Source organism: Fulvivirga sediminis (genome assembly GCF_016757215.1).
In the GTDB taxonomy this organism is placed as follows: domain Bacteria; phylum Bacteroidota; class Bacteroidia; order Cytophagales; family Cyclobacteriaceae; genus Fulvivirga; species Fulvivirga sediminis.
The window spans coordinates 230686-620144 of sequence record NZ_JAESIY010000002.1 but is presented as its reverse complement, the minus strand read 5'-3'; the positions used below and the strand labels follow the sequence as shown (position 1 = coordinate 620144).

The window sequence follows — 389459 nt, the reverse complement described above, 5'->3', positions numbered from 1 at the left end:
TAGTAGAAGGTCAAAACAATGTAGAATTTGATCTCAGTGCTATAAAATCAGGAACTTATCTTATTCAGCTAAAAACTGAAAACAAAACAGAAAATACCAAAGTTATTATTCCGTAGATTTTATTAGACGCTTTGAAATTGGGTTTAAGCCCTTTTTTAAAGCGTTTTCTTTCAATTATTAATCAAATTAAATTTTAAACTATAAAACACCTTTAAATTTTAAAAAAAAAGTTGGCTATGAAAAAAAGTAAAACAAAACTATTACTATGCTTATTGGTTTGTTTGTCCTCTTATTGTCAGGCGCAAATTAGTCTAGTGAAGGACCTGCTGCCTGGTAATCAGAGTTATACAATACCTGTAATTACCAAAACAGATGAAGCTATTTATATCAGTGCTTCTTCATCTGATGATAAATTAATAAAAACTGATGGTACCTCAGAAGGTACGATGGTTATTGAGAACCTAGCGCCATTACAAATAGGCCGTATTGGTAACAATATTTATTTTGAAAACTATGATGTTGAAGGTCCGAGCTTATTTATGAGTGATGGCACACCTTATGGTTCAGCTGTAGCATCTGGTTCTAATTCTATTACTGAAATAAGTCAGATATATCAGGCAGAGAATAAGATTTATGTTGCCGCTTATAATGAAGGTGCAATTAGCCCTGTAAGCTATAATGGGAGCAAGGCTACACTGTTAGATTTAGATATTTCTTATGGAGATATATTGGTTATTGGAGATGATCTGTATGTGAGAGATCAAGATGGCTCTAAGAATAGTTTAGTAGCTGTGAAAAATAATGTGCCTAATGAAATTGCTCCGGTTAATAATTTCACGTTGCAGTATGCAAAGGAATGGGGTAAGATAGGTAATCAGCCTTATTATTTTGCACCTATTAATGATGGTGACGGAAAATTCCATACGGAATTATGGAAAGTGAATACTAATAGTGTAGATGTTATCTTTTCTTTTCCTGCTATGGCTTCAGTTAATAGTAGCGGTAATATTGGCTCAGCCTTATTCTTTCAAATGAGTAGCTTGAGTGGGGATTTGAAATCTACTTTGTGGGTTTCTAAAGGCACGGCAGAGACTACCATGCAGGTGGATGATGATGTGCTTGAAAATTCTCTTTATAATTCAAAGGATGAGCGAGATCTCCTGTTTTATGTAAAGACGAATAAGTCTTTATGGAGCTATGATGCTTCAACAAATACCAAATTAAAACTGGCAGATAATTTAATCACTGCTGATGATCTTGACAGGGTTCAAGACTTTTATTTTAAGGAAGGAATAGCCTACTTTTTTAAGCAGTCTGAAAATGGTCCTCAATTGTGGGAGTCAGATGGTACCAGCGCAGGAACTTCATATTTGGCTGACTCAGAATTATTAGATCTTAACCCAAGTGGTATTTCAATAGTAGGAGAAATCAATAAAGCTCTTATTTTTAAGGCTAGTTCAAAAAAATATGGCACAGAGCTCTTCAAATATAATTTTCAGCCTAGCAGTGGGGCCGTTCGTGTGGTTTCCTTTGATCAAGGCAAGAAAAAGAATGGAACTCGTGTAGCCCCTAATAGAAGCAACCCGGAAAATGCGCTGGGTAACCCTCAGGAAAATAACACTCTAAACTTTGTGGCTCTTGGTTTTGGAGGCAGTATAACCCTGGAGCTTGGAGATATGGTGTACGACGATGGCTCAGCAGAACCTGATATGATTTTGGTGGAAACTAGTTACGGAAGAGCTGATCAGATGTGTTTTAGTGAAGGAAAAACTTACTACCCTGAACAAGCTTTTGTAGAAGTTTCTGCTGATGGCAAGGAATGGTACAGCCTGCCTAATTCAAACTGTAGAACCTCATTCTTAGATATTAAGCCTGCAGTAGATGCGGGTATGGCGTATGCTAAATTTATTCGAATTACTGATGCATCTAATGGCTATTCATTTGATGGTGCCGCAGACGGTTTTGATGTAGATGGTATTATCATTTCAAGAAAAGAGGTAGAAGGTACAAAAGGCAGCCTTACTAATGCCCGAATTAGCGGAAGTGTAGCCTCAGATCTTTTTGATCCTAATTTTATGAACCTTACTCCTAATGAAGAGGTGGAAGGTATTTCTACTTACCCTAATCCAATAACAGAAGGTCTTCTTACGATAAAGCTTTCTATGGATGCAGCCCAAAAAGGAAGTATCAGCATTATGGATGTATTAGGGCGAGTAAAATTGAGTAAAGAGGTGTCGCTAAATGCAGGACAGAACGATTTACAAATTGATATGAGTACGCTTGAAAAAGGTACTTATTTAATACAGTTTGAATCAGGAAACAGAACAGAAAACGCCAAAGTTATTACGCGTTAATTTTATAAATAAATACCTAAAAACTAGCAATAAATATAGTTTTTAGGTATTTTGCTTTTAAATAATAAGTATATCATAAATTATGTAACAGATTTATTTAAAAAGTTGGCTATGAAAAAAATTAACCTAATCTATGTTTTGAGTAACTTATTGGCCCATGCCAAGCATAACTTTGCTCAGTCTTTCAAGTATATTCATTTTACTCACTATTCTTCTTGCTTGCCATTCTCACATTTTCCTTTGGTTTGTGACAAGCTATTTAGTGCACAGCGTCCTACTCTTACCGGTTGATATACCTGTAGTATAAATTTGCTATTTCTGGTGTGGCTAGTAAGTCTATTGTGCAGCAATATAATTTCATATAATGGATAACTGGTAAGCGTAGTTAACAACTATATTGTTTATGGTAATACCATACTGCCAGGTTTTACTTTCTTCTACATTATTAAATCTAATCATATATCCATTTCTGGAAGTAGCGATTTAAAGCGTCAATTCACTTTTTTAAAGAAGCCTGCTCTGCCTTAAAATATACCTGAAGAATCTCTTCATGTATTAGTATTATATTTTCGGTAATGAAAGCCCAGGTAGCGGTCTTTCATCAATGTTCTAACCATATAGTGTTGGATAGGAGTACCTTTCTTGAGGTATATGGAACCATAGGGTAAGTTGCAGCAAAGGTCCATTTATTCTGCTGCTAGATACTGTATAGTTTAACTACACTTCTTTTTGATTGATAGAATAAGGCTTTTATGCTTTATAAATATGAGTCCTTCTTCTAAATAACTATAACCATTAAATCTAATTACAATGAAAATTAATCTTTTACATTATGTGATGGCTGTTATGGTCATGTTTCTTGCCGGAGGTGATCCTCTATACGGCCAAAGATTCGAGAGAATATCGAACCAGAGTTTGTATGGTATTAGAGATGTCGCTATTTCAGACGAATGGATTGCCTTTAGGGCATATCAAGATACGATTCAATATGATAAATTTATAATTACTGATGGTACCGCATCGGGCACCCGTTTGTTAGGCACATTATTGAATGAGGATGGCTACGGTGAATATGGTGTACTGGTCGCGAAAGGAGATTATTTATACTATCAGGAAGATGGTTGGGGGATTGATGTATATTACATAAATACATCTTACCCTTCTGAGTTTAAGAAATTTGATCCTCCAGGAGAATATATTGAATTTTTAAGAAAATGGGATGATAAAATTTACGGTTTAGGTGGTTATGGTTATTATGCTATAGAAGAGGATAAGATAGAATACAGGCCTTATTCAGGTTGGAAAGAATATTTTGCTCATCCATTTGTTCATAAGTCGGGCATTTATTTTATGGGCGAGAATTATGAGAAGCGGGGAGGGACATACATATTTAAAGTCACTGACTATGGTAATGAAGTTATGGTTGACTTAGGATCTACTTATAGTGGATATGAGATTCCAGAGCAGTTTGGGGCTATTGGCGATAGGGTTTTTTCATTTGTAACTAGAGAACATGAAGGTTATAATGGATTTTATACTGAGTTGGTTCATGTGAATGAGTCTGGGGGAGATAGTTTATATGCGTTCCCTTATCGAATGTCTGTTCAGGCTGTTGCAAGCTCTGATAAGTACATGTATATGATCTTACAGCAGTGGGGTACGGGAGATGATGACTGGAATTATTACAATTATCTTTGGAGAACTGATGGTACTACTGCAGGGACTAAATATTTAGGATATTATGGAAACAATAGTAGGGTATATCTGAGCAGTTCTGACATATGTCAATATGAGTCTGATTATCTGGGGTGTAACCCTTTACTCAGCTCTAATATCTTTGAAAATGAGGAAGGTAGATATTATTTTCTAAGGGAGAATGGAGGTGTAAGTTTATATACTCCAGAAGGTTTTTATACTTCTATTTCGGGTTCATACGGTTATGTGAAAATATTAGGTATTTTGGGAGATAATTTGATTGTTGAGATTTATCATGGATTATATAAATTGAATATTGGGACTAACTGTGCCGCTAGTAGTGTAATAGCTTTTAGTCAAGGTAAAAGAAAAAATGGCATACGGGTACGAGAGGACAGAAGTGACCCTCAAATGGCTCTAGGTAATCCTCAGGAAAATGATCAAATCAATTTTGTGTCTCTCGGCTTTGGAGGTAGCATTACCCTGACCCTAGCCAATAAGGTTTATGATGATGGCACGGCAGAGCCAGACTTAATTGTGGTAGAAACGAGTAATGGCAGGTCGGATCAATTTTGTTATGTAGATGGAGGAAACAACTACCCTGAGCAGGCCTTTGTAGAGGTTTCAGAAGATGGGGTCAGTTGGTATAGTTTGCCTAATGTATATTGCAGAACTTCCTTTATAGATATTAAACCAGCGGTAGATCAAGGGATGGCTTATGCCAAATTCATAAGGATTACAGATGCCTCTAATCCTTCTAATTTTGATGATAATGCTGATGGCTTTGATCTAGATGGTATCATTACCTGCAGAGAAGAAGTAGAGGCAGCCAAAGCGGAGCTTACTAATGCCCGTACTATCACTTCTTCATTATTTAACCCTGAGTTTATAAACAAAGCACCTAATGATGTGGACGTGGAGAAGGGCTTTAGCATATACCCTAATCCAGTCACTCATGGAGAATTAACGGTACAGTTTATAGTAGATCAACCTCAGGAAGGGTATATAAGAGTACTAGATATTACTGGCAAAGAGAAATTTCACAAGTCGGTTTCATTATCAATAGGCAATAATGATGTGGAGTTGGAGCTCAATTCGTTGTCTAGCGGTACTTATATTGTGGAAATGTCTTCCCTAGACCGTGTGGAGAGTGTGAAGTTTATTGTTCAATAAAAAGATTTTTAATCAAATTATAGGGAGTGATGGATCTGGTTCAGCACTCCTTTTTTTATGCCAACTGAGCCTGGTAAAGGTTTACAAACATGCTAAGGCTATTCTCTTTTGAGGATAATTTTCAATATTAAGGTGTTGCCGCTCAATTGGTTAATAATTTGCAGTGGAGACTCATGTTCATAAATAATTGTCACATTATACTTTATTCGTAGTATTAAAAATATTAAATTAAAAGTATGAATAAATCAAAAATATAAATATGACTTTTATGTCTCTATAAAGAACTATTTAATGTTGTGATTTTAAAATAAAACTAAAGTTGGCTATGAAAAAAAATTTACCTACCCTGTTGTGCCAGGTTGTACTGGCATCTATTTCTTATTTGTGCGAAGCACAAATCACCCTTGTTAAAGATCTTTATCCTGATGGAAGTTTGTCTGAGATAGAACAAGTGATGGTTAAAGATGAAACCATGTATTTTTCTGCTTTAGGAAGTAGTTTAGGCTCAGAAAATGCCTTAATTCGTACTGATGGATCAGAAACTGGTACTCAGATTATCGAGAATTATTATATCACTAGCATGACTCAATTTGCCGACGTATTATATTATAATGATTCATATATTAATATTTTACATTCTGACGGTACACCTTTTAACTCAAAACTGTCAATGGCGTTTGATACTTTGTCACTTACCAGTGACTTGATGGTAGCAGGAAATAAGCTTTATTTCAGTTTAAATGATGGAGAGAATAGTTTTATAGCATCCATGGATGAATCTGAAAACTTAGAAACTTATAGCGCCACTAATAATTACAGTAATATCTTTACCGTGGGAGATGCTATATACTTTCGCACAGAAAATGATCTTAAATTTTATACGTGTAAGTTGGAGAATGGCTCCGTAGTTACTTCAGAAATTAAAAACTATGAATTTATCTATGAGTTTGATTTTTTTGGTAAGATCGGCTCAGAGGTTTTCTTTTTTCCTACTATAACCAATGATACTACTAACTATGCCGATTATGACTTCCATACAGAGATATGGCAGTTAATTGATGGTGTACCTACTACTGTTACTTCGCTTCCTGATAACTTGGCTACTACTAACTTTACTAATGTAGGATCCGAGTTATATTTTATAGCCTATGATTATAATGAATACGAACAGCCTGCAAAACTTTGGAAAACTGACGGTACTGCTGCAGGAACTATGGAGGTAGATTCTGATGTGGAAAACTATATGAGCTTATATGCTGGTGATGCTCACCTGTATTATAAAAAAACGAATGGGGAGCTGTGGAGCGTGGATATTGCTTCACAGAATAAAACAATGGTCGGGGCTCAGGTTATAGGTGGTAGGCTGGTAGTCTATAACGATGAATTGTATTATTTTAAAAATGGGCAGACAGGGCCAGAATTATGGAAGAGTGATGGTACAGCTTCAGGAACATGGCTGCTGGCAGAAGGAGATATGCTTGTTAATGAACCGGATAAAATCACCTTGATGGGGGTAGTTAAGGATAGATTGATATTTGGGGCTCAATCTCCTAATTACGGGCATGAATTGTTTAAGTATGAATTGTCATATAATTGCGGAGCTGAGCATGTTGTGAGTTATACGCCAGGAAGAAAGCAAAATGGCACCCCGATTAACAGTGCTCGAAGAGAGGCTAATAAGTCACTTAGTATATCTCAAGAGAATCAACGGGAGAATTTTGTGTCTTTGGGCTTTGGAGGAAGCATTACTTTGGAGCTAGGCAATAGAGTATATGATGATGGTACTGCTGAACCTGAAATTATACTTAAGGAAACCAGCTATGGCAGAGCCAATGAAATGTGTTATAGTAGTACAGGCTACTCCTATCCGGAGCAGGCACATGTAGAGCTTTCGGCAGATGGTAATCAATGGTATAGCTTGCCTAATGTCTATTGTCGCACATCATTTTTAGATATTCAACCAGCAGTGAAGCAGGGTATGGCATATGCTAAGTACATTAAAATAACCGATGTTTCTGATCCTAATCACTTTCCTGGTAATGCAGATGGTTATGATTTAGATGCGGTAATTACATGTAGAGAAGAAGTAGCTATAGCCAAAAGAATTATGACCAATGCCAGGCAAGCAGATAAAGAAGATATAGCTGAGCCCGATTTTATCAACCATGAAGCTGGTGAGCTGGCAACAAAAAGCATGAAAATATTCCCTAACCCGCTAGAAGGAGAAATAATGAGCGTAGAGATGAATGGCGTACAGACCGGAAATATGGAAGTGCAGGTAATAGATATGCTTGGTCAGGTGAAAACGGTCTATAACGTGGAAGCTACAGGCGAAGATCAACTGATTCAATTAAATTTACGTAATTTGGAAAGTGGAACTTATCTTGTACGTATCTCAACGATGGATAATATCAGTACGCAGAAGTTGATCATTCGATAGATGCTTAAAGTTCTACATACTCTAATTAGTAATGTAGATTAAAATAATTGAATAATGAAGATGATGTTGGTGGCCGCAAGCCTGCTCTTATCAAGTGTTTCTTTCGGGCAAAGTGCCGATGAACTCTTGGATGCAGGCTACGAGCAATATACCGAAGGAAATTATAAAAAAGCCGTAGAGCTGTTTAAAGAGTCAGTAAAAAAAGATGATCAAAATGCTGAAGGATATTATTTGCTAGGTGTTTGCCTCTCGCAGGTAGGCGAAAATAGTGAAGCCATAACTAATTATGATGCGGCTATTGCTCTGTCTCCTACATATGCCGAGGCTTACTATGAAAAAGGATATTCTTATTTTACTATGAAGCAATATGAAAAGGCTATTGATGCCTTTAGTAAAGCCATCCAGTATAAGTATGATTATGTAGAGGCCTATGTGAATAGAGGCAGTGTATACTGCCTTACGGGCCACGGAGATCAGGCAAAGCAAGATTGGACTACGGCACGTGGTTATGGTGCAGAATTTCCAGAGCTAGAATGTGATTAGAAATTGTCAATAAAAAATGGCTGCTTTTATCTAAAAGCAGCCATTTTTTATGATCATTAACAGTGTTTCTTATATTTCATCCTCATTCACACCTGAGAATCTGATATTGTCAAAATATAATATGTCAAATCTGGTGTCTACATCAAACTCTACATAAAGAGTAAGAGACTTAGCCTCTTTAGGTACAGAAGCCTTTAAAGTAGTCCACTTGTCAAAATTTCCTACAAATAGGTCATTTAAATTGCTTCCTTTGGAGTTAATAATGTCTATTTCTTCACCGTCATCTAGTTTTACATAAATTCGAAGAACATCTTCATCATCGTATTGTAGTCCTTTTCCATTTTCATCATGTAAATAAACATCAATGGAAATATTAGTGCTAAGATAACCTTCAATGCCAAGCTCGTCGAAAGTTAGTCTCATTTTCCCATCGGTATCACTCATTTCATAGCCTTGAGTTCCATCAGGATAGCCTCCATTTACTACAGTAGCTTTTACTATTCCTACATAATCTCCATCAGTAAGACCTTCCAAACCTCTGGTATTAAAATATGAAGCTTGATATCCCAATTCATTCAATCCTTCTGAATTTACAGGAGGCTGATTGGGGTTGTTCACTAAGGCATGATTTTCAGAGGCAAGACCATAGTCATAGTAGTGCACAGAAAGCATGGTTTCAATATCTTCAAAGCTTACTTTACTAAAAAGAACAGCTTTGTCATCATTTTCTAAGGTAAGTATAAAGTCAGAAGCAGTACCTACGGATAGGCCTCCTGTAGCAGAGTGCAGGTTGAAAGTTATTCTGCGATCACCCTCGTCTACCTTGTTGTCGATAGGTAAATATTTAATAGATGCATCTTTTTGACCAGCTACCACTTCCACATTGATTACTCCATCATTCGCTTCAGGCTCAGTGGTGAAATCTTTTCCGTATACCAGTTCCTCTTCGCTTTCCCAGGTAATTTGATAAGTACCCGGTCTTGTAGGAGCATCAGTAAAAATTAATGGGATACTAACTCCTTCAGCATCCGCTTCGCTAACAGTAGAGGAAGTTCCGTAGAAATCCACCTGCACAGTGTTAGAATTGTCATCTCCATCATCTGAGTCAGAACAAGATATGATAGGAGTTGTCAACATGCCAACGCAAATCCACATCAATAGCCTACGAGTAGGTGTTGATGGGTTAAGAAAAGTAAATTTGTTTTTCATATTCAGATTATTAGATTCTGATTTAGCATTTACAATTCACTTACCTCAATTGAAAAGAGTACCATTTTTTGTGTTAAACTCTTGATTATCAAGTTTATTTTTTTTATTCCAGATTTTGGAGAGGTGGAATAGCGTGGAATTATTTGATAATAACGGGGTCTTTTTTTCCCATCATTTTGGTTTTAAATAAGATGGGGGCAATTGGTTACTAGCTTTTTCATCACTTTCACTTCATGGATGGCCAGCAAAAAGAGGGCATGTCAAATTTCACCTGTTTTTCTTTAAATATTGGTGATTTGAGTAATTTTGGTTCTGAAATAAGGCTATTTATTTTATTTTATAGCTTTGTGATAGGTCAATAGGGTATTTTGAAGAGTGTGGGATTAAATGTTATAGGTAAGTTAAAGTTGTTATATGCTAATTTAGTAGTGGTATTTCCCTTTATATTACATGTGTTAGTTTTATAGTTATAAAATTGGCCTTTATGTAGGTTAAAGTTAAACTATAGATGCCAATTTTAATGAAGTGTATTTGTGTGATACAAACTACTTAGTTACACTTTTGAAATTAGAAGTTAGATTGGCTTAAACTGCTCGAAGGTTTCCTGGCAATTATTGCAATGGTGTATAGATCTACATGCCGTGGGACCAAAAGGGGTTTTTAAGTCAGTATTTTNGGCTTAAACTGCTCGAAGGTTTCCTGGCAATTATTGCAATGGTGTATAGATCTACATGCCGTGGGACCAAAAGGGGTTTTTAAGTCAGTATTTTTACTTCCGCAGTTAGGGCATTCAATATTATCCAATATATCTATGTCAAAAATAAGATTGTGCGGTGGTGGGGGAGCTAGTCCGAAATCTTTGAGGGCTTTTTTTCCTCTCTCGGAGATCATGTTAGAGTTCCAGCTTTTTTCGAAAGATACATTAACATCTACGTAATCTATTCCATAGCTGTTAAGGACTTCTATAATGTCTTGCTTCATATATTCAATGGCGGGGCACCCCGTAAATGTAGGTGTGATGGTGATCACTACCCTATAGCCATTCACTTCTACCTTGGTAATAACTCCAAGGTCTACCAGAGATAACACAGGTATTTCGGGATCTTTTACCTGCTCCAGCCATTCCATTATATTTTCTTCAGTAGGTATCATTACAAAAGCAAACGATGCAAATATAAAGGAAGTTCAGTTACCATTCTGCAGTAGGGTCGATTCTAAATACTTCAGACATTTCTTCCAACAACAAGGTGAGGTGTTCTGTATGGTGACCAAATCTTCCGCCATAAATGGCAGGCTCTGAAAATGAAGGAATTAGCAGTTCTGTGGCATTAAGTATTTTGGCGATTTGCTCTTGCCACTTTTGCATAATAACTTTTTCACCTACAAAAATTTTCTCTTCTATAAGTACATTTTCAAAGGGCGAAGGCTCAAAAATGCCCAAAGCAAAAGGAAACAGTTGGTCTAAAGAAGCTTGAAGCCTTAAAATACTTTCTTGATTGGCATTGCCAAGCTGTTTTATCCAAGTATTCGCATGCATGGTATGATATCGTAATTCTCCTTGAATCTTTTTTGCTAATAGCGCCAATGGTGAATAAGCGGATTGAGCAAGAAATTCAAAACGAATACTTTCTGCCGTATCAAAAAGAAAGTGACGTAGTAGGCTATAATCATATTCTCCATTTGGTAGTTCTGTAAGCTGGCTGTTTTTAAATTGGTTAGCCTTGCGCATGAAAGCTACTTGATCGGGTTCGTCTTCGCCAAGGTCATGAAGCAGTTGGTATAAGGCATAGCTTTGGCCGATCTTATCCTGAGCCATGGAAGAGAAAGCGATATCTTCTTCCAAAATGGGCCCCATACCTGTCCATTCGCTATTTCTATGACCAATAATAAGTTGGTCGTCAGCTATTTTATAGAGTAGTTCTTTAATGGCATCAGTATTCATAAAGTAGATTTTTGAGATTCTTTAAAGGCCTTTATTTTGTCTGAGGCTTTGTAAGCAGAGGCATTTCTAAATTTTTTATCGGGTAGCGTATTCCAGATTATGGTATCTTCTTCGGAGGAAAAGAGAATATCCTTAGTTTTTATTATCCATGCATTGAGCACTGGATCTTCTTCTGAAAATGCTGGTTTGGCCAGTGCCAGTGCTTCTTGAGCGTTGCGAGCTTCTATAGAGCCTACATGCAGGTGCTGCTTTCCCCTTTTTAATAGGTGAAAAAACTCATACTGTTCCAAATGACCTGTGGTATCGAATTTTTCGGATACGGTATGATATACATTAATGTTATTCTCAGTAGTGGCTGTAACAAATATATTTTTGGTTTCTACAACGAATAGGCCGGAGCAAGTCATACGACGACTAAATTGCTCCTTAGCAAATATAAATGCCATTTCTTTGCTTGGAGCATGCACTATCCCTTCGTGCTGGTAAGGTTGTTCTGTCTTGCTTTGGGTGAAGACCTCGTATGTGCCAAATTGGTCCAAAGGCACTTTTCTTGTGAGATCAGCCGGGTATTTATCTATATTTAATCTGTTTATTCTAGGATCTAGTGATTTATTCATAATCAGTGAATCAGAAATCGTTTGCAGGTATTCATAAAAAAAGTTAGGCTAAAGGAGTTACGTATTCAGTCTTTGGTTTTAACAGGGCCTGGCGTACCCATTTGCCTCGAGCTTCAGCGACTCTTCTTACCGCTAACCTCTCCTCGTTACAAGGGCCATCACCATTAATTACTTTTTTAAATACTTCCCAATCAGGCTCAGTGTATTCCCATTGTTCGGTTTCTGGATTTTTCCTGAGTAAAGGGTCTGGTATGGTTAAGCCTAGTTCTAATATTTTAGGTACATACATATCTAAAAACTGATTGCGGCATTGATCATTAGAAGACATTTTTACCTTCCATTTCATAAGCACTTCGGTATGCACAGAAACCTTATCTGGCGGGCCGAAAAAGTGCATCATAGGTTCCCACCAGCGGTTAAGTGCTTCCTGCATCATTTTTCTCTGAATATCAGTGCCCGTGGCCAGGTGTATAACACAATGATGACCATATTTGAGATGAAAGGACTCTTCTACACAAATTCTCTCCAGAGCCCTGCAGTATGGACCATAGCTGCCTTTGGAGTTGGCCAGTTGATTAACAATAGCCCCTGCGTCTACCAGCCATGATATAAAACAGGCATCGGCCCAGGTAAAAGCCGGATAGTTAAATATGTTAGAATATTTGGATTTCCCTTCCAGCAGATCATCTATCATTTGCTCTCGGGATTTGCCTAGCGTTTCCGCTGCGGCATATAGTAGCTGAGCATGGCCTACTTCATCTTGTACTTTGGCCATCAAAGCCAACTTCCTTTTGAAACCCGGTGCTCTGGTGATCCAGGTACCTTCAGGCAGTGCTCCTATAATTTCGCTGTGAGCATGTTGCTCAATCATTCTGATTAGCTGCTTACGGTATAAGTCAGGCATCCAATCAGAAGGCTCTATTTTTTCACCTCTTTCTATTCTAGCCTCAAATTCCTGGAGCTTTTGAGGATCTTCAGTTGCTTGTTTAGTATCCGTTATTGGATCAAAAGTATTACCTCCGCCATACATATATTTGATTATTTGGTTGTCTATTAAGATACAACAAAATAATCATTTATTTCGTTTGGAGGCCATCTATTAACATGTCAGCCAGCTGATGTCCCAATTCTATGGGTTCTATAATACCGCTGGGATCATACCAATGTGGCATCCAATTGAGAGAAGAAAAGAGCGTCATTACGGCTAGCTTGGTATCTACGTTTTTAAACTCACCAGACTTAATACCTCCTTCTATTATTTTTTTAAATCGATTAATATAATTGATTCTCAGCAGTAGAAAACTTCTTAAATAGGGTTGGCTCAAATGTCTGTGTTCATTCATGAAAACGGCGGAGGCGGTAAGCTCTCTGGCCATCACCTGAATGTGCCCGAGAATGCCTAGTCTTAGTTTTTTTGTGTAAGAAAAATTAGTGTTTTCAACTTCTTCTAATGATTCTCTAAACTTATCAGCCATTTCAAAGCACAGGCTTTGGAGTATTTCTTCTTTAGATTTTATGTGAGAATATAGGCTTGCGGCTTCTATTCCCAGAGTATTAGCCAGATCTCTCATAGAAGTGGCCGCATAACCTTTTTCTTTGAAAAGCTGGGCTGCAGTTTTAATCAATTGTTCTTTTCTACTGAGATTTTCTAGTCCAATCATGTTACAAAAATAACGATTATTGCTTTCGATGGAAGTAATTTGCTAGTTTTAGGGCAAAATTTTGATCTATGACTTTTAAAAGCCCAGAGCATTTTCATAATAAAACCGGTTTTATTTTTCATGTAGTGTTAGCACTACCGCTTACCGCTTTTGCTTTCCTTTTTCTTGAAATAAAGAACAATGGAAGAGGCGCAGTGCTACAAGGAGATACTGTAAACGATGTTATACAGATTCTTTTTCCATTAGTAACGGCAGTGATATTTATTTTCGGGTATAGAAAATTCAAAAAATCATCAAGAAATATTAAAGGCGATACACTTCCAGAGAAGCTGTCTTCATATTTTGATGTAACTATGAAGTTCTACATCATTTTAGGTATTACGTCTGTGATTTTGGTATTAGGACTTTACCTTACTGCTCTGCCTATTTTTATCTTGAGTTATGTGTTTCTTCTGTTTTTTATGTCACTGCAGCGGCCTACACCTCAAAAATATGTAAAGGATTTACCCTTAAGGAAGGATGAAAGAGAGGTGATTTTACATAAAGGCAGTTTTGCTCAGTTACAAGATTCGGATCAGCAATTAGGCAAATAAGTATCCGGCAGAGGCTCCGTAAATTATAATAAAAGCTACTAGTAGGCCTATAATAACAGTGATGACTTTTTTCTTCATTACGGAGGGTAGATTAAGGTTATATGTTTAAGACAATTTATTTATTTCAAAGGTTGCTTTCGCAAGAAGAAAAAAATGCTGGCATATATATGCTGCATTTGACCCTATTTAATGAAGGTTATGTACTAATAGTGTGTAGTTACAATACTATATTTGTCGCATGTCTAAAGTATTAATTATAACATACTACTGGCCACCCAGTGGCGGAGGAGGTGTGCAAAGATGGTTGAAGTTCACCAAATATTTACCTGAGTTTGGTTGGGAGCCATTTGTGTACACCCCTGAAAATCCTCATTTTGAGGTGAAAGACTCTAGCCTTGAAAATGATGTGTCTGATCATGTGGAGGTAATGAAGTTTCCTATTTGGGAACCTTATTATTTAATCGATAAGTTTAAGAAAAAAGGACATAATCAGCAGAGTGATGTGGTGAGAAAAGGGAAAGCAAGCCCTTTAACTAAATTAATGCTTTGGGTGCGTGGCAACTTCTTTATTCCTGACCCTAGAAAATTTTGGCTGAAACCTTCTGAGAAAGTGATTGCTGAAATTTTACAATCGAATGGAATAGACAAGGTCATAACCACAGGGCCGCCTCACAGTATGCACTTGATAGGCCTTAAGCTCAAACAAAAGTATAATATTCAATGGATAGCAGATTTTCGTGACCCATGGTCCAAATGGGAGCTTTTAGATACATTTCATCTTTCATGGTGGGCCAGAAAGAGGCATGAGAAACTGGAAAGGAAAGTGCTGGATACAGCTGATAAGGTGATGTCTGTAAGTAAGAACTTTGCCGGTGAGTTGGCTGATATTGCAGGAAGACATGTAGAAGTAATTACCAATGGCTTTGATCATGAGGAGTTTGAGCAGCATTCCCATTTGCAACCAGATGAGTTTATTATTCGTCATGTGGGAGTAGTAGATGAGCTAAGGGATCCTCGCCCTGTGCTAAAGGCAATTAAAGAATTGCATAATGAAGGTAAATCGTATAAGCTCGAATTTATAGGTAATGTTAATAAAACCTTGCAGTCCGAAATAGAGGAAGATGATGTTCTAAGGCATTTGATTACATTAAGGCCTTATATGCCTCACGCAGAGGTTATTAAAATATATAGGAGGTCTGCTGTCTTGTTGCTGCTTTCATCATATAGTAAAAATGCTCCAGGACATATACCAGGTAAGCTGTTTGAATACCTGGCTTCGGAGCGTCCTATTTTAGCATTAGGTTCTACAGAAGGTGATTCGGCAGAAATTATTAAAGAAATAGGTGCAGGAGTAGTCTGCGGACCTGATGAGGTGCAGAAATTAAAAGATGCCTTGGTACAGATGCATGAGGACTATACCAGTACCATTAGCAAGTCTACACCTGATGTTTCACGCTTTTCGCGAAGAAATCTTACCCAGAAATTGGCTGATTTACTTAATGAGTTATGAGTGTTCCTTTCATAGACTTACAGCGACAATACCTGGAGGTTAAGACAGAGGTTGATAATGCTATAAAGGAGGTATTAGCAGGGGGGTGGTACATAGGAGGAGCGGTGGTGGCTGAGTTTGAGCAGAAATTTGCTGAGTATATTGGCGTAAAACAATGCATTTCCTGTGGTAATTGTACTGATGGTTTAGAGCTACTGCTTCGAGCTTACGGTATAGGCCCTGGAGATGAGGTGATTGTTCCGGCTTTTACATGGATAACAGATGCCGAAGTGGTATCGCTAGTAGGAGCTAAAGTGGTTTTTGCAGATATTCTGTCTGATGAATATACGATTGATCCTGTTAGTATTGAAAGTCAGATTACAGAAAAGACCAAGGCTATAATAGTGGTACATCTCTACGGAAGACCATGTAGAATGGAAGCTATTATGGCCTTAGCAGATAGGTATAATTTAAAAGTGATAGAAGATTGTGCCCAGGCTGCAGGAGCTAAATATAACCATAAAAGGGTAGGTGCTATAGGCCATGCTGCTGCTTTTAGTTTTTATCCTACCAAAAACTTAGGAGCTTATGGAGACGGAGGTGCTGTTACCACTAATGATGAAGCATTGGCGACAAAGTTAAGACTAATGGCTAACCATGGGCAGAAAGAAAGAGACAATCATATAATAGAAGGAAAGAATAGCCGACTTGATCCGATACAGGCCGCTGCACTATTGATTAAATTGAAATATCTGGATCAGTGGAATAATAGGAGAAAAGTGATAGCAGCTCAGTACACCTCCCAATTCTCAGAAATGGACGGCATCATATGCCCACAACCATCAGATGATCACATATATCATATTTATGGCATAAGAGTAGAAAATAGAGAGGCCCTAAAAGCTCACTTAAGCCATTATAAAATTCAAACGGCAATACATTACCCCAAAGCCTTACCAGAACTAGCTGCGTACTCCCATTTAAAATTGTCTATAGACCAATATCCGGTATCTGGTAATCTAGCTTCACAAGAACTCAGCTTGCCTGTATTTCCAGAATTAACCAATGATGAAGTAGCCGAGGTAATTAGAGGGGTGGGGTTATTTTTTGATAAGTAAAATCTTTAATTTATTGAAAAGGGTTAAAAGGGTTTGATTAAAAGAAGGGGACAATTTTAACCCCCAAATAAGAGGAATGCATATAATAGAAAAGCTTCCTGATTTTATAATAATATCTACCCAAAATAAAGAGCTATTGGGTATTTGAAGGGTGATGAAGGTGGATATTGAAACCAGAAGCAGAATGCCGAAATAATTTATACTAAAAGGGTGCATTTTGAATTTGATTAATATGAAGAAATATCTCAAAAGATGAAAAACTACAATTGAGCTCATTGTGGCAAAGGCGGCACCCTCTATGCCGTACTTCGGGATGAAATACATGTTAGATAAGAACGTTACTATTAAAAGGATTATTGATAAAAGAGTGTCTACCTTATAATATTTGCTATTCAATATAATAGCTCCATTTATACCAAAGCTGACCTCAATCATTTTTGAAGATCCTAAAAGGATAAATACCATAAAGCTATCATGATAGACTTCTGGCAGAAATATTATAATGCTGTCATAATTAACTATGATCAAACAGAATATTAACGAGCACAGGAGTAATTGATAGAGCGCAGTTTTTTTATATAGATCATCTAAGACCTTGAAATCATTATCTTTTGCAGCTTTTGCAGCCAATACATTAGATGTTCGGGAAATAGATTGAGCGGGTACTGTAATTACTGTACTGATATAAAAAGCAATGGAATATATAGCTACTTCTTCTAGGCCTATATACTTTCCTACCATTAATATATCAATTCTATTAATAAGATACACAGACAACCCGCTTATAATGGTGAATACGCCGAACCCATACATTTCTTTTAGCATTTTTATATTAGAGCTGCCAAAACGAAATGATATTCGTAGTTCTTTAAGATAAATTAGGTACACTAAAGCCAGTAAAGCCATCAGTGTTTGTCCTCCTACATAAAAGTAAAGAAAGGTGCTCAGGTCGAATATATTGAAATAATAGAGTAGCACGAGAATTAGCCATACAAGCCTTAATAAAATAAAATTGAGAAAAGCTGGTATTTCATTTTTGAAAATTACTCTTAAATAAGCATCAAACAGATTAAAGAAAATGAGAGAAGAGAAAAAGGGTATTACCAAATAAAAATATTGGGTAAAGAGCTTTGATTTTTCTGAGTAAGAGGCGATTAAATAATCTTTAAAAATAAAAAGGCATACCGTGGCGATTATTAAACCAACTATACTTATTAATAGTCCAATAGATAGGCTAATGTTATCCTTTTCATTTTTTATATGAGGGTGGAATCTTACCAGAATATTGCCTGTTCCTAGTTGTGCAAATTGTGCGACAACGGATGATGCTGACATTAAAATTCTAGTAAGGCCTAACTCTTCTTCCGTTAAAATATTTGGAAATATAAGTATAGTATTGATGTAACCTAAACCAATACCTATGAATAAAATGATTGAAAAATTAAGACTACTTTTGCTAACTATGCCCAAGGGAGAATGAATTCTGTAAAATGCAAAATTATAATAAGTTTGTAGTATGCCAGTAATCTCAGGTTAAATTTATCTTTACTAGTAAATAATGAATAGTCTTTTATCTTTATATGCTATTGTAGTTTGCTATAATGGCAAGCGATGGCTTGAAAAATGTCTTACTAGCTTACAAGTTAGTGAGTATCCGGTTTCAATTATAGTTGTGGATAATGATTCTACTGATGGAAGCGTTGAGCTAATAAAGCAATATTTTCCAGATGTTAAACTAATACAAAGCAAAGTTAATTTAGGCTTTGGGAAAGCTAATAATTTAGGAATAAAGTATGCGTTATCTGAAAAAGCTGATTTCATATTCTTATTAAACCAAGATGCTTGGGTAAGAAAAGACTGCATAGGCAAGTTGTTGGATTGCTTTCGAAGAAATCAAAAGGCAGGCATTGTTAGTCCAGTTCAGATGGATGGATCAGGTACGGCAATTGACTATAAGTTCAAGCAGCATGTGTCTAAATATTTGTTAGAAGGTGATATTTCTTCGCTTGAAAAGGAGTCTACCAATACAACTGCTGAGGTGGCATTCGTAAACGCTGCAGCTTGGTTAATTAAATCTGAGTGCATTCGACAGGTAGGTGGTTTTAATCCATTATTCCCACATTATGGAGAGGATAATGAGTATGCAGGTAGAATTCATTATCATGGTTACAAATTGTATGTGCAAGCAGGAGCGTTGATTAATCATGATAGGGATCAAAAGGAGGATCATTTTGGGTATTTAGTTTGGAAGAACAGAGAATATGTATCCTTTATGAAGCACCTTTTAAATATTAATAAATCTTATTTGTCATGTTTGTGGGTGTGTATTGATAAGTTTTCTAGAGAGGTGGTTTACTTCACCATAAAAGGTAGATTGGCTCATGTCTTTGGTGAAATAGTAGCTTCTTTTAAGGTATTGTTTAGTTTGAGTACTTTGAAAAGGAATAGGGAGAACGCTAAAAAGCAAGGAGCATTTTTATGACGATTGGGATGTTTTTAGATACTGCTTTTCCCCCAGATTCAAGGGTGGAGAATGAGGCAGTTAGTTTGATAGATCAAGGACACGATGTGTATTTATTTTCTTTCAACTATGATAAAAGAAAAAAAGAAGATATAATAAATGGAATCCAAGTTAGAAGGTACGATGCAGGTAAGCTTATATACAAGCTGTCTGCTTTAGCTTATACTTTTCCTTTTTTTCGTATGCTTGTACAAAGGAAGATATCACATTTTATTGAAACTGTAAAACCAGAAGTAATTCACATTCATGATATGGTACTGGCAGAAGCTGTTTTTAAAGTGAATGAAAAATTCAATTTACCGGTAGTACTTGATCTTCATGAAAATAGACCTGTGATAATGCAAGAATATTCTCACCTAAAAACCTTTCCTGGTAAATATTTAATTGATGTTCGGAAATGGCAGCATAAGCAGGAAGAGTTTATTGAGAGAGCTAATAGGGTAGTCTTAGTAACTAAAGAAGCAAAAGAAGAAGCCCTAACCTATAAGGTTACGGATAAGCAAAAGTTTGTAGTATTGCCCAATACTATTCATCTGGATATTTTTAAGAAATATCCGATTGATTCAGGTATTACTAAAAGATTTAAAGGGCGTTTTAATATTGTCTACACAGGGGATACTGGTTTAAGAAGAGGAACAGACACGGCTATAGAGGCAATTAATATTTTAAAGGATAATATACCTGAGATTCATTTGATTCTGGTTGGCAGGAATACGGAAGATCAAGTGCTAAAAGAAATGGTTAATAGCATGTCTTTACATGGTTATGTTAGTTTTGAAGGATGGCAAGATGTGTCTCTATTTCCTTCATACATAGATGTGGCAGATGTTTGTATTTCACCGCTAAAGAGAAACCTTCATCATGATACTACTTTTGCCAATAAAATATTTCAGTATATGGCTATGGAAAAAGCATTATTGGTATCAGATTGTCCTGCGCAGGAGAATGTTATCTTATCAGAAAATTGTGGTTTGATACATGAAGCCAATAATGCCGATGATATGGCAGATAAGATTAAAAGATTATACAATGATCCTGAATTAAGATTTTCATTAGGCAAGAATGCGATAGAAGCTGTTTTTGCCAGATGGAATTGGGATATAACTAAGAAGGAGCTTATAGCTATGTATGATAGTCTTTGATTATAGTTAGAATATTTCATTACTTCACCCTACCCGGATTGTCATTAATGAAGGCTTTCCAGCTTTTGGCCTTTTGGGTTTGATTGCCATTTTGAAAGTGATGGCAAACAGCTACGGCTAGTGCATCGGTAGCATCTAAGAGCTTAGGCATTTCTTTAAAGTTAAGTAAAGTCATGAGCATATTGGCCACTTGTTCTTTTGAGGCATTGCCATTACTGGTTACAGATTGTTTTACTTTTTTAGGAGCATACTCGGTAATAGGAATTTCTCTGGCAAGGGCAGCAGCCATGGCCACGCCTTGAGCTCGTCCTAGTTTAAGCATCGATTGTACGTTTTTGCCATAAAAAGGGGCTTCCAGAGCAACTTCATCGGGAGTATAGTCTTCTATTAAACTGCTTACTCTTTCATATATTTTTTTTAATTTAAGCTCATGGCCAGCATACTTACTCAGGTGTATCACACCAAACTGTAAAAGTTCTATGGCTTGCCCTTTTACGGTGATTAAACCGTAGCCCATCACATTAGTGCCAGGATCTAGACCTAAAATTATTCTTTCGCTTTCTTTTTTTTTCTCTAATTTGCTCACTGGTGCAATTTAGGTATATGGCGTGGGTTAAAAAAGCTTCGGCTAAGGATATAGCTTGGTTTGGAGCTAAGCTAGTAGTAATAATAGGTATAGTCACATTTATTTTTTTTAAGCTAAAGGATAATCAGCTTGAGTTGAAGAGAGCACTGAGTTATTTGGCTTTGAGTTTTAAGAATGCTCCTTTTACTATGATATTACTCATATTGCTTATGCCACTAAACTGGGCATTAGAGGCTGTAAAGTGGAAGTTGCTGGTAGGAGCGTATCAAAATGTAAAATTTGTAAATGCCTTTAAAGGAGTGCTCTTGGGGCTCAGTCTAAGCTTTATTACACCACATGGTATTGGAGATTATTTCGGAAGAATAATCACTCTGAATACTGAAAATAGGATGCAGTATATCGGAAGTATCCTCATTGGGAGGGTTTGCCAAATGGTACCTACGCTACTTTTTGGAATCATCGGAGTACATTATATTTGGTTTCAAGGACAACTTTATTTGGCTGTTTTATTGGTTATAATAATTGGTTTTATTCTACTTTTCAGAACCCATATATTTAAATATGTGTCTAAATACAGTTTGTTTAATCAGTTTTTTGGAGCAATAAAATATTATTCAAGAGGCCTCCTGTTATTAGTGATGGGTGTTTCTATACTACGTTATGCCGTGTTTTGTTCACAGTTTTTGATTTTGATAAACCTATTTATACCTCAACTTAGCACCAAAATACAGTTTGCCGGTGTTACCTGGATTTTTCTGGCAAAGTCTGTAATCCCTACATTTAATTTTTTGAGTGACTTGGGTGTTCGAGAGTTTTCTGCTATGTATTTTTTTGAAAAATATCAGGTGGATTTAACCATGGTTTTTAGTGCCAGTATCGGAATCTGGATGCTTAATATTTTACTGCCCACTCTGCTTGCCACTCCACTTATTTTTAAAGCCAAGCGTCCATAATATGTTAGCAATAGCCGGGGTTATAATATTGTATAATTGTTTATTGCTGATTATTCTTTTGGCTTGGAATAGTATAAAAATCAAGCAAGACTATAAAAAGCAGTCGGTAGTTAAGTTTAGCGTTATCATTCCTTTCAGAAATGAAGCGAAACGCTTACAAGGACTTTTACATTCATTTAAGAATCTTAATTATAATAAGGATCATTTTGAAATCATTTTTATCAATGATCATTCTACAGATAGTTCAGTTTCTGTCGTTGCTGATTTCGCAAAGAGTAGCGCTTTGAATGTAAGTCAATATAATTTACAGGAAGAACATGGTAAAAAGGCTGCTATTAGGTTGGGAATTAGTAACTCTTCATATGATTACATTATCACTACCGATGCCGATTGCAGTTTCGAGCCGGGTTGGTTGCAGAGTTATGCTCAGCAATATGTTATTACTGGAGATGTACTTGTGTTTGGTCCCGTTACGTTTTATAATGAAAGTACTTTTTTTGAAAAATTGCAGACCATAGAATTTGCCAGCCTTATAGGCACCGGTGCAGCAAGCTTACAATTGAAAAAACCTAATATGTGCAACGGCGCTAATTTTAGTTTCAAAAAAGAAGCCTTTTATCAAGTAGGAGGATATGAAGGAAATGAGCAGTTGGCCAGTGGAGACGACGAGTTTTTAATGCATAAAATATATAATTTCTATGAAGGTGGCGTTTCTTTTAATAAAGACCAAGATGCCATAGTAAAGACGTTGCCATTAAGAGGTTGGAGAGAGTTTTATCATCAAAGAAAAAGATGGGCAAGTAAATGGAAAAAATATACTCGGTTTTCTACCATTCTCACAGCCCTATTTGTGGCTGCAGCTAACCTGGCAGTATTGATAGGTGTAGCATTGGTGATAATCAATTTTGAAGGGTACAGTTGGCTGCTATTTCCTTTGTTGTTGAAGGTTTTTCTGGAAGGATTATTTATTGGGAGGGTAATGTTTTTTTTTAAAAAGTCTTTCAATGTATTCCATTTCATTGTTTTGGAATTATCTTATCCTGTGTATGCACTATTTTTCGGAATAGCTGCTAACTTTGGCACTTACATCTGGAAGGATAGAAGGCACTGACCTCAATTCTCTTTTAATCCCGAATTTACTATCTTGTGAATGGTGGGCGAAGGCATATAACTATATGGAGACATTATCTTTACAAAATAAATATAACCTAAAAGAGCTGGAGCTTAATGCCCTGTTGGAAATCACCCAGGCCATTAATAATAACCTTCCGGAGAGGTCATTATATAAAATCTATGATTTCACATTAAGAGCTAATCTCAATATTAGAAGATTAGCGCTCTACGTGTTGGATGAGGAATGGGGGTGCAAAGTAAGCTATGGCACCTCTAAGGAATGCTTTGATACGCCATTGCCTGAAGAGTTTTTAGAGCTAAATGCGGTGAGTGCCATCGTTAGAGGAAGAGATGATATATTTAGCGAGTTCGAATACATAGTGCCCGTGTCTCATAAATCATCTATTCTGGCACTGGTTTTTGTGGGTGATATAGAAGAGGATGATGAGGAGATGAATAGAAGCAGCATGCGTTTTATCCAGGCTCTCAGTAACATCATTATAGTGGCCATTGAAAATAAAAAACTGGCCCGTCATCAATTAGAGCAAGAGGCCTTGAGAAAAGAGCTTGAAATCGCAAGTGATGTACAGCAGTTTCTTTTTCCTGAAAAACTGCCCTATGGCATCCGACTTAAGGTAGAAGCAAGTTACTTGCCTCATGATAGAGTGGGGGGAGATTATTACGATTATATTCCTATTAACAAGAATCAATTTCTTATATGCATTGCTGATGTATCAGGAAAGGGCATACCAGCAGCATTAATGATGTCTAACTTTCAGGCATCTTTACATACTCTCATTAGGCAGACAGGCAATTTGAGAGAAATTGTTAATGAACTAAACTATCATGTACTGGAGAATGCAAAAGGGGAGAAGTTTATCACTTTTTTTGCTGCTATTTATGATCATACCTTAAAGACTCTTATCTATGTTAATTCTGGGCACAACCCGCCTATGTTGGTGGATAAGAAGGGAAATATCCAGCTGTTAGAAGATGGATCTACCGTGCTCGGAGCTATTCATCCATTACCTTTTCTTAATGAAGGTTTTATAACTGATTTGGATGAGTTTCTTTTGTTTTGCTATACCGATGGTGTAACAGAAACGGAGAGCGAAGCAGGAGAGGAGTTTGGTATGCAGCGATTGATGGAGTACTTTCAGAAGCATGGTGATAGAGATTTGAAGAGAATTCATCAGGATATTATTATAGACTTAGATAACTTCAAAGGAAAGAATGGTTATCGTGATGATATTACTATGCTATCTTGTAGAATAGAACCCTGAAAAATATGTTTTTGCATAAAACACCTTTGGCTCTTAAGTGGATCTACCCGCAACTAACTTGGTCCGTCCCTTCAAAAGAAAAGGTACTTTATTTAACATTTGATGATGGTCCCATTCCTATCTTAACGGAGTTCGTCATTGATACCTTAGATCAGTTTAACGCTAAAGCCACTTTTTTTTGTGTAGGAGATAATATCAGAAAGCATCCTGAAATAGCCCAGAAGACTTTAGAGGCTGGCCATACGCTAGGGAACCACACCTATAACCATCTTAATGGCTGGGAAAATGATTCTGAGGTGTACATAGAGAACGTACAAAAGTGCCAGGAGCAACTAAAAACTATGAATGTTGATTCTCACCTCTTAAGGCCACCCTATGGAAGAATAGCCCGAAAACAGATTTCTAAGTTAAAGAGTGTATATAATATAATCATGTGGGATGTGCTCACAGGTGATTTTAGTAAAAATATAGCGCCTGAAGATTGTCTCAAAAACAGTATTCGATCTACTAGAAAGGGGTCCATTGTCCTTTTTCATGATAACATTAAGGCAGAAAACAACATGAAATATGCTCTTCCAAGGTACTTGGAGCACTTTTCAAAAGAAGGGTATCTTTTTAAGGCTTTATGATTCTTACCATTATCTCCCTGCTTTTTGTCACAGGAGCCGTTTTATGTGTTGATTTACTTTTGATTATTTTATGGAAGCCGGAAGGGAACAGTCTTGCAAAATATGTATCTAAAGAATGCCCTAAAGTTTCAGTATTGGTGGCCGCCAGAAATGAGCAAGCTACATTAGAACGATGTATCAATGCATTATTAGAATTGGAATACCCAACTACTCAACTCGAAATTTTCATAGGAAACGATCATTCTACAGATAGTACTTTAGAAATAGCGCAATCTTATGCTAATAAATATGAGCATATTTCAGTAGTAGATATTCAGGGAAACCTGGGGCATGCTAGAGGAAAGGCTAATGTGTTAGCTCACTTGGCTAACCTGGCTAGTGGTGACTTTCTATTTATTACGGATGCAGACGTGGCCGTTCCCCACGGTTGGATAAAAGGAATGCTGCAGGGATTTAAAAATAACAAAGTAGCTATAGTTACGGGAGTAACAGGCATTGAAAATTCTTTTTATCAGGATACAGACTGGCTTTTTGCTCTTGGTATGGTCAAAGTGATCACAGATTTAGGTCAGCCGGTAACTTGTATGGGAAATAATATGGCTATTTCTAAAGAAGCATATATGTCAGTAGGGGGCTATGAAAACATACCTTTTAGTATTACCGAAGATTTTGAGTTATTCAAACAGGTGAGAAAGAAAAAATATGATGTAGTTCAATTATATAGAAACGATGTCTTTGGGCTTTCTTTACCTGCTGCAAATATTCATCAGATTTTAAACCAGCGAAAGCGTTGGATGAAAGGAGCGGTGCAATTGCCATTTCCAATAGTAAGCTTATTGGCATTACAGGCTATTTATTACCCGGCTATTGTATTATTGCTATGCTTGGTACCGCTATACGGAATAATTTTGGCTCTCTTAAAAATATTCCTTCAGTCTTATTTTATCAGGAAAGCACAAATTACTCTTCATAAAAAGCCGATTAATTTAAAATTCATAAAATATGAAGCCTATTCTTTACTGCTTTCTATGGCTTCGTCAATTTTCTATTTGTTGCCTATAAAAACAGTGTGGAAAGGCCGGAAATATTAACTTTGGAAAATGTGACTTTTTAAAACCTTTAAAATTATAGAAATAGAATATGTCTGAATTTGTTGACAGTCATGCGCATATCTACTCAGATAAGTTTAAAAATGACTTTGCTGATGTAATGGAAAGAGCATTTGAAGAGAAAGTAAATAAGATATACATGCCTAATATAGATCATACTTCTATAGATGCTATGCTGGAAATGGAAAATAAGTACCCTGAAAATTGCTTTGCAATGATGGGACTTCACCCTTGTTCAGTAGATCATAAGTTTGAAAAGGAACTTTATATTATAGAGGAGTGGCTGGGGAAAAGGAAGTTTTGTGCAGTGGGAGAGATAGGCACAGATTTGTACTGGGATAAAGCCTATTGGGAACAGCAACAAGAAGCCTTTAAGATACAAGTAGAGTGGGCTAAGAAATATGAGACTCCTATAGTTATACATTGCCGAGAGTCTATTGACGAGACAATAAAGCTGGTGGAGGAGTTGAAAGATGAAAGGTTGACAGGCGTGTTTCATTGTTTTGCAGGTTCTTTGGAACAGGCAAAAAGAATAACTGATTTGGGTTTTTACCTCGGGATAGGTGGTGTAGCCACTTTTAAAAATGGAGGGATGGACAAAACCCTGCCAGATATGAGTCTGGATAATTTATTATTAGAAACCGACTGTCCTTATCTGGCACCTGTGCCACACAGAGGTGAAAGGAATGAGCCCTCTTTTATCCCTCTAATAGCGCAAAGAGTGGCTGACCTAATGGTTTGCGATATAGAAAAAGTAGCTGAGGTAACTACAGCAAATGCTAAAAAATTATTTGGTATATGAAAGCATACTCAAAAGTAGAGATCATCACTTCGGCTATTAAGCAGCCAGAATCTTCTATATTAATAATATATACAGGTGGTACTTTAGGAATGGTTCATGATAAAAACGGAGCCTTAGTGCCTTTTGATTTTAGCTCTATTTTAGATCATGTCCCATCGTTGAGGCATTTGGAGCTAAATCTTACTGTTATATCATTCGAGAATCCCATTGATTCATCTAACATAAACCCTTCTGACTGGCAGCTTATAGGTCAGATTATTTACGACTTTTATAATGAATTCGATGGTTTCGTGGTACTTCATGGTACTGATACCATGTCCTTTACGGCATCGGCCTTGAGTTTTATGTTGGAAAATCTGAACAAGCCTGTGGTGTTTACCGGCGCACAGCTTCCTATATCTTCATTAAGGTCAGATGCGAGAGAAAATCTCATTACTGCATTAGAAATAGCCTCATCTAAAAAAGATGGGAAGCCGATCATTTCGGAAGTAGCCATTTATTTTGACTATGTATTATTACGTGCTAATAGGTCAAAAAAGGTTGAAAGCCTTCATTTTGATGCGTTTGAATCAGAAAATTATCCTTTATTGGCAGAGGCGGGCGTAGAAATTAACTACAATGAAGCTGTAATCATGCCTTTTCATAGTGAAAAAGAAGTAATATTACACAATAAGTTTGATCATAGAGTAGTTATACTGAAGTTATACCCAGGTATAAACGCAGAAGCTGTAAAGGCTATTATTGAAATACCTGGATTGAGAGGGATTGTTATGGAGACGTTTGGCTCAGGTAATGCCCCTACTTCAAGTTGGTTTATTGAATTATTAGAGGAAGCTATTAGCAGGGATATAGTCATTTTGAATGTATCTCAGTGCCCAGGAGGCAGAGTAGTGCAAGGAAGATATGATACTAGCCAACAATTACAGAAGATTGGTGTTATTGAAGGGGCTGATTTAACAATGGAGGCAGCTATTACAAAGATGATGTTAATATTGGGAGAGGAGCAAGACATGGAGAATATAAGAAAAAGATTAATGGACCCAATAAGTGGGGAATTAACCCAGTATTAAAGATTATTAAATTTATTGTATTCTTGCATAAAGTGATTTTTATTGATTTATTTGTGCTTCTGTGGAGCAAAAGGCTCTGCAAACTAGAGAGGTGACCGAGTGGTTGAAGGTGCTCGCCTGGAAAGTGAGTGTGCCCCAAAAGGGTACCGGGGGTTCGAATCCCTTCCTCTCTGCTATATTCTTTGAAACTTTTATCTAACTTTAAACTATAAATTGTAATCGTTAAACAATCTCTGCAAACTGAGAAATATTTAAAACTTGAATTATGAAAAAACTATTTACATTACTGGCGCTAGTGGGGGTTCTTACTCTTGGTAATCATGCTATGGCTCAAGAAGAGTCTACAGACATGGACACATCGTCAACTACAGTTGACTCTGCTGCTGCTGAAACTACGGTTGAAGAAGAAACTGTAGAAGAAGTAGAGCCTGTGGCAGAAGAAGTAGAGGAAGCTACCGAAGACCAGTCTTTCCACCAAGTAATAAAAGATCAATTCATACAAGGTGGTGTTGAGTGGATGACGCCAGTATTAATTTGTTTGATTTTAGGTTTAGCGATCGCTATCGAGCGAATCATTACGCTAAACATGGCTACTACTAACACTGACAAGCTTTTAGCTAACGTAGAAGATGCTTTAGCTTCAGGTGGTGTTGAGGCTGCTAAAGAAGTAACCAGAAATACAAGAGGTCCTGTGGCATCTATCTTTACTCAAGGGTTAATGAGAATGTCAGAAGGTATCGAAATGGTTGAAAAATCAATTATCGCTTATGGTTCTGTAGAAATGGGACGATTAGAAAAAGGTCTAGTTTGGATCTCTCTTTTCATCGCCTTGGCTCCGATGCTTGGATTTACAGGTACTGTAATTGGTATGATTGGTGCATTCGACTCTATCCAGGCTGCTGGTGATATCTCTCCTCAAATTGTTGCTCAAGGTATTAAAGTAGCGTTATTAACTACAGTAGCTGGTCTATTTGTTGGTATTATCCTTCAAGTATTCTATAACTACTTAGTTTCTAAAATTGATTCTTTGGTGAACCAAATGGAAGATGCTTCTATCACTTTGGTTGACTTACTAGTAAAGCATAAGCTTACAGGTAGAGCTTAATTTAAAGAATTAATTTTAGGTACTTAACTAAAGAAATTTTATGGAAACTTTTGTAGATATTGCACTTTGGGTGGCAATGGCAATGGTTGCAATAGCAGGTATCGCTGCTATAGTACTGCCTTTGATCAACTCATTCAGCAATCCTAAATCACTATTAAAAAGTGCGATAGGCGTAGTAGGAATAGCAGTGTTATTCCTTATTACATGGTCTGTTGCAGGAAGCGAAGTAACTAACCGATATATAGAATTTGGTGTAAACGAATCAATTTCTAAATTGGTAGGCGGAGTATTGCTACTCATGTATGCGCTATTTGGTATTGCGTGTGTAGGTATTGTAGTTACAGAAATTAATAAAGCACTTAAGTAATGGCTAAGAGACAAAGAGAAGAGCCGCAAATCAATTCAAGTTCGATGGCTGATATCGCCTTCTTACTATTGATCTTCTTCCTGGTCACCACTACTATAGCCAATGACAGAGGTCTTAGTCTCCAACTTCCACCAAATCCAGATGATATTGTGGATGTGGATATTAAGATTCCGGAAAGAAATCTTTTTAAGATTTTGGTGAACTCCTCTGATAAATTATTGGTGGAAGGTGAGCCTTTGGAAGATGTAACTAAAATTAGAGAAATGATTAAGGAATTCGTTCTTAACAACGGACGAGATCCTAAAAGCTCTGATAGCCCGAAAGATGCCATCGTATCCTTTAAAACGGATAGAGGAACTAGTCAGCAGATGTTTATTAGTGTGTTAGACCAAGTTCAGGCTGCGTATTACGATATGTATGCTGAAAGAGTTGGTGTAACTAATGAGCAGTGGAGAGAGATATCTAATGATCTTTCCGATCCTGAGAATAAGAGATTATATGATAAAGGTAGAGGTTTGAAAAATGGTCAATTGGAATTTCCAATGAACATTTCGATAGCTGAGCCTTCAAAAACGTCAAACTAAGGAGGTAATTAATGTCAAAATTTAAGAAAAAAGCGAAAACCAAACAGGAAATTCCTACTTCTGCTTTGCCTGATATTATCTTCATGCTCTTATTCTTCTTTATGGTTACTACCGTAATGAGGGAGGTTACTGTAAATGTGAAGCAGAGAATTCCTGAAGCGACTCAGTTGAGAAAGCTTCAGAGAAAATCTTTGGTAAGCTATATTTACATCGGAGAGCCGAAAAAAGCTGGCGAATTTGGTACTGAACCAAAAATTCAAATTAATGATGCTTTTGCTGATCCAAAGGATATTATCCAATGGGTGAATGAGCAAAAGGATGAGTTAGATGAGAACGAAAGGGATCAGTTAACTATCGCTATGAAAGTAGATGAAGAGGCTAAAAGAGGTTTAGTTTCTGATGTTGAGTTGGAATTACGTAGAGCAAATGCACGTAAACTTCTTTACACTACTATTCAAAAGACAGAAGATTAGATAATTAATCTATATAAATAAGGAAGGGCTAATTGCTATATGCAGCTAGCCCTTTTTTTATTAATCTACCTAAATATGGAACTTAACAATCGTAAGATTATCAATGGTTGGTGCATGTATGACTGGGCTAACTCAGTTTACTCTTTGGTTATTACATCGGCTATTTTCCCTATCTACTATAATGCTGTTACCAGCTCAGCGGCACAAGGTGATACTGTGAATTTCTTGGGATTTGAAGTGGTTAATACAGTCCTTTATGCCTATTCACTTTCATTTTCATTCCTGTTTGTAGCTATAATCTTGCCTTTATTGTCGGGGATAGCTGATTATAGTGGGAAGAAGATGTTATTCATGAAGATATTTATGTATACCGGTGCTACAGCTTGTTTAGGATTATTCTTTTTTACAGGTAAGATGAATGTCGAGGTGGCTATCTTCTGCTCCATGCTAGCTAGTGTAGGCTATTCTGGTAGTTTAGTCTTTTATGATGCCTTTCTTCCCGAAATAACTACCGATGATCGTTTTGATAAAGTAAGTGCTAAGGGCTTTGCTTTGGGGTATGTTGGTAGTGTTATTTTGCTGATTCTAAATTTAGTAATGATTCAGAAATATGACTGGTTTGGCTTTTCTGATGAGGCAATGGCTACTAGAGTAAGCTTCTTAACAGTGGGAGCCTGGTGGATTTTATTTTCTCAAATTACTTTCAGTAGATTGCCAGATAATGTGTATCGTCGAGAGGCGAAAGGCAATATACTTACGGAAGGATATAGAGAATTGAGTATGGTATGGAAGAGCCTTGGACGCCAGTATTCTTTAAAAAGGTTTTTATGGGCTTTTCTTTTTTATAACATGGGGGTTCAGACGGTCATGTATATGGCGGCCACTTTTGGGTCAAAAGAATTACAGCTTCCATCTGATCAATTAATCATCACTGTACTGATTATACAACTAGTGGCTATTGGAGGGGCGTATTTGTTTGCATATATAAGCAAGATCAAAGGAAATAGGTTTTCCTTACTCATTATGGTAGGTATATGGGTTTTAATATGTGTGGGAGCATATTTTGTATATACGGCTACAGAATTTTTCATTTTAGCTTTCGTAGTGGGGTTAGTAATGGGAGGTATTCAATCCTTGTCTAGATCTACTTACGCTAAGCTTATTCCCGCTAATAGCATTGATCACGCCTCTTATTTTAGCTTTTATGATGTTACTTTCAATATCTCTATTGTGGTAGGAACAATGGCCTATGGTTTAATAGAGCAAATTACAGGCAATATGCGTAATAGTACCTTAGCACTAATGATCTTCTTTGTAATAGGTATTATTTTACTGTTTATGGTTCGTATACCAGCAAAGAGACATGAAAGCGAGGCACAAGAAGAGGTTTGATTATCTAATTAAGATATCCTTATAAAGCAGTATGATTACTGATAGTGCTATGCCTAAATAGATTAAAGTGATGGGTAATCCTATTTTTAAAAAATCCTTAAAATTATAACCACCAGGGCCATATATGATAAGGTTGGTCTGATAGCCGACAGGTGTAAGAAAGGCCGCAGAGGCGGAAAAAGCTAAGGCCAGGTAAAAAGGGTCTCCACTGATGCCAAGATCTGAACAAATGGCTAGTGTAAGTGGAAATGCGATAGATACGGCTCCTACATTAGTGATGAATGATGTGAGTAAAGTTGTAATAAGCATAATGCCTGCCATCAATGCAATTGGCCCATAAGGTTCTAGTAAGTTAATGGCATATTTGGCTGCAAATTCACCGGTTCCTGTATTAATAATGGCTTCTCCTAAGGCTAGGGAGAGGACTAATATAGAAACTAAGTTTACATCTAGATCTCTCTTGATGTTTTTCATTGAAATGAGTCGCATGCCTATCATTACTGTGAAAATAATTAGCAATGAAACGAACAAGGAGAATGCTCTGCTTATAGCGAGTGCTGCCACAATGGTAAGGAGTATAATGATCTTGTAATTTTGCTTTTGATCAGTTCCTATTTCCTTAGTTTCACCGGTAATCACATAGAGATCTTTGTATAAATCTACTCGGTCATTAAAGTCGGCTCCTACATACATAAGTAGCACATCTCCGGCTTTAATAGACATCCGGCCTATTTTTCCGCTTAGTTTTTCACCATTTCTATGCACTGCTATTACTGCAGCATCATAGCGCTCTCTAAAATTTGAGGACTTTATCGTTTTACCTATCAGGCTGCTATTGGCACTTACTACGCCTTCTACCACTTTTACCTTTCCGTTGCTTTGTGGCGAAAGTTTTTCAGGAAGGTGAACACCTATATCTGTAAGGGTCAGGTCTACAATGTTATCTGTATTCCCTGCAAAAATTAATACATCATTGGGCTGAATAATTTCTTTTGGTGTTACAGGTGATATAAGTTTTTCTCCTCTTACTATTTCTACAAGATAAACACCGTTTAGGTTTCTTAATCCTCCCTCAGAAATGCTTTTACCTATCAACGGGCTGTTTTCTGATAGTCGTTTCTCAATCAAATATTGCCTTTTGTTGGACTCAAATTTTTCAATAAAGTCCGTATGATTAGGTAGTAGTTTTTTGCTGAATAAAGCTAGGAAACCTATGCAGCATACCGCTACAGTGGATCCTACAATAAACAATGAGTTTGTATCTAAGCCGCCTATGCCGTGTTCAAGTAAAAAACCATTTAATACTAGCGTGGTAGATGTTCCTATTACGGTGATCATACCACCAATGATGGTGGAATAAGATAGTGGGATAAGAAGCTTAGAGGGAGATATTCCTCGTTGTTTACCCCAGTTGAATACATAAGGTGTAAGTAATACTACAACAGGAGTGTTATTTACAAAAGATGAAAGCAAAGCCACTTTACTCATCATAGAAAATAGAAACCCTCTATAGGTCTTGGCCCTACCGAAAATTTTATTTAAGAATATTTCTACATTAAAGTTACTGCGAACTCCAGCCGTAATTAATATGAGTAATACTACGCTGGCAATAGATTGATTAGAAAAACCATCTAGTACTTGTGAAGGTGTAATGATGCCAAAGATGATAAAAATAATGATGGCAAAAAGAAAACTCACTGAAGGCTTTACCAATTCCAGGTAAATGCTCACAAAAAGTAATAATATAACAGCTATTACAAAGTAGGGTTGAAAGGCTTCAGCAATGAGGTTCATAGTTCTCTCTAAGTTAAATCAGATTTTCCACTCTATTCATAGTTTTTTATGCAATGTGAAAATTGATTTAACTAATTTTGGTCGATGGTTGATTTAAATCTCCCCAAAATTGATTCTAATATTAGAAAAAGCGATGGGAAAGTTGAAATTTTTGATATAGTAAGAAAGAAATATGTTGCTCTAACCCCTGAAGAATGGGTTCGTCAACATTTTGTTCATTTTCTGGTGAATCAAAGAGGTTATTCTAAGGCGCTAATTAGAGTAGAATCTGGGTTAAAATATAATCAGAGGCAGAAACGCTCGGATATCTTAGTGCATGATAATAACGCTAAGCCACATTTGATAGTAGAATGTAAATCCTTTGATGTAAAAATAACTCAGGCAGGATTTGATCAGGTGGCTGTTTATAGTAAAAAGTTAAATGTAGAGTATTTGGTAGTTACTAATGGTATCAATCACTTTTGTTGTAAGCTGAATCCAGATACTAACAAAATGGATTTTGTTGATGATGTGCCTTATTGCAATTAGAAACTTAGGATATTAAAAAGGCTGTTTCATTAATAGAAACAGCCTTTTAAAAAGGGTATTGTTGTTTAGTTAAGGAAATTATCTACGCTTGTGTATGGTAGGTTGAAAGCTTCTCCTACTGCTTGATACACTATCTCTCCTTTTATTATGTTCAAGCCTAGTTTAAGCTCTAGATTTTCTTTACATGCTTTTTGCCATCCTTTATTGGCTAGTTGAAGAGCATAAGGTAAAGTCGCATTCGTTAGTGCCAGGGTAGAAGTGTAAGGTACAGCACCAGGCATGTTGGCTACACAGTAATGTAATACATCATCTATAACGTAAGTAGGATCTTGGTGTGTAGTAGGTTTACAAGTTTCTATACATCCACCTTGATCTACCGCTACGTCTACCAATACAGTTCCAGGTCTCATATCCTTAAGCATGTCCTTGGTGATAAGGTGTGGTGCTTTCGCGCCAGGTATAAGTACTGCACCTACAATCAGATCATGAGTACCGATTAATTCTCTTATATTATATTCATTAGACATGAATGTGTTCACGTTAGCAGGCATCACATCATCCAGGTATCTTAGTCTTGGTAGGTTGATGTCCATAATAGTAACATCCGCACCCATACCGGCGGCTATTTTTGCGGCATTGGTACCCACTACACCACCACCTAGTATCAATACTTTGGCAGGTCTTACTCCAGGCACACCTCCTAACAATATTCCACGACCCTTAAGCGGCTTTTCAAGATATTTAGCACCTTCTTGAATGGCCATTCTACCAGCTACTTCAGACATAGGAACTAATAGAGGTAAGCTTCTGTCTGCTTTTTCCACTGTTTCGTAAGCTAAGCATACAGACTTGCTCTCAACCATTGCCTTTGTCAAAGGTTCGTATGATGCAAAATGGAAATAGGTGAAAACCAATTGATTTTCTTTAATTAACGGATACTCAGCTTCAATAGGTTCTTTTACCTTCATGATCATCTCTGCGATATCATACACCTCTTCAATTGTAGGTAAAATGGAAGCACCTGCTGATACATATTCAGCATCTTCAAAACCACTTCCTAAACCAGCTGTAGATTGTACATATACAGTATGCCCTGCTTTTAATAATTCTTGGGCACCTGCCGGTGTAAGCGCTACGCGGTTTTCGTTGTTTTTAATCTCTTTAGGAACACCTATTATCATTTCAATAAACAGTTTAATAAGGGTTGCAAATATATTAATTAAGGTTACATAATCGGGCTGTTTGAATTATTATTTATACTTCAAATATTTGATAAATTTCAAGAGTGAAATTTTATTTCAATTAAACAGATGAAATAGAAACATTATTTTGAATAATTAATCATTTCGTAACATATCACTGTTTTATTCGGGATAATTGACTGTTTAAGGAATTTTCTTTCAAAATTGCTAATTTGAAAGCTTCTGTTTTTTCATTATTTTTGTTATCCTCTCGAATAAATGTGTAGATACGCAAAACCTTAAAATTAAGTGATTTGAGCACAACTAATATCATAAAAGAAAGTACTAAAAAGAAAACTGAAATTCTTGCAGATTATCGTTTGGCCTGCGAAAGCAGAGAGGCCAGTCTGTTGGGAAGAAAAGAGGTTTTTATGGGGAAAGCTAAGTTTGGTATTTTTGGTGATGGGAAGGAAGTCGCTCAGATAGCCATGGCAAAGGCTTTTGAAAAAGGAGACTTTCGTTCCGGATATTACCGTGACCAGACTTTTATGTTGGCTATAGGAGAGCTTACTCTAGAGCAGTATTTTGCTCAACTATATGCACATACAGATGTGGAGGCTGATCCAGCCTCTGCTGGGAGACTTATGAACGGGCATTTTGCCACCCGTATGCTAGATGAAAATGGCGAACTTAAAGCACTGAGTAAGCATAAAAACAGTAGCGCAGACATTTCGCCTACGGCTGCCCAAATGCCTAGGCTTGTGGGGCTGGCCTTTGCTTCTAAGCTATTTAGAGAAAATGATCAGCTGCATCAGTTTGAAGATTTATCAGTAAAAGGTAACGAAGTGGCTTTCGGAACCATTGGAAATGCTTCTACTTCTGAAGGAATATTTTATGAGTCTATAAATGCCGCCGGTGTTTTACAGATACCAATGTTAGTGGCGGTTTGGGATGATGAATATGGTATTTCGGTGCCGCAAGAATATCATACTACAAAAGGTAGCATATCAGAGGCTCTCAAGGGCTTTCAAAGAGATGCCGAATCTAATGGGTATGAGATCTTTGTGACCAGAGGATGGGATTATGAAGATTTAATGGAGACCTTTAAAAAGGCCGCTGAAATATCCAGAGAAGATCATGTGCCTACTCTTGTGCACGTGAAAGAAGTGACACAGCCTCAGGGACATTCTACCTCAGGCTCTCATGAAAGGTACAAGTCGAAAGAGAGGTTGGAATGGGAGCGTGAGCATGACTGTTTAGTTAAAATGAGAGAGTGGGTCATAGCCACTGGCCTTGCTACAGCAGAGGAGTTAGATGAAATAGAGAAAGAAGCCAAGCAGTTTGCTAAAAATGCAAAAAATGCTGCGTGGAAAGCTTTTAATGCATCTATAAAGCAAGATGAAAAAGAAGCGCTTGAGCTACTTTCGCAAGCTGTACATGAAAGTGCTTACAAAGAAGGTTTGCAAAATATCAGGAATAACCTGAAGAATGCATTAAACCCTGTAAGATTAGATAGCGTAAAAGCGGTAAAAAAAGCCCTTCGGGTAATAAGAAAGGAAAATATTCCTGCCAGAAAGAACCTTCAGGAATGGGTTAAGCGAGTGACTAAACATAATTTTGATAATTATAGTTCTCATTTACATAGTCAATCAGCACAGGCAGCATTAAGGGTAAAGGAAATAAAACCTGAGTATACTGATGATAGTGCTTTGGTTGATGGTAGAGAAGTGTTGCAGTCATGTTTTGATCATGCGTTGGCTAGAGACCCTAAAGTACTTGCTTTTGGTGAGGACGTAGGAAAGATAGGAGACGTAAACCAGGCCTTTGCAGGTTTGCAAGAGAAATACGGTGAACTCAGAGTAGGAGATACAGGCATTAGAGAAACAACAATCATTGGCCAGGGAATAGGTGCGGCACTTCGCGGATTGAGGCCTATTGCTGAAATTCAGTACTTGGATTATCTTCTATATGCTATTCAGACACTGTCAGATGATTTGGCGACGTTGCAGTATAGAACTAGAGGAGGTCAGAAAGCGCCTTTAATTGTCCGTACCAGAGGGCATAGGTTAGAAGGTGTATGGCATGCCGGCTCACCCATGGGGATGATTCTTCATAGTTTAAGAGGTATGTACGTGCTTGTGCCTAGGAATATGACTCAGGCAGCAGGTTTTTACAATACTTTGCTGCAGTCAGATGATACGGCCATTATTATTGAATGTCTCAACGGATATAGACTAAAAGAACGAATTCCTGAAAATATAGGTGAATTTACAGTTCCTTTAGGCCAGCCGGAAGTCTTAAGAGAAGGAGAAGACATAACCATAGTTACTTATGGTTCTATGTGTAGAATAGTGATGGAGGCGGCAGAGCAATTGAAGGAGTATGATATATCTTGCGAGGTGGTTGATGTACAAACGCTTTTACCTTTTGATATTAATCACTCAATTGTAGAATCGTTAAAGAAAACAAATCGTGTGATTTTTGCAGATGAAGACGTGCCAGGCGGTGCCAGTGCATTTATGATGCAGAAAGTTCTTGAGGAGCAAAATGGATATGCATATCTGGATTCAAAACCAGTAACTATCACTTCCAAAGAACACAGACCTGCCTATGCTTCAGATGGCGATTATTTCTCTAAGCCTAATACAGAAGAAGTGTTCGATAGGGCTTATGAGATAATGGCTGAGGTAAACCCACAGAAATATCCAGATCTTTACTGACAGTGAGTTTGTGAAGTAATTAAATTATTCAAAAGGCTCTTCAGTTTCATCTGGAGAGCTTTTTTTGTTACTTGATAATAGATTCTAGTGTAAACTCAGGGGTTTCAATGGTGTTGCTTTGATTTCCTGCCCTATCTAAAATATATACTCTTAATTTGAGGGGCTTTTTCTCAAAGGTTTTTTCAAATCCTATTGAAGTCATGCTATATCTTATAGAGCCTTCCAGAGGGTTTTTTCTATTTACATCATCCGTGAGAACCGGGAATCTGCCATCAAATGTAGAGCTGCAATCAATTTCCTTTTGCCAGTCAAATACTTTAAACTCTCCATCTTCATTTACCAAAAACTCTATAAAAATATTATAATACCTTCGGTTGAACTGAAAATAAACGGTGTCTTCTAGTTGAGAGCCATCTTGGTAGTAGATATCTGGTGATATATCCCAATGGAAGCATATAGCATCACCAGAATAAGCAGGCAAACTGTCTATAGTAGCTCTGTCAGCATAAGTAAGTAAGTCTTCGGCATTTTCCAGACCAAAGTTGAAAAATTGTCCGGTCTTGTTGCTGAAATAGTTTTTGTTATTAAATGGAGCATTAGATTCAGAGCCGTCTAGTCCCAAGTCTCCATTTCCATCTTCAAAACGTAAACTAATAACTAAGGAATCTGGATCTGTAAATCCTCCAACTCTTTTAAATTCAACATCTTGAAATTCAATGCTTGGCGTATCCGGGAAATCAGGAGAATTAAAGCAACTTATGCTAATAGCGCCAATAAAAAGAAAAAGAAGTAAACTGTTTATCCTCATGTTGTAGCTTTGTAACACAATGGTACTAAAAATAACTAACGATTGAATCCATTTAAAAGTTTTTCAGAGGAAATATTTCAAGTAACGGAAGAAAATTTTGAATCAGTGGCACTCAAAATGTTTCGTTATCAGGCAGAATATAATGAAGTCTATAAAAATTATGTGCAAACATTAGGCGTAAAAGTTGGGAATGTGTCCTCCTTAAAAGAGGTGCCTTTTTTGCCAATATCTATGTTTAAAACGCAAAAGGTGGTAACGGGAGATTGGGATCAAGAAGTGGTTTTTCAAAGTAGTGGTACTACTGGGCAAGTCAATAGTAAGCATTATGTTTACGATGTTGATTTGTATCTAAAAAACACTGAGAAGATTTTCGAATATTTCTACGGTCCACTTTCTGATTTCCATTTTCTAGCCTTACTTCCCTCTTACTTGGAAAGGGAAGGGTCCTCACTAGTACTTATGGCTGAGTACTTTATAAAAAGGTCTGGATCTAAAAAAAGTGGTTTTTTTCTTAATGATTTTGAATCATTGCTCGCACAGTTAAAAAACATCAATGACGGCCGAAAAATAGTGTTATTAGGAGTTTCTTTTGCCTTGCTGGATCTTGCTGAGGAGCTAAGTCCTAACTTATCAGGGGTTACTGTTATGGAGACTGGTGGAATGAAAGGTAGAAAGAAAGAATTGGTGAGGGAGGAATTACATTCTATATATAAGGATAAGTTCAATATTAGAGAGGTACATTCAGAATATGGCATGACTGAACTAATGTCTCAGGCTTATTCTAAAGGAGAAGGAATGTTTAATACACCACCTTGGATGAAAGTTTTGCTAAGGGATTTTAATGATCCTTTTGATTATCATACTGTGAAAAATACGGGAGGTATCAATATTATAGACCTTGCTAATATTCATAGTTGTGCTTTTATAGAAACTCAGGATATAGGAAGGAGGATAGAAGGGAAGGGATTTGAAGTAATTGGCAGATTTGATAATTCTGATATTCGTGGCTGTAATCTTATGGTAATATGAATATTGTCTGATTTTTTCTAGGTTAATTCATCAATATTTTGAATATTACGTTTTAGTTTAATAGTTTTGACTCGCATACTCCGTTCATTAAAAGAAGTTTATTATGAAATTTAGATTGGTTTTATTCCTATTGGTAGTATTTGGATTGTCATCTTGTAGTCAATACACTTGCCCTACCTATTCGAAAAAGGATGTGGAAAAGAAAGAAGTTAATTCTGTTCAGAAAGAAAGAATTTAGTGCGGGCTGCCTTTTTTTAGGAGGTATATAGCTTGATTGAAGTTTAAATCCAAATCACACTACTACAGGTGTGATTTTTTATTTTGTTCCCTTAGTGACTTAGCTTTTAGGTCTATATTTTAGCAGAAATTAAAATATAGAAACCATGAGAAATATCGAGGGAAAGATAGTAGATGTAGTAAATAGAAGAATTTTTGATGGCGTCATCACAATAGAGAATGGAGTAATTACGGAGGTTAAAGAAACTAATGTATCTTCTTCTCAATATATCTTACCAGGCCTTGTAGATGCTCATATTCATATAGAGAGCTCTATGCTGGTTCCTTCCGAGTTTGCTAAACTAGCCACTGTACATGGTACCATTGCTACGGTATCAGATCCTCATGAGATAGCCAATGTTTTAGGTATTGATGGGGTAGAATTTATGATTGATAATAGCCGAAAAGTGCCTTTGAAATTTAATTTCGGAGCTCCTTCTTGTGTGCCTGCCACACCATTTGAAACGGCGGGGGCGGAAATAGATGCTGCTGGTATTGAGTATCTTTTGAAGAAGAATGAAGTTAAATATTTGGCCGAAATGATGAATTGGCCAGGTGTGTTAAATCATGATCCGCTGGTGATGGATAAAATAGCCATTGCTAAAAAGTTGGGTAAACCTGTAGATGGCCATGCACCCGGGCTTAAAGGGGAACTAGCAGAGAAATATATTAGCGCAGGCATATATACTGATCATGAGTGCTTTACCATGGAAGAAGCCTTGGATAAGTTAAAGCATGGAATGAAGATACTCATTAGAGAAGGTAGTGCTGCCAAGAACTTTGAAGCTCTTATTCCTTTGATGAAGGATTATTATAAGGAATTAATGTTCTGTTCGGATGATAAGCATCCTGATAATTTAATTCAGGGACATATCAATCAGCTGGTTAATCGTGCTTTGGCCTATGGGTACGAATTCCTCGATGTACTGACCGTGGCATCTGTTAACCCAGTAAAACACTACGGCTTGGATATGGGGCTACTGCAAGTAGGAGATAAGGCTGATTTTTTAATTGCAGATAGTGTGGAGCCATTAGTGATTAAAGAAACCTGGATCGATGGAGAAAAAGTGGCTGAGGCAGGAAAAGCTCTCTTCGATGCGGAAAAGGCGGATACCCCTAACCTTTTTAACCTGAAGGAAAAAGATGCGAGAGACTTTCATTTAGATATTCAAGGATCTGAAATAAGAGTGATTGAGGCTTTGGATGGTCAGTTGGTTACTACAGAGAAGTGGGTGAGTAGTGATGTTCTGGATGAAAATCAGACCAGTGTGGAGCAAGATGTACTAAAGTTTGCGGTAGTGAACAGGTATGCGGATTCTACTCCAGCAGTGGCTTATATAACTAATTTTGGCTTGAAAGAGGGGGCTATTGCCTCTTCCGTAGGACATGACAGTCATAATGTGTTGGCGGTAGGTGTTGATGATGAAAGTATAGCCGAAGCTGTAAATTTATTAGTAAAAAATAAAGGAGGAGTGGCTGCCGTAGGTAAAGGTGAAAAGAAAGTGTTACCTCTTCCTGTAGCTGGCCTCATGTCTGTAGAGGATGGATATACAGTAGGTAAGAGGTACGAAGAAATTGATGTCTTTGCTAAAGTGCTGGGCTCGCCCCTGAGATCTCCATTTATGACTTTGTCTTTTATGGCTTTATTAGTAATTCCTGCTTTAAAACTTAGCGATAAGGGATTGTTTGATGGAGAAGGTTTTCAGTTTGTTCCTTTATGTAGATAACCTATATGTTGGGAACTTCACTGTGATTGAACTGTTCATAATATCTGCTGAAAAATTCGCTTAAAACCAGGTTGGAGAATTTGGTGGGAGCATTGGTTAAAACACAAACACCGATGTTTTTGTCTCTGTCAAAGGCAATTCCACTTTTAAAGCCATTAGCATAGCCGTTATGGTATATGAGGGTGTCTTTAGGGTATTCCATGATTCTCCAGCCCATTCCATAATACCCCTCCCTGGGGGTGTATAGATGGCTGAAATAAGGATTTTTTACTCTTATTTGAATTACTGGCTCAAATACTGCATTTAATACTTCTGTAGGAATAACGTCTTCTCTATTACCTGTGACTGCCGCAAGCCACTGCGTCATATCATTAATACTCGCATTGATGCCTCCAGCGGCAGCCGTGTTGTAGTAACTTTTGTGTAACGAAGTGGGGACATAATTTTTGTTTCTATATCCATGAGGTTCAGCTTTGTCGGGGTGATTGAGCATGGAGTCATAACTGATGCTTGCCGTGTTCATGTGCAGCGGCAAGAATATTCTTTTATAAACAAGATCTTCAAATGAATTTCCTGTTACTTTTTCTAAAATAGGCTCAATAATTGAGTAAGCGATATTTTGATAGCTATGTATGGCTCCTGGCTTTCTACTTAGCTTTAGAGTAAGTAGCTTTTTTATTAAGATATCTCTTGGTAGCTCTTCTTCAATCAGAGTGGAAAAGGCTTGATATTGAAATCCTGAGGTGTGAGATAAGAGGTTCTTAATGGTGATACTATCACAATAAGAAGGTAAATGTCCTGATAAATATTTTGAGATATGATCATCCCAGTGTATTAGGCTATCCTTAACTTCAAGGCCTGCCAGTATAGAGCTAAAACCTTTAGAAACAGAAGCCAATCTGAAAAGGGTATTGTTCCCAATGGAATCAGTGCTATTCGTTGATTTGACTCCGAATGCAGATTTGTATACCGGAAAGCCATCTTTAACAATAACTACGGCAGCGCCAGGGGTGTTGGTGCTGACGAATTTCTCTTCAATATATTTGGCGAAATCTTTATAGAAATTTTGTTCTTTAGTTGATAGTTCAGGAGGAGATTCTTTCACCTTTTTTGGTGCGCCCATTGGCTTAGGCGAAAGATCTCTTCGATTCATGCCTAGAAAGGTTAATGATAAAGCAATGATGGTGATCACTACTAAGAGGTATACGGGTTTACGTTTTTTCAAGTTGATGCTTTTTTAGTCAAATAGATCAGAACTCAGGTACCTATCCCCTCTATCACAAATGATAAAAACAATTACTCCTTCTTTTATTTCTTCAGCGATTTGTATTGCAGCAGATAAGGCCCCTCCAGAACTCATTCCTGACAATACGCCTTCTTCTTTTGCTAGCCTTTTTGCCATATCACGGGCATTGGCTTCACTTACATCTATAGTTCTATCCACGCGTGAAGAATCAAAGATTTTCGGTAAAAACTCAGGAGACCATCTTCTTATCCCCGGTATGCTCGACCCTTCAGTGGGCTGAGTGCCTACTATTTGAATTTCATTATTTTGTTCCTTTAAATACTTGGAAACCCCCATAATAGTTCCGGTGGTCCCCATAGCAGAAACGAAGTGAGTGACCTTTTTATTGGTTGCGTTCCAAATTTCTGGTCCCGTAGTTTTATAATGCATGCCATAGTTGTCAGGATTGGCAAACTGATTAAGCATGTAATAACCCTCTTCATTGGCCATTTTTTCCGCTAGCTCTCGAGAGTATTCAATCGTTTTATCCGCAGGGGTAAGTATTACTTCTGCTCCATATGCTTTCATGGCTAGTACTCTTTCTCTGGTAGAGTTTTCGGGCATTATCAAAGTCATCTGCAGACCAAAAGTTTGTGCTATCATGGCTAGGGCTATCCCTGTGTTTCCGCTGGTAGCTTCTACTAATTTGTCTCCTTTTTTAATGTCTCCTCTATCTAGTGCGCCTTTTATCATACCATAGGCAGCTCTATCCTTTACACTTCCTCCAGGGTTATTTCCTTCTAACTTGCCTAGTATGGTTACGCCTTCTTTTTTGTATATATTTTGAATTTCTATAAGCGGTGTATTACCGATAAGATCGAATAAATTCATTATGGTTTATATATTATCGTATCTGTTGTTTTGTCTAATTCATTATGCATGTGCGCCTTGTAATATATTTTACTATTAGGTGCTACGCTACTGGTAAGCCATACATTACCACCAATTACAGAATGATGTCCTACCACCGTATTCCCGCCCAGAATGGTAGCTCCGGCATATACTATGACATGATCTTCAATGGTGGGGTGCCTTTGTATTAATGCATCTGCTTTTCTTACGCTTAATGCTCCCAGCGTTACTCCTTGATAAAGTTTTACATTTTCACCTATTACGGCCGTTTCTCCTATCACTATACCAGTACCATGGTCTATACAGAAATGTTTTCCGATTTTGGCACCTGGGTGAATGTCTATTCCCGTTTTGCTGTGTGCGTATTCAGTAATTAGTCTGGGGATATTTTCAATGTTTTGTTTATAAAGTTGGTGAGCAATGCGGTAAGCGGCTATAGCATAGAAGCCAGGGTAAGCTCGTACAATTTCTTCTCTACTTTTTGCGGCGGGATCACCCAAATAGGTGGCTTCAATATCGGTTTGAAGCTCATTGAAAATGCTTTCTACAGAATTGAAAAAAGAGGATACTATCTCTTCGTTTTTTTGACCGTTCTGATTTTTTACTAAAATCCTGTGGAGCAGAGCGGTAACCTGTTCTATTTTCTTGTTTAACTCATCCTCTGAGCGAACGGGTTCATTGGCAAAGTTTGGAAATAAAACTCCTAATAATTGTTCGAAAAATGAATGTATTAAAGAACCAGGAGGGCATTCTTTGCAATGCGTATGGTTTTTATATAATTGATTGATGAAATTTTGATCCATGAGTTAATGCAAGATTAACGCTTTAATTACAATATGAACGGTGTATGAAGTTGAATGTTTCACTTTGTAAGTCAGATGTTCGATATCAGACACTTTGTTTCATTAGCGGACGAGGGTGAGTGCGGTAAATAGTGTGTAAAGTGTCTTTTTTTGCTCTTTAAGGTCATTATGACTATTGGCATATTTATTGGCAAAAGGAAATTGAATTATTTAATCAGACTAAACTGGCATGATAAAACTGAAAGATATTGATAAGTATGTAGACTCCCGGTTTCAACGCACCTTTATATTGAAAGGTATAGATCTGGAAGTTGAACAAGGTGAATTTCTAACCATTATGGGGCCCAGCGGTGCCGGTAAATCCAGCCTGATGAATATTATAGGTATGCTGGATGAGCCCTCTCAGGGAGAGTATTACTTCTTTGATGAACCTGTGCATAAAATGAAGGAGAGAAAGAAGTCTGAAATGCACAAGCACTACATTGGCTTTATCTTTCAGGCCTATCATTTAATAGACGAGCTTACAGTTTATGAAAACATAGAGACACCTCTATTATATAAAGGTGTTAAAAGTGCTCAGAGAAAGAGTATGGTAGCCGAAATGCTAGACAGGTTTCAAATGGTAGCAAAGAAAGACCTTTTTCCAGAGCAGCTGTCAGGTGGGCAGCAGCAACTGGTGGGGGTGGCAAGAGCTATCATTGGTCAGCCCAAGCTTTTATTGGCTGATGAGCCTACAGGGAACCTACACAGTGAGCAGGGAGATGAAATCATGAGTATTTTTCAAAAGCTTAATGAAGAGGGGATGACCATTATTCAGGTAACTCACTCTGAAAGGGCAGCTTCTTACGGTAAAAGAGTGATAAAGTTAGTAGATGGTGCGGTGGAGTCGGATACTAAAGAAAAAATAAATTCCTGATATGAAAAGATTTTTAATAATATTGCTATCTGCCATTGGTGGTATTCCCGCATTTTGCCAACAGGCTGATACTACTGTGCTTTCTTTCAAAGAAGCCGTAAATGTAGCTCTTAAGAATAATAACAATCTGGCTAAGGAGAATAATGAGATGATTTATAATCAGGTGCAAAAGGCATCCAGAATAGCCTCTTTAGCCCCTACAGTAGAAGGAAATGCTTCAGTAAGAAGAACTGATGGTAATTCTTTTAACCAACAGGAGGGTAGAGTAATAAATGGTAAAGTTGACTATGTGTATGGCTCTATTGATGCTGAAGTTGTCATTTTCAATGGTTTTAATAGAATCAATGCTATGCGTCAGGCCAATGAGTTGGTAGATTATCAGGCGCAGAGAGTGAAAAGAAGTCGTGAAGATGTAATACAGCAAGTGGCTTCTCAGTATCTTCAATGTTTATTAGATAGAGAGCTAAGAGATATTGATAAAGCAAATTTAAAAACCCAACAAGAAAAATTACATCAGATAGAAGAGCAGGTAAAAGCAGGTAGTGTAGCCGAGGTCGATCAATACAATCAGGCCTATCAGGTGAAGAGTGCTGAACTGGCCGTGCTAAGGTCTAACAATAAGCTTAATAACGATAAGGTTCAGTTAGCATTGCTTTTGCAAAGAGAACCAGAGTTACCTTTTGTTTTACAGGAGCCAGATTGGAAACTTGATCAGGCTAATAGTCTTAAAGTTGAAGAATTGTATCAGGTGGCTTTAGATAATAGGGCAGATTTAAGAAGTGCAGAGTCTATGGAAAAGGCTTCTTTCTTAGGATATAAAGCAAGGCAAGGAAATTATTATCCGTCTATTGCTGCTTTTTATTCTTATGGGTCTGCCTATAACTATGTTTATCCTTCTGAAGGTATACCGGATCCTTCAAACAGAACTTTTGAGCAGCAATTTACCAAAGATAATACCCAGTCAGTTTACGGCCTGAGTATGAATATACCTATTTTTAGAGGGCTTCAGACTAGAAGCAACGTTGTGAGAGCGAGAATAGACTATGAAAATGCTGAATTAGATGCTAAAAACACTAAATTGCAAGTGAAGTCGGATGTGCTTCTTGCTTACCAAAATTTGAATGATGCCTTAAATACCTACTTAGTATCACAATCGCAGCTAGAGGCTGCAGAGATGTCTTTTGAGCTGGAAAGTGAACGAAACAGGCTTGGAATTTCTGATTTAGTTCAATATACGCAGGCTAATCAAGATTATACCAGGGCTCAGAACGATGCGGCCCAATCCAGGTATACATTAATGTTTCAAAATTTATTGCTAGATTATGCTTTGGGCACCCTTACTTTTGAAAGCATTCCTTAAAATGGCATCTTTAAATATTCGTATGCTATCATAATTAAAAATAATTATTTAACTTTGCGCTCCGTTCGTGTGAACACCCTCTTTTGATTGAAAATTGAAAGAGAAAATGTACCATTAAATTTGCTGCCTGATTGCTCTGGGGTAGCATGTAACGTAGAGCAACTTATTTAATATGGCAAACGAAGAAAAAAACACTGCAGCTGAAGAAAACGCTCAAGCAGCTAACACTGAAGCTAAAGCAGAACAGCCCAAAAAATCAGCTCCAAAACAAGAACAAACTTCTCCTGAAGATTTTGATTGGGAAGCTTTCGAAACCAAAGGATTTGGTGAAGGTTACTCTAAGAAGAAAAAAGAGGAGATGGCAGCAATGTACGAAGATACATTGACTACTATCGAGGAGAAAGAACTTGTAGAAGGAACTGTAGTAGGAGTGAATGACCGTGATGTTATCCTTAACATCGGATTTAAATCAGACGGTTTAGTATCTGCTGCTGAATTTAGAGATATTCCTGATCTTAAAGTAGGTGACAAAGTAGAAGTGTTCATCGAAGAGCAGGAAAATGCTAACGGTCAGTTAGTTCTTTCAAGAAGAAAAGCTAAGATCGTTCAAGCATGGGATCATATTACAAAAGCATATGAAAATGATCTGGTTATCGAAGGTTTTGTGAAACGCAGAACTAAAGGTGGTTTGATCGTTGATATATATGGAGTAGAAGCTTTCTTGCCAGGTTCTCAAATTGATGTGAAGCCTATCAGAGATTTCGATGTATTTGTAGATAAAGCTATGGAAGTGAAAGTTGTAAAAATCAACTACACTAACGATAACGTAGTAGTATCACACAAAGTACTTATCGAGAAAGATCTTGAAGAGCAAAAAGCTGAAATTCTAAACAACCTTGAGAAAGGACAAGTACTTGAAGGTACTATTAAGAACATGACTAACTTCGGTGTATTCATCGATCTTGGTGGTGTTGATGGTCTTCTTCATATTACTGATATCTCTTGGGGTAGAATTAATCACCCTGAAGAAGTACTTAACCTTGATGAAACAGTTAAGGTAGTAGTTCTTGACTTTGACGAAGATAAGAAGAGAATTTCTCTTGGTATGAAGCAACTTACTGCTCATCCTTGGGATTCACTTCCTGAAACGCTTGATGTAGGTTCTAAAGTAACTGGTAAGATTGTAAACGTGGCTGATTATGGTGCATTCCTAGAAATCCAGCCTGGTGTTGAAGGTCTTATCCACGTATCTGAGATGTCTTGGTCTCAGCACTTAAGAAATCCTCAAGACTTCATTAACATTGGAGATGAACTAGAAGCTGTAGTTCTTACGCTAGACAGAGAAGACAGAAAAATGTCTCTTGGTATCAAGCAATTAACTGAAGATCCTTGGACTAAGCAAGATGTATTGACTAAATACGCTGTAGGTACTAAGCACAAAGGTGTGGTTAGAAACCTTACAAACTTTGGTCTATTCATTGAGCTTGAAGAAGGTATCGACGGCCTTGTTCACGTATCTGACTTATCATGGACTAAGAAAATCAAGCACCCTTCTGAATTCGTAAAAGTAGGAGAAGAGCTTGAAGTAATGGTTCTTGAATTAGATGTTGATAACAGAAGATTAGCACTTAGCCACAAACACCTTGAAGAAAATCCTTGGGATACTTTTGAAACAGTATTTACTCCAGGATCTGTTCACAAGTGTACTGTACTTGGACAGAATGAAAAAGGTGCTACTTTAGAGCTTCCTTACGGTATTGAAGGATTCTGCGCTAGCAAAAACCTTCAAAAAGAAGATGGTTCTAAAGCTGAAAACGGCGAAACTTTAGACTTTAAAGTATTAGAATTCTCTAAAGATGATAAGAGAATTGTATTATCTCACAGAGCTGTTTATTCTCAAACAGAAGAGAAGCCTAAAGCAACTACAACTGCTGCTCCTAAGAAGAAAGCTAAACCTAGCGGAGTATCTAAAGTAAATAGCGATACTGAAAAGTCTACTTTAGGTGACTTAGAAGCGCTTAGTGCTTTGAAAGATAAAATGGAAGGAAAAACAACTGACGAAGAAGCTTCATCTGATGATGCCGAAGGCACTGAAGAGAAGAACTAATTCTTAAGTAGTTTATCTTTTAAAATAAAAAAGCCCCTGAGGAATTTTCCTCAGGGGCTTTTTTTATGCCTGATAGTTTTAAATGAATTTATTATACGTAAAGCGTTGACATGAATTATGGGTGGTTCATAAGGTCTTGATTGTTATATAGTGATGAGAATAAACCCATCGGAGGTACGAATAAAAGCTTACTTAATCTAAACTTCTTAATGAGTCTGATGAATTCTGGGCACCCGATAGAGGTTTAGGTTAACTCTTTAAGTAGGGTTAATGAATAGGATATAATAAGCTTTAACTCCAATTGAATAGAGAGTCTGAGGAAATAAAAAAGCCGTCTTAAAATGCTTAAGACGGCCTTCTTAATAAATTTCTATATCTAACCTTTAGAATTGAGACTGCTGAGCATCTCCTCCCTGTTTTTGGTCATTATTCTGTATCTTGCTTCTTCTTTGTCTTTGTTTGAAGTCAAGCTTACCAAACTTATAGCTGAAGTTAATCCCGAATGATCTGAATGGTATCTGGTTTTCACTTGTCTGATAGTAGGTGTCTCCTTTTAATTCAGTACCGAAAGTCTGATATTTACTGAATGGCTGAGTCACATTCACTCCTATGCTTCCTCTATCTCCCCATATTTTCTTTTTGATTCCCATACTAAAAATGGAAAAGGAAGGCATATAACCTTGTAAGGTCTGTCTTTTAGGTCTATAAAAGCCGAACATATCAATGATCCAGTCATCTCCTAGAGTAATATTAGAGTTAAGGTTTCCATCCCATAGTACTGCATCGTTGCTTACAGTTTCGCCATCAATTACACCCTCAGCATCATATGTGTATAGGTTGAATCCTCCTCTTACTGTCCAGATTTTAAAGAACTTCACAGAGGTAAATAAGTTGATACCGTAAGATTGGTTCTTTCCAATATTAAGGTAAGTGGTTTCATAAATATCATCTTCGTTTACCGTTAGATAGCTTTCTATGACATCGGTAGTTCTTTTATAGAACACACTGGCATTGAGCGAGGCGCCTTTTATGAATGCACTGTAGCCTACTTCATATTGATCGGTAAGCTCAGGGTTCAGTTCAGGATTACCATAGCTAACGTTATTATTGTTTGAGATTTGCTCATATGGGTTGATATACCTCAAGCTTGGCCTTTGGATCCTGCGACTAAAGCTTGCTTTTAGGCTATTCATTTTGCCTATTTTTCTGCTTACAGTAATGTTGGGTAAGAAGTTGTCATAGTCATTGCCAAAATTATCATCATTGGCATCTCTGAAGTTACCAGATATTTCTGTGTATTCATATCTAACCCCAGCTAGTATGCCATACTTGCTTCCTAGTTTTAGATTACCAGAGAGGTATCCTGCATAAACATCTTGATTATAATCTAAGTAATCGCTACGGTTATCTTGAATTACAAACTGCTGAGATTGATTGTTGTATATTTGGTAATTATAATCACTAGTTAAGTTTCTTAATATACCTTTAGCTCCAGCTTCAAGCGTAAACTTCTTGCTTATCGGGTTGGTGTAATCCAGTTGGAAAGCGTGCTCATTATTATCCCCATCATTGATGTTTTTTTCATTAATATCATAGGTTTCTGGAGCCGCTAATAAATCTGTTTGAGTAATTCTATAGTCTTGATCTTGTGTGTTATTATCAAGCTTATAAGAGGCTGCAAGTTCATGACCTTCTTTGCCGGGGAACTTGAAGATATAATCAAGCGACCATTCAAAACCACCGAAAGCATTTTCGCTATCAGTAGTTCTTAAATACTGTTCATTTATACTCGGTGCGGTGATGGTACCCAATACATCATTGTCTGAATCAAAAGCAAATTTTCTAACTCTAAATGACGTAGAAAGGCTGTGAAAAGCATTGAAGTCATAAAATGCTCCGATGTTACCAAAATATCCACCTCGATTTGATTCATCAGTTCCATCTTCTTTTTGTATTCTCTGACGGGTGTAATCTTCCGAATAATAATTAGAGTTACCTTCTTGAGGCCATTGCATAAAGCTGCTAATATTGGCGTTAAAGCCGAATCGGCCTTTGCCTGCAGTAATGCTTCCTGATCCTCTATTAAAACGAGATCCTACTGTGAGATCAACATTACCGGTGAAGCCTTCCGCCTCTCCTTTTTTGGTAATGATGTTAATAATACCTGCAGTGCCTTCACCTTCGTATTTAGCAGAGGGGGTGGTTATGACCTCTACACTTTTGATATTATCTGATGGGATGGCTTTTAAAGCTTCGCCAGGATTGCTGGCAAACATGCTGGAAGGTTTACCATTTATGAGGATTTTAACATTCTGATTTCCGCGCATGGATACATTGCCTTCCAGGTCTACATTAAGTAAAGGAGCCCTTCTTAATACCTGAGAGGCATCTCCTCCCGCATTGGCTACATCTTGATCTGCATTGTAAACAATTTTATCAATTTTGTTTTCAATCAGGTCCTTTTGCCCTTTTACTACTACTTCTTCTAATTCTGTAGACGAGCCAGTTAGTTTTACGTTGCCCAAGTTGGCATCAGGAGTTTTAGGGGTAAGACTTACGTCTCTAGTGATGGTTTCGTAGCCCACAAAAGAAATTAACAGCTTATAATCCCCTGATGGGATATTATTCAGTTTGAAACTGCCATCCTCTTCGGAAATGGTACCGTTTACATCTTTATTGGTTTCGGGGTTTCTTAAAACCACGGAGGCAAAAGATAACGGAGATCCTGTGGTGGCGTCTAATAAAGTACCGGATACTTTACCTTTTATCTGCTGATTGCTAGACGGAGGAGGTCCTTGCTGAGCAAATGCAGTGAGGCAAAAAAATACGGCAATACATGTAAATATATTTCTCATAAAATTAAATAGGTTCTACTTGTAAAACTAAGGAGAATTTGATTGGTTGACTAAAAATGATAAATGGTCAGATAGGAATTAATCTGGAGACTTCGGCAGGGCGAATGGCGGGGGAATGATTCAGAAAGAAGGTTAATGAAAAAGTGGGGTTCTTTATGAATCCCACTTTTTAATAATGTCATCAATAGTAGACAATAAATCGTCTCTGCTTTTCTCTGAAAGCAAATATTTTCGTTCAAATAAACGTATGGCCATTTCATTCATGATAAAATGATTTCTTAAGAAATCAAGTCTATCATTCATATTATCAAGGCCTTTGTATTTATTTCTTTCGGTAGGAGATTCCATAATTAATTCCACCTTGTTCATAAATACATCAGAATCATGAAGCATAACTAAAGCAACTTTTATTGTTAACGCGGCAAATCAATTTTTTGATTTTGGTCATTCAAATGTGCATTTAAATTTCAGAAATTAATAGTTGTATTTGTGGAATTTTTTATTATCACTGAAATGATATATTTAAAAAGAATCGACGTAAAATTATATTTAATTTTTTACAATTGACGGAGCTTTTCTTTCACTTGCCTTCAAAAATCACCAGAGTTTTTTTTAGAAAATCATCTTCAATTTAGCCTACAGTAACTCTTCTTGAGTATAACTGAGACGGATGTAACATAATGCAAGGGCATTTATTTCAAAGTATGGTAATGTTTATTTATATGCTATAAATTAAGTATATGAAAATCACTGAATATTCTCATTAATCTACTTCTTTATGCAAACGTTTGGTTTTTTTGCTATCATTTTCAAACAGATTGTAATAAGTGGGTGGTGAGTGGTTTGAGTGAATTTAAACCTACCTAACTATGAAAAAACTGTTACTACTACTACTATGCTTTGGTGTCATAGGAGCATCCTGGGCTCAGGATAAAACTATTCATGGTAAAGTTACTTCGCAGTCAGACGGCGAGTCTTTACCAGGTGTAAATGTAATCATTAGAGGAACTACAAAAGGAACTACTACTGACTTTCAGGGGAATTATAGTCTGGCGGTGCCAGAAAATGCAGTGTTGGTCTTTTCTTTTATTGGATATGCTACGATTGAAGTTCCTATAGGCAATCGGACTGTGGTTAATGCGGCTCTTTCAGATGATATTACTGAATTGGAAGAGGTGGTAATTACCGGGTATGGATCCATCAGAAAAAAAGATCTTACCAGTGCGCACACTACTGTAGGTGCAGAGCAAATGGAAAAAACGGTAAATACAACCATAGAGCAGGCCATACAAGGGCGGGCGGCTGGGGTGTACGTTACTCAAAACTCTGGCCAGCCAGGGGGAGGCATGTCTATTAATATTAGAGGTGTAAGTTCTATTAATGGAAATACACAACCTTTATATGTTATAGATGGTGTACAGATAGAAGCTGAGCAGGCCTCAGGCCCTCAAAGTTCATCTAACCCTTTATCAGGTCTTAATCCTGCAGATATTGCCTCTATGGAAATTCTTCAAGGGCCTTCGGCCACGGCACTTTATGGCTCTAGAGCTACAAATGGTGTAGTGGTAATTACTACCAAAAGAGGTAAAGCCGGAGATATTAGAATTACTTATGGCTACCAGTTTAGTGTTCAAAGCGAACCTCAAACTCTAGATGTGATGAATTTGAGGCAATATGCTCAGATGGTGAACGAATATCATGAAATAGAAGGCGGAGAAGTGCCAGTGGAGTATTTGGATCCATCTATTTTAGGAGAGGGAACTGATTGGCAAGGTGCTTTATTTGATAAGGCAACTATGAATAAGCACCAGCTTAGCCTGAGCGGAGGTAGTGATAAGACCAAATATTATTTCTCTGGTGAATATATGAATCAGGAGGGTATTGCAATAGGTTCTGGCTTTGAGAGGTATTCATCTCGGTTAAACCTGGATAATCAGGCTAATGACTGGCTATCAATAGGTGTTAATCTGAGTTATAATCAGACCAATGAAAAACTTACCACCAGCCAGGAAAATATAATATCTACGGCCTTACAACTCTCTCCGAATATACCAGTAAGAAACTTTGATGGTACGTATGGAGGTGGAGATGTAGATAATAACCCTGCAGAACAATTTGTGCTACCAAATCCTATTGGTTTGGCTAATATTACAACTAATGATAAACTAAAAAGGCAACTTTTAGGAGGCATTAATGTAACCCTCACATTAATGAAAGGCCTTACATTCAAAAGTAGCCTAAATAGTAACTGGGAAAATAGTGAAGTAACTTATTTTCAGCCTTCCTATCAATTTGGCTCACAAAGGAGGGATTATGCTAATTTGAGTGAGTATACTAATAGCAATACCTATTGGAACTGGAACCAGATGTTGCAATATGTGAAGGTTATTGGTAAACACAATATTAATGTCATGGCCAGTCATGAAGCTCAAAAATCGCACTGGAAAAATGTATCAGCAGGTATATCCGATTTTATAGTAGAAAATATTATAGATCTTAATCTTGGTAATGATGCCACGGCCTCTAATGGCGGAGGGAAAGGTAGTTGGGCTATGGAATCTTATCTGGCAAGGGCTAATTATAATTATGATGATAGGTATTTGTTAATGGCCGCCTTTAGGGCTGATGGCTCTTCTAATTTTGGAGAGAACAATAAGTGGGGCTACTTCCCTTCGTTCTCAGTGGCATGGAGAGTGTCTGAAGAGCGATTTTTTGAATTGCCCATGATCAATGACCTGAGGTTAAGGTATGAAAACGGCCTTACCGGTAATCAGGGCGGAGGAGGATACATATATGGATCTTTGAATGCCATAAATACGCCTTGGGGTACAGGTTTTGCCTTAGCAAGATACCCTAATTCTGATCTTCGTTGGGAAGAGACTAAAACCAATAATTTTGGCTTAGATGTGTCTTTTTTTGATAATCGATTACAAGTAGAATTAGATTATTACATTAAAAAGACCGATAACCTTTTAACGCCGGCAGCCAATCCATCTTATCTAGGGGTGAATGGAACAGGGAGTATTGCTAACCCTTATGTAAACTTAGGTTCGCTGGAAAATAAAGGGTGGACAATTGCTTTAAATACGGTGAACATAGATAACAATGGCTTTACCTGGCAAACTAACCTTAATGTTTCTCATATAAATACTGAGATTACTGCCCTAAGCACTCCTACAGGTTTCTATTCCAGAACATCTTGGTGGATGGATGACTGGACCCAACGAGCTACTGTAGGAGAAGCTCCCTGGTTATTTTATGGATATGTGGTAGATGGCATATTTCAGTCTGTAGATGAAATAGAAGCTAGCGCCATACCAGTGGATAATAATGGTGATAAAATCAAAATCGATCCATCAGGAATATGGGTGGGTGATTATAAATACAGAGATATCAGTGGACCAGACGGTACACCAGACGGAATAATTGACACTTATGATCAAACTTATATTGGTAATCCATGGCCTAAGTTTTTTGCAGGTATTACTAATACCTTTTCATACAAGGGCTTGGAGCTGAGTGTTCTAGTTACTGGTGTTCAAGGGAATGATATTTATAATTATGTAAATAGGGAGAACACCGATCCTAATAATATTAACCTCAGTAGAAACCTGCTGCTAGATGCTATGGATTATGCTAAGATTGGTACAGATGCTGATGGCAATCCTGTATTAGAAAATGTAGGCACCGATATAGCCAGAATCAATCCGAATAGCCTTAATAATAACTTCAACAGGCACACTTCCAGAAACGTAGAAGACGGGTCTTACATAAGAATTAAAAATATCAGCCTAAGTTATAACCTACCTAGTTCCATTATAGGAAAGCAGAAAATAGTACGTGGCGCTCGCGTAACCTTGAGTGCTCAGAATGTGGCAACATTTACCAAATACTCTGGCTATGATCCTGAAGTGGGCTCTTATGTAGGGGCTAATGTAGATGCTGGTAATCAGGCAATTGGTCTTGATAATGGGCGCTACCCGCTTACCCGGATCTATTCTTTGAGTGTAGGAATTGATTTTTAATTGTAAAAGATCAAAAAAATGAAAACTAAGAAAACCTTATATATTCTTTGGGCAGCTATACTATCAATTGGAGTTATGAGCTGTTCTGATGACTTTCTGGAATTACCACCAGAAGCCTCTGTAGTGGACGAAAACTTTTATCAGAATGATAATCAACTGCTGGCTGCTACAGCACCATTGTACAACTTAGGTTGGTTCGATTATAATGATAAAGCTTCTTATAACTTAGGAGATTTTAGGGGTGGCTCTGCTTATAGTGCATATAACGACAGGGAAAATGTGGAGTTCAATACCACAGCTAATACTCCTGAAAATGTGGCCGCCTGGCGAGCTTTTTATAATGTAGTAGCCCAGGCCAACGTAACGATATATAACATCAATCAATTTGCTACAGAGGATGTTTCTGAAGAAATGAAGACCCACTGTATAGCAGAAGCTCGTTTTATGAGAGCACTTGCTTACCGTTACCTTGTGATGAACTGGGAGGAGGTACCGGTTATTGTTGATAATATTAAGATCCTTGATAATCCGTATAATGTGAAGCGTAATACAGTGAGCAGTGTTTGGAAATTTATCACTCATGAATTTAGAGCTGCCGCTAGAGATTTGCCCGAAACACCAAGATTAGAAGGAAGAGTAACTAAATGGGCAGCTGAGGGAATGCTGGCAAGAACTTACTTAACACGAGCCGGAGTTCCTGAAAACTACGGCTTGCAAGAAGAAAGGACCGTAACTCGTGATCAAGCGTTTCTTGATAGCGCTAAGTATTTCGCTGATAGGGTCATCAATCTGAGTGGTGCTAGTCTTTTAACTAATTATGCAGATCTTTTTCGCACACCTTATGATAATAATCCGGAGTCATTATTTTCATTACAGTGGGTTTTTGTAGATGCTAACTCATGGGGAACACAAAATAGTACACCAGCCTATTTAACTCATTATGCTGAGCTTGGTAATAACGGAGACGGCTGGGGAGGTGATAAAGGAGCTACCTTCTGGATGCTCAGCCTTTATGACGGTTTCAATCCTATATCACCATCAGGAGATACGTTGAAAGGACATACGGCAGATGCACGACTAAAGGCCACATTTATGTTGCCAGGGATGGTTTATGATGAATTGGCCTACCAAGATGGGGCTAATGTGAAAGAAGGTTATAAGGTGCCTTTTAATGGAGGAGATGGAGCTAATGCGCTTAATTATGCTGCAGTGAAGAAATACGTGGTGGGTCGGTTAGACCCTGAAGAGGGAACCAAGCAGTTTTATTCACATGACACCTACATGCTACGTTTGGCAGAGATATACTTGATATATGCAGAAGCGGTTCTGGGAAATAATGAATCCACAACAGATGGTACTGCGCTGGAGTATTTTAATCGTATTCATGAAAGAGCCACCAGAGAGCGTGTTACTTCAATAACCTATAAGGATATTTTCGAGGAAAGAGTGAAGGAGTTTGCGATGGAAGGGATGATTTGGTATGACCTGGTTCGTTTACATTATTATAATCCTACGGAGGCATATAAAATTATAGAGTTACAAGATAGAGGCATTTACTTTATTGAACCCAATGAGGTGGATAATCCTACAGAATGGACCATCTATAAGACCCTATGGGATGACAATCGCAGTTTTAATGCTAGTTCTGGAAACTTTAAAATACCACTACCAGCTGTAGAGGTAAGTATAGCACCAAATTTACTGCAAGACCCTGTTCCTTATGATTTTAATGAATAATATGAGATGAAGATTATGAAAACAGTATATATCAATTGGCTCTACATCTGTATGATTCTGTGTGTAAGCACTTTGTACATCGGCTGTTCTGATGATGATGAAGTAAATGGTGGGCAGCCAAGAATAAGATTTGTAAGAATGACTGACCCTGCTTCTTCAGACTCACTTTTAGTGGCCAGCTACCAAAGTAATATGGTGGCTATTATGGGTGAAAATCTGGATAAGACAGTAGAAGTTTGGTTTAATGATAAAAAGGCAGGATTGCTGCCCACCTTCGTTACCAATACCTCCATACTCACTACTATACCTGCAGAGTTACCCGAAGTAATTACTGATCAGCTTAAGCTGATTTTTGATAACGGAGATTCTTTAATGTATGATTTCTCCATAGAGATCAGTGAGCCGGTTTTGAGAAATATGATGAGTGAATATGTAAGTGCAGGAGATACTGCCAGAATAAGAGGACAGTATTTTTATGGGCCGCTTAAGGTTGACTTTTCTGGAGGTGCTACTGGAGAAGTAATTAATATTAATGAAGAAAATACGGTTATAGATGTGATAGTCCCTGAAGGAGCAGAAAAAGGGCCTATTACCATAGAGTCTAGTTTTGGAGTGGGAGAGTCAGGTTTTTGGTTTAGAGATGATAGAAATATTATTATGGGTTCTGAAGAGACCGATTTTAATGGCTGGTGGGGAGGACAGAGCTTTATAGAGGAGAAAGATCCCGTTATTGAGAATATTAATGGAAATTTTGTGCGATTAGACCAAGCAATAGGAGCCTGGGGGTGGATAGAGTTATATACAGGTGAGGGAGGTACCATAGAGCAGGCTACTTCTAATATACCTAAAGATGCTTTTAATTCCCCAAGTAGTTATAGTTTGAAATTTGAGGTATATCCGATTTCAGATATGTCTGGGGCTCAGTTAAGAATGTACATAGGTAATGCTGAAGGTTTAGATGCAGCCAGGCAAAAGAATTACTATATATGGGCTCCAAATTTTAATGTTACTGACAAGTGGCAAACGGTGAGTATACCTTTTAATGAATTTATGCTCAATAATGGTAATCCTGTCTATAATGAAATGGGGTATCAGGTTTCATTTTATTTCACAGGCCCTGTGCCATCTTATCTCAATTTTGGAATGGATAACGTAAGAGTGGTTCCAAACAAGGAATAAATCATTATTAATAGAAATTGACATGAAAAAAGTATTTAGCAATAAAATAGGTCTCATATTGTCATATTTATTTTTGATGGTTTTATTACCCTCATGTGAAGATGATGATGTAGATAATGGTGTAGAGCTTCTTAGCTTTGGACCATCGGGAGTTCGGCATGGAGAACAGGTTCAGTTTATAGGTAATAACTTAGATAGGGTAGATACCGTGGAACTGGCTGGTGACATTATGATACCAAAAGCTGAATTTGTAAGCCAATCTAATGAAGTTATTGAGGTGATTATTCCTAAAGAAACGGAGGAAGGTTATGTCATACTACATACTTCTGAGGGTATGATTACCACTAAAACTAAGCTTAGTTTTAATGTGCCTGTAGAAGTAAGTTCCTTTTCTACTTCTGTTGTAAAGCCAGGGTCTAACATTACATTTAGAGGTAATTACATGAACTGGGTAGAAAGTGTAGTGTTTGCCAGCAATGTCACAGTTACTGATTTTGAAAGTAAAAGCATGACAGAGCTTGTGGTGAAAGTGCCACCTGAGGCTCAGACGGGACTCATCACTTTATATTCTGGGGGTACAGAGCCTGTAACCATCGAGATGGATGAAGAACTAGAAGTAGTATTACCTACTATTAGTTCTATTTCGCCTCTTTCTCTGAAACATGCTGATCACCTCACTGTTACGGGCACGGATTTGGATTTGGTGAGCGGCATTCGTTTTCCTGATGACTCTGTAGTAAGTAATTTTATAAGTCAGTCAGAATCTTCTATAGTTGTAGAGGTGCCAATTACATCTACTAGTGGTAGTATAGAATTGATAATGCCGTCTACAGTAGAGGTAGAAAGCACCGATGAAATAAGTATTATATTGCCAGTAACTACCAGTATAGCTCCCGAATTGGCTGAGTTGGAAGATGATGTTACCATAACCGGTACAGATCTTGACCTCATAAAAAGTATCACCTTCAAAGCTTCAGCGGTAACTATTACAGAGTTTATAAGTAAATCTCCAACACAAATAGTAGTAACTATACCTAAAGATGCGAAGAGTGGGGCGCTTACTTATAAAACGATCAATGATTTTGAAGTGATATCTGAAGTGAATGCTTCGTTAAATGTGTCAGAAGTATATTATGTGTATGACGATGCCCTCAATGCTAATTGGCAGCTTTGGGATGGTTGGGGTACCGAATTGAAAGATGCAGCTAATACAGAACAGCCGAAAACTGGAAGTAGAGCCATTAAAGTTATATATAATAATGATTATGGAGCGATACAATTACACCCAGTTACTGATGTTGATGTTTTTAATAAATTCAACACTATAGTTTTATCTGTATATGGAATGGCAGGAACAGAAGGTAATAGCATGGCTATTGAATTGTTAGACGCTAATGGGGGAAGAGCTGAATCCACTTTTACAGTGAAAGAAGGAGAATATAAAGAGGTAGAAATACCAATTAGTAATTATGCAAGTATAGATCTTACCCAAATTAATGAAGTTTATATTAAAAACTATGGAGTGACTGATAATGCAGTTTACATAGATGATTTTCAATTGAAATAGTTTTTTATTCATAGGAAGTGGTTTGAGGGCGTCTCATTATTTGAGGCGTCCTCTTTTTATTATTAGTTAGTTAATATTAACTGTAGCTTCATAATTCACAATTTATTAATCACTAAAACTGGGGTAATAGTAGGGGTGTAACTTCAGGTAGTAAATCTAAAACCAATTACCAATGAAAAATTTTACACTTTTACTTATTCTTTGTTTTACCCTTTTTAGGTTCTCACTTTCACTTGCTCAGTCTGTGGGAGATTATAATGTCTATTATGGTCATCTGCATAATCATACGAGCTACTCTGATGGTACCGGTACTCCTGTCGATGCTTACACACATGGAAGAGATATAGCGGGGCTTGATTTTATGGGGCTGTCAGAACATGGCATTCAGATGTCTAATTCTGAATGGAACCGATTAAAAAATACGGCTAATGAATACACCGAAACAGGCCGGTTTGTGGCTTTTTGGGGCTTCGAGTGGTCTAGTAACCTTCTTTACGGGCATGTAAGCGTTTTTAATACCAATAATTTAGTGAATGTACTTAATACTTTTTCTTTTTCTGACCTTAAAAAGTGGCTGGACGGACAAGACGGTGTAGCTTTTTTTAACCATCCTGGCAGGGAGGATAATGGAGTGGAATTTGAACATTTTAACACTGCACCTCATGATAAGTTTGTAGGAATGGAGCTATGGAACAAAGGCCGAGGTTTTGAAGAATATTACTATAATGATGGCTATGAGTTGGATGATGAGGGTTTAAGCTACTTTGATGAGGCCTTAACCCGAAATTGGAAGATAGGCGCTTCGGGTTCTCATGATCACCATGGTACCTCTTGGGGTGAGACGGACATGGCCATGGCTATTTTGGCTCCAGAGTTGAGCCGAGAAGCATTATATAGTGCCCTTCAGGCAAAAAGGTTTTATTCTACTGAAGATCGATCATTGGTGCTTTCTTTTCAGCTCGGTGGAGAAGAAATGGGCAGTACTCTTGTTGAAGAGGCTAATCAATTGATTCGAGTGAGAGCTTTTGATGAAGAAGACGAAAAAATAAGTGCAGTGCAGCTGTATAGAAATGGCCTTCTTTTTTATGAATGGGCCCCTAATACCACTTCAGTGGATTTAACTAAAGAAATAACCACATCTGAAAATGAATATTATTACGTAAAAATAACGCAGGAAGATGGAGATGAAGCCATTTCTTCACCGGTTTTTATTGAAGGTAACAATAGCAATAATGCGCCTCAGGTAAAGCTAATATCACCAGAAAAGGATGCGATATATAGCAAAAATGCTTCTATCCACTTATTGGCTGAAGCCAGTGATAACGATGGATTAATCGCTAAGGTTGAATTTTATGATGGAGATAAAAAAATAGGAGAGGATAATAACAGGCCTTATGAATTTGAATGGAACAACGTCTCCATAGGCAATCATTTTGTTACAGCCAGAGCTTTTGATGACCGGGGACTTTCAAAGGCTTCTTTATTATCAAAAATAAAGGTAAAACAGGAAGCGCAAATTCAGCTGACAGCTCAAATATCATCAGGAAAGGATGATGCTGAAGAAGGTTGGAGTACAGTGGTTTATAATAACAGTAGCGATTTGGAGCTTGTATATGATGATTGGTTAACAGGAAATCAAACTATAGGTCTTCGTTTTAATCAGATAGGTATTCCTAATGGAGCAGAAATATTGAATGCCTATGTACAGTTTACTACAGATGAGACATCATCAGAATCTACTCAGGTAACAGTAAAAGGAGAGAAAAGCGGATCACCCCAGCCATTTGAAGGTGAAAATCGAATATCTACAAGGGCAGTTACTTCAGCGCAAGTAACATGGGCTATACCTGCCTGGAACGTGGTGGGAGAGTCAGGTGACAAGCAAAGAACTCCTGATTTGAGTGCTGTTTTGCAAGAAATAATTTCATTGGAAGATTGGAGGTTTAATAATTCAATGGCCTTAATATTAAATGGAAAGGGTAAGAGAATAGCGGAGTCTTATGAGGGAGATGCTTCCGGAGCAGCTAAGTTATTTGTTACTTATACTAATTCACCTCAAAATACTATGGAATTTGTTCAAAGAGAGTCATCTCAGGTCGAGCTATTTCCTAACCCTGTTATCAATACCTTTACTATACAATCAGAGGCGGATGAATTGCAAATTTCAGCTTTTGATTATACACAACACCAGGTAGATTTTGATTTGGAAAAGACAGAGTCAGGCTACATAATTGATGCTACCCATTGGGAAAGAGGTATGTATGTGGTGAAAGTACAAGGCGCTGATGGAATTACTATTTTTAGAGTTTTGAAAAAATAAAACCAATAATATTTCTAGTATAAAATTTTCATACACAGACTGTTATCATAATAGTCTGTGTATTGATTTTAATAAAGGACTTAATAATTTATATTTACCACCCAAAATATAATACTAGAGCCAATTTAGCATGGCTTAATGGATAGGAAGAAGAGAAGTGGTGCTTTCAATTCTTTTATCCTTCAATTTTAGCGTAAACTATTTTTAATAATTTCGCATATCATTTTTTAAGGTGGTGAATGAAAAGTATATCAGCTTTACTCATATATAATGTATTATTTATAGTTACGGTATTTAGTGTTCACGCTCAGGCACCGTTGCCTTATCAGTTTGAATCATTAAATGCTAATGATGGCCTTACCCATGGAGAGGTTAATTGTGTGTTTAAAGACAGGAATGGATTTATCTGGATTGGCACTGGCAATGGCCTTAATCTTTATAATGGATATGCTTTAAAAGTATTTAGAAACAACCCACGAGATTCAACCTCTTTACGAGGAAATCACATAGAAGCTATTTTTGAAGATCCTGAAGGTAAAATTTGGATAAGAACACAACAGGGAATAAGTATCTATGATCCGGTATTGGAGACATTTCATGACTTGGGAGAGGCGGAGCTAAAGAAGTATCGGCTGCCCAATTTAGAAGTGCTGGATATTTCTACTTATAATAGTGATACATACTGGTTTGTAAATAAAAAAGGAGGTATTACCAGTTATAATACTTCTGATAAGCAAACTACCCACCTTACTCCCCCTAAGTTAGCTACTAATGATGTGACTTGTCTGCGCTATAACACTCAAGGAGATGTATGGATTATGCATACCAATGGTGTTTTACAAAAACTAGATAAAAGCAGCCATCAGGTAATAGAGACTTATAAGGATCTTTTTGCTCAGTATGCTAATATGAATATCAATTATGAGTTCATGGTAGACAGTATGGACGATTTATGGATTTACCTCTTAAGTTATGGAAAAGGGGTATATCAATATAACCCCACCAATAAAAGCTTGATTTCTTATAACAAATCGTCTGAAAAGCTGCGATTGAATAACGATTTTGTTATAGATGCAGTGGAGGAGTCGCCAGGCGTAATTTGGCTGGGAACTGACCATGGAGGCATTAATATTATTGATAAACAAAAGAATAAGGTTACATACATTGAGCACCATCCGGAGGTGAACAATAGCCTGTCTCATAACAGTATTTACTGCTTATATAAAGATAGAGATAATATCATCTGGGTAGGAACTTATAAAAATGGCGTTAATTTTTACCATAAGGGTATCAAGCGTTTTCGTCATTATAAAAACCTGGTATCAGAGCCAGGAAGCTTACCTTTTGATGATGTGAATAGGTTTGTTGAAGATCAAAAAGGTAATATTTGGATTGGCACCAATGGAGGAGGCTTACTCTATTTCGATAGAGAAAAAAACACCTTTAAACAATATAAGGCAGATCCAAATGACCCTAAAAGTATTAGCAGCAATGTAATAGTAAGCATGCTGCTGGATAGACAACATACGCTATGGGTAGGTACTTATATGGGAGGTTTAAATACCTATAATGGAGATGATTTCGAGCGTTTTGAGCCTGACGATGATGACGCAGCCAGTATTTCTGATGACAATATTTGGGAGCTTATGGAAGACTCAAAAGGTAATGTGTGGGTCGGCACCTTATCTCATGGCTTAGATAAATATAATCGAGAGAAAAAGGCCTTTGAGCATTTTCAGGTAGACACCTTAAAGACACAAAATTCTTTACACAGTAATTATATTTTAGCACTGGAAGAGGATGATAATGGCAATATTTGGGTTGGAGGTGGAAATGGGATTGATATTTTCAACCCTAAAAGCAAAAAGGTAAGGCACATAGAAAGTGAACCTAAAGACTCTGTAGGCCTGGCTAGTAATACTATTTATTGTTTTCATAAAGATTCTAAAGGGCAAATCTGGGTAGGAACTCAGCAAGGCTTGCATGTATATGGTAAAAAAGGAGCCTTATCTAAGCTGTTTACCACCGTAGATGGTTTACCGCATAATACTATTTTTACTATTCTTGAAGATAATGACCATAACATTTGGGTAAGCACGCCTAACGGTCTCTCACATATTATTGTTAATGAAAATGGCGCGCCGCTTAACGCTCCTAAATTTATCAATTATGATGAAAGTGATGGTTTACAGAGCAAAGTATTTAATGAAAATGCCGCTTTAAAAACAACTGATGGCATGTTGTTTTTTGGAGGGCCTAATGGTTTTAATGTATTTGACCCTGCCGAGATAGAAGTAAATAAAGACATACCAGAAGTAGTTTTTACGGGTTTTCACCTCTTTAACGAAAAGGTAGAAGTAGGTGAAAAGCAGAATGGAAGAATCTTACTCAACAAAGCACTGTCTTATACTGATCAGGTTACCCTAAAGCACTATGAAAATGTGTTTTCTATCGAATTTGCTGCCTTAAATTTTTTGCACCCCGGTAAAAATAAATATCGCTATAAGCTAGAAGGCTTTGATAAGCAATGGCGCGTAACTTCATCTCACCGGGTAACATACACTAACCTTGACCCAGGTAATTATACTTTTAGGGTTCTTGCTTCTAATAATGATGGCTTTTGGAACGAAAAGGGAACTAGTCTGAATATAAAAGTAAGGCCTCCTTTCTGGAAAACAGCTTGGGCATATACTGTTTACACCTTATTAGTTTTGGCTGCGTTATACCTTGGCCGGAAAATGATGCTGAGGAGGGAAAGACTCAAGTTTCAGATAGAACAGGAGCGCCGAGAGGCCAGGCAAATGCATGAGCTTGATTTACTAAAAATCCGCTTTTTCACTAATGTAAGTCATGAGTTTAGAACACCGCTTTCACTTATACTGGCTCCGCTGGAGAAGCTCTTAGGAAGCGGTAAGGACGATATGCAAAGCCGCCAGTTACAGATGATCCATAGAAATGCCAAGAGGTTATTGAACTTGGTGAATCAGTTACTCGATTTCCGGAAGCTAGAGGTAGATACTATAGGCTTACATCCTTCCGAAGGCAATATAGTAAGGTTTGTAGAGGAGTCCGTTAAGTCTTTTTCAGACCTTTCTGAAAATAAGAATATTGAGCTCACTTTTGACAGCACTACCAGTGATTTCTTTGCTTCTTTTGATATGGACAAGCTGGAAAAAGTGTTGTTTAATCTACTTTCTAATGCATTTAAGTTTACCCCCGAAAAAGGAAAAGTACATGTGGAAGTAAGCTCATGGGATAGTGATAAAGACATAGAAGAGCTTAAAGTATTACAAATTCGTATTTCAGACACAGGTATTGGAATTAGTAAGGAGCAACAAAATAAAATTTTCACACGCTTTTTCAGGAGCGATACTCCTGGCAGTGTGCTTAACCAGGGCAGTGGTATAGGTTTAGCTATTACCAAGGAATTTGTAAAAATACATGGCGGTACTATACATGTAGATAGTGAGCTGGGCAAAGGCACTGTGTTTACCGTTCGTATTCCTGTAAAAGTGGTTAGGCAGACTCATCAAGAAGAAAAACCATTAGAAAAGGCTAACCTTAGCGATGTTATCCATGGTATAGCTTCGCATACCCAAGATACTCCTTTGGTGCTATTAGTGGAGGATAATGAAGATTTTCGGTTTTATTTAAAAGATAACCTGGGCGTTCACTTTAAAATATTAGAAGCCCAAAATGGTAAAGAAGGGTGGCAAAAGGCATTGTCTGCACTGCCAGATTTGATAGTGAGTGATCTCTCTATGCCCGAGATGAACGGCATGGAGCTGTGTGAAAAGGTAAAAGCGGATAACCGTACCTCACACATTCCTTTTGTATTGCTTACGGCTCATAGTAATAATGATAAAAAACTGAAAGGGCTCAATGTAGGGGCAGATGATTATATCACTAAGCCATTTAACTTTGAGATATTGCTTTCACGAATAAAAAACCTGATACAACAGCGCCAAGCCATGCAAGAGGCCTTCACTAAGAAAATTACTGTGGAGACCAGCGAAGTAGACATCATATCCTTAGACGACAAGCTGATACAGCAAGCTATTAAAGTAGTAGAGGAAAACATTTCTAATCCCGATCTCTCAGTAGAGATGCTGAGCAGAGAGCTGGGTATGAGCAGAACACACCTCTATAAAAAGATGGTCTCTCTTACCGGCAAAACCCCGGTGGAATTCATCAGAAAAATAAGGCTACAACGTGCCGCCCAATTCTTAAGAAAGAGTCAGCTTACAGTAGCCGAAGTGGCTTACCAGGTAGGCTTCAACAATAGAAAGTACTTTAGTAAATACTTCAAAATGGAGTACGATGTGCTACCATCTACTTACGCAGAACAGCATAATAAATAACAAGGGTAGATTTTTCTATCAGGCAGGGGAAAATGCATCTTAAAACCCTTTAAAGGCTCTGTTAACCATTTGAGCCTACATTTGAAACATTTGATACCCCCTTAAATACACTATTCTTTATACATTGGCTCCTGCAATCGATTGATGATTGCAGGTAATAGCGATACCCACATTATGAGTAAACGATCAATGAAATTAATTAAGTCTAGTGTATTAGTCTTTCTGCTATGTTTCCACCTAGTGTCTTGCACCTCGGTAGACTCTGAAGAAAGTAATTACGAAAAACTATCTGATGGTATTGTATTGAAACTCTCGCCTACTAAAGAGGGAGATGCACAATGCCTAAAAGTGAAAGTGATATCTGATGAAATTATTCAGGTAGCCTCTACTCCTGAGAAGGAAATGCCCGAAGACAAAAGTCTTATTATAGTAAATAAAGAGACTTCTAAAGATTGGGAACTTGTAGAGGAAGAGAACAACCTAATCATCTCCACCAGCAAGCTAAGAGTTAAAATCGATCCTAAAACAGGAGCGGTAGCTTTCTTTGATAAAGAGGGAAATGAAATAGTTAGTGAAGTAAGCGGGGTGACCTCAGAAGAGGATGATTACAAGTTTGTGAAATATTTCAGCACGGATGATAGCGAAGCTTTTTATGGCTTAGGTCAGCATCAGGAAGGAGTAATGAATTATAAAGGATATCAGGTAGATCTCACTCAGTATAACTCTACTGCTGTGGTGCCCTTTGTGGTTTCTAGCAAAGAGTATGGTTTACTATGGGATAATTACTCTATTACTAAATTTGGAGATGTAAGGCCATATAAAGAATTATCAGATTTAACCTTGTATAATAAAGATGGTGAAAAAGATAATCTTACAGCTACATATGGTTTCCTGGATGATAGTAAAAAACCTTTTTTAGTTAGAAATGAAAACAAGATAGCTTATGAGTTTCTGGAAAGTATGGAGCCACTTCCTGAAAATTATGATATGTCTAAAGCCAAAATTGTTTGGGAAGGTGCTATTGAAAGTGACAAAACCGGTAAGCATACTTTTCTTATGCCTGGTGCAGGATATGTGAAAGTATGGATTAACGGAGAATTACTGCTTGATAAATGGCGTGAAGCCTGGAACCCCGGCCCTGCTTTATTTACCTACTCACTGCAGTCGGGGCAAAAACAATCGATTAAAATAGAATGGATTCCTGATGGAGGTGTTTCCTATCTTGCATTAAGGTATTTGCCTCCTGTAGAGGAGCAAATGAAGGATAAATTTGCTTTTGCTTCGGAAGGGGGAGACCTCACCAGCTACTACTTTGTTCATGGAAATAATCTTGATGAGGTAATAAGCGGTTACAGAAAATTAACTGGTTCTGCTCAGGTTATGCCTAAATGGGCCCTTGGATTCTGGCAAAGTAGAGAACGCTACAAAACTCAGGAAGAGGTACTTAATGCGGTAAAAGAATTCAGAAAAAGAAACATTCCTCTTGATAACATTGTGCTAGACTGGTCATACTGGGAAGAAGATCAGTGGGGTAGTCAAAAGTTTGACGCCACGCGTTTCCCTGATCCTAATGGTATGATTAAAGAAATCCATGAGAAATATAATGCTCACTTCATGATTTCTGTTTGGCCTAAATTCTATGAAGGCATTGATAACTATAAATTTTTAGATGAAAAAGGCCTTCTCTATAAAAAGAGTATAGAAGACAGTGTAAAAGACTGGATTGGTCAGGGCTACGTGTCTACTTTCTACGATGCCTATAACCCAGAAGGAAGAAAAGCATTTTGGGAGCTGCTGAGCAAAAATCTATTTTCTAAAGGAGTAGATGCCTGGTGGCTAGATGCTACCGAGCCAGATATTCTTTCTAATGCTACTATTGAGTATAGAAAAGAGTTAATGAACCCCAACCACTTGGGCTCAGCTACTGATTATTTCAATGCTTATTCACTAATGAATGCAAAAGGAATTTATGAAGGGCAAAGGGAGGAGAATCCTAATCAAAGGGTATTTATTTTGACACGTTCGGCTTTTGCAGGGCTGCAGCATTATGGTGCAGCTACCTGGAGTGGTGATATTGCGTCTACCTTTGGTGAAATGGAAAGACAAATACCTGGAGGGCTTAACTTCGGTCTTTCCGGTTTACCTTACTGGACTACAGACATAGGAGGCTTCTTTGTAGAAAACAAATATGACAGACCGGCACCACAAGGCGAAGCCTTAAATGAATGGAGAGAACTCAATGCCAGATGGTATCAGTTCGGAACCTTTACGCCTCTTTATAGAGCACATGGTCAGTTTCCTTACAGAGAAGTATACAACATTGCTCCTGAAAGTCACCCTGCTTATAAGTCAATTGTTTATTATAATAAGCTGAGATACAGGCTTATGCCTTACATCTACTCATTAGCCGGTAAAGTTCACTTTGATGACTACACCATTATGAGAGCTTTAGTGATGGACTTTAATGACGATAAAGAAGTATATGACATCGCTAACCAGTTTATGTTTGGCCCAAGCTTGCTAATCAACCCTGTTACAGAATACAAGGCTACATCCAGAGAGTTATACCTACCTAAGTCAAACGGATGGTATGATCTGTACAGTGGTAAATTCTATGAAGGAGGCCAAACTATGGAAGCTGATGCTCCTTATGAGAGAATGCCGATTTTCGTAAAAGCAGGAGCCATTCTTCCCTTCGGACCGGAGATAGAATATACTACCGAAAAACCTGCTGATCCTATTACACTTTATGTGTACAAAGGAGCCAATGGCAGCTTTGAACTCTATGAAGACGAAAACATTAACTATAACTACGAACAAGGGAGGTTTAGTAAAATCTCATTCAGTTATGAGAATGCTACAAACACCCTTACGATAGGCACGCGCAACGGATCATTTGACGGTATGCTACAGGAGAGAACTTTCCATATCATCGCTATTGATAAGTCAAATGCTAAAGAACTCAATTTTGATCAACAGCCTCAGCAAACTATCCAGTATACTGGAGCAGAGGTGAAGGTTAAAATTTGATACAGGTAATTGAATGCGCCTGAGAAGGCGGTTTTAAATTATAACCCTAATAACTAAACTACAAATTTTTAAAAATTGAAGTGTTCGGATGTACCCAAGCATCCGGGCACGTTGATGAGTCTTTTTAAGCTAACAGCTGCAAACGTTTGTGAACTCACAGTGCTTTGCAGCCAAGTAACAACTTAACTTAAAACACAATGAAAAAAATACTACTTATGTTATTGCTATTTTGCTTTTGTGAAATGGCATATGCCCAGCACACCGTGCGGGGGAAAGTTACAGCAGGAGGCGAGAGCGTACCTGGTGTAAGTGTGGTGGTACAAGGTACTACTAAAGGTACCACCACTGATATCGAAGGTAATTATTCACTTGAGGTAGCCACTGGTAATGAAACACTTGTGTTTTCATTTATTGGCTATGCCACTCAGGAAGTCTCTCTTAATGGAAGAACTCAGATAAATATTAACTTGGAAGAAGACGTTACCGAGCTTCAAGAAGTAGTGGTGATAGGTTACGGTACTCAGAAGAAATCTTTGAATACAGGAGCAAACCTTCAAGTAAAAGGAGAGGACATACAAAGGCTAAGTACTACCAATGCCTTACAAGGAATGCAAGGGCAGTCGGCCGGTGTGCAGATATCCTCCACTTCAGGGCAGCCTGGCGCAGGGTTAAATGTAACTATCAGAGGGCTTGGTACAGTAGGTAACTCATCACCTTTATATGTAGTAGATGGAGTGCTTACTTCTGATATCTCTTATTTAAATCCAGCTGATATTGAGTCAATTGATATATTAAAGGATGCCGCTTCAGCTGCAATCTATGGTTCTCAGGCAGCTAATGGAGTGGTATTAGTTACCACCAAGCAAGGAAGGGCTGGAAGTTCCAGGATTACTTTTGATGCTTACTATGGCGTACAACAAGTGCCAAATAAAATTGACATGCTTAATGCAAAAGAGTATGCCACTATTATGAATGAGCAAGCTATTAACTCTGGTAATTCACCCTATTTTACGCCAGGGGAAATAAATAGTATGGGCTCAGGCACAGACTGGATGGATGAAATGTTTGTGGATGATGCCATTACTGAAAATTACGCGCTAGGGCTCACAGGAGGAAGCGAAAAATCAGTATATTCTTCTTCTTTGTCATACACCTCTCAAGATGGTGTTGTAGGTGGTAAAGATCTTTCATCATATGAGAGATATAGCTTTAGGTTTAATTCAGAGCATGAATTGTTTGATGGTTTACTCACTTTTGGTGAAAATCTAACCTTTTCTTATACCAATGATCATGGTATAGGAGTAGGTGACCAATATAATAACGCATTGCGTTCCGCATTCAATACTAGCCCTTTCGTGCCTATGTATGATAATGATGGTAACTTCTGGGATAACTCAGGTTCTGAGTGGTACTCAGGGGAAGCTAATCCTTATGCACAAATGGTTTATGAAAATCAAAATGATAACAATGATCAGAAGTTATTAGGGAATGTTTATCTTGAAGTAGAGCCTATCAAAAACTTGAAATTCAGAACTAGTTTAGGTGTGGATTATTATGCTTATGAAGATCGGTCGTTTTCACCTGAGTTTCAGTTGTCTTCCTTTACATTTAGCAGAACTGCATCAGTAACTCAATCAATGGGTAAAGGAAAAAGCCTTTTATGGGATAATCTATTGTCATATGATCTTAACCTAAATGATATGCATGATTTCAAGTTTATGCTTGGAACTTCTGCCTATAAATTTTCAGGATCGAATATATATGGAACTAATAAGGACTTAATTCTTAAAGATTTAAAATATGCATGGCTTACAAATGCCACCAATAAAGGAGGAGATGCCATCACTTTAAGTGGAAGTCCGGAAGTTGAAAATAGAAGATTATCCTATTTTGGACGTGTAAGCTATAACTACAAAGAAACCTATATATTCAATGCTACTTTTAGAGCAGATGGCTCTTCTAACTTTGCCAGTGGTCATAGATGGGGATATTTTCCAAGTCTATCAGCAGGGTGGATGGTTACCAACGAAGATTTTTTAGCTGATGCAGATTGGTTAAACTCATTAAAGTTAAGAGCTAGTTGGGGAAGAGTAGGGAATCAAAGCATACCTCCTTTTCAATACCTTGTTCCTATAGTTATAGAAAAGACTAATTATACGTTCGGTGAAGAAGAAGGAGTGCTTACTCCTGGTGCTTATCCAAAGAGGCTTGCTTCCCAAGATATTAAATGGGAAACCTCTGAGCAGACAGATATAGGTTTTGATGCTAGATTAATGTCTGGTAAGCTTAGCGTTAATTTTGATTGGTATCGTAAGGTTACAAAAGACTGGCTAATACCAGCCCCGGTATTAGCAACAGCGGGAGCCCAGGCACCATTTATTAACGGTGGAGATGTGGTTAACAAGGGTATTGAATTAGCCTTATCTTATGGAGATAATGTCGGTGATTTTAACTATAACGTTAGTGTAAACGGAGCTTATAATAAAAATGAAGTTGGAAATATACCTACTTCTGATGGGATAATTCATGGCGAAAAAAATCAACTTTTTGATAACTCCCTAGAGTTTTACAGAGCACAAAGTGGTTATCCGATCGGATATTTTTGGGGTTATGAAACCAATGGTATTTTCCAAAATGAAAGCGAGGTAAGCTCTTATATTTCTAATGAGGGAACACTTATTCAACCTACAGCGCAGCCAGGAGACCTAAGGATTGTAGATCAGAATGGAGATGGAGTTATTAATGAATTAGATAAAACTAAGATAGGAGACCCTAATCCTAATTACACCTTTGGTATCAATTTATCTGCAGATTATAAAGGTTTTGATCTTTCTGTACTTGCTTCAGGAGTAGCAGGCAATCAGATAGTACAATCTTATAGAAACCAGGCCAATCAGTTTTCTAATTATACTACCGCTATATTAGACAGGTGGCATGGAGAAGGTACTTCTAATGATATGCCTCGTGTTACTCAAACTTCTGAGAACTTTACTCGTTTCACAGATCTTTACATCCATGATGGCGACTTTCTTAGAATCAGCAACATAACCCTGGGCTATAATTTTACTGATCTTATCAAAACAGATAAAGTGAAAAAGGCCAGACTTTATTTCTCAGTTTTAAACCTACATACCTTTACAAGATACAGTGGCATGGATCCAGAAGTAGGCTACGGAATAGATGGTAGTGGTGATCAAATAGGAGCCTTTTCTTCGGGTATTGATTTAGGCTACTATCCTAGGCCAAGAACTTATATGGTAGGAGTAAATCTTGAATTTTAAAACATGATCAAAATGAAAAAATTAAATATATACATATTAGCTTTTGCCATGTTTTTGGTAAGCTCTTGCGGAGACTATCTTGATGTGGAGCCAATCACTGATCTCACTGAACAGAATTTTTATCAAACGCCTAATGATGCATACACTGCGCTAGTAGGCTGCTATGATGGATTGCAAGTAGTCTATAATAGAGGAGTAGCTTTACCAGTGGCGGTAACTATATTTTCTGATAACTGTTTTGGTGGTACAGGAAACTCAGATAATTATGATTATCAGCTGTTAGATGAGTTTGATAATAGCAGGTCTCCTAATCAAAATATATTCGATGATACCTGGATTGCTTACTATGCTGCGGTTTATCGTTGTAATACACTACTTCAATACATGGAGCAAATTGATTGGAAAAATAATGAAGATCTCCGTGTTCAATATGAGGCAGAAGCCAGGTTTATCAGAGCGTACTTATATTTTGATATGGTAAGGTTATGGGGTCATATACCTCTTTTATTAGCTCCTTCAACAGAAAATATACCTCAGTCTTCTCCTGATGAAGTTTATAAAGCTATAGCAGATGATTTGAAGTTTGCAGCAGATAACTTAGATGCTATTTCTTATCCAGCTCAAGCTGATGAGGAATTTGGTAGAGTAACTAAGTATGCCGCTGAAGCTTTGATAGGTAGAGTGTATCTTTTTTATACAGGTTACTATAAAAAAACAGATCTGGCAGGAGTAATTACCAAAGCTGAGGCCTTAGCTTATTTGGAAGATGTCATTCAGAATGGAGGCTATTCACTACTGGAAAATTTCTCGGAATTATGGCCAGCAGCTTCTTTAGATCAATATGCAGGTGAACATAATCAAGAAACTATTTTCTCCATAAGGTATACTTACACTAGTGATTATAATGGCAATACAGATGGTAATCACTGGAAGGTTATGTTGGGTATTAGGGAGCAATCCGTTTACCCTTATGGTCAAGGTTGGGGAGCAGCCACTGTTACTCCAGAGTTTTGGAATACTTATGATGAAAATGATACCAGAAGAGAGGCCTCTATAATCTCTATTAAGGATGAAGGAATCAATTTTGAGAAACTAAAAAATCAAAGAGAATATACCGGGTATTATGTGAAAAAGTATAGTCCTATGAGTAATAAAGATGGCTCTAGTGTAGTAGAAGGTTTAGGACAAGGACTATTTCAAATAAGTCAATTTCAGGATTTTGTTGCAATAAGATATGCTGATGTTTTACTAATGGCAGCAGAACTAGGTAGCCCAAATGCTCAGAGCTATTTTGACGAAGTGAGGAGACGAGCCTATCAGGATGACTTCACTACACTCACAGTTACTAAAGATAATATCATTGAAGAAAGAAGGCTTGAGTTAGCTTTTGAAGGTATTCGTTACTGGGATTTATTGCGCCAAGGGGTAAATTATGCTGCACAAAAGCTAGCTACATCTACTACGGTACTAAATGGAGGAAAAGAAACTAAGAAGGTGATTAACCAAAGTGAAATTTTGGAAACGCAAGGCCTGCAGCAAATTCCGAATACTCAAATTACTTTATCAGGAGGGGTTCTAAAGCAAAATACAGGTTGGTAATTCTACACAAAACATTTGATGACATGAAAAATTTCAAAATATTTATCTTTTGCCTGGTACTATTTCCGGCATTGATAATAGCTTGCCAGGACGATTCGAATGACTTGGGCAATACTATAGATAAGAGCACTCTTAAATATGAAATAACTCCGCAACCAGGCAACAATAACATGGTGATACTAAAAAGTTTCACTCCAGATGTTATTCCTTTCTGGAGTACGCCTAATGGAGTCTCACGTGCACTTGTTGACACTGTTTTACTGCCCTTTTCAGGAACTTATAAATTTTGTTATGCAGCTCAGGGGCAAGGAGGTTTAACAGTAGGAGATACTGTTGTCGTAAATGTAGCAACCGACAACCTTGCTTATGTCAGTGGGCCTTTATGGGAGGCCTTAACTGGAGGTGCAGGTAACTCTAAAACATGGATTTTAGATAATGGTAAGTATGGTTTGGGAGTTGGGCCTATATCTTATGCGGATCCTGGAAGAGAACAAGTGTGGGGGAATTATAAGACTAATTGGGATCGTGAGTCTGTTGAAGGACAAACTGAAGAAGATTTGCAGGCTGAAATGACATTCGCTTTAATAGGAGGTGCACAGTTTACTACAGTAAAACCTAATGAACCTGGTGGCAATGAATCAGGAGTGTTTACCTTCAATCCTGATAATCACACTTTGTCAACTAGTGGAGCAACTATTGTGCGGGTAGCCTCTTTTATAGATAATGCATCTAACTGGACGAATGATCTTAATATTTTAGAGCTTACGGAGAATCAGTTGCGTATTGCTGTTTTAAGAACTAACTCTGAAGGTCCTTGGTGGTATATAATGAACTATGTATCTAAAGAGTACGCAGAAAATTATGTGCCAGAGCCTACAGGGCCAGATAAAGGCTTTGATCCGAAATTAAAATCTGGTGAATTATTATCAATGCTTACAGGTGGAGAGGCATCAGGCCGAGTATGGAGACTGGATGGAAAAGGTAATCCTGTAGATTGGATCGTTGGAGGAAACGGATGGACATCAAAGGCATCAGATTCCTATGATTGGGGGTGGAATGATAATTGGGCCGCTGCTGCTGCTAATTCATGGATAAGGTTTGAGCAATATGACGGAAATCAGACCTATACCTTAAGCCAGAAAGGTGTTATTACCACAAGCAGCTTCACTATTGATGAAACTAACAATGAAATTACCCTTGGAGGAGCTAACACTCTTATTCAGGATGGAGGTAATGGTAGTAGTATAAATCCAACCACTAATGTGATTAAAGTAGTGAAAGCATTCCCCGACTCTTATACAGAGGATGGAATATGGTTTGGTACAAAATATAAGAGTGAGAAAGACGAATGGGTAGCTTTCCACTATGTGTTAGAGTAATGATTTCTTATGCGTAAATATCATTTGCCTACCGTGAATCGCTTTAAGGAGTGATTATTTAAAATGATGGAATCAGAAAAACTACAATGTACCAAGCGAAATAATGGGTATGTGGTAGTTGTTGAAGCCGTCATTTCAGCAGCAAACTGATTAAAGATTATAGTTTAATCATATAAGGGTTGAATGTCCGGGTTAATGTTATCCGGGCATTCATATTTTTTTAATCTGATCACTAAAAAGTAATAAAGTGGCTCATTCGTATCACAAACTAATTTTTGTAAGCTTACTTCTGATAGCATTTAGTTGCAAGCGAGAAAGTAATTCTAATCGGTCAGTCATTGACTTTGATCAAAACTGGCGATTTTCTTTGGCAGACAGCACGCTAGATGCCAGCAAACCGAACTTTACAGATTCTACCTGGCGCCAGTTAGACCTTCCTCACGATTGGAGCATAGAAGGAAAGTTTGATAAGGAAAATCCTGCCGGAGTAGGTGGAGGAGCACTTCCAGGAGGCATCGGCTGGTATAGAAAGACTTTTCAGTTAGATAAGACCGATTCTGCTAAGCTTGTGTTTATTGATTTCGATGGAATATACTCTAATGGTGAGGTATGGATCAATGGTGAATATTTAGGAAAAAGGCCGAATGGCTATATCTCATACAGGTATGAGCTTACACCACATCTGCATTATGGAGATCAGGAAAACGTAGTTGCTGTAAAGGTAAATAATGATCAGCAACCGAATAGTAGATGGTACTCAGGGTCTGGTATTTATAGAAATGTATGGTTAGTTAAAACAAACAAAACCTTTGTAGATCAATGGGGTACGCAGGTGACCACTCCTCAGGTGTCTTCAGACTCAGCATTAGTAGTCCTTAATATCAGTATTCAAAATAGATCTGCTTCACAAAAAGTAACTATTGCTAATAAGGTAGTTTCTGAAGATGGTCAAACCATAGCTTCGGGATCATTAGAAAAAGAATTAAAAGCTGGTGACAATCAGCTTAGTACTGAAATTTCAGTAAAACAACCTCATTTATGGTCTGTAGATGATCCATTTATGTATAAAGTAGTCACTACTATAGAGCATGAAGGTAAAGTCATAGACGAATATTCAACTCCACTAGGTATCAGATATTTTAATTTTGATGCGAAAAAAGGATTTACGCTCAATGGTGAGCCTCTTAAAATAAGAGGGGTTTGTAACCATCATGATCTGGGCGCTCTCGGAGCTGCTGTGAATGTAAGAGCGATGGAGAGACAGCTGGAAATCATGAAGGGAATGGGAGTTAATGGAATTCGTACTGCGCATAACCCGCCAGCACCAGAGTTACTGCAGCTATGTGATAGCATGGGCTTTATAGTAATGGATGAAGCCTTTGATATGTGGGCTAAGAAAAAATCAGAATATGACTATGCTTCTGTTTGGGATGAGTGGCATAAGCAAGACCTTGAAGATTTAATAAAACGGGATAGAAACCATCCCAGTATATTTATTTGGAGTATTGGTAATGAAATATTAGAGCAGTTTGACAGCACAGGAACAACCATAGCCAAAGAGCTGGCCGATATAGTTAAATCTTTAGACGAAACGCGCCCTATTACCTCAGCGCTTAATGATCCACAGCCTAAAAATAATATTTACCTTTCAGGAGCATTAGATCTTGTGGGCTTCAATTATCATCATCAGGATTATGAGCCTTTCCCAGAGAACTTCCCGGGAGAGAAGTTTATAGCTACTGAAACTACTTCAGCTCTAGCTACCAGAGGTCATTATGATATGCCTTCAGATAGTATTAGAAGATGGCCGATTCGTTGGGATTTGGAGTTTACGGAAGGTAATGCTGATAATACCGTTTCTGCTTATGATAATGTAAGTGCACCTTGGGGTTCTACTCATGAAGAAACACTAAAAATCATTGAAAAGCATGATTACCTGTCCGGTATGTACATATGGACTGGCTTTGATTACATAGGAGAGCCTACTCCGTATACCTGGCCCTCTCGTAGCTCTTATTTTGGAGTGGTAGATCTGGCCGGTTTCCCTAAGGACACATATTATCTGTACAAAAGTGAGTGGACTGAAGATTCTGTTTTGCATGTATTTCCTCACTGGAATTGGGAAGAAGGTAAAACCATAGATGTATGGTCTTATTATAATCATGCTGATGAAGCCGAGTTATTTTTAAACGGTGAGAGTAAAGGAGTAAGGAAAAAACAAGGAGATGATATGCACGTGATGTGGAGGCTAAACTATGAGCCTGGTGTAGTAAAAGTAGTGACCAGAAAAGACGGTGAGGTGGTAATGACCAAGGAAGTAAATACTGCCGGTAAACCAGCAAGAGTAAAGTTAGAAGTAGATAGAGCAGATATTAAGGCTGATGGTAAGGATCTAGCTTTTGTAACCGTAAGTATTTTAGACAAAGAAGGAAATGTAGTGCCCGATGCTGATAATCAGGTGAAGTTTTCATTGGAGGGAAAAGGAAAGATAGTAGGTGTTGATAATGGAGATCCTACCAGTATGGAGTCATTTAAGTCAGAGCAAAGAAAGGCTTTTCATGGATTGGCCTTGGCCATAATACAATCTACTTCGGAGGCCGGAAGTGTTAATATAACAGCCTCGGTGGAGGGCTTGGAAAGTGCTAGCCTTAACATAACTACTAAATAAAACAGGAAAGCTCTCTCAGCAATGGGAGAGCTTATTTTTAATGTAACAGGTGTCATTAGCTTGATGAACACCTTTGGAGTTACAACTCATGGGGATAGGACTGAAGCAAAACCTCTCAGCTCAGAAATTAATTAATCTTCCAAGGATTAATACCCACCAAAAAATCAGTAAGACGGATCGGTTAAGATGAAAAGAGAAATCAGTTTTATCTCCTCAATGTAAATTGAATTTTGACAATAATGAGACGAATATTAGTTGGGATTGTAATAGCAGTGAGCGTTGCAATAGTTTCAGCAGCGAGGGCACAACAAGATGTTTTTCAACCTCCAGAGCGAGGTTTTACTAGTTGGCTGCCAGCTCCTAGTTGGGAGCATGGCTTGCTAACAGGTAATGGAACTATGGGAGCTTTGGTATTTGGCAATCCTCATGAAGAAACCATTATTTTAAGTCATGGACAGCTTTTTTTGCCAAAAGAAAAATCTAAAGAGCTCTTTGATCAATCTTCCCGAATGGAAGAAATAAAGCAGCTGATCAAAGCAGGTAATTATGAAGAAGCGGCCCAAATTCCTGTTGATATCAGAAAAGCAGAGGGGTATGCTGATGAAAGAGATCCCTTTATTCCTGCTTTTGATCTTAAAATCACTCAAGAAGCGGCTAATATTAGTAAATATCAGAGGTCTACTGATTTTGTGACAGGTGAGGCTAAAACCACATGGATTGATGATTTAGGTACATTTGATCGCAGAGTTTTTGTCTCCAGAGCGGATAGTGTCATCGTACTTTCCATTACTTCTGATCATCCGATAAACTGTACAATAGGCTTTAAAAACAGGCCAGTAAATTGGGATCAATGGGCCTTTGTAGGGGAACATATTGATGCCATGAGCGCCCGTGCTAGCGAAAAATGGCTTACATATAAAAGTAATTTTAAAAAGGAATATAAAGGCAGTATTAAGTCATATGAAGGGGTAGGTAAGCTTATCTTGAAAGGAGGATCAAGTGAAGTGCGCGGTAATGATTTAGTAATAAAAGAGGCAGAAGAAGTGCTTTTACTCATAAAGATTGACCTTAATTATAGTAAACAGCAAGGCATTACAGCGGCACTAAAAAATGCGATCAATAACTTAAAACCAGAATATCAATATTTGCTGGATAGACATACCTCTATCCAGGGAAATATATTTTCTAGAACGAAACTAGATCTACACAGCAGTAAAGAGACCAAAAGTCTGCACACAGAGGAGTTGCTTTTAAATGCAGCACAAAGTGGAGTTTCACCGGCCTTGATAGAAAAGGTTTTTGATGCTGGGAGATACAATATTATTAGTAGTACGGGGGCTAATCCTCCTAATCTACAAGGCCTATGGTCGGGCACCTGGACGGCGCCTTGGGCAGCAGACTATACTCATGATGGCAACTTACCTTCTGCCATGGCTTCTTTGATGTCCGGAAATATGCCAGAGCTGATGTCTGTCTATGTTAATTATATGGAAAGGTATACACCAGACTTTGAGCATAATGCCGAGAGACTTTTTGATGCCAGGGGAGTTGTGCTTCCTGCTCATACCTCCACTTCGGGGTGGCCTACTGACTTTAGTGAAACTTGGTGCCTCACGCTGTGGACAGGTGGTGCTGGCTGGGCTGCTGATATAATGTATAATTATTATTTATATACTGGAGATGAAACCTACTTAAAAGAACACGCTTACCCATGGATGAAGAAAGTGGCTTGGTTTTACGAAGATTTTTTAACTGAGAAGAAGGATGGGAAGTATTTATTTAATCCATCATATTCACCCGAAAATAATCCTGCAAACCACAGTTCGCAAGCAGCCATTAATGCCACCATGGATGTGATGATTGCAAAGCAACTATTACGAAATGCAATAACAGCAGGGCGAGTATTAGGAGAGGATAAAAAGCAGCTTAAAAAGTGGGAAACTATGCTAAAAAGTATGCCTAACTACACAGTCAATGAAGAGGGCGTACTGGCAGAGTGGCTATCACCTGAACTAGAAGATAACTACAGGCACAGGCATGTTTCTCAGCTCTATTCTTTGTATAACTACATGGATCCTGATATTTTGAATAAACCTATTCTAAAAGAAGGAGCAGAGAAATTAATAGAGAAAAAACTTGAGTTTAGAGAAGAGGAAGGAGGAGGAGAAATGGCCTTTGGATTGGTGCAGCTAGGCCTTAGTGCAGCTCACTTAAAAGATGCAGAAAAGGCCTATGATGCTGTAAAATGGCTTTCTTCTAAATATTGGTCATCAGGAATGGGCTCCTTCCATAATGTAGGAAACCTCTTAAATACAGATATAAGTGGGGGCCTGCCAGCGGTGATCATTGAAATGCTCGTGTATGCTGAGCAAGGAAATATTTCCCTGCTTCCTGCTTTGCCAGCAGAGTGGACCGATGGGGAGCTGTCTGGAGTACTGTTAAGAGGGCAGGTGGAGTTGAGAGAAATGAGCTGGAATAAGAAAAAAATTATTGTTGAACTTTTCTCTGAAGTGGAGCAGAAGGTGACTTTAGATTTTCCTGGTGAAATAGCGTCTGTGCAGGAGGCCGGAAACAAGGGAAAAAGGATTAAGCCAGAGCAAATACAATTAAACTTACCTAAAAAGAAAGTAGTGAAGATTGAAGTGTCACTTAATTGAAATAGGATTATTTTAAAGCTCTTGAGTATTAATATTTTTTTATAATATATAATCTGAACATTTTTTTATAATATAATATTTCTTATTGAAGGTTACTTTGGACTTGATTGTTGGGATAAAGCAAAAAATAATTTCAATAATAATGACAAAGCTGAAAATTTTAGCCCTGTTTGTAAGTATAAGTGTTATCATGGGGGCATGTGGTTCTTCTGTAGAGAAAGAAACTAGTGAATGGAATAAGAATAAGGCAAGAGTAGAGTCCTTGTCAAAAGAGTATCCGATACTTAAAGATGCGTTAGCTCAAGATCTAGCTAGAGCACAGGAGGCATTTGATAAAGCCTCAGAAATAGCTGATGAGAAAGAAAAAATAAAGGCAATGCAAGAGGCTAACTCTTTGATAGAGGAGAAGGATAGGTCTCAAGGAACTTTTGAGGTAAAGTTTAGACTTATTTATCCTATTCATAAAGTATTAAACTTTAAAAAAGCAGTAAAACAAACCGAGAGCTCTTTTACTGATTTAGAAACAATAGAGGATTCATATTTCACAGAGAAAACGGTTTATTTCTTAAAAGGAGCAGAAGAGAAAATACAAAAGGCAAAAGCTTTTTCATCAGAAGGTTATACTTCTGATACAGAATTCTTAAAAGCTATGGAAGCTTTAACGGATGAGTTAAAGGAAACTAATAACAAACTTATTAGCTATCATGAAGAGTATGAAGGAAAGAAAAAGGCAGACCGAATGGCAGCAAAAGAGAAAATGGACTCTGTGAAAGCTCAAAGTGAGCCTGCTCATGTTCATGCTTCTGATGATCATAGCTCATCTAAAGAAATAGCAAAAATCAAATGTTCTAAATGTGGTACCATGCATGATGCTTCAGCTACTAAGTGTTCTAGCTGTGGTGCTATTTTAAAGAGTAAGTGATATGGGATGGTTTGATAGTTTGAAAAATGAGTTAATAGATATTATTGAATGGCTGGATGACTCTAATGATACCCTGGTACATAGGTTTGAGAGACATGACAATGAGATCAAAAATGGAGCTCAATTAATTGTTAGAGAAAGTCAAGCGGCTGTATTTGTCGATCAAGGTGAATATGCGGATGTATTTACTCCTGGCCGTCACGAACTAAGTACAAGTAACCTCCCAATTCTAAGTACTTTAAAAGGATGGAAGTATGGTTTCGATAGTCCTTTTAAATCAGAAGTATACTTTGTTAGTACTAAACGCATGATCGACTTGGGTTGGGGTACACCTAACCCAGTCATGATGAGGGATCAAGACTTTGGAGTAGTAAGAGCGCGTGCATTTGGTAACTTTTCCATTAGAATAGTTGAACCTAAGAAATTCTTAAGTGAAGTCGCAGGAACTAATTCAGGGTATAAGACTGAGGATATTCAGGATTTTTTAAGAAGCATAATTGTGTCAGGATTTTCAGATGCATTGGCTGAAGCTAAAATTCCCGTGTTAGACGTTGCTGCTAAGTATGACGAGTTGTCTGCAGTCTGTAATGAGAAATTGAAAGCAAAATTTAATGAGTTCGGTTTAGACTTACTTGATTTTGTAATAGAGAATATCTCATTGCCAGAAGAAGTAGAGAGAATGATTGATAAGAGAACCAGTATGGGAGCTGTAGGGGAAAATAATTTTAACAGTTTTCAAATGGGAAAATCATTAGAGGATGCGGCTAATAACCCGGGTGCGGGAGTTTCTGATGCTGTAGGCATGGGTTTAGGTTTTGGTATGGCCAATAATTTAATGAATAATCAGCAATATCAAAATTCATCAAATGGAGGGTCTACACCACCGCCATTCAATGAAAAGAAGTATTTTGTGATATTAAACGGAAGTCAAAACGGACCTTATCCTGTATCTCAGATAAAGGAATATATCAAGCAAGGAAATGTGAATAGAGATACGATGGTATGGGCTGAGGGTATGGCTAATTGGGATCAGGCTGGAAAGATAGGAGAGTTCTCTTCTGACTTTGGAGCGATGCCACCACCACCTCCGCCAATGTCTTAATAGATCATTTAAATTAATTACTTGAAGAAGAGGTTGCATCGAAATTAGTTTGATCAGCCTCTTTTTTTATGTCTTTAGCAGTCTCGAAACAAATGACTCCCTCGTTTGTGCATTTTACCTCGCATCGATCCTTTCTATAAAGGATAATTTAGTAAGTAATACTAAAAATATGAACCCTGAGTAAAATGAATAAAATATTTCTTATGGTTGCTGTTATGTTTTTTGCAGTCGTTTCTATAGCTCAAGCTCAGAAGTTTGAAGGGCTAGCAGAAACCCCTCCTATGGGGTGGAATAGCTGGAATAAATTTGCATGTGATGTCAATGAAAACTTAATAAAAGAAACAGCCGATGCCATGGTATCTACCGGAATGAAAGATGATGGCTATACCTATATTGTTATCGATGATTGCTGGCATGGTGAGCGTGATAGTCTCGGTTTTATACATGCCAATAAAGAACGATTTCCTTCTGGTATGAAAGCCTTGGTGGATTATGTCCATTCTAAAGGCTTAAAATTTGGTATTTATTCGGATGCAGGCTGGCAAACCTGTGGAGGTAAGCCTGGCAGTAGAGGAAGAGAATATCAGGATGCTCAAACTTATGCCAGCTGGGGAGTAGATTACCTTAAATATGACTGGTGTAATACAGAAGATCTTTCTGCTAAAGGAGCCTACTTAACCATGAGGGATGCTTTGTTCGAGGCAGGCAGACCTATTGTATTCAGTATGTGTGAATGGGGTACTTATAATCCTTGGGAGTGGGGTGAACCTATCGCACATTTATGGAGAACCACAGGAGATATTTATAGCTGCTTTGATTGTGAGTATGATCATGGAGATTGGTCTTCGTGGGGAGTTTTGCAAATACTGGATATGCAGGAAGGGCTAAGGAAATATGCAGGCCCCGGTCATTGGAATGATCCCGATATGATGGAAGTAGGTAATGGTATGTCAACAAATGAAGATCAGGCTCACTTTTCTATGTGGGCGATGCTAGCGGCTCCACTAATAGCAGGCAATGACTTAAGAAATATGAGTGACGAAACGAAAAGTATTCTCACCAATAGAGATGTTATCGCCGTTAATCAAGACCCTTTAGGAATTCAAGGATTTAAATATCAGATGAAAGATAGTGTTTCAGTTTGGTTCAAGCCATTGAAGGATAATCAATGGGCAGTTTGCTTTTTAAATAGAAGCAGAGAGGAAAAAAAGGCGGAATTTGATTGGGAACATGAAAAGGTAATAGATGAAATTAATCATTTATCGCCAGGATTTTCTAAAAATGAATATAGCTTGATAAACCTTTGGAATAAAAAAGACAAAACTTCTACAAAGAACAAATTAAAAGCTAACCTAAAGGGGCATAGCGTATTAATGTATAGATTAGAAAAGAAGAGGTAATCTAACCAAGGTGATTTTTCCATTCAAAAGAATTTCATTTTGATTCATAAGTTCATGATTATTATCTTGTGCGATTATTAAAATTTAAAATGAAAGGAAAAGCATTATTTACACTTGTATTCCTAGTTCTGGGATGTAAACCTGCAACGAGAATTACTGTAGAGACTTTAAAGGAAAATCAACCTCTGATAGAAACTGAAGCATTAATAAAAGAGTTGGCTTCCGATGCGTTTAATGGTAGGAAATCAGGTCATCCTGATTTTGAATTAGCCATGAACTATACAGAGGCTTACTTTAAGAAAGAAGGAGTTAAGCCATATTTTGCCGATAGCTATAGAGATACTTTTCTCATAAAAGGTAAGTCTACAGCTAATATTGTAGCTTTTATTGGAGATAAGACTAAGGATAAAAAGTATGTGCTTATTGGCGCTCATTTGGATCACTTAGGTCCTTCCCCTAGTCGCACAGATACGGTCTATAATGGAGCTAATGATAATGCTAGTGGAGTTACCGCAGTGTTGCAAATGTCTAAAGAGTTAAATAAATATAAGTTCGATTATAATATTATTATTGCTTTATTTGGTGCTGAAGAGGCAGGGTTGGCAGGCTCTAAACATTTAGCCAAAAGGCTGAAACAAGAGAGGATTGATTTGGCTTATATGCTCAATTTTGAAATGCTGGGTAAAACCCTGACTTCAGGAACAGATGAGGTTTACATGACTGGTTTTAATAAATCCGACTGTGCTGCTAAAATGAATGAAATCGCTGGTAAAGAATTTGTGAAATTTCTGCCGGTGGCTTCTACCTATGGCTTATTCAGAAGATCAGATAATTATGCCTTTTACAAAGAATTCAATATTCCTAGTCATACCTTTTCAACGTTTGACTTTGAAAATTACAAGTATTACCATGAAGAAGGAGATGAGGTAAGCGAATTGGATTTAGAAAATATGAATACTATAATTCACAGCGCTACTTACGTTATCATTAAAATGCTTCAAAGTAAAATAGAACCTACTTTAGCTGTTTCTCAGAAATAAAATAACCCCAGGCAATGAAAATGCCTGGGTATTTTTACATGAATATCTCTTTTAAAAGAGGCTTTAAATCTGCTAATTGAGTAATTACCTTACCTCCACGAAACTCTATGAAGTACTGTACCTGTAAGTTAACGGTAGAGCCTTCATTGTCAGCGGATAACCTGAAATCCCCTCTGTATCCGATAATTGGCTTCTCTAATGCAGCCGCAAAGCCAATCTCTGCCGCGGTGCCACTATCTACATCTACTCCATCAAGAATAGCCACTACACCGCTGCATTCACGTATAGCCTCAGCATTATTGGCGCCTATTACTTTATTAAGTTCAGCCCATTTTTGCTTTTTCTCAGGTCCATAAGGCATATCCATAACGGGTTGCATCAGCTCACGAGAGGTCAGTTTCCATGGATCAAGAATTTCATATCCCTGCTCTTCTATGGTTGGGATAATATTGCCATACATAAAAGCTCTTCCCGCTTCAGAAAAGCCTAAAGGGGAGGCAACGTATATTTTTTTTGACATAGTCTATATCAATATTACTTAATTTTAGTTCAAAGGTATATAAAATCACAGATACCTTAATTCTTCAGAAGTACGTATAAAGGAGTGATTATTGTCAGTTTTTACCACAAAGAAGTAAAGTGCATCTTAGAAAAGACATATGATATCTGGAGAATACTGAATGTCTATTGATTTTAATTGAGGTGTTTTTGGCAATAACTAACCATAACTTTGTGTATATATGTAGCGCTTGTATAGTTAATGGTTAAACCAGCTTTCAATGCATAGGAAAGAATTTTTAAGGAATATTATAACAGGAATAGCGGGAATGACAACTTTATCAGCTTTCAATAAGTTTACCTCAGGCTTAGCAGAACAAGATTTTATAATGCCTGTATTGTTCATAGGTCATGGTTCACCTATGAATGGAATAGAAGATAATGAATTTTCTAGGAGATGGACAGCTATGGCTAATGAAGTTCCGGAGCCGAAAGCGGTGTTAGTGGTATCTGCCCATTGGTATACAAAAGGAACCAAAATTACCGCAATGGATTTCCCTCCAACCATACACGATTTTGGAGGATTTCCTAAAGAACTTTTTCAGGTGCAGTATCCTGCTCCTGGTCATCCCCAACTCGCGAATGAAACAGTTGATTTGTTAAAATCTACTCAGGTAGAGCTCGATCATGACTGGGGCTTAGACCATGGAACCTGGACAGTGGTAAGACACATGTATCCAGATGCTAAAATACCAGTATTGCAGCTCAGTATTGATTATAGTAAAGGAGCTCAGTATCATTATGAATTGGCTAAGGAGCTTTATGCTTTAAGAAAAAAGGGAGTACTCATTATCGGTAGTGGCAATATGGTTCATAACCTGAGAATGGTGGCCTGGGATAAAATTAATGATACTTACGGATATGACTGGGCACTGGAGTTAAATGACACCTTTAAATCACTCATTACTTCAGGAGACCATAAGCCTTTGATAAAATATCAATCCTTAGGTAGAGCTGCAAGTTTGGCCATTCCTACCCCAGATCACTATTTACCACTGATCTACACCCTAGGTCTCAAAACAGATAAGGATAAGATCGCATTTTTTAATGACAGAGCAGTTGCTGGCTCCCTCACAATGACTTCCGTTAAGGTTGGCTAATTCCGATGTAATGTTTCTATATTGATGTTTTAGGTGAAATTATTATAACACAAAAATACATCAAATGGCTTATTTAACATTTCATCTCCCTTTTTGCAACATATAAACTCCTTCTCTAGTTATATTTTCTGCATTTTTGAGAACTATATTAACTGTTAACAAATTTATAACTCATGAATATTTTTACACGATTTTCAAGGGCGGTTTTGCTATTATGCATGGCGGCCTGTACTACTATTGAAACTACGGAAGTAGCCGAAAGTGAGGATATCAAAAATCCTTTGATGCGGCATGAAAAAGAGATAGACGATCTTATTAGCAAAATGACGTTAAAGGAGAAAGTGGGTATGATTCATGCCAGTTCTTCATTTACTTCCGGAGGAGTAGAGCGGTTAGGGATCCCCGAACTTACTATGTCTGACGGCCCTCATGGAGTAAGGCCAGAGCATGGTCGAGACTGGGCTTTGGATAATGAAGGGACTGATTCTGCCACCTATCTTCCTGCAAGTATTACCTTAGCATCTACCTGGAACCCTGAATTAGGCTATGCTTATGGTGAAGTGCTGGGGGCCGAGGCTAACAAAAGGGGTAAAGATGTTATTCTAGGACCAGGTATAAATATTATGAGAACGCCACTGAATGGCCGTAATTTTGAATATCAAAGTGAAGATCCTTATCTGGTTTCTAAAATGGCGGTAGGCTATATCAGAGGGGTGCAAGATCAAGGAGTGGCAGCTTCTTTGAAACATTATGTTGCGAATAATCAGGAAATAAAAAGATCATCTATAAATGTGGAGATGAGCGAGAGGGCTCTTAGAGAGATCTATTTACCAGGGTTTGAAGCAGCTGTGAAACAGGGCAATGTTTACACTGTGATGGGGTCTTATAATAAGTTTAGAGGTCAGTTTGTAACCCATAATGAATATCTTATAAATGATGTGTTAAAAGATGAGTGGGGCTTTAAAGGTTTGGTAATGAGTGACTGGGGGGCTGTTCATGATACAAAGCAAGCATTGGAAAATGGTACTGATCTGGAAATGGGTACTGATCTTAGTCAAATGCCTAATATTGATTACTCTAAATTCTTCATGGCAGATACTGTTATTGCTTTAGTAGAAAATAAAAGTATAGATGAAGCATTAATTGATGATAAAGTGCGTCGTATCCTTCGGGTTATGTATGCTACTCACATGTTTAATAAAAGACCGGAGGGCAGCTTCAATACCTCTGCTCATCAGGAAACAGCTGAAAAAGTGGCTGAAGAAGGAATTGTATTATTAAAAAATGATGGATTCTTGCCTTTAAGTAAAGAGGTGAAGAAGATTGCTGTAATAGGTGCTAATGCTGATTATGATATGGCTATGGGAGGAGGTAGCAGCCAAGTAAGAGCCAAACATGAAGTTACAGCATTAAAGGGTATTAAGGCGCTTGTAGGAGCTGATATAGAGATTACTTATGCTCCAGGCTTCGAGATTTCTAAAGAAGAAAAAGTAAATGAGGCATTAGTGGCTGAGGCCGTAAAAGCAGCAGAAGAGGCCGATTATGTGATATATGTAGGTGGCTGGAATCATGGATTTGGAGTAGAGTGGAACGATGGTAAGTATGACATGGAAAGTGTAGATAAACCAAGTTTGAAAATGCCTGTTCAGCAAGATGAGTTGATAATGAAAATAACTAAAGCCAACCCTAAAACTGTGGTAGTTTTAATGGGGGGAGGAGCTATGGAGGTAAGTCAATGGTTAGCCAATGTACCTGCAGTATTGTTTGCTGGGTATCCCGGGATGGAAGGAGGAACGGCTCTAGCTAAAATATTATTTGGAGATGCTAACCCTTCTGGAAAACTCACTTTTACGTTTCCTAAATCTTTAGAAGATTCACCAGCTCATGCTTTGGGTGAATATCCAGGTGACGCTGATACCTTAAATGTTCATTATAACGAAGGAGTTTTTGTGGGGTACAGATATAATGATACTTATAAAGTAGTACCACAATTTGCCTTTGGTCATGGCTTGTCTTACACTACTTTTGAGGTTAGCGACTTGAAACTATCTAAGACGGGTAACACGGTTATGGCAAATGTTAAAGTGACTAATACTGGGGATAAAGAGGGAGCCGAAGTAGTACAGGTGTATGTACATGATGTAGAGTCATCTGTAAAAAGACCAGTTAAAGAGTTAAAGGCTTTTGAGAAAGTATTCTTAAAATCAGGAGAGAGTAAGAATATTACTTTTGAGTTGAATGAAGATGCCTTTAAATATTATGATGAAGCCAAACATGGATGGATTTTAGAAGCAGGAAATTTTGAAATATGGGTAGGTAGAGCTTCTGATGATATTCTGCTTAAGGATACTATTACTCTGTGAAAAACTAGTATTCCTTAAAATTAGGATTAAACAAAAGAGAGGTCACTACTAATGATAGAGTGACCTCTTTATTTTTACAAGATATTATAAATTAGTAATTGTATAAGTATCGCCTTCTTTTTTAATCTTAAGGTAATCTACTATAGTACCTTTATCAGAAGATAAAAAGTAACTGCTATAACTAATGCTTTCGTTGGCATCAATTCCATTCGCGAAAATCGTATAATCAACCCTGTCCACTGAGTTTTGTAGTTTTACTTTTATGGTATAGTCACCATCTTTGAAGTGACTCTGAATAGATACAGTTTCGAAGCTAGAATAATAGACAGAAGGATCTATTTGATTTTCACCTTGATAGAGATATAGATCTAAATTAGCATCCTCTATTGCTTTTTGAGATGATCCGCCAGTTTCCCATTCGAGATCAATATCCAAACCTTGAGAATTTTTGATAACATTATCAGGTAATTTTTCTTCTGATTCTCCGCACGAAAAAAATAAAAAGGTGGTTGCAATTGCTAGTAATGAAAAATACTTCATGATTTTAATTTGTAATGAGTTTTAAAAATAAAAGCAGATCTAGGTGATTTAAGTTATTCAGATTAAATTGATGCAGGAATTCTTCCTTCATTAGCTTCAAATCTTTGCTTTCTGCCAATTAAGAAGTTCTCTGCATAGTTGTCGATAGCTCTTTTGTTGATTCTTTCTTCTGCTATTTGTTTTATTTCTTCAGCTTTCTCAAACTCTGACATCATGGTATAGGCCAGAAACATATTGTTGTAGATAGCCTCAGTTACTTTTTTGTTGATTCTTGACTTCTTATCTTCTAAGTCACTTTCATTAAGTGCTGTTTGCCACATGGAGATAGCCTCTAACATAGCTGAATTAAAATCTGCACTGAATACAATGTCATTTTCTGAAATTTTGTCTAGAGCCACTTTAGCTTTTTCCCATGCCTCATCAAGGTCAGCGTATTCGAATTTTTTAAACTTTTTTACCGTCAAAAACTCAGTGTACAACGGTTCTTTATGATAGCTGAAGTTTGTGGAAATTGTACTCTGCAACTCTGAGATATATTGTCCAAGCATTTTTTTTCTAAGTTCAGCCTGTACACTGTTATAACTTTCACTCCACCATGAGTTTAATGCTGAAGAAGATTGAAATTCTCTACTTCTATATTGTGACGGGCTGTTTGAATTGGCTACAAATTGCGCAAAATATGGATCTACTTCATCAGGTAAAGTTATTTCTACATATACAGGGAATTTATATTCAAAGGTAAGGTAGTAATAGGTCACAGAGATTTCTTTGTCATCTCTCTTTTCTTTTCGAGTAACTGACTCATACTTAGTATCACCTTTGTAGTATGATTCTAATTTGGCTAACACCTTTAACCCTTCATCATTAGTCTTTTCTAAATGGCTTATTTCTGAAGCACTTTTGAGTCGATTAGTGATTTCAGTTCTACTTTCACTAGATGGAATAGCGCCAAGACTTGTTCTTACATGATATTTGGTAATTCCTTCAGGTAATGGTTTTGAAGGTAGCTGTGTGTATAAGATTTTAGTCTTTTGCTTGTCAATATTTTGTGCTTGTGCATGGTAACTAAAAATAAAAAGACACGTAATAGTAAAAAATACCGATCTCATAGATTAATACCGTTTAATGTAATAAATGTTTAAGAGTTCAAAAGCTTAATCAACACCCGTTAATAATGTGACTAAACTTTTGTTTAATTGGATGAATTGAGACTATGTAACAGGGTGATAAATTTTCTTGCCGAGGTATGGTGTAATATAAAAGGTGATTAATTAATGAATTCGATGTTAAAATTCTAATCATTAATTATCTTATTTAGGTGAAATCACCTAATAAACTTAAAAAAAAAGCCCTATTTTTAAGTTGAAGTTCCTAAAAAGGTTGAAAAATATAATCTTTGAATGGATGTAAGTATTTGGTTGTTTTGTTAAAAAAATACTTTTAAAAGTTAATTCAATTTTGAGGTGTCTGATTCGGCATTAGAGGAGGTTAGTGGAACCGTCCTCTAAGTTTATTTGGGAAATATTGCCTAGTTATGAGTTAAGTAAAATAGCCTTGAGTCCTCCTTTAATGCTACTTACTTTTGTATAGCCTTGTTGAGTGAGGTATTTAGCAGCTTGTCTGCTTCTACGGCCTGATTCGCAGTGAATAATAATTTCGTGATCCTTGTTACTGGGGAGTTTATTTAAGTATTGAGGCAGTTCGCCTAGCGGATAATTCGTTACTCCAATATTGTTCTCATCGTATTCCCAGCATTCTCTTACATCAATTATCAGAATACTGCTGTCATTTTTTACTCTCTCTTTATATTCCGTTACCTCTATTTCTTTCATTGAGCTTGTTTGAAAATTTTTATGGATCGTGTGTTGTTTTGCGAATGGATCTGTAATATATAAATGCCTGCAGGCAATTGGTTTATGTTTAGAAGATGCTTTTCATTTGAAATATCTTCGATTAAAAAATCTTTCCTTACTCCTCTGATGTCTGTTAGGTTGATATCCTGATAATTTCCTTCAAGAATATATTCCCCATTAGATGGGTTAGGGTAAACTTTAATGTTTTTAATATCTGGCTTTTCTATACCTGTTGTAGTGCCTTTAAACTCACCGAAAACAGGTCTAATCATTAAGCTGCCGGATACCAGACTGTTTTGTAGCCAAGTGCCATCCAGATTATAATATATTTTATCTCCGGTGTCAGTATTTCTATCCAGCCCTACACCTAGTTTTCCATTAGAGTTTTGTAAATAGCCTACATAGAAGGTGCCGCTGATATTTATTTTTGTCCCAAGGCTGTATCTGGTAAATTTATTTCTTCCCGTATTACTAATTGATTGCGAGGTTTTTACCCTCAGGGTTCCCGGCTTGCCATTATTGTCATCCCATACGCATAAAAATATGTTTCTGCCAATAGGTGAAGTACCCAAATAGGGAAAGTACATATCTATGTGAGTGATACTGTCACTGACCGATTCTGGCATTGTGAATTTATATGCAAGAAAGTCTCCTGAAAAGTTGAGGCCAGCTCCCGCTTCAGCTTGTCCATCATCGTACGCATAGTAATCTTTTAGAGCCAGCCTAACATGAGTAGTATCATTATGTCTGAAATCTATCGGGGAAAAAACTTCAGGAACATAGTCACCCACCACATCCTCACCAGATGTTAAATTATCGGATGCATTAATTACTAGCTCTAGATCCATGAAAACGGAGTCTGAAGCGGTATCTATATCGCCTTCGTTTAATTGAAGCTCACTTACTGGAGCTGTAATAGATACAGTTTCTTGTGGGTATAATATACTGTTGGTTATGTCGCTGCTATTGTCAAACTTAGTAATACTGCTCAATGAGTCTTTGTAACTAACTACATCTAGGTAAAGCTCGTAAACGTATGGCTGCCTTCTCGGCAGGTTATCTACATCTATGTCTTCAGGGTTATCCAGGTTATAGAGCGAAAAACTAATATCTGAGAAATATTCGTTAGAAAAATGGTTTATGGGCACTGCCTGATAATCTCCCATGAGTGAGTATGGTTGTGAACTAATGGATCGATCTGGGTAGCTGGTGTCTTCGGCATTTAGGCTTCGGCCCTTATTCATATATACATAATCAATGTTCCATATATCGAAGATGCCTGATTGACGACCATTAGCAATGAATTGAAACTGAAACTGATCATAAAAATAATCTTCGTCATCTACTTTTAATACTACCTGATGGAATGATAAACTGTCTCTAGTCAATTCTTCTCCTGCTGGCCATATTGTATTCCATATACCATTAACATCTTTAAACAATAGACTAATGTCATCATTTTCTTCAGGAGCTTCTCCATAGCCGGCATATTGATAGTAGAAACTAAGGTAAACATTATCTGATACAGTGAGCCCACTTAAATCTATTGGTTTGCTTGCTAGGGTATCAGTAATGCCAAAGCTATTAGTGTTAGTTGAATACGGAGCTCCAGAACCACTTAGTCCATCAAAAGTGGCCACACCAATGCTCGGAGGGTTAACGCCCATGCCATTATTTACAAATACGCCGTTAGTGTACCATAAGCTATCAGAGGGGGTATTGTCAGAAAAAGAAAAATCATCCCAGAAGGGAAGGTTAAGAGGGGTATCTTCCTGCTGCCTTGCTGTTGAATGGCTTTTTTTATTAACGGCGGGTTTAGAAACTTCAGGTAAAGGAAAATAAGATATTTGTGCGTGTACTGCCTGATAACATAAGGTTACTAATGATATTAGACATATGACTTTACCTGAAATCTTAAACATAGTTTATGGGTTAGTTTCTGTCATTTATTATTCAACAGTTGTTTCTGCAGGTGATATCCAAATGTCTATTTCGTCTCCTACATTTACTTGTGAGCCGGCAAAAGGCTCTTGTTTTGTGACTATGGCCTTCATTCCTGTAGTGTCTCCTTCAAGAGCTATTAAGCCAATTTTCAAGTTAGATCCCAAAATAACAAATGTTGCATCTTCTAGTTCACTTCCTACTATATTAGGGGCTTTAAACATAGAAGTTCCTGAGCCGTTGCCTACAATCAGGTCTATAACTGATCCTTTGGGTATTCTATCTTCTTTTTCAATTTTCTCACCATTCATCTGCATGTCCAGAACTAGGTTGTGAAACTGGCTCGGCTGGTATATTATTTCGCCTCTTTTTAATTCATTACTTTTCAGTACGGCCTCTGCATTGAGCAGTGATCTGTCTACCAAATCAGGTACAGGCACAGTAGGAGGGCTCACTCTATTTATAGAGATGAATATTTTCCTGTTTTCTTTTACCTTACTGCCTGGCTTAGGATATTGCTTTACAATGGTCAGGGGCGGATAATCTTCTGAAAAGGTTGAGTCGTTTACCTCATACCTCAAATTTCTTTTAGTCAAAAAATCATCTATTTCATCCATACTTATACCATCCAGATTAGGTACAGTTATCGATTCTCCCTGATTAGTATAACTAGGCAGATACATATAAAAGAAGGCCAGAGTACCGCCAAGAAGCAGGATGGCTACAATTACAAGATGAATTAAAAAATCCTTTAATGATTTTTGTTGTACTTTCATTCTACATTTATGAATAAACTAAACGTTCAAACTTAATCAATTCTTATAAAGAGATAAAATTAAATTTTATTGATAGTTATGGGTTATAATTATTACTTAGTCTTTGTGATGATTCATATTTTTCTAACGCAAGCTCTATAAGCTTAGTAAGCAGCGGTGTAAACTCTAAGCCACGTTCTTTCCACATCATCGGAAACATGCTGGAGTTAGTGAAGCCTGGTATGGTATTAATCTCATTGATTATGATTTCTCCATTTTTCTTTAGAAAAAGATCTACTCTTGCAAAGTCTTCGCAGGCTAAGGCTTTATAGCTTTGGATTGATAGCTTTTGAATATTCGCAGCAATTTCTTCACTTACTTGCGCTGGGATCTGAAGCTTGGCTGCTTCTGGATCGAGATATTTAGCATCATAAGTGTAAAATTCATAGTCACTGCTTACCACTATTTCTCCAGGAAAAGTAGCTTGGGGATCATCATTACCCATTACGGCACACTCCAATTCTCTGCCTTCTACAAATTCTTCAAAAATCACGGTTTTGTCAAATTTGAAAATATCTTCTAAAGCATGCTTAAATTTCTCTTCGCTAGTTACTTTATGAACTCCTACTGAAGATCCCAAGTTGGCTGCTTTCGCCATGAAAGGAGATTGTAGTCTATCTGTTATTTCTCTATATGAGATCAGATGTTTTTCGTTATAACTATAAGATATGTAATTACTTACGGGGATATTGGCAGCCTCTAAAAGTCTTTTTGAATATAATTTATTCATTGAGACGGATGATCCTAATACGCCAGTACCTACAAAGGGTAGGTTTACGGCTTCAAGCATACCTTGAATACTTCCATCTTCTCCGTCAGTACCATGCAATACAGGAAAAACAATATCTGGTAAGATACTTTTACCACCATTAATATGATAGAATCCTTTTCTTGTGGGGTCTAGTATGAGAAGGAGCTGGTCAGATTCATGATAGTCTCCGTTGATCTGATCGGTTAAATACCATTTACCATCTGTAGAAATGTAAATGAATATGGTCTCAAAAGCCGATTTATCAAGAAATTCGGCTACATTTTTAGCAGAGTTGATAGATATTTTATGTTCAACGGATTTACCTCCAAATATGACGGCAACAGACTTTTTAGTATTCATAAATTTAGAATTGGCATCAAAGGCCAAAGATAAAGATATCTAAGAGATAGTTGTTTATCGCTGAATCATAATTCTGTTTATATCGGTAAATGATTCGCTTTTGACTTTAATTAAATAAATTCCGCTGGAAAAAGAAGATAGATCAATGGTGTATGTCTGATTGAGCGTGTTATCAAAGCTCTTCTCTGCCATTATTTTTCCATTTGTACTGTAAATGATAATATCTACTTTTTGCTTATAATCAAGGTCGAATGGTTGATAAAAAGTTCCTCTTGAAGGATTTGGATAAGGTTTGTGTACTCCCTTTATATGCTGGTCAGTAACAAAAATATTGATATCATCTAGGTAAACATTACTGCCTTGTTTCCCAGAGCTAACAAAGGCAAGTCTAACCCCTTGTTGCCCCAGATATTGGTTAAGGTTGATGTTGAATGTTTGCCAATTATCCTTATCTGGAGCTCCTGAAAAACCTCCATTAATTAAATCATTATAAGATACTGAAAGAAGTATATCTTCATAGGTGGTGCCACAGTCTGTACTACCTAGCACGGTAACTAAGCTGCCATCATTTTCACTGTATGAGGCGGCTAGGTCAAATGAAAGATGAGCCGTGTTGAAGCCTTCAAAAATAAGCGCAGGGCTTGTTAGCCAGCCTTCGGTTTTATTAGGTTCATTGTTCGTGGCTTTCAGACGTAAAGCAATATTATTGTCTAAGCTATCAATAGTCCAAGTGTTGGTGTTTTTAGACTCACTAGTAATGAGCCAGAGACTTTCTTCGAAAGTTTCAAAATTTTCTTTTATGGGTATGTAGTCATAACTTCCATCTATGTAAAAAGTAAGGTTTTTGCTGCTGTTAAGAGGATTGTTGTCTAATTCTTCATTGGGGTTCTTTACGAGTATTTCTAAAGAATGCTCTCCTTTTGACAAACCAGGAAGGTCTTGGTACATAACTTTGGTGGCATTAGGAAGTAAAGAGTCGTTGTTAGTCATTACCCAATGGAAATTTTGAACTTCATCATTATCTAAGATATATTGCCAATCAAAGGAAGCAATAGCCTCCGTGCCCTGATTTCTAACAATAAATTCCAGATCAGAGGTACTGCATGCTACAGGCGCTGGTGATACTATGTATTCAAGAGCGATGTCAGTTTTTTTAGTATCATCAAATTCAATATCATCTATGTACAGCCTGGAGCCGTTGGCATTAATAGCAATAAAGGAGATGCTGATTTTTTGACCTCTGTATGCCTCTAGGTCTACAGCCTCGTATTTCCAATCTGATGCATTAGTCGGGTCAAACTTATCATATGATTTTAAATCATTTCCTACTTTATAATAAACAGTGTCAGCGTTATCTATTGCATCTCCACAATAAGGGTTGACGGTAACTAAGAGCCCTTCCTTTCCTGACTTAGATAAGCCGCCATAAGCCACTGCAAATTTCAATACGGCTACCGGTGACTCAGAAATATCTATGGAAGGGGATTTTAAAATATCAACAGCTCCGTTTTCATAATTAAAGAAATCAATACCTAGAGCTCGGTTGGACGATGTTTCTTTTGGTGCGTTGACCAGTTGCCAGGTTATATGCTCGTCAGGATTTTCTATAGTCCAGTTTGCTGGGAAAGTATTAAAGTCTATGTTAAAAGGAAGTTCTGCTTCTTCAGGCTTAGTGACCAGTATTTCTGCTATATTATTACTATTATCATTATCTGATAAGCCGTTTACTTGTGTGATTTCAAACTCGAAATTGTAGGTGCCTGGAAAACCGTAAGTGTATGTGCTGAAACTTACAGTGGTCATGGCTAATGGAGCAAGATTGATTCCATATGTTCTAGTTTCAACTACGCTACCGTTTACTTTTAATGATATTTTGGCGGAAGTGATGGTATTATTTCCATAGTTCCTTATTTCAAGTGTAGGAACTGATGTGTCTGCACAATCTGCTGTTTCGGGTGTTATAATTTTCCTAATACCAAGGTTGTTACTTACAATAACGGGCTCGACTAGACCTAGTGAGTTTTTTAAACTAGCCCGGCGAGGGCTGTTTTCCATCACTATTCTAATACGCTCCTTTTGTCCTTTGGTGAACAAGTTCATACAGGCATCGCTGGTATAGTCCATGTAGTTTTCATACATATCTCTGGAACCACATGATTCTAATACTCCACTTGGGCAGGAGTTAGTAGAGTTTTGCTGTGTGGGTGTATCACTCACATAGTCTGTGCCTGAACAGCTTGTATTATCACCCCAAATATGTCTAAGGCCTAGGTAGTGGCCTATTTCGTGCGTGGCAGTTCTTCCTAGGTCGTAATTACCCGCTAAGCTGGAAGTTGGGTGTTTATCCTTCGATCCGAAGGCAAGATAGTCAATAACTACTCCATCAGTGGCTCTGTCAGTGCTTTCATTTTCTATGCCACTAAGGCCTGAATCAGGAAACTGGGCGTAGCCTAGAAAGTTGCCTTCAATGTCAGTCACCCATATGTTCAGGTAATCTTCAGCCGGCCAGTAGCTTAATCTTTTGAGGGCCACATTTTCTCCTGTAAACCATTCTTTTTGATGGCCATTAACCCTAACTATTCCGTTAGTGGGTAATCCTTCAGGGTCTCTTTTTGCTAAAGCAAATTGAATTTCCGTATCAGCCGCTACTGATTGGAATACTGACGGGGTATTAGCGGCATCGGCATTGCGCCTTCTGTAGTCTTCATTGAGAACATCTATCTGGGAGATAATTTGTTCATCGGTTATGTTACCTTTTTCTCCTAAAGCGCTGCCATTATGAATGACATGAACCACTACAGGAATAGTGATTATCTCCGCCATTTGTCTTCCTTGAGAGGAATTTTTAGCCTCTCTCAAAGAAATAACCTTCTTACTCATCCATTCTTCAAATTCTACCTTTTCCTTGGTAGGGTTTGGGCTGGTCATTTTCTCATAAACTGGAGTAGCACATCGCTGTGCTACGGCATGAGTATTAACTAGAAGAGAAATGAATAGAAGGCATGCCCACCGAGTGCAGCCCAAGGACAATATTAGGTTTAGGGTTTTCAGTTTTATGTCCGTTTAGTTAAGCTAGGTTATCAGGCAATTTGGCGTTAGGGTCATCCGGTCTGGTGATATTTACAGCTTCCACTGACTTCACCTGAGGCACTACCTTTCTTATAGCTTCTTCTACTCCCGCTTTCAATGTCATAGTAGACATAGGGCATGAACCACAAGCGCCGAGTAACTCTAGCGTTACTACCAAATCATCACTAACATCAAGCAACTTCACATTACCTCCATCGGTTTTTAAGTAGGGCCTAATATTATCAAGAGCAGTATCTATCTGCTCTTTTATCTCATCCATTGTAAGTGAGTTAGCGGTTTCCATTGAGGGTTATTATACTTTAAATTCTACCGTTTTTGTTTCTTTTACTGTAGCATTTCTAATAGCTACTTGTCTGGCTACAGACTCAGCTAGCGCAGTAAATGCTTCTTTTGTTTTACCTTCTTTAAGCACAGCAGGATATCCATTATCACCGCTTTCTCTTATGCTTTGTACAATAGGTATCTGGCCGATTAAAGGAACATCAAATTTGTCTGATAAGTTCTGTCCTCCTCCTTCTCCAAAGATATAATACTTATTATCAGGCAACTCCTCAGGTGTAAAATAAGCCATATTTTCAACTATACCTAATATGGGTACGTTAATTTGAGGCTGCCTAAACATAGTAAGTCCTTTTTTTGCATCTGCCAATGCTACTTTTTGTGGGGTAGTCACTATCACAGCACCCGTTACTGGTACGGTCTGTACCAAAGTGAGGTGTATGTCACTAGTTCCTGGAGGTAAGTCTATAAGTAAATAATCAAGTTCACCCCAATCAGTATCCCCTATAAATTGCTTTAGGGCAGAGCTGGCCATGGGGCCTCTCCATACTACTGCATTGTCGGCAGGGGCTAAAAAGCCAATAGAGATGAGTTTTACGCCATATTGCTCCAAAGGAACAATTATATTTTTACCATTTACCTGTTTTACAGAAGGCTGTTCATGTTCACAGTTGAACATGGTAGGTACTGATGGGCCATAAATATCAGCATCAATAATACCTACTTTGGCTCCTTCCTGAGCCAATGCTACGGCCAGGTTAGAGGTTACCGTTGATTTTCCTACTCCTCCTTTACCTGAAGCTACCGCTATAATGTTTTTTACGTTGGGTAGTAGTGGCGCACTGTTACGAGTAGTTGTTACATTAGAAGACATCTGAATGTCTACCTTTATATCAGGATTAACAAGTTCGTGTATGGCATCTACACAGTTTTTCCTGATCAGCTCCTTAAGTGGACATGCTGGAGTGGTAAGTACTACTGTAAACTTTACAGCATCACTAAACACTTCAATATCCTGTATCATATTTAAGGAAACGAGATCCTTTTTAATGTCAGGATCATCTACCGTAGAAAGTGCTTTGATTATGTCTGATTTATCAAATTTCATGTGTTTCCGTCCCTTCTGAAAATCAATATTAAATTTTAGTCTGCAATTTAGGTCATATCTTTTGCTTTTTCAGTTTTTGGACTAACAATTTCCGTTATCAACCTATTGAAATAAAATTATGTATAACTGCCTGTAGGTTGCAGACTCTCTTCACAAAAAATTATCTTTGTAAAAAAATAAAAGCCATTGATTTCAGAAGCGACAATACAAGCAGTTAAGGACAGAGTAGAGATTGAAGATGTGATTTCGGATTATGTTTCGCTGAAACGCAAGGGGCAGAATCTCTGGGCATGTTGTCCTTTTCATGGAGAAAAAACGCCTTCTTTTACGGTTTCTCCTTCTAAGGGAATTTATAAATGTTTTGGTTGTGGAAAAGCAGGCGATGCCATCTCATTTGTAGAGGAGCATGATGGATTGAATTACCTGGAAGTAATTAGATACCTGGCTAATAAATATGGTATAGAGGTAGTAGAAGAAGCGCAAACAGATGAGCAAATACAATCTCAAAATGAGAGAGATAGCCTGTTTATAGTACTTAATTATGCTAAAGATTACTTTCAGGAGACTCTGAAGAAAACAGATGAGGGGCGCTCCATAGGTTTAAGCTATTTTAAAGAAAGGGGCTTCAATGAAAAGACCATAGATAAGTTTGATCTTGGTTATAGTGTAGACAAATGGGATGCCTTTAGCAAAGCAGCCAAATCAAAAGCATACAGCGAAGATGTGCTGGAAAAGGCAGGGCTGATTATAAAGAAAGAAGATAAAAAATATGACCGTTTTAGAGGTCGTGTTATTTTTCCCATCCATAGTATATCAGGAAAAGTTATAGCTTTTGGAGCACGTACTTTAAAGAAGGACGCTAAGCCTAAGTACCTTAACTCTCCAGAAACAGAAGTTTACCATAAAAGTGAGATTTTATATGGTATTCATCAGGCCAAGCAAAGCATTAAGCAGCTGGATAATTGTTATCTGGTAGAAGGTTATACTGACGTGATTTCTTTGCATCAGTCTGACATCTCCAATGTGGTGGCTTCGTCAGGAACTTCACTTACTGATGATCAAATAAAGCTTGTTCATCGATTTACAAAAAATATAACAGTTCTTTTTGATGGTGACCCTGCAGGTCTCAAGGCATCTTTACGAGGTATTGATATGATCTTACAGGCGGGCATGAATGTAAGGGTCGTCATATTTCCTGAAGGAGAAGATCCGGATAGCTATTCGCGTAAGCTGGGGACGTCGGATTTTAAGAAATTCTTGGAGGAAAATACTAAAGATGTAATTTCCTTTAAAGCAGCATTATTGGCTAAAGAGGCAGCAAGAGATCCTTTAAAGAAAGCTGAGTCGATAAAAGAGATCGTAGGCAGTATTGCCAAAATGCCTGACCCAATTGTTAGATCAGTTTACGTGAAGGAGACCTCAAACAAAATGGGTATTGAGGAATCTGTTCTTTTTTCCGAGCTCAATAAAATATTAATAGGAGATAGGCGTAAAAAGGATAAGAAGGATTTTCAGAAGGGAGATCAGCATGATGTACTTCATACGGTAATAGAAGAAAAGACTCCTACCGGGGTAGACCCAAAAGAAAGCCTGGCTGCTCAGGAAAGGGAGAGTATTCGTATTCTTTTAAACTATGGTTTCAATGAAATAGAAGAAGAGTATCATTTATATAATTATTTATTAGAACAGCTGGAAGAGGTTGAGTTTATTACTCCTATTTATAAAGAGATTCTGGAAGAATTTAAAAAAGAGCTCGCTAATGGTAAAGTGGTAGACGGACAGTATTTTATTCAGAACGGATCTCCGGAAGTAAAAAAGTTAGTAGTAGACCTTATTAGTGAAAGGCATGAAATAAGTAATAACTGGAATGATAAGTACGAGATTTTTGTGCCGAGAGAAAATGATATACTAGAAAATGTAGTGTTTACTAATGTTTTGAGGTTAAAGTTTAGAGTGATTCAGCAACTAGTTATAGATAACTTGGCCAAAATGAAGGAGGCAAAAGATGCAGAAACCGAAGAGTATCATTTTAAAATTCATGCAGAACTAAAAAAGTCAGAAATGGAGATAGCTAAGTCTCTGGGCATCGTTATAACGAGATAATTAGTCACTTAAAAAAATATTCATATGAAAAGCGTTGCAGTATTTTGTGCTTCCAGTTTAGGTAAAAATAAAATATATGAAGAGACGGCTATAGCCTTAGGAAATAAAATAGCAACCAAAGGCATGCGGTTAGTATATGGTGGGGCCAAAGTAGGTCTTATGGGAGCCGTGGCTAATGGAGCCTTACAAAATGGAGGGAAAGTTATAGGTGTAATCCCTGGCTTTTTGAGAACCAAAGAAGTAGCTCATGAAGGACTTACTGAGCTGATTTTGACGGAGACTATGCAAGAGCGAAAAACAAAGATGCATGAGCTCAGTGATTCTGTGATTACCTTGCCGGGAGGCTTTGGTACTATGGAAGAAATGTTTGAGATGCTTACTTGGGGGCAATTAGGGATGCATAAGAAGCCCATGGGCTTGCTAAATATTGATGGCTATTATAATTCACTAGTTACTTTGATTAACGATATGGTTACGAAGGGATTACTTAAAGAAGTGAACAGAGAAATGCTTTTAGTGAGTGAAGATATTGATGATTTATTAGCTCAGATGCAGGCATATAAAGCCCCTGAAGTAGAAAAGTGGATCACTAAAGATAAGGCCTGATAGGTAGAATAATTTGGGCTATGTAAAATTAGTTTATATAAAATCAACCATTTCCTAATATTAAGTTAATTACGAACGGCATTAAATTTAATTTTGTTGAAGAGTTGTTAACTTTTTTAACAGGGTGAAAAAACATACTTTTGCCTTGAAACATAGCAGTAGGATGAGTCAAGATAGTATAAAGCTTAATAGTATAGAAGAGGCCATTGAAGATGTTAAAAATGGCAAAGTAATTATAGTGGTAGATGATGAGGATCGGGAAAATGAAGGAGATTTTGTGTGTGCAGCAGAGTGCATTACTCCCGAGATCGTTAACTTCATGGCTACCCATGGCAGAGGTTTAATCTGCGTGCCACTAGATGAAGCAAGGTGTGAGCATTTGGGATTAGAGTTGATGGTGGGAAGAAACACTGCGGCTTTTGAAACACCATTTACTGTTTCAGTAGACCTGATCGGTCATGGCTGCACCACAGGAATATCTGCTCATGACAGGTTTAAAACCATAAAAGCATTAATAGATCCTGAAACTAATCCTAAAGAATTAGGTAAACCAGGACATATATTTCCCTTAATGGCTAAGCAGGGTGGAGTGCTTAGGAGAGCAGGACACACAGAAGCCGCTATAGATTTTGCGCGCCTGGCAGGTTTTAGACCAGGAGGTGTTTTAGTAGAAATTATGAACGAAGATGGTTCTATGGCCAGGCTCCCTGATTTAGTTAAGGTGGCTGAAAAATTCGATCTAAAATTAGTTTCTATAAAAGATCTGATAGAATATCGAGTTAAAAAAGAAAGCCTTATAAAAAAGGAAGTTGATAACGTAAACATGCCTACTGATTATGGAGATTTCAAGTTGGTGGCCTATCAGCAAACCAATACCGGAGATAATCACCTGGCGCTTATAAAAGGCAGCTGGGAACCTGATGAGCCCGTCTTGGTAAGAGTTCATTCTTCTTGTGTTACAGGCGATATTTTCGGTTCTTGCCGATGTGATTGTGGTGGTCAGCTACATGCAGCCATGCAATTGGTAGAGAAGGAAGGTAAAGGCGTGGTGCTCTATATGAATCAGGAAGGACGTGGAATAGGTTTGGTAAATAAACTCAAAGCCTATAAATTACAAGAAGAGGGTCTGGATACGGTAGAAGCTAACCTCAAGCTGGGATTTGAAATGGATCAGAGAGATTATGGTGTAGGAGCCCAGATATTGAGAGACTTAAATATTCAAAAAATTCGTTTGATCTCTAATAACCCAAAGAAAAGAGTAGGACTGATTGGTTATGGCTTAGAGATAGTGGAGAACGTAGCGGTGGAGATTCCTCCCAACATCCATAATCAGGCTTATTTACAGACGAAACGAGATAAAATGGGACATCAAATTTTAAAGAATACCAATAAATAGTGAAAGCCACGAGATCATTTCTCATAGTATGTTTTATATGTAGCTTTTTTGCCCTGCAGGCACAGGATTTCCCTTCAGAAATTTGGCATGAAGGTAAAATAGTGCTTCTCGAAGGCGATACGCTGAGAGGATTGGTAAAATATAATTTGGAGAGTGATCTCATTCAATTTACTGGCAACAACAAAACTATAAAAGCCTATACTGGGCGTAAGTTGTTGTTCTTTGAGATTTATGATGAAACGGTAGAAAGATATCGCCAGTTTTTTTCTATCCCATATAGCTTAAATGGAGACTACAAAGTCCCCATCATGTTTGAGGTACTAGTGAGGGGTGAGGAGCTATCGCTATTATGTCGAGAAGCTGTAGAATATCAGATGAGATCTTACCCTTATTCTATGGGAGGCACCTATTCTTCCTATGTACTAGTTTATACTTATTACTTTCTTCGCCCTGATGGCACCATTATTAAGTATAGTGGTAAAAAGAAAGACCTACTCTATATTATGAAAGAGAAGCAATCTGTAATGAAGGAATACATCAAAGAAAGTAAAATAGATGTAGATAATCGTTCGGATTTAGCTAAAACATTAATTTATTACAATTCACTTTTCGATAAAACCTAAAAAGGCTGTTTAAATGAACAAACCACTTATTCTGGTGTCTAATGACGATGGCATCACCTCTAAGGGTATAAGAACCTTAGTAGAAGTCATGAAAGAATTAGGAGAAGTTATAGTAGTAGCACCAGACAGCCCACAATCAGGAATGGGACATGCTATAACTATAGGTAATACCTTGCGTCTAGAAGAAAATAATATTTTTGATGATGTGGTGGCCTATCAATGTTCTGGTACTCCTGCTGATTGCGTAAAACTGGCTAAGCATTTTGTGTTAAAAGATAGAAAGCCTGATCTGGTAGTGAGTGGCATTAACCATGGCAGTAATACGTCTATAAGCGTTTTATATAGTGGCACCATGTCAGCGGCTATAGAGGGAGCTATAGAAGGAATGCCCTCCATCGGTTTCTCTCTTTGCGACTTTTCAGCAGATGCGGACTTTAGCCATGTAAAGGCGTATGTAAAAAGCATAGCTAAGAACGTGCTTGAAAAAGGCGTGCCCAAAGGGATAGCGCTAAATGTTAATTTTCCACCGAAACGAAATGAGAATATAAAAGGTGTAAAAGTATGTAGGCAGGCCAGGGCGAAATGGCAAGAGCAGTTCGATCAAAGATATGACCCGAATGGCAGAAGGTATTTTTGGATGGCAGGCAATTTTGTTAATCATGATAAAGGCGAGGATAATGATGAGTGGGCTATTGCCAATAACTATGTATCTATAGTGCCATGTTTGTTTGACCTTACCGCTCACCATGCTATAAGCACTCTTAATGATGATTGGAACCTTACTGTTTAAGATAAAGAATCACTTTAACAGGAGAGGGTAACTAGCTAGTAATAAAAAAAATATATTTTTTTTGATTACCAGGTTACCTATTAAGGGCTGGCGATATATAGCTATACAAGAGATTAATTTATTAGGGGATCTCAACAGCTATTTTTTAAGCTTACTTACATTTTTTTAACGATATCTTTTAGATATAACCCAGCTGTTGAGATCCCTAATTTTTTTTGCTATTGCATGTCGAAGTAATTTCTCTTGTGGTTAAAGATTTTTTTATTAAATAAGTTCGATGTGAAGATTAACGCTGTTTTGAAAAATATGTTTAAAACAGTGTTAAAAAAATAAACTCAAGTTTTAAAAAAGTAAGGCTGTTCATTTGCTTGAACAGCCTTTTCTTTTTTATGAACCTATGTAGATTTTATAAACTTAGTTTGAGGTATAGGTTTACAGCAGGTACGGTGTTGTCAAATCCTCTACCATAACCCGGGATAGAATAAGTATCTACAGGTTCAAAAGTTTCCTTTTCTATCATGAACCTAAGGGCAAAGGTAGCACCTACTATAACATAATCAGTTAGTTTCCTTTCAGTACCTACCAGTACTTCTCCCCATGTGGCAGAGAGAGCAGATCTATCAAAAGATTCAGTGACGCTAGGCCATAGTGTGCTGCTTACCTCATAGCTGCCACTTTCATCATACGTGGCCATGCCGTAGCGCCCACCAACATAGAAATAGTTGAAATTATCAAGTGGAAGTAAATAATTAATCCCTGCTTTAAAATATTGTCCTTTAGCTGTGTAATCTCCATTTTTAATGGCATTGGCAGGATTAAGTTCTGCCTGACCTATATGGCCAACCAATACAAATTTATTAGTCATTTGAAAAGCAATCCCTCCCTCATACTTGGTTTCATAATCCGTGGCGAGAGTGATTATTTTTCCATAATCTATGAATACCTGAAAAGCATTCTTCACTTTTACTTTTACCTTTTCAGGTTTTTTGTTCGTGGTTTGCTGAGTAGAGTCGGTTATTATTGAAGCATTAATAGTACTATCTGTTCTAATAGTATCAATTTCTGTAACCATCGTGTCTGGCTGAGGAGATACTAGTAAGCTGTCAGTCTGTGCCGTGGCTCTAAAGGCAAATAAGCTGCAAATACTAAAAATTAATAATAGCCGTATAATCATTGCTTGAAAAATTTGTGGAGTCTTCTTGTTCTTGAGATAAGCTGTCGTAGGAGTCATCCTTTTTTATTACTTGAAAATTATAAGCAAATACCTTTACTTTTCTTTGTTCAATTTTCTTTTCACGAGTATAGCGGGTGAATATATTGAAGGTTAGATCTGAGCTATCAACAGAGAGAGTCACTTTAAACATACTGGTGTCTGAATTCGGATTTAAAGGAATTCTGTAAGTAGCTGCAGAATCTTGATAAAATAGTGGTTCCGAATTGCTTCCTACACCTCGAATTTCTGATACCAGAACATCCTTGTTGGCTATTTGGGTTCTTATTTCTCCGTAATGGCTGCTCAGGGTATTGAGGCTGTCTCGCTCGTCATTTAGACTTTGCTTTATGATGCTGTAGTCCGTTTCATCTCCAGATTCTATCAAAGAATCAATATATTGTATGGAGTCCGAGATTGTGGCTACAGTGGCGGTAAGTGTAGCTATACTGTCACCTAGTATGGTATCTCTAGAAGCATGTCTAAATTGAAGGTTGAAATAGGGTGAGGTGTCTTTTAAATCAATTTCCTCTTCTTCACAGCTAAGAAAACCGAGGAAAGCAATAATACAAATGACGAAAATTCGGTCTAAATTTTTCATAAATCTGGGCAAAAATAGCAAATTCAAAGTTTATAATGCTGTAAAATTCTTTTCTTAGTATGGGTCTACATCAAAAATGATGCGCGAAGTTTTAAGCCCTTTTTCCTGTAATACTTCTAGTGCCATTTCTTGAATAATATTTTTGACCTTGGTGAGGTTGATTTTTGATCGCTCTAATTTTATAACCACTTCCATGAGGTACTCATTTCTTATTCTTGATATGAGCGGTTCTTCTGGTCCTAAGACGCGTTGGGCACCCAGCTGTTCTTTAAGCAAATTAGCTAGCTTGATAGCCGCCGTTTTGGCCAGTTGAGCTTCTTTATTTTTAATCACCACATTGATCAATCTTGTGAACGGGGGGTAGCCATATAGTGATCTTTCGGCTAATTCATTTTTGTAAAAAGCATTATAATTATGGGTAATTATCTGGCTTAAAATGGGTTGTTCGGTATCTCTTGATTGTATAATTACCTTTCCTTTTTTTTCTCTTCTTCCTGCCCTGCCACTTACTTGAGTAGAGAGCTGAAAAGTTCTTTCATATGATCTGAAATCAGGAAAATGCAACATGCGATCTATATCGAAGATGCCAACCAGGTTCACATTATCAAAATCCAAGCCTTTGCTTACCATTTGTGTACCCACTAATATATCAATGTTGCCATTCTCAAAATCTTTTATTATGGTGTCATAGCTGTTCTTTTTGCGGGTAGTGTCTAAATCCATGCGCTGAACCTTTATGTCTGGAAAGAGCAGAGAGAGTTCTTCTTCAAGTTTTTCTGTACCGAAGCCAATAGTTTTCATATTAGTAGAGCCACAGGCTTCGCAGGCACTAGGAACTTGCTCTTTATATCCACAGTAGTGACAACGCAACTCAGACTTATACTGATGATAGGTTAGGCTCACGGCACAGTTCTCGCACTTAGGCACCCAACCGCATTCCTGACACATGAGGTAGGGAGAGTAACCTCTTCGGTTTTGAAAAACTATTACTTGCTCTTTTAAAGACAAGGCTTGATTAATTGCCTCTATGAGTTCTGTTGAAAACTCACCCTTCAGAAGCTTTTTGTTTTTTTGCCTTACCATATCTGCCACCTTAAAGTCAGGTAGCTCACCACTACCATACCTTTTGTTAAGTTGGATTAAGCCATATTTGCCGTTTTGAGCATGATATTGAGATTCTATGGAAGGGGTAGCAGAACCTAATAGGACTTTAGCATGGTGTTCTCTAGCTATTACGAAAGAAACATCCCGGGCATTGTATCTTGGGGCAGGATCATATTGTTTGTAAGAAGATTCATGCTCTTCATCCACAATAATAAGCCCTAAATTATCAAAAGGAAGAAACACCGCTGAGCGCACCCCGATTACAAACTGATATTTCCCTGAAAGCACGCCCTTCCATACTTCAACTCTTTCATTATCAGAGAATTTGGAGTGGTATACTCCCATTTTATCTCCGAATATTTTTCTTAGTCGGGATACAATCTGAGTGGTAAGTGCTATCTCGGGCAGAAGATAAAGTACCTGACTTTCGCCTTGTAGTGCCTCTTGAATAAGGCTGATGTAAATTTCTGTTTTACCACTTCCCGTGATTCCGTGCAGCAAAGAAATGTCTTTCTCTTGAAAAGAAGACATAATCTCGTCCTTGGCTTGCTGCTGAATATCTGTAAGTGTTACCTCTTTAAGGGCAGCATCATAACTGTCAAATCTGGAGATGATTACCTGAAATTCTTCAAGAATGCCGTTTTTAACTAGTGTTTTTAATGATGAAGTAGATAGATCTGCTTGTGTAAATGAAGATTTTTCTATTCCTTCTTTGTTTTTTTCTGGATGGTTGAAAACGGGAACCTCTTGCAGGTAATGCAGTAATATGGCTTCTTGCTTTGGCTTTTTTTCTATAGATTCAAAAAGTGATTCCAATTCTTTTTTATCATCGGCCAGCGCTTGAGAAAGCCTAATTCTGGTTTCTTTTTTAGGCTTGTATTTTTCTTTTACTTCTTCAAAGAGCAATACAGCACCCTTGTATACCAATGATTTGATGAGACTGTAAATAGTCTTTTGATTAATAAGCTTACTGATGTCTCCGTAAGAGAGTACTTCATCTTTAAGCAATGCCTCTATGATGGCTGTTTCTTTTTCGTTAAAATCTAATTCCGACTCATAATAATCGAAATGAGGATGAAGCTGCACTTTAGATTCGCTACTTAGCTTGAGACCTGAGGGTAGTGCCATATTGAGCACCTCGCCTAGTGTACACATGTAATAGTCAGCTATCCATTGCAGCAGGTTGATTTGAAGAGGCTGAATTACAGGTTCTTCATCTAGCAGTTCTAAAAGATACTTAGCTTCATACTTGGCTGGAGGAGTTTCATGAAGCCTGCCTATTACTCCGGTTAAAATCTTACGATGCCCAAACTGCACAATTACCCGGGCTCCAATGCAGGCAATATCATTGAACTCCATAGGCACCCGGTAAGTGAACATTTTAGGGATGGGCACAGGTAAGATAACATCCGCAAACCATGTCTTACGTTCTGTAGAAGTATTGTTTTGTAGTTCCAGCTGACTCATCAATAGTCAATGTTAACAACTAATTGAGAACCATACAATAGTTATGGCTTTTGTAGCTGATCAAAGGCTTTTTTTACCTCATGAACAGGAAGTTTACAGGTTTTATTATAACATACATAAATAGTGGTTTTTCCTGCAGCGGTGGTTTTTCCTTCCATTAAGGGAAGGTTACTGTCTGAGGAAGCCCCCATCATTACTTTGTTGGGGATATATCTTTGCACAAATTCACTACGCTTAGCCAATGCATTTTCGCCTACAATGGCTATTTCGGCGGTAGGAGTAGCCATGTAAGTATATAAGCAGCCCCAGTTAGAAAGGTAGCCTATGTCTGTAGAAAGCAATGATTTTACTTTAGAAAGCATGGCAGTGCTAATGTTTTTGTATTCATTCTTATCATATATGGTTCCCAGTACATATAGGTTAATGGCCATTTGTGAATTTGACGAAGGGATAACATTATCAAAAATTTCCTTTTTCCTAGCAATGAGCTTTTGAGAGCTATTATCTGTATAGAAGAAGAGGTTTTCTTCCTTATCAAAAAAGTGCTCTAAGGTATAATCAGTGAGCTCCTTAGCCTTTTTTAGCCATCTTTCATCAAAAGTAGCCTGATATAGAGCAGCGAAGGCATCAATAGCAAAGGCATAATCTTCTAAGTAACCATCTATAGAAGCTTTACCATTTTTATAATTGCGATAGAGCTTGTCTCCATCCATCATTTTTTCAGTGATGAAGTCAGCATTTTTTATAGCTATATTAAGGAAACGTTCTTCTCCGAAAGCGTTATAGGCATCTACCAATCCTTTTACGGTCAAGGCGTTCCATCCGGACAGAATTTTATCATCAAGACCTGGGCGTTCTCTTTTTTCTCTTTCTTTTAGAAGTACTTCATTCGCTTCATTAACTATTCTTTGAAGTTCCTCTGTTGTGATTTTATGATTTTCCGCAAAGATGCTGTCATCAAGTTTTTTATGTAAAATGTTCTTGCCTTCTTCCCAGTTGCCTTGTTCAGAGGCATTATAATAGGCTTTTATTAAAGGGGCATTATCATTCAAAAGTACTTCCAGCTCTTCATTTGTCCACACATAGAACTTACCTTCTTCTCCTTCGCTATCTGCATCCAAGGCTGAATAGAAACCTCCTTCTTCATTGGTCATTTCTCTTTCTAACCATGCTATGGTATGGTAAACCACATTTTTATAAAGGCGCTTTTGAGTAAGAGTATATGCTTCAGAATAAAGGCTGAGAAGCTGTCCGTTGTCATATAACATTTTTTCAAAATGTGGTATCAGCCAGTTGGCATCTACCGAGTAGCGAGCAAAGCCACCACCCACCTGATCATATATTCCACCATTGGCAATTTCATTTAGGGTGAGCTCTATTTGTGATAGCGCCAATGGATCTTTTGTTAGGTGGTAATAACGCAAGAGAAAGAGCCAGTTAGAAGGCATTGGGAATTTAGGGGGTTGATTAAAGCCTCCTTTTTCTCTGTCGAAACGTGTTGATAGTTTTCTAAACATAGAATCTAATGACGCCACAGTAATGTCTGAGTGATCGGACGCCAGCTGGTATTTAATGGTTTCGCTGGTGGCTATGGCTTCTGTAAGCTCATTGGCAGACGCTTCCACTTCATTTCTTTTGGTTTCGTATACCTTAGCTATTTGAGATAAGGCTTGTGCCCAGCCTTGAGGAGGGAAATATGTTCCTCCGTAAAAAGGCTTTTGATCTGCTGTAAGAAATACATTTAAAGGCCATCCTCCATTTTGCCCCATGGCTTGGAGTGCATCCATATAAATCTGATCAATATCTGGCCGTTCTTCACGATCTACCTTAATGCAGACAAAGTGCTTATTCATGAGGTCAGCAATACTATCATTTTCAAAAGATTCCTTTTCCATAACATGGCACCAGTGGCATGCCGAATAGCCGATGCTCACAAGAATAGGCTTATCTTCTTTTTTAGCTTTGGCTAACGCTTCTTCTCCCCAAGGATACCATTGTACAGGGTTGTAGGCATGTTGTAGTAGGTAGGGGCTGGTTGAATGTATAAGGTGGTTGGCTCCTTCGGGCATAGTTGTGTTTTCTTTTTTACTTGAATTAGAACTGCAGGCTAACAGGCTGCACACTAGCAATAATTGGATGTATTTAATCATGGTGCTTGGCAATCTGTTTTTTTAACCCTTCTATTTCTGTAGTCAGATCTATTTGCTGGCTTAACTGATTTAACTTGTTAATTGTTTCATGTATGAATTTTTGGTGTTCCTCTGATTCTAGATTAAAAGGCCTGTGGTGGATGGCTCTTCTTAGTTTAGACCATTTTTTTAGAAATTGTTGTGTGTCAGAGGTAAAGTATGTGTCTGCGAATTTGCCCCATATATAATCCTCAGCAACTTCAGTAGGGTGAATCATATCACCTTTGTAAAAGCGATAATCTCGAAGGTCATCCATCATAATCTCATAGCTCGGAAAATAATGAATGTTTTGATTACTTGTTGATAGTTCGTGGCATAGCGTTCTGAGTATTGATTTGCTTACACTATTTTGTTCTAAAGTATCTTTTATATGACGAACAGGAGATACTGTAAGGATGATGTTTAGGGCAGGGTTTATTTTCTGCAGTTTTTTTAATAAAACACTAAACTCTTGTATCATTTCGGCTTGGCTTAGAAGCTCTTTTGTGAAATGTTTTGAGGGTACTTTATGGCAATTGGCTACAATCTCATGATTGTCTTTTCTTCTGTAAATGAAAGAAGTGCCAAAAGTAATGATGAGCCATTTACACTTTAATAGCTGAGAATGAGTTTTGTCTATGCTGCTTTTTACACCTTCAGCTACTGCATCTTTATCCACAGAAGAAAAAGATGAGTGAAAGTCATAGTTGGCTTGAAGATTTCCAGTGCTTATGTAAGTGTCTTCTGCAGGATATTCTTTATTCAGGCTATAGGCTAATAGTTTAAAGATGGAAATGGGGTTATAGACTGTGCCAAAAGGATTGGCCAAAGCTTGAAATTTATTATCCTTAAATCTGTTCCCTATACAATCAGAAAAGCATGAGCCTATAGATAGAATGGGGGTAGAAAGATCAATTTTTTTAGGAGAACTAGGGATATTGATTTCGGTTCTGAACATATTGTAAAGGTATGTAATTAATCCTTACCCAATATCCGACGAAATTCTTCATTTCCTTCTGGCAGTTGCTTTAGATTTTCAATGAGCATAATGGATCGGTCTATTCTGGTTTGGCTTCTTTTGGCTTGTGCTACATGGTATATGATATATCTCTGCTTGCTTATGGGTAGCAGATCAAATCGCCTCTTGCCTTCATTATCTTGTTTGAGCAGTTCTTCGAGTTCTTCAGGGAAAGGCATTCCGTATTTGCTGGTGTCGGGCTCAAGGGTTACATTAACCGTGCTGCCTACATCAGCGGTTATTTTCTTTAGCCTTTCGTTGTTGATAGAAATGTAGGCTTTTCCTTCTCCCAGAGCCATAAAGCCACTTTGGTATGATAAGGTGTTGTTTACCTTTACCACTAGCCTTTGATTAAGGCCTCCCATTTCGTCCACTATATTTTTAGGGACTTCCAGATATTTGAGCTTAAGCTGATCTAGCTTACCAACAGTAGATTTAAATGAGGGCATATTAGCAAGTTATAACACTAGAGCTAAAATACCCTTTTTCTAAAAAACTTTAAAATCTACTCTGCGGTCTTTTTGCCTGCTATCATCAGAGAGATCTTCATGAGCCTTTTCTTCTCCATAGCCCACTACAGATATACGATCATCAGGCACGCCCATGTCTAGCATCAGTTGTCGGATCCTTTCTACCCTTTGTATGGAAAGTTGTACATTATAATCGTCTTTTCCTTTACGATCCGTATGTCCTTCTATAAGTAATATACGGCCTTGTAATGCATATTCTACAGCTATTAAGAAAGGCTCCATATCTACTACAGAAAACTCAGATTCATCAAAAGTAAAGTATAGGGGGTCTAGCTCTATCGGGTAGACATCATCTTCTCGCCCTTCAAGATCTTTCTTAACCCGCTCCCTTATGGCTTCATGCTTAGGGCTCTTGGTTGGTGGAAGTTTTGGCTTTTCAGGCTCCCTTTTAGGCTCTTCCTTAGGGGTTTCTTTTTTCACCACTACCGTCTCTTTCTTTTTGGGAGGAGGAGGTGTATCGTTTGGATCATATTCAGCACGAGGCTGAGTAGTTGATTTAGAACTGAAAAATCGCCATTTTTTTCGTTTTTTTCTTGCTCTTTTTTTGTTTAGTCTATGGCACTGCCTTCCAGGACTTAGCTTTTTGTTATAATGTTCTTTGTGATAATTTTTGGTATGACGCGTTCTTGACTGACCCGTAGCCACCAGTGCCAACAACCATAGTATGCAGATGAAAAAATATTTGAAGCCACTTAGTCTCATAAACTCCCATAAAAAAACAGAGCGAACTCTGTTTTTTCTTACGTCATATTATAGGTATATAAACGATTTGGAAGGAAAAAGTAACCTTTTAATTTTCTTCAATTAGTTTAATGAAACTGTCTATCAATTCATTAGGTACGGTTACAGAGAGGTGGTACTGTTCTATTTTCCATTCATTATTTTTGGTTTTAGATAGCACACCTGATCCTCTGCAGATTCCCATCCAGGTATCTAAAAGTTCAGAAAACCAAATAATATTACCTGAACTACTGATGTGAATATCACGATCATAGGGTTTGAAATCCCAAGCTTTTCCCTGATCAAAATAGGGTTTTGCGAAACTGAAAAACTCTTCTTTGTTCCACCTTTCAGAAGAATCGGTTCCTATGTATATGGCATGATCTGCCATGCTTTCAAAAAACACCTTAGCATTAGCATCTGAGGCAGCCTGATGCCATTTGTTTATAAACTGATTCACATCTTCGTGGGTTTGTCCTAAAGAAGAAAGGCTGTAGCATAAAAATGCAGCCATGAGTAGTTTTTTCATGCCGGCGTTAGATTTGTATTGAGAATGTTAGTGTAAAGTTACAGGTAAATACTATGGCGATAGATTTTAGAAGTAGAAGAATGAAATAAGTTAATACTGAGATGTCTATTTTAACATAAATCGTTTACCGGAAGGTTACGATCAACAGAACCTTCTTTTACATATTATTTAATTCCAGAAACTCTTTTATTTCGCTGTGAACTTCACTGGTGCTTTTTCCATCATAGGGAGCTGTAGCTATAGCCTTAAATAGTTCACCTACTACAGAAGCATTAAAACCTAACTTTACGGCATAGATGGTGGCTACTTCAAGTTCAATATCTTCCACTACATTATCCAAATAGATCATATGTACTAAGTGGTAGATAGAGTCTATCTTGTCCAGTCTGTCTTTAGGCTCTTTATATTCTAGGTGATCGAAGTTATTCTCTATATAGAGTAAGTCGTCGTCAGAGAGGCTAAGCTGAGCACTCCATTTTAGCAGGCAGGCAACAAATTTCCTGTCTATTTTTTCATTTTGCATAAAGAGAGCTAAAATGTTAAAAAAGCTTCTTTTTACAGATTTTAATTCTTCCTTTTCGAGTTTCATAACGCGTATCTTCAGGGGTTATAATTTACAATACTTGCTTAATGCTGACGGGTCTACTTCGTAACCTAGTTGCAGGGCCTTTTTCCAATCTACGCAAACCTTTTTTTGTAGATTAGACTTGGCTTCTGCCATGCCTCTATAATAATAACCATCAGCACGATGAGGCCTTAAATAAGTAGCCCAGTTAAAATCGGTGATGGCTTCTTTATAATTCTGGATTTCTATGTTAACAATGCCTCTTTTTATAAATAACTCATAATAAACCTCAGGAGTTTTCTCTACGGGTAAAACAAATTCGAAGGCATCTCCATACACAGCGCTATAAGTGTCTTTAAATACTTTTTTAGCCTCTGTATAGGCCTTTTGAGCCAGCAGAGGATTGTTTAAATTATTTTTATAAATATCACCTATTCTTATAGGGAGGTTGACGTTACTCTTGTCATGATCAAAGGCATAGGTGAAGGCATGAATAGCTGACCGGTAATTTTGAGTTTGAAAGTAGCATTCGCCTATCATTTTCCAGGTACTGAGCCTCATGGGTTGTTCATATTCTCTAAGTACTTCAAGCGATTTAATCGCCTTTTTATATTGTTGTTGGCCGAAGAAGCCTGCTGCCTGGTGGTTTAATGAGCTTATCATTTTTTCTTTCTCTTTTGAGTAAGCAGGCTCTATCGGGAAAGCATTGATCAGATCAGTGAGCAGTGTAATAGCTTCTTTGTATTTTCCTTTATTAAATTTTTGTGAGGCTTCATCTATTATCTGTTGGTTAGCTATTCTTATTTTTTCCTGCTTCCTGGCATCGAGATAATTGTTGATGGAAAGACCACCCATAATCACAATGCTAATAACTAGTACTGTTAGTAAAGTGTATAGCTGATTTTTAAAATACTCCTTATCTACCTTGTAGGTAGGGGCATTTTTATATTTAGGCGCCTTTCGCCAGTCATATTTTCCATATCTATCATATACAGATCGCTCGGTATGTTTGGAGGGGCGAGCGGTAGTGGTGTAGCCTCTTGGTGTACTGTTTTTTGGCTTATCATATATCGCACTTAGAAAGCGGTCGTGTTGCGCTTTTCTTATGGGGTCTGATAAAATTTGATGGGCTTCATTGATTAGTTTAAAATATTCTTCGGCTGCTTTATTGCCTGGGTTTTTATCAGGGTGGTACATAAAAGCCAGCTTTTTATATGCCGACTTTATAGTCTGAAGGTCTGAATGCCGACTTACATCTAATACCTGATAATAGTTGTACATATATTAAATTTAAGCATAAAAGCGATTTTTCGTAAACGAAGATTATGCTTTTTGAGAAATTTCCGAAATGTTAGTTCAATAAAAGTTGTGTGCTGAGCTGAAAGGATTGATAATGAGTTGAATAGTCAACCGGTTATTTTGATGCAATCGGATCTTAGAATTAAGATTGTTGATGAGAAATGTCATTTTTCATCTTTTGCTGACGAGTTTCTGAGTATCGGTAAAAGAATTTTCCTTTTTAAAGCTTTTCATGGTTCTTTGCAGTATGTTATCGAAAGGAGTTATTTACATGTTGGTGGCGGGATTTTTCTTTGCTGCAATGAATGTTTTTGTGAAGTTGGTGCCAGATATTCCTGCCGTGGAAGTGGTACTTTTTAGGTCTCTGGTCTCTTTTATTTTGAGTTTTGTTATCTTAAAATCGGCCGGGGTAAACCTGTGGGGAAAAAATAAACCTGTCTTGTTGGCCAGAGGAGCGGCAGGAGCAGTGGCTTTGGTGCTTTACTTTGAAGTAATTCAGGCCATACCTTTAGCTACAGCGGTTACTATTCAGTTTTTATCACCTATTTTCACTTCTATATTAGGGATATTTATAGTAAAAGAAAAGGTGAAGCCTTTGCAGTGGCTTTTCTTTTTAATTGCTTTTGCAGGAATTTTAATGATAGAAGGCTTTGATGATCGGTTCACTCCTTGGTATTTGCTGCTGGGCTTAGTGGCTGCTTTCTTTGCAGGATTAGCCTATAATTTCATTAGAAAGTTAAACACTTCGGAGCACCCTCTGGTTATTGTGTTCTACTTCCCTCTTGTAACTATGCCTGTTACGGGAGCTTATTCTGCTTTTGAATGGGTGCAGCCTCAAGGTTGGGAGTGGGGGATTCTGATCACGATAGGTGTGCTTACTCAGATAGCTCAGTATTTCATGACTAAGTCATATCAGCTAGAGGAATTGTCTAAGGTTTCTAGCTTACAATATCTCAATGTTATATATGCAGTGGCTTTTGGCTGGTTTATTTTTCATGAAACATTTAATTTTATGACCTATTTAGGCATGGCTGTAGTGATTACTGGTGTAGTGCTTAATGTTTGGTATAAACATCAGACTACAGTAAAAAAACAGATAAGTTAATTAAAAAAAGATTTCTATATGTCAGGACATAGTAAGTGGTCGACCATAAAAAGAAAAAAAGGAGCGCTAGACGCTAAGCGTGGTAAGATATTTACAAAACTGCTAAAAGAGATTTCTGTAGCTGTTAAAGAGGGCGGAAGTGAACCCGATGGTAATCCTAGATTGCGGCTGGCTATTCAGAATGCTAAAGGGCAGAATGTGCCTAAGGATAACATTGAGCGAGCTATAAGCAAAGGAGCAGGTACTGATGCAGCTGATTATACAGAGCTTACTTATGAGGGATACGCCCCTCATGGTGTGGCGGTATTTGTAGAGTGTACTACCGATAATCTCAACCGAACGGTGGCCAGCGTAAGGTCTATTTTTTCTAAGTACGGAGGAAGCCTTGGTGTAAATGGTTCTGTTGATTATATGTTTGACAGGAAGGGTGTTTTTGATGTGAAAAGAATAGAGTCAATGAATCAGGATGAGCTTACTCTGGAGTTGATAGATGGTGGTGCAGAGGAGTTAGAGTTTGGAGATGAATATGTGCATATGACTACTGCTATGGAAGATTTTGGTAACATGCAGAGCAAGTTGGATGAGCTGGGGCTGGAAGCTGAGTCTGCAGAACTGCAAAGAATACCTACTACTACAGTAGATCTTGAAGATGAAGAATTTGCCTCTGTAATGAAGTTAATAGATGCGCTGGAGGATGATGATGACGTGCAAAAGGTGTATCATAACCTGGAGGCTACAGAAGAGCAAATGGCTTCGTTATAGGTCACAATGAAGTAATAATAGTAAAGGAGCTGAAAGGCTTCTTTTTTGTTTTAGAATGTGATAGCGTAAGTTAAGTGAATAAAAAAAGAGGCCATTAAGGCCTCTTTTTTTACGGGTTGTATATAAAATTATTTAGACAACTTTACGATAAGATCAGCTACACGGTTAGAGTAACCAGCTTCGTTATCATACCAAGAAACAACTTTTACTAAGTTGCCATTAACAGATGTCATTTGAGAATCAAAGATAGAAGAATGAGGGTTTCCTACTATATCAGAAGAAACGATAGGATCTTCAGTATATTCAAGGATTCCTTTCATAGGGCCTTCAGCAGCTTCTTTCATAGCTGCATTAATTTCTTCTTTTGTAACTTCTTTGCTTACTACGCAAACAAGGTCAGTTAATGAACCAGTAGGAGTAGGTACTCTTACTGCGTTACCATCTAATTTACCTTTCAAGTCAGGAAGAACTAAACCTACAGCTTTAGCAGCACCAGTGGTGGTAGGTACTATGTTTATAGCAGCAGCTCTTGCTCTTCTTAAATCTTTGTGAGGTGCATCCTGTAAATTTTGATCTGCAGTATATGCGTGGATAGTAGTGATAAATCCTTTTTCTAAACCAAATTTATCATTAATTACTTTAGCTACAGGAGCTAAACAGTTAGTAGTACAAGAAGCATTAGAAAGAACTTCTTCGCTTCCAGTAATGATGTCATCATTAACACCTAAAACTACTGTAGGTATATTTCCTTTAGCAGGGGCAGAGATTACTACTTTCTTAGCACCAGCCTGAATGTGTTTTTTAGAACCTTCTTCGTCTACAAATCTACCAGTAGATTCAAGAACGATGTCAACACCTAAGTCTCCCCAAGGTAATTGTGCAGGATCTCTTTCAGCTAAAACCTTAATAGTTTTACCATCTATTATAAAGCCTTCGTCGTTAGTCTCAACTGTTCCGTTAAACTTGCCATGAATTGAATCATATTTCAATAAGTGAGCAAGCGTAGCGATGTCAGTAAGATCATTGATGGCTACAACTTCTATGTTGTCTTTTTGTAGTAATGATTTAAATGCCAGTCGGCCTATTCTACCAAAACCGTTGATTGCTACTTTAGTCATTATTTCGGGATTAAATTTATTGTTAATTAATGTGAGCAAAAATACACCACAGTGCAGCTAAAATCAACTAATCGAATGTTTAAAAAAAAATGAAAAAGAAGTGAAAAAAAATAATGAAATGTTTTGCGCTTTTGAAAATGATTTATAGATTTGCGCTCTCATTTATAAGATGGTCCGTTCGTCTAGGGGTTAGGACGCCAGGTTTTCATCCTGGTAACAGGGGTTCGATTCCCCTACGGACTACTAAACTTTGTAAATATCCGTAGTACAAGGTTTAAACGATGAAAGTTAGTTTGATATAATACGGATGCATGGTCCGTTCGTCTAGGGGTTAGGACGCCAGGTTTTCATCCTGGTAACAGGGGTTCGATTCCCCTACGGACTACTAAACTTTGTAAATATCCGTAGTACAAGGTTTAAACGATGAAAGTTAGTTTGATATAATACGGATGCATGGTCCGTTCGTCTAGGGGTTAGGACGCCAGGTTTTCATCCTGGTAACAGGGGTTCGATTCCCCTACGGACTACTAAACTTTGTAAATATCCGTAGTGCAAAGTTTAAAGATAAAAGTTAGTTAGAGATAATACGGATACATGGTCCGTTCGTCTAGGGGTTAGGACGCCAGGTTTTCATCCTGGTAACAGGGGTTCGATTCCCCTACGGACTACTAAAAGGAGTTAGCATTTGTTGACTCCTTTTTTTGTTTCACACCAGCCGAGATCCTATGAACTTTTTGAGGTGAAGCAATTTCTCTTATATCGCCAAGTGAAAGCTTAATGAACTATGAAGAGATCACAACTAATTACTCCTGAAGGACTAGAAAAGTTAAAAGCCGAATTAGACCACCTTTGGCGTGTAGAACGCCCCGAAACTACCAAGAAAGTCTCATGGGCGGCCAGCCTGGGAGATAGGTCTGAAAATGCAGATTACCATTACAATAAAAAAAGACTCAGAGAAATAGATAGGCGAGTCTTATATCTCCGTAAATGTATTGATGATTTTAAAGTGATCCATTATGATCCCCATCAAGAAGGTAAGGTGATGTTTGGTGCATGGGTGGAAATTGAGAATGATAAAGGCTTGAAAAAGCGACTTCGTATAGTGGGGTATGAAGAACTCATCGGCGCTAAAGATTACATATCAATGGATTCTCCCATGGCTCAGGCGTTACTCAATAAGCAGGTAGGTGACGAGGTAGTAGTAAATGCTGCTGCAGCTCAGTTTGTTTGGCGAATCAATAAGATTGAATATCAGAAGTAGGCTTAATTTCTCCATGCATTTAGTAATAGCTGTGGTAGGGTTTATCAGTATTTTGTAGCGTCTTTACTTTAAACTCTGCGTGAGTCAACTGTGAAAAACTGAAAATCTATTAGTTTTTGTAAAGTGTTGATGGAAATGGTTGGAGAGAAAGATAACACAACGTATTTTGCTCAAAACATCATCTACTGGACGCATGCGATCAATTAAGTTATTTTGTTTCCCTTATGCCGGAGGCTCGGCAGCTGTATATAAAAATTGGCAAAAACACTTATCTCCCAACATTGAAATAGTGCCAGTGGAGCTAAAGGGTAGGGGGAGGCGCATCAGTGAGCCGCTGTATAAGAATGTTGATGATTTAGTTGATGACTTATTTCCTTTGATTCAGAAGGAGTGTCAAAGGAATTACTATGCTTTTTTTGGGCACAGCATGGGAGCTATGATTGCTTATGAATTGTCTTTAAGGATAAATCAGAGTCCTGTGGCACTACCTATACGTTTATTTCTATCAGGAAGAGGAGCTCCTCATATCGCAAGCTCCAAGAATTATCACTTATTAGATGATGAGGCTTTCAAAGCTGAAATATTAAATTTGGGAGGTACTCCACCTGAGTTTTTTGAACACCAGGAATTGATTGACATTTTTTTGCCTGTTCTTAAAAATGACTTTAAGCTGGTAGAAACGTCTGGTAGAGAGGAGATTATGCCATTGAATGCTCCTATTACCAGTTTTTTTGGAGAAGATGAGGATTTAACTACAGAGCAAAAGGAGGGCTGGGAATATTATACGGAGAAGAAGTTTAAAAAATATGTTTACCAAGGGGGGCATTTTTTTATTAAAGAACATTATAAAACCATAATTGATATACTTAATAAGCAACTACAAGAAGATCTTGAATCCTTAAATAATTCAATGTGGTTATGAATCTTATGTATGGTCTGTGTATTACCTAGGTGAAACGGAGGCTCTTATTGGCTTGAGAGTACAGATTGAAAAGCCAGGGAAATAGGTCATTCATTTTACTTATTATCAATGTTCATCTGACACTAATAGAAAGTGGGTGAGGAATAAAAAATCATGCATTGCAGCACAAACCATAACTCCTTTTAATGTGGGTGTAAAAGAGGAAATAATTGTACAATAGCTTAAGTTATAGAGGTATAATCTGGCGTATTTATGTTGAGTTTTTCTAAAAGAAATGAGGAATGAAATGTATTCCTATTTACAAATTTTTGGCCTGTCTAATTATTGTTCTTCTTCATCAGCAAAATATCCTGATGGCTCAGAAGGCATCTTATGCTATTAAAGAGGAGAATATTCAACTTGCCAATAAAACGGTGGTAATTCCACAGATTTATAAGATTAATGAAGTTGATACCATAAAAATGAAGGCCTTAAATGATAAGGTTATTAGCAGATTTAACATCATTCATAATACTCCCAATAATGAAGCTGATTATGAGGAATTTGTAAACAATCTTGATTTTTTTGAAGATTCAGCTGGTTTTTTGGATGCTAATTTCGCATATAAAATTGAGGGTGATTTAGTTGAAATAAATATTGAAGGTAATTATGCTGATTTTCAAGGTAAGCCACTTTTTGAAATAGATTTAACCTACAATCAGGAGACATTTTATGTTGATTTAAAGAACAGCGAAATCTTGAATGCTTCAGGGTATAATGTTGAAATAAAGCTAAAGTATTTTTTCAATCCCAAAGCCTACCTCGAGCTGTTATCAAAGACTTGAATGCCGAAACTTAGGCAGGTGAAGCAAAAGTACCCGGATAATATTGAATATGAATATGCTTGTGAAGATTGCTCTTCATCAAATGCTTATTTATCTCTTTTCGATTACCAGTATAAATTTGAGAATGATAGCTTATTCTTTTACCTAAAGAGTGGCGAGTATTTTAGGGATTTGTGTTATCAAAATTTTTGTGCGCCACAGTTGAAAGTGGCTTACCCCTTGACGTCTGTGATTCCTTTATTTAAGAAAGATTTTGATTGGGAGAAATATAAAGATCTTGATAGAATATCTCAAATAGCATGGTATATGAGGTCTTTGGAAAATCCTGTAAAGAGATCAATACTAATTTCAGGAAGAATTGATGGTCAATACTCTTTTTTGATGACACTTGATCTGGAAGATGAAGATGAGATAAAGGGAGTCTATATGTATACATCCAATGGAAAATTTTTGGAATTAAAAGGGCATGGTATTGAGCCTAGAAATGTGGAGGTGTTTGAATATCTAAATGGTAAATCAACCGGGAAATTTAAGCTTAAATATGAAGGCACTTTAGAAAGTGCGTACGACATTAAAAGGTTTGAGTGGTATTCTGCGGATGGAAAAAAATCCTATAAAGTGGAGGTGGATGCTTTTGATATCTATTAAACCCTTTTTCTAAATACTTAGAATACTCAAAGGATCAGCTCAATATAGTGGTGAGCTGATCCTGAGTGCTTTTTGAGGTGTGTTTTATACATCATATCACCACTTTGCTTTTTCCGTTGCTCTCTTTTATTACACGTATTTCTACGGGAATGCGTTCTTTCATTTCTTCTACATGAGAAATTACCCCCACTTTCCGGCCTTGGTTATGTAGTCTTTCTAGGGCATCCATGGCTATATTAAGAGTGGTGGGATCAAGGGTGCCAAAACCTTCATCAATGAAGAGTGACTCTACTTTCATTTTGCTGGAAGAAATAGATGCTAAACCAAGAGCCAGAGCCAGCGACACCAGGAAAGACTCGCCGCCTGAAAGGCTATAAACAGTGCGATATTCGTCACCCATATCATGATCCAGCACTTGCAAGCCTAGCGTATCTGGTATTCGCTCTATACGGTAGCGAGGGGTAAGTTTTTTTAGGTGGACATTGGCGTGTTGCAATAGTACATCTAATGTGTATTCCTGGGCAATTTGACGGAATTTTTTGCCATCTGCAGAGCCGATCAAAGCGTTGAGTTTATCCCACTCGTCATATACCAAGCGTTTCTTTTCTATCTGCGCCAAAAGCCCGCCAATCCGCTGCTTGTTTTCCTGATCTTTTTGAAGTTCAAAAGCTATTTCGCTTATCCTGCTTTTTGACATTTCAAGCTCACCTTTCACTTCTTCTAATTCTATCAGCAGGTCTTCAAAATCAATAGAAGTATCTTGTGTAGCTTCATGGTCTGTGAGTTGCCGTTGTCGTTCATCTCTGGTGGCTTTGGCTTTATTTACAGCATCTGCCAGTTGCTGTAGAGTGGCCCGCTCATTACTGATCCAGTCAGTAGAAATTTTTAGCAGCTCATAAAGTGAATCCGAGGATAGAGTCGTTTCGTGCTGCTCATTGTATGTATGGCGCCATTGCTCCACCTGCTCAGATAGGTTGGATATCTCTTCAGTGAGTTTATCAATGGCTTCTTGGTTCTGCTCTGCCTTCGTTTGGTTGGCTACTAATCGAGATTGAATAGTTTCGTTTCTTTCTGTTAGTTCTTTTTTCTTATTCTCAGCATTAAGGCGATTCTCCTGCAAAGATTTGCGGATTTCAGCCACAGATTTTCCGTCAAAAAGAAGTTGCCGCTCTTGCGTTAATTGACTCAGTGTTTGCTTGGCTTCAATAAGTATATGATTGGCCTTTTTTTGTTCGGCACTCGCATGCTCTTCTTGAGTTTTGGCTTTTTCGTAAGCAGCCTGAAGGTTACTGAGGCTTTCTTTGGCCTCTGAGAGCTCTTCTTCTTTGTTTTCCCATTCCCGGGCAAACCCTTTCAGCTTATCAATGAAAGTCTCAGGATTAGCTTTCCAGTTTTCCATCCATTCGCTGTGTTCAAAAAATGGATTAAGGGATTTCTCCACATTGCTCAAATTACTTTCTAAACGGTCATGATCTTGGAGGTCTCGTTCAGAGTTTGATTTCAAAGTTTTTAGATCAAAGGCTGCCTCTTGCAAATTCTTTTCGGCCTCATTGAGTAACTCTCTTTGTTGCTCCAAGGCTTCTTTTTGCTTTTCTGCATCTAGGGCCAGCTTTCGTTGAGATTCCAGCCTTTGCTGTATCGACAGAAGGTTCTCATTTGAATTTTTTAATTCTTGTTGTAGCCAAGAGGTTCTTTCAGCGGCTGAAATATCTTCCGCTTCTGCAAATATGGCTTGTGCATTCCACTCTTTCTGGGCTTCTAGCTTTCTGGTAGAGATAATCTTCAGCTGCTCTTCAGTTTCTCTGAGGTTGCCTTCTAGTGTCTGAAGCTCTTTTACTAAGCTAGTTTTTTGCTGGAGTATATCCAGATACCGTTGCTCATTTTCTTGGTGACCTGTTTCTAGTGATTTTAGTATATTCTCTGCCGGCGAATATCCTTCGGCATAGGGGTGATGCCTGCTTCCGCAAACCGGACAAGGCTCATCTTCTTCCAGGTTTTCTCTCAGAGCTTCTACATTATTGGTGGACTCCAGTCTGGCACGATCCAGCATTTTTAAACTCGCTTTCTTGGTTGTCTCCGCTGCTTCAAGTTCTTGCTCAGATTGCTTTAATTGATTTTGAGATGTAGTACTTTTTTTCTTTAGTTCATTTGTTTGCCTGAGCAAGTGATCTTCTGACTCTTGAGATTCCTGAATTTTCCGCCAGCTATTCAGTCCTTCATTTAAAGCCTCCTTTCGTTGCTGTATCTTACTAGCCTGTTGCTCAATATCAGCCAAAGGATTTTCCTTTACTTGTGCATTGAGCTTTTTCCAATTTTCTTGTTGTCCTGATATCCCTTCTTGAAGCTCTTTACATTGAGCTTCTAGCTGCTGAACAACTCGTTCTCTTTGTTTAATATCCGCAGATACAGATTCTAGCTTTTCTTTAGTGATTTGGAGGTCATTCCAATGCTTCTCAGCATCATTTAATTTGGAAATGATCAAAGACTGATTGTCTGCAATGGGTTGGCGTGTAGCGTTGTTTTGCTGCCATTGCTCTGTTTTTTCAATTTGCTTCTTTGCTTTCTCCTGAGCTTCGCCAGACTGTTGTAAGGTATCATTGATTGTCTGAAATGTCTCTCTGGCTTGTTTTGCTTCTGCTTCAGTCTTTTGTTGGCGCTTACGAGCTTCCTCAAGTTGCGCATCCAATTTAGAAGCTTGGTCCAGCAAAGGCTCAGCTTCCTTAATATTCTTATCGGCCGTGCTGAGGGCCTGAGAGGCAGTTTCCTGTAATGACTTAATCGTATCGCTTTCTTCCTTCAGGGTCACCATCTCTTGTTTGAGCTTAGCAACGGTTGCTTGCTTTTCGCTGCTTTCTTTCTGCTTTTGCAGTAATGAGGAGGCTTCCGTTCTGATGGACTGTACGCTATCTAGTACAGTTAATTTTGTCTTTCTAGGCTCTGCCTCAGCCTCGCTTTGGCCGGCGAGTTCAAGCACTTTTTTTGATTCTTCCAGCTGATGTTTTAACTTCTTTAGCTGATCATGCCAATCTATAGCCTTCTGGTATTGGTTGGCTTGGTTCTCAAGTAGTTGAGCTTTTTGCTTTAGCTCTTTTCGTTCTTCTTCTCGTTCAGTAATTTCCAAATCGGTAAGGCTCTCTACGCCATCCGCTTTGAGCTGTAAGGTGTCTAGTTCAGACTTTACCGCTTTATGTTGTTCATAAATACCTACACTAATCTCTGAGTAAATCTGAGTACCTGTTAGCTTTTCAAGAAGAGAGGATTTGTCATCTTTATTGGCTTTTAGAAAAGCTGAGAAATCGCCTTGAGCCAGTAAAACAGATCGGGTAAACTGATCAAAATTTAATCCTATGGCTTGTTCAATTCTCTTCTGGGCTTCGGTCTTTTTGGAAGCAATGACTTTGCCTGTTTCTAAATTTTCCAATTGTAGGCTATCAGCTTGAATGGCACCCTCTGCCCGCTGACGAGCCCGTCGCACACTCCATGTAGCTCTGTATTTTCCTCCGTCTACTCCTTCAAAAGTGACCTTAGCAAATCCTTCCGCGGTACCATCGCGCAAAATGCCGCGCACATCACCCTGGTTGATTTTGGAGCCTCGAACGTCCTCTACTTCTATTCCAATCTCCTTGCCCTGTAGGTATCTGGGAGTTTTGCCATAGAGTGCCAGGCAGAGCGCGTCTAGTAGTGTAGACTTACCTGCTCCGGTAGGTCCGGTGATGGCGAAAATGCCTGCTGAGGCTAATGGCTCTTCGGTGAAATCTATATTAGTATAGCCATCAAGTGAGGCGAGGTTATTTATCTCGATGGAAAGGATTCTCATAATTCTTTTTGATCAATAAGATTAGCTACTGTTCTGAAATGTTTCTCCAAAGTTTCCGGTAATTCTGTTTGATAGCGTTTTTCATAATGCCTGGTGAAAATCTCTAATGGGCTTAGCGAATGCAGCACATCGGGAGACACGAGTTCTTCTCCTGCATCGGATTTTTGTTTCGGATATCGCACGTCTATCCTGGCTAAGCGTACGTATTTTCCATCCAGAACCTGCTCTATTTTGTGCCGAAGTGATGGCTCCGGGCCATCTAGCAATACACGAACTTGCAGATAAGGAGCCAGGTTCAGCTCGCGGCCATCGGTGTTTTCCAGCTTCATCAAAGCTTTTACTACGGCATCTAAAGGCTCATGCTTATCTGGTACACTTATTAAAGGAATGGTAACTGGCACCTCGATACGTGTTACCTCACTACTCAACCCATTTTGATCCATTTCAAAAACCAATACTTGGTGCTGATAACCGCGCTCACCAAATGACATAGGGATAGGACTGCCTGAATAACGAATTTCTGTGTGTCCTCCAATCTTTTGAGACTTATGAATATGTCCTAGAGCTACATAACTAATGTCTGCCGGAAATGCCGTTCCTGGTATGTACTCTACACCTCCCATGATCAAACGTTCACTCTTGTCAAGGTCTGTAATCTCTGCATTGAGTGCATGTAAATGGCCTAAGGCAATTATTGGTTCATTTTTATTCTTCTGATTGTTTACATGTTCAAAAGCTTCTTCGTACAGCGCACATACTCCATCTACATAGCTATTCTTACTGCCCTTTACTTCAGGGTAGTCGCCCATTCGCAAAAAAGGTATGGCTAGGCACCAGCCAAAAACACCTGTATTAGATTTTATAGGAATGGTAAGCGTGCCATAATCGATAGAGCCATCATCTTTACGAGGCATTACACCAATAATATGAATATTAGATGAGCTCAGTAATGGTTTGGGGGCTTCTAGTCGTGAAGCTGAGTCATGATTGCCAGCTGTCACTATCACCTGTAAATCCGGACAAGCTGCCGTGGCCTCATTCAGAAAAGTATAGAAAAGTCGGATCGCGGCCGCGGAAGGGTTGGCCTGATCAAAAATGTCTCCGCTGATCAGTAACACATCGATCTGCTCCGACTTAAGTGTTTGCACCAACCAGTTAAGGAACTGCATGTGCTCAAAATGTCGATCAAACTCATGAAAAAGTTGTCCTATATGCCAATCTGCGGTATGAAGAAATTTCATTAGAAAAACGTGCTTAATACAGAAGAAAAAGATTGTTTCAAAAGCTGTTACGAGCACCGCAAAATGATATCTACTTTGGTATCTCTATTTTGATACAACCTCCTTTTTATAAAAGAGTAAAGCTAAGAGAAATGTTGAAGAAATGAACCTGTTATAACTTGATTAGTGCACTCCTCTATTTGAAAGTGTGGATGAATGCGAATGGGTTGAAAAAGGAGATGTAGGTGCGTATTCACATTAGGCTGCCTGATAGTAGGCATAGGTTATTCTTTTACGCTGTGATTAGCCACTAGTTTATAAGGTTCGTATCAGTGAGATGGAAAATATGTTTTGGCTTATTTAGCGTATTCAAATCGGTAGTAATTATAGTTGAAGTGGTTCCCTTTATTGGTAACTTATTAATTATGGGATTGTCTCTATTTTCTAGAATAATCGCATTTGCTCTTTCTTTTGGCTCCATTGCAATAGCATAGATTTTCTACCGGCCAATTTTAGGCGTAATTCTTTTGCTCATTGGAGTGGGAGCGATAGTTTTACTACAAAAGCTTCTCAAAGAAAAATATCGCTAAATAATAGTTGATGAAATTATTATAATTCAATACATTAGAGATCATAAAAAAATAATTTCAATTATGGCTTACATGACAATAGAAGGTGTGAAATATGAAAAAGAGCTGATTGAATTAGCTCAAGCGCACACCACAGGAAAAGGAGAAGGTAAGATTTCAAAAGATGAAGTAAAGGACCTTTTTAAATCTGCAGAAGACGGTACTTCAGTTACAGACACAGAAAAGCGTACTTTAGAATACATTCGAAAGAATTTTGAGTTTACGGACGCTTCCGCTAAGTTGTTTGACGAAATGTATGAGAAAATTTAACGTCCTTAATTTTCCTAGATGTTAAAAAAGAGGCTAGCTTATCTCTTTGGTCAGCTGGTCTCTTATTAATTTAAAATAATCAATTTCAGAAGGTTATCATCCCTTTCTTTATTATTTGGTCCATTCTGATGATTCGATTTTTTGCCAGTCTATATTATAAAAAGCTAACCGCAGAGTCACCTTTAATAAAACCTGTGCAAGAAACTACAATCTCTATTCTATAAAATTATTAATAATTAGATTGGAACATTTTTTTGTCTAGACTACATCTTCCTAGCTAACCATCTTGTACTCTTACTGATATCAATGAGCTATGATATCCTCGCTTTACTTACCAAAGAAAAAACTGTACTAAATCCAGCTTCGAACTTATCTTAAGAAATTTGCCCAAATTTCTGATTTTGTTTTTTCTCAGAAAATTTCTGTAACTTATTGGTTAATTAGTATGAAAATCTATATAAATATTGAACCGCTTATTGAGAAATTTGAGTGCAAATATTTATTTAATAGGTTTTACTTAAGATATATGCTTGTAAATGAATGCAAATAAGACATTATTAAATGCAGGCATAAAAAGCGGGTATATAAATGTTATTGCTAATCAATAAATTTTAAGAAAATACTTTTTATTAATTCAACCTAAACCTAATCTTATGAAGCTTAAACTGTTCAATTTTATTGTACTGGTCGGGTTATTTCTGGCCAATGCAAACAACATCCATGCACAGCGGTACATGGAAAATTTAAATCGTGGTACGGTAGCCGTGCGGACCTCTTCCAACCAGGTATTGGTTAGTTGGCGTATTCTGGGTACTGAATATTCTCAAGGAGCCACCTATAATCTCTATCGGGGGTCAAGTCTGATTGCTTCTGGCCTTAATGTTTCTAATTACGTAGATGTCACCAGTGCTAACGCTACCTACCGTGTGGCAGCCGTAATTAATGGCTCTGAACAAGGGCTTTCTACACCCGTAAGTACTTTAACCAATCAGTATTTCAACATTCCGGTGCGGCCTATCAATGGTGGGTACTCTGCCTATAATATTAATGATGCTTCGGTAGGAGATCTGGATGGTGATGGTGACTACGAAATTGTTATTAAACGCCTTGCTAATGATGCCACGCCTTCCTCCACCAACTATCATTATCTGGAGGCTTACGAAATGGATGGCACCTTGCTATGGGCCATTAATTTAGGTCCTAATATCTGTAATCCGGTGGAGGTGAACTTCCTGGTTTATGATTTTGATAATGATGGTAGGGCAGAAGTGGCTACTCGTACTTCCGACGGAATGATTGACGGTACTGGCCGTAACATTGGCGATCGTGATGGAGATGGGCGCGTAAGCTACCGCTCTACTATGGTGCTCAATTCCAGCTATTATCGTGTAGATGGGCCTGATTACATTTCTATTTTTGATGGTCAAAGCGGTAGGGAGATAGATTGGGACTGGTATATTAACCGTGAGCCCATGGAGCAATGGGGCTTGCCAGGGATGAACGATTCTCAGTTAGGACACCGTGCCACCAAGTGCATGTGGGCCGTAGCGTACTTAGATGGTGTTAAACCCAGCTTTGTGATAAGTAGAGGTATTTACCATCGCATTAAAATGGAGGCTTGGGATTTTAGTAGTGGATCTCTAAGTAAGAAATGGGCTTGGGATAGTAACCCTAATGGTGGAGCCACAGCCTATACCGGACAAGGGTTTCATAACCTGGCGGCTGGTGATATTGACGGAGATGGTAGAGATGAGATTATTTATGGATCAATGGCGGTAAGTGAATACGGGCAGGGGATTTATTCAACAAGACATGGCCATGGTGATGCTGGCCATTTAGCCGATATCAATCCGAATTTTCCGGGTTTAGAATTTTTCAGTTGTCTGGAAGGAGCAAATGGTTCTAGTGTTCCGGGCTTGTCTCTAAGGAGTGCATCGAATGGATATATCCAATGGTCATTACCAGCTACCGGCGATATTGGGCGCTGTATGGCTGCGGATATTGATAAAAATCATTTTGGTATGGAAATTTGGGGTTCCGAAGGTTCAGGCGTATATAGCTGTACTGGTGCTCGTATTTCAAGCAATCAACCTACTTCAGCCGGAGGTGGACGTACATACAATTTTGGTGTTTGGTGGGATGGCGATGTTCAGCGAGAACTGTTAGACCGAATGGTGATAACCAAGTGGAATTCTTCTAGTCAGGGTACCGATAGGGTAGCTACCTTGTATAATGTTACTCCCATTACTGATAATAACGGAACCAAGTCTAATCCCTCTCTGATGGCCGATATTTTGGGTGACTGGCGGGAAGAGGTGATTTATCCCAGTTCAGACCAGACACACATGGTTGTTTTTGTTACGCCCCACAGTACTTCTCAAAGAATGTATACCCTGATGCACGACCCTAATTATAGGTCGGCCATTGCCTGGCAAAACAACTCGTATAATCAGCCTCCCAACCTTGGTTTTTATTTTGGAGGAGGCATGTCAACACCTCCCAATCCGAACATTGTGCTGGTGGGTAGAACCGAGCGAACCATGTCACTCAATGCCAGTGCAGGAAATGGTGCTGTCAACTTAAACTGGACTACCAATTTTACTCCTTCAAGTAGCATTCAGGTAATGCGTGATACAGACCCTGATCCTGCAGGAAGAGTTAGAGTTGGCATTGTATGGGGAGATAATTCTTATACAGATACAGATGTTAGCAATGGTACTACCTATTATTACTGGCTGAAAACATATGATGAGTCTGGTAATGAGATTTCAGTAGGGCCTAAATCAGCTACACCGTTTGCAGGAGGTGTTGCCAATGGTACTTATGCTATTATTTCTAAAAGCAGTGGCAAGGCCATGGATGTATATGATTGGTCTACTTCGGCAGGAGGCAATATCTCTCAGTGGGAATACTGGGAAGGTGCTTGTCAGTTTTTTAACCTGGCAAAACAGACCGATGGCTATTACACTATAGTTTCAGATTATAGTGGCCTTAGTCTGGAAATAGCTGATGCATCTACCGAAAACGGAGGTAACTTACAGCAGTGGTATAATAACGGACATCCCTGTCAGTCATTTCAATTCCAGCTAATGAGTGATGGCTACTACAAAATCATCAATAAAAATAGCGGAATGTGTCTTGATTTGGCCGGATCCGATACTCAAAATGGAGCGAACATAGCGCAATGGACCTGTCATGATAATGATAATCAGCGTTGGGAATTGATTCCTGTGAGTTCCAACCAAAGTGCCAGAACAGCGGCCTTCAGTAAAAATAATGAGAAGGCAGCAGGCTTTATGCTTTATCCTAATCCGTCCAATAACGGTCATTTTATTATCCAGGCAGGTGATTCGAACCATAAAATTCAATCAGTTGAGGTATACAATATGCTTGGCGAGTTGGTGTACCACATCCAAGCAGATGATGAGCCTATTTCAGTTAATACCCAACTGCCAAAAGGAAGCTACATTATAACCATTAACGATGGCAATGCAATAGTTAACGAAAAGCTGATTGTGGAATAAGACTTGTTTTAAATATAAGCAGATAAATTGTATTTGAGAATGAAAGAAAACGCCGGAGGTGCTACCTCCGGCGTTTTGTATATCTGGCTTTATGTGAATTTAGAGTCATACTCTCTATCTGATCTACAAAATTTTATTGTAAGCAAATTAGCTAAATGAAGTAAATCAACCTGTAAAGTGATTGCTATAAATAAAAAGTACGTTTTGTGGCAAGGGCCTAATGCAGGGGGCTGTAGTGAAGTTTGTTTTGAATTCACTGGAAAATTTGATTCGCTTAATTTTGAAGAAAGTGAAGATATGGTTCAACATAATTTACATGAATTGATAAATGACTCAAATCGCAGCCTTATCGATTTAATGACTAATGTGAATAGCATAGAATCAAACACCATTCCACAGCCGTTAATACGGTATCTCTAATGTTTAGGAGAAACTGAAATCATGGAGGGTGTATTTGGTGTCGAATAGCGATAATGATGATAATCACCATGAATAAGGCGTTCATTTCTGTGAATACACGTTTGACTTAAAAAACACTCTGGTTTAGCAGAAAACTTGATGTTATACCTATCATTTCTTAGCTCAGCTTTAAAACGCTAAAACGGTCATTTTACAAAACCTTTAGTTGCAGGTGGTGGAGAGTCTTTACTAATGTATATTAGTAGCTAAAACTATATTAAATCAAACTATTACTAAATGAATAGAGGATGAAAATGAGAGGTTTTATAGTCTTTGTATGTATTGTTTTAACGATTTCATGTAAAGATAATCCAAAAGAAAAAATGCAGACAGGAGGCTTTGAGCCTAACTGGAATTCTTTAAAGCAGTATGAGATACCAGAATGGTTTCGCGACGCCAAATTTGGTATCTGGGCACATTGGGGCCCTCAGTGTCAACCAGAGGCGGGTGATTGGTATGCCAGGCACATGTATTCTGAAGGACATTGGCAAAATAAATTCCATTTGGAACACTACGGACATCCGTCCGAATTTGGTTTTAAAGATGTTATCAATGAATGGAAAGCAGAGAAATGGGATCCTGAAGAATTAGTTGCTTTATATAAAAGGGCCGGAGCAAAGTATTTCTTTGCTATGGGGAATCATCATGATAATCTGGATATGTGGGATAGTAAGCATCAAGAATGGAATTCTGTGGCGGTGGGTCCTAAAAAAGATATATTGGCAGGATGGGCTCAAGCTGCCCGAAATAATGATCTACCCTTTGGTGTAAGCATACACTCTGCACATGCTTGGAGATGGTACGAATCATCAAAATTGACTGACAAAGAAGGTGAGTATGCGGGCGTTCCGTATGATGGTAATTTAACAAAAGCCGATGGTAAGGGTAAATGGTGGGAAGGACTAGATCCTCAAAATCTTTATGCTCAAAATCATCCTTTAAGTAAGAATAGCGAAGATTTAAGCAGCATTCATAATCAATGGGATTGGGAAAACGGAGCTACTGTTCCGTCAGAGGAGTATGCCTTAAACTTTTATAACCGTACGGTGGATATGATTAACCAGTTTAAGCCCGATTTGATTTATTTCGATGACACGGGACTGCCTTTATGGCCTGTAAGTAACGTAGGATTAGAAGTAGCGGCGCACTTTTATAATACCAATATGCAGCAGAATAATGGTAAACTGGAAGCTGTTCTTTTTGGTAAAATACTTACAGATGATCAAAAAGAGTGCATGGTTTGGGATGTTGAGCGTGGTGCCCCTGATACTATTCAGGAAAAACCATGGCAATCTTGTACTTGTATTGGAGGCTGGCATTATGATCGTGGGCTGTATGATAGAGATGAATACAAGTCGGCCAAAACCGTAATGCAGATTTTGGTAGATATTGTGAGTAAAAATGGTAATCTTTTGTTGAATGTTCCGGTTCGTGGTGACGGTTCTATTGATGAAAAAGAATTGAAAATAGTGGAAAATATCACCAAATGGATGGATATTAATAGTGAGAGTATTTTTGAAACTCGCCCTTGGCAGGTGTATGGTGAGGGACCAAAAGCAGAAAATGCCAACCCAATTAATGCTCAAGGCTTCAATGAAAATAAAGGAGCGCCATACACTTCTGCAGATATCAGGTTTACCACAAAAGGAGATGTTCTTTATGCTGTGGTTATGGAATTACCTGAGCAAGGGCAGCGTGTAGTTGTTAAATCCTTGTCGAAAACAAGCCAATATTATAAAGAAAGTTATGATGAAGTTGAGATGCTGGGAGGTGAGGTTGCTTCATATGAGTTTGGTAATGAAGGATTAACCATTACACTTCCTGATAATAAAGATTTAGTGGCTCCTGTTGTATTTAAAATTCAATAAGATCAATATCTTGGGGAATGGATAAGTGTGAAAGGCCTCATAATTTTCTAAACATTTTACTGCATTAAATAGCAGAATAAATATGAATGTGCATAATTGAGGCGCATCGTGACTCTAATGGAGCCAGGGTGTGCCTTTAATAATGTAGCTTTTGCTTGTTAAGACCTATCTCAATTTAATGATATAAATCAGTCTACCTGATCAAGCAATATTATCAAATGATATATCTCAATCTACCAAAGTGTTCTGATATTTAGGCATATAATTGTAGTTCCGAGCTAAGAAAGCGTACGGCTGCCATGGCCTGAAATGGAAGCTGTAGCCATACTGAATTTATATGATAGGATATAAATTGATTATTTGTTTATTTATTATACAAAATGCTGTTTTATTACGTTAAACCCAAATTGAAAAGCAATTAAAGGCAATACTATGAAAACTATACACGTTTCTGCAAAAATTAAGATACAACCAGGTAAGTCTGAAGAATTTAAAGAGATTTCTAGAAAATGCGTTGACCTTGTAAAGGAAAAAGATCAAGGCACTTTGGCGTACGACTGGTTTTTTAGCGATGATGAAACTGAATGCGAAGTGCGTGAATCTTACACAGATTCAAATGCGATGATGGAGCATATGAGGAACTTACAAGATGAGCTAGGAGGTCTTTTCGCTTTAGGTCATGATCTGGAGTTGGTATTTTACGGAGACCTCTCAGAGCAAGTGAGGGAAGCGATTGCCCCATTTAACCCAAAAATTTATGGCTATGGATTTAGCCTTAATTCATAGTTAAAGGAATTAACAAAAGTGAAATAGTATTCCGTTGGTTTGAAGGAAATCACACACCATTTAATAGGCCGCTCTGACTTAAATTGAGTCAGAGTGGGCTATCAAGCCACCCGTCTTATGATTCTCGCATATTTCTCTGAAGCTCGGTTTGTTCAGTCCCTGAGTTAAGCTGTGGGGGAGGGGGTTTTGGAGAAGGCTGTGGGCTTACCCATCAGGGTTTTCTACCCTAACTTGTTCTGCGCCATCATGTAGGTTTTTTTAGCCTCTCGAACACATGAGGCATGAGTTGGACTTGCATTACAAAATCGAGAATCAGAGTATCATCATTTTTGAGATTCGTGCAAATTCGATGAATAAAGAAGATAAAATTGAAAGTGATGTTGCTAAAGCCTCTTGGGTGAAAGAACAAAATATCTGGAAAATTTATTGATGCGATCAGATCTTAAATGGCATGGTTATGATCCCAAGTCTGCTGTTAAGACCATCCAGGAATTTTTGAAAAAGTAGATGAAGGTGCCTTTGGATGCTTTTGGGGCTAAAGAGTCATGTATAAATTCCGCTCATCCAGGTCTACTTCACTCAATCAACATATAAACTGAATGGAAAATGTAGCCTCAGGCTACGAACGCGCACTGCATTTATAAGCATCTAGTATGCAAAATGAAACCCTCCTTCTTCATGGTTTAAGCCCTTCAGTCACCTCTAATTCTCCGTGTCACTATTCTCTTTATTTTGTGATATTCCTATAAAAAATGATTAACTATTCATGTATATTTGATAAGTAAGTTATTATGGAAATAATAAAGATAATTTCATTATAACGCTGCATTCTAAACCACAATATCAACTTATCAAATCCCTTGATTATGTACTACTATTTAAAAAATCTGGTAAAAATCTCAGTTTTGAGTTTTTTGCTATTTGGAGTTCAAGCTACAATGGCGCAAGATGGAACCATCTATGCATTGAAAAATCCTGAAGAGCCCAATGCTATTCCGCTAAAAACCGGAGGAGTGGACAAGCAGCCGGCATCAGAAACCTGGTTTCGTCAATGGGGCGATCCCATGGCCAGAAATATCACAGCTGCTACGCTTACGCCCTTCTTGGCTGACCCTGAAAAGGCAACAGGAGCTACTGTTATAGTGGCACCAGGGGGTGGTTTCAGGTGGTTATCTATGGGTAACGAAGGATGGGAGGTAGCAGAGGCCCTTGCCGAACAGGGAATTAATGCTTTTGTGCTTAAATACCGCTTACATCCTACACCAAAATCTCTTGATGACTTTACGGCATGGATGAACCATGCTTTTGATCCACCGGCTGATGATGCGAAAGAGAGTGATTCGGCACGTCCTGGTTTACCGTTAGACTTATCTAACCAACTAGAAGATGCTGAGGCAGCCTATGCTATGATAGTGAAAAGGGCTAAAGAGTGGGGAGTTGATACTAAAAGGATAGGCATGATGGGCTTTTCTGCCGGTGCAGGCCTCACTATGCATTCCACACTCAACTCCAAGACCATGGATTTAGCCTTTATCGCGCCTATATATGGTGGTATGGCGGCTGTTGAAGTGCCTAAAGATGCTCCGGCTATGTTCAATGTTATAGCTACTGATGATTTTCTGTTTATGGGGCAGTTTGGAGTAATAGACTCCTGGTACAAAGCCGGCATACCGGTTGAGTTTCATCTTTATCAAAATGGAGGACATGGTTTTGGCCTGGGAAACCCAGATAAAACCAGTAACCGTTGGTTTGATGCATTTATGTATTGGTTAGAGGTGAATGATTTTCATAAGTCTAAGTCTGGAATGTAAGTCTGGATGTTACAAACTATTTAATAAACCAAAGGCAGGCATTAAGTTGATCTCGTCAATAATGCGCCTCAGAAAGAATAAAAAATACATGAATAAAGCAATAGTAATTGCAGCTAGCTTACTGATAGCTATAAGCACGTATGCACAAGAATTACCCTTTCAAAATCCTAAACTAAGCTCTAAAGAAAGAGCGAAAGACCTGATATCAAGATTAACACTGGAAGAAAAAGCAGCACTGATGTGTGATCAATCAGACGCCATTCCACGGTTGGGTATCAAAAAGTTCAACTGGTGGAGTGAGGCTTTACATGGCTACGCGAATAATGACAATGTTACCGTATTTCCTGAACCTATCGGTATGGCTGCTTCTTTTAACGATGATTTGGTGTATGAAATTTTCGATGCCGTTTCTGATGAAGCTCGGGCCAAATATAATCAGTGGATTGATCAGGGAAATGAAAATAAACGTTTTCTCAGCCTTTCGGTATGGACACCCAATGTTAATATTTTTCGTGACCCCAGGTGGGGGAGAGGACAAGAAACCTATGGTGAAGATCCTTACCTCATGTCTCGCATGGGTGTTTCTGTAGTGAAGGGGCTCCAGGGCCCTGCTGATGCCCGTTATAAGAAGCTGCTGGCTTGTGCCAAACACTATGCGGTGCATTCCGGACCAGAGTGGAGCCGGCATGAACTTAATCTCAATAATGTTGACCCAAGAGAACTATACGAAACCTATCTTCCGGCTTTTAAAGCATTGGTACAGGAGGCAGATGTGAGGCAGGTGATGTGTGCCTACCAGCGCCTTAATGATGAGCCTTGCTGTGGTAACACCAGGTTACTGCAGCGCATTTTAAGAGATGAGTGGGGCTTTGAGCATTTGGTGGTGTCTGACTGCGGAGCCATCACTGATTTTTATACCAGTCACAAAGTGTCTTCCACGCCAGTACATGCTGCGGCAAAAGGCGTTTTATCCGGTACAGATGTTGAATGCGTATGGGAGAATTATCCTTACAAAACATTGCCTGAAGCTGTGGAGCGTCAGTTAATAACCGAAGAAGAAGTGGATGAGAGTTTGATGCGTGTTTTAATGGGACGCTTTGACCTGGGAGAAATGGATAATGATGATATTGTTCCCTGGGCACAGATTCCGCCTTCCATTCTTAATAACGATAAGCACCGCCAGCTGGCTCTTGATATGGCAAGGCAGAGTATGACACTTTTGCAAAATGATAATAACGTTTTGCCGTTGTCAAAATCGGCGAAAAAGATTGCTGTTATAGGCCCCAATGCAGCGGATAAACCCATGCTTTGGGGTAACTACAATGGCACCCCGGTACGTACCATTTCTATTTTGGATGGTATAAAGACCAAGCTATCAAACAAGCAAATACTTTATGATAAAGGATGTGATTTGGTAGAAGACAAGGTAACGCAAAGCTATTTCGACCAGTCTTCTTTTGAAGGTAAAAAAGGGTTTAAGGCCACATATTGGAACACTCCTGACTACACGGGAGAGGTGGTGACTACAGTGCAAATTACCAATCCTTTGAAGTTGACTACCGCCGGCCAGCATGAGTTTGCCTCAGGGGTAAAGCTGGAAGGTTTCTCCGCTCTCTATGAAGCGGAGTTCGTACCCGAGAAGACAGAAGAATTAGTTTTTAAAACGGGGGCTACAGGCCATTTCGAGCTTTTGGTAAATGGAGATACGGTACAAATGTATAGTAACTGGCGTACGCTTCCTTCAAGGAAAGCTTATACCTTCGAATCGGGTAAAAAATATAATATTGAAATCAGGTATACCCAGTTAAATAACTGGCAGGCCAATCTGGAGTTTGATTTTGGTAAAGAGGTAGATGTGGATTATTCAGGGCTGATTAAAAAACTAAAAGGAATTGATCTGGTGGTTTTTGTGGGAGGCCTTTCAGGTAATTTAGAAGGCGAAGAAATGCCTGTTTCATATCCAGGCTTCAAAGGTGGTGATCGTACTAATATTGATTTGCCGGCCGTGCAAAGAAACTGTTTGAAAGCTTTGAAAGAGGCAGGTAAGAAAATTGTATTTGTAAACTGCTCGGGGTCGGCCATAGCGCTAACTCCGGAGACGAAGAGCTGCGATGCTATTTTGCAGGCCTGGTATGCTGGTGAGTCTGGCGGGCAGGCCATTGCTGATGTGCTTTTTGGTGATTATAACCCTTCTGGTAAGCTTCCCATTACTTTCTACAAAAGCTCTGATCAGCTAAAGGATTTTGAAGATTACTCTATGAAAGGCAGAACCTACCGCTACATGCAAGATGCTCTTTTCCCATTTGGGTATGGCTTGAGCTACACTTCATTTGAAATAGGTTCTGCTACTTTAAGCAAAACTTCAGCGAAGGTAGATGAAACCCTTGAGTTGACTGTGCCAGTAAAAAATGCAGGGAAAATGAATGGAACTGAGATAGTTCAGGTGTATGTGAGAAAAGTAAATGATGTAGACGGTCCTATCAAAACCCTGAAGGCATTTAAAAGAGCCGAAATTATGGCAGGCAAGACCCAAAAAGTGAGCGTTCAGCTGCCACCTTCATCTTTCGAATTTTATGATTGGAAACAACGTAAAATGGCCATTGTGCCGGGAGAATATGAATTGCTGTATGGTAATAGTTCGGATGATAAGGATTTGAAATCGGTGCATGTTACCTTGAAAAACTAAGGACGCCAATTATCACTTATTAATAGAATCGAAGTTCTATAATTAAAAAGCCACAGGTCTTTTCAGCCTGTGGCTTTTTAATTATTGTATGGGGCATACAGAATACTTGTCGCTAGTCAGTTTTTCTAAGCCAGCCTATAACCTTCTTATCCTGCACCTCCCAATTTTCTTTATCTATAACTTTAAGTTCAATAATTTCTCTTGAAGGCTGAAAAGGACCGGGGTTTTGTTGTATGATTTCTATGTGGTCTTCAGCTACTTTGCTAATAATAGCCACATGGCCATACCTATTAAGCCAATGGCCTTTAAAGATAATCAGATCATTCATCTGAGGGCGGCTGGAAGACGGATTAGTGAATTGGGTTAAATATCGAGCGGGATTAAGTGCTCCATCTTTTATTTTTTCATTAAAAAAATCCTTGGCATGACCGTAGCTATCTGGCATTTTATGGTTCAGGTGCTCATAATAATATCGCTTTACAAACTCTACGCACTGGTATTTCAAGCCTAAATTATAGCCGTCCTCAGTAAGGTTCCTTTCCAGTACATGATTCACCCCTCCATTATAAAATACGGTTACCTGATTCAGGCTGTCAATAGGTTCGCCTACCTCATGATAAGGGTTAATGTTTAGGTTTTTTACTATCCAAAAGCATGATATGGCGACTATGCCAATAGCACTAATGGTTATCATAAAATTTTTATTCATAGCAGGTTTGTGAAAGTCGAATTTAACCTAATGGCAAAAGTAGCAGTAATTATTCGAAACTGATTGAATTAATTTTTTAAGTATTTCATCTATTCATTGCATAGCTAATGAGTTCATTGAAGTTATTAGTTACTCATGTATTTTAATTGTACTTGGTTGTACTATATGTACCTGATTTCCATGGGGTGGAATTTTAATTACTCTATTTATTTTTTAAATAACTGATAATTAGATTTTTATGTGTTAGGTCTGATTTTGGCACCCTGTCTTTCCGAATGTATGATAATAATTAAATTGTAAGGAAATGAGGATTCAGATATTAATGTGGTTGGCTATCTTCCTATTTTCGGGTAAATCTTTAGCACAAAATTGTATAACACCTTACGTGGTGGATTGGGATGATTATCCGTTAGGTACTGATCCGAGAAATCAGACGTATTCGGTGAGTGATGTGGAATTTAGTATCAGTTCCATAGATATTTATGGTCATGTAAGTGGTTTTGAGGTTTCTAACTCTCTTCAGGGTATAAAAAGCATAGTGTGGGAGCAAACCATAGATAATAGAAATGAGTATGCTATTGCCACATTTAAGTTTAGTAAGCCTACGTATTCTTTTAATTTCACCATTTTTGATGTTGATCAAGGTGTTTTTCAGGATTCTTTAACTATAAATGGTTATTCAGATGGTAAGCTGGTAACACTGGTGGCGGGAGATGTGATCACTTCAGCGGCTAATACTTTTATTGGTAATAACACGGTATTGGGAACAGGCTTTGCTGACAATGCTACTTCTGACGGTAACGTAACTATTACCGTACCTGAAACCATCGATTCATTGGTGTTTTTATACAATAATTATACACCAGCTACTTTTCAGACCATCGGTATACATGATTTTTATTGGTGTGGAGCGGATAACGATTATGACCATGTGCTTAATGTAGATGACGCCGATGATGATAATGACGGTATTCCTGATATCAATGAAGCCGGAGGTGTAGATCCTGGAGCAGATGAAGACGGCGATGATATTCCTGATTACATGGATACAGATTTTTCCGCCTTTGCTGATGCTAACGGAGATGGTATTCATGATGGTTATGATGCTGATTTAGACGGAATACCTAATCATTTGGATAGAGATTCTGATAATGATGGTATACCTGATGCTGTGGAGGCTAATGGAGGTGTGCTGCCTAGTAATATGTCGGCTGATGGCCGCTATGATGTGGCTTATGCTATGGCTAATGATACCGATGCTGATGGAGTAGTCAATGACTTGGATGCTGATAATGGAGGTGCACCATTAGCTAATTATGATACCGATGGTGATGGTATACCTGATATGTTAGACGCTGATAGTGATGGAGATGGCATACCTGATACTATAGAAGCCGGAGCCATAGATGCTGATGGAGATGGTAGGGCAGATGACTTTTTTGATGCAGATAATGATGGTATTAATGATAATTATGACCTTACTGATAATGGAGATGTACTCGTAATTACTGATACTGATGCCGATGGTTTATCAGATTATAGAGACATAGATTCCGATAGAGATGGTATTCCGGATAATGTGGAAGCGCAGAGCTCAGTAAGCTATAGGGCTGAGACTGGGGGTGATAGTGATGGTGATGGTATTGATGATGCTTATGACGTAGGTGGCAGTGGTGCCATAGTCTTACAAGACACTGATGGTGATGGAAAATATGACTTTGTTGATGGCGATTCTGATGGAGATGGACTAAGAGATATTTTTGAGGCCAATGACGCTAATAGTGATGGGCAGTTTAGTCTATTTAATCATAATACAGATACGGATGGTGATGGTTTGGCCAATATGTTTGATGCGGATAATGGGGGCAGTCCTGCACCCCTACAAAATACGGATGGCGATACCCTGCCAGATTGGAGGGATAATGACGATGATAATGATGGTATTTTAACGGCTAACGAAGATTTTAATAATGATTTCGATTATGCTAATGACTTTACCCAAGGTGGTACCCCTACACCTGACTATCTGTTTTATACTGATGATATGGATGGTGACGGTGTTAGTGCTGATGCTGATATTGATGATAATAATGATGGAATAGCAGATGTTGATCAGGGCTTTGGCGTAGACCCTGGAGCGGATGCAGATGGTGACGGAACACCAAACTATCTGGACAGTGATTTTATACACCCCACCAAAGGAGCTTTTGTAGATGCTAATACTGATGGAATAAACGATATTTTTGATATTGATCAAGACGGAATACCTAATCATCTGGATTTAGATGCTGATAATGATGGCATACCTAATGCCGTAGAGGCCAACGGAGGTGCATTGCCTGCTAATATGACTGAAGATGGACAGTTTACTGCTGCTTATGCCAGTGCTAATGATGCGGATGGAGATGGTTTGATAGACGATGTAGATCCTTCTACCGGAGGTACTGCTTTGACCGCAGATACAGACGGCGATGGTGTGGAAGATCACTTGGATGCTGACTCAGATGGAGATGGTATTTTAGATAGCTACGAGGCTGGAGCCTATGATAGTAATGCTAATGGCATAAACGATAGCTATAGCAATGTCGATGGAGATGCTTTGCCAGATTACTTGGATGCTGATAGTGATGGAGATGGAATTACGGATAACGTGGAAGGTCAGTCATCTATAGCTTATGTTGTACCCACTGGCACTGATACTGACGGCGATGGGCTAGACGATGTTTATGATACTGATAACGGAGGCACAGCCTTCACTCCTTATGATGCTGATGCAGACGGCACTGCCGACTACCGAGATGCCGATAGTGATAATGATGGTGTGGCCGACAGCGTAGAAGCGCATGATGCCAACTCTAATGGAACTGCAGATCGTACTGCTAGCGGTTTAGATACAGATGGAGATGGGCTGGATAATGCTTATGATCCTGACAACGGAGGTATAGCAGCTGCGGTCCAAAATACTGATGGCAGCGGAGATCCTGACTTTAGGGATAATGATGATGATGATGATAATATACTTACTGAAAATGAAACAGTAGATGCTGATCCTGCTAACGGTGTTTCAGATTACCTAGAGGCCACTACTAATCCTTGTGGAGGGGGCTATGTGCAAAGAAATATTGTAGGCAACGCTTCTTCAGTGCTATTTAATAATGGTGTAACTAACCCTAATAACTCTCTAGGCGCAGCTGATTTTGATGGTTCTACTGGTACGGTAAGTACCTTTCAGGTTGGAGACTACATGTACCTGGATTTACAAGAGTTTGTACCGGCTGGAGAAACGATAGAAATTTATATGGTTACCAGTAGTGGAGATCGAATGACGGTGGCTTCTAGCAAAGAGGTGAACAATGGGTATATTAATCTTACAGGTAATACAACCTTTACGGATAATGCAGGAGGAAATCAATGGACAATATATAACTACACTGTGCCAGTAGAGGGAGCAAGGTATATGTATTTTAGAAGAGATGCAGGCACTATATACTTAGATGCAGTAGGCTATAATTTCAATAAGTGTATTGAGGATAAAGATGCTGATGGTGTGGCGGATGACGTTGATAATGATGATGATAACGATGGAATAGCTGATGCTGATGAGTTGCCTGCTTCTTATGGAGCCGACCCTGATGCAGATGCTGATAACGATGGCATTCCAAACTATAGAGATTCTGACTATGCCGGGTTCACAGATAGTAATTATGATGGTGTAGATGATCAGACGGACTATGATCTGGATGGTGTGCCTAATCACTTGGATTTGGATAGCGATAACGACGGCCTGGTAGACGCATTGGAGGCTAATGGAGGCACTTTACCTCCTAACATGACAGGACAGGGTAATTATACTGCCACCTACGTCAAAAATAATGATACGGATAATGATGGCTTTGCTAATGCTACAGATAATACACCTTTATCAAATCCTGATTCTGATTCTGACGGACTAAAAGACATCTATGATAGAGATTCAGATAATGATGGTATCACTGATCTGGTAGAAGCAGGAGGAACAGACGTAGATGGTAATGGCATTCTTGATAATTTCTCTGATTCTGATGGTGATGGCCTAGGCAATAGCGTGGATCAAAATAATTCTGACCTGGCCCTGGCTGTACCGGATACGGACAATGATGGTACGCCGGATTATCTGGATGCTGATTCTGATAACGATGGTATAAGAGATATCATAGAGGCGCATGATAGTAATGGTGATGGTGTGGCAGACTGGGATGATAACGCTAATACCTTCTTAGAGGCAGCTGAAGGTTTTGCAGATAGTGATGCCGATGGTATACTAGATGCCTTTGATAGAGATGCCGGCGGAAGAATAGCAGCCTTGACAGATATAGATAATGATGGAATGTATAATTATCGTGATAATGATGACGATGACGATGGTACACTTACCGCAGACGAAGATTCTAATGGTAATAATATCTGGTCTGATGATTTCTCTGGAGGCCAAACAGGTACACCTGATTATCTTTACAATGCCTTAACAGCACTACCTGTTGAATTGATTTCTTTCGAAGGAGTATTTAAAGAAGAGCATATCCTGCTAAGCTGGGTTACTGCTTCTGAAGTAAATAACGATGGTTTTGAAGTACAACGATCAACAGATGGCAAAAACTTCGAGGTGCTAGGCTTTGTAGCGGGAAATGGAACTACATCAGAAGAGCAGCAGTATCATTACAACGATAACAGTTTTGAAGATGCACCTATCTATTATTACCGCTTACGCCAGCTAGATTATGATGGTAAGTATGAATACAGCAGAGTAATAGCTGTATACCCAGAAAGAGAGCAGATACGCAAGGTTGTGACAGTAACAACATTCCCTAACCCATGCACTGAGTATATTAACGTTCATTTAAATAACTACAACGAAGCTTTTGAATATGAAATCATCAATTATGCTGGAAATGTGATGATGAAAGGTAGCGTTAATGACAGTGTGGAAGGCAGAATTAATGTGAGCCAGCTGAAAGACGGAATCTATATTCTCAGAATCAATGGGTATAACGTAGAAAAGGCTGTGAGAATAGTAAAAAAATAAGAAGATCCTTACAATGAGTTAATAGACTCATACATTCAAAGAGAGCCGTCTTAAAAGTAAATTTTGAGGCGGCTTAATTTTTTTACGCCTTTTAGTGCCTTCATTTTTAAAGGAGTAATTATAACAGCGTTTCAAATTTTAGGCTTTAACGCTGGTTATTCTATATCCAAAGATTTTCAAAATTTAATACCAAAGCATCTACTTTTAAAAGCTTTGATCTTAATCTGGCTAGTTCATCTACTGGTATTAAGGCCGATAATGAATCTCGCCAAAGAAGTGAAATCAGAGTAGGTTTAAATATGATTATTTTTACTCTTTTTATTTATTTTATTTTTTGCGTAAATGTGCTTATTTCCTCTAATTCCGAATAGGCTCATTATAAATTTATTCTACTAGCTAGTAATTCGTCTTGTATTCAAAATAGGTGATCTAATCAAAATCGATCGTTTTTATTGCTTTATAGTAGTCTATGCGTGATTTTATTTTCCTTATGTCGGGTTTTTACAGCTCCTTTTTTCTGGTGGTCGCAAATGTGATAGTTATTGTCGGAATTGTGATAGTTGAATTGTCTTTGTAGCGGTAAATTTGCTATTGTAATAATTCAAAGATTATAATTAACAATATCGCTGTTTATTATCTGGTTGTGTGATAGTAATAGTGAGGAGATAGAAATAATTAAGTGATGATCCAAACCGTTTTAGATACCTTAAAATTGAAGCTCAATGAGTACTTCAAGGTGAAGACAGCAGAGGATGCTGATCTCGTAAGATTCATTGATAGTGGCATGTCAGACCCAATATCGTTTTCTAATAATTGCGTGACCCCTTTTCTTATTAATGTGTCAGAAGACAGAGTTTTTAGAAATCCTGATCAGTATGCTGGCGTTACAAAAAATGGAATCAAAACTCAATTTAACCCTGAAATAAGAATAGAGCTTCTTGTGCTGTTTATTTCCAAGTTTAGCGACTATACGCAAGCACTCACGTTCCTTTCCTATGTTATTAAGTGTTTTCAATCTAACAGGGTTTATAATCAATTAAACACGCCTGCACTGGCTGATGAAAACATTGAAAAGTTGATCATGGAAATGGTCTCTTTACCCTTAGAGGAGCAAAATCAGGTTTGGCACTCTTTGAGTACATCATACTTACCATCAGTACTTTACAGAGTTCGTCTACTTCAATATTTAGATGAAGAAAGTATAGAATACGTGGGAGAAGACTTGTCCGACATTCAAGTCAATATTGGAGGTAAACAATTTTAAGTAATGTATAAGGAGTTATTTGAAATCATTATTGATCACCAATATTTTACATCGGGCTCTGTAGACTTAACTATAAAGCCTACAGCTGATACACTAAAATTATTAGACAAATCTCACTTCAGAGTAAGGCCTATTAGAAATGGGCTCAGGGTTTATATTCATGCTAATGAAGAGGGTAAGGTTCATAAAGTGGTGGATGCCATAGAGAAATTTCAATTTGATCTTTTTCCTAAATCTTCCGCATATCAATTATATACTGATCTTGGAGATTTAAAGGCGGGTGAAATTATTCTTTTTACTAACCCTACAGTTAAAACCCAAGAGGTGGTGCTGGAGGTGTCATCCGTGGTGGCGGCGGGTCAATACCAAGGTTATCCGCTGGTAGGTCGTGTAGCACTTAATGTAGTCGATTTATCAATAGGAGGAGGAATGCAAACCTTTAGGGCTGTATTAAAATCTCCGGCCATAAAGTGGCGCTATTATTTACTCTCAGATAATTCAAATACGGAATTGGTCATACAGGATAGAAATAATCATTTCACATTTCATCAGCAAGAGATTCCAGGAGCAGAGGAAGACTTAATAGCCCATGCCTTACAGCTCAATTACCCTGATTTGAATTTATCTCTTTTTGAGTCTAAGCAAGCCATTCTGTCTAGCAATAAGCCAGTGAAAAATCTGCAGCTTATACGTGATGGAGAGGTGCTTATCAGGCACTTGCCTAATCCTTCAGCCAGTCATAGCGGAATAAAAATTATAAAGGCTATAAGAGCCAATGCTTAAATAAAAATTGTAAACAAATAATTATATGCCAAGTTATAAAACCCCAGATGTGTATACCGAGGAAGTATCCACCCTGCCACCATCAGTAGCAGAGGTATCTACCGCCATTCCGGCATTTATCGGTTATACTGAAAGAGCCATCAAGAATGGTAAAAATGTAGACAACACAGCCATTCGAATATCCACCATGTTGGAGTATAAGCAAATTTTTGGTGGTGCAGATACCGCTTCTTTTGAAGTGGAGATTAATAATGATGAATCTATTAAAGATTTAAAGGTTATTAAGCCTACGAGTAAGTTGTATTATGAGCTTGATTTTTACTTTAAAAATGGAGGTGGAGCTTGTTACATTATATCAGTAGGTAATCATGGAGATGATTTAGATAAAAGTGATTTTCTTAATGGCCTTGAAGTACTAAGTAAGGAAGATGAGCCCACTTTAATTATGCTAGGAGAGGCTTTGGATTTACCAAAGGCTGATTACTATGAAATATGTAAGCAGGCGCTATCGCAGTGTGCAACACTCAAAGATCGCTTTTGTATTTTCGATGTATTAGATACAGATACTAATGGCGGCGATTTTAGAAATAACATAGGTATTAATAACCTGAAATATGGCGCTGCTTACACGCCTCATTTGCAAACGTCATTAACATACCTATATAACGATACAGATGTTGATATTACCGGATTACCATCTTTAGACAGTTATGTTTATGATTATGAAGGCATTAAAATTACTTATGCAGGCTCTTCTCAAGAAGCTCCTAAGTTCAGAGTGAATCAGAGCCAAGGTACAGGTAATACTGAAACCGGAATTACTTTTGAAGTAGATGGCAGCCAGCTTACTATCAGAAATGTTGGTGATGGTGTGAAACCGGAAGATTTAGTTACTGCCTGGAAAGCTTTTAATGACAAAGGCCTTTTCAATATAGCTGATATTAGCATTGAGGGAGATATGGTGGTAGGCACCAAAGTATTTATAGAGCTTGAATCTACGCTCATTGGCAATGCCAATTTGGCAAGTATTAAAGGGGTGAAATCGGCACTTTATAGCAAAATAGTGAACGAGCTGGCTAAGCAGCGAATTGTTCTGCCACCTAGTGCTGCTGTTGCAGGGGCTTATGCCACTACAGATAGAGAGCGTGGAGTATGGAAGGCTCCTGCTAATATAAGCTTAAATGCAGTTATCGCACCAGCCTATAAAATAAGCAACGCAGATCAGGAAAATCTAAATCTGGATAGTGATTCAGGAAAATCTATCAACGCCATCAGAAGTTTCGCTGGTAAAGGAACCCTCATTTGGGGAGCTCGCACCTTGGCAGGAAATGATAATGAGTGGAGGTATGTACCTGTGCGCAGGCTATTCAATATGATAGAAGAATCTACCAAGAAAGCATCATCTTTTGCTGTATTTGAGCCTAACAGTGCCGCTACCTGGCTTAAGGTAAAAGCTATGATAGACAGCTACCTGTATGGAATTTGGCAGCAGGGAGCTTTAGCAGGAGCTACTGCAGAGCAAGCCTATTTTGTAAATATCGGTTTGGGAAAAACGATGACTCAACAAGATGTTTTAGAAGGCCGAATGGTAGTAGAAATAGGAATAGCTGCGGTAAGACCTGCCGAGTTTATTGTCTTGAAATTTTCTCACAAACTACAGGAGTCATAATAACATGACTCCTTATTCAAATCATTTATTCTTAAAATATTAATCATAAAGAAATGGCTTTAGACAAAGACCAAATCAGATTAGACTATCCCTTGCCGATCTATAATTATCGGGTAGATATTGGAGATAAGTCTTTTAGTTTTTCAGAAGTATCAGGGTTAGAGCTTGCTTATGAAACCATCACTTACAAAGAGAGCTTCAATGTAGCAGGAAAAAGCGGTCCCAACATCATGTATATGCCTGGAATGATCCAGCCTGTAAATATATCTTTGAAAAAGGGATATGTTAAAAAGAAGAGCATGGAAGTTTTCTACGAATGGATAAAGAGCGTAGCCCTTAACCGTGTAGACAAAAAGGATATCACCGTGCACTTACTCGATGAAAACGGTGATACAGTGGTGAGCTGGAAATGTGTTGATGCCTTCCCTACCAAACTAACGGCACCGACTTTTGATGCTAATTCAAACGAAGTGGCCATAGAATCAATGGAGCTGATGGCCAGCAGAGTATTGATGGAAGAGGTATAAGCCTTAACAAAAAATCAATTTTAGTTATAACGCAATAAAAGTATTCACATGGCTCTAGGTAAAGTGACTATTTCAGACGATTACCCGATACCTGTTTACAGCTATCGGGTAACCATTGACGGTAGCCAAACGATGTCTTTTTCAGAAGTATCAGGCTTGGAAATAGATTATGATTATGTTGACTATCGTCATGGATTAGGCTTTTTAATGGGCATAAACCTCATCAGAGGTCAAGCTAAGCCTGTGAAAGTTAATCTAAAAAGAGGTGTTACCAAGCATAGAGAATATCTCACCACCTGGCTGGATAAGGGTGATAAGCGAGATGTTCTTATAGAGCTGTGTGACGAAGATGGTACAGGCATGGTAAGCTGGCAAGTTTCCAGAGCCTTACCATTTAAGTTAGATGCACCAGCTTTTAATGCGGATAGTAATTCGGTAGCTATTGAAAGCATGGAGCTGGTGGCACATGGATTAACTATTAAACACCAAAAATAAACACTATGGAATTAATAGATGCCTTAAATCCAAACCCACCACTTTCACACAGGTTTGGAGTCTTCTTTTTTGCTGGTGGTAGTATACCTAATCCCATTGACTTTCGGTTTCAAAAAGTTTCTGGTATAAACACAGAAATACAAACCTCAACAATTAGAGAAGGAGGGCAAAATTTATATACACACCGCCTTCCAGAGCACGTGAACTATAGCAATCTGGTGTTAGATCGTGGCTACGCTACAGTCTCTCCGCTCGTAGCAGAGTTTAATCAGACATTTTCGCAGTTTAAGTTTTATCCTTCAAATGTGCTGGTTACCCTGTTCAATGAAAGCGGAGTTCCTCTGGGTGCTTGGTTGTATTTTAAGGCTTACCCGGTAAAGTGGGCTATTTCTGAGCTAGATGCCCAATCTAATACTGTATTGATAGAAAAGATGGAACTCGCTTACACCAGATTTCAAACCGTAAGAATTTAAAAGATGCCAGTTGAAATTAGAGAAATAGTGATCAGGGCGGTAATCACCGAAGATCAAAAACCTCAGGCTCAGGCAATTGAATCGGATATGGATAGAACCCAGCTTATACAGGACTGTGTGGATGAGGTGTTTAAAGCTTTGAAAAGAAAAAAATTAAGATAGTATGATAGAATCGCTGAACTTATTTAATCTGGAAAAGCTGAAGATTAACTCATATCAATCTACAGCAAGAAGAGGACGCCACGATACGTTTTATGTTATGTTCAATCCTGAGAGTTATTCTCTTCGGTATGAGAATTTGTATTCTAAAGATCAGGCAATTAATGCCAGTGGCAGACAGGCGAATTATGCATTAAGTAAACCTGAAGAGCTGAAGCTGAAGATTATCCTGGATAATACCGGCGTTAGTAATTATGGTTTGGATGTGCTAGGGAGTACCTCAAAGGATGTTTATAAGGAGGTAAAGCGATTTTTAGAACTCACTACGCTGATGGATGGACAAATTCATGAGCCTAAATGCTTAACTATTCTCTGGGGAGATTTGAACTTCAAATGCCGACTAAAATCTCTGGACATCAATTACTCACTGTTTGACAGCAGTGGGGTGCCTCTAAGGGCTGAATTAGATACCTCATTCTTCGGAGACCTGGACGAATCTGAAAGGTTGAAAAAAGAGAATAAGAGTTCTCCTGATTTAACGCATACCCGTGTAGTTAAGGCAGGTGATCAACTTCCTAGAATGTGTCAGGAAATATATGGCTCTGCAGGATATTATCTATATGTAGCCAAGGCGAATGGTCTTAAAGACTTTAGAAATATCCCTGTGGGTAAAGAGATATTTTTCCCACCTATAGAGAAATAAGGTATGTCGGTAGTTTCTGTAATATTAAAAAGCGATGGTAAAGTGGTGAAAGCTGATCATCAGCTAATTTATCTGGATATTGTTAAAGAATTTAATAAAATACCTTTAGCAGAACTCAGGTTTAAGGGGGGTGATATATCTAGAAAAGAGTTCGAGATTTTAGATGAAGGGTGGTTTGATATTGGTAAAAAAGTAGATGTAGCCGTTAGCTACGCTGATGGCACTGAGAAAGAAGAGTTTTCGGGAATAGTGGTCAATCACAGCCTCGAGCTTAGCCATAATGCTGCTACCCTCATGGTAGAGCTCAGTGGAAAGGCCATTGCCATGACCAAAGAAAGGCATCATACTGTCTTTAATCAGGAAAAAGATGAGGATATCATTAATAAAATCATAGGTAAGTACAAGCCAGAACTGGTTTCTAAGGTGGCAACTACTACCCAGAAGCATCCGGAGATGGTACAATATTACGTTTCTGATTGGGATTTTATGCTGTGCAGAGCAGCAGCAAATGGGCAGTTGGTTTATGCAGAAAATGATAGGGTATCTACCATAATCCCAAAGATAGATGGGCAAGATAACTCACTTGAGCTAGGGATGGATCAAATTTATGATTTCGATCTGCAGGTAGATGGCCGTTCTGAATACAATAAGGGTGAATCCGTTGGTTGGGAAGCCCATAAGCAAGAATTAGCCAAAGCTAAAACAGCCAAAGTTCAGAGTAAGCCAACAGCGATTGATAATACATGGAGCAAGGCCCGTGAAATGAAATCTACTCTGGCTTTAATGAGAGGTTCCATAAAATTACAGGGATCAGGAAAGTGGAAGGTAGGTCAGGTGCTGAAAATAGCAGGTTTTAGCAAAAAGTACAGTGGCGCAAATATAATTACAGGCATCAGGCATCAGCTGTCAGTGCAAAACTGGACAACCCATCTGCAGTTAGGGATGGATGCAGAATGGCTAAACTCACAAATAGATTTTACTGATAGCCATATTGGGGGGGTGGTTCCTGCCATAAACGGACTTCAAACCGGAGTTATTAGAGCTTTTGAGAAAGATCCTAATAATGAGTGGCGTGTAAAAGTATACATCCCTGCCTTTGGAGCAGGTTCAAGCCCTGTTTGGGCACGTTATGCTTCTCCTGATGCTGGTGATGAGCGGGGCTTTTTCTTCCGGCCAGAATTAGATGATGAGGTGGTGATTGGATTTTTAAATGATGATCCACTGCAGCCCATCATCTTAGGGGCCATGCATAGTGCGGCTAACAAGCCTCCCGTAAAGGTTTCGAAAGAAAATGCTCAAAAGGGAATCATTACCAAATCTGGCTATAAGCTGCTATTTGACGATGTAGAGAAAACCATATTGCTTTCTGGTAAAAACAATCGCATTTACATTAACGATGAGGAGGGCACCATTAGCATGGACGACGCCCATGGAAATCAGTTGCTTATGGGCAGTGATGGAATAACGATCAACAGCTCAAAAGACTTAAAAATGACAGCAAAGGGCAATCTTTCAATAGAGGCCAAGAAAAATATCAGTATTAAAGGTAAAAAGGTGGATTTGATATAAAATGACTGTAATCATGGAAAAATCACAGAAAATACAAATAGAGATCAGTGTAGATGAGGCCAACGTCATTCTTTCAGCGCTAGGCCAGCAGCCTTACCATAAGGTGGTAGACCTGATAAGAACTATTCAGGCGCAGGGGGCTGCACAGTTAAAAGATCAAAATATAGAGAGAGATAGTAGTAGTGATCACGTAGAAGCATCAACATCGACATTGACAGAAAATGGAAAATGATTTTTTAGGTAGAGGATGGTCCTTTCCCCCAGCTTTTCATGCAGGAGGAGGCGAGTTAGAACTTGTAAGTGGTGAGCAGGATATACAACAGAGCCTAAAAATATTGCTGTCTACATCACTCAATGAGCGGGTAATGGCTCCTGACTTTGGTTGTGAACTTACCAACTATCTGTTTGAAGAAATTGATCAAAGCCTGATCAATGAAATACGTAATGCTGTATCAGACGCTATTTTAACCCACGAACCCAGGGTGCAGGTAGAGGAGGTGAACATTACTGAAGTAAAGAGAGAAAACGGCCTTTTACACATATCTATTACCTACCTGGTGCCTGCCACCAATAATCGGCATAACCTGGTATACCCCTTTTATTTGAACGAAGCTTCTATCAATATATAATAACTGTAGTGCCAGATCAAATAATAATAGATAAGGATATTGTGGTGTTTACACCCGTATTTGGTAATGCCGTAGTGGCTGTAAAACCAGGTGTGATAAGAGGTACAGGAAAAACCACCATTAAAGGGAAACCAGTTTGTGTAAAAGATGATATCAAGCAAGTGTCCGTTACCAATTGTGCTTATGTAGCAGGAGTTTTTGTGGGCGGTTTCGGCACCTTAAAAATTAAAAAATTACAAGGGAAGCAGCTTACTAAAAAAGTGAGTAGTGGCGGTAAGGAGATTATTCTTAAGGGGAGCATATTCGAAGCCGAGTTTCAAGTAACTATTAAAGCAAAAGATCCTGCCACTACCAATCCGGATCCTATGTCTACCTACAAAGGATTTGGCAAATTTCTGCCAGTGAATAAAACAATTAAAGCCACCTAGATAAGTATTCAATGATCAGTAATAAAAATTCAAATCAACTCATTTTTCGCGACGGCACAAGTCAGAAAGATCGCTTAAGTGACGCTCTGAGGCCTGATTATGTACAGGTGGAAGAGCGAGGCTTTGAAGATCTTATTAAAGAAGCCCAGCGCCTGGCTACCGAAATACGGTTTTTTAATCAGGATAATCAGCCTTCAACCAATTGGGAAGGTCTGCTGGTAGATGATTTTGAAACCTACTATAAAGAGACACGTGCTAATCAGGATATAATTAGGAATAAGTGGGCCAAGCAGCTTACGGAATATGTAGAGTACCCTAAAAGGTTTAAGGATAATGCCAGTTTACATAATAAGCTAAGCAGGCCGCAAGTGGTTCTTTTTATGACTTTTCTCAAGCTTCTGGACCATGTAAAGACTCAAATAAACGGACTAACTAAAAAGCATCTCGACTTTTATTTTAGGGAGAAACTTGGCCTTACGCCAAAAGGAGCTGTGCCTGATTTGGTGCATGTGCTTTTAGAGCTTACTGAAGATATTGATCAGCTAGAGGTGGAGGCCGGCACTCTTTTATATGCTGGCAAAGATGAAAGTGGAAATGAGCTTCATTATAAAACAGACCATGATACCGTAATAAGCCAGGCAAAAATAGAGCAGATTAAAACTGTTTTTGTGGCGAAGAGTACCTCTTCCATTCAAGATTCTCATTTAAATAATGTAGACAGGCCAGATAAAGGCTTTGCCAAAATGATGGAAATGGCATTGGGTGTTCCTGCCCCGTCAGATCCTTTACCTGCTTTGCCGGAAGGAGTCACTGATCTGGTAGCGCTGCTCAATGAGCTAAATACAGATACAAAAAAACAAAATTATATAAAGCAGCAGCTCTTCTTGTCATTAGATGACTTCCGTTTTATTATTCAAACTCACTTAAACGATCTTGATTCTAAGAAATATGTTGCAGAAGCCGATTGGAATAAAGTTTACCAGATATTAGATCGAGCTTACAAAAATAAGATCATCGCTAAGCGTAAGGCTGAACTTAAAGAACTGCATGATGCGGAAGGTTTTGATGCGCTGATCAAATATGTATATGGTACACCTTCTCCTGGAGATCAACTGCCTCCTTACAGAGGGACGGAAGTTTCATTAAGACAGATATATGATGACTTGAATTCTAATGATGAAGGGTTAGATTCATTGAAGCAAGAAGCTCGTAACTACATACAAAGGGAGTTGTTTCTGACTACTAGTGACTTTCAAAGCCTTATAGTAACAAATGAGAAAACTAATGCTACAGCAGCAGAGTGGCAACAGGTATATGACCTTTTAGAGCTGGCAGATAGGAAGGTGAGAAGCTTTGTTTTACCTACTCCGGAGAAAGAGGAATTGCAAAATATATATGCTGAACCTGATGCTCAAAGCGCTACTTTCACCCTTTCCGGAGGAAAAGAGGAAAGCCTTAGATTTAAAACCTTTGGTGGCTATCAGACTAACGATCAGGCACAGTTGAAGCCAGCATCAATGGGTTTTGCCATAAGCTCTCCTATTCTTAGTTTGAAAGAAGGACGCAGAGAAATAACTGCTACCATAGCTCTTAATCCTGTAAATCTCGATCATGAGATGATCTCAAAGCTTATAAACAATACTGATGAGAGTTTAAACCCATTTCAGGTATTACTATCTACAAAAAATGAATGGATTAAGCCTGATGTCAATTTTTCTTTCGGAGATAATTTCGTAGCAGATCCTATAGAAATCTACTCTGCCACCATAAAGGGTAACAATGTAAGTGCCACATCTGGAGCTAATTTCGATGAAACAGATTTGGGAAGGTACCTGGTTTGGAGTGATGGAAGTATTTATAAAATCAACTTAATAGAAGGTGTAAACACCGTGCAGGTTCAAAAAGTAGGTAAAACAGAGGCGAGAGCAAGCATTCAGAAATATGATAAGGATGCCGTTTATCTTTCGGCTCTAAAAATTTTCATTAGGCTCTCTGAAGATGATAGTCCTGTTGAACCGCTAGTTTCCGATGAAGATGAACTACAAATTAATGCGGAATTTCCTGTTTTAGCTTTTAAGTTGAATAACATACTGACCAATAAAAAATATATAAGTCATTATGAAAAATTGATGAACTTAAAAGTTCAAAAGACTCATCTTCATGTAGATGTGCAGGGCATCAGAAATGTTATTTTACAAAACGATGAATCTGCCTTAGATCCTAAAAAGCCTTTTGAACCGTTTGGCTTTGAACCGGAACCGGGCTGCAGTTTCTACCTGGCTAATGAAGAGATGGCAAGTAAAAGGTTGAATGACTTGAGCCTTGAGCTAGAGTGGATGAAATCTACCAACGATTATCTTATCAATCATTTTCCCAAAGGTGACGATAATGCATCCGGTGAATTTACCGCTAAGGCTTACCTTCATGATAAAAGGGTAGAACTAGCACTGGAATCCATCAAATTGATTCCTGATGAGAGCGCTTATGTGATCGCGAAAATTCCGGAAAAAATCAGTGAGACCTCACCGTTCAAATATAAAGCCTGGCCCGAAGTGGAAAGCGAGGAGGAAGAAGTGCTTGAGTGGGATCGCTATTTTAGGCTTGAACTTACTCATCCTGATTTTCAAGGTACATTATTTTCACAACCTGAAGGTCCTGAGGCTAACATATATCCGGCTTTTACTCCAAAAATAAAAACATTGAGAGTGGGGTATTCCTCTCATACAGAGTTGCTTGAAAATGACAACCTGAATACTTTTTATCATATTCATCCATTTGGATGCGAGGCTGTAAATACAGCGGGTGGCTCGAATTTGATTCCGGCTTATAATGATGAAGGGTATTTATATCTGGGTATCGGCAGGCTAATAAAACCACAGATACTATCTGTTTTATTTCAAATGGCAGAAGGTAGTGCCAACCCTGATTTTGGTGGAGCCCAAATACAATGGAGTTATTTAAAAGCTAATCAATGGCAATTTATAAGTGATGGAGATATCCTCTTAGACACCACCAACGGCTTGTTAAATACGGGAGTTGTTCAGGTAAAAGTGCCTGCAGATGCCACTGACCACAATACCATTATGCCCGAGGGGTTGCATTGGATAAGGCTCAGCTGTAATAAAAATACCGTTGGTATATCAGATGCCATAGCCATATTGGCGCAAGCTGTGAACGCCACCTTTATTACGGAGCAGGTGGAGGCTAATCATTTTGTAGAGCTTTTGGCAGCAGGCTCTATTACACAAACCCTACTGCCAAATCCGAATATAAGGCAGATACAGCAGCCTTTCACTTCCAGTAAAGGTAAGCCGGCCGAAAAAGATAGCATGTTTTATACACGAATAAGTGAGCGGCTAAGGCATAAAAATAGGGCCATTAACATGTGGGATTATGAGCGTATTGTTCTGGATAAATTCCCTGAAGTGTATAAGGTCAAATGCCTGCCTGAAGCATATGAAGCATATGAGGTTACGGTGATGGTGGTGCCTGATATACGTGGAAAGTTGCCTTTTGATCCTTTTCAGCCAAAAGTACCTGCAGATACCTTGCAAAGAATACAAACTCATCTTGATCATGTGGCTCCGGCTTTTGCCAATATTTCAGTGAAGAACCCCAGCTATTTACAAATAAAAACACGCTGCGTGGTGAAGTTTAAAGCCGGATATAATGAAGGTTTTTACAAAGGCCTTCTCATAGAAGAAATAAAGCAGTTTCTGTCGCCATGGGCATACAGAAAGGGAAATGATATAACCATAGGTGGGGCCATCTACTCCAGTGTTATTGTCAATCATATAGCAGAGCAGCCTTATATAGAATATGTGGCCAATATGAAACTCTTTCAAAGTGAAGATGGAAAGAGGTTTACAGATGTGAGAACCATAAACAATGGAGAAAACAAGGCAGTAGCTAGCAAACCGGACATGGTGCTTGTGTCGGCTACTTCACATGAGATAGATGTGGTGGATGAAAATGGATACGACCAGGAAATTTTCGAGGGTATTAATTACATGAAAGTAGAGCTGGACTTCCAGGTAGGTAAAGACCTGCTTTAACAGATGATCAAAAAAATAGATAAAAAGACCTTATAAATAATGGAAATAAATAAGAAAAACAGGACTGAGCTGAAAAACTATTTCCTGGCCACTAAAATACCAACAGAAAAGCAGTTTGCAGAGCTCATTGAAGCCACCTTTAATCAGGTAGAAGACGGTATCACCAAACCGCAAGGAGGTCCCATTGCTTTGGAAGCTGATGGAGATGCTTCTGGAACTCAGAGGGTGCTAGATCTATTTTCTAGTTTTGAAGATGATAACCCCACCTGGAGTTTAGGTTTAAACCCGAGGGTAGACTCCAACCTGCCGGAGAGTAATAAACCCGGATTGAATATTAGCGATAGTAGTGGGCAGAGCAAGTTATATATTCAATCAGGTGGTGGAAATGTAGGAATAGGTACTATAGAGCCAGAGGCCAGACTTACGGTTAAAGGTAAGTCTAAACAGCCCATTATAGCTGCCAAGTCTCATAGTTCAGGAAAGAACATTTTCGAAGTTTCCCAAGAAAATCAGGCAGGATCATTATCATTGAATAAGGAGGATGGAAATTCTCATTTTATAGTGAAAAATGGTAAAGTGAGAATAGGAGAGGGTGAGCCAGAGGCACCACTTTCCGTTGTAGGTGCGCAAGAAGACCAGATACCTACTTCCGCTATGAACATAAGCAGTGAAAGTATTCTGTTTGGAGGAGCCAACGCTGGCAGAGGCCTGCGTTCAGCACAAGTTTCTATAGATAAAGAAAATGTTTTAAACATATTTGGAATGGCTAGTGGTGATAATGAAACCACCAGAAAGCTAAATATATATGCCGAGGGTGGAATGAACGTGAAAGGACTACTGTCGGCTTCTAACTTTTCAAAGAGGGAAGATCTTGATGCTAATGACGCTTCTGACCAACGTATTTCCACGCAAAAAGCGGTAAAAGCCTATGTAGACAATCGCCTTCCTCAAGGGGTGATTTGTATGTGGTCAGGAGCACAAGCTCCCGCCGGGTGGGCGCTTTGCAATGGGGAGAATGGAACTCCTAACCTTACAGGGAAATTTGTAGTAGGCTTTGGTGGTAATGGCGATTATAATGCTATAGGTAATAAAGGAGGTGCGGAGCAAGTTACTTTGACTAAAGGAAACTTACCAGCACACAGTCACACAGGTGTAACAAATAACACAGGTGCTCATAAGCATGATTTTACAGGTGCCAAAGCCAGTGGTGACGGATCGGCAACAGGAAGTTCAAGAGATTTTTATGGCTCTACCACCAGAACTACTGCTTCTTCAGGTGATCACAAACACTACTTCACCACTAACGAAACTGGTAATAATCAGCCCCATGAAAATAGGCCGCCTTACTATGTACTTGCTTATATCATTAAACTTTAATCAATCTAGAAGACTATTAGCCTCATGATAAAGCCACTCACTATACCTAAAGAACTTCCAGCAGACTCAGCATTGAGCTTTGATTTTCTCCGTAAGGAGGGTATTAAACATATACAGCAACTTGCAGGAAATATCTGGACTGATCACAACACGCATGATCCGGGCATTACTATTCTGGAGCAGCTTTGCTATGCTATTACAGATTTGAGTTATAGGATAGACAATAACATAAAAGATATTATAGGCAGAGACGATTCCAGCTCTTATCGAGATCTCTATAGTCCGGCGTCTATTTTAACCACCAGTCCTGTTACTATACAAGATATCCGCAAAATCGTAATTGATGTGAAAGGGGTGAAGAACGCCTGGGTAGAAAAGGTGATGGATCAAGAGTTTCCTGCTCCCTGGAATAATGAGGTATCTCAGGAAAATCTGGGAAAGAGTATTATAAAAGGCTTATATCGGATAGAATTTGAAAAAGAAGAATCAGCCGATGTAAATACAAACCTTACTGCAGACGTTAGAGCCAGGTTAAGAGCGTGTAGGAGCATTTGTGAAGATTACAATGAAATTATCTTATTAAATAGTCAGCCAATACGGTTACATGGAAGAATTGAAATAGGCCAAGTAGAAGATATGGATCAGTTTGTTGCTAATATATTATTCAGGGTAGCAGCACATATTTCTCCTAAAATTCCTTCTTATAGCCTTAGAGAAATGCTGGACATGGGAGAGAGTATTGATGATATTTTTGATGGACCAGCTCTCAATCATGGTTTCATCAGAAATGAAGATTTAGAAAAAGGAACCCGCAAACATGAGCTTCATACCTCTGACCTGATTCGTGAGATAATGGATGAAAGTGAAGTGCAGGCAGTGAATCAATTTTCATTATCCACCGGATCAGAAAATATAGAAGACTGGGTGCTGGCATTAGACCATAGTAAAACCCCAAATCTTCAATTAAGAAAATCACTGGAATCTCTCAGTTTTGTGAAGCAAGGTATAGAAGTGAGTGTTGATCCAAGTCGGGTGGAAAGGCTCTTTTATGATAAAAGAAATCAAGAGCAGTATTTAAAACTGCCTGAAAATGAAAGAGATATTATCATCTCTGAAACAAATGATCAGGAGCTAGAGCAGTATTACTCTATCCAAAACGAATTTCCTTCAAACTATGCTATTGGTTCAGCTTCACTTCCAGCTTCTGCTCCAGCGCATAGAAAGGCACAAGCTAATCAGCTCAAAGGCTACCTCATGTTTTTTGATCAGCTACTGGCTAATTATTTTTCACAAATCGCTCATTTCAAAGATTTAATGAGTTATGAAAGCAATGATAAAAAGACTTATTTCAGACAGTCATTAATAGACGTCCAGCCAGAGCTAGAGTATCTTTTAGTCAATGCGGAGGGTTATCAAAATTATTTGAAGGGTAATGGAGAAGCGAAACATCCAGATTATGTAAGAAAAAACAAATTTTTAAACCATCTGCTGGCCCGCTTTAGCGAAACTTTTACAGCATATGCTATGCTGCTACAAGACCCTGTGCAGCGACAAAATCAGAGCTCTGCCGAAGATCTTATTAATGTTAAATCAAATTTCCTGAAAAACTATCCTGAGCTCAGTGCTAATAGAGGAAATGGTTTAAATTATTCGGTTGACTTTTCACTAAAAAATAATATTTCTGGACTTGAAAAGCGGATAGCCAGCAAAATAGGGATAGAAGATTTCTCGCGAGTAAATCTGGGAGATGGAGATGCCGAAGGCTTTCACATGGTAGAGCATATTCTACTCAGATCTCTGCCGATAGAAGATGAAAGTTGGAAGGATGATTTACGCTATTGGGTGTTTACCTCACCAATTAAAGCATTTGATGAAGTATCAGATTCAGCAAACACGCTGTGCATGATTTCAGGTCATGGTCTTAGCACTGATGATGTGATAGAAATCCATGGATCAGAGTTTTATGACGGTGTACACCGGGTACATAATGTTACAGATAATAGTGTTGAAATAGCCATTCCTTTTCAAGGAAGTACACAAGGGCGTTGGCTTTTTAAAAATAGCACCGATCCTTATTCTTTGCAGCTCACCTTTATGCTACCTGCTTGGGTAGAAAGGTATCAGAGTCAGAATTTCAAAAGGTTTATAGAAAACACCATCAGAGAAGAGTCCCCTGTGCATGTACGCTGCCATATTCAGTGGTTAGAGCTGGAGGAAATGAAAGCATTTGATCAGGCATATTTCGAGTTTTTATCAGCGCTTAGCCAGCAGTAATGACCTCTCAAAAACATATCATCAATAAGCAAATTATAGAAATTCATCTGTCAGATAGGGCTAGCAGCACTGATATGCAAAATAAAGTGAGTAAACTGTTTCATGATAAGCTTATGCCTATTCTTAATAAATACTGTGATAACATTAGTGCAGATGGTGGTCAGTATCGCATTGATGAGTTGAATCTGGATCTGGGTAAGGTAAGCCTGGCAGAATTGGAAACAGCATTTGATGAAAAGCTAAAGGAGGTTTTAGAACACGATGAGGCTGTTATTTTGAAGAGCGACTTGGTAGAATTGGAAAGGGGCAAAGAAAGACCTCTGGAAACATTGTTTTACTTTTTAATGACAGGCATTTTACCCTGGTGGGTGCAGGCCCAAAGCAGGGAGTATCTTCATCATATTTTAAATGATCTTTTGATCAATGCCAATGCTGAAGTCAAGTCTGCCATCAGAAGAGTAGGGCAGGATGCAGAATTTTCTAAGCGATTTTTAAATACTTTCTCAGCCGATCAGGTCACTCGTTGTATTGAGCTGCTAATGGGGCACATGCCACCATCAGTAGCTAAAGCAAAAGAGAAGCTGGCCATACTTTTAAAGAATAGCGATGGCTTTGAACCAGCTCAATGGAATAAAACCTTTTTTGGAATAGTTTATAATGAAGTATCTACTCATGGTAAGGTAAATAGCGAGGAAATACTGATCTATAAAACGATCAAGACAATTGGCAACATACCACTTCCTGATCACTTATTGCCCCAGGGAGAGAGACGGCAAAAACAACATTTAATTCAGGACCTACAGGCTGCAATAAACAATATTAAAGGGCTTTATCAAGAAAATCAGCAATGGGCTGCTGTGTTCAATCAGCTAGCTGATCTCATAAATCAGCCCTTATTTATTACCTTTTCCCAGGCTCAAATGGAGTCCTTACTCACTTATGTGCACATGCTCAAAAATCTCAGGGTTGAAAAACAGGGAGCTTATCAGCAGGTGGTGGAGGCCACTATTAGGCCTATAGCCCAGCGTATAAATGAATTTCGCAATCAGCTGAAGCAAAAACAGCCTGAGGTAGCGGTGATTGAAAAGGTGAAGAATAACTTCAATAAAACGGACTTTATTGGTGTCACTAATGCCGGCTTGGTTATCCTGTGGCCCTTTCTTATTCGTCTGTTTGAGAACTTACATTTACTGAAGGAAAGAAAGTTTCGTAACGAAAATGCGCAGCAAAAGTCAGCCGCAGTACTACAATATTTAGTGGATGCAGATCCAACAGCCTTTGAAGGCCTTTTGGCGCTAAATAAGGTGCTGTGTGGGCTGTCATTAGCAGCGCCACTTTCTATAGAACCTCTCGCAGACGAAGAAAAGGAGCTTTGTGATCATATGCTCAAGGCAGTAATATCTCGAGGTCCTTATTGGAAAAACTTAAAGCTATTGAGCTTTCGTACTTCCTACCTTCAGCGCGAAGGCATTCTCAGTACCAAAGATGGGCATTGGTTACTTCAGGTAAAAAAAGAAACCTATGATATTACTTTAGAAAAATTGCCATGGGGCTTTAATACCGTGAAGCTTCCATGGATGAACGAAATTTTATTGGTGGAATGGTTATGACACAGAAGATAAATATAGAAGAGCAAGCAACAGTACTCACCCAAGAGTTAGATTGGCTGAGTCATGTGATTAGTGTACGACTGGCCTTGCATTTTGAGCAGGAAACCAATTACCTAGATATCAGCGAGCTTCCTGTGCCAGATTTAAGAAAAAAAGGAGGAAGCTATGCTAACTTTGTAAATAGTAATGAGCTAAACCCTGCCGAAAGGCTGGTTTTAATTCTGGCATTAGTACCGCATATTCAGCCCTCTTTACTAGATGTTCTACTTACTAAAAACCATGATTATGACCGCCGTTATAGTGAGTTTGGGGGTATACTTATGGATGGGCACCTGGGCTTGATTCCTACCGCGGAAACGGCCATGTTTATTATTGCAGGTGAAAATATTTATGCACGCCTGCATTATCAATATATTTTCAAGACAGACCATGTTTTTTATACTAGCCGTATTTTAGATAGTGCTACCAATAGTAAGAATTCACCCCGGTTGAGTGGTAAATGGCTTATTGCAAATGAGTATGTTGACTTCCTTACTTGCGGGCAAGAGTATACGCCCGTTTATGGAGCTGACTTCCCTGCTCAGAGAGTAGATACATCACTTAATTGGGACGATGTGGTGCTCAATAGAAAGACCATGGAGAGCCTCCGAGAAATTCAATACTGGGCAGAATATGAAGAAGAGATCATGCAAGATCTTGGCATGGGTAGGCGATTAAAGCCAGGTTATAAAAGCCTATTTTACGGCCCGCCAGGCACCGGCAAAACTATGACAGCGGCATTGTTAGGTAAAAGTACAGGTAGGCCTGTATATAGGATAGATCTCAGTATGGTGGTATCTAAATATATAGGCGAAACTGAAAAGAACTTGGCGAAGGTTTTTGATTATGGAGAGAAGCAAAAATGGATTCTGTTTTTTGATGAGGCGGATTCACTTTTTGGTAAACGCACCCAGGTAAATACTGCTAATGACAGGTATGGAAATCAGGAAATAGGGTATTTGTTGCAACGTATCGAAGACTTTTCAGGGCTAGTAATTTTAGCCTCTAATCTTAAAGAAAATATTGATGAAGCTTTTACCAGAAGGTTTCAATCTATGATAGAATTTCGAATGCCAGGAGTAGCAGAGCGGCATCAGTTGTGGCAGCAGTCCTTTTCGCAAAAGTTACCGCTAGAGGCTGAAATAGACTTGTGGGATCTGGCAGAAAAATATGAAATAGCAGGTGGGGTAATGATGAACGTGGTAAGAAAATCGACCCTGCGAGCATTAAAAGCAAAGCGTAAGCACATTATTAAAAAAGAGCTCAATGAGGCTATACAACAAGAATTATATAAAGAAGGCATTATCATGAGCTAAGAAGGGTGGGAAATACTAGAGGCTCAAATTAAACTAACAATGGAAAATAATCATAAAGCAAATTCTTCCGTATCCGTTATGGATCCAAAAGCAAAAAAGAAAGTGAGAATCTTATCCTTGGATGGAGGAGGTATAAGAGGAGTTATTTCAGCTTTTGTATTAAAGTATGCAGAGGAATATCTTCAAGAGAAAGCACCCGGTACTTCTCTTTCAGATCATTTTGACCTGATAGCGGGTACCAGTACAGGGGGTATTTTAACAGGTATTTATTTAGCTCCAGAGTCCGAAGGAAGTAAAAGGGCTAAGTTCTCGGCTAACGACGCCCTTAAATTTTATGTGGATGAAGGATTTAATATCTTCAATAAGTCTCAAAGATCCTCATGGAAAAGGTTTTGGGGGCTGGGCAATGCGACATCTTTTGATTCTACTTACCTCAGAGAACTATTACAAGATAAACTTGGAGACATGCACATGAGTGATTTGTTAAAGCCATGTCTTATTCCCACTTATAATATGAATACTAAGTCTTCTTTCTTTTTTATAAGTAGAGAAGATAGAGCAAAAAGAGAATTTTATGTGCGTGATGCGTTAATTTCTACCGCTTCTGCACCTACCTATTTTCCTCCAGTAAAAATTAAAAATATAGCTCCTAGCCCTTGCGCAGAAGAGATGCAATTACTCAACATAGACGGTGGCGTATTTGCTAATAACCCGCTTATGTGTGCTTATGCCGAAGCACGCAGCTCTTGCTTTGAGGAAAGAAATAATGAATGTCCTACAGCGGAGGATATGTATATACTCTCGATAGGTACAGGAGGTGGCGTGTTTGATATTCCTGGAATTAGTAAAAGTCATAAATGGAGCTTGCTCAAATGGGCGAAGACAGTACCCGAAATAATGATGGATGGTAGTGCGGACACTGTCACTTATCAAATGAACAGAGTCTATGGAACGCTAAAACCCGATGCCATGGGAGACTTTCTAAGAATAGATACACCAGATCAATACCGAACCTATAATCCTGATATGACGGATGCCTCTGAAAAAAATATAGATCAATTATTAAGGGCGGCGGAGAAAACACTGGTTTGTGCTCAAAAAAATGGCCTGGATGCATTCTTAGATGGCTTATTGGATGAGGAAATTGTATAAAATAATGAAAGCAAGTCAAAGAATACATCGCTGACGAGCTGTGGATTTGATACTTAAAAAATGATGAAATCACAGAATGATTATATAAAAGAAAGCCAGCCGGTTCAGCAAGTACAGGAAGAAGCATCTCCTGGAGGAGCTGCTACTATGGAGGATAATCGGGAAAGTACAGTTTTTCAAAGAAAGACACAGGCGGTGATGCGGTCCGCATCGTCAAAGGCTGATAATCCTATTCAGCGGAAAGCCAATAAAACCGATCTGCCAGATAACCTGAAATCGGGAATAGAAAACCTCTCTGGCTATAGCATGGATGACGTAAAAGTACATTTTAACTCCAGCAAGCCAGCTCAATTACAAGCCCATGCCTACGCACAAGGCACAGATATTCACTTGGCACCGGGGCAGGAAAAACACTTACCACACGAAGCCTGGCACGTAGTGCAGCAGAAGCAAGGCCGTGTTAAACCTACAAGACAGCTAAAAAGCAAAGTAGCTATTAATGATGATGCCGGGCTGGAAAAAGAGGCAGATGTGATGGGGGAGAGGGCACAGCTAAGTCAAACTTTCAGTAGCCCTACTCTTCAAGATAATAAGCAAACAGTAGCTAACCATACTCTTTTTAGTAATAATGTACATCAATTAAAAGTGGAGAAAGCCCCTGAGGATACGGTTAATAGTTTGGCAGAACTAAAAAAGTTATTAAATAAGGAGGAAATAGATTTTAAAGAGTGGTGGCAGTCTGATTTGGTGGCTAAGATATGGGAAGCGTATGGTTTTAGTGATGCAAAGAAAAACATTACTGTTAATGAAATTACGAAAAGAATTAAAATAAAAAAAGATAGGGCCACATCGGCATTTAATCATTTTAAAAAGGGAGAATATTTCACTAATGAACTAAAGCGGAATCAAAGGGTACAAAATGAACTAAAGTATAACAAAGACCACACAGCGAATGACATGCAGTGGTTAGAGCAGATAATGACTGAAATGTCAACAAGGTTGTTGGGAATGTTAGATCAATTAATTGTCAGTTTTTATTTTAATCGTAAGCACGAAAATATAATTACCAAGGTAGGGGAGTTGAAGAGTTTAAAGATGAGAGAAGACGAGGCGAAGATTGCGGGTAAGGATATCGATAGGAAAACCACTGTAGCTGACTTATATTTACAGAACGAAGACTATGTGTTTGGCTTTATTGAACATAAAGACTTGATGCCTAATCTGACGACCCGTTTTGCATCGCCTGCAACAAAAAATGGATTTGTTACAATTGGAGACAATAAAGAAGGTGCACGTATTAGTCGTCCATTACGATGGTACTTAAACCAGCCAGGAGTTTTAATTCAAGCGGGAGATCTGTTGCAACAGCCCAGCCGGGAAGAGAAAAGGAAAATTCCTAAAAATGCTTATCCTCGAAAGATAATAGGTGTTACAGAAACCTCAGAAAGTGTGAATTTAAAAAGTTATACTCCCAAGTATAAACAGGATAAAGCTGAATTGATGATCATTGATCTTCTGGAACATATAAAAATGAAGCTCTGGTTGCAGGTTCATGCTGATGGAGATAATACAAAGAGAGATGAGAGGATAGCTATTATAGAAAAAGATCATACTAATATTTCAAGCATTAAAGAGGATGCTACTTACTTAAATGCATTATTGAGAAAATACTCACCTGCACAGGTACTATATCCTCGTGCGGTGAAGCATGTAGAAGGGCCATCCAGAAAAGATCGATTTTCTGATATTTATGATTACGATAAAGAGACACTCCGTAAAGACGCTAAAAAGCTTTATAAGGAGAGGCTCCGTAAAATATCTACAGATACCTTAAAAGACTGGCCAGTAGGAGAAGCAGGTACATATGCAGCTCCCATAACAGAGGAAGTTGAGGATGACGGAATGTTCATGCCTCCAGAAATGCCACCCCCTATGCCTATATTTTATGATGATGATGATGATGATATAATGATGCCTCCGTTTTGAACCCCGATGACTTTGGGTGATTTTGATGATAATGTTGGTTTTGTGGCTCTAGACTGGTTAAAGGATCTTTGAATATACCATGGATTATAGTTTTCGTCCTTTCTCTCACCTTCTGTATTAGACTAACATACCCTTACTCTGTTGCATAAATCAACTTGTACCACATAAGAACTAATTCTCTTTTCAAAACACTAACCACTAATTCACTATGCCTAAAGCCGATAAAGAAAAAAGGGAAGAAAGAGGAGGCATTGAAAACGAAGCGCAAGGCAATGGAGGTAATGCGGTGCTTTTGGATAATAGAAAAAAAAATCAGCTGGCCGCGGATGACCCTGATAAATATGTTTACAAACATGCTAAAAACAACTGGTTTGTAGTGCTGAAGCAGTTTAAAAATGGAAAGCTTCATCATCCTGAGGGGCCTACTCAGGCCGCCAAACAAGGTCCGCATGGTATGCAGAAGTTGCTGGATTATCGAGCTAAGATAACAGAGAAATTATTAAATGAGGTTAAAACAGTTGCTCGTGAAGATGAAGTAAAGAAGAGGGAGCAATATTTCAGTCATCAAAAAAAAGAGAAGAATGTCATAGAGCAAGACGAAGTCGAAAAAATGGATGTTAAATTGAGGGCCTTAGAACTTGATATTAAATACGATATTAAGGAGGTAAAAGGTAATGTGCCCGGCAGTACTAATCCTACTTCAGATATAGATGTTAATTTGAGTGGAGACGGTACCGAATTCGCAGTGAAGTGGCTAAATGAAACCTTTAAAAAAAGGTATGGGCATGGAAGGGAATCCGGTGTGGTATATGATGTTAATTTTTATGCGCAGGATTTTGTGCCAAAAAAGGTTTTTGACCTGAAGAAAAATGGGACGCTAAGCCATGATTCAGATAATAAATATTTTAATACCGACTCTGCATGGAGAACGCATGTACTCACGGATAAAGATGCCATAGAAAGAGATATTGGAGAGCAACAGGAAATGGCTATGTTAATGATGCGTGTAAATATGACCGATGATGATTGGGATGCATATAAAGAAACTTCAAAACGCAATGCATCAGATGAATTTAAACAAGATATAGCAAAGCAGATAATTAAAGCGGAAGTTAATTTTTCAGAACGGAATCGCAGCGTCAGTGAGGCGAAGAAAGGGAATTCGTCAGAAGCTAATGCGGGGCTTACCGAAGAATCTTTATCTAAAATAGCACCAGAGAATAGAGAATACGAACGGCAGCTGGAAGCGAATGTATTGGTAGCAAGGCATAAATTTCAGTTTTGGAAGTATAAGCTCAGAAATGCACCTCGAGATAAGGATGTTAGAAAGAAGGCAGATGACGCCTATGTAGAATTAAAAACTGCAAAATCAATTGCTCTGGCATATGCTAATGAAGCCTATTACACCCAGGGGTCGGTGATAGGTGTGGTGGTAAATAAGCAAATGCTGGACTTGATGTATAAAAGAGATAAAGGTGAAAATTTTAAGAAACTAAAATTAACTCCTGCCGAATACTATCATGGTTTTATAGAGCAGATTGGTTTTGCAATGCACAGCTTAAATAAGACAGAAAATGTCTCTGATCTTATAAAGGCAGGTAAATATGTGCATAGAGCCTATAATATGTTTAAGCATTTTTGTGATGTCACCCAGTATAAGGAATTTCAGGTTTTTTTCTCTGAAAAGGAACGTAAAGCGGCTAGTCAGTGGGAAGGGATCAAGCAAGGGAAGGGGTATATTACCTGGAAAGAGAAGAAGGGTATTACCAAGAAACGCCATGTAGCTGAAATGTGGCCGGAAGAAAAGAATTTAACTTTAAAATATCTCCTAGAAGATCTATTAGGCAAGAACGATATACTATTAAATGATTTAAATCAGCTAATTCCCCAGGTAAAGGAAAAACTGATTTTCCTTAAAGTGAAATTTGATCATGCATGGTTTGGGTATCGTAATAAAAAGAAAGATTGATGCTGTAGTATCCTGAACTATTTTAGTTGGTTTGTAAGCGTAAACATAATAAATGTGACTTCATTTTCTGAATCTAAAGAGCAAGCTGTAAAGGAGTTAAGAATTATACCACGTGTAGGTAAGTCTTAGGTCATCGACTTATGGAATATTGGTGTCACTTCTATTCATTCTGTAGGTGGGTAGCATCTAAGCTGATTAAACCATTCAATGATTGTTTAAATATAAAAATTCATTAAATTGTTTAATTATTTAGCTTAACTACTAACCTCGCTACTCATGAACCAGAACAATCATAAACAGTACTGGAAAAGAAATCTTTTATACCTTATAATACTGCTTTGCATTTGGTTTGTGGTGTCCTTTGGCTTTGGGATACTACTGGCAGATCGGCTTAATCAATTTCATATAGGCGGTGCCAAGTTGGGCTTTTGGTTTGCTCAGCAGGGCTCTATTTATGTTTTTGTCATACTCATATTTGTTTATGTTGTACTCATGAATCGGCTCGATCGCAAATTTGATGTGGATGAAGAGTAAGCATTCCTTTCCTTCTGTTAAACCTTTACTTATCCTAAACCAAATCAACTCATGGATGTTCAAATCTGGACCTACATCATTGTAGGACTTTCCTTTGCTTTATATATAGGTATTGCGGTGTGGTCTCGTGCCTCATCTACTAAAGATTTTTATGTAGCCGGTGGTGGTGTTCACCCGCTGGCCAACGGCATGGCTACAGCGGCTGATTGGATGTCAGCGGCCTCTTTTATTTCAATGGCCGGCATTATCTCATTTATGGGGTACGATGGTTCTGTCTACCTCATGGGTTGGACCGGCGGGTATGTATTATTGGCACTTTTGCTGGCACCCTATTTACGCAAGTTTGGCAAATTTACCGTTCCTGATTTTATTGGAGATCGGTACTATTCTAATACCGCCCGAACGGTAGCAGTAGTTTGCGCTATTTTCATCTCCTTTACCTACGTAGCAGGTCAGATGCGCGGCGTGGGTGTTGTATTTTCTCGTTTTTTGGAAGTACCTGTAGAGTGGGGAGTGATCATTGGGATGTTTATCGTATTCTTTTATGCTGTGCTTGGAGGCATGAAAGGGATTACCTATACACAGGTAGCTCAGTTTTGTGTGTTGATCTTTGCCTATATGGTACCCGCTATTTTCATCGCCTTGCAGCTCACGGATACCTTGCTGCCGCAGCTGGGCTTTGTGGGTACCCTGAAAGATGGATCTTTTCTTTTAGATAAGCTCGATGGCTTGCATCAGGAGCTCGGTTTTGCTGCTTATACCAGTGGGTCAAAAGATGTTTTTGACGTTTTTTGTATTACCGCTGCTCTTATGATTGGCACCGCAGGACTACCTCATGTGATAGTTCGATTCTTTACCGTTCCCAGGGTGAAAGATGCTCGTACCTCTGCCGGTTATGCACTTATATTCATAGCTATTTTGTATACTACAGCACCAGCCATTGCTGCTTTTGCCAGAACCAATCTCATCGATACAGTGAGTAATAAACCTTATGATACTATGCCAGAATGGTTTTCAAAATGGGAAAGTACAGGTTTGATCACCTATGAAGATAAAAATAATGATGGCAAAATTCAGTATGTGGGAGATGCTGCCTATAACGAATTGCAGATAGATCGTGATATTATGGTGCTGGCTAACCCCGAAATAGCGCAGTTGCCCAATTGGGTAATTGCCTTGGTGGCTGCCGGCGGCTTGGCAGCAGCCCTGTCTACAGCTGCAGGGCTCTTGCTGGTTATTTCTACTGCAGTTTCTCATGACTTGATTAAGAAACAATTGGCTCCCAATATTTCTGAGGGCAAGGAGCTGATGTGGGCGCGCATGGCTGCAGGTGCAGCGGTGATAGTGGCTGGCTATTTTGGTATAAACCCTCCCGGTTTTGTAGCTCAGGTGGTAGCTTTTGCTTTTGGCTTGGCGGCGGCATCTTTCTTCCCTGCTATAGTGTTGGGTATTTTTTATAAAAGAATGAATAAGGAAGGAGCAATAGCGGGAATGGTGATAGGCTTGTTATTCACCATGTCTTACATCATTTATTTTAAATTCATATTTAGTGGTGCTGATGCTGCCGATCACTGGTGGCTCGGCGTATCTCCGGAAGGAATAGGAGCAGTAGGGATGGTCATTAACTTTGTGGTTTCTATGGTTATATCCGCTTTTACCCCTGCTCCACCGGATGAGATTCAAGATATGGTGGAAGATATCCGTTATCCCAGAGGGGCTGCAAAAGAGGTGAAGGTGCATTGAGATGATGATCAAAACAACTGGTTATTGCGAACGTAACGGAGTGTAGTGAAGCAATCTCGAATTCACTTCAGCCGAGTCTGCCCGAGGCCTAACATTTATTTCAACCGCACCAAGAAGAATGACTTATCACTAGTTCGAAAGGATATATCAATCCATTCTTTTAAGGTAGCCTGGTCAAATAGCAGTCAACTGGGACTATCTAGTTTTTTTTTCCATAGCTAAGGTCCTTTTCTTTTTTGCAATCGATCAAAAAAGTAACAAAAAAATCTTTCTTGCTCGGAGGTCTTCCGCTCACTGAAATATTTCATAGCCATAAACTGCCACTAAGGACTTGAGAAAAGCCTATTTTTCAATATTATTTAACCTCACGACGGTACAGCAAGATGAACCACTACCGAGTCAGCCTGAGCCGCGTCGAAGGGTAGACGATCGGACTGATTCAAGTCATATTGAAATGCCTCAGTTGGTACACGTTTTCACCTATTTATGAGGAGCACTGATGTGTATTTTAGCATTTTCTCACTTACTTCGTATTTGTAAGCGCTGATTTATTCCAATACAAGCTTCTGTTTTCTAGCTTAAACCACTACCTCTCTCATTTCCTTCCTAAATGCCACCGGACTCATACCTCTGTTCTTTCTAAAGAATTTATTCAGATGACTCTCATCAGTAAATCCCATGCTAAAGGCTATTTCATTGATCCTAAGGTTACTATGCCTCAGCCTGTGCTCTATAAGTTTCAGTCTATAGTGGTTAATGTACTGCTGCATGGTTTCCGAGGTGTGTTTTTTAAAATACCTACCCAGATAAGACTCAGATATGCCGAATACTCCACTAATCGTTTTAGCCCTTATTTTTTCAGGTTCATAAATATTTTGTTGAATGTAATGGAGTATGTCCAGTATTTTTTCTTCGCTGTATTCAGTAATGTTATCAGGTAAGAATTTGGCAATATTTCGTGTCACTACCACTATTAGGGTATTGATCATCTGCTGAGTAAGCTCCGTATTATACAAATCCTGATTCATATATTCACGAACTAAGGCCTCAACCATTGGTCTTACCAACAGCTTGTCGGTTTGGTTTCTTAATATACAGCCGGGCTGTTTGCCGGCATTTTGAAGCATAAATTCTATTTTTTCGATGTTACTGGCTTGTAAACCAGAGGATTGAATGTAAATGTCATTAAAGCGGAGAAAGAAGAAGGTCGTAGGCTTTTCTATTTCAAATTGATGACAATCATTAGGGGTGATGAGAAACATATGATTTTCAAAATACTTGAATTTGCTGTTGTTGATGCACTGTTTGCCAGAACCAGATAACACATATACTAATTCAAAAAAGGTGTTTTTATGTCCCACAGCAGAGCTCTCTTCCATGGTTACATATTCTATTTCATAAGGCTGATGAAGACTTTGCTTTTGCATGACATAAAAATACAGAAAATACGAAAACATATACCAGTATTATGCTTTTTATATGGTATATATTTGTTGTATTAGTAAAATTAAATAGAAAATATGAAAGCAATAGTAATAGAAAAAGGTGGAGGAATTGAGGAGTTAAAGATTAAAGATATTGAAAAACCATCTATTCAGAGAGGTGAAGTGCTTATTAAGGTAAAGGCATTAAGCATCAATCCGGTAGATGTGAAGACCAGACAGGGGAAAGCCTTTTATGGAGAGCTGGAAAACGAAGATCCGATCATTTTAGGTTGGGATGTAGCCGGTACGGTAGAAGAAGTAGGAGCCGATGTTACCAAATTTAAGAAAGGAGATGCCGTATTCGGTATGGTCAACTTTTTGGGGCACGGTAAGGCTTATGCAGAATATGTAGCTTCTCCTGCAGATCATCTGGCCTTAAAGCCAGAGAACATTTCTTTTGAAGAGGCCGCTGCCTCTACTCTGGCCGCTTTAACGGCTTATCAGGACCTGGTACATCAGGCTGATTTACAAGCTGGTCAAAAAGTCTTGGTCCATGCGGCATCCGGTGGTGTGGGACATTATGCGGTGCAAATAGCCAAAAGCATGGGAGCTCATGTGATAGCTACTTCTTCAGCCAGAAATAAAGATTTTGTGTTGGAGCTGGGAGCCGATCAGCATATAGATTATAATGCTCAGGATTTTGAAGAAGTGGTATCTGATGTAGACTTGGTAATAGAAATAGTAGGTGGTGATCATATCAAAAGATCTCTTGAGGTGATTAAGAAAGGAGGCACACTGGTGAGTAACCTGGGATTCAATGATGAGGCTGCAGCCATAGCAAAAGAGAAAGGAGTTAAAGGCATGGGCTATCTGGTACAGTCTAATGGAGAGGATATGGATAAATTGGCCGATTTACTAGCTTCAGGCAAGGTGAAGGCACATGTTTCCAAAACCTACTCATTTGAGCAATTAGGAGATGCGCATTTACAAATAGAAACAGGCCATACTAGAGGTAAAGTGGTAGTGACCCTAGATTAAAATCATCAAAAAATAATGCTTATTAGATTAACTAAATGGCCTTTTTGAGCATTATAATTATATCAATTAACCAAAATACTATTGTAATGGTAACAGAAAAATTAAACTTAACATATAAAATTGGCGATCTCGAGGTAAATAGATTAGGCTTCGGTGGTATGCAGCTTACTGGTAAAGGTGTTTGGGGAGAAGTTCCTGATAGAGAAAATGGCCTGAAAGTATTACAAAGAGCCGTAGAGCTAGGGGTGAATTTTATCGATACCGCCGACTCATATGGCCCTTATACAAATGAAAAGCTCGTAGCAGACGCCTTGCATCCATATAAGGATGGATTGGTGATAGCTACCAAGTCTGGTTTAGAAAGACCAGGGCCGGATGAATGGGTGCCTAATGGAGACCCTGATCATATTAGAAAAGGTATTGAAGGCAGCTTGGAAAGGCTTCAGGTAGACCAAATAGATCTGTGGCAGCTGCACAGAATAGACTCTAAGGTGCCTGTGAGAGAAACCTTGGAGCCTGTAATTAAAGCGGTTGAAGACGGAAAGATCAAATACGTTGGAATTTCTGAAGTAACGGTAGATCAAATCAAGGAAGTACAGGATCTTTTACCAATCGTTTCGGTACAAAACAGATATAACTTGGGAGATAGAGAGTGGGAAGAGGTATTGGATTATACTACCGAAAACGGGTTAGCATTTATTCCATGGTTTCCGCTAGCTTCGGGGCCTGATAAGATGCAGGAAAAAATAGAAAGCATAGCCAAGAAGTATGATGCTACCACTGCTCAGATTGCATTGGCCTGGTTAATGAAAAGAGCAGAAAATATTCTGTTAATTCCCGGTACCAAGTCTCTTGAGCATTTGGAAGAAAATATTAAAGCCGCGGAGATAGAATTGACAGATAGTGAGTTTGAGGCTTTATCTAAGTGAGTTTAAAAGGTGTATCAAAAGTTTTTTCTAACAAGGTTAAAGGAGGCATTGTGCCTCGCAATAACTATTATAGAAAGAGTCTAAAGGAGACACAGGAAGACTAGATGCAATAAGAATCATCAACTTTGATACACCTTTCTCTTAAATAATATTCAATTATGAAACAAAGAGAATTAGGAAATACAGGCGTGAAGTTGTCAGCCATAGGGCTGGGCTGTATGGGGATGAGCCATGCTTATGGTGAGCGTAATGATGCCGAATCTATTGCTACTTTAAAAAGGGCTATTGAATTAGGCATTAACTTCTGGGATACGGCGGATATTTATGGCAATGGAGAAAATGAGAAGTTGATTTCTGAAGTGCTTAATGGGCATAGAGATAATATATTTCTGGCTACTAAGTTTGGGTTTGTTCCGGGTGAGGGCATGTACAATAATTTTGATGGCTCACCCAAGCATGTTAAAGAAGCGGTGGAGGCAAGCTTAAAAAGGTTAAATACAGAAGTAATTGATTTGTATTATGCTCATAGGGTAGACCCGAAAGTACCTATTGAAGAAACAGTAGGAGCTATGGCGGAGCTGGTAAAAGAAGGGAAAGTCAAATATTTAGGACTCTCAGAAGCTTCCGCTACTTCTATTAGAAAAGCTCATGCAGTGCATCCTATTTCGGCCTTGCAAAGTGAGTATTCTTTACTTACCAGAGAGGTGGAAAATGAAATATTGCCTCTGTGTAAGGAATTGAATATCACCTTTGTGCCTTTCAGTCCGTTAGCGAGAGGTTTGGTAACTAATACACTTAATGTCGCTGAGCTGAAGGATAATGATTTTCGTAAGCAGCTACCTCGCTATCAGGAGGAATATGCTGAGAATAATCAAAACCTGGCTAGGGAATTTGCGGCGATGGCGCAGGAGAAACTTTGTACACCGGCACAGCTGGCTATAGCCTGGGTGCTACATCAGGGAGATAATATTATCCCTATTCCTGGCACAAAAAAACGTAAATATTTAGAAGAAAATGCAGGAAGTGTGGAGGTGGAACTTACTCCTGATGACTTGAATAAAATTGAAGATTTATTAAAAAAATATCCTGATACCGGAGCCAGGTATAGTGAGAAAATGGCTCAGATGGTAGATAAGGGATAGGAAGATAGTTTTTTGCTAAGACTAATGTTAATAAATGTGTAAAAGAGAGTGTATCAAATGTGCCTATGGCTATTGGTTTTCAAATTGAGGTACTTGAAATAGGCTTCTAATTAAATTTTAGGAGACTTTTGATTCTTCAATCTGGCTTAAGATAACTTTTGATACAACTCTTTTATAACTCTAAATAAGGACTATTTTCATTTTATGAAGGCAACGCTTTCATAAAGCTTCTGATCTTTTCAATAATTTCTTCGCCACATTCTTCTAAGGCAAAATGTCCGGTGTCATAGATGTTATAATCTATGTTTTTGATGTCCCTCTAAAAAGCATTGGCGCCGCTTTCAGGGAAATATTCATCGTTTTTACCCCACACTACCAGCACAGCAGGTTGGAGTTCTCTCATGTACCGCTGCCATTCAGGGTATAATTTCACGTTATTTCTATAATCATAAAACAAGTCCAGATTAAGCTCATATACATTAGGCCTTGATACTTTGAGCAAGTCTATATGCCAAGTGTCAGGATTTATGTTTTCCTCGTTTTTAGTACCATGTGCATAGCTAACTTCGCAAGTTTCGGATTTTATTGCTGCTCATATCCGCCGATTTTTGTAATATAAATTTTATAAACCATGGAGACGCAGGAAAACTTAAGCTTCAACAGAATAGCCACTGCTATAGAGTATCTACGGACTCATTTTAAGGAGCAACCCGATCTGAATGAGGTGGCCGACAAGGTGCATTTAAGCCCTTCGCACTTTCAGCGCCTTTTTACCGAATGGGCAGGCACCAGTCCTAAGAAATTTTTGCAATACATCAGCCTGGAGCATGCTAAAGGTATCTTGAAACAAGGAGAGGGAGCCACTTTGTTTGATGCGACGTTCGAAACAGGGCTTTCCAGTACCAGTAGGCTGCATGATTTATTTATCAATATCGAAGGCATGAGCCCGGCAGAGTATAAAAATGGAGGTAAGAATCTAAGTATTAATTATAGCTGGGCAGAATGTCCGTTTGGAAATCTTTTAGTGGCCTCTACACACAAGGGTATCTGTCATATGACTTTCCATGAAGATGAAAAGACTGCTCTGATAGAGCTACAGGCTAAATTTCCGAATGCCGGTTTGACTAAAAAGCTGGATCTGATACAGCAAAATGCTTTGTTCATTTTTCAAAAAGACTGGAGCCAGCTGTCTAAAGTGAAGTTACACTTAAAAGGAACTGATTTTCAATTAAAAGTATGGGAAAGTCTACTAAAAATCCCAATGGGGAAATTATCGACCTATGGGCGCATTGCTGAGCAAATAGGAAATCCTAAAGCCTCTCGAGCAGTGGGGACCGCAATTGGAAGCAATCCGGTGGCCTTCTTGATCCCTTGCCACAGAGTGATACAATCCTCAGGAGTGTTTGGAGGCTACATGTGGGGACCAACCAGAAAAGCCGCCATCATCGGTTGGGAAGGAGTGAAGGTAGCAGAGTAATGGAAAGCATACATTCAAAAGTGAGAGCGGTAAACTGGCAGTCTGTAGCTTCAGAGATGCATATGAAAGGATATGCTATTTTACCTAGCTTTCTATCGATGCAAGAATGCGATGACTTGAAAGCGCTCTATCCAGAGCCAGCAATTTATAGGAAAGTGGTACCCATGGAAAGGTATCGATTTGGCAGAGGGGAATATAAATATTTCAAATATCCTCTACCGGATCTGATAGACAGTATTCGACGGAATATATACCCTTATTTAGTGCCCATTGCCAATGCCTGGATGAAAGTGTTAAACATTGACCAGGAGTTTCCGCATAGTTACGAGCTCTTACAAAAAGCATGTCATGAAAAAGGTCAGCTGAAACCAACTCCTTTGATTTTAAAATATGGAGAAGGCGGATATAATACGCTGCACCAAGATTTATATGGAGATGTTTACTTTCCCATCCAAACCCTTGTGGTGCTGAGTGAAAGAGGACAAGATTTTACCGGTGGCGAGTTTGTAATGACAGAACAAGTGCCCAGGGCACAATCTAAACCCATAGTATTGAAACCTAACAAAGGTGATTTAGTGATTTTTACTACCAACTTCCGACCTGTAAAAGGAGCAAGGGGTTATTATAGAGTAACTATGAAGCACGGAGTAAGTGAAGTAGAATCTGGAGAGAGGTATGCTATGGGGGTGATTTTTCACGATGCTGGTTCTTAGTTTTTTATATTAAACAGTCTTGTTCTTTTTTTCATTTTGGATCAAGCCAAAAATGAAAGACCCTTAAGAATTGCAGAACATTAATCTATGATAAACCACTCCTCCATATCAAAAGCACAAATATTTAAACTCATCAAGTCAAATAAAATTCAGTTGGCTGGAAATAGAAAATTGAAAATATATGGCACACTCCAATGTAAGTCAGGCAAACGGATGATGGAAAAAAACAGAGTATTCTTCATATCTAAAACTGAAGCTGAAGAACAAGGTTATAGGCCATGTGCACATTGTATGAAAGAATTTTACGAACTTTGGAAGCATGGATCTCTTTAACCCTCAACCAGATAAAACCACTAATTGGCTGCCTTACGGTGGCACAGTACATTATTTTGGGTTTGTGTTATCTCAAAAGCAAGCAGACCACTATTTCGATGTGTTGATGGATACGATAGAGTGGCGTAACGATGAGGCGAAGATGTATGGCAAAACGTTTATCACCAAGCGCAAAGTAGCCTGGTATGGAGATGAACCTTTTGAATATACTTATTCTAACACTACTAAAAAGGCATTACCGTGGACGGAGGAGTTAAAGTTGCTCAAAGCAATAGTGGAAAAGGAAACTGGAGAGACATATAACTCTTGTCTCCTCAACTTATATCATACAGGAGAAGAGAGCATGGCCTGGCATAGTGATGGCGAACTGGACTTGAAAAAGAATGGATCAATAGGTTCGCTAAGTCTGGGAGCAGAAAGGAAATTCGCCTTTAAGCATAAGCAAACCAAAGAGAAAGTGGAGTTGGTGTTAGCTCATGGTAGCCTGCTGGAGATGACCGGCACCACTCAAACCCATTGGCTACACAGGCTGCCGCCCACCAAAAAAATAAAAAGGCCAAGAATTAACCTGACCTTTAGGAGTATTGTGACCTAATTCTTATTAATTAAGAGATAAGATATGATGGACTGTTTTCATTTCTCGGGAATTATAAAACACATCGAACCCATTGCTATAATAAGATTTTTGGAGGTAGTCTTGGTGAGAGGTGCATATATTATAGTCAACTAGAAAGTAAAAAGTTTCTGAAGACGACTTAAATATATACCCCAACCCTGTGAATACCGATGAGTTGTATGTTCAATTTGGTAAACCGGCGCTTAATAGTGAAATCAGCATCTTATCAGAAGATGGATTGAAAATAGAAGGTCCGAGCATAGAGAATAGTGGGGGCGGAGCCATCATAAATTTAAAAGGTTTAACACCTGGCACCTATTTCCTGAAAATAATAGATGCTACCGGCAAAGAAAACGTCAAACGTTTTATTGTAGAGTAATTTGTTATGCAAGAGAGCTAAGGCAGAGATGGCCCTTTGTCTTGGCTTTGTTAAGGATACTTATTTTAATCTGGTTTCAGAATCTATTTAATCACGTTAAAGTATCCATAGTTGTTTTTATCTTTTTTATCTAGTCTTATTTTCTCTTTGTTAAGTTGTAGAAACGTAGCAAAAACTCCCCAAAATAACAAATAGCTGATTTTTTCTGTTATTTCTAAGTTAATAATTCAAACTTAAACTCATCACCATGAATGACTTAGAAAATTGGAAAAACAAGGTGGATGCGGATAATCTCAGTGAGGACGAAGAGAATATATTGTCTGATCTGGGCCTTTCTGGTAGTACACGGCGCGGCTTTTTGAAGCGAGTGTCTGCTGCTAGCCTGAGTGTATGGGCTGCTCCTTATTTCTCATCCGAGATTATGGCTAAAGAAAATCAGCAGAAGGTGATAGCTTTTATGAATGAAATAAAAGTAAATCTTCATGTTAATGATTCTGTAAAGCCATTAACGCTAGACTCAAGAACTACTTTACTGGATGCCCTGCGTGAAAACCTGGGTTTTACCGGAACCAAAAAAGGTTGTGACCACGGACAGTGTGGTGCTTGCACGGTAATAATAGATGGTAAACGTAAGCTTTCTTGCCTTACACTGGCAGCTACTTGTAAAGACAAGCAGATTACCACTATTGAAGGACTTGCCGTCAATGGAAAACTACACCCTATGCAAGAAGCTTTTTTAAAGCACGATGGTTTTCAATGTGGTTACTGTACTCCTGGGCAGATATGCTCATCGGTAGCCTTACTGGAGGAAGCTAAGCAAGGGGAAGCCAGCTATGTGACGGATGATTTTAAAAAGATAAACAAAGATTTGAAGCTTTCTGAAGAGGAAATCAGGGAGCGTATGTCTGGGAATATCTGCAGATGCGGTGCTTACAACAACATAGTGCAAGCCTTTAAAGAGGTGCATAGTGGTGATGATGAGATGCCTACGTGGGAATTTGCCACTGAAGAACAAATGAAGAAAGCCTCTCGCTCATAAGTGCTATGCGTGATGAGTTGAAAATTTTAACGACTAACTAATCATACTATGAGACCATTTAAATATATAAATGCTACCACCGGAGAGCAGGCATTACAGGCAGCAGAGCAACATGAAAGAGCTAAATACCTGGGAGGAGGAACCAACCTGGTAGACCTCATGAAGGAGGATGTGGAGCAGCCAGATCATTTAATAGAAATAGCAGATCTTGAATATAATTCTATAAAGGAAAATAAAAAAGGAGGCCTTACTTTAGGTGCTGTAGTAAGCAACTCTGATACGGCTAATCACCCTGTGATTCGTCAAAAATATCCTTTGTTAACTATGGCCATGTTATCTGCTGCTACAGCGCAGATCAGGAATATGGCTACCAATGGAGGTAATTTATTACAAAGAACTCGGTGTCCGTATTTTTATGAAACCTCTATGCCGTGCAACAAAAGAGAGCCGGGCTCTGGTTGCGGTGCAAAAAAAGGGATGAATGCCAAACATGCCATTTTTGGTTATAGTGATAGCTGTGTAGCGGTGCATCCTTCTGATATGTGCGTGGCGCTGGCCGCGCTAAATGCTGAGGTGGAAGTATTGCAAATCAATGGAAAAACTAAAATGATGCCTTTTGAAGATTTTCATCGCTTACCCGGAGCCCAACCAGAAAAGGACACCAATCTCGATAAAGGCGAGCTGATTACAGCCATTCATTTGCCTCAATCTATTTATGCCGATCATTACTATTATTTAAAGATTAGAGAACGATCTAGTTATGCTTTTGCCCTGCTATCAGTGGCTGCTGGTTTACAAATCAAAAATGGGATCATAGCTTCTGCCGGACTGGCCATGGGAGGTGTGGCTCATAAACCGTGGAAGCTCACTAAAGCAGAGCAATTTCTAAAAGGGAAAAGCCCTTCAGAAGAGAACTTTCAGCGTGCTGCTACCATAGCCATGGAAGATGCTAAGCCTCTTGCAGAAAATGGCTTTAAAGTGCCCATGGGAGAAAAGGCCATTGTGAGAGCATTGAATCAGGCATATAACCGAAAAGTATAATTTCCATTCCAAAATCTTTTAAATAACAGTATTATGAAAACATTAGAAACCTCATCTATAGGGAAAGCTATTGATCGTATAGATGGTCGTTTAAAGGTAACTGGAATGGCTAAGTACGCCTCTGAATTTCCGGTAGAAAATGTAGTATATGCCCAGGGAGTAACCAGTACTATTGCTAAGGGTAAAATAACATCGATAGATGTTACGGAGGCAGAAAAGCAAAAAGGCGTAATAAAGGTTATTACATATAAAAATGCTGAAAAACTGAAGGAATCGGATGAAAAAAGACCGGCCTTTACGCTCACTTCTGTAGCCCCTGTGTTACAAAGCCCTGAGATACATTATTATGGACAATATGTGGCGTGTGTAGTAGCAGAAACCTTTGAGCAGGCTCAGTATGCTTGTAGGCTAGTAAAAGTTACTTATGAAGAAGATAAACCTGATATTGATTTAGATAAAAACAGAAGTAAAGCTTTTAAACCAGATGATCAGGCAGATTACTCGAGAGGAGATGTAGATGCTGGTATGCAATCATCAGATGTAACGCTGGAAGCTACTTATACTACGCCTATAGAGCACCAACACCCTATGGAGTTGCACGCTGCCATAGTATCCTGGGAAAATGGAAAGGTGAAAACTTATGCCAGCCAACAGATATTGAATGATGCAAAAACAGCCATAGCAGATACTTTTATGATCTCTGAAGATAATGTGCAGATAATTGCTGCTTATCTTGGAGGAGGGTTTGGCTCCAAGCTTAATGTGCATAAGCATTTGATTATGGCAACGATGGCTTCTAAAATGATAGGCAGGCCTGTACAGATTACCGTTACTCGCCAGCAGATGTTTACCAACACGGGTATGAGGCAGTTTGATGAACAAAAAATGCGTTTAGGAGCTAATAAAAAGGGAGAGTTACAGGCGCTGGCTCATCATACTACTTCGCATTGTGCTACTGATCAAATGTATTATGAGGCGTGTGGCAATGTATCAAAAATGCTTTATAAAACACCTAACAATGCAGTAACCCATCGTTTGATACCGCTGAATTTACAGGTACCGAACTCTATGCGAGCACCAGGCGAGGCTACGGGTAGTTTTGCCCTGGAAAGCGCCATGGACGAAATGGCTTGGAAGCTTAAAATGGATCCTGTAGAGTTTAGAATTAAAAATGATACACAAAGAGATCTGGGAGCAGACAAACCTTTTTCTTCCCGCTTGTTAGTAGAATGCCTTCGGATAGGTGCCGATAAGTTTGGCTGGAGCGAAAGAAAAATGCAGCCCAGAGCTAATCAAAATGGTAACTGGCTGGTAGGCTATGGCGTAAGTGCTGCTTCACGTAGGGCTCCCTACAGGAAGACAAGCGCTCGGGTAATTGCTGATATGAGAAATGGAGAAGTGTATGCTACTATCCAAATGGATGGCACCGATATAGGTACTGGTAGCTATACTATTGTAGCGCAAACTGCTGCCGAATATTTGGGTATACCCGTGAAGAACATCAATGTAGAGCTAGGAGATTCGGACTTTCCGGTAACGCCGGGTTCCGGTGGTTCTTGGGGAGCTGCTTCTTATGCTAACGGAGTAAGAGTGGCCTGTAAAAACCTCTTTTCTAAGTTGAAACAAAATGCAGGAGTGGCCGAGGAGGATGAAGTAGCACTGGAGGACCTGATGAAGAGTAGCAAGGTGACGTCATATAAAGTAGTAGGTACCGCAGAGCCTTCTGAGGAGTATGAAAATCACTCTGTTTTTTCTTTCGGAGCCAATTTTGCCGAAGTATGGGTAGATAAGGATACAGGTATGTATCGTATTAAAAGAATGGTGAATGTGGGGTCTGCCGGTAAAATCCTAAATCCTAAAACTGCTTATAGCCAAATTATAGGTGGTCTTACCATGGGAGCAGGTATGGTTATAGCTGAGCAAACTCAGGTGGAACCTCATCATGGTAATTTTATTACTCGTAGTTTGGCAGACTACCATGTGCCAGTAAATTTAGATTTGGCCAATATAGATGTTGTCTTTTTGCCCGAAGAAGATAAGATAGCGAATGAAATAGGAGTGAAAGGAATAGGTGAACTGGGGATTACCAGTGTTGCAGCTTCTATAGCTAATGCCATTTTTAATGCTACAGGAAAGAGAATGAGAGACTTGCCAATTACTCCCGAAAAGTTGATAGAAGCATCGTTAGAAGCAGGAGTTTAAATTATTGAAAGATGAAACATAACCAAAGTCACTCTACGCATAGCGTAGAGTGACTTTGTCTTTGATTGGCACAATGGAGGCTACAATGAATTACCTTAATAGCTAAATCACACTTCCATAATTACGGTGCGAGCTTTCTATTGCCTCAGCTTGACCTGTGAGGCCCCATTAATTTTACCGAGCCAATCTCGCACTCGAAGAATAGCTACGCTAACTTACCCCTTGTAGCTACTTGTGACCATAAAGAATACCTACTATTAGCGATTGTTTATAAGAATCAACTATCTCAACTTTGCATTATTTAGAATTATTCTAAATAATGAAAGATCATGAAAGCCGAAGAATACGACAACTTGCTAAAAACATTGATGGAAGAGTTAAGCAGAGAACTACCCTCTGTTTTAACCATAGCTAAAATTATAAAGCAAACGGAGTGTCCGTATTTAAAAGGGCTGGCACGATCAAAAATGAATAAAACTCAACCAGAAAAGTAAAGAGATATGTTTTGTAAGAATGATATTTTGATGACCGAGCATAATATGCACATTACTAAGTGCCGCGGCTGTGGAAAGGTGACACTGCTCTACAATAATTTCTTCGTCAGCTTTAATACCCAAGAATTTTTCCATTTTATAGACTACATCGAAATGCTGCATTTTGCCAACAGCTCGGTTAAATTTCCTAATGGAGAGCAATACGTGACCGTTTACACCTGCCATGAAGATATCTATTTTATCTTTAATGAGGGCGATTTCAATGAATTTAGAGATAGACTTTTGCAGGTACATTTATTACTTGAGGTGAAGCATATTTTAAAAATGTAATTTATACGTTTATTGTTTTCTTGCAATAAATCAAGCATTTTTGGTAAACTGTAACTGCTATTTTATAGAAATTTAAAAATTTTCAATATGCTTAAACCGTGTTTTACCCTTTTACTAGTCTTGTCTTGCATTGTGGGGTGTGTAGTCCACTCTTTTGCTCAAGATGAAGAATGGCAAGATTTATCAATTATCACTGTAGGCACAGAGAGTCCACATGCCACCTTTATTCCGTATTCTTCAGAAGAAAAGGCCTTATCTGAAGAAAGGTCATCTAACTATCAATCACTAAATGGAGATTGGAAATTTCACTGGGCTAAGAACCCTAGTGAAAGGCCAATTGATTTTTATAAAGAAGACTATGATGTAGCTGCTTGGAAAGAACTACCTGTACCTGCCGACTGGCAAATGTATGATTACGGGTATCCACAGTATACTAATGCAGAGTATCCATGGCCAAAAAATGCCCCTTATATACCTGCAGAATTTAATCCTGTGGGGTCATACAAAACTACTTTCTCAATACCTTCTTCTTGGGGAGAAAGCGTAGTTTTACTTCATTTTTCCGGTGTAAACTCGGCTTTTTATTGCTGGGTAAATGGAGAAAAGGTTGGTTATAGTGAGGGTAGTAAAACGCCTGCGGAATTTGATATTACTTCATTCCTCCAAAAGGGAGAAAACACGCTTGCTGTAGAAGTATACCGATGGAGTGACGGTAGTTACCTGGAAGATCAGGATTTCTGGAGATTGAGTGGTATTGAAAGAGATGTATATTTAGTATCTGCTCCAAAGACCAGAATAAGAGACTTTTTTGCTCATCCTGCTCTGGAAAATGATTATAAAGACGGCAAGCTTACGGTAGACATTGAATTGATAAACAAGCAGTCTAAAAAAGCAAAAAATCATGAAGTAGAAATAGCTCTCTATGACGCAGATAAAAAGGAAATAGGCAGGGTTAGTAAGAAAATCAGCGTTGATAAGAAAGCCGAGGTAGACTTAGAGCTTGCAGTTAAAAATGTTTTAAGCTGGTCAGCAGAGAAGCCTCATCTGTATCATCTGGTTATTAACCTTAAAGACAGCAAAGGAGTGGTTACTCAGTCAGTAAACACGCCCATCGGTTTCAGAGATATTCAGATCAAAGAGGGGCAGCTATTGGTTAATGGTCAGCCCGTTTTGTTTAAAGGTGTTAACCGCCATGAGCACGATGAAAAGTATGGTCACGTAGTGTCTAAAGAGCTAATGCTTAAAGATATTCAGCTTTTTAAACAGAATAACATCAATGCAGTGCGTACCTCTCATTACCCTAATGACCCTATGTGGTATAAGCTGTGTGATCAATATGGTATTTATGTGATTGATGAAGCGAACATTGAAACCCATGGTTATGGTTATGATGAAGATAAAACTCCAGCTAATAAGAAAGAGTTTTTAGAGGTTCATTTAGACAGAATGAGAAGAATGGTAGAGAGGGATAAAAACCACCCTTCAGTTATCATTTGGTCTATGGGTAATGAAGCAGGAGATGGACCCGCATTTTTACAAGGATATGAGTGGATAAAAAATAGGGATAAATCCAGGGTAGTTCATTATGAAAGAGCCGAAAGAGGTAAGAGTTTCAAGGAACCTCATACTGATATTATTCCTTGGATGTATGCACGTACCTGGAATATTGAGAAAGGGTATTTGGGTAAATATCCTGATCGTCCTTTCATCTGGTGTGAGTACTCTCATGCTATGGGAAATAGCAACGGAAACCTTACGGATCTGTGGGAACTTGTACGCAAGCACAGGCAGATACAAGGAGGTTTTATTTGGGACTGGGTGGATCAAGGTCTACTTAAAAAAGTAGAAGATGGTGAAGAGTACTGGGCTTATGGGGGTGATTTTGAGCCTGAAAATGCTCATAATGATGGTAATTTCTGCCTAAACGGGCTTGTTAATCCTGATCGTAGCCCTCACCCTGCCTTAGAGGAAGTGAAGCATGTATATCAGAATGTTCATTTTACCAGTACTAAAGAAGGTAAATTGGAAGTGTACAATGAGAACTTCTTTACCAATCTGGAAGAGTTGGAAGTAAGCTGGGAGCTTTTGAAAGATGGAGAAGTGGAGAAGAAACAAGTATTGAAAAGCTTTAGTTTGGCTCCTCAAGAGCGTAAGACCATTTCATTAGATATTCCTACAGGTGATTTAATGCAGGGTAGTGAGTATTTTATTAACTTTTATGTTCGTCAAAAAGAGAGTACAGAGTTAGTTGAAAAAGGATATTTGCTTGCAGCAGATCAGGTTTTATTGCAAAATACAGCAGCTGAAATAGAAAAAGAATCTGAAGTAAAGTTAAAAACTAAGAGTAGCAAAACGGACATTACTTTAACTAGTGATAAGTTGGAACTGATATTTGATAAAACCAGCGGAGATTTGGTGACTTTTAAATCTGCTGAAGGTGAATATTTAAAAGAGCCTTTATCTTTTAATTTCTGGAGAGCTCCTACTGATAATGATTTTGGTAATGGCATGCCTGAGAGGTGTAAAGTATGGAAAGATGCTACTTATCATCAAAAAGTCACTTCTGTGGAAGTAGTAGAGAAAACCAAAACTTCTGCTCAGGTAGCTCAGCATTTTTCTTTCGAAGGACTAAAATCTACAGGAACCATTCTTTATCATATCTATGGAGATGGCAGAGTGGAAGTAAATGTAGCTTTTGATTATAAAGATACCGATATGCCTGAGCTTCCACGCTTCGGGGTAACTATGATATTACCTAAGCAGTATAATCAGGCAGAGTGGTATGGAAGAGGATCACATGAAAACTATTGGGATAGAAAATCTTCTGCCATGGTAGGTAAGTATAGCATGCCAGTAGCAGACCTTAAGTTTGACTATATCAGACCTCAGGAGAATGGATATAGAACAGATACCAGATGGTTAACATTGACTAATGATAGTGATAAAGGCCTCACTTTTGTAGGAAAGCCTGAATTTAGCTTTAGCGCACGTCATAACCTTACGGAAGATTATGATGCGGGCATGCATAAAAAACAAAGACATTATACTGATATAGAGCCTAAAGATCTTGTAGAGCTAAACATAGATTATGGTCAAACAGGAGTAGGTGGAGACGATAGTTGGGGAGCGAGACCGTGGGACAAATACTCATTGGCTCCTAAATCATATAATTATGGTTTTGTGATAGAAGTGAAATAAAAGACAAAAGCACTGAGCAAAAAGCCTGTTGGGGAAACCCTGACAGGCTTTTTTTATAAGCCGTTAAACCAATTTTTAAAAGCATTCACTTTATCGCGACTCACTATTATTTCTTTATCAAAATGAATACGTGGAGATACGAGAAGCCTGCTGTTAGAGTACACTACTACATCTTCAATGGCATTGATGTTGATAATAAATGAGCGGTTGGCCCTATAAAAAGTCTGAGGATCTAGCATTTCTTCCAGCTCTTCTAGTTTATAATCAATTATAAACTTTCTTTCCTGATCATTAATAAGGTAAACCGTGCGGCCCTCCGCATAAAAAAGCTCAATACTATCAGTAGTGATGGACTTGATATGTTCTCCCAGCTTTACCATAAAGCGCGTTTTATACTGGTCTTTGTGAAGATTTTGTAAGGCTTTATTAATATCAAAACTGTTTTGAGATAAATTGTTCCTTAAGTTCTCCAGCTTATTGAGAGCGGCCTCCAGGTCTGAGAAAATGATAGGTTTGAGTAAATAAGCAATGCTGTTTACCTGAAAGGCCTCTATGGCATACTCATCAAAGGCAGTGATAAAGATAATAGGCTTCTCTACTTTTACGGATTCGAAAATTTCAAAGCTTTTTCCATCAGTAAGCTGGATATCCATGAAAATGAGGTCAATTTTACCTTGGTGATTTTGCAGCCATTGTACAGATTCTTGCACCGAAGTAAGCTTATCCATTACCTCAATCTCAGAATCATACCTTAAAAGGTATCTTTCGAGCTTTTCAGCCGCTGGTACTTCATCTTCAATAATCAATACTTTCATATTCAGATTGCTTTTTCTCATCTAATATTTCAAGTATAGGGATTTTTATGTAATTCATATCATAAGCTTTCACCTGTACTACTGGTTTTTCACTATAAAATCCATAGGCATTTTGTACTTGTTTGAAAATGCTTTTGTGCGTACTAGTGATTAAAAGCTTTTCATTTAGCTTGTGTTGTAAGATGAAATATCCATCGGCATGTTCGGTTTCCAGCTCTATGAATAGCGGTTTGAAAGCATTGATGAGACTATTCCTAATAATGGTTTCCACTAGCCCGGGTAGCACACCGGGTACCATAGGCATGGCGCCGGAAGAGGCTGATATATGACTTCTAAAAGTAATGCAATTATTGTATTTGAAATTAAGCAAGTGAACTATATTGTTCGCCGCCCTCAGTTCTTCATTTAAGGTAGAAAGCTCCTTTTTTCTGTATCCCAAAATATAACGATATACCAGCGAGAGTCTGTCAATGTAATCTTCTGCTTCATCAGCATTTTTATGCACCAGGGTGATGAGCGTTTCTAGTGAATCATAAAGCAGGTCTGGGTTTACCTCGTTTTGAAATTTAGACAGTTCAGCCTCTATGGTTTCTGTTAATAATTGCTCCTCTTTTATTTTGTTCTGGTTTTGGCGGTGAAGAAAATCATTACTAAAAAACAATAGGTTATAAATAAGGCTGGTGGCAGCATAAATACAGTTAAATATGATGAGTTGTGTTTCCGCAATGCTGAATTTAATGATAAATTCGAAATAGGCCGATATGGAAATAGAGATAACTATAATACTGGCAACGATGCCTAGTAACGTTTGTGTCCAGATTCTTTTGCTATCAATCTCTGGTGAGTGAAATCGATTAAGAATCAGCACTGTGAGTCGTAGTGTCTCTGATAATATATAGGTAAGCCCAATGCACACATATACTTCCTGACCAGTAAAAATTTCGCTGATCTGGCTCACGTTATTGTTGATCAGAAGTATCATTAAATACACCACTATACCATAAAAAGGAGGGATGAGAATCCTAAAAAGAGCCTTATGAATAAATAGCTTTTTCATAATTCGATGCCTTTTAGTACAGGAAGAGTCACCGTAAATTTAGCGCTGTCCGTTACTTTAATAGGCGCTGAAGTAAATAATCTGTAGCGTTGTTTGATGTTTTTAAGGCCTACCTTAAAAGATTTGACATGGCTGGGAGTAACTGTTTTTGTATTGCAGATGCTTATGTTCGTGTTATCAATAGCTGAAATATAGATGTACAATGGATTATTTTTATTGATGAGATTATGCTTCACTGCATTTTCTACCAGCATCTGAAGCGTCAGTGGAGGGATAGCACTGCTCATTATATTCTTCGGTAGATTAATTTCTAAATGGAGGTGATTTTCAAAGCGTACTTTGAGCAGATAGTTATATGATTTCACAAACTCGACCTCTTCATCAAGTGTTACAAATTGTCGTTTGTTATTATCTAAAATATACTGATAAGTAAGTGCCAATCGCCGGATGAAGTCTTCAGCTAAATCGGCATCTTTAAAAATTAGAGATGAAATAGTGTTGAGACTATTAAATAAATAATGTGGGCTGAGCTGACTTTTAAGTGCTTCTAGCTGTAGTTTCAGGTGCTTCCGCTGTTCTTGCATGTCAGAGAGCTGAGCTACCGCATATTGATTATAAGAGTACAGAGCAAAGTAAATGAGTGAATAGAGCAATACCGCTATTACCGTAATGATCAGTAGTTTTATAATAGGCTCCTGATGTTGCAGCCACAACCATTCAACAGAGAAACTTTCATTAATAAAGCCATAGTATAATCCTCCCAGTATGGCTATTAAACTAATAGTGATGAGGATATTTGCTACCAGCCCCACAATAAAGCGAGCAGGCAGATTTTCCTTCCAGGGAAGGAGCTTGTTCAGTTGTTTATCAGAAAAGTAAAGGCTAAGGCCGATACTGATAGCAATAGCAATACTGATAATTACATGAGGAAAGTTCTGTAAAATAGATGGGAGATAAGCCTCTTCACTATAAAAAAGGTATAAGAAATACAGTATGCCTATACAGATACTTACAACTATACGTAGCCAGAATTTGCGCATAAACGCTGGAGTTATAATATGAGTTTTGCTGGCTATCACAAGGCCAATCTAACCAAAAGCAAGGTTAAATTGAAACTCAGATAGCGCGTTGTTATTTATTTTGAGTGTGTAATTGCAGATGCAGTATTAATCAATAGCACGCATGGCTTTGCCGTAATAAGTATCTGAGTTAATGTTTTTGGCTGCTGCTCGGTAAGCATCAAAGGCCTCTCTGTCATTTAATTTTTTAACTACAGGAGCCAAAGCAGATAGGGCTTCAGAAGCATAAAAACTTGAGCCTATATTGCCTGCAGTATCAAGCATTATCAGTAATGATTTTTTATTGATATTTTGTCTTGAAGCTGTTTTGATAACGCTACTGGCATAGTTAGATGACCCTAAATTGCTGGTGGCTTTAGCAATGGCTTCTATGCCTTTATCAGATAAATACTGTGTTTTGAGCATTTTGCTGAGTACGTTAGAAGCATAATAATCAGAGGACATTTTATTTTCTAATAAAGAAATGATCTTCAGGTTAGTAGCCTCATTTTGTTTTTCATCCAATAAATTGATAAAGACTGAGGCCATATAATAATCTGAATTTACATCAGCCATAGCATCAATTACTATATTACGGGATTCTTCAGATATATTAGATTTTTTGAGGGCCTTGCTTAGCAATTGCGTTTGATAATAATCCGAATGAATGTTTTTAGAAGAATTAACAATGGCAGTAATGGACTCTTCATCAAGGTTGTCATCTAATAGCTCATTGAGCACCGTCATCTGGTAATAATCAGAACCGATATTTTTACTGGCATCCATTATTTTTAATACTGTAGCCGACGATTTTTGATTATCCTTCAAGGCTTCTTTTAAAACTACAGTAGAGTAATAATCACTGCCAATATGCTTTATGGCATTAAAGTAAGCTTCCTCAGTACCAGGATTTAGCAAGTACACATGAGAATTTTTTCGTAAAACCTCAGCCAGATAATAATCGGAGTTGATATCAGAAGAAAGTGATTCAGCGATTTTCACTAACTCACTATCTTTTAAACCATTCTTTTCTAATAAAGCACGGGCATAGATAGATTTCACATAGTTGCTTTCCATTTTATCCATTTCAGAAAGCACGGCATTTACGCCTCCGTTTTTGTAAAACCTGTTAACCCTGCTTTCTACACCTATACCCGTAGAGCGAATCACTTCAGGCAGTATTTCGGCTAGCCAATTTTTACCGTTAGGAATAAAAGGCATTTCCTTTCGTCCTTCATAATATTCTTTTTTCAAACCATAGGAAGTGCTTTCTATTTGAATAGTTCGCTTACTGCCAAAAGTGGTTTTGCTGATTTCTAAATATCCTCCGGGGCTTATGCTCTTAATGTCAGCATCATCATCGGTAATAGTAATGGTGCCTTTGTATTCAATATTAAAGCTGTTTCTGCCATTAGATTGCCTGATTTTACTTATGCCATCACCGTCATCAGAAATATCTATGTGTACATTTTTAGATACAACAGTGTTTTGTGCCTGGCTGAAATGGAATAGACAGCACAAAATTGTAAGGATAGACACTAATTTGACCCGATGGCCTATCCTTAATAGTTTTTGACCTTTGTTCATAATAATTGAGTTTTACTACAATACAATAATCATTAATAAATAGGCTAATAAATAATGAGCGGTAGTCAACCGTATTGAAAATGTACTGAATTGTAAAATCGATGTCTTATTTCCTCAGGCTATGCTACCGTTCGTGTAGTATGTGTTTTGTACTGATAAGGTTCTATTGATACATTGGGAGTGTTAACCAAAACCGATTAATAAATGAAGGAAAGGAAAAGTACATTTTCACAGAGGCGTATTTACATGCTTCTGTTATTCTTTGCTGTTTTGACTACCTCAGTGTATGGGCAAGATTTGCCTGCCATTACCAGCACTTATGTAATCAAAAATGCAAATATCATTCAAGGGCCCGGCCGTAAAATAGAAATGGGAACCCTGGTGATTAAAGATGGAGTAATTACTGCTGTAGGCAAAAATGTTGAAGTGCCTGCTACTGCACAGGTAGTGGAGGCCGACAGTATGTATATATATGCAGGTTTTATTGAAGGCCTTTCTCACACAGGCCAGGAAGAACCTAAGGAAGTACCAGGAGGCCGTGGGCGCAGTGATGTTAAAGATCCCGGCAACCCGCCTAATGATATTGCTGGAATAGATCCAGAGAGAAGAGCATCTGACTTACTCAATGCTTCTGATAAATCAGTAAATGACATGCGAGAATTGGGGTTTACCGCGGCCAATGTGGTTCCCCATGGTAGAATGCTACCTGGCCAGGGAGCGCTTGTTCTTCTCACAGGAGAATCTGCAGATGAGATGCTTTATAAAGAAAACACAGTTCTTTTCTCGCAATTAGATGGTGCCCCAGGGGTATATCCCAGTACTGTGATGGCTGTAATGGCCAAATACAGAGAATTATACAGGCAGGCTGAGCAGGCTAAGGCCTATGAAGCAAAATATAAAAATAAGGCTTCTGGTATGAGCAGACCTAATACAAGTCGTGTATTACAGGCTTTTTACCCCGTTTTGGAAAAGCAACAGCGGGTGGCCTTTAAAGCAGAGGATGTTTTAGATATTGAAAGAGTGTTGATTCTCAAAAAAGACTTGGGCTTTAACCTTATTCTTAGTGAGGTAAAACAAGGTTGGGATCTTACAGATAAGATTAAAGCTAGCGGCGCGGAGGTGCTACTCTCACTCAACCTGCCAGAGATGGAAGAAGAAAAAACTGATTCTACTATGACGGATTCTACCTCGGTAGAAAAAAAGGAGAAGACAGCAGTAGATATTGAAAGGGAGGAGCTGGAAGCCAGAAAGAAACAAATGATTTTGAATTATTATACTCAACCTGCTCTTTTTAAAAGCAAGGGTATTGAGTTTGGTTTTTCTACGCTAGGCGTAAAAAGCAGTGATGTAAAAGACGTCCTGATCAAGTTCATAGAAAATGGCCTTACCGAAGACCAGGCGCTGGCTGCCCTTACTACGGCTCCTGCCCAAATTTTAGGGGTGTCATCCATTATGGGTACGCTGGATGAAGGTAAAATGGCCAATTTTTTCATTACGGATAAACCTTATTTTGATAAGGAAGCTAATGTGAAATATACTTTTGTAGATGGTCAAATGCATAATTTAAAAGATAAGCCAGGTAAGAAAGGAAACGGAGAAAAAGCGGTGGATATAAAAGGTAAATGGTCATATTCATCAGAAACACCTCAAGGCGTAGTCAATGGTGTAATCACTTTCAAAGGAGAACCAGGTGATTATAGTGGCTCTATTTCTAATAGCTCTACTGACGATTCTACTGATTTTAATGATATCACAGTAGATGGTAATAGTGTTGTGTTTGAGTTTTCCATAGTTTCTGATGGAGAAACTCTGAAAATTACCATAACCATGAATATAGAGGGAGAAACTTTTGAAGGCACTATGACGGCCGGAGAATACGGGAGCTTTCCTATAAAAGGAGATAAAATGCCTGAAGAAAATTAAAACATAGAATGATGAGATTAACAAATACAATATATAAGCTGTCATTAATCTTTCTTTTTGCCTGTGTTTGCTCTATTAGTCAGGCGCAGGAAAGAGGAGATGTGCTGATAAAAAATGGCACGGTGCTTACCATAACCAATGGTACTCTGGAAAATACCGATGTCTTGATAAGAGATGGTAAGATTTCTAAAATAGGCAAAGGACTAAAAGCGGCTTCAGGAACCAGAGAGATAGATGCTGCCGGTAAATATGTGATGCCTGGTATAATCGATGCGCACTCTCATATTGCATTAAGCTCTATTAACGAAGCTACCAGCCCGGTAACAGCAGAGGTATGGACAGGAGATGCGCTTGATCCACTGGATATATCTATTTACAGAGCGCTGGCTGGAGGAGTGACCATTTCACATGCTTTACATGGCTCAGCCAATGCTATTGGAGGACAAAGTGAAACCATTAAGCACCGCTACGGTACGGTAGATATGGATGGTTTGAGAATGGAAGGAGCTCCCAGAACTATCAAGTTTGCTTTAGGAGAAAACCCTACCCGAGTACATGGTGAGCGCAGTGGCATAGTGCCTAAAACCAGGATGGGTGTGGAGGCAGTTTTTAGAAGCTCTTTTTCAGAAGCGAAGCAATATATGGAGAAGTGGGAAGTGTATAACTCTGACAAAGGCAAGAAAGGCTTCAAAGGATCGGCTCCCGAGTATAACCTGAGATTAGAAGCTTTGGCTGATATATTAAAAGGTAATATAATAGTACACTGTCATTCTTATCGTGCCGATGAGATTTATATGCTCATGCAGGTTTTTAAAGATTTTGGAATTAAAAAACTTGTTTTTCAGCATGTGAATGAAGGTTTTAAAGTCGCTCCTGAGCTGGCAGAGTTCGGGGCCATGGCCTCGGTATTTGCAGATTGGTGGGATTATAAATTTGAAGTATACTATTCTACAGCTTATAACGCAGCCATTCTTACTAAAAACGGAGTAGTAACTTCTATCAATTCAGACTCAGGAGAACTCATAAGACACTTGTATCATGAGGCGGCCAAAACCCAAAAATATGGAGATCTTTCTGATGATGAGGCCTTGAAATTAATTACCATTAATCCAGCCAAGCAGCTAGGTATAGAGAAGAGGGTAGGTTCATTAGAAGAAGGTAAAGACGGAGACGTGGCTATTTTCAGCGCTCATCCATTGTCTATTTATACCGTTCCGCTTTATACTATAGTAGATGGAGTGGTGAAGTTTGATAAGGAAAATGATCCTGCCGATATGCGAATATACCCTGATCCTGAAGAAACTATTGATGTAACATTACATGATAGAGAAGATGAAGACAGGTGTATGGATATGGGTTATTCCAACTATTTACTCACTGATAAATAATTGAAGAATGAAGCAAATGAAAAATATAATACTAACATTAGCAGGAGTATTTTGTGTGCTGCTTTCTTACGGACAGAACGCTAAGGCTACCACAGGTACTTTTGCCCTTACTAATGCTACCATCGTAACCGTAACCAGTGATACTATTAAAAATGGAACCTTAATTATTTCAGATGGTAAAATTACTGATCTCGGTACAGTGTCAGCACCAGCGGGTGCTAACGTGATAGACTGTAAAGGCCTTTTTATATTTCCGGGTATGATAGAGTCAGGCGCCAGACTAGGCCTGGTAGAGGTAGGCTCAGATCCACGAACAAGAGATTACAATGAAGTGGGAGATATAATACCTCAGATGAAAGCTCTAACGGCAGTTAACCCTAACTCTGTGCTAATCCCTGTTACCAGAGTGAGCGGTGTTACCACCTCTTTAGCGGTGCCTACCGGCGGGTTGTTTTCAGGCACAGCAGCACTTATTAACCTGCACGGTTATACTCCTGATCAGATGTATGCTGGTTTTGAGGGAGTAGTCCTCAATTTTCCTATCACAGGTAAAAGAGGCAGGTGGGATAGAAGATCAGACGAGGAAATAAAAAAAGAGGCTGAAAAGGCCCTGGAAAAGCTTAATGAGGTGTGGGAAAAGGCAGAAGCTTATAGTAAAATTGATTCTACTATACTGGCAGGAAAGGCATCTTCAAAACTAGATTATTATCCTGAAATGGAAACACTAGCACCTGTGGTGCGTGGAGAAAAAACACTATTAGTGGAGGTGAATGCTGCCAATGATATAAAAGCGGCCATTGAATGGGTGAAAGATAAAAATCTGAAAGTAATATTTACTGGCATGTCAGAAGGATGGAGGCTGGCTGAAGAGCTGGCAGAAGCAAATATACCTGTGATTACAGGCCCTGTATTAGATATTCCTAATAGAGATTATGATAAGTATGACCGTTCTTATACTAATGCCGGAATGATGCATCAGGCAGGAGTAAAGGTGGCCATAAGAACTAACGATGCTGAAAACGTAAGGAATTTACCCTATAATGCGGGCTTTGCGGCTACCTACGGATTAGGGAAAGAAGAGGCCCTTAAAGCAATTACTATTACTCCAGCTCAGTTGTTTGGTGTTGATGATCAGCTAGGGTCGTTGGAAAAAGGGAAAAGTGCCACCTTATTCATTACTGATGGTGATCCTTTTGAACCCAAAACTCAGGTGAAATACGTTTTCATAAACGGTTGGAATATTCCTATGGAAAGCAGGCAAACCAAATTGTATGACGAATTTTTGGATCGTAGTCCTGGTTTGAAAAAGTAGGAATTAGATATAAATTTTAAATAACAAAAGGCTACTCGTTATCAAGTAGCCTTTTGCTATTTTTTGTAAATTCAGCATGTCTTACAAGCTATTTTGAAAGGCTTCATAGCCACTCTTACCTGATAAAGAAGTATCACAACCTGCTTCTGTGGCTAAGGCGTTTATATCTTCTACTCTGCTGTCTGGGCTGGGGTGAGTACTCAAAAACTCTGGTGTGCTACCTGCCTGCCCCTCTTCTAGTAACTTTTCAAAGAAATATGCCGCTCCGTTACAAGCATAGTCAGTAGCTCCCAGGTAGTCTACTGATTTGGCATCTGCCTCTTCTTCAAAATCACGGCTAAAGCTGAGACCAGAAAGGGTGCCCGCAACCTGACCTGCTATCTGTTTTAATTGAGAAGCATTCTTGCCAAGGAGTATATTGAGTAGTAATGATACGCCATATTGCTTTTGTATGTTCCTGCTAGTATGTCTTAAGTCAGCATGAGCAATTTCATGGCCTAGTACACCTTCTAGAGCATCAGGGGTCTCTAAATATTTAATAAGGCCTGTGTATACATAAATATAGCCACCTGGAGTAGCAAATGCGTTGAGGGTGTTGTCATCTTTAAGTAAAGTTACTTCCCATGCAAACTCATCTCTATAGGCTAATTCTCCACTGTTCAAGATATCATCAACCATAGCGTTTATATAAGCATAAGCTTCTGGGTTTTCAGATTCTGGAATAATATTATACGAAGGGTCACTGGCTATCTCTGCGCTCACCTGTTGGCCCAACTCTACGTCATTACTCACAGAGAATAATGCAACATTGTCATTCTTATCACAGCTAGTAATTCCTAATATTACCACTGCCAGCGTTACCGGAGTAAAAAGTCTAAGTAAAATATTTCTTTTCATTGATCTGTTATAATTAGTTGTGTTTTTAATCTAAAATATTGTGCCAACTTAGGTCTGGGTAGCTATACTTAATAACAAACAATTAACATGGGTAACTATCTCCACAATATTCGGAAAGTTTATCTTTTTATAAATTAATAGTTTTTCCACCCAGAGCATACTATTTTTGCGGAATGGCAGAACAAATATTGATCCTAGATTTTGGCTCGCAGTATACTCAGTTGATAGCCAGGCGAGTAAGAGAATTAAATGTTTATTGTGAGATTCATCCGTATAATAATGCTCCAGAACTTACAGACGATGTAAAAGGGGTGATTTTTTCAGGAAGCCCCTGTTCAGTAAGGCAGGAAGATGCTCCTGAGGTAGACATAGATGCTTATTGTGGTAAAGTTCCCGTGTTGGGAGTTTGCTACGGAGCGCAACTAATGGCGCAAAAAGGAGGAGGTAACGTACTACCTTCAGAGATACGTGAATATGGGAGAGCTAAGCTCAGTAAGGTAGATCAGCATAATGAGTTGATGAAAGAAATCCCTGTAGACTCTCAAGTATGGATGTCTCATGGAGACACTATTTCAGAATTGCCAGAAAATTTTACAATAATTGCCAGTACTCCATCCGTAAGAGTAGCTGCTTTTAAAAAGGAAGGCGAACAGACTTTTGGCATACAATTTCACCCGGAAGTAACTCATAGTACAGAAGGGAAAAGAGTACTTAGAAACTTCGTGGTGCATATTTGCGGCTGTGAACAAAGTTGGACTCCAGATATTTTCGTGGAGAGTACAGTGGCCTCATTAAAAGAAAAACTAGGTGATGATAAGGTAGTATTAGGCCTTTCTGGTGGAGTAGATTCATCAGTGGCGGCTGTACTTATACATCAAGCTATAGGAAGTAATCTTCACTGTATTTTTGTAGATAATGGCCTGCTTAGGAAGAATGAGTTTGAAGATGTATTAGACTCTTATAAGCACATGGGGCTAAACGTAAAGGGAGTAGATGCTAAAGATAAATTTTATACAGCATTAAAAGGCCTCACAGACCCTGAAGCTAAAAGAAAGGCCATAGGAAAAGTGTTTATCGATGTATTTGATGAAGAGGCACATAAAATACAAGATGTGAAATGGCTAGGTCAAGGTACTATTTATCCTGACGTGATAGAATCAGTGTCAGTAAATGGCCCTTCAGTAACTATAAAATCTCATCATAACGTAGGGGGCCTGCCAGATTATATGAAGTTACAAGTGGTGGAGCCACTCAATACACTATTTAAAGACGAAGTACGTTTAGTAGGTAAAACCCTTGAGATTGACCAATCAATATTAGGAAGACACCCATTCCCTGGTCCAGGACTCGGTATTCGAATTTTGGGAGATATCACACCGGAAAAAGTACATATTTTACAGGAAGTTGATTATATTTTCATAAACAGCCTTAAAAAGGCAGGTTTATATGATGATGTATGGCAGGCTGGTGCTATGTTATTACCTATTCAATCGGTAGGTGTTATGGGAGATGAACGTACCTATGAACGGGTTGTGAGCCTTCGTGCTGTAACCAGTGTAGATGGTATGACGGCCGACTGGTGTCATCTGCCATATGAGTTTTTGGCAGATGTATCTAATGAGATCATTAATACAGTGAAAGGTGTTAATAGAGTAGTGTATGATATTAGTTCTAAACCTCCAGCCACTATTGAGTGGGAATAAGTAAACTATGAATTATAAAAAACTATTACTTGTAATCGGGCTTTTCTTATCGATTAATTTCCTTTATGCACAGGAAAGTAAGCAACAGCAATACCTGAATGCTAAGAGTCTTTATAGCCAGGAAAGTTATAACCTGGCCATGGAAGCTTTTAAACCGCTGATGCAGAGATCAGCGGATAATCCTTTTGCTGAGTATGCTTCTTTTTACTATGCCTTGGCGGCCTATAATCAGGGTTATGTGCCTATGGCTAAAAATATGATGTTGCAAATAAAGGAGCGCTTTCCTAAATGGTCCAAAATTAATGAGGTGAAGTATTGGTTAGGGAAAATCTATATGGAAACCCAAGAATATAATCAGGCCATAACTATTCTTGATGATATTAATGATCGCTCTTTCAAAGAGGATGTTAATAACCTTAAGTTCTATTATTTAGGACAAATTAAGGAGGTCGAAAATGTGAAGCGACTTTACGAAAATCATAAGAATGATAAAGTGCTGGGAGAGGTGCTTGCCCAAAAGATTGCCTCTCAGTCATTGGTCAATCAAGATCAGAAGCTCTTAGCTGAGCTAGTGAAAAAGTTTGAGCTTAATGCTGATGACTACCAAACCATCATCGATGAGAAGCCTGTATTTAAAGATAGATATAAAGTAGCGGTACTTTTTCCATTTTTGATGAATAGGCTTTCTGCTGACGAAAAGCCTAAAGTAAATCAGTTAGTACTTGATCTTTATGATGGTATCAGGTTCGCCTTAGATACACTCCGAGATCAAGGTATTAAGGTTGATGTATATGCCTATGATACTGAAAGGAGCAAAGCCAGTACTAAAAAAATATTGGAAAAAGATGAGCTTAAAAGTATGGATCTGATCATAGGACCGCTTTTTTCTGGACCTCGAGCATTAGTTCAGGAGTTTTCTTTTAAATATAAAATCAACATGATTAACCCGTTGTCATCTGATGCTGACGTGGTAGGTAAGAACCCTTATTCTTTCCTTTTTAATCCTAGTAATGAGACTATAGGAAGAAAAACTGCTGAATATGTGAGTAAACATGCTCGCAATAATACAGGGGTTATCATTTATGGAGAAACCGCTCAGGATTCAGCTGTAGCTATGTCCTATAAACAGAAAATTCAGGCCGAAGGCTTTAATATCATAGCCTCAAAAAAGATAGAAAAGGATGATACCAGACAAATATTAGATATGCTGGTAAACAAGGGTAAAATAGGTGGAGGCCCTGAAGATGAAGCCATTTACAGGATAAAGGAGGATAGTGTAGGGCACATATTTGTAGCTTCTACTAATGAGCTTATTTCTTCTAAAGTGATTAGCGCGGTTCAAACCAGGGGTGATTCTATTATGATAGTAGGTTCTGCCGATTGGTTAAAAATGGCCGTAGTGGGCTATGATGTTTATGAAAAGCTAGGAGCGGCACTATTTGCCCCACTTTATGTAAATACAGAAAAGCCTGAGTTTAACAGATTTAGAGAACATTATATTTCAAAGCACAGAGTAGTTCCTTCTCAGTATGCCAGCATAGGCTATGAGATGATGCTATTTTTAGGTAAAAGCCTTGGTGAATATGGTAAATACTTCCAAACAGGGTGGGATAAGCAGGAGTTTATGCCAGGATATCTGACGCCTGGTTATAGTTATTCCAACACTCAGGATAATAGTGTAGTACCTATATTAAACTTTGGGCCAGAGGGAGTAGATGTAATATACGAAGTAGACGAAAAGGAATGATAATAGAAACAAGCAAGTCATTATTTAATAAAGCACAAAATTTTATACCAGGGGGCGTTAATTCCCCGGTAAGAGCATTTAAATCAGTAGGGGGTGACCCACTTTTCATAAAGTCGGCAAAAGGAGCTTACATGTATGACGCTGATGGCAATGCTTATATTGATATGATCAATTCATGGGGGCCGATGATTCTAGGGCATGCTCATGAAGAAATAGGAGCTGCTGTAGTAGAAGCCGTTAAAACGTCTCTTTCATTTGGTGCGCCCACCGAAGCAGAGATTGATATTGCTGAGCTCATTTGTGAAATGTTTCCGTCAGTAGAAAAAGTACGAATGGTAAATTCTGGTACTGAGGCTACTATGTCAGCTATTCGCCTGGCTAGAGGATATACTGACAGAGAGAAAATAATCAAATTTGAAGGCTGTTATCATGGTCATGGAGATTCATTTTTGATAGCAGCTGGTAGCGGTGCGGCCACTATGGGTGTGCCTAATAGCCCTGGCGTAACAGAAGGAGTAGCTAAAGATACCCTTACGGCACCTTATAATGATTTGGAAGCAGTTAAAGCCCTTATAGAAAGCAATCCTGATAATATTGCTGCTATCATATTAGAACCTGTAGCAGGTAATATGGGTTGTATAACTCCTAAGGAAGGATACTTGCAAGGTTTAAGAACACTTTGTGACGAGCATGGTATCATTCTTATTTTTGATGAAGTGATGACTGGGTTCAGACTATCACAAGGAGGAGCACAAGAGTTATTCAACATATCTGCTGACCTTACTACTATGGGTAAAATTATAGGTGGCGGTATGCCCGTAGGTGCTTACGGTGGTAAAAAGGAGATTATGGAATATGTGTCACCGGTAGGTCCTGTGTATCAGGCAGGTACTTTGTCTGGTAACCCTGTGGCTATGGCTGCCGGATACGCGATGCTAAGCCATTTGAAGTCGCACCCTGAGATATATAGTCAATTAGAAAATACTACCAAGAAGATAAAAGAAGGTTTTGAATCTAATCTTTCTAAGCTAGGATTAAACTATACTATCAATCAGATCGGCTCTATGATCAGTTTATTCTTCTCAGATAAACAAATCGTAGACTTTGAAACCGCTAAAACTTCCGATACGGAGCTTTTTGGAAAATATTTTAGAGGCATGTTAAATGAAGGGGTATACTTAGCTCCATCTCAGTTTGAAACTTTGTTTGTATCCACAGTTATTACAGATGATTTAGTGAATAAACTAGTAGAAGCGAACTATAAAGTGCTTCAGTCTATTCACTAAAAAATCAATAAAGAGATCAAAGCTTCTGAAGTGAGGAATAGGAAGATGAATGTTATGTACATCATGCCCGTAATCCCAAATTTTATAAGGGTCTTATGCCAGTTTTGCTGGTAGACCCTTAGAAATGATATATAGGCATATACGGCCATCCACACAAAGCTAATTGTTATCAGTATATTTTCGGTATTATCTGAAAGCTCCGTGCTGATAACAATTAGTATTATTATTCCATATATAAAATAGGCGAAAGCATGAAGATATAGGCTTAGAATCAAATGCTTGATGTAGAGATGTTTCCTCCTTATATAAAGTAGTTTTAAAATTCCTCCAAATATAGGTACTAGTAGCAGCATCATTATAGGTAGGTTGCTCAGTACATATAAATAAGCACCTTCCGGATTTCTTTTAAACCTTATGGTTTGTATAGAAATGCGCCTTTGAAAGCTGGTTAGCTCACCGAGTTTCATGGAGTCTAATATAGCTTCATCAGAATATTGCTTTTCATATTTGAGATTTTCAATAAGTTTCCAGTCTAAAGGGGGGATAAGGATATGGTTAGCTTTGGATGAAGAACTTTCTGAAGTTGAATCATCAGCTACTATAGAATCTGAGGCAATAAGTAAAGAATCTGATTCTATAAGACCAAGTTGTTTTTGAGCATCTTTGCTCAACTTACTTTTTAGTTTTATCCTTTGCTCTTCGGAAAGACTTTCTTTTAAGGCTAGTTTAAAATCAACGATCTCATCAGAGTCAAGATTGGCTAATATTAAATCTATTTGTTCTTTCGATAGATTCCCCTGCAGTGTTTTACGGGTTGTTTTGCTCAAATTATCAAAATCTTTAAGACTAATATCTGACTGCCCATCTTTTAAATCAGTGATATTTTGTTGTTTTGCGGCTTTAGTAAGTACAAAAAAGAAAAAGATACTGAGTATGAGGTATAGTCTTAGCGGGTGAGAGTAAGCAGCCCTTTTGCCTTCAATATATTTATTGGTCAGCTTTCCGGGTTTAAAAAAAAAGGGAATTATCGTTTTAACAAACTTAGAATCGAGAGCAAAGTAAGTATTGAAAAAATCACCTAAAAGTGTCTTTAAAGAAACATAGTTATTGGTGTTTTCCTGCCCACATTGAGGGCAATAGTTGTATACTTGATCCAATGAAGCTCCACAGTTAGGACATTGGCTAGTTTTTCTTCTAATACGCATGTTTCCAAGTTTGGGCAAAAATTATAAAAAAATAAATATTAAACATATATTGAGAAGGGTAAAATATATTTAACTTGTTACCTTTTGCATACTTTAGCCTATTAACGCTTATAAGTTGTCTTGTAGGAGGTTATGAAGGGGCGTTTTTAATTATTGTTATAGGAGCTAAAACAAATTTTGTTATTTTTATAACTTTATTTTAATTGCAATTTCAAAGAGCTATTTTTTAATAACATTTACCGTGAAGAAATTCCATATTTTTTTAGTGCTTTTTGCTTTCTGTGTGGTGAGCCATACCTATGCTCAGAGCAGGAAGGATAACCAACCTGTAACTTATGAAGAGCTATATGATGAACCTTATGCAATAAATAAGCTGTTTGTTCAATTTCAGCCTGTTTACGGTGAATTATGGAAAGCTAATATCAATGCGGGCTTCGGGTTGGAAGCTACTTATTTCTGGAAGGAGAAAATGACCTTTAGAGCTCATGCCAGAAAGACATACGCGCAATCTTTTGATCTTACCAGAGACATTGCTGAGAATATGATTGAAGATAACCCCGCTTTACAAGCACCTCCAAGAGTACTTAACTTCTATGAATTTGGGGCGACTTATCATGTTAAAGACTTTGAAGAAAGCTCCAAGACTAAGATGTTCCTTTATAGAAAAAGTTATAAAGGAGATAAATGGGCAGCGAGAGTACCATTAAATGCTGAGATTCCTTGTAAGGTAAGGAAGATATATGGAGCTAGATTAGGAGGGATGTTTTTTGATACTGCGGTAGATATAAATAGAGTGCTAGAAGCACAGGATATGACCATTACTGAAGCGTTCGGAGAAGAGTTTCCTGCCCAGCGTGTGAATAACATGGGCGAGATGGAGGAAACTTCAATTTTTTCTGGTGTGGATGTGAAAGGAGCCTACTTGGGAGGTTCAATGACTTGGATTAGAAATGTAGCTGTGGATTTTGATAATAAATATCAGGAGGGTGTGGATGATTTAATACTAACCGCCTTTTTTGATATACTTATAGCTCCTGCCATTACGGTAGATGATATTATTTACGGAGGAAGGGCATATTCCGCTGATAATTTAGAAACTACCATGTTTGGATTTAGAGCTGGTATTGATGGTAAGTTTAACAGGACACTAAGCTGGGGGTATGGTGGAGAAATAGGTGTGAGGCCAGGTTTGAAAGGACAAGGCTTTTATGCTTTAATCAAAGTGAGTTTCCCTGTATTTAGCACTAATCTGGAATATTCGGTAGAAGCTTTCGGTAAATAATACCTGAGTAAAATATTATAAATAATGAACCGACGCATATGTGTCGGTTTTTTTATGCTTTATATTTTCTTGCCGATGAAGAAAGTATGCAAAAGCAAATCAGGAGTTTAAAGTACTAGGTGAAATTGCTTGGATGCCAAGGCTTGTATGGTTTCTCAGCTGGTAGTTCCAAGTGCTTAAAGCAGTTTTTAATGTGAGCATTTATTATTGTATTGATAAGAATAAGGTGTCCTTATGATTCGGTAGGTTGTTTTATTCCTGCTATTTTTACACTTATGGATATTTTAATAAAGAACATAAAGCAGTTGGTGCAAGTAAGGCCTCAAAGTCTAAAATGGGTGGCTGGAGCCGATATGGCAGACTTGCCAGTGCTGGATGATGCCTATTTATATATTAAAAATGGCCTTATATCTGACTATGGCTCAATGAAGGATCAGCCTCAAATATCGCCAGATAAGGTTATAGATGCTACTAATAAATTTGTGTTTCCTTCTTTCGTCGATTCTCATACTCATTTGGTGTATGCAGCCAGTAGAGAAGAAGAATTTGTAGATAAAATTAAAGGTTTGAGTTATCAGGAGATCGCGGCTAGAGGGGGAGGTATTTTAAATTCAGCCAAAAAATTACAGCAAACGAGTGAAGAGGAGTTATTGGAACGTGCGCTTAAACGAGCTTGGGAAGTAATTGGTTTTGGAACAGGAGCTATTGAAATAAAAAGTGGTTATGGATTAACCCTTGAAGATGAGTTAAAGATATTGAGAGTAGCCAAACGTATAGGGGAGGAGACTCCACTTACTGTAAAAACTACTTTTCTGGGGGCTCATGCTTTTCCTAAGGAATATAGCAGAGAAGATTATATTAAGCTCATTAAAGAAGAAATGATACCGGCCGTAGCAGAGGAGCAATTGGCTGATTATATAGATGCTTTTTGTGAAGAAGGCTTTTTTACGGTAGCAGAAACGGAAGAGATTATGGAAGTCGGGAAATCTTATGGTTTAGTCCCTAAAATTCATGCGAATCAACTGAGTATTTCTGGTGGAGTACAGGTGGGGGTTAAGACTGGAGCCATCAGTGTAGATCATCTGGAGGCTATGGGTGATGAAGAAATAGAAGCCTTGAAAGGCACAGACGTGATGCCTACCTTGTTGCCAGGAGCGGCTTTTTATCTGGGGACCAGTTTCCCTCCGGCAAGAGATATGCTTAAAGCTGGTTTGCCTTTGGCGTTAGCTACCGATTACAATCCGGGCAGTGCCCCATGTGGAAAAATGCCTTTTATGCTGTCTTTAGCCTGTATCAAAATGAAAATGACACCGGAAGAAGCCTTTAATGCTGCTACTATCAATACTGCCTACGCTATTGATCTAGGAGATACTCATGGCTCTATCACCAAAGGGAAAATCGCTAATGTGTTTATTTCATCAGAAATATCCTCTTACAGCTATATGCCTTATGCGTTTGGTGCTAACCTCATTGATCAGGTAATATTAAATGGAGAAGTAATAACACAGGGACAAAAGTAGATTTTAGGTCAAATTGAGGTATCTCGAAATCTTTATTGTTTTGAATATGTAGACATTTCGAGTGCCTCAATGTGACATTCACCACTTACGTAACTATTTTTAAGGCTGTTCGATAACTTTTGTGTCAAATGTAATGTCGGCATTTAGTGAAGAGGCTACTGAGCAATATTTCTCAAGGCTTAGTTTAGTAGCTTTATACAATTCTTCATTATTGGCATCAGGAGAAACTAAAGTGAACAACAAGTGAATATTAGTAAAATACTTTGGTGCTTCTTCTCTTCTTGTGCCTTCTGCTTCTATAATTAAGTCTATCAGTGTCTTTCTTCTTTTCTTTATTACTAAAGCAATTTCTACAGCTATACACCCTGTCAATGCAGAAAGGACTAACTGCATAGGTGATTGATCTGTTTTTCCACTGTCTTTCATATCTATTTTTACTTTCTGACCTTCTTCAGTAGAGGCCTCATACTCGTAATCGGAGATATATTTGGTTGTAATTTTCATAATCGTTAAGCTTTTATACTTACAAAGATGCTAAAAAATGAGGATCGAGCAGCATCATGTATTCTGGAAAAGATTTTTTAATGTTCTTATACAGATTTATTGTATGGAGGCACTCGGTTTGAAAAAGACTGTGAAAGTGGAGCCTTTGCCTGATTCACTTTCTACCTCGATTTTTCCTCCCATAGATTCTATTTGCGATTTTATAATATATAGTCCCAGGCCTTTACCTTCAGTGTTTTCATGAAACCTCTGGTACATTCCGAAGAGTCGTTCTTTGGTTTTGTTAAGATCCATTCCCAGTCCATTGTCTTTTACTGACATATACGCACTGCCAAAGGATGTAGTATCTGTTTTTATAATTATCTGAGGAGCAGCCATATTTCGGTACTTCATGGCATTAGAAAGCAAATTAAGTAGTATGCTTTCCATAAGTACACGTTTAAACATTACCGTTTTTACATTGAATTCAGTATCTATTTTAATATGAGCCGATTTCATTTGAGTTTCTATACTATCAAATACCGTATGGAAAACACTTTCAAAAGATACTTCTTCATTAGCCTCATACTTTTGGTCTCTGAGTGTAACCAGTTGAATAAGATCATTGAGGCTTGCTTTAAGCTGAGTGAATGATTTGCCTATTCTATCTATAATCTCTGCATTACCAGGGGCACCTGTATCTTCTTTATTAATGAAACCTATGAGCGTGTCTATGTTTACAATGGGAGCTCTTAGGTTATGAGAGGTGATGTAGGCAAAATGCTTAAGCTCGTGGTTGGAAGTAGTGAGTTTTTCTGTAATTGATAATAGCTCTTTTTCATTTTTCTTTCTTTCTGAGATATCAGACAACATAATTAACACGCATGTTTTATCTTCAATAGTAATTACTTCGGCAGAAATAAGAACATCTACAATTGATCCATCAGAGATTATGATTTCTTCATCATAGTCGTATATTTTTCCTTCTTTAGTAAGGGTTGCTACAAAGTCTAAGCGATTTGTAGGGTCTTTCCAAAATTTAAGCTGAGTGGTTGATTTACCTATCAATTGCTCTTTTTTTATTTTCACTAATTCACAAAAGCGCTTGTTTACATCTATTAGCACACCGTCTTCTAGCTGAGTAATAATAACTGGAACCGGACTGATATGAAAGGCACTGTAAAAGCTCTTTAATGATTGCTCAGCTTTATTTTCTTCTTTCTTTGCTTTGGTGATATCTCTTATGATACATAGGATCTGCCCAGGCTTGCATTGAATTACTCGTGCTTCACAGTAGCATAGGCCTGTGCTTGTTTTCAACTCAAACTCATGCGTTTGTAATTCTTCTTCTTTATTCGCCTTTTGGAATATTTCAAGTAGTTCACGGGCTACGTTAGAGGGGTAGAGGCTATCCAGCTTTTTGCCAATTATAGATTTGTCTATAGTGAAAGGTGATATATGAGGTATCTCAAAATCTAATATTGTTCCATCCGTAGAATGTACAAACATAGAATCTGGCATAGCTTTAATTAGTGATTTATTTCGTTCTTCACTTTCCTTTAATGCTAAATCGCCCTTTTTGCGCTCAGTGATATCTTGAACTATACCAACCAGTTTTTTTGAATCTTTAGCTTTTTCATTTAATATAATAACATCTCGGATGGAACCATCTTTTCTTAGCATTCGAAATTCAGGAGATAGGTCTTTTTCACCAGAAAGAGCCTTTCTTATGCCATCTTTAGCTTTTTCATGATCATCTGGATGTAAATATTCTAAGCCTTTTTCAAAGGTGGGTACTACCTCATGTGGTTTGAGTCCAAGAATATGAAAAAGCTGCTCAGACCAGTAGACATCTCCAGTTTCTAAATCCATTTCCCAGTTACCCAGATTAGCAATTTTTTGAGCTTTGAGTAATACTGACTGACTCTGCTTTAAATGCTCTTCTAGTAATTTTTGCTTGGTTACATCTAATAAAATGCCTTCAATTGAGATTAAATCTTTATTTTTAGTAAATACCCCCTGACCTCTTTCGAATATATATTTAATTTCTCCATATCGAGTTCTAATTCTATAATTGATTTCAAACGCTTCTTGTCTCTTAATATGCTCTTCTCGGGTTTTCCAAGCGTGATCTTTATCTTCTGGTAATATTAGTTTTGCTAAACTGATGCTGACCTTATTTACAAATTCTTCTTTTTTATAGCCAGTTAGGTTTTCTACTGCTTTGCTAACAAATAATATGGTTCTGTTGCTATCACTATCGCAGCTGTAAGGAACGCCAGGAATGTTTTCTACTAATGTGCTTAGCCGAGCTTTACTTTGCTCTAAGAGCTTTTCGTTGTTTTTTCGTTCGGTAATAAATTCGGTGTGGATAATTATTCCTCCAATATTATTATTTTCATCTCTCCACGGCCGCGCATCCCAGCGAAGTATCTCTTTTTTGCCATTTTCTTTGATGAATTCATCATTTTCATTGAATTCCATGGCCCCTTTGAGGGCTCTTTTGTGTACACTTTTCCAGTAGGGGATTACATCAGGAAATACTTCATAATGATTTTTACCTACCAGATCATCTATTTGAATAGGAGAGCCCTTTACCCACCAGTCAGTAAGCCATTTATTACTACAGGCAAGGTAGTTCATATGCTTGTCAAACATAGCTATTGCCACTGGTGCATATCTAACGAAGTGCATAAAGTGAGTGTACGCGGAACGGGGATGGGATGATGGTGTTGTCATTAAGAATTCTCTACTTCAATATCTCTAATGCTTATTCCTAACAGTATTATAAGTTAAGCAATAAATATGATAAATCGGATAGATTTTATTTTGAATATATTTGATTACCAGCGAGAAACGATATAGGAGGGAGGGATGTAAACATTAAAAGAAATGAGCTGTTAAATTAATCAATGGATGAATTCTACGAAATACCTATATTTCCTTTAGCTATATTGCCTTTACCTCATGAGCTGGTGCCTCTACATATTTTTGAGCCCAAATATCAGGAGATGTTTAGGGATGTGGAAGAAAAAAATATATCTTTTGGTATTTACTATACTCATGAGCAGAATGATGACCGGCTGGGAGGAATAATGCAACTGGATAGCGTTCTAAAACGGTATGAGACAGGTGAAGCTGATATTCTAGCCAAATGTGTGGATGTTTTTTTAATGGCTGAGTTTTACAACAAGTGGCAAAAAAAATTATACCCTGGAGGTAAAGTGTACCCGCTTAATATGTTAGCCCCAGAGCCAATGAGTGGTGGTTTTATAGATGATTTTAAGCGCTATATGGAAATGAAAAATGTTAGTGATATTGATGATGACTTTGATATACATGACATAGCCAATGAGCTTAATCTTGATGAAGCTGACCGGATGAAATACCTTAGGTTACTCAGTAACCCTAAAAGAGAGCGGTTTTTGAAAGAGCGACTGAAATATCAAAAATTTATTCTGAAACAGGAGCGAGAAAATAAAGATACCTTTTTCCTTAATTAAGGAATAGAATTTTGCTTTTTTATGGCTTTTTGGATGTGCATAATTGGAGTAATGGTGAATATTACAGCCATAACACCAGCTACGGATGTTAGTATAATTATTACCATCATACTGTTAAACATCATGTTTTTTGGTGATAACAGAAAAACAGCAGCTAATATTATTGAAAATATTAGCAAAGACCAACCTGCGTTCTTTAATCCAAGAATAAATCGAAATTTAAAGGTTTTATATTTCTCAGGTACAAAATATGGTATTTTTTCATCAAAAGCATTGGCAAAAAAGCGCTTGGCAGAATCCATAGTTACGAATAATGGAAGGAAAAAAGACATAGGCAAAAAAGTTCTGACTAATGACTGCTCGCCTGAAGAGAAACTGATATTATCAAAATGTCTTAGTGCCCAACATTGTATACCAAAGGTTAGTATGAGGTTAATAATGAAGTTAACCGATGCTCTTTTTAGCATGAACTGCTTTATGGGTTCTATAGTCAGGATATTTATCATGATTATTCAAGCGTATATGGGTTCTGAGAAGAATTTGCTTAACTCTAAAAATATTAGATTCATTTTTTCAGTATCATTAATTAAATAGTGATCTCCATCAATCTTTTTTAGCATAACATTTTTTACATGACTAATAAGCCTGTCGGCCATATCGAGGCATTCAGAATTTGAACCGTACGCGATGAGCATTGGGATTGGTAATTGTTCGAGTAACTCATTACTAATACCTTTGTCCAGATCTATATCTTTAGTTGCCGTTGTGTTGTTCATTAGTTTTACATTTCTTTCCCTAAACCTGTTGGTAAGCTTGTTTTCAGGGCTTTGAGCAATATGATTATCAAGAGCTGTTATTAATTCTTCAGCTGTTTCTGATGAGGACCCTATGGGGTTTGGGCATTCAATAATGCCGAGTTTATAGATCTTTTCAGGGTGTTTTAATGCGAAATGTAAAGCTATTAGCCCTCCAAAACTATAGCTTACAATATGTGCTTTTTCAATATTAAGAGCGAACATTAATAGCAGTAGATCATTACTGAAATCTGATACCTTGTAATTAGTAGCAGGCATGTCCGTTTTACCATGACCTCGGATGTCATATAAAATGACACGGAAGGAAAGGGCCAGCTTTGGTGCAATAGTGAAATAATACTGAGCCAGATTGCCAGTAAAACCATGGATCATTATGATGGTTTTTTTACCGGACGGATTAAGTTCCAGGTAGTGGGTTTTCAGTTCATTAAGATGAATATATGGCATGATGTTTTTCTCTTTTATTTTTCAAAGTATATAAATCATTAGCATCAAGCTTTTCTTTCTCTAGGGTGAGTGCCTGAGAAAGAATATCATAAGCTTCCCAGCGGCATTCGGTTTGAAGTTTTTCCATACTTAGCGTTACTATTTCTCTCATTTGCTGGGCAGTAAGGGTATAGTGATTAGCTAAAAAAACAAAACTCATTACTCCATTGAGGGTGTTCACGATGAGTGTATTAGAATTATACCAAGGAAAATCTACTATAGGCCCAAGCATTTTATCGGTTTGAAAATTTTTGTATTGCTGAGGTATAGATATTTTACCTAAGTTAGAGAGGGTAAGTTTGTGTCCTCCTTTGGTGTTTTGCATGAATCGGGATAGGTTTGGTACTAGCGGGTGGATAACTTCATCCTTAGATAGCATTTTATAAACCTTTTCTTCGGAAGTGCTAATTTTTAGATCTTCCAATACTTGCCTGGTTGTATTCCAGAAATCCAGATTTCTATCTCCGCTGATGGCTGTTCTCACAGCAGGAGCAAAAGAAAATAGCATGTCGGGTTTAAGATCTGGTAAGAATTTCCTTATATCTACAGGAGATATAACCTTTAATTTTGATTTCTTATTCTTATGAATTACCTGATTAAACCCCCTTAAGAAAGCTACACAAAGAGCCGCGTGAATAGTAGTTTTATTTGCTTTACAGGCAGATATTAGAGCTTTAGTTTGGTTCTCAGGCAGTGTCCATTGGATGGCTTGTATTGCAAATTGCCTTTTTTTGGTCAGGCGATTAGCCACCTTAAGGATACTTCCCCCTAGCTTTACCCCTAATTTTGCATAAAGGTTTTTATTTCCTTGCAATAAGTATTTTTCAGGGATCATGCCTGCTAGGTCTCCGCATAGAGAATAGTTTTCTAATACAGTGGCAGGGTTATCTATTAACTCGAGCAGTTCTTTAATAATCACTATAAAGGACGCTCCGTCACAAATCACATGCGGACTAGTCACTATTAGGTCAGATTTCTCTTTGCCTTTTACCCAAAGTAGACGTACAGGTGATCCGTTTTCAAGGTCAAAAGGAGTAGACCATTCATAGTCTATCTCTCCCCACCAGCTTTGCTCATTTTCCCAAGGTACTATTCTGATGGGAATGGGTTTGTATTTTTTCAATACATGATAGCAGGGAGCACCATTTTTATCTTGACGAATAACAGATCTGAGTAAAGGATGCTTAGCCTGAACTACTCCCAGAGCATGCGCTATTTGATCCTCTTTTATTTCACCAATAACCCTAATTCCAAAATATATATTGAAAGAGGTTTTTCTATCAAGGTACATAAGCCTTTCGCCCACCGAAAGCTTTCTCATCATAATTTCATCCATAAACTGAGCTGTGTTGAGGTACTACATCTTCCAATAGTTCTACTGCTCTCTTTTCTCCTCCAGCGGAGGTGAATGATGAGCTTATCAATCTGGCCGCCTCTTTATAAGCCGGATTACTAAGTATATCATGTACTGCGCTTCTGAGCTGGGAGGCTTTAAATCTTTTGAAGTTTAGCCTCAAGCCACAGCCAGACTCTGCCACTTGAGAAGCAACATGAGATTGATCGTAAGCAATAGGGATGGTAATAAGTGGCAAACCGTGTGATAGCGATTCACATACCGTGTTATGACCACCGTGACACACTACGGCATCCAGATATTTTAGTAGCTCTAACTGAGGTATACGGGGCTGAACTATAAAATTTTTTGGCCAGGAAGAGAATAGCTTTTCCTCAGAAACCACCACTACTGTCATTGGCTCATCGCCCAACGCATCTACCACCTTGGTAAAGAAATCTTTTTTATAGGCCATATCAAAGGTAGTACCTATAGATACCAGTACTCTTGGGCGGCTGGTGTTTTGAAATCGAGCCCAATTAAAAGAAAAGGCCACTGGCCTCCCTACCATAATAGGGCCTACAAACTGATAATAATTCGGGAATGTTTCATCACCTAAAAATTCTTTGGAAGTAAATACTAATGTAAGCAACTCAGAACAGGCGAGCGAAGCGTTTCCTTCAATACCTAACTCTTGCTGAAGGCCTACTATTTGTTCAGTTTCCCATTCTAATATTTTAGGCATATCTTTCATAGCTTTTAACGCTGTGGGAGCTGTAACAGAGGTGACATAAGGAATCCTTTTCTTCACTGCTGCAATGGCTCCGGCATATACCTGATGGTCGGAGATCACTACATCGGCACGCCAGCTGTCAATTAATTTGCATATTCCAGGAAACATGAATCTTGATATGGGGATAAGTACATCTTCATATAAAAATTTAATGCTTTCAATACCAAATGCCGAATTAGATTTCTCAGATATCTGGTTGATGTACTCCTCACCACTGGTGCCATCGCAGCCACTCTTGATTAGCAGTAGTTCGCCTCCATCGGGCAATTGACCATTGAATTCATCAGTAATACTTATCCAGGCTACTTTATGACCAGCCTGCAGAAGTTGCTTGCCTAAGCTTAGGGTAGGGTTTATGTGCCCGGTAAACGGGGGCACAATAAATACAAATCTTGACATATGGTTAGGTTTAGGTTAGTGGTTTATACTACAGTGGCTGGTCGTTTATCAGCTGCAAACTGTTCTACATGGCTGGCAGCCGCTTCGGCTCCACCACATTTTTTTAAAGATCGCTGTATGTTTAAGGCTTTTTGTTTATAAGGATTTCCTGGTTCCAGAATTTCTTTCAGAGCTTGTTTGAGAGCCTCTACACGTAGCCTTTTATACCTGATATCTATACCACAGCCTGCTTGTTTTACTAAAGAGGCGATATAAAATTGATCATAAGCTATAGGAGTAATTACCATGGGTAGTCCATGATAAAAAGTCTCATTGACAGTGTTAAATCCGCCATGACATATTACCGCATCCATTTTAGGAATGATTTCACTTTGAGGTACGTATGATTGGACTATGAAATTATCTGGCCAATTTTCTATGATATCAGGATTGGTAGCGCAAACAAAGGTGTAAGGTGCATCAGCAAAAGCTTCTACTATTTTAGAAAAGAACTTCTTTCTGATGTCTTCTAATAAGGTGCCGATAGAAACATATACTTTAGGGGTTGACGCTTTATTTAGTCGCTCCCAGTCAAAACTTACAGTGTTGGGCCGGCCTTTTATCAGAGGCCCTACAAATTTATATTCTTTACCCAGCCCGTTGGCATCGGCAAACTCAGGGGAGGTAGAAACTATACAAAGTTCTTCAGATCTCAATATGATTCTGTCTAAATCAATGCCGTAATCTTTTTGAACGCCAAAAGTGAGATTGCCCACCCACTTTTGAATTTCAGGAATATCGCCGAGGTCAATTACTTTAGGAGGAACAGCGATGGTGGTAACATAAGGAATGCCCTTGTTTACTGCCAGTATGGGAGCTGCAAATATAAGCTCATCATGAATGATTATATCAGGTTCCCATTCTTCTACCAAGCGAGTAAGGCCGGGCATAAGTAAATGGCAAAAAGGAATATAAGTTTCTTCTACGGCCAGTTTTAAGGTTTCTAATTTAGAGAGTGTAGGGCCTTTATCTTGCTTCTCAAGGATCTCTAGTAATTCCTCCTGATGCTCTTCTAATTCTTCAGGAACGAGGAATCGGCCTTTTTCAGGTATTTGTTTTTGATCTATGGGTTTTAACCCTACCCATACTACCTCATGCCCACGGGAAATAAGTTCTGCGCCAAGGCTCAGTGTAGGACTTATATGTCCAAAAAAGGGGGGTACTACGATCATAAATTTGTGCATAATCTATTTGTTTAAGACATAATGCCTGATGATTTTTTTATTGTTTAACTAATTATTGGTCTACTGTTAGCGCATACTCGTTTAGCTCTTTTAAGAACATATGGAGTTCTTTACCGACCTGCCTACCCGATATCATGGGCATGCTATGGTTGCCTTCCAGGTATTTAAGGCTGGAAGAAGGCAAGATCGCAGATAGCGTTTTTCCATCTTTAGCAAAGCATGAAGAACTTGCGTAGAGTAGTAAGGTTTCGTTTGTAATGTATTTTAAATCAGGGTGATAGAATAAATTTTTGTCCAATGTTAAATCGAATAGTAGAGCAGTTTTGTGCATAAGAAAATTGTAAGTAGAAATGTTTTTGTCTACCTTTTTTCTAATGAAGCTTTCTACTTCTTTATGGGTATTCTCATGTTGCTGTAGGTAGGGCTTTATAAACTCTCTTTCATAAATTTGATCAAAGCCTTCTTCACTGATACCTGATAGATCTGGCGCATCTATGATCATGAGTTTATCTATCCTTTCAGGGGCTATCATAGCCATTTTTAAGGCTATAAGACCGCCAAAGCTATATCCTGCAAGGTGAACTTTTTCTAATTCATAGTAATCTATAAGGGCTTCCAAATCCTGAGTCATTTGATTCAGGTGGTAGCCGCTTTCTTCTTTACTATTCTTGCCATGGCCGCGCAGGTCATACATGAGCACCCGGTAGTTTTCGCTAAGCTGAGGAGCTATATTGAAATAGTAAAGAGAGAGGTTCCCGAAGAGACCATGAATTAATATCACAGTATCTTCGGAGTTGCCTTCCAGTTCTTGCACATGCAGTTTGCCTGATGGTATATTTATTACTGGCATGATTGTATAAAATCAATTACATCTTTCAATTTCAACTTTATGATCTCTTCCAGATTTTTGTTGGTGAGCCAGCCGGTGAAGTCTATGTCCTTACCAAAGCTTTCTTTTACTTTTTCAGAGAAGGAAACTATTTCTATGCTGTCCATTTCCAGATCAGAAGTAAATGAACTTTCTTCGGTAATATCCATATCCTCTACAAATTCTGCCCCTATGACATCACTTATAATTGATCTCATTTCTTCGAGAATTTCATTTCTTGTGGTAAGTGTTTTTACTGTATCCATCCTATTACGTAGTTATTAATTAAGGTTGATTTAATCCATTTATCTTCAATGCGGACGCTGGTGCCATCCACTTCTTCAATTTTATAGTTCTTAGGGTTGCCTTGCAGGCCCTTTCCTATGCTTTTGCCGTAGGCCTCCTTGGCTGCCCAAAGCCTCGTAGCCCACTCCCAGGTGTCTTCATCTTTAGGTATAAGGGCTAGCTCACTATCGTGGAATGAGAGTTTTAAAAACCCTTCCCCTCGATCTTCGATGCTTTCTATGTCTATGCCTGGTTCACTGGTTTGAGACGCAATAGCTACGGCTATTTTGTCTTTATGAGCCAGAGAGACATTGATAGGTTCAAGTGTGCTTTGTTCACCAATTATTATAGGCTTTCCGTAATGGTCTTTTTTAATATTTATTTCACCGGGATAAAGCTTGGTCGATTGTTTCTTGTTAAGAGTAGCTCTTACAATGTCCTTTATTACTACTCTACCCATGAGCCATTTTTTCCGCCTTGTAAGAGGCAAGCTTTCCAGAATATCCTTTTCAGGCTTACTTAGGTATCTTTTGCTAATAAAATCCCAGGCTGTACTTCTTCTATAAGTATCTTTGAAAATAAATATACCATTGGGCAATTCTTCACTAAGTGAATTATCTAAAACTTGACGGGAAGTGTCCCACATTTTAGGGTCAAAACCCAGTCTTCGGTTGATCCATCCATTAATAGTGGCCCATGTTTTTCCATTTTTGTTTACCGTAATATTACTACCGAATATATCATCGTTATTTTCGGTAAGGTGACATGTACATTCAAATTCTCCATCCTGATCATTATAATTATCAGGAAAGTTTATTTCTTTGATTTTTACAGGAAAAGCTATGTGGTTATAAGGTACAGTCATTTGAATCCATAGGCCAAAGAGTTGACCGGCATTATCAAGTAATGACCCCTTACCTGAGCTGGCTCTGATAATACCTTTAATACCTTTATCTCCCATTTTGATGAACTCCTTGATTCCCTGATAGGCAGGACCATGAAACATGTGTTTGTCTTCATAGATTTGTTCTTGCGTCATGGTTGGAGTCATAGTCTTTCCTATGTCCTCTGAAGTGGACAAGTAGGAGGATCCTTTGCCGCTTCTTACTGTTATCTGCGCTGTAGCATAGTCACCAAGTGTGACATTTACTTTTTTGTGATCTTGCCAGCTTCCTTTTAAAACCAAATGGATAGGGTCGGAAACATGAGTCCATTTAAAGGCTTGAATATTTTCGATTTTCTCTATTTGCATGCCCGGAACCTGTTCTAATACCGCATCAGCCATTAGCTCAATGAGCATGGTCATAGGTACCACAGGAAATCGGTCTTCCATATATGGCCACCCTTCTTTTTGCACATACATAGAGTGATCTATCAGGTAGGGATATTTCTCCAATGAAAGCTCCATAGCTTTTTCAAAATCATTAGGAGTTACTTTTTCCTCTGGCTGATAAGTATAGGGTGGTGATGGAGGCGTTTCTATCCCAATCGAAGATGTACTCATGGTTAGCTTTTGCTTGAGCACACTACTTATTTCCTTTTGAGCACTATTAATAGCATTGAAATTAAGGTGTAATGATTGAAGTAGCGGATGCCCATCTTCGGTTACATATTCGTCCATTATTGTGCTTTCTTGCCTGGCAGGAGCTATTGGGGTGCTGTCAAACTCATTGACTAGAGGGAAGCCTAGTGATAACTTCATGCTCCTGGTAGTCTTCACTGGTTTACGTAGATTAAGGAAGTCAATGTCAATTTCTTTTCCTTCTACGAAAATAGAAACAAGTACACGTTGAAGTTGATTGAGGGCAGTTCTTTTAGGAGAACTGGCTGAAATGGTTTGAAATGATTTGCCTTTCAAGGTGTCGTCAGTAAATCCAGCTAATCCTCCAGCACCAACTTGTAGGAAATACTTTACCCCTTCCTGCTCATGTAGCTTCTCTACCAGCTCTCTGAACCTTACAGGCTGAGTTAAATGCTGAAGCGTAAGCTCTTTAATTTCTTCTATATCAGTAGGGTAGAGCTCGGTAGTGGTGGCAGACCATAAGGGTATAGAAGGTTCTTTTTGGATAATGAACAGCTTATCTCGCAGCTGATTGATGTACCCTTCAAAGAAAGGTGAGTGAAAGCCTGACTGAAAAGGTAATAGCTGATGAAATATCTGCTTTTCATTAAGAATCTCTTTACACTTTTCTATTTCAGTAATATGGCCACAGACTATAACCTGATGAGGACAGTTATCATGGGTGAGGTAAAGGTTCTCAAAATCCTTGATGAGAGGTTTGATTTGATCCATTCCGGAGCCAATTACTAAGAAGTGAACATCTGGAACGTTAATAGAATGCGGATCAAGCTGAGTGAGCATCTTTAACACATACTTTTCATCACAGATGCCGGAAGAGTAACAACCTAGCCATTCTCCCAGGCTATGCCCTGCAATGAGATCAGGAGCTATACCTAATTTTTTTAATGCCTGATCCAGAATCATACTTGTTTCAAATACCTTGATACTTGATTCTATTAATTCGGAAGCTTCGGCATGTTCCATCCGCGGTATGTTGAAATATTCACAAATGCTTTCGATATCACTTTTTTCTAGTGCATCCAGCCCCGGAAATAGAAAACATATTTTATCATTATTTTTTAGCAAAGGATCATTTGTATACCATATATCATTTCTGTTTCTCCATGATTTTCCTTTAGTAATAATTTTAATAGCCTTCTCTATTCTTTCTGGTGTAGGATCAAATACTGCTAGCTTATGGTCCCCTTGGCCAACCGAAGTGTCTTCACTTTTTAAAGCTTCAATAAGAGCAGCAGCAGTGGGCCGGGCCATTAGCAATACTTGGTCTTTAGATAAGTTTACTGAGCTGCCAGCAAATAATTTGCTTCTTTTTTTATCAGGAGCATTGAAGCCTTCTAAAACCACATGGGAGTTAATGCCTCCAAAGCCAAAAGCATTTACTCCTGCCTTTCTGGGCAGTTCTGTTTGGTCCCAGTCTATTACATCTTTGATAGTCATAAAGCGTGAATTACTCAGTGCTTCCAGAGGAGAATCGCAATGCAGGGTAGGAGGTATTTGTCCATGATAAAGGGCTAAGGCCGTTTTTATAAGCCCAGCCATACCAGCGGCAGGCATAGTGTGGCCTATCATAGATTTTACTGAACCCAGGCCCGCCAGAGGAGCATCGGTGCGGCTGCCAAAGCAGTTGATAAGTGTTTCTGTCTCTGTTTTGTCGCCTAAGGGAGTGCCTGTGCCATGGGCTTCTATATAGCCTACCTCTTTTTCCATTTGTGCCATATCCCACGCGTGTTCTATAGCTTGTGACTGCCCTTTTACAGAAGGGCTCATCAGGCTACTTGCTGCTCCATCGCTGGCTACGCCTACACCTTTTACTACTGCATATATTCGATCATCATCAGCAAGGGCATCATCGAGCCTTTTTAATACTACCATGCCGCAGCCTTCTCCTATGAGTAAGCCATCTGCATTTTTATCAAAAGGCCTTATTTGCTGGCTTCGTGAGAGCGCTCCCAGCTGAGTAAATACGCTATAGAAAGGGGCATTCTGACTGAGGTGAATTCCTCCGGCTAGTATCATATTACACCTGCCGCTTTGTAGCTCTTTTACACCTTGATCTATAGCTAAAAGGGAACTGGCACAGGCCGCATCAATTGTATAAGCTGTACCTCCTAAGTTAAGGCGATTGGCTACCAATGAGGCAGCTAGGTTAGGAATGAGTCCCATAGCTGTATCAGGCCCATATCTCCCCGTGTTTTTTTGAAAGCCCTTTCGTATTTTTTCTACTTGGGCGGGAGTAAGATCAGGAACAAGAGAGCTCAGAAGGTTGGCAATATGTTCTCCGGTTCTCATTCTTTCCAGAAGTCTTATCATTCCGGTACCAGTATAGTTGCCTTTTCCTAGTATTATTCCTGTTTTGTCAAGTGGGATTTTTTTATCGAATACCCCCGCATCGGTCAAGGCATTTTTAGCCATTTTTAAGGTGATGAGGTGATCAGGCTCAGTGCCTTGTACAGCTATAGGTACTATTCCGAATTCATAAGGATCGAAATTAGCGTAGTCATCTATAAAGCCGCCTCTTTTGCAGTAGAAACGATCTACCTCAGAAGAGGAAGGGTCATAATAACGACTTTCCCATCTGTTTTCAGGAACATCGGTAATGGCATCTACCTTGTTCTTTATATTATTCCAGTAAGTATTTATATCGTCAGCGCCAGGGTAGACACATGACATGCCTACAATAGCAAAGTTGTTGTTATTGGTCATATTGGATTAGGTTGTAGATTGAAGAGGAAAAGGACAGAGTATTTTACTACTCTGCCATAATCAGCACCTGACTGTCTTTTCCATATTTGATTTCATTGACAAAAGACTCCATGCCTTCTTCTAAAGGGATAAGGGCAATACCTCTACGTTCGTACTCTCTGGCAAGCGTAGGAGATACCATGCCGGCACCTTTCCACGGGCCCCAGTTAATAGAAATGGTTTTGCCTTTGAATTTCTCCTTAAGCTCCCAAGCGTAGATATCGAGTACGCTGTTCGCTGCGGCATAGTCAGTCTGGCCTTTGTTTCCGTATACAGAAGCTACACTAGAGAATAGTACAAGGAATTGTACATTATCCTTCAGCTTTTCTGCCATTACCCTTATAGGAGTAACTTTAGTGGAAAACACACGCTCGAATGATTCAGGAGTTTTGTCTTGGAATAGCTTGTCTTCTAACAGGCCTGCCCCATGTACTACACCATCTATTCTGCCATATTGGTTATACAGGTCATCGATGAGAGCAGATAAGTCCGATTCACTTCTAAGGTCCAGAGCCTTATAATTTACCTTGGCTCCGTTGGCTTCTAAAGAGCGAATGGTGGCTAAAATCTGATTTCTTTTGAAAATGCGCTGAGCTTTAGCTTCTATCTCTGCTGGTTTTTTCAATACACCTTCTTGAATAATGGTCTTTTTAATTTGATCCTTATCAAGGATGAAGGTGTAGGCATCTTCTGCTTCTTCTCTAGGGTCAGCAGAGCGTCCCACTAGCACATAATTACAGGCATATTCACGACTGAAGCGGATCATCATTTCTGCTGTTATGCCCTGAGCACCACCGAGAACAAGTACTACAGATTCACTATCAAGTGTGACTTCAGAAGACGTGCCACTGGCTAATTCTGTAGGAATCAGCTCATAGGTCTGACGTTGATTGCCTTTGTAGAATACTTCAATGTGGTTGTCTTGTAAGAAAAGTTCATGAAGCATAATATTGGCTATTTCGCTGTCAGGTAGTGGGTGTTCCAGGTTGATGGTTCTGCAGTGTGTGTGTGGCAGCTCCTTGTTAAGGCTTTTTAAGAAACCTGAATAGCCCTGGAAGTTCCTAAGCATACTGATGTCTTTAGACATTTTGAAATGCGCTTTCAGGTCTGAGATTACATAAATCCATTTGGCTTTTTGCGGATCAAGCCTCTTGATTAACGATACAAAATCGATAATGTGTGGTCGCTTAGATGCCTCGAAGATATCCAGAAGTATGAGTCCGTCATAGCCTTTCAAGTCTGTGACCTCAGATATAATATCTACTTGAGCTCCACTGTTTTCTAGCAGTGATTTTGCTGATTCGGCTATTTCACCACCATCATTGGTAATGGCAAACTTTTTATTTTGAACCATGGATTGATTGCTATCAATATCCTTAGAGTTGGTTAGTTTGAACATTAGTCTTACTAATCGTTCTTTTAGTCCTGTTTTTTTAGGAATATCGGGGGTAGCAACTATGTCATTACCTGTACTAGTAGTGCCATTAGTGGAGGCCGTGGGAGAAGTACGGCATATCCAATTAACCAGGCCTTGCAGCGTTTTTATGGATGCTAATTCTTCAATCAGTGCTTCTTCAGACTTGCCATTGCTTTTAAAACCTCCTAATTGATTTTTTAGGTCATTGATAATTTCCATCCTTTTGATAGAATCTATACTCAGGTCGGCTTCCATGTCAAGCTCCATGCCGAGCATGTCTTCAGGGTATCCTGTTTTTTCACTGATGATATGAGTCAGCATTTTCTTGACCTCTTCTTGGCTTGGTGCTCCGCCACTGTTTGCAGTGGTTTCAACAGGTTGTGGCGTGGTAGAAGGGCTGGTGGAAACAGCAGGTTGTATTCTGTTTTCTAACCAACTGATAAGGCCGCTTAGCGTTTTGATGGCCGAAAGCTCTTCTACCAGCTGTTCTTCAGACTTATCGGTAGCACCAAAACCACCCAGTTTATTCTTCAGCTCTCCTATGATTTCCATTCTTTTAATGGAGTCAATGCTTAGGTCTGCTTCCAGATCCATTTCCAACCCTAGCATATCATCAGGGTATCCTGTTTTTTCACTAACTATAGATATTAACATGCCTTTGATGTCAATATTTGCGCTTGGAGCTGTGGCGGATAATGGCTCAGCTACAGCTGTCACAGTGGCTACAGGCTGGGGAGTATTAGCTAACACCCAATCTACAAGGCCGTTGAGCGTTTTGATAGAAGCCAGTTGTTCTACTACTTGCTCTTCGTTTTTACCTTTGAGATTAAAACCTCCGAGTTTGTTTTTTAGCTCAGCCGTGATTTCCATTCTCTTTATAGAATCGATGCTTAAATCGGCTTCCATATCCATGTCCATTCCAAGCATATCTTCAGGGTATCCTGTTTTGTCACTCACTATGGCCATTAAGGTGGTTTTAATGGATGCCGCTGTTAAAGCAGGAGCTTGCTGTGAGGCTGGTTGCTGGGCCGCAGCAGGAATGGCTTCAGGAGTACCGTTGCTGCGAGGCTGCTCCTGTGGTAATGGATAATTGATAGGGGCTTTCGGGGCATGGCCTAAGTAACTTAAAATCACGTCTCTTTGGGCATCTACCATGGATTTTACATTTGTGAGGTAGTCTTGCACCAATTTTTCAGTATTATGATCGTTAGTTGGAGCTGGGGCAAAGCTGCCATTGCCATTAGTCGTAAGTTTTATTTGCTTGGTAATAGGCTTAGCTCCATGAGCAGGTAATTTACCAAAGGCAGGGTAGGAGTAATGGCCATTAACATACCACATAGTCTTCCTTTTGGCGTATTGAGCAGGATTATCTAAATCCAGCTTTTCTGCCTCTCGTCCTTCAAATAGTTTATCTATTGCCACTGTTTTTCCAGTAGACAAATAGGCCGCTATACTATTCAGTAAGTAAGCTACTCCAGAGCCGGCTCTTTCTGTAGTGATAATTACTTTGTCTTCATCGATAATATTTTTAGTTAAAGACGTAAGTACAGATCCAGGACCTGTTTCTATAAATATTCGAGCACCATCAGCATACATATTAGCCACCTGATCGCAGAATTTAACCGGATTTACCAGGTGATCTGATAATCTCTCTTTAATTTCTACAGGAGAAGACGGGTAGGTTTCTGCTGTGGTATTAGACCATACATCCATGGCGGGTTTACCAAAGGCATAATCTTCTAGTACTTTACTGTATAAGTCTTTGGCTCCTGCCAATAGAGGGCTGTGGAAAGCACAGGCCACCGGAATAAGCTTGCAGCTAACGCCTTGAGCTTTAATTTTTTCCGCAAAGGCGGTAATGGTATCCGTAGCGCCGGCCAAGACCTGTTGCTTGGGAGCATTTAGGTTTACCGGATATACACCTTCTTCATCTTTTATTAATTCTTCTAGTTCTTCAGTAGTGATGCTTACAGCCAGCATAGTGCCCGGATCTCCATCAATAGCATTGAGAATGGATTGTGCTCTGAATATACTTAAGTCTACCAGATCATATTCATCTATAACACCAGCAAAGCATAGTGCAGGTAATTCACCATAGCTATGGCCTGCTACCATGTCCGGCACTATACCCAGCTTCTTCAAATATGATGCTATGGCATAGTCTACTACACCCAGTAATGGCTGTGCATTTCTGGTATCTTTTATTTTTTCGTTTTGCTCTTTTATAAGATCATTATCAAAAGCAGCTGAAGGGAATATGATTTTTTGTAAATCCGGTCTGCTTTTTAGTAGCTTCCTCATTTCTGGGAATGCTACAAAAAGATCTCTGGCCATATTCACTTTTTGACTTCCCTGACCAGGGAACATAAAAGCTACTTTACCTTCTTTGGCTTCCGTTTTGTAAATACCCTGTTCAGAAACGCCTCGGCTGGTGAGCTCTAGTTTTTCCATCAGGTCATTATAGTCAGTAGCTACAATAGTTAGCTGTATCGGCTCGTCATTATAAATGGCAAGGCTATAGGCCAGATTTTTCAACGGTGTTTTGTCGTTGTTGCTCAGAAGTTCTTTTACCTGATTGACCATTTTTAAGGCCTCTTCATAAGAATTACCTCTAAAGGCGAACAATTCAGCTGGCCAGTGATTCATAGAGGAAGCCTTTTCAGGTGTTTGCTCGGCAGATTGGAGTACGGCATGGAAATTAGTGCCTCCAAATCCAAAGGCACTTACTCCGGCGGTGCGCTTTTCGTCTGTCCAGATACCAGCCTGGGTATTGAAACCGAACGGGCTCGTTTTAGCATTGTAGAATGGATTCGGATTTTTAAGCTGTATAGTAGGAGGTTTTACACCATGATATATAGATAAGGCCGCTTTAATAAGTCCAGCTAAGCCAGCCGCACATTTAGTGTGACCTATTTGTGTTTTTACTGATCCCAGGTGGGTTTGGTTAATAGTGGCACCAGCTTGTAACATAAGATCTGTGAGCGCACTTATTTCTGTTTTATCACCCACTACCGTGCCGGTACCATGAGCTTCTATGAGTCCTGCTTCGGCAGGGGAGATGCCTGCACTTTCGTAGGCACGCTCAAGGGCTTTTACTTGTCCGCTACGGCGTGGAGCTGTTAATCCTAAGCTCTTACCGTCACTACTGCCTCCTACGCCTTTGATTACTGCATAAATTTTATCACCATCTGCCTGAGCATCAGTAAGTCTTTTGAGCGCTACTACGGCTATACCTTCTCCAAGAGCGATACCGTCTGCATCTTTATCAAAGGTTTGGCAGCGTCCTTTTCTTGAAAGTGCATGCGTACTGGAGAACATTAGGTAATCGTTGATACCGTTATGAAGATCAGCTCCACCGGCCAGAACTAATTCTGACCTGCCGAGAATAAGCTCCTGGCAGGCCAAATCTACTGCGGCAATAGAGCTGGCGCAGGCAGCATCTACGGTGTAGTTTCTGCCTCCCAAATCCAGCCGATTAGTGATTCTTCCAGATATGACATTGGCAAGTACACCAGGGAATGAGTCTTCAGTGAGTTTGGGTAAGGCTTCATCCAGCTCTTTAGGTATTTCTCCAAAAAGCTGAGGGAAGAAGCAGCGGAAGCCGTAGCTATTAGCTAAGTCATTACCTCCTTCAGCACCAAAAATCACCGATATATCTTCTTTGTTTACGTCATCTCCTGCGTAGCCCGCATCTTCCAGTGCCTTTTTTGCCACCATGAGGCTGAGCAGTTGCGTGGGTTCAATGGCCGCTAGTGATTGTGGAGGAATACCATATTCCAAAGGATCGAAGTCTATTTGAGGAATGAAACCTCCCCATTTGGACGGCGTTTTATCTCCGTTCATAGAGTTTGGATCATAATATAAATCCTTGTTCCACCTTTCATCTGGTACTTCGGTAACACAATCTTTGCCTTCTAATATGTTTTTCCAGTATTCATCTATATCTGATGCTCCAGGGTAGATACATGCCATACCTACTATGGCCACATCGAGTGCTTTTTGAGGAGATTCAGGGTAAGAAGGTAAGAGGGCTTTTTCTATTACCTGTTGATTGTTAACGGCTACATCTTCATGGAGCTCAGCCATGGACACAATTTTGTTCCTCAGAGAAGCCACCTCGCCAATCATATACATACCGGAGGTGAGTTGCTCATCAGTTTTGATTTCTACAAGGCCGGAAGCTTGCCTTTCTATCCCTTTAGATGCAATTCTCAGTCGGCCTACGTTTAGCTCTTCCAGCTTCATCCAGATTTCCTTCTTGTCAAGTCCCTCTTCGGTCATTCGTTTTTTCTCATTATTGAAGAAGTCAGCGAAAGGAGTATTCAGGCATCTGGTTTCATGCCCGGGAGCTGTTTCTAATAGTACCGTATCAGAATGTTGCACTGCCTGATCCTGAAACTCTTGCAAGATGGCACCACAAGATACAGCCTCTTTGGTGAACAGATAGCTGGTACCCATCAGTACCCCAATTTTGGCTCCTTTGGCTGCTAATGGTGCTGCCATAGTAGCTATCATGGAAGCTGATAGGGCATCATGGATACCTCCGGCAAAAATAATGTTAAAGTCCTGTGCATTATCTTCTTCCAGGAGACGGTCTATTTGTCTTTCCCATAATACAAGGCTGGAAAGAGGGCCTACGTGACCTCCACATTCTCTACCTTCAAAGACAAAGCCTTTAGCTCCTTCTTTAAGATACATATCTAGCAAACTTGTAGAAGGTACATGTAGGAAAGTCTTAATGCCTAATTCTTCCAGAGGCTTAGCTTGAGAGGGCCTTCCGCCGGCTATTAGCACTACCGGAGGCTTGGCCGCTTTGATGTATTTCATCTGCTCATCTCTAAGCTCTTGAGGAGCAAAACCCAAAACGCCAACTCCCCATGTCTTATCGCCAGCTAGCTTTTTGGTGTTTTCTATCATGTCTATAGCTTTCTGACCTTTTACCAGAGACAGGGCTATAAAGGGTAGGCCGCCAGCTTCAGCCACGGCATTAGCAAATTTAGGCTCATCACTGACCCTAGTCATAGGGCCTTGAGCAATAGGATATTTTATGTTGAATGTTTTAGCGAAGGCATTATCTGCGGATAAAACAGGAATCGCCTTTGCTTGTTTTATGTGTGCATGTATCGCTTCCTGCAGGCCTCTCACTAGTTTTTTAATAGTGGTGAATTTGGCTTTAAAGTTTCTGGCGATATTAATATCTTGACCAATAGTGATTATGGATTCATTGATATCTAAGCCTCCTAATAAGGGCTCTAAATCTTTGAAGGTAGGACCTTCCGGTAGTTTGGGTGAGTTAGGTCTAATTAGCACACGATGGCCATCTATGAGCTTAGTATCAGTGCCATCTACTTTGCTTAAAGTGTCTTTTAGTGCTTGAGGAAGCTTACTTTCATTAAAAAGAGCTAGCTGACTATCTAGAACTATACCAGCGGCCCCTGCCATAATTAGAGCAGGAGAAGTATGTAGACCAGCTCCTCCCTGAATAAAAATAGGTAGAGAAGTAGTCTTTTTAATTTTTTGAAATAGAATGAAACTTGACTCGGAAGCAACTTTACCAGCACCTTCATTTCCTTTTATAATGATGGCGTCAGCTTGTTTCTCCTGCGCTTCTATGGCTTCTTGTGCATTTGTAACCTGAATATACCAATTGATTTCTTTAGGTAGTTTAAGGTTTACGGCGCTAGAAGTAATAACAGCAGTAACTTGAGTAGGAAGCTCCAACTCAGCTAAATTCTCAGTTTCAATACAAACCCCAAACGGTTTGTAGGTCTTTTTAGTTAGTAGATTTAGAGCCTCTTCGGCTTGTTTTTTGTTCCTACCCAAATGCAGTATCGGATAGGCAGCGGTTTTCAAAATAGAGAGTACAAGGTTTACATCTGGGTACTCACATGGAGTAGCCATGAAAATTTTATACATGCTCATAGGTCAGGTGGTTTAGGTGATTAAGTTTTTTAAGCTTTAAAAAATAAGGCCTTTTATAACCTTAAATGTTAAAGTAAGTAGTAGTAACGAGTAGCATGAGTAGTATAAAATCAAAATCTTTTGATGTAAGTAAGTACAATATCATTAGAATAAATAGGATTAAATGACTAAACTCTGTAAGATGTAAGCTTTAGTTTTATAATTGACATATGTTAATTACTATCGTAGATAGAAAACGATTTAAGTCTTAGATTTTTTCAGTTGAATTAACAATGTTAATATTAAAATAATGTAATAAAACATATTAATTATATATAAAATAAGATGTTTCTGTTTGTCTAAATTTAGTGTTATGATAATAATTACCAGATATTTTTTTAGATCGGGAGATATCGGAATGTGTGATAATGCTTAGTGCTTTTACCCTTAAAACTCATGCTTTTTACGTAAGTAAAATCCCTTAGCTATTTTTTTAAGCTTCTGATATTCAGTTTTCTATAAACAAATAGGCTCATATTGATTTACAATATGAGCCTATTTGTTTATAGAAAAGATGATTTACTCAGGTGATTTTTTCTAATTTCTATCTCAGTGAAGATGAAGAAATATACATCTCCAATTGGAGATGATTTCTCATCAAATAACATAAGGTAAACCTTACATATTTCTTCGGTATTCTCCACCTACTTCAAATAATGAATGAGTGATTTGCCCTAGCGAACACACTTTTGTAGCTTCCATGAGAGCAGTGAATATATTTCCGTTGTCTATAGCCATTTTTTTAATAGTATTTAGCTCTTTTTCAGCTTTGGAGGCATAGTGTTTTTGCAGATTATTCAGCATTTCTATTTGGTATTCTTTTTCTTCTTTAGTAGCTCTTATCACTTCCTGAGGAATAATAGTTGGAGATCCTTGAGCACTTAAAAAAGTATTAACTCCTATAATAGGGTAGTTGCCAGTATGTTTTAGTGTTTCGTAGTGTAGGCTTTCTTCCTGAATTTTGCTGCGTTGATACATGGTTTCCATAGCACCTAGTACTCCACCTCGTTCTGTGATACGGTCAAATTCAGTGAGTACAGCTTCCTCTACCAAGTCTGTCAGTTCTTCTATAATAAAGGAACCCTGCAGTGGATTTTCATTTTTAGCCAATCCTAATTCTTTATTAATAATCAGCTGTATAGCCATTGCTCTTCTTACTGAAGCTTCAGTGGGAGTAGTGATGGCTTCATCATAAGCATTGGTATGCAAAGAGTTACAGTTATCATATATGGCGTATAGGGCCTGTAAAGTAGTTCTTATATCGTTAAAATCTATTTCCTGAGCATGTAAAGATCGACCTGAAGTTTGAATATGATATTTAAGCATTTGAGATCTGGCGTTGGCACCATATTTCTCTTTCATAGCTTTGGCCCATACCCTTCGGGCAACTCTGCCAATTACAGCATATTCAGGATCTATACCATTAGAGAAAAAGAACGAAAGGTTAGGGGCAAATTTATTGATGTCCATACCACGGCTTAGGTAGTACTCTACATAAGTAAACCCGTTAGCTAGTGTAAAGGCCAGCTGGGTTATGGGGTTAGCACCTGCTTCTGCTATGTGATACCCGGAAATGGATACGGAATAGAAATTTCGAACATTTTCATTAATGAAATATTCCTGAACATCACCCATTAGCTTGAGGGCAAATTCGGTAGAAAAAATGCAAGTGTTCTGCGCCTGATCTTCTTTTAGGATGTCGGCTTGTACAGTACCTCTTACTGTAGCTAGTGTCTTTTGCTTTATATCTTGATATACTTCGGCTGGCAAAACCAGATCACCCGTAACACCTAGCAGCATAGTTCCTAATCCATTGTTACCTTCTGGTAGTTTGCCCTGATAGGCAGGTCTCTCATTTTCTCTACCTTTATATAAGGCTTTAATTTTTTGTTCAACTTCTTTTTCAAGGCCGTTTTCTTTGATATAGATCTCGCATTGCTGATCAATAGCGGTGTTCATGAAAAAACCTAATAGAATAGGGGCGGGGCCATTGATAGTCATCGAAACAGAGGTGTAAGGATCTGCCAGGTTAAAGCCTGAGTATAGCTTTTTAGCATCATCCAGGCAGCAGATAGAAACACCGGCATTTCCTATTTTACCATAAATATCAGGACGGTAATCAGGATCATTGCCATAGAGCGTAACCGAATCGAAAGCAGTGGATAATCTCTTGGCTGGCATATCTTTACTTACATAGTGAAAGCGCCTGTTGGTTCTTTCTGGCCCACCTTCTCCAGCAAACATGCGAGTAGGGTCTTCGCCTTCCCTCTTAAAGGGGTAAATTCCCGCCGTGTAAGGAAATTCTCCTGGTACATTTTCATGTAAGAGCCACTTGAGTCGGTCTCCCCAACCTTCATATTTAGGCAGAGAAATCTTTGGTATTTGGCTGTGAGATAGGCTTTCTGTGTGGGTTTTTATAGAGATGGTCTTATCTCTGACAGTGAAGCTGTATAACTCATTTTTATATTTGTAACGAAGCTCGTCCCAATCTTCAAGCAGCTTCTTGTTTTTTGGATCCAGGTTAAGTTCGAGCCAATCGTATGTCTCTTGTAAGGCCTTTGTGGCACTATTTTTTTCACTAATTGTACTGGCAGCAATAGTTTGCATGGATTTATTGAGAGCATACAGCTGCTGAGCGATTTCTCCTTGTTGCTGAGCTCTTTCATTATATGCCCGGTTGCTATCAGCAATCTCTGATAGGTAACGTGTGCGGTTAGGAGGTATCACAAATATCTTTTCTGACATCTCATCAGATATTTCGAAAGAAGAGTGCAGATCGGCGTCTGTTTCGGTGGCGATAATGTCCATTACTTCCTTATAGAGTCTGTTCATGCCCGGGTCATTAAACTGTGAAGCAATGGTGCCGTACACGGGCAGGTCATCATCTGGTGTTTCCCAGAGGCCATGATTGCGTTTGTATTGCTTTTTTACATCTCTTAATGCATCTAGTGAGCCTCTTTTGTCAAACTTGTTTACTGCTATGATATCAGCGAAATCCAGCATGTCAATTTTTTCCAGTTGCGTAGCAGCACCATACTCAGGAGTCATAACATACAGGCTCACATCAGAATGGTCGGTAATTTCTGTATCTGACTGACCAATGCCGGATGTCTCCAGTATGATCAAGTCAAAATTACTGGCTTTAAGAATTTGAATGGCTTCTTTGATGTGTTTGGAGAGGGCTAAATTGGATTGTCTTGTAGCCAGTGAGCGCATGTATACTCTAGGGTTCCTAATAGCGTTCATCCTGATTCTATCTCCTAAAAGAGCTCCTCCTGTTTTCCTTTTGGAAGGATCTACCGAGATAATGGCAATAGTTTTGTCTTCAAAGTCCATCAGGAACCTCCTTACCAGTTCATCTACTAAAGATGATTTACCAGCCCCTCCTGTTCCGGTTATTCCCAGCACAGGAATCTTTACCTTTTCAGCTTGTTGGTGTATATCGTCTAGTTGTTTCTGATGCTTATCCGGGTAGTTTTCCGCAGCAGATATGAGTCTGGCTATAGCTGAGGATGATTTCTCTGCCAGGTGAGTAGCTTCGCCATTCAAGGTCTCACCGGTTGCAAAATCACATTGCTCTATCATATCATTGATCATTCCCTGTAATCCCATGGAGCGACCATCATCAGGAGAGTAAATTCTGCTGATGCCATAATTATGCAATTCTTTTATTTCTTCAGGTAATATAACGCCACCACCACCGCCGAAAATCTTGATATGATCTGCTCCTTTTTCTTTGAGTAGATCATGCATGTATTTGAAATATTCGGTGTGTCCTCCTTGGTAGGAGGTCATAGCTATAGCCTGAGCATCTTCTTGTATGGCTGTGTTTACCACTTCTTCCACACTGCGGTCGTGGCCCAGGTGTATTACTTCGCAGCAGGTGGCTTGTATGATCCGGCGCATGATATTAATAGCGGCATCATGGCCATCGAAGAGGCTGGCTGCGGTTACTATTCTTATTTTATGCTTTGGTTTATAAGGCGTTACTTGCTTCATGAGGGCATTCGTTTATTTCAAAAATAAAGAATTATTCATGATTAAGCTAACAACCATTAGTTAGGAGTGTGAGATAAATCTTAATGGCATAAAATGAAAAAAGCCTTGATGCTAGTGCACCAAGGCTTTCCTTTATAGTCTTCTGAAGCTTATTCAGCTACAACTTTAATACTAATTTCGTGCTTCACATCTCTGTGTAAGTCGATAGTAGCCTTGTACTCTCCAAGATCTTTGATATTCTCGTTAAAAGATATTCTCTTTTTATCGATATCAAAACCTTTAGATTTCAACTTCTCAGCTACCTGATTAGCAGTAATAGCTCCGAAAATTTTACCGCTTTCACCAGCTTTAGTTCCTAACTCGATAGTTAGATCACCAATGTTGGCAGCAATTTCTTCAGCATCTTTCTTAATTTTCTCAGCTTTGTGAGCCGCTTGTTTGATGTTTTCAGCGATCATTTTAGCATTAGACTTGCTGGCAATGATAGCAAACCCCTGAGGGATCAAATAATTACGACCGTAACCTGGTTTCACCTCTACAGTGTCATTCTTGTAACCAAGTCCTTGTATATCTTGTTTTAATATTACTTCCATGATAAATAAAGTCTTTTCTTATTTTAAAGAATCGGTTACATAAGGTAATAAGGCCAAATGTCTAGCTCTTTTTACAGCTTGAGACACTTTCTTTTGGAATTTCAGGCTTGTACCAGTAATTCTTCTAGGCAATATTTTACCTTGTTCGTTTACAAACTTTAACAAGAAATCAGGATCCTTGTAGTCTATATATTTAATACCGTTCTTCTTGAAACGACAGTATTTGTTCTTATTCTCGTTCCTGTTTACAGGTTCGTTCATTAATGTCATGATGCAGCCTCCTCTTTAGCTTTTTTCTTATCTTTTCTAAATGCTCCTTTTCTACGCTTTTCGTTGTATTCGATAGCGTGTTTGTCTAATGAAACTGTAAGAAATCTCATTATAGCTTCATCTCTTCTGAATTCAGTTTCCAGTTTATCAACAAGCTCAGGATTCGCCTCAAATTCAACCAGGTTATAGAAGCCAGTAGATTTATGCTGGATAGGATAAGCCAGCTTTTTAAGTCCCCACTGTTCTTCGTTGATGATGTTTGCTTCACCATCTTTTAATACCTGTACGAATTTAGCGACAGTATCCTTCATCTGCTCCTCAGATAAAACGGGATTTAAAATGAATACCGTCTCGTAATTTTTCATAAAACTCAGTATTTTATAATTGTTTAAAATTTTGGTCTGCAAAACTAGATAATTTTTCATTAAATAAAAACTTACTATGCATTTTAGTCATGAGTATTTACTTTTAAAAAATGAGGTTTTGCTTTACATTAATCATAATCATATCTCTGGGCTGCAAATATAGCTGTTCTCAGTCTCCTAATGATGATATGGCCCGGGCTCAATTGTTGGAGATAGGTAAGCAGGTAGCGTCCAATACCCAGAATAATACAGTGGAACAAGCTTGTATTGATGAATCGCTGACAGATAAGTGCATTAAATACCATAATGATCAATGGTATTTTTTTTATACAGAGGAGTTCACTCATCTGTATATTAATATTCAGAGGCAGCAATGCAGAGATTTACTAGGTGTGCAGCTGGTGGTGCTAGAGGGTGAGCTTTGTGCTCCAGACACCTATAGCATTGTAGATTGTGTTTCTTTGGCCACCCAAGATGATATTTATGTTGAGTTAAAAGAGCTAAAAGCTCATAATAGGTATTGGTTGGTAGTGGACGGGTACCTTCATGACTTCTGTAGTTTTGAAATTGAATTGGCTCCTGAGCCAAAGGGCTTTTCTGCCCAGCAATTGAATATGCTTCACAATTATCAGTCTGTTATGGAGGGAAGCCATGTTACTCTTAATTGGTCTATTCCAGATAGTGTTTTAGTTAATAGCTCAAGTACGCTTGTTTATAAGAGAGCGAAAGATGTATTTCGGTATTCACTTTTAGCGGAAGTCCCCATTAAGTATAATGCTTTTGGAACAGCACAGAAGCAATATTCTTATACAGATTCATTAAAGAGGCCTGGTTATTACTATTATCGTTTAGTGCTCCAAAATAATTCAGGTAAGAAGTATTATGTGGCAGAGTCTTCATATAGAATTACCGAAAGTAAAGATAAGATATTGGTACCGTTGGATTGCAAGAGGGATGATCAGATAGTAATGGAAGTGAGGGATGAGCAAGGAGGTGAACCAATTGATATATTTAAGTTCTATTACTCCCAGGCGGAGCATCAGCCTTTTGTTTTGTTTACTGAAACCTATAAGAAAAAGGGAATAAAGTATCTGGAAATAAAAGTGGCCAATAGAGATGATGATTATGTTCAGACCTATTATGCAGATTTAGAAACCGGTTTAGTGAAGAAGTTTTAGTTTATCAATTCAATATGAAAATAATATATACTCATGTAGTGCTAGTATTTGCTATGGTGGCTGTTCTGGCCTGTAATGCTTCTGAGCGTACTGGTAGTGAAGTTGTTCCTAGTCACGATATTTGGGACAGACTGTTGAAGAAGCATGTGGATGAAAAGGGTTGGGTTGATTACAAAGGTTTCATTTCTGATAAAGTTCTTTTAGAAGAATACCTGAAGCTATTAAGTGATCACGCCCCTGATAAAGCCAAATGGACTAGAGAGGAGCAATTGGCCTATTGGATCAATGCATACAATGCGTTTACCATAAAACTGATTGTAGATAATTATCCTGTAAAAAGTATTAAAGACCTGAAACCTACTTTAAACATACCTGGGATACATACGGTGTGGCATAGGCAGTTTTTTAAAATAGGAGGGATAGAATGTAGTTTGGATGAAATAGAACACGATATATTACGAAAGCAGTTTGATGAACCAAGAATTCATTTTGCTATCAATTGTGCTTCTTACTCTTGCCCGCCGCTAAGAAATGAAGCTTATAAAGCCTCGTTAATAGATGAGCAATTACAAGCTCAGGCAGAATGGTTTATTAATGATGGGAAGCGGAATCTAATAGCCGAAAATCAAATCCGTATCTCAAGTATATTTAGTTGGTTTAGAGGAGACTTTACCAAGAGGGGAGATCTTATTGATTATTTGAATCAATATAGTAAAGTGGTAATTTCCCAAGACGCTAACATCAATTATTTGGAATATGATTGGCGATTAAATGAGCAGCACTAGACTGTAGAGGTGAGTCTGTCTTTTAATTTTTCCTTAAGAAGTTCTTCAAGCGCTTTGCCTGTTTCTATCCTTATTTTATCTATTTCTGAATAAGGATATGTTTTATAGTTAAATCTATCTCGAAGAAGATGAAATCCTTCTTGGGACAGTCCGAATTCGTTAGTTTCGAAAAGCAAGTCATATATGTGTTAGTGCTTTATTATGCTAATAAAACAATATTTTTATTAAATATAAAAATTATAGCAAAAAAGGCTATGAAAGCTGTGTACTTGTTTGAAAGTCAATTTGATTCAAGCATTATACTTCTTCCAAAACAGACTCTCCTGAAGATTGATCTCCTGAGGTCCATTGCCATTTTTCATGTAATCTTATTTTACCTGAAGGCATTATCTCAGGTGTAGAATGACAAATTCCAGTCATTAGTTCTCCTTGATTGTTCACCTGATGATACCTCATATTGATATTGCCGTTTTCATCTACCAAACCAATTAAGTGCCCTTTTACTATTTGTGCCCCACTGTACTCAGAGGTAAGAATATTGCCTTCTTGTTTATAATGAAAACGCGTATCTTCAGAAACCTCTCCATTTTCTGAATTACTTAATGGCCGGAATTGCTTGTTATGATAGTTCATAGTTATTTATTAGTTGCAATCAAGTTACTATTTTATCCTTTTTAAAGCTTTTTACCCACAAATCTGATTACAGAACTTTCTCCATTATGATATTTACCTTCATTAAGTAGCACTAACTCTTCATGAAAATATAGTGGTTCATAATTGGCGAAATCTGAAGCTACTTCTTCTTTAGAAAACAATGATTCTAAGTCTTTAGGGCCACCTACTTTTGGGTTTTTCATTCTTAGTTCCAGATGAGTTTTGCTGAAGGCTTCAAATATAATTAATCCACCAGTTTTTAGCGTTTCGTCTAGTTTTTTGTGCATTGCAGACTTAATGGAAGCAGGAAAGTGAGCATAAATAAGTCCTATGGCATCAAAGTTATTGTTTTCGAAAGAGAGGTCTTGTAGATCCCCTACAATTAGTTTATGCTTACCTTTCTGTCTTGGGCTAATTGTAATGCTTTGGTTCTGCCAGCTTGGCTAAGATCACATGAGGTAACCTGCCAACCTTGTTTGGCAGCGTAAACGCCATTCCTACCTTCTCCGTCTGCAGGCATTAGTATTTGACCTGGTATCGCGGTTTTTAACCATCGTTCGAAGAATAAATTAGGTCCCGCTCCATAGGCAAAACCTACTTCCTGATATCTTTCATTCCATTTTTTTATCATCATCTTTTGTGTAAAGCTAAGATTCCGCACCATGTTTATGATAGGACTAATTTTTAATATGGTAGCACTTCTGGGTAGTTCTTTCTAAACATTTCAGGCGAATGGTGGGTGTGCTTTTTAAAGAACCTGATGAAGTAGGAAGGATCCTGGTAACCTAGCAGATAGGCTATTTCGTTCACCTGCATTGGTGTAGTAATCAAGTACTTTTTCGCCTCCAATATAATATGCTCATTGATAATCTCAGAGGCTGTTTTATTAAGCATTTTTTTGGTGATGTGATTGAGCTGGTAATTGCTTAAGTGTAGCCTGTCAGCATAGTAAGATACCTGTTTGTGCTCATGAATATGCGATTCTATTAGCTCAATAAATTCATCTAGTTGAGTAGAATAGGCGGGTGGCTGAGACTCTTGAGGTTGAAGCCTGTAAAGTGAAATAAGCAAAATAGTGAGGAGCAGGTACAAAAATTAATTGAAATATTAGAAGACAAAGGTTATCCTGGAGAAAGACTGATAGGAAACAGCTATTGGGTGTCAACCATTTTGAGTTATCATAATTCTATAACAACAGCGTATGCTAATAAAGATACGCTTTACATATACATAAAGCCTAAACTGCTCGAAACCATTATAAAAGGTCAAATGTCACCATATGAGTTTGTTCTAATTGATGATTGGTACATAACCGTAAGCTCAGATAGAACTCAGACGGGATATGGGTTTTTGAATTCACCATTACATTCGGCCCTGGAAGAAACTAATAAATTGCGAGAACGGGTAGGCTTGAGAACCGTCCAATTAAGAAATAAATTAGTTGATATTGAGAAAGAAACAGGTATGATTTTTTACTTGCCAGATTGGATTAAAGGTAAAATTAAAGTGGACGAGAGGTGATGTTATCTATTTAAGATGATATTGTGGAAGGGGTGTAGTAATCATGAAGGATCAAGGGGTTGGTGTAATTACAATTTATTGAGAATTTCACATTGCGATACTGAAATTTTATTGGCAATATTGACCCTATGATGACATTAGCGGAATTTAAAGAACAGCTGCAAATCAGTCTTAAGGAAGAATTGGATCTCGGCAAATCTATGGTTGAAAATGAAATAATTGCAGGGTTTGATTTCGGGGTATTTCCGTGGTCGGGTTATTTTGAGCTGTCTTTTTTAACCAAAAAGGAAGTTGAGGAATATGGAGATGAGTTCAAGTATGATATAGCAGCTTGGAAATTCTATAATTTTAATGGATTTCAGGAGAACACAGAAAAGACTATCTATAATTTAGGCCTATGGATGCTTAATTATTACAAAGAAACCAATGATGGGCAACTGTTTTTTAATTTGTGTGCGGAAATATTAAAGGATCCTGAGGTGGTTGGAAGTCTTAATCAATATAACCTTTCTGATGATTTTGAAGTATCAGTTTATGATCCGGATGACGCTGATTTTAGTAATTACGCTGTTGAAAGTAGATAACACATTTACTGTCATAATTTAAGAAATGCAAAAACTCAGACTGACGTTAATAACGGAAAATCAAAAATCTTTTGAAAAAGCGACAAGAGCTGCAGAACTGATTTGTGAAACCTTAGGTTGGCAAAAAGGATATGAAATTTCAAAATATGAAAAGTTTGAAAGCTCATATCGAATAGTAATTAAAGAACAAGTACAAAACGAAGAAAACTCTATTGCGAGATCAATTGAATTGACGGATCGCATTTGTTCCCCTTGGTTGGTTACTTTTCATCGAGAGGAAAATAATGTAAGTCTTATATTTAATAAATCGAATTACTCAAGGTTTCTTAGAAATGAATTCAATGTGCTGAAATGGGCGGAATTTGAAATAGAGAATGAATAAAGTATAGCAAGAACAGTCCCATGAGGCTTTACAACCCCATGGAACAGTTATTTTATTCAAAATATTCAAATGCATCTATAATATCTAGGTATACGCCATCAAAACCGGTGTCAATGATTTTTTTAAGATATGAATTATCATTGCCATAAATAACAGATTGCCACTCGGGCTGCCAGTACTTTACTTTATAATTACCCTCCCAGTCTGGGTTTTCGTTTTCTATCCAGTCAGGAGATCCTACTTTCCACTCTGTTTGCCAGTAGTATCTATAATCTTCAGCCTCACCTATGCTCATATAGCTGATTACTAATCGCTGACCTCCATTTTGCTTCTTTTTTAGCTGTTGTATTTCAGCGGCAGAGAAGGTAGATTCATTGTGATATAAATCCATAATAATGGCGTCATAATTAGTAGCTGCCACAGCCTTTATGAAATCATTTTTTGTATTAAAATTTTCACTGTTAATGATATATAAAAAGTTTTTAGCCTGAGAAATTTTGGTGATGTTATTAACATTTACACCATAAGGATCAGCTGGATACTCAGGAATGAGATTCAAATCGCGCTCTGGAGCTGCAAAAGATATGAAACCATTTTGATTATTGAGTTGGTAAGAGTTGTCCATTTTAGCGGGGGTAGAGCAATAGTCAGTTACCAGTACTTCCACTCCTGCTTTTTCACACACCTTACATAGTCCTAATAAGTGATTCTTTTCATTCTCCGGAGTAGCTTCATTATCGTTATCATATCCATAAAAAAGATCTTCTCGGCCCACAGCATCTATTGCTGCAAGATAGGAGCTTTGAGGCGTTCCGTTAGGTTCACCATTGTCAGTGGCCAGCTCTTGCCCGTTTTGAGGTATTACTATAAAGTCACTGTCTATGTTTTTGGCGTAAGCACTTATCCCTTGAACAAAATTGCGCATGGCTTGGCGAGGTTCAGTACCGTCATCAATATTAGAGCTAGGGCTGTCGTCATCAGAGCCACAAGCCATAAGTAATAGCAGAAGGGCCCAAGCTTGAATGCGAAGTATTCTTTTCATTGATTTCATTTTTTTAATGTTAAAATGTCGGCTTTGGTTGACGAGGTTTTTAATAAAAAAAGGTTTCACTGCAGTGAAACCTTTAATATCTATATTTGATTATGACGTAACCTCTTACTTCACTTCAAATTGTTTTGTACCCATTTTATAGTCATCAGTATATACTTCCATAGTGTAAATGCCTTCTTCCCATTCAGAACCTTTCTGGTATTCAAAAGTAAGTTGCTGCTTGGTATTGTCAAACAAGATTTCTTGGCTGGCAGTGAAAAACACCTCTTTTCCATCTATCATAAAAGTGCCTGACCCTTTAGCTACATCAAATATTACTTGATTGTTCTGGTCTATTATTCTTACTATAATGTCTTTGCCTTCAATAGGTGCCACTTTGTTTTCAGCTATATTAAACATCACCTTTAGCTTATCTATATGTCGGCTTTTGAAAGGAGAGTCTCTTTCTTTGCCACGGCTGTTTACGGCATAGATGGTAATGTTTTCAGCCTTTAGCTGTGATGCTACTGCTACTTTATCAGCTAGTTTTTCGCTTGATTGTTTGATTCTATTAATGGAGTCAGAAAGCTGATTCTTTTCTGTCTTTAATGAGGTATTTTCATTAAGAAGCTCATCGTTCAGACTTTTTAGGTGGGCTATTTCTTCATCTTTTTGCTTAAGTAATTCTTTATAACCACCTACTTTATCACTCAAATTTCTAATAGTGCTTCTATTCGCTCTTTGCTGGCGAGCAAGCTCGTTTTCTATATCAGCCTTAGCTTTTTCCAATTCATCTACATTTCCGCCTAATTCCTGAATTTGAGCTATTTTATCTTCAAGTTCAGATTTAATGTCACTAAGCTTTTGCATAGTAGAGGCCAATTCTTCTTCAGTATCAGTAAGCTCTGTTTCTCGGGCCACACTTTCTTGATGATCCAGATATATTTTTACACCTTGTAAGATGATAATTACAGCAAGTATAGCTACAACTATAGCAGTCTTTTTGTTGGTTTTCTTTTGCGGTGCAGCTGAATGGTTTTCTTTGTTGGTTTTATTTTCGGTCATACGGTTAGTACAGTTTTTGCAATTTTGATCGTAAAATTATTCTTTATTTCATATAATTCAATGATTTTCACCTCATTTGTGGGATATAACGCTTTTAACCTACTACTGTTATGTTACTAGATGAAAATTACTGGACAAATAGGTATAATGATAATGATACTCCATGGGATGCTAGTGCCATTACTACTCCTTTAAAAACGTATTTTGATCAGCTGCAGGATACTACTATTAAAATACTGATCCCCGGCGCTGGCAATGCTCATGAAGCTGCATATTTGCATGAAAAGGGGTTTGAAAATGTATATATTGCTGATATATCTCAAGCGCCTTTGAGGCAGTTCCAATCAAGGTTTCTTACGTTCCCGCAAGACCATTTGCTGCATAAGGATTTTTTTACGCTCTCAGGTAACTACGATCTTATAGTAGAGCAAACTTTTTTCTGTGCTCTAGATCCTTCATTAAGAAAAGCCTATGCAGAAAAGTGCGCAGAATTGCTGAGACAACGAGGAAGACTAATGGGAGTATTATTTGATACCAACTTTAAGCATGAAGGCCCGCCTTTTGGAGGAAGTAAAGAGGAATATTTGACCTATTTTAGCCCACATTTTAAGCTTAATCATTTTGAAACCTGCTACAATTCAATTCAGCCTCGTCAAGGCAGGGAATTATTTATTTTATGTGAGAAATAACTGGTAATCAGATACACATATTGATTCACTTATTCAACATTATTTATTACTAAAATGATGTAAGGCTGTGTTTATAGCCTTTGGAATAGTTTATGCAACTCACATTCATAAAAACTAAAAAGTTATAAATTATGAATACTGAAAAAAAAGCAATACAGGATGTGGTTGATATTTGTCATGATGGAATGAAGGGGTATGAAAAGGCTGCTTCAGAAATCCATAATGAGGAGTTTAAAACTATATTTAATAGACTGGCTCAGCAAAGAAAATTGTTCATTGAAGAGTTGAAAGCAGATGTCCGAGATCAAGGAATCGATATTGATGATTCAGGTACTGTGAAAGGCTATTTCCATAGAAATTGGCTAGATGTAAAATCTTCTTTTACTAATAAAGAAGATAAAGAAATTATTGAGGAGGCTAAGTTTGGGGAAAAGGAAGCTGTGAAAGTATATAATGAAGCCCTAAATGCAGACGTACCGAAATATATTAAAGAGAAGCTAGAGATGCAGAGAAAATTAATAGCAGGTTCTATCGAACAACTTAATGAGTTTGCAAAGGAAACCGTTTGAGTAATGATTGGCTGTTGATGATAAGGGTGTCCGATGATTTGGACACCCTATTTTTATATTTATGATTTAATTTTCTTTTGCATCATATCGTTCGCCATCAGCTTTACGATGCCTGCCAAGGCACTGGTAGCTACAGTCCATAGTATAATGTGAGTAGTGTTATAATCGTTATGATGTAATGTTTTAGGTGGGTCCTGTTTTCTTATTTTCTGGTAGCTGATGTCAAATAGTTTTTTCAAGGCAAAGCTGCTCGCGATAGCTATACCAGGTAGCACTATGGAGCTCAGTACTGATTGCTTATCAGTGGGTACAATAGATGTTGAAGAGTTCTTCTTTGACATAATAATTTTTAATTTAATTGGTGAGAATTAAATGAAGAGTATCAAATAATATTCCAATGCCTGCACTATGGCTATTGAGGTATTATAAGGTTTTTAGTGAGGAAAATATGACACACTATCAGGTGCCTGATACCTATAAGTAATAAGGAATTAGTGAATTAAAGAATTTGGCATGCTTTTTACTCACATTAACTAATCAATCTAACTTAAATTGTTATGAGCTATACCGTAAGATTAGACATGGCTGGTAAAAGGTTTACCACCATTGTAGATGGTAAAGAATGTTATCTTCAGTTTAAACAAGTCGCACCACAGGTGCTGGATTTGGAATATATTTTCGTTCCGGAAGAAGTGAGAGCTAGAGGAATAGCCAGTAATTTGGTATATAATGCCCTCATTTTTGCCCAAAAGGAACATTTAGAAATTATCCCCGGCTGTGAATTCGTTCAAAACTATATGATTAAACATCCTGAGTTTAGATGCGTTTCATGGAAGGAAGCAGTTTAGCTTTTAAAATGGGTACAAATATTTTATGACAGAAGAAGAAACACCTATTCAGGAAAAATCAGAAATTTTAATTAAGGTAGAGCAATACATCAAACAACTTTTCAAGGAAGAGTTGTCTGATCAATTGCTTTATCATAGTTTATCACACACTACAGAAGTAGTAGAAGCCTCTGTGTCTTTGGGGTTTGATACTGGTCTCAGCGATGAGGATCAGGAAATATTAGAGCTAGCCGCCTGGTTTCATGATGCGGGTTATATTAAAAAATATAATGGTCATGAAGCTGAAAGCGTAGAATTTGCTAAAGAGTTTCTTTCTAAAGAGGGGTATCCAAAGGAAAAGCTCGAAAAGGTAAACTCATTGATTCTGAGTACGGTGCTGGGCCATCAATCAGAAAATCTGCTAGAAGAGTTACTGCACGATGCCGATATGTCTCATATGGGTAGAAAGCGTTTTTTTAGAAAGGGAGAGCTACTTAGAGTAGAGCTTGAAAACTACCTTGATAAAACTTACACGGAACTTGAATGGGAGGAGCATCAGTATAATTTTCTGGTAAGCAACTCTTTTATAACCGCTGCAGCTCGCTCAAGCTACGAAAGGCGCAGAGTAAAAAATATAAAGAAGCAGCGTAAAAATATACTTAAGGCTCGTAAAGTAACAGTACGAACCAATACGGGTAAAGATTTCGGTCGTGGAATAGATACCCTATACCGTGCTAACTACAGAAACCACATTAACCTTAGTGCTATTGCTGATGGTAAAGCTAATATGATGATTAGTATTAACACCATCATGATTTCCGTTATAGTAACCCTTTCAGGTGCGAGCCTCTCACTAAGCAAAGGCTTTGCTGTAGAGAGCTTAAGATTCACCATTCCTATACTTATTCTTTTAGTAGGTGCACTGGTCTCAGTGGTGTTTGCTGTATTATCAGCAAGGCCTAAAGTTACTGAGAAGGATGTTGATCTCGAAAAGGTGAAAACTGACAAAATTAGCTTATTGTATTTTGGTAATTTCCTTGGGGTGCCTAAAGAGGAATTTGTGCAGTACTTAAATAATCTTAAAAAAGATCAGAAAAGACTTTATGACAGTATGTCAGTAGATATATATCATTTAGGTATAGTTTTAAAAGAAAAATATAGGTTGCTCAGCATCTCTTATAATATTTTTGTAGCAGGACTAAGTCTTACTGTAGTAGCCTTCATCGTAATATTCTTTTATACCAACGGCTGATAATTTTTAAAATAAATGCAAAGACATTACTTATATAAAGGAAAGGCCAAAGCTTATTTGGCCGTTATATTTATTGCTTTACTCACTTCTTGTAAAGTTTCTGAGGTAACTCACAATGATTCTGTGAAACAGGAAGTGATAGAGACAAACGGAAAGGATTCCGTGACGGTGGTAGCAGGAGAGTTATACAAAGCAGGAAAGTTTAAGAGGTTCGTGCTTGGAGATCATTACAGAGATGTATGGTTAGCTCCTGTAAAAGTACCTGTTCTCAATCTGGATAGTGTGAAAGGAGGTTTGGAAATTGATCATAAAGGTGGTGGTATGCAAACCTACTCCTTGAAGGTTAAAGGAGGAGATGGTCAGCTGTATTCATTACGATCACTACAAAAAGATCCGACACCAGCATTGCCTTTTGGTTTAAGGTATTCGTTTGCTGACGATGTAGTGCAAGATCAAATTTCAGCTTCCAATCCTTATGCTGCTTTCATTTTGCCGCCATTAGGAGATGCTGCAGGTATTTATCATACTAATCCGCAGTTATACTACATACCTGATACCCCCAAGCTAGGAAAATTTCAAGAGGATTTTGGTGGTGTATTAGCTATGCTGGAAGAAGATGCTGATGAAAATTGGGAAAATAAGGCAAGCTTTGGCTATACTAAAAATGCAGTGGGTACAGATAAAGTACGAGAGAAACTGCTAGAAGATAATGATGATTATATTGACGAGGCCAATTTACTCAGGAATAGATTGTTTGATATGTGGATTGGAGACTGGGATAGACATGATGGACAGTTTAGATGGGCCGAGCTTAAAGATGATGATGGAGACAAGTTTTACAGACCTATCCCAGAGGATAGAGATAATATGTTCTTTAATTTTGATGGCTTTTTGCCTTGGTGGGCTAGCCGAAAATGGGCCCTTAGAAAGTTCCAGGATTTTCAGCCAGAAGTAAGAGACATAGCTGGTTTAAATTTTAATGCGAGGTACCTAGATAGAAGGTTTCTGACAGGTATGTCTGAAGAAGAGTGGGTAGATGTAGCTCATGACATGCAAAAGAGACTTAGTGACGAAATCATAGAAAAAGCTGTAAGGCAATTTCCTGATACGGTATTTCAAATTACTGGTGAGAGAACGATCAATATTCTAAAGAAGAGAAGGGACAACTTAGATGAGTTTGCCAGAAGATACTATAAAGTACTTGCCAAGCAAGTGGATATTTTGGGTACTGATCAAGAAGAGGCTTTTGAAATTATTCGTCATGAAAATAATGATACAGAGGTAAACGTGTATGAATCTAACGGTGATGGCAAGAAGAAGAGAAGGTATTACCATAGAGTATTTCATAATGACGAAACTAAAGAAATAAGAATTTATGGTATGGGCGACGATGATTATTTCTACTTGTCAGGTAAAAGTAATGACGGGCCGCTGGTACGCATTATAGGAGGTAAAGGAGAAGATGTTTTACTAGACTCGTCTAAGGTTTCAGGCCTTAGAAGGAAGAATGTTTATTATGATGACATAGCTGAAGAAAATGAAATTGAAAGCAAGGGTGAGACAAAACTTATGCTTTCAAATGACAGAGATGATAATAGCTATGATTTTAAAGAATTTAAATATGATTACTTAGGACCAGCACTTTATTTTGGTTTAAATAATGACGATGGCCTTTTTCTTGGAGGTGGTGTAGTAATAAAAACACAAGGTTTCAGAAAAGATCCTTATGCCAGTATGCACAAAATTATGGCTAATTATGCTCCTGGAACCTCAGCTTGGAATTTTCAATATGAAGGAGATTTTAAAAAGCTATTTGGAGATATAGGGATGAATATAGACGTTTTCGCCAGAGCTCCTAACTTTTTCACTAACTTTTATGGGTATGGTAACAGCTCAAAGGAGTTAAATGATGATGATGAATATTACAGAGTGAGGTATGAGGAAATATGGGTAGCGCCAGGTTTAACTCATGATCTGGGAAAAAATTCATCAGTGAAATTTGGTCCCGCTTATCAGTATGCAAAAGTAGATGATGATAAGGATAATTTCTTTACTGATAATGCCGCCAGCTTAGGTCCAGATGCGTTAGATGCAAGCCATTTTGGTGGATTTTACTTTAAAGCAGATATTAACACTACTAAGATTTTGGCTAAACCTGAAAAAGGAGTGAGGTGGATTACGGAGAGCAGATGGTTAGCCGAATTGAATAATGACAATAGCCGGATGAGCAAAATAAGCAGTGAACTAAGAGCATATTATACATTGGATATTCCTTTTGAAACTACCTTTGCGGTGAGGATAGGGGGATCTAGTATTTCTGGAGATTATAACTTCTACCAGGCTAGCTCTATTGGAGGTAATGCTGGTTTAAGTAGGCTGGGTACTGTACGAGGCTATGGCCGAGATAGGTTTGCAGGCCGTAGCAGTATTTATCAGAATAATGAAATTCGCATGAGGCTATTAAAAGTGCCGTTTTATTATATGCCTTTTGAGTTTGGTATCTCAGGTCATTTTGATCAGGGCCGTGTGTGGTCAGATGAGCCCGAAAATGATACTTGGCATACTGGTGTAGGGGGTGGAGTTTGGATAGCACCTTTAGGCCGCTGGGTATTTACAGCTGTATATACCGTAGGTGATTATGATAATATGTGGAATGTTAATTTAGGATTTCTTTTCTAATAAAATAGTTTAATATAAATACAAAAGGCTGCTTCAAGTGAAGCAGCCTTTTGTATTTATATAGGTAATGATTTTTGTAGGATCGTTTTTTTAATTAATCATGATTTATACTCATGATCTTCATGTTGAGCTCCTTTTAAAAATTCTTCCAGGTCCACATCGGCGTCAGCGCCATAGGCATTGATTAATATTCCTTTATCTCCTGAGGTAGTTTCTATTACATATAAAATATTAGAGTCTCCCGGGTTGGTTTCACCTTCAAATCTGTATTCTTCTTTCACTGTAACTTCTGCAGGTTTGAACACCTTACCATTGTCATCATTGTGAAGTTCATTATTTCTAAAATTAAAGTCTGTGGCATAACCTTCATTTTTAAGGTCTTCCATTACTTCTGACATCGGTTTTAAATTATGAATTGCCATTATCTGTTGCGTTTATGTTCCAATATTCTTTTTCATATATGTAAGTACTAAAGCCATGCCACTATGTAGAGAGGCTTTGCATAGCTGGCAAAGCTGATCTTTAATGAAGAAGTTTATTTATCTCCAATTTTTGTTCTACATACTGTGGAAAAAGTTATACATAACTTTCGTTTAGTTCTTGTTACTCATGATAGGTTTTGTGTGTAAATATTTGATATACAGATGTTTGTGTAAAATGCTATTGTTTGGTATGTCTTTTTCACTATAGAAAGTAGATAAGTCTTAAAAGAGACAGCAATTATTACGAAAACTTAAATATTACCAATCATGAACAATACCAACATTAAAATCATAGCAGGTTTTGCAGCAGGTGCCATAGCAGGTGCTTTAACAGGATTATTATTGGCCCCAGAAAGTGGAGATAGAACCAGAAAGAAAATAGGTAAGGAGTCTGATAAGCTTAGAGAATCTTTAAGCAAATCTATTGCAGAGTCTTTTGATGCTGCTAAAACCAAGTATAGCAGCTTGTTAGATGAGTATGTTGCTGAAGGTAAAAAACAATTGGATAAGGCTAAAGAAAATGTCAAGCTAAACTAAAAATTAGCTAGGCACACTTTGAAAATAGATTTAAGAACTAAACCAATAAAATTATGACTGATTTAGAATTAAAAGGAAACTGGAATGAAGTAAAAGGTAAGCTTAAACAAAAATATGGAGAGCTTACAGATGATGACTTAACTTTTTCCGAAGGAAAGTATGACGAGATGCTCGGTAGAGTTCAGAAGAAAACTGGTAAATCAAAAGAAGAATTGAAAAAGGAAATTGCTGCATTATAAATAGCTTTTCCATGGAAAGTAACCTGTAGTTCTTTTGCGAACTCAGGTTATTTTTTTATCAGCCCAAGTAAAACGAATTTATGAAATTTGACTTTGAGTCTGCATTAGACAAAGTATTAGATAAGCTAGATAGCTGGCTAGAAACATTACTTACCATGTTACCTAATATGGCAGTTTCAGTACTGTTATTCGTGGTATTTATGATTTTGGCTAAACTAGCACAAAAAGTATTAGTAAGAATATTTGAAAGAGCATCTGATAATAAACTCCTTGAAAATCTTTTTTCTACCCTTATTTATTACTGCGTATTAGGCATAGGAATGTTTATCATACTAGGCATTTTAAAATTAGATAAGGCGGTAACGTCGCTGCTGGCGGGTGTAGGAGTAGTAGGTTTGGCTTTAGGTTTTGCTTTTCAAGACATAGCCGCAAACTTTGTATCAGGAATAATATTAGCTTTTCGTAGACCTTCAAAAATAGGGGATGTTATTTCAGTGAAAGATTTTATGGGTACTGTAATTCAGACTAATCTGAGAGTAACAGTAATAAAGACATTTCAAGGTCAGGAAGTTTACATTCCGAATAAAGATGTATTACAAAGTCCTATAGTTAATTATACAGCCTCAGGCCAAAGAAGGATAGATTTGGGAGTGGGAGTTTCTTACGGAGATGATTTGAACAAAGTCCAGGATTTAGTGCTTAAAGTTATTAAAGGTTTAGATGGCTTAATAAGACCGGATGATATCATATTTGATTATTATGAATTTGGCAGTAGCTCAATCAACTTCTATATCCGTTTTTGGATCGAATATCCGGACCAGCCTGGTTTTCTGGCAATGAGAAATTCGGCCGTGAAGGCAATTAAAGAGGCTTTTGATGAAAATGATATTACGATACCATTCCCAATAAGAACATTGGATTTCGGTATAAAAGGAGGAGAAAAGTTATCAGAGATGCCAATACAAATGGCTGCTAATGAAAAGAAATAAATACATTAAAAGAATAAGATTATGAAAGCTGAAAAGAATGAGATATTGTTTTTCTTTAACTCAGAAAAACAACAAGACCGCAAGGCAAGAGGATATGCTGATTCTGTAGAGAATCATAAATTGAACGAAAAAGAGATTAACCAAGATCACCTTACAGAAACCCAAATAGCGGAAATAGCTGATGATATGGGGGTAAGTATTGTAGAATTGGTGGATAAAAATTCTGGATATTATCTGGATGAATTAAAAGATAAAGATATCTCTGATACCGAATTAGCTACAATAATGGCTAAAAACCCTGGGGTGATTAAAACACCGATTGCTTATATGGGAAAACATGTGTTTTTTGTAGAAAATGCATACAGTTTCGTCCAGCAAGATATTGAGGTGGAAGGTGTGAAATCCGATAAGGGAAATGTTTTTGAAAAACAAGCTAAACATTAAAAAGGCCTAATGCGGAATGCATGCAAGTTGTTGACTTACTATATTAGTCAAACTCTAGAATCTTTTACAAAGGCATTAAATACTCATAAAAATCTATGAAAGAGAGAGTAATTAATGCCTTTAATCATTTTTGGGATGCTGTTATAGATAGAGTGCCTGAGATTACTATAGGAGTAGTTATGTTGGCCGTATTTATTGTAACGGGTATAGTGCTTCGTCGTTTCGCACAACGTAGGCTGCTTAAGAGGTTAGGAGATCAACTACTGGCTAATTTTATAGGAAGAGTTATATTCTTAGTATTTCTGGTAGTTGGTATAGTTATTTTCCTTAATCAATTGGGCCTGAGCAGGGCAGCGGGTGGTTTGTTGGCAGGAGCTGGCGTTTCAGCCCTGATCATAGGTTTTGCCTTTAAGGATATTGGCGAAAATTTACTGTCCGGCTTCTTTCTGGCTTTTAGCAGGCCTTTTCGTATAGGAGATATTATACAGGTTGAAGGTTTTACTGGCTCAGTAAAGGCACTTAGTTTTAGAAATACGCACATTCGTACTTTTGATGGCAGGGATATATTCATACCAAACTCTATTTTAATTAAGCAGCCGCTCATCAACTTTACTCGTGATGGATTAATGAGACATGATTTTGTGGTAGGACTAGACTATGGAGATGATATTGCCCAGGCTACTACCGTTATTTTAAATGAGCTCTCCAAAATGCAAAACATCACCAATGCGGAAGGGTTAGAACCTTTTGTAATCATCAACGATTTTGGCACTAGTACCATTAATCTAAAGATTCATTTCTGGATTAACACCTTTGATTTTCTAGGGTCTACCACAGTGCTAAAAAGTACTGTAATGCAGCAGGTAGTAAACAGGCTTATTATTGAGGGTTTTAATATGCCAGCAGATATTATAGAATTAAAAATTTATCAGGAAGGTCAGCCCATTCCCGTAGCTGTGAAGGGAGATAATTATAAATAGTTATGAAAAAATTTCAAGTAATAGTAATAGGAAGTGGGCCAGCCGGATCAGGCATAGCACATAAGTGTGCCAAAGAGGGGAAAAAAGTAGCAGTAATAGATAAAGAGTTTGGCGGAACCTGTGCTTTAAAAGGGTGTACACCAAAAAAAGTACTAGCCGTTTCATCAGAAATACTGAGGTACGCTTGTCACTTAAATGGTAAAGGAGTGAAAGATGTAAATGTAGAGTTAGATTGGGGCTCTTTGATGCATTTTAAACGTTCTTTTACTGAGCTTACCCCTATGCATACCAAAGAAGGCTTTAAGAAAGCAGGAATAGAGGTAATAGAAGGTGCCGCTCAATTTGTAAATAACAATACTTTAGAGGTAAACGGAGAGCAGTATGAGGCAGAGCACATTGCAATAGCTACTGGAGCGGTAGCTGCAGAGTTACCCATAGAAGGGTATGAGCACCTTATTACCAGTGATGAGTTGTTGGAATTAGATAAGGTGCCTAAGCGAGTGGCCTTTGTTGGAGGTGGTTATATTGCCTTTGAATTTGCTCAGATTTTAAAAAAATGTGGCTGTGAGGTAACTCTTTTAGAGGCCGCTGACCAGCCTTTATCAGGGTTTGATCCGTTTTTAGCTTCCAGGCTAATTGAGTCTTTCCAGATGGATAACTTAGAGGTGAGGACAGGTATTCAGGTCGAAAAAATTGAAAAGCAAGAGGATGAATTTGTTATATCAGGAAAGCATTCTGCGGGCGAGTTAGAAGTACGTTGCGATTTGGCTATTCATGGGGCAGGGAGAATGCCAAATATCGCTCAATTACATCTGGAAAATGCGGATATCGCTTTTTCTAAAAAAGGCATAACAGTAAATGATCATCTTCAAAGTGTATCTAACAGTATGATATACGCAGCAGGAGATGTGGCTGATACAGGTTACCCATTTACTTTAGTGGCCGATTATGAAGGGAGAATAGTAGCTAACAATATTTTTGACGCAGATAAGCAGAAGTCATCATATATGGGAGTTCCTTTTGTATTGTTTACTAATCCTAAAATGGCTTCAGTGGGTAAATCAGAAGAAGAACTCATAGCTAATAAGGTAAAGTACGAAAAGAAGCAGGCAGATACAAGCCACTGGCTCATTGCCAGAAGCTTGCAGGAAAATGTGAGTGGCTATAAAGTGCTTATAGGTGAAAAAGGAAAGATACTAGGAGCTCATTTAGTAGGACCCAAGGCAGATGAGGTAATTAATGGTTTTGCTATGGCTATGCAGCATAACCTTTCAGTGAACGATCTTAAGAAAACATTTTTAAGCTATCCCTCTGCTTTTGCAGAGATAAGAAAGATGATTTAATGATGACAGATCAGACCAGCAATTGCCCACATGGCATCCATTACATTGCAGATAATTGCCCTGGCTTTACCAGAAAGAAAAGAGGTAGAGGCTTTGCTTATTATGACTGCGATGGGAATAAAATTGCTGATACTGATATCGTAAAAAGAATCCAAGATCTGGTAATACCACCTATGTGGAAAGATGTTTGGATCTGTGATGACAAAAACGGCCACTTGCAAGTAACTGGGTACGATCAAAAAGGCAGGAAGCAATATATCTATCATCCAAAATGGACTGAATACCAGCAGAAAAATAAATTTAACCGTCTTAAAGAATTTGGCCTTAAGCTGCCGGATATAAGAAGACAGTTAGAAAAAGATATTAGAAAAAAAGGGTGGCCAAAGCGGAAAATTTTGGCACTAATAGTAATGATGCTTGATGAGTACTATATCAGAATTGGAAACAAGCGATATGAGCAAGAAAATAAAACCTATGGACTTACTACCTTACGAAGAAAGCATATTACTGAAAAAGATGGCCGTTTAACTATAGGTTTCAAAGCCAAAAGCGGCAAAGAAAGAGAAATTGATATTACCAGTAAAAAGCTCATTAGGCTAATTAAGGCTACTTCTGAACTTCCTGGATATGAGATATTTAGGTATATGGATGATTCTAATAATAGTCATAGACTAGACTCTCATGATGTGAATGAATATCTAATGGAAATTGCTGATGAATATTTTACAGCAAAAGATTTTAGAACATGGGGAGGTACTATGCTGGCTTTAGAAAACTTGGAGGAGGCTAAGAAAGAAATAGAGGAAAACCCTAGAAAAAAACTAGAAACGACCATAGTTAAAAAGGTGGCCGCTGTGCTTGGAAACACCGTAGCAGTATGTCGTGAATACTATATTCATCCGAAAGTTATGGATGTATTGCTTAAAAATAGTTTGGGGCACTACACCAATAGAAATTTAGGTGATCTTGAACATGAAAAAGAATTATCTGAGACAGAAAAGCTGGTTTTAAAAATTATTTAATGTGAAAAAGATTAGACGAATTCTTTATAAAATTTCTTTTGAAATTACCAGTAGTATTGCTTTTTATCCCACTCTTATCGCAGTAGGTTTTTTGTTATTTTCCTTTCTCATCATGTCTGTAGAGTATGATGCTTTTATACTGGATTTTAAAGAAGATATTAGAATTTTACTCGTACAGGGTGTGGAAAATGCCAGGCTGATTCTTGGTACCGCAGTAGGAAGTATTATCTCCCTAATGGTATTTAGTTTTTCTATGGTAATGGTAGTCCTAAACAGAGCATCATCCACACTTTCTCCTCGTGTAATACCAGGACTTATTACCAATAAAGCACATCAGGTAGTTTTAGGAATGTACTTAGGCACTATCATTTACAGTCTCATTCTTATTATCAATATACAGTCCGCTGATGCTGAATATCAAATCCCCTCACTAGGAATTTTGTTTTCAATGGTGTTTGTAATCATCTGCTTGGGCTTATTTGTTTATTTTATACATTCTATATCCAGGGCCATTCAGGTAGATAATATTTTGGATAGTATTTATCGTCAGACAAAGGAGCAGCTAGAAGAAGTTGAGATCAAGGGAGATATTAAAGAAGTGCCTAAAACGGATGATTGGCAGGTGCTCTACACCAAAAGAGCAGGTTATTTAAAACAGATGAAAGAAAACGCGCTCATAAAAATCTGCTCTAAGCATGATCTAGTGATAGAGGTAATGGAGCAAAGCGGGTTTTTTATGGTAAAGGGATACCCTTTTCTTAGAATAAATAAAAAAATAGATGAAGATGTAGAAGAAGATATTCGTAGCTGCTTTATTTTTTATGCAGAAGAACATGTCTCTGATCACTACCTGTTTGGGTTTAAGCAGATATCAGAAATAGCGGTAAAAGCCCTTTCTCCAGGTATTAATGATCCGGGGACAGCGATTAAGGCTATTGACTTACTTTCTATTTTATATATTAAAAAAATGACGCATAATGAAAGAAGGTATTTAGAAAATGATGATGGAGAGCCTGTAGTCATTATCAGGCAATTACCGCTGGAATATCTCTTATATTTTAACTTAACACCTATTAGAGAATATGGAAAAGAGGATGCCACTGTAATGCTTAACCTCTTGGAAAGCATGAAAAATCTTGCTTATGCGGATAAGGATCAGTTTGAAAATCAGCAAATCTTAGAAAAATACACAAAAAGTATAGTGGCCTCCTGCCAAAAAAATATACATAATATGCTTGACGTGGAGCAGCTTAATGCCATGATTGACAGGGTGAATGAATTTTTGCATTCGGATCATCAGGTGGAAGGCATTACCGGGTAATTATATCCTCAAAGGTAGAATTTCATTCTCACGGTTTGTAAAACTTGTGAGTCTCCGAGCTCTGATTAGTGGTTAATTTATAAAAATTATTGGCACAATATTGATAGTTCAATTAAAACAACTAACCTAATAACTTTTGCTATGAAAAGACGAACTGATCAAATCCATCTTAAAAATATACTCACGTGTATTGAAGATATAGAGGACTATTGTCCTGATATTACGCCTCAGGAATTGAAGGAAGAAGATGTGATTATGCCCATTTACCGCAATTTTGCCATCCTGGGGATAGAAGCTAACCTTGTGTACGCTTCGCACACCGCGTTAACCACTTTAAAGAGTTTTAAAAAGGCTGACTTTATCGAGGGTATTGGTCTTGATGTTTATGCCTTGTATAACTTCATTGTCAATGATCTAGGTCATTTAAAAGCGGAGGTAGTAGATCTTATTTCAGCAAGAGAAAAATCGAAATTAACCAGTGAGCTGTCGCGAATGAGTGCCTAAGGTATGCTTTTTGGATCGTCTTAGATATAATCATAAAATTAAGTAACATGGATATATTTAAGAGATCAAAATTTTTAGAACTATCAGAAATTCATCAGCCACATTGTGTATCTATTTACATTCCTACAGAAAGAGCTGGTGGTGAAGAAGGGCGTTATAAGAATAAAACCAGATTAAAGAATCAGTTAAAAGAGGCCGCTACAGAGTTACAGGTATTTGGCCTTTCTAAAACTGAAATTGAAGAATATTTAAAGCCAGCACAACAGCTTTTAGACGACGAACGTAATTTCTGGTCTGAACAGTCTGATGCACTGGCTCTATTTATTTATGGCAATGAAATTAAATATTTTACTTTACCCTTAGAGGTAGAAGAGTACACTTACGTTTCAAACCACCTTTATTTGCAGCCATTGGCAAATATGCTTCATGGCTCAGGTCGTCATTTTATAATGATGCTTAGCCTTAATGAAGTGAAGTTTTATGAGGCCACCCGCCATACCCTAACACCTGTAGTAGTAGAGGGACTCATTCCTCAGGCACTCACTGAGACAGTAGGTGGAGATCTTGAAGAAAATAGTCTTCAGTTCCGATCAGGTCAGGGAGAAAAAGGCCAAGCCATGTATCACGGCCATGGAGCTGGTAATGAGACTGAGAAGAAAGAAGAAGCTGCCAAATTCTTTAAAGAAATCAATGATGGCCTCATGGAGATGTTGCATGATGAAGATGCGCCATTAGTAGTAGCCTGTGTAGATTATCTCTTCCCTATTTATATGGAGGCTAATACCTACTCTAATTTGTGTGATGAATTTATACCTGGAAATCATGAGCATACAGAGCCTGTTAAACTCAAAGAGATGGCTTGGGATGTAGTGAAAGATAGATTCGAAAAAGATCAACAGAATGGAGTAGATCGTTATAATCAATTGCTGGATGATGGCAAGGCTGCCTATAATCCAGAGCAAGCTCTTCCCGCCGCTATCATAGGGCAGGCAGAAACTTTATTCATTCAAAAAGGTCAGCATATATGGGGTACCTATCAGCAGGATGATAACAAAGTGAAAATAGATGCTACTCAACAGGTAGGTAATGCTGATTTGCTAAATAAAGCCGCTGTAGAAACTATAAAGCATGGAGGCAAAGTGTATGAAATGGCTGCTGATGAAATGCCAGATGAAGGGTCTGTAATTAATGCTGTATTACGCTACAAAATGTAATTAGTGCCTCACATGTGAGCATTATGTGTATACTATTTCACAGTGAAAAAGCAATAAAAGTAGTGCTAAGCACATATAGCCGGTTGGCATTGTTTTTCCATATAAAATAGTAATAGTAACAATAATCAACTAAACATAAATAAAAGAGTTATGGATATATTAAAAGATAGAAAAGTAGCCATTTTGGTTGCTGATGGATTTGAAGAAGTTGAATTTACCGAACCAAAAAAAGCACTAGAAAGAGCAGGAGCCACTGTAGAGGTGATCTCTCCTAATGATGATAAAGTAAAAGCATGGGACAGCACAGACTGGGGTAATAGCTATAATGTAGATAAGTCACTAGACTCTGCTCTGGCAAGTGATTATAATTCACTTTTATTGCCAGGCGGTGTGCTTAACCCTGATCAGCTGAGAGCTAACGATAAAGCAGTAGAATTTGTGAAGCATTTCTTTGAAGCAGGAAAGCCTATTGCAGCCATTTGCCACGGACCTTGGACGCTTATAGAGACAGGTGCCCTAGAAGGTAGAAAAATGACATCTTATAAGTCAATCAAAACAGACTTGATCAATGCCGGAGCAGAATGGGTTGATGAAGAAGTGGTAACTGATCAAGGGATGGTAACAAGTAGAAATCCTGATGATATTCCTGCTTTCTGTAAGAAAATGATTGAGGAATTCTGTGAAGGTGTACATGAAGGTCAAAAAACCTTGTAAGATTCTGCTAAGATCTTATTGAAGGGCTCCTTATTGCGGAGTCCTTTATTTAAAACTAACCTACTAACTAAATAATAGATAAAAATGAAAACCTTATATACAGCAGAAATTACGGCCCAAGGTGGTCGTGAAGGTAATGTGAAATCGCAAGATGGTACTTTGAATTTGGAGTTAGCCAAGCCTGAATCTATGGGAGGCGATGGAGGTCAGGGAACCAATCCTGAGCAGCTATTCGCAGCAGCATGGGGTCCTTGCTTTTTAGGAGCTTTAGGTTCTGTTGCTAAAAGTGATAACGTAGAACTTGGAGATACCAAAATCATTGTAAAAGTGAGCTTTAATGAAGAAGGTAAAGGGTTCGCTCTGTCAGCAGCACTGAATGTGATAGATGAAAGCGTTGAAGATGATGTGTTAAATAAGCTGGTAGAAAAAACTCAGAAAGTTTGTCCTTATTCTAAAGCTACAGCAGGGAATATTGATGTTACAGTTACAGCAAATAAAATAGAAGTGGAGGTATGATGATTAACGGAATGGATAAATTAAAGGAAACCATAGCATCTATAGAAGTAGCTATGTTAGCCACTAAAACAGAAGAAGGAGATTTAGTAACTCGCCCTATGTATACGCTACATATGGACCAAAAAGGGTACTTATGGTTCTTTACGTCCAAAGATTCACCAAAAATGGACGATATTGAAGAGAACAATCACGTAAACGTAGGATATGCAGATGTTCACTCACATACCTATGCTTCTGTGAGCGGTACAGCAATATGTGTAGATGATGAGGATCTTAAGTCAAAACTGTGGAATGAAAGTCATAAGGCTTGGTATCCTAAGGGAGTAGATGATCCTAATCTATGCTTGCTAAGAGTAGCAGTTTCATCAGCAGAGGTATGGGATAATGATACAGCAAAAATGATTTCTGTTTTATCTAAACAACCTACAACATAATTTGTTAATAGCCTGTAGTAAAGTAAAAATTGAAAAATGAACCGTCTTAAGCATCTAGGATGGTTCTTTTTTATTTATATGTTCATAACACTTATTGATATATAGCCGTTATTTTGGCAAGGCTACATGTATGGGGCAGAAAAAATTCACAAAAATTTTAAAAAAAATACTTAAGGTAATAGGTTGGTTCATACTCAGTGTACTATTACTATTGGTGGTATTTATTTTTTCACTCCGCCTGCCAAGTGTACAAGAATTTGTAACAGGTAAAGCCTTAGATTTTTTTAAAAGTAAGGTAAATACAGAAGCCAGCATTGGCAGATTATATGTCGGTTTCCCTAAGAGCATAGTAATAGAAGATATTTATGTAGAAGATCAGCAAAAGGATACTTTGCTGTATTCTCATTATATAGAAGTAAATACTGATTTGTGGGAGTTGCTAGATAATAAATTCCAGGTTAATGATCTTGATATTGATAATCTGGTAGCTAATATTTATAATACTTCTGCTGATAGTACTTTTAACTATCAGTTTATTGCAGATGCATTTACCAGCCAGGATAGTACCCAAGCGCCAGCAGATACTACACAAAGCAAATCCTTCGAGTTTTCTATAAAAGAAATAAGTATAAAAGAAGCTAAAGTGGCTTATGATGATCTTTTTAATGGATCTAGCCTTCAAGTAGACGTAGGTGATTTATATACCTTTATTTCGACCTTTGACCTTATCAATTCTCAAATAATTGTAGATGATATTGAGCTTAAAAATAGTGAAGGAAGTTTTAAAATATTAAAGCCTTCCACAGAAGATACTGATACCACGAGTACTAAAATTTTTGATGTACAAGGAAAATCTCTATTGGTCAACAATGTGAAATTTACTTTTGAAGATCAACCAGGCAATTTAAAACTAAATACTGATATCGGTGAAGCAGGCATAGAAGTAGATAGTATGAACCTGGAGCGCCAAGTGTATGTAGCCAAAAAGATTGACCTTAAAAAAACCTTTGTTTCTATTGATCAATTTACTTCTTCAGATTCTACCGCTCAGTCTCAGCAAGACACTACATCGGAGAGTGATACTACTGCCATACAAATATTAGCAGGAACTGCCCGAGCTAATATAGTTGATGTGGATTTCAGATTGTATAACCATAATTATGAGAAAACAGAAGGCTTTGATCCCAATCATATGTGGTTTCAGAAGCTTAATGCAGATCTAAAGAATATTGTTTTTGAAAATGGATATGCTAATGGAGTTATAAAGGGCTTGTCAGGAATTGAAAATGGAGGTTTTAAGCTTAAGGAACTTGAAACGGAGTTTAAATATGCAGCTGAAGAGTCTATGGTCAAGAGTCTGCACCTGGTCACAGAGCACAGCCAGATCGATGGAGAGATGGCTATTGGCTATCCATCTTTGGAGGCATTACAAACCAACCTTAATGCTCTGAAGATAGACGCTTCTATTCAGCGTTCTAGAATTGACTTTGAAGATGTATTTTACTTTCAGCCGGCACTAAAACAGAGCCTTTCTTATTTTACAGGTTCCGCTAGCCAAGTGATTTTTCAGGGAGATATCAAAGGATCTTTAAATGACCTTGAAGTGAATGGTGTTAAGGCTGAAGCTTTAAAGAATACACGTTTAGCTGTCAATGGCATTATCAAAGGCTTACCAGACATTAACAATATGTATGTAGATCTGAAATTAAAAAAACTGTCTACCACTTCATCTGATATTTCTACGGTACTGCCAGATACACTACTGCCTCAAAATCTAACCATCCCACAAGAAATATCTTTGCAGGGCAATGTGAAGGGTGGTATGAATGATTTCAGTTCCAAAATTGATATAAAAACCAGCTTAGGCGGAGCTACGGCCGATGTAAATATGAATATGAAAGATGATAGCCTTTATCATTATAGTGGGGCTGTGGAGGTGGATAGCTTTAACATTGGCAAGCTACTTCAGCAAGAGAATACAATGGGCCATGTTACCTTCAATATCAAAGCAGAAGGTAAGGGCTTTTCTATGGAAGATTTAGATACCAAACTAGAAGGTAAAGTTTCCTCTTTTCTCTATAATGATTACAGCTACGAAAATATGTCTATCAATGGAGTAGTAAAATCTGAGCAGTTTAAGGGTAAACTGGGTATGGATGACCCTAATGTGGATTTTGATTTTAATGGCTTGGTTAACTTAAATGATAGCATTCCTCATTATGAGTTTACATTAGATATGCGCACATTAGATTTATATGCGCTCAACTTTGCCAGAGAGGAGATAAAGGTTCGAGGTAAAGTAGAATCAGACATACGCATGGCTTCAGTAGATAAGATCAATGGCACCTTGTCTATAAAAGATTTTGTCATGGGCAAAGGAACGCATGTGTATCAAATGGACACTTTCTTGTTATCCTCTACCGCCACAGAAGATAGCACCAATATCAGTATTAAATCTAATATTATTAACGCCGAGTTTGCCGGTAATTTTGATATTGTGACTTTACCACAGGTGCTTGAGCAGCACTTTAACAGATATTATGCTTTGCAAGGGGTGGAAGATGTAACGGAGCTAACACCTCAAAGCTTTGATTTTGATATTAATATTTTACAACCAGGGTTCTTTACTAATTTGCTTATTCCTGAACTTACCGAGCTGCGGCCAGGAGAGATTAAAGGTTCTTATAATAGCGAATTATGGGAGCTAAATCTAGATATCAATATGCATCGGTTAGCCTATGGAAGTAATCAGGTAGATTCATTAGGCATAGAAGTCAACTCTAACGAGGCCACTTTGGAGTATTTGGTAAAGATCGCAAGCATTGGCAATGGTACTATAAAGATCGATCATGTAAACTGGCGTGGAAATGTAGAGGCAGATCACGTGAAGACTGAGTTGCTGATAAACGATAACAAAGGTGAGAATAAATACATGTTTGGTGGTATTTTTATTAGTGGAGAAAAGTATTCACGCTTTCAATTTACACCTGGCGAATTTATTCTCAATTACAAAGAGTGGGAAGTGAGGCCTTCTAATAGTATAGATTTATACCCGAAAGGGATATGGATCAAAAATATGGAAATGAGTGAAGGAGGTCAAAGTATTTCAATAGAGTCTCAGATAAACGAACAGAATGATAGCACCCTGGCAGTGAATATTACAGATTTCAATCTGGGTGCTTTGGGCAAACTGGAAGAAACAGATAAATATCTTATTAATGGAATATTTAATGGTGAATTTCACTTACTAATGGAGCAGGCAAAGTTTGCTTTTACGTCAGATGTAGATATTAAAGACTTTAGCTATCTTGGAGATACCTTGGGAAATGTCAATGTTGTAGCCAGTAATGAGGGTAACTCCAAATATAATCTGAACCTTGATATCAAAAATAAATTTAATAATGTAAAGGTAGATGGCTATTATCTGGCAGATAGTGTTCCTAAGATTTATCTGGATGCTAACTTGGTTAACTTGGAGTTAGCGAGTATACAGTCCTTTACCATGGGACAACTTACAGAAATGGAAGGTAGCATCAATGGTAATCTCAAAATTAGAGGAACTACCTCTGAGCCGGATATAACTGGTCGACTGAATTTTGATGAGTCAAGTTTCAATGTGACTTATCTTAAAAGTGTATTTTCTCTTAATAATGAATATCTAAACTTCACTAAGGCCGGAATTGCTTTTAATAATTTTAATATCAAAGATGCCAATGGTCATACCGCCACCATCGATGGGGAAGTAACCACCAGTGATTATACTTTTTATAAATTCGATTTAAGGTTAAAGACGCAAGATTTTCTTTTTCTTAATACCGAGAAAAAGGATAACGAGCTGTATTATGGTCATATTGAGCTTAATAGCAATGCTACTATTACTGGTAATTCAGATCAGCCTAATGTAGATATTGATGTGAGCATGAGCAAAGGTAGTGAGCTGACTTATGTAATTCCTGAGCAGCAAATTACAGAGCAACAGACGGAGAATATTGTTCAATGGATTGATAAAGATATTCAGGATGATCCATTTTATCAGCAGTTTCAAACGGAGGAACAAAAACAAGATAGTGTTGATGCGCAGATAAAAGGCCTAAATATAAGCGCCAATATAAATATTGATAACAATAATACGCTTAATGTGGTAATAGACCCCGTTACAGGTGATAAGCTTTCGGTAAAAGGGAATTCTACTTTAAAGCTAAACATTGAGCCAAGTGGTGAGATGAGCCTTGCTGGGCGCTATGAGGTATATGAGGGTAGTTATAATATGAATTTTTATGGACTGGTAAAGAGAGAGTTTAGGTTGGAAAGAGGCAGCTACCTTCTCTGGACAGGTGATGTACTTAATGCTCGGATGGACTTGTCGGCTGTGAATGAGGTGCGAGCGGCACCACCAGCAGGAATTACTTCTAGTGATGTTTCCACTCAAAAAATACCATTTTTGGTGTACATAGATATTAAAGGAGAGCTTTTAACTCCAGAAATATCATTTCGTCTAGGAATAGAAGAAGGAGCTGCTGCTAGTCAGGCAGTGGCATCTTATGTAAACCAACTTAATACCCGAAAAGATGAGCTTGATCAGCAGGTATTTGGTCTATTGTTATTTAAAAATTTCCTTACCGGCACATCAGCCAATAATAATAATAACAATGTAGCACAGACTACGGCTACCAATAGCGTGAGTAGAATTTTGAATTCACAGTTAAGTAAGCTGAGCAGCAAAGTTAAAGGGGTGGAACTCTCATTGAATCTTGAACAAAATGGAGCGCCCACTAATTCAGATGATCCTTTGTCCAATACTCAGCTGGAACTGGGCTTGTCAAAACAGTTATTTAATGAAAGGGTTGTAGTAAAAGTGGCCGGTAATTTCAACCTCAATCAAAGTGATCAGAACCGCCAACAAGGGATGAACGATTTTGCCGGAGATATTAGAATAGAATATAAACTTACCGAAGATGGGCGTTATAGGCTGGTGGGCTTCCGGGAAAATGAATATGATAATTTATTTCAAGGAGGTAATGATATTGTGAAAACAGGAGTAGGGGTGATTTTTGTTCGAGATTATGACAGTTTTAGGGAGCTTTTTAATGCCAAGGACAACCAGGAAAAAAGTGATAATAAGAAAAGCAGTAAAGACAATTGATCTATAGGCCATACATATTATTTTTTGTGATGAGCATGCTGCTAATAGCATCATGCACAGGGGTAAAACACTTGGAAGAAGGGCAAACCTTTTATGGAGGAGGTGAAGTGGTGTTTTCTACCAAGAGAGATTTTAAAAAGAAAAAGGAAGTGAAAAGAGAGTTAGAAACTCTCATTACACCTACTCCTAATACCAAGGTATTGGGCTGTAGACCTAAAGTGTGGTTTTATCATTTGGCCGGAGAACCTAAAAAAGAAAAAGGCTTTAAGTACTGGATGCGCACTAAGTTGGGGGCACCGCCGGTACTGATGGAAGATGTAGATGTTTACAGAACCCAAAGTTTAATAGAAAGTAGAATTAAAAACGAAGGGGTTTTTCATGGCAGGGTAGAGGTGAAAACAAAGACCAAAGGTCATGAGACTACGGTAGATTATATTACTTACCTGAGTCGCCCTTATAGATACGATTCTATTTATTTGCCCGAAGGGGATGGTAAGTTAGAAAAGGCTATAAGAGGGTTAAAACAAGGAATGGTCTTTAAAAAAGGCGACCGATATGACCTTAATGATCTTGAAGATGAAAGGTTAAGATTACAACGTGAACTTAAGAATAGTGGTTTTTATTTTTTTCAAGATAATTACATACTTTTTGAGGCGGATAGTACGGTGGGCAATCGTCAGGTAGATATTTATATGACCATTAAAAAAGATACCCCTGAAAATGCGAAAAGAACTTATACTCTTGGTGAAATTAATGTTTTCGCAAATTACAATTTTGCCGGTGCATCACAGACCAGTGTTTCTGATACTATTAAAGTAGATAGTCTTAACTACTATTCTGATAATGATGAGTTTAGGCCTAAAGCCATTACTGATCATATAAAACTAAGAAAAGGGAATATATATACTAACGAAGATGAAGAGGTTACTATAGATAGGCTCTTACAGTTAGATGTCTTCAAGTTTGTAAATGTAGATATTGAGGAGATGCCAGGAGACCAACTCAAAACCAATATCTATCTTACACCATTTAAGAAGAAATCCATTCGCTTCGAACTCCAAGGTGTTTCTAAATCCAATGCTTTCATAGGTCCAAACTTTAATGCTGCTTTCCGAAATAGAAATGCTTTTGGTGGCGCTGAGCTTTACGAGCTATCGCTTAATACAGGATATGAAATACAGGTAGGAGGTCAACAATCTCAAGGTAGTGGAGGTGCTTTAAATTCATACAGTGTAGGTATACAAAATACACTTACCATCCCCAGGTTTATATCCCCCCTTAATATAGACTTTCACTCTTTTAAATATGTGCCACAAACACTGATAAAAGCAGGGTTTACCGTGCAGAAGAGGAGTAACTTTTTTACATCTTACAATGCTAATTTAGGTTATGGTTTTAGGTGGAATGAAACACCTACTCGCAGGCATGAGCTATTTCCTATAGATATTGACTTTATTCAGCTGAGTAGTACCTCAACTGAATTTGATAGATTACTGGATAATAACCCATTTCTGGCAAGAAGTTATGCTGAACAGTATATTTTAGGTACAACATATTCTTTTTTCTATAATTCTCAAGGTAAGACCGGAAGAGATAGAAGAACCAGTAATTATTACTTTAATGGAAATGTAGATATTTCAGGAAATCTGATGCAAGTAGCTCAGTCTCTTTTAAAGTCATCATCAGAAGAGCCTTATGAGGTTTTAGGCTATCCCTATTCCCAGTTTGCTCGGGCAGACGTGGATTTTCGGTATTACCTACGGCTAGATGAGCAGAATAAGATAGCTACTCGTGTTATTGCCGGAGTAGGATATGCGTTTGGAAACTCTATTTCACTACCCTATAGTAAATCGTTTGCTTCTGGTGGTAGTAGCAGTTTAAGAGCTTTCAGAGCAAGGTCAGTAGGTCCGGGTACATTTGAGCCAGATACCTCGCAGGTCTTTATCGATCAAATTGGAGATATTAAGTTAGAAGGTAATATTGAATACCGCTTTGAAATAGTCGGAGCCTTTAAAGGAGCTGTTTTTTTAGATGCTGGTAATATATGGACCATGAGAGATGAGGAAGAAAGGCCGGGTGGAAAATTTAATTTCACTGATTTTTATAAACAGATTGCTATCGGTACCGGTTTCGGATTTCGTTTTGATGCTGATTTTTTTGTGGTACGTTTAGATCTGGGGTATCCGCTCAAGGACCCTGCCATAGAAACGCCAGCTACTATCCGAGCCTCTGATAGAAATCCTTCAGAACTAAGCAAAATAGTTTATAACATTGCAATAGGGTATCCTTTTTAAATTATTGTGGAATAAGGTCTACAATAATAAAATCTATATCTTCGTTTATGGCTTAATACCTTACATTAGTTAGAATGGTATTTTTTTTGGTAAGTACAAGTAGAATTAAACAACTATGAATACTATGAAACCAGTAAAGAATAGAGCAATATCATTAGCTACAGCTATTGTTATCCTATCTACATTTTTCTTGTCATCTTATCTATTAACCGGTTGCCAGGCTACCAATACTCATAAAGGAGGAGCAGTAGGAGCCGCAGCAGGTGGAGCTATTGGGGCCGCTATAGGGAGTGGTTCTGATAATACAGCGGTAGGAGCCATTATTGGAGCTGCAGTAGGTGGTACGGCCGGAGCTTTAATTGGTAGAAAAATGGATAAACAGGCTGAAGAGCTTAGAAGAGACTTAGAGGGGGCTAAGATAGAAAGAGTAGGTGAGGGTATTAAAATTACTTTTGACTCAGGACTAATATTTGATACGGATTCATATAGCCTTAAGTCAGCTACTAAGCAGAATCTTTCTGACTTGGCCGCAACACTTAAGAAATATGAAGACACTAATATTTTGATTGAAGGTCATACTGATAATACAGGTTCAGATAGTTATAATCAGACTCTTTCAGAGCAAAGGGCTAATTCAGTATCTTCTTATTTAATGGCTCAAGGCGTGAGTTCAGGAAGAGTTACCACCCAGGGTTATGGAGAAAGTCAGCCTATTGCAGATAATAGCACTGCTAGTGGAAGACAGCAAAACAGAAGGGTAGAAGTAGCTATATATGCTAATAAGAAAATGAAAAGAATGGCCGAAAGAGGAGATTTATGATAAACATAATTAATTAAAATTTTCTTATTAATCCCAATTGCGATATTTTCGGAATTGGGATTTTTATTATTAGAAAGAGATCGCTTTATATTTACTCATTGAAACAATTTATTTTCTTTGGCCTTTTTGTAATTTCAGCTTTAACATGTTTTGCTCAAAAGCAGAAACCTGAAATTGGTATGGATAGTGTGGCCGTGAGAGGTAGAACGTTTCTAATTCTGGCAGACTCATCGCTATATATTGAAAAAGATACCGTGCTTCTCTTGCCAGATTCTATTGCTATTAGGCTGCAGAAAGATGAAGCCCAGCGGTCGGATGATTTCTATCAAAAGTTAAAAGATAAGTTCTACAAGAAGCGGTTTACTAAAGAGCTCTATGATTTACTTTTCGTAGATGTCAATCGTCATAGAAACAGCAAACCTAAGCAGCCCACTGTATCTAATCAGGACTTTTATCAGATATATTCTGGCAAAAGAATAAAGAATGTGAACGTCCAAAACCTGGAAGTTTTTGGTACTAGCATTAATGATACTACTAAACATACCAAATCTTGGGCAATTGGGGTAGCTAATGACCTACATGTATATACCCGTAGTTACATTATCAAAAATAATATATTCTTTGAAATGGGTGATCGGCTTGACCCTGATCAACTAAAAGATAGTGAGCGTGTACTTCGGGGACTCCCTTTTATTAAAGACGCAAGAATATATGTGGTGCCCGATGAAGATAAGGACTTTGTAAACATACTCATACTGGTGAAAGATGTGTGGTCAATTACAGGGGAGCTTGATTTCGGAAGTGTGGAGAGTAGTGACGTGGCTATCATAGATAGAAACTTTCTCGGGTTGGGCCAGGAGTTTAGAAATGAGTTTTTATATGACTCAGACGAAAAGCCTATTATTGGTTATGATGGTACTTACACAGTCAATAATATTTATAAAACCTTCATTACGGGAGAATTTAATTACGCTTACTCTGAGCCTCGTGATAGAATTGGTGTTCGATTTTTTAAAAATTTCATTACCCCAGAAATTAAATATGCTGGAGGAGTAGAGCTCAGTCATAATGATGTTAGGGTAAATAGAGAGTACCCTGATACTACCTATACTTTTTATACTAAATTTAACTATCAAGATTATTGGTTAGGTCGCTCATGGCTTATCTCTTCAGATGAGGATAAGGGGCGTGTAAACATTCAGATAGCTGGGGGATATAGCAAGTATAAATATATCAACAGGCCAATCGTAACATCAGATACCAATCAGCTATATTTTGATAGAAAACTCTATTTGTTTTCTGCAGGAATTTCCAGAAGAGACTATGAAAAAAGTACCCTTATCACCGGTTATGGTAGAACGGAAGATATACCTATGGGCTATTCCTTGGAATTAACCGCTGGTAAAGAACTTAATGAGTTTTATAATCGCAATTATATTGGAGGAAGGTTTTCTATTGGTCAGTATTTCAGTAGAATAGGGTATTTGCGTCCTTCCTTTCAGATTGGAGGCTTTATGCATAATGGTAGAATGGAGCAGGGCATAGTAAGAGCACAGGTGCAATATTTTAGCTTTCTCTATCGCTTTCACCAAATTAATTTCAGGCAGTTTTTTAATCTCGATTATACCTTGGGTATCGATCGCTTTGGCTATGAATTTCTCAATATTAATGATAAAAATGGTGTGCGTGGACTAAGTAATACCTTTTTGCGAGGCAATAAAAAGATAACCTTAAGAGCAGAAACAATTGCATTTACTCCATTTTATGTCATAGGTTTTCGATTTGCCGTATTTGGTTTTGCTGACTTTGCAGTTATTAACCGAAATTCTTCTAAGCTATTTAAGAACAAGGTCTATAAGGGCTATGGTTTAGGATTAAGGCTAAGAAATGAAAATTTAGCCATTAGCACCATTCAGATAAGGCTGGCTTGGTATCCGCAGGTTCCAACTGGCGAGTCTAATTTTGGTGTCAGAGTAAGCGGTCAGTCCTCTAACCGTATACCAGATTTTGCACTAGAAAGACCCGCTGTAATAGAGTTTTAAGCCACATTTTGTGGAATCACATCCACGCTAGTTTTCTTTAATAAAGCATCACCTTATCTTAAATGCCTTTACTCGACGTGGCATGACTTTTACTGTATATATTGTATACAATTTAACTGAAAAAGACATGAAAAAGCTATTAATCATATTATCCCTAGGTTTTATAATTGCAGCCTGTGACAATCCTAAACAGACTACAGAAGATGATAAAGATGCCGTAAAAGGTGATACACTAAACCCTAGAGAAGGGGAAGGTGAAGGAGACGTAGGTGAAGGTGTGTATGGCCAATAAGGTATGGCTAGTAGTGAGAAAATAAAGTAGAATAGAAAAAATTAATCTATCATGGAAACTGAAGAAAAACAACTGCATTTAAATAATATTATAAAGGGTATGGAAGAGGTGATCGAGCTAACAAGAGAGTTAGATTATCATCAGTTTACTCAAGAAGAGCAAATAAAGGAAGAGGTATACAGTAATTTGCAAATGATAGGACAAGCAGCTTATCAGCTTTCTAATAGCTCTGCAGAAGCTCAAGACCTTAATTTTGATACTGATATACTCAGTGGGTTTAGAAATGCAAGGTATAATGAAGAGGCTGAGATGGACCATCAAATGGTATGGGGTGTAATTCAAAATGATCTTCCATTGCTAAGAGATACCGCAATAGAGGCTTCAGCAGAGCTTGGGACACCATCAGAAAATTCAAATACCTTGCAGTAGAATTTTCTGAACCTATTTTTAACCTAAAATTAGAATAATCATGTTGTACGATATTCAAAATTATAATAAGAGAAATGAGATGAATCCCGGATTTTGGGATCAATTTACAAATAGAGATGTATTTGAGGACTTTCCATTTGAAAGAGGCCCTAGTAGGCTGCCAGCAGTGAATGTAATAGAAAATAAGCAAGAATTCATTATTGAACTAGCATCTCCTGGAATGTGTAAGGATAATTATAAGTTGGAAGTCCAAAATAATATCTTAAATATTTCTGGTGATGTGAGATCAGGCGTGGACAGTACAAAAGAAAATTATACGCGTAGAGAGTTTAAACACAGCTCCTTCACCAAGTCCTTTATGTTGCCTGATTTTGTAGAGCAGGAAGCAATTGCTGCGAGCTGTTCTGACGGTATTCTGACTGTTCATATGCCCAAAAGACAAGAGGCAGAAATTGAAAGCAAACGAGAGATATTTATTGATTAAGAAAATCATGATAAAGCCCTAAAGAAAAGCTTCTTTAGGGCTTTTGTTTGTGTAAGTTTTTACTTGCACTGCAAAAATCATAGTAAAGAGCTGAAATACGTCATATTTTTTTTAAAGTGCTGGTATTCAGTTTATTTAGTGTATTTTATTATTGAAATGTACAATAAATTCCTCCTTTTTCAATCCTTTGCAAAAACCCTTGATTTTATTTATATGAATTCTAAATAAATCAAGAAAGGCCATTTTTGATACAGTGGGGCCATTTTTTCTCGTGTTTAACGGGGGCATGTGGATATTTGTTGCATTAGGTGCCAAAAGCCACCATAAATATGTTTGAAATAAACTAAACCGATAGTAGATTTGTGCCGGGTTAAGACATGCAAGTTGTTGCATAGAGAGTTATAAATTAAGTTAACAATGGCGCAAAAAATATCGTTGAAAAGCGTTTTTCTAGCATTAGTATTATTAAGTTCGTTCTTATTTTCATATTCTTCACAAGCTCAGGAAGCTACGGAAGAAGCGGCTACTGAAGCTCCTGCAGAAGGTGGTTCGAATGCTCCTTCAGAGGTGCCTACGGACGAAGCTAGAATTTCGGAGGGTAAGTCTTTGTTTGATTCAAACTGTAAGACTTGTCACAGAGTACATGAAAAACTAGTAGGACCCGCACTTAAAAACGTTTATAATAGAGCTCCCTCTATTGACTGGATTGTGAACTTTGTTCACAACTCATCTAAGGTAATCGCTAGCGGAGACGATTACGCAAACAAACTTTATAAAGAGTATAATCAAACTCAAATGACAGCCTTCCCTAGTTTTTCTAAGGATGAGATTTTGTCTATTTTGGGTTATATCAAGCAGCAAACGGATAAAGGTCCTGAAGTAGCAGCTGCAGCTCAGCCTGCTGCTGGTGCCGGTGACGCTGCTCAGTCTGGTAGTGCTATCCCTGAAGGGTACCTAAATGCTATCATGATCGGTCTCATTGTGGTGTTAGTTCTAATACTGGTAGTGCTTTTATTAATAACTACTGTACTTAGAAAGTATCTTAATCAAAGAACTGATCTTGATGAGGATGATGCTGAGTTAGTAAACGCTCAATTTAGCCTTAGCAGCACAGTAAAGAGTACTCCATTCATTTTTATAGTAACCTTCTTGTTTGCAGCTATAGCATTTAAAGTAGTAATTAACAACTTATTTGCCGTAGGTATACAACAAGGTTATGCTCCTAAGCAACCTATTGCATTCTCTCACAAAATTCACGCGGGTCAGTATGAAATTGATTGTAACTACTGCCACACAGGTGTGAGAAAAAGTAGAAGTGCTAACATCCCTTCTCCAAATATTTGTATGAATTGTCATAGCGCTGTAAAAACAGAATCTCCTGAGATTCAGAAAATATACGCTGCTATTGAAAATGATAAACCAATTGAGTGGGTTAGAATTCATAACCTCCCAGATTTATCTTACTTCAACCACTCTCAACACGTAAAAGTGGGAGGCATCGAATGTCAGACATGTCATGGTGAAATTCAGGAAATGGAAGTGGTTCACCAAGAAGCTCTCTTAACCATGGGCTGGTGTATTGACTGTCATAGAAAGACAGATGTGAACACTAAAGGCAATGAATACTACGACAACTTGGTAGAATTGCATAATGCAGAGAGTAAAGACGCCTTAAAAGTTGAAAATATCGGTGGCCTTGAATGTGCTAAATGCCACTACTAAAAATTGATTTGATAAGATTCCATCTATAGATAGATTATGAGTGATAATAAAAAGACGTACTGGAAAGGTATTGAGCAATTATCTAATGATCCTGAGTTTATAAAAAACGCAGACAAAGAATTTCCTGAATTCCTTCCAACCGAACAAAATAGTGAAGAGGGTGGAGGCAGCAATCGACGCGACTTCCTTAAAATGATGGGCTTTGGTATTGCAGCTGTTTCTTTAGCAGCATGTGAGGCCCCCATTAGAAAGGCTATTCCTTATGTGAATAAGCCGGTTGATGTTGATCCTGGTGTACCTAATTACTACGCTACTACCTATGTTAATGGAGGTGATGTTTGTAGTATAGTAGTGAAGACCAGAGAAGGTAGACCAATTAAGATAGAAGGAAATAAATCATCTAAAATCACTCAGGGAGCTACTAATGCGCAGGTGCAAGCCAGCGTGTTAACGCTTTATGATAATGAGAGATTAAGAGGTCCGAAAATAGCACAGAAGAATGCTAAATGGGCTGATTTAGATAAAGAAGTTATTAATAAATTAAACAGTGTGGCTGCAAAGGGTGGTCAAATCAAGATTGTTAGCAATACAATTACTAGCCCTACTACGCTGAAAGTAATAGAAGATTTTAAGGCTAAGTATCCTACTACTGAGCTTGTTACTTATGACGCTGTATCTAGCGATGGTATTCTAAAAGCTAATGAAGAATCATTCGGTCAAAGAGTGCTTCCTTCTTATGATTTCAGCAAAGCCGATGTTATTGTAAGTTTTGGTGCTGACTTCTTAGGCACATGGATATCTCCTGTAGAGTACACTAAACAATACAGTAAAACTAGAAAATTGGGCCCTGACAAGAAAACTATGTCAAGGCATTATCAGTTTGAGAGCAACCTATCTCTTACTGGTTCTAATGCAGATTATCGCTACCCTGTTAAACCTTCAGAATCAGGTAAATTGGTAGTTGAATTGTACAATGCATTAGGAAATAAAAAATCATCGAACGAAGGTATTAATAAGGCTGCCGCTGACTTGAAAAAGGCTAGAGGCAAGTCTTTAGTAGTGTCTGGATCTAACGATCCTGCAGTTCAGGTTATGGTTAACGCTATAAACAACCTGCTAGGAAGTTATGGTAAAACAGTGGATATATCTACACCTTCTAACTATAGAAAAGGTGATGATTCTGCTATGAAGCGTTTTGTTGCTGATGCTAAAAGTGGTAGAGTAGGAGCAGTTATTTTTTATAATTGTAACCCGCTTTATAATTATGCCGGTGCAGCTGAACTGAAAGAGGCTTTATCTAAGGTTTCTGTTAAGTTAAGTACTGCAGATAGACCAGATGAAACTGCAATCGCTTCTGATTATGTGGCCCCAGATCACCATTTCTTGGAGTCTTGGAATGATGCTGAACCTAAAAAAGGAAGCTATACTTTAACACAACCTACAATTACTCCTATTTTCAAGACAAGGCAGGCTCAAGAGAGCTTAATGACTTGGGCAGGAGTAGCTGAGCCTGATTATTATACTTATTTAGTTAATGCTTGGAAAGCACTAGGTGTTAATGACATTGATGAAGTATTATATGAAGGTGTATACGAGACTTCTAAATCTTTAACTGATGCAGTGGAAGAAACAGTATCTACTACATCATTTAACGGAAATATTTCAGCAGCTTCGCAAAAGATTGCTAAGAACTACAAAGGTTCTGGTGTTGAATTAGCGATATATCAGAAAGTAGGTATTGGTGATGGTTCTCAAGCTAACAACCCTTGGTTGCAAGAGTTACCAGATCCAGTGAGTAAGTCCACTTGGGATAACTACCTTACTGTTTCTAAAAAATGGGCTTCAGATAATGATCTTTCTTCTTCTCAGGGAGAATGTAATAAAGCTAAGCTTACTGTCAATGGTAAATCTGTAACGGTGCCTATCCTTATCCAACCAGGACAAGCAGAAGGAACTGTTGGTTTAGCCTTAGGTTATGGAAGAACAAGCGCAGGTAAAGTGGCAGACGGAAGAGGTGTTGATGCTTATCCTTTCGTAAATTTATTAAACGGAACTAACTCTTATGATGTATTCAGTGGTGTAACTATTGAAATACTTCCTGAAAGATATCAGATTGCTCAAACTCAGATGCATCAGACCTACATGGGTCGTGAAGGTGTGATTCAGGAGTCAGTGCTTTCAGAATACCAAAAAGATCCTTTCGCAGGAAGATACAGACCACAAATAGCCGACTGGAGAGAAGAGAGTGGAAGTACACCTGCAGGCGCATTAAGCTTATGGAAAGGTCACGAATATAATAACCACCACTGGGGAATGGCTATTGACCTTAACTCTTGTACAGGTTGTAGCGCATGTGTTATTTCATGTCATTCGGAGAATAACGTTCCTGTGGTAGGTCGCCAAGAGGTTATCAATAAGAGAGATATGCACTGGATGCGTATCGATAGATACTACAGCAGTGATGCTGCTCCTGATGACCTTAAAGGACTGGAAGAAGCCGCAGCTAATCCTGAGGTTACTTTCCAACCTATGATGTGTCAGCATTGTAATAATGCACCTTGTGAAACTGTTTGTCCGGTAGCTGCTACCAGCCACAGTACAGAGGGACTTAACCAAATGGTGTATAACAGATGTATAGGTACTAGATACTGTGCTAACAACTGTCCTTACAAAGTGAGACGTTTCAACTGGTTTAAGTATCATGACAATGGTAACTTCGAGAACATAAACACAGCAATGAACTCTGACTTGGGTAAAATGGTATTGAACCCAGATGTTACTGTTCGTTCAAGAGGTGTAATGGAGAAATGCTCTATGTGTGTTCAAAGAATCCAGTACGGAAAACTTGAAGCTAAGAAAGAAGGTAGAAGACCTAATGATGGAGATATAAACACTGCTTGTGCAAGTGCTTGCCCTTCTGATGCGATTGTTTTCGGTGATATGAAAGACGAGAACAGCAGAATCTATCAGTTGCTTAAAATTAAGGATACTGAAATTGATTATATTACTGAAACTGAAATCCATGAACCTAGAGCATACCATGTACTAGAGGAAATAGGTGTTAAACCTAATATTACTTATCTTACTAAGATTAGAAATAAGGATTTAAAAGATCATAAAGCTTAATTGTAAAAGTAAACTGGAGACAGGATACTAACTAAAAATTTTTAATAGAGAGAATATGCAAGTTACTTCATCCGTTCGAGAACCATTAGTAACCGGTGGTAAGACCGTTCACGATGTTACGGAAGATATATGCAGACAGGTAGAGGGTAAGCCTAGTAAATCATGGATGCTTGGAATGGCAGTATCACTGGTGGCTTTACTAATTGGTGCCTATGCTGTATTCATGTTGGTATGGGAAGGAATAGGTGTTTGGGGATTAAATAAAACCATAGGTTGGGCATGGGATATCACCAACTTCGTATGGTGGGTAGGTATAGGTCACGCAGGAACGCTGATCTCAGCCATCCTTTTACTGTTCAGACAGAAATGGAGAATGTCCATAAACAGAGCGGCGGAGGCCATGACAATTTTCGCGGTTATTTGTGCAGCATGTTTCCCTGGCTTGCACATGGGTAGACTTTGGTTAGGCTTTTATTGGGCATTACCATTACCAAATACATTCGGTTCACTTTGGGTTAACTTTAACTCTCCTTTGTTATGGGATGTGTTCGCGATCAGTACTTATTTCACTGTATCATTAGTATTCTGGTATATAGGACTTATTCCTGATTTTGCATCTATAAGAGATAGAGCTACCAATAAAATATCTAAAATGGTATATGGAACTTTAAGTTTCGGATGGGATGGAGCCGCTAAGACTTGGGGTAGATATGAGTTCGTTGCTCTTATCCTTGCAGGTTTGGCTACACCACTTGTGCTTTCAGTGCATACCATTGTATCTTTTGACTTTGCAACTTCAGTAATACCAGGATGGCACAGTACAATCTTTCCTCCATACTTCGTGGCAGGTGCGATCTTCTCTGGTTTTGCCATGGTATTAACGCTCTTGCTTATAGCTCGTAAATTGTTAAAGCTAGAAGATTACATCACTAGAGAACACGTTGAGCTAATGAATATTATCATCATCGTTACGGGTGGTGTGGTTGCTATTGCTTATGCTACTGAGTTTTTCATAGGCTGGTATACAGGAGTAGAATACGAAAATTACACTTATATGTCTTATGGTGCTGCTACAGGTCCTTATGCATGGGCGTTCTGGGCATTGATCATATGTAACATTATCATACCTGGTACATTATGGTTTAAGCAAGTTAGAACTAACTTTATCACATCATTCATTATTTCTATTGTTATTAACATAGGTATGTGGTTTGAAAGATTTGATATCATTGTTATGTGTTTGAGCCGTGATTATCTACCTTCAAGTTGGTCTATGTTCTACCCAACTATCTATGATGTAGGTGTATATGTGTTTACTCTGGGATTATTTTTTACACTATTCTTGTTGTTTTCTAAATTCTTCCCGGTAATAAACATGGCCGAAGTAAAAAGTATTATTAAGTCATCGTCTTCTAAAAAGAATTAAAATAAATGGAAAGTAATAAACACTTTGTTTTAGGCATCTATGATGATGAAGACGTTCTCTTAAGCGCAGTGAGAAAGGTAAAAGAGAGCGGCGTAAAAATTCATGAAGTCTATACTCCTTTTCCGGTTCACGGATTAGATGAGGAACTAGGATATAAAAGAACCAGATTGCCAATAGTGGCTTTCCTATTTGGTTTATTAGGTACAACCTTGGCACTTACTATGCAAATATGGATGCTAGGTTATGATTGGCCTATGATCATAGGTGGAAAGAACTTCGCTTCATTGCCTCCATTTATTCCAGTTACTTTTGAGCTTACTGTACTACTATCAGCATTAGGAATGGTAGGTACATTTATGATTACCAGTAACCTTAAGCCTTATGGTAAACCTAGGTTGATGGATAAGAGATGTACTGATGATAAGCACGTTATGGCTATTGATTTAGCTAAGAATGACTTGAGTCAGGAAGACATAAGATCTATAATAGGTAACTCTGGTGCTCAGGAAGTGAATTTAAAAGATTTTTAAAAGGAATAAGGAATATTTAGCACGATGAATATTTATAGAAATATCAAAATTGTTTTTGGAATAGCATTAGCTGCCTCACTGGCTTCATGTGCAGCAGGTGGTGAAGACCAAGGACTCGAATATGCTCCAAACATGTATCATTCAGTTCCTTATGAACCTTTAACACAAATAACAGATGAGTCAGCTGGTACAGCTGCTGAATGGTTAGATGAAAATAGCGATGGACATGGAGAATATTATAACTCTAACCCGCTCAATCCGCATGGTATGACTATGAGAATACCTCCGGCTAATACGGTAAAAAGAAATAAGAACGGATTTTTACCTTATAGATTACCGAAGGATAGCTTAACGTTAGCTTCTAGAACTTTAAAAAATCCATTACCAAATACTGATGAGGTAATTGAAGATGGACATATGTTATATAATCGCTTTTGTGAGCATTGCCATGGTGGAGCAGGTCAGGCAGATGGATTGGTTTCTGAGAAATTTCCGGGTGTGGCTAACCTTACTGGAGCTGCATATAAGGATATCACAGAAGGCCATATATTCCATGTGATTACATGGGGTAAAGGTCTTATGGGAGCTCATGGCTCACAGCTTAGTCCTGAAGAAAGATGGAAAATAGCTAAATTTGTTAAAACTCTACAAAAGTAATAATTTATAATGCCGCTGGCATAAAATAGATATTCAAATGACTGAAGAAAGATTTTCATTTACCGCAGGAGCAAAAAAGACCTTGGTAATATTAGGTATAGTAGGTGTTGTACTATTTGTATTAGGTACAGTACTTAGTATGTCTGGTGGCCATGGGCACGAGGCGCACGGTGAGCATGAGGAAACTGCCTTGAACGCACAAGAAAGTGCTTCTTTGCTGGCTAGCGCTGATGCACAGGATGAAGGAAGTGCTCATGCTGAAGAACATGGTGAGGCTGAAGCTCATGAGGCTGGACACGGAGAACATCATGAGTCGGCTTATTGGCTGAAAAGGATTTATAGTAATTTATGGGTTAACAATGTGTACTTCACAGGACTAGCTATTATTGGCTTGTTTTTCGTTGCAGTTCAGTATGTGGCTCAGGCAGGTTGGTCTGTTGGTTTTTTAAGAGTTTCACTCTCATTAGCTAACTGGATACCAATTGCAGGTATACTGATGTTTGTTTCTTGGTGGTTAGTTCGTTATGATGTTTTCCACTGGACTCATGCTTCATTATATGGACCTGGAGGAGATGAGATTTTGCAAGGTAAAGCACCTCTTTGGTTTTGGCCAATGGAAAGTGGGAGCGCATTACCTTTGTTTTACATCGTGAGAATGGTACTATTCTTCGCTTTGTGGTATATGTTATTCGTGTGGATTAAGAAGGAAATTTTTGCAGAAGACATCAATGGAGGTGTAGATCATTGGAGAAAGACTAGAAAATATTCAGTCATATTCTTAGTGATTTTTGGTTTCTCTTCTTCAGTAGGAGCTTGGGATTGGGTTATGTCTATTGATCCTCATTGGTTTAGCACATTATTTGGATGGTATGTATTCGCCAGCTGGTGGATTAACGGTCTTGCGGTAATTGCACTTATTACTGTAGTTCTAAAGCAAAATGGATATCTTTCTATTGTTAACGCTAATCACTTACACGATATAGGTAAATTCATCTTCGGGTTTAGTATATTCTGGACTTATGTATGGTTCGCTCAATTCTTATTACAGTATTATGCTAATATGCCAGAGGAAACCGTATATTTCTTACAAAGATTGGAAGTTGGAAACTATACTTGGGTATTCTACCTTAATTTAATATTGAATTTTGTATTACCGTTCTTATTATTAATGACAAGAGATGCTAAGCGTCATATGTCTTTAATAAAAGTAGTGTGCCCTATTATAATAGCAGGACATTGGTTTGATTTCTATCTGATGATAACTCCAGGTGTTATGAAATTAGAAGGTGGTTTCGGATTCATGGAAATAGGAATGTTAATGATATTTGGTGTAGCCTTCTTATTTGTAGCTCTTACTAGCTTGGCTAAGGCTCCTTTGTATCCTAAGAACCATCCATTCTTAGAAGAGAGTTTGCATCATCATATTTAAATTATAGTTATAAATAAAGATTAATATATAGGGATATGTTCAAAGTTATTATTGCTATAGGTGTCGTTCTTCTCGTGATCATCTTGTTGACCTTGTTTAGGATTGGCAACTTGGTCAATGTGGTAAAGGGCACCAGTAAGGAGAAGGTGGGCTCGAGTAATAAGATTAATGCAGGTTTGCTGCTTCTATTTATGTTTGTGGCATTCGGATTATTCTTTTGGTATTCTATTGTCTATTTTGATGATTATACTTTACCTCAGGCGTCTGCTCATGCCGGATCTATTGACTTTGCCTTTTGGTTAACTATGGGATTAACAGGTATTGTGTTTGTTATAACAAATGTTTTGCTGTTTGTTTTTAGTTTTAAATACCAATACAAAGAAGGAGGAAGGGGTAAATTCTATCCAGATAATACAAAACTTGAGATTTTGTGGACTATTGTACCGGCTATTACATTGGCAGGTTTAGTTCTTACTGGTCTTAGCGCATGGAGTAATATAACCTCTAAAGCGTCAGATGATGCTGAAGTGGTAGAAGTGATGGGGTATCAGTTTGCCTGGGGAGTTAGATACCCAGGTAATAAGGATGCAGAATTAGGCGCGTATGATTATCGCTTGATTGATGCTTCTAATCAATTCGGTATAGACCTTTCTGATGAGAATTCTTATGATGACTTTATTCCAATGGAAATGCACTTACCGAAGGATAAAGAAGTTTTATTGAAAATAAGGGCTAGAGACGTTATACACAGTGTTTTTATGCCACACTTCAGAGTGAAAATGGATGCCGTACCTGGTATGCCTACTCATTTTAAATTTACTCCAACTAAAACAACTCAAGAAATGAGGGATGAACTTGGAGATCCTGAATTTGATTACTTTATAACTTGTACGGAAATTTGCGGAAGAGGTCATTTTTCAATGAAATTAAAAGTTGTAGTAGAAGAACAGGAGGCTTATGAGGCTTGGAAAGCGGAACAGGCTACATGGTTGAAATTAAATGAGGATTACCTGGAAAAGGTACCTGCAGAAAAAAGAGAGTTAGCTAGAATTAAAGCTGGCATAGAGGATAATACTGAAACTGAAGCTTCATTATAAGGAAAAGATAATAAATTATGGCAACTGCTGATATACACATTACAGAAGGCGGACATGATCATGATCATGATCATCATGGTAACTTTTGGACGACATACGTCTTCAGTACTGACCATAAAATGATAGCCAAACAATACCTATTAACTGGTATTTTTTGGGCTCTTATTGGTGGTACTTTATCTGTTATTTTTAGATTACAACTTGGTTTTCCTGATGCTGATATTTCTTGGCTAGAACCTTTATTGGGTAAATGGATAACAGAACAAGGAAAATTAGATCCTGAGTTTTATTTGGCTCTGGTAACAATGCATGGAACTATTATGGTGTTCTTTGTACTTACAGCGGGCTTAAGTGGTACATTTTCAAACTTTTTGATACCGCTTCAAATAGGAGCTAGAGATATGGCTTCTGGTTTTATGAACATGCTTTCTTATTGGGCATTCTTTTTGTCTAGTGTGGTAATGTTTATTTCTTTATTTATAGAAACAGGGCCAGCATCAGGTGGTTGGGTAATATACCCTCCATTAAGTGCATTACCTCAGGCCGTAAGTGGTTCTGGTTTGGGTATGACTTTATGGCTGGTAGCCATGGCATTATTTATAGTATCTCAGTTATTAGGTGGTGTTAACTACATTGCTACTGTTATTAACATGAGAACTCATGGGATGTCTTTTTCAAAATTACCTTTAACAATTTGGGCTTTCTTCCTGACAGCTGTTATTGGTTTATTATCATTCCCTGTATTATTATCAGCAGCATTACTTCTGATTTTTGATAGAAGTTTTGGTACCAGTTTCTATTTGTCTGATATTTATATTGGTGGTGAAGCTCTACCTAATCAAGGCGGTAGCCCCGTATTATTTCAGCACTTGTTCTGGTTTTTGGGGCATCCGGAAGTGTATATTGTATTATTACCTGCTTTAGGTATTACTTCTGAGGTTGTAGCTACTAATTCAAGAAAACCAATATTTGGTTACAAAGCTATGGTCGGATCTATGTTGTTTATTGCGATCTTATCATTTGTAGTATGGGCACACCACATGTTCGTGTCAGGAATGAACCCATTCTTGGGTTCAGTATTCATGCTGTTAACCTTAATTATTGCGGTTCCTTCTGCTGTAAAGGTTTTTAACTATTTGACCACACTTTGGAGAGGAAACCTAAGGTTTACACCAGCAATGCTTTTTGCCATTGGTTTGGTTTCATTCTTTATCTCAGGTGGACTTACTGGTATTTTCTTAGGAAATTCAGCTATCGATATTCAACTACACGATACTTATTTTGTAGTGGCTCACTTTCACTTAGTAATGGGTAGTGCTTCATTCTTCGGTATGATGTGTGGTATTTATCATTGGTTCCCTAAGATGTTCGGTAGGATGATGGATAATCGATTAGGTTATATTCACTTTTGGTTAACTTTCGCTGGGGTTTATATGGTATTCTTCCCTATGCATTATATTGGTATTGCAGGTTATCCAAGAAGATATTATTCTTTTACCAACTTCGATACATTGAATTCATTTAGTGACTTGAATATGTTTGTTAGCATCGCTGCTATCATCACATTCAGTGCACAAGTAATATTTATTTTCAATTTCTTCCACAGTATTTGGAGAGGAAGAAAGGCTACAGCTAATCCTTGGGAATCAAATACTTTAGAATGGACTACACCAGTAGTGCCAGGTCATGGTAACTGGCCAGGTGAAATACCTAAGGTTTATAGATGGCCATATGATTATAGTAAACCAGGATCTAAAGAAGACTTTATTCCACAACATATACCGTTTTCAATGACTCCAGAGTCTAACTTACCTCATGAGAATGAGATGATAAAGCTAGAAAAAGAAGAAGGAGTGAATGTGGTTGTTGTAGATGACAGAAAAGGACACTAATAAGAAAATGGGGCTGTTACACCGTTTCAGCCTCATTACTCTTGTGGCAATATACGTATTGATTCTGGTAGGAGGCATTGTACGTAGTACGGGCTCAGGTATGGGCTGTCCTGACTGGCCTAAATGTATGGGCAGATGGATACCCCCAACCGAGGAATCTCAGCTTCCTGCAAATTACAAGGAGTATTATTCAGGCAAACGTGCTGAGAAAAATTTAAAATTTGCTGGTTATTTAAGAGCTTTTGGCTTCGATGAATCGGCGGACAGGATTCTAAACGATGAATCTATTCTCATAGAGAGTGATTTTAATAAATATAAGACTTGGGTCGAGTATATAAATAGATTAACAGGTGTGGTAATAGGTTTTTGTATACTTATTACTTGTTTTTTCTCACTCAGGCTCTTCAAAGAAAGCAAAACGATAGCGATACTTGGAGTATTATCACTTGTATTGACCGTGTTTCAGGCTTGGTTTGGTTCTATTGTAGTATCTACAAATCTGGTTCCTTGGACCATAACGATACACATGTTTTTGGCAATACTAATGGTAGCCTTTCTTGTATATCTATATTTTGTTTCTGGAAAAAGAGTTAATATTAATTTAGCCGATAATAGTAGGACTAAATTGAAAGCGATATTAGTAGCTTGTATGGTTATAGGGGTAGTTCAAATATTTTTGGGTACTCAGGTAAGAGAAGCTATTGATTTGATAGCAGCCCAAATGGGGACTGCTAATAGACATAATTGGATTGGAGAGCTTGGAATGGAGTTCATTGTTCATAGAACATTTAGCTGGCTTGTATTGATATTACATGGCTTGTTGTTGTTTTATATGATGAAGAAGAATGTTATTTCAAAACTTGTTTATGCATTGTTGGGAGTGGTGTTTTTAAGTATATTCACAGGAATAGTGATGGCATACTTTGGCATACCTGCCTCTGTTCAGCCTGTACATTTACTGTTAGGTACTTTAATATTTGGATTAGAGTTCTTGTTGTTTTTACAGTTTTCTGTAAAAAGAGGGCATTAAGTGATTATTGATATGTTTGTAAATAGTTCTACATATAAAGTTAATCTGTTTGCTGAAAAAGCTAAAGGCTTGTTTGAGCTGCTTAAGTTCAGACTTTCTCTATTAGTTTCTTTCTCGTGCGGATTTGGATATGTGCTAGGAGCACAAGGTTCATTGAATTGGCAGAATTTGTTGGTTATATGCTTAGGAGGCTTTTTAGTATCCGGCGCATCAGTTACAATAAATCAAATTATAGAAAAGGATTTAGATAAGTTGATGTCAAGAACCATGAATAGACCTATTCCTACAGGAAGGGTTTCTATATCAGAAGCTGTGATTTTAAGCTTTTTCACTGCAGCAGCTGGCCTTTGGATCTTAAGTATTTATACTAATGGACTAACGGTTTGGCTATCCGTGGCATCAATGATACTGTATAGCTTTGTGTATACCCCTTTAAAAAGAGTAGGGCCGATAGCAGTATTTGTAGGAGCAATACCAGGTGCTTTGCCTCCACTACTTGGATGGACAGCAGCTACAGGCCAATTGAGTTACGAGGCAATTATAATATTTGGAATTCAATTTATATGGCAATTTCCTCATTTCTGGGCTATTGCATGGGTAGCTGACGAGGATTATAAGAAAGCAGGTTTTAAGCTTTTGCCGTCAGGAGGCAAGAAGGATATGAATACCGCTATACAGATTATGATTTATACCTTGTTTTTAATACCTCTTGGTTTGTTGCCAGCGAAATTTGGTATTACTGGAATAGATTCTGCAATAGTGGTAACGGTATCTGGAGTGTTATTTTTAGCTCAAACATTTTCTCACATGCGTCATGGAAATAGAAAGTCAGCATTGAGAATAATGTTTGGTTCGTTTTTGTATTTACCAATAGTGCAAATAGCATATTTGCTGGATAAATTGTAAGATAGATGGAGATGACGAGTGATTTTAAGATAATAGAAGAACCGAAAAAAACGCTGTCAATGCATCCTCAAAAGTTTGCATTGTGGCTGTTCATGATTACGGTGGTAATGGTTTTTGCAGCACTTACTAGTGCTTATATAGTAAGACAAGCGGAAGGAAACTGGCTTGTATTTGAGTTACCACAAACATTTTGGTATTCTACAGCATTAATAGCGGTGAGTAGTATTACCATGCACTGGGCTTATTTAGCAGCCAAGAAGGATAATCTGGATATGGTTAAAGTAGCTATAATTATTACGACTATTTTGGGTCTATTATTTACTGCTGCTCAGTATCACGGATGGAAAGTATTAGCAGAAGAGGGATATCACTTTGTGGGAAATAATGTTTCTGTATCCTTTCTAATTGTATTAGTAGGGTTGCATGTAGTGCACCTAGTAAGTGGTATGATCGTTCTGCTAGTATCGTTAGTATCAACTTTTAAGTACAAGGTACATTCTAAAAATTTAAATAGGTTACAAATGTGTATGACCTATTGGCATTTTTTAGGAGGCCTATGGATTTATTTATTTATATTTTTATTATTGAATCATAATTAGAGATTTAAAGTATCATTATGTCAACTACCACACAGACAATTGATGGCCCAAAGAGGAGTATTTGGGATGGCGGGCAGTCACCGTTTAAGGCAAGTTATGGAAAACTCATGATGTGGTTTTTCTTACTGTCAGACGCATTTACCTTTTCTGCTTTGCTTATAACCTACGGAATGGTAAGGTCAGCTCATAAGGCATACCCTGGAGATATGGCAGACTTTACTTTTTCTAACGAATACTGGCCAGTACCTGAAAAAGTTTTTAATGCGGTTCCATTTTTACATGGTTACGATTTGCCGCTAGTATTTGTAGGAATTATGACCTTTATCCTGATTATGAGTAGTGTTACTATGGTGTTAGGCGTAGAAGCTGGCCATAGAATGGATAGAAAGGCTGTTGAAAAATGGATGCTTTGGACTATAATAGGTGGTTTAGTGTTCTTAGGTTGTCAAGCTTGGGAGTGGACTCACTATATAGTAGGAACAGATTCTGGTACTGCTATGAAGTTTTTGGTTAATGGTTCTTGGGTAGAAAAAACTATTTTTGGAGCGAACTTAAGCGTTAATCAATATGGACCGACTGATTTTGCAGACTTTTTCTTCTTTATTACAGGATTCCACGGTACTCACGTATTTAGTGGTGTGGTTTTAAACTTTTTGATTTATTACAATACTATAAAAGGAGTATATGATAAAAGAGGAAGTTACGAAATGGTGGAGAAGGTAGGTCTTTACTGGCACTTTGTAGACCTTGTATGGGTTTTTGTATTCACATTCTTTTATCTGGTTTAAGCTTTAAAAATATTTAAATATGCACGCAGAAGAAACATCACACGTTCAGGTACAACCTGCTGATAAGAAGAAAATCCAAAAGATTTGGAAAACAGCAGGAATACTGGCCCTGATTACAATATTAGAATTTATTATAGCTTTTACGATTCCTTTGGAGATGGCCACTTTAAGGATAGCTATATTCGTAGCTATGACGATTGTTAAGGCCTTTTACATTGTATCTGAGTTTATGCACCTCAAGTATGAAACTAAATCATTAATATGGTCAATTATCATCCCTCTTATTTTTGTAGTGTGGATGCTGATAGCTTTCTTATATGAAGGTACTGCCATTTTTGATGTCAGATATTTAAACTAGAGTAATAAAAAATATTTAGAATGATAAGGCTAGTGGTAATTTACCCTAGCCTTATTTTATATTATAGCTTTATGAGCAGATTTATTAAAATTACTTTTCTCATTATTACCTTAGCTATTCCGGTGTTTATATTCTTGTTTTTGAAGATGTTTGGTAAAAACGAGTTTGATATTCCTTTATATTATCAGGATGAGGGAAGTATAAGTACCTGTGACAAGGCTAAGTCTCCTTTTTATTTGTCAGACTCATTATTTGTAGAGGGAAAGGGCCAGTTAGCCTTTCTATTTGAAAATGGCATAAGTGATAAAACTGAATTGACTAATCAAATTAATAGGTTAAAAGATAGTTTTAAAGAACAAATGCCGAACTTTGTGGTATATGCTAATGCTCCATTGGAACTTGAAGACACCGAAATTACGGTTGTAAAAAATGAATTCATGTCTTTTATACAATGTGGGTATTTGACAGATCAATCGAATCAGTATGTACTAGTAGATAGCCAACGGAGAATACGAGGTTATTATGGTACTGATTTAGATGAGCAAGACAGACTAATAGTGGAATTAAAGATTTTAAATGAAAACGGAGACAATTAATAAAGAGGTAAAGTATAAAAAGTTAATTGTGGCTTTGTCTATTGTTATTCCTGTAGCAGTAGCGGTTTTGTTCAAGGTTAAAATTGAAGGATACGATTTTTCTTTTTTACCCCCAATTTATGCAAGTATTAATGGCTTGACAGCATTAGTGCTTATTGCAGGGTTGGTTGCAATAAAGCAAAGGAATATTAAGCTTCATGAATCCTTAATGAAAGTATCCATAGGTCTTTCTGCCTCTTTTTTGGTTATGTATGTAGCATATCATATGACCAGTGATTCTACGGCCTTCGGTGGAGAAGGAATGATCAAGTATATTTATTACTTCATATTGATTACTCATATTTTACTTTCGGTAGCTGTTATTCCATTGGTATTGTTCACTTTTGTAAGAGCGTTATCTGCACGATTTGATGCTCATAGGAGATTGGCTAGAATCACTTATCCTATATGGCTATATGTAGCTATTACGGGTGTAGTAGTGTATGTAATGATTAGCCCTTATTACACGTAAACTCTTTTTAATCTAGATCTGTTATGTTTTTGATGAATAAGATGATTAAATATTTAGCACTTCCCTGTCTTATGTTATTGACCAGTATAATACCTGCAGCAGCTCAATGCGCTATGTGTAGAGCGACCGTGGAGAATAATGTTAGTAATGGCGAAATTGGCATAGGGGCGGGCTTAAACTTCGGTATATTGTATCTGTTTGTAATGCCTTATATTCTTATTTCTGTGGTGGGATATTTTTGGTATAAAAGAAGTAAAGCAAATGCAAAGGCTGAAGCAAATAAAAGACATGTGGCATTTTAGATGTCATTGAAATTTTTATATTAAAAGAAGGTTTATTTAAGCCTTCTTTTTTTGTTTTAGTATCATTCATTAACTAGACTTTCAGCTTAATACGCTAATTGATAGTAAATGCGTTATATTTAAGTGTTAGCAAAGAATTTCTAATCATTTGTTTATAAGGTTAAAATACCCCCTTTTGGTATCTGCATTGTGCTGTTTTTGCATAAGTGCAACGCTATATTTCTTTTTTGGTAGGGCTGATATTCAGCTTGATGATCATATCAATCAAATAGAGGAGAACTTGGAGTCCGAGGTACTGGACTTGCAACGGGAGGTGGTGCCTATTTTGGCCACTTTGGAGCAGGAGGATGAGCTTTTGTTTACTGAAATGCCTGTGGGCAAGCATGCATTTTACGTTTTTAATGCAGGTAGATTGGTCTATTGGTCAGATTACCGATATGTACCGGAATACAGACAGCTAAGAGGAGATTATACCTACAAGCTTATCAGTACTTTGCGTAAGAAATACCTTTCTAGAAAATGGCAAATACAGAATAGTGATTATGAAATTTACGGCATAATCATGCTACATAGTTCTTATAAAATAGATAATAATTATGTGCATTCGGGTTTTAATACTGATATCTTCTCTAGTGAGCAATTAGATATTTTAGACCGGGTAGACCAGCGAGGAACAGGCGTATATTTAAATGATAAAGAATGTTTGTTTAGGGTTATACTTGATGATGATTACTCAGCCCCTCAAACGTCATTAAATTATATCATTACTATTTTATTTGTATTTGGATGTGTATTTTTAGTGTTTTTTGCTTTATCACTGAGCTGGTATATAAAGGCAAAAGGATATCCTTATAAAGCTTTGCTGATATTGGCAACTTTGCTTGTTTTGTTAAGAGGTTTTATGTTATTCATGAATTTTCCTCAACGAATGGTTGATCTTGAATTATTTGATTCTAGAAATTTTGCATCTTCAAGCATTAATGCTTCTTTCGGAGATTTATTGCTAAACCTGTTATTTCTTTTTATAATTTCACTGTACTGCTATTTCAGTTATTATGAATTAGATATTATTACTAGAATAAAATCACTGAGTAACGGAGTAAGGCTAACGGCCATGGTGTTATTTGCTAGCTTCGTATTGCTAGTATTTCATTTTCAATACTTAGTTTTTCAAACCATATACCATAATTCTCAGGTAAGCTTTGATATAAATCAAGGGGTTAATTTTGACATCCAGAGAACAACCGTTTTCTTGATTTTTGTTATTGGAGCATCTATCACTTTCTTGCTTTATCATGTAGCGTATAAATATATTTTATCTTTGTGTAAAGGCAAGAAGGAATTGTTTGTATGCTTTTCGGTAGGTGTCTTTTTATTTGCTGTGGTAAATATTTTGCTAGGGCAGCTTTTTATCTATAGCTTGTCTATAGGTGTAGTTTTATTTTTGGTGTTAGTGTTTACAGGCCTGCCCTCTTATGCTGTAAAACTAAGTTATAATACCTTTCTTTATTTCTTCACTTTTCTTATAGCATCTGCTATTATCGGAGCTTTGGCTATTTATAATTTTGAAAATGAACAAGAGACGGAGAGAAAGCTGAAATTTGCCAATCAATTTCTAATTGAAAATGACAACCTAGCGGAGTACCTGCTTTCAGAAGTTAATTTTAGTGTAAGAGAAGACTTATTCATTCAAGGTCGTCTTTCTAGTCCATTTCTGTCTAAGGAAGTGGTGAAATCCAAAATTAGACAGGTGTATCTGGGAAGCTATTTTGATAAGTATGATGTTCAGATCTATTTATACAATGCTAACGGAAATCCTTTTGAACCATATGAAACGCCTCTCAGCCCCGAAGAGGTTGACAGGTTGAATGTAGAGGAGTATAAGACAGGGTATGAAGGAATATACTTCATTAATCGGCTGGGGTTGAATGCTTCAAAAAGATATGTTGATTTTATAGAAGTGAAGAAGAGAGGTGTAGTGGTGGGTTACATTGTCATTAACCTAAATCTGAAAAGAATTATCCCGGATAACGTATATCCAGAACTATTAGTAGACAACAGATTTCTATCGCCTTATCAAAATTCTAATTATAGCTACGCCGTGTTTTCACAGGATGAAATTACTTACCATTCAGGTGATTTTAACTACATTACTGATTTTGAGACTGAGTTTTTAAAGGACAAAGATCTTTTTGAGGGTGGTTTTTCTTATGCAGGGTTTAGGCACCTGGCCATTAGAGATAATCAGGGAAGAATTATTGTGATCAGCTCTAATAATCATCCTTCATCAGATATTTTCAGTAACTTCTCTTTTTTGTTCCTTTTGCAGGTATTTACGCTAATACTTATTATGGTATGCTTTGCCATTTATTTCAGTTTTCAGAGAATCACTCTTAATTATTCAGCCAGAATACAGTTATATCTCAATGCTGCTTTTTTTCTTCCTCTTATTGCAGTAAGTATTACAACATTGAGTGTTATTAATTCATCCTTTAAAAAGGAAGTAAATGAGGAGTATTACAGAAAGGCCGAAAGTATAAGTAATAACCTTAGCGATGAGCTTAATAACTATATTGCAAGTTTAGGCTCTGATAAAGATGATTTGAGAGGTAAACTCTCAGAAGTGTCAAAATATGCGGGCGTAGACGTCAACCTTTTTAGTACCTGGGGAAAACTTTTAGGAAGCAGTCAACCTTTAATTTATGAGAATGATTTGCTCTCACAGTATATTAACCCAAGAGCAATTGCTAAGATTAAAGAGCAAGGGGAGAATGCTTATGTTACCAGGGAATCGGTAGGTAAGCTGAATTTTAACAGTACTTTTTATGCCATTAAATCTTTTGAAAGTGGCAAGCTTATAGGTATTTTGAGTATTCCTTTCTTTCAGTCTGAGTACACCATTCAGCAAAATCAGGTAGAGGTGCTTACCAATATAATGAATATATTTTCGGTTATCTTTATCATATTTTTGTTAGTATCATATCTGGCCGCTAAGTGGCTCACTTTTCCATTAGTACTTATTACTCAAAAGCTAAAAAAGACTACATTAACGGGCTTCAATGAGCCTCTCACATGGAAGTCTGACGATGAAATAGGTCTGATGGTGAGTGAATATAACCGTATGCTAGTCAATTTAGAAGAAAGTAAAAAGGCATTGGCTAGAACAGAAAAGGAATCAGCCTGGAGAGAGATAGCGCAGCAAGTGGCTCATGAGATTAAAAATCCTTTAACTCCTATGAAGCTTACTCTACAGCACCTGAGTCGTAGGCTCGAGGGTACTTTGCAGCAAGATGCTTTTGAGAAGCCCCTGAAAAGCTTATTAGTACAGGTGGATACACTCAATGATATTGCCTCATCTTTTAGCTCATTTGCAAAAATGCCTATTCCAGAAAATGAGATATATGAATTAGCAAAAGTGGTGAAGCAGACCGTAGACTTGTTGGGAAATACTGAAAATACTACCATAAGCTTAGAAATGCCCAGCCAGGAAGTATATACACGTGGCGATGAACAGCTCATGGGGCGCATTATTTCTAATATAATTATTAATGCTATACAGGCTTGTGAGGAGCATGATATCACTATATTGATCCAGCTTACTATTTTGAGCAAGCAAAAGGCGTTATTAGAAATAAAGGATAATGGGCCTGGAATAGACGAAGACATACATAACAAAATTTTTATACCTAACTTCAGCACCAAGGAAACAGGCTCCGGCATAGGACTAGCCATAGCGAAACATGGGGTGGAGCACGCTGGAGGTAAGATTTGGTTCGAAACTGAACAAAATTCTGGCACTTCCTTTTTTATAGAACTCCCTATTGTTAATGATTCTATATGAGGCATTTAAAGTGCTGTAGGCTTACATAATCATGAGTTTTAGAATGAATAATGATATGCGTAGGATATAATTAATATCCTTTTGTGTAAAAAATATTATATTCTATAAGAATATTTTTTTTTGTTATGAATGTCTTAAAATGAGAGGGTTGAAGCTTACAGTTCTTATGATCAGCCTATTTTTAACAAGGTGTCTTTTTGCACAGGATATAAATCAAAGATGTAAATGGGTTAAAACTTTTAATGAGCCTTTTAATATAGATACACTTACATTGTCTCCCAATTCTATATTTCTCAATGAGGTTGATAATACCGAAGTGAGTGTATATTATGATTTTGCTTCGGGAAAAGCTACTGTTGACACTGATCAGAAGCTTGATTCGATCCAGGTTTGTTATTCTGTATTACCTTTTAATCTTAGCACGAAGTATTATCATCGCAGTCTGGATGTATATGATTCTAACGCTATTTTTAAAGACCCTGTTAAGGAGGATGTGTTTATGCGGCGTGAGCAGTTATTTGCTTCAGAAGGAATTAATAAAAGTGGTAGCATAAGCAGGGGCATATCTTTTGGAAGTAATCAGGATGTGTTTGTTAATTCTACCTTAAACCTTAATCTGGAAGGAAAACTAACAGAGGATCTAAACATAAGGGCGGCCATAACTGATCAGAACGTACCTTTTCAGCCTGAGGGTAATACACAGCAACTGCAAGACTTTGACAATGTATTCATACAAGTTTATAATGATAAATTCTCTGTAACCGGTGGAGATGTAGTATTGAAAAATCGATCATCTTATTTTTTAAAATATTATAAAAATGTTCAAGGAGGCTTAGCGGAAGTAAATTATAATTTAGGCAAATCGGAACTATCTAATTCGTTAGGTATTTCTGTAGCTAAAGGGAAGTTTAACTCAGTACAGATTAAGCCTTTGGAGGGGGTGCAGGGCCCGTATAGGGTTCCAGGTCCTTCAGGGCAGAATTTCATTATTATATTGGCTAATTCAGAAAAAGTATTTCTCGATGGTAAGCAGCTCTCAAGGGGCTATAATAATGATTATGTAATTGATTATAATAGTGCAGAGATCACCTTTACCAATAAAGTATTGATAACTCAGTTTTCCAGAATTCGCGTCGATTATGAATATTCTGATCAGAATTATGGAAGAACCATTGTTACGGCAAGTCATTACCAGAATAGTAATAAATTTGGCTTTTTTGTCAATTATTATAGTGAAAAGGATAACAAGAATAGGCCTTTATTAGTAGATCTTACTACTGAAGATAAGCAATTGCTAAGTGAAGTAGGAGATAGGATAGATGAAGCTGTCATCTCTGGAGTTGATAGCTTAGGTTTCAGTCAGGACCGAGTGCTGTATCAGCAAAAAGATACGATTGATAATGATGGTACAAGACATCGGATTTATAAATATAGTACAGATTCAGATGAAGCCTTTTATCAGGTGGTTTTTAGTGATATGGGGCTGGGTAATGGTAATTATGTTTATGAAAGAAGTACCGCTAACGGTAGAGTTTATATGTGGGTTTCTCCGCAAGGGGGTGTTCCACAGGGGCAGTATGAACCTGTGCAGCAAATAGCTCCACCTAATAAAAAACAAATGACCAATATAGGAGCAACTTATGCTCTTTCTAAAAACGAATCATTATATGTAGAAATGGCCTTTTCAGATCAGGATCTGAATTTGTACTCTGAAATTGATAATGAAGATAATAATGGGTTTGCCATCAAAACAGGATTGAAGAGCGAAAAAAGAAAAGTGAGTTTTTTGAAAGATTATCTTTTCAATAGCCAAGTGGAATTTGAATTTGATGATCAGGATTTCGTGCCTATCGATAGGTTTAGGTATATTGAATATGACCGCGACTGGGGCTATGATCCTAATGTGCAAATTGCCGATTATGATGATTTCATCACCAATGCTTCTTTGGGTATAAGAAAAGACTCAGACAATGGTTTAGATTACACTGTTACTTATAGAAGAAGGGGGTTGCAAGTAGATGGCTTTCAGCAAAAAGGAGCATTTGACAAGACTTTAGGTAATTTCCAATTAAGGAGTAATTTATTCTGGCTCAATAGTGAGCAAGACTCTATAAACATTTCCTGGAAGCGGCTGGAAGGAGACTTATCTTATACTACCAAATGGGTAATTCCTGGGTATCAGTATAGTATAGATCATAATTTGAATAGTTTTAATAAGCAGGATTCTCTAGTAAGTACGGCTATGTATTTTAACTCTCATGCCTTTTATTTGAAAAACATACCTGACTCCAAATTGGAATTCTTGCTTCAGCATGATTATAGGAAGGATAAGAATATAGAGGAAGGAAGTCTCAATGATTATACAACCTCTAATACTAGCAGACTTTCCCTGGCTAGAGATTTTAAAAATCATAGAATTGGGCTGCTATTTACTTATCGCAAATTGGCTTATGATCAAACCGATGAGTTGGAAGAAACGGTAGCAGGTAGATTAGATTTACAAAATAATTTTTTCAAGAGACACATTATTTCTAACCTTACTTATGCCCTTGCTAATAGCCAAGAGCCTAGAAAGGAATTTGTATATGTAAAGGTGCCTACGGGAGAAGGAACATACACCTGGAGAGATCTTAATGATGATGGTGTGCAGGATCTTGATGAGTTTTTTGAAGCTATAAATCTGGATGAGAGAAATTATGTAAGAATCTTTACGCTTACAAATGATTTTATTACCGCCTTTCAAAATACACTCACTTACCGCGTTAGTTTACAAATGCCTCGTGATTGGAAGAATGAACATGGATGGAAGCAGTTTCTGAGTAGATTTTCAAATAATACCTCGTGGGCAGCTGATGTAAAAACTACTGATCGATCTATAGATAGTCGTTTGTTGGGGTTTATGAAATCCATAGAAGAAAGTGAGGTGATAACGGAGAAGAATGTGCTAAGGACTACCTTTTTCTACAATCGGGCTAATGTTAAGTACGGAGGAGATTTTAGTTTTTATAGGGCCAATCAAAAGCAGCTACTTACAGGAGGTTTTGAGGCTAGAGATGTAGATGAATATACATTGAACGGTAGAGTGAATTTTTCCAGGCAGTATAACTTGAAGGTTAGCCTTAAGCAAGGGGAGAAGGATGTGAATTCTGATTTTTTAAATGGTAGAAATTACTTAATTGTAAGTCAGGCAGTATCTCCGGAGATATCTTGGCAGCCTAAGGGAAATTTTAGATTGTCATTAGAGTTTAATTATGAAGAGAAAAATAATACATTAGCCTTAGAGTCCATTGAAAATGCTTTTATACATGAAGCAGGACTGAATATTAAACTTAATAAGGCTGCTAGTAGTACTTTTAGTACTCAAATTAAAGTGGTAAATATAGATTTCAATGGAGAAGAGAATAGCCCGGTGGGGTACGATATGCTTAATGCGCTAAGGCCAGGTGAAAATTTCACATGGACTGTAAACTGGCAACAGAAAGTAGCTTCTGGGCTCCAACTTAACCTGAGTTATAACGGTCGCAAATCAGAGGAAAGTGATGTTATTCATGTAGGAAGGGTGCAGGTAAGTGCTCTTTTTTGAGAACATGATGAGGTTAACCAAACTGAGCGGTTAACCTTTTTTAAGCTTTCTCATCACTTTATTGGCAAACACAAAATCATCAAATTCTTTCACGTTAGAATCCATGATATTGTTCTTGTTACCCTCCCAGAGTTTTTTACCCTTGTAAAGGAACATGATCTTTTCTCCAATCCCCATAACGGAGTTCATATCGTGGGTTACTACTACCGTGGTTATGTTAGATTCTTCTGTAAGTTCCAGAATGAGGTCATCTATCAGGATAGACGTTTGAGGATCTAAGCCAGAGTTAGGTTCGTCACAAAATAGATAGTTAGAATCATTTACAATGGCCCGGGCTATGCCTACACGCTTTTGCATCCCACCACTAATTTCAGAAGGCATTTTTTGATTTTGTCCTGCCAAACCTACTCTTTCAAGAGCAGAATTTACCCTATCCAGTTTTTCCCCTTTAGGCATTTTGGTGAGCACATCTAAAGGAAACATCACATTTTGCTCCACCGTTTTAGAGTCAAACAAAGCACCGCCTTGAAAAAGCATGCCTATTTGTCTTCTTATTTCTGTTTTAGTGTCGCGGTTAGCATTAGTTAATTCATGCTCATCATAATGGATATGACCTTCATCAGGTGCAATTAGCCCTACTATGCATTTTAATAAAACACTCTTTCCTGTTCCGCTGGAGCCAATGATCAAATTAGGCTTCCCTCTTTCAAAAACTCCACTTATCCCTTTCAGTATTTCCTTATCTCCGAAAGACTTTTTTATATTCTCTATCTTGATCATATTACAATAATAATTGGGCTAACAGATAATCTGCCAAAAGAATAGCTATAACACTTTGGGTTACAGCGGCTGTGCTGGCTTGCCCCACTTCTACAGCTCCACCTGTGGTAAAATAACCTTTAAATGAAGAGATAGAAGATACTAAAAAAGCAAAAGCAAATGATTTAATAAGTGCGAAGGTTACTGTGTATTCATTAAAATCGAAACGTATTCCCTGAATATATTCGGTAGGAGTAATCACATTAGTAAGCACGCCTGCCAGATAACCCCCTACCATAGCTAATAAACCAGCTATGATTACCAGCATCGGGTACATCAATACGGCGGCCACTATTTTAGGTAGTACCAAATAAGAGGATGAATTAATTCCCATTACTTCAAGAGCATCTATCTGCTCTGATATTCTCATGGTTCCAAGCCCACTGGCCATGCTTGAACCTACTTTTCCTGCAAATATTACTCCTATAATAGTAGGTGCTAGTTCCAAAATGGTCATATCTCGTACTACCAAGGCTATAACATAATTAGGAATAAGAGGGCTTACCAAATTATAGGCCGTTTGGATGGTAGTAACAGCCCCAATGAAGAAAGCAACCAAAGCAACTAAAAACACAGAATTGATACCTATAGAGATACACTCCTCCATGGTGAGTTTAAAGTACGTCTTGAATGATTCTCTATTTACCAAGAGTGAACCTAAAAAAATAAAATACCTACCTATTGTTTCCATTAAATCTGATAAATTCTCGCTGTCAAGGAGTTAAATTTTATACCTTTATCCCGCTAAAGCCGAAAAGATACTAATATTATCAATAAGGACGTGGCTTTAAAATTGTTTTGACAAAAATAAGTAAAGATTTATAAGTGATATGACCAAAACGGCAATAATAACGGGAGGAACTAAAGGAATAGGTAAATCATTGGTTAGACTTTTTGCTTCAAAAGGATTTAACATAGGCGTTTGTTCCAGAAATTTAGAAGAGCTACATGTGTTAAAAGATGAAATATGTCAAGAGTTTGATATTGAAATGTATGTCATGCGAGCTGACCTTTCAGACAGGGCTGAAGTAGAGTATTTTGTTAAATATATAAAGGAGCATACCAAGGAAATAGATGTTCTCATTAATAATGCAGGCTTATTCATACCAGGACAGGTGCATAATGAAAAAGACGGTGCTTTGGAGAGCATGATAGAAACCAACCTTTACAGTGCTTATCACCTTACTCGTGGCTTTGTAGGTGCTATGAAAAAGAGAAAATCAGGTCATATTTTCAATATGTGCTCTACTGCTTCTATCACTCCGTATGTAAATGGAGGTTCTTATGGTATCTCGAAATTTGCTTTGCTCGGCATGACTAAGGTGTTAAGAGAGGAAATGAAAGAATTTGGCGTTCGTGTAACTGCAGTAATGCCAGGAGCTACGCTTACAGCCAGCTGGGAAGGAACGGATTTGCCAGAATCGCGATTCATGGATCCTGATGACGTGGCTGATACTATTTGGAATGCATATGAAATGTCTGATAGAACAGTGATAGAAGAGATTTTAATGCGCCCTCAATTAGGAGATATTTAATAACATTATTGAAGTTCCTTTTTAATCATTCATTAACGGTAACTAATGGGTGAAATCCCTGTTAACAGTTACCTTTGTGTGTAGAATTTTGAGCATTATGGTGGATTCAGAAATTATTAAAACGAAGAAATATTGTAATAGCCTGGTTTCTTACTCTCGCAGGCTTTCCAGAGAGGTGTTTGTAGGAGACGTGCCTATGGGCGCCCATAACCCTATTCGTGTGCAGTCTATGACCACAGTAGATACTATGGACACTATGGGTAGTGTAGAGCAAGTGCTGAGAATGGTAGAAGCTGGTTGCGAATATGTAAGAATTACAGCCCCCAGTATTAAAGAAGCTCAAAATCTTGAGAATATTAAAAAGGAATTGCGGGCCAGAGGATGCAATGTGCCTTTAGTGGCTGACATCCATTTTACCCCTAATGCTGCCGAGCTGGCAGCGCGTATAGTAGAGAAGGTAAGGATAAATCCGGGTAATTATGCTGATAAGAAGAAGTTTGAGCAAATAGAGTATACCGATGATTCTTATAATGCTGAGCTGGATCGTATAAGAGAGAAGTTCACTCCATTGGTGAATATTTGCAAAGAATATGGCACAGCCATGCGCATAGGTACTAACCACGGGTCACTCTCAGATAGAATAATGAGCCGATACGGCGATACTCCGTTAGGAATGGTAGAGTCTGCCTTGGAGTTTTTAAGGATTTGCGATGATCTTAATTACCATGACATAGTCCTTTCTATGAAGGCCAGCAACACACAGATAATGGTAGAAGCCTACCGTTTGTTGGTGAATAAGCTCAATGAAGAAGGTCTGCAACCTTACCCACTTCATCTGGGAGTAACTGAAGCTGGAGAAGGCGAAGATGGTAGAATAAAAAGTGCAGTAGGTATAGGCCTGTTGTTAGAAGATGGCCTTGGTGATACGGTAAGGGTGTCTCTCACAGAAGAGCCTGAAGCTGAGGCACCGGTAGCTCAGGTGATGGTAGATCGGTATGAAGACCGTCAGCCGCACAATGCAATAGCAGCGATTAACGAGAACCCTATTGATCCTTTTCAGTATGCACGTAGAGAAACCGCTGAAGTAGTGAATATAGGAGGGCAGAATGTACCCCGTGTGATCGCTGACTTTAGCCATGTAGAAGTGCAGGATTATAAGGATTTAAGAAGTATAGGTCATTTTTATCTTCCGGAACCGGATAAGTGGAGAATGAATGATCTCGGAGCAGATTACATTTACTCTGGCAGTAAGCCCATACCCTTTATGCTTCCTAATGGTTTGAAAGAAATTATAGATTTTGAAGCATGGAAACCACTGCAACAAGATCAGAATAAGGTGCCTCTGTTTAAAGTGAAAGAGTATTTAGATATGGATCTTAAGCATGAGCAATTGAATTTTGTTCAGTTATCTCTCACTGACCTCAATGCATCTGTCATTCATGAACTTCAGCATGATGCCACCGTGGTGCTGGTAATTGAAACTACTAATAAACATGGTTTAGCAGAACAAAGAAGAGCCGTTTTTGAGCTCATTAATAAAAAGCTGCCAACCCCGGTTATCTTCAAAAGAACTTATGGAGATTTATCAGAAGATGAGCTTCAAATATACTCTGCCACTGATCTTGGGGGCTTGTTAGTAGATGGCCTTGGAGATGGAGTGATGCTGGGCATGGATAAGCAAATAAAATCCCTGACCAAAGATGAAGTGCTTCCTCAAGTAGAAAAGTTGAATAATATCGCCTTTGGTATATTACAGGCCGCTCGCACTCGAATGACCAAGACGGAATATATCTCCTGCCCTTCATGTGGTAGAACCTTGTTTGATCTACAAGAAACCACTGCTATGATCCGTAAGCGTACTGATCATTTGAAAGGGGTGAAAATTGGGATCATGGGTTGTATTGTAAATGGCCCTGGTGAAATGGCGGATGCTGATTATGGCTACGTCGGTTCAGGCAAAGGAAAAATCACCTTGTATAAGGGCCAGGAAGTAATGAAGAGAGGTGTGCCTTCAGAAAATGCTGTGGATGAGCTGATAGAAATAATTAGGGAAGACGGGAACTGGATAGAAAAGGAATAAGGTTAATAGCTAAAAAAGAATGCTATGTCACAAGACAATAACAATAAAAGAAACTCATTAAAAGAGTACTTTCAATTAGGAGAAGTGTTTGGGTATTTTTTCAGGGGTAGAGATAAGTCCAGACCGGCTAATTTTAGCCTTAAAATGATGCATGGGGTAAATAAAATATCTATTATCATTTTTTTGATCGCGCTTATAATATTAATTACCAGGCATATTTTTTGACACATCTACTGAATGAACATCGAGTGGTTTCGTGATTATTGTCTTTCTATGAAAGGTGTAACAGAAGAGTTCCCCTTTGGAGAACAGACACTGGTGTTCAAAGTAATGGGCAAAGTATTTGCTTTAACAGATGTAGATCTTTTTGCAGGAATAAACTTGAAGTGTGATCCTGAACGGGCTGTTTTGCTTAGAGAGGAGTACGATGCCATTAAGTCAGGGTATCATATGAGTAAGAAACACTGGAATACCCTGGAAATGGATGGTACTCTGTCCGATAACCTTGTGAAGCAGTTGATTGACCATTCATATGACCTTGTAGTGAAGGGGTTAAGTAAAAAAGCCAAAGAAGATCTTAATAAAATAGCTTAAATAGTTGTTATAACTTAGTATTTTTGCATTTTGTTTTAAGTTGTAATTTTTTAAAACTACCTTAGAACTTGGGTAAGACATATGCGAAGTGAGCTGAAATAGCGCTAACTGACCGGGTCACTTTATTGTTTGCATGGTAAAAATTCATCACCTTATAATAGGTATACTTCTCTTCTGTTGTATTCAGGCGTGTACGCAGCGATCTATCTGTCCTGCTTACCAAAGCGCGTTTATACATGACGAAGAAGCACTACGAAGGCACTTCAGTTACTTTGCTGAAGATTCTACGCCTAAGGTGGTGGAAGCGAATAAGGATCGCTTTCTTATCATAGAACCCATGTCTTATAAGAAAAAAATCCGTAGCATGCAGACTGTGGCTATGGAAGATGTATACCCGCAAGAAGAAGATTCACTGGAGTTTGACGATGAATTTTATCTAGCAGAGAGGGAAGGGTACGACTCTACTGCAGTCATTTCTGTAGATACCTTGGCGCTTTCGCCATTGGATAGTGCTTATAAAATATCAATTAAAAAGGAGACTTTCAACATCGAGCAGGAGCTCTATCTGTGGTACTTGAAAGATTACATTGTATATCCTGATACGCGTTTACAAATGGAAGCCAACGCCGAGGCGAATGGTAAGAGTGAAAAGAAGAAGGGCTTCTTCAAAAGACTTTTTGGTAAAAAGAAAAATAAATCTGACTCTACTCAGTTTGATGTTGAAACCTCAGCTACAGAGCTCGACGGGAAGAAAAAGAAAAAGGGCTTTTTAGGAGGCTTGTTTAAGAAGAAGAAAAAAGATGAGGCCACGGAAGAGGATCTTATAAAAGAGGAAGAAGAGGAGGAAGATTTAGAGCCTGATCTAGATATTAACCAAGACGATTTTTAGACTTATCAATGAAAGGAAAATTTCAATTTCCTACACCATACACCGTACTGATCATAGTGATTGTACTATGTGCAGGAGCTACCTGGCTGCTGCCTTCCGGTAGTTATGATAAACTCACTTACAGCGCTGATAGTGATGAATTTGTAATTCATTCTTTGAATACCACACAGGTAGTGCCGGCAAACCAGAATGCCCTTATTTCATTAGGTATACCCATTCAGCTAGAGAAATTTCGAAATGGCAGCATAAAAAAGCCGATATCTATTCCTAATAGCTATAAAAAGGTGGAGGGTACTCCTCAAGGTTTTAAAGAAGTTTTATTTGCACCTATAAGAGGTATTTATGAGGTAGTAGATATAATGCTCTTTGTTTTAGTGTTGGGCGGTTTTATAGGTGTTTTTAATCATTCAGGTGCCTTTGATAAAGGAATTGCATTATTAGCTCAAAGATTAAAGGGGAGAGAAGGTATACTTATAATCGTAGTCACTTCTCTGGTGGCAGTAGGAGGTACTACCTTTGGAATGGCAGAAGAAACTTTTGCCTTTTATCCTTTTTTAATACCTGTTTTTATTGCTGCCGGCTATGATTTATTGGTGCCTGTGGCTGTTATTTTTATTGGTTCATCCATAGGTAATATGGGGGCTGTTATTAATCCTTTTTCCACTATAATAGCTTCTGATGCTGCAGGTGTAAGTTGGACTATAGGCTTTTTCAGTCGTTTGGCTATGCTTTTAGTGGGTACGGCAATATGTGTGGCCTATGTTTTGAGGTATGCGAAAAAAGTAAAGAAGAACCCCGCTGTATCTTTGGTGTCAATGAAAAATGTTGATTCGCAGGCAGGAAGTGCAGCAGTACAAGCACCTATTGATGGATTAAAGACGTCTACTAAAGTCCTATTCGCCTTATTTGCACTCAGTTTTGCTGTAATGATATATGGTGTGGCTCGCTTAAATTGGTGGTTTGAAGAAATGACAGCCTTGTTTTTAGTGGCATCTATTTTAATAGGATTGATACAAAGAATTAATGAAAGAGCCTTTGTTGATGTGTTTATAACTGGTGCAAAGGAGCTGCTAGGGGTATCTTTCATAGTAGGGATAGCAAGAGGAGTAACCTTCATTTTGAATGATGGGCATATTAGCGATACCATTCTTTTTTATGCTACTAAGGCAGTAGACGGTATGCCATCTATGGTATTTATGCCCGCGCTGATGCTTGTATTCTTTGTGCTTACACTGTTCATCAGCTCTACTTCTGGTTTAGCCGTAGTCAGTATGCCTATATTAAGTGCTCTTGGTCCTGTAGTAGGGGTGCCTCAGGAAGAAATAGTAAATGCCTACCTTTTTGGATGTGGTTTAATGACTTTTATTACACCTACAGGTCTGGTGCTGCCATCCTTAGCCATGGTGAATGTGAATTATAATACATGGCTAAAGTTTATATGGCCTCTCTTAATAATATTAGCTGTAGTAGCAGTTATTATATTGTGGTTAGGGGTTGTTTTTTAACCCTCTAACCAGTCATTGTGTTGCTCTTCTACTCTTATGAAAGTGGTTCGCTTAGTAAGTTCTTTCAGTTGCTTGGCACCCACATAAGTGCAGGTAGAGCGTATACCTCCTAGTATATCCGTCACCGTGTCTTTTACTAAACCCTTGTATGGTATTTTAACAGTTTTTCCTTCAGAGGCCCGATATTCTGCCACGCCTCCTACATGTTTGTTCATAGCTGTTTCAGAACTCATACCATAGAAAAGTTTATATTTCTCTCCATTTTCCTCTATGAGTTCACCTCCGCTTTCTTCATGTCCGGCCAGCATGCCTCCAAGCATTACAAAGTCAGCCCCTGCACCAAATGCTTTAGCTACGTCGCCAGGAGCTTTACATCCTCCATCAGAAATAACATGACCACCTAGGCCATGAGCAGCATCCGCGCATTCTATAATCGCCGAAAGCTGTGGGTAGCCCACGCCAGTTTTAATTCGGGTTGTACAAACAGAACCGGGTCCGATGCCTACTTTTACAATGTCAGCACCTGATAATATAAGCTCTTCCACCATTTCTCCAGTTACTACATTACCAGCCATAATGATCTTATCTGGAAATTGATCTCGTACTTGCTTCACAAAATCAACAAAATGCTCTGAGTAGCCATTGGCCACATCTATGCATATAAACCTTATTGACGGGAATGAAGAAATTATAGTTTGCAGCTTTTGAGCATCCTCAGCTCCTGTACCAGTGCTGATAGCTATTCGGTTATAGATGTTGGAATCATTATGGTTAACCAAAAATGCTTTCCATTGATCAATGGTGTAGTGCTTGTGTATGGCGGTCACCAGACTATGTTCGGCCAGAGCAGTTGCCATTTCAAAAGTGCCTACAGTGTCCATGTTAGCTGCTATTATGGGTATGCCTTCCCATTCTCCAGATCCGTGTAAAAATTTATATTTTCTTGATAGTGATACTTCAGACCTTGATTTTAGAGTAGATCTTTTAGGTCTAATCATTACATCCTTAAAGCCTAATTTCACATCCCATTCTATTCGCATAACTTATTGATTTGATTCTGTATTGAAAGCTATACAAAATAGAGGATACCTACTGCTTATTCAATTAAATAACTTATAAACGAAGGCTAGTTTATTTTCTTTCCATAACTTCTGAAATTGAAATGTGTCCGTCTTTTACCACAGTTTCTTTATAGTTGTTTTTGTCAACTAAAACGGGGTTTAATAAAATGGCATTAACAGAGATGTTTTCGTAAGTATATGTTTCTGTGTTTTTTGCTTTGTACTTTTTGTCTTTAGCCAGTTGAATGGCCAGCTCTGCAGCTTTCTCTGCTAATGGCTGTATTGGCTTATAAACAGTCATGCTTTGTGTTCCATTGATGATTGCTTTTATACTTTCCAAATCGGCATCCTGCCCAGTAATTGTGTACTCATTAGCCTTAGCATCTGGCATGGCCTGTATTGCTCCTCTTGCTAAGGCATCATTAGCAGCTATGATAGCATCAGGTTTAGCATTAATAGTCGAAAATACCTCATCCATTTTTATTAGTGCTTCCAACTCACTCCAGTTTTGAAGGACAATATCATCAAGTAGCTTAATTTCACCTTTATCTATATGAGGCTGTAATACAGATAATTGCCCGTTCCTAAACTGAATGGCATTATTGTCAGTGACAGGTCCATTAATTAATAAATAATTTTTCCCTTTGGTGTGGTTTAAAGCATACTGAGCTTGTAGTTTTCCTACATTAAAATTATTGTAAGAAATATAATAGTCTATATTGGAATTTAATATTAATCGGTCATATGAAATTACCGGAGTACCAGCGTTTTTGGCATAACCTACTATTTCAATGGCCTTTTTAGCGTCTGTAGGTATTATAACTAGTACATCCACGTCTTCATCAATAAGCTTTTTCCCTAGTTTTACTTGCTGATCAGGGTCTCCATAGGGAACTTCAACTATGCATTTTCCTCCAAGCTCTTCTATCTTCTTTTCAAATAACATTTGATCGATATACCATCGATCTATCACATAACTGTCTAAAAGAAAACCGATTTTTTGAGATGAAGCATCAAATGGAAGGGTGGGGATCAAAATTAAAAGGGCCAATAGAAACCTGAGAAGTTGAGTCATTTTTCAAACGTTTTAGATTCAAAAGAATAATATATTAATATAATCAATTGCGAATTAAAATTGAAATTTCCCAGCCCTATAAGAGAAGTAGTATTGATGGCTAATTATTTTATTCTTTAATGGAATCTTTTCAGGCCGATTAAAAGTTTTCTCTATATTTGCATGAGTTTAGGCCATGCAAAAGAAACTAATACTCGATACCCACCTTTTACATATCACTGTTGATCGGTTATGTCAGCAGCTGATAGAAGCTCATGGAGACTTTAGTGAAACTGCAATTTTAGGAATGCAGCCCAGAGGAATACATCTGGCAGATATGATCCATCAAAAATTGGAGGAAGACCTGAAGACTAAAATTGATCTTGGATATTTGGATACTACCTTTTACAGAGATGATTTTAGAAGAAGGGATACACCAGTGAAGGCTAATGCAACCAAAGTTCCGTTTATAATAGAGAACCGAAATGTTGTGCTTATAGATGATGTCCTTTTTACGGGCAGGTCTGTGAGGGCTGCGTTAGATGCCATGATAGCCTTTGGTAGACCTAAGAAGGTGGAGTTGCTAGTTTTGGTAAACAGAAAATACTCCAGACACTTACCTATTGAGCCTGATTTTATAGGGAAAGATGTGACTACGTTGGAGTCGCAGCGTGTACTAGTGGAGCTGGAAGGCGGAAAACATAACAAAATTTGGTTGATAAATAAGGAAGAAAAATAGATGTCACAATTAAGTCAAAAACACCTGCTTGGCATAAAAAATTTAACAGAAAAAGACATTGAACTTATTTATGAAACTGCTAAGACCTTTAAGGATGTAATTAATCGTCCTATCAAAAAGGTTCCTTCACTGAGAGATATTACTATTGCTAACGTTTTTTTTGAAAACTCTACCAGAACAAGGTTGTCATTTGAGCTGGCAGAAAAAAGACTGTCTGCTGATGTGGTAAACTTTTCTTCGTCTAACAGTTCGGTAAAAAAGGGAGAGACGTTACTGGATACTGTGAATAACATTCTGGCCATGAAAGTAGATATGGTGGTGATGAGGCATAGTAGTCCGGGAGCGCCACATTTCTTATCTAAGCATATTGATGCTAATATTGTTAACGCAGGAGATGGTACACACGAGCATCCTACTCAGGCTTTGCTAGACACCTTTTCTATTCTTGAAAAACATGGTACTCTGCAAGGGGTGAAAGTAGCTATAATTGGAGATATTTTACACTCAAGAGTTGCTATCTCTAATATTTTTGCCCTAAAGAAAATGGGAGCGGAGGTAATGGTTTGTGGACCTAATACGCTTTTGCCTAAATACATCAGCTCACTGGGTGTGAAGGTAGAACTAGACGTAATGAAGGCCCTGCATTGGTGTGATGTAGCTAATGTGCTGCGTATTCAGCTTGAAAGGCAGCAGATTAAGTACTTCCCTTCTTTGAGAGAATATTCTTTATACTATGGTATTAACCGAAGAATGTTAGATCAGCTAGATAAAGAAATCACTATTATGCACCCCGGGCCCATTAATAGAGGGGTGGAGCTGAATAGCGATGTAGCCGACTCGGATCATGCTATTATCTTAGATCAGGTAGAAAATGGAGTGGCGGTAAGAATGTCGGTTTTATACCTTTTGGCAGGTCTTCATAATTAATATTGCTCAGGTTGTTTAGTTCTTTTACGCTCTAAACATTTTTTTTTCTATACTGTTCTTTAATAAAATGTTTAAAGAACTAAATAGAGATAATTATGAGTAAATTAAAGACTGCTGTGATATATTACAGTTCTACAGGGTGTAATTATAAATTGGCCAATATGGCTAAAGAGGGTGCGGAAAAGGCTGGATCTGAAGCTAAAATATTTAAAGTAGCTGAGCTTGCTCCTGAGAGTGTAATCAGTAATAATCCCGCTTGGCAAGAACATGTAAATGAAACGAAGCATATTCCAGAGGTTACGTTAGATGATTTAGAGTGGGCAGATGTGATTGTGTTTAGTGCTCCCACTCGTTTTGGAAATGTTCCATCACAACTAAAGCAATTTTTAGATATGACAGGTCCTCTTTGGCAGAAAGGTAAATTGATTAATAAGGTAGTAACTGGTATGACCAGTGCTATGAACCCGCATGGAGGACAAGAGGCCACTTTACTTTCTTTATATACTACTATGTACCACTGGGGAGCAATAGTAGTGGCTCCAGGATATACAGATGAGGTTTTATATGCTGCAGGAGGTAACCCTTATGGTACCAGTGTTTCTGTAGATATGAAAGGGAATATGGTAGACGATGTGGAAAGCACAAAAAAGGCTGTTGAGCATCAGGTGAAGAGAGCCATTTCAGTAGCCGACGCATTAGCTAAATAATATTAACATAATATTAACAAGGCTCTCAAGGTTTTTTAGGCCCTGAGAGCTTTTGATTATTTTCCTTTAGTATTTGATTAATCGGCCTAAATAAATGTTATTTTTCGCATCATAAGCCTTGATGATGTATTGACCTTCTTGCCAATCGTTTAAATCTATTGAAGTAATATCTTTCTCTTCTGTAGTGAATTGTTTCACTAAATTACCTTGAATGCTATAAACATGAACCTGAGTTAATCCTCTATAGTCATCATATTTGTAGAATTCCATATCTAAAGTTAAGTGGGCATCTTCTCTAGCCGGGTTCGGGTATACTAGTAATCGATAAATGTCTCCTTTACTTTCATATTTTATAGTATTAAAAACCGTATTGGTTGTTAATGGGTCTTCGTAGTCAAAGGAGATTTTTGCCTTTTCTATGATTTGCGCTCCACCGGTTAAATCAGCTTTAGGTTTAATTTTGAACTTAAAGAAACCATGACTTTTCTTTTCATTAGTGGTGCTGTCAGGTAAGTTGATATTAATGAAGTCTATTCTTAAAGTGCCTCGATGGTCGATGCTGTACTGGTAATGATGACTTACATTTATTATTTCTATAGAATTAGCATCAAGATTTTCCGATAGTAAACAGCTTATAGATACCCTTGACGCATAATAGGTGCCCACATTCTGGAATCTTATTTTATAAGTTAATACTTCATTTTTACTTACAAAATGGTCTGCGCCTTGTCCGTGCGGAGAAACAGATATGTCATTAGGATCAATAGCTCCTACTATAGTGTTCAACTCTGTCGCCGTATTGTTTGTAAAGTTCAGATCTGTTCCATCTGCAGATATGTTAGAACTTACAGTTAATTCCTGACCTATTTGGGAGTTGAGTGTTACCGAATCTGTAACGATTATGCTTTGGGTTTCGCCAGGCTTCATAGAGCCTATGTAAAATGTATATTCATTTTCAGCTGTTTGTGTATAGGAGAAATTTGCATCTATTATTTTCACTTCAGCAGGATACTGTACTACTAACGTGGTATTGTTGGCATCAACAGTTCCTATATTACTATAACTAATAACTGATTCTGATGTGAAGCCTCTTCTCCATGCTGTGGTGCTATAATCTACTGTAAGGTCATAACCTGAAGTAGATGTGGTTAATGGAACGTCAATATTATTGCTACCTGTAGTAACTGTAAAGTCAGAGGAGCAGCTCATCTCCCAATAGTTGTTATCAGCTAATGAAAAATTGTATGTACCCTCCTGAATATGGAAATTAAGAGCTCCGTTTTGGTTAGATGCTATTTGTGTTTGCTGTTCATTAATAACTAGTCCAATATCACTTAAGGTGGGCTCTTCCGGATCTTTGAGGCAGTTACCATTGAGGTCGTGAAACACAACGCCCTGTACCGAATTGGAACTTTCTTCTACTATAGTCATAAAGTTATTAGTGCTGATATTTGTGAGATATTGTGTTATTCCTGAAGGCCAGTTTACTTCTATGCTATCAATAATTGAAGCGTCACCTAGGCCTAAGTGTGCCCTTATGCTGTTTTGGCTTCCGAAGCCACTTATAGGATTGATTTCTCGATATTGCCATTGTCCATTACTTTTTATCTTAATCTTGGCTCCAATTCCATTTTGATTACTTACAACACCTTCCAGTTTAATATTAATCCAATTGTTGTCATTAGTTTTATTACAGTACAGCCTGTCTGTCTGATTGCTGTGAGAGGATATCATCACATCTAAGAAACCATCTTTATTATAATCAGCCCACGCCTGTCCATAGTTGAGTCCTAAGTCTGTAGCTATTTCTTCATCAGATACTTTTGTAAAGTTGCCAGCTCCATCGTTTATGTAAAGAAAGTTAGGGCCATTGTCATTAGTGACGAAGAGGTCAAGATCAGCATCGTTATCGATGTCAATCCAATTGGCACCGTGACTATGGCCTGCATCATTAGAGACAATGGAAGCGTTGACATAAGTAAAAGTCCCGTCTCCGTTGTTTTGATAAAGCTCGTTATTTTGATTAGAAGAATTGGCTACGAATAGGTCTAAAAAGCCGTCACCATTAAAGTCTCCCCATGAGCCACCTACTGAGTTTGTATTGGTAGCCGTTATGAGTGTGGATGTGATTTTTGAAAAACGGAAATTGCCTAGATTTTTGAAAAGTGAATTCGGTTCGTTATTTCCATTAGGAATAAAAATGTCCACTAGTCCGTCATTATCATAATCAGCCAGAAGTGGTGCGGTAGAACGATTACTTTCAGCAGTTACTGGTGTATCAGTGATTTTTGTAAAAGTAAGGTTTCCATTGTTTTTATATAAATGATGAAATCTAGTTTTAAAAAAGTTGGTTAAAATAAGATCTACATGACCATTATTGTCAAAATCGGCCCAAGCGGCACCGTGGAAATATTGAGGGTGAGCATCTACTCCGCTATTAGGAAGGCTGGTAAAGGTCTCATTACCATTGTTAAGGTAAATCATGCTAGCGCTTCCCGTCGCATTTACTACGCACACATCCATATCTCCATCATTGTCTATGTCTGACCAAGCAGAGGAGGCGGATTTTTCGAGGTTGGAAGATAACTCTGTACCACTTATAGTGAATGCTCCCGAGTTGTTTTCGTAAAGGTTGTTGCTGTTTAATTCATTTTTATCAGTAACAAAAAGATCCTCCCAGTTATCGTTATTGTAGTCTACCCAAGCGTTATTCCAGCTATCTGTTGTGGTTTCCAATAAGTTGCCGTTCCCGCATTTATCCATATACACATTGTTGGTGCTACAGTCGACCGTTTTTAGGGTGGCAAAATCAGACATTATAAAGGTTCCAGTGGCTTCACCTACAAGGCAGTCGTATTTTCCTGCGTCAGTTAGCTCTACCGGACTTATTGTGTAGATAGATTGAGTGGCCCCAGTAATGTCTATTCCATCCTTTCTCCATTGGTAGTTTAGCGTGCCGCCGTTAGTGCTTTCTCCTACAACGGATAAGTTTACTACTTCACCAAGACATGCACTTTGACTTAATGGTTGAGTGAGTATGGTGGGCGGAAATACGTTACTGTTGTCCGAGCCGCTATATCCACAATATGAAACCAAAGTGTCAGTTTGTGGTTCTACAAATTCTATTGTAAAGCTAGCAGATGGAGGTAAGTTGCCTTGGTAAAAGCAATATTTTACAATCGTAGTGTTACCTGAAATTTCTGGTGTGGAGGCAGGACCAGCTACCACATTAGAGAGTATGTTTCCAATCCAGATTCTTTTAATGGCCGGAGGAGAGGAGATTGGTGCATCATATACAAACGTAATGTCCCCGGTTTTAGCCATGTTAGAAGGGGCAATAGCATAACTGGTTCCTTCAAAGTTGGAGGCTACTGGTGTGCCATCTATACCTGCGCAGCGGTTGGCTTGTCCGTTTCCATTATTCCGTTTATCTATGGTCGGACAAGATTGTGGGAATACGGTATATGAGGTGATTAAAAATAGAAATGTACAAATTGACTTCATAAGCACCGGAGTTTAATTTCCGTTCTAAAATCAATTTGTTGACCAATTTTTAAGTGTCTGTAAATCAAATGTATGAGAATGGAATAATTTCCTGTACACGGAAATTATTCCATTTCAATATTATATTGCTGGCTCTTGTTGGCTGAGACAATGGAATGAACCTAGACCCCAAATAATGTCCAATGAGTTAATTCCAATCACCTTTCTTTTAGGGAAGCACTGGCTTATAATGTCCAATGCCTTGTCATCATTTTTATCCTGAAAAGTAGGTACTATCACATGATTATTGCTGATGTAGAAATTAGCATAAGATGCAGGCAGGCGCATGTCTTCATAAATAATTTCTCTTGGCATGGGTAACTCTACAATATTGAGTTGCTTGCCATTCAATAACCGAAGTGTTTTTAAATGCTCAAGATTTTCTTGTAAAGGCGCGTAGTTATTGTCGCTTTTGTTGTGCTCTACCACGGTTACTACCGTGTCTTCATTTACAAACCTGGTGAGGTCATCAATGTGTCCGTCAGTATCATCACCTTCTATGCCGTCTCCTAACCAAAGTATCTGGTCTACAACATAATAATCAGTGAGGTATCGCTCTATTTTTTCCTGATTAAGCTCAGGGTTACGGTTAGGGTTTAGTAAGCATGATTTCGTGGTTAGCAAAGTGCCTTTTCCATTAAACTCCACAGAGCCACCTTCCATCACTATACCAGGATGAAGCACTGGGAGATTAAAATGCTCAGCTATTTTAGTAGGGATAACATCATCCAAATCATAAGGAGGGTACTTGTCTCCCCATGCGTTATAGCCCCAGTCTAGAATTATTTTTTTGTGCTTAGCTTCTGGGTTAATCACAAAGGCAGGGCCGTGATCTCTACACCAGGCATCATTAGTGGGATGAATAAAAAATTCTACTTGCGATAGATCAGTGCCATTTTTCTCTAGATAAGAGATGGCGCTGGCTTTCATTTTTTCATCTACCACATTTATTCTTACTTTCTCTCCTTCAGTAACTACTTTAATAAACTCTGCATAAGGTTCGTAGATAGTCTTGATCTTTCCAGGCCATGACTCTTCCTTATGAGGCCAGCTTAGCCAGGTAGCCTCATGTTTTGCGAATTCTGCCGGAAAGTAATAACCTAGTTCTTTGGGAGTTTTGCCTTCTAGAAGCAAAGAAGAGCTGTTATTCTTCATCTATAAATCGCTTGGTAATAGGTTGGTATGAATCTATTCTTCTGTCTCTCATAAAAGGCCAATGCGTACGATATTGGTCAGATTTGCTGAGATCTAGCTCCTGTACATGTATCTCTTCCTGATCATGAGAGGCTTTGTATAATAATTTACCAAAGGCATTGGTTACAAAAGAGCCGCCCCAAAACTTCATTTCACCCTCATTTCCTACTCTGTTTACCGAAACCACCGGCACGCCATTAGCTACCGAGTGAGATCTCTGAATAGTTTGCCATGCTTGATATTGTTCGTCATTAGTATCAATATCCTGATCTTTGTGCCAGCCAATGGCTGTTGGGTAAAAAAGAACTTCAGCTCCTTTTAAGGCAGTAATTCTAGCTCCTTCAGGGTACCACTGATCCCAGCAGATTAATACGCCTATAGTGGCAAATTTGGTTTTGAATACTTTGTATCCTAAATCTCCAGGAGTGAAGTAAAATTTCTCATAATAACCAGGGTCATCAGGAATATGCATTTTTCGATATTTACCAAGGTATGTGCCATCCGCGTCTAGCACTGCTGTAGTGTTATGATATATCCCTTGTGCTCTTTTTTCAAATAAAGAAGCTATTACAACCACACCAAGTTCTTTGGCTACTGCTGATATGGCTTCTGTAGAAGGGCCTGGAATGCTTTCAGCCAGGTTGAAATTATCATAATCCTCTACATCACAGAAGTATAATGATTTGAACAGCTCCTGTAAGCACACTATTTGAGCTCCTTGAGCTGCAGCCTCTTTTATTTTTTCGGTGGCTTTACTTAAGTTCTCTTCAGGGTTTGAAGAGCAAGTCATTTGTACGGTTCCTATTTTTACTTTTCTGTCACTCACTGCTTAAAATTTAGTGTGTAAATATATAGATATTGCAATCATAAATCATACAAATAATTCCAATAGATAGTTTTTGAAATCTAAAATAATCTGGCTCATATTAGTGCAGGAAAATTATGAATATATACGTTAATAATATGTTAAGCTGTGTGTATAAGAGCTAATTTAATATTATCTTTTATGTTCTCCCAAAGCTGTTTTTAATCGTTAATTTTACTTTTAAATTAATTATGGTCATTTTGACTATAAATATTAAAAATTGTTCGGTATTCTGAATGTAATACTGTAATATTGAAAAGGTGATAGGGAGGATCTTTGGCTTTTGATGCTAGAAAACGATCCCAAAATCAGAAAAACACAATAAATTCCCTCATGAGTAAATATTTAATTGGTTTTGATATTGGAAGTTCGTCTATCAAGGCGGCTTTAGTAAATGCTGAAACACGCGAGACAGTAGGTATGGCTCAGTACCCTGAAACTGAAATGGAAATTCAGGCTGTGAAAACAGGATGGGCAGAGCAAGACCCTGAACTGTGGTGGGATTATATAGGTAAGGTATGTCAGAAACTACTCACTCAGACCAATGTAAATGGTCAAGACGTAGAATCAATAGGTCTTTCTTATCAAATGCACGGTTTGGTGCTTGTGGATAAAGACCAAAAAGTACTTCGTCCGTCAATTATCTGGTGTGATAGCAGGAGTGTAGAAATAGGTAATGAAGCCTTTAAAAATATAGGTGAAGAGAAATGTCTATCTCATTTGCTTAATTCGCCCGGAAACTTTACAGCTTCTAAGCTGAAGTGGGTTCAAGATAATGAGCCTGAGGTGTATAAAAAGGTGCATAAGTTTATGCTTCCTGGTGATTTTATAGGCATGAAAATGACTGGCAAGATCGTAACCACGAAATCAGGCCTTTCAGAGGGTATTTTGTGGGATTTTCAAAATAATGATGTAGCGCAGTTTGTGTTAGATCATTATAATATAGACAGAGCTTTGGTGCCTGAAATAGCAGACACTTTCTCTATACAAGGACAGGTTACAGAAACTGCTGCTGAGTTTTTAGGAATAAAAGCAGGTACACCCGTGACCTACCGTGCTGGAGATCAGCCTAACAATGCGCTGGCTTTGCAAGTGACCAAGCCAGGTGAAATAGCTGCTACTGGCGGTACTTCGGGCGTAGTATATGCCGTGGTAGACCAGCCTTTATATGACAAGGTTTCTAGAGTAAATGGTTTTGCACATGTAAACCATCAGGCAGAAGCTCAGCGAATAGGTGTTTTACTTTGCATTAATGGAGCAGGATCTCAATACCGCTGGATTAAGCAACAGGTGGCAGGTGATAATATCACTTATGACCAAATGGAAGAGATGATTAATACCGTACCTGTGGGGGCTGATGATTTACGTGTAATCCCTTTCGGTAATGGAGCAGAAAGAATGCTCGAAAACCATTTTATTGGAGCGCAGATCAACAATGTGCAGTTTAACATACACGGCAAGGCTCATATGTATAGAGCTGCGCTGGAAGGAGTAGCGTTCGCCTTTGTATATGGTGTGGAAATATTAAAAGAGATGGGCATAGAGACCCATGTGATTAAAGTAGGTAATGATAACCTTTTCCGCTCAAAGGTATTTTCTACTACAGTGGCTACTCTAACAGGTTGTACCATAGAGGTGATAGAAACCACTGGGGCGGTAGGTGCTGCTCGTGGCTCAGGGCTGGCTACTGGAAGATATGCTGCTTTGGATGATATTTATGGAAAAGCTGAAAAAGTAAACACCTATCAGATGAGTGATGATGTAGCGGCTTACAAGCAAGCATATAATACCTGGAAAAAAGATTTGGAAAATTTATTAAAGAACAAATAAAACCTGATATATAATGAGTAACAACGATGTTTTAATGGGAGACAAGGAATACTTCAAAGGAATTGGGAAAATTGCTTTTGAAGGTCCTGAAACGGACAATCCTTTGGCTTTTAGATATTATGATGAAAATAAAGTAGTAGCTGGAAAAACGCTAAAAGAGCACTTTAAATTTGCAGTAGCTTACTGGCATACCTTCTGCGCTACGGGCGGAGATCCTTTTGGCCCTGGTACTAAACAATTTCCATGGCAAGTAGCTACTGATCCTGATCAGAATGCTAAAGATAAAATGGATGCCGCTTTTGAATTTATCACTAAGTTAGGTGTTCCTTATTACTGTTTTCATGATTTTGATTTAGCAGAAGAAGGAGCGGACTTCAAAACTTCTGAAAAAAGACTACAGTTAATCTCAGATTATGCCCTTGAAAAGCAAAAAGCTTCAGGTGTGAAATTACTTTGGGGTACAGCTAACCTGTTTGGAAATCCTAGATATATGAACGGCGCTGCTACAAACCCTGATTTTAGCGTATTAGCTTATGCTGGAGGTCAGGTTAAAAATGCGCTTGATACTACAATTAAGCTTGGTGGTGAAAATTACGTTTTCTGGGGTGGACGTGAAGGCTATATGTCTTTATTGAACACTAACATGAAGAAGGAACAAGATCACTTGGCCAGATTCCTACATATGGCTAAAGATTATGCTCGTAAGCAAGGTTTTAAAGGTCAGTTTTTTATTGAGCCTAAACCAGCTGAGCCTACCAAGCATCAGTATGATTTTGATGCAGCTACGGTTATTGGCTTTTTAAGAGCACATGATCTCATGGATGATTTCAAACTTAATCTTGAAGTGAACCATGCTACTTTAGCACAGCATACCTTTACTCACGAGCTGCAAACAGCAGTAGACGCAGGTCTTTTGGGTAGTATAGATGCTAACCGTGGTGATTATCAAAACGGATGGGATACAGATCAATTCCCTGTAGACCTTTTTGAGATTACAGAAGCTATGCTTATTATCCTTGAAGGTGGTGGTTTTAAAGGTGGAGGTGTGAACTTTGATGCTAAAACCAGAAGAAACTCTACTGATCTTGATGATATCTTCCACGCACACATCGGAGGAATGGATACTTTCGCCAGAGCACTGATCACAGCAGATAAAATATTGGAAAATAGTCAGTATAAAAAATTAAGAGCTGAGAGATACGCTAGTTTCGATTCTGGTAAAGGTCAGGATTTTGAACAAGGCAAATTAAAATTGGAAGACCTTTATGATATTGCAGCCAGTGCAGGCGAGCCTAAATTGATAAGTGGTAAGCAGGAAATGTTTGAAAACATTATTAATCGCTATATTTGAGCAGAACATTAAAATATAGTAAATACTTATGGCTAATATAAAACTTGATAAATTATCAGCAGATAATATAAGGCTATTATCAGTAGCCATGGTTGAAAAGGCTAAGTCAGGCCACCCAGGAGGACCTATGGGTGGAGCTGACTTTATGCATATCCTTTACAGTGAATTTTTGAAATTCGATCCGGATGATATGCAGTGGAGATGGAGAGATAGATTCTTTTTAGATCCTGGCCACCTTTCAGCTATGCTTTATTCACAGCTTTACCTTTTAGGTAATTATTCTAAAGATGATGTTTCTAATTTTCGTCAGTGGGGATCTGTTACTCCCGGTCACCCGGAAGTAGACCATAAAAGAGGTGTAGAAAACACTTCTGGACCTCTTGGGCAAGGACATGCTATGGGTATAGGAGCTGCTCTGGCTGGTAAATTCTTGGAAGATAGGTTTGGAGCCTGGACTGATCACACCATATATGCTTACATATCGGATGGAGGTATTCAGGAAGAGATAAGCCAGGGAGCCGGCCGTATAGCTGGTTATCTGGGACTGAGCAATCTAGTTATGTTCTTTGATAGTAACGATGTGCAGTTGAGTACCTATACTGATGAAGTTACTTCAGAAGATACTGCTAAGAAATACGAAGCTTGGGGATGGAAAGTAGTAACCATAGATGGACATGACCACGATGCCATCAGAGGTGCTCTGAAAGAGGCTGAAGCGGAAAAAGAGAAGCCTTTCCTTATTATAGGGAAAACCATAATGGGTAAAGGAGCCGTAGATGCTGAAGGAAAGCCTTATGAAGGATATAGTGAATTACATGGTAAGCCAGTAGGCGGTACAGGTGCTTCTTATGAGAAGACTGTGGAAGCTTTAGGTGGCAGTGTAGAAGATCCTTTCGCTATTTTCTCTGATGTGGAGTCTTATTATAAAGAAATTCTTGATAAGAAAAGAGAAGAGGTAAAAGCTAAAAAAGCTGAAGAAGCAGAGTGGACGAGTAAAAATGCAGAATTAGCAGAAAAGCTTGAACTGTTCTTTAGTGGAAATATCCCTGATATTGATTTCTCAGAAATACCACAAAAAGCTAATGTTGCCTCTCGTGATGCATCATCAGCAGTACTAGCTTATTTAGCTGATAAGGTAGAAAACCTTGTGGTAGCTTCTGCTGACTTGGCTAATAGTGATAAAACTGATGGTTTCCTTAAGAAATCTAAAGCTTTTGGTCCTCATGAGTACAGTGGAAACTTTATGCACGCTGGTGTATCAGAGTTTACAATGGCTGCTATGGCCAATGGTATGGCGCTGCATGGAGGTGTAATACCTGTAGTGGGTACTTTCTTCATTTTCTCTGATTATCAAAAGCCTGCTTACAGACTTTCGGCTCTTATGGAGCTACCAGTGATATACTTATGGACGCACGATGCTTTCAGAGTAGGAGAGGATGGACCAACTCACCAGCCTATAGAACAAGAAGCTCAATTGAGATTATTGGAGAAACTTCGTAACCATAAAGGTGAAAGAAGTTTACTGGCACTAAGGCCTGCAGATGCTGCAGAAACTACAGTAGCTTGGGAGATGGCTTTGAAAAACAAGAAAACTCCTACCGGTTTAATATTCTCAAGACAGGGAATAAAAGACCTTATTGCTAAAGACGGAGATCGTTATGAAGAAGCAGGACAAGCAAGAAAAGGAGCCTACAGAGTACAATCTGTAGAAGGAGCTGACATTACTTTAGTAGCCAATGGCTCAGAAGTAGCTACTTTATTTGAAGCAGCAGAGCTTTTGAAGAAAGATGGTATAAAGTCAAACATTGTTTCTGTTCCTTCTGAAGGCTTATTCAGAGATCAATCTGCTGAATATCAGGCTGAGGTGCTGAACGAACAAGAGCCTATCTTTGCTTTAACAGCTGGTTTGCCAGTAACAATGGAAGGTCTAATAGGTAAAAAAGGAAAAGTATTTGGACTTGAGCACTTTGGATACTCGGCTCCTGCAGGAACGCTAGATGAAAAATTTGGCTTTACAGGAGAGAATATCTACAATCAAGTGAAATCTTTTTTGGATAGCCTATAAGCTGATATAATTTAAACAATCAATGGGAAGTGCGAATTTTGAAGAGAATGCATTATGGAGAATAGTAACTTTTCTGAAAAAGTAATTGAAGCACTTTCCATTGATACTGTAATATTTGGGTTTGAGGCGTCTAAGCTATTCGTTCTTCTGGTCAAACATGGGGAAGGTAAGTATGCCGGAAAGTGGGCTTTGCCAGGTGGCTTTATAAAATACAATGAGAGTGTAGACGATGCTGCTTATCGAATATTAACAGACCAAACAGCGGTAAGAGATATATTTCTGGAAGAGCTGAAAACTTTTGGTGAAGTACAGCGCTACCCAGACAGCCGCGTAATTACTGTGGCCTATTATGCCCTGGTAAATAAGCAAAATTTCGAACTGAATGCTGGTGCCTCGGTATCAGATGTAAGATGGTTCGATATACATGAGGTGCCCCACCTTTTATTTGATCATAATGATATTCTGAGTTATGGTTTTAGTCATCTCAAACATAAAATTCAACACGAGCCTATAGGGTTTAACTTATTACCTAGAAAGTTTACTCTGCTTCAGATAAAAGAGCTATATGAAGCTATTCTGGAGATTGAGCTAGATAAATCTAATTTTAGAAGAAAGCTCATAAAAATGAATCTACTGGTAGCCTGTAATGAAAAACAAAAGGATGTGGCACATCGTGCTGCCCGGCTTTATAGGTTTGATGAATCAGTTTACAATAACCTTTTGAGAAAAGGATTTGTTTTTGAGGTATAGAAGATTATCCCGGGTAAGTATCTAATTGTAAGGGGTTTCTTTTTACAATTTAAACGTATATATAACATATATTTAATTGGGTTGATTGGAGATGCTGAACAGATACTTATTACAGCAAGGGTACCTAAGCTGTAATTTAGAAGAATTAGATAGGGTAAAGAATAAGGTAAGAATAATGCCCACCATATGCTTAATTCTTACCACTTCCGGGCTATTGCTTCACCAGCCCCTTATTAACTTATTTGTATTTTTAATAGGCTTTCTGGGTTTCATAATGAAGAAATACCATCCGTTGGATTTCTCTATTAGTAAAATAGCTGGTCTATTTGGTTATCAGTTTGACTTACCTTCAAATCCACTTCCGCGCAGGTTAGCATGCATTTCAGGAGGATTTTTTAACCTTTTAATAGCTTTTAGTCTAATTTATGATCTAACTAATCTGGCAATAGTTTTCTGGGTTATTCTTGGAGCCCTGCAGTTGACAGTAATTTTTACTCATTTTTGTGTAGCTAGTTGGTTATACGAAATGCTTTATAATTATATGGAGTTTGGCGAACATATTAGTTTGCAAGAAGCTCGTAGGCTGCATAGGGAAGGAGCCTTGTTAGTGGATGTAAGAACTCCATCAGAATATCAAAATCAGTTGATATCGGGAGCTATAAATATACCATTTCAAATGTTGGATCAGCACACTGCTTTCCATAATAAGAAAATTATTTTGTACTGTAACAGTGGGTTACGGTCTCAGGAAGCAACTGACATTATTAATAAAAAAGGCTGGGCCACTGCTTATAACCTTGGTAATATTAAGAAGGCTATTAGGTTATAATCCTTTAAAACTTCAAAATAAACTCCTGTAGGTTAGTAGACCGTTCAAGTTCTAATTTTTTTCTAAGTCGATAGCGGCATATTTCTACTCCTCTTACCGAAATATTTAAAAGTTGCGCAACCTCTTTGGTGGAAAGGTTCATGCGCAGATATGCACTAAGTTTCATCTCTTGAGGGCTAAGATTAGGGTATGATTTCTTTAAGCGATTCGTAAAGTCTCCATGTACTCGATCGAAGTGGAAAGAGAAATGTTCCCAATCGGCATCCTGAGATATATTCTTGTCAATATTGGCAATTATCTTCCTTAGCTCTTTTTTAACTTCCTGGTTTTTACTTCGCTTTGATATTCCGGAGAGATTGCTTTTAATATTAGAAATGAAGCCATTTTTATTAATTAAATGCATGGTAGAGGTGGCAAGCTCTTTATTTTTATTCTCTATTTCCCTTTGTAAGTTTTCATTCTTTAGCCGCTGTATTTCACCTGCCGTTTCTTTTGTAATTGTTTCTATCTCTGAATCTTTTCTGTGTAATTCTTTTTCTTGCGTAAGTGACATAGCCATTTTTTCTCGTTTATGTTTTTTATCAAATAAATAGAAGGACACGAATAGTAACATGATAATTATAACACTGTATGTTAAATAGGCCCAGGTAGTTCTGTACCAGGGAGGAAGCACCACAAAGGTGTAATGCGCAATTTGGCTTTCCTTGCCATAAATGTTACTGGCTTTTACATGAAAAGTATAAGTTCCTTCATTAAGGTTGGTGTATTCTTTTTCAGTTTTGGCAGTCCATGCACTCCATTTTTTATCCGCATTTTCCAACCAAAATTTATATTGGGTACCTTCAAGGCCGTCTAAATAAGCAGCACTGTAAGATATCTGAATTGAGTTATTACTATATTCCAAGTGTGGAATCTGATCTTTAGGTTGAAGATTGGTAATTTGCCCTTTTTGAGTGAAGAAGCCATTAAATAGAAGTTTCGCAGAATCTCCTGAGATCTTTACACTTCTTATTAAAGTATGAAAATTTTGTTCAGGCAGCTTTTTTTGATTGGCATCGTATAAGATAAATCCTTCTTTAGCCGCATATAGCACCTGATTGGCATTCAGTATATTGACGTTTTGGAGGTCGTCGTTGAGCATATTTTGTAGCTTATTGAAAATATCTTTTTTTATAGCAAATCCACCTGTGGGTTTGCTTTCTAACATGCCAATTTCATCAGGGGATAGGAAGTATATATTTTGAAAGGTATCATCTGCCAGAGCTGTTATTACTTCATCTTTGAAATAGGGGGAAAAGAAATTATCTAGCACAAATTGATCACTTGGCTCATCATATCTATAAATCTGATTGGTAGTGGTAAATACAAGCCTGTTATTGATTTTGAAGACATTGATCATGAGGTTGGAAGGAAGACCTTTTTCTTCTCCATAGAATCTTACATTTTTTATAGAATCCAGATTTTCATCAAGGGTTAGTCGGTAGATGCCTTTGTAACCATGGGTCATCCATATATCACCGTTTTTATCTTGTTGCATTACTCTTGAAGACTCATTGAACCCTTTGATTTTATGTTTAAAGTGGAGTTGTCCGTTTTCTATTTTGTAAAGGTTTAATCCTTTATAACAACCTTCAATTACATAATCAGGATGGTCTTTAAGGGATAAAAAAGTCCATGATCCGGGAATGTTGGAAATGTTTTCTGCTTGTTTATCTTTTATTATTAAAGCTCCTTTGTGATGTCCTATCAGCAGGTTTTGCTTTATTTTATCTATTGAATACACCTGTCCATCTGTGTTAGGTATAAACTTGTATTTCTCCTCTGTGGCTTGTGTCTTGATATTTTTATAGAAGAGACCATTATTAGTGCCCAGGTAAAGGTTATTACCATCTAAAAAACCTACATAGCCCGAACCAGGAAGTCCTACTTGTTCATTGATATATGTAAAGGGCATACCTAGCTCTACATAGGTTATACCATTATTATGGCCCAACCACAGATTGTTTTGAAGGTCTTCAAAGAGGCAAAGCACCGTTCTATTATTAAGCCCCTGGTCCTTGTTGAGGTGTAATATTAGTTCACCTTGCGGTGAGAGTATAAACAGACCTTTATTTTGAGTGCCAATGGCAAAATTACCATTTCTTAGGCGCAGGGCACATTTAATAGAAGCCTCTTTAAAAATAGACAAACTACCTTTCCATTGGGTGATATTGTTGCTACTAGTAGTGAAAATACCTTCGTTTTCTGTTGCTATCCATAGGTTATCTCCGGTAAGAGGTAATACACTCGCTATTTTGATGTTTTTCAGCTTTTCACCGTAAGGAAGAGGAGTGAGCTTCTGGTTATGAAGAGAAGAAAGCCCTGTTTCTAACTGGTTTACATAAAGTTCATGGTTTACAAAGAATATATTTTCTGGAGGATAATTGGGTTCTAGTACTTCTATTTTTCCCTCCTCATTATAAACAAATATATACTTGAAAGTGCCGAAAATAACTCTGTCATTATTGATAAATACTTTCCACGTCTCATCAAAGTCTCTATACTTTTTGGGAAGACTGTCAGCTAGGGATGTATAGGACAGCTGACCGGTTTTATTAGGGCATAGGTATCCAAAATCTCCCTGGCTGGCTACAAATATTCTTCCTTTATCATTTATTGCAATATGTCTGGCTTTAGTGCCTTGCTTATTACCATAAATAGTCCAGTTGGTGCCGTCATATTCAAGTATCCCGAAATTATTGGCCACATAGATTAGGCCATATTTGTTTTGAGTAATAGACCAGTTTTGAATACCCCCATTGTATTCGTTAGTGGCATAATATCGAATAAAAGGAAGGCCTAAGTTGTAATTTTGAGAACTACAGAGTTTACTGGATAAGACTATAATAGCGATGATAAAAAGTTGTTTTTTCATAATTGCATAAGGCAATATTATACTACTAATGTAGTAATAGGCTTGATGTATTTTGACGTATTAACTGAGAATACCAATAAATATAATAAATTGTATTTTAATTAAAATACAGGGGATTTTAGTTATTTATGATGAGTTTTTTTTCATTGATTTTGAGAGGTTGATGTATTTATGATGTAGTGCTTTATTTGTGATATCTCGTTAAATCTAGTTCATTGCAGTATTAATCGCAAACGATTGCAGATTTCATTTCTTTACTTAACCTTATGAATATGAAAAAAATCCTACTATTACATTTTCTCATGCTTCTTGCCTGGGCCGGGTATAGCCAGACTCAGGTCTCCGGTACGGTCTCCGATCAAAAAGGAGAGCCTTTGCCAGGGGTAAGTATATTAGTAAAAGGAACCACACAGGGTACTATTACTGGAATTAATGGCGACTATACCATTAATGTTGCGGATAACAATGCTGTGTTAGTATTTAGCTTTGTTGGGTATGTTACTCAAGAAATACCGCTCAACGATAGAAATAAAATTGATGTCAACCTTTCTGAAGATATCAAGTCTCTGGAAGAAGTGGTAGTTATTGGATATGGTACTCAAAAGAGAAGTTCCATTACGGGTTCTATTGCATCTATTGATTCTGATGAAATTACACAGGCACCTGCAAGTAGAATCGAGCAGTCGCTACAAGGTAAAGTAGCGGGTGTACAAGTTACGAGTCAATCTGGTCAGCCTGGAGATAAGCCTACCATCAGAATTAGAGGAGCTGGTACTAATGGAAGTGCCGAGCCTATTTACATTGTGGATGGTTTTCAAGTATCAGGAATTGATTACCTAAATCCAGGTGATATTGCCAAGATGGATATATTGAAAGACGCCGCTTCTGCTGCTATATATGGAGCCAGAGGTGCTAACGGGGTGGTGCTTATCACTACTAAATCAGGAAACGGAAAGCCGCTTATTCAATATAGTGGTTATTACGGTGTGCAAAATGCATGGAAAAAGCTGGACGTGCTTAATGCCAAAGAGTATGCAGTGATGATGAACGAAGGCGCTGCTAATGCGGGCCGCTCTCCCATCTTCGCTAATACCGACCTCGGAGCTGGCACTGATTGGCAAGAAGAGGTGTATAACAAAAATGCACCTATTACTAACCACCAAGTAACGCTGTCAGGTTCTAATGATATTTCTAAGTATACCACTGCTCTTTCATACTACTCTCAAGAGGGTATTGTGGGAGGAAAGAAGTCTAAATTTGATCGTTACTCTGCAAGAATCAATTCTGATCATAAAGTAGGAGACAAATTCACTTTCGGAGAAAATATTTCTTACTCATATATATCAAGAAATGCTATTTCTGCTAATGAAGAGTTTGGAGGCATAATGAGTAACGCCATTAACTTAGACCCTGTAACTCCTGTTTACGAGGATAACCCTGACTCTGAGTATTTAAATAATAATGCTGTAAAGAATGGTGATCGCTACTACGCCATTTCTGAATACATAGCACAGGAAGTGGTTAACCCATTGGCCAGGCTAGCTGTAACTCATGGTGATACCAGAGTGGATAAGTTTGTAGGTAACGTATATGGAGAATATGAAATTATTCCTAACCTGAAGTTTAGGAGTAGTTTTGGTCTGGATTTAGGGTATGTAGTTACCGAAGGGTATTCACCGGCCTCTTATCTTAATTCTGCTACCATAACACAAAAGGCTTCTGTTAGCAAAGAAATGCAGAGAACCTTTAATTGGCAGAATGAAAACACGCTTCAATATCAAAAGGATATTGACGATCATTCCTTTACCTTTTTAATCGGTAATACAGTTCGAGAAGAAAAGTATGAGCAGTTTGGAGGAGGTAAGCAGGGTTTAGTAGTTACAGACCCAGACTTAGTTAACTTGGCATATGCTACTGACCCTGAATCAGCTACCATAAGTGGCTTTGAAGTTGAAAACGCTTTGGTATCTTTCTTTGGAAGGGTAATTTATAACTACAAAGAGAAATATTTGCTAACCGCTATCGTACGTAGAGATGGTAGTACACGTTTTGGACCTGATAATAGATATGGAACTTTCCCTTCATTGTCTTTAGGTTGGGTAGCGAGTAGAGAAGACTTCTTCCCAGATCAGGAGGTACTTACTTTCGCTAAACTGAGAGCTTCTTGGGGACAAAATGGTAGTGATGCCATTGGTGATTACAGGTATGTTTCATCTATTGCTACAGGAAGAGGTTATACTTTTTATGATCCTTCTACAGGAGAAACCTATGTGGATGGTGCATCTCCGAGCTTTATTGCTAATCCTGAGCTAAAATGGGAGGCCTCAGAGCAGACTGACATTGGTCTGGATTTAGGCTTTTTTAATGAGAAGCTTTCTGTAAACTTCGATTATTACCGTAAGGAAACTAAAGATTTGCTTTTAGTGCCGCCCGTGCCGGGTATTGCTGGTAATGCAGCTGGTGCTTCTAACGTGGGAGGTGTACTTAATCAAGGGATAGAAATAGCCATTAATTATAACGGAAGTGCGGGAGATTTCACTTATTCTATTGGTGGTAACCTGGCTACTTTGAATAATGAAGTGCTTACTGTAGATGGAAGTAATGGAGTACTTACTGGAGCATCAATTAGTACCTATGGAACGGTTTCTAGGATGGAAGCTGGGTATCCTATTGGGTATTTTTATGGTTACAAAAGTAATGGCTTATTCCAAAACCAGGCAGAGATAGATGGTTATGTCAATTCTAACGGGCAGTTATTACAGCCCAAAGCTGTACCTGGAGATGTTCGTTTTGTAGATTATAATAATGATGGTGTTATCAATGACGATGATAGAACTATGATTGGTAATCCTCACCCTGATATTACCTATGGTTTTAATGGGTCTGCCAACTACAAAAACTTCTCATTAAGCTTCCTTTTCAATGGTGTTCATGGAAATGAAATTTTTAGTGGTATAAGACGTCATGATCTTTCGCAATCTAATATGCCTGCTTATTTTATGGACCGATGGACAGGCGAAGGTACTTCTAACGAAATTCCTCGCTTCACGCTTAATGACACTAATGAAAACTACAGTAGAATAAGTGATATGTATGTAGAGAGTGGTTCTTTCCTTCGTTTGAGGAACGTAACGTTGGGATACACATTGCCTGAAAATGTGAGAGGGCCATTTAAATCTGTAAGAATTTATGGAGCCGTAGATAACCTATTAACCTTCACTAATTACAGAGGTTTAGATCCTGAAGTAGGGTCACGATTAAATGAAAACGGATCGTCTAATGTGCTGGATACTGGAATAGATAGAGGTATTTATCCTCAGCCAAGGACATTTAGAGTAGGAGTAGACTTATCACTTTAAAATGACAGAATCTATCATGAAAAAATTTATAAATAAACATTGGTTATTAATGCTTCTTCTTGTGGCCTGTATGAGCTGCGATGGTATTTTAGATGACAAAGGACCGCTGGATAGCAGGAATGAGGAAGTGTTCTACAAAACAGAAGATGATGCATTAGAAGCACTAATTTCTGTTTATGATGTACTTCAACTGAATACCGTAATAGGCTACCATCCTTATCAGATGTTGTTAGATATTGCTTCTGATGATGCTTATGCAGGAGGTGCCAGTAGTAGTGATGCTCCTAACATTATAGAGATAGACAAGTTTGATATTTCTACTACTAATGGAGAGGTATACGGTTTGTATAAAAAATATTATACAGGTATTTACCGAGCCAATAAGCTGTTGGCTGAAATTGATGGAATAGAGGAGGGGGATGCCGCTACTTTGGCTAGAATGAAGGCAGAAGCCAAATTTTTAAGAGCGTACTTTTACTTTGATCTGGTTAGGTTTTTTGAAAATGTGCCTCTGATATTACAGCCACTTAGCCCTAATGAGTATAACCAACCTCAGGCTGACCCTTCTGATATTTATAATCAAATAGCTACTGATTTGATGGAAGCCATCACTGATCTGCCACAAGAGAGACAAGCAGATGGACGGATTAGCGTATGGGCCGCTAAATCATTATTACCTCGAGTATATTTGTTTTATCATGGCTTTTATGGAGGAGATCTTAAAGTGGGAGATAAAACTTATAACGGGACATCAGCAATGAATATGATTGATGATGTAATTGAGAAGAGCGGTCATGAATTAGTATCTGACTATGCTAGTTTATTTACCCTGGCTGGTGAAATGAGTATTGAATCTGTATTTGAGATTCAATATTCTAATCTAGTGGTTAGCTGTGATTATAGCTACATACAAGGATGTGAAGGAAATATAGGCATACAAATGCAAGGCCCCAGAGTTCAGGATCCCGCAGGAGAGAAGTATGCTGCAGGCTGGAGTTTCTGTACTGTAACTCAGGATCTTTACGATGCATATGAGACAGGAGACCCTAGAAGAGATGCTTCCATTCTAACTATGAGTGAGTTTAATGGTGATTTGACCATAGGCTTTCAACATACCGGTATGTTTAATCAGAAGTACACTACAAAAAAAGAATTTCAATCTGATAAAGGAGAGCCGGCTTTAAATTGGGGCAATAACTATCATGCCATCCGATTTTCTGATGTCCTTCTTATGGGAGCAGAGTTACATGCGACTAATGGAGGAGGAAGAGCTCAGGAATATTTAGATAGGGTACGGGATAGAGTAAGTATGCCAAGTGTAACGGCCAACTTGCCTAATATATATCATGAAAGAAGAGTAGAGTTGGCCTTAGAGGGACACAGATACTGGGATGTGCTGAGACGGGGACCAGCTGTGGCTGCTAGTGAGCTTACCTTAACTAATCAGTCAGGACCAGATTTTGAAGATGGAGAACCTGAAGATTATGAAGTACAGTTTAAGCCCCAAACCAAAGGATTTTTACCTATACCTCAGGTAGAGAGAGACTTGCTAGGAGAAACTTTAAGTCAAAATGAAGGATATTAAGAGATAAAAGATGAAAAATTATATATACATATTTTTAAGTTTTGTATTCCTGGCGGTAGTCTCTTGTGATCCGCAGGAAGAGGATGATTTTGGTCTGGGCTCAGCGCCTACTTCTGCTGATGTTCAGTTTTCTGTAGCTCCTTCAGCCGAAAATGAGAATATTTTAGTGTTTACTAATAAATCTACCGGTTTTAAAGCTGTTTGGGATTTCGGAAATGGTACGGGTGCGGAAGGAGACGTAGTGCGTGGAACCTACCCTCTAGAAGGGCAGTACACCGTAACGCTCACTATATATACGTCTGGCGGAAGTGCATCAAATACTCAGACGGTGGAAATAGCTGTTACGGACCCATCGTTATTAGATATCCCGGTCTATAATATGCTTACCGGAGGTCCTGATAATTTGGAAGGTAAAACATGGGTGATAGATGCTAAAAATCCTGGCCATTTTGGTGTGGGACCTGTAGATGGAGATAGTCCAAGTTATTATGCAGCGCCGGCTAATGATAAGGCAGGTTCAGGTCTGTATAACGATGAATTTACGTTTACTCTGGATGGTTTTTCCTATATTCAGGACACCAAAGGAGATATATTTATTAATACAAAACAAGCAGGTAATTTTCCTGGGGCTTATGAAAATGCAGGTGATTATACAGCTCCTTATGATGCTCAAGATGGACTTAAATGGACTATTTCTGAAGGTGAAGGTGGTATTCAAACACTAAAAATCAGTAATAATGGATTTATAGGATACTACACTGGTGTATCTACTTATCAGGTACTAAGTCTAGATGATAAGAAAATGGTGCTGAAGTTTGAAGATGCAGCAGATCCAACTCTGTCTTGGTTTGAAACACTAATACCATTAGACGTCGCCAATGCTACTCCTCCATCACCAGCATTTTCTTACACTATTAGTGGTTTAACATTAAGTTTTACCAATAATACCGAAGATGCAGACAGTTATAACTGGGATTTTGGTGATAATACTACCTCAACTGAAGCAAGTCCGGTACATACTTATGCTTCTGAAGGAATGTATACCGTTTCTTTGTCCGCAACTAACGTCAATGGAACTGATACTGAAAAAAAGACTATTATTGTATCTACTACCAATACAATTACCTTGTCACAGCTCACTGGAGATAACTCTAAAACTTGGAAATTACTCCCAGCAGCAGGGTCTTTTGGTGTAGGACCATCAAAAGGTAGCACCGAATGGTTTGGTAGTGCTGATCTTTCAGGAGAACGATCATGTCTGTTTAATGACGAGTTTATTTTCAGAACAGATAACAAGTATGTATATAACGCTCGTGGAGATGTTTATGCCGAGCCATACATGGGCGTAGGAGAGGAATGTGTTAATGAATCAACCTTGGTGGGGACTAATGCTGAACCATGGATGTCAGGTACACATGGTTTTGTTTTGAATAACACAGGAGGTCCTTCTGTAATTACTTTGCAAGGAGTAGGAGCATTTATCGCCTTACCAAAAGCGTATAACGGAGGGGAATATGCTGGAGCTCCGCCTACTGAGAGTTCAGTAAGCTATGAGGTGATGTTTTATGTGAATGATGGGGAAAACGAGTTGTTAGGAATCACTATTGATGTGTCAGGATCAGGAGGATCGTTCTGGAGTTTTATATTAAAAGCTGAAAATGAATAATTATAATATGAAGAAGAATTTATTGATGGTGTGCTTGTGCCTGCTAGTAGTAATGGCATGTGGAGAAGATAATGATGACCCAGAAGCAATGGCCCCGAGTGGGTTAGAGCTTAATTATACGCTTTCAGGTTCAGATAATGTTACTTTTACTGCTACGGCTCAAAATGCTAATTACTTTACCTTCCAGTTTGGAGATAAAGAAAATGAGCCTATCACAAGAGCTGATAATGGTATTGTATCGCACACTTACGGAGCCCCAGGCAAGTATGAGGTCATTGCCAGAGCACATGCTTCCAGTACGGTTTTCTCCGAAACAAGCGTTACTGTAGAAATAACGTTACCAGGAGGAGAAGATGATGGCGGTGACTTTCAAATACCCACCACGGGCTATAGCACTCCTGAGAGCTACGAAGGAATGACTCTGGCTTGGAAAGATGAATTTGATGGCGATGCTCTCAATGAAAGTGATTGGACATTTGAAATGGGAAATGGAGATAATGGATGGGGAAACCAAGAGTTGCAGTATTATCAAAAAAATAATACCACTGTGAAAGATGGAATGCTGATTATAGAAGCCAGGAAAGAATCTCAAGGAGGCTATGATTATACTTCTTCCAGAATTATTACCAAAGGGAAAAAGAGTTTTAAATACGGAAGGGTAGACATTCGAGCTGCGTTACCTCAAGGTCAAGGCATATGGCCGGCGTTATGGATGTTGGGAAGTAATTATGATGACGTGAGCTGGCCAAGATGTGGTGAAATAGATATTATGGAAATGGTAGGTGGTGAAGGAAAGGATAATACTGTTTACAGTACCTTGCATTGGTATGCTGAAAGCAAAGAGATAAAGGCTGACTATGGCCAATCTACTACGCTTTCCTCTGGTATATTTGCAGATGAATTTCATGTTTTTTCTTTGGTATGGGATGCAGAAAAGATCGTTTCCTATGTAGATGATAAACAGTTTTTCGTGATAGATATCACGCCTGATGACCTCAGCGAGTTTCATCAAAACTTCTTTTTTATCTTTAATGTGGCTGTGGGAGGCTTATGGCCAGGTAGCCCAAATGCTACTACCAATTTTCCTCAGAGAATGGTGGTAGATTATGTGAGAGTATTTCAGAAGGAAAAATAATTATTAGTTGAATATTTAATGGAGGAGGCCATGCAGAAATGCTTGGCCTCTTTTCATTTATTCTATTATAGATTAATGATGTTATTTTGACTAACTTGTCTCGAAAATTAAGAAACCAATGAAAAAACTAATTACACTATGTCTTTTGGCCTCAATAATGTGGTCTTGCAACCCTAAATCTGAGCAAAATAATGAAACAGAAGCAGATTCTACGGCTACCGCTTCAGAGGTAGAAGCTGAGGAAGAAGTTAAACTAACTGGTAATTTCGGGGATGAAATCTCTGATGATGGAGCTATTACAGCGGATGAATTATATGCTAAAATGGAATCTACAGACTCTATGGCAGTGAAAGTGGAAGGTGAAATATTAGCAACCTGTCAAATGAAAGGCTGCTGGATGACGCTAGACATTCCTCAGCAAGAAGCCATGAGGGTAACTTTTAAGGATTATGGCTTCTTCGTTCCTAAAAGTGGTGTAGAAGGTAAAAAGGCTGTAGTAGAGGGGTACGCGAAAAAAGTAACTACTGATGTAGAAACTCAAAAGCACTATGCTAAAGATGCAGGTAAATCTCAAGAAGAGATTGACGCCATTACAGAACCAAAAACAGAAATTGCTTTTGTAGCTAACGGAGTTATTATTAAAGACTCTAAATAATTACTGGTAATACGCATTAGAGCGCTTTTTCCTAAATAGGTTTCTGAAAAACGTTCCTGAAAGTGTGGAAAAGGCGCCAACCAATCCTCCAATGGTGGCTGTTATAAATATGAGCTTGTAATTGTTTGATGAAAATAAGGGAGCCACTTTATTAGTTAGTTGAGAGCTGGTTTCATAATCTATCCAAAAGGCATGTATTCCCCATAATAAAAATATGGCTATGAAGCCTGAAAAGAAGGAAACCCAACCGTTAAGATTAAACAAAAAGCCAATAATAAAAGCCAAGATGGCCATAGACCAGAAAGGATAAAATAATCCAGCTATGTAACCAGCGATAATTAAAGCTAAAATTTGTAGTAGTTTCATGATTTATGGTTTTAGTTGTTGGCTGTAAATCATTTGGTCGTTCTCCCTTCTGTTAAAGCCAGTAAATATTACAGGTAGATATTTTCCATCTCTCCAGTCATTAATCATATTATCGTATAGAATACTGCCCGGGTTTCCTGATTGTCCTCCGGGGTAAATAACATAGGCCTGAGGTGGGGAAGTCATCTCTACAATGAAACGCTGAGATGGTCCATGATTTCTTTTGGTACTATTAATAGCATCAGCCACGCCATCTACTTGGATATTATACCTGCTAAAGCCAGCCAGACTACCACCTAAATCAGCCAGATGTTTAATGAAAGTACCTTTATAATTACCCCACTTAGTGTCTAATCCTGTTGATTGCTGCCATTCGCTTAAATCCTTTTGAGATTTTTTAAAGGCATAATTGATCAGTTCTGTCAGAGATTCCTGCTTGTCAGTTGAGTCTACGTCAATAAATTTATAATCAGGGAAATTCTTTATAATATAAGTGGTTGTAAATTCATCAGGAGAGGTCAATGCAACATTACTTTTGTTAAATTCATCCCATAAGCAAATCATAAACTGCTTCCACCAAGCCTGGAAGTAGGTGGGAGCATAGCTTTCTACTTTGTATTCATAGTTCCATTCCTGCAGCTGCTGCAAGGCTTTGATTTCCTTTTGACTTAAGCCTTCTAAATGAATTGAATCAAGAAGTATAGGTAATGTTTCCTCTGGTAAAATGCTATAACTATTAACTTGTAACTTCATCATATCTTCTACGGTGATTTGACTCATTTTATTAAGTTCACGGTTAATTATCCGGTTTCGATAGTGTTCTTGGGAGGAGTTATACACCCAATAAGGATATAGCGAATCTACCGATGGCTGGTTAGCAGAACTTACGAAATTCCTTTCAGGATTATATTGATAAGGATTTTGATCTTTTGGTATCTCTTGCTGCCACTCATGCAGAGGATTATTACCATCCATAAGAAACTTACCCTGGCCGGGCCATTTGGCTACGTATTGCCCTTGCACTCTCAGTGCTATATCTCCAGATGTAGAAGCAAAAACGATATTTTGAGGAGGTGCATCCCAGTGCTCAATTGCCTTTAGGTAGTCATCGTAATTTTTCCCTTTATTAAGCTCAAGCAATGCCTTCTGCACCATAGAAGGGTCATGCCCAATCCAGCGAAGGGCATAATTTTTCTTAGCATCATGATCTCCAAAGCTTTTGTCATACACTACTGGCCCCTGGCGAGTGTTTACCACAGTATCATAGTATGTTTCTGCTCCTCTGATTTTAATGGCTTCAATTCTTTTTTTAGTAGGAATCCACTGATCGTTATACTTGTATTTATTTGCAGAACTACCTTGGAAAGTGATTTTATACCAGTCCCTATTATCTCGAGGAGCATTAGTAAAGCCCCAGGCTATTGAATCATTAAAGCCTATGGTTACACCTGCAGCTCCGGTAAATGTAAAACCATAGACATTTACCTCAGGAGATGATAATTGAATCATAAACCATAACGAAGGTAGATTAAGCCCTAAGTGAGTGTCATTACAAAGTATCGGTTTTCCGCTGGCTGTTTTATTGCCAGAAACAGCCCAGTTATTACTGCCGTTATCAGGGTCAGGCTTGGGTAATATGTTCTTTATTAAGTCTGTTGGCAAGTCCGTAGCAGGAGGAGTGGCATTCACTTTTTGAAAGTCCCATGGATTTTCATTTCCTGACGGGATTACTGGTACCATTCTTGGTAGTTTTTCAGGAAAGAGAAAATTGAAGGTCTCTAACCCAAATAAATTCAAAGCATTTGAGTTTTCAAAGTCATCATCATGTCCTGTAAGTGCGTCTATCATATACTCTAAAATCAAAGCAGATTTCATAGGAGTCCATTCTTCTGGCTCATACCCCAAGAGCTTATATTCAATGGGTAGCTGTTGGTAAGATAGTGATTGAATATAGGCGTTAACCCCGTCGGCATAAGCCTTGATGCAACTGTTTACGAAAGGATCTTTTTGCATGGCTTTATAAGTAACCTCAGCACCATAAGACATTCCTTTTCTTCTTTGTAACCTATCAAACGCAAGTCCGCCTTTACCAATAATTTCCGAAACCCTACCCGCTGCGGCATGAGTCTGGAATTCCATTTGCCATAACCTGTGTTGTGCTATTATAAACCCTTGAGCCATATACAGGTCATGATTATTTTGAGCATAAATATGAGGGACTCCATTTTTGTCATAGGTAACAGAAACAGAGTCTTTTAAGCCGTCAATATTGATGGATGTGGCGTATCCTAGCGAGTCATGTTCACTGTTTTGCCAAAATCCTTGAGCAGGATCCAGAAACTTGCCTAGAGGAGGAATCGGTATGTCTTTTATTACTAACCTTGTATTAAGCGAGTAAATCAGCAGAACATTGATTGAAAATATTAACAAAAACTTAAATAGTTTCATACACCAAGAACTTTTCTTGTTAGGATTAAAAGTGCCATAATGGAAAATATGATTTAATCTAATTATAAAAGCTCTATTTATTAAAGGTAACAAAAAATAATCCTGTTATATTTGGTCGATTTTATGAAAGAATGGAAATTATCTTGAAAAAATATACTCAATCTCAGATTGAGAAGGCGAAGAACATTAAGGCTTTTGTTTTTGATGTGGATGGTGTACTTACCGATGGAGGTATAGTGTACAGTAATTCTGGGGATGAAACGAAAGTTTTCAATGTAAAAGATGGTCAGATTATAAAACACTTAAGAAACTCTGGTCTTATTGTAGGGGCAATCACCGGACGTGAATCCGCATTAGTCGAAAGAAGATGCAAAGAATTGAAGTTAGATTTTTTTTACCAGGGGATTAAAGATAAATTTGCAGTATATAAAGATATCCTGTCTGAATATAATCTAAAGGACGAGCAGGTAGCCTACATAGGAGATGATATCATAGATCTTAAGGTGATAATCAATGCTGGTTTAGGCATAGTGCCTGCTGATGGTGTAGAGTATGTAAAAGCTGAGGCGGATCTTATAACAGAAAAAGAAGGTGGCAGGGGAGTAATAAGAGAAGCGGCAGATTTTATATTGTCAGCTCAAGATATGTTAGAGAATATTATAAATCAATATAAAGCGTGAGTTTAGAGAAGTCTAAGGAAAAGATGCACATTACTGATAAGATAGTATTAGGTGGTGAGCGAATGGTTCTTTTTGCTGGCCCATGTGCAGCTGAGAGTTATGATATATGTATGGAAACCGGAGAGAAGGTTAAATCCGTATGTAAGGAATTAGATATTGATTATGTTTTTAAGGCTTCATTTGATAAAGCTAACAGAACATCTGCAGGATCATATAGAGGTAAGGGTATTGAAGGTGGATTGCAGATATTAGAAAGAGTAAAGAAAGATCTTGGGGTACCGGTAGTGACCGATATTCATGAATCATATCAGGCTGAGGAAGTAGCATCTGTAGTTGATGTACTCCAAATACCTGCATTTCTTTGTCGTCAAACAGATCTATTGTTGGCTGCAGCCAATACTGGTAAAGCCGTAAAGGTAAAAAGAGGACAGTTTATGGCTCCTGAAGATATGAAATATGCGGTTGATAAAGTGAGGGGAGCAGGAAACAATAATGTATGTTTAACAGAGCGTGGAGCTAGCTTTGGTTACCATAATTTGGTGGTAGATATGCGAGGATTGCCTGTAATGAGGCAGTATTCTCCTGTTGTATTCGATGTTACTCATAGTGTACAGCAGCCAGGCGGAGCAGGAGGAGCATCAGGCGGGCAGAGGGAGTTTGCTCCTTTCTTAGCCAGAGCCGCCGCCGCAGCGGGAGTAGATGGATTCTTTATTGAAACCCATCCAAATCCTTCAGTAGCATTGAGCGATGGGCCAAATATGATTCCTCTACATGAAATTGATGATTTTTTAAGAATGCTAAAAGAAGTTTGGGCTGTAGGAAATAGATACACTCAGCTGTAATTTTTTGAATAGAATAAGTCAGAATAACTTTTCATGAAAGTAATTGTAACCGGAGGAGCCGGGTTTATAGGATCTAATTTAGTAGCAGCATTATTAAATGACTCTAGGGTAACAGAGGTTAGAGTGATTGATAACCTTTCTAACGGGTATCATTCTAATATAGAGGAGTTTATTGATAATCCTAAGTTTTCTTTTTTTCAGGAAGATATCCGAGATTATGAGAAAATGGTTGAGCTTACTCAAGGATTTGATGCCATTTCTCACCAAGCTGCACTAGGATCAGTCCCTAGATCTATCGAAAACCCAATGCTTTCAACAGAAGTAAATGTATTGGGAACGGTTAATGTATTGCATGCAGCTGTTCAAAATAAAGTAGGTAGAGTAACACTGGCTTGTTCTTCAAGTACATATGGAGATAGTAAAACATTACCTAAGGTAGAAGATAATATTGGCAATCCACTTAGTCCTTATGCTATCACCAAATATGCGGTGGAACTATATGCAGACGTATTTAAGAAAACATATGGACTTAATTATGTGGGATTTAGGTATTTCAATGTATTTGGGCCAAAACAAAATCCTAAAAACCCATATGCTGCGGTAATACCATTATTTTGTCAGGCTTTTATAGAAGGCAATGAGCCCACTATTAATGGAGATGGACACACATCCAGAGATTTCACTTTTGTAGATAATGCTGTTCAGGCTAATGTTAAAGCGATCTTTACAGAAAATGAGGATGCGCTTAATCAGGTTTATAATGTAGCCTGTGGAGAGCAAACCAGCCTGAATGAAATGATTGATATGCTCAAAGATATTTCGGGGAAAGACATCAAAGCCAACTATGGCCCTGAAAGAAAAGGAGATGTAAAACACTCTAAGGCCGATATAACCAAAATAACCACCTCCTTAGAATATGAACCAGAAGTTAAATTTAAGGAAGGTTTAGCATCTGTTTATAGTTGGTACGAAGAATTTTTACAGAATAATTAGACCCTAACCACTGAAGATGAAGAGACTTCTATTCTATCTCTCGATAGCCTTACTAATCACCTCGTGTGTCCCTAATAAAAAACTGGTTTACCTCCAAGAAAAAGATGAACTCAAGCATTTAGATGAGATCCCTAAGGATTCAGTGTTAAGAACACATCAAATGGATGTTCAAGAATACAGAATACAGCCGTTGGATGTATTATACATCAATTTTGAGAGTATTACTGATGAGGAGTATGATTTTTTCTCTAAGGTAAACCCAAATATGGATAATATAGGTGGTAATAGTAATATTAATTTAAGAGGTGTTTTGGTAGATGTAAATGGTAAAATTGAGTATCCAGTAGTGGGCAAAGTAGGAGTTGCAGGATTAACAGTTTTTGAGGCACAAGATAAAATGCAAACTATTGTTAATAAATATCTTTCAGATGCCGTGGTAAGGATAAGGTTGTTGAATTTTAGGTTCACTGTTTTAGGGGAAATCAATGGGGAAAAAGTTGTTAACTCTCAAAATACTAGAGTTACTATGATGGAAGCTATTGGATTATCCGGAGGCTTTACAGAATTAGCTGATAGAAGTAATGTTAAGGTCATCAGACAGAAAGGGAATACTTCGGAAATATTTTATATAGACTTGCTAAAAGAAGATTATATAGAATCAGAGTATTTTTATGTGCAGCAAAATGATGTGATAATAGTTCCGCCTTTGAGGCAACGAGCGTTTAAAAGATATTTTGCTCAAAATTTAGGAGTGATCACTTCTGCTGTTTCTGCTGTCTTATTAGTTGTAACTCTTTTAACTAGATAATTAAAGCATGGATATGTCTGATTTCGATGAATTTGATGACGCTCCTAAAAAAGGAACTTCAGGTGGTATTCAAATTAATTATTTGAGGGTTCTTACAAGTGCGGCTAAATATTGGTACGTGTTTGTTCTTGCTTTATTTATTTCCGTTTCTTGTGCGTACCTAGTTAATAGGTATAGTACGGATATCTATCCTGTCAAGGCGTCAATTATCATTAAGGAAAACGAGGAAAATGCTGGCGCAAAGTTTCTTTATAATAATGCGCTCGTTAACCCCTATAGAAACTTTTATAATGAACTGTATATACTAAAATCGTATTCTTTATTACAAGCTGTTGTAGAGGATCTGGGATTCATGGTCAGTTTTTATAGAGAGGGGAATATAAAAACTGTTGAGGTATATGATAAGGATTTTCCAATTCAGATCCGTCCTGTTGAGGACACAATGCAACCTTGGGGTAAATCTTTGGCAATTACTATGTTGTCAAATAATAAAATTAGATTAGAAAGGGTCAGTGATGATAATAGTGAGTCTACTATCATTGATGAAGCAGTTAATTATTTGGATACAGTGAATATTGACGGGTATAAATTATTTTTTACTTTGAAGAAAGATGTTCCTGAATCACTACTGGATAAACGGTTTATTATAAAATTTAATGACCCTGTAATGTTAGCAAAAGGCTATGCTAATAAACTGGATGCTAGTTGGGCGCAACAGGGAGCTTCTGTGGTAAATCTTTCTATTAAGGGGGCAATACCTGCCAAGGAGGTTGCTTTCATAAATAGGTTTATAGATAAATATCAGCAGTACGATGTAGATAAGAAGAATTCAGCAGCAACTAAGTCTATCGCTTTTTTAGATAAACAAATTAAAGATATTAAAGATTCTTTGCAATATTTTGAAGAAGCTATATTAAGGTTTAAGCAAGATAATTTACCCGTTAGTGTTGATGAGGAGACTACTAGGTTATATGAGAGATTGGAGGCACTCGAATCTAATAAGGTCAACTGGCTGTTACAAAAGAGTTATTTCGAATATATTTCAGATTATTTGAAGTCAGGTAAGAACTATGATAAAATAGTTACACCTACAAGTGTTGGCATAACAGATGCCGTATTAGTAGGGCTAATTAATGAATTGATAGAAGTAGAGGGGCAGATAGCTGAGTTTAAAAACAGAGGCTTGTATGATCAAAACCCGTTATTTGAGCAAAAATCTGCAAAAGTTCAGCAATTAAGAAAGGCTATATTGGAAGGTGTTGAAAATTATAAATCTACTCAGCAGATCAATTTAAGATTTGTGAATAATCAAATTCAATTATTGGAGAAAGAAATGAAAACTCTTCCAAAGTTAGAACAGCAGCTATTGACTATTCAGAGAAATTATTCGCTACAAGAAAATTTATATACTTTTTTACTTCAAAAAAGAGCTGAAGCAGGGATCTCCAGAGCTTCGACTAGTTCGGATATTGTAGTTGTTAATCCTCCAATGGTTTCTGGCGGTAAGTTGAGTCCGAAGCCTTTTCAGATTTTTGGTGTAGCGATAGTCTTGGGATTAATTGTACCATTAGTTTTTTTCTTGGTATTAGAATTACTTAATAATAAAATTCAGGCAAAAGAGGATATAGAAAATATTACCACTATACCTTTTATAGGAGGTATTGGACACAATGGTCTAAAAACGAATTTAGTAGTTTATGAAAAACCTAAATCATCCGTTGCAGAGGCTTTTAGAGCATTAAGGTCAAACTTGAATTATTTTACTGAAGGTAAAGAGAAAAAGGTTTTTATGGTTAATAGTTCGATAAGTGGAGAAGGAAAGACTTTTACTACGATTAACTTGGGAACTGTTTTGTCTATTTCAGGAAAAAGCACCTTAATTATTGGAGCCGACTTAAGGAAACCTAGGCTATATGATGACCTAGGGTTAACAAATAGTATAGGTCTAAGCAATTATCTTTCTGGTATGAATACGTTTGATGAAGTTATACAAGGTACGATAATTGAAAATTTAGATCTAATAAGTGGGGGGCCGGTACCTCCAAACCCGAGTGAATTAATTATGAGTGATCGAATGGACAATCTCATTTCTATGGCTAAAGAGAAATATGATTTTATTATTTTAGATACCCCTCCTATTGCTTTGGTTACAGATGCTTTTATTTTATCAAAGTATACGGATCATACGATATTTTTAATAAGGCAAAATTATACGCCAAAACCGGCAGTTAAAACGGCTCAGGAATTATATGAGCACGGTAAGATTAAAAATATTAGTATTTTATTCAATGACATTTTGAAAAGTGGACCTGGTTACGGCTATGGTTACGGTTATGGATACGGCTATGGCTATGGCTATGGTAGTAATGCTTATGGTTACTATAGCGATGAGTCAATAAAAACTGATTGATTTTAATGACATCATTAAAGAAAAGGTCTACTTCTGCTTTTTTTTGGGATTTATTTGGCACTGTATTTCAGCAGGGTGCTGTTTTTTTTATAACAGTTTTTCTAACCAGGCTGCTTACTCCAGAAGATTTCGGTTTAATAGGCATGGCTATGGTCTTTGTTTCTGTAGCCCAAGTTTTTATTGAGGCTGGATTAGGAGCGGCGCTGATACAAGATGATAATAGCACCAATCTTACGTATACATCTGTTTTTTATATGAATATAATCATAGGAATCCTTCTTACGGTATTAACCTATTTCTGTTCTGACTGGTTTGGTTACTTTTTTGAGAGTGAGGAAGTTGCTAGATTAATTAAGTGGCTCTCATTAATCTTTATATTCAACTCTTTTGATATCGTTCAAATCTCAATTCTGAGGAAAGAACTTAAATTTAAATCTTTGACGATCCGCTTAGCCGTATCAACAGTAATTGCAGGTTTGGTGGGAGTGTTTTTTGCATTTAAAGAGTATGGTGTATATAGTTTGGTTATTCAAAATATTGTAAGAGCTGTAATAGGGAGTGTTTTATTATGGTATGCCTCCAGTTGGCGACCTTCTTGGGATTTTAGTTATGCTGAAATTAAGCGTATTTCTTCATTCAGTAGTTTTATGTTGCTAGAGCAAATCATGTTTTCCATATCAGAAAGGTTGGATGTGCTTTTAATAGGTAAGATTTTTAATGCTTCTACTTTGGGTTTTTATACACGTGCTCAAACCTTGAAGGATCAAGTTACCAAGCTTTCTTCTACTAGTATTTCGAAGGTCTTTTTTCCAGTGTTAACTTCTATTAAGAACGATATAGCAAGATTTCGATTAATATATTTCAATCTTCTTTCAGTTGCGTTGATGGTCTCGTGTTATATAATTATAGTGCTTTATGTGCTGGCTGAAGATCTTATATTGATTCTGTTCGGAGCCGAGTGGCTTCCATCTACCTTAATGTTTAAAATTCTTATACTGTCTGCTGCTGCTTTTCCTGTAAATGCAATTATTATTAATGCATTTCTTAGTACAGGTAAGGCCAAAGAGAATTTTAAAATTGGTGTATTTAGAAAATTAGCAAAATTAATACCACTTATTGTAGCATTGATTTATGGAATTAAAGCTTTTTTGATATGTTACGTGGTTGTTACTTATACTTTAACAGTTATTAATTTCTTTTTCGTTAGATCTTATCTAAGTATAAGTCTTTACCAGCATTTTAAAGTGACAATTCCTTCATTGATTTTTTTGGTTTTATTTATCGTTATATTCGACTATGCTGATTTAAGTTCGCTATGGAGTAGGTTGGCATATCTAATGAGCTGTTTAGTTATTTATTCTACTTGGTTAATAGGTACTGAAAACTCAGGGTGGTTGTTCTTGAGAACCATAGTCATAGAGAAAATATTAAAGCGTAATGGATGAAAATTCTATTGAACAAGAGTGTTTCGGAGATGATAACCTTCTTGTATCGTTCGGAGGTGTTAATCAGGCATATGGGATACCCGTATTTGAATTCAAAAATGTATTAAAGAAGATCAAATGTGATAAACTATTTATACGAGATTTGAGGCAAGCTTGGTATCACTTAGATTCTGATAGTAACGTTAATGGGTTATTAAAGCTCAAAGAAAGACTTCGTGAGCGAATCGGGCAGGGTAATTATAAAAGGGTCGTATTTTTGGGTAGTTCCATGGGAGGTTTTGCGGCTATATATTTTGGATCAATTTTAAGAGTTGATAAGATAATTGCATTTTCTCCACAAAGTTTTATTGATCGGTTCTATAGAACAATTTATGTTGATCGACGATGGAGGTCCCAAATTCGCGAATTACGTATTCGTGCAGATAAGAGTAATGAACCTAATGTTTGTTTTGATCTAAAAAGACATTTAGAAAATTTAAATACGGAGTGTGATATTGAAATCTTGTATGCAAAGAAACACAGATTAGATAGAATACATTCTAATAGGTTAAAAGCTATAAAGGGGGTAAATTTAATGCCTATGAACAGCAATGATCATTCCTTAGTAAAGGACTTAAGGAATAGTGGAGATCTATATAATATTATAAATCGTTCGTTGATAATCAAATGACTTCAGTTCCTAAATTTATTTTAATAGGGGGTTCACCAAGGTCTGGAACTTCTTTAGTACAAAAGCTTTTAATAAGTCACTCTAGAATTGATGGAGGGCCAGAGTTTGTTTACATGCCCAAGATGTCAATTTTATTTGACCAGATGAAAAAGAGCATAATAAGAGATTCTATTTCTATGTATGTGAATGAAGAGAAATTGATTGAAAATTTCCAGAAATTCACTAAATCATTCTTTGAAAGTTCAATTACGGATAATACTTATTATATATCGGAAAAAACACCAAGCAATATATTTGCATTTCTCTCCTTTAATGAATACTTACCCAGCGCAAAATTGTTAAACGTTTATAGAGATGGAAGGGCGGTAGTTGCTTCATTTAGAAATGTCAGAAAACGTGCTCTGAAGAATGGACAATATTTGGAGAATATAAGCTTGATAGCATCGATCAAAACATGGAATAATTCTATTGATGCATATTTTGAATATGTAGAGGAAGTTGGAAATAACTTGTATTCTGTGAAATATGAGGATTTAGTAACAAATCCTAGATTAGTTTTACTTGAATTAATGCATTGGTTAGATCTAGAATTAGAAGATCAGATGCTCTCACCTGAGTTAATTAATTTTAATGACAATAAAAAGGATGCTAAAATTAATGATATTTGGTATACAAAAGGAATGTATAATCAATCATTTAATACAAGCAATATAGACACATGGAAGAAGGAACTTAACTTTTTTGAAAAGATCATTTCCAATATTTTAATGGCGGATAGGCTGGATAGATTGGAATATCCGGTTAAAGGGATTTACTTGACATTAAATAGAGTGTTAAAATTATGTACATGGAAATATCATAAGACATATCTTAAGAAAAGTTCTTTAGTGATTAATATGTATAAAAAATTTCTTCTTAAAATTAAAATGTAAAATAATGCTTAAAAAGGTATTGAATTTTATAGCTCATTACATAAATGAACGAAATATTATTTTAGGCAAGTCATCTGTTTACATATCTGATAGTTCGATTGTAGAAGGTAGCTTTATTAAGGGAGAAGTTACAATAGGGCAAAAGTGTACTCTAAAACGTGTTCACATTGACGGCAAGGTTTCAATTGGTGACTTTTCATTTTTAAGTGGGCCAAATATTTTTATTCATTCAAAAATTGATCAAGTGAAAATTGGTAAATTTTGTAGTATTGCTCGGAATGTAGACATTCAATCACATAATCATGATATTAACAAGATAACTACAAGTTCATTAATGACAAACTTTTTTAATGGAAATGAGCATAATGAATTGGTATCAATGGGTGATATTTCAATAGGAAATGATGTATGGATTGGAGCTAAATGTACTATTTTGGGCGGGGTTACTATTGGTAATGGAGCTGTTATTGGTGCCAATACACTTGTAAATAAGGACGTGCCTGCATATTCTATTGTTGTTGGTAATCCAATGAGAGTTGTGAAAAAAAGATTTAGTGATTCGCAAATATTGGAATTAGATGCATTAAAGTGGTGGGACAAGCCTATTGATGAAATACGAGAAATATACGAGGGTTTTGAAAAAAGTAGGTAAGGTAAAAGTTTTCCTGGCAGCGTTCATTAATCAAACAAACGCACAAAATATTAACTGTAGAGAACTTGCCAAAAATTTGGATGAGGATGAGTTTGATGTTTATACTTTAGAGCTTTCAAGTGGTAATTTATCTTCTTTAACTAAAAAAAATGTTCATATATTTAGATGTTGGTATCCGACTAAAGTTAGTGGTTTGATTGGCTATTTATGGGGGTTTTTAAAAAGCGAAGTGGTGTATTTACCACGTGCCGATTTTTTGTGGTTTCAAAAGTGTTTAATTAAGATTTTCAGAAAAAAATCTTTTAAAACAATGGAAAATATAATTGATGTTATTTCAATTGATACCGCATTTGGTGTTTTTGGAGGCGACTTAAATAAAATAATTTCCTATTACAAATATGCAGATAGGAATTATCCCATTAGCAAGTATGTAGGTGACTATAATTATAAGCATTATAGTATAAAATATAACCAACCTATATTGTACGTACCTACAGATTTTGATAGTTTTTATATTAAAAGAGATGTCAATGATATATTGTTGACGGATATTGTTTTTATCGGTAATGATTTCAGGAGGAAGCGGTTGAGTAAGTATCTAGAACTTGCACAGTTATTCCCTGATTTGAAGTTTCATGTGGTGGGCAAAGGTAATTTACCAGATGAAATACATGAAATTAAAAATGTTAAATATCATGGAATGTTGAGTCATGAAGCTTTACATAATTTATTAGAATCAATTCAATTACATTATTTTCCGTCACTATCAGAGGGATTTGGTAAAGTAACAATAGAAGTTGGTGCGGCAGGTATACCCACCATTCTTCATGGTAATTATGGCGCAGCTGAATGGATAAACAATGAAAAGGAAGGAATAATAGTTAGTGAATTTGATGAGGTTGTGGAAAAAGTTAGGTTATTGAAAAATAATACTGAGTTTTTAGCAAAACTTTCCCAGGGTGCCCAAGAAATGAGCCGGAGGTTTGATTCTAGAAGGGTTGTTAAAATTTATGAGCAAGTAATAAAAGATCTTATTAATTAAAATGGAATGCGATATCATAGTGCAGGCAAGGATGTCATCTACTAGGATGCCGGGCAAGATACTTAAGCCATTTTTCAAGACCGAAAGTATATTGGAAGTCCAAATTGGTAATATACAATGTCTAGTAGGGAGTGTAATTATAGCAACTAGTAATAATTCGGCAGATGACGTTTTAGAGAATTTTGCGAATGGTAAGGGCGCAAAAGTATTTCGTGGAGATGAGCAGGACGTAATGTCAAGGTTCATAGAGGGGTCTAGTGCAGATTTTATTATTCGAATTTGTTCTGATAATCCATTTCTTGATCTGTTATATCTTCAAAAATTGATTGATAATGTTGAGGAGGGAATCGATTACGTATCTTATAAAGATTATGAAGGTACACCTGCAATACGTACACATTGGGGATTGTTTGCTGAATTAGTGAAAAGGAGTGCATTGGAAAAGGCGTACATGTTAACTGAAAATGATGAAAATAAATCATTTTATAGAGAGCATGTAACCAATTATATATATGAAAATCCGCAGTTATTTAAAGTGAAGTTACTTGATGCACCTGCGGAGGTTTTTCACAGAAAAGATCTTAGATTTACAATTGATACGCCTGAAGATTTTGAGAATATGCAAAATCTTTATGAAAAAATGATTACCTCTGAAGATCCTTTCAATTTGAGTCTACTGGTAAAATATGCCGATGAAGATTTGATGATTAAAGAAATAATGCAGCAAGGAATTAATAAATTTTCAAAATAGAATATACTACCTCACAATAATTTTTTTAGAAAACCAGAAAGAATAAATGTCACATACATACTTAATTGCGGAAATAGGTCAAAATCATAATGGCTCAGTAGATTTAGCTAAATTATTAATCGATAAAGCAGCTCAAAAGGTAGTAGATCCTCTGTTTAATAAAGAGTTAAAACACTGGGATGCTGTTAAATTTACCAAGCGAGATTTAAATGAGGAGCTGTCTGCTTCTGCTATGGCTAAGCCTTATGATAGTCCTCATTCATTTGGAGAAACATATGGTGAGCATAGGGAAAAGTTGGAGCTTTCAGATGAACAACATTTTGAACTTTATAAGTACGCAAAAGCGAATAATTTGGACTTTGTAGAAACTTTGTGTGCAATAGGGTGTCTTTCCATGTTAAAGTTGTTTACACCGGATCGCTTAAAAGTAGCTAGTAGAGACCTTACTAATCTACCATTGTTGAATGCTATGGCAGAAACAAAAATACCTATGATAATTTCTACAGGTATGGGAGGCGTGAAAGAAATAGATGATGCTTTAGAGGTGATAACCAAGCATCATGATAAGGTTAGCATCTTACATTGTTTAAGCCAATATCCATCTGAATATGAAAACATTAACCTTAATAGTATTCATTTCCTAAAGAAAAGGTATTCGGACTTTTTAATTGGATATAGTGATCATTCTATAGGAATTTCTATTCCAACCGCCTCAGTGGCAATGGGAGCAGAGATGATAGAGAAGCATGTAACTTTGGACCGCTCAATGAAAGGAACTGATCAAGCTGGTTCTTTAGCACCTGATGGCATGTATAGAATGGTTCGTGATATTCGAAATTTAGAATTGGCTTTTGGAGTCGAGAGTAAAGAGACTAGCTCTGCAGTTGAATCTGCCAAGATTAAATTAGAGCGTTCTATAGCTACAAATAAGTATATACCCAAAGGACATAAAATTACTTTAGATGATATTCACTTATTAAGTCCAGGTGACGGATTTAAGTGGGCAGAGCAGGAAAATGTTATTGGCAAAACTACATTGAAAGAGATATCTCAGGATGAGGTGATTTATAAAGATATGATAGGATAGTATTATGCTACCAAAATTAATTTTAACTGATATTGATGGGGTATGGACTGATGGCGGAATGTATTATGATCAAACGGGGAATGAGTGGAAAAAATTTAACACATCAGACTCTGCAGGGATCGTATTTGCTAGAAAACTGAATATTGTCGTGGGGATAATAACAGGAGAAGATACAGAGATCGTAAAGAGAAGAGCCCAAAAGTTGAAAATTGATCATTTATATGTGGGTATTAGTGATAAATTACCTGTTGCGCAGGAATTATGTGAAAAGTTGGGGTTTAATCTGGATCAAGTTGCATACATAGGGGATGACATAGGAGATCTAGAATTACTTAAGCAGGTAGGGGTTGCTGCAGCACCATCTAATGCCCCTCAGTATATAAAAAAGCATGTTGATTTTATTACTAGTAAGCCTGGTGGGGAAGGGGCATTCCGTGAATTTGTAGAATGGATAATCAGTAAGGAAATGGATATCGAAGACCTGCTTTAATTTTTGAAGCAGGGTCTATTAGTATGAAGAAGAATAAGATTTTAGTCGTCTGGCCAACTCATAGAGAGGATTGGATATTACCTTTTAAAGAACTTTCTAATGATTTTGAGTTTATATTTTTAGCTGGTGTAAGTAAAAATGAAGAGGTTCGGAATTATACAGAATCATTTGCTCAATCGGTTTATTGGTCAAAATACACCTCTGCGGCACATTTATTAAATGAATTAAATCTTGATAAGATTATTTTCATGTCTGTAGATTCGGGGCTTAACATGGCTTTAAATATGGTAGCTAAAAGTAGAGGAGTAATTACTTATATCCTACAGCATGGTATTTATACTAATTATAGAGATTATCGTAATCGAGAGAAAATATGGAGAAAGCAGCAAACGACTGCATCTATTAAATCATATAAGGCTAGTATAGGGTTTAGTAGCTTGTCGTGGATAAAGAAATCACTCCATGGAAGTCTTAAACTGAATTTTATATTCATTTTTTTATATGTCAAAGGATCTCAATTAATTGGGCCCTATTGGGCGGCCAAGCATTTATCTTTCGAAGGAAAAAGACCAGATTATTATTTGTGTTTTTCTCCGTTTAATGCTGTTATACATAAAGAAACGGATCGAATAGATGAATCTAGAATATATTATGTGGGTAGTACCGAGTTAGCTAAATATTTGGTAAAGGAAAAGCTGCTTCACATGGGTAAGTATTATTTGCATATAGATCAGGCTTTTGCTGATAATAGTTTCGGTGAGGAAACCGTTAGCAGGGAAAATATGATCAATTTTTATTTGAAAATAAATGAGTATTGCTTGAGTCAAAACTCCAAATTATTGATCAAATTACATCCAGAATCTTATGGTTCAGAATGGTTACCTATACATGAAAATATAACTTATTTAAGAAAGGTGGATAACCTGAATAGTTATATTCAATCAGCAGAAGGCTGTTTTGGGTTTTATTCTACTATGGTAATACCTGCCGTTTACTGGAGGCCAACAGTTTTATTTTCTATTTATTATTCAGGCTTGCAGGAAGCTTTGTCTGATTTTGAACATGTGCAGATCATGTCTTTCAGTAATTTTAATATACCGGATATTTCATTTGCGAGAGAAGTCCAGAAGGCAGAAGAGATAGAGAGAAAGTTCTTCTATCAGAGCGGTAGAAGTTCTGTTGAACTTTTAACTGATATTTTGAATGGCTAGGAAGAAACTTTTACATGTTCTTTATTCTGGGCAGGGTGGTTTGGGTACATATTTCATGAATTTTGTAAATTCTGATCAAAATGGAAATTTCGAACATTATGCTTTTTTTTATGGTATAGAACCTCTAGATGAAGAGTTGAAGCATTTTTGCTTATTAAATAACATTAATTATCGTTATCAGTTACGTTCGGGTAAGCTTGATTTAAAAGCTATTCGATTATGCAATAATTTTATAAGGAAAAACAGGATTGAGTATGTTTTTCTTCACACTTTTAGTATGAGTTTGTTGACTTTTCTTGCTTTTTTTAATTCATGGAAAGTGATTGCAGTAGACCATACTACCCACCATATTAAGACTAAAATTGAAAAAATATTCACGATGTTAAATCATTTTTTCGCGGATAAGATGGTGTTTTTTTATAAAAATCAGTTTGATGCAATCAAGGGCACATTTCCCTTCTTATGTAAACGTAAAAATAGTATCGTTATTGCTAAGACGGTGGATACAAATGCTTTCAAACCTCATGATACTATATCTGAAAATGAAGTTTTTACTTTAGGAGTAGCAACACGTTTGGTAAAGGGAAAACTTCTTGATTTACTAATTCAAGCAATTTACGAACTTAAGAAAGAGGGGTATTTGGTTAGGTTGAAAATTGCGGGACAGGGGCCGGAAGGAGAGAATATGAAGAAGCTTACTTCATCTTTAGGTTTGACTCGGGAAATTATATTTACAGGCTTGTTAAATAGGAATGATTTAATAAAATTCTATCAATCATTGGATATTTATGTCCATCCATCGGAAGGCGAAACGATTTGTTATTCTATAATGGAGGCGCAGGCTTGTGCTTTGCCGATTTTGGCTTCCAATGTGGATGGAATTAGTAACTATTTATCAAAGGAAAATGGAGGAGTGTTATTCAATAATACAGTGGGTGGTATAATCGAAAAGTTGAAGTTGTTTTATGATAATGAGGAATTAATGGTTGAGTATTCCAGAAGTTCCCGGAATGCCATGATTGAATTATTTAAGAAAAATAATAATTCAGACTGCTTACTCTCTATTTTGTAAAATTGAGGTCTTTACAAAAACTGTTGATAATTCCAATGTTACAATTAATAGATATTATAAATTCATTTATTAAAAATGAGAATACTTTTCATACAAAAGGAAGGCGGGATTTTTGGTGCTGAAAACTTTCAGTTAAAAATAATACCAGCTCTTAAAGAAAGAGGGGTTAACGTTGAATTTTTACGTTTATATACCAATTATCAAGGAGGTATTGGAGGAGACTTTATTGATAGATTGGAAAAGCTCAATGTGAAAACATATGAAGAAAATATAGGTAAATTTCCAAAGCCAAAAGTGCTAAGCTCAATAAAGGCTCTAATTACTAAAGGTAAATATGATATTGTACATACCCACCTTATTCATGCAGACCTGTGCCTTAGTTTGATTAAGCTATTTATGGGAGGAATTGCTTGTCCTTGGATAAGTACGAAACATGGCTATGATAATAAATTTACCGCAAAGAATGGATTTGATGCTGAAAAACAAGGATTAACTCCATATTATATGTTAATGCGTTTATCAGAGCGTTTATGTGATCACTCGTACACTATTTCCCACGGGTTAAGAAATTTCTTTATTGCTTCTAAAGCAACAAAAGCTGCAAAAATGAATATGATTCATTATGGTTTTGATTTTAAAGAAATAACAAATGATTATATAAATAGTGATTTTAGGAAGTTTAAGAAACAGATAGTTATTGCAGGTCGACTCGTGAAATTTAAAGGGCATTATTATCTTGTAAAAAGCCTTTCCCTTTTACAAAAGATGAATTCAGATGTAGGGTTGGTAATAGTGGGGTCTGGAGATGAAGAGGAAAATCTAAAAGCCCTTGTTAATGAGTTAGGATTAAAAGATTCAGTTGTTTTTGCTGGATATAGTAAGGAGGTGGTTAGATGGATGTACAATTCCGATGTGGTGGCTGTACCATCTATTTCTGAAGGATTTGGTGTGGTATTCTTAGAAGCTTTTTCATGTAAGAAGCCAGTTGTTGCGTGGGATGTACCTGCAGGCAATGAATTGATGGTTGATAATGAAACTGGTTATTTAGTTAGGCCTTATGAGATAGATTCACTAGCTAAGCGAATTAATTACATATTAAATAATAGGGAAGAATCGGAAGAGGTTGGAAGAAATGCGTATTCAAAATTGAAGACATATTTTACATTAGACCGAATGACACAGGAAACAGTTGAACTCTATAAAAAAGCACTGAATTAATTTTGGGAGCAATAATTGCTATATTATTACTTTTTCTTATTGCAAAATCCATCAAATCGGCATGGATCGCAAATGATCATCAGTTAAACCAAGTTTTCAACTACGGAGTAGCATTTCGTGTGATGGGTACATTAGGTTATATGTTATATGCATATAATTTTAGTGGTGGAGGAGTAGATGCTTGGGTATATGATAATTATGCTACACGATTTGCTGATTATTTTCGTGAATTTGACTTTTCTCCTTTTTATAATCAGGAAATGTGGAGAAATGGTGAGTTATTCTATACGAATTTTGTTGCATATCCAGCAGCATTTTTCATGATAATTACTTTTGATAATGAGTTTGGTGTTTATTTATTGTATAGCTCAGCATGCTTTACAGGGTTAATATTTATTGTTAAATCATTTAAAAGAAATTTCATTTTCCTTAATAGAAAAGGTGTTTTTTTATGGGTCTTATTATTCCCTGCTTTATGGTTTTGGACCTCCACTATTGGGAAGGATGCTTTTATGTTTTTAGGAATGGGCGTGTTATGTCTAGGGATAACCAATAAAAAGTTGAATTATGTTCTAATACTATTAGGTTTAGCTATTCTATATGCATTTAGACCTCCAACTGCCTATGTGGCTATTTTAGCATTGGGCTCTTTTTTTATTTTGAATCTTAAAGATAGCTGGTTTATGAGAATTGTTAAAATTAGTTTGGGCCTAATCTTAATAGTTGTTCTTGCAAATTATTTATCTGATAAATGGGGTATTGAGGAGTTTTCTAATGATGAATTAACCCAATTACAGGAAGGTACCTTAAGAAATAATGAATATGGCACGGGTGTGCTAGAAGAAAAATCAGGAGGTATTAGTTCAATACCTCAGGGTGTAATCGATGTTTTGGCGAGACCATTCTTATGGGAGATTAAGAATATTCTAACTTTGGCTTCTGCAATAGAGATTAATTCAGTTTTATTTTTATTATACTGGAAAAGAAAATCTGTAATCTACTTTGTGAAAAATAGTCTTTCCCATAGATTGTCTACATTTACATTGGCATTTATATTTATATACATTGTAACTGTAGGGCTTTTTGAAAACAACATTGGGTTGATAGCAAGACATCGAGCAATTATTTTTCCTTTCTTATTCTTAATGGCTTTTGCCTACGATGATAATGTTAAAAGATATTATATGAAAGTGATGAAGGTAAGGAAACAGTATAAAATGACGAAAGCACGGAGTTATTCTATTAGTGAATAGATTTCCAAAGCGAGCTTCAGAAAGACTAATACTTCTCATATAGGACATTTTACAATAAATGATGCAAGACAAAACGGCTATTGTTTTTGGGAGTTACCTTCCATCAATAATCAACTTTCGTAAACCTTTATTAATTGCTCTTAAAGAACGTGGATATCGGGTGCTAGCTTTGGCACCAGGGAACGATGAATTTACTGAAAGGATACTTACTGAGTTGAATGTGAAGTTTATACAGGTGCCATTAGGTAGGACAGGGTTCAATCCTCTGGAAGATATTAAAACTTTCTTGTTTTTAAAAAAACTATTCCAGCGAATTCAGCCTGATATAGTCATTACTTATACTATTAAACCCAACATATATGGGAGTTGGGCCGCTAAAAGTACTGAAGGGATTAAAGTTGTTTCCTGGATAACAGGTCTTGGTTATGTAGGAATGGAACCTACTTCAATAAAGAGGAAGTTAGTTAGGTCAGTTATATTCATGCTATATAAAATGGCATTTAATAAGTTGCCTTATATTGCTTTTCAAAACCCAGATGACAAAGAGTTTTTCAGTCATCATAAACTCCTAAAGTCACATACTAAGCAGACAATAACCGCTGGATCAGGTGTTGATTTAATCCATTACCCTAAAGCTCAACCACAAATTAAGCCGATAAAATTTTTGCTTATAGCCAGGTTAATTGGAGCGAAGGGTGTAAATGAATATTTACACGCCGCCCAACTGATAAAGCAACAATATCCAGAGACTATTTTTCAGTTGATTGGTATGGTTGATGAAGGAAATCCAGATTCTTTGGAAGAAAGTGAGCTCAAAGAATTACATCAAAAAGGTGTTATTGATTATTTAGGATATCATTCAGATGTAAGGGGATACTTGGCATCTTGCTCTGTATTCGTTCTGCCATCATATTACCGAGAGGGAACTCCAAGAACTATTTTAGAATCTTTAGCTATGGGAAAGCCTATAATTACAACTGATAACCCTGGTTGCAGGGAGACGGTCGAGAATGGAGAGAATGGTTATTTAGTACCCATTAGAGATGCGATTTCGCTGCAGAAGGCTATGATTTTCTTTATAGAGAGCCCGGAATTGATTGAGACAATGGGCGAACGCAGTTTTTCTTTAGCCAAAAGTAAATATGATGTTAATTTGGTTAATGATCATTTGTTGTCTTTTATAGAAGCATAATAATGTATAATGAATTCCTAAAACCATTAGCTGATCGGCTCGTAGCTTTAATAGCATTTATTTGTTTGTTCCCTGTCTTCCTGATAGTTACTCTACTTTTAATTTTAGCTAACAATGGAAATGCTTTCTTCACTCAATCAAGACCAGGTCATAAAGGAAAGGTATTTAGAGTAATTAAGTTTAAAACCATGACTGACGAAAAAGATCAGCATGGAGAGCTTTTGCCAGATGATAAAAGATTAACCAAAGTTGGAAGTTTTGTAAGAAAGACCTCTTTAGATGAGATTCCTCAATTACTTAATGTCATTAAAGGAGATATGTCATTTGTAGGTCCTCGTCCGTTATTGGTTGAGTATCTTGAGTTATATGATGAGGTTCAAATTAAAAGGCATGACGTGAAACCAGGTATTACTGGTTGGGCTCAGATAAACGGGCGCAATGCCATAAGTTGGCAACAGAAATTTGCTTATGATGTGTGGTATGTAGAGAATCAATCGTTTTGGTTAGACATAAAAATCTTATTTTTGACTGTGTTTAAAGTCTTTAAAGCAGAGGGTATTTCCGCCGAAGGACAAGTGACGATAGAAAAATTTAAAGGTAATAATTAATGTTTTTATTTGGAGCCAGTGGCCATGCAAAGGTAATTACTGAAATAATACAGCTTAACGGGGGCAGTGTATCGGGTTTTTATGATGACGACCCTTTGAAAAAGTCACTTATGGGGATTCCTGTTTTAGGGAATACTGAGGCTTATAAACCTGGCAATGAAAAGTCTTTGATAAGTATTGGGAATAACCGAATAAGGAAGAAGGTTACTGAGCAAATAGAAGCTAAATATGGACAAGTAATTCACCCCAAAGCTGTTGTTTCTGAAACCGTTGAAATAGAAGAAGGAACCGTGGTTATGGCCGGGGCAGTAATTAATCCATTTACCAAAATTGGTAGACATGTTATCATTAATACTGCGGCATCTGTAGATCATGATTGCCAGGTAAGTGATTTCGTTCATATAGCTCCAAAATCTACTTTGTGTGGCGGTATATCTATTGGCGAAGGTACATTGGTAGGGAGTGGTTCTGTAATTATCCCGAATACTAAAATAGGGAAATGGGCGACTATTGGAGCTGGGAGTGTAGTGGTTAAGGATGTGCCTGATTATGCCGTTGTGGTGGGTAATCCTGCCAGAATTATAAAGTTTAATTCTCAACTATGAAGAAAATAGCGATATACGGAGCGGGAGGGTTAGGAAGAGAAGTCCTTACCATCATAAATGCCATTAATTCTGAAGAAGCAACTTGGGATTTTATTGGTTTTTTTGATGATAGCGCACCCAATGTTTTAGGAGGAATTAATGAACTCAATAATTGGAAGGAGCCTCTTTCACTTATTATTGCTATAGGTAATCCTTCTGTTAAGAAAGGTTTGGAAACTCATATTGAGAATGATTTCATTGATTATGCGACCCTCTTACACCCCAGAGCTATTTTAGCGGATGATAACATTGAAGTGGGCAAAGGTTCTGTACTTGGTGCTGGGGCTATACTTACTACCAATATTGAAATAGGAGATCATGTTTTAGTGAATTTAAATGTAACTATAGGGCATGATTGCCAAATAGGATCTTTTTGCTCTATCATGCCAGGGGCTAATATCTCAGGTCAGGTTACATTAGATGAGGCCGTTTTGGTAGGATCCGGAGCTAATATACTCAATGGTATAATGGTTGGAAGAAAAGCTAAAGTAGGATCAGGAGCAACAGTAACTAAAAATGTTCCTTCTAAAATTACTGTGGTAGGCGTTCCTGCTAAACCTATTCAAAAATGAATATTTCTGAGTTTAAGCCAGCTATACTATTTATAGTGAAGTTTCTAGTGTTATATCTGGGGCTAAACTTATTATACGGTTTTTATATTGATACCTACTCACCCTCTCCAGACCCAATAACAGTTGTTGTTACCAATCAGGTGTCTGGTGTAATGTCGGCTTTTGGCAACGGCGTGGAAGCATCAGATAATCAGGAGAAACCTTCTGTTTTTTTGAGTTTAAATGGCTATAACATACTTTCAGTTTATGAAGGGTGCAATGGACTCAATGTAATGATAGTATTTCTGGTCTTTCTATTGTCATATGGTAAACCAATAAAGAAGCTATATTGGTTCATTCCCATGGGCTTGGTAGGGGTTCATTTATTTAATTTGATTCGGATAATATTACTCTTTTGGGTGGCTCAAGACTTTCCGGAAATGATGTATTTTGCTCATAAATATCTATTTACCGCTTTTCTTTACATTATTGTGTTCTTAATGTGGTTTTGGTGGGTTGTGAAATTATATAAGTTACCAAGTGAAGAAACTTAGCCTCAAACCATTTCAAATCGTTGTCTTAATACTGGCCACTACAGGATTGCTTGTAGTATATCTTTTTCAAAAGCATCTAGATCATTTTCTAGGCACTTATTTTACGGATCATTATTGGTCATTTGTATTAACTAAATCGATTAGATTTATACTAAATGATTTGTTAATGATAGCTATAATATATGCTCTTTTTGCAAAGAGGAAATATGTTGTTTTCGCATTTTATATACAGTTGGCAGGAGTTGTTTGTATACTATTGCCTTATCTTATAATAAAGTATCATACTTCTTATAATGGGCCACTAGTTTCGTACCTTCACAGATTGGTGGTTAACCCGCTTTTAATGCTTTTGTTAATACCAGCTATTTTTTATCAGGAGAATAACACCAAATTAAAATCTTAATCTATTTATACATCGTAAGTCATGGAAAGAGTTTATTTGTCATCGCCACATATGGGTGGAACAGAATTAAAATATATTCAAGAGGCGTTTGAATCTAACTGGATATCACCAGTAGGGCCTAATATTGCGGCTTTCGAAAATGATTTGGCATTATATACAGGAAGAGCGCATGCAGCAGCACTTACTTCAGGAACTGCAGCCATACATCTTGCTTTAATAATTCTAGGTGTAACTGCTGGAGATGAAGTAATGTGTAGTTCATTTACGTTTGCAGGTACTTGTAATCCTATAGTGTATCAAGGAGCACATCCTGTATTTGTAGATTCTGAAGAGGATACATGGAATATGGATCCTGAATTGCTGAGGAAAGGTATTGAGGATCGTATTAAGTCTGGTAAGCAGCCAAAAGCCATTATCGTAGTTCATTTATATGGTATGCCTGCAAAGATGGACTTGATTATGAATATTGCAAGAGAGTTTGATATTCCGGTTATAGAAGATGCCGCAGAGGGACTTGGAGCTTCTTACAATGGACAAAAATTAGGCTCATTTGGTGATTTAAGTATTTTGTCTTTTAACGGGAATAAAATCATTACCACTTCAGGTGGAGGTGCATTGCTTTCTGATAATAAGGAATATATTGATAAAGCTAAATTCCTTGCAACTCAGGCTAGAGATAATGCTCCTCATTATGAGCATAGCTCTATTGGTTATAATTATAGGCTTAGCAATATAAGTGCAGGTATTGGTAGAGGTCAGATGGAGGTGTTGGAGCAGCGAGTAAAAAGGAAAAGAGAGATATTTGAATATTACAAAAATGAGCTTTCTGATGTTGATAATATTCAATTTTTGAGTGAGCCCGAAAAATGCTTCTCAAATCGATGGTTGACCACTATTTTGGTAACCGGAGAAAATGGTGAAAAAGTGAAGGACAATGTAAGAATTTTGTTAGAAAATAATAACATAGAATCTAGACCTCTATGGAAGCCTATGCATATGCAGCCTGTTTTTCAAGGTTCTAAGGCATATTTGAACGGAATTAGCCAGAAACTGTTCGAAATAGGCTTGTGCTTACCTTCCGGATCTAACATGATAGAGGAAGATTTAGTACGTACTATTGATTTAATAAAAGAATGTTTTTAGGTTACTTCAGCTAACTGGTCGGTATCTATATCAATGTTATTATAGTTATATTTGTTACGGAGGTATTGTTTATAAGGTTTTAACAAATTACTCATGAAGATATTTTTACTTTCAGTTGTATATATAGGAATTGTTTTTGGACTAAATGCTCAAACAATTGAGTCAGCACAAAGCGGGGATTGGAATTCTACAAGTACTTGGGTTGGAGGTGTTGTGCCGACTGCTGCAAATTCATCAGGCATTGTTGTTAATAATAGTCATACTGTAACGGTCAACTCTAATGTGTCAGCAGATCAAATGATTATTAATGATGGGGGTGAATTAATTATAAATTCTGGCAGTACTTTTACTGTTGGTGCAGGTTCTGGTGATGATCTGACTGTTAGTAGTGGTGGAATTCTTGAAGTCAGTTCAGGTGCAATTTTAACTATTCAACGTATTGTTAGTCCACCACCACCAAGAGTTGCTTTTATACGAGTATATGGTATAGTGAAAAATTCTGGGACAATTAATAATGCTGCCACAACTAGCATTAGTTTTGAAGCAGGTTCGATATATAATCATGAGTTTACAGAAACGAGTGGAGCCATTCCTTCAGCTAGTTGGAATGTTCAATCGACTTGTTTAATTTCAGGATATACTACTAATGCTACAGCCCCTACGGGTTTAAGTCAGTCTTTTGGTAACTTTACATGGGATACGCCAAATCTTACGGAATATATAGATCTACAGGGAGCTTTGGTAAATGTTAATGGAGATCTGGTATTTCAAAATATAACAGGTAATTACGTTTACTTAGCTGCTTTTGATAATTATAACTTAAATGTTGGCGGAGATTTTGTAGTTGATAATTCTAATTTTGCTTTTAATTCTTCAGCCAATGCTTCTATAACTGTTACAGGAGAAATGAGCTTAGTTAATAATGGTGATGTAACTTTTGTTTATGATGGAACTACTGATTTAAGCATAGGGGCTGGCTTGAATATTTCTTCAGGATCGGTAAACCTGACCTACTCTGGACCAGGGTCTATTAGTATTGATTTGAGTGGTGATTTTTTACTTGTGTCGTCACCTGCTATTAGTAACGGAGGTAGTGGGGTGTATGAGTTTACATTTAGTGGTTTGGATCAATCCTTTATTGGATCTGGAGGTTTCCCTGACTTTAATTATACGATTTCTAGTAATAGTTTAGAAGTGGCTGCAAATAGCTATTTAAGTGGTAATAATCTATTATTGCAGTCGGGAAGCGAACTTCGTGTTATGTCTACAGCTTCTAATGGAGCCATACAATCAGGTACATCTAACGGGAATATCAGGGTTTCAGGAACGAGAACTTATGAATCGGGATCAACGATTACATATAACGGTACATCTGCTCAATTTATTGGTGCAGGTCATCCTACATCTCCAGGTGTTAATCTAACAATAAATAACAGCAGTGGAGTATCTATGGTTTCGAACCTTACTGTGGGGAATGCCTTAAATCTTCAATCGGGTAACTTGTCTGTTGGGAATAACACCTTAACTCTAGATGACGGTATTATGGGCACAGGAACAGTCTCTGTAACTGCTAATTCTAATATTGTGCTCAATGGTAATAATTCCAGTGATATCTTTCCATTTTTAGGCTCACCCAGTTTTAATAATTTCACTTTGAATAGAGCAGGGGGTTCTGTGACATTTGACGGAGAAGTGACGATTAATGGGACGTTAACTTTAACAAATGGAAATCTGATATTTAAGGATCAGACACTGAATTTGAACGGAACGCTGAGTAATGTGAACGGCTTGCTTTCTGCAAATAGTTCAAGCATACTTGAGGTACGAGGTTCATCTAATTTTGGTTCTTTAGCCTTTAGCACAGATGGAAATGTTTTAAATGAGTTAACTATTGATAGGGCCAATGGAGAAGTGGATTTGATAGGTACTCTAAATATTGCAAATACTTTGAATCTGCAACAAGGTACTTTTGATAATACCAATGGAACGCTAACCTTTAATAACGGGACAAATGTTTTCAAAAATTCTACTGCTACTCTTACTGGTAACTCTCCTGAAATTGTATCCCCAAGTACTTATAATGTAACCTATACTGGTGCATCTCAGATTTCTGGTGCTGAGTTGCCAAGCTCTCTTAATGAAAATGATTTGGGGGATCTAACCATTAATAGTGCAGAAACAGTCACGCTTTCTCAGAGCCTTCAGGTAAATGGAAATATTACTCTAGAGTCAGGGGTATTGAGTATAGGAGCTAATACTTTAAGTGTTCAAGGAGATTGGATAAGAAATAATGGTTCATTAGCCAACTATTCGGGTATGATTTTGTTTGATGGAAACACAACAATTAGTGCTGCTTCAACTCCCACGTTTAGAAATGTAACTATTTCTGAAAATGGTGTTTTGAACATGCCAGCCTCTAACGTTAATTTTGCATCTAATATATTGGTAGAACCAGGAGGTACTTTGAATGCAGGTTCTGGAACTATCGTAATGACAGGAACCAATAATCAAACGGCTTCATTTGCTAATTCTATTTTAAATAATTTCACAATAGATAAAACCTCAGGGACGGTTAATTTAACAAGTGCAGTTAGTGTAGCCGGAAGAATAAATTTCACCAATACGAGTGCATCGACTCTTGCTTCAGGAGGAAATTTAACTTTATTGTCTACTGCTGATAGTGGCGCAGGAGATGCGTGGGTAAGTTCTATTCCTACAGGAGCTTCAATAACAGGTAATGTAGTAGTTCAAAGGTATATTGGAGCTCATTCTTCAGATATTTATAGGTATATAGGTTCTTCTGTGGAAGGCGCTACTCTTGCCGATCTTAGTGACGATATTAAAGTGATTAATGGTTCTTTGTTTTATTACGATGAAAGTCTAACTGGAGGATCTGAGAATGGTTGGAGAAGAAAGACGTCAGGCACTTTAGAGCCAGGAAGAGGTTATTCCGCATATATATTTAATAGTAATACAGCAAAAACAATAAGTATGACTGGCGTCCTAAATCAAGGAGCTATAAATTTACCTGTTTCCTATACTACAAGTTCTCCTGCTAATGATGCAGATGGATGGAACTTAGTAGCTAATCCATATCCTTCACCTATCTTTTGGGGAAGTACAGAGGGTTGGACTAAAACAAATATTGATGGAAGTATCTATCTGACAGATAATGAACAAGATATTTACAGATATTGGAATGGTACAGAAGGGAATATACTCTTTGGTCGAATCGCTAAAGGCCAATCGTTTTGGGTTCAGGCCTCGGGAGCGTCTCCTCAGTTATCCATTAATGAAAATGCAAAAACGAATAGTACAGCTGCCTTTTACCGTGAATCAGAAAAGGACGCTATTGAATCTTTAGAGATTGTCTTGATAGATGCACAAGGAAAGCAAGACTATGCTTACTTTGGTTTTAAAGAAGGAGCAACTAATGTATTCGATAATGCATATGATGCCATGAAAATGGATAATCAGATATTTGATTTGTCAACAATTGACGGTGAAGATAGGCAGATGGCTATTAATATATTTTCAACTTTAAGCTGTTCTGATTCGTTAAAAATAAATATTAAGGATGCTACTCAGGGAACTTATAATATTAAATTTAATGATTTGGGAGTGTTCTTTCGTAATTACAGTTTTGAGCTATATGATAGTTACCTAAATCATATGGAAGAAGTTACCGATCAAAGTATGTATTCATTTAGTATTGATGAGGATAATAAATCAACAGGTAATAGGTTTTTCCTCATACCAAAAACTGAATCCCCAGTAATTACTCTATCAGAAGGAAACCTTTTATCAAATCAGGAAAAGGGTAATAGATGGTATTTTAATGGTCAATTGATATCAGAGGAAAATGTAATTTATCCAGAGCAAACAGGTGTATATACATTAGATGGTTGTAATGGAAGTACTACATATGAATACATCATTACTGGAGTGGATGAGTACTTAAATCATGGTATAAGAATTTACCCTAACCCATTGATTGATAGTGAAGAGTTAAATGTACATATAGGTGAGGGAACAATCGATTATACTAATGCTAAACTCGAATTGATTGACTCAAAAGGACGTGTGGTTGACGCAATGGAAATTACTAACAATTTCGTAAAATTGAATGTTAAATCATTACCTAGTGGTGTATATTTGTTAAGTATATTCGATAAGAATGCAAGTACAATCCAAAGGATAATGAAACTTTAAACATAAGTACTGTGAATCAATTTTTTAGAATAAGCATATTGTTTTTCTTGATTGCTATATGCCCTTATGAGATATTTGCACAAGGAGGAGGAGGAGGAGTGCCACCTCCCAATCCACCAGCACCTGTTCCGATAGGAGGAATAGAGTTATTATTAATAGCGGGAGGAGCGTTAGGGCTTAAGAAGATTATCTCTTCTCAAAAAAATAAGTAATGTGGTAACTAAATTTTTTATACAATTAAGGATCCTTCCTAGATGGATAATTATCCTCTTGGATGTGATTATAGTTGGTTTTTCTACGTTTCTTGGCTATCTATTAAGGTTTAATTTTGAGTTTAGTGATCTAGGGGAATTTAATTTTTCTCTAGGAGTACTCATAAATATGAGTGCATGTCTAGTTGCATTGTTAACCACCAAGAGTTATGCTGGTATAGTTAGGTATACGGGTATGCATGATGGTTTTAGAGTATTGGTAACTCTTGTTGCCACTCACGTTATTAGTTCTTTAGCGAATGTGGGGTATTATGCTTACTATGGCAGCAATCTTTTTCCGTATTCGGTAATTTTGATTTCTTTCTTGGCCTCTTTTGTTTTTTTGTTGCAATATAGGCTGTTAATCAAAAATGTATTTTCTTATTACAGAAGTCCACGTAAAGCGGATAAAATGCGTGTTGCGATATTTGGGGCTGGACAGTTAGGCATGATTACCAAGCAGGTGTTGGATAACAGTGTAGAACCCAATTATCGTGTAGTAGCTTTCGTAGAAGATGATTTGTCCAAAGTAGGGAAGGTCATTAATGGAACCCAAATTTATGATGGCGTTACTGACCTTAAATTAATTTTGAATTCTCTGGACATTAAGGAGTTGATAATTGCTGCAACTAGTTTATCTCTTGATAGAAAGAATGAAGTGGTTGATTCATGCTTGGCTCTGAATATCCGAGTTCGTACAATTCCTGAGGTTGATGATTGGGTGAAAGGAGAGCTTAGCTTAAATCAGATAAAGCAGGTAAATATAGAAGATCTTTTAGGGAGAGAGTCTATTGAGTTAAATAATATACAAGTTTTAGATCAATTAAAAGGGAAAAGAGTTTGTATTACTGGTGCAGCAGGGTCAATAGGTAGTGAGTTGGTGAGACAAGTTTCTCTCTTTAATCCAGAATTATTAATACTTATTGATCAGGCGGAATCAGCTTTGTATGAGGTTGAGAGGGAAATGACTAGCTCTGAACGTGATGCTAAATTTAAATTTTATGTGGCAGACGTAACTAATCAAAAGAGGATAAGGGAGATTTTTTGTGAAAATAGTCCTGAAATTATTTTTCACGCTGCTGCCTATAAGCATGTTCCAATGATGGAGCGTAATCCTTCAGAGGCAGTTCTTTGCAATATAATAGGGACACGTAATATCGCGAACCTGGCAGTTGAGTTTGGGGTAGAGAAGTTCGTGATGGTGTCTACCGACAAGGCCGTTAATCCCACTAATGTCATGGGGTGCTCTAAGCGTATAGCTGAGATTTATGTTAGAGCTCTTAATAAGAAGTTGAGACAAGAAGGGGCAAATAAAACTTCTTTTGTGACCACGAGATTTGGCAATGTGTTGGGATCTAATGGATCCGTAATCCCATTCTTTCAAAAGCAAATAAGTGAGGGGGGGCCAGTTACGGTTACTCATCCTGAGATTACGAGATACTTTATGACTATAACCGAGGCTTGTCAGCTTGTGCTTGAGGCAGGGGCTATGGGTAAAGGAGGAGAGATCTTTATATTTGATATGGGGCAGTCAATAAAGATTGTCGATTTAGCAAAAAAGATGATTCGATTATCCGGTTTGGAGTTAGATAAAGATATTGAAATAGTATTTACTGGCCTTAGACAAGGAGAGAAATTGTACGAAGAGCTGTTGGCAAGTAAAGAGAATACGGTACCTACGCATCATGATAAAATTATGATAGCTAAGGTATTCGAATATGATTTCGACCAAATTAATGATAACCTTGATCAATTAAAGAAATTGTCTTTAGCATCAGCTGATAGATATAAAATAGTGGCCTTAATGAAGGCTATTGTTCCAGAGTATAAGAGTATGAGTTCTGAGTATCAAATATTGGATAAGGAGTTAACTCAAAGAGTGGGGTGATATTTTAGAATTTTCTCATCTCCATATTACTTCTTTTATATTAGGTTCGAGTGAGAGTACTCTTAGATTATTTGATCTGGTCCTTATATATAGTAGTCAGTCTACTAGACCTAAAATGGTCATTTACAGTACTTTTTTATCAACGGAACCCTAGCCCTCTAGATTGCTAATATTCAGGTTTGATTTTCGGTTGTAGATTGATCATTGATGGGGGAGTGGATGCCTTATATCTAGGATCTATCGAACATAATTACAGTGAATACTCAGTCTTGATTCTGAAAATCATTGAGACTTAATTACATACTAAAGTCATTATAAAAGAACAGGGCCAATCATTATTAATGATTGGCCCTGTTCTTTTATAATTTAATTTCAATATTATTTATCTTCTTTTAGCTCTTTTGTATCGTCCTTTACCTCTTTTGTTTTTGTGAGAACTTAAGAAGGTAGGGGGAAGATAGTATTCTATTTTTATACTTAGCATGAAATAACCGTCATTATTATCCGGGTTTCCTCTTTTTTGATCTGTTTTAAGGCCTAGAGGAGATTTTGGAGGGCTTAATTCATGCCTTCTATCTGCCATTGCTTGAGCTAAATAGTCTTCACCAAATGAATTGTGATCTTTATATACAGTACTTACATCATCCAAGTAGTCTGTAAATGTGAGCCTGTAACCTCCTTCTAAGCCTAAGTTAAGGAATGGATTGAGCTTATACTTAAAACCAGCTCCAAATGGTATAACAATAGCAAGTTTATTGTAGCTTTTTCCTTCGGTTTGTAAGGGCTGTAATGCAATGTATTTTCCAGCGTCAGGTAAAGGGTTTCCATTCCAGTCGGTAGCTGGAACTTGGGCTTTAGGGTTGAAATATAAGGCTCCTATACCTACAAAAGCATATGGGTTAATGGTTGGTCTTTGATAAAACTTTATTCCTTTAGGGAAGGCATGTATCACAGCGGATACATTAAATTCTATATTGTCAGATCTGAAGGAAAGGTTTCTTAGGTTTTTGCCTTCGAAGTCAGAATCCTTGTCATCACCACTAATTCTGAAGTAGCTTAGCTCAGCTCGGCCTGATATATTGGGGTGAAAGAAGTACTGTAGGCCGACGTTAAGATTGAGTTTAGGGTCTATATAATCGCCATTATCTTTTAAATCTCCAAAATAGGTAGTAGTACCTGTACCAAAAGAAAGAATAATATCCCTTTGGTTCTTAAATCCATAGAAATTTTGCGCTACTAAGCTCTTCGAAAATGTTAATAGTAGAAGAAGTAAAACTATTCGCATAAGTTATATTGTGGTGGTACCTTTAGAACCTGAATTTAGTAATAATGTTTATTTTAAAAAAGTGGTATTGCTAAAAACAGTGATTTTTAAAAAAAAATAGCTTCACCAATAAGTGAAGCTAGTGCGTCCGGAAGGATTCGAACCCTCAACCCCCAGAGCCGAAATCTGGTATTCTATCCAGTTGAACTACGGACGCTAGTTTTATTTTAAGATAAAACTTCTTTAACCTTGGCTGCTGCATCTTTAAGCAATATTGCTGATGCTACTTTTAAGCCTGATTCCTCTATAATTTTTGCGCCTTCTTCAGCGTTTGTTCCTTGTAGCCTTACAATAATTGGAATGTCAATATTACCAATTTTTTTGTAGGCTTCTACTACACCATTAGCCACGCGATCACATCTTACAATACCTCCAAAGATATTGATAAGTATTGCTTTTACGTTAGGGTCTTTCAGAATAATTCTGAATCCTGCTTCTACTGTTTCAGCATTAGCACCACCACCTACATCTAGGAAGTTGGCAGGTTCACCACCTGAAAGCTTTATGATATCCATAGTAGCCATAGCAAGGCCAGCCCCGTTTACCATACAGCCCACGTTACCATCTAGCTTTACATAGCTTAAACCAGATTTACCAGCTTCTACTTCGGCAGGATCTTCTTCGCTTAGGTCTCTAAGTTCTTGTATATCTTTGTGCCTGTAAAGAGCGTTATCATCTATATTCACTTTAGCATCTACAGCTAAAATCTTGTCATCAGATGTCTTTAAAACTGGGTTAATTTCAAACATAGAGGAGTCAGAACCTTCATATGCCTTATAAAGTGAGAAGATGAATTTAACCATTTCTTTGAAGGCATTACCTTCTAGACCTAGAGCGAACGCGATTTTTCTTGCTTGAAAGCCTTGTAGGCCAATAGCAGGATCAATCCATTCCTTTACTATCTTTTCAGGAGTGTTAGCAGCCACGTCTTCAATGTCCATGCCACCTTCTGTAGAAGCCATGATTACATTGCAGCTCTTAGATCTGTCTAAAAGGATACTTAAGTAGTATTCTTTTGGTTCAGAAGCTCCAGGATAGTACACATCTTCAGCAATAAGTACTTTGTTTACTTTTTTGCCTTCTTCTCCCGTTTGGTGAGTCACCAAAGTTCCTCCCAGTATATTCTTAGCTTTCTCAGGTACTTCGTCTAATGATTTGGCTAGAACCACACCATTTGACCCAGTCTCTTGTACTTTTCCTTTTCCTCTACCTCCTGCGTGTATCTGAGCTTTAACTACAAACCATTCCGTTCCGGTTTCGGCATTAAGTTTTTTTGCCGCCTCTTGTGCCTTTGAAGCATCGTCTACTACAACCCCGGTTTGTACCCGTACGCCATAGCTTTTCAATATTTCTTTCGCTTGATATTCGTGGATATTCATGCTCTAAAATTTTTGCACGAAAGTAGGGGATTTGGCTATATATTTCAAGTAATCGATATTTTAATATCTGTAATCGTTAACATCTATTTAAATTTATTATGTTTGAGCCAAAAATAAATCTAGATAACATGCTAAAAGCGACGGGCATAAAGAAAACCTATGGTGAATTATTTGTATTGAAGGGGATTGATCTGCATGTTAAGAAAAAGGAAGTTATTTCTATTGTTGGAGCTTCTGGTGCAGGGAAAAGCACTCTTCTGCATATTTTAGGTACACTAGATCAACCGGATGAGGGTAGTCTTATAATTGGTGATAAACCAGTGAATAGACTAAATGGTAAGGATAAGGCAGCTTTTAGAAATAGAAACATAGGATTTATTTTTCAATTTCATAATCTCTTGCCTGAGTTTACTGCTTTAGAAAATGTATGCTTACCTGCTTATATAGGAAAAGGAAAGCAGGCTGAAATATCTGCTAAGGCCAAATATTTGTTTGAAATTTTGGGGATTGCAGATCGTAAAGACCACAAGCCGTCGGAATTATCAGGGGGAGAGCAACAGCGTGTGGCTGTGGCCAGAGCGCTTATTAATGATCCCGCTATAATTTTTGCAGATGAACCTAGTGGTAACCTGGATTCAAAGAATGCGATGGAATTGCACAATCTCTTTTTTAAGCTCAGGGATGAATTAGAGCAGACTTTTGTTATAGTTACTCATAATGAACAGCTGGCCGAAATGGCAGATAGAAAGCTTGAAATAAAAGATGGTATAATCTATTAAAGTTAGTGTGTCAGAACTTCTTGATCTATCTCTTCCACCTCTGCATATCCGTCAGCATTAATAGAAGTAATTTTGATCTTTTTTAGTTCGTTCACTAAAACGGGATCATATTTTACCGCTACCCTTACATAGTTATTTGTGAAACCATGCATTTTACCATCTTCAATATCTTCTTCGAAAAGAACGGTGTCTATGCGCCCAATATTCTGTTCATAAAAATGTCTTTTTTTCTTCTCAGATAATGAGCGTAGCATTTTAGATCTTTTGTTTCTCACTTTCATCGGCACTACCTCATCCATTTCAGTCGCTAAAGTATTAGCTCGCTCTGAATAGGTAAAAACATGGAGGTAGGAGATGTCCAACTCATTTAGGAATTGGTAGGTTTCAAGGAAATCCTCATCTGTTTCGCCGGGAAATCCAACTATCACATCCACGCCGATACAGCAGTGAGGCATCAGCTCTTTTATTTTGGCTACTCTGTCCGTATAAAGCTGGCTCAAATATCTTCTTCTCATTAATTTGAGGATTTTGTCAGAGCCAGATTGTAATGGAATATGAAAATGAGGGACAAATTTATCTGACTGTGCGACGAACTCTATGATTTCGTTATGAAGTAGATTAGGCTCTATCGAAGATATCCTTACCCTCTCCAGTCCCTCTACCTGATCTAGTGCTATTACAAGATCAAGAAAACGGTCTTCTCTTTTTCCATTTCTGATACCAAAGTCACCTGTGTTTACCCCTGTGAGTACTATTTCTTTTACACCTGAAGCTACTATTTCGTTGGCAGAAGATATGATGTTTTCAATGGTATTGCTTCGGCTTTTTCCACGTGCCATCGGTATAGTGCAGAAGGTGCACCCATAATCACAGCCATCTTGTACTTTTAAGAAAGTACGCGTTCTATCATTAATGGAAAAGGCATTATTGAATGAAGTTGCGGTTTCTATTTCAGAGGCAAGTACTTTAGGTTGTTCCGGCCTTACAAAATCATCTAATAAATCTATGAGTCGGAATTTTTCTGCAGCACCTAATACGGCATCTACACCAGGTATTTCTGAAATTTCTTTGGGCTTTAACTGGGCATAACAACCGATGATGGTTACATATGCGTTAGGAGAGATTTTACGAGCTTCTCTTACTATCTTTTTACACTTTTTGTCTGCATTTTCAGTTACAGAACAAGTGTTTATAATGAAAATATCGGGAGTATCTGTGAACTCCACTTTTTTATATCCTTTTTCTTCGAACATCCTTGATATAGAGGAGGTTTCAGAAAAATTCAATTTGCAGCCCAGTGTGTAAAACGCAACTTTTCTCATTGGGCTGCAAATATAGGTAGTTTAGTCCATCTAAACTACCATATAGTTATAATACTGACTAAGTTGAGTTTATAAGCTCATCAAATCAGATTCGATACTTTGTATCTGGCTATCAAGCTCAGCTTCTACTTTCTCGTAATTATCTTTGCTATCCAAAGGTTTATTTACGCTAATGTAGAACTTGATTTTAGGTTCTGTTCCTGATGGTCTTGCGCTGATTTTAGACCCATCTTCGGTAAAGAATTGTAGCACATTAGATTTTTCAAAATCAATGCTAGTTTTCTTTACTGCTATCAGGTCAGTGTCTGTACTGTTTTGATAGTCTACCACTTTTACTACTTTAGAACCACCAAAAGATTCAGGAGGTGTTTCTCTGAAGTTGAGCATCATTTGTTGAATTTCTTCAGCTCCTTGTTTTCCTTTTTTAGTAAGAGAAATTAATTTTTCTTTATAGAAGCCGCACTCTTCATAAATTTCTATGAGTAGCTCGTAAACGGTTTTGCCTTCTGATGCTGCGTAAGCGCACATTTCAGCAATCATAGCACAGCTGGCTACTGCATCTTTATCTCTTACAAATTCTCCTATCAAGTATCCATAGCTTTCTTCTCCACCTGCAATGAAAGTTCTCTTGCCTTCATTTTCTCTGATGATAGAAGCTATGTATTTAAAGCCGGTAAGTGTATCGTAAGAATCTACATTGAAGCGCTCAGCTATTTTCTTGATGAGCTCAGTAGTAACAATGGTTTTCACAATATACTCACCTCCTTTGTAGCGGCTTAGCTCAGTCCATCTTTTAAGGATGTAATAGATAAGTAAACTACCAGTTTGGTTTCCATTTAATAATTGGAATTCACCTTTAAGGTTTTTAACGGCTATACCTACTCTATCTGCGTCAGGGTCAGTAGCCATTACCAAATCAGCATCTACCTCACGAGCTTTGTTTAAGGCTATTTTTAGTGCTTCTGCTTCTTCAGGGTTAGGGTAAACTACTGTAGGGAAGTTGCCATTAGGTTCAGATTGCTCCTCTACAACGTAGACATTTTCAAAACCATATTGTTTCAAACACTGTGGCACTACAGTTACTCCCGTTCCGTGTATAGGAGAATATACTATTTTTAAGTTTTTTTGATTTTGAACAATTTCTGGTGATAAAGAAAGGTCTTTAATCTCACCAAGATATAATTGATCAATTTCAGTGCCTATGTTGTGAATAAGATCTTCTTTGGCATCAAACTTTACTTCATCTGCAGAGTGAATTTTATTTACCTCGGCTATTACATTTTTATCATGAGGAGCTACCATTTGCGCACCATCGTTCCAGTATGCTTTATAGCCGTTATACTCTTTAGGGTTGTGAGAGGCAGTAAGAACCACACCAGTGTGACAGTTGAGATGTCTTATAGCAAAAGATAATTCAGGAGTAGGTCTAAGGTCTTCAAATAAGAAAACTTCTATGCCATTAGCAGAAAATACGGCGGCAGTAGTTTCAGCGAAGAAACGGCTGTTATTTCTGCTGTCATGAGCTATAGCGGCTTTTATTTGTTCACCAGGATAGGTTTGGATCAAATAATTGGCAAGCCCTTGAGTGGCCATACCAATAGTGTATTTGTTCATGCGATTAGAACCCATTCCCATAATTCCTCTTAAACCTCCGGTTCCAAATTCCAGATCTTTGTAAAAAGCTTCTGTAAGCGCTTCTTCGTCGTTTAATAAGTCCCGGATTTGTTTTTTAGATTCTTCATCTATTTTGCTGTCAAGCCATCTTTGGGCTTTTTCTTTTACTTCACTCATGGATGTAAGTACGTTTGTTAATGTGTGTATGTTAAATAATTCAACGCTTGCCGAATTAGGTAAATCTTATATTAATGCTTATATAAAGCTGTTATAATATCATATTAAAACCCGATGTCAAAATAAATGTTTTATAAGTTTCCACGCAACTCTTGTTCTCGCTCAATAGCTTCGAAAAGAGCTTTGAAATTACCTTTACCAAAAGATTTCGCTCCTTTTCTCTGTATTATTTCATAAAACACCGTAGGGCGGTCCTGCACAGGCTTAGTAAATATTTGCAAAAGATAACCTTCTTCATCTCTATCTACTAAAATGTTTAAATCTTTCAGTTGTTTAATATCTTCTTCAATTTCGCCCACTCTGTCGGTGAGTTCGTTATAATAATTCTCCGGAACTATCAGGAATTCAACTCCTCTTGATCTTAATTCTGAAACAGTATGTATAATGTCATCTGTAGCTATGGCTATGTGCTGTACTCCTGCTCCATGATAAAAATCAATATATTCTTCTATTTGAGACTTCTTTTTGCCTTTGGCAGGTTCATTTATAGGGAATTTAATGTAGCCGTTTCCGTTAGAGACCACTTTAGACATTAACGCGCTGTATTCGGTAGAGATATCTTTGTCATCAAAAGTGATAAGCAGCTTAAAACCCATTACTTCCTCATAGAACTTCACCCACTTGTTCATTTCTCCCCAACCAACATTTCCTACACAATGATCTACATATTGTAATCCGATCGGTTTAATATCTATTAAACTACTTTTTTCTATAAAGCCAGGAAGAAATGGGCCGCTATAATTTTTTCTTTCAATAAAAGTATGAATGGTTTCTCCGTAGGTTTGAATGGAAGAATAAATTACACTGCCAAATTCATCTGATATGGGAGTGGGAGGGTGTACCGGAGTAGCTCCTCGTTTAGTGGTTTCTTCAAACGACGCACTAGCGTCATCCACCCAAAGGGCCAGCACTTTTACGCCGTCACCATGTTTGTTTACGTGCTCAGAGATAGTAGTGTCAGGTTTTAGAGAAGAAGTGAGCACTAGCTTTATTTTTCCCTGCTGTAGCACGTAGCTCGTTCGGTCTTTGAGACCAGTTTCTAGTCCGGCATAAGCAATCAATTTGTAGCCAAACGCAGTTTGATAATACATGGCTGATTGTTTGGCATTGCCTACATAAAATTCAATATAGTCGGTGCCGAGAATAGGAAGAAAATCATGTTCCATAATAGTAGCATTTTATATTTGGTGTATTAGTAAATTTACAGGATATGATATTCTTTAAAAATTATTTTAGTATTGGCTGTTAGATTTCAAATGATATTTTTGGAACTTATAATCAGTCTCTGGAATTTTGTGCTCTTTTAAAAAATCAATGCAAATGGACATTAGCAAATTAGATAAAGACTTAGTAACAATAATAGATAGGAGAATAGAACTTAGTAGGCTTGATTATAGTAGCGAGAGCTATGATGATCTGGAAGAAGACCTTCATGATCTCGAAGATGACTTTCAGGAAAATTATGGAGATTATTTAGAAGATGCATTGCATGAAGTGCATGACGAATTTTGCCCTGATAGCGACGTTTTATTGCCTATCGCTTACCTTCCTAAAAAAATTAAAAAGACAGCCGATGGATACGATGTGGATTTTAAGCAGGGGGTGTATGTAGAGGTAGATGATTATGCAGGCAATGAAACTAAGCTTGTGTTATTGCCCAAACCCGTAAGGATTATATTGCAAATAGATGCTAATAGCAGAGAAGTGGTGTGGACTGCTAAGTAAAATGCAAAACAAAGAAGGCGTTGAATTTTAATTCAACGCCTTCTTTGTTTAAAATCCTAATTTTTCTCTAACTTTTCCTAATACTTGAATGGCTATTTCCCGAGCTCTTTCTTCGCCTTTTTTTAGTTTGGCATCTAGCTCTTCTGGGTTTTCCATATAGTAGTTGAATATTTTTCTTGGTTCTTCAAACTTCGCTACCAGTAATTCATATAGTTCCTGTTTAGCATGTCCATAGCCAAAGTTACCGCCCAAATACTTTTGACGTAAAGCCTCAGTTTGTTCGCTCGTAGCTACAAGTTTATAGATGGCAAACACATTACATGTATCCGGATCTTTAGGTTCTTCTAATGGCGTGCTGTCTGTTACAATAGCCATAACACTTTTTCTTAATGGTTTATCTGCCAAAAAGATATCGATAGTGTTACCGTAAGACTTGCTCATCTTTTGCCCATCAGTACCAGGTATTGTCATTACATTTTCATCTATACGCGGTTCTGGTAGCACGAAGGTTTCGCCATACTGGTTGTTAAATGAACTGGCTATATCCCTTGCCATTTCCAAGTGCTGCTTCTGGTCTTTGCCTACAGGCACTTGTTCCGCATCATAAAGTAAAATGTCAGCAGTCATGAGTACTGGGTAGGTGAATAAACCAGAGTTTACATCAGATAGCTTATCAGACTTTTCCTTAAATGAATGAGCATTAGCCAGCATTGGGAAAGGAGTATGGCAGTTAAGGTACCATGTTAATTCGCATACTTCTGGTATTTTAGACTGGCGGTAGAATATATTTTTATCCGTATCGAAGCCAAAGGCAAGCCATGCTGCCGCAATAGCGTTTACATTTTCAGTTCTCAACTTAGCATCTTTAATGGTAGTGAGAGAGTGAAAATCAGCAATGAAAAACAATGATTCGTTATTTTCTATTTTTGATAACTCAATGGCCGGCTTTATGGCTCCCAATATGTTTCCTAAGTGGGGCCTTCCGCTACTTTGGATGCCGGTTAAAATTCTTGCCATAATATCTTTAAATGTTTTTTAACAAATAAACACAATCCTTTTTAAAAATGCCGAATTGTAAGCGTTTAGATTTATATGCCTTGGTTTTGATGTAGGTTACATGCTCTCTTAATTTGTTATCAACATGTTAATGAATGATGTTTATTTATAACTCATTCGCATTTTTATTACCTTTACAGAAAATAAAATTCCATTTATGATGAAATCCAGAATACTTTTATTGGTTATTATGAGTTGGGTGTCAATGCACGGTTTTGCTCAGCAGGAAGAAGAGATGGTTTTTAGTGAAAAAACCTTTGATTTTGGAACCATAAAAGAAGAAGATGGAGCGGCTGTTCATCAGTTCAGCTTCATAAATAAAGGACTTCAGCCCATAAAAATCAGCTCAGTAAAGGCATCATGTGGATGTACTACTCCAGACTGGACTAAAGAAGAAGTGAAACCCGGAGAAACTGGATTTATTCAAGCCAGATATGATACTCATAATAGGCCTGGTTCCTTTAATAAAAGCCTTACCGTTATGTTGGAAGGCCAGCCTGCGCCTGTAAGATTATATATTCGAGGAAATGTAACTCCTTTGAGAGAGTCTATGGAAGAAGATCTTCCTACTTCTATGGGTAAGCTCAGAGTAAAATACCGCTCTTTCAATATGGGCAAGGTACTCACCTCAGAAGAACCTACCACTAAGAAATTTGATGTGTATAATTCTGGGAGTGAACCTATTGTTTTTGAAAAGGAATATGTGGCTCCTGAGTTTATAAAATTAAAATTTAACCCTCAGGTATTATTGCCAAAAGAAAGTGGAGAGATAGAAATAATTTACGAAGGTAAAACTAATAATAACCTTGGTTTTAACTCTGATAATGTTACTTTTTATACTGATGAAGACGGTGATGATGCCACCAAATCAATATCTGTTTATGCTACAGTAATGGAGTATTTCCCTCCTTTATCTCAAGAGGATTTGGCTGAAGCTCCACGATTAAAAATATCTTCTCCGGTGCATGATTTTGGGAAGATTAAGCAAGGAGAAAAAGTGACTACAAGCTTCCAACTATATAATAGTGGTAAAACTGAATTGAAAATAAGGGAAGCAAAATCGAATTGCTCGTGTGCAGAGGCTTCTGTAAAAAAAGATAATTTGAAGCCAGGAGAAAGCACTGAGGTTAAAATTACTTTCAACTCCAATGGAAGAAGAGGGAACCAGCAAAAATCTGTGACTATTTTTAGCAATGACCCTACTGCCTCAGCTCAAAGGGTAACGGTGAAGGCTTACGTAGAAGCTGAAGGTGAGTTTAAATAAAACTCTTTTCATTGTTAAAGATTTAAATTTATTCATGTACACACGTGAACAAGTGGCTAAGCTGAAAGAGGAGTTTTGGACTACATTTGGTCGGTATATTGCTCCTCATTTATCAGCAGAAGGTCTTAAAATAAACTGGGTAAATTATAAAACGGGCTTGAAGGATGTATACTTTCGAATGGAAGCCGATAAAAAAAAGGTATACATTGGAATAGAACTTACACATTCTGATGAAGGCATTCGTGAGTTGTTTTATGAGCAATTACAGGAATTACACCTTATGCTCGCCGCTTCTGTAAATGAAGAATGGGAATGGGAAAAGGATTACCATAATGAATATGGCCAGGAAATAAGTAGAGTTTTTACTCAGAAGACAGGGGTGAACGTTTTTAATAAAGAAACCTGGCCAGATATTATTTCTTTTTTAAAACCCAGGATTATAGCTTTAGATGAATTTTGGAGTGATGGAAAATATGCTTTTGAAGCTCTTAAGTAGCTCCAAAAGCATCTAATACTCTATTTAGCGAAATAGGCCTTTATTTCGTTTTTAATATTATCCCATTGACTATCATCTCCTTCCAATGCTAAAATAGCTTCCTTAGCTTTAGATTTGGTAAAGCCATATGCCTGCTCCAGAGTGATTTTAGGAGGTAAGGTTAGTGCTCCTGATGATACCACAGCATCTATAATGAATGGCTTAGGAGATTCAATGGCCTTTTTTATGGCAATGGCTATATCTTCTGCTTTTTCTACTTTCATTCCATCTGCTCCACAAGCTTTCGCGTAAGCAACAAAATCAGGGTTTTGTAGTTTTAAAGACTCATTAGCCATAGGAAATCCAGCTTCTTCCATTTCCATTTTCACAAAACTCAATTCGCTGTTATTAAACACGATCAGTTTGATAGGGTAGTTGTACCTAACCGCTGTAATCAGATCATGCATAGACATGCCAAAAGCACCATCACCTACCAATCCCCAAACTTGCCTTCCTGGGTAGGCTGCTTGTGCACCCAGACATGCTGGCAAGCCAACAGCCATGGAGCCATGATTAAAACTGCCGATAATTCTCCGCTCGTTATTAAATGTAATGTACCGCACACCCCAAACTACAGATTCACCTGTATCCATGGCGAAAACAGCGTCTGTAGAGGCTTGTCTATTTATCTCAGCAGCAAATAAGCTAGGCAATAGAGGTGTGCTGTCATTGCTAAGGTCACTTTCCTTTTCCATTTTCTCTAACCACTTACGGTGCGACTTTTGATGACTTTCCATAAACGATGCACTTTCATTGGCTACAATTTGGGCATTTATTCTACCTACAGTATCGGCAGCATCACCTACTATGCCGTGTGTGATGTGAGTTCTATTACCTAAGTTTTCAGGCCGGATATCAATTTGAATTACTTCTTTATCATGCGGTAAAAAGTTGCTGTAAGGGAAGTCAGTTCCAATCATGAGCAGTACATCACAATTAAGTACGGCACTATATCCTGGGTGGTTTCCTATAAGGCCTGTAAGACCTACTACATTTTCTAATGAAGAATCATATACGTCTGATGCCTTAAGAGTGTGTACTATAGGAGCTTTTAGTTTGTTGGAAAGTGAAATAACCTCATCTTTTGCTTTTCTGGCTCCACAGCCGGCTAATATGGTAACTTTCGTTTTGTTACTTAAAATTTCAGCGGCCTTATTGATGTCCTCATCAGTACATATTAGCTTAGACTTAGATCTAATGATAGGGTGATCAAAATAGTCGGCATCCAGCTTTTGAGTGGTGAGGTCGTGTGGTATTTCTATTCTCACCACTGTTTGTTCCCAAAGCGCTATTTGAATGGCCTTATTTAACAAACGAGGCGTTTGATCTGGTGTTCTGATAATGCCTTGAAAGGCACATATATCATCAAAAATCTTGGTAAGATTCGTTTCTTGGAAGTAGTCTGTGCCAATGTTAGCCGTAGGTACCTGTCCTGTGATGGCAAGTACGGGTACGCGAGCTTTCTTGGCATTGTATAGGCCGTTAATGAGGTGTAGAGCGCCAGGGCCTACAGTGCCAGCACATACGGCCAGGTCTTCAGTAAGCTGAGCTGAGCCATAGCAGGCGAATGCAGCATTCTCTTCATGGCGTACCGAGATCCACTCCAGCTCATCATCTTTTTGAACGGCATCGGCAAAAGCATTAAGGGCATCTCCTGTTACTGCCCAGATGCGTTTTACTCCTATCTCTTTTAGTTTTTTAAGTATATATTCTGCTACTGTCTCTTTCATGCTTCTCGTGGTTTGATTTACAAAAAAGAAACAAGTGGCAAAACGATATGTTAATGCCGTCGGTCGCTATTTTAGGTTAAAATATGTGAAAATCAGCTAAATGCAGGTATGCCGGTTATGTCTGCTCCTAATATGAGTAGGTGTATGTCATGCGTACCTTCATAAGTGATTACTGATTCCAGATTCATCATATGTCTCATGATGGGGTATTCACCTGTAATTCCCATGCCACCATGGATCTGCCGGGCCTCTCTGGCTATTGTTAAGGCGGTGTGTACAGAGTTTCTTTTAGCCATAGAAATTTGAGCCGTTGTGGCTTTACCTTCATCCATCATTTTACCTAACTTCCAATTAAGTAGTTGAGCTTTGGTGATTTCTGTTAGCATTTCTGATAATTTCTTCTGTGTAAGCTGAAAAGAGGCTATGGGTTTGTTAAATTGAATTCTTTCTGCTGCATATCTGCGAGCAGAGTCATAGCAGTCCATAGCTGCTCCTATAGCACCCCAAGCGATACCATAGCGAGCCGAGTCAAGACACATGAGAGGGGCGCCTAGTCCACTTTTATTAGGGAGAAGATTTTCTTTTGGAACTTTTACGTTGTCAAATACAAGTTCACCGGTGCAGCTAGCTCTCAAGCTCCATTTGTTATGAGTTTCGGGAGTACTAAAGCCTTCCATGCCACGTTCTACTATTAAGCCATGAATTCGGCCTTCTTCATTTTTTGCCCAAACTACTGCTACATCTGCCTTAGGAGAGTTAGAAATCCACATTTTAGCACCATTTAGCAGGTAATGATCTCCCATGTCTTTAAAATTAGTGAGCATGCCACTAGGGTTAGAGCCATGATCAGGCTCTGTAAGCCCAAAGCACCCTAGCCATTCACCAGAGGCTAATTTGGGAAGATATTTGTTGCGTTGCTCTTCAGATCCAAATTTATAAATAGGATACATGACCAAAGATCCTTGAACTGAAGCCGTAGAGCGCATGCCAGAATCTCCTCTTTCTATTTCCTGCATAATAAGGCCATAAGAGATGTAGTCTAGCCCGCCGCCACCATATTGCTCAGGAACAGTAGGTCCAAAAGCACCTATTTCTCCAAATTTCTTCACAATATCATAAGGGAAATAAGCGTCCTGACACCATTGTTCCACATATGGAGTAATTTCCTTTTTCACAAAATCGCGAATAGACGCCCTGATGAGTAAGTGCTCTTCTGTGAGCAAATCATCTACTACATAAAAATCCGGAGATTCAAAGAAATCGTTTGCAGCCTTTTTTCCGGCAAAATGATTATTAGATTTGTCAGACATATAAAGGGAGATTTGGGTTATTCAGTTTTAAATATCAAATTTACACAACAATAGCCAAAAATCTCAATATCAAAAATGCATAAGTCGGAAATAGATCCGAAAATCCTGGAGCAAGTCAGGAAGCTGGAAGAGAAGTACGAAGCCATGGGGCAGGATCTATCATCTTACCTCGATGGACTCTTGTATTCTGACTATACTACCTATTGGGATTATATACACCTGGATACTCTGCTGAGCTTGCAAACGCCAAAAACTGGCCTTGAAGATGAAATGGTTTTTATTATTTATCATCAGCAGTCTGAGTTGTTTTTTAAGCTCATACTGTGGGAGCTAGAGCAGGTCGGTAGGGCTGAAGATATCAGTGAAGCTTTTTTTATTAAGAAAATAGAACGTGTTAACCGCATTTTGAGACAGCTTTCTGACTCTTTTTCTATAATGATTGAAGGGTTGGATAAGGAGCAATTCCTTAAGTTTCGTACCGCTCTTCTCCCTGCAAGTGGTTTTCAATCGGCACAATATCGTCTTATTGAAATGACTTCTACATCACTGAATAATCTTATAGCTGCTGATCAGAGACATTTGTTTAAGGAAGAAGAGGACCTTGAGGAGCTTCTTAAGCATGTCTATTGGAAACAGGCGGCTATAGAACTATCCTCTGGCAAAAAGACATTGACCCTGGAGCAGTTCGAAGAAAAGTATACAGACTTTTTTATTTTTAGAGCGAAAGCCTATAGACACAAAAACATAGAGGCAATTTTTAAAGAGAATTTTTCCAAAGACAATAGCCAGCTTGTAGATTTGCTAAAAGAGTTTGATTATTTAGCAAATGTGAGTTGGCCTTTGGCTCATTATAAATCGGCAGTAAAGCATCTCCATAAAAATGAAGCAGACATAGCGGCAACAGGAGGTACTAACTGGCAGAAATACCTCCCACCACGGTTTCAAAAAATTATATTTTTCCCTGAATTATGGACAGAAAATGAGAAGAAGGAATGGGGAAAGTCATGGTTGCTAAAGGAGGTATTAGGAAAAACAGATTAGGGGTGTACTTTAAAGATGTGGTTTTGAAAGGGAGCGGAATTTACATACTGTTAATTTTATTTTGTTTGTTGAACTGTAAATCAGTACAAGCTCAATATGTACAGTATACTTATCATGACGAGAATAAAGATCAGATAAAGGAGATTTATCATGTAAAAGATACTATCTCTAATACGCTGGAAGGTAAATATCAGTCTTATTATATTAATGGAAATTTAGAATCATTAGGCAGCTTTTCAAATAATGAAACAGTGGGCATATGGGAGTTTTTTTATGAAGATGGTAAGCTGAAAATGCGCGGTGATCTGGAGCCTGGTTCTAGTGATGGTTATTGGGAATACTTTTTTGAGAGTGGCATTAAGAATATGGAAGGCCGCATTAAAGATAGAAAAAGGGTGGGCCAATGGAGTATTTACTATGAAAGTGGCGAGCTAAAAGAAAAGGGTATTTTCAAAGAAGGAAGAAGAGAAGGACTTTGGGAATTTTACTATGAAGATGGTGGCAAAAAGGGTAGCATAGACTATTCAGGAGGAAAAGGTTTGTTTACAGAGTTTTTTCGAACAGGAGAAACCAGGGCGGAAGGCCCCAGAGTAGGCAATGCCAATACAGGCGAATGGAAGTACTATTATAAAGACGGATCATTACAAGCCAAAGGTAATTATGTGGGTGATGAAAAGTCTGGCCTTTGGAAGTACTATCATAGAAATGGAGAAGTTTCTGCTTCAGGTGACTTTTCTAATAATGAACCGGCCGGTGAGTGGCACTATTATTTTGAAAATGGCGAGCTGAGTTCTAAAGGTAGCTTCAACCAAGGTAAGAAGGATGGACTTTGGACTTTATATTATCCTGACGGAACCTTAAAGGGAGAAAGTATATTTGATAAAGGGAGTGGTTCATATAAGGAGTTTTATGAAACCGGAGAGCTTAAAGCGGAAGGCAGGATAGAGGACGGACTTTATAGTGGTTTATGGAAATATTACTATGAAGATGGAGTGCTTGAAGGGGAAAGTGAATTTGAAGATGGAATGGGAGAATATACAGGCTATTTTCATGATGGAACTACAGTACAAACTACCGGAACTATAGAAAATGGTAAAAAAATAGGAAGGTGGAAGTTGTTTGGGGAGGATGGCGAACTTACAGGGTATTACCATCCCGTATATGGAAAAGGTGTGATTAAGCGAGAAGACCTTAAGGAAAAAGAGAAGTTTAACTACGGAATAGCTGATTATAAGTTTAAAGGAAAAAGGCGTTCTTATTTTGAACCAAAAAGGAATGAATATAGAGGTTTTATAGTAAGCTTAAGTCCATTGTCAGTTTTTGTAAACAGGCTGCCTTGTGGCATGGAGCTGTACATGGAAGAGAGAATGGGGGTGGAGTTTGAGTTTGAAGGGGTGAGAGATCCATTTTTTGAAGATGATAATAATGTTCCGCTTTATGATAATTATAAGAGGGGGTATCGAGTAGCTATAAAACAAAAGTTTTATAACCCTTTTAGCGCCTATGAAATGTGGTACTTTGGCCATGTAGTTCGCTTTTCCAACCTAAATCATTATTCTAACGTAATATCACAGCCAGAAAATGTTATTAGAGTACAAGCCAAAGAACATAGGGTGGAGTATTCATTAATGTTAGGATACAGGCTTATTCAGTCTACTACAGAAGGAGGTTTTACTGCCGACGCCTTTATTAGTGGTGGTGGGGGATACAGAAGCTTTTCGCAAGACAGTTATGCTGGTAGAGCATTTGATAACCTGGAAAAGGGCAATGTTTCTTTTGCCTATAATTTTGGACTTAATTTGGGGTATTCGTTTTCTATTGGTAGAAGGCGAAGAAGATAATATTTAAGGATAAAAACCTTACAACTTGAAAAAGATAGAACTAAAACTGCGTCCTGAGGAGGCATATGATGAAGAAGTATTTCATCAGCTAGCTCAGAAGAAGGTAGGCAAGGGAGCTGCTTACAGAATTGTAAAGAGGTCAGTAGATGCTCGCCAGAGCCAGGTGTGGGTGAGGGTACAGCTAGAACGCTTTCCTAATGAAGCGGCTAAGACCCCATTAATAAGCTACAAGAAATATTACCCTAATGTAGCCTCTCAAAAACAAGTGATTATTGTAGGTGCGGGGCCTGCAGGTCTTTTTGCTGCACTACGGCTTATTGAGCATAACATAAAGCCAATAGTGATAGAAAGAGGAAAAGATGTAAAAGCCAGAAGGCGTGATCTGGCCGCCATCAATAAAGAGCATGTGGTGAATCCTGATTCTAACTATTGCTTTGGAGAAGGAGGGGCTGGTACTTATTCAGACGGAAAGCTTTATACTCGTTCCAAGAAAAGAGGTGATGTACAGCGCATACTGGAAATATTTGTGGCTCATGGTGCCAGGGAGGAAATCTTATATGATGCTCACCCTCATATAGGCACTAATAAACTGCCTAAAATAGTCACTGAGCTTAGAGAAAGTATACTGGCGTCAGGTGGAGAGGTACATTTTGATAGTAAAGTAACTGATTTTATTATTGAAAATGGAGCTCTGACAGGTGTTAAGGTAAATGATGACTCTGCAATAAAGGGAGATGCGGTGATTTTAGCCACTGGTCACTCTGCTCGTGATATTTTTGAGCTTTTGGATGCCACAGGAATAACCATAGAAGAAAAGCCTTTCGCCTTAGGTGTTAGAATAGAACATCCCCAAAATCTGATAGATAGGATACAGTATCATTGTGAAACGGATAGAGGGCCTTATTTACCAGCATCTTCCTATGCTTTGGTTAACCAGGTAGAAACCAATAATGGAAAAAATAGAGGAGTATTCTCTTTTTGTATGTGTCCCGGAGGATTTATAGTACCAGCTGCTACCGCACCGGGAGAGTTGGTAGTTAATGGGATGAGTCCATCAAGAAGGGATTCTAAATATGCTAATTCGGGCATGGTGGTATCAGTAGAGTTAGATGATCTACAGGCTTATAAGCAATATGGTAGATTAGCTGGTCTGCAATTTCAGAAGGAAGTGGAGCAAAAAGCATGTCATATTACTGGAGGAGGGCAAACAGCCCCGGCACAGCGAATGGTGGATTTCGTAGAAGGTAAGGTTTCTACGGCTTTGAATGATACCTCTTATCAACCGGGTCTGATGTCTATGGACATGACACAGGTGTTACCGGAATTTATTGCTAAAAGCCTTAGGAAAAGCTTCAAGGCTTTCGGTAAAAAAATGAAAGGCTATTATACCAATGAAGCTCAAATTATAGGGGTGGAAAGCCGTACTTCCTCCCCTGTGAGAATACCTAGAAACAAAGAAAGCCTGGAGCATGTTTCTTTAAGTAGATTGTACCCGTGTGGTGAAGGGGCTGGTTATGCCGGAGGCATAGTTTCTGCAGCCATGGACGGGGAGCGCTGCGCAGAAGCGGTGCTAATGAAATACTTAAATAAGCAAATATTATGAAGAAGACAGCTATAATTGGAGCTACTACTAATACTTCTCGTTATGCATATGCAGCGGCAGAGAGGCTAACTTCTCACGGACATGAAATAGTGCCAATAGGAATTAAGAAAGGCGAAGTACAAGGTGAGGAAATTTTAAATTTGCGAGAGAAGCCAAAAGTAGAAGGACTAGATACGGTAACCATGTACATAGGGCCTCAAAACCAACCTGAATGGTATGATTATATCTTAAGCCTGGAGCCTAAGCGTATTATTTTTAATCCAGGTACAGAAAATGAAGAGTTCGAAAAACTGGCTAAAGATAAAGGTGTGCAAACAGAAAGGGCTTGTACCTTAGTTATGCTAAGTGTAGGTAATTATTGAAAGCTGATTATTTTTCACCCTTCTAAAAATTAGATTAATAAACTATATACAGAGAATATAATCTGTATACTTTATCTCATACAATCATCGTCATCTCCCAGCTTTCAGCGAGGATGACGATGATTTTTTCTTTATATAGTAGAGGCTGATAATCAGACAGTAAAGACCATAGAAATAAAAAAATCTTCCTGCCTTAAAATAACTCAAGAGACCTGATGTCACTTCGGAATCTTTAATAAAACCTCTCAAAAAGTATCCTGCCCAGCCGTTTCTGGCATCGATTTCTTCTGTTCATATACTTTTAACTTTTTATTAATTGAAAGTTAAATTGACTCCTTTCTAAAATTTCCCCACTCATTTTAGGTTTAAATTTCAGTTAATTATGATATGATTTTGATGGATGATAGGATAATATTGACTGGTTTCGTTTTCGACTTGAATTAATTGTTAATTTTTAATTAATTACCAGGCGTTTCAGTCTGATTTCATACTGAAAGTACTCAACTGCAACCTTATAATTAATGCCTGAACAAAACCTTTACATCAATTCTTTACTACAAAAAATAAACAATGACAGCTGCCAGCAATCATTCAGAAGGCTATTTGATATTTATCATGCCCAGTTACTACAATATGCGGGTTTCCTTACAGGTAATAGAGAAATTGCTGAGGAGGTGGTCTCTGAAGTTTTTGTGTATCTGTGGAAAAATAGGTTAACGATAAATGAAATCAGAAAAATTAATAGTTTTTTATATCTGAAAACTAAACACCTTTCTATAGACCATCTTCGTAAGGTAAAAGACTTATCCTGCATTTCAATAGATCAGGCTTCGGTGTTGCAAATAAAAGATATGGCTAATCCTGAGGGAAAGTTGATTCATAAGGAATGGTTATTAGAATTAGAAAGAGTGATTAATGCACTGCCAGAGCGCTGCCAGCTGATATATCGGCTTATAAAGGAGGAGGGGATGAAGTATGAGGAGGCGGCTTCTTTTCTGGATGTTTCAAAAAAAACTGTTGAAAATCAAATGGGCATAGCTACCAAGCGCTTGCGAGAGGCAATGAAATCATACTTGGCCTTTGAGGATAAAAAGCAACTGAGCAAGTTCTATTATTTCTTCTTTTAGAAAAAAAAGTTAAAAATATGCTAAGTCGTTTGGGGGTATTTACTACAGCTCCCGTCCTAAGTATAATTCAGAGAGAATTCTATGCACCAGGACTACGACGATATCGATATTTTAATAAGCAAATATTTTGCAGGCGAAGCTAGTATACATGAAATCCGACAATTAATATCCTGGATTAATGAGTCTGGTGAAAATAGGAAGCTTTATCATCAACTTAAATACTTGTGGGAAGAAACTGAAATCACATCAGTATCAGAAGATGGGGATAGGCTTTTTAGTAAAATAACTGATAAGCTAGAAGAACGTGAAAGTGAAAAGCCCAAGGTTGTGCCCATTTACAGGTATAAAAGAAGAAACCATAATAGAACATGGTATGTCGCAGCTGCCGTGTCTATGCTGATAGCTGTCTCTTTATTTTTGATTTTAGATAAAAAGGAAACCCGCCTTAAAGAAGAGTGTTATGAAAGGTATACTACAAAGAGCGGACAAAAGAGTAAGATTCAACTTCCTGATGGATCAGTAGTATGGCTTAATTCTGATTCTGAGCTTCAATATCTTAATAATTTTCAAAAAAATAGGGAGGTGACCCTTTCGGGAGAGGCATTCTTTGAGGTTACAGAAGATAAAAAGCATCCTTTCAAGGTTAAAACCAGTGCTCTTACCACGGAGGTACTCGGTACTTCTTTTAATATCAAATCATTTCCAAAAGAAGCAACGGTAGAAGTAGCTCTGGTTACAGGAAGGGTGAAAATTATTGAGGCTACTGAAAACAAGGATTATGTGCTTACTCCTGGTTTTCAACTTACTTTAAATAAAACAGATAAGGCTATTTTAAAAACGAGTTTTAATCAGCAACAGATTATGAGCTGGAAGGAAGGGGTCATCTATTTTAAAGATGACAACCTGGAGGCTGTAATAAAAACTCTTGAAAGGTGGTATGGTGTCAATATCCACGTGAGTGGAAGAATACCTGATGATTTTAAGGTCTCAGGACACTATGATGGTAATGATTATCTCAGCAATATTTTCAATTCAATTAAATATAGTAAAGACTTTGAATATAAAATTAATGGTAAACATGTAGATATAACCTTTAACCCCTGAGCTATGAAATACCCTAGAAATAAGCCATAAAAACCTGCGACTCAGTAGTCACAGGTTTATACGCTGATTAAAATAAAGCACCGCCAAGTAACCTATTTTAATCGGCTAGTTTTTAAAGTTTCTAATCATTAAAAACCAACTCAAATATAATGAATAAAAGATGTTTAGTAAATATTCATGGTTTTACTAAATACTTTTTCATAGGATGTCTGCTCTCATGCTTCACCACTGTTTTCTGCTTTGCGTATGGTAATAAAATACAGCAGGTAAAGAGTGTCAAGGAAGTGTCAGTAGAGCTGGCATTTGATGATAACACCTTAGTGGAAGTATTTAATAAACTAGAAGGAGCTACCACTTTCAAATTCTCTTACTTTTCTGATTTAGATGTGAAGTCTCGCTTCACAATGAGGAAAAAGAGGGTGATGGTAGCTGATATCCTTTTGAAAATAGCGCTACGTAACCATGTCTCCTTCAGGCAGGTAAACAACAATATTACGGTTTATAAAAGTGAACCCTCTAAAAACAATATCGAGGTGATTATAGCTGACAGAAAGATCAGTGGGGTTATTACTGATGACAATGGTGACCCTCTTCCCGGTGTTTCTATTCAAATAAAAGGCACCACCAAAGGCACCATTAGTGATGTAGATGGTAGTTATTCTCTTACTGTACCTGATGATCAGACTGTGCTGGTATTTAGCTTTATAGGCATGCACACTCAGGAGATGGCTGTGGGTAATCGCACTGTAATAGATATTTCTTTGAAATCGGCTACTCAGTCATTAGAAGAGCTAGTGATAGTAGGTTATGGTAGTCAGAAGAAAGAAACACTCACAGGTTCGGTGGCCAGTATAAAAACGCGTGAACTGGTACAGTCTCCGGTTTCTAATATTAGTAATTCTCTGGTAGGCCGTATGCCGGGGCTTATAGCCATGCAGTCTAGTGGGGAGCCAGGTTATGATCAGTCTACGCTAAAGATACGAGGAATTAGTACGCTCAATGGTGGTTCAGAGTCAGATCCGCTGATATTAGTAGATGGTGTGCCTCGGAATTTTAATCAGATAGATCCTAATGAAATAGAAACGGTCACCATTCTTAAAGATGCTTCGGCTACAGCCGTATTTGGAGTGAGAGGTGCTAATGGTGTGGTTATGATTACTACTAAAACAGGAGTGGCAGGCAAGCCGCAGATCAGCTATACCTCCAACTTCGGTTTTCAAACGCCTACACAGCTGCCTGAAATGCTTAATAGCTATGAATATGCTAAGTTGCATAATGAAGCGAGTGAGAATATGGGACAAACTCCTTATTTCTCTCAACAAGATATAGACCTATATAAAAGTGGTGAAGATCCATACTTTCACCCTAGTGTTGATTGGTTTGATTTTGTGCTTAAGGATTTTTCATTTCAGCAAAGTCATAATTTTAATGTGAGAGGAGGTAGTGATAAGACCAAGTACTTTATCAGTCTCGGCTATTTTGATCAGAATGGAGCTTATGATGTCGAAGATATTCAAGACTCTTTCTCTGCCAATCCACGCTACAAACGCTATAATTTAAGGTCGAATTTTGATATTGATTTTAATGATAATTTTAGTGGTTCAGTAAAACTGGGAGGTCAGTTTACTGACTCTAATTACCCTGGTTATGGGGCAGGAGAGATATTTTTCAGAATACTGAATTCTAATCCTATCATGAACCCCGGTATCATAGATGGTAAACTTATCTCAGGTGTAGAAGGCTTGCCTTCTAGTTCTGGTAATCCTGTGGGGGCCATAGTAAACAACGGATATCAAAAAAACTTCACCAGTACCCTTACCGCTAACGTAGGCTTAGAGCATAAGCTTAATTTTATTACTAAAGGGTTAAAAGTGAGAGGTATGGTAGCTTATGATAATTATTATACCCACAATGTAAGGCGTAACAAGGCTATGGATACCTACCGAATCATTAAAGATCCGGATGACCCTACAAACCCCATTTTTATATTTGAAGGCAACGCAGCTCCTTTCTCATTCAGCGAAAGCTATGGTAGAAATCGAAGGGTTTATTCAGAGTATGCCTTGGAGTATAATCGTGAGTTTGGTGATCATACAGTTAGTGGTCTTGCACTTTATATGCAAGAGAAGTATACCGCTCCCGGGCAGGAATATAATGTGCCTAGAGGATACCAAGGGCTGGTAGGTCGCGTAACTTATAATTATAAGTCTAAATATCTCACTGAGGTAAATATGGGCTATAATGGTTCAGAAAATTTCCCGGAAGGATCTCGCTTTGGGTTCTTTCCTTCTTTTTCTGTGGGTTGGGTGCTTACAGAAGAGGGCTTTATGCCAGACTCTGAATTACTCTCCTTTTTAAAAATTAGGGCCTCTTATGGAGAGGTGGGGAATGACAAAATTGGAGGTGCTCGCTTTTTGTACCTTCCTTCTGTGTATTATACCAATTCAGGAGGTTATCACTTTGGTGATCAGGAAGGCGGCTCTTACCAGTTTTACTCAGGGGCGCGAGAAGGTAGATTGGGTAATTCTAATGTTACCTGGGAGAGGGCAAAAAAAACGGATATAGGCCTGGAATCTAGCTTTTTTGGAGATAAACTGGTGATAAACGCAGATTACTTTATAGAGCGCCGAGATAATATCTTAGCTTATTTGGGCACCGTTCCGCTAACCGTTCAGGCAGAATTACCACCTTATAATATTGGTAAGGTAGAAAATAAAGGTTTTGAAGTAGAAGTCAACTATAATAATCATATAGGCCTTTTCAAATATTGGGTTAAGAGTAATTACTCCTTCGCGAAAAATAAAATCAAATATATGGATGAGCCTGAAAGAGCCTATGAGTGGCTTCAAAGGACAGGGCATTCTGTAGGTCAGTACTGGGGGTTAGAAAGTGATGGCATTTATAATACTGAAGAAGAGTTGAAAAATGCACCTACGTCTTCTTACACTTCGCAGCTTCGACCCGGAGATATTCGATATGTTGATCAAAATGGAGATGGTGTTATAGATGATTATGATGCCGTACCTATAGGATTCTCCAGGTTGCCTCAGATTGTTTACGGTTTATCTTTTGGCTTTGAGTTTAAAGGGTGGGACTTTTCTGTGCTATTTCAGGGAGCAGAAAGAACCTCTACTTATATAGATCAAATGGCGGCCTGGGCTTTTGATACTGACTGGAGAAATGCTACCACCAAACACTTGGAGCGCTGGACTCCCGAACGTTATGCCGCGGGTGAAAAAATTACTTATCCCAGGGTGCAGCTTTCTCCTACTCCCGGAGATCATAATTACAAAGCCTCTGACTATTGGCTTAAAGATGCCAGCTACCTAAGGCTTAAAAATGCCGAGATAGCCTATAGTTTTAAACCGGCTTCTTTTGCTAAGCTGGGTATAGAGCGGGTGAGGGTTTTTGCTAATGGTAATAACCTCATTACCTGGTCTGAAATGGACACTTACGATCCGGAAGCACCTGAAGGAAGAGGGGAGTTCTACCCCCAAATGAAGGTCTACAATGTAGGGTTAAACGTACAATTCTAAACGCTCAATAGTCTCATTATGAATAAATTATATACAAATAGAATCGTATGGTTATTTAGTGTACTAATGCTCTTAACACAGGTAGCTTGTGATGACGATTTTTTGGAGAAGCCGGAGAGTAACGATGTTACCAAAGATGAAATCTTTTCAGAAAGAATTAAAGCAATGCCCTTTTTATGGGAGACTTACAGAACATGCGTACCACTGGGCTTCCCTTATCAGTGGGATAGACATAATGGTATGTACGCTTCCATGATGGTAGGCGCTTGTGATGAGGGTGATGTAACTGCTTCATGGACAGGATCTAATAACCATAATGTAGGAAATGTTACTCCAGGATATAATGGAGAAGATGAGTTTAATCAGCACTTTAAGGGTATAAGAAATGCTAATATCTTTATCGAAAATGTAGATCAGGTGTCAGATATTCCCGATGGAGAAAAACAGCAGATGAAGGCAGAAGCCAGGGTGCTAAGAGCCCTGCAGGTTTTTGATCTTATTATTCGCTATGGAGGAGTACCTATAATTACTACTGTACTTAGCGCTGAAGGCGACATGTATTTGCCTAGAGACTCTTATGAAGACTGTGTTAATTTTATAGTTAGCGAATGCGATGCTGCCAGTGCTATTTTGCCTGATGATTATCCTTCTAACTACACAGGAAGGGTGACTAAAGGAGTGGCGCTTGCTTTAAAAGCACGTACGCTGCTGTACGCTGCTAGCCCGCTTTATAACACGGCTACTCCATACTTATCAGAAAACAGATCTCTAACGGGCTACGAGTCTTATGATGAAGGCAGATGGAAG

Annotated in this window: 309 protein-coding genes, 6 tRNA genes and 1 pseudogene (1 of these 316 running past the window's edge); 224 read left to right on the top strand and 92 right to left on the bottom strand. The window is 37.9% G+C overall.

The window, feature by feature from the left end; all coding sequences use genetic code 11:
- The 6 genes from JL102_RS24100 to JL102_RS05885 all read left to right on the top strand — a co-directional run.
- Nucleotides 1-116: T9SS type A sorting domain-containing protein (locus JL102_RS24100; protein ID WP_202243313.1), on the top strand; the 116-nt coding region annotated here is incomplete at its 5' end.
- A 120-nt stretch (nt 117-236) separates the two neighbouring features.
- Nucleotides 237-2354: a T9SS type A sorting domain-containing protein gene (locus tag JL102_RS05905; protein WP_202243312.1), complete on the top strand. Its 2118-nt coding sequence runs from the start codon at nt 237-239 to the stop codon at nt 2352-2354.
- Between the two features lie 111 nt (nt 2355-2465).
- The gene (locus tag JL102_RS05900) at nt 2466-2645 is read left to right on the top strand and encodes a hypothetical protein (RefSeq protein ID WP_202243311.1); all 180 of its coding nucleotides are present in this window, start codon (nt 2466-2468) and stop codon (nt 2643-2645) included.
- Nucleotides 2646-3164: 519 nt separating this feature from the next.
- A complete protein-coding gene (locus JL102_RS05895) occupies nt 3165-5222 on the top strand; it encodes a T9SS type A sorting domain-containing protein (RefSeq protein WP_202243310.1) in 2058 nt (685 codons plus the stop codon).
- Between the two features lie 325 nt (nt 5223-5547).
- Nucleotides 5548-7662, top strand: a complete 2115-nt coding sequence (locus JL102_RS05890; protein WP_202243309.1) for a T9SS type A sorting domain-containing protein — start codon at nt 5548-5550, stop codon at nt 7660-7662.
- A gap of 54 nt (nt 7663-7716) precedes the next feature.
- Nucleotides 7717-8205 (top strand): tetratricopeptide repeat protein, encoded by a 489-nt coding sequence (locus JL102_RS05885; protein ID WP_202243308.1) that lies wholly within the window; start codon nt 7717-7719, stop codon nt 8203-8205.
- Nucleotides 8206-8274: 69 nt separating this feature from the next.
- Here the strand turns inward: JL102_RS05885 and JL102_RS05880 are convergent, their stop codons facing one another.
- From JL102_RS05880 to JL102_RS05855, 7 genes and pseudogenes are all read right to left on the bottom strand, one after another.
- Nucleotides 8275-9414: a hypothetical protein gene (locus JL102_RS05880; RefSeq protein ID WP_202243307.1), complete on the bottom strand. Its 1140-nt coding sequence runs from the start codon at nt 9412-9414 to the stop codon at nt 8275-8277.
- Nucleotides 9415-9988: 574 nt separating this feature from the next.
- Nucleotides 9989-10048 (bottom strand): annotated as a pseudogene (locus tag JL102_RS24220) (1,2-phenylacetyl-CoA epoxidase subunit PaaD); the annotation flags it as partial.
- A 26-nt stretch (nt 10049-10074) separates the two neighbouring features.
- Nucleotides 10075-10542: a 1,2-phenylacetyl-CoA epoxidase subunit PaaD gene (gene paaD / locus JL102_RS05875; RefSeq protein WP_449528493.1), complete on the bottom strand. Its 468-nt coding sequence runs from the start codon at nt 10540-10542 to the stop codon at nt 10075-10077.
- Nucleotides 10543-10603: 61 nt separating this feature from the next.
- Complete coding sequence (gene paaC, locus JL102_RS05870) at nt 10604-11356, bottom strand: 1,2-phenylacetyl-CoA epoxidase subunit PaaC (RefSeq protein ID WP_202243306.1); 753 nt, start codon at nt 11354-11356, stop codon at nt 10604-10606.
- Nucleotides 11353-11973 carry a phenylacetic acid degradation b gene (locus JL102_RS05865; RefSeq protein ID WP_202243305.1) on the bottom strand — a complete coding sequence of 207 codons (621 nt, stop codon included), beginning with the start codon at nt 11971-11973 and terminating at the stop codon, nt 11353-11355. The genes paaC and JL102_RS05865 overlap by 4 nt, the downstream gene beginning before the upstream one ends.
- Before the next feature lie 43 nt (nt 11974-12016).
- A complete protein-coding gene (paaA, locus tag JL102_RS05860) occupies nt 12017-13003 on the bottom strand; it encodes a 1,2-phenylacetyl-CoA epoxidase subunit PaaA (RefSeq protein ID WP_202243304.1) in 987 nt (328 codons plus the stop codon).
- 46 nt (nt 13004-13049) lie between these two features.
- Nucleotides 13050-13634, bottom strand: a complete 585-nt coding sequence (locus JL102_RS05855) for a TetR/AcrR family transcriptional regulator (protein ID WP_202243303.1) — start codon at nt 13632-13634, stop codon at nt 13050-13052.
- Between the two features lie 68 nt (nt 13635-13702).
- On the opposite strand from JL102_RS05855, the gene JL102_RS05850 reads away from it, so the two are divergent.
- From JL102_RS05850 to JL102_RS05840, 3 genes are all read left to right on the top strand, one after another.
- Entirely contained in the window at nt 13703-14227 is a 525-nt protein-coding gene (locus JL102_RS05850) for a hypothetical protein (protein ID WP_202243302.1), read from the top strand.
- A 238-nt stretch (nt 14228-14465) separates the two neighbouring features.
- Complete coding sequence (locus JL102_RS05845; RefSeq protein ID WP_237390414.1) at nt 14466-15737, top strand: glycosyltransferase family 4 protein; 1272 nt, start codon at nt 14466-14468, stop codon at nt 15735-15737.
- Nucleotides 15734-16834, top strand: coding sequence for a DegT/DnrJ/EryC1/StrS family aminotransferase (locus JL102_RS05840; RefSeq protein WP_202243301.1), 1101 nt, complete (start codon nt 15734-15736; stop codon nt 16832-16834). Before JL102_RS05845 ends, JL102_RS05840 begins: the two co-directional genes overlap by 4 nt.
- On the opposite strand, the gene JL102_RS05835 is transcribed toward JL102_RS05840, so the two are convergent.
- Complete coding sequence (locus JL102_RS05835) at nt 16817-18304, bottom strand: lipopolysaccharide biosynthesis protein (RefSeq protein ID WP_237390412.1); 1488 nt, start codon at nt 18302-18304, stop codon at nt 16817-16819. The two genes, JL102_RS05840 and JL102_RS05835, sit on opposite strands and share 18 nt — an antisense overlap.
- Nucleotides 18305-18392: 88 nt before the next feature.
- Between JL102_RS05835 and JL102_RS05830 the strand changes: the two genes are divergently transcribed.
- Entirely contained in the window at nt 18393-19316 is a 924-nt protein-coding gene (locus JL102_RS05830) for a glycosyltransferase family 2 protein (protein WP_202243299.1), read from the top strand.
- The gene (locus JL102_RS05825) at nt 19313-20497 is read left to right on the top strand and encodes a glycosyltransferase family 4 protein (RefSeq protein ID WP_202243298.1); all 1185 of its coding nucleotides are present in this window, start codon (nt 19313-19315) and stop codon (nt 20495-20497) included. The genes JL102_RS05830 and JL102_RS05825 overlap by 4 nt, the downstream gene beginning before the upstream one ends.
- Before the next feature lie 19 nt (nt 20498-20516).
- On the opposite strand, the gene ruvC is transcribed toward JL102_RS05825, so the two are convergent.
- Nucleotides 20517-21083 (bottom strand): crossover junction endodeoxyribonuclease RuvC, encoded by a 567-nt coding sequence (ruvC, locus tag JL102_RS05820; protein WP_202243297.1) that lies wholly within the window; start codon nt 21081-21083, stop codon nt 20517-20519.
- Nucleotides 21084-21100: 17 nt separating this feature from the next.
- Between ruvC and JL102_RS05815 the strand changes: the two genes are divergently transcribed.
- The 13 genes from JL102_RS05815 to JL102_RS05755 all read left to right on the top strand — a co-directional run bounded on the left by JL102_RS05815 (nt 21101) and on the right by JL102_RS05755 (nt 31963).
- Nucleotides 21101-22036: a hypothetical protein gene (locus JL102_RS05815; protein ID WP_202243296.1), complete on the top strand. Its 936-nt coding sequence runs from the start codon at nt 21101-21103 to the stop codon at nt 22034-22036.
- 1 nt (nt 22037) lies between these two features.
- Nucleotides 22038-23147 (top strand): glycosyltransferase, encoded by a 1110-nt coding sequence (locus JL102_RS05810; protein WP_202243295.1) that lies wholly within the window; start codon nt 22038-22040, stop codon nt 23145-23147.
- Entirely contained in the window at nt 23113-24432 is a 1320-nt protein-coding gene (locus tag JL102_RS05805; protein WP_237390411.1) for a PP2C family protein-serine/threonine phosphatase, read from the top strand. Before JL102_RS05810 ends, JL102_RS05805 begins: the two co-directional genes overlap by 35 nt.
- 5 nt (nt 24433-24437) lie before the next feature.
- A complete protein-coding gene (locus JL102_RS05800; protein WP_202243294.1) occupies nt 24438-25061 on the top strand; it encodes a polysaccharide deacetylase family protein in 624 nt (207 codons plus the stop codon).
- Nucleotides 25058-26152 (top strand): glycosyltransferase, encoded by a 1095-nt coding sequence (locus tag JL102_RS05795; RefSeq protein WP_202243293.1) that lies wholly within the window; start codon nt 25058-25060, stop codon nt 26150-26152. The genes JL102_RS05800 and JL102_RS05795 overlap by 4 nt, the downstream gene beginning before the upstream one ends.
- A gap of 49 nt (nt 26153-26201) precedes the next feature.
- Nucleotides 26202-26972 carry a TatD family hydrolase gene (locus JL102_RS05790; protein ID WP_202243292.1) on the top strand — a complete coding sequence of 257 codons (771 nt, stop codon included), beginning with the start codon at nt 26202-26204 and terminating at the stop codon, nt 26970-26972.
- Nucleotides 26969-28042, top strand: a complete 1074-nt coding sequence (locus JL102_RS05785; protein WP_202243291.1) for an asparaginase — start codon at nt 26969-26971, stop codon at nt 28040-28042. Before JL102_RS05790 ends, JL102_RS05785 begins: the two co-directional genes overlap by 4 nt.
- Nucleotides 28043-28127: 85 nt before the next feature.
- A tRNA-Ser gene (locus JL102_RS05780) sits at nt 28128-28215 on the top strand.
- Between the two features lie 152 nt (nt 28216-28367).
- On the top strand, nt 28368-29147 hold the full coding sequence (locus JL102_RS05775) for a MotA/TolQ/ExbB proton channel family protein (RefSeq protein WP_394369232.1): 780 nt from the start codon (nt 28368-28370) through the stop codon (nt 29145-29147).
- Nucleotides 29148-29187: 40 nt separating this feature from the next.
- Nucleotides 29188-29514: a hypothetical protein gene (locus tag JL102_RS05770; protein WP_202243289.1), complete on the top strand. Its 327-nt coding sequence runs from the start codon at nt 29188-29190 to the stop codon at nt 29512-29514.
- Entirely contained in the window at nt 29514-30098 is a 585-nt protein-coding gene (locus JL102_RS05765; protein ID WP_202243288.1) for an ExbD/TolR family protein, read from the top strand. Before JL102_RS05770 ends, JL102_RS05765 begins: the two co-directional genes overlap by 1 nt.
- Nucleotides 30099-30109: 11 nt before the next feature.
- Entirely contained in the window at nt 30110-30571 is a 462-nt protein-coding gene (locus JL102_RS05760) for an ExbD/TolR family protein (protein ID WP_202243287.1), read from the top strand.
- A gap of 75 nt (nt 30572-30646) precedes the next feature.
- A complete protein-coding gene (locus JL102_RS05755; protein WP_202243286.1) occupies nt 30647-31963 on the top strand; it encodes an MFS transporter in 1317 nt (438 codons plus the stop codon).
- On the opposite strand, the gene JL102_RS05750 is transcribed toward JL102_RS05755, so the two are convergent.
- The gene (locus JL102_RS05750) at nt 31964-33757 is read right to left on the bottom strand and encodes an SLC13 family permease (RefSeq protein ID WP_202243285.1); all 1794 of its coding nucleotides are present in this window, start codon (nt 33755-33757) and stop codon (nt 31964-31966) included. It lies immediately after the preceding gene.
- A gap of 84 nt (nt 33758-33841) precedes the next feature.
- On the opposite strand from JL102_RS05750, the gene JL102_RS05745 reads away from it, so the two are divergent.
- Nucleotides 33842-34285, top strand: coding sequence for a type I restriction enzyme HsdR N-terminal domain-containing protein (locus JL102_RS05745; RefSeq protein ID WP_202243284.1), 444 nt, complete (start codon nt 33842-33844; stop codon nt 34283-34285).
- A gap of 65 nt (nt 34286-34350) precedes the next feature.
- On the opposite strand, the gene ald is transcribed toward JL102_RS05745, so the two are convergent.
- Nucleotides 34351-35466 carry an alanine dehydrogenase gene (ald, locus tag JL102_RS05740; protein ID WP_202243283.1) on the bottom strand — a complete coding sequence of 372 codons (1116 nt, stop codon included), beginning with the start codon at nt 35464-35466 and terminating at the stop codon, nt 34351-34353.
- A gap of 314 nt (nt 35467-35780) precedes the next feature.
- Here ald and JL102_RS05735 point away from each other — a divergent pair, with 314 nt between their 5' ends.
- Nucleotides 35781-38186 carry an alpha-ketoacid dehydrogenase subunit alpha/beta gene (locus tag JL102_RS05735; RefSeq protein WP_202243282.1) on the top strand — a complete coding sequence of 802 codons (2406 nt, stop codon included), beginning with the start codon at nt 35781-35783 and terminating at the stop codon, nt 38184-38186.
- 67 nt (nt 38187-38253) lie between these two features.
- On the opposite strand, the gene JL102_RS05730 is transcribed toward JL102_RS05735, so the two are convergent.
- Nucleotides 38254-38994 carry a hypothetical protein gene (locus tag JL102_RS05730; protein ID WP_202243281.1) on the bottom strand — a complete coding sequence of 247 codons (741 nt, stop codon included), beginning with the start codon at nt 38992-38994 and terminating at the stop codon, nt 38254-38256.
- A gap of 42 nt (nt 38995-39036) precedes the next feature.
- Here JL102_RS05730 and JL102_RS05725 point away from each other — a divergent pair, with 42 nt between their 5' ends.
- From JL102_RS05725 to ade, 3 genes are all read left to right on the top strand, one after another.
- Nucleotides 39037-40023: an acyl transferase gene (locus JL102_RS05725; RefSeq protein ID WP_202243280.1), complete on the top strand. Its 987-nt coding sequence runs from the start codon at nt 39037-39039 to the stop codon at nt 40021-40023.
- Nucleotides 40024-40126: 103 nt separating this feature from the next.
- Complete coding sequence (locus tag JL102_RS23755) at nt 40127-40261, top strand: hypothetical protein (protein WP_262896843.1); 135 nt, start codon at nt 40127-40129, stop codon at nt 40259-40261.
- 145 nt (nt 40262-40406) lie between these two features.
- On the top strand, nt 40407-42026 hold the full coding sequence (ade, locus tag JL102_RS05720; RefSeq protein WP_202243279.1) for an adenine deaminase: 1620 nt from the start codon (nt 40407-40409) through the stop codon (nt 42024-42026).
- A gap of 1 nt (nt 42027) precedes the next feature.
- On the opposite strand, the gene JL102_RS05715 is transcribed toward ade, so the two are convergent.
- The 3 genes from JL102_RS05715 to epsC are packed head-to-tail and all read right to left on the bottom strand — an operon-like array spanning nt 42028 to nt 44966.
- Nucleotides 42028-43251, bottom strand: a complete 1224-nt coding sequence (locus JL102_RS05715) for a serine hydrolase domain-containing protein (protein ID WP_202243278.1) — start codon at nt 43249-43251, stop codon at nt 42028-42030.
- Nucleotides 43252-43263: 12 nt separating this feature from the next.
- Nucleotides 43264-44142, bottom strand: coding sequence for a cysteine synthase CysM (cysM, locus tag JL102_RS05710; RefSeq protein ID WP_202243277.1), 879 nt, complete (start codon nt 44140-44142; stop codon nt 43264-43266).
- Entirely contained in the window at nt 44142-44966 is an 825-nt protein-coding gene (gene epsC / locus JL102_RS05705; RefSeq protein ID WP_202243276.1) for a serine O-acetyltransferase EpsC, read from the bottom strand. The genes cysM and epsC overlap by 1 nt, the downstream gene beginning before the upstream one ends.
- A 229-nt stretch (nt 44967-45195) precedes the next feature.
- Here epsC and JL102_RS05700 point away from each other — a divergent pair, with 229 nt between their 5' ends.
- The 3 genes from JL102_RS05700 to rpsA all read left to right on the top strand — a co-directional run bounded on the left by JL102_RS05700 (nt 45196) and on the right by rpsA (nt 49349).
- A complete protein-coding gene (locus tag JL102_RS05700) occupies nt 45196-45882 on the top strand; it encodes an ABC transporter ATP-binding protein (protein ID WP_202243275.1) in 687 nt (228 codons plus the stop codon).
- A gap of 1 nt (nt 45883) precedes the next feature.
- Complete coding sequence (locus JL102_RS05695; protein ID WP_202243274.1) at nt 45884-47242, top strand: TolC family protein; 1359 nt, start codon at nt 45884-45886, stop codon at nt 47240-47242.
- 172 nt (nt 47243-47414) lie between these two features.
- Nucleotides 47415-49349, top strand: coding sequence for a 30S ribosomal protein S1 (rpsA, locus tag JL102_RS05690; RefSeq protein WP_202243273.1), 1935 nt, complete (start codon nt 47415-47417; stop codon nt 49347-49349).
- A gap of 383 nt (nt 49350-49732) precedes the next feature.
- Here the strand turns inward: rpsA and JL102_RS05685 are convergent, their stop codons facing one another.
- Complete coding sequence (locus JL102_RS05685) at nt 49733-52204, bottom strand: TonB-dependent receptor domain-containing protein (protein WP_202243272.1); 2472 nt, start codon at nt 52202-52204, stop codon at nt 49733-49735.
- 153 nt (nt 52205-52357) lie between these two features.
- Nucleotides 52358-52597, bottom strand: a complete 240-nt coding sequence (locus tag JL102_RS05680) for a hypothetical protein (RefSeq protein WP_202243271.1) — start codon at nt 52595-52597, stop codon at nt 52358-52360.
- A 476-nt stretch (nt 52598-53073) separates the two neighbouring features.
- Between JL102_RS05680 and JL102_RS05675 the strand changes: the two genes are divergently transcribed.
- From JL102_RS05675 to JL102_RS05600, 16 genes are all read left to right on the top strand, one after another.
- On the top strand, nt 53074-56229 hold the full coding sequence (locus JL102_RS05675) for a SusC/RagA family TonB-linked outer membrane protein (protein ID WP_202243270.1): 3156 nt from the start codon (nt 53074-53076) through the stop codon (nt 56227-56229).
- Nucleotides 56230-56247: 18 nt separating this feature from the next.
- A complete protein-coding gene (locus JL102_RS05670; protein WP_202243269.1) occupies nt 56248-57966 on the top strand; it encodes a RagB/SusD family nutrient uptake outer membrane protein in 1719 nt (572 codons plus the stop codon).
- A 15-nt stretch (nt 57967-57981) separates the two neighbouring features.
- Complete coding sequence (locus JL102_RS05665; RefSeq protein WP_202243268.1) at nt 57982-59145, top strand: glycan-binding surface protein; 1164 nt, start codon at nt 57982-57984, stop codon at nt 59143-59145.
- Nucleotides 59146-59167: 22 nt separating this feature from the next.
- Nucleotides 59168-60712, top strand: a complete 1545-nt coding sequence (locus JL102_RS05660; protein WP_202243267.1) for an IPT/TIG domain-containing protein — start codon at nt 59168-59170, stop codon at nt 60710-60712.
- A 172-nt stretch (nt 60713-60884) separates the two neighbouring features.
- Nucleotides 60885-63032 (top strand): CehA/McbA family metallohydrolase, encoded by a 2148-nt coding sequence (locus JL102_RS05655; RefSeq protein ID WP_202243266.1) that lies wholly within the window; start codon nt 60885-60887, stop codon nt 63030-63032.
- 239 nt (nt 63033-63271) lie between these two features.
- The gene (locus JL102_RS05650; protein ID WP_202243265.1) at nt 63272-67393 is read left to right on the top strand and encodes a hybrid sensor histidine kinase/response regulator transcription factor; all 4122 of its coding nucleotides are present in this window, start codon (nt 63272-63274) and stop codon (nt 67391-67393) included.
- A gap of 189 nt (nt 67394-67582) precedes the next feature.
- The gene (locus tag JL102_RS05645; protein ID WP_202243264.1) at nt 67583-70423 is read left to right on the top strand and encodes a TIM-barrel domain-containing protein; all 2841 of its coding nucleotides are present in this window, start codon (nt 67583-67585) and stop codon (nt 70421-70423) included.
- 197 nt (nt 70424-70620) lie between these two features.
- The gene (locus JL102_RS05640) at nt 70621-73704 is read left to right on the top strand and encodes a SusC/RagA family TonB-linked outer membrane protein (protein ID WP_202243263.1); all 3084 of its coding nucleotides are present in this window, start codon (nt 70621-70623) and stop codon (nt 73702-73704) included.
- Nucleotides 73705-73716: 12 nt separating this feature from the next.
- A complete protein-coding gene (locus JL102_RS05635; RefSeq protein ID WP_202243262.1) occupies nt 73717-75303 on the top strand; it encodes a RagB/SusD family nutrient uptake outer membrane protein in 1587 nt (528 codons plus the stop codon).
- A gap of 23 nt (nt 75304-75326) precedes the next feature.
- A complete protein-coding gene (locus JL102_RS05630; protein ID WP_202243261.1) occupies nt 75327-76682 on the top strand; it encodes a hypothetical protein in 1356 nt (451 codons plus the stop codon).
- Between the two features lie 247 nt (nt 76683-76929).
- The gene (gene galB / locus JL102_RS05625) at nt 76930-79350 is read left to right on the top strand and encodes a beta-galactosidase GalB (RefSeq protein WP_317191619.1); all 2421 of its coding nucleotides are present in this window, start codon (nt 76930-76932) and stop codon (nt 79348-79350) included.
- A 239-nt stretch (nt 79351-79589) separates the two neighbouring features.
- Nucleotides 79590-82007, top strand: coding sequence for a glycosyl hydrolase family 95 catalytic domain-containing protein (locus JL102_RS05620; protein ID WP_202243260.1), 2418 nt, complete (start codon nt 79590-79592; stop codon nt 82005-82007).
- Nucleotides 82008-82149: 142 nt separating this feature from the next.
- Nucleotides 82150-82929 carry a zinc finger Ran-binding domain-containing protein gene (locus JL102_RS05615; protein ID WP_202243259.1) on the top strand — a complete coding sequence of 260 codons (780 nt, stop codon included), beginning with the start codon at nt 82150-82152 and terminating at the stop codon, nt 82927-82929.
- Nucleotide 82930: 1 nt separating this feature from the next.
- Nucleotides 82931-84031: an SPFH domain-containing protein gene (locus JL102_RS05610; protein ID WP_202243258.1), complete on the top strand. Its 1101-nt coding sequence runs from the start codon at nt 82931-82933 to the stop codon at nt 84029-84031.
- A gap of 185 nt (nt 84032-84216) precedes the next feature.
- The gene (locus JL102_RS05605; protein WP_202243257.1) at nt 84217-85431 is read left to right on the top strand and encodes a glycoside hydrolase family 27 protein; all 1215 of its coding nucleotides are present in this window, start codon (nt 84217-84219) and stop codon (nt 85429-85431) included.
- An 89-nt stretch (nt 85432-85520) separates the two neighbouring features.
- Nucleotides 85521-86471: a M28 family metallopeptidase gene (locus JL102_RS05600; RefSeq protein ID WP_202243256.1), complete on the top strand. Its 951-nt coding sequence runs from the start codon at nt 85521-85523 to the stop codon at nt 86469-86471.
- Nucleotides 86472-86505: 34 nt separating this feature from the next.
- Here JL102_RS05600 and JL102_RS05595 read toward each other — a convergent pair whose 3' ends face one another.
- Complete coding sequence (locus tag JL102_RS05595) at nt 86506-86991, bottom strand: nucleoside 2-deoxyribosyltransferase (protein WP_202243255.1); 486 nt, start codon at nt 86989-86991, stop codon at nt 86506-86508.
- Between the two features lie 307 nt (nt 86992-87298).
- Between JL102_RS05595 and ygiD the strand changes: the two genes are divergently transcribed.
- On the top strand, nt 87299-88129 hold the full coding sequence (gene ygiD, locus JL102_RS05590) for a 4,5-DOPA-extradiol-dioxygenase (protein ID WP_202243338.1): 831 nt from the start codon (nt 87299-87301) through the stop codon (nt 88127-88129).
- A 173-nt stretch (nt 88130-88302) separates the two neighbouring features.
- Nucleotides 88303-90492: a glycoside hydrolase family 3 C-terminal domain-containing protein gene (locus JL102_RS05585; RefSeq protein WP_202243254.1), complete on the top strand. Its 2190-nt coding sequence runs from the start codon at nt 88303-88305 to the stop codon at nt 90490-90492.
- A gap of 84 nt (nt 90493-90576) precedes the next feature.
- Here the strand turns inward: JL102_RS05585 and JL102_RS05580 are convergent, their stop codons facing one another.
- The 9 genes from JL102_RS05580 to JL102_RS05540 form a co-directional block, all read right to left on the bottom strand.
- Nucleotides 90577-91032, bottom strand: coding sequence for a hypothetical protein (locus JL102_RS05580; protein ID WP_202243253.1), 456 nt, complete (start codon nt 91030-91032; stop codon nt 90577-90579).
- Between the two features lie 62 nt (nt 91033-91094).
- A complete protein-coding gene (locus tag JL102_RS05575) occupies nt 91095-92141 on the bottom strand; it encodes a hypothetical protein (protein WP_202243252.1) in 1047 nt (348 codons plus the stop codon).
- A 423-nt stretch (nt 92142-92564) separates the two neighbouring features.
- Nucleotides 92565-92864: a rhodanese-like domain-containing protein gene (locus JL102_RS05570; RefSeq protein WP_202243251.1), complete on the bottom strand. Its 300-nt coding sequence runs from the start codon at nt 92862-92864 to the stop codon at nt 92565-92567.
- Complete coding sequence (locus JL102_RS05565) at nt 92861-94807, bottom strand: T9SS type A sorting domain-containing protein (protein ID WP_202243250.1); 1947 nt, start codon at nt 94805-94807, stop codon at nt 92861-92863. The genes JL102_RS05570 and JL102_RS05565 overlap by 4 nt, the downstream gene beginning before the upstream one ends.
- A 27-nt stretch (nt 94808-94834) precedes the next feature.
- Nucleotides 94835-95602 carry a PASTA domain-containing protein gene (locus JL102_RS05560; protein WP_202243249.1) on the bottom strand — a complete coding sequence of 256 codons (768 nt, stop codon included), beginning with the start codon at nt 95600-95602 and terminating at the stop codon, nt 94835-94837.
- 76 nt (nt 95603-95678) lie between these two features.
- Nucleotides 95679-96752 (bottom strand): D-alanine--D-alanine ligase family protein, encoded by a 1074-nt coding sequence (locus JL102_RS05555; RefSeq protein ID WP_202243248.1) that lies wholly within the window; start codon nt 96750-96752, stop codon nt 95679-95681.
- A gap of 54 nt (nt 96753-96806) precedes the next feature.
- Entirely contained in the window at nt 96807-99680 is a 2874-nt protein-coding gene (locus tag JL102_RS05550; protein ID WP_202243247.1) for a T9SS-dependent choice-of-anchor J family protein, read from the bottom strand.
- Between the two features lie 139 nt (nt 99681-99819).
- Complete coding sequence (locus tag JL102_RS05545) at nt 99820-100125, bottom strand: NifU family protein (protein WP_202243246.1); 306 nt, start codon at nt 100123-100125, stop codon at nt 99820-99822.
- A gap of 9 nt (nt 100126-100134) precedes the next feature.
- Nucleotides 100135-101229, bottom strand: coding sequence for an Mrp/NBP35 family ATP-binding protein (locus tag JL102_RS05540; RefSeq protein WP_202243245.1), 1095 nt, complete (start codon nt 101227-101229; stop codon nt 100135-100137).
- Nucleotides 101230-101415: 186 nt separating this feature from the next.
- On the opposite strand from JL102_RS05540, the gene dnaG reads away from it, so the two are divergent.
- The 5 genes from dnaG to surE all read left to right on the top strand — a co-directional run bounded on the left by dnaG (nt 101416) and on the right by surE (nt 106747).
- Nucleotides 101416-103332 carry a DNA primase gene (dnaG, locus tag JL102_RS05535; protein ID WP_202243244.1) on the top strand — a complete coding sequence of 639 codons (1917 nt, stop codon included), beginning with the start codon at nt 101416-101418 and terminating at the stop codon, nt 103330-103332.
- A 24-nt stretch (nt 103333-103356) separates the two neighbouring features.
- Nucleotides 103357-103938, top strand: a complete 582-nt coding sequence (locus JL102_RS05530) for an LOG family protein (RefSeq protein WP_202243243.1) — start codon at nt 103357-103359, stop codon at nt 103936-103938.
- Nucleotides 103939-104101: 163 nt separating this feature from the next.
- Nucleotides 104102-105334 carry a bifunctional 3,4-dihydroxy-2-butanone-4-phosphate synthase/GTP cyclohydrolase II gene (locus JL102_RS05525; protein ID WP_202243242.1) on the top strand — a complete coding sequence of 411 codons (1233 nt, stop codon included), beginning with the start codon at nt 104102-104104 and terminating at the stop codon, nt 105332-105334.
- The gene (locus JL102_RS05520; RefSeq protein WP_202243241.1) at nt 105334-105957 is read left to right on the top strand and encodes a hypothetical protein; all 624 of its coding nucleotides are present in this window, start codon (nt 105334-105336) and stop codon (nt 105955-105957) included. The genes JL102_RS05525 and JL102_RS05520 overlap by 1 nt, the downstream gene beginning before the upstream one ends.
- Before the next feature lie 13 nt (nt 105958-105970).
- A complete protein-coding gene (surE, locus tag JL102_RS05515; protein ID WP_202243240.1) occupies nt 105971-106747 on the top strand; it encodes a 5'/3'-nucleotidase SurE in 777 nt (258 codons plus the stop codon).
- 406 nt (nt 106748-107153) lie between these two features.
- On the opposite strand, the gene JL102_RS05510 is transcribed toward surE, so the two are convergent.
- The 10 genes from JL102_RS05510 to JL102_RS05465 all read right to left on the bottom strand — a co-directional run bounded on the left by JL102_RS05510 (nt 107154) and on the right by JL102_RS05465 (nt 117940).
- Complete coding sequence (locus JL102_RS05510) at nt 107154-107921, bottom strand: DUF6048 family protein (protein WP_202243239.1); 768 nt, start codon at nt 107919-107921, stop codon at nt 107154-107156.
- Entirely contained in the window at nt 107893-108558 is a 666-nt protein-coding gene (locus tag JL102_RS05505; protein WP_202243238.1) for a hypothetical protein, read from the bottom strand. The genes JL102_RS05510 and JL102_RS05505 overlap by 29 nt, the downstream gene beginning before the upstream one ends.
- 54 nt (nt 108559-108612) lie before the next feature.
- Nucleotides 108613-111129: a replication restart helicase PriA gene (priA, locus tag JL102_RS05500; RefSeq protein ID WP_202243237.1), complete on the bottom strand. Its 2517-nt coding sequence runs from the start codon at nt 111127-111129 to the stop codon at nt 108613-108615.
- Nucleotides 111130-111170: 41 nt separating this feature from the next.
- Nucleotides 111171-113279, bottom strand: coding sequence for a thioredoxin domain-containing protein (locus JL102_RS05495; RefSeq protein ID WP_317191618.1), 2109 nt, complete (start codon nt 113277-113279; stop codon nt 111171-111173).
- On the bottom strand, nt 113272-114255 hold the full coding sequence (locus tag JL102_RS05490) for a GSCFA domain-containing protein (RefSeq protein ID WP_202243236.1): 984 nt from the start codon (nt 114253-114255) through the stop codon (nt 113272-113274). Before JL102_RS05490 ends, JL102_RS05495 begins: the two co-directional genes overlap by 8 nt.
- Before the next feature lie 17 nt (nt 114256-114272).
- Nucleotides 114273-114764, bottom strand: a complete 492-nt coding sequence (locus tag JL102_RS05485; RefSeq protein WP_202243235.1) for a YdeI/OmpD-associated family protein — start codon at nt 114762-114764, stop codon at nt 114273-114275.
- A gap of 39 nt (nt 114765-114803) precedes the next feature.
- A complete protein-coding gene (locus JL102_RS05480; protein WP_202243234.1) occupies nt 114804-115547 on the bottom strand; it encodes an OmpA family protein in 744 nt (247 codons plus the stop codon).
- An 88-nt stretch (nt 115548-115635) separates the two neighbouring features.
- The gene (locus JL102_RS05475) at nt 115636-116094 is read right to left on the bottom strand and encodes a nuclear transport factor 2 family protein (protein ID WP_202243233.1); all 459 of its coding nucleotides are present in this window, start codon (nt 116092-116094) and stop codon (nt 115636-115638) included.
- Nucleotides 116095-116251: 157 nt separating this feature from the next.
- Nucleotides 116252-116683 (bottom strand): hypothetical protein, encoded by a 432-nt coding sequence (locus tag JL102_RS05470; RefSeq protein ID WP_202243232.1) that lies wholly within the window; start codon nt 116681-116683, stop codon nt 116252-116254.
- A gap of 18 nt (nt 116684-116701) precedes the next feature.
- Nucleotides 116702-117940 (bottom strand): DnaJ domain-containing protein, encoded by a 1239-nt coding sequence (locus tag JL102_RS05465; protein WP_202243231.1) that lies wholly within the window; start codon nt 117938-117940, stop codon nt 116702-116704.
- Between the two features lie 265 nt (nt 117941-118205).
- Here JL102_RS05465 and JL102_RS05460 point away from each other — a divergent pair, with 265 nt between their 5' ends.
- Entirely contained in the window at nt 118206-119063 is an 858-nt protein-coding gene (locus JL102_RS05460) for a DMT family transporter (RefSeq protein WP_237390409.1), read from the top strand.
- 18 nt (nt 119064-119081) lie between these two features.
- Entirely contained in the window at nt 119082-119825 is a 744-nt protein-coding gene (locus JL102_RS05455; protein ID WP_202243230.1) for a YebC/PmpR family DNA-binding transcriptional regulator, read from the top strand.
- Between the two features lie 128 nt (nt 119826-119953).
- Here the strand turns inward: JL102_RS05455 and gap are convergent, their stop codons facing one another.
- Nucleotides 119954-120943, bottom strand: coding sequence for a type I glyceraldehyde-3-phosphate dehydrogenase (gene gap, locus JL102_RS05450; RefSeq protein WP_202243229.1), 990 nt, complete (start codon nt 120941-120943; stop codon nt 119954-119956).
- Nucleotides 120944-121114: 171 nt separating this feature from the next.
- On the opposite strand from gap, the gene JL102_RS05445 reads away from it, so the two are divergent.
- The 8 genes from JL102_RS05445 to JL102_RS05410 all read left to right on the top strand — a co-directional run bounded on the left by JL102_RS05445 (nt 121115) and on the right by JL102_RS05410 (nt 124598).
- Nucleotides 121115-121186, top strand: a tRNA-Glu gene (locus tag JL102_RS05445).
- Nucleotides 121187-121256: 70 nt separating this feature from the next.
- Nucleotides 121257-121328: transfer RNA gene (locus tag JL102_RS05440), tRNA-Glu, on the top strand.
- A gap of 70 nt (nt 121329-121398) precedes the next feature.
- Nucleotides 121399-121470 (top strand) — tRNA-Glu (locus tag JL102_RS05435).
- A 69-nt stretch (nt 121471-121539) separates the two neighbouring features.
- Nucleotides 121540-121611 (top strand) — tRNA-Glu (locus JL102_RS05430).
- Nucleotides 121612-121727: 116 nt separating this feature from the next.
- On the top strand, nt 121728-122204 hold the full coding sequence (greB, locus tag JL102_RS05425) for a transcription elongation factor GreB (protein ID WP_202243228.1): 477 nt from the start codon (nt 121728-121730) through the stop codon (nt 122202-122204).
- A gap of 193 nt (nt 122205-122397) precedes the next feature.
- Nucleotides 122398-123126 (top strand): thioesterase II family protein, encoded by a 729-nt coding sequence (locus JL102_RS05420; RefSeq protein WP_202243227.1) that lies wholly within the window; start codon nt 122398-122400, stop codon nt 123124-123126.
- Nucleotides 123127-123407: 281 nt separating this feature from the next.
- Nucleotides 123408-123950 carry a hypothetical protein gene (locus tag JL102_RS05415; RefSeq protein ID WP_202243226.1) on the top strand — a complete coding sequence of 181 codons (543 nt, stop codon included), beginning with the start codon at nt 123408-123410 and terminating at the stop codon, nt 123948-123950.
- Complete coding sequence (locus tag JL102_RS05410; RefSeq protein WP_202243225.1) at nt 123951-124598, top strand: hypothetical protein; 648 nt, start codon at nt 123951-123953, stop codon at nt 124596-124598.
- Nucleotides 124599-124689: 91 nt separating this feature from the next.
- Here JL102_RS05410 and JL102_RS05405 read toward each other — a convergent pair whose 3' ends face one another.
- Both JL102_RS05405 and JL102_RS05400 read right to left on the bottom strand, forming a co-directional pair.
- Nucleotides 124690-128415, bottom strand: coding sequence for an AAA family ATPase (locus JL102_RS05405; RefSeq protein WP_202243224.1), 3726 nt, complete (start codon nt 128413-128415; stop codon nt 124690-124692).
- Nucleotides 128412-129656: an exonuclease SbcCD subunit D gene (locus JL102_RS05400; protein WP_202243223.1), complete on the bottom strand. Its 1245-nt coding sequence runs from the start codon at nt 129654-129656 to the stop codon at nt 128412-128414. Before JL102_RS05400 ends, JL102_RS05405 begins: the two co-directional genes overlap by 4 nt.
- Nucleotides 129657-130288: 632 nt before the next feature.
- On the opposite strand from JL102_RS05400, the gene JL102_RS05395 reads away from it, so the two are divergent.
- The 7 genes from JL102_RS05395 (at nt 130289) to xyl3A (ending at nt 141668) form a co-directional block, all read left to right on the top strand.
- Nucleotides 130289-130534 carry a hypothetical protein gene (locus tag JL102_RS05395; protein WP_202243222.1) on the top strand — a complete coding sequence of 82 codons (246 nt, stop codon included), beginning with the start codon at nt 130289-130291 and terminating at the stop codon, nt 130532-130534.
- 653 nt (nt 130535-131187) lie between these two features.
- Complete coding sequence (locus JL102_RS05390) at nt 131188-134058, top strand: rhamnogalacturonan lyase family protein (protein ID WP_202243221.1); 2871 nt, start codon at nt 131188-131190, stop codon at nt 134056-134058.
- 707 nt (nt 134059-134765) lie between these two features.
- Nucleotides 134766-136385 carry an alpha-L-fucosidase gene (locus tag JL102_RS05385; protein WP_202243220.1) on the top strand — a complete coding sequence of 540 codons (1620 nt, stop codon included), beginning with the start codon at nt 134766-134768 and terminating at the stop codon, nt 136383-136385.
- A 432-nt stretch (nt 136386-136817) separates the two neighbouring features.
- A complete protein-coding gene (locus tag JL102_RS05380) occupies nt 136818-137171 on the top strand; it encodes a putative quinol monooxygenase (RefSeq protein ID WP_202243219.1) in 354 nt (117 codons plus the stop codon).
- A 274-nt stretch (nt 137172-137445) separates the two neighbouring features.
- Nucleotides 137446-137601: a DUF3024 domain-containing protein gene (locus tag JL102_RS24215; protein ID WP_202243218.1), complete on the top strand. Its 156-nt coding sequence runs from the start codon at nt 137446-137448 to the stop codon at nt 137599-137601.
- A 436-nt stretch (nt 137602-138037) separates the two neighbouring features.
- A complete protein-coding gene (locus JL102_RS05365) occupies nt 138038-138982 on the top strand; it encodes an alpha/beta hydrolase (protein WP_202243216.1) in 945 nt (314 codons plus the stop codon).
- Between the two features lie 88 nt (nt 138983-139070).
- A complete protein-coding gene (gene xyl3A, locus JL102_RS05360) occupies nt 139071-141668 on the top strand; it encodes a xylan 1,4-beta-xylosidase (RefSeq protein ID WP_202243215.1) in 2598 nt (865 codons plus the stop codon).
- Nucleotides 141669-141780: 112 nt separating this feature from the next.
- On the opposite strand, the gene JL102_RS05355 is transcribed toward xyl3A, so the two are convergent.
- Nucleotides 141781-142377: a CHAP domain-containing protein gene (locus JL102_RS05355; RefSeq protein ID WP_202243214.1), complete on the bottom strand. Its 597-nt coding sequence runs from the start codon at nt 142375-142377 to the stop codon at nt 141781-141783.
- A 304-nt stretch (nt 142378-142681) separates the two neighbouring features.
- On the opposite strand from JL102_RS05355, the gene JL102_RS05350 reads away from it, so the two are divergent.
- The 23 genes from JL102_RS05350 (at nt 142682) to JL102_RS05240 (ending at nt 174193) form a co-directional block, all read left to right on the top strand.
- Complete coding sequence (locus JL102_RS05350) at nt 142682-147439, top strand: T9SS type A sorting domain-containing protein (protein ID WP_202243213.1); 4758 nt, start codon at nt 142682-142684, stop codon at nt 147437-147439.
- 682 nt (nt 147440-148121) lie between these two features.
- The gene (locus JL102_RS05345; RefSeq protein WP_202243212.1) at nt 148122-148703 is read left to right on the top strand and encodes a DUF4255 domain-containing protein; all 582 of its coding nucleotides are present in this window, start codon (nt 148122-148124) and stop codon (nt 148701-148703) included.
- A 3-nt stretch (nt 148704-148706) separates the two neighbouring features.
- Complete coding sequence (locus JL102_RS05340) at nt 148707-149486, top strand: hypothetical protein (RefSeq protein ID WP_202243211.1); 780 nt, start codon at nt 148707-148709, stop codon at nt 149484-149486.
- Between the two features lie 25 nt (nt 149487-149511).
- Nucleotides 149512-151155 carry a phage tail sheath family protein gene (locus tag JL102_RS05335; protein ID WP_237390407.1) on the top strand — a complete coding sequence of 548 codons (1644 nt, stop codon included), beginning with the start codon at nt 149512-149514 and terminating at the stop codon, nt 151153-151155.
- 53 nt (nt 151156-151208) lie between these two features.
- Nucleotides 151209-151682, top strand: a complete 474-nt coding sequence (locus JL102_RS05330; protein WP_202243210.1) for a phage tail protein — start codon at nt 151209-151211, stop codon at nt 151680-151682.
- A gap of 48 nt (nt 151683-151730) precedes the next feature.
- Nucleotides 151731-152177: a phage tail protein gene (locus JL102_RS05325; protein WP_202243209.1), complete on the top strand. Its 447-nt coding sequence runs from the start codon at nt 151731-151733 to the stop codon at nt 152175-152177.
- Between the two features lie 5 nt (nt 152178-152182).
- On the top strand, nt 152183-152650 hold the full coding sequence (locus JL102_RS05320) for a phage tail protein (protein ID WP_202243208.1): 468 nt from the start codon (nt 152183-152185) through the stop codon (nt 152648-152650).
- 3 nt (nt 152651-152653) lie between these two features.
- Complete coding sequence (locus JL102_RS05315) at nt 152654-152812, top strand: DUF5908 family protein (protein ID WP_202243207.1); 159 nt, start codon at nt 152654-152656, stop codon at nt 152810-152812.
- A gap of 1 nt (nt 152813) precedes the next feature.
- Nucleotides 152814-153512 carry a CIS tube protein gene (locus JL102_RS05310; RefSeq protein ID WP_202243206.1) on the top strand — a complete coding sequence of 233 codons (699 nt, stop codon included), beginning with the start codon at nt 152814-152816 and terminating at the stop codon, nt 153510-153512.
- 3 nt (nt 153513-153515) lie between these two features.
- Nucleotides 153516-155081 carry a phage baseplate assembly protein V gene (locus JL102_RS05305; protein ID WP_202243205.1) on the top strand — a complete coding sequence of 522 codons (1566 nt, stop codon included), beginning with the start codon at nt 153516-153518 and terminating at the stop codon, nt 155079-155081.
- A 13-nt stretch (nt 155082-155094) separates the two neighbouring features.
- Nucleotides 155095-155313 carry a hypothetical protein gene (locus JL102_RS05300; RefSeq protein WP_202243204.1) on the top strand — a complete coding sequence of 73 codons (219 nt, stop codon included), beginning with the start codon at nt 155095-155097 and terminating at the stop codon, nt 155311-155313.
- Nucleotides 155303-155710, top strand: a complete 408-nt coding sequence (locus JL102_RS05295) for a GPW/gp25 family protein (protein ID WP_202243203.1) — start codon at nt 155303-155305, stop codon at nt 155708-155710. The genes JL102_RS05300 and JL102_RS05295 overlap by 11 nt, the downstream gene beginning before the upstream one ends.
- 8 nt (nt 155711-155718) lie before the next feature.
- Nucleotides 155719-156138 carry a hypothetical protein gene (locus JL102_RS05290; RefSeq protein ID WP_202243202.1) on the top strand — a complete coding sequence of 140 codons (420 nt, stop codon included), beginning with the start codon at nt 155719-155721 and terminating at the stop codon, nt 156136-156138.
- Between the two features lie 11 nt (nt 156139-156149).
- Nucleotides 156150-160193, top strand: coding sequence for a baseplate J/gp47 family protein (locus tag JL102_RS05285; RefSeq protein WP_202243201.1), 4044 nt, complete (start codon nt 156150-156152; stop codon nt 160191-160193).
- Nucleotides 160194-160232: 39 nt separating this feature from the next.
- Nucleotides 160233-161570 (top strand): phage baseplate protein, encoded by a 1338-nt coding sequence (locus JL102_RS05280; protein WP_202243200.1) that lies wholly within the window; start codon nt 160233-160235, stop codon nt 161568-161570.
- 24 nt (nt 161571-161594) lie between these two features.
- Nucleotides 161595-163844, top strand: coding sequence for a hypothetical protein (locus JL102_RS05275; protein WP_202243199.1), 2250 nt, complete (start codon nt 161595-161597; stop codon nt 163842-163844).
- Nucleotides 163844-165454 (top strand): contractile injection system tape measure protein, encoded by a 1611-nt coding sequence (locus JL102_RS05270; RefSeq protein WP_202243198.1) that lies wholly within the window; start codon nt 163844-163846, stop codon nt 165452-165454. The genes JL102_RS05275 and JL102_RS05270 overlap by 1 nt, the downstream gene beginning before the upstream one ends.
- Entirely contained in the window at nt 165418-166809 is a 1392-nt protein-coding gene (locus tag JL102_RS05265; protein ID WP_202243197.1) for an ATP-binding protein, read from the top strand. Before JL102_RS05270 ends, JL102_RS05265 begins: the two co-directional genes overlap by 37 nt.
- A 39-nt stretch (nt 166810-166848) precedes the next feature.
- Nucleotides 166849-167961 carry a patatin-like phospholipase family protein gene (locus JL102_RS05260; protein ID WP_202243196.1) on the top strand — a complete coding sequence of 371 codons (1113 nt, stop codon included), beginning with the start codon at nt 166849-166851 and terminating at the stop codon, nt 167959-167961.
- 60 nt (nt 167962-168021) lie between these two features.
- Complete coding sequence (locus JL102_RS05255) at nt 168022-169947, top strand: eCIS core domain-containing protein (RefSeq protein ID WP_202243195.1); 1926 nt, start codon at nt 168022-168024, stop codon at nt 169945-169947.
- A 208-nt stretch (nt 169948-170155) separates the two neighbouring features.
- Nucleotides 170156-171916, top strand: coding sequence for a hypothetical protein (locus tag JL102_RS05250; protein WP_202243194.1), 1761 nt, complete (start codon nt 170156-170158; stop codon nt 171914-171916).
- Nucleotides 171917-172192: 276 nt separating this feature from the next.
- Nucleotides 172193-172450, top strand: coding sequence for a DUF4212 domain-containing protein (locus JL102_RS05245; RefSeq protein ID WP_202243193.1), 258 nt, complete (start codon nt 172193-172195; stop codon nt 172448-172450).
- A gap of 51 nt (nt 172451-172501) precedes the next feature.
- Complete coding sequence (locus JL102_RS05240) at nt 172502-174193, top strand: sodium:solute symporter family protein (RefSeq protein ID WP_202243192.1); 1692 nt, start codon at nt 172502-172504, stop codon at nt 174191-174193.
- A 578-nt stretch (nt 174194-174771) separates the two neighbouring features.
- On the opposite strand, the gene JL102_RS05235 is transcribed toward JL102_RS05240, so the two are convergent.
- Complete coding sequence (locus tag JL102_RS05235; protein WP_202243191.1) at nt 174772-175620, bottom strand: AraC family transcriptional regulator; 849 nt, start codon at nt 175618-175620, stop codon at nt 174772-174774.
- A 93-nt stretch (nt 175621-175713) separates the two neighbouring features.
- On the opposite strand from JL102_RS05235, the gene JL102_RS05230 reads away from it, so the two are divergent.
- The 3 genes from JL102_RS05230 (at nt 175714) to JL102_RS05220 (ending at nt 178726) form a co-directional block, all read left to right on the top strand.
- Nucleotides 175714-176655, top strand: a complete 942-nt coding sequence (locus JL102_RS05230) for an NADP-dependent oxidoreductase (RefSeq protein WP_202243190.1) — start codon at nt 175714-175716, stop codon at nt 176653-176655.
- Nucleotides 176656-176741: 86 nt separating this feature from the next.
- Entirely contained in the window at nt 176742-177584 is an 843-nt protein-coding gene (locus JL102_RS05225; RefSeq protein WP_202243189.1) for an aldo/keto reductase, read from the top strand.
- Between the two features lie 158 nt (nt 177585-177742).
- On the top strand, nt 177743-178726 hold the full coding sequence (locus JL102_RS05220; RefSeq protein WP_202243188.1) for an aldo/keto reductase: 984 nt from the start codon (nt 177743-177745) through the stop codon (nt 178724-178726).
- 319 nt (nt 178727-179045) lie between these two features.
- Here JL102_RS05220 and JL102_RS05215 read toward each other — a convergent pair whose 3' ends face one another.
- A complete protein-coding gene (locus JL102_RS05215) occupies nt 179046-179228 on the bottom strand; it encodes a hypothetical protein (protein WP_202243187.1) in 183 nt (60 codons plus the stop codon).
- 129 nt (nt 179229-179357) lie between these two features.
- Here JL102_RS05215 and JL102_RS05210 point away from each other — a divergent pair, with 129 nt between their 5' ends.
- The 11 genes from JL102_RS05210 (at nt 179358) to JL102_RS05160 (ending at nt 190548) form a co-directional block, all read left to right on the top strand.
- Nucleotides 179358-180203: a methylated-DNA--[protein]-cysteine S-methyltransferase gene (locus tag JL102_RS05210; RefSeq protein ID WP_202243186.1), complete on the top strand. Its 846-nt coding sequence runs from the start codon at nt 179358-179360 to the stop codon at nt 180201-180203.
- The gene (locus JL102_RS05205) at nt 180203-180916 is read left to right on the top strand and encodes a 2OG-Fe(II) oxygenase (protein WP_202243185.1); all 714 of its coding nucleotides are present in this window, start codon (nt 180203-180205) and stop codon (nt 180914-180916) included. The genes JL102_RS05210 and JL102_RS05205 overlap by 1 nt, the downstream gene beginning before the upstream one ends.
- 87 nt (nt 180917-181003) lie before the next feature.
- Nucleotides 181004-181249: an Ada metal-binding domain-containing protein gene (locus JL102_RS23750; protein ID WP_202243184.1), complete on the top strand. Its 246-nt coding sequence runs from the start codon at nt 181004-181006 to the stop codon at nt 181247-181249.
- Nucleotides 181236-181844, top strand: a complete 609-nt coding sequence (locus JL102_RS05195; protein WP_202243183.1) for an alpha-ketoglutarate-dependent dioxygenase AlkB family protein — start codon at nt 181236-181238, stop codon at nt 181842-181844. The genes JL102_RS23750 and JL102_RS05195 overlap by 14 nt, the downstream gene beginning before the upstream one ends.
- A 166-nt stretch (nt 181845-182010) precedes the next feature.
- Nucleotides 182011-182244: a T9SS type A sorting domain-containing protein gene (locus JL102_RS05190; protein WP_317191620.1), complete on the top strand. Its 234-nt coding sequence runs from the start codon at nt 182011-182013 to the stop codon at nt 182242-182244.
- 247 nt (nt 182245-182491) lie between these two features.
- Nucleotides 182492-183283, top strand: coding sequence for a 2Fe-2S iron-sulfur cluster-binding protein (locus JL102_RS05185; RefSeq protein WP_202243181.1), 792 nt, complete (start codon nt 182492-182494; stop codon nt 183281-183283).
- Between the two features lie 48 nt (nt 183284-183331).
- Entirely contained in the window at nt 183332-184324 is a 993-nt protein-coding gene (locus JL102_RS05180; protein WP_202243180.1) for an FAD binding domain-containing protein, read from the top strand.
- A gap of 33 nt (nt 184325-184357) precedes the next feature.
- Entirely contained in the window at nt 184358-186526 is a 2169-nt protein-coding gene (locus JL102_RS05175; protein ID WP_202243179.1) for a xanthine dehydrogenase family protein molybdopterin-binding subunit, read from the top strand.
- 329 nt (nt 186527-186855) lie between these two features.
- Complete coding sequence (locus JL102_RS05170; protein WP_202243178.1) at nt 186856-187020, top strand: hypothetical protein; 165 nt, start codon at nt 186856-186858, stop codon at nt 187018-187020.
- A gap of 6 nt (nt 187021-187026) precedes the next feature.
- A complete protein-coding gene (locus JL102_RS05165) occupies nt 187027-187350 on the top strand; it encodes a DUF6686 family protein (protein ID WP_317191617.1) in 324 nt (107 codons plus the stop codon).
- An 87-nt stretch (nt 187351-187437) separates the two neighbouring features.
- On the top strand, nt 187438-190548 hold the full coding sequence (locus JL102_RS05160; protein ID WP_202243176.1) for a glycoside hydrolase family 2 TIM barrel-domain containing protein: 3111 nt from the start codon (nt 187438-187440) through the stop codon (nt 190546-190548).
- A gap of 53 nt (nt 190549-190601) precedes the next feature.
- Here the strand turns inward: JL102_RS05160 and JL102_RS05155 are convergent, their stop codons facing one another.
- From JL102_RS05155 to JL102_RS05140, 4 genes are all read right to left on the bottom strand, one after another.
- Nucleotides 190602-191363 (bottom strand): LytR/AlgR family response regulator transcription factor, encoded by a 762-nt coding sequence (locus JL102_RS05155; RefSeq protein ID WP_202243175.1) that lies wholly within the window; start codon nt 191361-191363, stop codon nt 190602-190604.
- Nucleotides 191344-192420, bottom strand: a complete 1077-nt coding sequence (locus tag JL102_RS05150) for a histidine kinase (protein WP_202243174.1) — start codon at nt 192418-192420, stop codon at nt 191344-191346. Before JL102_RS05150 ends, JL102_RS05155 begins: the two co-directional genes overlap by 20 nt.
- Nucleotides 192417-193460: a sensor histidine kinase gene (locus tag JL102_RS05145; protein WP_202243173.1), complete on the bottom strand. Its 1044-nt coding sequence runs from the start codon at nt 193458-193460 to the stop codon at nt 192417-192419. Before JL102_RS05145 ends, JL102_RS05150 begins: the two co-directional genes overlap by 4 nt.
- 126 nt (nt 193461-193586) lie before the next feature.
- Complete coding sequence (locus JL102_RS05140; RefSeq protein ID WP_202243172.1) at nt 193587-195065, bottom strand: hypothetical protein; 1479 nt, start codon at nt 195063-195065, stop codon at nt 193587-193589.
- 204 nt (nt 195066-195269) lie between these two features.
- Here JL102_RS05140 and JL102_RS05135 point away from each other — a divergent pair, with 204 nt between their 5' ends.
- From JL102_RS05135 to JL102_RS05125, 3 genes are read left to right on the top strand one after another with little or no spacing between them, the layout of a single operon-like run.
- The gene (locus JL102_RS05135; protein WP_202243171.1) at nt 195270-196988 is read left to right on the top strand and encodes an amidohydrolase family protein; all 1719 of its coding nucleotides are present in this window, start codon (nt 195270-195272) and stop codon (nt 196986-196988) included.
- An 11-nt stretch (nt 196989-196999) separates the two neighbouring features.
- On the top strand, nt 197000-198376 hold the full coding sequence (locus tag JL102_RS05130) for an amidohydrolase (protein WP_202243334.1): 1377 nt from the start codon (nt 197000-197002) through the stop codon (nt 198374-198376).
- Nucleotides 198377-198383: 7 nt separating this feature from the next.
- Nucleotides 198384-199688, top strand: coding sequence for an amidohydrolase family protein (locus JL102_RS05125; RefSeq protein WP_202243170.1), 1305 nt, complete (start codon nt 198384-198386; stop codon nt 199686-199688).
- Nucleotides 199689-199769: 81 nt separating this feature from the next.
- Here the strand turns inward: JL102_RS05125 and JL102_RS05120 are convergent, their stop codons facing one another.
- Nucleotides 199770-200585: a M48 family metalloprotease gene (locus tag JL102_RS05120; protein ID WP_202243169.1), complete on the bottom strand. Its 816-nt coding sequence runs from the start codon at nt 200583-200585 to the stop codon at nt 199770-199772.
- 173 nt (nt 200586-200758) lie between these two features.
- Between JL102_RS05120 and guaA the strand changes: the two genes are divergently transcribed.
- From guaA to hemL, 3 genes are read left to right on the top strand one after another with little or no spacing between them, the layout of a single operon-like run.
- The gene (gene guaA / locus JL102_RS05115) at nt 200759-202288 is read left to right on the top strand and encodes a glutamine-hydrolyzing GMP synthase (protein WP_202243168.1); all 1530 of its coding nucleotides are present in this window, start codon (nt 200759-200761) and stop codon (nt 202286-202288) included.
- A gap of 7 nt (nt 202289-202295) precedes the next feature.
- The gene (locus JL102_RS05110; RefSeq protein WP_202243167.1) at nt 202296-204035 is read left to right on the top strand and encodes an ABC transporter substrate-binding protein; all 1740 of its coding nucleotides are present in this window, start codon (nt 202296-202298) and stop codon (nt 204033-204035) included.
- Nucleotides 204032-205321 carry a glutamate-1-semialdehyde 2,1-aminomutase gene (gene hemL, locus JL102_RS05105; protein ID WP_202243166.1) on the top strand — a complete coding sequence of 430 codons (1290 nt, stop codon included), beginning with the start codon at nt 204032-204034 and terminating at the stop codon, nt 205319-205321. The genes JL102_RS05110 and hemL overlap by 4 nt, the downstream gene beginning before the upstream one ends.
- Here hemL and JL102_RS05100 read toward each other — a convergent pair.
- Nucleotides 205318-206526, bottom strand: a complete 1209-nt coding sequence (locus tag JL102_RS05100; RefSeq protein WP_202243165.1) for a DUF3667 domain-containing protein — start codon at nt 206524-206526, stop codon at nt 205318-205320. The two genes, hemL and JL102_RS05100, sit on opposite strands and share 4 nt — an antisense overlap.
- A 241-nt stretch (nt 206527-206767) precedes the next feature.
- Here JL102_RS05100 and JL102_RS05095 point away from each other — a divergent pair, with 241 nt between their 5' ends.
- Both JL102_RS05095 and hutI read left to right on the top strand, forming a co-directional pair.
- On the top strand, nt 206768-207808 hold the full coding sequence (locus JL102_RS05095) for a hypothetical protein (RefSeq protein ID WP_202243164.1): 1041 nt from the start codon (nt 206768-206770) through the stop codon (nt 207806-207808).
- A gap of 275 nt (nt 207809-208083) precedes the next feature.
- Nucleotides 208084-209328 carry an imidazolonepropionase gene (gene hutI, locus JL102_RS05090; RefSeq protein ID WP_202243163.1) on the top strand — a complete coding sequence of 415 codons (1245 nt, stop codon included), beginning with the start codon at nt 208084-208086 and terminating at the stop codon, nt 209326-209328.
- A gap of 99 nt (nt 209329-209427) precedes the next feature.
- On the opposite strand, the gene JL102_RS05085 is transcribed toward hutI, so the two are convergent.
- Both JL102_RS05085 and JL102_RS05080 read right to left on the bottom strand, forming a co-directional pair.
- The gene (locus JL102_RS05085) at nt 209428-209832 is read right to left on the bottom strand and encodes an OsmC family protein (RefSeq protein WP_202243162.1); all 405 of its coding nucleotides are present in this window, start codon (nt 209830-209832) and stop codon (nt 209428-209430) included.
- Between the two features lie 96 nt (nt 209833-209928).
- Nucleotides 209929-212505 carry a PAS domain S-box protein gene (locus JL102_RS05080; RefSeq protein ID WP_202243161.1) on the bottom strand — a complete coding sequence of 859 codons (2577 nt, stop codon included), beginning with the start codon at nt 212503-212505 and terminating at the stop codon, nt 209929-209931.
- Between the two features lie 218 nt (nt 212506-212723).
- On the opposite strand from JL102_RS05080, the gene JL102_RS05075 reads away from it, so the two are divergent.
- A complete protein-coding gene (locus tag JL102_RS05075) occupies nt 212724-213314 on the top strand; it encodes a hypothetical protein (protein ID WP_202243160.1) in 591 nt (196 codons plus the stop codon).
- Here JL102_RS05075 and JL102_RS05070 read toward each other — a convergent pair.
- From JL102_RS05070 to rpsF, 13 genes are all read right to left on the bottom strand, one after another.
- A complete protein-coding gene (locus JL102_RS05070; RefSeq protein ID WP_202243159.1) occupies nt 213311-213820 on the bottom strand; it encodes a hypothetical protein in 510 nt (169 codons plus the stop codon). The two genes, JL102_RS05075 and JL102_RS05070, sit on opposite strands and share 4 nt — an antisense overlap.
- A 6-nt stretch (nt 213821-213826) precedes the next feature.
- Nucleotides 213827-214576 carry an alpha/beta fold hydrolase gene (locus JL102_RS05065; RefSeq protein WP_202243158.1) on the bottom strand — a complete coding sequence of 250 codons (750 nt, stop codon included), beginning with the start codon at nt 214574-214576 and terminating at the stop codon, nt 213827-213829.
- On the bottom strand, nt 214557-215951 hold the full coding sequence (locus tag JL102_RS05060) for a condensation domain-containing protein (protein ID WP_202243157.1): 1395 nt from the start codon (nt 215949-215951) through the stop codon (nt 214557-214559). The genes JL102_RS05065 and JL102_RS05060 overlap by 20 nt, the downstream gene beginning before the upstream one ends.
- Nucleotides 215944-217140: a glycosyltransferase gene (locus tag JL102_RS05055; protein WP_202243156.1), complete on the bottom strand. Its 1197-nt coding sequence runs from the start codon at nt 217138-217140 to the stop codon at nt 215944-215946. The genes JL102_RS05060 and JL102_RS05055 overlap by 8 nt, the downstream gene beginning before the upstream one ends.
- A 23-nt stretch (nt 217141-217163) precedes the next feature.
- Nucleotides 217164-218363 carry a glycosyltransferase gene (locus tag JL102_RS05050; protein WP_237390403.1) on the bottom strand — a complete coding sequence of 400 codons (1200 nt, stop codon included), beginning with the start codon at nt 218361-218363 and terminating at the stop codon, nt 217164-217166.
- Nucleotides 218364-218415: 52 nt separating this feature from the next.
- Nucleotides 218416-219213 (bottom strand): alpha/beta fold hydrolase, encoded by a 798-nt coding sequence (locus tag JL102_RS05045; RefSeq protein ID WP_202243155.1) that lies wholly within the window; start codon nt 219211-219213, stop codon nt 218416-218418.
- A complete protein-coding gene (locus JL102_RS05040; RefSeq protein WP_202243154.1) occupies nt 219204-219497 on the bottom strand; it encodes an acyl carrier protein in 294 nt (97 codons plus the stop codon). The genes JL102_RS05045 and JL102_RS05040 overlap by 10 nt, the downstream gene beginning before the upstream one ends.
- Complete coding sequence (locus tag JL102_RS05035) at nt 219485-223801, bottom strand: beta-ketoacyl synthase N-terminal-like domain-containing protein (protein ID WP_202243153.1); 4317 nt, start codon at nt 223799-223801, stop codon at nt 219485-219487. The genes JL102_RS05040 and JL102_RS05035 overlap by 13 nt, the downstream gene beginning before the upstream one ends.
- 46 nt (nt 223802-223847) lie before the next feature.
- Nucleotides 223848-231179, bottom strand: coding sequence for a type I polyketide synthase (locus tag JL102_RS05030; RefSeq protein ID WP_202243152.1), 7332 nt, complete (start codon nt 231177-231179; stop codon nt 223848-223850).
- Between the two features lie 657 nt (nt 231180-231836).
- On the bottom strand, nt 231837-235217 hold the full coding sequence (locus JL102_RS05025; RefSeq protein ID WP_202243151.1) for a methylmalonyl-CoA mutase family protein: 3381 nt from the start codon (nt 235215-235217) through the stop codon (nt 231837-231839).
- A 149-nt stretch (nt 235218-235366) separates the two neighbouring features.
- The gene (rplI, locus tag JL102_RS05020; protein ID WP_202243150.1) at nt 235367-235810 is read right to left on the bottom strand and encodes a 50S ribosomal protein L9; all 444 of its coding nucleotides are present in this window, start codon (nt 235808-235810) and stop codon (nt 235367-235369) included.
- Nucleotides 235811-235828: 18 nt separating this feature from the next.
- On the bottom strand, nt 235829-236080 hold the full coding sequence (rpsR, locus tag JL102_RS05015; protein WP_040495468.1) for a 30S ribosomal protein S18: 252 nt from the start codon (nt 236078-236080) through the stop codon (nt 235829-235831).
- Entirely contained in the window at nt 236077-236445 is a 369-nt protein-coding gene (gene rpsF, locus JL102_RS05010; RefSeq protein ID WP_202243149.1) for a 30S ribosomal protein S6, read from the bottom strand. Before rpsF ends, rpsR begins: the two co-directional genes overlap by 4 nt.
- Nucleotides 236446-236555: 110 nt before the next feature.
- Here rpsF and JL102_RS05005 point away from each other — a divergent pair, with 110 nt between their 5' ends.
- The gene (locus tag JL102_RS05005; RefSeq protein ID WP_202243148.1) at nt 236556-237623 is read left to right on the top strand and encodes a hypothetical protein; all 1068 of its coding nucleotides are present in this window, start codon (nt 236556-236558) and stop codon (nt 237621-237623) included.
- Nucleotides 237624-237637: 14 nt separating this feature from the next.
- On the top strand, nt 237638-238408 hold the full coding sequence (locus JL102_RS05000; RefSeq protein WP_202243147.1) for a DUF547 domain-containing protein: 771 nt from the start codon (nt 237638-237640) through the stop codon (nt 238406-238408).
- On the opposite strand, the gene JL102_RS04995 is transcribed toward JL102_RS05000, so the two are convergent.
- From JL102_RS04995 to JL102_RS04980, 5 genes are all read right to left on the bottom strand, one after another.
- Nucleotides 238405-238584, bottom strand: coding sequence for a hypothetical protein (locus JL102_RS04995; protein WP_202243146.1), 180 nt, complete (start codon nt 238582-238584; stop codon nt 238405-238407). The genes JL102_RS05000 and JL102_RS04995 overlap by 4 nt on opposite strands.
- A gap of 121 nt (nt 238585-238705) precedes the next feature.
- Nucleotides 238706-239041 carry a n-acetylglutamate synthase gene (locus JL102_RS04990; protein WP_202243145.1) on the bottom strand — a complete coding sequence of 112 codons (336 nt, stop codon included), beginning with the start codon at nt 239039-239041 and terminating at the stop codon, nt 238706-238708.
- A gap of 41 nt (nt 239042-239082) precedes the next feature.
- Nucleotides 239083-239349, bottom strand: a complete 267-nt coding sequence (locus JL102_RS23960; RefSeq protein ID WP_317191615.1) for a hypothetical protein — start codon at nt 239347-239349, stop codon at nt 239083-239085.
- Between the two features lie 95 nt (nt 239350-239444).
- The gene (locus JL102_RS23955) at nt 239445-239696 is read right to left on the bottom strand and encodes a methyltransferase domain-containing protein (protein ID WP_317191614.1); all 252 of its coding nucleotides are present in this window, start codon (nt 239694-239696) and stop codon (nt 239445-239447) included.
- 50 nt (nt 239697-239746) lie between these two features.
- Nucleotides 239747-240133, bottom strand: a complete 387-nt coding sequence (locus JL102_RS04980; RefSeq protein WP_202243144.1) for a helix-turn-helix domain-containing protein — start codon at nt 240131-240133, stop codon at nt 239747-239749.
- Nucleotides 240134-240232: 99 nt separating this feature from the next.
- Here JL102_RS04980 and JL102_RS04975 point away from each other — a divergent pair, with 99 nt between their 5' ends.
- From JL102_RS04975 to JL102_RS04965, 3 genes are all read left to right on the top strand, one after another.
- Nucleotides 240233-240583, top strand: a complete 351-nt coding sequence (locus tag JL102_RS04975) for a hypothetical protein (RefSeq protein WP_202243143.1) — start codon at nt 240233-240235, stop codon at nt 240581-240583.
- 128 nt (nt 240584-240711) lie between these two features.
- Nucleotides 240712-241167, top strand: coding sequence for a hypothetical protein (locus tag JL102_RS04970; RefSeq protein ID WP_202243142.1), 456 nt, complete (start codon nt 240712-240714; stop codon nt 241165-241167).
- A 25-nt stretch (nt 241168-241192) separates the two neighbouring features.
- Nucleotides 241193-241549, top strand: a complete 357-nt coding sequence (locus JL102_RS04965) for a hypothetical protein (protein ID WP_202243141.1) — start codon at nt 241193-241195, stop codon at nt 241547-241549.
- A gap of 52 nt (nt 241550-241601) precedes the next feature.
- Here JL102_RS04965 and JL102_RS04960 read toward each other — a convergent pair whose 3' ends face one another.
- Nucleotides 241602-242591: an endo alpha-1,4 polygalactosaminidase gene (locus JL102_RS04960; protein ID WP_202243140.1), complete on the bottom strand. Its 990-nt coding sequence runs from the start codon at nt 242589-242591 to the stop codon at nt 241602-241604.
- Between the two features lie 114 nt (nt 242592-242705).
- Nucleotides 242706-243644, bottom strand: coding sequence for a chromosome segregation protein SMC (locus JL102_RS04955; RefSeq protein WP_202243139.1), 939 nt, complete (start codon nt 243642-243644; stop codon nt 242706-242708).
- A 110-nt stretch (nt 243645-243754) separates the two neighbouring features.
- Here JL102_RS04955 and JL102_RS04950 point away from each other — a divergent pair, with 110 nt between their 5' ends.
- Both JL102_RS04950 and JL102_RS04945 read left to right on the top strand, forming a co-directional pair.
- Nucleotides 243755-244333 (top strand): class I SAM-dependent methyltransferase, encoded by a 579-nt coding sequence (locus JL102_RS04950; protein ID WP_202243138.1) that lies wholly within the window; start codon nt 243755-243757, stop codon nt 244331-244333.
- A gap of 131 nt (nt 244334-244464) precedes the next feature.
- Entirely contained in the window at nt 244465-244902 is a 438-nt protein-coding gene (locus tag JL102_RS04945) for a ferritin-like domain-containing protein (RefSeq protein WP_202243137.1), read from the top strand.
- 59 nt (nt 244903-244961) lie between these two features.
- Here JL102_RS04945 and JL102_RS04940 read toward each other — a convergent pair whose 3' ends face one another.
- Nucleotides 244962-245243 carry a DUF4235 domain-containing protein gene (locus tag JL102_RS04940; protein ID WP_202243136.1) on the bottom strand — a complete coding sequence of 94 codons (282 nt, stop codon included), beginning with the start codon at nt 245241-245243 and terminating at the stop codon, nt 244962-244964.
- 216 nt (nt 245244-245459) lie between these two features.
- On the opposite strand from JL102_RS04940, the gene JL102_RS04935 reads away from it, so the two are divergent.
- The 3 genes from JL102_RS04935 to JL102_RS04925 are packed head-to-tail and all read left to right on the top strand — an operon-like array spanning nt 245460 to nt 249660.
- The gene (locus JL102_RS04935) at nt 245460-245750 is read left to right on the top strand and encodes a GNAT family N-acetyltransferase (protein WP_202243135.1); all 291 of its coding nucleotides are present in this window, start codon (nt 245460-245462) and stop codon (nt 245748-245750) included.
- Between the two features lie 25 nt (nt 245751-245775).
- Nucleotides 245776-246981: a Pycsar system effector family protein gene (locus tag JL102_RS04930; RefSeq protein ID WP_202243134.1), complete on the top strand. Its 1206-nt coding sequence runs from the start codon at nt 245776-245778 to the stop codon at nt 246979-246981.
- 15 nt (nt 246982-246996) lie between these two features.
- Nucleotides 246997-249660: a BamA/TamA family outer membrane protein gene (locus JL102_RS04925; protein ID WP_202243133.1), complete on the top strand. Its 2664-nt coding sequence runs from the start codon at nt 246997-246999 to the stop codon at nt 249658-249660.
- A 98-nt stretch (nt 249661-249758) separates the two neighbouring features.
- Here JL102_RS04925 and JL102_RS04920 read toward each other — a convergent pair whose 3' ends face one another.
- Nucleotides 249759-250082: a phosphoribosylpyrophosphate synthetase gene (locus JL102_RS04920; RefSeq protein WP_202243132.1), complete on the bottom strand. Its 324-nt coding sequence runs from the start codon at nt 250080-250082 to the stop codon at nt 249759-249761.
- A 327-nt stretch (nt 250083-250409) separates the two neighbouring features.
- Between JL102_RS04920 and JL102_RS04915 the strand changes: the two genes are divergently transcribed.
- The 38 genes from JL102_RS04915 (at nt 250410) to JL102_RS04730 (ending at nt 296296) form a co-directional block, all read left to right on the top strand.
- A complete protein-coding gene (locus tag JL102_RS04915; protein ID WP_202243131.1) occupies nt 250410-250679 on the top strand; it encodes a YtxH domain-containing protein in 270 nt (89 codons plus the stop codon).
- A 53-nt stretch (nt 250680-250732) separates the two neighbouring features.
- Nucleotides 250733-250918 (top strand): CsbD family protein, encoded by a 186-nt coding sequence (locus JL102_RS04910; RefSeq protein WP_202243130.1) that lies wholly within the window; start codon nt 250733-250735, stop codon nt 250916-250918.
- Between the two features lie 80 nt (nt 250919-250998).
- A complete protein-coding gene (locus JL102_RS04905) occupies nt 250999-251907 on the top strand; it encodes a mechanosensitive ion channel family protein (protein WP_202243129.1) in 909 nt (302 codons plus the stop codon).
- A gap of 21 nt (nt 251908-251928) precedes the next feature.
- Nucleotides 251929-252351 (top strand): arsenate reductase family protein, encoded by a 423-nt coding sequence (locus JL102_RS04900; RefSeq protein ID WP_202243128.1) that lies wholly within the window; start codon nt 251929-251931, stop codon nt 252349-252351.
- A 95-nt stretch (nt 252352-252446) separates the two neighbouring features.
- Complete coding sequence (locus JL102_RS04895) at nt 252447-253331, top strand: mechanosensitive ion channel family protein (protein WP_202243127.1); 885 nt, start codon at nt 252447-252449, stop codon at nt 253329-253331.
- A gap of 2 nt (nt 253332-253333) precedes the next feature.
- Entirely contained in the window at nt 253334-254674 is a 1341-nt protein-coding gene (locus tag JL102_RS04890; protein ID WP_202243126.1) for a dihydrolipoyl dehydrogenase family protein, read from the top strand.
- Nucleotides 254674-255696, top strand: a complete 1023-nt coding sequence (locus tag JL102_RS04885) for a DNA topoisomerase IB (RefSeq protein WP_237390400.1) — start codon at nt 254674-254676, stop codon at nt 255694-255696. The genes JL102_RS04890 and JL102_RS04885 overlap by 1 nt, the downstream gene beginning before the upstream one ends.
- A gap of 1 nt (nt 255697) precedes the next feature.
- Nucleotides 255698-257017, top strand: coding sequence for a DUF2254 domain-containing protein (locus JL102_RS04880; RefSeq protein WP_202243125.1), 1320 nt, complete (start codon nt 255698-255700; stop codon nt 257015-257017).
- 141 nt (nt 257018-257158) lie between these two features.
- On the top strand, nt 257159-257521 hold the full coding sequence (locus JL102_RS04875; protein WP_202243124.1) for a hypothetical protein: 363 nt from the start codon (nt 257159-257161) through the stop codon (nt 257519-257521).
- Between the two features lie 47 nt (nt 257522-257568).
- A complete protein-coding gene (locus JL102_RS04870) occupies nt 257569-258735 on the top strand; it encodes a baeRF7 domain-containing protein (RefSeq protein WP_202243123.1) in 1167 nt (388 codons plus the stop codon).
- Between the two features lie 150 nt (nt 258736-258885).
- On the top strand, nt 258886-259449 hold the full coding sequence (locus tag JL102_RS04865) for a type 1 glutamine amidotransferase domain-containing protein (RefSeq protein ID WP_202243122.1): 564 nt from the start codon (nt 258886-258888) through the stop codon (nt 259447-259449).
- An 84-nt stretch (nt 259450-259533) separates the two neighbouring features.
- Nucleotides 259534-259965: an Ohr family peroxiredoxin gene (locus JL102_RS04860; protein WP_202243121.1), complete on the top strand. Its 432-nt coding sequence runs from the start codon at nt 259534-259536 to the stop codon at nt 259963-259965.
- An 11-nt stretch (nt 259966-259976) separates the two neighbouring features.
- Complete coding sequence (locus JL102_RS04855) at nt 259977-260399, top strand: pyridoxamine 5'-phosphate oxidase family protein (protein ID WP_202243120.1); 423 nt, start codon at nt 259977-259979, stop codon at nt 260397-260399.
- A 130-nt stretch (nt 260400-260529) separates the two neighbouring features.
- Nucleotides 260530-265542, top strand: a complete 5013-nt coding sequence (locus JL102_RS04850; RefSeq protein WP_202243119.1) for a translocation/assembly module TamB domain-containing protein — start codon at nt 260530-260532, stop codon at nt 265540-265542.
- Between the two features lie 35 nt (nt 265543-265577).
- Entirely contained in the window at nt 265578-267836 is a 2259-nt protein-coding gene (gene tamL / locus JL102_RS04845) for a translocation and assembly module lipoprotein TamL (RefSeq protein WP_202243118.1), read from the top strand.
- 124 nt (nt 267837-267960) lie between these two features.
- Complete coding sequence (locus JL102_RS04840; RefSeq protein WP_202243117.1) at nt 267961-268656, top strand: OmpA family protein; 696 nt, start codon at nt 267961-267963, stop codon at nt 268654-268656.
- Nucleotides 268657-268754: 98 nt separating this feature from the next.
- Nucleotides 268755-270698 carry a BamA/TamA family outer membrane protein gene (locus tag JL102_RS04835; protein WP_202243116.1) on the top strand — a complete coding sequence of 648 codons (1944 nt, stop codon included), beginning with the start codon at nt 268755-268757 and terminating at the stop codon, nt 270696-270698.
- A 127-nt stretch (nt 270699-270825) separates the two neighbouring features.
- Nucleotides 270826-270990: a hypothetical protein gene (locus JL102_RS04830; protein WP_202243115.1), complete on the top strand. Its 165-nt coding sequence runs from the start codon at nt 270826-270828 to the stop codon at nt 270988-270990.
- A 51-nt stretch (nt 270991-271041) separates the two neighbouring features.
- Nucleotides 271042-271419 (top strand): HepT-like ribonuclease domain-containing protein, encoded by a 378-nt coding sequence (locus tag JL102_RS04825; protein WP_202243114.1) that lies wholly within the window; start codon nt 271042-271044, stop codon nt 271417-271419.
- A 40-nt stretch (nt 271420-271459) separates the two neighbouring features.
- Nucleotides 271460-271903 carry an Hsp20/alpha crystallin family protein gene (locus JL102_RS04820; protein WP_202243113.1) on the top strand — a complete coding sequence of 148 codons (444 nt, stop codon included), beginning with the start codon at nt 271460-271462 and terminating at the stop codon, nt 271901-271903.
- A gap of 417 nt (nt 271904-272320) precedes the next feature.
- Complete coding sequence (locus JL102_RS04815) at nt 272321-273625, top strand: c-type cytochrome (RefSeq protein ID WP_202243112.1); 1305 nt, start codon at nt 272321-272323, stop codon at nt 273623-273625.
- A 36-nt stretch (nt 273626-273661) separates the two neighbouring features.
- On the top strand, nt 273662-276751 hold the full coding sequence (locus JL102_RS04810; RefSeq protein WP_202243111.1) for a TAT-variant-translocated molybdopterin oxidoreductase: 3090 nt from the start codon (nt 273662-273664) through the stop codon (nt 276749-276751).
- Between the two features lie 55 nt (nt 276752-276806).
- The gene (gene nrfD / locus JL102_RS04805) at nt 276807-278177 is read left to right on the top strand and encodes an NrfD/PsrC family molybdoenzyme membrane anchor subunit (RefSeq protein WP_202243110.1); all 1371 of its coding nucleotides are present in this window, start codon (nt 276807-276809) and stop codon (nt 278175-278177) included.
- 5 nt (nt 278178-278182) lie between these two features.
- Nucleotides 278183-278707 carry a DUF3341 domain-containing protein gene (locus JL102_RS04800; RefSeq protein WP_202243109.1) on the top strand — a complete coding sequence of 175 codons (525 nt, stop codon included), beginning with the start codon at nt 278183-278185 and terminating at the stop codon, nt 278705-278707.
- Between the two features lie 24 nt (nt 278708-278731).
- Nucleotides 278732-279364, top strand: coding sequence for a c-type cytochrome (locus JL102_RS04795; protein WP_202243108.1), 633 nt, complete (start codon nt 278732-278734; stop codon nt 279362-279364).
- 37 nt (nt 279365-279401) lie between these two features.
- Nucleotides 279402-280793: a quinol:cytochrome C oxidoreductase gene (locus tag JL102_RS04790; RefSeq protein ID WP_202243107.1), complete on the top strand. Its 1392-nt coding sequence runs from the start codon at nt 279402-279404 to the stop codon at nt 280791-280793.
- A 35-nt stretch (nt 280794-280828) separates the two neighbouring features.
- The gene (locus JL102_RS04785) at nt 280829-281890 is read left to right on the top strand and encodes a cytochrome c oxidase subunit II (RefSeq protein ID WP_202243106.1); all 1062 of its coding nucleotides are present in this window, start codon (nt 280829-280831) and stop codon (nt 281888-281890) included.
- 17 nt (nt 281891-281907) lie between these two features.
- Nucleotides 281908-283782: a cytochrome c oxidase subunit I gene (locus JL102_RS04780; protein WP_202243105.1), complete on the top strand. Its 1875-nt coding sequence runs from the start codon at nt 281908-281910 to the stop codon at nt 283780-283782.
- Nucleotides 283763-284812, top strand: a complete 1050-nt coding sequence (locus JL102_RS04775; protein WP_237390398.1) for a COX15/CtaA family protein — start codon at nt 283763-283765, stop codon at nt 284810-284812. The genes JL102_RS04780 and JL102_RS04775 overlap by 20 nt, the downstream gene beginning before the upstream one ends.
- Before the next feature lie 12 nt (nt 284813-284824).
- Entirely contained in the window at nt 284825-285718 is an 894-nt protein-coding gene (gene cyoE / locus JL102_RS04770) for a heme o synthase (RefSeq protein ID WP_202243104.1), read from the top strand.
- A gap of 11 nt (nt 285719-285729) precedes the next feature.
- Complete coding sequence (locus JL102_RS04765) at nt 285730-286317, top strand: cytochrome c oxidase subunit 3 (RefSeq protein ID WP_202243103.1); 588 nt, start codon at nt 285730-285732, stop codon at nt 286315-286317.
- A gap of 17 nt (nt 286318-286334) precedes the next feature.
- Nucleotides 286335-287105 carry a cytochrome c oxidase subunit 3 gene (locus JL102_RS04760; protein ID WP_202243102.1) on the top strand — a complete coding sequence of 257 codons (771 nt, stop codon included), beginning with the start codon at nt 286335-286337 and terminating at the stop codon, nt 287103-287105.
- Between the two features lie 19 nt (nt 287106-287124).
- On the top strand, nt 287125-287463 hold the full coding sequence (locus JL102_RS04755) for a cytochrome C oxidase subunit IV family protein (protein ID WP_202243101.1): 339 nt from the start codon (nt 287125-287127) through the stop codon (nt 287461-287463).
- 71 nt (nt 287464-287534) lie between these two features.
- Nucleotides 287535-288059 carry a hypothetical protein gene (locus JL102_RS04750; RefSeq protein ID WP_202243100.1) on the top strand — a complete coding sequence of 175 codons (525 nt, stop codon included), beginning with the start codon at nt 287535-287537 and terminating at the stop codon, nt 288057-288059.
- On the top strand, nt 288040-288570 hold the full coding sequence (locus JL102_RS04745) for a DUF420 domain-containing protein (protein ID WP_202243099.1): 531 nt from the start codon (nt 288040-288042) through the stop codon (nt 288568-288570). Before JL102_RS04750 ends, JL102_RS04745 begins: the two co-directional genes overlap by 20 nt.
- Nucleotides 288571-288602: 32 nt before the next feature.
- Nucleotides 288603-288872: a hypothetical protein gene (locus JL102_RS04740; RefSeq protein WP_394369227.1), complete on the top strand. Its 270-nt coding sequence runs from the start codon at nt 288603-288605 to the stop codon at nt 288870-288872.
- A gap of 175 nt (nt 288873-289047) precedes the next feature.
- A complete protein-coding gene (locus JL102_RS04735) occupies nt 289048-292713 on the top strand; it encodes a sensor histidine kinase (protein ID WP_202243098.1) in 3666 nt (1221 codons plus the stop codon).
- A 148-nt stretch (nt 292714-292861) separates the two neighbouring features.
- Complete coding sequence (locus JL102_RS04730) at nt 292862-296296, top strand: hypothetical protein (RefSeq protein ID WP_202243097.1); 3435 nt, start codon at nt 292862-292864, stop codon at nt 296294-296296.
- Between the two features lie 30 nt (nt 296297-296326).
- On the opposite strand, the gene JL102_RS04725 is transcribed toward JL102_RS04730, so the two are convergent.
- A complete protein-coding gene (locus JL102_RS04725; protein ID WP_202243096.1) occupies nt 296327-297076 on the bottom strand; it encodes an ABC transporter ATP-binding protein in 750 nt (249 codons plus the stop codon).
- Nucleotide 297077: 1 nt separating this feature from the next.
- Entirely contained in the window at nt 297078-297806 is a 729-nt protein-coding gene (locus tag JL102_RS04720; RefSeq protein ID WP_202243095.1) for an MlaE family ABC transporter permease, read from the bottom strand.
- Nucleotides 297807-297945: 139 nt separating this feature from the next.
- Between JL102_RS04720 and JL102_RS04715 the strand changes: the two genes are divergently transcribed.
- From JL102_RS04715 to JL102_RS04695, 6 genes are all read left to right on the top strand, one after another.
- Nucleotides 297946-298650, top strand: a complete 705-nt coding sequence (locus JL102_RS04715) for an SDR family oxidoreductase (RefSeq protein WP_202243094.1) — start codon at nt 297946-297948, stop codon at nt 298648-298650.
- Nucleotides 298651-298747: 97 nt separating this feature from the next.
- Entirely contained in the window at nt 298748-300730 is a 1983-nt protein-coding gene (ispG, locus tag JL102_RS04710) for a (E)-4-hydroxy-3-methylbut-2-enyl-diphosphate synthase (RefSeq protein WP_202243093.1), read from the top strand.
- A gap of 24 nt (nt 300731-300754) precedes the next feature.
- Nucleotides 300755-300955 carry a DUF6728 family protein gene (locus JL102_RS23475; protein ID WP_237390396.1) on the top strand — a complete coding sequence of 67 codons (201 nt, stop codon included), beginning with the start codon at nt 300755-300757 and terminating at the stop codon, nt 300953-300955.
- 12 nt (nt 300956-300967) lie between these two features.
- Complete coding sequence (locus tag JL102_RS04705) at nt 300968-301324, top strand: MmcQ/YjbR family DNA-binding protein (RefSeq protein ID WP_202243092.1); 357 nt, start codon at nt 300968-300970, stop codon at nt 301322-301324.
- A 133-nt stretch (nt 301325-301457) separates the two neighbouring features.
- Nucleotides 301458-302213: a hypothetical protein gene (locus JL102_RS04700; RefSeq protein WP_202243091.1), complete on the top strand. Its 756-nt coding sequence runs from the start codon at nt 301458-301460 to the stop codon at nt 302211-302213.
- Between the two features lie 8 nt (nt 302214-302221).
- The gene (locus JL102_RS04695) at nt 302222-303718 is read left to right on the top strand and encodes a YfcC family protein (RefSeq protein WP_202243090.1); all 1497 of its coding nucleotides are present in this window, start codon (nt 302222-302224) and stop codon (nt 303716-303718) included.
- Here the strand turns inward: JL102_RS04695 and guaC are convergent.
- Nucleotides 303715-304758: a GMP reductase gene (guaC, locus tag JL102_RS04690; RefSeq protein ID WP_202243089.1), complete on the bottom strand. Its 1044-nt coding sequence runs from the start codon at nt 304756-304758 to the stop codon at nt 303715-303717. The genes JL102_RS04695 and guaC overlap by 4 nt on opposite strands.
- A 91-nt stretch (nt 304759-304849) precedes the next feature.
- Nucleotides 304850-305854 carry a substrate-binding domain-containing protein gene (locus JL102_RS04685; protein ID WP_202243088.1) on the bottom strand — a complete coding sequence of 335 codons (1005 nt, stop codon included), beginning with the start codon at nt 305852-305854 and terminating at the stop codon, nt 304850-304852.
- A gap of 175 nt (nt 305855-306029) precedes the next feature.
- Between JL102_RS04685 and pyrR the strand changes: the two genes are divergently transcribed.
- The 3 genes from pyrR to wrbA all read left to right on the top strand — a co-directional run bounded on the left by pyrR (nt 306030) and on the right by wrbA (nt 308206).
- Nucleotides 306030-306572 carry a bifunctional pyr operon transcriptional regulator/uracil phosphoribosyltransferase PyrR gene (gene pyrR / locus JL102_RS04680; protein WP_202243087.1) on the top strand — a complete coding sequence of 181 codons (543 nt, stop codon included), beginning with the start codon at nt 306030-306032 and terminating at the stop codon, nt 306570-306572.
- Nucleotides 306573-307499 (top strand): aspartate carbamoyltransferase catalytic subunit, encoded by a 927-nt coding sequence (locus JL102_RS04675; RefSeq protein WP_202243086.1) that lies wholly within the window; start codon nt 306573-306575, stop codon nt 307497-307499.
- A gap of 95 nt (nt 307500-307594) precedes the next feature.
- Nucleotides 307595-308206: an NAD(P)H:quinone oxidoreductase gene (wrbA, locus tag JL102_RS04670; protein WP_202243085.1), complete on the top strand. Its 612-nt coding sequence runs from the start codon at nt 307595-307597 to the stop codon at nt 308204-308206.
- A gap of 66 nt (nt 308207-308272) precedes the next feature.
- On the opposite strand, the gene JL102_RS04665 is transcribed toward wrbA, so the two are convergent.
- The 3 genes from JL102_RS04665 to JL102_RS04655 all read right to left on the bottom strand — a co-directional run bounded on the left by JL102_RS04665 (nt 308273) and on the right by JL102_RS04655 (nt 313769).
- The gene (locus tag JL102_RS04665; protein ID WP_202243084.1) at nt 308273-311710 is read right to left on the bottom strand and encodes an FG-GAP-like repeat-containing protein; all 3438 of its coding nucleotides are present in this window, start codon (nt 311708-311710) and stop codon (nt 308273-308275) included.
- Between the two features lie 120 nt (nt 311711-311830).
- Nucleotides 311831-312904 carry an agmatine deiminase family protein gene (locus JL102_RS04660; protein ID WP_202243083.1) on the bottom strand — a complete coding sequence of 358 codons (1074 nt, stop codon included), beginning with the start codon at nt 312902-312904 and terminating at the stop codon, nt 311831-311833.
- Nucleotides 312894-313769, bottom strand: a complete 876-nt coding sequence (locus JL102_RS04655; protein ID WP_317191613.1) for a carbon-nitrogen hydrolase — start codon at nt 313767-313769, stop codon at nt 312894-312896. Before JL102_RS04655 ends, JL102_RS04660 begins: the two co-directional genes overlap by 11 nt.
- A gap of 372 nt (nt 313770-314141) precedes the next feature.
- On the opposite strand from JL102_RS04655, the gene JL102_RS04650 reads away from it, so the two are divergent.
- From JL102_RS04650 to JL102_RS04630, 5 genes are all read left to right on the top strand, one after another.
- The gene (locus tag JL102_RS04650) at nt 314142-315638 is read left to right on the top strand and encodes a xylulokinase (RefSeq protein ID WP_202243082.1); all 1497 of its coding nucleotides are present in this window, start codon (nt 314142-314144) and stop codon (nt 315636-315638) included.
- Nucleotides 315639-315651: 13 nt separating this feature from the next.
- Nucleotides 315652-316989 (top strand): xylose isomerase, encoded by a 1338-nt coding sequence (xylA, locus tag JL102_RS04645; RefSeq protein WP_202243081.1) that lies wholly within the window; start codon nt 315652-315654, stop codon nt 316987-316989.
- Between the two features lie 28 nt (nt 316990-317017).
- A complete protein-coding gene (locus tag JL102_RS04640) occupies nt 317018-319054 on the top strand; it encodes a transketolase family protein (RefSeq protein ID WP_202243080.1) in 2037 nt (678 codons plus the stop codon).
- A gap of 54 nt (nt 319055-319108) precedes the next feature.
- Complete coding sequence (locus JL102_RS04635; protein ID WP_202243079.1) at nt 319109-319804, top strand: NUDIX hydrolase; 696 nt, start codon at nt 319109-319111, stop codon at nt 319802-319804.
- A gap of 91 nt (nt 319805-319895) precedes the next feature.
- Nucleotides 319896-320633, top strand: a complete 738-nt coding sequence (locus JL102_RS04630) for a DUF4395 family protein (RefSeq protein ID WP_202243078.1) — start codon at nt 319896-319898, stop codon at nt 320631-320633.
- A gap of 4 nt (nt 320634-320637) precedes the next feature.
- Here the strand turns inward: JL102_RS04630 and JL102_RS04625 are convergent, their stop codons facing one another.
- The gene (locus tag JL102_RS04625; RefSeq protein WP_202243077.1) at nt 320638-323547 is read right to left on the bottom strand and encodes a triple tyrosine motif-containing protein; all 2910 of its coding nucleotides are present in this window, start codon (nt 323545-323547) and stop codon (nt 320638-320640) included.
- Nucleotides 323548-323819: 272 nt separating this feature from the next.
- Between JL102_RS04625 and JL102_RS04620 the strand changes: the two genes are divergently transcribed.
- From JL102_RS04620 to JL102_RS04600, 5 genes are all read left to right on the top strand, one after another.
- Nucleotides 323820-326906, top strand: a complete 3087-nt coding sequence (locus JL102_RS04620; protein WP_202243076.1) for a SusC/RagA family TonB-linked outer membrane protein — start codon at nt 323820-323822, stop codon at nt 326904-326906.
- Nucleotides 326907-326922: 16 nt separating this feature from the next.
- Nucleotides 326923-328491, top strand: coding sequence for a RagB/SusD family nutrient uptake outer membrane protein (locus tag JL102_RS04615; RefSeq protein WP_202243075.1), 1569 nt, complete (start codon nt 326923-326925; stop codon nt 328489-328491).
- A gap of 10 nt (nt 328492-328501) precedes the next feature.
- Entirely contained in the window at nt 328502-330157 is a 1656-nt protein-coding gene (locus JL102_RS04610; RefSeq protein ID WP_202243074.1) for a PKD domain-containing protein, read from the top strand.
- Complete coding sequence (locus tag JL102_RS04605; protein ID WP_237390395.1) at nt 330150-331292, top strand: family 16 glycosylhydrolase; 1143 nt, start codon at nt 330150-330152, stop codon at nt 331290-331292. Before JL102_RS04610 ends, JL102_RS04605 begins: the two co-directional genes overlap by 8 nt.
- Nucleotides 331293-331410: 118 nt before the next feature.
- Nucleotides 331411-331947, top strand: coding sequence for a DUF4920 domain-containing protein (locus JL102_RS04600; protein WP_202243073.1), 537 nt, complete (start codon nt 331411-331413; stop codon nt 331945-331947).
- On the opposite strand, the gene JL102_RS04595 is transcribed toward JL102_RS04600, so the two are convergent.
- Both JL102_RS04595 and JL102_RS04590 read right to left on the bottom strand, forming a co-directional pair.
- Nucleotides 331948-332313, bottom strand: coding sequence for a hypothetical protein (locus JL102_RS04595; protein WP_202243072.1), 366 nt, complete (start codon nt 332311-332313; stop codon nt 331948-331950).
- A gap of 3 nt (nt 332314-332316) precedes the next feature.
- The gene (locus JL102_RS04590; protein WP_202243071.1) at nt 332317-334761 is read right to left on the bottom strand and encodes a penicillin acylase family protein; all 2445 of its coding nucleotides are present in this window, start codon (nt 334759-334761) and stop codon (nt 332317-332319) included.
- 131 nt (nt 334762-334892) lie between these two features.
- Between JL102_RS04590 and JL102_RS04585 the strand changes: the two genes are divergently transcribed.
- The 27 genes from JL102_RS04585 to JL102_RS04455 all read left to right on the top strand — a co-directional run bounded on the left by JL102_RS04585 (nt 334893) and on the right by JL102_RS04455 (nt 363763).
- On the top strand, nt 334893-335441 hold the full coding sequence (locus tag JL102_RS04585; protein WP_202243070.1) for a KdsC family phosphatase: 549 nt from the start codon (nt 334893-334895) through the stop codon (nt 335439-335441).
- Between the two features lie 23 nt (nt 335442-335464).
- Nucleotides 335465-336283, top strand: a complete 819-nt coding sequence (gene kdsA / locus JL102_RS04580; protein WP_202243327.1) for a 3-deoxy-8-phosphooctulonate synthase — start codon at nt 335465-335467, stop codon at nt 336281-336283.
- Between the two features lie 33 nt (nt 336284-336316).
- On the top strand, nt 336317-337276 hold the full coding sequence (locus JL102_RS04575) for an SDR family oxidoreductase (protein WP_202243069.1): 960 nt from the start codon (nt 336317-336319) through the stop codon (nt 337274-337276).
- A gap of 16 nt (nt 337277-337292) precedes the next feature.
- The gene (locus tag JL102_RS04570) at nt 337293-338084 is read left to right on the top strand and encodes a polysaccharide biosynthesis/export family protein (protein WP_202243068.1); all 792 of its coding nucleotides are present in this window, start codon (nt 337293-337295) and stop codon (nt 338082-338084) included.
- A 13-nt stretch (nt 338085-338097) separates the two neighbouring features.
- Complete coding sequence (locus tag JL102_RS04565; protein WP_202243067.1) at nt 338098-340494, top strand: GumC family protein; 2397 nt, start codon at nt 338098-338100, stop codon at nt 340492-340494.
- A gap of 5 nt (nt 340495-340499) precedes the next feature.
- Nucleotides 340500-341939, top strand: coding sequence for a lipopolysaccharide biosynthesis protein (locus JL102_RS04560; protein ID WP_202243066.1), 1440 nt, complete (start codon nt 340500-340502; stop codon nt 341937-341939).
- Entirely contained in the window at nt 341932-342609 is a 678-nt protein-coding gene (locus tag JL102_RS04555) for a hypothetical protein (RefSeq protein WP_202243065.1), read from the top strand. Before JL102_RS04560 ends, JL102_RS04555 begins: the two co-directional genes overlap by 8 nt.
- Nucleotides 342606-343541, top strand: a complete 936-nt coding sequence (locus tag JL102_RS04550; RefSeq protein WP_202243064.1) for a sulfotransferase family protein — start codon at nt 342606-342608, stop codon at nt 343539-343541. Before JL102_RS04555 ends, JL102_RS04550 begins: the two co-directional genes overlap by 4 nt.
- A gap of 4 nt (nt 343542-343545) precedes the next feature.
- Entirely contained in the window at nt 343546-344193 is a 648-nt protein-coding gene (locus tag JL102_RS04545; protein WP_202243063.1) for a CatB-related O-acetyltransferase, read from the top strand.
- Nucleotides 344177-345235 (top strand): glycosyltransferase family 4 protein, encoded by a 1059-nt coding sequence (locus tag JL102_RS04540; RefSeq protein WP_202243062.1) that lies wholly within the window; start codon nt 344177-344179, stop codon nt 345233-345235. The genes JL102_RS04545 and JL102_RS04540 overlap by 17 nt, the downstream gene beginning before the upstream one ends.
- 1 nt (nt 345236) lies before the next feature.
- The gene (locus JL102_RS04535; RefSeq protein WP_202243061.1) at nt 345237-345986 is read left to right on the top strand and encodes a cytidylyltransferase domain-containing protein; all 750 of its coding nucleotides are present in this window, start codon (nt 345237-345239) and stop codon (nt 345984-345986) included.
- 46 nt (nt 345987-346032) lie between these two features.
- Nucleotides 346033-347073: an N-acetylneuraminate synthase family protein gene (locus JL102_RS04530; protein WP_202243060.1), complete on the top strand. Its 1041-nt coding sequence runs from the start codon at nt 346033-346035 to the stop codon at nt 347071-347073.
- Between the two features lie 4 nt (nt 347074-347077).
- Nucleotides 347078-347563 (top strand): KdsC family phosphatase, encoded by a 486-nt coding sequence (locus tag JL102_RS04525; RefSeq protein WP_237390393.1) that lies wholly within the window; start codon nt 347078-347080, stop codon nt 347561-347563.
- 23 nt (nt 347564-347586) lie between these two features.
- Nucleotides 347587-348774, top strand: coding sequence for a polysialyltransferase family glycosyltransferase (locus tag JL102_RS04520; protein ID WP_202243059.1), 1188 nt, complete (start codon nt 347587-347589; stop codon nt 348772-348774).
- Nucleotides 348767-349846, top strand: a complete 1080-nt coding sequence (locus JL102_RS04515; protein ID WP_202243058.1) for a glycosyltransferase family 4 protein — start codon at nt 348767-348769, stop codon at nt 349844-349846. The genes JL102_RS04520 and JL102_RS04515 overlap by 8 nt, the downstream gene beginning before the upstream one ends.
- A gap of 75 nt (nt 349847-349921) precedes the next feature.
- A complete protein-coding gene (locus tag JL102_RS04510) occupies nt 349922-351064 on the top strand; it encodes a glycosyltransferase family 4 protein (protein WP_202243057.1) in 1143 nt (380 codons plus the stop codon).
- A gap of 2 nt (nt 351065-351066) precedes the next feature.
- A complete protein-coding gene (locus JL102_RS04505) occupies nt 351067-352317 on the top strand; it encodes a hypothetical protein (RefSeq protein ID WP_202243056.1) in 1251 nt (416 codons plus the stop codon).
- A gap of 58 nt (nt 352318-352375) precedes the next feature.
- Nucleotides 352376-353509 carry a glycosyltransferase family 4 protein gene (locus JL102_RS04500; protein ID WP_202243055.1) on the top strand — a complete coding sequence of 378 codons (1134 nt, stop codon included), beginning with the start codon at nt 352376-352378 and terminating at the stop codon, nt 353507-353509.
- A 2-nt stretch (nt 353510-353511) separates the two neighbouring features.
- On the top strand, nt 353512-354117 hold the full coding sequence (locus JL102_RS04495; protein ID WP_202243054.1) for a sugar transferase: 606 nt from the start codon (nt 353512-353514) through the stop codon (nt 354115-354117).
- Complete coding sequence (locus JL102_RS04490; protein WP_202243053.1) at nt 354117-354722, top strand: acetyltransferase; 606 nt, start codon at nt 354117-354119, stop codon at nt 354720-354722. The genes JL102_RS04495 and JL102_RS04490 overlap by 1 nt, the downstream gene beginning before the upstream one ends.
- Entirely contained in the window at nt 354719-355333 is a 615-nt protein-coding gene (locus JL102_RS04485) for an acetyltransferase (protein WP_202243052.1), read from the top strand. Before JL102_RS04490 ends, JL102_RS04485 begins: the two co-directional genes overlap by 4 nt.
- Nucleotides 355330-355866 (top strand): exosortase family protein XrtF, encoded by a 537-nt coding sequence (xrtF, locus tag JL102_RS04480; protein WP_202243051.1) that lies wholly within the window; start codon nt 355330-355332, stop codon nt 355864-355866. Before JL102_RS04485 ends, xrtF begins: the two co-directional genes overlap by 4 nt.
- Entirely contained in the window at nt 355853-356269 is a 417-nt protein-coding gene (locus JL102_RS24090) for an exosortase F system-associated membrane protein (RefSeq protein WP_202243050.1), read from the top strand. Before xrtF ends, JL102_RS24090 begins: the two co-directional genes overlap by 14 nt.
- 21 nt (nt 356270-356290) lie before the next feature.
- Nucleotides 356291-357412: a DegT/DnrJ/EryC1/StrS family aminotransferase gene (locus tag JL102_RS04470; RefSeq protein ID WP_202243049.1), complete on the top strand. Its 1122-nt coding sequence runs from the start codon at nt 356291-356293 to the stop codon at nt 357410-357412.
- 93 nt (nt 357413-357505) lie between these two features.
- Nucleotides 357506-361624 carry a T9SS type A sorting domain-containing protein gene (locus JL102_RS04465; RefSeq protein ID WP_202243048.1) on the top strand — a complete coding sequence of 1373 codons (4119 nt, stop codon included), beginning with the start codon at nt 357506-357508 and terminating at the stop codon, nt 361622-361624.
- Nucleotides 361625-361635: 11 nt separating this feature from the next.
- Nucleotides 361636-361836: a hypothetical protein gene (locus JL102_RS04460; RefSeq protein WP_237390432.1), complete on the top strand. Its 201-nt coding sequence runs from the start codon at nt 361636-361638 to the stop codon at nt 361834-361836.
- Nucleotides 361837-362005: 169 nt separating this feature from the next.
- Nucleotides 362006-363763, top strand: coding sequence for a polysaccharide biosynthesis protein (locus JL102_RS04455; protein ID WP_237390391.1), 1758 nt, complete (start codon nt 362006-362008; stop codon nt 363761-363763).
- 382 nt (nt 363764-364145) lie between these two features.
- On the opposite strand, the gene JL102_RS04450 is transcribed toward JL102_RS04455, so the two are convergent.
- The 3 genes from JL102_RS04450 to sucC form a co-directional block, all read right to left on the bottom strand.
- The gene (locus tag JL102_RS04450; protein WP_202243046.1) at nt 364146-365048 is read right to left on the bottom strand and encodes a DUF6089 family protein; all 903 of its coding nucleotides are present in this window, start codon (nt 365046-365048) and stop codon (nt 364146-364148) included.
- Nucleotides 365049-365170: 122 nt separating this feature from the next.
- Nucleotides 365171-365244 (bottom strand) — tRNA-Arg (locus JL102_RS04445).
- A 10-nt stretch (nt 365245-365254) separates the two neighbouring features.
- Nucleotides 365255-366466: an ADP-forming succinate--CoA ligase subunit beta gene (gene sucC, locus JL102_RS04440; protein ID WP_202243044.1), complete on the bottom strand. Its 1212-nt coding sequence runs from the start codon at nt 366464-366466 to the stop codon at nt 365255-365257.
- A 128-nt stretch (nt 366467-366594) separates the two neighbouring features.
- On the opposite strand from sucC, the gene JL102_RS04435 reads away from it, so the two are divergent.
- Nucleotides 366595-367245 carry an ABC transporter ATP-binding protein gene (locus JL102_RS04435; RefSeq protein ID WP_202243042.1) on the top strand — a complete coding sequence of 217 codons (651 nt, stop codon included), beginning with the start codon at nt 366595-366597 and terminating at the stop codon, nt 367243-367245.
- A 2-nt stretch (nt 367246-367247) separates the two neighbouring features.
- Here JL102_RS04435 and mtaB read toward each other — a convergent pair whose 3' ends face one another.
- The 3 genes from mtaB to hppD form a co-directional block, all read right to left on the bottom strand.
- Nucleotides 367248-368567 carry a tRNA (N(6)-L-threonylcarbamoyladenosine(37)-C(2))-methylthiotransferase MtaB gene (gene mtaB, locus JL102_RS04430; protein ID WP_202243040.1) on the bottom strand — a complete coding sequence of 440 codons (1320 nt, stop codon included), beginning with the start codon at nt 368565-368567 and terminating at the stop codon, nt 367248-367250.
- Between the two features lie 69 nt (nt 368568-368636).
- Nucleotides 368637-370358 (bottom strand): phospho-sugar mutase, encoded by a 1722-nt coding sequence (locus JL102_RS04425; RefSeq protein ID WP_202243035.1) that lies wholly within the window; start codon nt 370356-370358, stop codon nt 368637-368639.
- Nucleotides 370359-370489: 131 nt separating this feature from the next.
- The gene (gene hppD, locus JL102_RS04420) at nt 370490-371584 is read right to left on the bottom strand and encodes a 4-hydroxyphenylpyruvate dioxygenase (RefSeq protein WP_202243033.1); all 1095 of its coding nucleotides are present in this window, start codon (nt 371582-371584) and stop codon (nt 370490-370492) included.
- A 154-nt stretch (nt 371585-371738) separates the two neighbouring features.
- Between hppD and JL102_RS04415 the strand changes: the two genes are divergently transcribed.
- On the top strand, nt 371739-372143 hold the full coding sequence (locus tag JL102_RS04415) for a hypothetical protein (RefSeq protein ID WP_202243031.1): 405 nt from the start codon (nt 371739-371741) through the stop codon (nt 372141-372143).
- Nucleotides 372144-372191: 48 nt separating this feature from the next.
- Here JL102_RS04415 and trpS read toward each other — a convergent pair whose 3' ends face one another.
- Nucleotides 372192-373160: a tryptophan--tRNA ligase gene (trpS, locus tag JL102_RS04410; RefSeq protein ID WP_202243029.1), complete on the bottom strand. Its 969-nt coding sequence runs from the start codon at nt 373158-373160 to the stop codon at nt 372192-372194.
- A gap of 196 nt (nt 373161-373356) precedes the next feature.
- Here trpS and JL102_RS04405 point away from each other — a divergent pair, with 196 nt between their 5' ends.
- A complete protein-coding gene (locus JL102_RS04405; protein WP_237390390.1) occupies nt 373357-374463 on the top strand; it encodes a DUF1573 domain-containing protein in 1107 nt (368 codons plus the stop codon).
- A gap of 34 nt (nt 374464-374497) precedes the next feature.
- Nucleotides 374498-374959 (top strand): DUF4268 domain-containing protein, encoded by a 462-nt coding sequence (locus JL102_RS04400; protein WP_202243028.1) that lies wholly within the window; start codon nt 374498-374500, stop codon nt 374957-374959.
- Between the two features lie 20 nt (nt 374960-374979).
- Here JL102_RS04400 and JL102_RS04395 read toward each other — a convergent pair whose 3' ends face one another.
- Together JL102_RS04395 and JL102_RS04390 are read right to left on the bottom strand one after the other, a co-directional pair.
- Nucleotides 374980-376728 (bottom strand): thiamine pyrophosphate-dependent enzyme, encoded by a 1749-nt coding sequence (locus JL102_RS04395; protein WP_202243026.1) that lies wholly within the window; start codon nt 376726-376728, stop codon nt 374980-374982.
- A gap of 92 nt (nt 376729-376820) precedes the next feature.
- The gene (locus JL102_RS04390) at nt 376821-378038 is read right to left on the bottom strand and encodes an acyl-CoA dehydrogenase family protein (protein ID WP_202243024.1); all 1218 of its coding nucleotides are present in this window, start codon (nt 378036-378038) and stop codon (nt 376821-376823) included.
- A gap of 75 nt (nt 378039-378113) precedes the next feature.
- Between JL102_RS04390 and JL102_RS04385 the strand changes: the two genes are divergently transcribed.
- The 8 genes from JL102_RS04385 to JL102_RS04350 all read left to right on the top strand — a co-directional run.
- Nucleotides 378114-379079, top strand: a complete 966-nt coding sequence (locus tag JL102_RS04385) for a tryptophan 2,3-dioxygenase family protein (RefSeq protein WP_202243022.1) — start codon at nt 378114-378116, stop codon at nt 379077-379079.
- A gap of 65 nt (nt 379080-379144) precedes the next feature.
- A complete protein-coding gene (locus JL102_RS04380; protein WP_202243020.1) occupies nt 379145-380920 on the top strand; it encodes a toxin-antitoxin system YwqK family antitoxin in 1776 nt (591 codons plus the stop codon).
- 25 nt (nt 380921-380945) lie between these two features.
- The gene (locus JL102_RS04375; RefSeq protein ID WP_202243018.1) at nt 380946-382523 is read left to right on the top strand and encodes an NAD(P)/FAD-dependent oxidoreductase; all 1578 of its coding nucleotides are present in this window, start codon (nt 380946-380948) and stop codon (nt 382521-382523) included.
- Nucleotides 382520-382885 carry a CoA-binding protein gene (locus JL102_RS04370; RefSeq protein ID WP_202243016.1) on the top strand — a complete coding sequence of 122 codons (366 nt, stop codon included), beginning with the start codon at nt 382520-382522 and terminating at the stop codon, nt 382883-382885. Before JL102_RS04375 ends, JL102_RS04370 begins: the two co-directional genes overlap by 4 nt.
- Before the next feature lie 521 nt (nt 382886-383406).
- Entirely contained in the window at nt 383407-384012 is a 606-nt protein-coding gene (locus tag JL102_RS04365) for an RNA polymerase sigma-70 factor (RefSeq protein ID WP_202243014.1), read from the top strand.
- Between the two features lie 81 nt (nt 384013-384093).
- Nucleotides 384094-385116 carry a FecR family protein gene (locus tag JL102_RS04360; protein ID WP_202243012.1) on the top strand — a complete coding sequence of 341 codons (1023 nt, stop codon included), beginning with the start codon at nt 384094-384096 and terminating at the stop codon, nt 385114-385116.
- A gap of 149 nt (nt 385117-385265) precedes the next feature.
- Nucleotides 385266-388652 (top strand): SusC/RagA family TonB-linked outer membrane protein, encoded by a 3387-nt coding sequence (locus JL102_RS04355; RefSeq protein WP_202243010.1) that lies wholly within the window; start codon nt 385266-385268, stop codon nt 388650-388652.
- A gap of 18 nt (nt 388653-388670) precedes the next feature.
- Nucleotides 388671-389459, top strand: partial view of a RagB/SusD family nutrient uptake outer membrane protein gene (locus tag JL102_RS04350; protein ID WP_202243008.1) — the 5' end (the start) only. 945 nt of this gene lie beyond the right edge of the window; 789 of the gene's 1734 nt are visible here — the first part of the coding sequence; its start codon is at nt 388671-388673; its stop codon lies beyond the right edge, outside the window.

Bases quoted from the DNA above. Each gene is read 5' to 3' on its own strand.
- JL102_RS04570 (WP_202243068.1), top strand. From the start codon at position 337,293: ATGAAGAGACTTCTATTCTATCTCTCGATAGCCTTACTAATCACCTCG.
- JL102_RS05855 (WP_202243303.1), bottom strand. From the start codon at position 13,634: ATGATTGGACTAGAAAATCTCAGTAGAAAAGAACAATTGATTAAAACT.
- rpsF (WP_202243149.1), bottom strand. From the start codon at position 236,445: ATGAAAAATTACGAGACGGTATTCATTTTAAATCCCGTTTTATCTGAG.
- JL102_RS05745 (WP_202243284.1), top strand. From the start codon at position 33,842: ATGGTTGATTTAAATCTCCCCAAAATTGATTCTAATATTAGAAAAAGC.
- JL102_RS05900 (WP_202243311.1), top strand. From the start codon at position 2,466: ATGAAAAAAATTAACCTAATCTATGTTTTGAGTAACTTATTGGCCCAT.
- JL102_RS04825 (WP_202243114.1), top strand. From the start codon at position 271,042: ATGGAAACTGAAGAAAAACAACTGCATTTAAATAATATTATAAAGGGT.
- JL102_RS05565 (WP_202243250.1), bottom strand. From the start codon at position 94,807: ATGTTTAAGATTTCAGGTAAAGTCATATGTCTAATATCATTAGTAACC.
- JL102_RS04415 (WP_202243031.1), top strand. From the start codon at position 371,739: ATGGACATTAGCAAATTAGATAAAGACTTAGTAACAATAATAGATAGG.
- JL102_RS05075 (WP_202243160.1), top strand. From the start codon at position 212,724: ATGGATGAATTCTACGAAATACCTATATTTCCTTTAGCTATATTGCCT.
- JL102_RS05285 (WP_202243201.1), top strand. From the start codon at position 156,150: ATGATCAGTAATAAAAATTCAAATCAACTCATTTTTCGCGACGGCACA.
- JL102_RS05250 (WP_202243194.1), top strand. From the start codon at position 170,156: ATGCCTAAAGCCGATAAAGAAAAAAGGGAAGAAAGAGGAGGCATTGAA.
- JL102_RS04465 (WP_202243048.1), top strand. From the start codon at position 357,506: ATGAAGATATTTTTACTTTCAGTTGTATATATAGGAATTGTTTTTGGA.
- JL102_RS04755 (WP_202243101.1), top strand. From the start codon at position 287,125: ATGCACGCAGAAGAAACATCACACGTTCAGGTACAACCTGCTGATAAG.
- JL102_RS04450 (WP_202243046.1), bottom strand. From the start codon at position 365,048: ATGCGAATAGTTTTACTTCTTCTACTATTAACATTTTCGAAGAGCTTA.
- JL102_RS05385 (WP_202243220.1), top strand. From the start codon at position 134,766: ATGAAAATGAGAGGTTTTATAGTCTTTGTATGTATTGTTTTAACGATT.
- JL102_RS04715 (WP_202243094.1), top strand. From the start codon at position 297,946: ATGACCAAAACGGCAATAATAACGGGAGGAACTAAAGGAATAGGTAAA.
- JL102_RS04885 (WP_237390400.1), top strand. From the start codon at position 254,674: ATGATGACAGATCAGACCAGCAATTGCCCACATGGCATCCATTACATT.
- pyrR (WP_202243087.1), top strand. From the start codon at position 306,030: ATGCAAAAGAAACTAATACTCGATACCCACCTTTTACATATCACTGTT.
- JL102_RS05335 (WP_237390407.1), top strand. From the start codon at position 149,512: ATGCCAAGTTATAAAACCCCAGATGTGTATACCGAGGAAGTATCCACC.
- JL102_RS05470 (WP_202243232.1), bottom strand. From the start codon at position 116,683: ATGAAACTCGAAAAGGAAGAATTAAAATCTGTAAAAAGAAGCTTTTTT.
- JL102_RS04965 (WP_202243141.1), top strand. From the start codon at position 241,193: ATGCAAAAACTCAGACTGACGTTAATAACGGAAAATCAAAAATCTTTT.
- JL102_RS04500 (WP_202243055.1), top strand. From the start codon at position 352,376: ATGATGCAAGACAAAACGGCTATTGTTTTTGGGAGTTACCTTCCATCA.
- JL102_RS04390 (WP_202243024.1), bottom strand. From the start codon at position 378,038: ATGTCTGACAAATCTAATAATCATTTTGCCGGAAAAAAGGCTGCAAAC.
- JL102_RS05415 (WP_202243226.1), top strand. From the start codon at position 123,408: ATGAAATGTATTCCTATTTACAAATTTTTGGCCTGTCTAATTATTGTT.
- JL102_RS04865 (WP_202243122.1), top strand. From the start codon at position 258,886: ATGGATATATTAAAAGATAGAAAAGTAGCCATTTTGGTTGCTGATGGA.
- JL102_RS05265 (WP_202243197.1), top strand. From the start codon at position 165,418: ATGGATGAACGAAATTTTATTGGTGGAATGGTTATGACACAGAAGATA.
- JL102_RS04590 (WP_202243071.1), bottom strand. From the start codon at position 334,761: ATGAAACTATTTAAGTTTTTGTTAATATTTTCAATCAATGTTCTGCTG.
- JL102_RS05755 (WP_202243286.1), top strand. From the start codon at position 30,647: ATGGAACTTAACAATCGTAAGATTATCAATGGTTGGTGCATGTATGAC.
- JL102_RS05540 (WP_202243245.1), bottom strand. From the start codon at position 101,229: ATGAAATTTGATAAATCAGACATAATCAAAGCACTTTCTACGGTAGAT.
- gap (WP_202243229.1), bottom strand. From the start codon at position 120,943: ATGACTAAAGTAGCAATCAACGGTTTTGGTAGAATAGGCCGACTGGCA.
- JL102_RS05895 (WP_202243310.1), top strand. From the start codon at position 3,165: ATGAAAATTAATCTTTTACATTATGTGATGGCTGTTATGGTCATGTTT.
- JL102_RS05765 (WP_202243288.1), top strand. From the start codon at position 29,514: ATGGCTAAGAGACAAAGAGAAGAGCCGCAAATCAATTCAAGTTCGATG.
- JL102_RS05505 (WP_202243238.1), bottom strand. From the start codon at position 108,558: ATGAAAAATTTAGACCGAATTTTCGTCATTTGTATTATTGCTTTCCTC.
- JL102_RS04840 (WP_202243117.1), top strand. From the start codon at position 267,961: ATGAAACCAGTAAAGAATAGAGCAATATCATTAGCTACAGCTATTGTT.
- JL102_RS05605 (WP_202243257.1), top strand. From the start codon at position 84,217: ATGAATAAAATATTTCTTATGGTTGCTGTTATGTTTTTTGCAGTCGTT.
- JL102_RS04610 (WP_202243074.1), top strand. From the start codon at position 328,502: ATGAAAAATTATATATACATATTTTTAAGTTTTGTATTCCTGGCGGTA.
- JL102_RS05210 (WP_202243186.1), top strand. From the start codon at position 179,358: ATGGAGACGCAGGAAAACTTAAGCTTCAACAGAATAGCCACTGCTATA.
- JL102_RS05465 (WP_202243231.1), bottom strand. From the start codon at position 117,940: ATGTACAACTATTATCAGGTATTAGATGTAAGTCGGCATTCAGACCTT.
- JL102_RS04900 (WP_202243128.1), top strand. From the start codon at position 251,929: ATGAAAGCTGAAAAGAATGAGATATTGTTTTTCTTTAACTCAGAAAAA.
- JL102_RS05795 (WP_202243293.1), top strand. From the start codon at position 25,058: ATGATTCTTACCATTATCTCCCTGCTTTTTGTCACAGGAGCCGTTTTA.
- JL102_RS04585 (WP_202243070.1), top strand. From the start codon at position 334,893: ATGGAAATTATCTTGAAAAAATATACTCAATCTCAGATTGAGAAGGCG.
- JL102_RS05205 (WP_202243185.1), top strand. From the start codon at position 180,203: ATGGAAAGCATACATTCAAAAGTGAGAGCGGTAAACTGGCAGTCTGTA.
- JL102_RS05890 (WP_202243309.1), top strand. From the start codon at position 5,548: ATGAAAAAAAATTTACCTACCCTGTTGTGCCAGGTTGTACTGGCATCT.
- JL102_RS05480 (WP_202243234.1), bottom strand. From the start codon at position 115,547: ATGAGACTAAGTGGCTTCAAATATTTTTTCATCTGCATACTATGGTTG.
- sucC (WP_202243044.1), bottom strand. From the start codon at position 366,466: ATGAATATCCACGAATATCAAGCGAAAGAAATATTGAAAAGCTATGGC.
- JL102_RS05120 (WP_202243169.1), bottom strand. From the start codon at position 200,585: ATGAAAAGAAATATTTTACTTAGACTTTTTACTCCGGTAACGCTGGCA.
- JL102_RS05380 (WP_202243219.1), top strand. From the start codon at position 136,818: ATGAAAACTATACACGTTTCTGCAAAAATTAAGATACAACCAGGTAAG.
- JL102_RS05000 (WP_202243147.1), top strand. From the start codon at position 237,638: ATGAAAATAATATATACTCATGTAGTGCTAGTATTTGCTATGGTGGCT.
- JL102_RS04990 (WP_202243145.1), bottom strand. From the start codon at position 239,041: ATGAACTATCATAACAAGCAATTCCGGCCATTAAGTAATTCAGAAAAT.
- JL102_RS04545 (WP_202243063.1), top strand. From the start codon at position 343,546: ATGCTTAAAAAGGTATTGAATTTTATAGCTCATTACATAAATGAACGA.
- JL102_RS04560 (WP_202243066.1), top strand. From the start codon at position 340,500: ATGACATCATTAAAGAAAAGGTCTACTTCTGCTTTTTTTTGGGATTTA.
- JL102_RS05145 (WP_202243173.1), bottom strand. From the start codon at position 193,460: ATGCGCAAATTCTGGCTACGTATAGTTGTAAGTATCTGTATAGGCATA.
- JL102_RS04765 (WP_202243103.1), top strand. From the start codon at position 285,730: ATGACGAGTGATTTTAAGATAATAGAAGAACCGAAAAAAACGCTGTCA.
- nrfD (WP_202243110.1), top strand. From the start codon at position 276,807: ATGCAAGTTACTTCATCCGTTCGAGAACCATTAGTAACCGGTGGTAAG.
- JL102_RS05185 (WP_202243181.1), top strand. From the start codon at position 182,492: ATGAATGACTTAGAAAATTGGAAAAACAAGGTGGATGCGGATAATCTC.
- JL102_RS04685 (WP_202243088.1), bottom strand. From the start codon at position 305,854: ATGACTCAACTTCTCAGGTTTCTATTGGCCCTTTTAATTTTGATCCCC.
- JL102_RS04925 (WP_202243133.1), top strand. From the start codon at position 246,997: ATGCAAAGACATTACTTATATAAAGGAAAGGCCAAAGCTTATTTGGCC.
- JL102_RS04850 (WP_202243119.1), top strand. From the start codon at position 260,530: ATGGGGCAGAAAAAATTCACAAAAATTTTAAAAAAAATACTTAAGGTA.
- JL102_RS05165 (WP_317191617.1), top strand. From the start codon at position 187,027: ATGTTTTGTAAGAATGATATTTTGATGACCGAGCATAATATGCACATT.
- JL102_RS05055 (WP_202243156.1), bottom strand. From the start codon at position 217,140: ATGTCAAGATTTGTATTTATTGTGCCCCCGTTTACCGGGCACATAAAC.
- JL102_RS04405 (WP_237390390.1), top strand. From the start codon at position 373,357: ATGATGAAATCCAGAATACTTTTATTGGTTATTATGAGTTGGGTGTCA.
- ald (WP_202243283.1), bottom strand. From the start codon at position 35,466: ATGATAATAGGTGTTCCTAAAGAGATTAAAAACAACGAAAACCGCGTA.
- tamL (WP_202243118.1), top strand. From the start codon at position 265,578: ATGCTGCTAATAGCATCATGCACAGGGGTAAAACACTTGGAAGAAGGG.
- JL102_RS04695 (WP_202243090.1), top strand. From the start codon at position 302,222: ATGAAAGGAAAATTTCAATTTCCTACACCATACACCGTACTGATCATA.
- JL102_RS05815 (WP_202243296.1), top strand. From the start codon at position 21,101: ATGGCGTGGGTTAAAAAAGCTTCGGCTAAGGATATAGCTTGGTTTGGA.
- JL102_RS05575 (WP_202243252.1), bottom strand. From the start codon at position 92,141: ATGAGATCGGTATTTTTTACTATTACGTGTCTTTTTATTTTTAGTTAC.
- JL102_RS05635 (WP_202243262.1), top strand. From the start codon at position 73,717: ATGAAAAAATTAAATATATACATATTAGCTTTTGCCATGTTTTTGGTA.
- JL102_RS04955 (WP_202243139.1), bottom strand. From the start codon at position 243,644: ATGACCGAAAATAAAACCAACAAAGAAAACCATTCAGCTGCACCGCAA.
- JL102_RS05810 (WP_202243295.1), top strand. From the start codon at position 22,038: ATGTTAGCAATAGCCGGGGTTATAATATTGTATAATTGTTTATTGCTG.
- wrbA (WP_202243085.1), top strand. From the start codon at position 307,595: ATGAGTAAATTAAAGACTGCTGTGATATATTACAGTTCTACAGGGTGT.
- JL102_RS04435 (WP_202243042.1), top strand. From the start codon at position 366,595: ATGCTAAAAGCGACGGGCATAAAGAAAACCTATGGTGAATTATTTGTA.
- JL102_RS05025 (WP_202243151.1), bottom strand. From the start codon at position 235,217: ATGAAGCAAGTAACGCCTTATAAACCAAAGCATAAAATAAGAATAGTA.
- JL102_RS04875 (WP_202243124.1), top strand. From the start codon at position 257,159: ATGAAAAGACGAACTGATCAAATCCATCTTAAAAATATACTCACGTGT.
- JL102_RS04855 (WP_202243120.1), top strand. From the start codon at position 259,977: ATGGATAAATTAAAGGAAACCATAGCATCTATAGAAGTAGCTATGTTA.
- JL102_RS04355 (WP_202243010.1), top strand. From the start codon at position 385,266: ATGAATAAAAGATGTTTAGTAAATATTCATGGTTTTACTAAATACTTT.
- JL102_RS05260 (WP_202243196.1), top strand. From the start codon at position 166,849: ATGGAAAATAATCATAAAGCAAATTCTTCCGTATCCGTTATGGATCCA.
- xylA (WP_202243081.1), top strand. From the start codon at position 315,652: ATGAGTAACAACGATGTTTTAATGGGAGACAAGGAATACTTCAAAGGA.
- JL102_RS05865 (WP_202243305.1), bottom strand. From the start codon at position 11,973: ATGAATAAATCACTAGATCCTAGAATAAACAGATTAAATATAGATAAA.
- JL102_RS05525 (WP_202243242.1), top strand. From the start codon at position 104,102: ATGAGTCAAGATAGTATAAAGCTTAATAGTATAGAAGAGGCCATTGAA.
- JL102_RS05905 (WP_202243312.1), top strand. From the start codon at position 237: ATGAAAAAAAGTAAAACAAAACTATTACTATGCTTATTGGTTTGTTTG.
- JL102_RS04705 (WP_202243092.1), top strand. From the start codon at position 300,968: ATGAACATCGAGTGGTTTCGTGATTATTGTCTTTCTATGAAAGGTGTA.
- JL102_RS05150 (WP_202243174.1), bottom strand. From the start codon at position 192,420: ATGAAAAAGCTATTTATTCATAAGGCTCTTTTTAGGATTCTCATCCCT.
- JL102_RS05475 (WP_202243233.1), bottom strand. From the start codon at position 116,094: ATGAAAAAACTACTCATGGCTGCATTTTTATGCTACAGCCTTTCTTCT.
- hppD (WP_202243033.1), bottom strand. From the start codon at position 371,584: ATGGAACATGATTTTCTTCCTATTCTCGGCACCGACTATATTGAATTT.
- JL102_RS04960 (WP_202243140.1), bottom strand. From the start codon at position 242,591: ATGAAAAGAATACTTCGCATTCAAGCTTGGGCCCTTCTGCTATTACTT.
- JL102_RS05045 (WP_202243155.1), bottom strand. From the start codon at position 219,213: ATGCCAGTAATAAATATACCATCAGGCAAACTGCATGTGCAAGAACTG.
- JL102_RS05655 (WP_202243266.1), top strand. From the start codon at position 60,885: ATGAAAAATTTTACACTTTTACTTATTCTTTGTTTTACCCTTTTTAGG.
- JL102_RS05410 (WP_202243225.1), top strand. From the start codon at position 123,951: ATGCCGAAACTTAGGCAGGTGAAGCAAAAGTACCCGGATAATATTGAA.
- JL102_RS04920 (WP_202243132.1), bottom strand. From the start codon at position 250,082: ATGGCAATTCATAATTTAAAACCGATGTCAGAAGTAATGGAAGACCTT.
- JL102_RS05570 (WP_202243251.1), bottom strand. From the start codon at position 92,864: ATGAAAGAAATAGAGGTAACGGAATATAAAGAGAGAGTAAAAAATGAC.
- JL102_RS05685 (WP_202243272.1), bottom strand. From the start codon at position 52,204: ATGAGAAATATATTTACATGTATTGCCGTATTTTTTTGCCTCACTGCA.
- JL102_RS04905 (WP_202243129.1), top strand. From the start codon at position 250,999: ATGAAATTTGACTTTGAGTCTGCATTAGACAAAGTATTAGATAAGCTA.
- guaC (WP_202243089.1), bottom strand. From the start codon at position 304,758: ATGCGAATAGAATGGGATGTGAAATTAGGCTTTAAGGATGTAATGATT.
- JL102_RS04910 (WP_202243130.1), top strand. From the start codon at position 250,733: ATGACTGATTTAGAATTAAAAGGAAACTGGAATGAAGTAAAAGGTAAG.
- JL102_RS05220 (WP_202243188.1), top strand. From the start codon at position 177,743: ATGAAACAAAGAGAATTAGGAAATACAGGCGTGAAGTTGTCAGCCATA.
- JL102_RS04470 (WP_202243049.1), top strand. From the start codon at position 356,291: ATGGAAAGAGTTTATTTGTCATCGCCACATATGGGTGGAACAGAATTA.
- JL102_RS05070 (WP_202243159.1), bottom strand. From the start codon at position 213,820: ATGATAAATATCCTGACTATAGAACCCATAAAGCAGTTCATGCTAAAA.
- JL102_RS04810 (WP_202243111.1), top strand. From the start codon at position 273,662: ATGAGTGATAATAAAAAGACGTACTGGAAAGGTATTGAGCAATTATCT.
- JL102_RS23960 (WP_317191615.1), bottom strand. From the start codon at position 239,349: ATGCACAAAAAACTAGACGAAACGCTAAAAACTGGTGGATTAATTATA.
- JL102_RS05530 (WP_202243243.1), top strand. From the start codon at position 103,357: ATGAAAAGCGTTGCAGTATTTTGTGCTTCCAGTTTAGGTAAAAATAAA.
- epsC (WP_202243276.1), bottom strand. From the start codon at position 44,966: ATGGATCAAAATTTCATCAATCAATTATATAAAAACCATACGCATTGC.
- JL102_RS04720 (WP_202243095.1), bottom strand. From the start codon at position 297,806: ATGGAAACAATAGGTAGGTATTTTATTTTTTTAGGTTCACTCTTGGTA.
- JL102_RS05345 (WP_202243212.1), top strand. From the start codon at position 148,122: ATGATCCAAACCGTTTTAGATACCTTAAAATTGAAGCTCAATGAGTAC.
- JL102_RS04515 (WP_202243058.1), top strand. From the start codon at position 348,767: ATGGCTAGGAAGAAACTTTTACATGTTCTTTATTCTGGGCAGGGTGGT.
- JL102_RS04360 (WP_202243012.1), top strand. From the start codon at position 384,094: ATGCACCAGGACTACGACGATATCGATATTTTAATAAGCAAATATTTT.
- cysM (WP_202243277.1), bottom strand. From the start codon at position 44,142: ATGAATTTATTCGATCTTATCGGTAATACACCGCTTATAGAAATTCAA.
- JL102_RS05005 (WP_202243148.1), top strand. From the start codon at position 236,556: ATGAGGTTTTGCTTTACATTAATCATAATCATATCTCTGGGCTGCAAA.
- paaA (WP_202243304.1), bottom strand. From the start codon at position 13,003: ATGTATGGCGGAGGTAATACTTTTGATCCAATAACGGATACTAAACAA.
- JL102_RS04800 (WP_202243109.1), top strand. From the start codon at position 278,183: ATGGAAAGTAATAAACACTTTGTTTTAGGCATCTATGATGATGAAGAC.
- JL102_RS04785 (WP_202243106.1), top strand. From the start codon at position 280,829: ATGTTCAAAGTTATTATTGCTATAGGTGTCGTTCTTCTCGTGATCATC.
- JL102_RS05595 (WP_202243255.1), bottom strand. From the start codon at position 86,991: ATGTCAAAAAAAATATACGTTGCCTCCCCTTTAGGCTTTTCTGAAGCG.
- JL102_RS04565 (WP_202243067.1), top strand. From the start codon at position 338,098: ATGTCTGATTTCGATGAATTTGATGACGCTCCTAAAAAAGGAACTTCA.
- JL102_RS05060 (WP_202243157.1), bottom strand. From the start codon at position 215,951: ATGGATGAAATTATGATGAGAAAGCTTTCGGTGGGCGAAAGGCTTATG.
- JL102_RS05650 (WP_202243265.1), top strand. From the start codon at position 63,272: ATGAAAAGTATATCAGCTTTACTCATATATAATGTATTATTTATAGTT.
- JL102_RS05030 (WP_202243152.1), bottom strand. From the start codon at position 231,179: ATGAGCATGTATAAAATTTTCATGGCTACTCCATGTGAGTACCCAGAT.
- JL102_RS05775 (WP_394369232.1), top strand. From the start codon at position 28,368: ATGGCTCAAGAAGAGTCTACAGACATGGACACATCGTCAACTACAGTT.
- JL102_RS05880 (WP_202243307.1), bottom strand. From the start codon at position 9,414: ATGAAAAACAAATTTACTTTTCTTAACCCATCAACACCTACTCGTAGG.
- JL102_RS04555 (WP_202243065.1), top strand. From the start codon at position 341,932: ATGGATGAAAATTCTATTGAACAAGAGTGTTTCGGAGATGATAACCTT.
- rpsA (WP_202243273.1), top strand. From the start codon at position 47,415: ATGGCAAACGAAGAAAAAAACACTGCAGCTGAAGAAAACGCTCAAGCA.
- JL102_RS05830 (WP_202243299.1), top strand. From the start codon at position 18,393: ATGAATAGTCTTTTATCTTTATATGCTATTGTAGTTTGCTATAATGGC.
- guaA (WP_202243168.1), top strand. From the start codon at position 200,759: ATGGCAGAACAAATATTGATCCTAGATTTTGGCTCGCAGTATACTCAG.
- JL102_RS04535 (WP_202243061.1), top strand. From the start codon at position 345,237: ATGGAATGCGATATCATAGTGCAGGCAAGGATGTCATCTACTAGGATG.
- JL102_RS04915 (WP_202243131.1), top strand. From the start codon at position 250,410: ATGAACAATACCAACATTAAAATCATAGCAGGTTTTGCAGCAGGTGCC.
- JL102_RS04370 (WP_202243016.1), top strand. From the start codon at position 382,520: ATGAAGAAGACAGCTATAATTGGAGCTACTACTAATACTTCTCGTTAT.
- JL102_RS05620 (WP_202243260.1), top strand. From the start codon at position 79,590: ATGAGACGAATATTAGTTGGGATTGTAATAGCAGTGAGCGTTGCAATA.
- rpsR (WP_040495468.1), bottom strand. From the start codon at position 236,080: ATGACATTAATGAACGAACCTGTAAACAGGAACGAGAATAAGAACAAA.
- JL102_RS05785 (WP_202243291.1), top strand. From the start codon at position 26,969: ATGAAAGCATACTCAAAAGTAGAGATCATCACTTCGGCTATTAAGCAG.
- paaC (WP_202243306.1), bottom strand. From the start codon at position 11,356: ATGAATACTGATGCCATTAAAGAACTACTCTATAAAATAGCTGACGAC.
- JL102_RS05390 (WP_202243221.1), top strand. From the start codon at position 131,188: ATGAAGCTTAAACTGTTCAATTTTATTGTACTGGTCGGGTTATTTCTG.
- JL102_RS05845 (WP_237390414.1), top strand. From the start codon at position 14,466: ATGTCTAAAGTATTAATTATAACATACTACTGGCCACCCAGTGGCGGA.
- JL102_RS05300 (WP_202243204.1), top strand. From the start codon at position 155,095: ATGGAAAAATCACAGAAAATACAAATAGAGATCAGTGTAGATGAGGCC.
- JL102_RS05085 (WP_202243162.1), bottom strand. From the start codon at position 209,832: ATGAAAATTACAACCAAATATATCTCCGATTACGAGTATGAGGCCTCT.
- ispG (WP_202243093.1), top strand. From the start codon at position 298,748: ATGGTGGATTCAGAAATTATTAAAACGAAGAAATATTGTAATAGCCTG.
- JL102_RS04550 (WP_202243064.1), top strand. From the start codon at position 342,606: ATGACTTCAGTTCCTAAATTTATTTTAATAGGGGGTTCACCAAGGTCT.
- JL102_RS05490 (WP_202243236.1), bottom strand. From the start codon at position 114,255: ATGTTCAGAACCGAAATCAATATCCCTAGTTCTCCTAAAAAAATTGAT.
- JL102_RS05170 (WP_202243178.1), top strand. From the start codon at position 186,856: ATGAAAGCCGAAGAATACGACAACTTGCTAAAAACATTGATGGAAGAG.
- JL102_RS04675 (WP_202243086.1), top strand. From the start codon at position 306,573: ATGTCACAATTAAGTCAAAAACACCTGCTTGGCATAAAAAATTTAACA.
- JL102_RS05825 (WP_202243298.1), top strand. From the start codon at position 19,313: ATGACGATTGGGATGTTTTTAGATACTGCTTTTCCCCCAGATTCAAGG.
- JL102_RS05495 (WP_317191618.1), bottom strand. From the start codon at position 113,279: ATGATTAAATACATCCAATTATTGCTAGTGTGCAGCCTGTTAGCCTGC.
- JL102_RS05140 (WP_202243172.1), bottom strand. From the start codon at position 195,065: ATGAACAAAGGTCAAAAACTATTAAGGATAGGCCATCGGGTCAAATTA.
- JL102_RS04635 (WP_202243079.1), top strand. From the start codon at position 319,109: ATGGAGAATAGTAACTTTTCTGAAAAAGTAATTGAAGCACTTTCCATT.
- JL102_RS05130 (WP_202243334.1), top strand. From the start codon at position 197,000: ATGAGATTAACAAATACAATATATAAGCTGTCATTAATCTTTCTTTTT.
- JL102_RS05295 (WP_202243203.1), top strand. From the start codon at position 155,303: ATGGAAAATGATTTTTTAGGTAGAGGATGGTCCTTTCCCCCAGCTTTT.
- JL102_RS05550 (WP_202243247.1), bottom strand. From the start codon at position 99,680: ATGACCAGCCCAAACCCTACCAAGGAAAAGGTAGAATTTGAAGAATGG.
- JL102_RS04495 (WP_202243054.1), top strand. From the start codon at position 353,512: ATGTATAATGAATTCCTAAAACCATTAGCTGATCGGCTCGTAGCTTTA.
- JL102_RS04795 (WP_202243108.1), top strand. From the start codon at position 278,732: ATGAATATTTATAGAAATATCAAAATTGTTTTTGGAATAGCATTAGCT.
- JL102_RS05080 (WP_202243161.1), bottom strand. From the start codon at position 212,505: ATGCACTTCGTTAGATATGCACCAGTGGCAATAGCTATGTTTGACAAG.
- JL102_RS05700 (WP_202243275.1), top strand. From the start codon at position 45,196: ATGATAAAACTGAAAGATATTGATAAGTATGTAGACTCCCGGTTTCAA.
- JL102_RS05325 (WP_202243209.1), top strand. From the start codon at position 151,731: ATGGCTCTAGGTAAAGTGACTATTTCAGACGATTACCCGATACCTGTT.
- JL102_RS05280 (WP_202243200.1), top strand. From the start codon at position 160,233: ATGGAAATAAATAAGAAAAACAGGACTGAGCTGAAAAACTATTTCCTG.
- JL102_RS04650 (WP_202243082.1), top strand. From the start codon at position 314,142: ATGAGTAAATATTTAATTGGTTTTGATATTGGAAGTTCGTCTATCAAG.
- JL102_RS05545 (WP_202243246.1), bottom strand. From the start codon at position 100,125: ATGGAAACCGCTAACTCACTTACAATGGATGAGATAAAAGAGCAGATA.
- JL102_RS23475 (WP_237390396.1), top strand. From the start codon at position 300,755: ATGTCACAAGACAATAACAATAAAAGAAACTCATTAAAAGAGTACTTT.
- JL102_RS05640 (WP_202243263.1), top strand. From the start codon at position 70,621: ATGAAAAAAATACTACTTATGTTATTGCTATTTTGCTTTTGTGAAATG.
- JL102_RS05195 (WP_202243183.1), top strand. From the start codon at position 181,236: ATGGATCTCTTTAACCCTCAACCAGATAAAACCACTAATTGGCTGCCT.
- JL102_RS05600 (WP_202243256.1), top strand. From the start codon at position 85,521: ATGAAAGGAAAAGCATTATTTACACTTGTATTCCTAGTTCTGGGATGT.
- JL102_RS04750 (WP_202243100.1), top strand. From the start codon at position 287,535: ATGAGCAGATTTATTAAAATTACTTTTCTCATTATTACCTTAGCTATT.
- JL102_RS05455 (WP_202243230.1), top strand. From the start codon at position 119,082: ATGTCAGGACATAGTAAGTGGTCGACCATAAAAAGAAAAAAAGGAGCG.
- JL102_RS05270 (WP_202243198.1), top strand. From the start codon at position 163,844: ATGACCTCTCAAAAACATATCATCAATAAGCAAATTATAGAAATTCAT.
- JL102_RS23750 (WP_202243184.1), top strand. From the start codon at position 181,004: ATGATAAACCACTCCTCCATATCAAAAGCACAAATATTTAAACTCATC.
- JL102_RS05665 (WP_202243268.1), top strand. From the start codon at position 57,982: ATGAAAACAGTATATATCAATTGGCTCTACATCTGTATGATTCTGTGT.
- JL102_RS04660 (WP_202243083.1), bottom strand. From the start codon at position 312,904: ATGAAGAATAACAGCTCTTCTTTGCTTCTAGAAGGCAAAACTCCCAAA.
- JL102_RS04700 (WP_202243091.1), top strand. From the start codon at position 301,458: ATGGTAAAAATTCATCACCTTATAATAGGTATACTTCTCTTCTGTTGT.
- JL102_RS04640 (WP_202243080.1), top strand. From the start codon at position 317,018: ATGGCTAATATAAAACTTGATAAATTATCAGCAGATAATATAAGGCTA.
- hemL (WP_202243166.1), top strand. From the start codon at position 204,032: ATGATAATAGAAACAAGCAAGTCATTATTTAATAAAGCACAAAATTTT.
- JL102_RS04725 (WP_202243096.1), bottom strand. From the start codon at position 297,076: ATGATCAAGATAGAGAATATAAAAAAGTCTTTCGGAGATAAGGAAATA.
- JL102_RS05840 (WP_202243301.1), top strand. From the start codon at position 15,734: ATGAGTGTTCCTTTCATAGACTTACAGCGACAATACCTGGAGGTTAAG.
- JL102_RS05125 (WP_202243170.1), top strand. From the start codon at position 198,384: ATGAAGCAAATGAAAAATATAATACTAACATTAGCAGGAGTATTTTGT.
- JL102_RS05155 (WP_202243175.1), bottom strand. From the start codon at position 191,363: ATGAAAGTATTGATTATTGAAGATGAAGTACCAGCGGCTGAAAAGCTC.
- JL102_RS04365 (WP_202243014.1), top strand. From the start codon at position 383,407: ATGCCTGAACAAAACCTTTACATCAATTCTTTACTACAAAAAATAAAC.
- JL102_RS05770 (WP_202243289.1), top strand. From the start codon at position 29,188: ATGGAAACTTTTGTAGATATTGCACTTTGGGTGGCAATGGCAATGGTT.
- JL102_RS04970 (WP_202243142.1), top strand. From the start codon at position 240,712: ATGATGACATTAGCGGAATTTAAAGAACAGCTGCAAATCAGTCTTAAG.
- JL102_RS05670 (WP_202243269.1), top strand. From the start codon at position 56,248: ATGAAAACTAAGAAAACCTTATATATTCTTTGGGCAGCTATACTATCA.
- JL102_RS04815 (WP_202243112.1), top strand. From the start codon at position 272,321: ATGGCGCAAAAAATATCGTTGAAAAGCGTTTTTCTAGCATTAGTATTA.
- JL102_RS05695 (WP_202243274.1), top strand. From the start codon at position 45,884: ATGAAAAGATTTTTAATAATATTGCTATCTGCCATTGGTGGTATTCCC.
- priA (WP_202243237.1), bottom strand. From the start codon at position 111,129: ATGAGTCAGCTGGAACTACAAAACAATACTTCTACAGAACGTAAGACA.
- JL102_RS05160 (WP_202243176.1), top strand. From the start codon at position 187,438: ATGCTTAAACCGTGTTTTACCCTTTTACTAGTCTTGTCTTGCATTGTG.
- JL102_RS04520 (WP_202243059.1), top strand. From the start codon at position 347,587: ATGAAGAAGAATAAGATTTTAGTCGTCTGGCCAACTCATAGAGAGGAT.
- JL102_RS04895 (WP_202243127.1), top strand. From the start codon at position 252,447: ATGAAAGAGAGAGTAATTAATGCCTTTAATCATTTTTGGGATGCTGTT.
- JL102_RS05245 (WP_202243193.1), top strand. From the start codon at position 172,193: ATGAACCAGAACAATCATAAACAGTACTGGAAAAGAAATCTTTTATAC.
- JL102_RS05230 (WP_202243190.1), top strand. From the start codon at position 175,714: ATGAAAGCAATAGTAATAGAAAAAGGTGGAGGAATTGAGGAGTTAAAG.
- JL102_RS05135 (WP_202243171.1), top strand. From the start codon at position 195,270: ATGAAGGAAAGGAAAAGTACATTTTCACAGAGGCGTATTTACATGCTT.
- JL102_RS04510 (WP_202243057.1), top strand. From the start codon at position 349,922: ATGAGAATACTTTTCATACAAAAGGAAGGCGGGATTTTTGGTGCTGAA.
- xrtF (WP_202243051.1), top strand. From the start codon at position 355,330: ATGAATATTTCTGAGTTTAAGCCAGCTATACTATTTATAGTGAAGTTT.
- JL102_RS04775 (WP_237390398.1), top strand. From the start codon at position 283,763: ATGACAGAAAAGGACACTAATAAGAAAATGGGGCTGTTACACCGTTTC.
- JL102_RS04625 (WP_202243077.1), bottom strand. From the start codon at position 323,547: ATGAAAAAACAACTTTTTATCATCGCTATTATAGTCTTATCCAGTAAA.
- JL102_RS04940 (WP_202243136.1), bottom strand. From the start codon at position 245,243: ATGTCAAAGAAGAACTCTTCAACATCTATTGTACCCACTGATAAGCAA.
- JL102_RS05110 (WP_202243167.1), top strand. From the start codon at position 202,296: ATGAATTATAAAAAACTATTACTTGTAATCGGGCTTTTCTTATCGATT.
- JL102_RS24215 (WP_202243218.1), top strand. From the start codon at position 137,446: ATGAGGCATGAGTTGGACTTGCATTACAAAATCGAGAATCAGAGTATC.
- trpS (WP_202243029.1), bottom strand. From the start codon at position 373,160: ATGGCAAGAATTTTAACCGGCATCCAAAGTAGCGGAAGGCCCCACTTA.
- JL102_RS05330 (WP_202243210.1), top strand. From the start codon at position 151,209: ATGGCTTTAGACAAAGACCAAATCAGATTAGACTATCCCTTGCCGATC.
- JL102_RS23955 (WP_317191614.1), bottom strand. From the start codon at position 239,696: ATGATGATAAAAAAATGGAATGAAAGATATCAGGAAGTAGGTTTTGCC.
- JL102_RS04425 (WP_202243035.1), bottom strand. From the start codon at position 370,358: ATGAGTGAAGTAAAAGAAAAAGCCCAAAGATGGCTTGACAGCAAAATA.
- JL102_RS04830 (WP_202243115.1), top strand. From the start codon at position 270,826: ATGAAAAAGCTATTAATCATATTATCCCTAGGTTTTATAATTGCAGCC.
- JL102_RS05510 (WP_202243239.1), bottom strand. From the start codon at position 107,921: ATGATTATACGGCTATTATTAATTTTTAGTATTTGCAGCTTATTTGCC.
- kdsA (WP_202243327.1), top strand. From the start codon at position 335,465: ATGCACATTACTGATAAGATAGTATTAGGTGGTGAGCGAATGGTTCTT.
- JL102_RS05555 (WP_202243248.1), bottom strand. From the start codon at position 96,752: ATGAATACTAAAAAGTCTGTTGCCGTCATATTTGGAGGTAAATCCGTT.
- JL102_RS04790 (WP_202243107.1), top strand. From the start codon at position 279,402: ATGACTGAAGAAAGATTTTCATTTACCGCAGGAGCAAAAAAGACCTTG.
- JL102_RS05310 (WP_202243206.1), top strand. From the start codon at position 152,814: ATGATAGAATCGCTGAACTTATTTAATCTGGAAAAGCTGAAGATTAAC.
- JL102_RS05630 (WP_202243261.1), top strand. From the start codon at position 75,327: ATGAAAAATTTCAAAATATTTATCTTTTGCCTGGTACTATTTCCGGCA.
- JL102_RS04870 (WP_202243123.1), top strand. From the start codon at position 257,569: ATGGATATATTTAAGAGATCAAAATTTTTAGAACTATCAGAAATTCAT.
- JL102_RS05400 (WP_202243223.1), bottom strand. From the start codon at position 129,656: ATGAAATTTCTTCATACCGCAGATTGGCATATAGGACAACTTTTTCAT.
- JL102_RS05610 (WP_202243258.1), top strand. From the start codon at position 82,931: ATGGGATGGTTTGATAGTTTGAAAAATGAGTTAATAGATATTATTGAA.
- cyoE (WP_202243104.1), top strand. From the start codon at position 284,825: ATGTTTGTAAATAGTTCTACATATAAAGTTAATCTGTTTGCTGAAAAA.
- JL102_RS05235 (WP_202243191.1), bottom strand. From the start codon at position 175,620: ATGCAAAAGCAAAGTCTTCATCAGCCTTATGAAATAGAATATGTAACC.
- ade (WP_202243279.1), top strand. From the start codon at position 40,407: ATGAGAAATATCGAGGGAAAGATAGTAGATGTAGTAAATAGAAGAATT.
- JL102_RS05790 (WP_202243292.1), top strand. From the start codon at position 26,202: ATGTCTGAATTTGTTGACAGTCATGCGCATATCTACTCAGATAAGTTT.
- JL102_RS05350 (WP_202243213.1), top strand. From the start codon at position 142,682: ATGAGGATTCAGATATTAATGTGGTTGGCTATCTTCCTATTTTCGGGT.
- JL102_RS04385 (WP_202243022.1), top strand. From the start codon at position 378,114: ATGCATAAGTCGGAAATAGATCCGAAAATCCTGGAGCAAGTCAGGAAG.
- JL102_RS05365 (WP_202243216.1), top strand. From the start codon at position 138,038: ATGTACTACTATTTAAAAAATCTGGTAAAAATCTCAGTTTTGAGTTTT.
- surE (WP_202243240.1), top strand. From the start codon at position 105,971: ATGAACAAACCACTTATTCTGGTGTCTAATGACGATGGCATCACCTCT.
- mtaB (WP_202243040.1), bottom strand. From the start codon at position 368,567: ATGAGAAAAGTTGCGTTTTACACACTGGGCTGCAAATTGAATTTTTCT.
- JL102_RS04740 (WP_394369227.1), top strand. From the start codon at position 288,603: ATGAATAAGATGATTAAATATTTAGCACTTCCCTGTCTTATGTTATTG.
- JL102_RS05560 (WP_202243249.1), bottom strand. From the start codon at position 95,602: ATGAAAGTACAACAAAAATCATTAAAGGATTTTTTAATTCATCTTGTA.
- JL102_RS05355 (WP_202243214.1), bottom strand. From the start codon at position 142,377: ATGAATAAAAATTTTATGATAACCATTAGTGCTATTGGCATAGTCGCC.
- JL102_RS05460 (WP_237390409.1), top strand. From the start codon at position 118,206: ATGTTATCGAAAGGAGTTATTTACATGTTGGTGGCGGGATTTTTCTTT.
- JL102_RS04600 (WP_202243073.1), top strand. From the start codon at position 331,411: ATGAAAAAACTAATTACACTATGTCTTTTGGCCTCAATAATGTGGTCT.
- JL102_RS04890 (WP_202243126.1), top strand. From the start codon at position 253,334: ATGAAAAAATTTCAAGTAATAGTAATAGGAAGTGGGCCAGCCGGATCA.
- xyl3A (WP_202243215.1), top strand. From the start codon at position 139,071: ATGAATAAAGCAATAGTAATTGCAGCTAGCTTACTGATAGCTATAAGC.
- JL102_RS04395 (WP_202243026.1), bottom strand. From the start codon at position 376,728: ATGAAAGAGACAGTAGCAGAATATATACTTAAAAAACTAAAAGAGATA.
- JL102_RS05580 (WP_202243253.1), bottom strand. From the start codon at position 91,032: ATGAAGTATTTTTCATTACTAGCAATTGCAACCACCTTTTTATTTTTT.
- JL102_RS05585 (WP_202243254.1), top strand. From the start codon at position 88,303: ATGAATATTTTTACACGATTTTCAAGGGCGGTTTTGCTATTATGCATG.
- JL102_RS05675 (WP_202243270.1), top strand. From the start codon at position 53,074: ATGAAAAAACTGTTACTACTACTACTATGCTTTGGTGTCATAGGAGCA.
- JL102_RS23755 (WP_262896843.1), top strand. From the start codon at position 40,127: ATGAAATTTAGATTGGTTTTATTCCTATTGGTAGTATTTGGATTGTCA.
- JL102_RS05885 (WP_202243308.1), top strand. From the start codon at position 7,717: ATGAAGATGATGTTGGTGGCCGCAAGCCTGCTCTTATCAAGTGTTTCT.
- JL102_RS04760 (WP_202243102.1), top strand. From the start codon at position 286,335: ATGTCAACTACCACACAGACAATTGATGGCCCAAAGAGGAGTATTTGG.
- JL102_RS04630 (WP_202243078.1), top strand. From the start codon at position 319,896: ATGCTGAACAGATACTTATTACAGCAAGGGTACCTAAGCTGTAATTTA.
- JL102_RS05420 (WP_202243227.1), top strand. From the start codon at position 122,398: ATGCGATCAATTAAGTTATTTTGTTTCCCTTATGCCGGAGGCTCGGCA.
- JL102_RS05320 (WP_202243208.1), top strand. From the start codon at position 152,183: ATGGAATTAATAGATGCCTTAAATCCAAACCCACCACTTTCACACAGG.
- JL102_RS04485 (WP_202243052.1), top strand. From the start codon at position 354,719: ATGAAGAAAATAGCGATATACGGAGCGGGAGGGTTAGGAAGAGAAGTC.
- JL102_RS04400 (WP_202243028.1), top strand. From the start codon at position 374,498: ATGTACACACGTGAACAAGTGGCTAAGCTGAAAGAGGAGTTTTGGACT.
- JL102_RS04620 (WP_202243076.1), top strand. From the start codon at position 323,820: ATGAAAAAAATCCTACTATTACATTTTCTCATGCTTCTTGCCTGGGCC.
- JL102_RS05800 (WP_202243294.1), top strand. From the start codon at position 24,438: ATGTTTTTGCATAAAACACCTTTGGCTCTTAAGTGGATCTACCCGCAA.
- JL102_RS05175 (WP_202243179.1), top strand. From the start codon at position 184,358: ATGAAAACATTAGAAACCTCATCTATAGGGAAAGCTATTGATCGTATA.
- JL102_RS04455 (WP_237390391.1), top strand. From the start codon at position 362,006: ATGAGTGCATGTCTAGTTGCATTGTTAACCACCAAGAGTTATGCTGGT.
- JL102_RS05275 (WP_202243199.1), top strand. From the start codon at position 161,595: ATGATAAAGCCACTCACTATACCTAAAGAACTTCCAGCAGACTCAGCA.
- JL102_RS05180 (WP_202243180.1), top strand. From the start codon at position 183,332: ATGAGACCATTTAAATATATAAATGCTACCACCGGAGAGCAGGCATTA.
- JL102_RS05760 (WP_202243287.1), top strand. From the start codon at position 30,110: ATGTCAAAATTTAAGAAAAAAGCGAAAACCAAACAGGAAATTCCTACT.
- JL102_RS05750 (WP_202243285.1), bottom strand. From the start codon at position 33,757: ATGAACCTCATTGCTGAAGCCTTTCAACCCTACTTTGTAATAGCTGTT.
- JL102_RS05405 (WP_202243224.1), bottom strand. From the start codon at position 128,415: ATGAGAATCCTTTCCATCGAGATAAATAACCTCGCCTCACTTGATGGC.
- JL102_RS05225 (WP_202243189.1), top strand. From the start codon at position 176,742: ATGGTAACAGAAAAATTAAACTTAACATATAAAATTGGCGATCTCGAG.
- JL102_RS04930 (WP_202243134.1), top strand. From the start codon at position 245,776: ATGACAGAAGAAGAAACACCTATTCAGGAAAAATCAGAAATTTTAATT.
- JL102_RS05485 (WP_202243235.1), bottom strand. From the start codon at position 114,764: ATGCCCTCATTTAAATCTACTGTTGGTAAGCTAGATCAGCTTAAGCTC.
- ygiD (WP_202243338.1), top strand. From the start codon at position 87,299: ATGACAACTTTATCAGCTTTCAATAAGTTTACCTCAGGCTTAGCAGAA.
- hutI (WP_202243163.1), top strand. From the start codon at position 208,084: ATGGATATTTTAATAAAGAACATAAAGCAGTTGGTGCAAGTAAGGCCT.
- JL102_RS05645 (WP_202243264.1), top strand. From the start codon at position 67,583: ATGAAATTAATTAAGTCTAGTGTATTAGTCTTTCTGCTATGTTTCCAC.
- JL102_RS04780 (WP_202243105.1), top strand. From the start codon at position 281,908: ATGGCAACTGCTGATATACACATTACAGAAGGCGGACATGATCATGAT.
- JL102_RS05065 (WP_202243158.1), bottom strand. From the start codon at position 214,576: ATGCCATATATTCATCTTAATGAACTGAAAACCCACTACCTGGAACTT.
- JL102_RS05255 (WP_202243195.1), top strand. From the start codon at position 168,022: ATGATGAAATCACAGAATGATTATATAAAAGAAAGCCAGCCGGTTCAG.
- JL102_RS05340 (WP_202243211.1), top strand. From the start codon at position 148,707: ATGTATAAGGAGTTATTTGAAATCATTATTGATCACCAATATTTTACA.
- JL102_RS05680 (WP_202243271.1), bottom strand. From the start codon at position 52,597: ATGCTTCATGATTCTGATGTATTTATGAACAAGGTGGAATTAATTATG.
- JL102_RS04665 (WP_202243084.1), bottom strand. From the start codon at position 311,710: ATGAAGTCAATTTGTACATTTCTATTTTTAATCACCTCATATACCGTA.
- JL102_RS04745 (WP_202243099.1), top strand. From the start codon at position 288,040: ATGAAAACGGAGACAATTAATAAAGAGGTAAAGTATAAAAAGTTAATT.
- JL102_RS05315 (WP_202243207.1), top strand. From the start codon at position 152,654: ATGCCAGTTGAAATTAGAGAAATAGTGATCAGGGCGGTAATCACCGAA.
- JL102_RS04820 (WP_202243113.1), top strand. From the start codon at position 271,460: ATGTTGTACGATATTCAAAATTATAATAAGAGAAATGAGATGAATCCC.
- JL102_RS04530 (WP_202243060.1), top strand. From the start codon at position 346,033: ATGTCACATACATACTTAATTGCGGAAATAGGTCAAAATCATAATGGC.
- JL102_RS04605 (WP_237390395.1), top strand. From the start codon at position 330,150: ATGAATAATTATAATATGAAGAAGAATTTATTGATGGTGTGCTTGTGC.
- JL102_RS04935 (WP_202243135.1), top strand. From the start codon at position 245,460: ATGAGCTATACCGTAAGATTAGACATGGCTGGTAAAAGGTTTACCACC.
- JL102_RS04615 (WP_202243075.1), top strand. From the start codon at position 326,923: ATGAAAAAATTTATAAATAAACATTGGTTATTAATGCTTCTTCTTGTG.
- JL102_RS04490 (WP_202243053.1), top strand. From the start codon at position 354,117: ATGTTTTTATTTGGAGCCAGTGGCCATGCAAAGGTAATTACTGAAATA.
- JL102_RS04945 (WP_202243137.1), top strand. From the start codon at position 244,465: ATGAATACTGAAAAAAAAGCAATACAGGATGTGGTTGATATTTGTCAT.
- greB (WP_202243228.1), top strand. From the start codon at position 121,728: ATGAAGAGATCACAACTAATTACTCCTGAAGGACTAGAAAAGTTAAAA.
- JL102_RS05240 (WP_202243192.1), top strand. From the start codon at position 172,502: ATGGATGTTCAAATCTGGACCTACATCATTGTAGGACTTTCCTTTGCT.
- JL102_RS05730 (WP_202243281.1), bottom strand. From the start codon at position 38,994: ATGAGGATAAACAGTTTACTTCTTTTTCTTTTTATTGGCGCTATTAGC.
- JL102_RS05615 (WP_202243259.1), top strand. From the start codon at position 82,150: ATGACAAAGCTGAAAATTTTAGCCCTGTTTGTAAGTATAAGTGTTATC.
- JL102_RS04595 (WP_202243072.1), bottom strand. From the start codon at position 332,313: ATGAAACTACTACAAATTTTAGCTTTAATTATCGCTGGTTACATAGCT.
- JL102_RS05395 (WP_202243222.1), top strand. From the start codon at position 130,289: ATGGCTTACATGACAATAGAAGGTGTGAAATATGAAAAAGAGCTGATT.
- JL102_RS05660 (WP_202243267.1), top strand. From the start codon at position 59,168: ATGAAAAAAGTATTTAGCAATAAAATAGGTCTCATATTGTCATATTTA.
- JL102_RS04575 (WP_202243069.1), top strand. From the start codon at position 336,317: ATGAAAGTAATTGTAACCGGAGGAGCCGGGTTTATAGGATCTAATTTA.
- JL102_RS04525 (WP_237390393.1), top strand. From the start codon at position 347,078: ATGCTACCAAAATTAATTTTAACTGATATTGATGGGGTATGGACTGAT.
- JL102_RS04860 (WP_202243121.1), top strand. From the start codon at position 259,534: ATGAAAACCTTATATACAGCAGAAATTACGGCCCAAGGTGGTCGTGAA.
- JL102_RS05035 (WP_202243153.1), bottom strand. From the start codon at position 223,801: ATGACCAATAACAACAACTTTGCTATTGTAGGCATGTCATGTGTCTAC.
- JL102_RS04950 (WP_202243138.1), top strand. From the start codon at position 243,755: ATGTTACTAGATGAAAATTACTGGACAAATAGGTATAATGATAATGAT.
- JL102_RS05850 (WP_202243302.1), top strand. From the start codon at position 13,703: ATGACTTTTAAAAGCCCAGAGCATTTTCATAATAAAACCGGTTTTATT.
- JL102_RS05100 (WP_202243165.1), bottom strand. From the start codon at position 206,526: ATGCGTATTAGAAGAAAAACTAGCCAATGTCCTAACTGTGGAGCTTCA.
- rplI (WP_202243150.1), bottom strand. From the start codon at position 235,810: ATGGAAGTAATATTAAAACAAGATATACAAGGACTTGGTTACAAGAAT.
- JL102_RS05050 (WP_237390403.1), bottom strand. From the start codon at position 218,363: ATGCACAAATTTATGATCGTAGTACCCCCCTTTTTTGGACATATAAGT.
- JL102_RS05040 (WP_202243154.1), bottom strand. From the start codon at position 219,497: ATGGATACAGTAAAAACACTTACCACAAGAAATGAAATTCTCGAAGAA.
- JL102_RS05305 (WP_202243205.1), top strand. From the start codon at position 153,516: ATGTCGGTAGTTTCTGTAATATTAAAAAGCGATGGTAAAGTGGTGAAA.